This window comes from Cupriavidus taiwanensis (assembly GCF_900250115.1).
In the GTDB taxonomy this organism is placed as follows: Bacteria; Pseudomonadota; Gammaproteobacteria; order Burkholderiales; family Burkholderiaceae; genus Cupriavidus; species Cupriavidus taiwanensis_B.
Genome location: NZ_LT984804.1, coordinates 1,841,008 through 2,302,380, shown reverse-complemented (window position 1 = coordinate 2,302,380; position 461,373 = coordinate 1,841,008). Strand labels below are relative to the sequence as shown.

The 461,373-nt window shown below is 66.9% G+C and carries 379 protein-coding genes and 15 pseudogenes (1 of these 394 only partly in view); 206 read left to right on the top strand and 188 right to left on the bottom strand.

Translation table 11 applies throughout. From position 1 onward, the window contains the following. The 4 genes from CBM2586_RS26965 to CBM2586_RS26950 all read left to right on the top strand — a co-directional run. On the top strand, positions 1–2,425 hold the 3' portion of the coding sequence (locus CBM2586_RS26965) for an ATP-binding protein (RefSeq protein ID WP_115690890.1). It extends 968 nt beyond the left edge of the window; the window shows 2,425 of its 3,393 coding nt (coding positions 969–3,393); its start codon lies beyond the left edge, outside the window; its stop codon occupies positions 2,423–2,425. Between the two features lie 131 nt (positions 2,426–2,556). Beyond that, the gene (locus tag CBM2586_RS26960) at positions 2,557–3,198 is read left to right on the top strand and encodes a response regulator transcription factor (RefSeq protein ID WP_115690888.1); all 642 of its coding nucleotides are present in this window, start codon (positions 2,557–2,559) and stop codon (positions 3,196–3,198) included. A gap of 101 nt (positions 3,199–3,299) precedes the next feature. After that, entirely contained in the window at positions 3,300–4,106 is an 807-nt protein-coding gene (locus CBM2586_RS26955; RefSeq protein WP_240988496.1) for a response regulator transcription factor, read from the top strand. Positions 4,107–4,157: 51 nt separating this feature from the next. Further along, complete coding sequence (locus CBM2586_RS26950) at positions 4,158–7,469, top strand: hybrid sensor histidine kinase/response regulator (protein WP_115690884.1); 3,312 nt, start codon at positions 4,158–4,160, stop codon at positions 7,467–7,469. Between the two features lie 25 nt (positions 7,470–7,494). On the opposite strand, the gene CBM2586_RS26945 is transcribed toward CBM2586_RS26950, so the two are convergent. Continuing rightward, positions 7,495–8,406, bottom strand: coding sequence for a LysR family transcriptional regulator (locus CBM2586_RS26945; protein WP_115690882.1), 912 nt, complete (start codon positions 8,404–8,406; stop codon positions 7,495–7,497). 99 nt (positions 8,407–8,505) lie between these two features. Between CBM2586_RS26945 and CBM2586_RS26940 the strand changes: the two genes are divergently transcribed. From CBM2586_RS26940 to CBM2586_RS26915, 6 genes are all read left to right on the top strand, one after another. Then, a complete protein-coding gene (locus tag CBM2586_RS26940) occupies positions 8,506–9,678 on the top strand; it encodes a pyridoxal-phosphate dependent enzyme (RefSeq protein WP_115690880.1) in 1,173 nt (390 codons plus the stop codon). Positions 9,679–9,703: 25 nt separating this feature from the next. Then, positions 9,704–10,672, top strand: coding sequence for a tripartite tricarboxylate transporter substrate binding protein (locus CBM2586_RS26935; RefSeq protein WP_115666267.1), 969 nt, complete (start codon positions 9,704–9,706; stop codon positions 10,670–10,672). A gap of 232 nt (positions 10,673–10,904) precedes the next feature. After that, positions 10,905–11,549 carry a DUF1326 domain-containing protein gene (locus CBM2586_RS26930; RefSeq protein ID WP_115666268.1) on the top strand — a complete coding sequence of 215 codons (645 nt, stop codon included), beginning with the start codon at positions 10,905–10,907 and terminating at the stop codon, positions 11,547–11,549. After that, complete coding sequence (locus tag CBM2586_RS26925) at positions 11,546–12,337, top strand: DUF2182 domain-containing protein (protein WP_115690878.1); 792 nt, start codon at positions 11,546–11,548, stop codon at positions 12,335–12,337. The genes CBM2586_RS26930 and CBM2586_RS26925 overlap by 4 nt, the downstream gene beginning before the upstream one ends. A 111-nt stretch (positions 12,338–12,448) precedes the next feature. Then, positions 12,449–14,044, top strand: a complete 1,596-nt coding sequence (locus CBM2586_RS26920) for an MFS transporter (protein WP_115690876.1) — start codon at positions 12,449–12,451, stop codon at positions 14,042–14,044. 28 nt (positions 14,045–14,072) lie between these two features. Next, positions 14,073–14,534, top strand: a complete 462-nt coding sequence (locus CBM2586_RS26915; protein ID WP_115666271.1) for a MarR family winged helix-turn-helix transcriptional regulator — start codon at positions 14,073–14,075, stop codon at positions 14,532–14,534. A 27-nt stretch (positions 14,535–14,561) separates the two neighbouring features. Here the strand turns inward: CBM2586_RS26915 and CBM2586_RS26910 are convergent. Both CBM2586_RS26910 and CBM2586_RS26905 read right to left on the bottom strand, forming a co-directional pair. Then, a pseudogene (locus CBM2586_RS26910) lies at positions 14,562–15,192 on the bottom strand (response regulator). A 438-nt stretch (positions 15,193–15,630) separates the two neighbouring features. Continuing rightward, a complete protein-coding gene (locus CBM2586_RS26905; protein WP_115690874.1) occupies positions 15,631–16,590 on the bottom strand; it encodes a LysR family transcriptional regulator in 960 nt (319 codons plus the stop codon). An 813-nt stretch (positions 16,591–17,403) separates the two neighbouring features. Here CBM2586_RS26905 and CBM2586_RS26900 point away from each other — a divergent pair. From CBM2586_RS26900 to CBM2586_RS26880, 5 genes are all read left to right on the top strand, one after another. Next, the gene (locus CBM2586_RS26900; RefSeq protein ID WP_172583390.1) at positions 17,404–17,694 is read left to right on the top strand and encodes a transposase; all 291 of its coding nucleotides are present in this window, start codon (positions 17,404–17,406) and stop codon (positions 17,692–17,694) included. Between the two features lie 65 nt (positions 17,695–17,759). Further along, complete coding sequence (locus CBM2586_RS26895) at positions 17,760–18,143, top strand: hypothetical protein (protein ID WP_231942694.1); 384 nt, start codon at positions 17,760–17,762, stop codon at positions 18,141–18,143. Positions 18,144–18,195: 52 nt separating this feature from the next. After that, on the top strand, positions 18,196–19,545 hold the full coding sequence (locus CBM2586_RS26890; protein ID WP_115690870.1) for a DUF3300 domain-containing protein: 1,350 nt from the start codon (positions 18,196–18,198) through the stop codon (positions 19,543–19,545). 3 nt (positions 19,546–19,548) lie between these two features. After that, entirely contained in the window at positions 19,549–20,427 is an 879-nt protein-coding gene (locus CBM2586_RS26885) for a DUF2950 domain-containing protein (RefSeq protein ID WP_115690868.1), read from the top strand. A 177-nt stretch (positions 20,428–20,604) separates the two neighbouring features. Beyond that, positions 20,605–21,693 (top strand): extracellular catalytic domain type 1 short-chain-length polyhydroxyalkanoate depolymerase, encoded by a 1,089-nt coding sequence (locus CBM2586_RS26880; RefSeq protein WP_115666277.1) that lies wholly within the window; start codon positions 20,605–20,607, stop codon positions 21,691–21,693. Positions 21,694–21,721: 28 nt separating this feature from the next. Here CBM2586_RS26880 and CBM2586_RS26875 read toward each other — a convergent pair whose 3' ends face one another. The 3 genes from CBM2586_RS26875 to CBM2586_RS26865 are packed head-to-tail and all read right to left on the bottom strand — an operon-like array spanning position 21,722 to position 24,834. Continuing rightward, on the bottom strand, positions 21,722–22,687 hold the full coding sequence (locus CBM2586_RS26875; protein ID WP_145987450.1) for an SMP-30/gluconolactonase/LRE family protein: 966 nt from the start codon (positions 22,685–22,687) through the stop codon (positions 21,722–21,724). Between the two features lie 32 nt (positions 22,688–22,719). Then, positions 22,720–23,817 (bottom strand): maleylacetate reductase, encoded by a 1,098-nt coding sequence (locus CBM2586_RS26870; protein WP_115691506.1) that lies wholly within the window; start codon positions 23,815–23,817, stop codon positions 22,720–22,722. A gap of 12 nt (positions 23,818–23,829) precedes the next feature. After that, positions 23,830–24,834, bottom strand: coding sequence for a tripartite tricarboxylate transporter substrate binding protein (locus tag CBM2586_RS26865; protein ID WP_115690866.1), 1,005 nt, complete (start codon positions 24,832–24,834; stop codon positions 23,830–23,832). A 159-nt stretch (positions 24,835–24,993) separates the two neighbouring features. On the opposite strand from CBM2586_RS26865, the gene CBM2586_RS26860 reads away from it, so the two are divergent. Continuing rightward, positions 24,994–25,932: a LysR family transcriptional regulator gene (locus CBM2586_RS26860; protein WP_115666565.1), complete on the top strand. Its 939-nt coding sequence runs from the start codon at positions 24,994–24,996 to the stop codon at positions 25,930–25,932. A gap of 124 nt (positions 25,933–26,056) precedes the next feature. On the opposite strand, the gene CBM2586_RS26855 is transcribed toward CBM2586_RS26860, so the two are convergent. Beyond that, positions 26,057–27,358, bottom strand: coding sequence for an MFS transporter (locus CBM2586_RS26855; RefSeq protein ID WP_115666281.1), 1,302 nt, complete (start codon positions 27,356–27,358; stop codon positions 26,057–26,059). Positions 27,359–27,701: 343 nt separating this feature from the next. Between CBM2586_RS26855 and CBM2586_RS26850 the strand changes: the two genes are divergently transcribed. The 4 genes from CBM2586_RS26850 to CBM2586_RS26835 all read left to right on the top strand — a co-directional run bounded on the left by CBM2586_RS26850 (position 27,702) and on the right by CBM2586_RS26835 (position 34,582). After that, a complete protein-coding gene (locus CBM2586_RS26850; protein WP_115690864.1) occupies positions 27,702–28,610 on the top strand; it encodes an NAD(P)-dependent oxidoreductase in 909 nt (302 codons plus the stop codon). A 55-nt stretch (positions 28,611–28,665) separates the two neighbouring features. Then, positions 28,666–30,096, top strand: coding sequence for an aldehyde dehydrogenase family protein (locus CBM2586_RS26845; RefSeq protein ID WP_115690862.1), 1,431 nt, complete (start codon positions 28,666–28,668; stop codon positions 30,094–30,096). Positions 30,097–30,321: 225 nt separating this feature from the next. Then, positions 30,322–34,278 carry a DUF748 domain-containing protein gene (locus tag CBM2586_RS26840; RefSeq protein ID WP_115690860.1) on the top strand — a complete coding sequence of 1,319 codons (3,957 nt, stop codon included), beginning with the start codon at positions 30,322–30,324 and terminating at the stop codon, positions 34,276–34,278. Between the two features lie 106 nt (positions 34,279–34,384). Beyond that, positions 34,385–34,582, top strand: coding sequence for a rubredoxin (locus CBM2586_RS26835; RefSeq protein ID WP_018008339.1), 198 nt, complete (start codon positions 34,385–34,387; stop codon positions 34,580–34,582). A 181-nt stretch (positions 34,583–34,763) separates the two neighbouring features. On the opposite strand, the pseudogene CBM2586_RS26830 reads toward CBM2586_RS26835, so the two are convergent. The 3 genes and pseudogenes from CBM2586_RS26830 to CBM2586_RS26820 form a co-directional block, all read right to left on the bottom strand. Further along, positions 34,764–35,103: pseudogene (locus CBM2586_RS26830) on the bottom strand (Fic family protein); the annotation flags it as partial. 119 nt (positions 35,104–35,222) lie between these two features. Further along, entirely contained in the window at positions 35,223–35,387 is a 165-nt protein-coding gene (locus tag CBM2586_RS26825) for a hypothetical protein (RefSeq protein ID WP_172583391.1), read from the bottom strand. A gap of 41 nt (positions 35,388–35,428) precedes the next feature. Further along, entirely contained in the window at positions 35,429–35,608 is a 180-nt protein-coding gene (locus tag CBM2586_RS26820) for a hypothetical protein (RefSeq protein WP_041228702.1), read from the bottom strand. A 281-nt stretch (positions 35,609–35,889) separates the two neighbouring features. Between CBM2586_RS26820 and CBM2586_RS26815 the strand changes: the two genes are divergently transcribed. From CBM2586_RS26815 to CBM2586_RS26790, 6 genes are all read left to right on the top strand, one after another. Continuing rightward, positions 35,890–36,393: a hypothetical protein gene (locus CBM2586_RS26815; RefSeq protein ID WP_115666285.1), complete on the top strand. Its 504-nt coding sequence runs from the start codon at positions 35,890–35,892 to the stop codon at positions 36,391–36,393. A 215-nt stretch (positions 36,394–36,608) separates the two neighbouring features. Continuing rightward, on the top strand, positions 36,609–37,967 hold the full coding sequence (locus CBM2586_RS26810) for a cytochrome c oxidase subunit II (RefSeq protein WP_115690858.1): 1,359 nt from the start codon (positions 36,609–36,611) through the stop codon (positions 37,965–37,967). 10 nt (positions 37,968–37,977) lie between these two features. After that, on the top strand, positions 37,978–39,735 hold the full coding sequence (gene ctaD, locus CBM2586_RS26805) for a cytochrome c oxidase subunit I (RefSeq protein ID WP_115666287.1): 1,758 nt from the start codon (positions 37,978–37,980) through the stop codon (positions 39,733–39,735). After that, complete coding sequence (locus tag CBM2586_RS26800; protein WP_115690856.1) at positions 39,732–40,379, top strand: bb3-type cytochrome oxidase subunit III; 648 nt, start codon at positions 39,732–39,734, stop codon at positions 40,377–40,379. The genes ctaD and CBM2586_RS26800 overlap by 4 nt, the downstream gene beginning before the upstream one ends. 23 nt (positions 40,380–40,402) lie before the next feature. Beyond that, entirely contained in the window at positions 40,403–41,119 is a 717-nt protein-coding gene (locus tag CBM2586_RS26795; protein WP_115666289.1) for a heme-copper oxidase subunit III family protein, read from the top strand. A gap of 8 nt (positions 41,120–41,127) precedes the next feature. Continuing rightward, entirely contained in the window at positions 41,128–41,523 is a 396-nt protein-coding gene (locus CBM2586_RS26790) for a cytochrome C oxidase subunit IV family protein (protein WP_115666290.1), read from the top strand. A gap of 66 nt (positions 41,524–41,589) precedes the next feature. Here the strand turns inward: CBM2586_RS26790 and CBM2586_RS26785 are convergent, their stop codons facing one another. Beyond that, positions 41,590–43,017, bottom strand: a complete 1,428-nt coding sequence (locus tag CBM2586_RS26785) for an NAD-dependent succinate-semialdehyde dehydrogenase (RefSeq protein WP_115690854.1) — start codon at positions 43,015–43,017, stop codon at positions 41,590–41,592. Between the two features lie 152 nt (positions 43,018–43,169). Continuing rightward, positions 43,170–43,349, bottom strand: a complete 180-nt coding sequence (locus CBM2586_RS26780; RefSeq protein ID WP_306418359.1) for a hypothetical protein — start codon at positions 43,347–43,349, stop codon at positions 43,170–43,172. Between the two features lie 217 nt (positions 43,350–43,566). Here CBM2586_RS26780 and CBM2586_RS26775 point away from each other — a divergent pair, with 217 nt between their 5' ends. From CBM2586_RS26775 to CBM2586_RS26760, 4 genes are all read left to right on the top strand, one after another. Beyond that, positions 43,567–45,057: an MATE family efflux transporter gene (locus CBM2586_RS26775; RefSeq protein ID WP_115690852.1), complete on the top strand. Its 1,491-nt coding sequence runs from the start codon at positions 43,567–43,569 to the stop codon at positions 45,055–45,057. A gap of 452 nt (positions 45,058–45,509) precedes the next feature. Next, entirely contained in the window at positions 45,510–45,971 is a 462-nt protein-coding gene (locus CBM2586_RS26770) for a tripartite tricarboxylate transporter TctB family protein (protein WP_025585326.1), read from the top strand. A gap of 13 nt (positions 45,972–45,984) precedes the next feature. Beyond that, positions 45,985–47,487 (top strand): tripartite tricarboxylate transporter permease, encoded by a 1,503-nt coding sequence (locus CBM2586_RS26765; protein ID WP_115666293.1) that lies wholly within the window; start codon positions 45,985–45,987, stop codon positions 47,485–47,487. 214 nt (positions 47,488–47,701) lie between these two features. Beyond that, the gene (locus CBM2586_RS26760) at positions 47,702–48,028 is read left to right on the top strand and encodes a helix-turn-helix transcriptional regulator (RefSeq protein WP_115690849.1); all 327 of its coding nucleotides are present in this window, start codon (positions 47,702–47,704) and stop codon (positions 48,026–48,028) included. A 176-nt stretch (positions 48,029–48,204) separates the two neighbouring features. Here CBM2586_RS26760 and CBM2586_RS26755 read toward each other — a convergent pair whose 3' ends face one another. After that, the gene (locus CBM2586_RS26755) at positions 48,205–48,969 is read right to left on the bottom strand and encodes an SDR family NAD(P)-dependent oxidoreductase (protein ID WP_115666295.1); all 765 of its coding nucleotides are present in this window, start codon (positions 48,967–48,969) and stop codon (positions 48,205–48,207) included. A 137-nt stretch (positions 48,970–49,106) separates the two neighbouring features. On the opposite strand from CBM2586_RS26755, the gene CBM2586_RS26750 reads away from it, so the two are divergent. Next, a complete protein-coding gene (locus CBM2586_RS26750) occupies positions 49,107–50,024 on the top strand; it encodes a LysR family transcriptional regulator (protein WP_115690847.1) in 918 nt (305 codons plus the stop codon). A 128-nt stretch (positions 50,025–50,152) separates the two neighbouring features. Here CBM2586_RS26750 and CBM2586_RS26745 read toward each other — a convergent pair whose 3' ends face one another. After that, on the bottom strand, positions 50,153–51,022 hold the full coding sequence (locus CBM2586_RS26745) for a Bug family tripartite tricarboxylate transporter substrate binding protein (protein ID WP_240988035.1): 870 nt from the start codon (positions 51,020–51,022) through the stop codon (positions 50,153–50,155). Between the two features lie 492 nt (positions 51,023–51,514). Here CBM2586_RS26745 and CBM2586_RS26740 point away from each other — a divergent pair, with 492 nt between their 5' ends. After that, positions 51,515–56,806: a trifunctional serine/threonine-protein kinase/ATP-binding protein/sensor histidine kinase gene (locus CBM2586_RS26740; RefSeq protein ID WP_240988102.1), complete on the top strand. Its 5,292-nt coding sequence runs from the start codon at positions 51,515–51,517 to the stop codon at positions 56,804–56,806. 90 nt (positions 56,807–56,896) lie between these two features. Here the strand turns inward: CBM2586_RS26740 and CBM2586_RS26735 are convergent. Then, positions 56,897–58,116 (bottom strand): annotated as a pseudogene (locus tag CBM2586_RS26735) (ISL3-like element ISRta1 family transposase). A 259-nt stretch (positions 58,117–58,375) separates the two neighbouring features. Here CBM2586_RS26735 and CBM2586_RS26730 point away from each other — a divergent pair. Continuing rightward, a complete protein-coding gene (locus CBM2586_RS26730) occupies positions 58,376–59,167 on the top strand; it encodes an L-serine ammonia-lyase, iron-sulfur-dependent, subunit beta (protein WP_172587126.1) in 792 nt (263 codons plus the stop codon). Positions 59,168–59,178: 11 nt separating this feature from the next. Next, the gene (locus CBM2586_RS26725; RefSeq protein ID WP_115690843.1) at positions 59,179–59,700 is read left to right on the top strand and encodes a flavin reductase family protein; all 522 of its coding nucleotides are present in this window, start codon (positions 59,179–59,181) and stop codon (positions 59,698–59,700) included. Between the two features lie 46 nt (positions 59,701–59,746). On the opposite strand, the pseudogene CBM2586_RS26720 reads toward CBM2586_RS26725, so the two are convergent. After that, positions 59,747–63,242: pseudogene (locus tag CBM2586_RS26720) on the bottom strand (AAA family ATPase). Positions 63,243–63,521: 279 nt separating this feature from the next. On the opposite strand from CBM2586_RS26720, the gene CBM2586_RS26715 reads away from it, so the two are divergent. Next, positions 63,522–64,520 carry a GlxA family transcriptional regulator gene (locus CBM2586_RS26715; RefSeq protein ID WP_115690841.1) on the top strand — a complete coding sequence of 333 codons (999 nt, stop codon included), beginning with the start codon at positions 63,522–63,524 and terminating at the stop codon, positions 64,518–64,520. A gap of 82 nt (positions 64,521–64,602) precedes the next feature. On the opposite strand, the gene CBM2586_RS26710 is transcribed toward CBM2586_RS26715, so the two are convergent. Both CBM2586_RS26710 and CBM2586_RS26705 read right to left on the bottom strand, forming a co-directional pair. After that, entirely contained in the window at positions 64,603–65,709 is a 1,107-nt protein-coding gene (locus tag CBM2586_RS26710) for an S-(hydroxymethyl)glutathione dehydrogenase/class III alcohol dehydrogenase (protein ID WP_115690839.1), read from the bottom strand. 170 nt (positions 65,710–65,879) lie between these two features. Further along, on the bottom strand, positions 65,880–66,965 hold the full coding sequence (locus CBM2586_RS26705; RefSeq protein ID WP_115666567.1) for a GlxA family transcriptional regulator: 1,086 nt from the start codon (positions 66,963–66,965) through the stop codon (positions 65,880–65,882). A gap of 340 nt (positions 66,966–67,305) precedes the next feature. Here CBM2586_RS26705 and CBM2586_RS26700 point away from each other — a divergent pair, with 340 nt between their 5' ends. From CBM2586_RS26700 to CBM2586_RS26670, 7 genes are all read left to right on the top strand, one after another. Further along, complete coding sequence (locus CBM2586_RS26700; protein ID WP_115690837.1) at positions 67,306–68,694, top strand: L-serine ammonia-lyase; 1,389 nt, start codon at positions 67,306–67,308, stop codon at positions 68,692–68,694. Positions 68,695–68,708: 14 nt separating this feature from the next. Further along, positions 68,709–69,953 carry a sarcosine oxidase subunit beta family protein gene (locus CBM2586_RS26695; RefSeq protein WP_115690835.1) on the top strand — a complete coding sequence of 415 codons (1,245 nt, stop codon included), beginning with the start codon at positions 68,709–68,711 and terminating at the stop codon, positions 69,951–69,953. A 19-nt stretch (positions 69,954–69,972) separates the two neighbouring features. After that, positions 69,973–70,269, top strand: coding sequence for a sarcosine oxidase subunit delta (locus tag CBM2586_RS26690; protein WP_115666303.1), 297 nt, complete (start codon positions 69,973–69,975; stop codon positions 70,267–70,269). Then, entirely contained in the window at positions 70,266–73,277 is a 3,012-nt protein-coding gene (locus CBM2586_RS26685; protein WP_115690833.1) for a sarcosine oxidase subunit alpha family protein, read from the top strand. Before CBM2586_RS26690 ends, CBM2586_RS26685 begins: the two co-directional genes overlap by 4 nt. Then, entirely contained in the window at positions 73,267–73,920 is a 654-nt protein-coding gene (locus tag CBM2586_RS26680) for a sarcosine oxidase subunit gamma (RefSeq protein ID WP_115690831.1), read from the top strand. The genes CBM2586_RS26685 and CBM2586_RS26680 overlap by 11 nt, the downstream gene beginning before the upstream one ends. Next, a complete protein-coding gene (locus CBM2586_RS26675; protein WP_115666306.1) occupies positions 73,917–74,363 on the top strand; it encodes a dihydroneopterin aldolase in 447 nt (148 codons plus the stop codon). Before CBM2586_RS26680 ends, CBM2586_RS26675 begins: the two co-directional genes overlap by 4 nt. 156 nt (positions 74,364–74,519) lie before the next feature. After that, on the top strand, positions 74,520–75,671 hold the full coding sequence (locus tag CBM2586_RS26670) for a porin (protein WP_115666307.1): 1,152 nt from the start codon (positions 74,520–74,522) through the stop codon (positions 75,669–75,671). 92 nt (positions 75,672–75,763) lie between these two features. On the opposite strand, the gene CBM2586_RS26665 is transcribed toward CBM2586_RS26670, so the two are convergent. Further along, positions 75,764–77,194 (bottom strand): MFS transporter, encoded by a 1,431-nt coding sequence (locus CBM2586_RS26665; RefSeq protein ID WP_115666308.1) that lies wholly within the window; start codon positions 77,192–77,194, stop codon positions 75,764–75,766. A 347-nt stretch (positions 77,195–77,541) separates the two neighbouring features. Here CBM2586_RS26665 and fdhA point away from each other — a divergent pair, with 347 nt between their 5' ends. After that, on the top strand, positions 77,542–78,738 hold the full coding sequence (fdhA, locus tag CBM2586_RS26660; protein ID WP_115666309.1) for a formaldehyde dehydrogenase, glutathione-independent: 1,197 nt from the start codon (positions 77,542–77,544) through the stop codon (positions 78,736–78,738). A gap of 90 nt (positions 78,739–78,828) precedes the next feature. Here fdhA and CBM2586_RS26655 read toward each other — a convergent pair whose 3' ends face one another. Next, entirely contained in the window at positions 78,829–79,845 is a 1,017-nt protein-coding gene (locus CBM2586_RS26655; protein ID WP_115690829.1) for a GlxA family transcriptional regulator, read from the bottom strand. A 423-nt stretch (positions 79,846–80,268) separates the two neighbouring features. Between CBM2586_RS26655 and CBM2586_RS26650 the strand changes: the two genes are divergently transcribed. The 10 genes from CBM2586_RS26650 (at position 80,269) to CBM2586_RS26605 (ending at position 92,662) form a co-directional block, all read left to right on the top strand. Next, positions 80,269–81,543 (top strand): serine hydroxymethyltransferase, encoded by a 1,275-nt coding sequence (locus tag CBM2586_RS26650; RefSeq protein WP_115690827.1) that lies wholly within the window; start codon positions 80,269–80,271, stop codon positions 81,541–81,543. Positions 81,544–81,572: 29 nt separating this feature from the next. Next, positions 81,573–82,544, top strand: a complete 972-nt coding sequence (locus CBM2586_RS26645) for a dipeptidase (RefSeq protein ID WP_115690825.1) — start codon at positions 81,573–81,575, stop codon at positions 82,542–82,544. Between the two features lie 130 nt (positions 82,545–82,674). Beyond that, positions 82,675–83,208: a DUF5943 domain-containing protein gene (locus CBM2586_RS26640; protein ID WP_115690823.1), complete on the top strand. Its 534-nt coding sequence runs from the start codon at positions 82,675–82,677 to the stop codon at positions 83,206–83,208. Positions 83,209–83,269: 61 nt separating this feature from the next. Beyond that, positions 83,270–85,333: an NADH:flavin oxidoreductase gene (locus CBM2586_RS26635; RefSeq protein ID WP_115690821.1), complete on the top strand. Its 2,064-nt coding sequence runs from the start codon at positions 83,270–83,272 to the stop codon at positions 85,331–85,333. A 2-nt stretch (positions 85,334–85,335) separates the two neighbouring features. Continuing rightward, positions 85,336–87,261, top strand: a complete 1,926-nt coding sequence (locus CBM2586_RS26630; RefSeq protein ID WP_115690819.1) for a (Fe-S)-binding protein — start codon at positions 85,336–85,338, stop codon at positions 87,259–87,261. A gap of 4 nt (positions 87,262–87,265) precedes the next feature. After that, the gene (locus tag CBM2586_RS26625; RefSeq protein ID WP_115690817.1) at positions 87,266–88,435 is read left to right on the top strand and encodes an electron transfer flavoprotein subunit alpha/FixB family protein; all 1,170 of its coding nucleotides are present in this window, start codon (positions 87,266–87,268) and stop codon (positions 88,433–88,435) included. Then, positions 88,432–89,217: an electron transfer flavoprotein subunit beta/FixA family protein gene (locus CBM2586_RS26620; RefSeq protein WP_115690815.1), complete on the top strand. Its 786-nt coding sequence runs from the start codon at positions 88,432–88,434 to the stop codon at positions 89,215–89,217. The genes CBM2586_RS26625 and CBM2586_RS26620 overlap by 4 nt, the downstream gene beginning before the upstream one ends. Positions 89,218–89,272: 55 nt before the next feature. Beyond that, positions 89,273–90,514, top strand: coding sequence for an aromatic ring-hydroxylating oxygenase subunit alpha (locus tag CBM2586_RS26615; protein ID WP_115666318.1), 1,242 nt, complete (start codon positions 89,273–89,275; stop codon positions 90,512–90,514). 27 nt (positions 90,515–90,541) lie between these two features. Beyond that, positions 90,542–91,690: a hybrid-cluster NAD(P)-dependent oxidoreductase gene (locus CBM2586_RS26610; RefSeq protein ID WP_115691500.1), complete on the top strand. Its 1,149-nt coding sequence runs from the start codon at positions 90,542–90,544 to the stop codon at positions 91,688–91,690. A 108-nt stretch (positions 91,691–91,798) separates the two neighbouring features. Beyond that, a complete protein-coding gene (locus tag CBM2586_RS26605) occupies positions 91,799–92,662 on the top strand; it encodes a glycine betaine ABC transporter substrate-binding protein (protein WP_115690813.1) in 864 nt (287 codons plus the stop codon). 72 nt (positions 92,663–92,734) lie between these two features. Here the strand turns inward: CBM2586_RS26605 and purU are convergent, their stop codons facing one another. Then, positions 92,735–93,607 (bottom strand): formyltetrahydrofolate deformylase, encoded by an 873-nt coding sequence (purU, locus tag CBM2586_RS26600; RefSeq protein ID WP_115666320.1) that lies wholly within the window; start codon positions 93,605–93,607, stop codon positions 92,735–92,737. A gap of 472 nt (positions 93,608–94,079) precedes the next feature. Here purU and CBM2586_RS26595 point away from each other — a divergent pair. The 7 genes and pseudogenes from CBM2586_RS26595 to CBM2586_RS26565 form a co-directional block, all read left to right on the top strand. Continuing rightward, positions 94,080–95,243: pseudogene (locus tag CBM2586_RS26595) on the top strand (quaternary amine ABC transporter ATP-binding protein); the annotation flags it as partial. Then, positions 95,236–96,132 (top strand): choline ABC transporter permease subunit, encoded by an 897-nt coding sequence (gene choW / locus CBM2586_RS26590; RefSeq protein WP_115690809.1) that lies wholly within the window; start codon positions 95,236–95,238, stop codon positions 96,130–96,132. The pseudogene CBM2586_RS26595 and the gene choW, both read left to right, overlap by 8 nt. Before the next feature lie 31 nt (positions 96,133–96,163). Next, positions 96,164–97,159 (top strand): GlxA family transcriptional regulator, encoded by a 996-nt coding sequence (locus CBM2586_RS26585; RefSeq protein WP_373424277.1) that lies wholly within the window; start codon positions 96,164–96,166, stop codon positions 97,157–97,159. A gap of 111 nt (positions 97,160–97,270) precedes the next feature. Next, on the top strand, positions 97,271–98,422 hold the full coding sequence (gene gcvT / locus CBM2586_RS26580; RefSeq protein WP_115690805.1) for a glycine cleavage system aminomethyltransferase GcvT: 1,152 nt from the start codon (positions 97,271–97,273) through the stop codon (positions 98,420–98,422). Positions 98,423–98,491: 69 nt separating this feature from the next. Beyond that, a complete protein-coding gene (locus CBM2586_RS26575; RefSeq protein WP_115690803.1) occupies positions 98,492–99,382 on the top strand; it encodes an HpcH/HpaI aldolase/citrate lyase family protein in 891 nt (296 codons plus the stop codon). A 104-nt stretch (positions 99,383–99,486) separates the two neighbouring features. Beyond that, positions 99,487–99,624 carry a hypothetical protein gene (locus CBM2586_RS26570; protein WP_172583393.1) on the top strand — a complete coding sequence of 46 codons (138 nt, stop codon included), beginning with the start codon at positions 99,487–99,489 and terminating at the stop codon, positions 99,622–99,624. A gap of 272 nt (positions 99,625–99,896) precedes the next feature. Next, positions 99,897–101,045: a branched-chain amino acid ABC transporter substrate-binding protein gene (locus tag CBM2586_RS26565; protein WP_115690801.1), complete on the top strand. Its 1,149-nt coding sequence runs from the start codon at positions 99,897–99,899 to the stop codon at positions 101,043–101,045. Between the two features lie 456 nt (positions 101,046–101,501). Here CBM2586_RS26565 and CBM2586_RS26560 read toward each other — a convergent pair whose 3' ends face one another. Further along, positions 101,502–102,722 carry an ISL3-like element ISRta1 family transposase gene (locus CBM2586_RS26560; protein ID WP_012353615.1) on the bottom strand — a complete coding sequence of 407 codons (1,221 nt, stop codon included), beginning with the start codon at positions 102,720–102,722 and terminating at the stop codon, positions 101,502–101,504. Between the two features lie 233 nt (positions 102,723–102,955). Between CBM2586_RS26560 and CBM2586_RS26555 the strand changes: the two genes are divergently transcribed. The 5 genes and pseudogenes from CBM2586_RS26555 to CBM2586_RS32700 all read left to right on the top strand — a co-directional run. Then, positions 102,956–103,396, top strand: coding sequence for an Hsp20/alpha crystallin family protein (locus CBM2586_RS26555; protein ID WP_115691498.1), 441 nt, complete (start codon positions 102,956–102,958; stop codon positions 103,394–103,396). Between the two features lie 15 nt (positions 103,397–103,411). Further along, positions 103,412–103,819, top strand: coding sequence for an Hsp20/alpha crystallin family protein (locus CBM2586_RS26550; protein WP_115666327.1), 408 nt, complete (start codon positions 103,412–103,414; stop codon positions 103,817–103,819). Between the two features lie 86 nt (positions 103,820–103,905). Further along, the gene (locus CBM2586_RS26545) at positions 103,906–104,472 is read left to right on the top strand and encodes an Hsp20/alpha crystallin family protein (RefSeq protein ID WP_115666328.1); all 567 of its coding nucleotides are present in this window, start codon (positions 103,906–103,908) and stop codon (positions 104,470–104,472) included. Between the two features lie 239 nt (positions 104,473–104,711). Further along, positions 104,712–104,961 (top strand): annotated as a pseudogene (locus CBM2586_RS32225) (hypothetical protein); the annotation flags it as partial. A gap of 2 nt (positions 104,962–104,963) precedes the next feature. Next, positions 104,964–105,173, top strand: a pseudogene (locus CBM2586_RS32700) (Hsp70 family protein); the annotation flags it as partial. 590 nt (positions 105,174–105,763) lie between these two features. On the opposite strand, the gene CBM2586_RS26535 reads toward CBM2586_RS32700, so the two are convergent. Further along, positions 105,764–107,194, bottom strand: coding sequence for an aldehyde dehydrogenase family protein (locus CBM2586_RS26535; protein ID WP_115690799.1), 1,431 nt, complete (start codon positions 107,192–107,194; stop codon positions 105,764–105,766). A 159-nt stretch (positions 107,195–107,353) separates the two neighbouring features. On the opposite strand from CBM2586_RS26535, the gene CBM2586_RS26530 reads away from it, so the two are divergent. Then, complete coding sequence (locus CBM2586_RS26530) at positions 107,354–108,256, top strand: LysR family transcriptional regulator (RefSeq protein ID WP_240988033.1); 903 nt, start codon at positions 107,354–107,356, stop codon at positions 108,254–108,256. A 158-nt stretch (positions 108,257–108,414) separates the two neighbouring features. Here CBM2586_RS26530 and CBM2586_RS26525 read toward each other — a convergent pair whose 3' ends face one another. Together CBM2586_RS26525 and argH are read right to left on the bottom strand one after the other, a co-directional pair. Further along, positions 108,415–109,377: a Bug family tripartite tricarboxylate transporter substrate binding protein gene (locus CBM2586_RS26525; RefSeq protein ID WP_115690795.1), complete on the bottom strand. Its 963-nt coding sequence runs from the start codon at positions 109,375–109,377 to the stop codon at positions 108,415–108,417. A gap of 15 nt (positions 109,378–109,392) precedes the next feature. Further along, the gene (gene argH, locus CBM2586_RS26520; RefSeq protein WP_115690793.1) at positions 109,393–110,934 is read right to left on the bottom strand and encodes an argininosuccinate lyase; all 1,542 of its coding nucleotides are present in this window, start codon (positions 110,932–110,934) and stop codon (positions 109,393–109,395) included. 160 nt (positions 110,935–111,094) lie between these two features. Between argH and CBM2586_RS26515 the strand changes: the two genes are divergently transcribed. Then, positions 111,095–111,976, top strand: a complete 882-nt coding sequence (locus CBM2586_RS26515; RefSeq protein WP_115690791.1) for a LysR substrate-binding domain-containing protein — start codon at positions 111,095–111,097, stop codon at positions 111,974–111,976. Between the two features lie 556 nt (positions 111,977–112,532). Here CBM2586_RS26515 and CBM2586_RS26510 read toward each other — a convergent pair. Both CBM2586_RS26510 and CBM2586_RS26505 read right to left on the bottom strand, forming a co-directional pair. Next, positions 112,533–112,853 (bottom strand): tripartite tricarboxylate transporter substrate-binding protein, encoded by a 321-nt coding sequence (locus CBM2586_RS26510; RefSeq protein ID WP_231942699.1) that lies wholly within the window; start codon positions 112,851–112,853, stop codon positions 112,533–112,535. Between the two features lie 67 nt (positions 112,854–112,920). Then, positions 112,921–113,871 carry a helix-turn-helix domain-containing protein gene (locus tag CBM2586_RS26505; RefSeq protein ID WP_115690789.1) on the bottom strand — a complete coding sequence of 317 codons (951 nt, stop codon included), beginning with the start codon at positions 113,869–113,871 and terminating at the stop codon, positions 112,921–112,923. A 97-nt stretch (positions 113,872–113,968) separates the two neighbouring features. On the opposite strand from CBM2586_RS26505, the gene CBM2586_RS26500 reads away from it, so the two are divergent. Together CBM2586_RS26500 and CBM2586_RS26495 are read left to right on the top strand one after the other, a co-directional pair. Then, positions 113,969–114,253 (top strand): hypothetical protein, encoded by a 285-nt coding sequence (locus CBM2586_RS26500; protein ID WP_181924351.1) that lies wholly within the window; start codon positions 113,969–113,971, stop codon positions 114,251–114,253. Positions 114,254–114,373: 120 nt separating this feature from the next. Then, the gene (locus CBM2586_RS26495) at positions 114,374–115,198 is read left to right on the top strand and encodes an alpha/beta fold hydrolase (protein WP_115666335.1); all 825 of its coding nucleotides are present in this window, start codon (positions 114,374–114,376) and stop codon (positions 115,196–115,198) included. A gap of 251 nt (positions 115,199–115,449) precedes the next feature. Here CBM2586_RS26495 and CBM2586_RS26490 read toward each other — a convergent pair whose 3' ends face one another. The 3 genes from CBM2586_RS26490 to CBM2586_RS26480 all read right to left on the bottom strand — a co-directional run bounded on the left by CBM2586_RS26490 (position 115,450) and on the right by CBM2586_RS26480 (position 118,510). Then, entirely contained in the window at positions 115,450–116,385 is a 936-nt protein-coding gene (locus tag CBM2586_RS26490; RefSeq protein WP_115666336.1) for an alpha/beta fold hydrolase, read from the bottom strand. Between the two features lie 219 nt (positions 116,386–116,604). After that, positions 116,605–117,102: a hypothetical protein gene (locus CBM2586_RS26485; RefSeq protein WP_115690787.1), complete on the bottom strand. Its 498-nt coding sequence runs from the start codon at positions 117,100–117,102 to the stop codon at positions 116,605–116,607. Between the two features lie 787 nt (positions 117,103–117,889). Beyond that, complete coding sequence (locus CBM2586_RS26480) at positions 117,890–118,510, bottom strand: TetR/AcrR family transcriptional regulator (protein ID WP_115690785.1); 621 nt, start codon at positions 118,508–118,510, stop codon at positions 117,890–117,892. A gap of 290 nt (positions 118,511–118,800) precedes the next feature. On the opposite strand from CBM2586_RS26480, the gene CBM2586_RS26475 reads away from it, so the two are divergent. From CBM2586_RS26475 to CBM2586_RS26430, 10 genes are all read left to right on the top strand, one after another. Continuing rightward, positions 118,801–120,222 (top strand): MFS transporter, encoded by a 1,422-nt coding sequence (locus CBM2586_RS26475; protein WP_115690783.1) that lies wholly within the window; start codon positions 118,801–118,803, stop codon positions 120,220–120,222. Positions 120,223–120,415: 193 nt separating this feature from the next. After that, entirely contained in the window at positions 120,416–122,473 is a 2,058-nt protein-coding gene (locus CBM2586_RS26470) for a beta-glucosidase family protein (RefSeq protein WP_115690781.1), read from the top strand. 160 nt (positions 122,474–122,633) lie between these two features. Beyond that, positions 122,634–123,398 (top strand): class II aldolase/adducin family protein, encoded by a 765-nt coding sequence (locus tag CBM2586_RS26465; protein WP_115690779.1) that lies wholly within the window; start codon positions 122,634–122,636, stop codon positions 123,396–123,398. A 72-nt stretch (positions 123,399–123,470) separates the two neighbouring features. After that, on the top strand, positions 123,471–124,667 hold the full coding sequence (locus tag CBM2586_RS26460; RefSeq protein ID WP_240988032.1) for a porin: 1,197 nt from the start codon (positions 123,471–123,473) through the stop codon (positions 124,665–124,667). A 22-nt stretch (positions 124,668–124,689) separates the two neighbouring features. Then, a complete protein-coding gene (locus CBM2586_RS26455; protein WP_373424276.1) occupies positions 124,690–125,883 on the top strand; it encodes a formylglycine-generating enzyme family protein in 1,194 nt (397 codons plus the stop codon). A gap of 198 nt (positions 125,884–126,081) precedes the next feature. Then, positions 126,082–127,665: a sulfatase-like hydrolase/transferase gene (locus CBM2586_RS26450; RefSeq protein ID WP_240988031.1), complete on the top strand. Its 1,584-nt coding sequence runs from the start codon at positions 126,082–126,084 to the stop codon at positions 127,663–127,665. A 108-nt stretch (positions 127,666–127,773) separates the two neighbouring features. Continuing rightward, positions 127,774–129,600: a sulfatase family protein gene (locus CBM2586_RS26445; protein ID WP_115690775.1), complete on the top strand. Its 1,827-nt coding sequence runs from the start codon at positions 127,774–127,776 to the stop codon at positions 129,598–129,600. A 48-nt stretch (positions 129,601–129,648) separates the two neighbouring features. Beyond that, entirely contained in the window at positions 129,649–131,163 is a 1,515-nt protein-coding gene (locus CBM2586_RS26440; RefSeq protein WP_198035873.1) for a sulfatase family protein, read from the top strand. Positions 131,164–131,217: 54 nt separating this feature from the next. Beyond that, a complete protein-coding gene (locus CBM2586_RS26435; RefSeq protein ID WP_115690773.1) occupies positions 131,218–131,985 on the top strand; it encodes an SDR family NAD(P)-dependent oxidoreductase in 768 nt (255 codons plus the stop codon). Beyond that, positions 131,982–132,872, top strand: a complete 891-nt coding sequence (locus tag CBM2586_RS26430; RefSeq protein WP_115690771.1) for an SMP-30/gluconolactonase/LRE family protein — start codon at positions 131,982–131,984, stop codon at positions 132,870–132,872. The genes CBM2586_RS26435 and CBM2586_RS26430 overlap by 4 nt, the downstream gene beginning before the upstream one ends. A 327-nt stretch (positions 132,873–133,199) precedes the next feature. Here the strand turns inward: CBM2586_RS26430 and CBM2586_RS26425 are convergent, their stop codons facing one another. From CBM2586_RS26425 to CBM2586_RS26390, 8 genes and pseudogenes are all read right to left on the bottom strand, one after another. Further along, a complete protein-coding gene (locus CBM2586_RS26425) occupies positions 133,200–133,979 on the bottom strand; it encodes a DUF4397 domain-containing protein (RefSeq protein ID WP_115666341.1) in 780 nt (259 codons plus the stop codon). A gap of 359 nt (positions 133,980–134,338) precedes the next feature. Beyond that, on the bottom strand, positions 134,339–135,343 hold the full coding sequence (locus CBM2586_RS26420) for a diguanylate cyclase domain-containing protein (RefSeq protein WP_115666570.1): 1,005 nt from the start codon (positions 135,341–135,343) through the stop codon (positions 134,339–134,341). An 83-nt stretch (positions 135,344–135,426) separates the two neighbouring features. Beyond that, entirely contained in the window at positions 135,427–136,467 is a 1,041-nt protein-coding gene (locus CBM2586_RS26415; RefSeq protein ID WP_115666342.1) for a chemotaxis response regulator protein-glutamate methylesterase, read from the bottom strand. Beyond that, positions 136,464–138,791: a hybrid sensor histidine kinase/response regulator gene (locus CBM2586_RS26410; RefSeq protein WP_115690769.1), complete on the bottom strand. Its 2,328-nt coding sequence runs from the start codon at positions 138,789–138,791 to the stop codon at positions 136,464–136,466. Before CBM2586_RS26410 ends, CBM2586_RS26415 begins: the two co-directional genes overlap by 4 nt. Further along, positions 138,788–139,525 (bottom strand): chemotaxis protein CheW, encoded by a 738-nt coding sequence (locus CBM2586_RS26405; protein ID WP_115690767.1) that lies wholly within the window; start codon positions 139,523–139,525, stop codon positions 138,788–138,790. The genes CBM2586_RS26410 and CBM2586_RS26405 overlap by 4 nt, the downstream gene beginning before the upstream one ends. Then, positions 139,518–140,797 (bottom strand): annotated as a pseudogene (locus CBM2586_RS26400) (CheR family methyltransferase). Before CBM2586_RS26400 ends, CBM2586_RS26405 begins: the two are co-directional and overlap by 8 nt. Continuing rightward, positions 140,794–141,267 carry a chemotaxis protein CheW gene (locus CBM2586_RS26395; protein ID WP_115690765.1) on the bottom strand — a complete coding sequence of 158 codons (474 nt, stop codon included), beginning with the start codon at positions 141,265–141,267 and terminating at the stop codon, positions 140,794–140,796. The pseudogene CBM2586_RS26400 and the gene CBM2586_RS26395 overlap by 4 nt, the downstream one beginning before the upstream one ends. Before the next feature lie 39 nt (positions 141,268–141,306). After that, positions 141,307–142,923 carry a methyl-accepting chemotaxis protein gene (locus CBM2586_RS26390; protein ID WP_115690763.1) on the bottom strand — a complete coding sequence of 539 codons (1,617 nt, stop codon included), beginning with the start codon at positions 142,921–142,923 and terminating at the stop codon, positions 141,307–141,309. Between the two features lie 288 nt (positions 142,924–143,211). On the opposite strand from CBM2586_RS26390, the gene CBM2586_RS26385 reads away from it, so the two are divergent. Both CBM2586_RS26385 and CBM2586_RS26380 read left to right on the top strand, forming a co-directional pair. Continuing rightward, positions 143,212–144,540, top strand: a complete 1,329-nt coding sequence (locus CBM2586_RS26385) for a putative bifunctional diguanylate cyclase/phosphodiesterase (RefSeq protein WP_115666347.1) — start codon at positions 143,212–143,214, stop codon at positions 144,538–144,540. 284 nt (positions 144,541–144,824) lie between these two features. After that, a complete protein-coding gene (locus tag CBM2586_RS26380; RefSeq protein ID WP_115690761.1) occupies positions 144,825–147,431 on the top strand; it encodes a DUF6600 domain-containing protein in 2,607 nt (868 codons plus the stop codon). A 91-nt stretch (positions 147,432–147,522) separates the two neighbouring features. On the opposite strand, the gene CBM2586_RS26375 is transcribed toward CBM2586_RS26380, so the two are convergent. The 6 genes from CBM2586_RS26375 to CBM2586_RS32460 all read right to left on the bottom strand — a co-directional run bounded on the left by CBM2586_RS26375 (position 147,523) and on the right by CBM2586_RS32460 (position 152,428). Beyond that, positions 147,523–148,695, bottom strand: coding sequence for an ABC transporter substrate-binding protein (locus tag CBM2586_RS26375; protein WP_115666349.1), 1,173 nt, complete (start codon positions 148,693–148,695; stop codon positions 147,523–147,525). A gap of 133 nt (positions 148,696–148,828) precedes the next feature. Next, on the bottom strand, positions 148,829–149,536 hold the full coding sequence (locus tag CBM2586_RS26370) for an ABC transporter ATP-binding protein (protein WP_115666350.1): 708 nt from the start codon (positions 149,534–149,536) through the stop codon (positions 148,829–148,831). After that, positions 149,523–150,287: an ABC transporter ATP-binding protein gene (locus CBM2586_RS26365; RefSeq protein ID WP_115666351.1), complete on the bottom strand. Its 765-nt coding sequence runs from the start codon at positions 150,285–150,287 to the stop codon at positions 149,523–149,525. Before CBM2586_RS26365 ends, CBM2586_RS26370 begins: the two co-directional genes overlap by 14 nt. Next, complete coding sequence (locus tag CBM2586_RS26360) at positions 150,280–151,311, bottom strand: branched-chain amino acid ABC transporter permease (protein WP_115690759.1); 1,032 nt, start codon at positions 151,309–151,311, stop codon at positions 150,280–150,282. Before CBM2586_RS26360 ends, CBM2586_RS26365 begins: the two co-directional genes overlap by 8 nt. 10 nt (positions 151,312–151,321) lie before the next feature. After that, the gene (locus CBM2586_RS26355) at positions 151,322–152,185 is read right to left on the bottom strand and encodes a branched-chain amino acid ABC transporter permease (protein ID WP_115690757.1); all 864 of its coding nucleotides are present in this window, start codon (positions 152,183–152,185) and stop codon (positions 151,322–151,324) included. Between the two features lie 111 nt (positions 152,186–152,296). Further along, on the bottom strand, positions 152,297–152,428 hold the full coding sequence (locus CBM2586_RS32460; protein ID WP_258874994.1) for a hypothetical protein: 132 nt from the start codon (positions 152,426–152,428) through the stop codon (positions 152,297–152,299). 373 nt (positions 152,429–152,801) lie between these two features. Here CBM2586_RS32460 and CBM2586_RS26350 point away from each other — a divergent pair, with 373 nt between their 5' ends. Continuing rightward, on the top strand, positions 152,802–153,881 hold the full coding sequence (locus CBM2586_RS26350) for a glycosyltransferase family 4 protein (protein ID WP_115666354.1): 1,080 nt from the start codon (positions 152,802–152,804) through the stop codon (positions 153,879–153,881). 32 nt (positions 153,882–153,913) lie between these two features. Continuing rightward, a complete protein-coding gene (locus tag CBM2586_RS26345; protein ID WP_115690755.1) occupies positions 153,914–156,124 on the top strand; it encodes an amylo-alpha-1,6-glucosidase in 2,211 nt (736 codons plus the stop codon). 48 nt (positions 156,125–156,172) lie between these two features. Here CBM2586_RS26345 and CBM2586_RS26340 read toward each other — a convergent pair whose 3' ends face one another. Next, positions 156,173–156,871: a LysR substrate-binding domain-containing protein gene (locus CBM2586_RS26340; protein ID WP_240988749.1), complete on the bottom strand. Its 699-nt coding sequence runs from the start codon at positions 156,869–156,871 to the stop codon at positions 156,173–156,175. Positions 156,872–156,944: 73 nt separating this feature from the next. Continuing rightward, positions 156,945–157,115: pseudogene (locus CBM2586_RS32215) on the bottom strand (LysR family transcriptional regulator); the annotation flags it as partial. 124 nt (positions 157,116–157,239) lie between these two features. Between CBM2586_RS32215 and CBM2586_RS26335 the strand changes: the two are divergent. From CBM2586_RS26335 to CBM2586_RS26325, 3 genes are all read left to right on the top strand, one after another. Then, positions 157,240–159,069, top strand: coding sequence for a gamma-glutamyltransferase family protein (locus CBM2586_RS26335; RefSeq protein WP_115690753.1), 1,830 nt, complete (start codon positions 157,240–157,242; stop codon positions 159,067–159,069). Between the two features lie 92 nt (positions 159,070–159,161). Then, complete coding sequence (locus tag CBM2586_RS26330; protein ID WP_373426712.1) at positions 159,162–160,130, top strand: Bug family tripartite tricarboxylate transporter substrate binding protein; 969 nt, start codon at positions 159,162–159,164, stop codon at positions 160,128–160,130. Between the two features lies 1 nt (position 160,131). Further along, on the top strand, positions 160,132–160,644 hold the full coding sequence (locus tag CBM2586_RS26325; RefSeq protein ID WP_115666359.1) for a GAF domain-containing protein: 513 nt from the start codon (positions 160,132–160,134) through the stop codon (positions 160,642–160,644). 78 nt (positions 160,645–160,722) lie between these two features. On the opposite strand, the gene CBM2586_RS26320 is transcribed toward CBM2586_RS26325, so the two are convergent. The 4 genes from CBM2586_RS26320 to CBM2586_RS26305 form a co-directional block, all read right to left on the bottom strand. Then, the gene (locus tag CBM2586_RS26320) at positions 160,723–161,484 is read right to left on the bottom strand and encodes an SDR family NAD(P)-dependent oxidoreductase (RefSeq protein ID WP_231942700.1); all 762 of its coding nucleotides are present in this window, start codon (positions 161,482–161,484) and stop codon (positions 160,723–160,725) included. A 509-nt stretch (positions 161,485–161,993) separates the two neighbouring features. Further along, positions 161,994–162,224 carry a DUF1484 family protein gene (locus CBM2586_RS26315; protein ID WP_115690751.1) on the bottom strand — a complete coding sequence of 77 codons (231 nt, stop codon included), beginning with the start codon at positions 162,222–162,224 and terminating at the stop codon, positions 161,994–161,996. A gap of 553 nt (positions 162,225–162,777) precedes the next feature. Then, positions 162,778–163,920 (bottom strand): extracellular catalytic domain type 1 short-chain-length polyhydroxyalkanoate depolymerase, encoded by a 1,143-nt coding sequence (locus tag CBM2586_RS26310; RefSeq protein WP_115690749.1) that lies wholly within the window; start codon positions 163,918–163,920, stop codon positions 162,778–162,780. A gap of 44 nt (positions 163,921–163,964) precedes the next feature. After that, the gene (locus CBM2586_RS26305; protein ID WP_115666364.1) at positions 163,965–164,396 is read right to left on the bottom strand and encodes a CopG family transcriptional regulator; all 432 of its coding nucleotides are present in this window, start codon (positions 164,394–164,396) and stop codon (positions 163,965–163,967) included. A gap of 466 nt (positions 164,397–164,862) precedes the next feature. On the opposite strand from CBM2586_RS26305, the pseudogene CBM2586_RS32210 reads away from it, so the two are divergent. Beyond that, positions 164,863–165,130: pseudogene (locus tag CBM2586_RS32210) on the top strand (SDR family NAD(P)-dependent oxidoreductase); the annotation flags it as partial. Positions 165,131–165,171: 41 nt separating this feature from the next. On the opposite strand, the gene CBM2586_RS26300 reads toward CBM2586_RS32210, so the two are convergent. The 5 genes from CBM2586_RS26300 to CBM2586_RS26280 form a co-directional block, all read right to left on the bottom strand. Continuing rightward, a complete protein-coding gene (locus tag CBM2586_RS26300; RefSeq protein ID WP_240988030.1) occupies positions 165,172–166,278 on the bottom strand; it encodes an MFS transporter in 1,107 nt (368 codons plus the stop codon). A 53-nt stretch (positions 166,279–166,331) separates the two neighbouring features. Continuing rightward, the gene (locus CBM2586_RS26295; protein WP_115690747.1) at positions 166,332–167,657 is read right to left on the bottom strand and encodes an NAD(P)/FAD-dependent oxidoreductase; all 1,326 of its coding nucleotides are present in this window, start codon (positions 167,655–167,657) and stop codon (positions 166,332–166,334) included. A gap of 28 nt (positions 167,658–167,685) precedes the next feature. Then, positions 167,686–167,898, bottom strand: a complete 213-nt coding sequence (locus CBM2586_RS26290; protein WP_115666366.1) for a hypothetical protein — start codon at positions 167,896–167,898, stop codon at positions 167,686–167,688. A gap of 450 nt (positions 167,899–168,348) precedes the next feature. Continuing rightward, complete coding sequence (locus tag CBM2586_RS26285; RefSeq protein WP_172587124.1) at positions 168,349–169,644, bottom strand: NAD(P)/FAD-dependent oxidoreductase; 1,296 nt, start codon at positions 169,642–169,644, stop codon at positions 168,349–168,351. A 37-nt stretch (positions 169,645–169,681) separates the two neighbouring features. Then, entirely contained in the window at positions 169,682–170,341 is a 660-nt protein-coding gene (locus tag CBM2586_RS26280; protein WP_172587123.1) for an HAD family hydrolase, read from the bottom strand. Between the two features lie 127 nt (positions 170,342–170,468). Between CBM2586_RS26280 and CBM2586_RS26275 the strand changes: the two genes are divergently transcribed. Beyond that, positions 170,469–171,455 (top strand): LysR family transcriptional regulator, encoded by a 987-nt coding sequence (locus CBM2586_RS26275; protein ID WP_115666368.1) that lies wholly within the window; start codon positions 170,469–170,471, stop codon positions 171,453–171,455. Positions 171,456–171,629: 174 nt separating this feature from the next. Here CBM2586_RS26275 and CBM2586_RS26270 read toward each other — a convergent pair whose 3' ends face one another. Further along, on the bottom strand, positions 171,630–172,601 hold the full coding sequence (locus CBM2586_RS26270) for a threonine/serine dehydratase (RefSeq protein WP_115666369.1): 972 nt from the start codon (positions 172,599–172,601) through the stop codon (positions 171,630–171,632). Positions 172,602–172,637: 36 nt separating this feature from the next. After that, positions 172,638–173,627, bottom strand: coding sequence for an ornithine cyclodeaminase family protein (locus CBM2586_RS26265; RefSeq protein ID WP_115690741.1), 990 nt, complete (start codon positions 173,625–173,627; stop codon positions 172,638–172,640). 527 nt (positions 173,628–174,154) lie between these two features. Here CBM2586_RS26265 and CBM2586_RS26260 point away from each other — a divergent pair. Beyond that, a complete protein-coding gene (locus CBM2586_RS26260) occupies positions 174,155–177,571 on the top strand; it encodes an adenylate/guanylate cyclase domain-containing protein (protein ID WP_115690739.1) in 3,417 nt (1,138 codons plus the stop codon). A 29-nt stretch (positions 177,572–177,600) separates the two neighbouring features. Here CBM2586_RS26260 and CBM2586_RS26255 read toward each other — a convergent pair whose 3' ends face one another. Together CBM2586_RS26255 and CBM2586_RS26250 are read right to left on the bottom strand one after the other, a co-directional pair. Next, complete coding sequence (locus CBM2586_RS26255; RefSeq protein WP_115690737.1) at positions 177,601–178,710, bottom strand: tartrate dehydrogenase; 1,110 nt, start codon at positions 178,708–178,710, stop codon at positions 177,601–177,603. 219 nt (positions 178,711–178,929) lie between these two features. Beyond that, positions 178,930–181,053 carry a TonB-dependent siderophore receptor gene (locus CBM2586_RS26250; RefSeq protein ID WP_115691488.1) on the bottom strand — a complete coding sequence of 708 codons (2,124 nt, stop codon included), beginning with the start codon at positions 181,051–181,053 and terminating at the stop codon, positions 178,930–178,932. A gap of 429 nt (positions 181,054–181,482) precedes the next feature. On the opposite strand from CBM2586_RS26250, the gene CBM2586_RS26245 reads away from it, so the two are divergent. Then, complete coding sequence (locus tag CBM2586_RS26245; RefSeq protein ID WP_115690735.1) at positions 181,483–182,664, top strand: amidohydrolase; 1,182 nt, start codon at positions 181,483–181,485, stop codon at positions 182,662–182,664. 35 nt (positions 182,665–182,699) lie between these two features. Beyond that, entirely contained in the window at positions 182,700–183,053 is a 354-nt protein-coding gene (locus CBM2586_RS26240; RefSeq protein WP_115690733.1) for a cupin domain-containing protein, read from the top strand. Between the two features lie 132 nt (positions 183,054–183,185). Here CBM2586_RS26240 and CBM2586_RS26235 read toward each other — a convergent pair whose 3' ends face one another. The 3 genes from CBM2586_RS26235 to CBM2586_RS26225 are packed head-to-tail and all read right to left on the bottom strand — an operon-like array spanning position 183,186 to position 186,120. Continuing rightward, positions 183,186–184,352 (bottom strand): NAD(P)/FAD-dependent oxidoreductase, encoded by a 1,167-nt coding sequence (locus CBM2586_RS26235; RefSeq protein WP_115690731.1) that lies wholly within the window; start codon positions 184,350–184,352, stop codon positions 183,186–183,188. Further along, positions 184,349–185,749 (bottom strand): NAD(P)/FAD-dependent oxidoreductase, encoded by a 1,401-nt coding sequence (locus tag CBM2586_RS26230; protein ID WP_115690729.1) that lies wholly within the window; start codon positions 185,747–185,749, stop codon positions 184,349–184,351. The genes CBM2586_RS26235 and CBM2586_RS26230 overlap by 4 nt, the downstream gene beginning before the upstream one ends. Then, the gene (locus CBM2586_RS26225) at positions 185,746–186,120 is read right to left on the bottom strand and encodes a (2Fe-2S)-binding protein (protein WP_115690727.1); all 375 of its coding nucleotides are present in this window, start codon (positions 186,118–186,120) and stop codon (positions 185,746–185,748) included. The genes CBM2586_RS26230 and CBM2586_RS26225 overlap by 4 nt, the downstream gene beginning before the upstream one ends. Positions 186,121–186,751: 631 nt before the next feature. Here CBM2586_RS26225 and CBM2586_RS26220 point away from each other — a divergent pair. The 6 genes from CBM2586_RS26220 to CBM2586_RS26195 all read left to right on the top strand — a co-directional run bounded on the left by CBM2586_RS26220 (position 186,752) and on the right by CBM2586_RS26195 (position 194,231). After that, positions 186,752–187,417, top strand: coding sequence for a haloacid dehalogenase type II (locus tag CBM2586_RS26220; RefSeq protein WP_115666378.1), 666 nt, complete (start codon positions 186,752–186,754; stop codon positions 187,415–187,417). A gap of 151 nt (positions 187,418–187,568) precedes the next feature. Beyond that, entirely contained in the window at positions 187,569–189,188 is a 1,620-nt protein-coding gene (locus CBM2586_RS26215) for an ABC transporter substrate-binding protein (protein ID WP_115690725.1), read from the top strand. 78 nt (positions 189,189–189,266) lie between these two features. Continuing rightward, positions 189,267–190,196, top strand: coding sequence for a 2-hydroxyacid dehydrogenase (locus tag CBM2586_RS26210; RefSeq protein ID WP_115666380.1), 930 nt, complete (start codon positions 189,267–189,269; stop codon positions 190,194–190,196). 221 nt (positions 190,197–190,417) lie between these two features. Further along, positions 190,418–191,533, top strand: coding sequence for a porin (locus CBM2586_RS26205; protein WP_115690723.1), 1,116 nt, complete (start codon positions 190,418–190,420; stop codon positions 191,531–191,533). Between the two features lie 144 nt (positions 191,534–191,677). Further along, entirely contained in the window at positions 191,678–193,660 is a 1,983-nt protein-coding gene (gene acs, locus CBM2586_RS26200; protein ID WP_115690721.1) for an acetate--CoA ligase, read from the top strand. A gap of 247 nt (positions 193,661–193,907) precedes the next feature. Continuing rightward, positions 193,908–194,231 (top strand): hypothetical protein, encoded by a 324-nt coding sequence (locus CBM2586_RS26195; protein WP_145987449.1) that lies wholly within the window; start codon positions 193,908–193,910, stop codon positions 194,229–194,231. Between the two features lie 319 nt (positions 194,232–194,550). Here the strand turns inward: CBM2586_RS26195 and CBM2586_RS26190 are convergent, their stop codons facing one another. The 7 genes and pseudogenes from CBM2586_RS26190 to CBM2586_RS26165 all read right to left on the bottom strand — a co-directional run bounded on the left by CBM2586_RS26190 (position 194,551) and on the right by CBM2586_RS26165 (position 199,643). After that, positions 194,551–195,213 (bottom strand): aspartate/glutamate racemase family protein, encoded by a 663-nt coding sequence (locus tag CBM2586_RS26190; RefSeq protein WP_115666384.1) that lies wholly within the window; start codon positions 195,211–195,213, stop codon positions 194,551–194,553. 29 nt (positions 195,214–195,242) lie between these two features. Then, on the bottom strand, positions 195,243–195,539 hold the full coding sequence (locus CBM2586_RS26185; protein WP_115690719.1) for a hypothetical protein: 297 nt from the start codon (positions 195,537–195,539) through the stop codon (positions 195,243–195,245). 74 nt (positions 195,540–195,613) lie between these two features. Further along, positions 195,614–196,939: an NAD(P)/FAD-dependent oxidoreductase gene (locus tag CBM2586_RS26180; protein WP_115690717.1), complete on the bottom strand. Its 1,326-nt coding sequence runs from the start codon at positions 196,937–196,939 to the stop codon at positions 195,614–195,616. Positions 196,940–196,959: 20 nt separating this feature from the next. Beyond that, positions 196,960–197,679, bottom strand: coding sequence for a cupin domain-containing protein (locus CBM2586_RS26175; RefSeq protein ID WP_115666386.1), 720 nt, complete (start codon positions 197,677–197,679; stop codon positions 196,960–196,962). Positions 197,680–197,749: 70 nt separating this feature from the next. Next, positions 197,750–197,863: pseudogene (locus CBM2586_RS32205) on the bottom strand (aldehyde dehydrogenase family protein); the annotation flags it as partial. A 486-nt stretch (positions 197,864–198,349) separates the two neighbouring features. Next, complete coding sequence (locus CBM2586_RS26170) at positions 198,350–199,207, bottom strand: GNAT family N-acetyltransferase (RefSeq protein WP_115666387.1); 858 nt, start codon at positions 199,205–199,207, stop codon at positions 198,350–198,352. Between the two features lie 139 nt (positions 199,208–199,346). Beyond that, entirely contained in the window at positions 199,347–199,643 is a 297-nt protein-coding gene (locus CBM2586_RS26165) for a hypothetical protein (RefSeq protein ID WP_172587122.1), read from the bottom strand. A gap of 503 nt (positions 199,644–200,146) precedes the next feature. On the opposite strand from CBM2586_RS26165, the gene CBM2586_RS26160 reads away from it, so the two are divergent. The 6 genes from CBM2586_RS26160 (at position 200,147) to CBM2586_RS26135 (ending at position 208,821) form a co-directional block, all read left to right on the top strand. Then, positions 200,147–201,643 carry an aldehyde dehydrogenase family protein gene (locus CBM2586_RS26160; RefSeq protein WP_115690715.1) on the top strand — a complete coding sequence of 499 codons (1,497 nt, stop codon included), beginning with the start codon at positions 200,147–200,149 and terminating at the stop codon, positions 201,641–201,643. A gap of 150 nt (positions 201,644–201,793) precedes the next feature. Further along, a complete protein-coding gene (locus tag CBM2586_RS26155) occupies positions 201,794–203,413 on the top strand; it encodes an ABC transporter substrate-binding protein (protein WP_115690713.1) in 1,620 nt (539 codons plus the stop codon). Positions 203,414–203,792: 379 nt separating this feature from the next. After that, a complete protein-coding gene (locus CBM2586_RS26150) occupies positions 203,793–204,749 on the top strand; it encodes an ABC transporter permease (protein ID WP_115690711.1) in 957 nt (318 codons plus the stop codon). A gap of 31 nt (positions 204,750–204,780) precedes the next feature. Further along, the gene (locus tag CBM2586_RS26145) at positions 204,781–205,662 is read left to right on the top strand and encodes an ABC transporter permease (RefSeq protein ID WP_115691486.1); all 882 of its coding nucleotides are present in this window, start codon (positions 204,781–204,783) and stop codon (positions 205,660–205,662) included. Then, positions 205,662–207,314: an ABC transporter ATP-binding protein gene (locus tag CBM2586_RS26140; protein ID WP_115690709.1), complete on the top strand. Its 1,653-nt coding sequence runs from the start codon at positions 205,662–205,664 to the stop codon at positions 207,312–207,314. Before CBM2586_RS26145 ends, CBM2586_RS26140 begins: the two co-directional genes overlap by 1 nt. A gap of 25 nt (positions 207,315–207,339) precedes the next feature. Next, positions 207,340–208,821, top strand: a complete 1,482-nt coding sequence (locus tag CBM2586_RS26135; protein WP_115666391.1) for an NAD-dependent succinate-semialdehyde dehydrogenase — start codon at positions 207,340–207,342, stop codon at positions 208,819–208,821. A 188-nt stretch (positions 208,822–209,009) separates the two neighbouring features. Here CBM2586_RS26135 and CBM2586_RS26130 read toward each other — a convergent pair whose 3' ends face one another. The 3 genes from CBM2586_RS26130 to CBM2586_RS26120 all read right to left on the bottom strand — a co-directional run bounded on the left by CBM2586_RS26130 (position 209,010) and on the right by CBM2586_RS26120 (position 212,278). Then, entirely contained in the window at positions 209,010–209,504 is a 495-nt protein-coding gene (locus CBM2586_RS26130; RefSeq protein ID WP_115666392.1) for an Lrp/AsnC family transcriptional regulator, read from the bottom strand. A gap of 87 nt (positions 209,505–209,591) precedes the next feature. Further along, positions 209,592–210,974, bottom strand: a complete 1,383-nt coding sequence (locus CBM2586_RS26125; protein WP_115666393.1) for an aspartate aminotransferase family protein — start codon at positions 210,972–210,974, stop codon at positions 209,592–209,594. Positions 210,975–211,414: 440 nt separating this feature from the next. Beyond that, positions 211,415–212,278 (bottom strand): GNAT family N-acetyltransferase, encoded by an 864-nt coding sequence (locus tag CBM2586_RS26120; RefSeq protein ID WP_115690707.1) that lies wholly within the window; start codon positions 212,276–212,278, stop codon positions 211,415–211,417. A 610-nt stretch (positions 212,279–212,888) separates the two neighbouring features. On the opposite strand from CBM2586_RS26120, the gene CBM2586_RS26115 reads away from it, so the two are divergent. Beyond that, on the top strand, positions 212,889–213,563 hold the full coding sequence (locus CBM2586_RS26115; protein WP_115666395.1) for a haloacid dehalogenase type II: 675 nt from the start codon (positions 212,889–212,891) through the stop codon (positions 213,561–213,563). 45 nt (positions 213,564–213,608) lie between these two features. Continuing rightward, positions 213,609–214,886, top strand: coding sequence for an NAD(P)/FAD-dependent oxidoreductase (locus CBM2586_RS26110; RefSeq protein WP_115690705.1), 1,278 nt, complete (start codon positions 213,609–213,611; stop codon positions 214,884–214,886). A 93-nt stretch (positions 214,887–214,979) separates the two neighbouring features. Here the strand turns inward: CBM2586_RS26110 and CBM2586_RS26105 are convergent, their stop codons facing one another. Genes CBM2586_RS26105 through CBM2586_RS26095 form a run of 3 tightly spaced genes read right to left on the bottom strand, consistent with a single transcriptional unit; the run spans position 214,980 to position 218,513 of the window. Next, positions 214,980–216,620, bottom strand: coding sequence for an ABC transporter ATP-binding protein (locus CBM2586_RS26105; RefSeq protein ID WP_115690703.1), 1,641 nt, complete (start codon positions 216,618–216,620; stop codon positions 214,980–214,982). Then, positions 216,620–217,543: an ABC transporter permease gene (locus CBM2586_RS26100; protein ID WP_115690701.1), complete on the bottom strand. Its 924-nt coding sequence runs from the start codon at positions 217,541–217,543 to the stop codon at positions 216,620–216,622. Before CBM2586_RS26100 ends, CBM2586_RS26105 begins: the two co-directional genes overlap by 1 nt. Positions 217,544–217,556: 13 nt before the next feature. Continuing rightward, positions 217,557–218,513: an ABC transporter permease gene (locus tag CBM2586_RS26095; RefSeq protein ID WP_115690699.1), complete on the bottom strand. Its 957-nt coding sequence runs from the start codon at positions 218,511–218,513 to the stop codon at positions 217,557–217,559. A 401-nt stretch (positions 218,514–218,914) separates the two neighbouring features. Here CBM2586_RS26095 and CBM2586_RS26090 point away from each other — a divergent pair, with 401 nt between their 5' ends. Further along, positions 218,915–219,406, top strand: coding sequence for an Lrp/AsnC family transcriptional regulator (locus CBM2586_RS26090; RefSeq protein WP_115690697.1), 492 nt, complete (start codon positions 218,915–218,917; stop codon positions 219,404–219,406). Between the two features lie 109 nt (positions 219,407–219,515). Here CBM2586_RS26090 and alr read toward each other — a convergent pair whose 3' ends face one another. Then, entirely contained in the window at positions 219,516–220,616 is a 1,101-nt protein-coding gene (gene alr / locus CBM2586_RS26085) for an alanine racemase (protein WP_115690695.1), read from the bottom strand. 587 nt (positions 220,617–221,203) lie between these two features. Between alr and CBM2586_RS26080 the strand changes: the two genes are divergently transcribed. The 3 genes from CBM2586_RS26080 (at position 221,204) to CBM2586_RS26070 (ending at position 224,062) form a co-directional block, all read left to right on the top strand. Further along, positions 221,204–222,127, top strand: a complete 924-nt coding sequence (locus CBM2586_RS26080) for an IclR family transcriptional regulator (RefSeq protein ID WP_115666397.1) — start codon at positions 221,204–221,206, stop codon at positions 222,125–222,127. Positions 222,128–222,176: 49 nt separating this feature from the next. Continuing rightward, complete coding sequence (locus CBM2586_RS26075; RefSeq protein ID WP_115690693.1) at positions 222,177–222,989, top strand: SDR family oxidoreductase; 813 nt, start codon at positions 222,177–222,179, stop codon at positions 222,987–222,989. A 95-nt stretch (positions 222,990–223,084) separates the two neighbouring features. Then, complete coding sequence (locus CBM2586_RS26070) at positions 223,085–224,062, top strand: Bug family tripartite tricarboxylate transporter substrate binding protein (RefSeq protein WP_115663876.1); 978 nt, start codon at positions 223,085–223,087, stop codon at positions 224,060–224,062. A 224-nt stretch (positions 224,063–224,286) separates the two neighbouring features. On the opposite strand, the gene CBM2586_RS26065 is transcribed toward CBM2586_RS26070, so the two are convergent. The 3 genes from CBM2586_RS26065 to CBM2586_RS26055 all read right to left on the bottom strand — a co-directional run bounded on the left by CBM2586_RS26065 (position 224,287) and on the right by CBM2586_RS26055 (position 229,842). Beyond that, on the bottom strand, positions 224,287–225,678 hold the full coding sequence (locus tag CBM2586_RS26065) for an MFS transporter (protein WP_115690691.1): 1,392 nt from the start codon (positions 225,676–225,678) through the stop codon (positions 224,287–224,289). A 126-nt stretch (positions 225,679–225,804) separates the two neighbouring features. Further along, positions 225,805–229,182, bottom strand: coding sequence for an ATP-binding protein (locus tag CBM2586_RS26060; RefSeq protein WP_115690689.1), 3,378 nt, complete (start codon positions 229,180–229,182; stop codon positions 225,805–225,807). Positions 229,183–229,194: 12 nt separating this feature from the next. Beyond that, positions 229,195–229,842 carry a response regulator transcription factor gene (locus tag CBM2586_RS26055; protein WP_115663879.1) on the bottom strand — a complete coding sequence of 216 codons (648 nt, stop codon included), beginning with the start codon at positions 229,840–229,842 and terminating at the stop codon, positions 229,195–229,197. A gap of 408 nt (positions 229,843–230,250) precedes the next feature. Between CBM2586_RS26055 and CBM2586_RS26050 the strand changes: the two genes are divergently transcribed. Beyond that, on the top strand, positions 230,251–230,415 hold the full coding sequence (locus CBM2586_RS26050) for an FmdB family zinc ribbon protein (protein WP_018008406.1): 165 nt from the start codon (positions 230,251–230,253) through the stop codon (positions 230,413–230,415). A gap of 144 nt (positions 230,416–230,559) precedes the next feature. Continuing rightward, positions 230,560–230,814, top strand: coding sequence for a hypothetical protein (locus CBM2586_RS26045; RefSeq protein WP_115663880.1), 255 nt, complete (start codon positions 230,560–230,562; stop codon positions 230,812–230,814). An 18-nt stretch (positions 230,815–230,832) separates the two neighbouring features. On the opposite strand, the gene CBM2586_RS26040 is transcribed toward CBM2586_RS26045, so the two are convergent. Together CBM2586_RS26040 and folE are read right to left on the bottom strand one after the other, a co-directional pair. Further along, on the bottom strand, positions 230,833–231,276 hold the full coding sequence (locus tag CBM2586_RS26040; protein WP_115663881.1) for a BLUF domain-containing protein: 444 nt from the start codon (positions 231,274–231,276) through the stop codon (positions 230,833–230,835). A 38-nt stretch (positions 231,277–231,314) separates the two neighbouring features. Then, positions 231,315–232,073: a GTP cyclohydrolase I gene (folE, locus tag CBM2586_RS26035; protein WP_115690687.1), complete on the bottom strand. Its 759-nt coding sequence runs from the start codon at positions 232,071–232,073 to the stop codon at positions 231,315–231,317. A gap of 297 nt (positions 232,074–232,370) precedes the next feature. Between folE and CBM2586_RS26030 the strand changes: the two genes are divergently transcribed. Further along, positions 232,371–232,562 carry an arsenite efflux pump ArsB gene (locus CBM2586_RS26030; protein ID WP_115663883.1) on the top strand — a complete coding sequence of 64 codons (192 nt, stop codon included), beginning with the start codon at positions 232,371–232,373 and terminating at the stop codon, positions 232,560–232,562. Between the two features lie 9 nt (positions 232,563–232,571). Here CBM2586_RS26030 and CBM2586_RS26025 read toward each other — a convergent pair whose 3' ends face one another. Genes CBM2586_RS26025 through CBM2586_RS26015 form a run of 3 tightly spaced genes read right to left on the bottom strand, consistent with a single transcriptional unit; the run spans position 232,572 to position 236,981 of the window. Further along, positions 232,572–233,825: an arsenic transporter gene (locus CBM2586_RS26025; RefSeq protein ID WP_115690685.1), complete on the bottom strand. Its 1,254-nt coding sequence runs from the start codon at positions 233,823–233,825 to the stop codon at positions 232,572–232,574. A 34-nt stretch (positions 233,826–233,859) separates the two neighbouring features. Then, on the bottom strand, positions 233,860–235,986 hold the full coding sequence (locus tag CBM2586_RS26020; RefSeq protein ID WP_115690683.1) for a penicillin-binding protein 1A: 2,127 nt from the start codon (positions 235,984–235,986) through the stop codon (positions 233,860–233,862). A 32-nt stretch (positions 235,987–236,018) separates the two neighbouring features. Further along, positions 236,019–236,981, bottom strand: a complete 963-nt coding sequence (locus tag CBM2586_RS26015; protein WP_115690681.1) for an alpha/beta hydrolase — start codon at positions 236,979–236,981, stop codon at positions 236,019–236,021. A gap of 189 nt (positions 236,982–237,170) precedes the next feature. Here CBM2586_RS26015 and CBM2586_RS26010 point away from each other — a divergent pair, with 189 nt between their 5' ends. Beyond that, entirely contained in the window at positions 237,171–237,413 is a 243-nt protein-coding gene (locus CBM2586_RS26010; protein ID WP_010812795.1) for a hypothetical protein, read from the top strand. 74 nt (positions 237,414–237,487) lie between these two features. Here CBM2586_RS26010 and CBM2586_RS26005 read toward each other — a convergent pair whose 3' ends face one another. The 8 genes from CBM2586_RS26005 to CBM2586_RS25970 form a co-directional block, all read right to left on the bottom strand. Next, complete coding sequence (locus tag CBM2586_RS26005; RefSeq protein WP_115690679.1) at positions 237,488–237,889, bottom strand: DUF779 domain-containing protein; 402 nt, start codon at positions 237,887–237,889, stop codon at positions 237,488–237,490. Between the two features lie 2 nt (positions 237,890–237,891). Further along, positions 237,892–239,412 (bottom strand): aldehyde dehydrogenase, encoded by a 1,521-nt coding sequence (gene adh, locus CBM2586_RS26000; RefSeq protein WP_115663887.1) that lies wholly within the window; start codon positions 239,410–239,412, stop codon positions 237,892–237,894. A gap of 428 nt (positions 239,413–239,840) precedes the next feature. After that, positions 239,841–242,339, bottom strand: a complete 2,499-nt coding sequence (locus tag CBM2586_RS25995; protein ID WP_115663889.1) for a GcvT family protein — start codon at positions 242,337–242,339, stop codon at positions 239,841–239,843. A gap of 105 nt (positions 242,340–242,444) precedes the next feature. Further along, complete coding sequence (locus CBM2586_RS25990) at positions 242,445–243,296, bottom strand: EamA family transporter (protein WP_115663890.1); 852 nt, start codon at positions 243,294–243,296, stop codon at positions 242,445–242,447. 263 nt (positions 243,297–243,559) lie between these two features. Beyond that, positions 243,560–244,693, bottom strand: a complete 1,134-nt coding sequence (locus CBM2586_RS25985; protein ID WP_115690675.1) for a 2-aminoethylphosphonate--pyruvate transaminase — start codon at positions 244,691–244,693, stop codon at positions 243,560–243,562. Positions 244,694–244,731: 38 nt separating this feature from the next. Next, positions 244,732–246,552, bottom strand: a complete 1,821-nt coding sequence (locus tag CBM2586_RS25980) for a putative 2-aminoethylphosphonate ABC transporter permease subunit (protein ID WP_115690673.1) — start codon at positions 246,550–246,552, stop codon at positions 244,732–244,734. Further along, positions 246,543–247,685, bottom strand: coding sequence for a putative 2-aminoethylphosphonate ABC transporter ATP-binding protein (locus tag CBM2586_RS25975; RefSeq protein ID WP_115690671.1), 1,143 nt, complete (start codon positions 247,683–247,685; stop codon positions 246,543–246,545). The genes CBM2586_RS25980 and CBM2586_RS25975 overlap by 10 nt, the downstream gene beginning before the upstream one ends. A 92-nt stretch (positions 247,686–247,777) precedes the next feature. Then, positions 247,778–248,812 (bottom strand): putative 2-aminoethylphosphonate ABC transporter substrate-binding protein, encoded by a 1,035-nt coding sequence (locus tag CBM2586_RS25970; RefSeq protein WP_115690669.1) that lies wholly within the window; start codon positions 248,810–248,812, stop codon positions 247,778–247,780. A gap of 262 nt (positions 248,813–249,074) precedes the next feature. Between CBM2586_RS25970 and CBM2586_RS25965 the strand changes: the two genes are divergently transcribed. The 6 genes from CBM2586_RS25965 to CBM2586_RS25940 all read left to right on the top strand — a co-directional run bounded on the left by CBM2586_RS25965 (position 249,075) and on the right by CBM2586_RS25940 (position 255,674). Next, positions 249,075–249,785, top strand: coding sequence for a phosphonate utilization associated transcriptional regulator (locus CBM2586_RS25965; protein WP_115663894.1), 711 nt, complete (start codon positions 249,075–249,077; stop codon positions 249,783–249,785). A 60-nt stretch (positions 249,786–249,845) separates the two neighbouring features. After that, on the top strand, positions 249,846–251,108 hold the full coding sequence (gene phnA / locus CBM2586_RS25960) for a phosphonoacetate hydrolase (protein WP_115663895.1): 1,263 nt from the start codon (positions 249,846–249,848) through the stop codon (positions 251,106–251,108). 63 nt (positions 251,109–251,171) lie between these two features. After that, positions 251,172–252,635 (top strand): phosphonoacetaldehyde dehydrogenase, encoded by a 1,464-nt coding sequence (gene phnY / locus CBM2586_RS25955; protein WP_115690667.1) that lies wholly within the window; start codon positions 251,172–251,174, stop codon positions 252,633–252,635. Positions 252,636–252,888: 253 nt separating this feature from the next. Beyond that, on the top strand, positions 252,889–253,644 hold the full coding sequence (locus CBM2586_RS25950) for a DeoR/GlpR family DNA-binding transcription regulator (RefSeq protein WP_115663897.1): 756 nt from the start codon (positions 252,889–252,891) through the stop codon (positions 253,642–253,644). A gap of 288 nt (positions 253,645–253,932) precedes the next feature. Next, positions 253,933–255,276 (top strand): NADP-specific glutamate dehydrogenase, encoded by a 1,344-nt coding sequence (gene gdhA, locus CBM2586_RS25945; protein ID WP_115663898.1) that lies wholly within the window; start codon positions 253,933–253,935, stop codon positions 255,274–255,276. Positions 255,277–255,368: 92 nt separating this feature from the next. Continuing rightward, the gene (locus tag CBM2586_RS25940; protein WP_115663899.1) at positions 255,369–255,674 is read left to right on the top strand and encodes a DUF1272 domain-containing protein; all 306 of its coding nucleotides are present in this window, start codon (positions 255,369–255,371) and stop codon (positions 255,672–255,674) included. Here CBM2586_RS25940 and CBM2586_RS25935 read toward each other — a convergent pair. Continuing rightward, positions 255,671–256,105 carry a phasin family protein gene (locus CBM2586_RS25935; protein WP_115690665.1) on the bottom strand — a complete coding sequence of 145 codons (435 nt, stop codon included), beginning with the start codon at positions 256,103–256,105 and terminating at the stop codon, positions 255,671–255,673. The two genes, CBM2586_RS25940 and CBM2586_RS25935, sit on opposite strands and share 4 nt — an antisense overlap. 280 nt (positions 256,106–256,385) lie before the next feature. On the opposite strand from CBM2586_RS25935, the gene CBM2586_RS25930 reads away from it, so the two are divergent. Beyond that, positions 256,386–257,927: a methyl-accepting chemotaxis protein gene (locus CBM2586_RS25930; protein WP_115690663.1), complete on the top strand. Its 1,542-nt coding sequence runs from the start codon at positions 256,386–256,388 to the stop codon at positions 257,925–257,927. Positions 257,928–258,012: 85 nt separating this feature from the next. On the opposite strand, the gene CBM2586_RS25925 is transcribed toward CBM2586_RS25930, so the two are convergent. From CBM2586_RS25925 to wecB, 8 genes are all read right to left on the bottom strand, one after another. Then, on the bottom strand, positions 258,013–258,831 hold the full coding sequence (locus tag CBM2586_RS25925) for a hypothetical protein (protein WP_115690661.1): 819 nt from the start codon (positions 258,829–258,831) through the stop codon (positions 258,013–258,015). Between the two features lie 2 nt (positions 258,832–258,833). Further along, positions 258,834–259,673: a YaiO family outer membrane beta-barrel protein gene (locus CBM2586_RS25920; protein WP_231942559.1), complete on the bottom strand. Its 840-nt coding sequence runs from the start codon at positions 259,671–259,673 to the stop codon at positions 258,834–258,836. 205 nt (positions 259,674–259,878) lie between these two features. Continuing rightward, positions 259,879–260,889, bottom strand: a complete 1,011-nt coding sequence (locus CBM2586_RS25915; RefSeq protein ID WP_115663903.1) for a hypothetical protein — start codon at positions 260,887–260,889, stop codon at positions 259,879–259,881. Then, complete coding sequence (locus CBM2586_RS25910) at positions 260,877–261,965, bottom strand: hypothetical protein (protein ID WP_240988028.1); 1,089 nt, start codon at positions 261,963–261,965, stop codon at positions 260,877–260,879. The genes CBM2586_RS25915 and CBM2586_RS25910 overlap by 13 nt, the downstream gene beginning before the upstream one ends. 2 nt (positions 261,966–261,967) lie before the next feature. Then, entirely contained in the window at positions 261,968–263,482 is a 1,515-nt protein-coding gene (locus CBM2586_RS25905) for a glycosyltransferase (protein WP_373424291.1), read from the bottom strand. Positions 263,483–263,637: 155 nt separating this feature from the next. After that, positions 263,638–265,425, bottom strand: coding sequence for a polysaccharide deacetylase family protein (locus CBM2586_RS25900; RefSeq protein WP_240988057.1), 1,788 nt, complete (start codon positions 265,423–265,425; stop codon positions 263,638–263,640). A 165-nt stretch (positions 265,426–265,590) separates the two neighbouring features. Next, complete coding sequence (locus CBM2586_RS25895; protein ID WP_231942561.1) at positions 265,591–265,923, bottom strand: hypothetical protein; 333 nt, start codon at positions 265,921–265,923, stop codon at positions 265,591–265,593. Positions 265,924–266,035: 112 nt separating this feature from the next. Then, positions 266,036–267,214 carry a non-hydrolyzing UDP-N-acetylglucosamine 2-epimerase gene (gene wecB, locus CBM2586_RS25890; protein ID WP_115663908.1) on the bottom strand — a complete coding sequence of 393 codons (1,179 nt, stop codon included), beginning with the start codon at positions 267,212–267,214 and terminating at the stop codon, positions 266,036–266,038. 894 nt (positions 267,215–268,108) lie between these two features. On the opposite strand from wecB, the gene CBM2586_RS25885 reads away from it, so the two are divergent. Beyond that, positions 268,109–270,346: an NADP-dependent isocitrate dehydrogenase gene (locus tag CBM2586_RS25885; protein ID WP_115690653.1), complete on the top strand. Its 2,238-nt coding sequence runs from the start codon at positions 268,109–268,111 to the stop codon at positions 270,344–270,346. A gap of 85 nt (positions 270,347–270,431) precedes the next feature. On the opposite strand, the gene CBM2586_RS25880 is transcribed toward CBM2586_RS25885, so the two are convergent. Beyond that, entirely contained in the window at positions 270,432–270,653 is a 222-nt protein-coding gene (locus tag CBM2586_RS25880; RefSeq protein ID WP_115663910.1) for a hypothetical protein, read from the bottom strand. 282 nt (positions 270,654–270,935) lie between these two features. Here CBM2586_RS25880 and CBM2586_RS25875 point away from each other — a divergent pair, with 282 nt between their 5' ends. Next, positions 270,936–271,139 (top strand): cold-shock protein, encoded by a 204-nt coding sequence (locus CBM2586_RS25875; protein ID WP_012356438.1) that lies wholly within the window; start codon positions 270,936–270,938, stop codon positions 271,137–271,139. Between the two features lie 241 nt (positions 271,140–271,380). Here the strand turns inward: CBM2586_RS25875 and CBM2586_RS25870 are convergent, their stop codons facing one another. The 4 genes from CBM2586_RS25870 to CBM2586_RS25855 form a co-directional block, all read right to left on the bottom strand. Beyond that, positions 271,381–272,508, bottom strand: coding sequence for a 2-aminoethylphosphonate--pyruvate transaminase (locus CBM2586_RS25870; protein WP_115690651.1), 1,128 nt, complete (start codon positions 272,506–272,508; stop codon positions 271,381–271,383). Positions 272,509–272,563: 55 nt separating this feature from the next. Then, positions 272,564–274,294 (bottom strand): putative 2-aminoethylphosphonate ABC transporter permease subunit, encoded by a 1,731-nt coding sequence (locus tag CBM2586_RS25865; RefSeq protein WP_115690649.1) that lies wholly within the window; start codon positions 274,292–274,294, stop codon positions 272,564–272,566. Continuing rightward, the gene (locus CBM2586_RS25860; protein WP_115690647.1) at positions 274,291–275,421 is read right to left on the bottom strand and encodes a putative 2-aminoethylphosphonate ABC transporter ATP-binding protein; all 1,131 of its coding nucleotides are present in this window, start codon (positions 275,419–275,421) and stop codon (positions 274,291–274,293) included. Before CBM2586_RS25860 ends, CBM2586_RS25865 begins: the two co-directional genes overlap by 4 nt. A gap of 73 nt (positions 275,422–275,494) precedes the next feature. Next, positions 275,495–276,520, bottom strand: coding sequence for a putative 2-aminoethylphosphonate ABC transporter substrate-binding protein (locus CBM2586_RS25855; RefSeq protein WP_115663914.1), 1,026 nt, complete (start codon positions 276,518–276,520; stop codon positions 275,495–275,497). A gap of 173 nt (positions 276,521–276,693) precedes the next feature. Here CBM2586_RS25855 and CBM2586_RS25850 point away from each other — a divergent pair, with 173 nt between their 5' ends. The 6 genes from CBM2586_RS25850 (at position 276,694) to CBM2586_RS25825 (ending at position 282,349) form a co-directional block, all read left to right on the top strand. Further along, a complete protein-coding gene (locus CBM2586_RS25850) occupies positions 276,694–277,383 on the top strand; it encodes a phosphonate utilization associated transcriptional regulator (protein ID WP_115690645.1) in 690 nt (229 codons plus the stop codon). A 29-nt stretch (positions 277,384–277,412) separates the two neighbouring features. Continuing rightward, positions 277,413–278,648: a phosphonoacetate hydrolase gene (phnA, locus tag CBM2586_RS25845; RefSeq protein WP_115690643.1), complete on the top strand. Its 1,236-nt coding sequence runs from the start codon at positions 277,413–277,415 to the stop codon at positions 278,646–278,648. Between the two features lie 98 nt (positions 278,649–278,746). Next, positions 278,747–280,189, top strand: coding sequence for a phosphonoacetaldehyde dehydrogenase (gene phnY / locus CBM2586_RS25840; RefSeq protein WP_115663917.1), 1,443 nt, complete (start codon positions 278,747–278,749; stop codon positions 280,187–280,189). A 49-nt stretch (positions 280,190–280,238) separates the two neighbouring features. Next, positions 280,239–281,357 carry an alanine dehydrogenase gene (gene ald / locus CBM2586_RS25835; RefSeq protein ID WP_115663918.1) on the top strand — a complete coding sequence of 373 codons (1,119 nt, stop codon included), beginning with the start codon at positions 280,239–280,241 and terminating at the stop codon, positions 281,355–281,357. 223 nt (positions 281,358–281,580) lie between these two features. Next, positions 281,581–281,877 carry a hypothetical protein gene (locus tag CBM2586_RS25830; RefSeq protein WP_115663919.1) on the top strand — a complete coding sequence of 99 codons (297 nt, stop codon included), beginning with the start codon at positions 281,581–281,583 and terminating at the stop codon, positions 281,875–281,877. A gap of 97 nt (positions 281,878–281,974) precedes the next feature. Then, positions 281,975–282,349 (top strand): hypothetical protein, encoded by a 375-nt coding sequence (locus tag CBM2586_RS25825; RefSeq protein WP_115663920.1) that lies wholly within the window; start codon positions 281,975–281,977, stop codon positions 282,347–282,349. A 25-nt stretch (positions 282,350–282,374) separates the two neighbouring features. On the opposite strand, the gene CBM2586_RS25820 is transcribed toward CBM2586_RS25825, so the two are convergent. From CBM2586_RS25820 to CBM2586_RS25810, 3 genes are all read right to left on the bottom strand, one after another. Next, positions 282,375–282,629 carry a translation initiation factor 1 gene (locus tag CBM2586_RS25820; RefSeq protein WP_115663921.1) on the bottom strand — a complete coding sequence of 85 codons (255 nt, stop codon included), beginning with the start codon at positions 282,627–282,629 and terminating at the stop codon, positions 282,375–282,377. Positions 282,630–282,686: 57 nt separating this feature from the next. Continuing rightward, on the bottom strand, positions 282,687–282,920 hold the full coding sequence (locus CBM2586_RS25815) for an isochorismatase (protein ID WP_115663922.1): 234 nt from the start codon (positions 282,918–282,920) through the stop codon (positions 282,687–282,689). Between the two features lie 442 nt (positions 282,921–283,362). Continuing rightward, positions 283,363–284,271, bottom strand: a complete 909-nt coding sequence (locus CBM2586_RS25810; protein WP_115663923.1) for a LysR family transcriptional regulator — start codon at positions 284,269–284,271, stop codon at positions 283,363–283,365. A gap of 147 nt (positions 284,272–284,418) precedes the next feature. Between CBM2586_RS25810 and CBM2586_RS25805 the strand changes: the two genes are divergently transcribed. Beyond that, positions 284,419–285,096, top strand: coding sequence for an isochorismatase family protein (locus CBM2586_RS25805; RefSeq protein WP_115690641.1), 678 nt, complete (start codon positions 284,419–284,421; stop codon positions 285,094–285,096). 87 nt (positions 285,097–285,183) lie between these two features. Further along, the gene (gene ycaC / locus CBM2586_RS25800) at positions 285,184–285,810 is read left to right on the top strand and encodes an isochorismate family cysteine hydrolase YcaC (protein WP_115663925.1); all 627 of its coding nucleotides are present in this window, start codon (positions 285,184–285,186) and stop codon (positions 285,808–285,810) included. 82 nt (positions 285,811–285,892) lie between these two features. On the opposite strand, the gene CBM2586_RS25795 is transcribed toward ycaC, so the two are convergent. The 4 genes from CBM2586_RS25795 to CBM2586_RS25780 all read right to left on the bottom strand — a co-directional run bounded on the left by CBM2586_RS25795 (position 285,893) and on the right by CBM2586_RS25780 (position 291,020). Continuing rightward, positions 285,893–287,260: an MFS transporter gene (locus tag CBM2586_RS25795; protein ID WP_115663926.1), complete on the bottom strand. Its 1,368-nt coding sequence runs from the start codon at positions 287,258–287,260 to the stop codon at positions 285,893–285,895. 47 nt (positions 287,261–287,307) lie between these two features. Continuing rightward, complete coding sequence (locus CBM2586_RS25790; protein ID WP_115663927.1) at positions 287,308–288,912, bottom strand: benzoate-CoA ligase family protein; 1,605 nt, start codon at positions 288,910–288,912, stop codon at positions 287,308–287,310. Between the two features lie 87 nt (positions 288,913–288,999). After that, entirely contained in the window at positions 289,000–290,547 is a 1,548-nt protein-coding gene (locus tag CBM2586_RS25785; RefSeq protein ID WP_115663928.1) for a 3,4-dehydroadipyl-CoA semialdehyde dehydrogenase, read from the bottom strand. An 8-nt stretch (positions 290,548–290,555) separates the two neighbouring features. Then, the gene (locus tag CBM2586_RS25780) at positions 290,556–291,020 is read right to left on the bottom strand and encodes a DUF4863 family protein (RefSeq protein WP_115690639.1); all 465 of its coding nucleotides are present in this window, start codon (positions 291,018–291,020) and stop codon (positions 290,556–290,558) included. Between the two features lie 91 nt (positions 291,021–291,111). Between CBM2586_RS25780 and CBM2586_RS25775 the strand changes: the two genes are divergently transcribed. The 4 genes from CBM2586_RS25775 (at position 291,112) to boxA (ending at position 296,870) form a co-directional block, all read left to right on the top strand. Beyond that, complete coding sequence (locus CBM2586_RS25775) at positions 291,112–292,074, top strand: helix-turn-helix transcriptional regulator (RefSeq protein WP_115666399.1); 963 nt, start codon at positions 291,112–291,114, stop codon at positions 292,072–292,074. Positions 292,075–292,234: 160 nt separating this feature from the next. After that, positions 292,235–293,893: a 2,3-epoxybenzoyl-CoA dihydrolase gene (gene boxC / locus CBM2586_RS25770; protein ID WP_115690637.1), complete on the top strand. Its 1,659-nt coding sequence runs from the start codon at positions 292,235–292,237 to the stop codon at positions 293,891–293,893. Between the two features lie 45 nt (positions 293,894–293,938). Beyond that, positions 293,939–295,366, top strand: coding sequence for a benzoyl-CoA 2,3-epoxidase subunit BoxB (boxB, locus tag CBM2586_RS25765; protein ID WP_112775592.1), 1,428 nt, complete (start codon positions 293,939–293,941; stop codon positions 295,364–295,366). A gap of 223 nt (positions 295,367–295,589) precedes the next feature. Then, a complete protein-coding gene (boxA, locus tag CBM2586_RS25760; RefSeq protein WP_115663932.1) occupies positions 295,590–296,870 on the top strand; it encodes a benzoyl-CoA 2,3-epoxidase subunit BoxA in 1,281 nt (426 codons plus the stop codon). A gap of 92 nt (positions 296,871–296,962) precedes the next feature. Here the strand turns inward: boxA and paaX are convergent, their stop codons facing one another. Beyond that, entirely contained in the window at positions 296,963–297,886 is a 924-nt protein-coding gene (paaX, locus tag CBM2586_RS25755) for a phenylacetic acid degradation operon negative regulatory protein PaaX (protein WP_115690635.1), read from the bottom strand. Between the two features lie 128 nt (positions 297,887–298,014). Between paaX and paaA the strand changes: the two genes are divergently transcribed. The 7 genes from paaA (at position 298,015) to paaK (ending at position 304,879) form a co-directional block, all read left to right on the top strand. Further along, the gene (gene paaA, locus CBM2586_RS25750; protein WP_115663934.1) at positions 298,015–299,010 is read left to right on the top strand and encodes a 1,2-phenylacetyl-CoA epoxidase subunit PaaA; all 996 of its coding nucleotides are present in this window, start codon (positions 298,015–298,017) and stop codon (positions 299,008–299,010) included. 57 nt (positions 299,011–299,067) lie between these two features. After that, positions 299,068–299,349 (top strand): 1,2-phenylacetyl-CoA epoxidase subunit PaaB, encoded by a 282-nt coding sequence (paaB, locus tag CBM2586_RS25745; RefSeq protein WP_029044895.1) that lies wholly within the window; start codon positions 299,068–299,070, stop codon positions 299,347–299,349. Positions 299,350–299,362: 13 nt separating this feature from the next. Continuing rightward, positions 299,363–300,115 (top strand): 1,2-phenylacetyl-CoA epoxidase subunit PaaC, encoded by a 753-nt coding sequence (gene paaC, locus CBM2586_RS25740; RefSeq protein WP_115663935.1) that lies wholly within the window; start codon positions 299,363–299,365, stop codon positions 300,113–300,115. Between the two features lie 5 nt (positions 300,116–300,120). Continuing rightward, complete coding sequence (gene paaD, locus CBM2586_RS25735; protein ID WP_115666400.1) at positions 300,121–300,645, top strand: 1,2-phenylacetyl-CoA epoxidase subunit PaaD; 525 nt, start codon at positions 300,121–300,123, stop codon at positions 300,643–300,645. A gap of 17 nt (positions 300,646–300,662) precedes the next feature. After that, positions 300,663–301,739 carry a 1,2-phenylacetyl-CoA epoxidase subunit PaaE gene (gene paaE / locus CBM2586_RS25730; protein WP_115690633.1) on the top strand — a complete coding sequence of 359 codons (1,077 nt, stop codon included), beginning with the start codon at positions 300,663–300,665 and terminating at the stop codon, positions 301,737–301,739. Positions 301,740–301,792: 53 nt separating this feature from the next. Beyond that, positions 301,793–303,457, top strand: a complete 1,665-nt coding sequence (gene paaN / locus CBM2586_RS25725; protein ID WP_115690631.1) for a phenylacetic acid degradation protein PaaN — start codon at positions 301,793–301,795, stop codon at positions 303,455–303,457. Positions 303,458–303,529: 72 nt separating this feature from the next. Next, positions 303,530–304,879 carry a phenylacetate--CoA ligase PaaK gene (gene paaK / locus CBM2586_RS25720; RefSeq protein WP_115663938.1) on the top strand — a complete coding sequence of 450 codons (1,350 nt, stop codon included), beginning with the start codon at positions 303,530–303,532 and terminating at the stop codon, positions 304,877–304,879. 115 nt (positions 304,880–304,994) lie between these two features. Here paaK and CBM2586_RS25715 read toward each other — a convergent pair whose 3' ends face one another. Next, positions 304,995–306,107, bottom strand: a complete 1,113-nt coding sequence (locus tag CBM2586_RS25715; RefSeq protein WP_115687561.1) for an IS481 family transposase — start codon at positions 306,105–306,107, stop codon at positions 304,995–304,997. Between the two features lie 285 nt (positions 306,108–306,392). Between CBM2586_RS25715 and CBM2586_RS25710 the strand changes: the two genes are divergently transcribed. Both CBM2586_RS25710 and CBM2586_RS25705 read left to right on the top strand, forming a co-directional pair. Further along, entirely contained in the window at positions 306,393–306,701 is a 309-nt protein-coding gene (locus tag CBM2586_RS25710) for a DUF485 domain-containing protein (RefSeq protein WP_115690629.1), read from the top strand. Then, the gene (locus tag CBM2586_RS25705) at positions 306,698–308,362 is read left to right on the top strand and encodes a cation acetate symporter (RefSeq protein ID WP_115690627.1); all 1,665 of its coding nucleotides are present in this window, start codon (positions 306,698–306,700) and stop codon (positions 308,360–308,362) included. The genes CBM2586_RS25710 and CBM2586_RS25705 overlap by 4 nt, the downstream gene beginning before the upstream one ends. Before the next feature lie 13 nt (positions 308,363–308,375). On the opposite strand, the gene fusA is transcribed toward CBM2586_RS25705, so the two are convergent. After that, positions 308,376–310,439, bottom strand: a complete 2,064-nt coding sequence (fusA, locus tag CBM2586_RS25700) for an elongation factor G (RefSeq protein ID WP_115690625.1) — start codon at positions 310,437–310,439, stop codon at positions 308,376–308,378. A gap of 201 nt (positions 310,440–310,640) precedes the next feature. Next, complete coding sequence (locus tag CBM2586_RS25695; RefSeq protein ID WP_115663942.1) at positions 310,641–311,525, bottom strand: oxidoreductase; 885 nt, start codon at positions 311,523–311,525, stop codon at positions 310,641–310,643. Positions 311,526–311,714: 189 nt separating this feature from the next. On the opposite strand from CBM2586_RS25695, the gene gcvA reads away from it, so the two are divergent. Next, positions 311,715–312,611, top strand: coding sequence for a transcriptional regulator GcvA (gene gcvA / locus CBM2586_RS25690; protein ID WP_115690623.1), 897 nt, complete (start codon positions 311,715–311,717; stop codon positions 312,609–312,611). A gap of 15 nt (positions 312,612–312,626) precedes the next feature. Here gcvA and CBM2586_RS25685 read toward each other — a convergent pair whose 3' ends face one another. The 9 genes and pseudogenes from CBM2586_RS25685 to CBM2586_RS25645 all read right to left on the bottom strand — a co-directional run. Next, positions 312,627–313,853 (bottom strand): CaiB/BaiF CoA transferase family protein, encoded by a 1,227-nt coding sequence (locus CBM2586_RS25685; protein WP_115690621.1) that lies wholly within the window; start codon positions 313,851–313,853, stop codon positions 312,627–312,629. Between the two features lies 1 nt (position 313,854). Continuing rightward, positions 313,855–314,256, bottom strand: coding sequence for a PaaI family thioesterase (locus CBM2586_RS25680; protein WP_115666401.1), 402 nt, complete (start codon positions 314,254–314,256; stop codon positions 313,855–313,857). Between the two features lie 38 nt (positions 314,257–314,294). Beyond that, positions 314,295–315,278, bottom strand: coding sequence for a tripartite tricarboxylate transporter substrate binding protein (locus tag CBM2586_RS25675; RefSeq protein ID WP_115690619.1), 984 nt, complete (start codon positions 315,276–315,278; stop codon positions 314,295–314,297). A gap of 31 nt (positions 315,279–315,309) precedes the next feature. After that, positions 315,310–316,113, bottom strand: coding sequence for an enoyl-CoA hydratase/isomerase family protein (locus tag CBM2586_RS25670; RefSeq protein ID WP_115690617.1), 804 nt, complete (start codon positions 316,111–316,113; stop codon positions 315,310–315,312). Between the two features lie 10 nt (positions 316,114–316,123). Further along, the gene (locus CBM2586_RS25665; protein WP_115690605.1) at positions 316,124–316,888 is read right to left on the bottom strand and encodes an SDR family oxidoreductase; all 765 of its coding nucleotides are present in this window, start codon (positions 316,886–316,888) and stop codon (positions 316,124–316,126) included. 1 nt (position 316,889) lies between these two features. Next, positions 316,890–318,035 carry a thiolase family protein gene (locus CBM2586_RS25660; RefSeq protein ID WP_115690603.1) on the bottom strand — a complete coding sequence of 382 codons (1,146 nt, stop codon included), beginning with the start codon at positions 318,033–318,035 and terminating at the stop codon, positions 316,890–316,892. Positions 318,036–318,065: 30 nt separating this feature from the next. Continuing rightward, positions 318,066–318,419, bottom strand: coding sequence for a Zn-ribbon domain-containing OB-fold protein (locus CBM2586_RS25655; protein ID WP_115690601.1), 354 nt, complete (start codon positions 318,417–318,419; stop codon positions 318,066–318,068). A gap of 184 nt (positions 318,420–318,603) precedes the next feature. Continuing rightward, positions 318,604–319,533: a LysR family transcriptional regulator gene (locus tag CBM2586_RS25650; RefSeq protein ID WP_115663950.1), complete on the bottom strand. Its 930-nt coding sequence runs from the start codon at positions 319,531–319,533 to the stop codon at positions 318,604–318,606. Between the two features lie 69 nt (positions 319,534–319,602). Next, positions 319,603–320,074 (bottom strand): annotated as a pseudogene (locus tag CBM2586_RS25645) (molybdopterin cofactor-binding domain-containing protein); the annotation flags it as partial. A gap of 240 nt (positions 320,075–320,314) precedes the next feature. Between CBM2586_RS25645 and CBM2586_RS32195 the strand changes: the two are divergent. Both CBM2586_RS32195 and CBM2586_RS25635 read left to right on the top strand, forming a co-directional pair. Further along, complete coding sequence (locus tag CBM2586_RS32195; protein ID WP_306418358.1) at positions 320,315–320,494, top strand: helix-turn-helix domain-containing protein; 180 nt, start codon at positions 320,315–320,317, stop codon at positions 320,492–320,494. 532 nt (positions 320,495–321,026) lie between these two features. Further along, on the top strand, positions 321,027–321,800 hold the full coding sequence (locus tag CBM2586_RS25635; protein ID WP_115690599.1) for an SDR family NAD(P)-dependent oxidoreductase: 774 nt from the start codon (positions 321,027–321,029) through the stop codon (positions 321,798–321,800). Here CBM2586_RS25635 and pdeM read toward each other — a convergent pair. From pdeM to CBM2586_RS25595, 8 genes are all read right to left on the bottom strand, one after another. Further along, positions 321,785–322,492, bottom strand: a complete 708-nt coding sequence (pdeM, locus tag CBM2586_RS25630; protein ID WP_115663952.1) for a ligase-associated DNA damage response endonuclease PdeM — start codon at positions 322,490–322,492, stop codon at positions 321,785–321,787. The two genes, CBM2586_RS25635 and pdeM, sit on opposite strands and share 16 nt — an antisense overlap. Continuing rightward, positions 322,489–325,116, bottom strand: a complete 2,628-nt coding sequence (locus CBM2586_RS25625) for a ligase-associated DNA damage response DEXH box helicase (protein WP_115690597.1) — start codon at positions 325,114–325,116, stop codon at positions 322,489–322,491. Before CBM2586_RS25625 ends, pdeM begins: the two co-directional genes overlap by 4 nt. A 74-nt stretch (positions 325,117–325,190) precedes the next feature. Further along, a complete protein-coding gene (locus tag CBM2586_RS25620; RefSeq protein WP_115690595.1) occupies positions 325,191–326,864 on the bottom strand; it encodes an ATP-dependent DNA ligase in 1,674 nt (557 codons plus the stop codon). Then, complete coding sequence (locus CBM2586_RS25615) at positions 326,861–327,994, bottom strand: ligase-associated DNA damage response exonuclease (protein ID WP_240988056.1); 1,134 nt, start codon at positions 327,992–327,994, stop codon at positions 326,861–326,863. The genes CBM2586_RS25620 and CBM2586_RS25615 overlap by 4 nt, the downstream gene beginning before the upstream one ends. Positions 327,995–328,222: 228 nt before the next feature. After that, positions 328,223–329,668, bottom strand: a complete 1,446-nt coding sequence (locus CBM2586_RS25610; protein WP_115690591.1) for an NAD(P)/FAD-dependent oxidoreductase — start codon at positions 329,666–329,668, stop codon at positions 328,223–328,225. 16 nt (positions 329,669–329,684) lie between these two features. Then, positions 329,685–330,086: a nuclear transport factor 2 family protein gene (locus CBM2586_RS25605; RefSeq protein ID WP_115663957.1), complete on the bottom strand. Its 402-nt coding sequence runs from the start codon at positions 330,084–330,086 to the stop codon at positions 329,685–329,687. Between the two features lie 140 nt (positions 330,087–330,226). Next, complete coding sequence (locus CBM2586_RS25600) at positions 330,227–331,789, bottom strand: PLP-dependent aminotransferase family protein (protein WP_115690589.1); 1,563 nt, start codon at positions 331,787–331,789, stop codon at positions 330,227–330,229. Positions 331,790–331,909: 120 nt separating this feature from the next. Then, complete coding sequence (locus tag CBM2586_RS25595) at positions 331,910–333,346, bottom strand: amino acid permease (protein WP_115663959.1); 1,437 nt, start codon at positions 333,344–333,346, stop codon at positions 331,910–331,912. A 334-nt stretch (positions 333,347–333,680) separates the two neighbouring features. On the opposite strand from CBM2586_RS25595, the gene CBM2586_RS25590 reads away from it, so the two are divergent. From CBM2586_RS25590 to CBM2586_RS25580, 3 genes are read left to right on the top strand one after another with little or no spacing between them, the layout of a single operon-like run. Further along, the gene (locus CBM2586_RS25590; protein ID WP_115663960.1) at positions 333,681–334,529 is read left to right on the top strand and encodes an IclR family transcriptional regulator; all 849 of its coding nucleotides are present in this window, start codon (positions 333,681–333,683) and stop codon (positions 334,527–334,529) included. Between the two features lie 57 nt (positions 334,530–334,586). Further along, entirely contained in the window at positions 334,587–335,609 is a 1,023-nt protein-coding gene (locus CBM2586_RS25585; RefSeq protein WP_115690587.1) for an AAA family ATPase, read from the top strand. Continuing rightward, entirely contained in the window at positions 335,606–337,324 is a 1,719-nt protein-coding gene (locus tag CBM2586_RS25580) for a cobaltochelatase CobT-related protein (protein WP_115690585.1), read from the top strand. Before CBM2586_RS25585 ends, CBM2586_RS25580 begins: the two co-directional genes overlap by 4 nt. A 38-nt stretch (positions 337,325–337,362) precedes the next feature. On the opposite strand, the gene CBM2586_RS25575 is transcribed toward CBM2586_RS25580, so the two are convergent. The 4 genes from CBM2586_RS25575 to CBM2586_RS25560 are packed head-to-tail and all read right to left on the bottom strand — an operon-like array spanning position 337,363 to position 339,955. Beyond that, positions 337,363–337,665 (bottom strand): 2Fe-2S iron-sulfur cluster-binding protein, encoded by a 303-nt coding sequence (locus CBM2586_RS25575; protein WP_115690583.1) that lies wholly within the window; start codon positions 337,663–337,665, stop codon positions 337,363–337,365. Beyond that, positions 337,662–338,024, bottom strand: coding sequence for a ferredoxin (locus CBM2586_RS25570; protein ID WP_115690581.1), 363 nt, complete (start codon positions 338,022–338,024; stop codon positions 337,662–337,664). Before CBM2586_RS25570 ends, CBM2586_RS25575 begins: the two co-directional genes overlap by 4 nt. Before the next feature lies 1 nt (position 338,025). Continuing rightward, positions 338,026–338,361, bottom strand: coding sequence for a 2Fe-2S iron-sulfur cluster-binding protein (locus CBM2586_RS25565; RefSeq protein ID WP_115690579.1), 336 nt, complete (start codon positions 338,359–338,361; stop codon positions 338,026–338,028). Between the two features lie 55 nt (positions 338,362–338,416). Further along, positions 338,417–339,955 (bottom strand): hypothetical protein, encoded by a 1,539-nt coding sequence (locus tag CBM2586_RS25560; protein ID WP_115690577.1) that lies wholly within the window; start codon positions 339,953–339,955, stop codon positions 338,417–338,419. Positions 339,956–340,335: 380 nt separating this feature from the next. On the opposite strand from CBM2586_RS25560, the gene CBM2586_RS25555 reads away from it, so the two are divergent. The 10 genes from CBM2586_RS25555 (at position 340,336) to CBM2586_RS25510 (ending at position 350,221) form a co-directional block, all read left to right on the top strand. After that, positions 340,336–341,091 (top strand): sulfite exporter TauE/SafE family protein, encoded by a 756-nt coding sequence (locus tag CBM2586_RS25555; protein WP_373424272.1) that lies wholly within the window; start codon positions 340,336–340,338, stop codon positions 341,089–341,091. Positions 341,092–341,157: 66 nt separating this feature from the next. Then, positions 341,158–342,090 carry an ornithine cyclodeaminase family protein gene (locus CBM2586_RS25550; RefSeq protein ID WP_115690575.1) on the top strand — a complete coding sequence of 311 codons (933 nt, stop codon included), beginning with the start codon at positions 341,158–341,160 and terminating at the stop codon, positions 342,088–342,090. A gap of 175 nt (positions 342,091–342,265) precedes the next feature. After that, complete coding sequence (locus CBM2586_RS25545; RefSeq protein WP_115690573.1) at positions 342,266–342,997, top strand: TenA family transcriptional regulator; 732 nt, start codon at positions 342,266–342,268, stop codon at positions 342,995–342,997. Between the two features lie 25 nt (positions 342,998–343,022). Further along, a complete protein-coding gene (locus CBM2586_RS25540) occupies positions 343,023–344,468 on the top strand; it encodes an aldehyde dehydrogenase family protein (protein ID WP_115690571.1) in 1,446 nt (481 codons plus the stop codon). A gap of 27 nt (positions 344,469–344,495) precedes the next feature. Further along, positions 344,496–344,975: a GlcG/HbpS family heme-binding protein gene (locus CBM2586_RS25535; RefSeq protein WP_013953475.1), complete on the top strand. Its 480-nt coding sequence runs from the start codon at positions 344,496–344,498 to the stop codon at positions 344,973–344,975. Positions 344,976–345,002: 27 nt separating this feature from the next. Beyond that, positions 345,003–346,004 carry a 2Fe-2S iron-sulfur cluster-binding protein gene (locus CBM2586_RS25530; protein ID WP_115663978.1) on the top strand — a complete coding sequence of 334 codons (1,002 nt, stop codon included), beginning with the start codon at positions 345,003–345,005 and terminating at the stop codon, positions 346,002–346,004. A gap of 72 nt (positions 346,005–346,076) precedes the next feature. Beyond that, on the top strand, positions 346,077–346,784 hold the full coding sequence (locus tag CBM2586_RS25525) for a GntR family transcriptional regulator (protein ID WP_115690569.1): 708 nt from the start codon (positions 346,077–346,079) through the stop codon (positions 346,782–346,784). Between the two features lie 109 nt (positions 346,785–346,893). Continuing rightward, positions 346,894–347,145 carry a hypothetical protein gene (locus CBM2586_RS25520; RefSeq protein WP_172587094.1) on the top strand — a complete coding sequence of 84 codons (252 nt, stop codon included), beginning with the start codon at positions 346,894–346,896 and terminating at the stop codon, positions 347,143–347,145. 232 nt (positions 347,146–347,377) lie between these two features. Further along, complete coding sequence (locus CBM2586_RS25515) at positions 347,378–348,883, top strand: amidase (protein WP_115690567.1); 1,506 nt, start codon at positions 347,378–347,380, stop codon at positions 348,881–348,883. Positions 348,884–348,916: 33 nt separating this feature from the next. Beyond that, on the top strand, positions 348,917–350,221 hold the full coding sequence (locus CBM2586_RS25510) for an MFS transporter (protein ID WP_115690565.1): 1,305 nt from the start codon (positions 348,917–348,919) through the stop codon (positions 350,219–350,221). 32 nt (positions 350,222–350,253) lie between these two features. Here CBM2586_RS25510 and CBM2586_RS25505 read toward each other — a convergent pair whose 3' ends face one another. From CBM2586_RS25505 to CBM2586_RS25470, 8 genes and pseudogenes are all read right to left on the bottom strand, one after another. After that, entirely contained in the window at positions 350,254–351,024 is a 771-nt protein-coding gene (locus CBM2586_RS25505) for a sulfite exporter TauE/SafE family protein (protein WP_115663982.1), read from the bottom strand. Then, positions 351,021–352,052 (bottom strand): phosphate acetyltransferase, encoded by a 1,032-nt coding sequence (pta, locus tag CBM2586_RS25500; RefSeq protein WP_115663983.1) that lies wholly within the window; start codon positions 352,050–352,052, stop codon positions 351,021–351,023. Before pta ends, CBM2586_RS25505 begins: the two co-directional genes overlap by 4 nt. A gap of 224 nt (positions 352,053–352,276) precedes the next feature. After that, complete coding sequence (gene xsc / locus CBM2586_RS25495; RefSeq protein WP_115666403.1) at positions 352,277–354,043, bottom strand: sulfoacetaldehyde acetyltransferase; 1,767 nt, start codon at positions 354,041–354,043, stop codon at positions 352,277–352,279. A 397-nt stretch (positions 354,044–354,440) separates the two neighbouring features. Next, positions 354,441–355,223 (bottom strand): annotated as a pseudogene (locus tag CBM2586_RS25490) (c-type cytochrome); the annotation flags it as partial. Further along, positions 355,208–355,819, bottom strand: a pseudogene (locus CBM2586_RS32455) (ATP-binding cassette domain-containing protein); the annotation flags it as partial. The pseudogenes CBM2586_RS25490 and CBM2586_RS32455, both read right to left, overlap by 16 nt. After that, complete coding sequence (locus CBM2586_RS25480; RefSeq protein WP_115690563.1) at positions 355,813–356,874, bottom strand: ABC transporter permease; 1,062 nt, start codon at positions 356,872–356,874, stop codon at positions 355,813–355,815. The gene CBM2586_RS25480 and the pseudogene CBM2586_RS32455, both read right to left, overlap by 7 nt. A gap of 4 nt (positions 356,875–356,878) precedes the next feature. Further along, positions 356,879–357,895, bottom strand: a complete 1,017-nt coding sequence (locus tag CBM2586_RS25475) for an ABC transporter substrate-binding protein (protein WP_115663986.1) — start codon at positions 357,893–357,895, stop codon at positions 356,879–356,881. A 35-nt stretch (positions 357,896–357,930) separates the two neighbouring features. Next, positions 357,931–359,028 carry an LLM class flavin-dependent oxidoreductase gene (locus CBM2586_RS25470; RefSeq protein ID WP_115663987.1) on the bottom strand — a complete coding sequence of 366 codons (1,098 nt, stop codon included), beginning with the start codon at positions 359,026–359,028 and terminating at the stop codon, positions 357,931–357,933. A 193-nt stretch (positions 359,029–359,221) separates the two neighbouring features. Between CBM2586_RS25470 and CBM2586_RS25465 the strand changes: the two genes are divergently transcribed. From CBM2586_RS25465 to CBM2586_RS25435, 7 genes are all read left to right on the top strand, one after another. Then, positions 359,222–360,433: an acyl-CoA dehydrogenase family protein gene (locus tag CBM2586_RS25465; RefSeq protein ID WP_115663988.1), complete on the top strand. Its 1,212-nt coding sequence runs from the start codon at positions 359,222–359,224 to the stop codon at positions 360,431–360,433. Positions 360,434–360,541: 108 nt separating this feature from the next. After that, complete coding sequence (locus tag CBM2586_RS25460; RefSeq protein ID WP_115663989.1) at positions 360,542–361,159, top strand: cysteine dioxygenase; 618 nt, start codon at positions 360,542–360,544, stop codon at positions 361,157–361,159. Continuing rightward, entirely contained in the window at positions 361,156–362,787 is a 1,632-nt protein-coding gene (locus tag CBM2586_RS25455; protein ID WP_115663990.1) for a rhodanese-related sulfurtransferase, read from the top strand. The genes CBM2586_RS25460 and CBM2586_RS25455 overlap by 4 nt, the downstream gene beginning before the upstream one ends. Before the next feature lie 286 nt (positions 362,788–363,073). Then, the gene (locus CBM2586_RS25450) at positions 363,074–363,484 is read left to right on the top strand and encodes a cobalt-zinc-cadmium resistance protein (RefSeq protein WP_115691482.1); all 411 of its coding nucleotides are present in this window, start codon (positions 363,074–363,076) and stop codon (positions 363,482–363,484) included. Between the two features lie 218 nt (positions 363,485–363,702). Beyond that, positions 363,703–365,145 carry a TolC family protein gene (locus CBM2586_RS25445; protein WP_115690561.1) on the top strand — a complete coding sequence of 481 codons (1,443 nt, stop codon included), beginning with the start codon at positions 363,703–363,705 and terminating at the stop codon, positions 365,143–365,145. 2 nt (positions 365,146–365,147) lie between these two features. After that, on the top strand, positions 365,148–366,308 hold the full coding sequence (locus CBM2586_RS25440; protein ID WP_115690557.1) for an efflux RND transporter periplasmic adaptor subunit: 1,161 nt from the start codon (positions 365,148–365,150) through the stop codon (positions 366,306–366,308). Positions 366,309–366,314: 6 nt separating this feature from the next. After that, a complete protein-coding gene (locus tag CBM2586_RS25435) occupies positions 366,315–369,431 on the top strand; it encodes an efflux RND transporter permease subunit (RefSeq protein ID WP_115663994.1) in 3,117 nt (1,038 codons plus the stop codon). A 275-nt stretch (positions 369,432–369,706) separates the two neighbouring features. On the opposite strand, the gene CBM2586_RS25430 is transcribed toward CBM2586_RS25435, so the two are convergent. From CBM2586_RS25430 to CBM2586_RS25400, 7 genes are all read right to left on the bottom strand, one after another. Beyond that, on the bottom strand, positions 369,707–370,291 hold the full coding sequence (locus CBM2586_RS25430; protein ID WP_115663995.1) for a methyltransferase domain-containing protein: 585 nt from the start codon (positions 370,289–370,291) through the stop codon (positions 369,707–369,709). 11 nt (positions 370,292–370,302) lie between these two features. Beyond that, positions 370,303–370,656 (bottom strand): mechanosensitive ion channel protein MscS, encoded by a 354-nt coding sequence (locus tag CBM2586_RS25425; protein ID WP_115666405.1) that lies wholly within the window; start codon positions 370,654–370,656, stop codon positions 370,303–370,305. A gap of 169 nt (positions 370,657–370,825) precedes the next feature. After that, positions 370,826–371,944 (bottom strand): NAD(P)H-dependent flavin oxidoreductase, encoded by a 1,119-nt coding sequence (locus CBM2586_RS25420; RefSeq protein WP_115690555.1) that lies wholly within the window; start codon positions 371,942–371,944, stop codon positions 370,826–370,828. 57 nt (positions 371,945–372,001) lie between these two features. Next, entirely contained in the window at positions 372,002–372,889 is an 888-nt protein-coding gene (locus CBM2586_RS25415; RefSeq protein ID WP_115663997.1) for a LysR family transcriptional regulator, read from the bottom strand. Positions 372,890–373,001: 112 nt separating this feature from the next. After that, positions 373,002–373,619 (bottom strand): FMN-dependent NADH-azoreductase, encoded by a 618-nt coding sequence (locus CBM2586_RS25410; RefSeq protein WP_115690553.1) that lies wholly within the window; start codon positions 373,617–373,619, stop codon positions 373,002–373,004. Further along, the gene (locus CBM2586_RS25405) at positions 373,616–374,077 is read right to left on the bottom strand and encodes a GNAT family N-acetyltransferase (protein WP_115690551.1); all 462 of its coding nucleotides are present in this window, start codon (positions 374,075–374,077) and stop codon (positions 373,616–373,618) included. Before CBM2586_RS25405 ends, CBM2586_RS25410 begins: the two co-directional genes overlap by 4 nt. Further along, on the bottom strand, positions 374,074–374,568 hold the full coding sequence (locus CBM2586_RS25400) for a carboxymuconolactone decarboxylase family protein (RefSeq protein ID WP_115664000.1): 495 nt from the start codon (positions 374,566–374,568) through the stop codon (positions 374,074–374,076). The genes CBM2586_RS25405 and CBM2586_RS25400 overlap by 4 nt, the downstream gene beginning before the upstream one ends. A 67-nt stretch (positions 374,569–374,635) precedes the next feature. Here CBM2586_RS25400 and CBM2586_RS25395 point away from each other — a divergent pair, with 67 nt between their 5' ends. Beyond that, complete coding sequence (locus tag CBM2586_RS25395; RefSeq protein ID WP_115690549.1) at positions 374,636–375,172, top strand: MarR family winged helix-turn-helix transcriptional regulator; 537 nt, start codon at positions 374,636–374,638, stop codon at positions 375,170–375,172. A 36-nt stretch (positions 375,173–375,208) separates the two neighbouring features. Here CBM2586_RS25395 and CBM2586_RS25390 read toward each other — a convergent pair whose 3' ends face one another. After that, the gene (locus tag CBM2586_RS25390) at positions 375,209–377,674 is read right to left on the bottom strand and encodes a DUF3772 domain-containing protein (RefSeq protein WP_115690547.1); all 2,466 of its coding nucleotides are present in this window, start codon (positions 377,672–377,674) and stop codon (positions 375,209–375,211) included. Between the two features lie 479 nt (positions 377,675–378,153). Between CBM2586_RS25390 and CBM2586_RS25385 the strand changes: the two genes are divergently transcribed. Continuing rightward, positions 378,154–378,831, top strand: coding sequence for an alpha/beta hydrolase (locus CBM2586_RS25385; protein ID WP_115664003.1), 678 nt, complete (start codon positions 378,154–378,156; stop codon positions 378,829–378,831). Between the two features lie 166 nt (positions 378,832–378,997). Beyond that, entirely contained in the window at positions 378,998–379,732 is a 735-nt protein-coding gene (locus CBM2586_RS25380; RefSeq protein WP_115690545.1) for a BON domain-containing protein, read from the top strand. A 13-nt stretch (positions 379,733–379,745) separates the two neighbouring features. Here CBM2586_RS25380 and CBM2586_RS25375 read toward each other — a convergent pair whose 3' ends face one another. From CBM2586_RS25375 to CBM2586_RS25365, 3 genes are all read right to left on the bottom strand, one after another. Next, positions 379,746–380,477 (bottom strand): GntR family transcriptional regulator, encoded by a 732-nt coding sequence (locus tag CBM2586_RS25375; protein ID WP_115664005.1) that lies wholly within the window; start codon positions 380,475–380,477, stop codon positions 379,746–379,748. 77 nt (positions 380,478–380,554) lie between these two features. Then, positions 380,555–381,883 carry an MFS transporter gene (locus tag CBM2586_RS25370; RefSeq protein ID WP_115664006.1) on the bottom strand — a complete coding sequence of 443 codons (1,329 nt, stop codon included), beginning with the start codon at positions 381,881–381,883 and terminating at the stop codon, positions 380,555–380,557. Between the two features lie 114 nt (positions 381,884–381,997). Then, complete coding sequence (locus CBM2586_RS25365) at positions 381,998–383,653, bottom strand: GMC family oxidoreductase (RefSeq protein ID WP_115690543.1); 1,656 nt, start codon at positions 383,651–383,653, stop codon at positions 381,998–382,000. A gap of 131 nt (positions 383,654–383,784) precedes the next feature. Between CBM2586_RS25365 and CBM2586_RS25360 the strand changes: the two genes are divergently transcribed. Then, positions 383,785–384,609, top strand: a complete 825-nt coding sequence (locus CBM2586_RS25360) for an IclR family transcriptional regulator (protein WP_115690541.1) — start codon at positions 383,785–383,787, stop codon at positions 384,607–384,609. 22 nt (positions 384,610–384,631) lie between these two features. Here the strand turns inward: CBM2586_RS25360 and CBM2586_RS25355 are convergent, their stop codons facing one another. Further along, the gene (locus CBM2586_RS25355; RefSeq protein ID WP_115690539.1) at positions 384,632–385,639 is read right to left on the bottom strand and encodes a LysR family transcriptional regulator; all 1,008 of its coding nucleotides are present in this window, start codon (positions 385,637–385,639) and stop codon (positions 384,632–384,634) included. 168 nt (positions 385,640–385,807) lie between these two features. Between CBM2586_RS25355 and CBM2586_RS25350 the strand changes: the two genes are divergently transcribed. The 3 genes and pseudogenes from CBM2586_RS25350 to CBM2586_RS25340 all read left to right on the top strand — a co-directional run bounded on the left by CBM2586_RS25350 (position 385,808) and on the right by CBM2586_RS25340 (position 389,348). Beyond that, positions 385,808–386,797, top strand: a complete 990-nt coding sequence (locus CBM2586_RS25350) for a Bug family tripartite tricarboxylate transporter substrate binding protein (RefSeq protein WP_115690537.1) — start codon at positions 385,808–385,810, stop codon at positions 386,795–386,797. Positions 386,798–386,823: 26 nt separating this feature from the next. Then, positions 386,824–388,323: a M81 family metallopeptidase gene (locus tag CBM2586_RS25345; protein WP_115690535.1), complete on the top strand. Its 1,500-nt coding sequence runs from the start codon at positions 386,824–386,826 to the stop codon at positions 388,321–388,323. Positions 388,324–388,356: 33 nt separating this feature from the next. Continuing rightward, a pseudogene (locus CBM2586_RS25340) lies at positions 388,357–389,348 on the top strand (tripartite tricarboxylate transporter substrate-binding protein). Between the two features lie 43 nt (positions 389,349–389,391). Here the strand turns inward: CBM2586_RS25340 and CBM2586_RS25335 are convergent. The 3 genes from CBM2586_RS25335 to CBM2586_RS25325 are packed head-to-tail and all read right to left on the bottom strand — an operon-like array spanning position 389,392 to position 391,452. Continuing rightward, entirely contained in the window at positions 389,392–390,027 is a 636-nt protein-coding gene (locus CBM2586_RS25335; RefSeq protein ID WP_115690533.1) for a uracil-DNA glycosylase family protein, read from the bottom strand. 55 nt (positions 390,028–390,082) lie between these two features. After that, entirely contained in the window at positions 390,083–390,772 is a 690-nt protein-coding gene (locus CBM2586_RS25330; RefSeq protein WP_231942563.1) for a hypothetical protein, read from the bottom strand. A 2-nt stretch (positions 390,773–390,774) separates the two neighbouring features. Beyond that, positions 390,775–391,452, bottom strand: a complete 678-nt coding sequence (locus CBM2586_RS25325) for a hypothetical protein (protein WP_115664011.1) — start codon at positions 391,450–391,452, stop codon at positions 390,775–390,777. Between the two features lie 485 nt (positions 391,453–391,937). Here CBM2586_RS25325 and CBM2586_RS25320 point away from each other — a divergent pair, with 485 nt between their 5' ends. After that, positions 391,938–393,443: a PQQ-dependent sugar dehydrogenase gene (locus tag CBM2586_RS25320; protein WP_115690531.1), complete on the top strand. Its 1,506-nt coding sequence runs from the start codon at positions 391,938–391,940 to the stop codon at positions 393,441–393,443. 37 nt (positions 393,444–393,480) lie between these two features. Here the strand turns inward: CBM2586_RS25320 and CBM2586_RS25315 are convergent, their stop codons facing one another. Together CBM2586_RS25315 and CBM2586_RS25310 are read right to left on the bottom strand one after the other, a co-directional pair. Beyond that, entirely contained in the window at positions 393,481–394,491 is a 1,011-nt protein-coding gene (locus CBM2586_RS25315; RefSeq protein WP_115690529.1) for a tripartite tricarboxylate transporter substrate binding protein, read from the bottom strand. Positions 394,492–394,516: 25 nt separating this feature from the next. Further along, a complete protein-coding gene (locus CBM2586_RS25310; protein WP_115690528.1) occupies positions 394,517–395,698 on the bottom strand; it encodes a M20 aminoacylase family protein in 1,182 nt (393 codons plus the stop codon). 154 nt (positions 395,699–395,852) lie between these two features. Here CBM2586_RS25310 and CBM2586_RS25305 point away from each other — a divergent pair, with 154 nt between their 5' ends. The 3 genes from CBM2586_RS25305 to CBM2586_RS25295 all read left to right on the top strand — a co-directional run bounded on the left by CBM2586_RS25305 (position 395,853) and on the right by CBM2586_RS25295 (position 398,438). Then, on the top strand, positions 395,853–396,761 hold the full coding sequence (locus tag CBM2586_RS25305; protein WP_115664015.1) for a LysR family transcriptional regulator: 909 nt from the start codon (positions 395,853–395,855) through the stop codon (positions 396,759–396,761). Positions 396,762–396,896: 135 nt separating this feature from the next. Further along, positions 396,897–397,469, top strand: coding sequence for an AraC family transcriptional regulator (locus CBM2586_RS25300; protein WP_240988026.1), 573 nt, complete (start codon positions 396,897–396,899; stop codon positions 397,467–397,469). 66 nt (positions 397,470–397,535) lie between these two features. Further along, positions 397,536–398,438 carry a LysR substrate-binding domain-containing protein gene (locus tag CBM2586_RS25295; protein WP_115664016.1) on the top strand — a complete coding sequence of 301 codons (903 nt, stop codon included), beginning with the start codon at positions 397,536–397,538 and terminating at the stop codon, positions 398,436–398,438. Between the two features lie 27 nt (positions 398,439–398,465). On the opposite strand, the gene CBM2586_RS25290 is transcribed toward CBM2586_RS25295, so the two are convergent. The 3 genes from CBM2586_RS25290 to CBM2586_RS25280 all read right to left on the bottom strand — a co-directional run bounded on the left by CBM2586_RS25290 (position 398,466) and on the right by CBM2586_RS25280 (position 402,651). After that, positions 398,466–399,998, bottom strand: coding sequence for a class I adenylate-forming enzyme family protein (locus tag CBM2586_RS25290; RefSeq protein WP_115690526.1), 1,533 nt, complete (start codon positions 399,996–399,998; stop codon positions 398,466–398,468). Between the two features lie 89 nt (positions 399,999–400,087). After that, positions 400,088–401,296, bottom strand: a complete 1,209-nt coding sequence (locus CBM2586_RS25285; protein WP_115664018.1) for an acetyl-CoA C-acetyltransferase — start codon at positions 401,294–401,296, stop codon at positions 400,088–400,090. Positions 401,297–401,331: 35 nt separating this feature from the next. Beyond that, positions 401,332–402,651, bottom strand: coding sequence for an acetyl-CoA hydrolase/transferase family protein (locus tag CBM2586_RS25280; protein WP_115690524.1), 1,320 nt, complete (start codon positions 402,649–402,651; stop codon positions 401,332–401,334). A gap of 334 nt (positions 402,652–402,985) precedes the next feature. Between CBM2586_RS25280 and CBM2586_RS25275 the strand changes: the two genes are divergently transcribed. Next, positions 402,986–404,152, top strand: coding sequence for an acyl-CoA dehydrogenase family protein (locus CBM2586_RS25275; protein WP_115691477.1), 1,167 nt, complete (start codon positions 402,986–402,988; stop codon positions 404,150–404,152). Between the two features lie 116 nt (positions 404,153–404,268). Here the strand turns inward: CBM2586_RS25275 and CBM2586_RS25270 are convergent, their stop codons facing one another. From CBM2586_RS25270 to CBM2586_RS25245, 6 genes are all read right to left on the bottom strand, one after another. Next, the gene (locus CBM2586_RS25270; protein WP_115690522.1) at positions 404,269–405,357 is read right to left on the bottom strand and encodes a porin; all 1,089 of its coding nucleotides are present in this window, start codon (positions 405,355–405,357) and stop codon (positions 404,269–404,271) included. 56 nt (positions 405,358–405,413) lie between these two features. Beyond that, entirely contained in the window at positions 405,414–406,391 is a 978-nt protein-coding gene (locus CBM2586_RS25265) for a PDR/VanB family oxidoreductase (protein ID WP_115664021.1), read from the bottom strand. A 31-nt stretch (positions 406,392–406,422) separates the two neighbouring features. After that, positions 406,423–407,871 carry an NAD-dependent succinate-semialdehyde dehydrogenase gene (locus CBM2586_RS25260; protein ID WP_115690520.1) on the bottom strand — a complete coding sequence of 483 codons (1,449 nt, stop codon included), beginning with the start codon at positions 407,869–407,871 and terminating at the stop codon, positions 406,423–406,425. 62 nt (positions 407,872–407,933) lie between these two features. Continuing rightward, the gene (locus CBM2586_RS25255; RefSeq protein WP_115690518.1) at positions 407,934–409,070 is read right to left on the bottom strand and encodes an aromatic ring-hydroxylating oxygenase subunit alpha; all 1,137 of its coding nucleotides are present in this window, start codon (positions 409,068–409,070) and stop codon (positions 407,934–407,936) included. Between the two features lie 146 nt (positions 409,071–409,216). Beyond that, the gene (locus CBM2586_RS25250; RefSeq protein WP_115690512.1) at positions 409,217–410,824 is read right to left on the bottom strand and encodes a BCCT family transporter; all 1,608 of its coding nucleotides are present in this window, start codon (positions 410,822–410,824) and stop codon (positions 409,217–409,219) included. Between the two features lie 266 nt (positions 410,825–411,090). Next, positions 411,091–412,176 (bottom strand): tartrate dehydrogenase, encoded by a 1,086-nt coding sequence (locus CBM2586_RS25245; RefSeq protein ID WP_115691475.1) that lies wholly within the window; start codon positions 412,174–412,176, stop codon positions 411,091–411,093. Positions 412,177–412,277: 101 nt separating this feature from the next. Here CBM2586_RS25245 and CBM2586_RS25240 point away from each other — a divergent pair, with 101 nt between their 5' ends. After that, positions 412,278–413,192 carry a LysR substrate-binding domain-containing protein gene (locus CBM2586_RS25240; RefSeq protein ID WP_115664024.1) on the top strand — a complete coding sequence of 305 codons (915 nt, stop codon included), beginning with the start codon at positions 412,278–412,280 and terminating at the stop codon, positions 413,190–413,192. Further along, on the top strand, positions 413,189–414,175 hold the full coding sequence (locus CBM2586_RS25235) for a PAS domain-containing protein (RefSeq protein ID WP_115690510.1): 987 nt from the start codon (positions 413,189–413,191) through the stop codon (positions 414,173–414,175). Before CBM2586_RS25240 ends, CBM2586_RS25235 begins: the two co-directional genes overlap by 4 nt. A 7-nt stretch (positions 414,176–414,182) precedes the next feature. Here the strand turns inward: CBM2586_RS25235 and CBM2586_RS32695 are convergent, their stop codons facing one another. Next, positions 414,183–414,653: a LysR substrate-binding domain-containing protein gene (locus CBM2586_RS32695; protein WP_115690508.1), complete on the bottom strand. Its 471-nt coding sequence runs from the start codon at positions 414,651–414,653 to the stop codon at positions 414,183–414,185. Positions 414,654–414,831: 178 nt separating this feature from the next. Between CBM2586_RS32695 and CBM2586_RS25225 the strand changes: the two genes are divergently transcribed. Continuing rightward, positions 414,832–415,017, top strand: a complete 186-nt coding sequence (locus CBM2586_RS25225; RefSeq protein ID WP_115664027.1) for a hypothetical protein — start codon at positions 414,832–414,834, stop codon at positions 415,015–415,017. Between the two features lie 216 nt (positions 415,018–415,233). Next, positions 415,234–416,109: a drug/metabolite exporter YedA gene (yedA, locus tag CBM2586_RS25220; protein WP_115690506.1), complete on the top strand. Its 876-nt coding sequence runs from the start codon at positions 415,234–415,236 to the stop codon at positions 416,107–416,109. A gap of 22 nt (positions 416,110–416,131) precedes the next feature. On the opposite strand, the gene CBM2586_RS25215 is transcribed toward yedA, so the two are convergent. The 3 genes from CBM2586_RS25215 to CBM2586_RS25205 form a co-directional block, all read right to left on the bottom strand. Continuing rightward, positions 416,132–416,824 carry a GntR family transcriptional regulator gene (locus CBM2586_RS25215; protein ID WP_062802880.1) on the bottom strand — a complete coding sequence of 231 codons (693 nt, stop codon included), beginning with the start codon at positions 416,822–416,824 and terminating at the stop codon, positions 416,132–416,134. A gap of 129 nt (positions 416,825–416,953) precedes the next feature. Then, the gene (locus CBM2586_RS25210) at positions 416,954–418,567 is read right to left on the bottom strand and encodes a glucan biosynthesis protein (protein WP_115664029.1); all 1,614 of its coding nucleotides are present in this window, start codon (positions 418,565–418,567) and stop codon (positions 416,954–416,956) included. A 106-nt stretch (positions 418,568–418,673) separates the two neighbouring features. Continuing rightward, a complete protein-coding gene (locus CBM2586_RS25205) occupies positions 418,674–419,438 on the bottom strand; it encodes a TerC family protein (RefSeq protein WP_115664030.1) in 765 nt (254 codons plus the stop codon). 185 nt (positions 419,439–419,623) lie between these two features. Here CBM2586_RS25205 and CBM2586_RS25200 point away from each other — a divergent pair, with 185 nt between their 5' ends. The 12 genes from CBM2586_RS25200 to CBM2586_RS25145 all read left to right on the top strand — a co-directional run bounded on the left by CBM2586_RS25200 (position 419,624) and on the right by CBM2586_RS25145 (position 435,732). Continuing rightward, positions 419,624–420,601 (top strand): 2-dehydropantoate 2-reductase, encoded by a 978-nt coding sequence (locus CBM2586_RS25200; RefSeq protein WP_115690504.1) that lies wholly within the window; start codon positions 419,624–419,626, stop codon positions 420,599–420,601. A 267-nt stretch (positions 420,602–420,868) separates the two neighbouring features. After that, positions 420,869–421,588, top strand: a complete 720-nt coding sequence (locus CBM2586_RS25195; RefSeq protein ID WP_115690502.1) for a GntR family transcriptional regulator — start codon at positions 420,869–420,871, stop codon at positions 421,586–421,588. Between the two features lie 311 nt (positions 421,589–421,899). Next, a complete protein-coding gene (gene frc, locus CBM2586_RS25190; RefSeq protein ID WP_115664033.1) occupies positions 421,900–423,132 on the top strand; it encodes a formyl-CoA transferase in 1,233 nt (410 codons plus the stop codon). Between the two features lie 149 nt (positions 423,133–423,281). After that, positions 423,282–424,064: a fumarylacetoacetate hydrolase family protein gene (locus CBM2586_RS25185; protein WP_115690500.1), complete on the top strand. Its 783-nt coding sequence runs from the start codon at positions 423,282–423,284 to the stop codon at positions 424,062–424,064. A gap of 38 nt (positions 424,065–424,102) precedes the next feature. Further along, positions 424,103–425,662: a Re/Si-specific NAD(P)(+) transhydrogenase subunit alpha gene (locus tag CBM2586_RS25180; protein ID WP_115664035.1), complete on the top strand. Its 1,560-nt coding sequence runs from the start codon at positions 424,103–424,105 to the stop codon at positions 425,660–425,662. A gap of 16 nt (positions 425,663–425,678) precedes the next feature. Then, positions 425,679–427,076: a Re/Si-specific NAD(P)(+) transhydrogenase subunit beta gene (gene pntB, locus CBM2586_RS25175; protein WP_115690498.1), complete on the top strand. Its 1,398-nt coding sequence runs from the start codon at positions 425,679–425,681 to the stop codon at positions 427,074–427,076. Positions 427,077–427,395: 319 nt separating this feature from the next. Beyond that, positions 427,396–428,742 carry an oxalate/formate MFS antiporter gene (oxlT, locus tag CBM2586_RS25170; RefSeq protein WP_115690496.1) on the top strand — a complete coding sequence of 449 codons (1,347 nt, stop codon included), beginning with the start codon at positions 427,396–427,398 and terminating at the stop codon, positions 428,740–428,742. Between the two features lie 551 nt (positions 428,743–429,293). After that, entirely contained in the window at positions 429,294–431,033 is a 1,740-nt protein-coding gene (oxc, locus tag CBM2586_RS25165; protein ID WP_115664038.1) for an oxalyl-CoA decarboxylase, read from the top strand. A gap of 40 nt (positions 431,034–431,073) precedes the next feature. Continuing rightward, the gene (gene frc, locus CBM2586_RS25160) at positions 431,074–432,324 is read left to right on the top strand and encodes a formyl-CoA transferase (RefSeq protein ID WP_115690494.1); all 1,251 of its coding nucleotides are present in this window, start codon (positions 431,074–431,076) and stop codon (positions 432,322–432,324) included. Between the two features lie 157 nt (positions 432,325–432,481). Continuing rightward, on the top strand, positions 432,482–432,919 hold the full coding sequence (locus CBM2586_RS25155; RefSeq protein ID WP_115664040.1) for a PAS domain-containing protein: 438 nt from the start codon (positions 432,482–432,484) through the stop codon (positions 432,917–432,919). Between the two features lie 140 nt (positions 432,920–433,059). After that, the gene (locus CBM2586_RS25150) at positions 433,060–434,637 is read left to right on the top strand and encodes an AMP-binding protein (protein ID WP_115664041.1); all 1,578 of its coding nucleotides are present in this window, start codon (positions 433,060–433,062) and stop codon (positions 434,635–434,637) included. A gap of 78 nt (positions 434,638–434,715) precedes the next feature. Continuing rightward, positions 434,716–435,732, top strand: coding sequence for a Bug family tripartite tricarboxylate transporter substrate binding protein (locus CBM2586_RS25145; RefSeq protein ID WP_115690492.1), 1,017 nt, complete (start codon positions 434,716–434,718; stop codon positions 435,730–435,732). A 30-nt stretch (positions 435,733–435,762) separates the two neighbouring features. Here CBM2586_RS25145 and CBM2586_RS25140 read toward each other — a convergent pair whose 3' ends face one another. Both CBM2586_RS25140 and CBM2586_RS25135 read right to left on the bottom strand, forming a co-directional pair. Next, on the bottom strand, positions 435,763–436,350 hold the full coding sequence (locus tag CBM2586_RS25140; RefSeq protein WP_115664043.1) for a TetR/AcrR family transcriptional regulator: 588 nt from the start codon (positions 436,348–436,350) through the stop codon (positions 435,763–435,765). Between the two features lie 266 nt (positions 436,351–436,616). After that, positions 436,617–437,171, bottom strand: a complete 555-nt coding sequence (locus tag CBM2586_RS25135; protein WP_231942565.1) for a hypothetical protein — start codon at positions 437,169–437,171, stop codon at positions 436,617–436,619. A gap of 12 nt (positions 437,172–437,183) precedes the next feature. Here CBM2586_RS25135 and CBM2586_RS25130 point away from each other — a divergent pair, with 12 nt between their 5' ends. Both CBM2586_RS25130 and CBM2586_RS25125 read left to right on the top strand, forming a co-directional pair. Continuing rightward, positions 437,184–438,464 carry an SDR family oxidoreductase gene (locus CBM2586_RS25130; RefSeq protein ID WP_240988025.1) on the top strand — a complete coding sequence of 427 codons (1,281 nt, stop codon included), beginning with the start codon at positions 437,184–437,186 and terminating at the stop codon, positions 438,462–438,464. Continuing rightward, positions 438,446–438,904 (top strand): DUF2269 family protein, encoded by a 459-nt coding sequence (locus CBM2586_RS25125; protein WP_115664045.1) that lies wholly within the window; start codon positions 438,446–438,448, stop codon positions 438,902–438,904. Before CBM2586_RS25130 ends, CBM2586_RS25125 begins: the two co-directional genes overlap by 19 nt. 54 nt (positions 438,905–438,958) lie before the next feature. Here CBM2586_RS25125 and CBM2586_RS25120 read toward each other — a convergent pair whose 3' ends face one another. Both CBM2586_RS25120 and CBM2586_RS25115 read right to left on the bottom strand, forming a co-directional pair. After that, positions 438,959–439,264 carry a LysR family transcriptional regulator gene (locus CBM2586_RS25120; RefSeq protein ID WP_115664046.1) on the bottom strand — a complete coding sequence of 102 codons (306 nt, stop codon included), beginning with the start codon at positions 439,262–439,264 and terminating at the stop codon, positions 438,959–438,961. A gap of 116 nt (positions 439,265–439,380) precedes the next feature. Next, entirely contained in the window at positions 439,381–440,322 is a 942-nt protein-coding gene (locus CBM2586_RS25115) for a LysR family transcriptional regulator (RefSeq protein ID WP_115664047.1), read from the bottom strand. Positions 440,323–440,637: 315 nt separating this feature from the next. Here CBM2586_RS25115 and CBM2586_RS25110 point away from each other — a divergent pair, with 315 nt between their 5' ends. From CBM2586_RS25110 to fdhF, 5 genes are all read left to right on the top strand, one after another. Beyond that, the gene (locus CBM2586_RS25110) at positions 440,638–441,561 is read left to right on the top strand and encodes a LysR family transcriptional regulator (protein WP_115690488.1); all 924 of its coding nucleotides are present in this window, start codon (positions 440,638–440,640) and stop codon (positions 441,559–441,561) included. A gap of 131 nt (positions 441,562–441,692) precedes the next feature. Beyond that, the gene (locus tag CBM2586_RS25105) at positions 441,693–441,911 is read left to right on the top strand and encodes a hypothetical protein (RefSeq protein ID WP_115664049.1); all 219 of its coding nucleotides are present in this window, start codon (positions 441,693–441,695) and stop codon (positions 441,909–441,911) included. 629 nt (positions 441,912–442,540) lie between these two features. Next, entirely contained in the window at positions 442,541–443,860 is a 1,320-nt protein-coding gene (gene oxlT, locus CBM2586_RS25100) for an oxalate/formate MFS antiporter (RefSeq protein ID WP_115664050.1), read from the top strand. 182 nt (positions 443,861–444,042) lie between these two features. After that, entirely contained in the window at positions 444,043–445,752 is a 1,710-nt protein-coding gene (locus CBM2586_RS25095; protein WP_115664051.1) for an NADH-ubiquinone oxidoreductase-F iron-sulfur binding region domain-containing protein, read from the top strand. Between the two features lie 25 nt (positions 445,753–445,777). Further along, entirely contained in the window at positions 445,778–448,657 is a 2,880-nt protein-coding gene (fdhF, locus tag CBM2586_RS25090) for a formate dehydrogenase subunit alpha (RefSeq protein WP_115690486.1), read from the top strand. On the opposite strand, the gene CBM2586_RS25085 is transcribed toward fdhF, so the two are convergent. The 5 genes from CBM2586_RS25085 to CBM2586_RS25065 form a co-directional block, all read right to left on the bottom strand. Next, positions 448,651–450,750, bottom strand: a complete 2,100-nt coding sequence (locus tag CBM2586_RS25085; RefSeq protein ID WP_115690484.1) for a TonB-dependent siderophore receptor — start codon at positions 450,748–450,750, stop codon at positions 448,651–448,653. The two genes, fdhF and CBM2586_RS25085, sit on opposite strands and share 7 nt — an antisense overlap. A 180-nt stretch (positions 450,751–450,930) precedes the next feature. After that, positions 450,931–451,977: an AI-2E family transporter gene (locus tag CBM2586_RS25080; RefSeq protein WP_115690482.1), complete on the bottom strand. Its 1,047-nt coding sequence runs from the start codon at positions 451,975–451,977 to the stop codon at positions 450,931–450,933. Between the two features lie 68 nt (positions 451,978–452,045). Then, positions 452,046–452,270 carry a DUF2188 domain-containing protein gene (locus CBM2586_RS25075; protein WP_115664055.1) on the bottom strand — a complete coding sequence of 75 codons (225 nt, stop codon included), beginning with the start codon at positions 452,268–452,270 and terminating at the stop codon, positions 452,046–452,048. A gap of 174 nt (positions 452,271–452,444) precedes the next feature. After that, positions 452,445–452,738, bottom strand: a complete 294-nt coding sequence (locus CBM2586_RS25070) for a GYD domain-containing protein (protein WP_115664056.1) — start codon at positions 452,736–452,738, stop codon at positions 452,445–452,447. Positions 452,739–452,975: 237 nt separating this feature from the next. Beyond that, the gene (locus CBM2586_RS25065) at positions 452,976–453,497 is read right to left on the bottom strand and encodes a MarR family winged helix-turn-helix transcriptional regulator (RefSeq protein WP_115664057.1); all 522 of its coding nucleotides are present in this window, start codon (positions 453,495–453,497) and stop codon (positions 452,976–452,978) included. A 139-nt stretch (positions 453,498–453,636) separates the two neighbouring features. Between CBM2586_RS25065 and badH the strand changes: the two genes are divergently transcribed. The 4 genes from badH to aliA are packed head-to-tail and all read left to right on the top strand — an operon-like array spanning position 453,637 to position 458,077. Beyond that, on the top strand, positions 453,637–454,404 hold the full coding sequence (gene badH, locus CBM2586_RS25060; protein ID WP_115690480.1) for a 2-hydroxycyclohexanecarboxyl-CoA dehydrogenase: 768 nt from the start codon (positions 453,637–453,639) through the stop codon (positions 454,402–454,404). A 36-nt stretch (positions 454,405–454,440) separates the two neighbouring features. Continuing rightward, a complete protein-coding gene (gene badI, locus CBM2586_RS25055; protein ID WP_115664059.1) occupies positions 454,441–455,223 on the top strand; it encodes a 2-ketocyclohexanecarboxyl-CoA hydrolase in 783 nt (260 codons plus the stop codon). Between the two features lie 26 nt (positions 455,224–455,249). Continuing rightward, positions 455,250–456,401: a cyclohexanecarboxyl-CoA dehydrogenase gene (gene aliB / locus CBM2586_RS25050; protein ID WP_115664060.1), complete on the top strand. Its 1,152-nt coding sequence runs from the start codon at positions 455,250–455,252 to the stop codon at positions 456,399–456,401. A gap of 41 nt (positions 456,402–456,442) precedes the next feature. Continuing rightward, positions 456,443–458,077 carry a cyclohexanecarboxylate-CoA ligase gene (gene aliA / locus CBM2586_RS25045; protein ID WP_115690478.1) on the top strand — a complete coding sequence of 545 codons (1,635 nt, stop codon included), beginning with the start codon at positions 456,443–456,445 and terminating at the stop codon, positions 458,075–458,077. Positions 458,078–458,239: 162 nt separating this feature from the next. On the opposite strand, the gene CBM2586_RS25040 is transcribed toward aliA, so the two are convergent. From CBM2586_RS25040 to CBM2586_RS25030, 3 genes are all read right to left on the bottom strand, one after another. Next, positions 458,240–458,572: a DUF2917 domain-containing protein gene (locus tag CBM2586_RS25040; RefSeq protein ID WP_115690476.1), complete on the bottom strand. Its 333-nt coding sequence runs from the start codon at positions 458,570–458,572 to the stop codon at positions 458,240–458,242. Between the two features lie 14 nt (positions 458,573–458,586). Next, positions 458,587–459,480 carry an alpha/beta fold hydrolase gene (locus CBM2586_RS25035; RefSeq protein ID WP_373424290.1) on the bottom strand — a complete coding sequence of 298 codons (894 nt, stop codon included), beginning with the start codon at positions 459,478–459,480 and terminating at the stop codon, positions 458,587–458,589. Positions 459,481–459,769: 289 nt separating this feature from the next. Further along, a complete protein-coding gene (locus tag CBM2586_RS25030) occupies positions 459,770–460,384 on the bottom strand; it encodes a TetR/AcrR family transcriptional regulator (RefSeq protein ID WP_240988024.1) in 615 nt (204 codons plus the stop codon). Between the two features lie 338 nt (positions 460,385–460,722). Here CBM2586_RS25030 and CBM2586_RS25025 point away from each other — a divergent pair, with 338 nt between their 5' ends. Then, positions 460,723–461,106, top strand: coding sequence for a helix-turn-helix domain-containing protein (locus CBM2586_RS25025; protein WP_115664064.1), 384 nt, complete (start codon positions 460,723–460,725; stop codon positions 461,104–461,106). Positions 461,107–461,373 lie beyond the last annotated feature (267 nt).

Sequence of the window (461,373 nt, the reverse complement as noted above, 5' to 3'; positions counted from 1 at the left end):
CGGCGGCATGGCGCGCGACCAGGGCTGGCGCGCGGCGTATGCCTACCCGCTGTCGCAAGGCCTGGCCGATCACGGACTGGCGCTGGCGGCGGCGCTGCTGCTCTACGGGCTGGGCATCGCCGCGGTGCTGCAAGGGGCGCGCATGGTCCGGCGCCGGGTCCTGGTGCCGATGCAGCGCAACGCCGAACGCATCGAGGACAGCGAGCGTTTCAACCGCACCGTGATGCAGGCCGCGCCGGTAGGCCTGCGGGTGGTGCGCACGGCCGATGCCCATGTGCGCGCCGAGAACGCGCTGGCCGCGCAATGGCTGCCGCTCGATGCGCGCACGCAGGGCCGGCCCTGGCTGGACGCCATCCTGGCCCGGCGCGGCGAAACGCCGGTACGGCTCGAGGTGCGGGTGCCGGCGGGCGCCGGTGGCGCGCGCGACGTGCTGGTGGTCGGCTGCCGTACCCGCTTCGAAGGCGAGGACGTGCTGCTGTGCGCGATCCATGATGTCACCGAAGAGCGCGAGGCGCACCGCAAGCTGGCGCGCGCGCGCCGGCTTGCCGACGAGGCCAGCGCCGCCAAGCTGCGCTTCCTCGCCACCATGAGTCATGAAATCCGCACGCCGTTGTACGGCATGCTGGGCACGCTGGAACTGCTGTCGCTGACCAGCCTTGCGCACGGCCAGCGCGAGATGCTGTCGACCATCCAGTCTTCGTCGCAGGTGCTGCTGCAGATCCTGGATGACCTGCTTGACTACTCGCGCGCGGAAGCGGGCCAGATGCACCTGGACAGCGTGCCGTTCGATCCGGTCGACCTGCTCGAGTCGACGGTGCGCGCGCAGGCGCCGATCGCGCTGCAAAAGGGGATTGCGCTGTCGTGCTATCCGGAGCCGGGCCTGCCGTGCCTGGCCGGCGATCCGGTGCGGGTGCGCCAGATCATCGGCAACCTGCTTGGCAATGCGCTGAAGTTCATCGCCACGGGCCATGTCATCGTGCGCCTCGGGCGCGCCCCAGGCGATGTCGTAGCCGCTGTGCCGGAGGTTGCCGACGCTGCAGCCAGGATCACGATCCAGCTCGAGGTCGCGGATACCGGGCCGGGCATCGCGCCCGAAGTCCAGGAAAAGCTGTTCGAGCCGTTCGTGCAGGCCGATCCGTCCACCGCCAGGCGATATGGCGGGACGGGCCTGGGCTTGTCGATCTGCCGGCGGCTGGCGGCACTGATGGATGGCAGCATTTCCGTGCACAGCGAGCCCGGCAAGGGCAGTGTGTTCCGGGTCCTGCTGCGGCTGCCGCAGGCGGGCCCGCGCACGGCGCTGGAGCCGGTGCTGCCGCCGGTCGCCGTGCTGACCGAGGACGATGAGATCCGCAACCATGCCATCGACACCCTGCGCGCGATCGGGTGCAAGGCGATCGCCTGCGACGGGCCGGCGCCGGAACCCGGCATGGTGCTGTTCGTCGCGACTCGCCGTATCGCGGCGATTCCGCAGGGCTATGCCGGCGTGGTGTTCGGACGCGCCGATGGTCCGGCCGAACCGCAGCACGTCGGCGGCAGCTGGCTGGTCAACGCCTATCATCAGGCCGGCATCCTGCGCGCGCTGTGCCTGGCCGCCGGCATGACGCCGGCAAGCGCGCCGCTGGCGGCGACGGCAGCCGATCCGGTGCCGCAGCTGGGGCTGGAGATCCTGGTGGTCGACGACCATCCCTACAACCGGCTGCTGATGCAGCAGCAGCTCGACCGCCTTGGCTGCCGCGCCACGCTGGCCACCGGAGGCGAAGAAGCGCTGGCGCTGTGGCAGCAGCGCGGGTTCGACCTGGTGCTCACCGATGTCCACATGCCCGGCATGGATGGCAACGAACTGAGCCGCAGGCTGCGCGCGCAGGGGGTGACTGTACCGATCGTGGGGCTGACCGCGAGCATCGCGCAGGGCGAGGCGGAGCGCTGCCTCGAAGCCGGCATGGACCGTTACCTGTCCAAGCCCGTCCTGCTCGGTCCCCTGGCCGAGTGCCTGCGGGCGGTGCTGCCGGCCGATGCGGCCGTGCCGGGGCGATCGGCCGACGACCTGGCCGGGCTGCCGCGCATCCCTGATAGCGCCGCCACCTTCGCGCTGCTGGCGCATACCATGCGTGATGATTTCGCCGCGCTGTCCGCCGCTGCGCGCAGCGGGGAATGGAAGGCGATCCGCCACCATGCCCATCGCATGCGCGGCGCCATGGCACTGGCCGAAGACGGCGAAGAAATCGTCGCGCTGTGCCGGGAACTGGAGTTGGAAGTTGCCCACGCCCAGGAGGCCGTGCAGGCCCATGTCGACAACCTCGCCTTGTATCTTGCAGCGTACTTTGACGGCCCCGACGATCCGGCGACCCATCACAACGGCGGCCACAACGGCAGCCAGAATGCCAGCCGCAACGGCCATCCTGGTGATTGGCGGAGTACTATTTAAGGAATACCTTAATTCGGGTTTTTCGGAAGACTCCTAATATTCAGGTCAGCGAAGATGACCGGTATTAATACCGGCTCAGTTCCGCGGCGCACCGCTGCGTGGCCACGGAACCGGAAAATCAGGGGGTAACCATGATCAAAATAATCATCGCCGATGACCACCCCGTCGTCCTGGACGGCATGAGTCGTGTGCTGGCCTTCGAAGTGGGCATGCAGGTCGTGGGCAGTGCCACCAATTCGACGCAACTGGTGGCCTTGCTCGAAAGCACCGACTGCGACGTCATCGTCACCGATTACTCCATGCCCGGCGGCCAGTTTGGCGACGGCCTGCCGATGCTGCAGATGCTGCGGCGCCGCTATCCCACCACGCGCATCGTGGTCATGACCATGCTGGATAATCCTGCGCTGATCCGCAATATCCAGAAGGTCGGCATTTCGGTGATCCTCAACAAGACCGATCCGGTACAGGAACTGATTCCCGCGGTGCGCGCCGCGTTCAGCGGCCTGAGCTACCAGCCGGCCTCGGTGCGCGCCATCCTGGCCTCGGGCGGTCTCGATGAACTGTCACGCCGCCCGATCCTGACGCGGCGCGAACTCGAAGTGATCCGGCAGTGCGCGGCCGGCGTGCCGGTCATCGAGATTGCGCGCCAGGCCAACCGCAGCAGCAAGACCATCAGCGCGCAAAAAAGCATTGCCATGAAGAAGCTGGGCCTGGCCAACGATTATGAGCTTTACGAATATGCCCGCACCAACGGCCTGCTTGGCGGTGCCTGATAATCGCCGCCGCGTTGCCGCGGTTGCGTGAACCTCCGGGTTTCCGCTCCACTTTCTTCGCGCACTCCATTCACTGCCCAATTCCGCGCGGCTACTGAGCCGTGCGGTTATTGCCGGCCTGCGCCCGAGCGCGCATCCCCTCGGCCGGTACTGATCAGAAAATACCGCAGACATTTCAGGCTTGGCTGATTTCGCAAGCCGGGCGCATGGCCCATCCTGAGACCGGGACAACGCTGGAGCGTAAAGCGGTCATGGAAAAAATCCGGGTGATCGTCGCGGACTCGCAACCTGTGATGCGGCGGTTGCTGGGCCGGCGGCTTGCGGCGAGCGCCTGCATCGAGCTGGCAGCCCTGGTGGCGGACGAGCGCGGCCTGGCGCTGGCACTGGGGCAAGGCGTTTGCGATGTGGTGGCGCTGCGGTTCCCCCTCGGCAACGGCACCGATGCACGTTCTGGCAGCTACGCGCGCCTGGGCGCGCGGCTGGCGGCGCTGGGACGGCAACGCGTGGTCGCCATCGCCAACATCGCGGACCGCGCCGGCGTGCTGCAACTGATCAAGGACGGCTGCCGCAATGTCGTGACCGCCCATGACCATGCCGACGAAGTCGTCAAGGCGGTGCGGATGGCACACCTGGAACTCGCCTCGGTCTCTGACATCGCCTGTGACCTGATCTGGGGCCGGCGCTGCCGCGGCCTGGGCGACTGCGACGACTGGGCCGAGCTGCTCACCACCCGCGAAAGCGAAGTGCTGCGGCTCTATCTGTCTGGCTTGTCCGTGACCGAAATCGCGGTGCGGACCGGGCGCACCGTCAAGACCATCAGTACGCAGAAGCAGAGCGTCATGCGCAAGGTCGGGGCCGACAACGACGTCGAGCTCGCCGCCTTCGCCATCCAGCGCGGCATGTTGTGAGTCGCCCGGCGCCGCGCGCGCCCGGGCAGGTCGACGAATACGAGGTAAGCAATGAAAAGGCTGATGCCGGCCGAAAGCGGCGCCGCATTGCCGTTGAGCATTCGCCAGATCCGCTATCTGGTTTATCTGTTCTCGGCCTGCGTGGTGGGCCTGACCGTATTGTCGTGGGGCGTGCTGCTGCATTACCGCCTGCGCGAGGCGATCGAGCGGCAGGGCATGGTGCTGCGGGCGCAGTCGGAAGCACTGCAGTCGACGCTGCACCGGGCCGAGGCGCTGACCGTGCGCGCGCAGGGATCGCTGGCGCGGCTGTCCGATATCGGCCTTGCCGACGAGGTCGCGGCCGTCCGCGATGCCAAATGGACCGACCGCCTGCAGCGCCGCGGTGACCGGCCCTACATCACCTTGCTGGTTCCGCCCGCGGGCGCCGGCCTGCCGCGCAAGGGGCTGAAGGACCTGGCCGAGGTGATGACGTTCACCTTCCGCGTCAACAATCTGCAATACCGCGACGTGCAGAACGCTTACCTGATCGACCTGCGGGCCGACCAGTTCTACGTCATCCCGCGCCGGCTGGATCCGGCGCGCATGCTGCTGGAGCGCGACGACGCGCGCCAGATCTACCTGCGCGACACCCTGCAGCGCCTGCGCAACGATGCGCTGCTGGAGCGCCTGCGCGCTCGTCCGGCCCAGGCGCTGATGCTGCCACCGGCGCAGGACCGGATCAGCGGCATCCGCACGGTCACCTTTGCCACCCTGGTCCAGGACGGCGGCGAGCCGGCCGCGGTGCTGGCGATGGAGTTCCCGCTGTCACCGATGCTGCCCGACGGCCACGCCACGGATGGCGAGTTCATGCTGCTGACCGATGCCGGCATGGTGCTGAGCGCCGACGGCATGCCGGCCGGCCCGCTGGCAGCGCCCGTCGCCGCGGCCCTCGCTGCCGCCGGTGCCCGGCCCGGCACGGTGCGATCAGCGCTGGTTCGACACGGGCTGCTGCAGCATGAGGTGGTGCTGGAGTATCCGCTCGACGCCTGGGGCTGGCGCACCGTGGCCGTGGTCGAGGTCGGCCGCGTGTGGCGGCAGTTCCGGGAGAACACCTTGTGGATGCTGGGGCTGACCGGTTCGCTGTCGCTGCTGATGTTCGCGTGGATCTGGCTGATCGACCGGCGCATCATGCGGCCGGCGCAACGCCAGTCCCAGCGCCTGCAGGAGAGCGATGCGCTGGGTCGCTTCGTGATCGAGGTGGCGGGGGTGGGCCTGATGATCGTCGAGCGCAGCACGCGCCAGGTGCTGCTGGCCAATGCCGCGGCCCAGTCGCTGATCGACCAGGCCACGCCTGCCGGGCTGGCGCAGCTGCAGGACGCCTGCCAGGCGCGCCTGGCCAGCTGCGATGCCAGTGCCGAAGGGCCGCCGCAGATGCTGCCGTGCTTCGAGGTCGACATGGCCTGCGGCAATGGCGAGACACGCTACCTGGAAGTTCGCCTGGTGCAGATCACCTACGAGGTCCGCGCGGCACTGCTGTGCGCGCTCAACGATGTCACCGAGGCGCGGCGCGGCGAGGCGCGCCTGCGCCAGGCAATCCGCGCCGCCGATGCCGCCAACCGGGCCAAGTCTTCGTTCCTGGCCACCATGAGCCATGAAATCCGCACGCCGCTCAACGGCATGCTGGGCAGCATCGAACTGCTGAGCATGACCCGCCTCGATCCGCGCCAGCGCGACCAACTGGCCGTCATGCAGCACGCCTCGCAATCGCTGATCGACATCATCAACGACGTGCTCGACTTCAGCAAGATCGAGGCCGGCCAGATGTCGCTGCAGCCGCGGCCGTGCCGGCTCGACGAGGTGGTCGAGGAAGTGACGCGCGGCTTTGCCGCCGAAGCCGCGCGCAAGCACCTGCGCCTGCTGTGTATCAACGATCCGTCGCTGTCGGAGCCGGTGATGGCTGACGTGGTCAAGCTGGAGCAGATCCTGAACAACCTGGTCAGCAACGCGGTCAAGTTCACCGAACAAGGCAAGGTGATCGTCACGGCCAGGCGCACGCGGCTCGCCCACGGCGGCGGCGCCGAAGGCGTCGAGATCCGGGTGGTCGATACCGGCATCGGCATTGCGGCGCACGACCAGCGCCGCTTGTTCGAGCCGTTCGTGCAGGCCGAGCAGCCCGATACGCGCCACTATGGCGGCACCGGACTGGGCTTGTCGATCTGCAGGCGGCTGGTCGAGCTGATGCGCGGCGAGATCCGCGTGGTCAGCGAGCCGGGGCTGGGCAGCTGCTTTATCGTCAGCCTGCCGCTGGCCAGCGCGGGCATCGCGGCGGCGGCGGAGTCCTGGGCGCAGGCCGCGCTGCGCGGCCTGACCGTCGGCGTGAACGTCACCTTGCAGGAGCTCTACCAGGGTGTCGAGCAACTGCTGCGCTACTACGGCGCACGCGCGGTCAGGTACGATCCCGGCGCGCCCCCGGTGACGCCGGTCGACGTGCTGGTCTGCGACGCAGAAGCACTGTCGGCCTGTCCCGATGCCGATGTGGTGATTTCAGCGCTGGCACCGATCTCGCCGGACCTGACCCAGACGCCGGTGGTGGCTTCGCCTTACGCCTGGCAGGGCCTGGTCTCGGCCATCGCGGCGGCGGCCGGCGCGGAGCTGGAGCCGGTGCCCGCCACGGCGCCGGCGCGCGCCGAGGCGCCCGCCGCGCAGCTGGCCTTGCTGCTGGTGGAGGACCACCCCATCAACCAGGTGGTCATGCGCGAGCAGCTGGAAAGCCTGGGGCAAGCGGTCGACCTGGCCCACGACGGTCCCGAGGCCCTGTCGCTGGCGTCCGGCCGGCACTACGACCTGATCCTGACCGACCTGCAGATGCCCGGCATGGATGGCTTCACGCTGGCGCGGCGCCTGCGCGAGGCCGGACACGCCATGCCCATCGTCGCCATCACGGCGAGCGTGGGGCCCGATGTGTCCGAGCGCTGCCGGCACGCCGGCATCGACCGCTGCCTGACCAAGCCGGTCGGGCTGGCCACGCTGCGCGAACTGCTCGAGGACTTTTCCGGGCCCCGCGTGGCCGCGCGCACGGCGCCCGAGCGGCATGCCGGCGGCGGCGCCGTGCTGCATGCCGATGCGCTGCGCGGCGACCAGCGCGCGCTGGCCGAGGCACTGCGCGCCGGCGATGCCGATACCTTCGCCCAGCGCCTGCATGGGCTGGCCGGCGCGCTGTCGGTGATGGGCCATCCGGTGCAGAGCCAGGCCTGCCGCTGGCTCGAACAGAACGTGCGGCGCGCCGGGCTGGGCGCCGTCGGCGCCGACTGGCAGGCCATCCATGCCGAGCTTGAGCAACTGGCCGAGCGGCTGGAAGCGCAGTGCGGCAGCCACGCCGCCTGACTCAGGCGCCGCCGCCACGCGTGCCTTACTGCAGATCGGCCAGGCGCTGGCGGCACAGGCTGACGAACTGCTGCGCCGCGGTGGATTGGCCCAGGGAAGGATGGAAGGCCAGGATGGCGCGGAATCGAACCGGAGCGGTCAGGGGTACGCTGCGCAGCCCGAGCGCCACACAGGTGCGGGCGACCAGCGGATTGGTGATCGCCAGGCCGGCACCGGCGAGCGCCAGCGAGCATTGCGTGTGGCTGTACGGGGTCGTGGCCACGAAGCGCGGGGCGATGCCGAGTTCGGCAAAGCACGCCTGCAGCCGGCGTTGCGCGGGATCCGCGGGGTCCAGGCCGATCAGCGGTACGTCGGCCAGGTCCTCGATGCCGATCTTGGCGCGCGCCGCAAACGGATGCGTCGCCGGCGCGACGCAGACGGCCTGCACCGCATAGAACTCGGAAGCGGTCAGGCCGCTGGTGTCCGCTTCATCGCCCATGAAGGCGATATCCAGTTCGCGCTGCAGCAAGCGCTCGCGCAGGCCGCGCGAGCTGTCAACCTCCAGCTGGCAACGAACGCGCGGATAGCTGTGGACGAAGTCGGCCACCGCCGCCGGCATCACGCTCGACGCCATGGCGTGCAACACCCCCACGCGCAGCACCGTATCCTCGTGCGTGCGCAATTGATCGATCCTGCGCTGCACGGCGTCGAGGCCGACATAGACCCGTTCGACTTCGTCCATCAACGATGCCGCCTCGGGTGTCGGCACCATGCGCCCCTTGCTGCGATCGAACAGCCGTAGCCGCGCCGCCTTTTCAAGCTGCAGCACGATCTGTGTCACGGCGGGCTGGCTGACATGCAGCGCTTCGGCGGCGCGGCGGGCCGATCCCAGGCGCATGACCATGCGGAAGACCTCGATCTGCCGGGCGCTGATGCCGGTATCGGCGGCTGTCTCCATCTCAATCCTATAAGTTTTGCTTAAGTCGATCATCGGCGCGCCTGCGCCACGAAGCCGTGGCTGGCATAGACTCGAGCCGCTTTCACCTCGGGCTTTACCATGCGCGCCAGCGGCATTCCGTCTCCGATCAAACCGCTCATCAATCCAGCAATGCAGGCGCTGCGATGCATCGCCTGCGGCACCCGCTATGCGCTCGACGACATGCCGGAAGGCTGCCCGGCGTGCGCGGCCGCCGGTCATCCAAGCAGTCTCGAGGCGGTCTACGACGCCCAGGCACTGGATTTTGCACCGAAAAGCGGAAGTTATACATGGGGCCATTGGCAGCCCTACCTCGACGGCGTGTCGCTGGGGGAGGGCGCCACGCCATGCGTCCCGGTGCCAGCGCTGGCGTCGCTGGCCGAGGTGGGTGCCGTCTGGATCAAGAACGAAGGCGCCAACCCGACCGGATCGCACAAGGACCGCATGTCGGCGCAGGCCATCAGCCGGGCCCTCGATATTGGCGCGCGCGAGGTGGTGCTGGCATCCAGCGGCAACGCCGCCGTCTCGGCCGCGGCCTATTGCGCCGCCGCGGGGCTGGACTGCGAAGTCGCGACCTACCAGGCGCTGCCCGCCGTGTTTGACGCGGCGTTGCGCCATTACGGCGCACGGCGTGTCGTCTGCGATAACGGTCATGCGCGCTGGGCGCATGTGCGCCGGCGCGTCCGCGACGATGGCGCATTCGCGCTGACCAACTACAGCGTGCCCGCGGTGGGCAGCCCGGCATTCGGGGTCGAGGGCTACCGGGCCGTCGCGCTGGAATGGGTGGCGCAAGGGTGCCGGCCGGACCATGTCATCGTGCCGACTGCGCGCGGCGATCTGTTGTGGGGCATCTTCAGCGCGCTGCGGGACCTCGTCGCACTGGGACACCTGCCGAAACTGCCACGCCTCTGGGCGGTAGAACCGTTTCCACGGCTGTCGCGGGTGCTGGCCGGCGCGTCGCAGCAATCCGACTTCGCCGGCACCACCCTTCAGTTCTCCACGGCGGGCTCAACCGTGACCGCCCAGCAGGTCCATGCCGCCAGGCGCTCGGGCGGCGGCGCGGTGGTCGTCGACGATGCGGCGGCGCGCGACGGCACGCGCCATCTCGCCGCCGCGGGATTCTGGGTCGAACTGTGCGCCGGAGCGGGCCTCGCGGCGGCGCAGGCGCTGCGCGCCGGCGGGCGCATCGACCGGACGCACGCCGTAATGCTGATGCTGACCGCGCGCGGCGACCGCGATCCGGGCCAGGCATGAATTCAAACACCTTGGGGAGAGACTCATGAAGCTGCGTTACCTGCTGACTGCCATTACCTGCTGCCTCGCGGCCCACATGCCGCCGGCGCTGGCCGCCTATCCGGAAAAGCCGGTCCGGCTGGTCGTGCCCTGGGCCGCCGGCGGCAGTACCGACGCGCTGGCGCGAGCGGTGGCGCAGCGCATGAGCGAATCGATGGGGCAGCCCGTGGTGGTCGACAACCGCGCCGGCGCCTCCGGCCGCATCGGCGCCGACACGCTGGCCAAGTCCGCGCCGGATGGCTACACCCTGGGCGTCATCGAACTGGCGCACACCGTTGCGCCGTCCGTGTTCCGCCAGATGCCCTACGATGTGTTGCGCGACTTCACGCCGGTTTCACTGCTCGGCGAGGCGCCGCTGGTCCTGTTCGCCGACAGCACGCAGTACCGCGCCGGAGAGATCCAGCGCTTCCTGGCGGACTCGCGCAAGGCCGGAACGCCGCTGCAGCTGGCCACCAGCGGCAATGGCTCGATCAGCCACCTGGCCGCCAAGATGCTGGAAGGCCAGGCCGGTATCCCGGTCGACCCCGTGCCGTACCGCGGCTCGGCGCCGGCGCTGACCGATGTCTCCGCGCAGCTGGTCAAGGGGCATTTCGCCACCCTGGCAAGCGGCAGCAGCCTGCATGGCGGCAACAAGATCTCGGCGTTGATGGTGACGGGCCCGGTGCGCGTGGCTGCGCTGCCCGGCGTGCCGACCGCCGCCGAGGCCAGACTGCCTGGCATGCAGGTCAGCCAGTGGTGGGCCCTGGTCGCGCCGGCGCGGACCCCGACGGCGGTGGTGAACAGGCTTGCCGACGAAGTCCGCGCGGCGCTGGCGAATCCGCAGACCAAAGCCCGGCTCGACAGCCAGGGCATCGACCTGAAAGCGTCCACCCCCGCCCAACTGGGCGACCGGCTGCGCACCGAGGTCGAGCGCTGGGGGAATCTGGTGAAGCAAGCGGGTATTCAACCCGAATGAACCCAGGGGCCTGCGGGCCCTTGTACCACCACAGGCACTTCCGCATCGGTGCAGGCATGGGAACCTCGGTTGCCAGCGATGGTACATCGCAAGGTTGACGGTAGCCGAACGCACATGCCGGCGCGGATGCCGTCTTGACTTCCTCTTGCTGCACACTAGATTCAAGCCAGGCTGCCCATCGTGCGGGGACGATAAGCAGGCGCTCAAGACGTCAAGCGCAAGGAGAACTGCCATGACCCCCTGGGAAATCCAAGGCACCGAGCTGATCAACTGCAATTGCGCGTACGGTTGCCCATGCCAGTTCAACGCGCTGCCGACCAAGGGCTTCTGCGAAGCGATGGGCGCGATCTCGATCAGCGACGGCTACTATGGCGAGGTGCGACTCGATGGCCTCAACATCGCGGTGGTGTTCCAGTGGCCCGGCCCGATCCACGAGGGGAAGGGCAAGTGTCAGCCGATCGTCGACGAACGGGCCACCCCGGACCAGCGCGAAGCCGTCCTGAAGATCATGACCGGGCAGGACACCGAGCCGTTCGCGACCATGTTCGCGGTATTTGCGTCGACGCTCGAGCAAGCCTTCGATCCGATCTTCACGAGGATTGACTTTGACGTCGACGTCGATGCCCGCCGCGGCCGGATCCATGTCGAAGGTGTGTTCGACACCGTCGGCGAACCGATCCGCAACCCGGTGACCGGCGCCGACCATCGCGCCCGCATCGACCTGCCGCACGGCTTCGAGTACGAGCTTGCCGAGATCGGCTCCGGCACCAGCCGCTCGCAAGGCAATATCGCACTGGAGCTCAATGGCACCTATGCGCAGTTCGCACGATTGCACATGAACAACCAGGGACTGATCCGGCATCGCACTGCCGCATGAGCCGTCTCGACAACGTCCTCGGACGCGAGCGCGCCATCACCTCGCTGGGCATCGTCGCCATTGTCGCGTTGTCGTGGGGCTACCTGTGGGCGGGGGCGGGCACCGGCATGTCCGCTCTCGACATGACCGCGGTCACGCTTTTCCCGCATCGGCTGCCAGGCGATGTCGCTGGCATGGATACGCCGTTGGTCACCGTCATCCTCATGTGGTGGGTGATGATGATCGCGATGATGACACCCAGCGCGGCGCCGGTCGTGCTGCTGTATCGGCGGGTATTGCGGCATCACGGCACCTCCGCGGGCGGGCCTGCTGCCACTTCGGTGCTTCTGCTGGCCGGCTACCTCACCGCATGGCTCGGGTTTGCCATCGGCGCGGCATTGCTGCAGCTGGCGCTGCAACCGACCGGCCTGATTTCGGCAATGATGCTGTGGTCGAAGAGCGCCCTCCTTTCCGCGAGCGTGCTGCTCGCGGCGGGCGTCTATCAGTTTTTGCCGATCAAGCGCGCTTGCCTGGCACAGTGCCGCGCGCCGGCGACCTTCCTGGTCGCGCATTGGCGTCCCGGGGTTGCCGGCAGCTTCGTGCTCGGCCTGCGCCACGGCGCCTACTGCGTGGGTTGCTGCTGGATGCTGATGGCATTGCTGTTCGTCGGCGGCATCATGAACATCGTGTGGATCGCGGCGCTGTCCCTGGTGGTCTTCATCGAAAAAATCCTGCCCGGTGGCGAGCGTGCCGGCCGCGTGCTGGGGGCCCTGTTGATCATCTGGGCGGCCGCCACCCTGTTGGTTTAGGGCAGCCAGCTTGCGGTGCGGCGCGCTGGCATGACACCCGCGCCTGCGACGGCAAGGCAGCGGAACTTGCCCTATAATCATTGACAGTGCAACGATTGATCGAGCAATAAAATGAGCTCCGAGCCACATAGTCTCCAGCCCCCCGGCCAGGTCCTGCCCTTTCGCGAATCGCTGCTGGCCATGCTGGGCGTGGCTTTCGTGGTGATGCTGGTGGCGCTGGACCAGACCGTGGTGGGTACGGCGCTGCCCACGGTGGTGGCGGAGTTGCAGGGGTTCGAGTACTACGCATGGGTGGCCACGGCCTACCTGCTGACCTCGGTGATCACCGTGCCGGTGTTCGGCCGACTTGGAGACTATTACGGACGCAAGCCATTCGTGCTGGCCTCGATCGTGATGTTCTCGGTGGCCTCGGCGCTGTGCGGCATGGCGCCGAACATGCCGTTCCTGGTGGGCGCGCGCGCGCTGCAGGGGATTGGCGGCGGCATGCTGGTCGGTACGGCCTTTGCCTGCATCGCCGACCTGTTTCCGGATTCGCACGTGCGGCTGCGCTGGCAGGTGATGCTGAGCGCGGCGTTCGGCATTGCCAATGCGGTCGGACCGTCGCTGGGCGGCCTGTTGACGGAGTGGTATGGCTGGCGCGCGGTGTTCTACGTCAACCTGCCGGTGGGCGTGCTGGGACTGTGGTTTGCCTGGCGCTACCTGCCGCATCTGCGCCAGCAGGCGCATCGCGGGCCGATTCGCGTCGACTGGCTGGGGGCGCTGCTGATCGCGGCCGGCCTCGGCAGCATGCAGATGAGCGTGGAACTGTTGCCGGCGCGTGGCCTCGACGCCTATACCGCGGGGCTGCTCGTGCTGGCGGCGATGGCGCTGGCAGCGCTGTGGCAGTGGGAGCGGCGCTGCGCCAATCCGATCCTGCCGGTCGAAATGTTCCGCGATCCCGGGCTGGCGCCGCTGTTCAAGCTGGCGGTGTTCACCGGCTTTACCATGTTCGCGCTGTTGCTGTATGCGCCGCTGCTGTTCCAGGGCGGGTTCGGCTACTCGCCGAAGCAGGCCGGCGTGCTGATCACGCCGCTGGTGGTCTGCATCACCGTGGGCAGCATCCTCAATGGCCGCATCGTGACGCGCATCCCGCGCCCGAACAATATGCTCTATGCCGGCTTCGGCATGCTGGCACTGTCCTGCCTGGGGTTGTCGCAGGCCACCCGCGGCATGCCGCATGGCGTGCTGATGGCCATCATGCTGGTCGGCGGCCTGGGCCTCGGCTTTATCATGCCCAACCTGACGGTGTTCGCGCAGCAGACCGCGGGCCGCGAGCACCTCGGCATCGCCACGGCCATGCTGCAATCGCTGCGCATGGTCGGTGGCATGGTCGGCACCGCGATCGTGGGCACGCTGGTGACGCGCAGCTACACCGGCGGCGTTGAACAGGCGCTGTCCGGCGCCCATGCCAGCCAGTGGGCGTCACGCATGGCGGACCCGCAGGTGCTGATCGACAAGGCGTCGCAGCTGGCGCTGCTGGGCCAGCTGGAGCAGGCCGGGCACAATGGCGCATTGCTGCTGGAGCAGGCGCGCATGTCGCTGGTGGGGTCCATCCACCTGGGCCTGGTAGTGGCCGGGGCGGCGGCCGCGCTGGGCGTTTGGTGCGCGCGCCAGGTGCCGTCGATCAAGCTGACCCGCAGCTCCGCGCCGGCGATGGCGGCGGAATGATGCCGGCAACTTACCCTGAGGAGAATGGATGGAACTGGAGCGACAGAGCGTGGCCGTATTGCAGCAGTTCGGCCGGACCTACCGCGCCTATGCGGGGGCGTTCGAGCAGCGCATGGGACTGCCCTTGCCGCGCTGGCGCATCCTGCATGCGCTGCATCACCAGGAGGGCGCCATCGGCCAGAAGGCACTGGCCGACCTGGTCGTCATGGACCCTGGTGCGCTGACGCGCCAGCTCAAGGCCATGCAGGAACTGGGCTGGGTCGAGCGCAGCACCTCCGAGCGCGACAACCGCGTGACCCATGTCACGCTGTCGCCGGCCGGACGCGAGGTGGTGGCGCGCGCCATGCCGCTGCGCTCGGCCTTTCTCGAGGATGTGCTGTCCGAGGTCTCGCCCACCACCATGCGCGAACTGTCGCGCGGCCTGGCGCGCCTCGAGGCGGGCATCGCGCACGCGCAGGCCCGCGCGGCGGAGCAGGCCGACGTGGCCTGATGCCGCGGCGGCGTTGCGCTCAGCCGCTCAACCGCTCAGCAGCAGGCCGTTGAGCGCGGCAAACTCGAACAGTTCGCGGTTGTTGGTGACGCCGAGTTTCTGCATGGCGCAGTTCTTCTGCCGGCTGATGGTCTTGACGCTGCGGCACAGCTGGATGGCGATCTCGCTGACCGAGCGCCCGGTCAGGTATAGCCGCAATACCTCCATTTCACGCCGCGACAGGCGGTCCGCGCCCGCCAGGCTGCTGGGGTCAGCCTGCGACAGCACTTCCATGGCCGACTTGCTGGATGCGGTACACCACCGTGACCAGTTCGGTCAGCGGCGCATCCTTCAGCACCAGGCCGTGCACCTGCGTGTCGAGGATCGAGCGCAGCACCAGCGGGTTGGTGATCATGGTCAGCACGATCACCGCCATCGACGGATGCCGCCGCCGCAGGCTCGCCAGCAGCCGCAGTCCGTCGCTGTTGCGTTCGCCCTGCGCCGGCATGTGGTAGTCCGTGATGACGACGTCGGGGCGCAGGCTGTCGATGCTGTTGAGCAGCGCCGTCGCGCTGGTCACGCTGCCGCAGACTTCCCAGCCGGTCTGGGTGTGCAAGCGGTCGGCGACGGCCGCCGAGACCAGCGGGTGGTCGTCGGCGAGCAGGATCCTCAATGCCATCGGGTTGCTCCTCGATTCTTGTTCAGGCGGCGCAGCCCTCGGCAACGTCAAGAAAACGCCGCACGCCTGGGCGACGTGCGGCGCAAAAATGACGCCAGACATGGAGGCGCCGGACAACTGCTCGCATTACCGCCGGCCCGGGCCAGACGGGAGACGGTCGGACCGCGGCAATGCCATGGCAGCATAGCGGTGAGTCAGTGCGGCGGAACTAGGAGGATTCGTAAATCATTGCCCGAAAAGATCCCTGGCCAGCCAGCGCGCTAGTGCAGCGCGGGCCGGTTGCTCGGAGATCCGTCCCGGCAAGGTGATAAACGGCATGGCTGTCGCCGATCCCGACAACGCTCGCCGATAACGATCGGTGACATTGTTCCGTGACAAGAAAGGCCGCTGCCGCCTTGCGGCGGACAGCGGCCTTGCATGCTGGCAGCGCGCCTGGTGTCAGGTCGTCGCGGCCTCGGCCGGGACCGCGGGACGGCCGTTGCGGCGCCCGTCGATGGCCTTGAGCGGGTCGCGCAGCACGGCGCTGCCGACTTCCATGACCTCGTGCAGCACGCCCTGGTCACTGTTGCGCTCGGGTCCCCAGAAATGCAGGGCGGCCCATTCGGGAAAGCTGCTGGGCGGTGCCAGCAGCCGGGTCTTGCGCTCGCGCGTGACCAGCGGCACGTTGAAATCCAGCACCGGGCAGATGCCGCCGGCGGAATGCAGCAGCGTGATCTGCGTATGCCAGGAAGGCACCACCGTCTCGCGATGGCCGGGCGTGCCGGCCTGCCGGCTCAGGAAGGCACGCAGCGGACTGCCGGCTTCGCTGTCTTCCTGCAACAGGATCCAGGCGCTCTCGCTTTCATCCTGGCTGCCGCCGCGCGTGGCGCTGACCAGCCGGCGCGGCGTGGCCATGATGTTGTGCTGGCGCACGCGTCCGGGATCATGTCCGCTGTCGACGACGAAGGCGCAGTCGAGTTCGCCGTCGCTCAGCTGGCCGGCGAGGGCGGCGTCGGCAATCACCGGGCGAGTGACAAAGCTGTCTTGCGGAAACTGCTCGCACAGTGCGGTCAGGATCTCGGTGATGACGGGGTCGCCGATCGATGAAGAAAAGCCGATGGAGACGCGTCTGCCGCCTTCGCGGCGTTTGCTCGGGCCGGGTTCGCCCGGCCGCACCAGGTGGTTCCATTTCGCCAGGATCTGGCGCGCCGTCTGTTCCAGGCGCAGCGCGTGCGGCGTGGGTTCGAGCATGCCGTTGCGCTTGACGAACAAGGGGTCGCCGGTGATCTCGCGCAAGCGCGCCAGGCTGTAGGCCACGGTGGGCACGCGTCCCTGGGTGCAAGCCGCAACTGCGCTCAGGTCACGGTACTCCATGACCAGGACAAAGACATGCAACAACTTCGTGCTGACATGACGCATTCCGACTTCTCCTGATACGCGACTTCGCCTTCTTGTTTTTTTGTCGGTCCGATGCAAACTGCAATGCGCCCTTCATGGCGCGCCTGAAACCGGGCACACCGCGGTGCTGTTGCCACCGATGCTCGCGATCGGCGCCACGCCGCGCGAAACTGGTTTCACCAGTACGAAGTCCCGCGCGCAAATACTCCAGCAGGATGCTTCACTACCCGCGTGACAAGCTGGTGTCCGGCTTGCTTTCAACCAACAGCGTAGCGCTTCCTTGAACCATCAACTCAGGCGCATGCCGGCGGTCAGGATCGGCGCCAGCGTACTACACGACGGCTCGATGGTGCCCACTGCCGGGCCGCGCTTCTGCCGGCGTTGAATGTGCGCCGTGCGAAGGAGTCCGAAATTTAGTTATGCCGAGGAATCTTAATACATGGTTAGAAAAAGTCATAGAAACTTGATTTGATGACAGACCTGCCAAATCCTGTTCAGGACTTTGTATCGCGTCGCAGACATGGCTTGCCGTCGCCGTTTGCGGGCAGCTCTGGCGTAAAATACCGGTGCCTTCGACAATATTTCATCCCCCGCTTGGGTGACATTTGCATGCAATCAGTCCACGTTATTTCCAAATTGGAATAACGAAATTTGGTTGCGCATGCCAATGGGTGCAACCGGCGCGCCGCGACAATTTTCTTAACTCGCACTGCGAAGACACTGAATTGCCTTTTGCCGCGGCCCTGGGCTAACTTACGGCCAGAGTCGGCACGGTTGGCGTCGCCGGCTGGCTGTGCGACGCCAGGGCCCCGCCGTTGCGAAGCGGAGAGATTCGTGAACAGACGGTATTCGGAAGAACAGATCCGCGCTTACCTGGCCGAGGCCGCCAGCGGCGTGCCGGTGCGCGAGCTGTGCGCGCGCTATGGCTTCAGCGATGCATCGTTCTACGGATGGCGCAGCCGCTACGGCGCGCCGGGCACCAGTGAGGCCCGCGACGGGCGCAAGCTGCGCGAACTGCAGGAAGAGAACGCCAGGCTCAAGAGTATGCTTGCGGATGCACTGCTCCAGCTGGAGCTGATGCGCAACCGTTCCGGGCGCCGTGGCACCCATGGCAAGGATCGCTAGCGGCGGACGGTTCCCCGATATGCCCATGGCGGAAGACTCGCCGTGGATGCTCTGGAGTGATGGGTTTGAAGAAGGTTCTGATCAAGGCGGGCATGCTGGCATGCATCGCCACGGTGGCTGCCCCGTTGTGGGCAGCCGGGAATGCCAGCGCGGCTTCGGCTGCTTCGGCCGCGGGCACGCCGATGGTGGCGCCGCCACCGCCGCGCATGCTGGATGAAGCCACCGCGGGGGCAGAGGGGCCCGGCGGCACGCTGTCGGCATCGCAGCGCGAGCACTGCCAGCGCTTGCTTGACCAGATCAACGCACTTCCCGGCGGGCCGCAATGGTCCACCGGCAAAGGTTCGGTAACCACGGCTGACGGGCGCACCTACCCGACACTGGAACGCCAGGCGGATCGCAAGCGCCTGGAAGAGGCGTATCGCCAGCAGTGCGCGCAGGAGCGTCGCTGAACGGTGCGCCCCAGTCGGCCCGCTGTTGCTTGCGTACTTGTGGAGCGTCAACATGCATCGTCTTCAACAGCTCTTCGCATGGTGCCTGTCACTGCTGCTAGTGTTGCCCCTGCAGCCCGCGCTGGGGCAAACCACGCTGAGCCAGGCGCAACTGGACCAGCTGACCGCGCCGGTGGCGCTGTATCCAGATGCGCTGCTGTCCCAGGTACTGATGGCGGCGACGTATCCCGCCGACGTGGCCGCGGCGGCGCAATGGTCAAAGGCCAATCCCAGCCTGTCCGGCGACGCCGCGACCAAGGCGGTGGCCAGCCAGAGCTGGGACCCGAGCGTGCAATCGCTGGCCGCCTTCCCGTCGGTGCTCGACATGATGGGACGCCAGCCCCAGTGGGTGCAGTCGATCGGCGATGCGTTCCTGGCGCAGCCCAATGACGTGATGGACTCGGTGCAGCGCTTGCGCTCGCAGGCGCAGAAGGCCGGTACGCTCAAGACCACCGAACAGCAGAAAGTGGTGACCCAGAGTTCCGGCGGCACCACCATCGTGCAGATCGATCCGGCCAATCCGCAAGTGGTCTATGTGCCGACCTATAACCCGACCACGGTCTACGGCACCTGGGCGTATCCGGCCTATCCGCCGGCGTATTACCCGCCGCCGCCGGGCTCGATGTTCGCCACCGCGCTGGTGTCCGGCATCGGCTTCGGGCTGGGTGTGGCCGCGGTCGATGCGATGTGGGGCGGATTCGACTGGCACGACCACGATGTCAACATCAATGTGAACCGCTACAACAACATCAACGTCAACCAGCGCCTCGACGTGAACCGCGCCAACGTGAACTGGCAGCACAACCCGGCCCGGCGCGGCGACGTGCCCTACAACAATGCGACGGTGCGTGGCCGCTATGACCAGCCACGCCAGGCCGGCCTTGCCAATCGCCAGGCGGGCGCGCAGGCGGGCGCGCAGGCGGGCCAGCGCGCCGGCGGCGCCGTGCAGCGCCAGCCGTCCGAGCGCGACCAGGCGCGCGATCGCGCCGCCCGGTCGTTCGAAGGCCGTACCGGCCAGGCGATTCCCGGCCATAACGGCGGCGTGGCCGGCCGCACCGAGGGCGCGCGGCCCGGCGCGGGCGGCGCCGGCGCCCACAATCCCCGGCCCGCGGGGGCCGATCACCAGCGCGCCGACCAGGCCGCGGCGCGCGACCGCGCGCGCAATGCCAATCGTGACAGCGCGCTGCGCGACGCCGGCAATGGCGAGCGCGTGCGCCAACAGACGCAGCGTGCCGAGTTGGCTCAGCATCAGGCGCCGGAGCGTGCGGCCGGGTTCAACCAGGAGGGCATGCGCCACGGCGGCGGGATGGGTGGCGCAGGCCGGCCGGGCGGCGGTGAACATTTTGGCCATGGCCGGAGGTAAAGCATGATGCGCAAGACCGGTAAGCTGATTTCCGCCGTCTGCTTCGTCCGCGCTGCCCGCGCGCTGCCGCTGCTGACCGCCGTCGTGGCCCTGTCGCTGGGCGCTCCCGTGGCGGCGCAGCAGGCTTTTCCCAGCGCGCAGGCGGCGGCCGATGCGCTCGGCGATGCCATCGCGCGCAGCGATGGTGACGCGCTGAAGCGGGTGCTTGGCAGCCGATACCAGTCACTGGTGCCACAGGGCTCGATCGACCAGGACGACATCTACAAATTCCTGGGCGCGTGGGCGCGCCACCATGCCGTGCAGCCCGATGGCGAGCGCCGCGCGCGCATTGCGGTGGGAGAAAGCGGGTGGACTTTTCCCGTGCCGCTGGCCCGGCAAAAGGACGGCTGGCAGTTCGACCTGCGCGCTGGCGAACAGGAGGTGCGCCGCCGCCGCCTCGGCCGCAATGAACTGGTCACCATGGAAACCCTGCTGCAGCTGGCAGACGCCCAGCAGCGCTATGCCGAGCAGGTGGGCCAGGGCCGCTACGCCAGGCGGCTGATCAGCACGCCCGGCCAGACCGACGGGCTCTACTGGCCGGCCGCCAGCGAGCAGGACGCAAGCCCGCTCGGCCCCGACGCGCTGGCGATGGGCCCTGAAACGCCCGCCGCCGACGCCTTCTACGGCTATCACTACCGCATCCTGCCGCCAGCCCGGGGCAGCGAGGGCGGGTACGGCCTGATCGCGTGGCCGGCACGCTATGGCGATACCGGCGTCAATACCTTCCTGCTTGGCCGCGAGCGGGTGTTCTACGAACGCGACCTTGGCCCGGGCACGGCAGCGCGCGCCCGGGGCATGCGCAGCTTCGCGACCGAGGGCTGGAAGCGGGTGGCCGACCGCTGACTGCCCCGGGCCTGGAAACCCCCCGGGGCGCATAGGCCGTCGGGGGCCAGCCCGCTCCTCTTCCAGCTCGCATTCGCCGACGCGCGACCGCCAATGGCGGGTGGAGGTCTCCTGGCTGTGGTATGCTGCAACGCAACAATAAGGCATAGGAGGAGATTCCGTCATACAGGAGTCCTCATGACCAAGAGCCTTGCAGCCGACTGGCATGCCCGCATGCGGCGTTTGAGCCGTGTGCAGGCCCGCACGGAAGCCCAGGTGAAGTCCTGGCTCTCGCGCATGGATTCGCTGAATCCGCTCACCCCTGGGCGCCCGCCCGAGCCGCGCCGGCCCTCCAGGCCCGCACGTCCGGCCGCCGAGCCGGAGCGCCTGCGCGGTATCTGGCAGGCGCATCGCCTGCGCCTGGCGCCGATGCCGGGCGAACTGGTGCCGCAACTGTCTTATCACCTCTACATCCCGTCGAAGGCCCATCGTGGCCCGCTGCCGGTGGTGGTAGTGCTGCACGGCTGTCGCCAGACCCCGGATGACCTGGCCGCGGGCACGCGCCTGAATGCACTGGCCGAACGCGAAGGTTTCATCGTTGCCTACCCGCAGCAGCCGTTGCGCCGCCAGGTGCAGCGCTGCTGGCAGTGGTTCGACCTCGGCGCGGCCGATGGCGGACGCGAGGCGCAGGCGGTGGCAGCACTCTTGGACGCCCTGGCGGCGCGCCATGATGTGCGCGAGCGCGAGATCTACCTGGCGGGCATGTCCGCCGGCGCGGCCATGGCCGCGGTGGTGGCGCTGCGCTACCCGGACAAGGTCGCCGCGGTGGCGCTCCATTCCGGCGTGGTCATCGGCGCGGCCGACAACCCGCGCGCCGGCTTGCGCGCGATGCAGGCGGGCTCCGAGGCCGAACCCGCCTGGCTGCTCGAAGCCGCCGGCGTGACGCCGGGCGGCCCCGAAATGGCCGCACTGGTGATCCACGGATTGGCCGATGATGCGGTGCATCCGGTCAACGGGCGCCTGCTGGCGCGGCAGTTTCTGGCCTACAACGGCCTGGAAGACCGGCTCGCCGGGCGCCCCGCGCGGTTCGAGCCCGCGAGTGATGTCCCGGGCCGGTCGCATGAATACCGCTTCGGCCGCTGGCACCGCGACCTGGTGACGCTGGTCGAGGTAGAGGGCCTGGGCCACGCGTGGAGCGGCGGCGACGCCGGCTACCGGTATCACAGCGAGACCGGGCCGGATGCCAGCACCATGATGTGGGAGTTCTTTCGGCAGCACCGGCGTTGAGGGAGCCGCCGGCTTGCCATCGCCCGAGTCAGTCCAATCCGCCGAGGCGAACCAGATTCGATGCGGTCGGGGGCGGGCCCCCATACCAATGGTGTGCGATGAAGCCGCCGTCGTTGATGGCGAAGGGACCGTCGTCGCCGTCGCGCCAGGCCAGCGCGGTGCTGCCGACCAGTTCCGGCCCGATGCCCGGCACCTCGGAGACGTGGCGCTCCGGCGTGATCTTCATGACCTCCTTGCGGTGCGTCGTGTAATAGAGGTTGCCGCCGGGCGAAAACACGAAGTCGTCGGCGCGCACGGGCTCGGCAAAGACTTCCACGCCGCCGCTGGGCCTCAGGTCCTTGCCGATGCGGATGCGCAGCATGGTGGCGCGCGCGGTGTTCGACACATAGAGGTGGCCCCGGTGGAGCTTGAGGCCGTTGGCTGCCGGCGTGGGCAACTGAAACCCGGCCGGCGCATCGAGCGCGTCGTCCCGGATGAAGGGCGAAACCCGCCCGGTCTTCACATCCAGGTGCCAGATGACGCCGCCGCGCCCGTCGGCGATCAGCACGCGTCCCGGCGCGAGCAGCGTCATCCCGTTCAGGGACCGTGCCTGGCCGACCTTGAGCAGCGGGCGCGGCGCATCACCGGGGGCCTGGCGGTAGACCCATTGCGTGGGCGGCGAGGTCTTGTCGGTGATGCCAGCCTCCGCGGCGCCGAAGTACAGGGTCCCGTCGGTGTCGAACACCATGCCCCACGGATGCACGTCGAGTTGCGCGTGGACCGAAAATCCCTTGTCGTCGACGTACTTCAGGATCTGCCGGCCCTGGAAGTCCGTGACATAGAGTGCCCTGTCAGGTCCCACGGCGATGCTCTCCAGGAAGGAGGGCGCCGATTGCTGGGCCATCACCACCGGTCGCACGGTGCGGTCGCTGGCCGCGGCGGATTGGGCGAGAAGAGGAAGGCTGTGGCCAAGGAGCGCAACCAGGCAGGCCGCACAAATCGTATGTCGGTTCATCGCTTGTTTTCCATGGTTCTGGCGTGGGGCGCTCATGGCGCGGGCAGCGCGCCGTCAAACGCGTTCTGCAGCAGTTGCCGCAAGGCCTTCGCCTCGAGCGGCCGCGGGTTCGGATACTGCGCCTGCAGCGCCAGTTCGCAGGCGCGGTCGAGATCCTCCTCGCGCAGGCCGATATCGCGCAACGCCACGGCAGCACCCAAAGAAGCAGCCAGGTCGAACACCGCCTGCGGGCCGGTGGCGTCAGGGCGGCCCAAGGCGGCGGCAATCGCCGCCATCGCCCGGGGTGCCGCGGGCGCGTTGTAGGCCAGCGCGTGCGGCAGCACGATCGTGTGCGTCTCGGCATGGGGCAGGTTGTAGCTGCCGCCCAGCGTGTGGCACAGCTTGTGATGCAGGCCAACCGTGGCGCTGCCCAGCACGGCGCCGCAGAGCCAGGCGCCATACAGGGCATCGCTCCTGGCCGCGCGCAGTTCGGCGCGCAGTTCGGTGCCATCCCGCTCGCCACCGCTGGCCGCGATCACCGGCAGCGCACGCCCCATCGCCGCGATGCCTTCCCGGCACATCCAGTCGCTGACCGGCGTCCGATCGCCCGCGTACAGCCCTTCGGCGGCGTGGGCGATGGCGTTGATGCCGCTGGTCACGCTCATTGCCACCGGCAGGCCAAGGGTCAGGTCCGGATCGTAGACCACTGTGCGCGGCAGCACGCGCGGATCGCGCCCGGTACGCTTCAGGCCGCCTTCGGTCAGGCCATAGATCGGCGTCATCTCCGAGCCGGCATAGGTCGTCGGCACGGCAACGATGGGCAGCTCCGATTCGAGGGCGATGGCCTTGCCGAGCCCGATGGTCGAGCCACCGCCGATCGCCACCACGGCATCGGCGCCGAGTTCCGCCGCGCGGGACCGCGCCAGCCGCGCCTGCTCCACCGGCACGTGCATGACCGCGCCGTCGAAGATGCCGGCGCAGCGCGCACCCAGCACCTCGGCGGCGCGCTCGGCCAGGTCGCGTTGTTGGGGGGTGCAGAGCACCAGCAGCTTGCGTGCGTGCAGGGTGTCGGCTTCGGCGCCGAGCGTCGCGAGCGCGCCGGCACGGAACACGATGCGCTGCGGGTGGGTCTGGTAGACAAAGGGTCGCATGATGCCAGGCACCTATTCAATGACGATATGGCGCGACTTGATCAGCCGGCCCCAGCGGACGGATTCTTCCCGGATCAGCTTGTTGGCCTGGGCGCTGTCGCCGGCGATGACATCGAAGCCGCCGTCGCTCAGTACCTTGCCGATGGCCGGGTCGCGCAGCGTGGCGTTGACCTCGGCGGCGAGCCTGCCAATGACGTTGGGCGGCGTGCCCGCCGGCGCGATCATCGCCACCCACGAATAGGCCTCGAAGCCCTTGTAGGACTCCGCCACTGCCGGCACGCCCGGCAGGCGCGCGTCGCGCTGGCCGGCCGTCACGGCCAGTGCGCGCAGTTTGCCGGCCCGCACGTAGGGCATCACCAGCGGCAGGCTGGCGATCATCGAATCGACATGGCCGCCCAGCAGGTCGTTGATGGCCGGGCCGCCGCCCTTGTACGGGGTATGCGTGCCGCTGGTTCCCGCGGCTTCATGGAACAGTTCGGCCACCAGCTGGTTGGAACTGCCGGCGCCGACCGACGCGTACGACACGGCATCCGGCTTCTTCGCCGCCGCGACATAGTCCTGCAGCGTCTTGTACGGCGAGCTGGCGGGAACGACCAGCACCATCGGCGAGCGGACCATGTATGAGACGCCGGTCAGGTCCTTCTGCGAGGCGTACGGCAGTTTCGGATAGATATGCGACTCGGTGGCGAAGCCATCGAACACCATGCCGATGGTGTAGCCGTCCGCAGCGCTGCGCGCGATCTGTGCGGTGCCGATGGTGCCGCCCGCGCCGGCGCGATTGTCGATCATCACCGGCTGCGCCAGGCGCTTGCGCAGGCCCTCCTGGATCTGCCGCGCCACCTTGTCCACGGTGCCGCCGGCGGCATAGGGCACGATCAGTGTGACCGGCTTGGCCGGCCAGGTGTCGGCGCGGGCAGGGGCGGGGGATATCGACACGGCCGTCACCGTGACCAGCGCCGCGGCCGCCAGCCGTGGCAGCGCGAAGCGCCGGATCGTCTTTGCTGCGGTAGTCTCCATCGGGGTCTGCTCCTCTCTGTGATGGGGATGACCGGCATGCTCCACTTTTGCTTAACTTGCTAAAGATGGCGTGCCGGGATCGGTCACTGGATGTTAGACTGGGCCGAATCGTGGGGGAAGCCGGTCCGCCTGCGCAAGGCCTTTGCGGAGATTGCAAAAATGGAGTTCAGCCGATTCGCGGAAAACCTGTCCATCTTCGTCGAGGTCGCCCAGTCGGGCAGCTTCTCGGCGGTAGCCCGCCAGCGCGGCCTGGTCGCCTCGTCGGTGGCGCGGCAGATCGATACGCTGGAGCGCGAGCTGGGGGTGCCGCTGTTCACGCGCTCTACCCGGGCGCTGGTCCGCACCGACGCCGGCGAACTGCTGTTCGGGCGCGCCACGCGCATCCTGCATGAGCTGAGCGATACGCGTGATGCCGTGACGGCGCTGGAGCAGGGCGTCAGCGGACTGATCCGGGTCGCGTGCCTGCCCGCATTCGGCCGGCGCCACGTGGTGCCGCACCTCGGCGCGCTGTACGCCCAGTATCCGCGGCTGACGGTGGAGCTGGCGTTGACCGAGCGCATCGTCGATCCCGTGGTCGAGCGGTTCGATGTCGTGATCCGCGTCGGCCAGCAGGCCGACAGCTCGCTGGTTGCGCGCTGCATCTCCAGCCAGCGCTACATCATCTGCGCGACGCCTGGCTACCTGGCCCTGCATGGCCGCCCGACGCATGCCGACCAGATCGGCAGGCACCGCCTGATCGACCGTGGCCACAGCACCAGCATGCGCGGCTGGCGTGAACTGCTGACGCCGGCGCACGCCGCCGAGGCCAGCTTTGCGCTCGAGTGTGACGACTGCGATGCGCGCCGGCTGTCGGTGCTGCAGGGCCTCGGCATCGCGCTGATGCCCGACTGGTCGGTCGGGCCGGATATCGGCGCGGGCAGGCTGGTGGAGCTGTCGATCGACGGCCTTCTGCCGCAGGCGCCCGGCGGCATCTACCTGCTGCGCGCCACCCAGCATGCCAGCGCGAAAGTGAAGGCGTTCTGCACACACCTGACCGCCAGCATAGGCAGCCCGCCGACCTGGCAACAGGCGATGGCAGGAGAAGCCGCGCTGGCGTAGCACGGCCCGGGCGCGGCTCACGCCGTCCGCCCCGATCTCTCGGGCCGATTGGCAATTGCGATGGCATCCAGGCGCGCGAACGGCGGCCAGCGGCCTGCGGCCCGCGCTCGCGCCATTGTGTTGCCTACTCCAGGGCCTTGCCCTTGGTCTCCGGCATGAAGGCGTACACCAGGAATCCCGCCGCGCAGACCGCGGCGACATAGACCCAGCAGTACTCCGACAAGCCAGCTTCCGACATCGAGGTCATGATGTAGGGCAGCGTGCCACCGAACAGGGTTACCGAGATGGCGTAGGGCAGCGCCACGCCGGTGGCGCGCACCTCGGACGGGAACTGCTCGGCCATGACTGCGGCCGCGGTGGCGGCATAGCCGCACGATAGCAGCATGCCCACGCTGACGATCGCGGTCGCGAGCCAGAAGTCATTGGCAAGGAAATGCAGGCCGGGCCAGGCGAACAGCGCCGAGCCGCCCGCGAACGCCAGCAGGACCGGCTTGCGCCCCACCCGGTCCGCAAGCTTGCCAACCAGGGGAATGGCCACCAGCGAGACCACGATGGAGATCGCGCTGGCACTGAAGGCATCCTGAAGGCTCAGGCCGGTGCGGACGTGCGCGAACGTCGGGAACAGCACGAGCCAGAGGTAAAGTGTCAGGTTGCCCGCCATGGCGATGCCGATCACGCGCAATGACGCGCGCCAGTGCCTGGTGACGACCAGCAGCGAAGGATGGGCGGCGGTGCGGTGCGCGACCTTGCGCGTGAACACTTCTGTTTCCGCCACGGACAGCCGGATCCAAAGCGCGACCAGGCCCATCAGGCCCGCGATCGCGAATCCGAGCCGCCAGCCCCATGCCGCCATGGCCTGCGGATCGAGCGTGCGTGTCAGCGCGTAGCCGATCAGGGCGGCTACCAAAACGCCGGCATTGATACCGAAGTATTGCCATGAGCCGGCGTAGGCGCGGCGCGCCGGCGCCGCCGATTCGACCAGGAAGGTCGAGGCAGAACCGAACTCCCCGCCGGCGGCGAAGCCTTGCACCAGGCGCGCCAGCACCAGGATGACAGGTGCCGCCATGCCGATCGTGGCATAGACCGGGCACACCGCGATCACGATGGTGCTTGCGGCCATCAGCGCCACCGAGAGCGTCAGGCCTTTCTTGCGCCCGTACCGGTCGGCGTATGCCCCCAGCACGGCGCCTCCCACGGGCCGCATGATAAAGCCGACGGCGAATACCGCGAACGCCGACAGCAAGGACACCATCTCGTTATCGGCCGGAAAGATCTGCCGTGAAAAGAGCGAGGCGAAGGTGGCGTAGATTACCCAGTCGGCGAACTCCACGATGGTACCGAGCGTTGCTGCCGCGATGGCCTTCGACTGCGCGCGGGTGAGTGACGTGGGTTGCCTAAATGCATCGGCTGGCAGGGTCGTTTCCATGCCGGTCTCCTTGAATCATCTTGTCGGTATCGCGCCGCCTGCGGCATGGCGCACGGGCGTGCCCGGCGCATGGCCCTGGCACGTCCGCGCATCGTAGGTTTGGAAGAGAGGTCGGCTCAAACGACTTTTTTTGCCGGGACGATTGAGTTTTCGTCAAACCAGGGATGCGTCCGGAGCGGCGGCCCCGGGCGATCCGGGAACGCAACCTTCGATTGAAAAAAAATCAATCGTTGCCGCACAAAATCTGCGTTGAACGGGTGGCGTGGCCGGGCCTAGTATCCGTGGCACACGCACAGCGAGCGTGTCCGTGTCATCGACACGCGACCACACAAGGAGACACTGCATGACGACATTTGGTTTTATCGGCCTGGGCGCTATGGGGAAACCCATGGCCAGGCACCTGGTTCAACGTGGCCTTGCGGTGACGGTATTCGACAGCAACGCGGCGGCGGTCGATGACCTCGTCGGCCTTGGCGCGGCGCGCGGCGCCACGGTTCGCGACGTTGCCGAGAACGCCGAGGTAGTGATGGCGTGCCTGCCCACCCCCGATATCGTCGAACAGGTTGCGATCGGCGCTGGTGGTATCGCTGGCGCCGGCGCGGTGAAGGTCTTCGTGGACCATTCAACCACGGGTCCGACGGTGGCGCGCAAGCTCGCGGCCGTCCTGCAGGCGCATGGCATCCAGGCGCTGGACGCGCCGCTGGCCGGCGGCGTGGCGGGGGCCGAGGCAGGTGCGCTGACCGTGATGGTGTCGGGGCACGCCGGGGCATTTGAACTCGCGCGGCCGGCGCTGGAGGCATACGGGCGCAACGTCTCGCATCTTGGCGAGCAGCCGGGGCTCGGTCAGACGCTCAAGCTCGTCAACAACATGATCGCCGGTTCGGCGCTGGTTACGGCGGCGGAGGCCGTGCTGTTCGGCGTAAAGGCAGGCATCCCGGCGCACGCGATCCTCCAGGTTCTGTCGAAAAGCGCCACCGCGCGTGGCTTTGCCGTCGAAACGCTGCTTGCCGACAAGGTCTTGTCGCGGCGCTTCGACTTCGGTTTCCGCATGGACCTGATGCGCAAGGACATGCGACTGGTCCTGAGCGAAGCCGAGGCAGTCGGCGCGCCGATGTTTGCGTCCGCCGTGGTCAAGCAGTTCTTCGATGCGGCCGTGGCCGATGGCGGGGCAAACGATGACATGACGCGCGTCGTCCAACAGATCGAAAAGCTGGCCGGCGCAACCATCGGGGCAACCGGCTGCCAGGCCTGAAGTCGGTGGCGCGGGCCGCTACCCCATCGCGCAATGTCTTGACCGAGGAATCGAAATGAATCGAGTGCTGAACTACATCAACGGACACGATGTTCCGCCATCGACCGGCGCATACATGGAAAAAACGGATCCGCGCACGGGCGCCCGGCTAGGCGAGGTGGCTGCCAGCGGCAAGCCGGACGTCGACGCGGCCGTTGCCGCGGCGTCGGCCGCGCTGCCGGCGTGGCGCGCCATGCGTCCCTCCGAGCGGGGCCGCATCCTGGTGGAGATCGCCCGTGCGGTGCGCGACAGCGACGGCACACTGGGCCGCATTGAAAGCGACGAGACCGGCAAGCCGGGCCGCGAGATGCCGCAGTTGATGGCGCTCACCGCGCAGTACTTTGAGTTCTACGGCGGCATTGTCAACGCGATGGATGGCGAAGTCGTCAACGTGGGGCCGGACTATCACGTCTACACGCGGCGCGACCCCTTCGGCGTGATCGGCATCATCCTTCCCTGGAACGCGCCGCTGCACCAAGCTGCCCGGGCGATCGCACCAGCATTGGCCTGCGGCAACGTCGTCGTCGCCAAGCCCTCGGAGTTCACCTCCGGTTCGCTTATCGCGTTCGCGAGACTGGCCGAGGGGGCGGGCTTGCCGCCCGGCGTCCTGAATGTGGTGCTGGGGACCGGCCCTGCGCTCGGACCGGCGCTGGCCACGCATCGCGACGTGCGCAAGGTCTCGTTCACAGGCAGCACGCGAGCCGGCAGGGAACTCGGGCGCATTGCAGCCGACTGCATGCTGCCGCTCACGCTGGAGCTGGGAGGCAAGTCGGCCAACATCGTCTTTGCCGACGCCGACCTGGACGCCGCGGCCAAGGGATGCACCACCGCCTTCACCTGGAATGGGGGGCAGTGGTGCGCCGCCGGCACCCGCTTGCTGGTGCAATCATCGATCCACGACGCCTTTGTCGACAAGCTGCTGACCTCGGTCGCGGGCGTGCGCGTGGGGCCCGACCCGGCCGCCTCCTATGGCCCCATGACGACCCGGGCACAGTTCGAGAAAGTCCAGGAGAGCTTCGACGCGGCCCGCCGCCTCGGTCTGGTTCCGGCCATTGGCGGGCGTGTGGCACAGGGCGCGGGGATGGAGAAGGGCTGGTTCATCGAGCCGACCGTCTACCTCAACGTGAACAACGACATGGAAATCGCGCGCGAGGAGATCTTCGGGCCTGTGCTTTGCGTTATCAGGTTCGAGGATGAGACGGACGCCATTCGCATCGCCAATGACTCGGACTATGGGCTGGCGGCTGGAATCTGGAGCCGCGACATCGGTCGCGTCCATCGCGTCGCGGGCGCGCTCGAGGCCGGTCGCATTGTGGTGAACGAGTACTCCGGCGGATTTGTGCAAACACCCTGTGGCGGCTTCAAACACAGCGGCTACGGGCGCGAGCAGGGCGTGGAGGCACTCGCGCACTACACCCAGCTGAAATCCGTGATCATCCGCCTGTAGGCTATGTGCGGGCGCGGCGGATAAGTCACAGGATTGCGACGAAACATGGGGCAAAGGAGGTAAAGATAAGAGTTCGGCCCACGGGACGTCGGGAGCTCGAAAGCGGTGCCTTATCCGATGTCTTTGCTTTGTCCGAAACCGTTGCCATAATGTCGGAAAATGTGAAATCCGGGGCACAAAGAAGCGTGCAACGCCGGAGAGCGGGGTCAGGTTTTCTGGAACGTCATGGCATTCAAGCAATCCATCCAGCTGGCAGCCACTGCGGCTGCCACGCCGCGCGGCCGGCTGGCCGTGCGTATCGCGGGCGGCGTGGCGGCGGCGCTCGCGGTGTTCGGGCTGGCGGGGTATTTCGGCGGCCCGCCGCTGATCAAGTACCTGGTCGAAAAGAACGCGACCGAGGCGCTCGGGCGCAAGGTCACGCTGGGGCGGGCCCATGTGCGCCCGTTCGAACTGGCAGCCACGCTGACCGACCTGACCATCTACGAGCGCGATGGCAAGACCCCGGCGCTGACGCTGGGCGAGGCCCAGGCCAATACCTCTCTGGCCTCGGTCTGGCACCTGGCGCCGGTGGTGGACAACCTCCATGTCGACCGCCTGGCCGTGCACGTGGTGCGCGGCGCCGACGGCCGCATGAGCTTCGCCGATGTGCAGGAGAAGTTCGCGGCGCTGCCGCCGAAGCCGGCCGATGCCCAGCCGGCGCGCTTCTCGGTGAACAACATCGCGGTGACCGGCAGCAGCCTGCGCTATGACGACAAGCTGCTCGATACCACCCTGCGCGTCGACAACCTGACGCTGACGCTGCCGTTCCTGTCCAACCTGCCGCACGACGTCGAGATCGTGACCCGGCCCACGCTGAGCGCGCAGGTCAACGGCACGCCGCTGGCGCTGGACGGCGAGGTCCTGCCTTTCGCCGATTCGCGCCAGACCCGGCTCAACATCAACCTGGACGGGCTCGAGGTGGCGCGGATGATGGCGTTTGCGCCGCCGTTGCGCGATGCCGAGGTCAAGTCGGGCAAGCTCGATACGCGCCTGACCGTGGCGTTCCGCCAGCAGCAGGATACGCAGGAGATGGTGGTGATGGGCACCGCCGCGCTGCGCGAGGCGGATATCCGCACGCGGGCGGGCCAGCCGCTGGCGAAAAGTGCCCGGCTGGCGCTGGATATCACCCGGCTCGAGCCGCTGGCGCACCGGGCCCGGTTGCGCAGCGTGGAGATCGAAGGGCTGGGCTTGCAGGCGGTGCGGCGCGCCGATGGCACGCTGAACCTGGCGACGGCGTTCCTGCCGCAGGCGCAAAGCAAGTCCACCGACGGCGTGGCCCCGGCGCCGGCGCCGGCAGCGTCTGCGCCTGCCGCGCCGCCTTCCGCTTCTTCCGCGCAAGCCGCGCCGGCCGGTCCGACGCCCAAGGACCAGCCCTGGCGCTATGCGATCGACCGCATCGTGGTCAGGCAGGCCAAGCTCGGGTTTGACGATGCGCTGGCGCCATCGGGTCCGGGCAAGCTCGCGCTCGGGCCGCTCGATGCCGAGGTCAAGGGCTTTGCCGGCGCCGAAGGCGACCAGCCCGTGCGCGTCGAGGCCACGCTGACCGTGGCCGACGGCCAGACCCTGCACCACACCGGCGACCTGCTGCTGCGCGACGGCTCGATGGCCGGCACGCTGGAAACCACCGGCTTGCGGCCGCAGGGCTTTGCCGCCTGGTGGCCGCGCGAGCTGCGCAGCCAGTTCGGCACCACCGCGGTCAACGCGGAACTGCATTACCGCATGACGTGGGGCACGCCGCAGTTCCAGTTCGTGCTGGAAAAATCGCGGCTGGAGCTGGCGCCGCTGTACCTCGCCACGCGCGACCCCGTGGCGATGCCGGCCGCTGCATCGCGCGCCAGCGACGCCGATGCGCGAGCCGCGGACCAAGCGCAGGGCGCCGGCCGCCGGATGCGTGACCGCACCGGCGACCGCGACGGTGCCGCGCTGCCGCTTTTGCAGGCGCAGAAGCTGGTGCTGGACGAGATCCAGTTCGACCTCGCCAAGCAGACCTTCGCCACCAGCCAGGTTACGCTGGCGCAGCCGCAGATCGCCGCCACGCGCGACCATCGCGGCGAATTGCTCGAGATGGCGCGGCTGTGGGCGAGCGAATCCGCGCAGCAGGCGCGCGGTGCGCCGCGACGCACCGCGCCGGCCGGCGCCAACGCCGCTGCCGCCGGCGGCGGCTGGAAGGCCAATATCGGCAAGATCGTGGTGGAGGACGGCAGCGCCCGTCTCGCGGACTACCAGCCGGCCGAGGCCAACCGTGGCCGCCCGGTGATCCACCAGTTCCGCAATGTCGGCCTGAGCACCGGCGCGGTGGCCTGGCCGCTGACTGCTGCGGCGGTGCCGGTCAGGCTGCATGCCGAATCCGGCCGCCGTGGCGTGATCGGGATCGATGGCACGGTGTTGCCGGCGCTGCCGGCCAGCCGGCTGCAGCTGGACCTGCGCCAGGTCGACGTAAGTCCGTTGCAGCCTTACCTGGCTGACCGCTTCAACGCCGCGCTGCGCAGCGGCACGCTCACGGTCAAGGGCCGGCTCAATGTCGATGCGCCAGCCGGCAAGCCGCTCGCCGCCCATTTCAACGGCAATGTGCAGACCGGCAACGTGCGCACGGTGGACCGCGTCAGCGGCGACGACTTCCTGCGCTGGCGCTCGCTGGCGGTGTCGGGCATCGATTTCGCGATGGACGAGAGCAAGGGGCCGATGCGCGTCAGCCTGGGCAATATCGCGCTGTCAGACTTCTACGCCCGCGTGATCCTGAACGCCAACGGCCGCCTGAACCTGCAGGACGTGCTGGCCGGCGGCGCGGAGAAGGGCGAGGCCGCGCCGTCCACCAGCCTGACCCAGGCCAACCCGGCCTCGGCGCCGGCCGCGCCGCCGGTGCAGGCGGGCGACACGCGCACGGCCCAGGTCGAGCAGAAGCCGGGCGGGCCCAAGCCGCAGATCCGCATCGGCGGGGTCTCGGTCGACAAGGGCAACATCAATTTCTCGGACTTCTTCGTCAAGCCCAACTACACCGCCAACCTGACCGGCATGAAGGGCTCGGTGTCCAAGGTGTCATCGGGCGATCCCACCCCGGCCGACCTGGTGCTGGACGGCCGCATCGACGACGACGCGCCGGTCAATATCAGCGGCAAGCTCAATCCGCTGGGCGAGCAGCTGTTCCTCGACATCGCCGCCAAGGCCGCGGGCGTCGAGTTGACCCGGCTCACGCCCTATGCCGCCAAGTACGCCGGCTATCCCATTACCAAAGGCAAGCTGACCGTCGACGTCGCCTACAAGATCGAGAACGGCAAGCTCGATGCGCGCAACCACCTGTTCCTCGACCAGCTGACCTTCGGCGAGCGCGTCGACAGCCCGGACGCGACCAAGCTGCCGGTGCTGCTGGCGGTGTCGCTGCTCAAGGACCGCAATGGCGTGATCGATGTGAACCTGCCGGTGTCGGGCTCGCTGTCGGATCCTGAGTTCAGCATCGGCGGCGTGATCGTGCGCGTGATCGTCAACCTGCTGACCAAGGCGATCACCTCGCCGTTCTCGCTGCTCGCCTCGGCCTTTGGCGGCGGCGGCGAGGAACTGGGCTATGTCGAGTTTGCGCCCGGCACCGCCACGCTGACCCCGGCGGCGAAGGACAAGATCGCCAAGCTGGGCCAGGCGCTCAATGACCGGCCTTCGCTGCGGCTGGAAATCAGCGGCCGCATCGATCCCGCCACCGACGAGGCCGGCGCGCGCCGCGCGTGGCTGGATGCGCGCGTGGCCGAGCAGAAGCGGCGCGACCAGCGCGACAACGCGCAGTCGGGTGGCCAGGCCGGCGAAGACGAGGCCGGCGAGCAGGGCGCCGAGCTCAAGGTCACGAAGGCCGAGTATCCCAAGTACCTGGAACAGGTCTACAAGCGCACCGCGATGAAGAAGCCGCGCAACTTCGTTGGCTTTGCCAAGACCCTGCCGCCCGAGGAAATGGAAAAGCTGCTGATGGCCAACGCCACCGTCACCGAGGCCGACCTGAAGCGCCTGGCCGAGCAGCGCGCGCTGGTGGTCAAGCAGTCGCTCGAACGCGAAGGCAAAGTGCCCGAAAGCCGGCTGTTCCTGACCGCGCCCAAGCTCAGCGCCGATGGCATCAAGGACAAGGGCACGCCCAACCGCGTCGACTTTTCCATCCGCGGCTAGCGCGGGTGGCGGCGCCGCACCGCGCGGCGCCGCCGCGGCCCCTGCCTGGAAAACCGGTATGATTCGGCCCGGACAATCCGTTCCATCGCCGAATCGGGAGTGAATTTTGCAGCAGGAGCCAATGGAAGCCGCCGTCGCCTACAAGACGTGGGTGTGCGTGATCTGCGGCTGGGTGTACGACGAAGAGCAGGGCTGGCCGGAAGACGGCATCGCCCCCGGCACGCGCTGGGAGGACATTCCCGATGACTGGCGCTGCCCGGAATGCGACGTCGGCAAGGGCGAATTCGCGATGATCGAGCTGTAACGCCGCAGGCACTTCCCTGTTGGTTTTATTCCGGAGGGCTCCGCCCTGCACCTGGGCCACCATCGCCGCAAGCAGCACATTGGCGACCGCCTCGGGATGTCCGGGCCTGGCGTCGATCTCGTTGTGGATGATGCCGTCCTTGCACGGCACGAAGATCATCGCCGTCATCGGCTCCGTGTAATCAGTTGGAAGGCGCGGCCAGCTGGGGTGCTTTCCAGGCTGCGAGTTCCGAGGGGCGCAATCCGTTGCGGGCCAATACGTCCTCATGCAGCCGTCGGAGCTCTTCTATGATCAGCGCGCACGTTGTCACGGTCGGCCGCGGGCACTTTTGCGATGACGACCTGCCGAATAACGGCTAGCTGATCCGGGTGAAGCACGACATCCCGTATTGCTTGTTTGATCACATCACGCCAGGCAACGCGGAGCGGATCGGGTTCCGCCAGATCCTGCTTGATGTCCACGTACTCCTGGGTGGAGCGCTCGCAGGCCCAAACGAAGACATCGCGCAGCAATTCGACGCGGTCCTCTTTCCTTGCGCTCTTCCGCCATTATGTGGCGCGCTACTCGTTGATGGAACGTGTGGGGGGACGCCGTGCACGCGCCGCTGGCGGCGCTGCGCACGCCGACCGCGTAGCAGTGTTCAGCCCTGCCTGCGCGGCATGTGCCGGCACAACCCCGCGCGCTGACGCTGCGCCAGGCAGCGCCGATACCGCATCCTGTGCGGATGGCTGCAGCGCCACAGCGCCCAGAATACGGTAAGGCACAGCAAGGCCGCCATCATGGCGGCAATCAGGCCGATCGACATAGGGGCCCTCCCACTACGCGTGGATCAGACTCCGGCGGGAGTCAGATCAGCAGCGGTAATGCCTCCAGCACCAGCACCGCGACCAGTGCGCCGATCAGCGCGCCCATGGTGCGGCAACTGATGCGCAGGAACTTTGCGGTCACCGGTATCGAGCCCATGGCGATCACGCCTACCAGGGCCATCGGAATCAGGAATACAAGATCATGCGCGGTGAAGTGCATGGCGGTCTCCTGTCTCTCTCTTTTGTGAGTCCAGTATAGGCAGTGTGTGCCGTATGAACGGTGTGCGCATCGGGATTGTCCCCGATGCGCCGCTTGGGCCTGCGCGCGCAGGTACTGGCCGCCGCACTCGCACCGACAGGGCCGTTGCGCGAAGTACGCAGTCGGAGCCTTTTTTCGGCTGGCCGTGTCGAAGCGCTGAACGCGTGTCCTATGCTGAGCAGAGACGCGGGGCGTGTTTCCCCTTTCGTGCGATGCCCCGCCGACGAGAGACGGAGGTGGCTATGGAACTTCACATGCAATCGCACCACTACGTGCGACGACTGCCGGACTGGACCGCGGCAGCGGTGTCGGGGCTGGCGGCGGGCGCGTTGCTGCTGGTGCTGGAACTGTTCTGGTCGTCGATGGTATCCGGCGTCAACCCGTGGGTGGCCACGCGCATGATCGCGGCGATCGTGATGGGGCCCGAGGTGCTGCAGACCTCGCTGTTCAGCGTCGGCACCGTGGCCGCGGCACTGGTGATCCACTTTGTGCTGGGCGCCGTGCTGGGCATGATCCTGGCGGCGATCCTGGCGCCGTTCACGCTCGATTCCAGCCTGGGCCTGGCCATGCTGGCGGGCGCGGTGTTCGGGGCGCTGGTCTACGTCTTCAACTTCTATGTGATGACACGGGCGTTCCCATGGTTTGTCGAGGTGCGCGGCTGGCATACCTTCGTCGGCCACCTGATCTTCGGCATCGCGGCGGCGGCATGCTACTGGAAGCTGGAAAGCAAGGACGTTTCGCACTGAGCTGGCGCCGGCCTGTACAAACGCCGGCCCCATAGCGCTGCGGCGGGGGGAACCACGCGTTCCCGCCGCCGCTTTTTCTTTGCGCCGCAACGCTTGTGCAGTGCGGCACCAATGCTCCGGCGTGTCGCCTTGCAGTGACCTGACGGCATGCACTAGTCTTATCTCTACCTGCGTGACTTGCGCATCCCTCGCCGCGCGCGAGGAGGAGGGTGGATATGGCGATGGCCATCGCACTCGTCGTCATGGTTGCCGCGTCGGTGCTCTTCCATTTCCTGAGCCCGTGGTGGGCAACGCCGCTGGCGTCCAACTGGAAACAGATGGACGACACGCTGACCATTACCCTCGTCATCACCGGCATCTTCTTTATCGGCATCAACCTGTTCGTCGGCTACATCGTCTGGCGCTTCCGCCATGATGCGCCGCATCCCAATGGCGGCACCGGCCACCGTGCGTCCTACCACCCCGAAAACAGCAGGCTTGAACTGTGGCTGATCGGCGGCACCACGCTGGGCGTGATCCTGCTGCTGGCGCCGGGCCTGTTCGTCTACGCCGACTACGTGCGCCCGCCGCGCGAAGCGATGGTGATGGAAGTGGTCGGGCAGCAATGGTCGTGGGCCTTCCGCTTCCCTGGCAAAAGCGGGCAGCTGGGCGCTTCCGACGCGCGCTTCGTTACCGGCGCGAATCCGCTCGGGCTGGATCCGGACGATCCACGCGGGCTCGACAACATCGTCATCGTCGGCCCGGAAGTGCACCTGCCATTGAACCAGCCGGTCAAGGTGCTGCTGCGCTCCAAGGACGTGCTGCATGACTTCTACGTGCCACCGTTCCGCGCGCGCATGAACATGGTGCCGGGCATGGTGACGTCGTTCTGGTTCACGCCCACGCAGGCGGGGCGCTTCGACATCCTGTGCGCGCAGCTATGCGGCGTCGGACATTACAACATGCGCGGCACGGTGGTGGTGGAAGAACCGGCCGCGTTCGAGGCGTGGCTGGCAAAGCAGCAGACCTTTGCCATGACGCTGGCGAAGGCAGCGGCGCCGCCGGCTGCCATGGCCGCCGCCGCGCCTGGCGCGGCTGGCGATGCCGGCACCGTTGAGAAGGGCCGCGCGCTGGCGCAGAGCAAGGGCTGCGTGGGCTGCCACAGCATTGACGGCAATCCGGGCGTGGGGCCGACCTGGAAGGGCCTGTACGGCAAGACCGAGACCTTTGCCGACGGCAGCAGCGCCAGGGTGGACGAGGCCTTCCTGCACAAGGAAATTGCCGACCCGCATGCGCGGCTGGTCAAGGGCTTCGGGCCGGTGATGCCGAAGCTGCCGCTGAGCGAGGACGAAATCGCGGCGCTGACCGCGTATATCAAATCGGCCGGCAGCGGCGCCGCCGAGGCGGGCACGGTTGCGCCGGTAGCCCCCGCGGACGTGCCCGCGGGTCCGGCCGCCGCGACCAGCGCCGCCACCACGGCAGCCGCGGGGTCGGCAGCGCCTGCCGCCACCCCTGGCGCCGCATCCGGTACGTACACGACTTCGACCGCCGTAGCCGTGCCGCCCTCGGCGGCGCCCGCGCCGCCGCGCCAGTAAGGAGACCTGCATGGCTTATGCCGATGACGCTGCCCATCACGCGCCGCAGAGTTTTTGGACGCGCTATGTCTGGAGCCAGGACCACAAGGTCATCGCCGTCCAGTACACCATCGTGGCGATCGTGGTGGGCCTCGTGGGCGTGGCGCTGTCCAACCTGATGCGCATGCAGCTGGGTTTCCCCGGCCGCTTCGAGTTCATCGACGCCAACCGCTACTACCAGTTCGTCACCATGCACGGCATGATCATGGTGATCTACCTGCTGACCGCGCTGTTCCTGGGCGGCTTCGGCAACTACCTGATCCCGCTGATGGTGGGGGCGCGCGACATGGTGTTCCCGTTCCTCAACATGCTGAGCTTCTGGGTCTACCTGCTGTCGGTGATCGTGCTGCTGTCCAGCTTCTTCGTGCCGGGCGGGCCGACCGGCGCGGGCTGGACGCTGTATCCGCCGCAGGCGATCCTGGCCGGGACGCCGGGGCATGACTGGGGCATCATCCTGATGCTGGTGTCGCTGGCGATCTTTATCGTCGCGGCGACGATGGGCGGGCTCAACTACGTCACCACCGTACTGCAGGCGCGCACCGAAGGCATGACGCTGCTGCGCATGCCGCTGTCGGTATGGGGCATCTTCATGGCGACCATCCTGGCGCTGCTGGCGTTCCCGGCGCTGTTCGTGTCGGCGGTGATGATGCTGCTCGACAAGACCATGGGCACCAGCTTCTTCATGCCGGCGATGGTGTCGATGGGCCAGCAGCTGCAGTACAAGGGCGGCAGCCCGCTGCTGTTCCAGCACCTGTTCTGGTTCTTCGGCCACCCCGAGGTCTATATCGTCGCACTGCCGGCCTTCGGCATCGTCTCGGACCTGATCAGCGTGCATTCGCGCAAGAGTATCTTTGGCTACCGCACCATGGTCTGGGCGATCCTGGCGATCGGCGTGCTGTCGGTGGTGGTGTGGGCGCACCACATGTTTGTCAGCGGCATGAACCCGTATTTCGGCTTCTTCTTTGCCACCACCACGCTGATCATCGCCATTCCCACCGCGATCAAGGTCTACAACTGGGTCATCACGCTATGGCGCGGCGATATCCATTTCACCGTGCCGATGCTGTTCGCCATCGCCTTTATCAGCACCTTTATCATCGGCGGGCTGACCGGGCTGTTCCTGGGCAATGTCAGCGTGGATATCCCGCTGTCGAACACCTACTTCGTGGTGGCGCACTTCCACATGGTGATGGGCGTGTCGCCGATCCTGGTGGTGTTCGGCGGCCTCTACCACTGGTATCCCAAGGTGACGGGGCGGATGCTGGACGACAGCCTGGGCCGCATCCATTTCTGGGTGACCTTCGTCGGCACCTATGCGATCTTCTTCCCGATGCACTACCTGGGCGTGCTGGGCATGCCGCGGCGCTACTACGCCTGGGAGAACTATGCCTTTATCCCGGAATCGGCGCATGTGATGAACATGTATATCTCGGTGGCCGCTTTCGTCGTCGCCACGGCGCAGCTGCTCTTTGTCTTCAACCTGTTCTGGAGCCTGCGGCACGGGCGCAAGGCCGACGGCAACCCCTGGCGCGCGGCCTCGCTGGAATGGCAGACGCCGCAGACGCCACCGGCGCACGGCAACTGGGGCCCGCACCTGCCGGTGGTGTACCGCTGGGCCTACGCCTACAGCGTGCCGGGCGCGCGTGAGGACTTTATCGCGCAGAACGCGCCGCCGGAGCAGGGCGGGGCCGAGCCTGAACCGCATGCCAGCCGCGGAGCCGTCGCATGAACGCCGAAGCCCTGTACAAGGTCAGCCGCGACGACTTCGGCGGCAACCAGTCCGGCGAGAATGCCGCCAACCGCCACCCGCAACGCCGCGCGCCGGCCAGCATCGGCCTGTGGGTGTTCATGGGCGTGGTCACGTCGCTGTTCGCGCTGTTCCTGATGGCCTATGCGCTGCGCATGGACAGTCCGGACTGGCACCGCATCGCGCTGCCGTGGCAGGTATGGCTGTCGACTGCGCTGCTGGCGGCGGGCAGCGTGGCGATGGCGGTGGCTTCGCGCGCGGCGGGGCGGGGCCAGATGGCCACGGCCCGGCGCGCGTTGCGCCTGGGCGGGCTGGGGGCGGCCGCTTTCGTCGCCTCGCAGCTGTGGGCGTGGCAGGCGCTGGGTGCGATGCAGGTGATGCCGGCCGGCAATCCGGCCGGCAGCTTCTTCTACCTGCTGACCGCGATGCACGGCCTGCACGTGCTCGGCGGCCTGGCGGGCTGGTGCTTTGCCATGTCGGCGCGCGGCAGTGGCGAGGCCGCGGTGCTGCGCCTGCGGCTGTGCGCGCGCTACTGGCATTTCCTGCTGGCGGTGTGGGCGGTGCTGCTGGCGGCGCTGGGATGGCTCACGCCCGAACTGGTGCGCTACATCTGCGGCACGGCCTAGCGCCGGCGGCAAGGAGGACCGGCATGTCCACGCAACTGTCTTCACCCTCGGCAAGCCCCGGCGTGGCGCCCGCGCCGCCCGCACCACCGGTCGGCGGCGTGCGCGGCCTGCTGGCCGACTGGTCGTCGGACCAGCAGGCCTTCAAGGTGTCGTGGGGCAAGGCGATGATGTGGATCTTCCTGCTGTCCGACACCTTCGTCTTCAGCTGCTTCCTGACCGGCTACATGACCGTGCGCATGTCGACCACGGTGCCGTGGCCCAACCCGAGCGAGGTGTTCGCCCTGCATGTGGGCGGCGCCGACATCCCGCTGCTGCTGATCGCGATCATGACCTTCGTGCTGATCACCAGCAGCGGCACCATGGCGATGGCGGTCAACTTCGCCTACCGCCGCGCGCGCCGCGAATGCGCGACGCTGATGTTCGTCACCGCGGTGTTCGGCGTGCTGTTCGTCGGCATGCAGGCCTTCGAATGGACCAAGCTGATCGTCGACGAGGGCGTGCGCCCGTGGGGCAACCCGATGGGGGCGGCGCAGTTCGGCTCGACCTTCTTCATGATCACGGGCTTCCACGGCCTGCACGTGTCATGCGGCGTGATCTACCTGGTGGTGGTGGCCACGCGCGTGCTGCGCGGGCGCTACGAGGCCACCGGCAACTACCAGATCGTCGAGATCGCCGGACTGTACTGGCACTTCGTCGACCTGGTGTGGGTGTTCATCTTTGCGCTGTTCTATCTCTGGTGAGGGTGGCCATGGCATCGAATCCGGCAACTCCCGCGGCGCCCGCAACGCCCCCGCATGGCACGCCGCACGGCTCCGGCGCCGAGGCCGGGCATGCGGCGCACCACGGGCAGGAGCACCCGATCGGGCTGTACCTGAAGATCTGGCTGCTGCTGTTCGTGCTGTCGACGCTGTCGTACCTGGTCGACTACTTCCACTTCACCGGCTATCTGCGCTGGACCCTGATCCTGCTGTTCATGGGGCTGAAGGCCGGGCTGATCGTGGCGGTGTTCATGCACATGGCATGGGAGCGCATGGCGCTGATCTGCGCCATCCTGATCCCGCCGCTGTGCCTGCTGGTGCTGGTCTGGCTGATGGCGGAAGAAGCGAATCATACGTTCCTGACGCGCGGCATCTTCTTCCGCTGACGGGGAAGGCGCCGCCGGCCCCGGGGAGGGCGCCGGCGGCAGGCCGCCTGGCGCCGCGCCGGGCGCTCAGACCTGGGTGATGAACTTGGTCACCAGGTAACCGTCGAAGGTCTCCATGCCGCCTTCGCTGCCGATGCCCGAGTCCTTGATGCCGCCGAACGGGGTTTCGGCCAGCGCCATGCCGAAGTGGTTGATGTTGACCATGCCGGCTTCGAGGCCGTTGGACACTTCCGTGGCGGTCTTCAGCGAATTGGTGAACACATACGAGGCCAGGCCGAAGGGCAGGCTGTTGGCGCGACGCAGCACCTCGGCGGTGTCCTTGAAGCGCGTCACCGGCGCCACGGGGCCGAAGGGCTCGTCGGTCATCAGGCGCGCGTCGTCGGGCAGGTCGGTGACCACGGTCGGCGCGAAGAAGTAGCCCTTGACACCCAGGCGCGAACCGCCCGCCACCACCTTGCCGCCGCGCTGGCTGGCATCGTCCAGGAACTGTTCCATCGACAGCACGCGGCGCTCGTGCGCCAGCGGGCCCATCTGCGTGCCGTCTTCCAGTCCGTTGCCGACCTTGATCGAGCCGATCACCTCGGTGAAGCGCGCCAGGAAGCGGTCATAGGCCTTCTCCTGGACGTAGAAGCGCGTGGGCGACACGCACACCTGGCCGGCGTTGCGCAGCTTGAAGCGCGCCAGCATCTCGGCGGCCGGGTCGATGTCGGCATCGTCGAACACCAGCACCGGCGAATGGCCGCCCAGCTCCATGGTCACGCGCTTCATGTGCGCGCCGGCCAGCGCCGCCAGCTGCTTGCCCACCGGCACCGAGCCCGTGAACGAGATCTTGCGCACGATCGGCGATTCGATCAGGTAGGTCGAGACCTCGGCCGGCACGCCCCAGACGATGTTGAGCACGCCCGGAGGCAGGCCGGCATCGTGGAACAGCTGCGCCAGCGCCACCACCGCGCTGGGCGAGTCCTCGGGCCCTTTCAGGATCAAGGTGCAGCCCGCGCCCACCGCGGCGACGATCTTGCGGATGGCCTGGTTGAAGGGGAAGTTCCACGGCGTGAACGCGGCGCAGACGCCGATCGGTTCGCGCACCACCAGTTGGCGCACATTGGGCTGGCGCGGCGGGATCACGCGGCCGTAGATGCGGCGGCATTCCTCGGCGTGCCACTCGGCGTGCTCGGCGCAGACCATGATCTCGCCGACCGCCTCGGCCAGCGGCTTGCCCTGGTCCAGCGTGATATTGCGGCCGATGTCGCGGGCGCGCTCGCGCGCGAGCTCGCCGACGCGGCGCAGGATCTTGCCGCGCTCCAGCGGCGAGGTCTTCTTCCAGGTTTCGAAGGCGCGCTGCGCGGCGGCCAGCGCGCGGTCCAGGTCGGCGCGCGTGGCGTGCGGCAGCTGGCCCAGCACTTCCTGCGTGGCCGGGTTGATGACCTCCTGCTCGCGCCGGTCGCCTCCCTTGATGAATTCCCCGTCGATATAGAGGGCGAGATCCTGGTACATGGGTGTTCTCCTCGTGGGCGGTAAAAGCGCAAGCTTAACCCGCCCGCCGCGATCATGCACCGCGCCCGGTCGCACCCCCCAAGAAAAAATGTGCGGGGACCGGCGCGTCCCGCGGTGCCGCTAGTCCGTTGGTCCGTTAGTCCGTTCCCCGCTCAGGCCGGATCGCGCGTGCTTGCCAATGCGGCAGTCGCGGCCACGGCGCTGGTAGTGGTGTCTTCCACCACCAGAAGCACCGGCTGCGTGATCAGGCTCAGCCCGAACACCGCATGGCCGATGCTGTCGCCTTCGATCGCAAACAGGCTGGGCGCGTAGGTCGGACTGCTGCAGATCATGGTGCCGGCCGACTGCCGGTGTAGTGCATGCCGCAGATCGCCACCCCCGGCACCACCGCCGCCGCCAGCCGCGACAGTCCTGGGAATCCCGTGCGGAGTTTGGGGTCGCCGCGAAAGAAGTCTTTCAGGTAAAAAGCGCGACGATGCGCAGCCGGGCGTGCTTGAAGCGCCCCGCGGGCAGGCATAGACTGGGCGGATTTCCGCCGCGCGACGCCTTATGAAGCCCGACGCCAGACTGACCACCGGCCCGATCGGCCGCACCCTGCTGCTGTTCTCGCTGCCGGTGCTCGGCAGCAACATACTGCAGTCGCTGAACGCCTCGATCAATTCGGTCTGGGTCGGGCGCTTCCTCGGCGAGGCCGCGCTGACCGCCACCTCCAACGCCAACATCCTCCTGTTCTTCCTGCTGGGCGTGGTGTTCGGCATCAGCATGGCCAACACCATCATGATCGGCCAGGCCGTCGGCGCGCGCGACCTGGACGAGGCGCGCCGGGTGGTCGGCACCAGCACCACCTTCTTCGTGGCGATGTCGGTGCTGGCGTCGGCGCTGGGCTACTTCTACACCCCCGACATCCTCGCGGCGATGCGGACCCCGCCCGATGCCGCGCCGCTGGCGGTGGCCTACCTGCGCATCATCTTCCTGGCGCTGCCGTTCATGTACTTCTACAACTTCGTGATGATGACGCTGCGCGGCGCCGGCGATTCGCGCACGCCGTTCTGGTTCATGCTGCTGTCGGTGGTGCTGGACGTGGTGCTCAACCCGGTGCTGATCTTCGGCATGGGCCCGGTCCCGGCCATGGGCATCGCCGGCTCGGCACTGGCCACGCTGATCGCCCAGCTGGCAAGCCTGGCGGCGATGATGGCGCTGCTGTACCGGCGCCGGCATTTCCTGCTGCTGCGCCGCGGCCAGCTGGCGCTGCTGGTGCCGGACCCGGCGATCCTGCGCGCGCTGGTGGTCAAGGGTCTGCCGATGGGCCTGCAGATGGTGATGATCTCCTCGTCCGCCATCGTCATGATGGCGCTGGTCAACGCCCATGGCTCGCAGACCACCGCCGCCTACGGCGTGGCGTCGCAGCTGTGGACCTATGTGCAGATGCCCGCGCTGGCGGTGGGCGCGAGCGTATCGTCGATGGTGGCGCAGAACGTCGGCGCCGGACTGTGGCAGCGCGTGGCGCGCATCACGCGCATGGGGCTGCTGTTCAACGTGGCCATGACCGGCGCGCTGGTGGCGCTGATCTACCTGTTCAACCGCTACTCGCTGGGCCTGTTCCTCGGCACCGACGGCGTCGCCATCGGCATCGCCCAGCATATCAACGTGGTGGTGCTGTGGTCGTTCATCCTGTTTGGCTTCACCATCGTCATCTTCGGCACGGTGCGCGCCACCGGCGCGGTGATGGCGCCGCTGGCGATCCTGTTCCTGTCGATGTGGGTGATCCGGCTGCCGTTCGCCTGGGCGCTGGGCCCGCGCCTCGGCCCCGACGCGATCTGGTGGAGCTTCCCGCTCGGCTCGATGGTGTCGCTGGCGCTGGCGATCGGCTACTACCGCTTCGGCAACTGGCGCCGCAGCCAGATCCTGCCGGTCGCGCCGCAGCAGGCGCAGGCCGTCGGGCAGGCGCCCGATACCGGCATGGGCACGCCCTGCGAAGACGCCGGCGAGGTCGTCGAGCCGGCCGGCGCCGCCACACCCGCGACCGAAGCCGCGCGCTGATGGCATCGAAGGCCCGCGCGTGGAAGGCTTTGCATTGAAAGCCATTCGAAAGATCGATGTGGCATCGTGGCATCGCTGGCTCTCCCTCCAGCGTACGCGTGGGCTGCCTGGCACGGCAGCGGTGCGCGTCTTTGCGGCCGCGCCTTGCCTGGATGCAAGTGCGCGCGCCGTCTTGTTGGCCTGACCTTCCCTGTCCGTTTTCCACCTTTGTTCCTGAACATGAAAATACATCACGTTGTGATGTATTTGCTCGGGTCAGGTGGCCAGTTTTTGCCTTGTTTCAAGGGGTTATTGGTAAATACCCCTAAAAGCGGACAAATGAAAGGCACCTGAAAGATCACGTCTCTAAGGTTCGGGTCAACCGTCGGGGAGCATGCCGTCCTGCATGCGTCGGCGCGCCCGAGCCAGTGCGCCCCCGGCACGGCATTTCGTGAACTTTGAGGAGAATCGCTTTGCGCATACGCAGCCAAAAGGACTTTGCCTCCGGCCTGATGTTCATTCTGGTCGGGCTGGGCTTTTCCTGGGTCGCTCGCGGCTATTCCATGGGAACGGCCGCCAAGATGGGACCCGGATATTTTCCATTCCTGCTGGGCCTGGTGCTCGCGGTGCTGGGGGCGGTGGTGCTGCTGACCTCGCTGTCGCCCAAGGGCGAACAGGACCACCTGGCGCGCTGGGACCTGAAGACGTTGCTGTGGATCCTCGGCTCGGTGGTGCTGTTCGGCCTGCTGCTCAAGCCGCTGGGCATGGTGCTGTCGGTGTTCGTGCTGGTGCTGGTGTCGTCGATGGCCAGCCACGAGTTCAGCTGGAAGGGCGCGCTGCTCAACGCGGTGGTGCTGGTGCTGATCAGCCTGGGCGCGTTCGTGTACGGCATCAACCTGCAGATGCCGGTGTGGCCGGCCTTTATCACCGGTTAAGGAGTGCCGCATCATGGAATTGTTTGAACACCTTGCGCTGGGCTTTTCCACCGCGTTGTCGCTGCAGAACCTGGCCTATGCCTTCCTGGGCTGCGTGCTGGGCACCCTGATCGGCGTGCTGCCGGGCCTGGGGCCGCTGGCCACCATCGCCATGCTGCTGCCGATCACCTACACGCTGCCGCCGGTGGCCGCGCTGATCATGCTGGCCGGCATCTACTACGGCGCCCAGTACGGCGGCTCGACCACCGCCATCCTGGTGAACCTGCCGGGTGAATCGTCGTCGGTGGTGACCACCATCGACGGCTACCAGATGGCGCGGCGCGGCCGCGCGGGGGTGGCGCTGGCCACCGCCGGCCTGGGCTCGTTCTTCGCCGGCTGCGTCGCCACGCTGATCCTGGCCGCCTTCGCCACGCCGCTGTCGGAGATCGCCTTCAAGTTCGGCCCGGCCGAATACTTCTCGCTGATGGTGCTCGGCCTGATCGGCGCGGTTGTGCTGGCCTCGGGCTCGCTGCCCAAGGCCATCGCGATGATCGTGCTGGGCCTGCTGCTGGGCCTGATCGGCACCGACGTCAACTCGGGCGCGGCGCGCTTCTCGTTCGACGTGCCGGAGCTGACCGACGGCATCGACTTCGTCGCGCTGGCGATGGGCATGTTCGGCTTTGCCGAGATCATCGCCAACCTGGAGCAGAAGGAAGCCCGCGAGACCTTCACCAACAAGGTCACCAACCTGTTCCCGACCAAGGAAGACTTCAGGCGCATGATCCCGGCGGTGCTGCGCGGCACCGCGCTGGGCTCGGCGCTGGGCATCCTGCCCGGCGGCGGCGCCTCGCTGGCCTCGTTCGCGGCGTACTCGCTGGAAAAGAAGACGTCCAGGAACGCGCATGAATTCGGCAAGGGCGCGATCGAAGGCGTGGCCGGTCCGGAGTCGGCCAACAACGCCGCGGCGCAGACCTCGTTCATCCCGCTGCTGACGCTGGGCATCCCGCCCAACGCGGTGATGGCGCTGATGGTGGGCGCGATGACCATCCACAACATCCAGCCCGGCCCGCAGGTCATGACCAGCAACCCGTCGCTGTTCTGGGGCCTGATCGCCTCGATGTGGATCGGCAACCTGATGCTGATCATCCTGAACCTGCCGATGATCGGCATCTGGGTGAAGCTGCTGACCGTGCCGTACCGCTTCCTGTACCCGGCGATCCTGGTGTTCTGCGGCATCGGCGTGTACTCGGTCAACAACCAGACCTTCGACGTGTTCATGGCCGCCGGCTTCGGCGTGATCGGCTACCTGTTCCTGAAGCTGAAGTGCGAACCCGCGCCGCTGCTGCTCGGCTTCGTGCTGGGGCCGATGATGGAAGAGAACTTCCGCCGCACGCTGCTGCTGTCGCGCGGGGACTTCACTGTGTTCGTGACGCGTCCGCTGTCGGTCGGCCTGCTGATCGCGGCCGCCGCGCTGGTGGCGGTGGTGGCACTGCCGTCGATCAAGGCCAAGCGCGAGGAAGCGTTCCAGGAAGACTAGCGCTCGCGCGCCCCGGAATGGCGCCGGCGCCTTGACCGCGACCGGCGTACGCAATGCAAGCATTCGGGGTGCCTTCGCGCACCCCGTTTTCTTTCGCGGACGCGCCGCGCGTCCGCCCCCCCCTTATTCCCGGAGCGTGCCCGACTGCGGCAGCAGTCATGGGCTGCGCATGATGATCAGGATTCCCGCACCATCGGGTGCGCCGACAGCGCCCATGAAACCGCCTACCCTTGACCGGTTTTTCTCACGCATCTATGTGCTCAAGCTGGTCCAGTCCAGCCCATCGACGGTGCTCAGCCTGGTCGACCGCCTGCGCGAGCGTGGCATCGACAAGAACATCCGCTCGCTGCGGCCGATCCTGCGCAGCCTGATGATGGCGCGCGCGATTACCGCCGAGCTGGTGGAAGGCAGTGGCCGCGTGTATTGCATCACCGCGCAGGGGCGGGCGGAGCTGGAGGCGTATATCTCGCACCTGGCCGTGCTGAAGGCGGAGCTGGAGCCGGCCGGCAAAGCGCTGGTGCGGCGCGATGCCGAGGCTTGAAATATGAGAGGTTTAAAGGATTGAACCCCGGTGTCAGCCTACGTGCGCTGACGCCAGAAGCAACTGCCGACCCGTCACGGCCACTCGCGCTTTGCATTGGGGTGTTTGGGTTCAAACGCGCGTGAACGCGGGCGCGGGCCCGATCGTCGAAGATCGCACCCGCGCGCGGTCTACGCTTAGACCTGCTGCTGGCCGCCGTCGACGAACAACTCGATGCCGTTCACAAAGCTCGCGTCCTCCGAGGCGAGAAACAACGCGGCGCTCGCGATCTCGCCGGGTTCGCCGAGGCGCCCCATCGGGATCTGGGCAGCCAGGTAATCGGCGAGGCCCTGGCGTTGGGCGGCATCGTCACCGGCGAGGTCGAGGAGGCCGGGTGTGCGCGTTGCGCCCGGGCTGATTGTGTTCACGCGGACGCGGCGATCCTTGAGATCGAGAATCCAGCTGCGTACGAAGGCGCGCACCGCGGCTTTCGAGGCCGAATAAACACTGAATGCAGCCGTGCCCGCGCTGCCTGCGGTTGAACCAGTCAGAATCACCGACGCGCCCTGGGCGAGCAGCGGCAGCGCTTTTTGCACCGTGAAGAGCACGCCCTTCACATTGCGATCGAAGGTGTCGTCATAGTGTTCTTCGGTGATGGTGCCAAGCGGCAGCATCGAACCGCCGCCAGCGTTCGCGAACAGCACGTCGAGATGCCCCTGTTCTTCCTTGATCTGCGCATACAGCGTGTCGAGCTCACCCAGCTTTGTGGAATCGACACGTACCCCCGTCGCGCTGCCGCCTGCTTCGCGGATGCTCTTCACCGCGGCATCAAGTTCTGCCTGACGGCGGCCGGTGAGGTAGACGTGCGCGCCTTCTGCGGCGAAGCGCTGCGCAGTAGCGAGGCCGATGCCGCTGGTCGCGCCAGTAACCAGTGCAATCTTGTTGTCGAGCTTGCGTGCCATGGCGTTTCTCCTTTCGTTCGGCAGGTGAATGACTGTGATGTTGCGTGCTGCGGTGTGAGCAGAATATCGACGCGCCGGGCTTTTCGAAATAGAATTGATTGAAATCTAACGTTGCAAAAATGAAAAGATGAGGCGCAATGGCGAAACTTCCTGATTTCGAAGGACTTGCGATGTTCGCGAAGGTCGCCGAGGAAGGATCGTTCTCGGCCGCGGGGCGCGCGGTGGGGGTGTCGGTGGCCACGGTCTCGCGTGGTGTCGCTCGTCTGGAAGAACGGCTGGGCGCTCGGCTTTTCAACCGCACATCGCGCGAGCTCTCGCTTACCGAGTTCGGTCGTACGATCTGTGAGAAGGCTGGAGAGATCTACCGTCAGGCTGAAGAAGCAGAAAGCGCGGCGCGCGAGATGTCAGTGCAGCCTCGCGGACTGGTGCGCCTGGCCGTGCCGATGTCGTTCGGGCTGCGCTGGGTCGCGCCGCTGCTGCCCGGCTTTTTTCGCGCGTACCCGGAGGTGTCGATCGACATGCATCTTTCGGATGCGTCGGTCGATCTGGTTGCCGATGGGTATGACGCCGCACTGCGCATTGCCGCGCTGCCGGATTCGTCGCTGGTCGCGCGACGGCTGTGCGCGGTCACCCAATTCGTGGTGGCGTCGCCGGCGTATCTGGAGCGCGAAGGGCGGCCCGCCCATCCGCGCGAACTGGCGGACCGGCCGTGCCTCTCATATGCGTACCGCGCGCGCAGCGATGTGTGGCGCTTCACAAACGCTGTGGGCGAGGAGGAGTCGGTTATGCCGACCGGCCCGTTGCGCGTGACGAATTCGGATGCGCTGCTGCCCACGTTGCTCGACGGCCTCGCAATAGCCGAGCTACCCGAATTCATCGCTAGTGAATATTTGGCCGATGGCCGCCTCGAAACGATCCTCACCGACTGGTCGCTGACGAAGGGCGGCCTTTACTTTGTCACGCCATCGGCGCGCGCCCGTCCCGCGAAGGTCGCTGCGCTGTCCGACTATTTTGGCGAGCATCTCTCCGAGCCGTCATGGCGATGGCCCAGGTAAAGCGTTGGCGGGGTTGAGCCGCAGCAGACGCGTTCTTTGCCATAGCCTGCGCAGCCACGTGGCTAGATGTCGGTCCAGCATCCGCCGAAGGAAACAGTATTCTTTGGTCCGCCGCGGGCGGGACTTCTTTATCGTGGAACATTGCCGGCGACGCCTACTTTTCCACCCTCTGTCTCATCCGCAACGAGATTGCGGTCAGCGATCAGCCTGCTCCAACGCGCAAGCTCCTGCTGAATAAACGCCTGGAAATCCGTAGGGCCCGCGTGCACGACTTTGAAACCGTAACCCGAGAGTACCTCGCTCTTCGTCAGCTCGGAAAGGACCTGCTTCACCGCTAGATCAAGTTTCCCGATTCTCTCCTTCGCGGTCCCCTTGGGGGCCAAAACACCATACCAGCCGCTGACCAACATGTTTGGCAAGCCAGCCTCTGCAAAGGTGGGCGTGTCGGGCGCTATCGACAGACGCATGTCATTCGCAACCGCCAGTGCCCGCAACTTCCCGGACCTGATGTGTCTGAGGCTATCGGCGCCAGCGAAGACTGCGTCCACATCACCGCTGATCGCCGCCATGACCGCCGGGACGCCGCCGTGGTACGGAACATGTGTCAGTCGAACCGAGGCAGATTGGGAGAGCAACTCTATGGCGAGATGGCTCGTATTTCCGTATCCAGCCGAGGCCACGGTAACCGGATGGGACTTCGCCCGGAGGACAAGGTCGGATACAGACGTGATTCTTGAAGTTGCTCCCACATAGAGAACCAACGGTTGCCTTGCTATGAGGGAAACTGGTTGGAAGTCGCTGACGGGGTCATAGCCCGCCGACTTACTCACTAGTGGTCCGATCGCGTAGGCGGCAAGAGCCAGCACGAGCGTATAGCCATCGTTCTTGGCGCGCTGTGTGTGTCGCAAGGCGATTTGTCCGCCTGCACCGGGCTTGTATTGAAGCACCACAGGCACTGCCAGGGCCTTTTGCAGGCCGTCGCTGAGTGGGCGCGCCATAAGATCCGCCGGCCCCCCCGGAGGATAAGGTACGACGATGGTGACTGGTTGATCTGGGTAAGCCGCCAACGCTGGCTGAACGGAGGTCATCATTCCTCCCAGCAACAGCCAGCTGCCAAGCACAGTCGCGCTTCGCACCATGGGCGCACGCTTCGGCCTGGCTCGATCCATCATCCATGTCGAGTTTCGTTCTACGGGCGCGGGAGCTTCGAGTCCCCTAATTTCTCTGCAAGTGTTTTGCACAATTAAAAAAACCTGGACTATTTTGCAGATTCTAGCGGTCGGGCCATACGCGCAGCAGTCGACTCGCACGCTGCTGCCTTTGCCACCCGTCTTCGTGACAGCAAAAGCCTGCGAGCTTTTCAGGACGTTGGACCAGTAGACGTATTCAAGTGCACATTGCGCCGCCTGCCAAAGGCGGACATGCGTTCACCCAACCCGGCCGTCATCAGCGACTATCGACTATGTGTTGACAGGGGCCGATTTGGTAAGATGTCGCCTCCCGGCTGCGCCTGCAAGCCGCTTTTTTCCGCACATTTGTTCCCGATAACGGTGCTTTCCATGTTTTTCCCGCAGGCGGGAGTGCGCTCAGGCTTTGATTCCACATGGGAGGCAGGCGACCGCCGGTTTGGCCGCGGCTGGCTGATGCAGGACGATGGTCGCAAGGTGCCTGTGCTCGGTGTCTGGCCTGCCGGCAAGCACTGCACGCCGGCCGCGCTTGACAGGCTGGCTCACGAATACGCGCTTCGTGACGACCTCGATGCAACTTGGGCCGCCCGCCCGTTAAGCCTGTTGTGCGAGCGCGATACGGCAGTGCTTCTGCTCGACGATCCGGGAGGCGAGCCACTCGCCCAACTGGTGGGTGGGCCGATTGACCCAGCGACGTTTCTCGACATTGCCGTGGCCGTGACCATGGCGGTCAGCCATCTCCATCAGCGCGGCCTGGTCCACAAGGATTTGAAGCCTGCCCATGTCCTCGTTTCTCCGGACCGGCGCCAGGTCTGGTTGCTAGGCTTCGGCATGGCGTCGCGAGTGCAGCGCAGCGCCCAACCGCGTGCGGATATTAGTGAGATCGCCGGCACGCTGGCCTATATGTCGCCAGAACAGACAGGCCGGATGAATCGCGCCATCGACGCGCGAAGCGACCTGTACGCACTAGGCGTGACCTTCTACCAGCTGCTTACTGGTGTGCTGCCCTTCGTCGCCAGCGACCCGCTGGACTGGATCCATGCACACCTTGCCCGCACGCCGTGCCCGCCCGCAGAGCGTAACCCGGCTGTACCTGCGATGCTGTCGGCGCTTGTCATGAAGCTCCTGGCGAAAGCTCCCGAGGAGCGTTATCAGACAGCGGCAGGGCTGGTGCGCGATCTGCAGCACTGCCGCCGGGCATTGTTGGCGCATGGGCAGATTGCAGCATTCGCGCTGGGGCAGCGCGACCTTTCGGGTGCATGGGTAATACCCGACCGTCTCTATGGCCGCGAGTTTGCCATGGCGACCTTGCTTGCAGCTTACGAGCGCGTGGCATGCACGGGACGCAGCGAGATCGTGATGGTCTCCGGCCACTCTGGCGTAGGCAAGACGTCGCTCCTGCGGATGTTTGGTGGGGCGGTTGCCGGGCGCGGCGGGGTCCATGCCGCCGGCAATTCCGATGCGCCGGTGGACGTAGCGACCGACGCAGCTGTCGATGCGGGCATACGGCTGCCCTATGCAGCGCTTACCAGAGCAGTGAGCGGCTTGTTGCGGCTCGGACTGGCAGATCACGCGGCCGACATGGCCCCTTGGCGCACTGTCATCGCGGAGGCGCTGGGGCCGAACGCCGGTGCGCTTGCGCCATTGCTGCCCGAACTGAGGACGCTGCTTGGTCCGGTACCGTGGATGCGCGACACGCCATCGCGCGAAACGGGGGCCCAAGTGCAGCTCGCGTTGCGCAACCTCGTGGCAGCCCTTGCGAGAACCGCGCGACCGCTGACGCTGTGCCTCGACGACATCCAGTGGCTCGACGACGAAAGCGTCACGCTGCTGCACCAGATGCTCACTGATCCGGGCACAGCAGACCTGCTGGTGGTCTGCGCCTATCGCAGTCACGAGGTCGGGGACGACCAGGGCGTGATGCAATGCGCCGATGCGTTACGCGCGGATGGCGCCGCAGTGACCCAGGTCGAGCTGGGCTGCCTCGACGAATCTGACCTGCGGCAACTCGTCGCCGACGCGCTCCACTGCGATACCGAAACGGCGACACCGCTTGCGCGACTGGTGATGGAGAAGACGGCTGGCAACGCATTTTTCGCCACGCGGTTCATCAGTGAATTATCCGAGGAGGGGCTGCTGCACTTCGATCACGGCGCGGCACGCTGGACCTGGGATCTCGGGCAGATCGCAGCCAAGGCGCTGACCGACAACGTGGTATCGCTGATGGTTAGACGGATCGACCGGCTGCCAGCCAGTACCCGATCGACACTGGCCCTGCTCGCCTGCCTTGGCAACGACACCACGGTCGACACCTTGGCGCGCGGTTGGACCGGTGACGCCGATGAACTGGAGCCCGCGGTCCGGGAGGCCGAGCGAACGGGGCTGGTTTCGTGCAGGGAGAACGTGCTGCGCTTCTCTCACGATCGCATCCTCGAAGCGGCCTATTCGCGCATCGCCGAGCCAACGCGGCAGGCGTTCCATCTGCGTGTTGGCCGACTGCTGCTTGAGCGCACGCCGTCCGACGAGCTTGACGCCAACGTCTTTACCATAGTCGGGCAATTGAACCGCGCGACCGACAACATCGTGGGGCAGGACGAGCGCGACAGGCTCGCGGAACTAAACCTGGCCGCTGCCCTGCGCGCCAAGTCCGCATGCGCCAACACCGCGGCGCTGCACTATCTGTCGATCGGGCTTGCACTGCTGGGCGATCACGGCTTTTCCCGGCACGAGGCCCTCGCCTTCGAATTGACACTGCACATGGCCGAATGCGAGTTTCTCACCGGGAAGTCGGCGCGCGCCGAGCATCGGTTGGCAGCACTGGCAGCGCGCACTTCGTCGATCACCGCGCTGGCACTCCTCACGCAGCTCCAGCTCGGTTTGCTGATGACCGGCGGGCGCCGTGCCGAAGCAGTCACGGTAGGCCTTGCTTACCTGCAGCGTGCCGGGGTCGAATGGGCATCGCATCCGAACGCCACCGCATTGGAGCACGAGGAGGCGCTGTTTGCCCGTCAACTTGGCGACCGCGAGATCGCCGAACTGGCCTCGCTGCCCCCGATGACGGATGCTGGCGCGCTCGCCACGATGCGCGTGCTGGTTGCCCTCGTGCAGCCGGCCTGGTACACCGACGATCATTTGCGCAGGCTTGTGATACTGCGCATGGTCAACCTGAGCGTGTCGCATGGCAACAGCGACGAATCTGCCTTGGCCTATGCATGGGTGGCGATGCTGCAAGTGGCCGCGCCAACCGGCGAGTCGGCCGGCGTCGCATTTGAGCGTCTGTCGGTAGAGGTTGCGGAACGGCGAGGCATGGATCGTATACGCGCACGCGTATATCAAGTCGTCGGCGGGAATCTTCTGCACTGGTCCAAGCCGCTGCGGGTCGCGCGCGGCCTGCTACGTCAGGCGCTGGAGTTGACACAGCAAATTGGCGACCTCACCTATGCCGCGTACATCCGGAGCAGCCTGATGACGCACGCGCTGGCGATCGGCGATCCGCTCGGCACTGTTCAGCGGGATGCCGACTCGGGCAGCGTGTTCGTATGGGGGCCGCGATTCACGCTGTTAGCGGACCGCCTTGCGCCCCAGCGCCAGCTCGTACGCACGCTGCGCGGATTGACGCCGGTCTTCGGCCGCTTCGACGCCAAGGATTTCAGCGAAGCATCGTTCGAAGACCGGTTGCGCGGCGACGTGGGGATGCTTCTGGTGTCATGCTGGTACTGGATACGCAAGCTTCAGGCACGCTACCTGGCTGGTGCCCCCGCTGAGGCGTTGGATGCGGCGGCGCAGGCGCACCCACTTCTGTGGACCTCGCCAGCCTATTTCGAGCAGGCGGAATACCATTTTTACGCCGCCCTGGCACGCGCGGCGTGCTGCAATCCCGCCGTCGAAGGCGAACTCGCAGGCCACCTTCCCGCCCTGGCCGGGCACCACTGGCAGTTGGCGCAATGGGCACGGCGATGTCCGGCGACGTTTGCGCACCGGGCCACGCTGGTCCAGGCGGAGATTGCCCGGCTCGAAGGACGCGACATCGACGCGATGCGCGGGTATGAGTCGGCTATCGCCCTGGCACGCGAGGGCGACCTCATCCACATGCAGGCCCTGGCAAACGAGCTGGCGGCGCGCTTTTATCTGGATCGGCAACTGGATAACGTAGCAATGGTGTACTTGCGTCAGGCGCGTCACGGTTACACGCGTTGGGGTGCAGACGCCAAGGTCTGGCAGCTCGACATGCAATATCCCGCGCTGGCCGCCGAAGCGGGCGCCACCCTTGCCTCAACGTCGTCGATGGGCACGATTGGCGCGCCGCTCCAGCATCTGGACCTGGCCACGGTCATCGCGATCTCGGATGCGATTTCTGGCGAGACCGGGCTGGAGCGGCTGCTGGCAACGCTGATCCGGACTGCGATCGAGCAGGCCGGCGCGACGCGCGGGCTGCTCATCTTGCCCGAAGGCGCTGAGCACCGCGTGGAAGCCGAGGCTGCCGTTCGTGATGAAACGGTCATGGTGACATTGTCGGTGCGCCCGCTCGACGCGGCCGATATGCCGATGGCGATGATCGAGCAGGTGCTGGATTCGCGCGAGCACGTGGTGATAAACGATGGCTGCGCCAACGGAGCCTTTTCCGCTGATCCTTTTGTTTGCCAACGCCGGGCACGTTCGATGCTGTGCCTGCCGCTGCTAAATCAAGGCCGTATGGCCGGAGTGCTTTATCTTGAAAACGCGCTTGCGCCAGGCGTGTTCGTTCCGGCACGGATCGAAGTGATCAAGCTGCTGGCGTTCCAGGCGGCCAGTGCTATTGAGAACAGTCGGCTTTCCGAGCATCGCCGACGCACGGATGAATCGCTGCGCCAGGCGCAGGCGGAGCTGGCTCACGCAAGCCGTGTGATGACACTTAATGCGCTTACCGCGTCAATCGCCCATGAGGTGAGCCAGCCCATTGCGGCATTGACCATTGAGGCACGCGCCGCGCTACGGTGGCTCGATCGCAAGCAACCGGAGGTCGAGCAGGCGGTTGCAGCGTTGGGTGCCATTGTCGAACAAGGGGCACGTGCTGGCAGCGTTATTGCGGGCATGCGTTCGATGTTGCGCAAGACCGGGCCTCAAGCGCAGCGGATCAATCTTAACGAAATGATCACCGAGACGCTGCCGCTCTTTGCCAGCGAACTGGAGCGCACCCAAGTCAACCTGAAAACCGAACTCGTGCCTTCGCTGCCCTTGGTGTGTGCCGATAAGATCCAACTCCAGCAAGTGTTGCTGAATCTCGTTATGAATGCCGTTGAGGCCATGCGGGAAATCCTCGAGCATTCACGCGAACTCATGGTCCGCACCGCGGTCAGCCCGACGCGTGAGGTAGTGGTCACGGTGCACGACGTCGGTGTCGGCCTGCCTGGCGATACGGAGCAGGTTTTCCAGCCCTTCTACACGACCAAGGCCGAAGGTTTGGGCATGGGTCTGTCGATCTGTCGCTCGATCATCGAGGCGCATGGCGGGCGTCTGCACGCCTGGCCGAACCGGCCGCGGGGCGCGGTATTCGGTTTCGCTTTGATGGCCGCCGAAACTGCGTCCGAAGAGGGTTGCCAGGTCTGGTCTTCGTGAAGAAATGCCAATCCGGGCCACTCGCTTTGAACCTTTCAGGCTTTTGCTTTTACATCAAGGCGTGTGAGGCGGGAGCGCGAAAAAAAAGGTTCATCGAGGAATTCCGGGGAAGGCTGCGCGGATTTTGAGGAAGAAGTATTCCTCGTCGCGATAGCCGTACGCGCGGCGCTTGATGACCTTGATGGTGTTGTTGATGCCTTCGACCACGCTGGTGTTCAATGGGTGGCGGCAGCGGGCCAAGATGCCATGCCAGTAGCCTTGCAGGCGCTTCGCAAACAACTCCAGGGCAGGTATTCGGCTCTGCCGAGCCTGCTCGCACCATTGCTCCCAAGCTTTTTGCGCCCACGCCGGGCGGCGGTAGAACCATAGCCGCTTTAGCTCGTCGCGCAACAGATAGACTGTCAGCAATGGCCGGTTCGCCTCCAGGACCTCATCCAGATGAACCGCCTGGGGGACGCTCAAGTTCTCCCGATTCCGCAGCAGTAGCCAGCGTGTGGACTTGAGCACCCGTCTGGCCGGCCGATCGTGCCGCAGCTGATTGGCCTGATCCACCCGTACTCGGTCGATGACCTCACGCCCGTACTTAGCTACCACGTGGAACAGGTCGAAGACCACCTCTGCTTGCGGGCAATGCGCCCGGATCTCCAACTCATACGCGGTCGTCATGTCGATGGCGACGGCCTCGATGCGCTGCGCAACGCCGGCGGGAGCTGCTCAAAGAAGGCTCGGGCGGTCTCGCGTGAGCGCCCCTGTCCGATCCAGAGCACCTGCCGCCCAATGGGGTCGACTACCACCGTGGCATATCGATGCCCCTTGTGTAGCGCGAACTCATCCATGGCCAGGTAGCGGATATTGGACCAGTCCGGCTCGGCCACTGCCTCACGCAAGCGAGCCTTATCGATCGATTTAACTGTGTGCCAGCCCAGATCGTAGAAGGCCGCCACCGCCTGCACCGTACAGTGGCGCAACAAGTGGCCGCAAGCCTGGGCCAAGCGGGCCGTCACGCGTTGGTAGCGCCCAAGCCATTCCAGCCGCTCCAGCCTCGGACCGCCGCAACGGTCGCACCAAACGCGCCGGCGCGGCACGTGCAGTACGACCCGATACTCGAACAGCGGAAGGTCCCGGACTCGCCTGACCACTGTCTCATGCACCTGATGGCAGCGCGCGCCACACTCCTCGCAATGCATGACCTTGCTGACCGGCTTCAAGTACAACGACAGCGTACGGCTCTCTCCCTCCGGCCATTCCACGCGCTCCAGCCGGTAGCCCTTCCAGCAACCCAGTGCTTGCAGCGTCTTGCGATCCAGCACACATCCCCCTGATACCTGAAGAAACAGACATCAGCATACAAAATGTGCTCTTTCGGGCCACGGTTTTCTGCGAAGAACCAAAAAAAAGGCGCGCCTGTCGCTAGACGAATCCCGCCTTGGCGCGAATGTCCTAATGTGACGACGCACCGGTTCTATCTCTCGGCCTGCAATACCTGATGTACTAGTGACACGCCCAAGGGCGGACGGCGCTCCGTTCGGAGCGAGCGGAACTGGTAGCGCAGACATGGTCGAGGGCAGTATGTCCGTCAGCATATTCGATATCTTCAAGGTTGAAATCGACCCCTTTGGTTCGCCTGCCGTGGGCCTCATGATCGGGGCTCGCCACTTGAATGTGCCGAGGGTCGACGAGCACCCGATGCCCTACTCCTTTCGCAGCGCCGGGGAGCTCCTGCGGATGTGCAAGGCGTCAGGTCGCACCATTGCCGACCTGATGCTGGAGAATGAGAAATGCTGGCGCAGCACCTATGATATTCGCGCCGGGATTCTGGAAATTGCCGCTGCCATGGAAGCTTGTATAGCGCGGGGCTGCCCAAGCGGCGGTAGTTTTCCGGGGCCGATACAGGTGCGGCGCCCAACTGCCGAGCGCGATCGGCAACTATCAAAGCGTTTGGACTCGGCCATCCTGCACGCGATGGCGCTGAACCGAGAAAAGGCCAGGGGCGGGCGAATCGCGGCGGCTCCGCCAAATGGCGCCGGCGGCATAATTGCTGCGGTCCTGCAGTACTACCGCAAGTTCGTAGCCGGAGCCAATGAGGATGGTGTGGTGGATTTCCTGTTAACCGCTGCGGCCATCGGCATTATTGGTAGGGAAAACGCCTCGATATTTGGGAGCGAGGCCGGCAGCCAGGCTGAAGTCGAGGTGGCCTGCGCGATGGCTGCCGCGGGTCTTGCTGCGGTCCTGGGCGGTAGCAACGAACAAATCGAGAACGCAATTGACACCGGACTGAATCGCCACCCTGGCATAAGCTCCTATCTGGCCGGGGAGCACGGCCGGCGACCTGGTCGCGGTGGGGCTTTCAGCGCAGCCTGAAGGGAAAAGCCATGGAACATATTGATAGTCTGGCTCTGCGCAAGGCGTTGGGTGCGTTCCCCACAGGGGTGGCTGTGCTGACCACTTTGGACGCCACTGGCAGGGCCTGCGGGCTCACCGTCAACTCGTTCAGCTCGGTCTCGCTAAATCCGCCATTGATCCTGTGGAGTCAATCGCTCTCATCCAGGAGCCATCCCGTTTTTCGGGACGCGGAGCGGTTTGCGGTAAATATCCTCTCGGAGCATCAAATTCAAATCTCCAGACAGTTTTCGACAGCTGGCGACGATAAATTCCGCCATCTCGCATTTCGATCCGGTATGGGCGGCGTTCCCATTATCAGTGCGTGCGCGGCAAACCTGGAGTGCATAAAGGTTTCCGCCCATCCTGAAGGCGACCATGTGATTTATATCGGTCGGGTTGTCCGCCTGGAACGGTCCGAACAGAGGCCGCTCGTCTTCGGGGATGGCCGCTACCTGGTAGCGCGCCCTCATCAGCAGGATGAGCGGGGCGCGGTTCTCGCTTTGGCAAGCTAGGGATGGTGGTCCACTCCATGTGGAGTTTGCTTCGTCCGGCGATGGTTCACGGTTCCTCGAGTTTGATGAGCAACGCGCGCGCCTCTCGCAAGTCCACTGTGTCGAAGCCTTCGCTGAACCAGCCGTAGGTCTCGGACAGCAAGCAGCGGGCCTCGGCATGCCGGCCCTGCTGCTGCCACAGGCGGCTCAGCGCCACAACCGCGCGCAGCTTCGGTGATCGGGCTTCCTGACTGCTGGCAATCGCGATCGCCCGCCGGAAGCAGCCTTCCGCTTCGTTGGCGACTTCGTTCGCTTCGCCCGGTCGGCCCGCTTCCAGCAGCGCCAGTTCTCCCTTGAGCCGATGCAACTCTGCTTCGTGCACCCGCTCTTCGGTTCGCTCCACGGCAGCCAGCGCCTCGGCCACCGCCGCAAGCCCTGCTTCAACTTGTCCGGCTCTGGCACAGGTTTCGGCCAGGAGCGCCAGGAAATGGGTTCGCAGGAGCTCGGCCCCGGTTTCGCGGTAAGCGCGCAGGCCTTTTTGAATGAGCCCGATTCCATCTGCGACTTGCCCGCTTGCCGCCACGGCGCAGCCCGACAGGATGGTTCCGCAAGCCAGGCCGTATGGCAAGCCATAATCGGTGGCGAGGGCGACCAGTGCCTGCGCGAGCTCGTGGGCCAGCTGCACTTCGCCACAGGACAGACGGACCTGCGCAGCGGCTATCAGCGCATCGGCTGTGTCCGAGGGATGGGACGGGCTCCGGGCCAGGGTAAGCGCCTCCTGGCTACGCGTGCAGGCTTGGGCCGGGTAGCCAAGCATCCACAGGTCCATGGCAATCAGGGCCAGCCCTTGCACACCCGGTTCCAGGCCATAGACGTAGGCATGCGAGCGGTGCTGCCGGGGGTCATAGAGTGCCATGGCCTGCTCCAGTCGCACACGAGCCGGCACCAGTTCGCCAAGATAGAACAGATTGGCGCCCAACGCCCGACGTGCCTGGACCAGCAACGCAGGATCCTGCGCCCGCTCGGCCAGGTCAAGCAGCTGCCCCGCCAGTTCGCGAGCGGTCCGGAGTTCCGCACGGACTGTGTAGAACGTGCGCAGTCCCATCAGGGCAGTAAACAGCTGGGTCGTGTCTTCGAGCTGCTGACATAGTGCCAGCGCGCGCGCGTAGGTCGCTCCGACTTCCGGGGCGGCGAAGCCTCCCTTGGCCATCCAGGCCGGGCCGAGGGTGATCTGAAGCGCGAGTTCCTGCTGTGCGCGCTCGGGGCAGTCAGGGAGCGTGGCGAGCAGGCCGAGTGCCATGGTGAGGTGGGCGACGGCCTCGGCGTCGGCCGAGCGTTGCACGGCCTGGCGTCCGGCGCGGTGCAGGTACTCCACCGCCTTTGCCGTATTGCCGCTGCGGCTGAAGTGGTACGCCAGCTCGCTGCAGTGCTCCTCGAGCTGGGCGCCGAACAGCGTCTCGATTGCCTGGGCGGTGCGCTCATGCAAGGCACGGCGCCGATCGCTCAGCAAGGAGCCGTAGGTTACCTCCTGGGTCAGCGCATGCTTGAAGCTGTACTCCACCTCCGGGAAGGCTGGCTGCTCGTAGATGAATTCCCCGGCCTGCAGCCGGGCCAGCAGTCTCTTCGTCTTGTCCTCGGGCTGCGCGACGACGCTTGCAAGCAGGCTCCACGGAAATGTCTTGCCAATCACGGCCAAGGTCTGCAGCAGCGCTTTCTCGGCTGGCTGCAGGCGGTCGATACGGGCGGCGAGCACTCCCTGCACAGTGGCAGGGATGTGCAGCTTGCCCGGGATCTGCTCGAGACGGTATTGCCCGCGCTCGCCGCGCAGCACCTGTCCCTCGACGAGATCCTGCACCACCTCCTCGATAAAGAAGGGGTTGCCTTCGGTCTGCTCCAGGATCAGTTGCTCGAGCCGGGCCAGTCCGGTGGCATCGCCCAGCAGCGCATGCACCAGGTCCCGGGCTTCGGCTTCGCCAAGCGGATCCAGGCGCAGTTGGGTGTAATAGCTCTTGCGGCTCCAGTCGTGCCGGTATTCCGGCCGGAAATTGACCAGCAGCAGAATGCGTGCGCTGGGCACGCCCTCGCCGAGAAAGCCGAGGAAGGCCTCGGTTTCGCTGTCGAGCCACTGCAGGTCTTCGATGATCAGCTCCAGTGGCTGGGTCAGGCTTTCGCGCACGAGCAGCCGCTTGATTGCCTCGAAGGTCCGCTGCTGGCGGATCTGGTTGTCCATCTGTGCCAGCGCCGAGCCTGGTTCGACGACTCCCAGCAGGTGGCAAAGATAGGGCAGGCTGTGTTCCAGCGCGCGGTCAAGTGTCAGTAGCTTGCCAGTGAGCTTCTCGCGCCGCCGGCGCTCATCGTCTTGCGCGGTGATCTGGCAGTAGTTCCGCAGCAGCTCGATCAGTGGCAGATAGGGGTAGGCCTTGCCATGCGAAACCGAGAAGGTTTCGAGCACCAGGCAATCGCGCGGCGCAAGCAGCTTGAACTCGTGGCAAAGCCGCGACTTGCCAACCCCTGGCTCGCCGACCACGCCGACAATCTGCCCATGTCCGGCCCGTGCCCGTGCACGCGCTTCGCGCAATTGTTCCAGCTCGCGGGCGCGGCCGACAAAACGCGCCAGCCCGCGGCTGGCCGATACCTGCAGCCGGGTGCGCAGCGGGCCGGGTCCGAGGACTTCAAAGACCTCGAGCGGCTCCTGCACGCCCTTGATCGGCGTTGCACCGAGGGACTTGAACGCGAAATAGCCTTCGGTCAGGTTGCGGGTGTGTTCGCTTGCCACAATCGTGCCGGGCACGGCGATGCTTTCCATGCGCGAAGCAATATGGATCGAGTTACCCACCGGATCGTAGTCGGTGTGCAAATCCTTGATGCGAATCGTGCGCACCACCACTTCGCCGGAGTTGATGCCGACGCGGATCTGCAGCGCGATGCCCTGGGCGAGACGCACGCCGTCGGCGTAATGGCGCATGGCCTCCTGCATGCGCAGCGCTGCCAGCAAGGCCCGCTGGGGATGGTCTTCGTTCGCGATCGGCGCGCCGAACAGCGCCAGGATGCCATCGCCCATCGACTTGGCGACATAGCCTTCGTAGTGGTGCACGGCCTCCATCATCAGGGCCAGCACGGGATCGATCAGGCTGCGTGCGTCCTCGGGAGCGAGATCATGGATCAGCGCGGTCGAGCCGGCCATGTCCGCGAACAGCGCGGTGACCAGCTTGCGCTCGCCATCCGTCGGGTGTCGGGCTTCCATCTCTGCCTGGGCCGCCAAGATACGCTCGGCCAGATAGGGTGGGGTGTAGTCGATGGGGGGGCTGGAAGCAGCTGCCATGACACGGACGGCCGCGCTTGAGGCAGAGGGGCGCTGACGGGGGCGCTTACGGGGGCGCTTACGGGGGCGCTTACGGGGCGCTTACGGGGGCGCCCAGCGGCGCGCCGCATTCGCTGCAAAACTTGGCGCTGGCCGCGGCCTCTTGCCCGCAGGCCGGGCAGACGCGCACCTGCCTGGCGCCGCATGCCTCACAGAATTTGGCGCCTGCCGGATTCTCGAACCCGCACCTTGGGCAGCGCATGGAGCTTGTCCCCCTTGATGGGGCCAGCGAAGTCAACCATCAGATCTTATCAAGACGGGCAGGGCCCGTCGAACGGGAAGCGGCGCGCTTGCGCGTGGCCCCTGGTTGGCCCGGCACACGCCGGATCGAAGTGATGCCCCGTGTTCTCCCACCACCCATGTGTCGGGGCGGGTGCGTAATGCAACGCGTGGCTTGGGACTGGCAGGAGGGTTGGATACAATGCGGCGTTCGACGTGCGCGGTCGAGCCCCGACAGCGCCATGCCTCGACGTGGTGCGGAATGAGAGCTACTGTAGACATCGTCATCTATCCCGGATTCAAGGCCATAGAAGCGGTTGGCGCCATCAATGTCTTCGACTATGCCAACACCCGCTTGCAGCAGCTTGGCTGTGCGCCGAAATACCAGCTTCGTATTGTTGGGCCGTGTGCCGGAGTCATCCGGTCCGACACGCTGGTTTCGCTTGATGCCACCAAGGCGCTCAATGAGCTGGTGCCCGCAGACGTGGTGGTGATTGTCGGGGCCCGGGACATTCTGAATGTCCTGGCGGTGAGTGGCGATATCGTGGACTGGTGCCGCGAGTGTGCCCCCAGGATAAAAACCATGGTGGGACTTTGCTCAGGAAGCTTTTTTCTTGCTGAGGCCGGCCTGCTCAGGGGCCGGCGTGCTGCCACGCACTGGAGTGTGGCTGAACTCATGCGCCAGCGGTATCCCGAAATACTCGTGGATGCCGACGCCATATTCATTCGTGATGCGCACGTCTGGACATCTGCCGGCGTGACCGCCGTCTTCGATCTGGTCCTGGCCATGGTGGAGGAGGATCTGGGTCGCGATATCGCGTTGTCGGTGGCGAGAGATCTCGTGGTCTACCTGAAGCGGCCGGGAGGGCAGTCGCAGTTCAGCGGACATCTGCTCAGCCAGATGACGGTTCATCCGCAGGTTCGCGATATACAAGACTATATTCATCGCTCACCGAAGGCGGATCTCTCGGTAAGGGTCCTCGCGGCGCGCTTTGCGATGAGTGAGCGAAATTTCTCCAGGGTGTTCCTGAAAGAAACCGGGCACACGCCTTCGGCATATGTGGAGCAGACCCGGTTGGACTCGGCCCGACGGCTCCTTGAAGACGGTAAGCAGCCGCTGAAATGGATCGCCATGGAGAGCGGCTTCGGCTCAGAGGCGAGGCTGAGGCAGGCGTTCCAGCGGCGACTGAACGTGACCCCAGGCGCTTATCGTGAGCGCTTCGCGAGCACTGGTGTCGAGGATGTTGCCGGCGTAGCTTGAACCGGGACGAACGCGGCCGGGTCGGCAGGAACTGGTCATCCGGTCCCTGCCCGACAAGGATGCGCGCTGGGAGCGGCGCGTCTCAGTACAGCACCACCGAGCGGATCGACTCGCCGCGCTTCATCAGGTCGAAGCCCTCGTTGATGCGCTCCAGCGGCAGCGTGTGGGTGATCAGGTCGTCGATGTTGAGCTTGCCTTCCATGTACCAGTCGACGATCCTGGGCACGTCGGTGCGCCCGCGCGCGCCGCCGAAGGCCGAGCCCTTCCATTCCCGCCCGGTCACCAGCTGGAGCGGACGCGTGGAGATTTCCGCGCCGGCCTCGGCCACGCCGATGATGATCGACTTGCCCCAGCCCTTGTGGCAGCACTCCAGCGCCTGGCGCATGACCTGCGTATTGCCGATGCATTCGAACGAGTAATCCGCGCCGCCGTCGGTCAGCTGGATGATGTGGTCGACCACGTTCTCCACGTCCTTCGGGTTGATGAAATGCGTCATGCCGAACTTGCGCGCCATGGCTTCGCGCCCCGGGTTCAGGTCCACGCCGATGATCTTGTCGGCGCCCACCATCTTCGCCGCCTGGATCACGTTCAGGCCGATGCCGCCCAGGCCGAACACCACCACGTTGGCGCCGGCTTCCACCTTGGCGGTGAACAGCACCGCGCCCACGCCGGTGGTCACGCCGCAGCCGATGTAGCAGACCTTGTCGAACGGCGCATCCGGGCGGATCTTCGCCAGCGCGATCTCCGGCACCACGATGTGGTTGGCAAAGGTCGAGGTGCCCATGTAGTGGAAGATCGGCTTGCCGTCGATCGAGAAGCGCGAGGTGCCGTCCGGCATCAGGCCCTTGCCTTGCGTGGCGCGGATGGCCTGGCACAGGTTGGTCTTGCGCGACAGGCAGAACTTGCACTGGCGGCATTCCGGCGTGTAGAGGGGGATCACGTGGTCGCCGGGCTTGAGCGAAGTCACGCCGGGGCCGACATCGGTGACGATGCCCGCGCCCTCGTGGCCCAGGATCGCCGGAAAGATGCCTTCCGGATCGGCGCCGGACAGCGTGTAGTAGTCGGTATGGCAGATGCCGGTGGCCTTGATTTCCACCAGCACTTCGCCGGCGCGCGGGCCTTCCAGGTCCACGCCTTCGATGGTCAGCGGCTTTCCCGCACCCCAGGCAACTGCTGCGCGTGTTTTCATTGATCTCTTCTATCGAAATAAGCTCTTGGCGCCAAACTATAGGGGGACCGGCGATCGTGATGATCCAGTGGGCGTGCATTTGTCCGAAGACAGACGTAAGTTGGCCGACGCCCGCTATCGCGATCAGGCGTACCGGAATCCCGAGAACGCCGTTGCATCATCCCTGACATTCAACACTCGCTTTCGCTTTCAGTGAGCGCCGGGACCTCGCCGGCATCGCCGTCGGGCAGCATCGACTCGGCGGAATCCAGGCCCTTGTCGCGGTAGGTTGCAGGCGGCACGCCAAACTGTTTGCGAAATTCACGGCCGAGGTGCGATGCATCGGCAAAGCCGCAGCTCAGGGCGATGTCGGCGACCGTGCGGTCCGAGCTGGTCAGCAACCACGCAGCGGTCCTTAGCCGCACATGCTTGGCGAATGCCTGTGGGCTCTTGCCCGTCTCCGCCTTGAACAGGCGCTCGAGCTGTCGCGGCGACAGGTCGAGCTTGCAGGCAAGCGCCTCAAGCGGGAGCGCCCGGCCGACGTGCTGCTCCATCAGCAGGATCGCGCGCTTGACCTTCGGGTGCGTCGCGGGCTCGAGGCCGGGTGGATGCGGCTGTGGTGCATTACCCTTCTGCATCTCGCCGACCAGCAGGATTCGCAACGCCTTTTGTACGGTGGCGTGATCGAAGTGGCGCAGCAGAATGGCGGCTGCGACATCGATCGACGCGCGCCCGCCTGAGCAGGTGATGCGTCGGCGGTCGATCACGAACAGCCGGTCGGCAATCAGCAGGTTCGGATCCACCGACGGGAATCGCTCCATAAAATCCCAGTAATGGAACCAGCTGACGCAGGCGCGGTGCCCCTGCAGCACACCCGCGCGCATCAATGCGAATACGCCGGTGCAGATGCCGACGATCGTGGCGCCGCCGGCCGCTGCGCGGCGGATGAAGTCCAGCGTCTCAGGTCCGGCCTGCGGCCCCGAGTGCAGTAGCCCGCCGACCACGACCACATAGTCGAACGGCTCTGCCTCGTCGAACGTTTCCCATGGCGCGACCTGGATCCCGCAACTCGCGCGCACTGGCGCGAGTGTGTTCCCGATCACGCTCCAGACGCACCGCACCGGCTTGCTGTAGTCGCCATCGTCGGCCGACAGCCGCAGCATGTCGACGAAACCCGAGAACGCGGTCAGCGTGAAGTTCGGCAGCAGCACGATGCCGAAGCGCACGCGCCGTGGCGTCGGCTCGGCGACCGGGGAAATGGGAACGTCGGGTGTCATGGCGGCATCCATCTTGACAGGCTCGGGCAAAGCGGGCGGATCTGGCGGCGGGGCGGTGGGGCTCGGGTGGCGGGCGCCGGTGATGCGTACGGCATCCATGCAGCGCTCACCGCCTGTCCGCTCGACGCGGCTCCGTCACCGCCAGCGTCGCCGATCCGCCTGCCGCGGACTTGCACTTTTCCGACGCAAATCATCGCCAAAGCGAATTTCCGGCCGGTTCGGCCCCGCGCCTGGCGGCGTCGTCCCACGTCGATGCCGCTTTTGTTCTATCGGCAAATTCCACGCTTTGATGTACTGACGTCCAACGACACCTACCAGGCAAGAGCAAAGAGGCAGCCAGATGAATGTCAGCGTTTTCGACCTGTTCAAGATCGGCATCGGTCCATCAAGTTCGCATACGGTCGGCCCGATGATCGCCGCATGCCGATTCGTCTCGCACCTTGAGGATGCGAATCTGCTCGGCTTCGTGCGCCGTGTGCGGGCCGAATTGTACGGTTCGCTCGGTGCGACCGGCAAGGGCCATGGCACGGACAAGGCGGTGCTGCTCGGCCTCGAGGGCAGCCTGCCCGATCGGGTCGATCCGGACGTGATTGAGCCCCGCCTCGCGCAGATCCGCAAGGATAAACGGCTGTTGCTGCTCGGCAAGCATGAGGTTGCGTTCGACGAAAAGGAGCACATCGGCTTCTTTCGCCGCCTGATGAGCGGCACGGGCAACGTCGTGCACCCGAATGGCATGCGTTTCCAGGCGTTCGACGAGCAGGGACAGCTGCTCGTCGAAAAGGAGTACTACTCGATCGGCGGCGGCTTCGTGGTCAATCGCGACGGCGATCGCGTCAACGGCGTGCGCGCGGCGGCCGAGGTGCCGTATCCGTTCCGCACTGGTGCCGACCTGATGCAGGCGTGCAGCGATAGCAGGCTGTCGATTGCGGAGCTGATCTTTCGCAATGAATGCGCGCTGCGCCCGGCCGAAGACGTGCGCGCCGGGCTGCTGGCGATCTGGCAAACGATGGCTGCCTGCGTCGAGCGTGGCTGCAAGGTCGAGGGCGAGCTGCCCGGCCCGATGCGCGTGAAGCGCCGCGCGGCCGAGCTCAACCACCGCCTGCGCACACGATCCGAGGAGTCGCTGCGTGATCCGCTGTCGATGCTTGACTGGGTCAACCTGTATGCGATGGCCGTCAACGAGGAGAACGCGGCGGGCGGCCGCGTCGTCACCGCGCCCACGAACGGCGCGGCTGGCGTGATCCCGGCGGTGCTCCACTACTACGTGAAGTTCGTGCCAGGTTCGAATGACGACGGCATCGTCGAGTTCCTGCTGACGGCAGCAGCGATCGGGATGATCTACAAGGAGACGGCATCCATCTCGGGTGCCGAGGTCGGTTGCCAGGGAGAGGTGGGCGTCGCGTGCTCGATGGCCGCGGCCGCGCTGGCCGCCGTGATGGGCGGTACGCCGGATCAGGTCGAGAATGCCGCCGAAATCGGCATGGAGCACAACCTTGGAATGACTTGCGACCCGGTCGGCGGGCTGGTGCAGATTCCGTGTATCGAGCGCAATGCGATGGGCGCGATCAAGGCGCTCAACGCATCCCGCATGGCGTTGAAGGGCGACGGCCAGCACTACGTGTCGCTCGACTCGGTGATCAAGACCATGCGCGAGACCGGCGCCGACATGAAGACGAAGTACAAGGAGACGTCGCGCGGCGGCCTGGCCGTGAACGTCATTGAATGCTAACGAGGGTCCATGAAATGAGCCGCTATTCGATATTCAGTCTGTTCCGCAACGGCCTGTCCTATCACGAAAACTGGGAAAGGCAATGGAAGAGCCCGGAGCCCAAGCGCGAGTATGACGTGGTGATCGTCGGCGGTGGCGGACACGGTCTCGCGACCGCATACTACCTCGCCAAGGAACACGGGATCACGAACGTGGCGGTGCTCGAGAAGGGCTGGATCGGCGGTGGCAACACGGCGCGCAACACGACGATCGTTCGCTCGAACTATCTGTGGGACGAGTCCGCGGCGCTCTACGAAAAGGCGATGAAGCTGTGGGAGGGCTTGTCGCAGGACCTGAACTACAACGTGATGTTCAGCCAGCGCGGCGTGATGAACCTGGCACACACGCTGCAGGACGTGCGCGATACCGAGCGCAGGGTGAACGCCAACCGCCTGAACGGCGTCGACGCGGAGTTCCTGACGCCGCAGCAGATCAAGGAGATCGAGCCGACGATCAACCTGAACAGCCGCTATCCCGTGCTTGGCGCGTCGATCCAGCGCCGTGCCGGCGTGGCCCGGCACGACGCGGTCGCGTGGGGCTTCGCGCGGGGCGCCGACCGCGCGGGCGTCGACATTATCCAGAATTGCCAGGTGACGGGTATCCGTCGCGACCGCGGCGCGGTCGTCGGCGTCGAGACGGTGAAGGGTTTCATCAAGGCGAAGAAGGTCGCCGTGGTCGCGGCCGGCAATACGACAACGCTCGCCGACATGGCTGGCGTGCGTCTGCCGATCGAGAGCCATCCCTTGCAGGCCCTGGTGTCGGAGCCGATCAAGCCGGTTGTCAACTCGGTGATCATGTCGAATGCGGTGCACGCGTACATCAGCCAGTCCGACAAGGGAGACCTGGTGATCGGCGCGGGCATCGACCAGTACACCGGCTTCGGCCAGCGTGGCAGCTTCCACATCATCGAGGGGACCTTGCAAGCCATCGTCGAAATGTTCCCGGTGTTCTCGCGTGTGCGGATGAACCGCCAGTGGGGCGGCATCGTCGACGTGTCGCCGGATGCCTGCCCGATCATCAGCAAGACCGACGTGAAGGGGCTCTATTTCAACTGCGGCTGGGGCACGGGCGGCTTCAAGGCGACGCCGGGCTCGGGCTGGGTATTCGCGCACACGATCGCGCGCGACGAGCCGCATGCGCTGAACGCGCCGTTCGCGCTGGATCGCTTCTATACCGGCCACCTGATCGACGAGCACGGCGCTGCCGCCGTCGCGCACTGAACGCCACGAGGAGAAAGAAATGCTGCTGATCGAATGTCCGTGGTGCGGGCCGCGCGCCGAATCCGAATTCTCATGTGGCGGCGAGGCTGACATCGCGCGCCCGCTCGAAACCGACAAGCTGTCCGACCGCGAATGGGGAGACTACCTGTTCATGCGCACCAATACCCGCGGCACGCATCGCGAGCAATGGATCCACGCCCAGGGCTGCCGCCGGTGGTTCAAGGTCGAGCGCGATACGGTCTCTTATGACATCAAGGGCTACGAGACCTTCGTCCAGCCCGGCGCCAATGCACCGCAAGGAGGGGGCAAGAAATGAGCCAGAAAGACCGTCTCGGCACGGGCGGCCGCATCCAGCGCGGCGAGCCACTGACCTTCACGTTCAACGGACGCACCTACCAGGGCTATCAGGGCGACACGCTCGCATCGGCGCTGCTCGCAAACGGCGTGCGCTTCGTTGCGCGCAGCTTCAAGTACCACCGTCCCCGCGGCATCGTGACCGCCGACGTCGCGGAGCCGAATGCCGTGGTGCAACTGGAACGCGGCGCCTACACGGTGCCGAATGCGCGCGCGACGGAAATCGAGCTGTACCAGGGCCTCGTCGCGACCAGCGTCAACGCGGAGCCGGATCTTGAGCGCGACCGGATGGCGGTCAACCAGAAATTCGCGCGCTTCATGCCCGCGGGCTTCTACTACAAGACATTCATGTGGCCGCGCAAGATGTGGCCTACGTATGAAGAGAAGATCCGCGAAGCGGCCGGCCTCGGCAAGGCGCCGACAGAACTGGACGCCGATCGCTATGACAAGTGCTACGCGCACTGCGACGTACTCGTGGTTGGCGGCGGGCCCGCGGGCCTCACCGCCGCGCATGCGGCGGCAGTGGGCGGTGCGCGCGTGATCCTCGTCGACGACCAGCGTGAACTCGGCGGCAGCCTGCTGTCCGGCCGGACCGAGATCAACGGCAAGCCCGCGCTGCAATGGGTCGGCGAGATCGAGGGCAAGCTGCGCAAGCTGCCGGACGTGACAATACTGTCGCGCAGCAACGCGTTCGGCTACCAGGACCACAATCTTGTCACCGTCACGCAGCGGCTCACTGACCACCTGCCCGTATCGAAGCGTCGTGGCACGCGCGAGCTGCTGTGGAAGATCCGCGCAAAACGGGTGATCCTCGCGACCGGCGCGCACGAGCGCCCGATCGTCTTCGGCAACAATGACCTCCCGGGCGTGATGATGGCGTCGGCGGTGTCGGCCTACATTCATCGTTACGGCGTGCTGCCGGGGCGCGATGCGGTCGTGTTCACCAACAACGATCGCGGCTACCAGGCGGCGCTCGACCTGAAGGCGAGCGGCGCGAAGGTGACGGTCGTCGACCCGCGCGCCTCGACCGGCGGAGCGCTGCCCGCCCTCGCAAAGCGGCAGGGCGTGACCGTCATGCATGGCGCGGTCGTGATGGCCGCGTCCGGCAAGCGGCACGTCACGTCGGTCAATGTGACTTCCTATGCGAACGGACAGACGGGTAGCAAGGTGTCGAAGATCCCTTGCGATCTCGTCGCCATGTCGGGCGGCCTGAGCCCGGTGCTTCACCTGTTCGCACAGTCGGGCGGCAAGGCGCAGTGGAGCGATGAAAAGACCTGCTTCGTGCCGGGCAAGTCGCTGCAGGCGGAGGCGAGCGTGGGTGCGGCGGCGGGCGAGTTCAACCTGGCGCTGGCGCTGCCGCTCGCGCTGGAAGCCGGCATCGACGCGGCCAAGGCCGCCGGGTTCCGTCCCGAAAAGGCCCCGGCCGTGCCGAAGGTCACGTCCGTCGCCGAGGGCGCGCTGCTGCCGCTCTGGCTGGTCGGCAGCCGCGCGGCCGCCGCACGCGGGCCGAAGCAGTTCGTCGACTTCCAGAACGACGTCGCCGCGTCGGACATCCTGCTTGCCGCGCGCGAGGGCTTCGAGTCGGTCGAACATGTGAAGCGCTACACCGCGATGGGCTTCGGTACCGACCAGGGCAAGCTCGGCAACATCAATGGCATGGCGATCCTGGCCCAGGCGCTCGGCAAGTCGATTCCCGAGACCGGCACGACCACGTTCCGCCCGAACTACACGCCGGTCACGTTCGGCACGTTCGCCGGGCGGGAAGTCGGCGACTTCCTTGACCCCATCCGCAAGACCTGCATTCACGAATGGCATGTCGAGCATGGCGCGCTGTTCGAGGACGTCGGCAACTGGAAGCGTCCCTGGTACTTCCCGAAGAGGGGGGAGACCCTGCATGCGGCGGTGAAGCGCGAGTGCCTCGCGGTGCGCAACAGCGTCGGCATCCTCGATGCATCAACGCTCGGCAAGATCGACATCCAGGGCCCGGACGCGGTCACGCTGCTGAACTGGATGTACACCAACCCGTGGAACAAGCTCGAGGTCGGCAAGTGCCGTTATGGCCTGATGCTCGATGAGAACGGCATGGTGTTCGACGACGGCGTCACGGTACGGCTCGGCGAGCAGCATTTCATGATGACGACGACCACGGGCGGCGCCGCGCGCGTGCTGACCTGGCTGGAGCGCTGGCTGCAGACCGAATGGCCGCATATGAAGGTCCGGCTTTCATCGGTGACCGATCACTGGGCGACGTTCGCGCTGGTCGGTCCGAACAGCCGCAAGGTGCTGCGCAAGGTCTGCGATGACATCGACTTCGCGAACGATGCGTTCCCGTTCATGAGCTATCGGAATGGCACCGTCGCCGGCGCGAAGGCGCGGGTAATGCGGATCAGCTTCTCGGGCGAACTGGCATACGAAGTGAACGTGCCCGCGAACGCCGGGCGCGCCGTGTGGGAAGCGCTGATGGCCGCTGGCGCCGAGTTCGACATCACGCCGTACGGCACGGAAACGATGCACGTGCTGCGCGCGGAGAAGGGCTACATCATCGTCGGCCAGGATACCGACGGCTCGGTCACGCCGTATGACCTCGGCATGGGCGGCGTCGTCGCGAAGTCGAAGGATTTCCTCGGCAAGCGTTCGCTCACGCGTTCGGATACCGCGAAGGAAGGCCGCAAGCAGTTCGTCGGCCTGCTGACCGACGACGCGGAGTTCGTGCTGCCCGAGGGCGCGCAGATCCTCGCGCCGGGCACGCGCGTGTCGACGTCAGAGCCAACGCCGATGATCGGCCATGTGACGTCGAGCTACTACAGTCCGATCCTGAAGCGCTCGATCGCGCTCGCCGTCGTGAAGGGCGGCCTGGGCAAGATGGGCGAGAGTGTTGCGATCCCGCTGGCCGACGGCCGGCGCGTGATGGCGAAGATCTCCAGCCCCGTTTTCTACGATACCGAAGGAGTGCGCCAGAATGTGGAATGAAGCGGGTAATGCTACGCCGGTCGCGGACATGCCGGCGTCTGACGCGCGCAAGCGCGGCGTGCGGCTCGAGTCGCCGTTCATCGGCGCGGCCGCTCTGCTGAACGCGCAGCAGGCGCGCGCGTCGAAGCAATTCGCGATGCGCGAGCGGCCCTTTCTTGATCTCGTCAACGTGCGAGGCGATCTGTCCGATCCGCTGTTCGTCGACGCGTTCGAGTGCGTGGTCGGGTGCATTCCGCCGGCCGCACCGAACACAGTCGCGCGGAGTGCCGCGTATGACGTACTGTGGCTCGGCCCAGACGAGTGGCTGGTGCGGTCGAACGAGCCGGCGCCGGCGGGCGTGCTCGAGCCGAAGCTCGCCCAGGCAGTCGTCGGTGCATATGCGGCGGCGGTCGACGTCGGCAGCGGCTACACGGTTGTCGAGATCAGCGGCGAGCGCGCACGCGATGTGCTGGCGCGTGGCTGCCCGCTCGACCTGCACCCGCGTGTGCTCAAGCCGGGGCAATGCGTGCAGAGCCACTACTTCAAGGCCTCGATCGTGCTCGTGCCGACCGGCGCCGCCCGCTTCGAGATCGTGGTGCGCCGCAGCTTTGCCGATTACTTCTGCCGCATCATGCTCGACGCGGCGAAGCCGCTGACATCATGAAGCTCGTCGACAGCGCGTTCAGCGGGCCGCTCGCTGCACTCGATGCGCCGCTCCTGCCGTGCAGGGGCTGGAGCGTGTTCATCGACGCGTTGGCGGTGCCGGTGCGCATCGGCATCCATCCGCACGAGCACGACGCACCGCAGCCCATCGTCATCGACGCGCGTCTTGGCTATGGCTGCGAGCCGCGCGAGGAAGACGAGTGGATCGACTACGACGGCTATTGCGCGCGCCTCGCCGCGTTCCTCGCGAACAAGCCGCATACGCGCCTGCTCGAGACGCTGGTGGCGGAGATCGCGGAGCTGTCGTTCCGCGAATGGCCTGCGCTCGACACGCTGGCGCTCGCCGTGCACAAGCCAAAGATCCGCCCCGGCACGCAACGCGTAGGCGTGGCGCTCGAGTGGACACGCGCCGATTACATGAGGCGCAGCGGGAAGGCGGGCTGAGCGTTGCCCCGGGCCGTGTCGGCATGGTCCAAACGCGTGTCGGTATTGGACATAGGCTGCCCGGTCTCCCGCACTAATCTCGTAGACGCTGCCGCGCATGCCGCGCCGATCGGCGCGGCAGCGGCGCGAGTCACGATCATACGAGGAGAGAATCCAATGAAAAAGGGAGCGACTGCCGGGCCTGTCCTGGCGCTGATGTTTTCCGCGTCCGCCTTTGGCCAAAGCGGCGTCACGCTGTACGGCGTGGTCGACGAAGGCATCAACTACACGAACAACGTCGGAGGAAACCGCCTGACCGAGCTGGCAAGCGGCTTTGCGCAAGGCAGCCGCTGGGGCCTGAAGGGGACGGAGGACCTGGGCGGCGGCCTCAAGGCGTTGTTCCAGCTCGAGAACGGCTTCAATGCGAGCAACGGCAGAGCGGCACAGGGCGGGCTGATGTTCGGTCGGCAAGCCTACGTCGGGCTTTCCGACCATCAATGGGGGAGCGTCACGCTCGGGCGCCAGTATGATTCGGTGATCGACTATCTCGCGCCGACGACCGTTGCCGGCAGTTGGGGGGGGACCATGTTCGGCCACCCCTACGATAACGACAACCTGATCTACTCGTTCCGCGTCAACAACACGGTCAAGTACACCAGTCCCTCGCTGGGCGGGTTCCAGTTCGGCGGCACCTACAGCTTCAGCAACGACACCAACTTTGCCAACAACCGCCAGTTCGGCGCGGGGATGCAGTACGCGAACGGCGGCTTGTTGCTGGCTGCGGCCTATCTCCAGGCGGACAACCCGTCGGCCACAGCGGAAGGTGCCATCAATAACGGCGGCGACCAGAACTTCCTTGCCAGGCGTTTGCGCATCTTCGGTGCCGGCATCAACTACACGTTTGGCGCGGCAACGGCCGGCTTCGCTTACACCAACTCGAACCTGACCGAACCGCTGTCCACGTCGTACATCTCCGGCTCCATCCTGCCGGCCAGCGGTACCTTGAACTCGCTCCGGTTCCAGAACCTGGAAGTGAACTTCAAGTATCAGTTCACCCCCGCCTTCTATGCGGGAGGGGCTTATACGCTCACCCTGGAAAACTTCAACGCGTCGTCGGGCGACGCCAAGCCGAAAGTCCATTCCTTCGGCCTGATGGCGGACTACAGCTTCTCGAAGCGCACGGACGTCTATATCCAGGGTGCCTACCAGCGTGTCGCCGGCGGCAAGACCGGCACCGCATTGGACATGGCTGACTTGCCGGGGGCGGCGAACGCTTCATCGACGTCGAGCCAGTTCCAGGTTCGCGCCGCGATTCGCCACAAGTTCTGAACGGATCTTGTCCTGAGGGCGCCACGAGTCGCGGCAGCGACTCGTGGCGGACGGCCCGGACAGGCCATCCCGTTTTTATCCGCGCCGGCGCGTCAGGAAGACCTGTCCGCCACAGCGGGATAAAGCTGGGTTTCGCCTGTTGCCTCCTCGGACGCCAGCGCTTCCAGGGCGACGCCGCGGGTCTCGATACCCAGCACCCACACCGCCAGTGCCGCCACGGCGAACGACAGCGCGCCGAGCGTGAACACGCCACCCTGTCCGAAGACCGGCAGCACCACGCCAACCACATAGGGCCCGATCAGCGAGCCGATTCGCCCGACTGCCGAGGCGAAACCCGACCCCGTCGCACGCGAGCCGGTGCCATACTGTTCCGGCGTGTAGGTGTACAGCACCGCCCACATGCCGAACAGGAAGAACTGCATCGCCAGGCCGGTGCCAACGAGCAGCGCGACACTGCCGCCGTAGAGCGCACTCTGGCCATACAGGTACGCCATCATGCCGCCGCCGAGCAGCGACGCGATGCAGGTGGGCTTGCGCCCCCAGCGCTCGACGAGCCACGCCGCGCACAGGAAGCCCGGCACGCCGCCGAGCGAGATCAGTACCGTGTAGTACACCGATTGCGTGACCGCAAAGCCGGCCTGCTGCAGTAGCGCGCCAAGCCAGGAGGTCAGTCCGTAGAAGCCGAGCAGCGCGAAGAACCACAGCAGCCAGACCATCGTGGTGCGGCGGCGGTAGGCGCCGCTCCAGATCTCGCGCAGCGCGCCGCGCCCGCGCACTGGCTCGGCCATTGGCTGCAGCGACGGTCGCGGCAGCATCGCGACACCGGCTGAACGCATCACCCTGGCCTCGATGCCACACATCACCGCGTCGGCCTCGGCGTGCCGGCCCGCATGCTCGAGCCAGCGCGGCGACTCCGGCACGATGCGGCGCACGATCAGCACGAATACGGCCGGGATCGCGAGCAGCGCGAACACGGCGCGCCAGCCGAACTGCGGCAGCACGAAGTAAGAGACAATCCCGGCGGTGATAAAGCCGAGCGGCCAGAAGCCGTCCATCAGTGCGATCAGGCGGCCGCGGTTCGCGGTGGGGACGAATTCGGACAACAGCGTCTGCGCGACCGGAAACTCCATGCCCATGCCGACCCCGAGCAGTACGCGCCAGACGATCAGCGCGTCGACGCTTTGCGCGGTCGAGCACAGGTACGACGCCACGCCCCACAGCACCATGCTCCACTGGAACACGGGCCGGCGTCCGAATCGGTCCGCGAGCAGGCCGGCGAGCGCCGCGCCCACCACCATCCCGAAGAAGCTTGCGCTGGCGACGACGCCGGTCATTGCGGTGGACAGCCCGAACTCCTGCTTGATCGAGCCCAGTATGAAGGTCATGGTGGCGAGATCGACCGAGTCGAAGAAAAATGCGATCGCGACGACGATGAAAATCAGCTTGTGGTAGCCGGAAAAGGGCAGGCGTTCGAGCCGGGCGGCGGCGTTCGAGCGCGTGGGTGAGGTGGTGGGCGTTGGCATGGCGTCCTTGAAAGAAATCGGGGCCTCTTAGCAGGTTGCTTGCAGGCCCCAACTTCAGTAGACGCGGTTATCGCCACATGCTCTGGAGCATAACCGCCGCCGGTCTGTGCAAATCCGCCATCGGCGGGCCAGCGTGGGGCGGTCCGCTCAGATCCGCCGGTGGACATGCGCTGCGTTCGCGATGCCGAGGCGGCGCCGGCGCTCCCCGATGTCGGCACCGTGCAAGCGCCTGTCGGGTTTTGGACATTCCGCACCGGTATCCCGGCATACGCTCGAAGACGCTGCCGCGCATGCCGCGCCGATCGGCGTGGCCGCGGCACGATTCAACCAGACATGGAGACAATGCGATGAGCAGCAACCGAGGTGTCGTATATCTTGGACCAGGCCAGGTCGAGGTTCAGAAGATCGACTATCCGAAAATGGTCGATCCCAGCGGCCGGGCCATTGGCCACGGCGTGATCCTCAAGGTCGTGAGCACGAACATCTGCGGGTCGGACCAGCACATGGTGCGCGGCCGCACGACCGCACCGACCGGCCTCGTGCTCGGTCACGAGATCACCGGCGAGGTCATCGAAATCGGCCGCGACGTCGAGACGCTGAAGCTTGGCGATCTGGTGTCGGTGCCGTTCAACGTCGCTTGCGGCCGCTGCGCGATGTGCAAGGAGCAACATACCGGCGTCTGCCTTAGCGTCAACCCGTCGCGTGCGGGTGGTGCGTATGGGTATGTCGACATGGGCGGCTGGATCGGCGGGCAGTCCGAGTACGTGATGGTGCCGTATGCCGACTTCAACCTGCTGAGATTCCCCAACCGCGACCAGGCGATGGCGAAGATCCGCGATCTCACCTGCCTGTCGGACATTCTGCCGACGGGCTATCACGGTGCCGTGACCGCGGGCGTGAAGCCCGGCTCGACCGTCTATATCGCCGGCGCGGGTCCGGTCGGCATGGCCGCCGCCGCTTCGGCGCGCCTGCTCGGCGCGGCCTGCACGATTGTCGGCGACATGAACCCGGCGCGTCTCGCGCACGCGAAGGCGATGGGCTTTGAAGTCGTCGATCTGTCGAAGGACGCCACGCTCGGCGAGCAGATCGCCGGGATTCTCGGCACGCCCGAGATCGACTGCGCGGTGGACTGCGTCGGCTTCGAGGCGCATGGCCACGGCTCGTCGGGCTATGTGGAGGAAGCGCCTGCCACGGTGCTCAACTCGCTGATGGAAATCACGCGGCCCGCCGGTGCGATCGGGATTCCGGGCCTGTACGTGACCGATGATCCGGGCGCCAAGGACGCCGCGGCCCAGCGCGGCAGCCTGAGCATCCGCTTCGGGCTCGGCTGGGCGAAGTCGCACTCGTTCCATACGGGGCAGACGCCGGTCCTGAAGTACAACCGCAACCTGATGCAGGCGATCCTGCACAATCGCTTGCCGATTGCGGAGATCGTCAATGTGACGGTCATCCCGCTTGAACAGGCGCCGGAAGGTTACAAGCAGTTCGATGGCGGCGCGCCACGCAAATTCGTCATTGATCCGCACGGGCTGCTGGCGGCCTGATCACCGGCGCAGAAGCCAGACGGGCGGCCGCTTTCCGGCCGCCCGTTTTGCCCTTGGGGCAATGTGGTGCACTGCCGCGCCATCAGGCGCTCACGCATGAAGCATTACTGAAGGGGACGCATGCCCAGACGACTTCGCCAGCGGCGCGCTCTGCGCCCTGCGTTCGCGCGTAGGCGCGACACCGAACTCGTCGCGGTAGCTCTTGCTGAAATGGCACGCGGACTGGAACCCACATGCCATCGTGATGTGCATGATCGACATATCCGTCTGCAGCAGCAGCTCGCGGGCACGGCGCAGGCGCAGCGTCAGGTAGTAGTGCGTCGGCGTCATGCCGAGATGGTCGCGGAACAGGCGCTGCAACTGCCGCTGCGACAGGTTGGCCAGCCGTGCCAGCTCTTCGCGCGACAGTGGCTCCTCGATGTTGTTCTCCATCAGCGAGACTACCTCGAACAGGGACTTCTTCGCCGAACCCAGTCGCGCGACCAACGGGATTTTCTGCTGCGCGCTCGTGTCGCGCACGTGCTCGACAATGAATTGCTCGGCGATCTGCGTGACGCGCGCGGTACCGACGCGCCGGGCGATCAGGTTCAGCATCATGTCCAGCGGCGCGACGCCCCCCGTGCACGTGACCCGGTCGCGGTCGATCACGAACAGTTCCTTCAGGAAGCGCGTATCGGGAAACTCCTCCTTGAGCGCTGACATGTTTTCCCAGTGGATCGCGCAGGCATAGCCGGCCAGCAGGCCGGATCTCGCCAGTGCGTACGTGCCGGTGCAGAGGCTCCCCAGCATGGTGCCCTCGCGCGCCGCGCGGCGCAGCGTGGACAGGTGCTCCGCGGTCGTCGAACGCTGCACGTCGATGCCGCCGCAAACGAACACGATGTCAGGACGCGCGATACTGTCTGCCCGCTCGGTGTCGAGCGCCAGGCCATTGCTCGCCGTCACCAGCCCGCCTTCCGGGCTGATGATGCTCCAGCGGTACAGCTCCTGGCCGCTCAGGTAATTCGCCATGCGCAGCACTTCGATCGCATTGGTGAACGCGATCATGGTGAAGTTGGGCAGCGGCATGAACGCGAAGTGGGATAACGACGCGGTGCGGTCGGTCGACATGGGGGCGTCCTTCAGATTTTTAAGGTGCATTTCCAGTCCTCGCGGGAAGCGGGGAAGGGCGAAGGCCTGGATGCTTTTTACTTATTGTTAAGTCAGCCGCAACAAGCATGCCATACGGCGAAACCCTAGCTCTTTAGTAGGGTGTTCCGCTGGAACCCAGCAACGTGGTCCTTGTTGCACCGCAATCGTGACGCCCCGCAACCACACTGCGTCCCCGGCACCATCGCGGTGCCCTCCTGCGCCACTTGCGCAAATCGGACGCGAATGGCGGAAATGGAAAAGAACGCGTCTGAATTCATCAATCGGCCAAAAACACCAACGACAAGAATAGAGCCGTTGGCAACGCCGCGCCGATCAGGCGAACAAGCCTGGCGCAGCGGGCCTCTCGCCCCCAGTCAGCCATTTCATCCCACACGGACCTTTATGTCGAACACCCAGTCTTTCTTCTCGCAGCCCCTGGCCGAGCGCGATGCGCTGGTTCGCGGCGCCCTTTCGAAGGAACTCGAGCGTCAGCAGTCGCAAGTCGAGCTGATCGCCTCGGAAAACATCGTGTCGCGTGCGGTGCTCGAAGCCCAAGGTTCGGTACTGACCAACAAGTACGCCGAAGGTTACCCGGGCAAGCGCTACTACGGCGGCTGCGAATTCGCGGACGAAGTCGAATCGCTCGCGATCGAGCGCGTGAAGCAGCTCTTCAACGCCGGCTTTGCCAACGTGCAGCCGCACTCCGGCGCCCAGGCGAACGGCTCGGTGATGCTCGCGCTGACGAAGCCCGGCGATACCGTGCTCGGCATGTCGCTCGACGCCGGCGGTCACCTGACCCATGGCGCCAGGCCGGCGCTGTCGGGCAAGTGGTTCAACGCCGTGCAGTATGGCGTGAACCGTGAATCGATGCTGATCGACTACGACCAGGTCGAAGCGCTCGCGAAGGCGCACAAGCCGAGCCTGATCATCGCCGGCTTCTCTGCGTATCCGCGCCAGCTCGACTTCGCCCGCTTCCGCGCGATCGCCGACAGCGTCGGCGCGAAGCTGATGGTCGACATGGCCCACATCGCCGGTGTGATCGCCGCGGGCCGGCATTCGAACCCGGTCGAGCATGCCCACGTCGTCACCTCGACCACGCACAAGACCCTGCGCGGTCCGCGCGGCGGCTTCGTGCTGACCAACGATGAAGACATCGCAAAGAAGATCAACTCCGCCGTGTTCCCCGGTCTGCAGGGCGGCCCGTTGATGCACGTGATCGCAGCCAAGGCGGTGGCGTTCGGCGAGGCGCTGACGTCGGACTTCAAAACCTACATCGACAACGTGCTCGCGAACGCGAAGGCGCTTGGCGAAGTGTTGAAGGAAGGTGGTGTCGACCTCGTCACCGGCGGCACCGACAACCACCTGCTGCTGGTCGATCTGCGCCCGAAGGGACTCAAGGGCACCCAGGTCGAGCAGGCACTCGAACGTGCCGGCATCACCTGCAACAAGAACGGCATCCCGTTCGACACCGAGAAGCCGACCATCACGTCCGGGATCCGGCTCGGCGCGCCCGCGGCCACCACGCGCGGCTTCGGCGTTGCGGAGTTCCGCGAGATCGGCCGCCTGATCCTCGAGGTGTTCGAAGCGCTGCGCGCAAATCCGGAGGGCGACGCCGCCACCGAGCAGCGCGTGCGCCACCAGATCTTCGCGCTGTGCGATCGCTTCCCGATCTACTGACCCGAACGAATAAAGGACTGGAGCCCCCCATGAGCCCGCTGCACCAGGACAGCATCATTATCGACGGCCTGAACATCTCCAAGTTCGAGCGGTCGGTGTTCGAAGACATGAAGAAGGGCGGCGTCACGGCCGCGAACTGTACGGTCTCGGTCTGGGACAATTTCACCAAGACCGTCGACAACATTGCGCTGATGAAGCAGGCGATTCGCGACAACAGCGAACTGCTGACACTCGTGCGCTCCACTGATGACATCCGCCGCGCAAAGCATGAGGGCAAGACCGGCGTGATCCTCGGCTTCCAGAATGCCCACGCGTTCGAGGACAACCTCGGCTATGTCGAAGCGTTCGCCGACATGGGCGTGCGCGTCGTGCAGCTCTGCTACAACACGCAGAACCTGGTGGGCACCGGATGCTACGAGCGCGACGGCGGGCTTTCGGATTTCGGCCGGGAGGTGATTACCGAGATGAACCGCGTCGGGATCATGGTCGATCTGTCGCACGTCGGGGGCAACACTTCGTCCGAGGCGATTGCGTTCTCGAAGAAGCCGGTCTGCTACTCCCACTGTCTGCCGTCCGGCCTCAAGGAACACCCGCGCAACAAGAGCGACGCACAGCTGAAGGAGATCGCCGATGCGGGCGGCTTCGTCGGCGTGACGATGTTCGCGCCGTTCCTCAAGCGCGGGATCGAGGCGACGGTCGAGGACTACATCGAGGCGATCGACTACGTGGTCAACCTGGTCGGCGAGGACGCGGTCGGCATCGGCACGGATTTCACGCAGGGCTACAGCACCGAGTTCTTCGACATGCTGACGCACGACAAGGGCCGCTATCGGCGCCTGACCAACTTCGGCAAGGTGATCAACCCCGAAGGGATCCGGACCATCGGCGAGTTTCCGAACCTGACTGCGGCGATGGAGCGAGCTGGCTGGAAGGCCTCTCGCATCCGCAAGATCATGGGCGAGAACTGGGTACGCGTGTTCAAGGAAGTGTGGGGCGCCTGATCCCCGCACCGCCAACTTTCAATCAAATCACCACCAACGGGACGGGCGCGCGCGATACGCGCGCGCTCGCGGGCGACGCCGCCTCTGCGCAACGATCCAGCGGCTTTCCTTTCCTCACGGAGTTACCACGATGCAACCGCAACTGCCAATCGACGTTGATCCCGAAACCGGTGTCTGGACCACCGACGCGCTGCCGATGCTTTACGTGCCGCGCCACTTCTTCACGAACAACCACGTCGCCGTCGAAGAGGCGCTCGGCCGCGAGGCGTACGAAGAGATCCTCTACAAGGCCGGCTACAAGTCCGCCTACCACTGGTGCGACAAGGAGGCACGGCTGCACGACATCCGCGGGATGGCCGTGTTCGAGCATTACCTGAAGCGGCTGTCGCAGCGCGGCTGGGGGCTGTTTTCGATCCTGCAAGCCGATCCGGCGACGGCGAGCGCGCGCATCGCGCTGCGCCACTCGTCATTCGTGCTCCAGCAGCCGGAAAAGAGCGGCAAGCTTTGCTACATGTTCGCCGGCTGGTTCGCCGGCGCAATGGACTGGGTCAACGACACCACTCCCGCCGGCAAGGGCGCTCCGCGCGCGCAGTCGAAGGAAGTGCAGTGCGCAGCCGAAGGGCACGATCACTGCGTGTTCGAAGTGTCGCCGATCGCGCGCTGACACCGAAGCACGTCCGCACTACGACAAATACGAGACACACAAACGCCAGAGGTCGTCCGCGATGCGTTATCCCCACTTGTTCAAACCTTTGCAGCTCAATCAGCTGACGCTCCGCAACCGGATCGTGAGCACGGCGCACGCGGAAGTGTATGCCGAGCCGGGCGGCCTGCCAGGTGACCGCTACATTCGCTATTACGAAGAGAAGGCAAAGGGCGGCGTCGGCCTGGCGATATGCGGCGGCTCGAGTCCCGTGTCGATCGACAGTCCCCAGGGCTGGTGGAAGTCGGTGAATCTCTCGACTGACAAGATCATCGATCCGCTGTCGCGGCTGGCCGAAACGATGCACCGGCACGGCGCCAGGATCATGATCCAGGCCACGCACATGGGACGTCGCTCGGCATTCCATGGCGAGCACTGGCCGCACCTGATGACGCCGTCCGGCGTGCGCGAGCCCGTGCACCGTGGCAACGCGAAGATCATCGAGGTCGAGGAGATCCGCCGCATCATCGCCGACTTTGCGGCAGCCGCGAAGCGCGTGAAGGACGCGGGCATGGACGGCATCGAGATCTCGGCCGCGCACCAGCACCTGATCGACCAGTTCTGGAGCCCGCGCACGAACTTCCGCACCGACGAGTGGGGCGGCAGCCTCGAGAACCGCATGCGCTTCGGCGTGGAGGTGCTCCAGGCGGTGCGTGAGGTGGTCGGCAAGGATTTCTGTGTTGGTCTGCGCATGTGCGGCGACGAATTCCATGAAGACGGTCTCGATCACGAACAACTGAAGGAGATCGCGCAGGCGATGTCCGAGTCGGGGCTCGTCGACTATATCGGCGTGGTCGGCTCCGGCGCCGATACGCACAACACGCTCGCAAACTGCATGCCGCCGATGGCGCTGCCGCCCGAGCCGTTCGTGCATCTGGCCGCGGGCATCAAGTCGGTGATCAAGGTGCCGTTGATGCATGCGCAGAGCATCCGCGACGCGGGCCAGGCGGAGCGCCTGCTCGCAAACGGCATGGTCGACCTTGTCGGCATGACGCGCGCCCAGATCGCCGATCCGCACATGGTCATCAAGATTCGCGACGGCCGCGAAGACGAGATCAAGCAATGCGTCGGCGCGAACTATTGCATCGACCGCCAGTACAACGGCCTCGACGTGCTGTGCGTGCAGAACGCCGCGACCTCGCGCGAGGCGACGATGCCGCACGTCATCGAGAAGTCGCGTGGCCCGAAGCGCAAGGTGGTCGTGGTCGGTGCCGGCCCGGCGGGGCTGGAAGCGGCGCGCGTCGCGCGTTCACGCGGCCACGACGTCGTGCTGTTCGAGAAGAGCACCGAAGTGGGCGGGCAGATCGTGCTCGCCGCCAAGGCACCGCAGCGCGAGCAGATGCAGGGCATCGTGCGCTGGTTCGACATGGAGACCAAGCGCCTCGGCGTCGACCGGCGCCTGGGCGTTGAAGCGGATGCGAAGATGATCATGGCGGAGAAGCCGGACATCATCGTGCTCGCGACGGGCGGCCGCGCATTCTCCGACCAGGTGCCAGGCTGGGCCGTCGCCGAGGGGCTCGCGGTCAGTTCGTGGGACGTGCTGGCCGGCCGCGTCGAGGCGAAGGAGAACGTGCTCGTCTACGACGGCGTGAGCACGCACGCCGGCGCGGGTGTCGCCGACTACCTGGCGAGCCGCGGCGCGAAGGTCGAGATCGTGACGCCGGACGTCAAGGTTGCCGACGACTGCGGCGGCACCACCTTCCCGATCTTCTATCGCCGCCTGTACGCGCAGGGCGTGATCCATACGCCGAACTACTGGCTCGATCGCGTCTACGAGGAAGGCGGCAAGAAGATCGCGGTGCTGCGCAACGAGTACACGGAAGAACTTGAGGAACGCGCGGTCGACCAGGTCGTGATCGAGAACGGCTCGACCCCGAACGACGCGCTCTACTGGAAGCTCAAGCCGGAATCGCTCAATCGCGGCCAGGTCGACGTGCACAAGCTGTTTGCGTCGGAGCCGCAGCCGTGCCTGTCGGAGACGCTCGGCAACGGCCGCTTCCTGTTGTTCCGCGTCGGCGACTGCATCTCGATGCACAACATCCACGGCGCGATCTATGACGCGCTGCGGCTCGTGAAGGATTTCTGACGATGAACCCGTCCCTCCTGATTACCGTTCTGCTGTGGCTGTCGGTGGCGGGGCTCGCATTCGCGGTCGTGAAGCGCGCGTCGTACTGGCGGCTCGGCCGGGCGACCGCGCCCGGATCGTTCGGCATTGCGAACCTGTTGGCCATCCCGAAGCGCTATTTCGTCGACCTGCACCACGTGGTCGCCCGCGATCCGTACATTGCCAGGACGCACGTTGCCACGGCCGGCGGTGCGATTGGCGCGCTGGCGCTCGTGTTCGTCAATTACGGTCTGGCGATCTACTCGCCTTGGCTCGACAAGGCGATTTTCGCCGCGGCGCTCGCGATGCTAATTGGCGCGGTGTTCGTCTGGCGCCGCCGGCGCGCCAAGGACGTACCCGCGCGCCTGTCGAAGGGGCCATGGAACACGCTGCCGTGGCTGCTTGGTTCGTTTGCGCTCGGTCTCGTGTTGTTCGTGGCCGTGCCGGCTGACGTCATGTCGGGTGCGTTCGCGGTAGCCTGCGCGCTGCTGATCGGCGCCGGCGCGTTCGCGATGACGTTCGGCGCGGCGAAAGGCGGGCCGATGAAGCACGCGATCGCTGGCCTCATGCATCTCGCGTTCCATCCGCGTCAGGAACGGTTTGCCGGCAAGTCTGACTCGTACACCGGCGACGGCACGGCCACGCCGCCGACCGCGCTCAAGCTGCCCGAGATCGAAAAGCAGGAATACGGCGTCGCCAGGCCCGTCCAGTTCCGCTGGAACCAGCTGCTGAGCTTTGACGCCTGCGTGCAGTGCGGCAAGTGCGAGGCCGCGTGTCCCGCGTTCGCCTCGGGCCAGCCGCTCAATCCGAAGAAACTGATCCAGGATCTCGTGGTCGGCATGGCGGGCGGCAGCGATGCCGCGTACGCTGGCAGCCCGACGCCGGGCCTTCCTGTCGGCCGCCATTGCGGCGAGCCGAATGGCCCGATCGTGTCGGGACTGATCGAAGCGCACACACTGTGGTCGTGCACCACCTGCCGGGCCTGCGTGCAGGAATGCCCGATGCTGATCGAGCATGTCGATGCGATCGTCGACATGCGCCGCAACCAGACGCTCGTGCATGGCATCGTGCCCGGCAAAGGGGCCGAAGTGCTCGCGAACCTGCGCGAGACCGGCACGATGGGCGGCTACGACACCGCGGCGCGCTATGACTGGTCGGTCGACCTCAATGCGCCGGTCGCGCAGCGGGGCAAGGCCGTAGACGTGCTGATCGTTGCCGGCGAGGGGGCATTCGACATGCGCTATCAGCGCACGCTGCGGGCCTTCGTGAAGGTACTGAACAAGGCTGGCGTCGATTATGCGGTGCTCGGCGGCGTGGAAACGGACACCGGCGACGTGGCCCGCCGTCTCGGCGACGAGGCGACGTTCCAGCAGATGGCGAAGCGCCTGATCGGCACGCTCGGCACGTTGTCCTTCGGGCAGATCGTGACGGCGGACCCGCACGTCATGCACAGCCTGCGCAACGAGTATCGCGCCCTGGGCTTGCGCGTCACGGTCAAGCATCACACCAGCTATCTCGCCGAACTGGCCGACAGCGGGCGTATCGCGCCGCAGGCGGTGGAGGCGCTGCGCGAGAAGGTCACCACCTATCACGATCCGTGCTATCTCGGCCGCTACAACGGCGAGACCGAGGCGCCGCGCAAGCTGCTGAAGACGATCGGCATCAAGGTGGTCGAGATGGAGCGCCATGGCATGCGCGGCCGCTGTTGCGGCGGCGGGGGCGGCGCGCCGCTGACCGATATCCCGGGCAAGCAGCGCATCCCGGATATTCGCATCGCCGATGCGCGTGCCGTGGGCGCGGAAGTGGTCGCGGTCGGGTGCCCGAACTGCACGGCAATGCTCGAAGGTGTCGTCGGCCCGCGGCCGGACGTGCTGGATGTGGCCGAACTCGTTGCGGCCTCGCTGGAGTGACCTGATGAACAAGATCCCACGTATCGATCCGCGTCGTCCGTTCGTGATCACGGCGGCGGGCCTGAGAAGGATCACGCTCGGCGAAACCGGCAGCGCGGATCCAAACGCCCCCCACTGGTCCGCGCACGGCCACGGCGGGACGGCGACAAGGCCGCGCCGCGCGGTCAGCGATGCGCAGCACGTGCTGCTCGTCGCCGCGCACAGCGAGCGCGGCGCGCTGGACGACCATGCGTGCCAGGCGCTCGCCGCGGCGGCGCTGCTTGCCGATGCGCAGACCGAGGTCGCGCTGCTGGTGTTCGGCGAGCTGAAGGACGACGCGGCGGCTCTCGGCGCCGACAAGGTCATCGCGCTGCCCGGGTTCGATCGCCGCGCCTTTGCGCCCGATGCCGAGCTGCAGGCGCTGCTGGCCTGCGCGGCCGCGCTGTCGCCGAAGCAGGTTTTCCTGCCCGATAACGCGACCGGCGATGGCGATCTCGGCCGCCGCTACGCGGCCGCAACCGGTGCGAGCGTCGCGACGCACGTGGTCGAGCTCGACGCGCGCCACGTCGGCACCTACGCACAGGCGAAACGCGCCTTTGCGACGCGCTCGCTGCCCGACGTGATCCTGCTCGCACCCGGTGCGGTCGACACGAAGCTGCCGTTCACCGGCGCGGGCCAGTCGCTGTCCGGCGACTTCCTGCTGGGGATCGGCGACGGCGCCCAGCCGTACCGCGACCTGGGCCTCGATGAGATCGATGCCGCCCAGGTCGCGCTCGAGGAGGCGGACTTCATCGTGTCCGCCGGCAATGGCGTCGCCGATATCGGTGCGTTCGAACAGCTTGCCGGCGTGTTCGGCGCAGCAATCGCCGCGAGCCGCGTCGCCGTCGACAACGGCCATTTCACGCGCGACAAGCAGGTCGGCGCGACCGGCAAGACGGTCGAGGCGAGTGTCTATATCGCATTTGGCATCTCCGGCGCGGTGCAGCATCTGCAGGGCATCAAGGACTGCCGTCACGTGATCGCCGTCAATCTGGACGGCAGCGCGCCCATTGCCAAGCGCGCGAACCTGACCATCGTCGGGGACGCGAAGGAGACGATCGCGGCGCTGATTGAAGCGGTGCAGGCCGCACGCCGCACGAACGGAAGGGCGCCGGCAGCGGCCAGCGTCCGCGAACCGCTGGGAGCCGCAGCATGAACGCCCACCAACAAATCCGGCGGATCGCGGTGCTCGTTTCGGTTGGCCGTCATCCGGTCAGCGGGGCAACGCGCTACAGCCGCAACGACGCCGCGGCGCTCGCGATCGGCCTCGCGCTGGCGGACAAGCATCGCGCGCAGCTCGCGGTGCTGCACGCTGGCGACGCCGCGGAGCCGGCACTCGCCGGGTACCTGGCGCTCGGGGCACGCGAAGTCGAAGTGCTTGCCTGTGGGGCCGGGGATGATGCCGGGCGCACATTGGCCGCGCGTGTGAAGGACTACGACCTCGTTCTGACCGGCACCCGGGCGGAAGGCGCATACGACACCGGGATGCTGCCGTACCACGTTGCGGCGGCGCTCGGCCGCCCGCTGGTCGGGGCGGCCGTCGATGTGGACATCGCGGACGGGCGCGTCACCGTCCGGCAGTTCCTGCCGAAGGGCCTGCGCCGGCGCGTCGAGGCGGTGCTGCCGACCGTGGTGGCCGTCCATTCGCTCGCCAATGCGCAGCCGCGCTATGCGTACGCACGGCTGCGTGCGGGCGCGATCCGGACGGCGCCCGCGGCGCGGTTCGAAGATGCCGGCGCCGCCGCATGGACGCTCGGCGCCCCCGAGCGCAAGCCAGTCAGGCTGGCCGCTGCCGAGCAGCGCTCCGGGCATGCCCGGATGCTGTCGGCGACGACGACCGAGAGCCGCGGCGGAAACGTCGTAAACGGTGGGACTTCGGTCGAAAAAGCACAAGTCATCCTTGCGTACTTACGCGAGCATCAACTCATTGACTACTGATGTTGCCGATCCATCGGCAAACAAACCAGGAATGCAGGGAATCCGGAGCCAGACGATGAAAGTATCGGCAGACATTGGTGCGCTGGTCGAACGGCGCAAGCAAGGCTACAGCCTCGAGGCACCCTTCTATCAGAGCGAGGAGATTTTCGCGCTCGATATGGAAGCGATCTTCCGCAAGCACTGGATCCAGGTGGCGGTCGAGCCAGACGTGCCCGAGCCGGGCGACTACATAACCATCGAGCTCGGCCACGACTCGATCCTGGTCGTGCGCGACGACGACATGCAGGTGCGCGCTTTCCATAACGTGTGCCGCCACCGCGGCGCGCGCCTGTGCAACGAGGACAAGGGCACGGTCGGCAACATCGTCTGCCCGTACCACAGTTGGACCTACAACCTGAACGGCGACCTCATGTTCGCCGAGCACATGGGCGAGAAGTTCGACCGGTGCAAGCACAGCCTGAAATCCGTGCACGTGCAGAACCTCGCGGGCCTGATCTTCGTCTGCCTGGCGGACGAGCCTCCCGCCGACTTCGCGGCGATGCGCGCCGCGATGGAGCCCTATTTGCTGCCGCACGACCTGCCCAACACGAAGATTGCCGCGCAGATCGACATCATCGAGAAGGGCAACTGGAAGCTCACGATGGAGAACAACCGCGAGTGTTATCACTGCGTGGCGAACCATCCCGAGCTGACCATTTCGCTGTACGAGTACGGGTTCGGCTATCAGCAGTCGCCGGCCAACGCCGAGGGCATGGAAGCGTTCGAGAAGACTTGCATTGCGCGCGCGGCGCAGTGGGAGGCGCTGAACCTGCCGTCAGCCGAGATCGAGCGCCTGCTCGAGACAACCGGCTACCGTACGCAGCGCCTGCCGCTCGACCGCAGCGGCGAGTCGCAGACGCTCGACGCGAAGGTCGCCTCGAAGAAGCTGCTCGGCAAATTCGAGCAGGCCGACCTGGGCGGGCTCTCGTTCTGGACGCAGCCGAACTCATGGCATCACTTCATGAGCGACCACATCGTCACGTTCTCGGTGATTCCGCTGTCGGCCGGCGAAACGCTCGTGCGCACGAAATGGCTCGTCCACAAGGATGCGCAGGAAGGCGTCGACTACGACGTGGAGAACCTCACGGCGGTGTGGAACGCGACCAATGACCAGGACCGCGTGCTGGTCGAGTACTCGCAGCGCGGCGCGGCAAGCAGCGCGTACGAGCCCGGCCCCTACTCGCCGTTCACCGAAGGCCTCGTCGAGAAGTTCTCGGCCTGGTATATCCGCCGGCTTGCCGAGCACGTCGGCGCATAGGCGAAGGCAAAGGAAGCGGAGATGGAGATGATGCGCGATGCAGTCCAATTCGAGCCAGCCGACAGCCGGGTGACGCGCCCGGCGTTCTGGAATGCGCTCCCGCAGCGCTGGACGAGCGACGTCGAGGAGACGCTTGTGTGCTGCCACGTGCGGCAGGAAACGCACGACGTGAAGAGCTTCTTCTTCCATTCGCCGGAGGGCCGCGCGTTCGTGTTCGAGCCGGGGCAGTTCATCACGCTCGAGCTCGAGATCGAGGGCGACACGATCAACAGGTGCTACACGGTTTCGTCGTCGCCCGCGCGGCCGCATACGCTCTCGATCACGGTCAAGCGGGTGCCGGGCGGCAAGGTGTCGAACTGGCTGCACGACAACCTGCGGCCGGGCACGCCGATCCGGGTGCTGGGCCCGGCCGGCGAGTTCACCTGCGCGCGGCATCCGGCGCGCAAGTACCTGTTCCTGTCCGCGGGCTCGGGCATCACGCCGCTGATGTCGATGAGCCGGGCACACCACGATCTCGGCGAGGATCGCGACATCATGTTCGTGCACAGCGCGCGGACGCCGGACGACATCATCTTCGCCCGCGAGCTCGACCTGATCGCATCGAACCACGCGAACTTCCGCACCGCCTTTGTCTGCGAGCGGGTTGGGGCGCGTACCAGCTGGCCAGGCGTGACGGGGTTCCTGTCGCTCCCGCTCCTGAAGCTGATCGCGCCGGATTTCATGGAGCGCGAGATCTTCACGTGCGGGCCGGCGCCGTACATGAAGGCGGTGCGCGACCTCCTCGAAGAAGCCGGCTTTGATCGCAGGCGCTACCACGAGGAAAGTTTCTCGTTCGAGACGTTGACGGCCGAGGGAGCGGCCCACGCGACTGTTGCGGACACCGCGCCGGCAACCAACGGTAATGCGGACATGGCGCAGTTCAGCGTCAGCTTCGCGAAGAGCCGGCGCGAGATCGCCTGCGGGTCGGGCCAGCATGTGCTTGATGCCGCGCGGCAGTCGGGCGTACGGCTGCCAGCGTCCTGCACGCAGGGGATGTGCGGGACCTGCAAGGTCAAGCTCGTGTCCGGCCAGGTCGAAATGAAACACAACGGCGGCATCCGCCAGCGCGAGATTGACCAGGGGATGGTGTTGTTGTGCTGCAGCAAGCCGCTGTCGGATCTCGTCATCGACAAGTAGGGCAGTAGCGCCTGCCACGCGGCTGATGGCCAACGAGGACCGTCGCGCCGCATTCTCGACGATTCTAAGTACACGGGGCGGTTCCGCTCCGGCCAATGGAGGTATGCCATGAAGCTTCTTTCCAAGCTGTTGTTTACCGGCGCGGCGTCGGTGATGTTGACATGGAGCGCGTTCGCGCTGGGGGATACCAGACCGACCCTGAAGATAGGCTACGTCGAGGGTTGGGATGACAGCGTCGCGACGACCAACGTCGCCGCACGCATCATCGAGAAGAAGCTGGGGTACCCGGTCCAGCTCGTGCCGCTTGCAGCGGGCGTCATGTGGCAGGGCGTCGCGCGGGGCGATCTCGATGCGACGCTGTCCGCCTGGCTGCCGGTTACGCAGGGCGCGTACTGGGACCAGTTCAAGACCAAGGTGGTCAATCTTGGTCCGAACTTTACCGAGGCAAGAATCGGCCTGATCGTTCCGGCATCCGTGAGCGCGAAGAGCATCGATGATCTGAACGCCCAGAAGACGGCATTCGAAGGCCGCATCGTCGGCATCGATGCGGGCGCGGGCGTGATGCGCAAGGCCTCCGACGCCATCAAGAGCTATGGACTCAGCTATTCGCTGATGCCGAGTTCGGGCAGTGCGATGACTGCCGAGCTGGCGCGCGCGATGAACGCGAACAAGCCCGTGATCGTGACGGGTTGGGCGCCGCACTGGATGTTCGCCAAGTGGAAGCTGCGCTTCCTCGACGATCCGAAGAAAGTGTTCGGTGAATCCGAGCACGTCGACAACATCGTGAACCCGGGTCTCGAGGCGAAGGCGAAGCCGGTCGTGGCATTCCTGAAGAAATTCCAGTGGAAGCCAGGCGAGATCGATAGCGTGATGCTGGCGATCCAGGGCGGCACGAAGCCCGACGCGGCCGCCGATGCATGGATCTCCGCGAATGCCGAGCGCGTGAATGCGTGGCTCGAGAGCGAGCGCTAATTCCTCAAACGACCGCAGGGAACCATGAGCCGGCCACGGTCGCGATGCGATCGTGGCCGTTGTGCGTTGGACCTACGCAAACACGACGGTCCGGTCTCCGTTCAGGAACACCCGTCGCTCGATGAACGCCTTGACGGCGCGCGCGAGCGTGATGCATTCGACGTCGCGCCCGACCGCGAGCAGTTGCTCCGGCCGGTACGAATGATCGACGCGCTCGACGGCCTGCTCGATGATCGGGCCTTCGTCGAGATCGTCGGTGACGAAATGCGCCGTCGCGCCGATCAGCTTTACGCCGCGCGCATGCGCCTGGTGATACGGCTTCGCACCCTTGAAGCCGGGCAGGAAGGAGTGGTGGATGTTGATCGCGCGATTGGCGAGTTTCCCACTGGTCTCGGGCGACAGCACTTGCATGTAGCGTGCAAGGATGACAAGTTCCGCGCCGCTCGACTCGAACAGGTCGAGCCACTGCGCTTCCTGTTTCGCCTTCGTCTCAGGCGTGATCGGGAAGTGCCGGAACGGGAGATCATGCTGCCGGGCGAGCGGCTCCAGGTCGGGATGGTTAGACGCGATCCCGACGATGTCCATCTTCAGCTCGCCCATGCGCCAGCGGAACAGCAGATCCGCGAGGCAATGCTCGAGCTTCGACACCATGATCAGTACCTTCGGGCGTGCGAGCGCGTCGTGGATCGCCCATTGCATGCCGAAGCCGTCCGCTATCGGCATGAACTCATGCCGCAACACGTCGATGCCAAGCGCTTGTGCGGGAGTCGGATGGAATACACAGCGCAGGAAGAAGCGGTTGCTCAGGTCGTCATCGAAGACGGTCAGTTCGTCGATGTAGCAGCGGTGGCGCTCTAGCAGGCCCACGACCGCGGCCACCTGGCCGGGCGCGCTCGGGCACGACAGCGTAAGCACGAATGGTTGGGGGCGGGGCAGGGTGTCCATTGGATTCCTTTGTTGGAGTGGTGTGGCCGGCGGTCCGCGTGGTGCGCTCGCGCGTGCCATGCGCGAAGTAAAGCAGGATGGGTGGCAGGCTGGATAGAACCGAAGCGCCGCGTGGCTGGTATCGGCGCGCCAACGCCGAAGGCGCGGTCCAATGCCGGTGGCGGCAGCGACGGCGCGCGAGCGGGTCGCAATCGATCCATTCGGCGTCGCTTGAGGACAAGCCGGCCCGGACAATCGGTCGCCATGAATGCCGGTGTCGCATTTGGGCAAGCACGTGTCGGAATTCATCGGCAGAGGGGGGCATTTTCTGGCAACTATGTAGGTGATCGCACCGTGTCCGCTTGTGATGCGACGGATCGAATTTGCCAACGCATTCCAGGAAAGAGGTAGCAAAGCACCGCCAGCGCATTTCGTTGAGAGGAAGACGCAGGCATGCCATATGACGTATGAGTCCCCGCAGGACCAGGAGAAGGTTTCGATGGATAGTCCAAAGGTCGTGGTCGAAGGTCTGTGCAAGGTATTTGGAAGCAATCCGCAACAGGCGCTCGACATGCTCGCCGCCGGTTCGACGAAGGACGAGGTGTTCAGGCGCACCGGCCAGGTCGTCGGTGTGCACAACGTATCGTTCGACGTCAGGGAAGGCGAGATCTTCGTGCTGATGGGCCTGTCCGGCTCCGGCAAGTCGACATTGATCCGTCTCGTGAACCGGCTCGTCGAGCCGACAGCCGGCAAGGTGCTGATCGGTGGCCGCGACGTGGCCGCCGTGAGCCGATCGGAACTGATCGCGCTGCGCCGCAAGGACATGAGCATGGTGTTCCAGTCGTTCGCGCTGATGCCGCAGCGCACGGTGCTGTCGAACGCGGCGTTCGGGCTCGAGGTCGCCGGCGTCGGCAGGAAGGAGCGTGAGCGCAGGGCGATGGATGTGCTCGAAGAGGTCGGCCTCTCGGCGTTTGCGCAGAAGCTGCCGCGCGAATTGTCGGGTGGCATGCAGCAGCGTGTCGGCCTTGCGCGGGCGCTTGCGGTCAACCCTTCGCTGATGATCATGGATGAGGCATTCTCCGCGCTCGATCCGCTCAAGCGCAAGGAAATGCAGAACGTGCTGCTGCAGCTCCAGAAAGAGCATCGCCGCACCATCATGTTCGTGTCCCACGATCTGGAGGAAGCGCTGCGCATCGGCAGCCGGATCGCGATCATGGAAGGCGGCCGCCTGGTACAGGTCGGCACGCCGCAGGAGATCATTGCGAAGCCGGCCGACGACTATGTCCGCACGTTCTTCGACGGCATCGACACCAGCCGCTACCTGACGGCCGGCGACCTGATGCAGACGGACGCCATACCGATCGTTTCAAAGCTTGATGCGCCGACGATTGCCACGACGCTGAACGGCCACGCCAGCTATGCCTTTGTGCTAGATGCCCAGCGCAAGCTGCGCGGCTGCGTCATGCGCGATGCCATGGCAAGCGTGCGGCCGGTCGAAAGCATCCGGCGCGATGCGTCGCTTGAACACGTTGTCGAGCGCGTCGTCGCGAGCCCGAACGCGCTGCCGGTCGTCGACGAGCATGGCTGCTACTGCGGCTCGGTCGACCGCGCCGTCATCCTGAAAGCCATCACGCACCTGCGAGGTCACCATGTCTGAATTCCTTCCGCTCGGCCGCTGGGTCGATCAGTCTGTCCACTATCTTCTCGATCACGACGCGGCAACGTTTGACGCGGTCGGGCGCGCCATCGAGGGGCTCGCCGCACTGATCGAGCGCAGCCTGCAGGCGGTGCCGATGTGGCTGATGATGGCGATCTTCATCGGCATCGGACTCTGGCGCGTCGGCTGGCGCTTCGCGCTCTTCACGGCCGCGTCGCTGTTCGTGATCTTCGCCACGGGATTCTGGGACCAGACTGTCATTACGCTGGGCCTGACGCTGTCGTCGACCATCATCAGCCTGCTCCTGGGCGTGCCGCTCGGTATCTGGGCGGCGAAGAGCCGAGTGGTGGCGGCGATCGTGCGCCCGATCCTGGACCTGATGCAGACCATGCCGGCGTTCGTCTACCTGATTCCCGCGGCGATGCTGTTCGGCCTGGGGCGCGTGCCGGGCATCCTGTCGACGGTGATCTTTGCGATGCCGCCAGCGGTGCGCCTGACCAGTCTTGGGATCCGCCAGGTGAACATGGAGATCGTCGAGGCCGGCTATGCGTTCGGCTGCACGCCGTGGCAGCTGCTGTACAAGGTGCAGTTCCCCAACGCGCTGCCGTCGATCATGCAAGGCGTCAACCAGACCATCATGATGGCGCTGTCGATGGTGATCATTGCTTCGATGGTAGGCGCGGGCGGCCTCGGCAACGAGGTACTGGCGAGCATCCAGCGGCTCGACATCGGCCTGGGCTTCGAGAGCGGCCTGTCAGTGGTGCTGCTGGCGATTATCCTGGACCGCATTACGGAGAGCTTCGGGCGCGCACCGGGTACCGCGAAGGCGCCGCTCTTCTCGGGGCTCAGGCAGCTGTTCAGTGCCAAGACGGCGACGGCCCACGCCTGATTCCGGCCGATCCATGCGCCAGGAGAGCGATGTGAGGTCCGTTGCCGCCGCGCTGGCTCACAGCGCTACACCGCCGATGTCGACGCTCGCGCATTTCGGCTTTCTGACGCTGCCCGATTTCTCGATGATCGCATTCTCGAGCGCGGTCGAAGTGCTGCGGATGGCGAACTATGTCGGGCGTGCCGAGCATTACACGTGGTCGATCTATTCGTCCCACGGCGCGGCGGTGCGGGCGAGCAATGGCATCGCGGTACGGCCAACGCAGGCGCTCGAGGCCTCGAAAATGCCGGATGTGATGATCGTCTGCGGCGGCATCGGCATCCGGGAGGCCGTCGACGACGGCGCGCGCATGATGCTTGCGCGACTCGCCGGGCAGAACATGCCGCTCGGCGGCATCTGCACGGGTGCCTACGCGCTGATGTCGAGCAATCTGCTCGACGGTTACCGCTGTGCCGTCCATTGGGAGAACCGGTCCGCGCTGCACCGCGAGTTTCCGCTGGTGCAGTTCGCCGACGAACTGTTCGTCATCGACCGGGACCGCCTTACCTGCACGGGCGGTACCGCGCCGATCGACATGATGCTGAATCTTGTCGGCCTGCGTCTCGGCCAGCAAATGGCCGCGCAAGTCTCGGAGCAGTTCATTCTGGAGCGGATCCGTGGCGCGACCGATCCACAGCCGATCCCGGTCGATGCACGGGTTGGCCTCTCGCGGGCGGAGCTGATCGAGGTCGTGCGGCTGATGGAGGCGAATATCGAGGAACCGCTGTCACTGGACGAGCTGGCGCGGCTGGTTCAGCTGTCGCAGCGGCATCTGCAGCGGATCTTCAAGATCTATCTGAATGTGTCGCCGACCCACCACTATCTGACCCTGCGCCTGAAGCGCGCGCGCGAACTGCTGCGCACGACCAGCGCCTCAATTGCCCGTGTCACGGCCGTCTGCGGCTTCCATTCGCCGTGCCACTTCAGCAAGGCGTACCGGGCCCAGTTCGGTCATGCGCCCAGCCATGAACGGCGACCGACGCGATGATCGCTGCCGGCGGCGGCGCGAAGCGCTCGCCAGGACCCCGGACACCTGGCCTTCAGGCCCGCAACGCAATGCGCGATTCTGCGCCAGCTTGACTACTGACCTTGACCTCCCATGAGCCAGACGATCCTGCACCCATTGCGCACCCCACTGTATGAGCGTCACCGTTTCAACCGCGCCCGCATGGCAGAGGTTGGTGACTGGAGTATGCCGGTTGCCTATGGATCCCAGATCGAGGAGCACCACACCGTGCGCGAGGATGCCGCCATCTTTGACTTCTCGCACATGTGCGTGGTGGACATACATGGGGTGGACGCTCGAATGTTTCTCCGCAAGCTGCTTGCCAACGACATCGGCAAGCTGCGATCGCCTGGAAAAGCGCTCTATTCATGCATGCTTAACATGGAAGGCGGAGTAATCGATGACGTTGTCGTTTACTACCTGGACCATGAATGCTTCCGTATGGTCTTGAACGCGCACGCTGCCAGCCGCGACATTGAATGGATCCTGGCACAGGTGGTTGAGACCGAAAGCTCGGTGACCCTGGTCGCGCGGCGCGAGGATATGGTTCGCGGCGACGTGGAAGCGCTGGCAATGATTGCCGTCCAAGGTCCCAATGCGCGGGAAAGGGTTTTTCGAGCCATCCCGTCGACGCGCGCCGCTGGCAAGGTGAAGCCTTTCAACTCCATCATCGTGCACGACTTCGCGGTGGGCGAAATGATGCTGGCGCGAACGGGGAAGACCGGCGAGGACGGCTTCGAAATGATGGTGCTGGCAAAACATGCTGGTCAGGTATGGGACATGCTGAGGTCGGCCGGCATCTCGGCAGCAGGCCTCGACGCATGGGAGACGCTTCGGCTCGAAGCAGGCATGCACGTGAATGGGTTGGACATGGACCCACAGACCTCGCCCTTCGACGTCGGCTTGGGCTGGAGTGTTGACCTGGGGCCGGAGCGCGACTTTGTCGGCAAGGCAGCGCTACAAGCGCGCCGCCAGGATTGGCAGTTTGTCGGGCTCGCTTTCGAAGGAAGCGCCGCGGTCCCTCGCACGCAGAGCCCGGTGATGAGCCTCGAGGGGGAAATGATCGGGAAGGTAACCAGCGGAACCTATAGTCCGACGCTTCGAATCGCCATCGCTTTGGCTCTGCTTACCCCAGACATCAAGGTCGGCTCGTATGTGAGTGTTGAAGTCTACAACAAGAGAATTTCCGCGAAAGTCGTTCGTCCACCTTTCGTACGGAACGGAAGCCCAGTGGGGGAACAATAGGGCGGCTTTGAGCAATATCTTTAAAACAGCCACAAACCTGACCGCCTGAGAATCACGTTACGGACGCTTATGCACGACAACTTGCCACAGCGCTTGCGCTCGCTCCTTTTCGTCCCCGCTGACAGTGAGAGGAAGCTTGCGTCCTCGCTGAAGTCAGCAGCGGATGGACTAGTTTTCGATCTGGAAGATGCCATCCCGGAGCCAGGGAAGGAAGGCGCGCGGCGCAAGCTGGTGGGCTTTCTCGAACAACATCGTGCCTCGATGCATCAGGCCTTGCTGGTGCGTGTCAACGGGCTGGCATCCGGCCACATCCTGCGCGACCTGGCCGCCGTGATCCCGCACCGGCCCAATGCGATCGTGCTGCCAAAGTGTCGTAGTGTCGATGATGTGCATCGCCTTTGCGACTTCCTCGCTGCCTTTGAATGCGCGCTGCTGGAGGATAGGTGGGAAGTGTCCATCATCGCGATGGCGACCGAATCAGCCGAAGGTGTCTTCGGATTATCGTCGTATCGCAACGCACCGATGCGGCTGCGGGCGCTGATGTGGGGCGTGGACGATCTTGCCGCCGACCTTGGCGCATTCTCGTCGCATACCGGCAAGGAGCTGACCACGCCGTTTTCCGTGGCTCGTACCATGTGCCTGCTGGCGGCCGCCCAGGCGGGTATCGACGCGATCGATGCGGTCCGCACCAATCTGGTCGATCCGGCGAGGATCGGGGAAGAAGCGGCGCAGGCAAAACGAGACGGATTCTCGGCCAAAGCCGCGGCACATCCTTCTCAGATCGACGCCATCAACCAGGCTTTCATACCGCAGCCAGAGGAAATTCGCTGGGCCAGCGAGGTGGTCGAGGCGTTTTCGCGGGTCGGCGCCTCTGGTGTTGCCAGATTGGGAAACGCCATGATAGATCGCCCACACCTTCGCCTCGCACATCGTATCTTGTGTCACATCGACGAGAGCTGAGATCAGCGATTGGGCTCGGGTGTCGACGCGATGATGCTTCGCGCCTCGAGGTTGGCGCACCATCTCGCCGTATCAAGCTTCGCTGTGGAAAAGGATAAAGGTCGATGATGACCAAGGAAACGGTAGGTACCCTGCTCACGGCATGCGTTGCCGTCGCCTATTTCTTGCCCGGCCCGATATCGGTTTCGATGATTCTGTTTGCATCGGTGATGGCTGTCTTCCAGGCGTGCCTGGAAGCGTAACCCGGGATGCGCCGCTTCAGCGTCGGTACAGAATCGCTGGCGCATTGGTGCAGGCCGGGGAACGTATAGCGGAGAACGGCATCGTCATAGCGAGCTCACCACGGTTCTTGCGTCCAAGCTACTACGGTAAGGCGGCGCGTCGTTGCACCGCCTCCTGCCACTGCCTTGCCGCCATGGCAAAATAGAAGTCGCCATTCAGGGTGCTACCAGAATCGGTGCGGGGTCGGTTTCGGCCGCTGATAGCACCGCCCCTTAGTCGCAGGAGTCGGCCAATGATCCATTTTTCTCGACGGCTGCTCATTACGAGTCTGAGCGCCCTGTGGCTGTCCCTGGCTTGCAACCAGTCTTATGGGCAGCTGGTCGTCAAGATCGGTGTTTCCGTGCCGCTGACAGGGATCAATGCCGCCAACGGCAAGGACATTGAGAATGGTGTTCGTCTCGCCGTTGAAGAAGCCAACGCGCAGCGCACCAGGCTGGATGGCCAGGACGCCCGCTTCGAGCTTGATTCGGTGGACGACCAAAGTGACCCGCGCATCGGCGTTCAGGTGGCCCAGAAACTGGTCGATGACGGGGTGGCTGTCGTTGTCGGGTATTACAATTCCGGGGTTGCGCTCCCGTCCTCGCTGGTTTTCGCCCGTGCAGGCATCCCGGTCATCCATCCGGCGGCAACCAATCCGGCTATCACGCATCAGGGTCTGAAGACCGTCTTCCGCATCATTGCAACCGATACGCAAAACTCCGGTACCGCTGGCAAGTACGCGGTCAATGTCATGAAGGCGCAGCGCATTGCCGTGATGGACGACCGGACCGCGTTCGGCCAGGGGGCAGTGGACGAGTTCAAGAAGGCCGTCACCCGTGCCGGCGGAAGAATCGCGATCGCGGAATACACCAACGACAAGGCGGTCGAGTTCAGCGCGCAGCTCACGAGCATCCGGGCCGCCAATGCTGACATCCTGTTCTTCGGCGGCCTGGACAGCCAAGGGGCACTCATCACAAAGCGGATGAGGGAACTCGGCATGCGCACCCAGTTCGTCGGAAGCGGTGGCATCGCCGACAGTATCTTCCTGAATATTGCCGGCCCCGCCGCGGATGGAGCGATGGCCTGGGAATACGGGCGTCCTGTCGCAACGCTGCCGCAAGGCAAGGCCTTCATGCAGAAATTCAGGAAGCGCTTCGGCACCGAAAGTCTCAGCTATGCGCCCTTCGCGTATGACGCCACGTGGGTGGCGATACACGCGATCAGGCAGGCGAACTCTGCGACGTCGGCCGACTTTCTCGCGGCGCTGCGCGCAACGCAATACGAGGGTATCACCGGGAGGATTGCCTTCGATCCGAACGGCGACCTGAAGAACCCGACGTCGACCCTTTATCAGGTGAAAGGTGGCCGTTGGGTTCCGGTCACGACGATCGGGGTTGAATGACGTGCCGATGCTGGCTTGGCTTCGGGCCCTGTCACGGCTCCTGTCATCGCTCCGCCAGTCCCTGCAACGCGAGCGTGATGCAGAGGCTGGATTGCTGGACCAGCACGCTCACTTCACTGGAAATGTCGGCCGTGGCTGACTTGACTCGCTCCGCGGTCATTGTGGCCTGCGTGGCTATCCGCTGCCATTGGCTGGCAGGCGGGTCCGCCATGGTAGCCAGGCGTCAGGGAGCTGAGCATTGGTCCGCGTCGGCGCTCCGCGCGTTCGCGTCCCTACAGTCCTACAGTGCACTTGATAGGCGGCGTTTGAATTGCATCCCTCCGTTTTTGCCAGGCTTTGCCGATCAGGCGATGTCCCAGCATGTGCGGGCAAGCGATGTAGTCGAGGTGACCCGTGCGGCACCAACGGCCGATAACTTTTCACTGACCGGCTAGAATCGCCCCCTTGAAATTTGGTTCATCGAGGAATTCCGGGGAAGGCTGCGCGGATTTTGAGGAAGAAGTATTCCTCGTCGCGATAGCCGTACGCGCGGCGCTTGATGACCTTGATGGTGTTGTTGATGCCTTCGACCACGCTGGTGTTCAATGGGTGGCGGCAGCGGGCCAAGATGCCATGCCAGTAGCCTTGCAGGCGCTTCGCAAACAACTCCAGGGCAGGTATTCGGCTCTGCCGAGCCTGCTCGCACCATTGCTCCCAAGCTTTTTGCGCCCACGCCGGGCGGCGGTAGAACCATAGCCGCTTTAGCTCGTCGCGCAACAGATAGACTGTCAGCAATGGCCGGTTCGCCTCCAGGACCTCATCCAGATGAACCGCCTGGGGGACGCTCAAGTTCTCCCGATTCCGCAGCAGTAGCCAGCGTGTGGACTTGAGCACCCGTCTGGCCGGCCGATCGTGCCGCAGCTGATTGGCCTGATCCACCCGTACTCGGTCGATGACCTCACGCCCGTACTTAGCTACCACGTGGAACAGGTCGAAGACCACCTCTGCTTGCGGGCAATGCGCCCGGATCTCCAACTCATACGCGGTCGTCATGTCGATGGCGACGGCCTCGATGCGCTGCGCAACGCCGGCGGGGAGCTGCTCAAAGAAGGCTCGGGCGGTCTCGCGTGAGCGCCCCTGTCCGATCCAGAGCACCTGCCGCCCAATGGGGTCGACTACCACCGTGGCATATCGATGCCCCTTGTGTAGCGCGAACTCATCCATGGCCAGGTAGCGGATATTGGACCAGTCCGGCTCGGCCACTGCCTCACGCAAGCGAGCCTTATCGATCGATTTAACTGTGTGCCAGCCCAGATCGTAGAAGGCCGCCACCGCCTGCACCGTACAGTGGCGCAACAAGTGGCCGCAAGCCTGGGCCAAGCGGGCCGTCACGCGTTGGTAGCGCCCAAGCCATTCCAGCCGCTCCAGCCTCGGACCGCCGCAACGGTCGCACCAAACGCGCCGGCGCGGCACGTGCAGTACGACCCGATACTCGAACAGCGGAAGGTCCCGGACTCGCCTGACCACTGTCTCATGCACCTGATGGCAGCGCGCGCCACACTCCTCGCAATGCATGACCTTGCTGACCGGCTTCAAGTACAACGACAGCGTACGGCTCTCTCCCTCCGGCCATTCCACGCGCTCCAGCCGGTAGCCCTTCCAGCAACCCAGTGCTTGCAGCGTCTTGCGATCCAGCACACATCCCCCTGATACCTGAAGAAACAGACATCAGCATACAAAATGTGCTCTTTCGGGCCACGGTTTTCTGCGAAGAACCTGAAATTTGGGTGGCCAATTACTATTTTATTTTCGCTCAGGCAGTCGCGACGCTCGCGTGCTGCGTGTTTCTGTTTGTTTGCCAGCAGCTTGGCAGGTGAATGGGAGCGCGTATGCCCCTTCGCCTCCTTGCTGTGTCGAAGGAGGATACAACCATGAGTGACCTTTCCTTTGGAACTGACGTCCTCAGCGAACTCGACCGCTTGCAATGGCAGATGGCGAGCCTGTTCGGCAGTTTTCCATCCAGCATCCGCTCCGGCCGCTTCGGGGCATTTCCCCCCGTCAATATCGGCGCCACGGACGATTCGATCGAGATCGTCGCGTTCGCACCCGGGCTCAAGCCGAACCAGTTCGAGGTGTCGATCGACAAGGGCTTGCTGACCATCAGCGGCGAGCGCGAAGCGGTTCAAGCTGAGGATGATCCAGAAGTCCGGCTGTACGCGCAAGAGCGATTCACAGGCACGTTCCGGCGTGTGGTCGAATTGCCGCAGAGCGCCGACCCGGACAAAGTTCAGGCGCGCTATGCCAACGGCTGCCTGTCTGTCAGTGTCGGCAAGCGCGAAGCTTCGAAGCCCCGGGCGATCACGGTCCAGTAACGCCAGGAGACAGCCATGAACGACACTACCCAAGTGGCGGAACGCAACCAGAATGCGGTGGCAAAAGGTCAGGAGGAAAGGCCGACACCGACGCTGACGCTGCTTCCCGCGGTGGACATCATTGAGGATAGCAACGGCGTCACCCTTTGGGCCGACCTTCCAGGTGTGACCAAGGACAAGCTCCAGGTGAATGTGCACGACGGCAACCTCCATATCGAGGCGGAAGCGATCGTGCCAACCCCCGCCGGATTGCGGGTGCAGCACGCGGAAATACGCCAGCCGCATTTCGCGCGCGCCTTCTCGTTGGGTGCGGACCTTGACGCGTCGAAGATCGAGGCGAACCTTCAGGACGGCGTGCTCAAGCTGACGATCCCGCGTCGCGACGAAGCGCGTCCACGTCGCATTGCCGTCAACGTGGCGTGAGTTGACGTCGCCAGGTGCCGGTGGCGTCCCGCAAGGGCGCCACCGCAATCCCCGGGGAAACGGACTGATCATTAGGTGAGGGCAAGATGAAAACAGATCTGGGCAAATGGAACCCGTTCAAGTTCCTGCGCAAATCAACCGAGGACAGGCAACCGACGGGCGAGTCGTCGAATGTTCCCGCGCCAAGGCACTGGTCACCTGACTGGCCCGATGTTTCGCGGCTGTTTTCAGGCGATCCGTGGCGGGCAATGGGCGAGTTTCTGCATGAACCCTTCGCCGGCTTCGGCGGGCTGGATCGATGGTTCGGCGACTTCAGTTCGCCGCGCTTCCAGCCGCGGATTGATGTAGTCGACGATGGTTCGGCGCTGAGGATCACGGCGGAGTTGCCCGGCATGGATCGCGAGGACCTGCAGACCACCATCGAGGATGGCGCGCTGGTGTTGCGGGGTGAGAAGAAGCAAGACATTCAGAGAGAGGAAAACGGCTGCTACCGGCTGGAGCGGGCGTACGGCGCCTTCATGCGCAGTATTCCGCTGCCGGATGGCGTGGACCTCGATCACGTCGAGGCGAAATTCGACCGGGGTGTATTGACGCTGCGGCTACCCAAGACCGGTACGTCGCAATCCTCGGTGAGGAAGATCGAGGTGAAGTGAGTGGAAGTTGGCGAGCTGCGTCAAGATCATTGGCACGCTTGAGGCTGCCGCACTCCGCCAAAAATATTCTTGCCGGCCATGCATGGCGCCGCCCATGTCGTTCTCCGGCACAGGCGGCGCTCGGAACGTGCGGTGCTGGCTCACGCCCCAGCAGAAAAATCCGGGTGCGATGCCGAGGTCTTGAAATCGTTGGACAATCCTCTATTTTGGCGGCAGACACTTCCGGGATGGAGACTTCGATGGAGTTCGATTCTGAGTGGGTGACCCTGGGCAGGCATCGGGTGCGGCTTAAGTGCACGCGCGGTTTTCCGACCGAGCGGACACGACGCGTGGCGGAAGTGGGTCACAGTCGCGATCGATAACAACCTCAGCGCGCGGGCGCGTCTGGTCGACGTTACGGCGCAAGGCGACGCCTACGTGGTCAGCATCGGCACGACGTTCGAAAAGGACAGAGTGGCGGCTCCCCACCTGGAAGTGGCGCTGGCCACGACCAGGGTGCGGTGCTCACCGGTGAGCGCAAAGACGTGTTGTTGCTCGACGTCACCCCGCTGTCGCTCGGGATCGAGACCCTGGGCGGTGTGATGAGCAAGATGATCACAAAGAATAGCACCATCCAAACCAAGTTCTCACAGGTCTTCTCTACGGCCGACGACAACCAGGCGGCAGTAACCATCAAGGTGTACCAAGGCGAACGCGAGATCGAAACTCGGTGATAAGGCTTATGCGGACGTTCAGGCTCAGCCAGGCACTCGCTCCGATCGGGCCGCCGATGGGAAAGAGGCGAGCGTCGAGAACAAAGACGAGGACGTGGAGGATGTCGAGTTCAAAGAAGCAGGTGCCAAGCAGTAAGCCCGCTGTCCGTGTTTTCCTGTAATGCGTTCGCGGGCCGGCATATACGGCCAACAGTGCCTGCGTGCTGGGCGGATGCCGACTGCGCAGAGAGCCTCACCTTATCCCGCTCAACTGATAGAAGGTATGCTGACCCGCGGAATCTGCAATGCGGATGGGATCCCAGAGGAAATAGAGAACTTCGTCGACCATTGGATAGAGCGTCAGGTCTGGCTCGTCATTTTAGAAGCCATGATTTCTTCCCCATCGTTGTACGGATAGCTCTCCGAATGGCAACTGGTTCCGGAGTCGGCTTCACGAATGACGGCTTCTGGCCGCAACACGTATTTGCTTGGCGGGCGGCCTCGGGTGGCGCTTTGCCGAATCGTCGTCATGTGCGGAGAGGCTGACGTTGCATCGCTCGCTACGGATCGAGCCCATTCACCAGCGTTGCCAACAATCATTAAGCCTGCGCCGACTCCGTCATCAAGGTCTTGGGCTCCAGGTACGCACTGATGCCCCATTTCCCCATCTCGCGTCCAAGTCCGGAATGCTTGAAGCCACCAAACGGCGCGCGCGGCTCATGGGCGAGCGTGTTGACGAGCACGCGGCCCGCGTCGATCTGCCGGGCGATGCGTTCGCAGCGCTCGGTGTCCTTGCCAAGCACGATCGCGCTCAGGCCGTAGGTAGTGTCATTGGCGATGGCAACAGCGTCGGCATCGTCCGTGTAAGGGATGATGGTGAGTACAGGCCCAAAGATTTCCTCGCGCGCAATGCGCATCTGGTTGCTCGCGTTCGTGAAGAGGGTGGGCTTGACGAACCAGCCCTTGTGCATTCCGTCGGGCCGTCCCGCGCCACCGGCCAGCAACACTGCGCCTTCCTCCATGCCGATACGGATGTAGTTCTGCACCCGTTCCCATTGCGTGGCGCTCACCATCGGGCCGATGTCGGTGTCGGCTTTGCGCGGATCGCCGGATTTGACGTGCGAAACCGCTTCCCTTGCGATCTGCTCGAACTCCGCAAGCCGATGGCGCGGCACCAGAATGCGGGTGCCGGCAATGCAGGCCTGGCCGCTGTTGAGAAATCCCGCCTCGAGCACGAGCGGCATGATGTGGGCGAAGTCTGCGTCGTCGAGCACCACCGTGGGCGACTTGCCGCCCAGTTCCAGCGTCACACGCTTCATGGTGGCGGCCCCCGCGCTCGCCAGCCGCTTGCCGACGGCGGAAGAGCCGGTGAACGAGATCTTGGCGATGCCGGGGTTGCGCACGATCTCTTCGCCAACCACGTCGCCGCGGCCATTGACGATGTTGAACACGCCGGGCGGCAGGCCGGCCTCGTGCAGCGCCTCGGCCACGATCTGCGTCTGCTTTGCGCTCATCTCGCTGGGCTTGATGACGGCTGTGCATCCAGCGGCCAGCGCCGTTGCCAGCTTGTTGCAGATAAACCCGGCGTTGCTGTTCCAGGGCGTGATCAGGCCCGCGACGCCAACCGGCGTCATCACGACACGTGCGGCGCCAGCGCGCTCCTCGAACTCAAACGATTCCAGCGCGTCGATGGCTTGTGCAACGGTCTGGGCCGGATACTCCGCCATCCAGCGCGAGCGCACGGACGGCGCACCATATTCGGTCACGATCGCCAGCAGCAGGTCCTCCTCGCGGGCAGCGATGGCCCGGTGCATGCGCCGCAGCGCTGCAATGCGTTCCTCGCGTGTGGTGCGTGACCAGGCGGGGAATGCTGCCTGGGCGGCGGCGATGGCGCGTTGCGCGTCCTTCTCGTCGCCAAGTCGAACCTGGCCGATGATCTCTTCCGTGCTGGGATTGTGCAGATCGAACCATTCCTGGCCGTGCGGCCTCACGAACTCGCCTTTAATGTACATGTGATCGATACGTTGCATGTCGCTTCCTTTGGGGTCTGACTACCGTGTACGGGAGGTGGGAAAACTTCACCTGCGTCCGCCTGCATAGAAGTCTAGGAATACGTTATTGTTTTGATAAGCCGTGCTATGGCAGATGACGTATCCCGAAAATCAGGACAATCTATGCACCGTACAGGAATGACCGAGCTCGAAGTGGTTCTGGCCGTCGCGCGCCGCAGCAGTTTTCGTGGCGCGGCGCTGGAGCTTGGCATGTCGACCACGGCGGTGAGCAGCGCCGTTGCGGGCCTGGAGGCGCGGCTGAAAGTGCGCCTGTTCAACCGCTCGACGCGCAGCGTGGCCATGACCGATGCGGGTCAGCGCTACGTGGAGCGCATAGCGCCAGCGCTTGCCGAAATCCAGCGGGCCAACGAAGAGGCGGCAACCGAGTCTGACGCGCCCAGCGGCACCTTGCGCATCAACGCACCGCAGGGGGTAGCCCTCATGCTGCTGGAGCCGCTATTCCATCAGTACGCGCAGCGCTATCCCCAGGTACGCATCGACATCGTGAGCGAGTCGCGCCTGATCGACGTCGTCGCCGAAGGCTTCGATGCGGGCATCCGTCTTGCCGAATCCGTGCCGCAGGATATGATCGCCGTACCGCTTTCCCGCAGCCTCCGCATGCTCGTCGTGGCAACGCCCGACTACCTGAAGCGCAACGGTACGCCCAGGCATCCGCGCGATCTGCTCAAGCACCAGAGCATCGGCATGCGCATGTCCCACGGCGGCATCTATCAATGGGAGCTGGAGCACAAGAGCCAGAAGCTGCAGATGGATCTGCCCGTGCGCATGGCCCTCAGCGAGATGCCGGCCATCAAGCAGGCGGTGCTGCTCGGACTCGGAATCGGCTTCATCTCGGAATGGTTCATTGACGAAGAACTGAAATCCGGCGCCCTGGTCCCCGTGCTCGTTCCCTGGTGCCAGCCGTTTGGCGGCCTCAGGCTTTACTACTCTGGCCACAGGTTCGTGCCGGTGCGGCTACGCGCTTTGGTCGAACTGATCCATGAGCTACGTCTTGGTGACGGTCGCTTGGCAGGAAATTAAGCGGGATAGGCGGCTGTCGCCCCGTAGCGGCTATTCGCTCGTTAGCGGCTGGCGGCCGATCTACAGCCGCTAACGGACGCGGTCCTGGAATATCCCGCTCGTGACAATATGGGAAGTCCGCAGTAGGCGCTATATCCAACATGGGGGCCGCGGCATCGTCAATCCAGTTGGATGTTGGCGTGCTTAACTACTTCGGCCCAGCGCCGGGTGTCGTCGCCGATCACCTTGTCGAGGTTTGCCGCGTTGCCGTAGAGTGGCTGCACGCCTTGTGTGGTCAGTTGCTTGACCACGGCGCGGTCAGTAGCAATGACCCTGATGGTGTCCTGCAGCTTTCTGATGATCTCGGGGCTGGTGCCGGCGGGGGCCATCAAGGCGGACCACGACTCCGTTTCCGCGTTCTTGACCCCGAGTTCCGCGAACGTCGGCACGTCTGGAATCGCCGGATTCCTTTGCCGGCTGGCGACACCCAGCAACCTGACCTTGCCCGATTTCACATAGGGCTGCAGGCCGGGAAGATTCGCAAACAGTACCTGAATTTGCCCGGCAAGCAGATCCGTCGTTGCGGGCCCGGCTCCCTTGTACGGCACGTGCGTGAACTTGACGCCGGTGCGCAGCATGAACAGTTCACCGATCATGTGGTTGACGGACCCTTGGCCCGCCGACCCCATATTGAGCTTGCCGGGATTCGCCTTCGCATACTGAATCAGTTCGTCGATATTCTTTGCCGGTGTGTTCGCGGAGACGGCCAGCACATTCGGCACCGTGGCGAACAGCGCGATGGGCGCGAAGTCCTTCGATGGAGAAAAACTCAGGTTGCGCGACACCAGCGGTTGAATGACCTGATTGCCCATTGTCGCGTACAGCAGCGTGTAGCCGTCGGCGCGTGCCTTGGCAACGAACGCCGCGCCGATGGCGCCACCGGCGCCTGGCTTGTTGTCGACAACGACCGGCTGTCCAAGCAACTGGGACATATGCGTGGCCAGCAGCCGTGCTGTGAGATTGACGGTGCCCCCGGGCGCAAACGGTACGACGAGGGCTACGGGCTTGTCGGGATAGCCTTGCGCGCTGACGGCGGAGCAGCACGCCATGGCTGCGACCAGCACTGCAGTGAACTTGATCATGGCCGTCTCCTTCAGTTATGAGTTGGCGTGCGTCAGGGCGTGCTGCGCGTGGCCGGCAGCGGCGATTGCCAGCGTATGCTGCTCCAGCGAGGCAGCGGCATCTGCGATTCGTCTCTCGATGGATGCCAGCGCCTCGGCGCGCACCTTAAGAGCAGAACGCTGTACACCGATCCGCTCGCGGACACCTTGCGGTGCCGGTGCCCCGTACGACTGTCGCCCATTCACATTGCAGATTGGATCGAGGCATTTTGCAACGTCCTCTGCCGAGAGCGCGGCTCGACGCCCAACCTGCTGTTGCGTCGCGTCGTCGATCATCCCGGTAGTGATCGCGATTGCCGGCAAACGCTCGTCAAGTGCACGCCGTACCACGGCGCCGATGATATGGTGCGCATCGCGGAACGAAAGATCGGCGTTACGCACGAGCAGGTCGGCAAGATCGGTCACTGCGGAGAAATCGTTCGAGGCGCGCGACGCCATACGCTCGCGTTCCGGTTGCACATCACGCACCAGCAGCGCCATCAAATCCAGGCATTTCAGCGCCTCTTCACAACTCTCCCAGCAGGTACGCGTGCTCTCGCGGCTGCTGTCGCCGGAATGGGTGAAGTGCGTGGATTTCACAGTGGTCAGCGCGGCCGAGGTCAGACCTACCAGATGAGCAGTCTTGCCGCGCAGGTACTCCAGCACGACGGGGTTCTTCTTCTGCGGCATGATGCTCGACGTGCCGGCAATGCTGTCGGGAAACGTCAGGAAGCCGTATTCCGGCGTCGACCAGATATAGAAGTCCTGCACCATCCGGCTGCACGTGATCATCAGGATCGAGAGCGCCGCACTGAGTTCCAGTGCAAAGTCCCGCGATGCAACGCTGTCCAGCGCGTTGCCAAGCGGCTGGCTGAAGCCGAGCAGGTTGCTTGTCAGTGTGCGATCGATGGGAAACGACGTGCCAGCCAGCGCGCATGCGCCCATCGGGCAGCCATCGACAGTTTCCAGTACATGCTGCAGCCGGTCGATGTCTCGCGACCACGCTTCAACCAACGCCGAAAAGTAGTAACCGTAGGTGATGGGCTGGGCAGCCTGCATATGGGTATAGCCCGGCATGACATGACCGGCGTAGGCATCGGCCTGTTCCAGCGCGCTGTCGCATAGCGCCACGAGCGCGGCGCAAATCCGCATCACGTAGCCGCGTGCGCGAATCCGGTCGTTGGTGGCGCCAATATCGTTACGGCTGCGCGCCGTGTGCAGGCGCCCGCCGAGATTCTGGCCAACCAGCCGGATCAGGTGCGCCTCGTAATTGAAATAGGCGTCTTCTCTTGCCGGATCTAGCTCGATTGCGTCGGGGCCGTCCTGATGGATTTTCAGGAGGACCTTAGCCAAGGTCGATGTCGTGGTTTTGTCCAGAATATCCTGACGATCCAGCATTACCAGATGGGCCAGATTAATCTGGGTGAGAACGTCGAAATTCTTGTTGAAGAATTCCCGCGTGGTACGGGGCTGAAATATATACTGAATCACCTGCGGAGCAGGAGGCTGTCTCAGGCGGCGGCTGACTTTGGATTCCATTTTCGAACTCGATTCAAGAAGACCTGCATCGAGTTTGGTTTTATGCAACCCATTGGTCAAATAAGTGGTTCATAGCTTCTTATACAATTTCGATATGGGTCAGCGGCCCGACAGGCGAGCTGCCCGCGTGTCACAATCCGCGTTTTCAGGAGTCGGATCGATGAATTTCAAGGAGATTGAGGCATTTCGCGCCGTTATGATGTCACGCTCCATGACCACGGCGGCGGGCCTCCTGCATACCTCACAGCCAAATGTCAGCCGGTGGATTGGGTTGCTTGAACGCAACGTGGGATTCCAGCTGTTCCAGCGGGTGGGGACAAAATTGCTCCCGACCGCCGAGGCTGAAGCGTTCTATGCCGAAGTCGAACGGGCGTTCATGGGACTCGAATCGCTGGACGAAAGCGCTAATTCGATTCGGCGCAGAGGCACTGGCCTGCTTCGCATTGGGGCAGTCGGCTCCATTGCTGAAAGCGTGTTACCGGATGCATTGGCTATTTTTCGGCAACGTTTTCCCGATATTCCCGTGTCGCTGAATACCGGCAGATCCGATGTCGTCGCAAAATGGACGGCCACCGGGTTTTGCGATATCGGATTTTGCTCGGTCCCGACTGACTTGCCGAGCCTGCACTACAGGGAAATCAACGTCGCGCGCGGCGTTTGCATCGTGCCCCGTTCGCACCGGCTGGCAACCCGAGCCATCCTGGAGCCCGCCGACTTCGAAGAAGAGCACTTCATCTCGCTACCTACCGAAAGCGCAAACCGGCGCGAGATCGATAGCCACTTCCCAACAGGGGCCAGAACGCTTGCCATCGAAACGCCTTACGCCACCACCATCTGCAAGATGGTCGGCAAGGGCCTTGGCGTATCGATCGTCAGCCCAATCGTGAGCCGATCGCTTGGTCTTGCCGATCTGTGCGAGATCCCTTTTTCGCACGAGGTCATGTTCCGCAGCTTCGCCGTGACATCGGACCACTTCCCGCTGAACTTCCTGGCCAGCCGGATCGCGGCATGCGTACAGCAGGCGTTTGACGGATTTCACTGATTGAACCGCCCGCCGTCGCTCAGGTATAGCCGACCTTCGCAATATGTCCGACGCGGCGTACACATGTGGGCAAGCCCCAGGTGGACTTGTGCAGTCGCTCCACGGTATGGACGCGGAGTGGCCCACGTCAGAACTCGAAACGCAGGTCACAATGCTGTGCGTTTTGGCGAATCTGTGGATAGTGCTCCAAAATCTGTGCATCGCAACAGCATGAAAGCAAGGGTGGCGTCACGTCTCAACTAGCGCCGCCACAGTGCCGTGTCGCAGGCCAAGCCAGCACAGCTGATCTAAGACAAGCTTCGGATTTGGCGAGCACGCAGGCGTCGAGTCTCGGAAATCGGCGTAAGTTCATGTTGCTCCGACCCTTCCTTAACTCTGCGTTGAGACAGCAGCCGAAGGTACTTCGGTCGTTCGTCGGGTAACGGTGAACGACCGATCATGGCTGCGGACTCAGCCGTCGGATCATCGGTCTTCCGTGCATTATTTGCGTGTAGCGCGGACGTAGTGTTGCGACGCGGCGCTGGCGACAGGCCGGCATTCACCGGCCTGCGCAGCCTTAATCAGCCGCGATGTTGTTGGCCTTCACCACCTCGCCCCACATCTTGTAGTGGGTGCGGGTCAGCGCTGCGAGCTGCTCGGGCGTGCGGCCGCCGGTGGTGTAGACATGCGGCATGATCGTCATCGAGCCGTTGCCTACCAGCAGCTTGTTCCCGTCGGGCGCCGCGCGCATGACCTCAATGGAGGCGATATTGCCGTTCACGCCGGCCTTGTTGTCGATGACAAACAACTGCCCGAGCGAACTCTGCACGCCGTTAAGCAGCGCACGTCCCGCAAAGTCGGTCTGGCCACCGGGCGGAAAGCCGACCAGCAGTGTCACCGGCTTGGTTGGCCAGGTGGTCTGCGCCCACGCGGCGGTCGTCGCCAGCGTGCCAGCGTCAGACCAGTCACACTCTCGCCGATGCGCGGCGAGCCCTTAGCGTTTGCGATGGCAGAACGCCGAAGTGGGCGCTGTAGAGAGCGGCGAACCGACCGAAGTCCCATACACCGAACCGTCCGCAGATGCCGGATACCGTATCGCCAGGCGCAGCGTTGCATAGCGCCACACGGATGGCGTGCATGCGGTACAGCGCCAGATAGCGGTGAGGCCCCATGCCCAGGTATCGATGAAATACGTTGCGGACGCTGCGCTCGGACGCTTCGGCAGCCGCGCAGAGATCGTTCACAAAGATTGGCGTTTCCCCCATTAAACTGAGCAGGTCCAGTGCCCGGCTGAGAATCTGCCGATGGCGAGGCTTTTGCCGGATACTGGCCGCGCCTTCATCGATCGTAAGCACGGCGCGAAACACCAGGTCGACCAGTTCGGTTCGCGCAGCAAGCTCAGCGCCTGGATAGCGCAATTGGGCGGGATCATCGCGCTCGACACGCATGATTCGCCATATCGTCGTCAGTAGTGCAATCACGCCCCGGCGCCCGGTGCACACCAGGTTGTTGGACAGCAGCGTCGCGTCAAACTCGTCGGCATGAGTGTGGACCCAGTGCATCACCAACGGTGCGGAAATCGCCACTGTCAGCCAGCTTGCTGCTCGCTCTGCAACGATGTGGAACATCAGATCGGGCGCCATCCATCCGACGGTCTGCGCGTCGAAGGCCCGGCCATCGACGATAGTGCATTGCTGTGCACTCAGAGGAATGAAGATATTGAAGTAGTCAGGCATGCCGATGCCCGAATAGGCTGTTGGCGCCCCCTCTCGGCCCATCATGATCGCCACCCCGTTGAGGTCGATCAGCTTCAGTCGCCAATCCCGTTGTGGTCTGGACCGCAACACGTACCTTCCCTGGACGCCGTAAAGCGCGGCCTCGAATTCATCGAATTCCGGGCAGACCAGTTGTGTCAATGGATCGCTCCCTGGTTGGTGCTTCACCTCCGGAGGCCTTGCAAAGACCAGGCGACATTTGCCGATTTTACGTAGCCGGGGATTGAGGTTTCAAGAAATGATGACCAGCAGTGGAGATGGAAATGAGGGCGAGATGACAGACGCGAGCAAACCAGGGCCGTATTCCGCCGATGCCACAGGATTGCTGCTTGTCGATCCCTGCAACGATTTCCTCAGCGTGGCCGGCAAGCTCAATGGCCGGGCCAAGCCAGTCGCGGACCAGGTCGGGACGCTGGCGAACCTGAACAAGGTTGTGACCACGGTACGCGCCGCCCGCGTTAAGGTGCTTTATGTGCCACACCATCGAGCTAACTCGGGCGTCGTACCACGGCAGCCATCCTGAAGTCGCTTCCTTGGAGGCGGCGATCCTTCGGTATGGTGTGTTTTGCATCGTTAGCTGGAAGGTCAAAAGACGTTCATCGCCGCTCCTGCGAACAGGGGCAATTAACTGGGAGGCAATGCCATGCAGACGGTCAGGACCAAGGATGGTGTGGAAATCTTCTACAAGGATTGGGGTAGCGGCCAGCCCATTGTTTTTTCTCATGGATGGCCGCTGAGCGCCGACGACTGGGACGCGCAGATGATGTTCTTCCTGAATCATGGGTTCCGCGTGATTGCGCATGATCGTCGCGGCCACGGCCGATCAACCCAGACCGCTAGCGGCCATGACATGAACCACTATGCCGACGACCTGGCAACGCTAACGTCGCACCTGGACCTGAACAACGCTGTCCACGTCGGGCATTCGACCGGCGGCGGCGAAGTCGTGCGCTATCTGGCGCGACACGGCGAAAGCCGCGTCGCGAAGGCCGTCCTGATAGCCGCTGTGCCGCCGTTGATGGTCAAGACAGAAGCCAATCCGGACGGCTTGCCGAAGGAAGTCTTCGACGGCTTCCAGGCGCAGGTGGCCCAAAACCGGGCGCAGTTCTATCGCGATATCCCTGCGGGTCCCTTCTATGGCTTCAACCGCCCAGGTGTCAGGGCGGACGAAGGGGTGATCGGGAACTGGTGGCGCCAGGGCATGCAGGGCGGGGCCAAGGCACACTACGATGGCATCGTTGCATTTTCCCAGACGGACTTTACGGAAGACCTGAAGAAGATTGCCGTGCCAACGCTGGTAATGCACGGCGACGACGACCAGATCGTCCCTTACGCCGACTCCGCGCCGCTCTCGGCAAAGCTGTTGCGCAACGGCACGCTGAAGACCTACAAGGGCTTCCCGCATGGCATGCCTACCACGCATGCCGAAACCATCAACGCGGACCTGCTGGCATTTATCCGGTCCTGATCAAAACCAGGCCAGGCCCCATGGCTGGCCTCGTTCCCATGCCTGCTGGGGCAACAGGCGTTGCCCCGATGCGACCGATCCTCGGCAGCCGCCAGCACGTCCAGATGCCAAGAGTCGAAGGCAATAGCGGCAAATCAAAGGCGACGAATTAGCAGTGACGCTGATGCGTTCGTTTCTGCCGGGCTGTTCAGGGGGCGCGATCCACGTCAGTGATGCGCGCCACCTGCTGCTTGGGCCGCCTTGCGCAGAACTCACTGCCTGCTGTCAAGAGACGTCTTGGACAAAAAATCGTGAATGTAGTCGGATACAAGAGCGGGGTATTGGTGCTGCGGAGCGTGCCCAGTTTCGGAGAAGAAAATGAACTGTGCTTGCCGCATCTTTCCGATCAAAGGAAACCAGTTCTGTCCAGCGGTGCTTGTATCGTGGTCTCCGGCGATGACCAGGATAGGCAAATCTACCTGCTCCATGCGTTCCCGTCGGCGCTCTTCGTCGTTGTGAAAACCCTCCGCCGCCTTGAAGTACGGCGCGAACTCATCGGGCGTGGATGGTATCCTGGAAGCAACGCCAGCCCTTGCATAGATCCGTCCGTGTGAGGCCTTGGCCTGAGCGCGGCTTGCCTCGGAAGCTGGCTCGAAGAACAGAATTTCCTCATCCGCGAGATCGTTCACTGGTTTGAATGCCCGGTCGAGAAACACCTGCTGCAGCGGGATCTCATTGTGCCCCGGAGGGTTGGTTCCAATCAGGATCGCCTGAGTTATGCGTTGGGTGTGCTCTAAAAGGTAGGTCTGAGCCACAAGACCGCCCCACGACCAGCCGAGGATGACAAAGCGTTCAGCCTCGATTGCATTGGCGAAATCGTCGATGAACTTCGATGCCGTCGCCATGGCATCGGGCAGTTTGCCAGTCGAATACGCGATGCCGGGATAGTCGACAGTGACGACGGTGTATCGCGACGCCAGTTCATCCAGGAACAATGGATCCCATGTATCGAGCGTGCCGCGTAAGCGGTTGGCGAGAATGATCATCGGACCCCGACCGAACCTGCGATAGCCAATCCTGTCGTTTCCTACCGTCGCGTACAACGTGCGAGCGGCCGCCGCCGGGACTGCGAGGTCACGGTCCGCCAAATGGCCTGATTTAGGGAGAACACCCAACGATGATATGCAATAGGCGAATAGCCGATTCATGACAGCATCTCCTGGCAAGCTGGTGGCGAGCTTCGCCACCGAATCATGGGTAACGGCCTGAGCGGATGCAGGACAAACTGCCGGCATGTCAGGCGAAAAAGGCATTGGTGGAATCCGGCATTGGGAAACTGCGCAAATACTCCAGTCAAAAAGCGATCTCGGGATCGTCGCTGTTACCGACCCACCGGCTACATCCAGCCAGTCGGCGCGGCGGAGAGTTCAGAGGGTGACCGCCATTCGGCGGGAGCGCCGAATGCGAGAGACTTGGATGACTGCGCCGATCAGGTAGATCAGGAAGGCGATGCCAACTATTGCTTTAAGCGTCGGGTCTTCCGGACCGGTGAAGGCCGGAGCGCCCACCGGCACGCGCGTGCCGGTCTCGGTCAATCCGGGAATCAGATGGAAGAACAGCGTGAGTGAGTAGCCCAGTACTGCCGTGTAGCGCGCCACACCCGTTCCCCCGCGACGTTCAGCAACACCGGCGATGGCCAGGACGACAAGTGTCAGTATCGCCAGTGCGTGGGGCGGTCCGAATCCGCCATGGTGGAAGATAAAGAGCCCGGTAAATGCTGTCGCTGCAGTCAGCCACACGTAGAGACGGCCGGGGCGGGTGCGGGTTCCAATCTCGCCGTACTTGAACAACGCCACCAGGCCACAAGCCACCGCCACGAGGGCAATGGCGGTGTGAAACATTCCGAACGGGCTGAGGTTGAGCATGGTAGGCACTCCGGGTTCGCGGTTTAGACGTTCAGTCTCGGCGGGCTGGCAGGGCACTGACTGCGCAACAGGGGCGCGGTTAGCGCCCTGAAGTTGAATTCGTGATGAACTGCGAACACCCGGGCCACTTCCAGTGGGCTAAGTGCCGGCGCATTGAGCAGATGATCTGCTCGCTTCAGCGGAAATGCTACGTAAAAACGGCAAACTGAAAGCCTCCACGACCGCCTTCTGGAGGCGAGCCCTGCCAAGCAACTGCCACCTCCACGTTGTGAATTAAGTGGTGCCAGGACCTCATTGCGAAAATGTCGGTTGCCTCTCAGTTGCAAAGCCCATTTTGGGCGCCCCATTTGCGTGGGTCAGCGGTGGCGTGCTCTAGCCGATTGGTCAGTCATGTCTGTTCCATATACGGAGATGCTTTGCGAACGAGCATGGCGGGATCGTGGGTGGTAGCCCTAGTTAGCGTCAGTTCCGGATTGCACAGCAGACGCTCGCAGACCACATCGGCAATGGCGGAGACTGACCGGCAAGCGGCCGCTCGCCGGCCGTGATGTCCCCATTGTTCCAGGGAACGTGAGGCGCGGGGGGACTGTCCATGACGATCTCCTTTCAGGTGAAGGGAGATTCAGTTTGCGCCTGCTGCAACGGTCGCAGTCCGACCTCTTTGAGACGTCCAACGCCATGGGTCGGAATGGCTCTTCGGGCCGAGAAGCAGCCGGCCAGAGTCAGCGTGGCGACCGTCCGTTCATAGCCGCTGAGCGGCCGTACTCCAGCGCAGATTCCCGCGGAACTACCGAAAGATGAATGCCACTACCGCATCGCAATGAGCCTCGATTGCCTTGTCGCGCATCGCGTTGATCCCGTGCGCGTACCGCATTTCCGAGGTGAGCAGATAGGGGACCTGGGCGATGGCGGTGATCATGTACAGCAGCATCACGGGATCGATCTCTTGCAGTCCTTTCGTCAAGGCGCTTACATACGTGATCAGCGGGACCGTCTGGTCATGCCGTGGACGGATGAATTTCTGCGCCATCCACTTGAGGCGCTCCGAGTCACGGTTGGCTTCCTGCATCATCAGGCGTGCGTGCTCAGGGTGGCGTGCGCAGTACCGGACGTAGTTGCGGATGTATTCCTTTACCGCTTCCAGTGAGAACCCTTCCGAACCCGGCTCGGGCGGCACGTATTCTTCAGCGAAACGTTCAAACAAGTACGCCACGCTTTCGCGCCACAGGTTTTCCTTGTTGCCGAAGTAGTACCGGATCATGGCGTGATTGACGCCGGCCACTTCCGCAATATCCCGCAGGCTCACCGCATCGAAGCCGCGGGTCGAGAATTGTTCCAGCGCAATGCCCAGTATCTCGGCGCGTGTCTGTTCGCTTCGTTCTTGTTGTGCTTGCCTGACCGTGCGCATCTTTTCCTTCCTCTGAAGTCTCACCGGGAATTCTGCCCTCGCGTGTGCAAAGTCGCAATGAAAGTGATTCCTCGGCCTTCGACGGGGTCATGGATTGTACTGAGACCTGTAGCAGAAACCCGCGCTTGACACGAGTAAAACGCGGCTGATAAATTATCCGAGTGGATAGTTTAATGGGTAGCGTACAACCGCGAAGGCTGGCTCGGTGAGTAGGCGAGCGTTCCTGGTTGGCCCCATTTCGGCTGCGCGATGGCGGCGCATGGTGATCTCATGCTTGTGAGGCAGGCTCAATGACGGCAGCAAATCCAGACTCCGTAATGGCGCAGGCGCCGCTTGTGCCTCCGGTTGCGGCGCAGACTGGCGGCGGAAGGCTGCCGCTTCGGACGAAGCTCGGCTTCGGCATCGGTGACCTCGCGTTCAACCTGTACTGGCAGGCGACCACGCTTTATCTCTTGTACTACTACACCGATGTCGTGGGGCTGTCGCCGGTCACGGCCGGCTGGATATTCGGCGGCGCCATGCTGTGGGACGCGCTCTGCGATCCCGTGGCGGGCTACGTCGCCAATCGCACGCGTTCACGCTGGGGCCGCTATCGGCCCTACCTGCTGTTCGGGTGCGTTCCGCTTGCGCTCAGCTTTGTCGCGATGTTTATCCCAACGTCCGCACAGGGCGCGAGTCTGGTGGCGTTCGTGCTGGGCACGCATGTGGTATTCAGGACGACCTATACCGTGCTGTCGATGCCCTACAACTCGCTGATGGCGACGCTGACGAACAACAGCCAGGAACGTGGCAGCCTTGCCGCATACCGGATGATCTGTGCCAGTTCAGCGGGCATGTTGGTAGCGCTGGCCACGCTCAAGCTCGTGCACGTCTTCGGGCAGGCGGACGAGAGGCAGGGATTTCTGGTCGCGATGGCCCTGTATGCAGCCATCTCGCTCCCCGTGTTCCTCTTTACGTTTTTCTCGACGAAGGAGCGGATCCAGCCGGACGTCCACGGCATCACGGTCCGGGAGGCATTGGCCGTGGTTGTGCGCAATCGCGCATTCCTGCTGATCTGTGGAATGACGGTAGCGCTGACTGCCGCTGGCACCTTCCTGTCGAAGACGCTGCCTTACGTCCTGAAGTACGGGCTGCACAGGGAAGACTTGATCGGTCCGGCGCTGGGAACCGTCGCGGTTCAGGTGTTCATCGCCATCCCTTTCTGGGCATGGGTCATGCGGCGCACGTCCAAGCGGCTGGTGGCGCTGTCCGGCGGCTGCATCGGCATGCTCGGCTACGCGGCCCTCGGCTGGACAGGCGCGACAGGTATCGGCGTCCTCTTCGGTGTGCTTGGCCTGATCGGGTTCGCAAGTGCCGCCTCTCTGCTGGCGACATGGGCGATGATTCCCGATACCGTCGAGTACGGCGAGTGGCGCACCGGGGTTCGTGGCGAGGGAACGATTTTTGGTGTGTTCTCGTTCGCGCAGAAGGGCGCGCTTGCCATTGCCGTCGGCGGCGTCGGGCACCTTCTTGGCGCCGTCGGCTTCGTGGCAAATCAGCCCCAGTCACAAGCCGCGACCGACGGAATCCGGGCGATGCTATGGCTGGCTCCGATAGCCCTGCTGGGCATCGCCATGCTGCTCGCCTTTTTCTACCCGATCTCACCCAGCGCGCACCAACACATGCTCGGCGAACTGCGCCTGCGCCGGGCAGCCTCGGGAATGCCCGACTGATTCAACCGTTGCCGGCCGTTCCGAGCCGGAACGCCACCGCGGCCATCGGCGCCGCACCTGCAACGCATGGAATTTTCTGATGCCTAACGATCTCTGTCGGCGTACGGGCCCCGTATCGCCTCAGCCAACGACGTCGTCGTCCTTTGTCCCGTGCGCGGACCCCGATGCACGCGCTCGCGATACCGAGGCACGAATGACCGATGACGAGCGGTTCTCGATGCTGTACAGCCTGATGGTGAGGGTATTCGGCAGGACCGAGCGCGAGCCGCGCGTGCCGGCTGACCTCCCCGTCATTGCCGGCTACGTGCCCGGTGTGGCACGCCTGGGCATTCCGGCGCTGAAACTGGCCGACGCAAGTCTTGGCCTGCGCCATACCGATGGGCCAAACGATTGCGCCACGGCACTGCCGGGCGGCCTGGCGATGGGTGCGACCTTCAACCCGGCGCTGGCGCATGCGGTTGGCAATCTGATCGGCAGGGAAGGGCGTGCACGCGGATTCAATGTGATGCTCGGAGGCGGCATCAATCTCGTGCGGGAAGTGCGCAACGGAAGGAACTTCGAGTACATCTCTGAAGATCCGCTGCTATCCGGCCTGATGGGGGCGAGCATCGTCACCGGCATGCAAGAGGAAGGCGTCATCGGCGTGCTCAAGCATGTGTCGCTGAACGCGAGCGAAACGAACAAGTTCTTTCTTGACGCCATCATCGATCCCGCCGCACACCGTGAGAGTGATCTGCTTGCCTTCCAGATCGCGATCGAGCGCAGCGAGCCAGGTGCTTTGATGGGTGCCTACAACCTCGTCAATGGCGCCTACGCCTGCGGCAATCGCGCTATCTTGCAGGAGGCGATCAAGGACGCCATGGGCTTCAAGGGCTGGGTGATGTCGGACTGGCTCGCCGTTTACAGCTGGGATTTTGCTCTGCAAGGCCTGGACCAGCACTCCGGCGCGCAGCTCGACCAGCAGGAGTGGTTCAATGAACCGCTGCGGCAAGCCTGCGAGGCTGGCAAGGTGCCCAGGGCGCGCATCAGCGAGATGGTCCAGCGAATGCTGCGCTCGTACTACGCGGCCGGCATCGACCAGGAGCGGCCTGCCACTCCGATCGATTTCGCCACACATCACGCTGTTGCGCTGCAGGTCGCCCGCGAAGGCATCGTGCTGCTGAAGAATGAAGAGGGTGCGTTGCCGCTGTCGGCAGGCAAGCAGCGCATCGCGGTCATTGGTGGCTTTGCACAGACGGGTGTGCTGTCCGGTGACGGATCGAGCCAGGTCATGCCTCCTGGGGGATATGCGGCGGAGGTGCCCTTGCACAGCCATCCCTTGCTGGGCCCGACCACCATGCGCTTCTTCGGATCGTCTCCGCTGGCGGAACTTCGCAAGCGATTGCCCGAGGCCCGCATCGAGTTCGATAGCGGTGCCAACATTGCCGACGCCGTCGCCCAGGCAAAGCGCGCGGATGTGGTCATCGTGTTTGCTGTCCGGCATGAGGGGGAGCGCTTCGACAGTCCGGACATGATGTTGCCGTTCGGCCAGGACGCCCTGATCGAAGCGGTCGCGGGCGTAAACCGCAATGTCATCGTGGTGCTGGAAACGGGCAATCCGGTGGCGATGCCGTGGCACGACAAGGTGCGCGCCATTGTCCAGGCGTGGTTCCCGGGGCAGGCGGGCGCGCAGGCCATCGCCGAAGTGCTGACCGGCGAGATCAGCCCGTCGGGCCGCTTGCCGATCACCTTTCCTGTCGACGTCGAGCAGACGCCGCACCCTGCATTGCCTGGGGCCGATGTCGAGTTCGGCACGCCGATTCAGGTGCACTACCACGAAGGTGCGGAAGTGGGCTACCGCTGGTTCGCCAGGCGCGGACGGCAGCCGTTGTTCAGCTTTGGCCATGGCCTAGGCTATACGAGCTTCGCCTATGGCGATCTTCAGGTCAGTGGCGACGAGACCGTGTCGGTGGCGTTCACCGTGACGAATACCGGATCGCGCGAAGGTGACGATATTCCGCAGGTGTACCTGACCGATGCGGCTGGCGAGCAGCGCATGCGCCTGCTTGGCTTCGAGCGGGTTTCGCTGCGGCCAGGAGAGTCGGCGCGGATTAGCCTGACTGCCGATCCACGCTTGCTTGCACGATTTCAATCATCGTCGGGACGCTGGCGAATCGAGACCGGCGTGTACCGCGTTGCGCTCGCGCGCTCGGCAACCGAGCTTGACCTGTGTGCCGAGACAACCCTCATGGCGCGCGAGTTTGGCCGCTAGCGGATCCCTGCCGGTGGCGAGCGGCGCGGATCGACAACGTGTGCCTGTTGCACCGGCCATTTGAATCAACTCATGGTTTCCCTCCGCCGGGAGGGATGCCCTCGGCCGCTTGCGAATCGAGCGTTGCCGACACACAGAACTACCCAACAGGAGACAACTCATGACCGCCACCCCTTCAACCTCCATGCAGGAGCGCGTCAGCCCCGAGGAATGGCGCCTGCGCGTCGACCTTGCGGCCTGCTATCGGCTGGTTGCGCTGCACGGCTGGTCCGACCTGGTCTTCACGCACATCAGCGCGCGCGTACCCGGGGACGATCACCATTTCCTGATCAACCCCTACGGCTTGATGTTCGAGGAGATCACGGCTTCCAACCTGCTGAAGATCGACGCCCACAGCAACAAGGTCCTTGACTCACCGTACCCGGTCAACCCTGCCGGCTTTGTGATCCACAGCGCCGTACATCAGGCGCGTGCCGATGCCCAGTGCGTGCTGCATACCCATACACGTTGCGGCATTGCCGTGAGCGCGCAGAAATCAGGCCTGTTGCCGCTGAGCCAGCAGGCCACCTTCATTCTGGGGTCGCTGGCGTACCACGACTACGAGGGCGTCGCCATGCACGAAGCGGAGAAGCCTCGCCTGCAGGCGGATCTGGGGCATGCCAATCACCTCATCCTGCGCAATCACGGCCTGCTGACGGTCGGCAGAACCGTGGCCGACGCATTCCTGAGCATGTACGTCCTGGAAGCAGCCTGCCAGATCCAGATTGCTGCGCAGGCTGGCGGGGAGCTTGCGAATGTGTCCGCGGAGATCGTGCGTGACGTTGCGGAGTCCGTGCGTGTGCAGACGGGCGGCCTCGGAGGGGCCTTTGTCTGGCCAGCATTGCTACGCAAGCTCGATCGGATCGATCCCGGTTATCGCAACTAGTCGCAACCGGAGTGCGTCGACAACAAGAAGGCGCGCATGTTCGTGCCGAGAAAAATAACAAGGAGGAGGAGTATGAGCAGAAGCATTGGCCTGATGAGAGCTGCGATGTTGATGTCGGCCACCGGTTGCGCGGGTCTGGCCCATGGACAGTCAGGTGTGACCATCTATGGCGTCGTTGACCTGCCCATCGCATATATCAACAATCAGGCGGCCAGCGCGCCGACCATCAATCCCATCACCGGGGCCGTGACGAGGCAGCCGGGGGCAAGCTTTGTCTCGATGGTGAACGCCGGGGGCATGTCGGGCTCGCGTTGGGGTCTGCGGGGCGTGGAGGATCTGGGCGCCGACCTGAAGGCGCTCTTCGTGCTTGAGAGCGGCTACGGTGCCGATACCGGACAGGTGACCCGGTCCGGCGCCATGTTCAGCAGGGCGGCGTATGTCGGCCTGCAAAGCAGCCGTTTCGGGCGGATAACCCTTGGCAGGCAAAACACCAGCATGTACGAGAGCCTGGGGAATTTCATGCCGGCCAAATTCGCCCCGCTGTTCGAGCCAAGCGTGGCCCTGCTGGGCGGAACCGCCGGTGGAGGCGCTATCGATAATGCGGTGAAGTACACGGCGGTCGCCGGCCCGGTCACAGTCAGGGTCCACTACAGTTTCGGGGCTGGCCTGAGCAAATTCGGACTCACACCGGTCGCGGCACAAGGCGCGGGCGAGACACCGGGACACGCCACGGACAATACAGCCTATGGCGCCGGCCTGGCCTACCTGGGCGCGGGCCTTGGTCTGACGGCTACCTACGATCAATGGAACCCGGCTGTAGTCGCCGGCAGCACCGGAACATCGAAGAAGGCGGCACTCGCGGCCAGCTATGCGTTCGGTCGAACCAAGCTGATGGCTGGCTATCGTTGGGGGCAGAACAAGGACGCCAGCGGCAGCACGCTGGTCCGAGACAACTTCTGGTGGACCGGCGTCAACTACGATGCCACCTCCGCGCTGACGTTGACGCTCGGCTACTACTTCGATGACCGCCGGATATTGAAGACCACTGCCGTGCAGCCCAACAGCAATCCGGTGAATCCGTGGCAAGTGAACTTCATTGCGGATTATTCGTTCTCCAAGCGCACGGATGTCTATCTGACGGTGGCATACGCTCGGAACTCGGGCCTGAACCTGGATTCGCCGGCGATCGGATTTGCCAACGGTGCCTTTCTGGGCGAAGGCGCGAACAGCCAGACCGGGGCGGCTATCGGCATTCGTCACAAGTTCTAGGCGTGCATTCCAGGAAGTGTCCATGAAGAGCAGAAAGCAAGGCGGGCGCCAGCACCATCGCCCCGGCGCGTGGATCGCCACGGCGATGGTCGTAGCGTCGGCGATCGGCATCGCAGTGGCCTGGGCGGGTGGCAAGCGGGGCGAGCCCGTGTCGCCGAGCAGCGGAAAAGCTGCGATGGTGATCATCGGCGATGGTGTCAAGGGTCCGCACAACATGGCATGGATACCGGGCGGCACATTCATGATGGGCAGCGACCACAAGCTCGCTCAGGCCAATGAGCGGCCGGCACACAAGACGCGCGTGCATGGCTTCTGGATGGACCAGCATCACGTGACCAATGCGGAGTTTCGCGCGTTCGTGTCGGCAACCGGCTATGTCACTACCGCCGAAAGGAAGCCTGACTGGGAAACCATCAAGGTCCAGGTTCCGCCGGGCACACCGCGCCCGGCCGACAGTGTGCTGCTACCGGGCGGCATGGTGTTCGTCGGCACTGACCGCCCGGTGCCTTTGCAGGATTATTCCCGCTGGTGGCGATTCGTGCCGGGCGCGGACTGGCGTCACCCGAACGCCCCGGGCAGTTCCATTGAAGGCAAGGAGAATCACCCGGTCGTGCAGGTGTCCTATGAGGATGCGCAAGCCTATGCCAGATGGGCCGGCAAGCGCTTGCCGACGGAAGCCGAATGGGAATTCGCGGCGCGCGGAGGAATGGAGCAGGCCACCTACGCCTGGGGAGATCAGTTTTCGCCCGGCGGCGCTCAGATGGCCAATGTCTGGCAGGGCCAGCAGTCTCAACCGTTCCCCGTGGTTAGCGCCAAGGCTGGCGGCGCGCTTGGCACAAGCGCCGCCGGCACCTTTCCTGCCAACGGCTATGGACTCTACGACATGACCGGAAACGCGTGGCAATGGGTAGCCGACTGGTATCGCGCGGACCAGTTCAGGCGCGTTGCCGCACCAGGCCGCCAGGAAGTCGATCCGCAGGGCCCTGCCGACAGTTGGGATCCTTCGGAGCCCGGCGTTCCCGAGCAAGCGCCCAGACGCGTGATTCGCGGCGGCTCCTTCCTTTGCAATCAGGACTATTGCCTGAGCTACCGCCCGAGCGCGCGGCGCGGGACGGATCCATTCACCAGCATGTCGCACCTTGGCTTCCGGCTGGTGATGGACCAGGACACCTGGCAGGCAAGAGAGGACAGCAGGAAGGACGTGCGTAGTAACTGATCAGAACAACTGCGCCTGGCGGATAGGCCCGTTGCTCAAGAAGAGGCAATTGCCTGTGTGAGGGCGAGTACAGCAATGTCGAGGCCCAGCCGGCTGGCATACGGGGTAGAGGAGAAACGAAGCATGGAACGTAGTTCAAACGGAACGGTGCCCGCGATGCGGAATCAGGCACAGCAGGCACAGTCACCGGAACTTGCAGTGAAGACCGCAACGTGGGCGAGGCGGGGCACGCGCCAGCGCATGCTGCACGCGGTGGCGGCCCTGGCGCTCAGCGTGCCGGTGTTCCAGGTGCAGGCGGCGCCCGATGCCGGCCGCGACACCCGTCCCAACATCATCCTGCTGATTGCCGACGACCTGGGCTGGGGCGATCTCGGCAGCTACGGCCATCCTGTGTTCCGCACGCCGAACCTGGACCGGATGGCGGCGGAAGGCCAGCGCTGGACCAACTTCTACGTCAGTTCCCCGGTCTGCTCACCCAGCCGCGGCGCCATGCTGACCGGGCAGGTTGAAACGCGTTCCGGTCTGTACGGAGCGCTCAACAGCGTGCAAGTCGAAGGCGATCCCTACGGCTTCCCCGACCGCGACACTACCGTTGCCACCCTGCTGCACGACGCCGGCTACGCCACCGCCCTGTTCGGAAAATGGCATCTGGGCGACGCCCCGCGTGCCTACCCCACGCGGCACGGCTTCGATTCGTGGTGGGGCATGCCGATGTCGAACGATGCGTACTTCGCCGGTGTTCCCGGTGGCATCAGCATCAAGGAATTGCGCCAACGCTATGCCAAGGGCGAGTCGCCCAAGGCGCTGTTCGCCCTGTATTACCGGCAGGCCGTCGCGGCCTTTCGCGATCCGAAGAACAGTTACTGGAACTCGCCCCTGATCGCGAGCGAGCGGGTGGTGGTCAACGGCAAGGTCGACTATCGCGACCAGGTACTCGAGCAGCCGGTGGAGCAGCCCAGCTACAACAGGAGGCTGACCGACCACGTTGTCGACTTCATCGGCAGCAAGCGCAACCGGCCTTACCTCGCCTGGGTGGGCTACGAGAAACCCCACCTGCCGCATATGCCGGCTCCCGAGTTCGTCGGCAGCAGCAAGGGTGGTCCGGTCGGTGACGCCATCGCGGAACTCGACCACAGCGTGGGGCGGGTGCTGGATGCGGTGCGGCGCAGCCCAGACGCCAAGAACACGCTGGTCGTGTTCGTCAGCGACAACGGTCCCTGGATTCTGTATGAAGAGCTGGTGGGATCGGCTGGCATGCTGCGCGATGGCAAGGCGTCGACCTATGAAGGCGGTTCGCGTGTGCCGGCGCTGTTCTGGTGGCCGGGCAAGATCCGCCCCGGGGTGGTGAACGGCATCGGCGCCACATACGACCTGCTGCCGACCTTCGCGGCGCTGGCCGGGGTGAAGCTGCCCGGCGCCGTCCTCGACGGCAGCGACCTGGGCAAGACGCTGCGCGAGCAGGCGCCGAGCCCGCGTCAGGTGCTGCCGTACTACTACCGAGGCCGCCTGCAGGCCTGGCGCGAAGGCGAGTGGAAGGTCAATTTCTATGACGTCAGCGGACGCAATCCGGAGGGCGGCCTGCAAGCCAAATTGGCCACGCCGACGCTGTACAACCTGGGTCGTGATCCTGGCGAGAAGTTTGACAAGGCCGCAAGCGAGCCAGAGATCCTGCTGCGGCTGCAGCAGCATGCCGAGGCATTCGAGCGCTCGATCACAACGGCGGCGCCGGAGTTCGATCGTGTGACTCTCGAGCGCGGCGCCGCGGGACGACGTGGCGAATGACGCTTTGGCCGTGGCGCCGAGTCATCACGACAGACGAATGCAATGGCGTCCGGCGGCGAGGCACTGAGCTTGCCGGAGCGAACAAAATCCAACGGGAATCGATCTGGCATGAACGTTTACAACCGCACAAGGAATTCGCTTGCCCGCCTGTCTGGCGCAGTACGCTTGACCATGCACGGCGTCGCGTTGCTCGTGGCCGCGCAGTCAGGCCTGCTTCATGCCCAGACGCAGGGGGAAAATCCGAACAAGCCGAACATCCTCTGGATCACGGTGGAAGACATCACGACCTTCGTCGGCGCGTACGGTGATCGCGAGGTGAAGACCCCGAATATCGATCAACTCGCCAGGGAAGGGGTGCTCTACACCCACGCCTACCAGACCGCGGGCGTTTGCGCACCCGCGCGCGCAGCACTGATCACCGGCATGTATCCAACTTCAGTGGGCGCGCACCACATGCGTACCGGGCCTGGCGAGATACAGATTCCCGGCCGCGCCGCCCCGCAGAAACCGGAAGGAATTCCCGCGACCTACTCAGTCGTGCTGCCCGAGCAAGTCAAGGCCTTCCCGGAGTATCTGCGCAAGGCGGGCTACTACACCACGAACAACCAGAAGCAGGATTACCAGTTCGAGGCACCCGTCACGGTCTGGGATGAGAACGGGCCGTCCGCGTCATATCGGAACCGCCCCAAAGGCAAGCCGTTCTTTTCGGTCTTCAATTTCTTCCTGACCCACGAATCGATGGTGGCGCTGCGCAAGGATCCGTTGCTCGAAGATCCGGCCCGTGTATCCGTGCCGCCGATCTTTCCGGATACCGCGGCCGCACGTGGAGATATCGCCCGGATGTACACCAATATCGAGCTGATGGACCGGCAGGTTGGCGAATTGATCCAGATGTTGAAGGACGATGGCCTGTACGACAACACCATCATCTTCTTCTTCGCCGACAACGGCGGCAACCTGCCCTGGATGAAGCGCGAGATTCTCGAGCGCGGCACACATGTGCCCTTCATCGTGCGATCTCCCGGTGGTCTGCCGGCAGGTACCCGCAGGGACGAGCTGGTCAGCGGCGTCGACCTGGCGCCGACGGTGCTTTCGCTGGCCGGCGTGCCGGTTCCCGGCTATATGCAGGGCCAGGCCTTCCTCGGCGAGCAGCGGGCCAGCATCCCGCGCCGTTACGTCTTTGCGGCGCGCGACCGCATGGATACCGAGTACGACAGGGTACGGATGGTGCGGGACCAGCGCTATCGCTATCTGTACAACTACATGCCCGAGCTGCCCTACTACCAGGACCTCAAGTTCCGCATGATGCTGCCCATGATGCGCGACATTTTGAAGCACAAGGGTGAAGGCAGCCTTCCGCCCGCGACGGCCGCGTGGTTCAAGACCAAGCCGGTCGAGGAGCTCTACGATGCGGAGCAAGACCCATGGGAGTTGCACAACCTGGCCGAGGATCCTCGGTACAAGGGCAAGCTCGAGGAGCTGAGACAAGCCTTCCGCGCGTGGACGGCCAAGTACGGCGACATGGGCGGCGTGCCCGAGCGCGAGATGCTGAGTCAGATGTGGCTGGGCGGTAGCGCGCCGCCCGCGACTGCGGCACCCGTGGTGCAGAAGGCGGGCGATGGCGTACGCATTACCTGCGCTACAGCGGGAGCCTCCATCGGTTACTGGATCGAGCGGCCCGCCGCGATGCCGGCCGTGGCAACGCATGTGGTGCAAAGCTGGGACTACGAGCGCCTGGCGGGCGAATTGCTCGGCAAGGGCTTCGCCAAGGTCGGCGACAAGCGGCCGGTGCCGCCAAGCTGGAACGTCTATGACGGCGAAGTCATCCCGCTCAGGCCGGGAGAGATCCTGCACGTGAATGCGATGCGCATTGGCTATACGCCGGCCCAAATTGACTACGTCGACGGCAGCGCAACGGTGCAGAAGGCTCCATAGCGCGCGCATCCCGACTCGTATACAAGACTGCAAATGTGGAGATCCTTCATGAGCCTGCAAAATCCCGTGCGTTGTCGCTACCAATCGGGAGCTAGCCGTTTTGGCATCCATGGCGCCTTTGCGCTGCTGATGCTACTAGTGGCGCTGCTCAACGCCGTTCCTGTACATGCGCAGACGCGCTCAGAGCCGTCAGCATCCAGCCAGTTACCTGCAAAGCGCCCCAATGTCCTGGTCATCGTGGCAGATGATCTGGCATGGCCTGATGTGTCCGCCTATGGGCGCAACGTTGTGCATACGCCGAACATTGACCGGATTGCCCGGCGTGGCGCGGCTTTCTCCAACGGCTATGTCGCGGCATCCGTCTGTGCGATGTCGCGCGCGGCCCTGCTGACGGGGCGCATGCCCCAGCGCGTTGGGTTCCACTACAACATCGACGACGGCGATGCCAATCCCGAACAAGGATTGCCGCTAACGGAAAAGACCATCGCCGATCGCCTGAAAGGCCACGGCTACCGGACGGCGGCAATCGGGAAATGGCATCTCGGCATTGCGCCGCAGTTCTATCCGACGAGGCGCGGCTTCGACGAGTTCTATGGCTTCCTTGGCGGCGAGGCTCAGTACGCGGATCCCGGCACGCCCGGAATCGTTACCACGCCATCCAAGCGCGATAAGGCGTTCAAGCGAAATCCTGCTGCGGCTATCGTAACGGGCCCCGATGCCACACCGGTGGGCAACCAACGCCGCTACCTCACGGAGGACCTGACCGACAGAGCTGTCGACTACATTGATCGCAACGCCAGCGGCAATGCGCCGTTCTTTCTCTATCTGGCCTACAACGCACCACACTGGCCGTTTCAGGTCCCGCAGCGCTACTACGATCGCTTTGCCGGAATCGAGGACCCGATCCGGCGCACCCAGGTTGCCATGATCTCTGCGTTGGACGATGGTGTCGGGCGAGTCCTGGATGCACTTGAGAGAACGGGCACGCGTGACGACACCCTTGTCATCCTCATCTCCGACAATGGCTGCCCGTTGCAACTAGGTGCTTGTGACTGCTCCCATCCGCTAGGCGCGGGGAAGTTTACTTACGTCGATGGTGGCATTCGCGTGCCGTTCCTGATCTCCTGGCCGCATGGCATGCCGGCGGTGGGGTTGGTCGATACGCCGGTTTCCAGTCTTGACGTGGTCCCTACGGTGTTGACGGCCGCCGGCATCGAGCTCTCGTCGGCGGAGCCATTGGAGGGCTTGAATTTGATTGCTGCTGCACAGGGAAGGACATCCGAGCAACCGCGTGTGCTTATTTGGGGGCAGGACCCGGTGTTTGCCGCACGTGAGGGCAAATGGAAGCTATGGCAATCGATAGCGTATGACCGGGTCGAACTCTATGACCTGGAGGCTGATTCAGCCGAACTGAAGGACGTTTCAAAAGACCACCCCGAAATTGTCCAACATCTCGTCTCGAAGATTTCCGCCTGGCGCGCGACACTGCCGCCGCCGTTATGGGCGCGCCGCTTCGCCAGGCAGTTGCCCTCGTGCAAAAAGGAGACCACATGGGTGTACTGACGCAGCACGCTTTCACCTTCTAACGGCAGTGACTACCAAATAACGGAAATCTTGATGTCTTACGCCATTTACCCGAGCCTTAAAGGAAGGACCGTCGCCATCACTGGTGGAGGAAGCGGAATCGGAGCGGCGATGGTCGGTGCATTCGCCCGGCAGGGTGCCCGGGTTCACTTCATCGACGTGTCCGAGGAGGACGCACTGCAAGTTCAGGGTTCGCTTGCCACCGAGGGAATGAATAGTTGTTTTCACCGATGCGACTTGCGCGACCTGGATGCCGTCGGGACGGTGTTCGCCGGAATCATCGAGGACACTGGCCCGATCGAGGTCCTGGTCAACAACGCCGGGAACGATGACCGGCACCAGGTCGATGCCGTGACCCCTTCCTATTGGGAGGACCGCATCGCCGTGAACCTGCGGCACCAGTTCTTCTGTGCGCAGCTTGCGGCCGCCAGCATGCGGACCATCGGCCGGGGCGCCATCCTGAACATGGGGTCGGCATCCTGGCATGTGGCCGTGCCGAACCTGTCGGTCTACATGACGGCGAAAGCCGGCATCGAAGGGCTCACGCGTGGACTGGCGCGCGACTTGGGTGGTCACGGCATACGGGTCAATTGCATCGTGCCTGGCGCAGTGCGGACCCCCCGCCAGACACAGCTTTGGCAGACACCCGAGAGCGAAGCGAAATTGCTGGAGAGCCAATGCTTTCCTGAGCGCATCGAGCCGGAGCACGTGGCGCGCATGGCACTGTTCCTCGCGTCGGATGACGCCGCGCGCTGTTCAGGGCGCGAGTATTTTGTGGATGCGGGGTACTTCGGCGCATGAACTCGATCCAACCTGTTTGTATATGGCCCCTGAGCGCCGAGCTAGGAGAAGGCCCACTTTGGCACGGTGCCGAGTGCGCGGTCTATTTCGTTGACATCAAGGGAAGAAATATTCATCGCTATTGCACGGCCACTGGCGCTAAGCAAAGCTGGACGGTTCCATGCCAGCCGGGATTTATTGCGGCGCTTACCGAAAAATCCTTTCTCTGCGGCCTCCAGGACGGACTCTACAGCTTCGATCCCGTCGCAGGGCACTGCCTCAGGCTGGTCGAGGTCGAGCCGGACCTTCCGGGAAACCGGATCAATGACGGGTTCGTCGATCCGTATGGCCGCCTCTGGTTCGGCACGATGGACGACGCCGAGACCGCAGCGAGCGGTTCCCTCTATCAGATGGGCGAGTTCGGAAAACTATCGCGCCGCGACGAAGGGTATGTCATTACCAACGGGCCTGCCATGAGCCCGGATGCCCGCACGCTCTACCACGCCGACACGGTACGACGCCGGGTCTATGCCTTTGACGTGGGGCATGACGGCGTACTGTCCGAGAAACGGATTTTTGCCCGCTTTTCCGGCTCCGGCTACCCCGACGGAATGGCCGTCGACGCGGATGGCTTTGTCTGGATTGCCTTGTTCGGCGGCGCAAGGGTCGAGCGCTGGTCACCCGACGGAATGCTGGCGGGCGTTGTGCAATTCCCATGCGCCAACGTCACCAAACTGGCATTTGGCGGAGACGATCTGCGTAGCGTCTACGTTACGACCGCCTGGAAGGGGCTCTCACCCGAGGAGCGCGAGCGGCAACCATTGGCAGGCGGGCTCTTCCTGTTTCGCGCGCCGGCGAGTGGCTTGCCGCAGCCCGCATTCAGCAAAGTGGTCTCTCGGAGATATTGAGTACCAGATGTTGGCCCTGGCATTCAAATCATCGGCATGCTAAAGAAGTGTGAGCCTCCAGTTCACCGAGAAGTGAGCATTCGGCTGGGCGCATGAATGTCCGCTAAAGGTTGGAGCACGCTCGCTCGTGCCCGTGCAGTCACTCGTCCTTTGGTCGGTTTGGTTCAGTCACTGAGAATTCGGTGACGACTGACACAAACTTGCCGAACTCAGCCATCGCACCACCAGCATTCCCCGTGATTCGGCGATGAATTAAAAAAAGAGGCCGGTCCTTCCGGACCGGCCTCCCGCACGCTGCCCGCCTGCCACGGGCAACCGCGGCAGCGGTTATTGCGTCACCAGTTCCAGGCCGGCTTGCGACTCGTCGTCGCCGCGTGCCACCAGCACCTTGATCTTGTTCGGCGTCAGGCCGGCGATGCCGTCCGACGGGATGGTGGTGATCAGCCAGTCGGCGTTGTTCGCCAGCGTCAGCGCGCCAGAGTCGAAGATCACGGTCTTGGTGCCGGCCGGGGTGATGCGCAGGCGATAGGTGGTGTTGCCGTCCAGGTCGATCGAATCCTGGCCCGATGCCGGCGAGGCCTGCTTGTAGCCCACCGCGGCGAAGGTCGGCGCGACCGAGTTCAGGTCGATCGCGGGCAGGGTCACGTAGATGTCGATGTTCTGCGCATTGAACGATGCGTTCAGCGCGCGCACGCGCGCCTTGTTCGACAGCAGACCCTTGCCGAACGGATCGTCGATGGTCACCGTTTCCGCGGTGGCCGCACCCGGCAGCGCCACCACGGTGTACTTGTGGCCGGTGGCCGCCACCAGGCTGGAGCGGGCCAGCTCGGTCTGCGTGCCGGCGGCGTTGAACGAGATCAGCTGGTTGCCGGTTTCGACGTTGAAGTAGGTCGAGACGAACTTGTAGGGCTTGTTGACCATGCTGGTGAGCGTGCCGTTCTGCAGCACGTCGACATTCGGGCCGCCGGTGACGGCGTGGATCACGCGCACGCTCGGCTTGCTCAGGCCGACGCGGTCGTCGATGCCGTCATCGCCGCCGCCACACGCTGTCAGCACTGCGGTCGCGGCCAGCGCGAGGCCGAGGAAAAGAGTCTTGGATCGAAGCATGGGTCACCTCTTGCTGTTAGAGTCAGAGACGAGCTGGCCCATGCCGGCGCGGATCGCGGCGGCCGCGTGGCCAGTTGCTTTCTGGTATGCAGGCGCGGGATCACGCTTGCCGTGATGCAACGATAGGTTTGAAGCGTTAGGCCAGACAGGCGCGACGCTCCGAATTCAATGTCGGACGATTCCGACAGGAAGTGATGCCTGCGCGGGCGCGCACGGCGGTGCGCCTTGGCAGTGCAAGCGCCGCGGCGCAACGGCCCGCGGCCGCAGGCGGCCCTGCCGCCTGTGCAGATGTGTAACCGGTTGTTGCCGCCGGGTTGGATGCGAGGGTTTGAGCCGTGGCGCCGGCGTGACGGCGCGGCTCAGCCCGGCGACATCATGACCTGGTTGCGGCCATTGCGCTTGGCCTGGTAGAGCCCCGCGTCGGCCGCTTCCACCAGCTCGCTTGGCTGGGTGCCAGGCTGTGGCACCAGCACCGCGCCGCCGATGCTGACGGTGACGCAGTCGAGGGTGGGCGAGCCGCTGTGGGCGATGGCCAGCCCCTGCACCGCGCGCCGCACCTTCTCCGCGAGCAGCCGCACGCCGCCCGGCGAGGTCGCAGGCAGCACCATGGCGAACTCTTCGCCGCCGAAGCGCGCCGGCAGGTCGGTGGCGCGCACGCAGTTGTCGCGGATCACCGTGGCGACGCGGCGCAGCACCTCGTCGCCGGCGACGTGGCCGTAGGTGTCGTTGTAGGCCTTGAACGCGTCGACATCGATCATGAGCAGCGCCACCTGGGTCTGCTCGCGCAGCGCGCGGCGCCATTCCGCGCCGAGGTACTCGTCGAAATAGCGCCGGTTGGACAAGCCGGTCAGGCCGTCCGAGTTGGTCAGGCGCTGCAGTTCCAGGTTGGTTTCCAGCAGTTGCTGCTGGCTTTGGCGCAGTGCGCGATAGGCTTCGTCGCGCTGCAGCTGGTTGACGTAGGAGCGCGAGTGATAGCGGATGCGTGCGATCAGTTCGATGCTGTCCGGCAGCTTGACCAGGTAGTCGTTGGCGCCGGCGGCAAACGCCGCGCCCTTGGTCGCGGCCTCTTCCTTGGTCGACAGCACGATGATCGGGATATCGCGCGTGGCGGGGTTGTCGCGATAGCGCTGCACCAGTGTCAGGCCATCCACGCCCGGCATCACCAGGTCTTGCAGGATCACGGTGGGCTTGGTGCGCTGCGCCACGGCTACCGCCTCATCCGGCTGCGAGCAGTAATGGAAGTCGATATCCGGCTCGGTGGCGAGCGCGCGGCGCACCGCTTCGCCGACCATGGCCTGGTCGTCGACCAGCAGCACCATGGCCAGGTATTCTTGCTTGTCGGTGGCGGGCGTCCGCGCGGGCATGCCGGCGGCGTTGGAGGTTTCGGGTTGCATGTTCAATTCCTGTTCTCGCGGTCCCGGCACGGCCTGGGACCGGTTGCATTCTTTCAGACGGGCGGCGGCGCGGGCCTGGTCAGCGCCGCCGGGCCGCACGCCTGCACCAGCCTCGGCGCGATGCGCGCCAGCGGCAGGATCTCGGCTGCGGCGCCGAGCGCGGCGGCGGCCTTGGGCATGCCGTACACGGCGCTGGTGGCGCGGTCCTGGGCGATGGTCAGGAAGCCGCGGTCGCGCATTGCCTTCAGGCCCAGCGCGCCGTCGCGGCCCATGCCGGTGAGCAGCACGCCGATCACCTCGCCGCGCCAGTGTTCCACCACGCTTTCGAAGAATACGTCGATGGAAGGGCGGTAAAGATAGTCGCAGGGTTGTTCGGTATAGGCCAGCCGGCTTGGGCTGGCCAGGCGCAGATGGTCGTTGGTGCCGGCCAGCAGCACGGTGCCCGCCTGCGGCGCCTCGCCGACGCGGGCAATGCGCACCGGCAGCGCGCACTGTCCGTCGAGCCAGTCGGCCATGCCGGCGGCAAAGGCCTCGTCGACATGCTGCACGGTGACCACCGCGGCGCCGAAGTCCGCCGGCAGCGCGCCCAGCAGCGTGGCCAGCGCGGCCGGGCCGCCGGCCGAGGCGCCGATCGCCACCAGCCGCGGCGCGCTGCCGGCGCGCGGCGCCGCCGGCAGCGCGTGCTGCGGCGCCACGCGCCCGGCCAGCAGGCGCGCGATATTGCGCAGCTTGCGCAGCAGCGGGCCGGCGGCCAGCTGCGCATCGGCTTCGGCCAGGGTCGGGGTATCGACCGCGTCGATGGCGCCGTGGCCCATGGCGTCGAACACCTGCGTGGCGTTGCGGCCCAGGTCCATGGTCACCACCACGATGGCGCAGGGCGTGGCGGCCATGATCCGGCGCGTCGCCTCGACCCCGTCCATGACCGGCATCAGCAGGTCCATCAGGATCAGGTCCGGGGTCTGGCGCGCGGCCATCTGCACCGCCTGGGCGCCGTCGCCGGCAATCCACGCGATCTCGAACGACGGATCCAGCGCCAGCGCGCGGCGCAGCGCGGCGACCGCGAGCGCTGAATCATTGACGATGCCGATTTTCATGGACGTGCCTCGCCGATCAGGTCCTGGACCGCGTCGAGCAACGCGGCGTCGTGGAAACTGCCCTTGGCCAGATAATAGTCTGCGCCGGCCTCCAGGCCGCGCTGGCGGTCCTGTTCGCGGTCCTTGTACGACACCACCATCACCGGCAGCTGGCGCAGCGCGGCGTCCTGGCGGATCCGGCGCACCAGCTCGATCCCGTCCATGCGCGGCATGTCGATGTCGGTGATGATCAGGTCGAAGGGCTCGGCGCGCAGCACGTTCCAGCCGTCCATGCCGTCGACCGCCACCGTCACGTCATAGCCGCGCCCGGCCAGCAGCTTGCGCTGCAGCTCGCGCACGGTGAGCGAGTCGTCCACTACCAGGACCCGCCGCGCGCGGCTCTGCACGCTGGCCGCCGCGCCCGGACGCACGCCTTCGATGCGGCCTTCGGAGACCAGCTTCTCGACCGAGCGGATCATGTCCTCGACATCGAAGATCAGCACCGGCGTGCCGTCGTCGGTCAGGCTGCCGGCAGCAATGTCGCGGATCTTGCCGAGCGCCGCAGGCAGCGGCTGCACCACCAGCAGGCGTTCGCCGAGCATGCGGTCGACGGCGATGCCATAGGTGCGCTCGCCCTCGCCGATGACCACCACCGGAACCTGCTCGCGCGCCGCCGCGGCCTCGGCGCCGGCCCGCTGCAGCACTTGCGCCGCGCTGACCAGCCCGATGGCGCGGCCCTCGTGGCGGAAGTGCTGGTGGCCTTCGGTCTGTTCGATCTCGCCGCGCGCCACCGAGGTCGCGCGCAGCACGCGGCCCAGCGGGAAGGCATAGGCTTCGCCGGCGACGTCGACCAGCAGCGTGCGCACTACCGACAGCGTCAGCGGCAGTTCCAGGCTGAAGTGCAGGCCATGGCCAGGCTGCTGCGTCAGGCGCAGGCTGCCGCGCACGCGGCGCACCATCTCCTGCACCGCGTCGAGGCCGACGCCGCGGCCGGAGACTTCGGAGACGGTGTCGCGCATGCTGAAGCCGGGCAGCAGCAGGAAGTCGAGCAGCTCTGCCTGCGACAGCCGCGCCGCCGTGTCCTCGGAGGCCAGCCGGCGCCGCACGATGGCGCGCCGCAGCGCTTCCAGGTCGACCCCCGCGCCGTCGTCGGAGATCTCGATCTGCAGCCGGCCGGCGTTGTGGCGCGCGTGCAGCGTCACGCGGCCCTCCGCCGGCTTGCCCTGTGCCTGGCGCACCTCCGCCGACTCGATGCCATGGTCGACGGCATTGCGCAGCAGGTGCGCCAGCGGCGCGTCCAGCGCCTCGAGGATGTCGCGGTCCACCTGCGTGCCGGCGCCGGACAGTTCCAGGTGCACCGACTTGCCCAGCGAGCGGCCGAGGTCGCGCACCATGCGCGCGTAGCCGGCCAGGCCGTCGGACAGTGGCCGCATGCGCGAGGCCAGCGCGCTGTCATAGAGCCGGCGCGCCAGCCGCGTGGCGCGATGGTCATATTGCTCGAACTCATCCAGCCGCGCCGCCAGTTGCTGGTGGCCCTCGTCGAGCAGCTGGCGCAGTTCGGCCAGCGCCGCCTGCGCGGCCGCCAGCGCGTGCGCGCCGGCGCCCTCCTGGCTGTCGCGCAAGACCTGCTGCAGCGTGTCGGCCGCGCGCAGCGCGCGCGCCTGCTGGCGCCGCGCCTTGTGCAGCGAGTCGCCGAATGGCCGCAGCCAGTGCGATTCGACCATGGCCGCGCCCGACAGCGACAGCAGCTGGTCCAGGGCATCGGCATTGACGCGCAGCATGCGTTCGTGGCCGTCCGCGGTGTGCGCGGCCATCGGTGCCGGCGGCACTGCTTCGGGGTCGGTGGCAGGCGCAGGCGCAGGCGCGGGCGCAGGGGCAGGGGCAGGGGCAGGTGCGCGGGCCGGGGCCGCTCCGTGTGCGGGGGGCTGCGCCGGCGCGCCGCCGCCGTCGAGCGAACCCAGCCGCTGCACCACCGCGTCGATCTCGGCACGGCCGGCGTGCTCCGACCAGTCCGGGTCGCCGCCGGGCGGATGGCCGATGCGCAGCAGCAGGTCGGTGCCCTGCAGCAGCGCATCGATATGCGCGGCGGCCAGCGGCATGCCGCCCTGCGCGGCGACCAGGCAGTCTTCCATCGCATGCGCCAGCCGCACGCCGCCGTCGAGCCCGACGATACGCGCCGCGCCCTTGAGCGAGTGGGCCGCGCGCATGCATGCCTCGAGCTGCTCGGGCGCGCCCGGGTTGCGCTCCAGCGCCAGCAGCCCGGCGTTGAGGATCTCGGCCTGGGCATCGGCTTCGAGCGCAAACAGTTCCAGCAGCGAGGCGTCGCGCAGCTGTTCGGGATTCATGCCAGGCTCCTTGCCAGCGCCTGGCGTACCCGGGCGGCGTCGAGCAGGCCGACGCTGCGGCCCTGGTCGACGAACAGCGCCTGCGTATAGCGGGCCGAGCCTCGTGCCAGGTTGGCGGGCAGCGGTAGCAGCGCGGCGCCGCGCACGCGCACGATGCCGGCGATCTCGGCCACCGGCAGGGCGATCGCGGCGCGGCCTTGTCCGAGGATCAGGAAGCGGCTGCCGTTGGCATCGGGTTCGGCCGGCAGCGCGCCGGTGTCGAACAGGTGCGCCAGCGACAGGCAGGCCAGCAGGTTGCCGCGCACCGCGGCCAGCCCCAGCACCGCGGCATCGCGACGGTGGGGCAGCGAGTGGAGCGGGCACGGCGCCGTGACTTCGCCGAGCGCGGCGGTCGGCAGCGCCAGCCATTCATCGCCGATGCGGAACACCAGGCATGCCAGCGCGCTGGCGTTGTGCGCGTTGTCGTCGCCGCTTGCGCCGCCGTCCTGGTCGCCGCCTTCGGCCGCGGCGGCGAGGTCGGCGGCATCCGGCAGTTCCTGCAGGCCCTGGTCAGGCTGCTGTGCGTCCAGCAACATCGCGGCGGCCTGCGCATAGGTGGGGCAGTTGCGGCAATGGGCGTGTTCGGCCAGCGCCGGGCAGCTGCCGTCGCCGCGCACGCCGATGCGCCGCCAGCAGTCGTCCACGTCCGCGGCGCGCACCACGGTGGCAAAGGGATGGGCCCGGGTCTCAGCCATGGTGCTTGCGGGTGTGGCGCTGCGCGCGCTGCCGCAGGCGGGTGGCGCCGTCGTGGTCGCCTTCGGTCGAGCAGCGCGGCCAGGTGATACAGGCTTTCCTGGTGCGACGGATCCAGGTACAGCGCCTTGCGGTAGGCCGCGTGCGCCTGGGCGGTGCGGCCGGCGGCGTCGTGCAGCACGCCGAGCATGCCATAGGCATCGGCCAGGGCGGTGCCTGCGGCATCCGGCGCGGCACGGTCCAGCAGCGACACGCAGGCAGCCGGGGCCGCGTCCAGTTCCCCGCGGTCGGCCATGGCGGCGATGGCGGCCAGCGCGTCGGCGTGCGTATCCGCCACCAGCCTTGCGGCCGGCGCGGGCGCGCGCACCGCCGGCGCACGCAGGCTCGCGGCCGGGCGCAACAGCCGTGGCGGCGCGGCCATGCGGGGCGGCTGGGTGTCGTGGACCGGCGCACGCGACGGGGTCCGTGCGCGCGGCACTGCGGCCGGCGGCTTGCGGAAGGCAAAGGACAGCGGGATGCCGACCGGCTCCAGCCCCTGCGCGCTCAGCACGCTGGCCTCGGCCGGGCCGACGAAAAGCAGGCCGTCGGCCATGGTCAGGCGCACCAGCGTCTGCACCGCCTGCCGTTGTCCGGCGGCGTCGAAGTAGATCAGCAGGTTGCGGCAGAACACGAAGTCATAAGGCGCCTCGCCCGCCAGCAGGCCGGGCTCGACCAGGTTGCCCTGCAGCAGCCGCACCTGCGCGCGCACGCGGGTCCAGCGCATAGCCGCTGGGCGTGGCGGTGAAGTAGCGGTCGCGGAAGTCGAGCGGCGCGCCGCGGAAGGCATTGGCGCCGTATTGGCCCTGGCCCGCGCGCGACAGCGCACGCGCGCTGATGTCGACCGCGTCGATATAGAAGCGCCCCGGCGGCACGCCCGCGTCGAGCAGCGCCATGGCGATCGAATACGGCTCTTCGCCGGTGGAGCAGGGCAGGCTCAGCAGCCGCAGCGTGCGCCGGCCGTCGGCAAAGGCACGCTCGGCGGCAAAGCGGCCCAGCGCCAGCAAGGCTTCGCGGTGCCGGAAGAACCAGGTCTCGGGCACCACCACGGCTTCGATCAGCGCCTGGAATTCGTCGCCGGTGCCTTGCAGCAGGTGCCAGTAGGCCTCGGTATCGGGCGCCTGGCGCACCTGCTGGCGCTCGCGCACGGCGCGCGCCACCGCGCCGCTGCCGATGGCGCCGGCGTCCAGGCCGATGCGCGCCTTGAGCAGGGCCTCGATATGCGCGGCGGTGCTCACGCGGCCTCCCCGGCGGCGTCGGCGAACAGCATCTCGTGGACTTCGTCCGGCAACAGCGCGTCGACCCTGACCCATTGCACCAGCCCGCGCGCGTCATGCCGCACCGGTCCGAGATAGGTTGGGCTGGCGCCGGCGATGCCGGCGTCGACGAACGATTCCGCCGGGCAGCGCAGGGTCTGGGTGGCCGCTTCCAGGCGCAGGCCGAGCAGCCGCACGGGCCCGCTTTCTGCGCGGCGGTAGTGGACCAGCACCGTGCGCGTGCTGGTGCGCAGCGCCGCGGGCACGCCGGTGGCGAGCGCGGGCAGGTCGATCACCGGCACCGGCTGGCCGCGCCGCTGCATCAGTCCCGCCACCCACGCCGGCGCGCCGGGAATCTGCTTCAGCCGCGTCAGCGGCAGCACCTCGGCCACCTCGGTGGCATCGAGCGCGTAGTGGTCGGCGCCAAGGCGGAACAGCAGGAAGAGTTTCATGGCGGCGGCGCGCAACGGCCCGGTGCGGGAACCGGCAGCCTAGACCTTGAAGCGCGACACGCCGCTGCGCAGGTCGTTGGCGACCAGCGTCAGCTCGTCGATCGCCTGGCTCGACTGGCGCAGCGATTCCACCGTCTGCTGCGCGGCCTCGGACAGCTGCATCAGCGCCTGGTTGATCTGCTCGGCGCCGCCGGCCTGGGCCTGCATGCCTTCATTGACCATCAGCACGCGCGGCGCCAGCGACTGCACCTGGGCGATGATCTGCGACAGCTGGTCGCCCACCTGCGTGACCTCGGACATGCCGCGGCGCACTTCCTCCGAGAACTTGTCCATGCCCATCACGCCGGCCGACACCGCCGACTGGATCTCGCGCACCATCTGCTCGATGTCGTAGGTTGCCACCGCGGTCTGGTCGGCCAGGCGGCGGATCTCGGTGGCCACCACGGCAAAGCCGCGGCCGTATTCGCCGGCCTTTTCGGCTTCGATCGCGGCGTTCAGCGACAGCAGGTTGGTCTGGTCGGCCACCTTGGCGATGGTGGTCACCACCTGGTTGATATTGCCGGCCTTCTCGTTGAGCGTGGCCAGCTTGGCGTTGACCGAGCCGGCGGCATCCATCACATGCTGCATGGTCCCTTCCATGCGCGACAGCCCGACCTGCCCGGTGCCGGCCAGCGCCGCGGCCTGCTCGGCCGCGCTCGAGACTTCGTGGATGGTGCGCACCAGGTCGCGCGCGGTGGCCGAGATCTCGCGCGAGGTCGCGCCGATCTGCGTGGTGGTGGCGGCGGTTTCGGTGGCGGTGGCCTGCTGCTGGCGCGCGGTCGCGGCAATCTCGTTGACCGAGGTGGTGACCTGGATCGCGGTGCGCTGTGCCTGGCCGACCAGCGAAGTCAGCTCGCCGGTCATCTGGTTGAAGCCTTCCTCCACTTCCTGGAACTCGTCCTTGCGCCGCAGCGCCATGCGCAGGCGCAGGTCGCCGCCGCGGATGCCGGCCAGCAGGCCGACGATCGACTGCATCGGCACCGTGATCGCGCGCAGCAGCAGGTAGCCGCACACCAGCGCCACCACCACCGCCACGACCAGCGCCGCTTCGATGCCGATCTTCGCGGCATTGACGGCATCGTCGATGCCCTGCGCGGCGCGCGCGTTGACCGCGCTGTTGTCTTCGACCAGGTGCTGGGTTGCCTTGCGCGCATCGATCCAGCGGTCCTGCGCTTCGCCGCGCAGCGCCGCCGCGGCGGCGGTGCCGTTCCAGTCGGACTGGCGCGACAGGACCTGGGCCGCCTGTTCGTAGCGCGCGCGCAGATCGCGATAGGCCCTGAAGCCGGCCCGGTCCTCTTCGCGCGTGATGGTGGCTTCGTACTGCTGCTCGAGCTTGTCCAGGCGGCCGGCCGCCTCCTGGCCTTGCTGCTGGAAGCTGCGCCGCTCGGCCTCGTCGGTGGCGTTGATGGTCTGCCAGGCCAGCACATAGCGCTCGCCCCAGACGCCGCGGATGCCGGTGCTGTAGTTCAGGCCGGGCAGCGCGTCATGCAGCATCAGCCCGGTTTCGCGCTCGATCGCGACCAGGCGGGTATAGGCGACCACGCCCATCAGTGCCATCACCAGCAGGATCAGCGAAAAGCTTGCCAGGATGCGTGTGCGGATGGTCCATTCATTCACGGTGAGATCCCGGTGATTGTTCTTGTTCAGGGCGCGGCCGGTACCGGCAAGGCAGGCCGCGCGGGCCGGATTGGCACCATGCTGGGGGCGGGGGCGCCCCCGATGCGCGGTAGGGTACTGTATGCGGCCGCCCGATTCAACGCGCGGCACGATCCCGGCAGGGCCGGCGTTGCGCCGGCGCCTAGGGGTTTTGGCGTGTATCGGAACTGCTTGATTTTTTCCAAGTTTTCGTCACACTTGCTAAATTGCTAGCGGGTAACAATGTCGACAATTACAGATGGGGCAGGGATGGTGGCCAAGTCGGGGGCGAAGTCGGCTGGCGCCTCGCCAGGCTCGGATCTCGATCCGCTGACCGGCGTTGACAATCGCCAAGGCTTTCTGAAGCGGCTGGAGGCACGCCTGCATAGCGAGGCTGTGCCGCGCTGCGCATTGCTGCTGATCGGCATTGACGACTTCCGCGCCTTCAACGACATGCACGGCCATGCCGAAGGCGACATCATCCTGCAACGCGTGGCCCGCCGCCTGCGCGATGCCTCGCCCCGCGACGCCATCATCGGCCGCATCGGCAGCGACGAATTCGGCGTGCTGTTGCCCTCCATCGCCGATCCCACGCTGGTGCGCCACGTCAGCGCCGCGATCCTGTCGATGCTGTCGTCCCCCCACGAGCATGCCGGGCGCCGCCATCACGTGCTGGCCAGCATCGGTGCGTGCGTCGCGCCCGCGGCCGGCGAACAGGGCTCGGACATGCTGGCCGCGGCCAGCCTCGCGCTGGCACGGGCCAAGCACGATGGCGGCCGCACCATCCGCTTCTTCAAGCCGCAGATGCGCTCGGACGTGACCACGCGGCTGTCGCTGGTGCAGGCCCTGCACGAGGCCTATGCCCAGCGCCAGTTCGAGTTGCTGTACCAGCCGCAGGTCGACTTGCGCGACGGCCGCGTCCATGGCGCCGAGGCCCTGATGCGCTGGCGCCATCCCAGCCGCGGGCTGCTGTCGCCGGCCGCCTTCATCGACGCGCTGGCCGGCAGCAGCATCGCCAGCGATGTCGGCATGTGGCTGCTGCAGACGGCCTGTGCCCAGGCCCGCGCCTGGGCGCTGGCCTTTCCGCGGCCGCCGCGCGTGGCGATCAACCTGTTCGCGGCGCAGCTGTCCGAAAGCCGGCTGCTGACCGAGGTGCGCCACGTACTGCGGGCGCTGGAGCTGGCGCCCGACTGCCTCGAGATCGAGATCACCGAGACCATCGCCCTGCAGCAGGGCGACGAGGTCTCGGACCAGCTGCAGGCGCTGCGCCGCGACGGCATCACGCTGACCTGCGATGACTTCGGCACGGGCTATGCCTCGCTCAGCTTCCTGAAGTCCTTCCCGGTGGACCGGCTCAAGATCGACCAGTCCTTTATCCGCAACGTGACCGAAGACCCGGTCGACGCGGCCATCGTGCGCTCGGTGATCAATGTGGGCGCCAGCCTGCACATCGGCGTGGTGGCCGAAGGCGTGGAGACCCCCGAGCAGCGCGATTTCCTGCTCGCCAACGGCTGCCATGAGGCGCAGGGCTACCTGTACGGGCGCCCGATGCCGGCCGAGCGCCTGACCGAGATGCTGCGCCAGCAAGCCGCCGGCTGAGCCGCGTCGGCCGCTGCGAGGCCGGCGCGGGCAGCAAAGTTGTTTCCACCTTTGACGGCCGGCCAACCGCCGCCATCCCGGCGCTGGCCGGCGGCCCGCCCGCAGCCTGCCGTGCGCACCGGCCGGGCCGCCTGGCCGCGGCGCCTGGCGAAATACGAGCTTACAAACTGTGCCGCCCCGGACGCGCCGTGACCTCCGGGGGCCATGTATGGTGACAATAGGGTGGCCGCCGGCGTGGGCCGGCCTGCCCGCCGACCCATGCCGGGTCCCGCTCCTGCCCTTCCATGTCTGATCCTTTCCAATCCGCTGGTCACTATCCGGGTCGCCTTGGCGGCCGGCTCGCGCTGGCCGCGCTGGCGGCCGCAGCCGGTCTTGCCGTGGCGGCTGCTGCACTGGCGCAAGTGCCAGCCGCGCCGGGCGAACCCTACCTCGATGCCCCGGTGGCCGACGCCGCGCTGCAGCAGGCTGACCCGTCCTCGCGTATCGCCACGCTGACCGCGGTCGACGGCAACCTCAGCTTTGCGCCGGCCGGCTCGGACACCTGGGCCGCGGCCGGGCTGAACCGGCCGGTCACCACCGGCGACCGGCTCTGGCTGGAGCCGGGCGGACGCGCCGAGCTGCACGCCGGCACGGTGGCGCTGCGCATGGGCGGTGCCACTGCCGCCAGCATCCTGAACCTGGACGACAGCACCACGCAGGTCAAGCTGACCCAGGGTACGCTGCAGGTTCGCGTGCGCGCGTTGCCGCCGGGCCAGACCGTCGAGATCGATACCCCGAACCTGGCCTTCGTGCCGCGCGAGCCGGGCGACTACCGCCTGGACGTCGCGCCCGACGGCAGCACCACCACCGTGGCGATGCGCCATGGCAGCGCGGTGGTCTACGGCGACAGCCGCACCATCGAGCTGCAGCGCGGCGACCGCATGCGCTTTGCCGGCACCGACCTGGCCGATGCCGGCGGTGGCGCGGTGCCGGAGGACGCATTCGACCGCTGGACCGCGGCGCGCGACGCGCGCGAGGATGCATCACCGTCGGCACGCTATGTGCCGCGCGAAATGCCGGGCTACGCCGCGCTGGACGGCTATGGCGACTGGCAGGAAGACCCGGGCTACGGCGCGATCTGGTTCCCGCGCGTGGTCAGTGCTGGATGGGTGCCGTACAGCGCCGGCCACTGGGCCTGGATCGCGCCTTGGGGCTGGACCTGGATCGACGACGCGCCGTGGGGCTTCGCGCCGTCGCACTACGGCCGCTGGGCCTATGTGGGTTCGCGCTGGGGCTGGGTCCCGGGGCCACGCGTGCGGCCGTGCTATGCCCCGGCGCTGGTCGCCTTCGTCGGCGCCGCCGGGCCCGGCTGGAGCGTGCGCGTCGGCAGCGCACCGGGCGTGGCCTGGTATCCGCTGGGGCCGCGCGATGCCTACCGGCCGGTATACCGCGCCAGCCCGACCTACGTCGCCCGCATCAACCGGGTCACGGTCAACAACCTGGTGATGGGTGACCGCCGCCCGCCGCCTTACGTCAACCGCAACGTGCCCGGCGCCATCACCGGCATGCCCGCGCGCAACTTTGTCGAAGGACGGCCCGCGCGCGGCCTGCACCGCCCCGAATGGCGCAACCTGCCGACCGGCGAGGCCCACGGTGCGCCGCCGGTGGCGCCGGTCAAGGGCAGCCTGGTGGGCGCGGCGCCGATGCGGCCGCTGCCGCCGCAGGCGCGCCATGGCTTCGACCGGCAGGCCATCGCCGTGCGCCCGCCGTCCCGCCCGGCCACGGAAGACCTGGCCCGGCGCTTTGCGCGCGAGGCCGGGGTCGTGCCCGGCGCGGGCCCGGCCTGGCGCGGCGGCACCGAACGCCGGCCCGGCAGCGACGCACGGCCGGTGCCGGACGTGCGCATGAGCCAGGCCGCGATCGCATCGCGCGACCACGCCCTAGTCCAGCCGCGCCCGGGGCGCATCGATGCCGACGGCGACGGCCGCGCGGACCGCAACGACGCGCGTGCCCGGGGCGAGCCGGGGCGCGGCCCTGGCCGCGGCCAGAGCACCCGGCCCGACGAGGCGCGCGGCTTTGTCGGGCAGCCGGGCGGGGCCGACGACGCCCAGCGCCAGCAACAGGCCATGCAGCGCGAACAGCAGCGCCAGCAGATCGAACAGCAGCGCGCGCTGCGCGAGCCGCAACGGCCGCTGGAAGAGCAGCGCCAGCAGCGCATGCCGCCGCGCCAGTGGGCCGACGGGCAGGAACGCCCCGACCCGGCGCGGCAATCGCAGGAAATGCAGCGCCAGCGCTTCGAACAGCAGCGGCAGATGCAGGAAGGGCAGCAGCGCCAGGCCGAGCAGCAGCAGCGGCAGATGCAGGATCAGCAGCGCGCGGCGCAGGAGCAGCAGCGCCAGCAGGCCATGCAGCGGCAAGCGGATCATCAGCGGCAGATGCAGGACCTGCAGCGGCAGATGCAGGATCAGCAGCGCGCGGCGCAGGAGCAGCAGCGCCAGCAGGCCATGCAGCGGCAAGCGGATCAGCAGCGGCAGATGCAGGAGCAGCAGCGCGCGGCGCAGGAGCAGCAACGGCAGCAGGCCATGCAGCGCCAGGCCGAGCAGCAGCGCCATATGCAGGAGCAGCAACGGGCCATGCAGGAGCAGCAGCGCCAGCAAGCCATGCAGCGGCAGGCCGAACAGCAGCAGCGCCATATGCAGGAACAGCAACGGGCCATGCAGGAGCAGCAGCGCCAGCAGGCCATGCAGCGCCAGGCCGAACAGCAGCAACGGCAGATGCATGAGCAGCAACAGCAGATGCAGGAGCGCCAGCGCCAGCAAATGGACCAGCAGCGGCACATGCAGCAGCAACGCGCGCAGCAGGAGCGAGGCCAGATGGAGGCGCGCCAGGGCCGCGACGGCGATCGCCGCTAGTCGCGCTCGCGCCGCAATGAAAAACCCCGGCACGCCTGGCGGCATGCCGGGGTTTGCGCTGCGCGGTGCGGCACCGGCAGCGTGTCTCGCCTTACTTCGCCAGTTCCGACAAGCGGACCTGAGAAATCTTGCCGTTCTGCACCCAGCCGACCACGGTGTCGGCCATCGAGCCGCCCTTGGCGTCGATGCCATCGACTTCGTTGGGATTGACCTCCTTGGCCAGGCCCTTGACCGCATCCGGCATCTTCGCGCGGATCGCCGCGGCGTCGCTGGTGGTGCCGGCCAGCTTCATCGCCCCGGCCAGCGCATACACCATGGTGTAGTTCAGCGACATCTCGGTGGTGGCGTCGCGCCCGTCGTGCAGCTTCTTGTAGCGGGCGTTGAAGCTCTGCGCGGCGGGGCGGCTGTCGTTGACCAGCGGCAGCACGCCGATCGAGCCCTCCAGCATGCCCAGGCCGTTGGTGACGCGGGCCATCTCATCCATCTTGGCCTGGTCCATCACGATAAAGCCGCCCTTGAAGCCCAGTTCGCGCGCCTGCTTGACCACCAGCGCGGTCGGCTCCGACGGCCCGCCCACGAACATCACGTCCGGCTTCTCGCTGATGGCGCGCGACACGCCGCTGTAGAAGTCGGTGGCCTTGGTGTACGACATCGGGTTGTTCGCCACCACCTTGCCGCCGGCGGCTTCCCATGCCGGCAGGAAGGCCTGCACCCAGGCCTTGGCGTAGTCGTGGTCGGCCGGGGCCAGCGCCACGTTCTTGCCATAGCGCTTCATCTGCGCCTTGATGAACGGCTCGATATAGCCGGTATAGGCCGGCGGGATGCGGATGGTCAGCTTGTTGCCGGCATCGGTGATGCGCGGCACGCTGGAGTAGGCCATCACCAGGAATTTCTCCTGCTCGTTGAAGGCCTGCAGCGCGAAGATGCCGCCCGAGTGCGGCACGAACACCGCCGGGGTCTTGTGCTGCTGCACCAGGCGGCGCCCGTTGATGGCGGCCTCGGCGGGCGAGTACTTGTCGTCCAGCGCCACCACCTCCAGCTTGACCTTCTTGCCCTTGACCTCCAGGCCGGCGGCATTGATCTCGTCCACCGCCATCTGCACGCCCGACAGCACGTTCTTGCCATAGAGCGCGGCGCCCCCGGACAACGGACCGGTATAGCCGATCTTGACCACTTCCTGCGCCAGCGCGGCGCCCGAGGCCAGCATCGCGGCCACGGCGGTGGCGGCCAGCGGGAAGATACGGCGCATGAATTTGCTTTGCATTGCATTGTCTCCTGAATGTACTGCGCTTGTTTTGCCTGCTGTCGTTCTGCCCGACCGCTTGTTTTTTTCTCCCCTCTCCCGCAAGCGGGAGAGGGAGTACACCCATCGCAAGGGTCAAGGCGCTCGATCTTCCTTATCCTCCGATATACGCCTTGCGAATCCCCTCATCCTTCAGCAACGCATCGCGGTCTCCCTCCATCACGATCTTGCCGCTCTCGATCACATAGGCGCGATGCGCGATGCCCAGCGCCGCGTACGCGTTCTGCTCCGCCAGCAGCACCGTGGTGCCCGCGCGGTTGATGCGCTGGATGATCTCGAACATCTGCTTGACCACCAGCGGCGCCAGGCCCAGCGATGGTTCGTCGAGCAGCAGCGCGCGCGGGCGGCTCATCAGTGCGCGCCCCAGCGCCACCATCTGCTGCTGGCCCCCGGACAGCGAGCCGGCCGCATCGTCCTTCTTCTGCCGCAGGATCGGGAACAGTTCATAGACCTCCTCCAGCGTCTTGCGGATGCCGGCGCCGTCGCGCCGGTGCACATAGGCGCCCAGCACCAGGTTCTTCTCGACGCTCATGGCCGGGAACAGCTTGCGTCCCTCCGGGCAATGCACCAGCCCCGCCTGCACGATCTGCGACGGCTTCATGCCGGACAGCTCGCGCCCGTCGAAGCGCATGCTGCCGCCGCTGATGCGGTGGATCGCGCTCATCGCCAGGAAGATCGAGCTCTTGCCGGCGCCGTTGGCACCGAGCAGCACCACCAGCTCGCCGGCGCCGGCGTGCAGGGTGATGTTGTCGAGGGCGCGGAAGCTGCCGTACGACAGCGAGACGCGTTCAAGCTGCAACATGGTCGGCTCCCAGGTAGGCCTCGATGACATGCGGATCCTGCTGGATTTGCGCGGGCGTGCCCTCGGCGATCTTCTCGCCGTAGTTCAGCACCATGATCTTGTCGGCCAGGCGCATGATCATGTCCATCTTGTGTTCGATCAGGCAGACGGTCTTGCCATGGCGCACCATCTTGCGGATCAGCTCGGCCAGGCCGACGGTCTCTTCCGGGTTGACGCCGCCGGCGGGCTCGTCGAGCAGCAGCAGTTCCGGATCGGTCGCCAGCGCCAGCGCGAACGCCACGCGCTTGCGCGCCTCCTGCGTGATGTCGGCGGCGACCTCGTGCGCCAGGTGCGACAGGCCGACGAAGTCGAGCGCGGCCTCGGCCTTGTCGCGGCACAGCCGCTCTTCGTCGCGCAGGCGGCGGGTATTGAACAGCACGTCGCCCAGGCCCGAACGCGTGCGCAAACGGTGGCCGACGATCAGGTTGTCGAGCACCGTGGCGCGGTCGAACAGCGCCGTGGCCTGAAAGGTGCGGGCCACCCCCAGGCGCGCGATCTGGTCGGCGCGCAGGCCGGCCACGTCCTGGCCCTTGAACAGGATCTGGCCGGACGAGGGCGCATGGGTCCCCGCGACCAGGTTGAAGAAGGTGGTCTTGCCGGCGCCGTTGGGACCGATGATGGCGTTGATATGGCCCTGCTCGAAGCGCACCGAGACATCGTGCACCGCGGTCAGGCCGCCGAATTTCTTGGTCAGGTTGCGGATCTCAAGCATGGTCGGCTCCGGCGCGGGTGGTCGGGACAGAAGCGGTGTTGCTGGCGGCAGCGGGCTGAGCTGGCTTGCCGCGGCGTGCGGCGGCGGCCTTGCGCGCCTGCCTCTTCAGGTAGGAGCCGGCGATGCCATCGGGCACGAAGATGATCAGCAGCACCAGCACCGGGCCGAACACCAGCATGCGGTAGTCCTGCATGAACTGCAGCGACTGCGTGATCCACGGCACCAGCACCGCGCCCAGCAGCGGCCCGAACAGCGTGCCGATGCCGCCCACCAGCATCGACATCACCATGTCGAAGGTCAGGTCGGTGCGGGCGATGTCCGGGCCCAGGAAGCGCACCTGTCCCGCGTACAGCGCCCCGGCGAAGCCGGCGTAGCCCACCGACAGCACGAACGACAGCACCTTGGTGCGCATCAGGTTGAGGCCCAGCGCCTCGGCCAGCGCGTCGCTGTTGCGCACGGCCATGAAGCTGCGGCCCAGCAGCGAGGTGGCGATGCGGTGCATCAGGAACACGCCGACCGCCAGGAACGCCAGCACCAGGTAGTACTGCGCCTGCACGCTGTCGAAGCCGAGCGGCCCGATCGCCGCCGGCACCGGGATGCCGATCAGGCCCACCGTGCCGTGCGTCAGGCTTTCCCACTTCTCGATCAGCAGGTAGATGATGTAGCCCACGCACATGGTGAAGATCGAGAAGTAATGGCCCTTCAGGCGCAGCGACACCACGCCGACCACATAGCCCAGCACCATGCACAGCACCCCGGCCAGCACGAAGGCCAGCCAGAACGGCACCTGGTAGTCCACGGTCAGGATCCCCAGCGTGTAGGCGCCGATGGCCATGAAGCCGCCGTGCGCCAGGTTCAGCTGTCCGGTATAGCCGGTGATCAGGTTCAGCCCGAGCGTGGCGATGGCATAGATGAAGGCCAGCGTCATCACGGTCAGGTAGTAGCTGTTGGGCGTGACCAGCGGGAAGGCGATGGCCAGCGCCAGCAACAGCATCCAGCCGGTCTTTCCTTGCAGTGCTTTCATGTCGTACTCCTCAGGCTGCCTTGCCGGCAAACAGGCCCTGCGGCCGGATCGACAGGATCACCACCAGCAGCACGAAGGCGATGATGTCCTTGTAGTCGGTGGAAACGTAGAAGCCGCCGAAGCTCTCGGCCATGCCGATGATCAGCCCGCCGACGATGGCGCCGGGGATGCTGCCCATGCCGCCGAGGATGATGATGACGAAGGCCTTGGTGATCACCAGGTTGCCCATGCTGGGGTAGACCAGGTTGATCGGCGCGTACAGCGTGGCGGCGATCGCCGCCAGCGCGCCGGAGATGGCAAACACCAGCAGCGTCACGCGCGTGGCGTCGATGCCGACCAGCGCCGCGCCTTCGCGGTTCTGCGCCATTGCCATGATGGTGGCGCCGGTCATGGTGCGCGTCAGGAACAGGTGCAGCAGCACCATCAGCGCAAAGGCGGCGCCGATGATCAGCAGGCGCTGCAGCGGCGCGGTCAGGCCGAACACCTCGACGATCTGGCCATAGGGCGTGGGCATGCGGTGGAAGTCCGCGCCCCACAGCGCCTGCGCGCCGGCTTCCAGGAACAGCAGGATGCCGATGGCTGCGATCATGTCGTGCAACTCGGGCGCATTGCGCAGCGGGTGGAACACCAGCCGGTCCGCCAGCATGGACAGCACCGCCACCACCAGCGCCGCGCCCAGCATCGCCAGCCAGTAATTCACGCCGAGCGCGGTCATCAGGTAGTACGACACGTAGGCGCCGGCCATGTAGAAGGCGCCATGCGCAAAATTGGGTACGTGCAGGATGCCGTAGACCAGCGTCAGGCCAAGCGCCACCAGGCTGTACACGCCGCCCAGCGTCAGGCCGTTCAGGAACTGCTGAAGGAACAATGCCACGGGGTACCTCGTATGGTTCGGGAAAGCGGGCACGCACCGGCAATGGCCGTGCGTGTTCCATCGCGGCGGCGCCAGGCGCGGCCGCGCAGATGAAACTCGGGCGCGGTGTACTCAGGCCGGCGGCAGCGCGGGCTGTCGTGCCGGGATGCGTGCGGCGGGGCGCGCGTGGTCGCGCGGGGGCGCCGGATCCACCCGCGTGACGCGGCGATGGCGATGCGCGATGCGGTGCTGCGGATGCTGCATGGCGGTGTCTCCTGTGCGATGCGGCGCGATGGCCGCCCGGCAAGCCGGACGGCGCTGCCGCCCGGTGACGCCGTGTCGGGAAAGCGTTCCCGCACGGTCGTTCGTTTTCGCCGACTTTTGCATAGGCCCGCGGGCACCGTCAAGGAAAGCGGCCTGCTATTCCGCACCGCGAAATAGCAGGGGCCGCGCCTCCGGGTAAGCCCTGACGGGCAGGGCCGCCACCATCGCTGCGCTACATGGTCTCCATGCCGCGCCTGCATGGTCCGGACCAGCTTGAAAAAGCCCCCGCCGCTTTCTATGGTGCCTTCATCAGCCCAGTTACTGTCGCGGCAATCCACCCTGCAGTTTGCTGATGATCCAGGGGGGAGAGCCGATGAAGATTGCGCAGATTGCACCACTCGCCGAGCGCTGCCCGCCCAGCCTGTATGGCGGCACCGAGCGCATCGTCTCGTACCTGACCGAAGAACTGGTGCGCCAGGGCCACGAGGTCACGCTGTTCGCCAGCGGCGACTCAGTCACCGGCGCCGAACTGGTGCCGTGCTGCGACATGGCGCTGCGCCTCGATGCGGACGTCGGCGACCATCTGCCTTACTACGTGATGATGCTGGACCGCGTGATGGCTGCCGCCACGCGCTTCGATGTCCTGCATTTCCATATCGACATGCTGCAATGCCCGCTGCTGCGACGCCTGCCGATGCGGGCGGTGACCACCTTGCACGGCCGGCTGGACCTGCCGGAGTTGCGGCCTTTCTATGCGCATTTCCCCGATTTTCCGCTGGTGTCGGTCTCGGACGCGCAGCGCGCGCCGATGCCGCCGGTGAACTGGGTGGGCACGGTGCACCATGGCATCCCGGCGACGCTGCTGGACTACTGCGCCAGGCCCGCGGGCGACTACCTGGCTTTCCTCGGCCGCATCTCGCCGGAGAAGCGTCCCGACCATGCCATCGAGGTGGCCGCGCGCGCGGGTTTGCCGCTGAAGATGGCGGCCAAGGTCGACCGGGTCGACCGCACCTACTGGCAGGAAGTGATCCGCCCGCTGGTGGCGGCGCACCCCGAGGTCGAATACATCGGTGAAATCGACGAATCCGCCAAGTCGGCCTTCCTGGGCAATGCGCGCGCGCTGCTGTTCCCGATCGCGTGGCCCGAGCCATTCGGCCTGGTGATGATCGAGGCCATGGCCTGCGGCACGCCGGTGATTGCCTTCGACTGCGGTTCGGTGCCGGAGGTGATCGAGCCGGGCATCAGCGGCTATATCGTGCACAGCGTCGACGAAGCGGTGGCCGCCGTCGCCAGCGTGGCCACGCTGCCGCGCGCCGGCGTGCGCGCCGCGTTCGAGGCGCGCTTTACCGCGCAGCGGATGGCGCGCGACTACGTGCGTATCTACCAGGGCTTGCCGAACCCGGGCGGCGCGGGCGAGGCACATGGCGAGGCCGACGGACTGGCGCTCGCGTAACCGCACACGACTACTGCTGGAGAGACCCCCTCATGCCTGCAGAATCCACGGAACGACCCAACCGCTCGGTGGCGGTCGCCGGCGCCGGCGACGTCGCGCAGTTCTATATCCCCGCGGCGGCGTCGCTGCAGGAGCGGCGCCCGCGCACGCTCAAGCATGGCGACACCTTCGCGCTGTTCGACCATAACGGCGACGCGATCGGTGCGCCGGGCAGCCCGGAGGGGCTGTTCCATTTCGACACGCGCCACCTGTCCTTCCTGCGGCTGACGCTGGAAGGGCAGCGCCCGATGCTGCTGTCGTCGACGCTGCGCGACGACAATGCCGCGCTGACCTGCGACCTGACCAATCCGGACCTGTTCGACCAGGAGGGCGCGCTGTGGCTCGAGCACGACCTGATCCACCTGCGCCGCTCGCGCTTCCTGTGGAACGGCGCCTGCTATGAACGCCTGAGTGTGCGCAACTTCGACGACCGGCCGCGGCGCGTGTGCATCGACATCGCCTTCGACGCTGACTTTGCCGACCTGTTCGAAGTACGCGGCACGCAGCGGCTGCGGCGCGGCACCATGCACCCGCCGCAAGTCGACGGCGCCGCGGTCACGCTGAGCTATACCGGCCTGGATGAGGCGCGGCGCGAAACCCGGATCTCGTTCGATCCGCAGCCGCAGGCGCTGAGCGGCAGCCGCGCCAGCTTCACGCTGCTGCTCAAGCCGTCGTGCATGCAGCTGCTGCGCATGGAGATCCGCTGCAAGTCGGTGGACCATGAGGAGCGCGAGGCCCAGTCCTTTCTCGGCGCGCTGCTGCAGTCCCGGCGCGAACTGCGGCGCTCTTCCGGGCGCGCGGCGTCGATCACCACTTCCAACGAGCTGTTCAACGAAGTCGCGCGGCGCAGCATCTCTGACCTGTACATGCTGCTGACCAACACCGTGCACGGGCCTTACCCCTATGCCGGTATCCCGTGGTTCAGCACGGTGTTCGGCAGGGACGCGCTGATCACCGCGTTGCAGACGCTATGGCTCGATCCGGAGATCGCGCGCGGCGTGCTGCAGTACCTTGCCGCGATGCAGGCCGAGACGGTCGACCCCGGCGCCGATGCCGAGCCCGGCAAGATCCTGCACGAGATGCGCCATGGCGAAATGGCGCGCCTGGGCGAGGTGCCGTTCGCGCTTTACTACGGCAGCGTCGATGCCACGCCGCTGTTCGTGCTGCTGGCCGGCGCCTACCTGCGGCGCACCGGCGATGTCGACACTGTCCGCGCCTTGTGGCCCAGGCTGCAGGCCGCGCTCGACTGGATCAGCGAATACGGTGACCGCGACGGCGACCTGTTCGTCGAATACGGCCGGCAATCGCCGGAGGGCCTGATCAACCAGGGCTGGAAGGACAGCCGCGATTCGGTGTTCCACGAGGACGGGCGGCTCGCCGCCGGCCCGATCGCGCTGGCCGAGGTCCAGGCCTACACCTACGGCGCCTGGCAAGCCGCGGCGCAGATCCGCGCGGCGCTGGACGACAGCGAAGGCGCCGCCCGCTATGCCGCCAGGGCGGAAGTGCTGCGCGACGCCTTCGACAAGCACTTCTACGATCCGGCACTGGGCACCTATGTGCTGGCGCTGGATGGCAGCAAGCAGCCGTGCCGCATCCGCGCCTCCAACGCCGGCCATACGCTATTTACCGGCATCGCGCTGCCGGAACGCGCGCCCTCGGTGGTGGGCACGCTGATGCAGAGCACGTCGTTCTGTGGCTGGGGCATCCGCACCGTCGCCGCGGACGCGGCGCGCTTCAACCCGATGAGCTACCACAACGGCTCGGTATGGCCGCACGACAACGCCCTGATCGCGGCGGGCATGGCGCGCTACGGCTACCATCCCGAAGCCAGCCGCATTTTCGAGGGCCTGTTCGCGGCTTCGAGCTATATCGATCTGCGCCGCCTGCCCGAACTGTTTTGCGGCTTCGCGCGCCAGCGCAGCCAGGGCCCGACCTTCTATCCGGTGGCGTGCGCCCCGCAGGCCTGGGCCGCGGCCGCGCCGCTGCTGATGCTGCAGGCCTGCCTGGGGCTGGACTTCGACACGCAGGAGCCGGCGATCACGTTCGAGAACCCGTCGCTGCCACCGTTCCTGGACGAGGTGGTGTTCCGCAACCTCGGGGTCGGCGGCGGCAGCGCCGACGTGGCGGTGCGGCGCTCCGGCGAGCGCGTGGTGGTCGACGTGCTGGAGCGGCGCGGGCCGGTGCGGGTGCTGACGCGGAATTAGTGCCTGGCGATGAGCGGCTGCGGGCCTTTCCCGGGCGCGTGCCGCGGGCTAGGTGAGGTCTGCCGGGAGCGCGCGCAGGCACGCCACCAGCGCCGCCACCACATCGTCCTCCACCGGCTGGCGCCGCCACATCACGCCTACCGGCGGCAGGTCCCAGCTCAGCGCATGCGGCAGCGCCACTGCGTCCCTGGCCTCGACCAGTTCGTTCGCCACCGCCCTGGGCACGATGGTGGTCGCCGCCGGATGCCTGCGCAGCAGCGTGGCCATGGTCTTGATCGAATAGGTCTCGACCATCGGCGTGGGCTGCGCCACCCCCGCGACCGCGAAGATGGTATTGATGGTGCGCCGGATCGGCGTGTTGGGCGGCGGCAGGACCCAGTCGCGTTCGGCCAGCCGGTGCCAGTCGAGCGCACCGCGCGCCAGCCGCGCGGCGGCCGCAGTGGGGACGACCAGCGCCGGCTCTTCGCGATACAGCGGCTGCTGCACGATGTCCGCGCCCGGTGCAAAGAAGGTGCGCGCGATGACGCAGTCCAGCTCGTGCTCGCGCAGCGCGCTGACCAGCTCGTCGGTGGTGCCTTCGCGCACCAGCACCGACACCCGCGGGACCTGCGCCAGGCCGAAGGTGCAGGCCGTATCGAGCACGCCGCGGCTGATGTAGGGAATCACGCCGAGGCGCAGCCGGCCCGACAGCCCCGCTTCGATCGCCGCCAGTTCGCGCCCCAGCGCATCGGCATCGGCCAGGGTCAACCTGGCTCACCGCGCGGCCGGTGGGCGTGGGCTCCAGTCCGCGCCGGGTGCGGGTGAACAGCGGCACCATGAAGATATCTTCGATCTCGCGCAGGGTCTTGGTCACGGCCGGCTGCGACAGGTTGAGCTCGGCCGCCACGCGCGACACCGAGCGCTGCCGCGCCAGCGCGAGCAGCAGTGGCAAGTGCCGCAGGCGCAGCCGCGATACCAGGTTGTGGACCAGCTTGTCGGGGGCGATGGACATGGGGCTTGCCGCGCCGGGGGCGGGCGTGCTTGAGGTATTACCGGATGGTAATACCACAATAACCAAACAGGCGCAGATGGTTATCGCGCGAACCTATACTGGCCGCCTCACAGGAGCATTCCCCATGTTCACCACCCGTCCCGAGATTGTTGGCACCTTCGGCGTTGCGGCGTCGACCCACTGGCTGGCCACGCAGACCGCCATGGGCGTGCTGGAGCGCGGCGGCAACGCCTTCGATGCCGCGGTCGCCGCGGGCTTCGTGCTGCAGGTGGTCGAGCCGCACCTGAACGGCCCCGGCGGCGAAGTGCCGATCCTGTACTGGAGCGAGCGCGAGCGCGCCATGCGCTCGGTGTGCGGGCAGGGCCCGGCGCCGGCGCTGGCCGATCCCGCCGCGCTGCGCGCCATGGGCCTGGACCTGGTGCCCGGCATCGGCCTGCTGCCGGCCGCCGTGCCCGGCGCCTTCGGCGCATGGCTGACGATGCTGCGCGAGCATGGCAGCTGGACGCTCGCCGAGGTGCTGGCGCCCGCCATCGGCTATGCGCGCGACGGCTTTCCGCTGGTGCCGCGCATCGCGCGCGCGATCCTGGCGGTGCAGGCACTGTTCCGCGACGAATGGCACAGCTCGGCCCAGACCTGGCTGCCCGACGGCAAGGTGCCGCGCCCCGGCAGCCTGCACACGCTGCCGGTGCTGGCGGCCACCTATACGCGCATCGTCGAAGAAGCGCAGCGCCGCAGCGATACCCGCACCGGGCAGATCGATGCGGCGCTGGACTGCTGGTACCGCGGCTTCGTGGCGCAGGAAGTCGACGCGTATTGCCGCCATACGCCCGTGCGCGACACCACCGGCGACAAGCACGCCGGCCTGCTGCGCCGTGACGACATGGCAAGCTGGACGCCCGAGGTCGAGGCGCCCGCGACCCTGGACTTTGGCCGCTATACCGTGGCCAAGTGCGGCATCTGGAGCCAGGGGCCGGTGTTCCTGCAGCAGCTCGGCATGCTGCGCCATGCCGGCCTCGAGCAATATGCGCCGGATTCGCCCGAGTTCGTGCACCGCATTGCCGAGGCCGCCAAGCTGGCCATGGCCGACCGGCTGGCGTGGTACGGCGATCCGCGCTTCGCCGCAAGCCCGCTGGCGGGTTTGCTGGACGATGCCTACCTGGCCGCGCGCGCGCGGCGCATCGGCGCGCAGGCGGCGCTGTCGCTCGAGCCCGGCACGATCAACGGCATCGCGCCGCGCCTGCCCGACCTGGCCGCGGCCACGCGCACGCTGCAGCGCGCCGACGTGCGCTTCGGCGTGGGCGAGCCCACTTTTGCCGAACTGCCGCCGGTGGCCGAATGGGCCGAACAGGAGATCTTTGTCGGCGATACCTGCCATATCGACGTGATCGACCGCCACGGCAACATGGTCGCGGCGACGCCGTCGGGCGGATGGCTGTCGTCGAGCCCGACCATCCCGGCGCTCGGCTTCGCCCTCAATACCCGCCTGCAGATGACATGGCTGGAACCCGGCCTGCCCAATACCCTGGCGCCAGGCAAGCGGCCCTGCACCACGCTGTCGCCATCGCTGGCGCTGCGCGACGGCGAACCCTACATGGTGTTCGGCACGCCCGGCGGTGACCAGCAGGACCAGTGGTCGCTGGCGTTCTTCCTGCGCCATGCCGTGCATGGCATGAACCTGCAGGAGGCGATCGACGCGCCGGCCTGGCACGTCGACCACTTCCCGGCTTCGTTCTGGCCGCGCCAGACCGTGCTCAACCGCATCAGCCTCGAATCGCGCTTCCCCGAAAGCACGCTCGCCGCGCTGCGCGAGCGCGGCCACGACGTGCACGTGGGCGAGCCGTGGTCCGAGGGCCGCATGTCGGCGTGCTCGCGCCAGTTCGACGCCCGCGGCCGGCTGGTGCTGCGCGCCGGGGCCAATCCGCGCGGCATGCAGGGCTATGCCGCCGGACGCTGACGCTGCGCCAGCTCCCAACCCACAAAAGAACAGACATGGCGGGCCGCATCGTGCGCCCGTCCCGACCGAGGAGGAATCACACCATGCGATGGATGACCAAGACCCTGCTGGGCGGCATGGCCGCGCTGGCGCTGTGCCTGGGCGGCGCCGCCCGCGCCGCCGACAACTGGCCGCAGAAGCCGATCACGCTGATCGTGCCGTGGGCCGCCGGCGGCTCGACCGATATCCTGGCGCGCGTGCTGTCCGAACACCTGACGCATTCGCTCGGCCAGCCGGTGATCGTCGACAACAAGCCGGGGGCCTCCGGCAATATCGGCTCGGCCATGGTGGCGCGCGCCAAGCCTGATGGCTACACGCTGCTGGTCGGCTCGATGAGCACCCACGCCATGAACCCGGCGCTGATGCCCAACATGCCGTTCCGCGGCGTGGAAGACTTCACGCCGCTGGGCCTGCTGGCCTACGTGACCAACACGCTGGTGGTGCATCCGTCGGTACCCGCGCAGAACGTCAGGGAACTGATCGCCTACGCCAAGGCCAACCCGGGCAAGCTGGCCTACGCCAGCGCCGGCCCGGGCTCCACCAACCACCTGAGCGCGGTGCTGTTCGAGAAGATGGCAGGCGTGCAGATGCTGCACGTGCCGTACAAGGGCGGCGCGCCCGCGGTGGTCGACACCGTGGCCGGCCAGACCCAGCTGCTGTTCTCGGCCGGCACCCAGACGCTGCCGCATGTGAAGGGCGGCAAGTTGCGCCTGCTCGCCGTCACCGAGGGCAAGCGCTCGCCGCTGTTGCCCAATGTGCCGACCGTCGCCGAAACCGTGCCCGGCTATGAACTGGCGGTCTGGTACGGCGCCTTCGGCCCGAGAGGGATGCCGGCGGACCTGGCCGCGCGCCTGAACCGCGAGATCAACGCGGTGATGTCGCTGCCCGAGGTCAAGTCCAGGATGAACGCGATCGGCGTCGAGACCGCGACCTCCACGCCGCAGCAGTTTGGCGCCATCCTGCAGCGCGATGCCGACCGCTACGGCAAGCTGATCCGGGAACTCGGCATCAAGGGGGAATGACATGCGCCTGCTCCGCACCACCTCGCTGGTGGCGGCGTCCAATGCACTGTGCGACCAGCTGCAGCAGGCGCGCGAGCCGGCCACGGCGTTCGATGCCATCGGCGCCGCCACCCTGCAGGCCATCGGGCCGGGCCTGCTGACCATCAATGCCTGGCACGCCGGCCCGGCACAGATCGAACGCCTGTGGTCATCCGATCGGTCCGCGTACCCAGTCGGCGGACGCAAGTCCAAGGGCGACAGCGCATGGCGGCGCCAGCTGCTCGAGCGCGGCGAGGTCTTTGTCGGCGAGGGCGATGCCGCGCTGGCGGCGGTGTTCGATGACGTGCAGGTCATTCGCGGGCTCGGCTGCACCGCGGTGGTCAACGTGCCGCTGTGCTACCAGTCGCGGGTGATCGGGACCTTCAACTATCTGGCGGATCGATCCGCATGGTCGCCGGCGGAACTGGCAGCGTTGCGTGTGCTGGCGGCGCTGGCCACGCCTGCCGTACACGCGTTGCTGGCGGCGCGAGGCTGACCGCCGGATTTCCGCGACCGCAGCGGTGGCGGCGCGCCCTGACGGCTGCGCGGGAGACCCCGCGCGCCCGCCCGCCACTCACCCCAGCCTGGTACCGGTGGCGCGCGCCAGTTCGGCCAGCAACGAGTCCTGGAAGCGGATGTCGTTGACGGCGGGATGCGGCCTCTGGCGCTGCTGGTGGTACCAGTAGCCGCCGCTCGCCAGCGCCGCCGGCTCATCACTGGTAGCGAGCCACTCCTGCGTCAGGTGCCCCAGCCGCAGGTCGTCCGGCGCGTCCGGGCCACCCATCTTCGTCGGCACCCACCCCGGGTCGACGGCGTTGCTGATCACGTCGGGCCACAGCCGCGCAACGGCCGCGGCGAGGGTAGTGATGAAGAGCTTGCTCTCCGAGTAGCCGCCCGTGGCCGTGCGGCCCGACCAGTCCATCCCGGCAAGCGTGGCGCGTGCGCCCCGGTGCATGCTGCTGCTCAGGTAGATCAGGCGCCGGGGACGCTGGACCAGGGCCGTGAGCAGGTACGGTGCCACGACGTTGATTACCAGCAGTTGCCCACCGGAGATGACGGCGGCGTTGTGGATGACAGCGTCCATCCTGCCAATCGCATTGACCTGGCGGGCGAGATCGCGGATCTGCGCCACCTCCGACAGGTCGCCGATGGTGGCGATGGCCCCCCGGTCCACCAGTGCTTTCACGGCGGGCAGGCGGGCCTGCGAGCGGACGTGCACGACCACCTGGTGGCCGTCGGCAAGCAGCGTCCGGGCCGCGGCATGGCCCAGTCCGTCCGATGAGCCGGTGATGAACACGCGGGCCTTGCGGCCGGTGCCACGTCGGGCGTTTGGCATGGAGGGCTGCGTGCGGGGATCCGGGGGCGTCTGTGCCCGGGAAGTCGTGGCGGCGATCAACGATCCCGCGGCCAGGGCCGGACCCAGCCCGGCGCCTGTGGCAAGAAACCTTCTGCGATCCATGGGTATGTCCTCCGGTCAGGCCGCCAACCTTTGGGCAGGCTGTGGCGGCTTGCTGCTGGCAAAGCGAATCATCGGGTCGAGGCGCGTTGGGTGAATCGGCTACCATCCCCGCCTGTCTTGTCGGAGCTTGGGATGCCGGGGGCGCGCCCAGGGTTGGCGAGTCCGTGACGCGGCATCTGGCGACGTCCCCTGGCGTGAAATAGTACGCGCTTCGCCGGCTGCATTGCAGCCGGTGCGGGGCTCGGGCTGTCCATCAGCTACGCGCTGGTCGAGCGCTATGGCGGCCGCATTACCGTGAAAGCTCGGTCTGGCAGGGTGCGAAATTTATCGTTTGGCTGCGCCAAGACGAGTCCCGCGGCAGGGGAGAAGAGACGGATGGCCGTGTGTCATAACGACTCAGCTTCAGGGCACAACGCCTCCGAAATCTGGTCCACCGGCATTTTGATCATCGCCAGCAGGCAACGAACGCCGTGGCAGCCCTCGGACCGTTCGCTTTCCACTTCCAGCAGCGACAGGACGCTACCCAGGCCGGCCTGGACCCGGTCGAGCGATTCCAGGGTTTCCGCCGGAATGCCGACGAAGATGGTTTCGTGCTGCGGATGGGTTTTCGCTTGCATTGCGCTCTCCTGAAGAAGGTTGGGAGACCCGCCGGATGCAAAGAGCAGAGGGTGGCGGGCCTGGCGGCGGGGGTCGCAATGCCGGCTCTGACGAACACCGGCCAGCCTTATCGGCTGCCCCGCCCGGCCCGCCATGGTGAAGCGACGCGCGCGTGCGTTTGGGGATGGTCGCATGAGCGACCATCCGTCAGAGAGAATAGCGGGTTGCGACACCCGATCACCGCTATTTCGGTGATGGGCTTAGTTTTGCCTTTTTGGTTGGGGGATGGCGATCAGACGATTGGCAATTTTGGTGCGCTTCGTCAGACGATGTTCGTGAGCGGCATCGGCCGGCGGCTTACGACTGCAGATTCAACCGGTCGATGCAACACCCTAAAGGCTTTGCCAGCCTGAGGGGTGCTGCAAATGAAACAAAGACGTCGGAATCTACTACACCGAGACTCGAAAGGCACTGATGTGGGAGCGGTGGCGCAAAGGCGAAACGCTTACGAAATCGGAATCGCGGGCTGCCTCGCGCCCCTCTGGCGGGAAGCGCGTCCGAAGCCGCGCCGGGCTAGCGATGCTGCGGATGTGCTAGGAAGAATCGCACCATTTCGGCACTGGCATCCGGTCCCTTGGCATCGGTGAACGAGCCGCGGCTGCTGCCTCCTGCCCAGGCATGGGGTGCGCCGTGGATGAGCCAGTATTCGGCATCGACGCCGTTTGCCGCCGTCACGAACTGGCGGGTATATGCGTGTCCACCCCCGTCGCTGCTTCGTTCAGTTCGCTTTAGCGCCTCGCCGACCTCGAAAGGCGCGATCATGCGACTACCGTTGGAAGGATGCACGGTGTGGTCCGTATCGCCGTGAAACACGATAACTGGCCGTTTCGGCTGGGCCATGGACGCTTGGGCGTCGACGCGCGATGCGCCCTTGAGCTTGCCACCTTTCATTGCCGCTAGCGCGGAGGGCAGGTCATGCGCACAGCCCTGCGGCAGGCCGGAGTGAATCCCCGCGGCGGCATACAGTGCGGGATAGCGATGGATCATCACCGCCGCCATGGCGCCGCCAGCGGACAGGCCCGCGATATACACGCGATCTGCATCGACATTGTGGGAGGCCATGACCTCGCGGGTGATGCCAGCAATCAGCGAAGGCTCGCCACGCCCGCTTTGCTGGTCGCCAGGCCGGAACCAGTTCCAGCACCTGGAAGGGTTCGCCTCGGTCGGCTGGATCGGGTAGAGGACCAAGAATCCATGTAGCTCGGCGAGCGCGTTCATGCGGGTACCCGCCGCAAAATCATCCGCGTCTTGGGTGCAACCGTGCAGCATCACGATGAGCGGCACCGGCTCGTTCCGGTAACTGGAGGGCACGTAGAGCTTGTAGGCGCGCTGGCCCGCGTGGTTGGCGAAGGTCTTCAGGCTGAAATGGCCGCGGGCCTCCACATCGGATGGCGAAGGAGCCTTCCGCGCCTGGCCGGGTAGGGAAGAGGCAAAAGGCGTCTTTGCGAGCGGCACGTCGTTCCTGAACAGTGAGCCGTCCGCTGGCAGCAACGCTTCGACAACTTGCGCCGGTGCAGGGCTCCCCTCTTTACTGCCCCAAGGCGAGCTGGTCCGGAGGGCTCGCTGGATCGCCTCCGTTGCCTCCAGCGGGCCGGCGGTGCGCAAGAGCTCCATGGCCTCGCGCATGGAGGCGAGGAACGCGTCGTTCATTTTCATGATGGGTTTCCAGATGGGGCAGGTGTTGCGTGGAATTGCGTGAATTACCTGATGCGCCCGGCCAGAGCGGCCTTGACGGCGGCGGAGGCGTGGAAGGCGCCCAGCACCACGACTGACTGAATCGTGGCAAGAGCGAGCTCTGGACTGACGTCGGATGCAATGCTGGCAAGACCCAGCACATGGATATCGAGAAGCTGGTTGGCCGCCTGCGCGGCCTCCAGATCCTGCCTGGAAAAGTGCTGCAGCCCAAGCACGAGCGCGCGACGGGTCACGGTCTCATTGACCGCCCGCGCATGCACTGCCAGTTGATTGCGAATGGCCGTACGAATCAGATCCGTGCGATTCGAATAAAAACCCTCTTCCACCAGGAGATCGATCTGGCCCAGGTCCACAGGGCCGAGATTGATCGTGATTTTTTCGGTGTCGCCGCCTTTCGATCGGGGCACCAGCATAAGTGCGCCTTTTCCGACGTTCATATGTTTGCCATCCTCATATCATCTGTACGCCATCCATGTGGATGGTTATAGAATGTTGCGATGCAGCAGTCAAGGAATCCTTTTAGCGGTTTCCACTGGCGTTGCGCTATGGGTGCGGATTTCAGCGGCGACATCGAGAACAGCATGGGAGAGGACCGCAATCCGACCAACAACAGCCGGAGCAGGGCCAGGCGAGAAACAGGTGTAGGGCACGGACGAAAGTTACCCATCTCCGCCAGTCAGCTACAGCACTGCCAGTGGCCGAATCCTGGCCAAATGCGGCCGCTCGCCAGGCGCCGACGCCGTTTGGAGCTGCGAGTTTCAAATCAACTAACCGTTGCCAAGAGACGTCGACGTGAATACCCAGCAGCGACAGGACGCTAGCAAGCCCGGCCTGGATGCGGTCGGACGAGTCCGGAGCATTCTTCCGTAATGCTGACGCAAATGGTTTCGTGCTGCGGAAGGGCCCGATGTGTACAGCAACGCCGTCGACCCCGGTGCGCGAGATCGCGGGTGCCGACGAAGATGGGCGGGCCCGACGCACCGGATGATCTTCGGCTCGGGCACCTGACGCAGGAGTGGCTCGCCACCAGCGAAGATCCCGAGGCGCTGACAGTGGCGGCTACTGGTACCACCAGCCGCGCGGGCAACCGCATCCGGCGGTGCACGACACTCGCTTCCACGAGCGGCTGCTGGCCACACTGGCGCGCGCCACCGGCACCGGGCTGCCGTGAGGGAGCGCTCCAACTTTGCCTGGTTCTACGGCTTGCCGGCTTCAATGCCTCCTTAGACCCATTGTTATCCTGGTGCCGGCAGCCACCATTACGCCTGCGGCCCAGAACACGCCCGCAGTGCCGATCAAGGAACCGGCTACGCCGGAGAGCATGGGGATACCGACGCTCGACACGTTGACCACGATCACCCGCAGCGCGACAGCTTCCCCATAGCGGTGCTCAGGCGCCAACCGGTGCAGGAGGCTCATGACCATCGGCTGCACGCTTCCAAGGCAGAAACCGAGCAGTGCGGAGCACGTACCCATGGCCAACGGTGCATACATTAATGGGTATATCCCGAACAGGATGGCGGTGGCAGTCATTGCCCCAACTAGTACGACCCATTCGCGCAGATGTCTCATCACCAGCGGTGTCAGTAGTCGTACCGCTGCGGCGCCGATGCCAAAGGCACCCAGGATGCTGCCGATCGCTGCAGCTGACAGGCCATGCTCGTGCCCGAGCAATGGAACCATAAAAGTGTGCACATCCCAGCACGATGCCAGCAACCACGTGACGATAAGGAGCCGTCGCAGGCCGGGATCGCGCCAGAGGTTCCAGATACTGCCCGGGCGACTGGCCGCCTCCGGGGATACGGACACGTGACCGCCCACGCCTCGAACCGCCAGGCAAGCCAGCAGCGGCAGTGTCGCCATCGCCAGGAAGGCGGCGTGAAACCCCAAGCTATCGATCACGACACCGGCCAGGAACGGCCCCAGGACATTGGACAGGGCCAGACCGATCGCCAGCCAGGAAAACGCATTCTTGAGCGCGTCGGGGCCGCTGACGATACGCGGAGTGTGGCGCTGAACTGCAATGATGGCGACACCGCCTGCACCGCCTGTGAGCACTGCGCTCACGCACAGCACCGGGAATACCGGCCATGCAGCCGCAAGGGCGCAGCCGAAGACGGCTAGCGCTACAGCTCGCAGGATCGGTCCCTCGAGCCCATGTCGCTCGCAGTACCGACCCGCTGGCAGTGCGAGGAACACCTGGGAGAGGGCGAATAGCGCGATCAGGCATCCCACGGCCTCCTCGCCTTGCGCCAAGCGCAGCGACATGGTCATCCGCATGCCCGCGACGCACGCGTTGAGGAATAGCTGAGTGAGCATCAGCCGCGCCAGTTCGCTGGCTTGACTGCGGAGCCGAGACACTGGAAGGGACGCTAGAAATCGGCCACTTTGCCCCAGGCCGACTGCCTGAAGCGCGCCGGGTTGTACGGCGCCGGATCGAAGATCGGCTCGTCACCGGTCACCAGGTCGGCGATCAGATGACCCGCGCCTGGGCCGATACCGAACCCGTGACCGGAGAAGCCCGCGGCGAGGATGAATCCGGGGATCTCCGGCACCTCACCAATCCCGGGGACGCCATCCGGCGTGCTGTCCACAAAGCCAGCCCAGGCATTGGCGATGCCGGCCTGGCCCAGTGCCGGCATCAGTTCGACGGCGCGGTCATAGGTTTGCTTGACAGCCGCCGCATCCGGCTTCGGATCGAGGATGCGCATCCGTTCCATGGGTGTGGGCGCATCCAGGCGCCACCGCGCGAGCGTTTCATGGCCGCCACGGATTCCTTCCAATCCGCCCGGAAACACATTGCGCCAGCGCTTGGCGAACATCGGAAGAAACTGCGGTGCAAAGCGTAGCAGCTGCGCCGTCGGGTCCACGCGTCCGCGGCCACTGATAGCCAGGTTATAGCTGCCATCGCTGCGGCGGGTGATGGACACGCGCGCAGTGTGCAGGGCGTCAGGGAGGTGCTCAGGCACGCCAGACACGCGCACGATGGACTGGCGAACGGTGGCTTGGGGAAAGCGGATGCCCAACTGGCGACAGAACGAGGATGCCCAGGCGCCGCCAGCGAACACCGCGATGCGGGTCTTGATGCTTCCGGCTTCCGTGACAACACCACTGACTCGGCCGCCCTGGAGCTCGATGCCTCGCGCAGCGCAATTCTGCTGCACGACACCGCCGAGCTTGATGAGCGCAGCAGCGACCGACGGCGCTGCCTTGGCTGGATCGGCCGTGCCATCGCTGGGCGAGAACACGCCGCCCTTCCACGCGCGGCCGGTCGCCCAGCCCCGTTCGGCGGCCTCGCGACCGCTCAACATGTGGGTTGTCACGCCGGCCGTTCTGGCGAAATCGCGCCATTTGGCCCAGCGTGCGATTTCATCTTCGTCGTTGCTGAGGTACAGCAGGCCACACCGGCGGAAACCCGTGTCTTCGCCAGAGTCTTCGGCAAACCGTTCCCACAGTTCAAGGCTTCGGGTGGCCATCGGCAACTCACGCGCATCGCGGTTCTGTTGACGGCACCAGCCCCAGTTTCGGCTCGACTGCTCGGCGCCGATGCGGCCTTTTTCGACGACGGTAACCGACAGGCCGCGCCGGGCGAGATAGTAGGCAGTAAAGATGCCGATGATGCCGCCGCCGATCACCACAGCGTCGGCATGGGCGGGCAGGGGAGAGGAGGTCTCGATGAGACGCAAGGGTTGGGACATGGATGAGTTTCCCCGTTCAGGGCGGTATTCATGCTGGTTGTTCATCACCGCGTTCAAGGATGGCCTTCGTTTCGAGATACTGCTCCCGGCCTTCCATTCCGTATGCGCGACCATTCCACGAGCGCTCATAGCCTCCGAAGAGGGCATGGGCGTCCCATGCCGGCGCCAGATGCATGTACTCATCCCGGGCGGGCGTCATGCACGCGGGTGGGATAGCGATCCAGTACGTATTGAGCTTCATGGCAGCTTCGATGTTTCGCTGTGGTGGAGCGATTGAGAGAACCTTCGGCTAGTGACATTGCAACATAGAGTTGACATGCGCTTCTTGCGAAACGCGCGCTTGATCCTCTCGAAGCTGCTGTTTTATGGCGCGCTGCCAGCACGCTGTGCCGAAACGCCGTAAGTAGCACGCAATACATTTCATCGCCCGGCAGCAATCAGCTCGCCTGTGGCGATCTGCAACACGTGCTGACAGGCATTTTTGGGCTTGGTGCCGGCAATGGCCGCCGACGGTCGGGTGCGACCGATATGGAGGCCTATGACCTCGGCATGGGGCAAGGTCGCTGATTTCCAGGTCCGCGCTCCGCGACGCGCCGAGCCCCGGCCCAGCCCATCAGCCCGACGGCAGCGAGGGCGAGCAGCAAGCGCTGCTCGCCCAATGCGCTGTCTGCATTGCACGGCAAAGCGGGCTTCAATCCAGGCGATAACCGACGCCCAGCAACCGCTCCAGACGCTGGGACAGTGTTATCGCGGCGGCGCGCGCAAAGCCCTGGATCGCCAGCACGTGACGTCGATAGATGACGCCGTGCACCAGTTTCGCCAACGCGCCCTGTACCTGCCATCCATCACTGGCGCCGGGCGCGAGCAGATGGCACAACGCCATGTCGTCAGCCAGCGAGATGACAGAGCCCCGATCTCGAAACGTGAACCCGGCTACGGGTTTGCCAGCGAGCGCACGTGGCAAGGCTCGGGCCAGGTAAATGGCCTGCTGATGCGCGACCTGCGCACGCGTGGGAAGCTCTGCTTGTTCCCCGGCCGGACGGAAGCTCGCGCAATCGCCCAAGGCATAAATATGTTCGTCCTCCAGGGTCTGGAGCCTGTCTCCCACCCGAACGCGCCCGTTGCGGGTCACCTGCAGGCCGATGTTCGACAACACCGGCGATACGGTGACGCCGGCCGTCCATATTGTCACGTCCGCGGCAACGGGGGCCGCGCCTGCAATATGCAGGCAGTCGGGACGGACCTCGGTGACGCGCGTGTTCAGAAGGATCTGGATGCCCTGCGCCTGCAACTCTGCTGTCGTCCTGTCGGCGAGGCGACGATCCATGCCCGGGAGAATGTTGCCGGAAGCTTCGACGAGGAGTACTTCGGTGCCGCGGTCAGGATCGAGCGAATGAATGCCGTACTGGCTCAGTACGCGCGACATCTGCCGCACCTGGGCGGCCAGTTGCACCCCGGTCGCGCCCGCGCCGACAATGGCGAAGCTGGCCCGCGCGGGACGCTCGGCGGCTCTCGCTTGCGACGACACGCGGCGCAGCGCCTCCACGATCTGGGTCCGCGCATACTCGGCGCCTGGTACGGTATCCAGCGCCAGGGCGTGCTCCCTCGCCCCCGGGACACCAAAGTACTGGGTGGTGCCGCCGATCGCCAGCACCAATGTGTCATAGGCCAGCGCCGTCGCGTGCGTGGCACCATCGCTTCCGGCCGTCGTGATCGTCAGTGTGCGGTTGTCGCGATCCAGTGAGGTGAACTCGCCCTGCACGAAACGAAAGCCGTAGCGGCGCGCCTGGAGCGCGAACGACGTGTGATGGATGTACGGTTCGAGCTTTCCTGCGGCGACTTCGTGCAGCAGGGGCTTCCACAGATGTGTCCTGTAGCGGTCCACCAGGACAATATTCGCCAGTCCGCGCTTGCCCAGTTGCTTTCCCAGCCGGGCCGCCAGTTGAAGGCCAGCGGTTCCGCCGCCGGCAATGACGATCGTCTTCATTCCATCCCTCTCTATGCGTTGGTGGCGCCACGACGGCTCATGCCGGGGCGGCCAATGTCCCTGGGGACGTGTAGCGCGACGGCCGGGCCAGCGCGCCTTGCGTGAAGTGCATCTCGACGTCCTCGAACGATGGCCACGATGCGGTGGGCACGTCGGAAAGGATGCTTGGGCCCTCGTCCTGGCGCGATGCCATGCCGTCTCGCAGCTGCATGACCGGCATGCCAAGCGCAGCCGCGGCATGCGCTTCACTGGCATTTGCACCGATGAACAGCGCGCGGTCGGCAGGAAGGTCGACGGCATGGAGCACGAGCCGCAGCAGGTCTGCGTGGCCGCGGCCGTGGCCAAGCGAATCCGCCGTGGCCGTCACGGTAAAGCGATCGGTACCGGTCGGCTGGTCATAACAGTCAAGCAGGGCGCTCAGCATGCGCGACGACATCATGGTCACGATGGCGAGCCTGGCGCCGGCTTGCTCGGCTTCGCGCATCAGCTGTTCGGCTTGTCGGCGCACACATGGTTTCGCCACCGCGCTTGCCTGGACGAATGCCTCCTGATATGCCGTGCAGAAGTCTTCGCCAATTGCGCTGACAGGAGCCGCTTCCGGCCGGCCCTGGGTGGCGGCGGCCAGGCCGGCGGCGTGTTGCGCTTTCGTCTGGAACAGTACATGGTCGGCGGAAACAATCAGCAATTCGATCGACATGGTGGACTCCTGGATGGTTTGGCGGAACGCGAAGGGGCGAAGAGATCGGGTCTTGACGTTTGCACTGTACGCGGGAAAACTCATATTGAATAATTGAGAAACAAATCCGACCGATAGGTTTTCTTCTATGCATAAGACCACCACGTTCCGGCAGCTCAATGCGATCGACGCGGTTGCGCGCCTCGGCGGCGTATCCCGGGCAGCCGAGGAATTGCACCTGACCCAGCCCACGGTATCGCTGCAATTGCGGCTCCTCGAAGAGGCCACGGGCACACCGCTGGTGCAGCGTTCCGGGCGCGGCTTGCTGATGACGCCCGCCGGTGAAGTGATGGCAGGCTACGCGAGCCAGATTCTCAAGCTATGGCGCGACGCGGTGGAAGAGGTGGCGGCCTTGCGCGGCGGGATCGCGGGGACTCTTCGCGTCGGCGCGATCACCACCGCCGAGTATCTGCTCCCCCAGATGCTGGTGGCGTTCACCCAATGCCATCCGGATGTGAAGATCGTGCTCCGGGTCGGCAACCGGGAAGAGATCGTGCGCATGCTGGGGATGCACGAAATCGATCTGGCCATCATCGGGCGGCCGCCTTCCGAGCTCAGGACGAATGCGGTGACCTTCGCCAAGCATCCGATGGCCTTCATTGCCGCACCCGATCACCCGTTGATGGCCCGTCGGCACATCACGATGCAAGATCTGCTGGCAGAAAACCTGCTGGTCCGGGAGCGCGGCTCTGGTACGCGCGACACCGTCGAACGCCTGTTCCGCGAGGCGGGACTGCGCTTGCCGCACGGATCGGAGTTGTCCAGCAACGCGGCGATCAAGCGCATGGTCTCGGCCGGGCTGGGCATCGCGTTCCTGTCGCTGCATGCCTGTACGCTGGAGTTCGAAGCAGGGCTGATCGATGTGCTGCCACTCGCAGGCAACCCGGTGGAGCGCGACTGGTATGTGGCGCACCTGCCGGCGGTCCGGTTGCCGCCGGTCGCGTCGGCATTCCGCGCGTTCCTGGTTGAGAACGGGCCGGAGGAGATTCACCGGCAACTGGAATCGTTCGACGGTATTCTCAAGCGGCTGCATCAGTCCGAACGCCGGCGGGCAAAGCGTGCGCGCGAGGGCTGAAACAAAAAGGGCCGGCAATGCCGGCCCGCCTCAGGATGCCCGACTGCTTCGCGCCGTGCGCGGCGACGGCGGCCTCGCGCTACAACACCCTCCATGCGAGTTCGCCTTCGTCACGCAAATTGCGGAAGACCCTGACTCGATACCGGCATACTGCCGGATCCAGCGCGCCGAAAGTTACTCGACCGCACTGTATATTTCGGCGAGGTCGCACAGGTCCCAGTTCCCGCCGCTCAGTACCGCGCAGACCTTTTCATCCGGCCGGACCTTGACGACGCCCGCCAGTAGAGCGCCGATACCGATCGAGGCGGCGGGTTCGGCGATCAGTTTCGCGTCCTTGGCCAGGACACGCATGCCTTGAATGATGTGCTGGTCCTCGACCAGAACGATCTGGTCCACGTAGCGCTCGATGATGGGATAGGGATTCTGCCCCGGCACACTTATCCGCAAGCCGTCGGCAATGGTGTTCTTCAAGGGAAGCGTGGTGCGCTCCTTGTTCAACCTGCTGTGATAGTACTTCGGCGTCAAGGCGGGTTCCGCGCCAACGACCCGAACCGATGGCCGGGTTTCCTTGATGGCGGTGGCGATGCCGGAAATCAGGCCGCCGCCGCCCATGGGGATGATGACGGTATCCACATCCTGCAGATCTTCCAGGATCTCGCAGCCGATGGTTCCCTGTCCTGCCATCACCAGCGGGTCTTCAAAGGCGTGGACGACTGCGTAGCGGTTCTTCTCAGCGATTTCATATACTTTCTTCCACCGTGCAGCGGTATCGCCGTCGAAGAGGATGACCTCCGCCCCGAGGGCTTCGGTATTGGCGATCTTGATTTTCGGGGTGGTCACCGGAAGTACCAGAATCGCTTTCACGCCCAGCATGCGGGCAGCGTAGGCGAGCCCTTGGGCGTGATTGCCGGAAGACGTGGCAATGATGCCGTTGGCGATCTCTTCCCTGGGCAGCGAAAGTGTCTTGTTCAGCGCGCCGCGAATCTTGAAGGCCCCGGTGATCTGCAGCGTTTCGGGTTTCAGATAGAGCCGGCAGCCGGCGGCTTGCTCTATCTTCTCCGCGTGCAGCAGCGGCGTACGCCTGATATGGGGTTTTAGCCGTTCCTGGGCTTCCCGAATGTCCTGAATGGTTGGATGGTCGCGCATGTAAGTCCTCTTCCCATACTGCCAGAAAATCGAAACTCAAAGGAATGAAAAGAAAGTCCCGACGTTGTTTGCCAGGGCATTGCGATAAATCTTTTCGGCAGTGGTGTTGTCCTGTATGGCCATGCCGGTGGAATCGAAGATGGTGATTTCTTCGTCGTTCTCCCGGCCCGGTTTCCTGCCCAGCAGTATTTCGCCGATTTCGCCATGGATATCCTCCATGGTGATGATCTTCTGGTTCATCGGATGCAAGGTTTCGCCTTTTTCGACGCACTGAGCGATGGAGTCATTGACGATCTTGGCGTGCCTGAATATTTCAGGATCCAGCTCCTGTTTGCCTTTCTGATCCGTACCAATGGCAACGATGTGGGTGCCGGGTTTTACCCAGCCCGCTTCCACCAGCGGGCCCTTGCCACGGGTGGCGGTGATCAGGATATCCGCCTGCTCGACCGCCGCTTTTTTTGAACCGCCCAGGATCACAGGGATACCGAAGTCGCCCTCGATATCCGTTTTGAAGCGGGCCAGCGTCTCCGCGTTTCTGCTCCAGGCATGGATCTCCTGGATCTGCATCACCAGGCTGATCGCTCGAATCTGCATCCGGGCCTGGTTCCCGGTACCTATGGTGGTGATCTTCTTCGAGTTCTTTCTTGCCAGTGCCTTTACCGAGACGGCCCCTGATGCCCCGGTCCTCAGACCGGTGAGCAAACTTCCATCCATGACGCAGATCAGCGCGCAGCTCCTGGCATCAAACAGCAGGATGGAGCCCATACCGTTAGGCACCCCATGTGCCGTGGGGTTGTCGAGGAAGCCTCCGGAAGAGGCTTTCATCGAGATCATTTCATTGGCCTTGTAGTAACCGACCTTGAAGTCGATCTCGCCGCGCGGTGCAGGAAGATGGATTCCGATATAGCCAGGCTGTACCACCTGTCCACTGCTGAAGGCCTTGTACGCGTCTTCCACGGTACCTATGACTTCCTTCATGGATATCAATCTTCCGACTTCGTCTTTGGTAAGCAGCAGTGTTTTCATCTACCGAGTCTCGCTGTTCTTATCAGAGCATGTGCCATTCGCCAGGTATGCGCATCCCAAACAGGAGTGGGTTATCTCGCCAGGTTCAACGCCAGCCGCACAGGAACGCATTACCAGCCCTGTTTGCACGTAGTATGCAGTCGAGCGGGCAGCAGAAAATCCCGGAAGTACTGCCAAAATCGTAACTTCCGGCTGTTTTTATCGCGGCCGGCGAAATCCGAAGCGGCCGCATGATGCCTGAACCAGGCAGGCATCGGTCGGAGAGCAGAGTCCGCCTGTGCTTCGATTGCGAGGATGGACCGGAAATACTTGCAGTCGCCGCAGTCGCTGCACGGGTCCCGGCGCTGATTGCTCCGCCGACCGCAGCATGAACTTCCAAGTGCACCCTGAAATTGCCCGGGCGGCGCGCGTCCAGGGGGCGGCCGCAGCCGTCATGCAGTAGCTATCGCGCCGGTATTGGTGGCTTGCGGGACACTATCTTTCTGGTCTCTAATGATTAGTGGCAGGTCAGGCGGTCAGAGGGTGATATGCGCTGCGCAAAGTGCGGATTCGATAACCCAACGGGCGGATATTTTTGCGAGGCATGCGGACAGAGCCTCGCTCGGCTATGCCCACGATGCGGCCATGAGTCAGGTGCCGACGCAAGATTCTGCGGCCTTTGCGGCGCAGCCCTTCCTGCTTCCCCTGCCGGTCAATGTCCGCAAGTTTCCGCCGCGCCCGTTTTCTACACGCCGCCGCACCTTGCCGAGCGCATTCTTGCCGAGCAGGCGGCGATGGAGGCGAGGGGGCAAGCCGATGGTGAACGCAAGACCATTACGGCTCTGTTTGCGGACATCGCCGGGTCGACGGCACTGATTCAGAACCTCGATCCCGAGGATGCGCGTGAGTTAATCGACCCGGTGGTGGCCTTGATGATGGAAGCCGTGCACCACTATGAGGGGTATGTTGCCAAATTCCTGGGCGATGGGATCCTGGCCCTGTTCGGCGCGCCGATCGCCCACGAGGACCACCCGTTGCGGGCCCTGTACGCCGCGCTGCGCATGCAGCAAGCGATGCACCGCCATAATGACCGTGCGAATCGGGAGACAGGCTTGCCGCTGCTGATCCGCGTCGGCGTCCATACCGGCGAAGTGGTGGTGCGTTCGATCCGAAAAGATGACCTGCGCACGGACTACGATCCGGTGGGGCACACGATTCATATCGCGTCACGGATGGAAGGGATCGCGACACCGTCATCGATCCTCGTCAGCGAAGCGACCCATCGGCTGACCGAAGGCTACTTCGAATTCCGAAGCCTGGGAACCACTTCCGTCAAGGGCATCCAGCAACCGCTTGCCGTGTACGAGGTGGTCGGCGCTGGGGTGCTGCGTACCCGCCTGCAAGTTGCAGTGCATCGCGGTCTGGCGCGATTTTTCGGCCGCCAGGCGGAACTGCAGCGTCTGCAGGAGGCGCTGGATTCGGCAAGGCAGGGGCATGGGCGGGTCGTCGGCGTGGCGGGCGACGCCGGCGTCGGGAAATCGCGCCTGTTTCATGAGTTCAAGGCGCGTGCTCAGCCGGGCTGCAAGGTGCTCGAGACCTTTTCGGTTTCGCATGGCAAGGCGTTCCCCTATCTGCCCTTGATTGACTTGCTCAAAGCGTACTTTGATATTGCCGCACAGGATGACGACCAGCAGATTCGCGACAAGGTCAAGGGCAGGCTGCTGGCGATCGATTGCGCGCCAGAGGAACTGCTGCCCTACCTGCTCTATCTGCTGGGAGCCAGGGAGCGGGGGTCGGCCCTGTCGATGATGGAGGCTTCGATCCGCCGGCAGAGAACCTTTGATGCCATTGTGCGGCTGCTGGTGTGCGAGAGCGAGATGCAACCGCTCATGGTGCTGTTCGACGACCTGCAATGGCTCGACAGTGAGACCGAGGCTTTCCTCAAAGCCCTTGCCGTTCAGGTCCCGAGGGCAAGCATCCTGCTGCTCGTCAACTACCGCCCGGAATATGCGCAGCTTGCTGGCATACCCTGCCACCTCAAGCTGCACCTGGAGCCGTTGGGACAGGCGGATGCACAGGGGTTCCTCACGGCACTGTTGGGGGACCATGCTTCCCTCGAGTCGCTGAAGCGGGAAATCCAGGCCAAGACAGAGGGCAATCCCTTCTTCATGGAGGAAGTCGTCACCACGCTGGCCGAAGAGAACGTCCTGCACGGCGAGCGGGGCAATTTCCGGCTGGAGCAGTGCATCGTGTCACTACATATCCCGACCACCGTGCAAGGTGTGCTTGCCTCGCGCATTGACCGCCTTCCTCCCGTGCAGAAGGAGTTGCTGCAGACACTCGCGATCATCGGCAAGGAGTTTACGCTGAGCCTGGTCCGGCAGGTCACGACGCTACCGGACCAGGCACTCCATGCAATGCTGGGCGAGCTGCAGACGGGTGATTTTATCTACGAGCGTCCGGCGTTCCCTGAGCTCGAGTATGCGTTCAAACATGCGCTGACCCAGGAGGTTGCCGCCAGTTCGCTGCTGAGTGACCGGCGCAGTGCGCTGCATGAACGCACGGCCCGGGCCATGGAGATGCTGTTTCCTGGCAGCCTGACGGATTACTGCAGCGAACTGGCCCACCACTACAGCAAAAGCGGCAATACCAGAAAAGCGATCGAGTATCTTGGCCTTGCGGGACAGCGTGCCGCACGGCATTCCGCTCAGCGCGAGGCGATCCGTCATTTCAATGACGCGCTGCAACTGCTCGGATCGCTGCCAGACTCTCCGGATCGCGCACGCGACGAGCTCAACCTGCTGCTGAATCTCGGCATTGCGTATATCACGGCGCGAGGCCATGGGGCGCCCGAGGTAGAAACGATCTATACGCGCGCGTTGGCCTTGTGCGAACAAGGCGCGGCAACGCCACAGCGTTTCTCGGCACAGCTGGGATTGTGGTCATTCTATCTTTTGCGGGGTCAGCTTTTAACAGCGCAAGCCTTGGCAGAAGGACTGCACTGCCTCGCCGAGGACAGCGGGGATCCGGAACAGGCGGCCGAGGCGCAGCGCATGCTGGGCGTTACCCGATTCCGGCGGGGCGAGATCGTTATGGCTCGCGCTCATTTGGAACAGGCCCTCGCACTGCACCGACCGGCACAGCACGCATATGCTCATCTGCTCCGTTACGCACGGAACCCCGCGGTCCATATGCGCAGCTCCCTGAGCTGGGTGCTTTGGTACCTCGGCCTGTCGGCACAGGCCTGTGCCCGAAGCGAGGAGGCGATAGCATTGGCCAGGCAGGCCACCGATCCATTCGGTCTCACCCTCAGCCTGACCTTCGCAGCCGAGTTGCATCAGCGCCGGCGCGACGCGCAACGGGTACTGGAGTGCGCGGAAGCCGCGATCGCGCTGTCGGAGGAACATGGCTTCCAGCTCTATCTGTCCTGGGGGACGATATTGCGCGGCTGGGCGCTCGCGGCGATGGGTTCACCCGAAGACAGTATCGCGCAGATGCGCCGCGGCCTTGACGGACTCGAAGCCTCCGGCGCAGTGTTGGGAAGACCTTCGCTGCTGGGATTGCTGGCGGATGCTTATCGGCGTGCCGAAAATGGCGACGCAGCGCTTCGCGTGTTGGGCGAAGCGCTGGCCCTGGTGGACAACACCGGCGAGCGCTTTGATGAGCCTGCGCTGATCCGGCTCAAAGGCGAGGTGCTGCTGCAGATGTCGTGTGAAGAGGCAGGATCGTCTGCAATCGCTCTTGAAGCCGAGGCATGCTTTGGCAAGGCGATGGAGTTGGCCCGCCACGCGGGTGCCATCGCCATCGAGTTCCGATGCGCGGTGAGCCTGGCCGACCTGTGGCATCGCCAGGGCAAGGACGATGCGGCGCGTCGATTGCTGGCGCGCTTGAATGGTCTTTGCACGGAAGACATGAATTCCGTGGACTGGAATAAGGCTAGACAGTTGCAGGAAGAACTGTCCTGAGCCTTACGCCAGCCCCCTCGGCCAGACAGCTACGCTTGCTCGCCGAAACTGATCCGTTCCACTGCGTGGGCAATGGCTTCGCCCATTTCCGTGGTCGAGGCATTGCCGCCCAGATCGGCTGTGCGCGGACCGTGGATCAAAACGTGCTCGATCGCGGCAAGAATCGCGTCGTGCGCTTTCCTTCCGGCGTCGTTATCGGTATCGAGGAAATCGAGCATCATGGCGCCTGACCAGATCATGCCGATGGGGTTGGCAATGTTCTTGCCGTAAATGTCGGGCGCGGAGCCATGCACCGGCTCGAACAGCGAAGGGAATGTGCGCTGCGGATTCAGGTTGGCCGAAGGCGCCAGCCCCAGCGTACCGGTGCAGGCGGGGCCAAGGTCCGACAGGATGTCGCCAAACAGATTGGACGCCACCACCACGTCGAAGCGCTGCGGCTGCAGCACGAAGCGGGCGCACAGAATGTCGATGTGCTGCTTTTCCCAGCTGACCTCCGGATAGTCCTGTGCGATATCGTTCGCCCTGCGGTCCCACCACGGCATGCTGATGGCAATGCCATTGCTCTTGGTGGCAACCGTGACGTGCCTGCGCTGCCGCTGCCGCGCCAGATCGAATGCGAATCGGAGCGCGCGGTCCGTGCCGTGCCGCGAGAACACGGCTTGCTGCATGACGACTTCGCGTTCCGTGCCTTCGTACATCACGCCACCAACCGAAGAGTATTCGCCCTCGGTATTCTCGCGCACGATGATCGTGTCGATATCCCCTGGTTTCTTGCCGGCCAGGGGGCAGGGCACGCCTTCGAACAGGCGTGCGGGGCGCAGGTTGATGTACTGGTCAAACTCCCGGCGGAACTTCAGCAGCGAACCCCACAGCGAGATATGGTCCGGCACGATATCGGGCCACCCCACGGCACCGAAGTAGATGGCGTCCATGCCGGCCAATTGGGCCTTCCAGTCGTCCGGCATCATCTTGCCGGTGGCTGCGTAGTAATCGCAACTTGCCCACTCGATATGGGTGAAATTCAGGCCGATACCAAAGCGGCCCGCGGCGGCGCCGAGCACGCGCAAGCCTTCCGGCATGACCTCCTTGCCGATGCCATCCCCTGGGATCACCGCGATGTTGAAAGTCCGGGTCGTCATGACGATTTCCTGTGAAATAACGCGAGACTGCGCCATGGTCCGAGCCAGGGCCGCGCCAATGACCGCTATTGTAGAAGCGGTGTTTCAGCGGCACATTGCGTATTCCTGCCGCGCGACAGGAGGAAATCCTTTATTCGTCGTCGTGTCCGGCATGCTGTGCGTGGGCAGGGCTTGCATGCCGGGCGGCGTGCGCTTCCCTGTGGGGCCGCATGCGCGGATTCAGAACTGGTATCGCAGTCCGGCGACAAACTGCCGCCCCGGCCCCGGCGTGACGGCGAGGTTGCCCCACGACGCGGGATAGTAGGTCTTGTCGAACACGTTATGAACGTCCAGGAAGACGCGTGTGCGGCGATCGATCTGCCAGTAGGCGACCAGCTTCACGGTGGCGTAGGCCGGCAGTGAATACGTGTCGGTGGCATTGCCGGAGCGCGATCCCACATAGACGATACCGGTGCCGATGCCGTACCGCCCGCCGAAGACGGGCATGGTGTCTTCGCGAATCGCGAGCACGCTCGCGCTGACCTTGGGAATATTGGTCAGGCGGGTGCCGGGCGCGATGGCGTTGTCCTCGGTGACCTTTGCGTTCATCAAGGTAAAACTGCTGCTGATGCGCCAGTGCTGGTCCAGCTGGCCGAAAGCGTCGATCTCGAGCCCGCGGCTCGTGGCTTCGCCGGCGGCGATGTTGAAGTTGGGGTTGGTGGGGCTGCGCGTCAGGACGTTGTTCTTGCGAATATCGAAGACCGCGAACGTTGCACCGAGACGCGCGTCTTCGGATTGCCACTTCAGCCCCGCCTCGATGGCGCGCGCATGCTGGGGGTCGAACGCATTGCCTGCCTCGTCCACGCCGCTGTTGGGGCGGAACGACTTGCCAAGTGACAGGTATGCCGAGAGTTGGGCCGTGGGCAGCCACGTCAGGCCGATCCTGGGCGACACGGCAGTCTGGCTCTGGCGGGTCGATGTCACGGTAAGCAGGTTGTCAACCGATTGGTGGTAGTTGTCGAACCGGACGCCCGCCATCAGCTTCCATTGGTCATTCAACGAAACTTCGTCCTGAAGGTAGGCGCCAAGGTTTCGCTGGTGCTCGCGTGTCGAGATGCTTGGCGATACCGGTGGTTTGGCTTGCCCGTATACCGGCTCGTAGATATCGATCGCATACGGGTTTGCCGCCAGGCTCGAATAGAGGATGTCCATCCCCATGTACAGGCGCGAAGCCTCGACACCAACAAGCATCCGGTGCGCCAGTCCACCCGTATGGAAGTTGCCTTCCACCTCGGCGTGGGCCGACGTGTCGCGTGACGGCAGCGTTCGCCAACTGTTGCGTCGTGTGAGCGTGCGACCGTCCGCCAGCACGCTGCCGAACTCCGCCGCATAGCCTTCAAAGCCGGATTCCTTGTAACTGACGCCCAGCCTGGCCCGCCAGCCGGTGGCGACATCGCGGTCCAGCGTCAACTGATGCGTGTTGCTGGAAAGATGAAGGTTAGGGTCGTTCGGCTCCTGAAGGTAGCGGTCGCGGGGAAGGGGCAGCTCTCCATTCACATTGACGAGGCCGCGGTCCAGTGGCGTGCGCACGCGCATGAATTCCCCTTCGTACTGCACCAGGGTGCGCTCGTCGGGCGCCCAGGCAAGTGCGGGGGCAACCAGATACTTGCTGCCGTCGATCAGCGAGCTTCGGCTGGCACTATCCTCCGCCATGACATTGAGACGATAGGCCAGCTGGTCGTTGATGGGGCCGGTGGTGTCCACCGTGGCACGCGCGAAACCAAGCGTACCGGCACTGAGTTCCGCTGAAGTTGCCCGTGTGAAGCGAGGCTTCTTCGTGACGATGTTGATGGTGCCGCCCGGTTCGCTACTGCCGTACAACGCCGCGGCAGGGCCTTTCAGGAATTCAAGGCGCTCCACCGTCGCGGCATCGCGCATCGGATTGTAGCCGCGCGATCCGGGAAAGCCGTTAACCAGGTATCCCATGTCCGTGCTGCTGAAGCCACGGATGGCATAGTTGTCCCAGGTTCCCCCGAAGTCGTTGAGGCGTGCCACGCCGCTGACATAGTCCACCGTGTCGGCAAGGCGCGTCGCGCCCAGGTCGTCGATCAGTGCCGACGTGACCACGCGCACTGACTGCGGCACTTCCCGCAGCGGCGTTTCGGTCCGGGTTGCGCCGCTGGCCTCGGCAGCAACGTATCCGCCGGTGCCGCCATTCGCGCTGACGCGGACTTCAGGAAGTTGGGCCGAGGCTGCAACCTCCTGCGCCTGGGCAAGCGCTGCATTGGACAGAGGAAACAGGATCAGGCTGGCGCGACAGGCATGGCCGGCGAGGCGCCTGGCGTGAGAGGGAAATGCTGGCATGAGCGAGACAAAGGCAAAGGCAAGAGGCGCCACAATGTAGCGGCGCAAATGAGAGGAATTCTCATTAACATATTTTTTGCGTGGGAATCGTCAGGCACGGATGGTTGCGTGCTAGCGAGGGCAAGGCCATATAGCACGGCCCACCTAGCGGGCACTGCATCGACACGAGAGTGGCACGGGAGCCCAACAATCTGCTCGCGCGGTGGAGCAGAACGCAATTCACTGCGGTACGCCCCCCCCGCGATCGCCACAATCGTTGGTGGTACTGCTCTTAATCTAGGAACGATGCAGCACTGCCTGCTGCTGCCCTTCCTCTCTGTTCCGCACCCCTCTCAGGATCGCGCCCATGGCCTTTCGCAGTCACGAAGTCTTGCCTCTGAATCCCTTTTCTACGGGGACCAGACATGTCGCTACAGCGGGGACCTGCCCGTGACCTGGCAACGCATCACCGAACCGGTAGCCGATCTGCTGCCGGACCTCGTGGCGCTGCGCCGCGACCTGCACGCCAATCCGGAGCTGGCTTACGAGGAGCACCGTACCGCCGGCATCGTGGCGCAGTCTCTGCGCCTGCTGGGTCTCGAGGTGCACGAGGGCATTGGCGGCACCGGTGTGGTGGGCACGCTGCGGGCCGGCCGTGGCACGCGCAGCGTGGGCTTGCGCGCGGACATGGATGCCCTGCCGATGGTGGAGCTGGGCCGCGTAGCGCATGCAAGCCGCACGCCCGGCAAGCATCACGGCTGCGGGCATGACGGCCATACCAGCATGCTGGTGGGTGCGGCGCGCCAGCTCGCGCGCAGCGGCATCGATGGCACGGTGCACTTTATCTTCCAGCCTGCCGAAGAGGGCAAGGGCGGTGCCCGCCGCATGATCGACGATGGCCTGTTCGAGCGTTTTCCTTGTGACAGCGTCTATGCCTTGCACAACTGGCCGGATTTGCCGCTCGGCCATGCGCAGACGCTGCCCGGCGCGATCATGGCCGCAGCAGACCGGTTCGATATCGTGCTGCGCGGGCGCGGGGGACATGCGGCGCAGCCGCACCACACCGCCGACGCCATCCTTGCTGCCTGCCACCTCGTGTCGCAACTGCACACCATCGTCGCGCGCCGCATCGATCCGGCTGAGTCCGCCGTGCTGTCGGTCACGCGGATCGAAGGTGGACATAGCCACAACGTGTTACCGGCCGAGGTGCGGATTACCGGCACGGTGCGCAGCTTCAATGCCGCGTCGCAAGACCGGATCGAGACCGCGCTGCGTGCGATGGCACAAGGCGTCGCGGTGGCGAGCGGCACCGAGGTTGAAGTGCACTACGACCGCTATTACCCCGCCACGGTAAACAGCCCTGGCGAAGCAGCGCTGGCGCTGGATGCGGCACGTGCCGTCGGCTTGCAGGCGCAGATGGCGCCGCGCGCCGCGTTTACCTCGGAGGACTTCGCCTTCATGCTGCAGCGCAGGCCCGGCGCCTATCTCTGGCTGGGTCAGGGCCGCGCCGAACCGGGTCCGGATGGCGAGCGACCCCTGCACCATCCTTGCTATGATTTCAACGACGACGCGCTGGCCCTCGGGGTGCGCTGGTTCTGCGAGGTCGCCCGGCGCGCGCTGGTTGCCGCGTAATGTTTTCCCCTGACCTGACCTGACCTGGAATCCTCATGCCTATCACCATCATCCGCCAGTCGGCCACCGTCGATGGTTTCGCGCAGCAGGGCACGCCTGCACGCCCGCTCACCCAGCCGCCGGCCCGGCTCAGCGGCATCGACGTCGATCTGGACGGCGCCGGCGATAACCAGGCCGGACTCTGGGAATGCACGCCGGGGCGGTTCGAGCGCCAGATCGTCAATGCCGAGGTCATGCACATCCTCGCGGGCGCCTGCACGTTCACGCCCACGCATGGGCAGCCGCAGCAGATCCGTGCAGGCGATACGCTCTTCTTTTCCGCTAGCACGACCGGCGAGTGGCACGTGACAGAAACGCTGCGCAAGGTGTTCGTGGTGCTGTCGGACTGAGGCTCGATAAATTTTCAGGCGGAACCGGGATTCTGTGGGTTCCGCCTGCATTATCGTCCTCGCAATCATCTACGTCGCCCGCTGCGACGAGCGACGCAGGCGACGCAGGCGACGCAGGCGATGCATAGTGCGTCAGCTGGTTTCCTGAAGCGACCGCGCGCCGGCAAAACGGCCGATGGCATACGGCTCGAGCGGGATCGAGGTACGGCCGGTGGCGATCAGCTCGGCCATGGTCTCGCCCACGCCCGGGCTGATCGCGAAGCCTTCGCCGTTGAAGCCAAAGGCGTAATGCAGCCCGGGCACCCTGGTACTCGGGCCGATCACCGGCTGCAAGTCGGCGGTATAGCCTTCGATCCCGCTCCACACCCGAATCAGTTGCACATGCTCGAACGCCGGCACGAAACGCCGCAGTTCGCGCAGCTGGCGCAGAACGTTGTCGGGCCTGACGTAGGCACGGATGCGGTCGATCAGCGCGGGCCCCTTGAGGCCGCCGCCGAAGACGATGTTGCCGCGCGCGATCTGGCGGAAGTACAGGCCCTCCAGCTCGATCGGCGACGAGATGCCGATGGAGGGACCGATGGCATAGGGCAGCGGCTCGGTGACGCCCATTTGCGGCCCGCGTGCGTCCATCGGCACGGCTTCGCCGAACTGGCTGGCCATGCGGTTGGACCATGCGCCGCAGGCGACCAGCATCTGCGGCGCACGGAAGCGCCGGCCGTCGGCGGTGTGGGCGAGGAAGCCTCCGCCGTCGTGCTCGACCTGCATCACCTCGGCATGCTCGACAATCTGCGCGCCGGCGCGGCGCGCGGCGCGTGCGAAGGCGGGGCCGGCCAGGCGCGGGTTGGCATGGCCGTCCTGCGGCGAATAGGACCCCGCCACGATGCCGGGCGCAAAGATGCCCCAGCGCTGGCGCAGCTGTTCGGCGGTGTAGAGCTGCAGGTCCAGCCCGAGCGGCTTCACGTCATGGGCATGCTGCTCGAGCACGGCGGCCTGCTGTTCGGTGTAGCACACGCGCAGATGGCCGTAGGGGACGAACTCGAGGTCCTCGCCCAGCAATTCCTTCACGCGGCCCCAGACGGCGCGCGCACGGTTGGCCAGCGGCATCTGGTGCAGCGCGCGGCCCTGGCGGCGTACATTGCCGAAGTTGGTGCCGCTGGCCTGCCGTCCGATCAGCTCGCGCTCGAGCAGCACCGCGGACAGGCCATGCTGGCGCAGGAACAGAGCGGTAGTGGTGCCCATCAGGCCGCCGCCGAGGATCAGCACGTCGGCGTCACGGGTGCGGGTTGCCGTGCTGCTCATGCCTTCACCTCGCGGGTATTCATCATCAGCGGCTTGACCGGTGCCTGCGAGCGCAGGCGGCCGACTTGCTCGACCGGGATGCCGCAGGTGTGCGCCACGATCTCGGCCGCGGCATGGCCGCAGAAGCGGCCCTGGCAGCGGCCCATGCCGACGCGGCTGAAGGCCTTGGCCCGGTTGAGTTCCTGGCTGTCGAATTCGGTCACGCAGCGGCGCAGCTCGCCCGCGGTCACCGCCTCGCAGCGGCACACCACCGCGCTATCGGGCAGTGCGGCGGCCTGCGCATGCGGCCACGGGAAAGCGCGTGCCAGGCCCTGGCGGAAGCGGTCCATCCTGGCGAGGGTGCGGCGCAGCGCCGCGGCTTCGCTGCGATAGAGGTCGCGGCCGCGCGCGTGCCCGAGGTCGGCCAGGGCTGCGAGCGCAGCGAGCCGGCCTGCGGCCTCGGCGCCATCGGCGCCCAGGATGCGCGCGCCATCGCCGGCCAGGTAGACGCCGCGGGTGGTGCTGCGGCCATCGACGTCGATGCGCGGCAGCCACTGGCGGCTCACGGGTTCGAAGGCGAACTCGCAGCGCGCGAGGTCGGCCAGCTGCGTCTCGGCGCGCAGGTGCCAGCCCAGCCCCACGGCATTGCACGCGAAGCGCTGCGTGCCGCCGCGTGCATCGCGCACGGTGACGCCCAGTACGCCCGCTTGCTCGGTGCCATCGATGGCCAGCGGCGTCACGCCCTGCAGCACCGGCACGCCGGCGGCCCTGAGCGCGCGGATCAGTCCGAGGCCGCGCAGCGCGAGCCGCGGTCGCGCCAGCAGCCCGGTGATGGCCGCCCATGACCGGGTGGCCGGCGCGGTGTCGAGCACCGCGACCACATGCGCGCCAGCCTGCACGTACTGCGACGCGACCAGGTAGAGCAGCGGCCCGCTGCCGAGGAAGACCACCTGGGAGCCGATGGCGCAGGCCTGCGCCTTGAGCGCGATCTGCGCGGCGCCCAGGCTGTAGCAGCCGGCGCGGTGCCAGCCCGGCACCGGCATGAGCCGGTCGGTGGCGCCCGAGCACACCAGCAGCGCATCGAAGGGCAGCGCCAGGGGCTGCGCGTCGCGCACCACGTGCAGCTCGCCCTCGGTCAGGTTCCACGCCAGCGTGTCGGGGTGATAGTCGATGCGCGCGCGCAGCGCGTCGAAGTCGCGGTGCAGTGCCTGGGCCCTGGCCGCCTCGGTGCCATAGAGCTTGGCGTAGGAGCGCTTGAAGCCGTCAGGCTGGCGGCGGTAGATCTGTCCGCCGTCGCGCCGGCCTTCGTCGACCACGGTGGGGCGCAGCCCCGCCTGCACCAGCGCCTGGGCCGCGCGCACGCCGGCAGGGCCGGTGCCCACCACGACGATGCGCGGGAAGGGTGCGGGCGCGTTCATGCGGCGGCTCCCTGGCGGTGGCGTGCGAGCGATTCCTGCAGGTCCGGCGTCGCAGGCCAGTGGTGCGCGGGCGGGCGTGTCAGCACCTCCATGCCGGCCTCGGCGGGGGTGGAGCAGGCGCGCAGGCGCTCGCCGGCGGGGGTCCAGACCCAGCAGTCCTGGCAGGCGCCCATCAGGCAGAAGCCGGCGCGCGGCCCGTCGCCGAACTCGCTGTCGCGCACGCGCCGGCCATGGGTGAGCAAGGCGACCAGCAGCGTGTCGCCAGCCAGCGCGGTGGCCGCGACGCCGTCGATGCGCAGCGTGATGGAAAGGCGGTCCGTTTCCGCCAGCCGGACAAAGCGCGCAGGCAGTGGTGGGGAAAGGTCTGGCATGGCGTTGGCTCGGAAAGAATGGCAAGGCAGTCGAACAGCGATCTCCTGAAGTTTAGGAGCGCTATGGCGCGGGATGGTGCTGCATTGGGGGCGCGGGACGGGGCGTGCTGCTGTTATGCAGGCGGCGGCAGCAATATATGCGGCGCGATCGGCACGGCCGCCGCGGCCGGCGTCCTTTGCCTTGCTCAGGCGCACGAGCACGCCGGGTTGCAGGGCGCACGGACATGATGCATCCATGGCCGTCGCCGCGGGGCTCTTCCAGGGCTCTTCCGCTGCCTGAAAGATTCGTTGTCCGCAAGCCCGGGGCTTGCTATGCGATGCGGTCGCACTGACGCCTGCGGGAAGCGAGAAGGGGCCTTGCCAGTCGCGGGAGGCACCGGCGGGGACCAGTGCTGACGGCGCTTGCTGCAGCGCGCTAGCGGTGTGTTGCGGACGCTTCGGCGCCCACCGTCGGTGCATACCGCATGAGATGCCGCCAAGCCGCCGACAAACCGCAGTTTCGCCGCGCGCCATGCGCAATCTTCCCAACAAACGCCGTGCGCCTGCGTGCTTTAATCGATTCGAAATCAAGCCCCTTTTCTGCGCGGCCAAACGCAGGTTCCCCGGAACCCACCACTGAGGATCAGACGCCATGACGTTCCGCCCTAAATACATCACCTTCGACTGCTATGGCACGCTGACGCGCTTCCGCATGGCAGAGCTGACGCGCGAACTGTTTGCCGATCGGATTCCGACGGAACACATGGAGCACTTTATCTCTGACTTCAGCGCCTTCCGCTTCGATGAGGTACTGGGTGACTGGCAACCCTATGAAGTGGTGCTGAAAAATGCCGTGCGCCGCCTGTGCAAGAAGTGGAAGATCCAGTACCTGGATAGCGATGGCCAGCAGTATTACGATGCCGTGCCGACGTGGGGTCCGCACGACGATGTGCCGGCGGGGCTGGCCAAAGTGGCCAGGGAAATCCCGCTGGTGATCCTGTCGAACGCCGCCGACGCCCAGATCCAGAAGAACGTGGCCATGCTCGGTGCACCGTTTCACCGGGTCTACACCGCGCAGCAGGCCCAGGCGTACAAGCCGCGCCTGAAGGCCTTCGAATACATGTTCGACTCGCTCGGCTGCAATCCCGAGGACGTGCTGCATGTGTCGTCGAGCCTGCGCTACGACCTGATGTCGGCCCATGACATTGGCGTGGTGCACAAGGTGTTCGTGAACCGCGGCCATGGCCCTGGCAACCCGGCGTACCAGTACACCGAGATCCGGGACATCGCTGGCCTGCCTGGCGTAGTGGGTCTCTGAGGTTCCTTCCCGCTGCCGGCCTCTATGTTCGGTTCAAGGGCCGTTCAGGGACCGGCTTGCCCGGGCCTTGCTTTCACTGCGCATTCTGTTTCGCCCGTCGCTGTTTCCCCGCAGCGGTTTCTCTCTTATTAGACCAATCAGGAGCACAACCATGAACGATAGCCACAACGAGCTTGAGAAGCTTGTCGGTCCCGGCGATAGCCTTCGGCTGATGGACCTGCTCAAGCGCGGCGCGACTCGGCGTGACGTTCTTGCGATGTTGCTGGCGGGAGGCATGCAGGCCACGCTCGCCGGGGGCCTGGCCGGCGCTGCCGTCACGGCCCACGCGCAGACGCCCAAGAAGGGCGGCCGGCTCCGCGTGGCCGTTGGCACGGCAGCGGCATCCGACACGCTCGACCCGGCCAAGCAGTCTAACCAGAACGACTATGTGCGCTGTAACATGGTCTACAACGGCCTGACCTGGCTCGATGCCAGCCTGACGCCACGGGCCGCCCTGGCCGAGTCGTTCAACACGACGGATGCGAAGACGTGGGTCTTTACGCTGCGCAAGGGCGTGACCTTCCACGACGGCAAGGCGTTGTCCCCGGCCGACGTGGTCTACTCGCTCATGCGCCATAAGGATCCAGGCACTGCTTCCAAAGCCAAGGTGCAGGCCGAGCAGATCGAGAGCGTGAAGGCCACCGGGCCGAACGAGGTCACGGTGGTATTGACGAGTCCCAACGCCGATCTGCCGGCAATCCTGGGGACTTCGCATTTCCAGATCGTCAAGGACCGGACCACGGACTTCTCTGCCGGCATCGGAACCGGGCCATACAAACTCAAGGAATTCAAGCCTGGGGTGCGCACGCTGGTGGTGCGCAACGAGGCCTATTGGAAGCCGGGCAAGCCCTACCTCGACGAGATCGAGCTGGTGGGAATCGCCGACGACAGTGCCCGTATCAATGCGCTGTTGTCGGGCGGGATGGATCTGGTGGCCATGGTCAATCCGCGCTCGGTGGCCCGGATCAAGGCTACGCCAGGCTACTCGGTGATGATCACGCAATCCGGACAGTACTCGGACCTGGTCGTGCGCAAGGACGTTGGCCCCGGTGCGAACCCCGACTTCGTGATGGCGATGAAGTATCTGCTGGATCGCCAGCAGATGAAAAAGGCCATCGCGCTCGATCACGCCGTCATCGGCAATGACCAGCCGATCGATCCCACCAACCGGTTCTACTTCAAGGATCTGCCGCAGCGCGCCTTCGATCTGGACAAGGCAAAGTACCATCTGCGCAAATCCGGCGTGACGGGCAAGGTGCCCGTGGTGACATCGCCGGCCGCCCTGTACTCGGTGGAGATCGCGATGGTGCTGCAGCAGACCGCGCAGCGTGCGGGGCTGGATCTAGACATCAAGCGCATGCCTGCCGACGGCTACTGGTCTAACCACTGGCTCAACAGCCATGTCGGATTTGGCAACGTGAACCCGCGCCCCAGCGCCGACACCATTCTCACGCAGTTCTTCAAGTCCGATGCACCGTGGAACGAATCGCGCTGGAAGAACCCCCAGTTCGACCAGCTGCTGCTCGCCGCGCGGGCTGAGACGGATTTTGCAAAGCGCAAGCAGATGTATGCCGACATGCAGACGATGATCCATGCCGAAGCGGGCATCGGTATCCCCTTGTTCCTGGCCAGCGTCGATGCACATTCCTCGAAACTGAAGGGCTTGTCGCCGATCCCGCTTGGCGGCCTGATGGGCTATTCGTTTGCCGAGCACGTCTGGCTTGACGCGTGATGTGGCAGAGGGCGAGGTGCTGCCGGCACCCGCGTTTCACTGCGCCGACAAGGCAATCGAACAGAGGGGACGGAATACTTGAGCACATTTCTTTACAAGGCCGATCCGGTGCGTGGCCGCCAGTGGGCCGAGATCTTTGCGCGGGAGCGATCCGATCTCGAGTTCCGCATCTGGCCGGACATCGGCGATCCGGAAAAGGTCAAATACCTGGCGGCCTGGGTTCCGCCGGAAGACCTGGGGCGACGCCTGCCGAACCTGCGGGTACTGTTTTCGACAGGCGCCGGCATCGACCAGTTCGACCTGAGCGCGATCCCTGCCGAGGTGCCGCTGGTGCGGATGATCGAGCCGGGTATCGTCGACGGCATGGTGGAGTACGCCGTGTTCTCGGTCCTGGCACTGCATCGGGATATGCCGGCGTATCGCCGGCAACAGGCACAGGCCTTGTGGCATCCGCTGCAGGTCCGGGCCGCGCATGAGCGGCGCATTGGCGTGCTGGGTCTGGGCTCGTTGGGGCAGGCGCTGCTGGAACGCCTGCGGCTGTTTGGATTCGATTGCGCGGGGTGGGCCAGGTCGCAGCGCAGCATCGAAGGCGTGACGTGCTTCGCTGGCGCCGAGTCCCTCGACGCTTTCCTGGCGCGCACCGACATCCTGGTCTGCCTGTTACCGCTGACCGAGGAAACGCGCGGGATGCTGGGGAGCCGCCTGTTCAACGCGTTGCCGCGCGGAGCCGGGCTGGTGCATGTCGGGCGTGGGCAGCACCTGAACGCGGCCGATCTGATGGCGGCCCTCGATACAGGCCAGCTCGGCGACGCGATTCTTGACGTGACGCACCCGGAGCCGCTGCCCGCCGACCACCCATTGTGGTCCCACCCCAAGGTCTGGATCACGCCGCATATTGCCAGTGTTACGCGGCCGGATACGGCCGCCATGGCCGCGCTCGACAATATCCGTCGCTTCGAGCACGGCGAGCCGCTCATCGGGCTGGTGGACCGCGCGCGAGGGTATTGAAACTGCGGCGCCGGGATAGTCAGCACGGCCTCAGCTCACCCACAGCATCAAAGAATTCCGCGGTGTGGCCTGGCGGAAGCCAAAAGAATAGCTATGGATAGATTTGCAACAGCAGGATCGTTGCGTGTTCGCGGGCGTTAAAAAAAAAGCAAAGCGGAATTTGCCGAGCCATTCCAGGAAAGGCAAACAATCTGCTTGCCATCATTCGAGGAAACGATTTCATGAAATTGAAGCTCCTGGCCATGTCGGCCGCCTTGCTGGCTGGGTCCGGCGCATACGCGCAATCCAGCGTGACGCTGTACGGGGTTGCCGATGTGGGTATCGAGTATCTCAACCACGCCGTGGCTTCGACCGGCACCGTGCCGGCCGGCGCGCAGAGCCACAATCTCTGGGCCATGCAGTCGGGAAACCAGTCCGGATCGCGGTGGGGCTTGCGCGGCGTGGAAGACCTGGGAGGGGGAATGAGCGGCGTCTTCCTGCTCGAAAGCGGGTTCAACCTTGATAACGGCACGTCGGGACAAGGCGGCCGTCTGTTCGGACGGGGCGCCTATGTTGGCCTGAAGAGCCAATGGGGCCAGCTGACGCTGGGCCGGCACACGACCCCGTTCTTTGACTTCGGCGTCTACTATGACCCGATGGCCATCGCGGCCCGCTATTCCTCCGGCGCGCAGGATCCGTACATGGGCGGAGCGCGCGCCGACAACTCCGCGAAATATATGGGCAAGTTCGGCGGACTGAGCGTGACGGCCCTGTACAGCCTCAACAGCAACAACCAGGAAGTCGCAGGCAATTTCACCAATGGACGTTCGTACTCGCTGGCGCTCAGCTATGACGGCGGCCCGTTCTCGCTCGGCGCCATTTACGACCAGTCTAACCGGTCCGCCCCCACCGCGCTTTCGACCGATAGCCTGATTCGGCGGGCCGCCGTGGCCGGCACCTATACACTCGGTCCGGCCAAGCTCTACGCAGGCTATCGCTACGCGCATGCATTCAACGGTGCCACGTTGCCTGGCGTTGCCGTGGCGAACACGGTGTCGAACCTCGGCTGGTTCGGTGTTGGCTACCAGGTATTGCCTGCCCTGTCGGTGACCGGCTCGGCGTATTACCAGAACCTGCGTGAGGGGAATGCCGGGAATCCGTGGCTGTTGGTCGCGCTGGTCGACTATACGCTGTCGAAGCGCACCGATATCTACACCTCGGTTGCGTACTCGCTGAACCGCGGCAAATCCAGCCTCGGTGTGGTCGGCTTCAATGACCAGCTCGGTGCAAGAAGCGAAGCGGTTCGCCCGGGTGCCAACCAGTTTGGCGCGATCGTCGGCATTCGCCACAAGTTCTGAACGCACATCCCATTCGCGCCGACCCCCGGGGGCAAGCGGAATCCCCCGGGGTAGGCCTCGATCCGTCAGCACAAACAGCGCGCTGACTGATCGGCACGCCATCTTCATCAGCTGACAGCCTTCCATTCGCTCAAAGACATAGCCATGTCCAACATCGCCCCGTTTAACCAGGACTCCGGCCTCTTTCACCCTCCCGTGCATTTCATGGAGCACGCCAGGATCTCCGGCATGGAGGGCTATCGGGCGCTGTGCGCCGAGGCCGAACAGGACTACGAACGCTTCTGGTCCCGGCAAGCGCGCGACAACATCAACTGGCACAAGCCGTTTGCCAGGACGCTGAACCAGGACCATGCTCCGTTCTACCGGTGGTTCGAGGACGGCGAACTGAACGTCTCGTACAACTGCCTGGACCGCAACCTGGTCAATGGCAATGCCGGAAAGACGGCGATCATTTTCGAGGCGGACGACGGCGAGGTCAGCCGGATCACCTATGCCGAGCTTCACGCCAAGGTCTGCCAGGTTGCCAACGGCTTGCGCGCGCTTGGCATCGGCAAGGGCGACCGCGTGGTGATCTACATGCCGATGTCGGTCGAAGGCATTGCCGCGATGCAGGCGTGTGCGCGCATCGGTGCGGTGCATTCGGTGGTGTTCGGTGGCTTCTCGGCCAGGTCGCTGCGCGAGCGCATTATTGACGCCGGCGCGGTGGCGGTGATCACGGCTGACGAGCAGGTACGCGGCGGCAAGCGCCTGCCGCTGAAAGCCATCGTAGACGAAGCATTGGCCCTGGGCGGTTGCGAGACGGTCAGGCGCGTCGTCGTTTACCGGCGCACGGGTGCTGACGTCGGCTTCGTCCCGGGACGCGACCTGTGGCTGTACGACCTGGTCGCCGGCCGGGACGCATCCTGCGAGCCGGAATGGGTCGACGCCGAACATCCGCTGTTCATCCTCTACACCTCGGGTTCCACCGGCAAGCCCAAAGGCGTGCAGCATGCCTGCGGCGGCTATCTGCTGTGGGCAATGCTGACGATGAAGTGGACCTTCGACATCAAGCCTTCGGACGTGTTCTGGTGCACCGCCGACATCGGCTGGATCACCGGCCACACCTACATTGCCTACGGTCCGCTTGCGGTCGGTGCAACCCAGATCGTGTTCGAAGGTGTGCCGACCTATCCCAATGCAGGCCGGTGCTGGGAGATGGCCAGCAAGCATCGCGCCACCATCTTCTATACGGCCCCGACGGCGATCCGTGCGCTGATCAAGGCCTGCGACAAGGATCCTGCCGTGCATCCCGGGCAGTACGACCTGTCCAGCCTGCGCCTGCTCGGCTCGGTCGGCGAACCGATCAATCCCGAGACCTGGATGTGGTACCACGAGAACGTGGGCAACGGGAAGTGCCCGATCGTCGATACCTTCTGGCAGACCGAAACCGGCGGCCACATGATCAGCCCGCTGCCGGGTGCGATGCCGCTGCAGCCGGGATCCTGCACGTTGCCATTGCCCGGCATCATGGCCGCCGTGGTGGACGAAGCCGGCAATGAACTGCCTCATGGGCAAGGTGGAATCCTGGTCATCAAGCGCCCGTGGCCATCCATGATCCGCACCATCTGGGGCGACCCCGAGCGGTTCCGCACCAGCTATTTCCCGAAGGACCTGGGGGGTAAGCTCTACCTCGCTGGCGATGGCGCGGTGCGCCATGACCAGACCGGCTATTTCAGCATCACCGGGCGCATCGATGACGTGCTCAATGTCTCCGGGCACCGTATGGGCACCATGGAGATCGAATCCGCGCTCGCTGCGAACCCGTACGTGGCGGACGCCGCGGTCGTCGGCAAGCCGGACGACACCACTGGCGAAGCGATCTGCGCGTTTGTCGTGCTCAAGGGTGCGCGCCCGCAGGGGGACGCAGCGCAGCAGATGGCCCGGGAGTTGCGGGACTGGGTGGCCAGGGAGATCGGCCCCATCGCAAAGCCCAGGGAGATCCGCTTTGCTGACAACCTGCCAAAGACCCGGTCGGGCAAGGTCATGCGGCGTCTGTTGCGCTTGATTGCCCGGGGGGAGGAGATCACGCAGGATCTGTCCACCCTGGAAGATCCTGCGATCCTCGGGCAATTGAGACAAGCACAGTAAGCCCGGCCGCCGACCGGCGTTGCGCACCACAAGCGAGGTGCGCAACGCCGTTGCGCACCACAAGCGAGGTGCGCGCGGCTGCCGGTCAATTCAGCGGCGGCCACACGAAGCGATAGGGAAACGGACGGCGAACGTCGTCAAGCCACAGGTATGTGCGAAAGGACCAAAGACGGGCACTGGAACGGTGACCTAAAGGCAGAAGCAATGCAGCAGACGAACAAGACCACGCAGCACAGGGAGAGCGCCAATGTCTCCTAAGCAACGTTGGGCGGCCATGCGGGAACGCTATCCCGCGCTGGGTGACTTTGGCTATGTCAGCATGATGCTCAATTCATCCATGCATCCAAAAACGCAGCATCGCGTCCTCGATTGCATCGAGGAACAGCGCGTATGGGAGTGGCGCGATGCGCCGGGGATCGGCATCACCCGCTTCGGACGCTTTGAACATTCCTGCTGCGTGACGTTTGCGCGCCGGGGCCGCGGCGCCATGTACTACGTGAGCCAAGATGGGCGTTACCGCATGGAGGAAGCGCCCGTTTTTGCCTCCGAGTTCGCGCCGGACCGGCAATGAGAGTGCGCATGGCGGAGCGGGGCAGGGCAGCGCTGCTGTTGCAGGAAACCGGAATCAGCTGGACTACGTGCGCTTTTCCTGGACTGGAAATCCGGACCTAGCTGGACTGCCGTGCAACTTCCGCGGACGCCGAACTGGAAACTGCAGATCGGTTCACTCTCGCACTTGCCGCGGGGAAGAAGTCAGCGAGGTGACCGTCAATATGGGGGCCATTCCCTGTGAATGCCATCCCAGACCAGCACCTCGCTATCCTGGCCCCCGACCTCGATACCTGGCGGGATCGGGCTGAACGACGCCCATGCACGCCATGACAGAAGCATCAGGCAGAATCCCGCACCCGGGCGACCACCTCCTGCACCAACAGTTCCGGGCTCGCGAACACCGGCAGCCCCAGTTGCTCGGCGAGCGGTTCGCTCAAGTGCGCCAACGAGGCTTGCGCTAGGACGATGCGATCGACGCGTGGCGCCAACTCTGTGGCAGCCTTGCACACGAGGCGATCGTGCAGGTCACGCCTGCCACTGGCCAAGGCGTCGAATGCCGCCGCGCACAGGAGGCTCTCCGCTGGGATATCGCGGCCGGCGCCCTGCGCGTGCGCAGTCAGCAGTGCACGGCTCGGTGCGACCGTCGACGGGGTCGTGCAGATCAGACCGACGCGGCCTGGCGCGCTTGCCACGCGGGCGTAGAGGGGATCGTCGATCTTGAGGATCGGCACACTCACCGTCTGGCGCGCGGTATCGATGGCCGGCGAGGTTGACGAGCATGTGAAAACGATCAGATCGGCCCCCGCATCGGCCGCCGCTTGTGAGAGTGTGGCGATGCGGCGCGTGATGCCGCTTGAAGGACCTTGCCGGATCAGGTCCTGCAGGACACTTTCGTCCAGCATGTGAAAGCAGTCTGCGTCTGGCAATTCCGACTGGAAGCGCGGACGGAAACGCTCGACCAGCATCGCGACCGTATGGATAAAGGCAATGCGCCGGATCATGGAAGCCCTTCGGGTTGTCAATGGAGAGATCAGCAGTGCTGCGCGAGCCATGCGTCGACTTCCGCGCGCAGCGGAATCCCGGCGGCGGCACGATGCAGCGGCGGCGTCTTCGGCGCGTCGAACAGTTCCGCCGGTGTTCCCTGTTCGCACACCTTGCCTTCATGCATGAACACGACGTTGTATGCGACCAGGCAGCAGAGGAGATGGGTGGGATCGCCGAGCTGGCACAGCCCATAGGCCACTGCCGAGCCGACCAAGCCGCCGCCAATCACGATCACATCGCTCGGCAACCTGTATGCCTTTGGTGCCCGCTTAGAGTCATTCATGGATCTCTCCTGGTCGGCGTAGGTGGGCTGACGGGCTGAATCGGGGTTCGGCGCGTTGCAGAGACGGACCTGGTCTAGAAGTCGGCGACCTTGCCCCATGCCGAGCCGCTGAACCGACCAGGCCGGTACGGTATGGGATCCACGATCGGTTCGGCACCGGTGGCAAGGTCCGCGATAAGGTGGCCGGCGCCAGGGCCGATGCCAAAGCCGTGTCCAGAAAAGCCCGCAGCCAGGATGAAACCCGGTATGGACGGCACTGCGCCGATGCCGGGAACACCATCCGGCGTGCTGTCGACAAAGCCGGCCCAGGCGTCCGTGATCCTTGTTTCGCGCAGTGCAGGCAGGAGTTCGAGGGCGCGACGGTGGGTCTCCCTGACCGTCGCCAGATCGGGCTTCGGATCCAGGATGCGCACTCGCTCCATTGGGGTCGGGGCATCGAGCCGCCACCGCTTCAGCGTTTCGTGCCCACCACGAATGCCTTCCAGGCCTCCGGGAAGAAGGCTGCGCCAGCGCTTAGCGAACATGGGCACGAACTGTGGGGCGAATCGCAAGAACTGTGGCGTCACGTCCACGCGTGCGCGGCCGCTGATGGCCAGTGCGTAGCGTCCGTCGCTGCGGCGCGTAATGGACACGCCTGCCGTAAACAGGGCATCCGGCAAGCGATGCTCGACAGGGGAAACGCTCAGGATGGATTGACGAATCGAGGCCTGGGGAAAACGGATGCCGAGCTGGCGGCAGAACGCGGACGCCCAGGCGCCACCGGCCAGCACCGCCGTCCTGCTCTTGATGACCCCGGCTTCCGTGATGACCCCGCTGACTCGTCCGCCTTCCGTCTCGATGCCGCGGGCAGCGCAATTTTGGTGAACGCTGCCACCGAGCTTGATGAGCGCAGCTGCCACGGCCGGCGCAGCCTTGCCAGGATCGGCGGTGCCATCGCTGGGCGAGAAGACGCCGCCTTTCCAGGCGCGCCCGGTCGCCTGCCCCCGCTGGGCGGCTTGCCGACTATTGAGCATATGGGTTAACACTCCAGCGGTCTTTGCAAAATCGCCCCAACTGGACCAACGGGATAGTTCGGCCTCGTCGTTACTGAGATACAAGAGCCCGCAGCGATGGAAGCCCGTGTCTTCCCCGCTTTCTGCGGCAAAGCGTTCCCAGAGATCAAGGCTCTTGCTCGCTAGCGGAAGTTCGCGAGCATCGCGGTTCTGCTGCCGGCACCAGCCCCAGTTGCGGCTCGATTGCTCGGCGCCAATCCTCCCCTTCTCCACCAAGGCGACCGAAACGCCGCGCTTGGCCAGGTAGTAGGCGGTAAAGACGCCAATGATGCCGCCGCCGATCACGACCACATCAGCCGACGCCGGCAGCGTGGGCGAAGTTTGGATATGGTGCAGCGGAGGGGACATAATGGATCTCGCTTGTCGATTCAAGCCTGGACGCTTTGAACTACGTAGAATTTCGCCACGCGATCGCTGCTTTCCCACCCGATCGGTGCGCCGTGGGGCACGAACAGCGCATCTCCGGTGCCCACTGAAAGCACGCTGCCATCGGGGGCTGCGAACCGCACGCTGCCGGCCAGCAGATGCATGAATTCGTTGAGGCGATGCGGACGGACGACGCGGTGGTAAGGTGTTGAGTCCCAGGTGCCCGCGAGGTACTGCGCGCCCTCCTCTGCGAAGACATTGTCGCTGCGGCAGTCCGGGGTGGGGCCGAGCAGCGTCTCCTTCGGCGGGGCTTTGGACGGCCTGAAGTCGGCGTTGGCGCGAAGCGGGATGAGGCCGCGCTTCGTCGGCTTGTCGCAAGCGGCTGCGCAAAAGGAAAACCGCACGCGGGATCCGGCCTGGATGCGCAGCGCCGTGCCGCATCCGATGACAGCGCCCGCTTGCGGACCCAGGACCAGCGGGGCCGCTCCTGCTTCAGTCAGCGTCAGCTCTCCTTCCACCACGACGATGGTTTCGATGTGAGGGAAGCTCGCGACATCGAGCTCGCCAATGAAGCTGGCCCGGCCAGCGATCATGGAGTCGGGTCCTTCCCATGCGATTTCGCGCTGTCGCGCAAAGGGGTCGTCATTGCCGAAGGCCGCCCTGCGGAATTCGGTTGAAACGGGCGCGCCATCGGCGCGATGCAGCACTAGGGCCACGGTCATGATTGCTCCTGCGCGTTGCGCGTTGTCTTGCTGAAACCTCAATCGGCACTGGGTGCCGTGGCCTCCTGGAACCAAGAATTGCTTTGGTTGCAAAATACTCCTCGAGACCTTCAATTCCGTATTCGCGGCCATCTCCCGACGGCTTGTATCCGCCAAAGGGCGCATCGGGGATCCATGCCGGATAGAGCCGAGGTCGGGCCTTTGCATGTCCAAAAGCATAAGCTGCGTGCCCCTCGCGCCGGTGCTGTAATCAGGGTCTCGTGCAAAGCAGGCTGCCGTTGTGCGAGTTGCTATCAGCAGATCCTGCGGTCGTGCATTGGTCTGAGGGCTTCACATCGGACGCAGTCGACCGGTTGCTGCCGCGCCCGGCACAAAGGCCAGGACGCCCATCAGCACCAGTTCCGGCATTTTGAGCCACAGATTTTGAGCCACAGATGTCTGCGCTGATCGCGCTGACGGGCTGAAGTGCGGCTGGGCGGCGAAGTCACGGGGGCCGAAGCGCACTTCACTGAACAAGTGGGGTAGTAGCAGGCCCGCAACCGCGTGTAGAAATCTACGGTGCGAGCATGATACGTAATGAACAGCGCCGGAGACCGCATTGACGCGGTGGTTCTGATCAGGCGGCGAGGCGCAAGCTCGACGCCTCGCACCTTTCATCAAGCAGGAGGGTTCAGCAAAGCGCCTGGTTGATCAGGGCAAACTGGTGCAGTGCGGTGTCGGCTTGCGGCACGCCATTGCGCGCCATCGCCACCGCGGTATCCACCTGAGTCAATCCTGCCTGCGGGAGCCAGTCCTGCAGCCCGCTGGTTCCGGTGACATCCACGCGCACGAAGGAGCCGGCGCAGGTACTTCCCCAGTGGGCGATCAAGGCCTTGGCGCGCTCGCTGTCGGAGGCCACCACCGGGCCGATAACATGGCCTCGGCCGAACCGGCGCAAGACCGAGAAGCCGACCACCTCGCCATTGCGTTCCAGTACCACAGCTTCGGCAATGGGAATCAGTGCCTTCAGCAGCTCGCCACGGTACACGCCGGTAGCGCGACTTGCGAGTTCCGTCACGGCTTCTATATCGCCTGGCTCGAGCGGGCGGAGCCGTTCTTCCGCAGCCAGTGCAACCGGGCCGACGGTGTTCATCGTTCCCTGATGCTGGTGGATGGTGCCAGTCGCAACAAAGCCCAGGCGTTCATACAGGGGCTGCCCGGCAGGGGTTGCATTGAGCAGCGTGGTGCGATCCCCCAACACTTCCAGCACAAGGCGCATCAACGCCTTGCCAATGCCTTTGCCCTGATGTTCCGACGACACAATGATCATTCCCAGCGATGCCTGCTGTCCCTGCTTCCAGCATAGCGCGGTGCCGATTACCGTGCCGGCGTCTTCAGCGACGAAGCCTGTCCCCAGGCGCAGCACGAATTGCCAGTCTTCTGCCCGATGGGGCCAGCGCAGCGCCTGCGACAAGGCATAGGCAGCAGGCACGTCCTGTTCGGACATGGCACGGTAGGTCACTGAATCCTTGTTGTCGTGGCTTGGCATGGCGTCTTCCTTTAATTACGAAATTCATCTTGCCACAGTCGGTATGCGTTTCACGGGGAAACGAAGGGGGGAAATACGATTCCACATAATCACCTCGACCTCCGCTGCGAGATGCGGAGCTTATGCCGTGAAGCTGGCATCAGACCGCATCCATTGCTAAGACCATGCCGCTGCCATCGGTTTGCGAATCCGCTGCCTGGCGCCCGCATGCGGGGTCGGCCGGCGCCTGCGCGGCAGGACTTGGTGCCGCCCGCAGCAATTCATGCTGATTCAGAGTCCAAATGCCACGGTTTGTAGGTTTGCGGGCTGCCTGAACACGATATGCCGCAGGTGCGATGGTGCTGTAATTCTCCATCAGCGCGGGCAGCGCCTGCGCGAATCCATGTCTTCTTGTCAAGGGATTGCGGGAGCCACGCCATTGCAGCGTATTCCTCACGAATCACGAGATCAAGTGAGCTGATATACCTGCTTGCCGGCAGCGTGACGTTTGAAGACGAGACGGGCCGGCGCGGACGTTCTCGCAAGGCGACATGTTTCTGGTCGAGCAGCACGCGCAATGCAGTCAGGAAGGCCGCGAGCACGCGGCCAAGGTTTATGCAATGTTCCGGCCGGCGTAGGCGGGAGGATTGCCGGGGTACTTCGGTGGTCTCCGCTTCCTTGTGAAGCCTTGCCCGCAGGCAGCGATGCCCGCGGTTTTTTTTTGGACAAGACGGAACTCGCTGGCCAGCATTGTGCTGGTGCAACTCGGCGGGGCAATCGTGCCGGGGAACCCCAATGCGTTGGGGTTTCTCCTTAACTCGGAAGATTCGGTTGCGAGAGGTGCCAGTTTTGCAATTCGATGCGGAAGCACCGTCCTTAAGCGAGATAAATCTTGGGCATTCTTGTCTAGCATGGAAGGCATCAACACACCTTTGGCGCGACTGAAGCGCCCGTCATTCCGTGCAAGTCTTTGACCCCCACACTATCGCCGTATCCACCGGCCATTTCATTGGTGGACAGTTCGTGCCTGATGCCGGCCGTATTGCCGTGCGGCGTCCCTCCGATAGCCAGGTGCATGCCGAGCTTCCGTTGGCCGACGCCGCGGCGGTCGATGCAGCCGTACGGGACGCGTGGAAGACCTGGCGTACCAGCGACTGGGCGCGCCGCGCGCCGCGCGAGCGGGCCCGCGTGCTGCGCCGATGGGCGGACCTGATCGAAGCGGACGTGGGTGGCCTCGCGCCGCTCGAAGCGGTGTGCTCGACCCGGCCGGTGCGCGATGCTACCGCATGGGATGTACCGTTCACGGCGGAGGGACTGCGGTTCTTCGCCGAGTATGCCGACAAGCTGGGCGGCGAGGTGGCGGCTACGCGCCACGATCACCTTGGCATGGTGGTAGCCGAGCCGTATGGCGTGGTGGGCGCGATCACGCCCTGGAATTTCCCGCTGGTGATGGTGTCCTGGAAGGTTGGTGCCGCGCTTGCCGCGGGCAACGCCGTGGTGCTGAAGCCCTCCGAACTGACGCCGTTCTCCGCGGTGCGCCTGGCTCAGCTGGCCATCGAAGCCGGCCTGCCGCCCGGCCTGTTCAACGTGGTGCAGGGTGACGGGGCAACGACGGGCGATGCGCTGACGCGCCACCCGCTGATCTCGAAAATGACCTTCACGGGATCGACGCGCACGGGCGCCGCGATCATGGCGGCTTGCGCGTCGCAGGGGCCGAAGCCGGTGACGCTGGAGCTGGGCGGCAAAAGCCCTCAGCTTGTATTCGATGATGCACCGGATCTTGACCGGCTTGCGGGCATCATTGCCGGCGCCATCACCGGCAATGCAGGACAGGTATGCGTGGCCGGCTCGCGGCTGATTGTGCAACGCGGCATCGCCGAGGCGCTGGTCGAGCGCATCGTGGCGCGCTTCTCCGGGCTGCTGCCCGGTGCGACCTGGGATGATGCCACCACGCTGGCGCCGATTGTTTCGGCGGTGCAGGCGTCGCGCATCCTCGACATCGTGGAGCGCGCGCGCGGCAACGGCGCGGAACTGCGCTGCGGCGGTGGCCTCGTTGACGGCGGTCCGGGCGGCGCGTTCTTCCAGCCTACGCTGATCCAGGGCGTAAGCGCGGACAATCCTGCGGTGCGGGAAGAAATCTTCGGCCCGGTGCTGACAGTGCAAACCTTCGAGGATGAAGAGGAGGGTCTGGCGCTTGCCGCGCACGAGCACTATGGCCTCGCCGCCGGCGTTCACACCGCCGATATCGGCCGCGCGCTGCGCGCGATGCGCGGCATTTCAGCGGGCACGGTATGGATCAATCGCTATGGGCGCAGTGCGGACTTTGTGATCCCGACCGGCGGCTATCACCAATCTGGCATCGGCAAGGATCTCGGGCGCCAGGCGGTGGAGGCAAACCTGCGCTTCAAGAGCGTGCTGATCGATTTTGCCGCAAGGGATAACGACAACCATCCCTGACCGCAGGAACTGCCGTCCGGGCTTTTGAAAACCGCATCTTTTACGCGTCGTAATCGCCCATTTCCCGATAAATGGCGTGGGGACGCATGCTTAAATCGCCGCACATCAACGCTTTTGCTTGGGCCTGCCCACCAAACCAGGAGTACGACCATGAAGGATCGCTGTAACGAGTTCGCTAGCCTTGTCGGTCCCGGTGAAAGCCTTCGTATCCTGGATGGACTCAAGCGCGGCGCCACCCGGCGCGATGTGCTGAAGATGCTGCTGGCGGGCGGGATGCAAGCCACGCTGGCCGGTAGCCTGGCCGGCCAGGCGCTCGAGGCTCATGCGCAGACACCCCGGCGCGGCGGACGCATCCGTGTGGCCGCTGGCACGGCATCCGCGTCCGATACGCTGGATCCTGCCAAGCAGGCGAACCAGAATGACTATGTGCGCTGCAACATGGTCTACAACGGGCTGACCTCGCTCGATGCCAGCCTGACGCCGCGCCCCGCGCTGGCGGAGTCCTTCAACACCACCGATGCAAAGACTTGGGTATTTGCGTTGCGCAAGGGCGTAACGTTCCATGACGGCAAGGCGTTGTCGCCCGCGGATGTGGTGTACTCGGTGATGCGCCACAAGGACCCGGCCACCGCCTCCAAGGGCAAGGTGCTGGCCGAGCAGATCGAGAGCGTCAAGGCTACCGGTCCGGGCGAGGTCACGATGGTGTTGACCCAGCCGAATGCCGATCTCCCGGTGATCCTGGGGACCTCTCATTTCCAGATCGTCAAGGACGGCACCACCGACTTCAGCGCGGGCATCGGTACCGGACCTTACAAGATCAAGGAGTTCCGCCCCGGCGTGCGCACCGTTGCCGTGCGCAACGAGGCGTACTGGAAGCCAGGCAAGCCGTACCTCGACGAGATCGAGTTCGTTGGCATCACCGACGAAAGCGCGCGAGTCAATGCGCTGCTGTCGGGCGAAATGGATCTGGTCGCCATGGTGAACCCGCGTGCCGTGGCCCGCATCAAGGGTACTCCTGGCTACGGGCTGATGATCACCAGGTCGGGCCAATATACCGACCTGATCCTGCGCAAGGACGTGGGTCCCGGCACGAACCCGGACTTCATCATGGGGATGAAGTATCTGCTGGACCGGGAGCAGATGAAACAGGCGATCGCACTCGGCAATGCCGTCATTGGCAACGACCAGCCCATCGATCCCACCAACCGCTTCTATTTCAAGGAACTGCCGCAACGGCCGTTCGATCCGGAGAAGGCGAAGTTCCATCTGCGCAAGGCCGGCGTGACTGGCAAGGTGCCGGTGGTGACGTCGCCGGCGGCGCTGTACTCGGTCGAGATGGCGCTGATGCTGCAGCAGGCGGCCCAGCGCGTTGGCCTGGAACTCGACATCAAGCGCATGCCGGCCGATGGCTACTGGTCGAACCACTGGCTCAACAGCCCTGTCGGCTTCGGCAATGTGAATCCGCGACCCAGCGCCGATACGATCCTCACGCAGTTCTTCAAGTCCGACGCGCCCTGGAACGAGTCGCGCTGGAAGAACCCGCGGTTCGACCAGCTGTTGCTCGGTGCGCGCGCCGAGACTGACTTCGCCAAACGCAAGCAGTTGTATGCCGATATGCAAACCATGATTCATGCGGAGGCGGGCATCGGTATCCCCTTGTTCCTGTCCAGCATCGATGCGCATTCAACGAAGCTCAAGGGCTTGTCGCCCATCCCGCTGGGCGGTCTGATGGGCTATGCGTTTGCCGAGCACGTCTGGCTCGACGCTTGACCAGAGGAAGCTGGAATGGCCGCGTTCCAGACACCGACCCTGTTTTCGCCTGCGGCCGCGCCTCAGCGCTCGGAGTCAAGACCCCAACACGCGAGATTTTCTGAAGCAGATTCAAGCCAGGTATAGATTTTCCCCCCCGGGCGACGCGGCTGGAACCAGCCCGTCGCCACCTGCCGCGTCCAGCTTGCCGGCGTGCAACTACCGGTATGGATTCGGATACATCCATTGGCCATCTGAAGAATGCCGATCCTGGCAGTGGTCCGCTCGCGTGCTGGCGGGACGGACCGGTCCGGGATGCCGTGAACGACCCGATGGGGCGGACCACGCGCCGGACCTCGGAAATCACGGCCCGATTGATCAACTAGAAAAGGAGACCCTCATGAACCCGTTTATATTTCGTCTGCTGGTCCGGCGTGTCGGACTGGCGCTGATCTCATTGCTGGCCGTCTCGGCCATCGTCTTCGCGATCACGGCGGTACTGCCCGGCGACGCCGCCCAGGAACAGCTCGGGCAGGACGCGACCCCGGAAGCCCTGGCCGCGCTGCGCAGCCAGATGGGCCTGGACGTGCCGGCGCCGGTACGCTACGCCCACTGGCTGCGCGGCCTGCTGACCGGCGATGCCGGCGAGTCCCTGGCTACCCACATGCCGGTGTCGGAGGCCGTCGGCAGCCGGCTGCCCAATTCGCTGCTGCTGGCGGGCCTGACCGCGCTGATTTCGGTGCCGGTGGCGCTGGGCCTCGGCATCCTCGCGGCGGTCTATCGCGGCACCTGGTTCGACCGCGGCGTCAGCCTCGGCGCGGTGGCAGTAGTCTCCGTGCCCGAATTCCTGGTCGCCACGCTGGCGGTGTTGCTGTTCGCGGTCCAGCTGCGCTGGCTGCCCGCGCTGGCCTATGTCGGCAACGACGAGTCCTGGGACAAGGTGCTGCGTTCGCTGGCCATGCCGGTGCTGACGCTGTGCTGCGTGATCGTGGCGCAGATGCTGCGCATGACGCGCGCCGCGGTGATCGACCAGCTGCAGGCGCCCTACATCGAGATGGTGCGGCTCAAGGGTGCTTCCGCGACCCGCCTGGTGCTGTTCCACGCGCTGCCCAACGCCATCGGCCCGATCGCCAATGCCGTGGCGCTGAGCCTGTCCTACCTGCTGGGCGGCGTCATCATCATCGAGACCATCTTCAACTACCCGGGCATCGCCAAGCTGATGGTCGACAGTGTCGCCCAGCGCGACATGCCCGTGGTCCAGGTGTGCGCCATGATTTTCTGCGCCACCTACCTGACCCTCGTCACGCTTGCCGATGTGTGCGGCATCGTTGCCAACCCGCGTCTGCGCCACCGCTGATGCCTTGAACGCCAAGCAGGAGCCGCAATTCATGTCCCCAACTTCCAACACACAAGCGCCGGTCACCCTCGGCACAGCCGCAACGCGCCGTCGCCACCCGCGCCTGCCCCGCTTAGGCCTCACCGGCTGGATCGGCTGCGTCATTCTTCTGGGCTGGCTGGTCGCCGCTATCTTCGGGCCGCTCCTGATCAACCCTGATGCAGCGGCCTCGGGCGAACTCCAGGTCTTCGCGCCGGTCAGCGCCCAGCACTGGCTCGGCACCGACTACATGGGCCGCGACATGCTTGCGCGCGTGCTGCTCGGCGCGCGCTACACCGTCTGCCTGGCGTTGGTCTCGACCCTGTGCGCCAGCGGCATCGGCATCACGCTCGCGCTGCTTGCCACCGTCAGCGGCCGCTGGATCGATGCCTGCCTGAGCCGCGGCCTCGATACGCTCACCGCGATCCCGAGCAAGATGTTCGCGCTGATCATGGTCGCCGCCTTCGGCTCCTCGGTGTGGATGCTCACCATCACCGCGGCCATCATCTACGTTCCCGGCGCGTATCGCATCGCGCGCTCGCTGGCGGTCAACATCAACGCGATGGACTACGTGACCGTCGCCCGCACGCGCGGCGAGGGCACCGCCTACATCATGCGCCAGGAGATCCTGCCCAATATCGTCGGCCCGATGCTGGCCGACCTGGGGCTGCGCTTCGTCTACGTCGTGCTGCTGCTCGCCAGCCTCAGCTTCCTCGGCCTGGGCATCCAGCCGCCCGAGGCCGACTGGGGTTCGCTGGTGCGCGAGAACATCGGCGCCCTCTCCGAGGGCAGCATGGCCGTGGTGGCGCCGGCGCTGGCCATCGCCAGCCTGACCATGGCGGTCAACCTGGTCATCGACAATCTGCCGGGCCGCTCGGCACGTGGGAGGAAATAATGGGCACGTCCGTAACAGTCAGCAATCTGCGCATCACCGCCGGCGCGGCGACCCTGGTCGACGGCGTCGACTTCGAGATCGAGCCGGGCAAGGTGCTGGCCCTGATCGGCGAATCCGGCTCGGGCAAGACCACCACCGCGCTCGCCCTGATGGGCTTTGCGCGCGACGGCTGCGAGATCGCCGGCAGCATCCGGGTGGGCGCCACCGACGTGCTGCGCCTGCCGCCGGGCGAGCAGCGCCGGCTGCGCGGGCGCAACATCACGTATATCGCGCAAAGCGCCGCGGCCTCGTTCAACCCGTCGCGCACCATCATGGACCAGGTGGTCGAGCCGGCGCTGATCCACCGCCTGATGGAGCGCAAGGCGGCCGAGCGCAAGGCGATCGCGCTGTTCCGTGAACTGGCGCTGCCCAATCCCGAGTCCATCGGCCAGCGCTATCCCCACCAGGTGTCCGGTGGGCAGCTACAGCGCCTGATGGCGGCCATGGCGCTGATCACCGATCCCGACCTGGTGATCCTGGACGAGCCGACCACGGCACTGGACGTGACCACGCAGGTCGAAGTGCTGCGCGTGTTCCGCCGCGCGGTGCGCGAGCGCCGCACCACCGCGGTCTATGTCAGCCACGACCTGGCCGTGGTGGCCCAGGTGGCCGACCATATCCTGGTGCTGCGCGATGGCAAGATGCGCGAGCTGGGCGAGACCGACCAGATCCTGTACCAGCCGGCCGACGACTACACCCGCTGCCTGCTGGCCGCGGCGCGCCCGGCCGAGCGCCCCGGCGCGCCGGTGGACCCGGACAAGAGCCCGCTGCTGCTCGAGGTGCGCGACCTGTCGGCCGGCTACGGCCCGCTCGATGCGCACGGGCAGCCCGCGGCGAAGATCCTGGAGGGGGTCGACCTGAAGCTGTACCGGGGCCAGGCCATCGGCGTGATCGGCGAGTCGGGCTCCGGCAAGACCACGCTGGCGCGGGCCGTCGCCGGGCTGGTGGCGCCGTGCCGCGGCAGCATCGCCTTCAACGGCCGCGCGCTGAAGCCGAGCGTGGCCGAGCGCAGCCGCGACGAGCTGCGCCGCATCCAGATCGTGTTCCAGATGGCCGATACCGCGCTCAATCCCGCGCGCACCATCCACGAGATCCTGGCCCGCCCGCTGCAGTTCTATCACGGCCTGCGCGGCGAAGCGCTGCGCGCGCGGATCCGCCAGCTGCTGGACCTGGTGCGGCTGCCGGCGGGCGTGGCGCAGCGCACGCCGGGCGGCCTCTCCGGCGGGCAGAAGCAGCGGGTGAACCTGGCCCGCGCGCTTGCCGCCGAGCCCGAGCTGATCCTGTGCGACGAGATCACCTCGGCGCTGGACACCGTGGTCGGCGCCGCCATCCTCGACCTGATGGCCGAGCTGCGCAAGGAACTGGGGGTCTCGTACCTCTTCATCAGCCACGACCTGCACACCGTGCGCGCGATCTGCGACGAGATCGTGGTGATGCAGCACGGCCGCAAGCTGACCCAGGTCGCGCACGCGGACTATGACCGGGGCCCGCATCATCCTTACTACGCCCTGCTGGCGCGCTCGGTACCCGAGCTGCGCCGCGGCTGGATCGATGAAGTCGACGTGCATGGAAGAAAAGCCAAGCCCGCTGGCGTTGCCAGCACCGCAATCTAACGCCGTTATCAAGGAGATTTTTCCAATGCCTCTTCCCCTCCAGAAACAGAGTCTGCTTCCCGGCCGCAACTATATCGGCGGCGAATGGTGTAGCGGTGCGGACCAGCGAACACTTGACGTGTCGGATCCTGCCACCGATGAGGTCTTCGCATCCGTACCGGACAGCGGCGCCGCCGAGGCCCGGCTCGCCGTCGACGTCGCCCATGCCGCATTTCCCGCCTGGCGCAAGACCCCGGCCAAGCAACGCGCTCAGATCATCAAGCGCTGGAATGACCTGATCGTCAGCCACCTCGAAGACCTTGGCAGCCTGATCTCGCGCGAGCAGGGCAAGCCCCTGGCGGAGGGCAAAGGCGAGGTCCTGTACGCCGCCAGCTATGTCGAATGGTTTGCCGAAGAGGCCACGCGCGCGGACGGCGATGTGATTGCCGCACCGGTTCCGGGCCGCCGCATGCTGGCACTGCGTGAACCGGTCGGGGTCATCGCCGCCATCACCCCCTGGAACTTCCCCGCTGCGATGATCGCACGCAAGATTGCCCCGGCGCTGGCGGCAGGCTGCACGGTGGTCTGCAAGCCGGCCGAGGATACGCCGCTGACCTCACTGGCGCTGGTACGGCTCGCGGAAGAGGCGGGCGTGCCGCCAGGGGTGCTGAACATCGTCACGGCCTCGCGCGAGCGGGCGGCCGAAGTGGTCGATGTCTGGCTGGACGATGCCCGGGTGCGCAAGATCACCTTTACGGGCTCGACCCCGGTTGGCAAGCACCTGGCGCGCCGCTCCGCCGATACGCTCAAGAAGCTGTCGCTTGAACTCGGGGGCAATGCGCCGTTCATCGTCTTCGATGATGCCGATCTCGACGCCGCCGTCGAGGGCCTGATGGCTGCCAAGTTCCGCAACGGCGGGCAGACCTGCGTTTGCCCGAACCGGATCTATGTCCAGGACAAGGTGCATGACGCCTTCGTCGACAAGCTCGCAGCCCGCGTCGGAGCGCTGGTCGTAGGGCCTGCCACCAATCCCGCGGCGCAGATCGGCCCCATGATCAATGCACGCGCGGTCGAGAAAATCGAGCGGCACGTGCAGGAAGCCGTCAGCCGCGGCGCCCGCGTTGTCGTGGGTGGAAAACGCATCCGCAACGCCGAATGCCCGGGTCCCAACTACTATGCCCCGACCGTGCTGGTGGATGCCGATGCCTCCATGCAGTGCTCTTATGAAGAGACCTTTGGCCCGGTCGCACCGGTGACGCGCTTCAGTACAGAAGCCGACGTGGTTGCGGCAGCCAATGCGACACCATTCGGCCTGGCGGCATATTTTTACTCGAATGACGTGAGGCGGATCTGGCGCCTTGCCGATGCGCTCGAGTCAGGCATTGTCGGGATCAACGAAGGCGCGCTGGCAGCGGAAGCGGCGCCGTTCGGCGGGGTGAAAGACTCGGGCTATGGGCGCGAGGGGTCTCGCCATGGCATGGACGAGTACATGCACATCAAGTACGTGTGCCAGGGCCAGCTGGACTGAGGCGCTGCCTCTGTTACCAGGGCGGCCGGCGCAAGCCGGCCGTTTTGCCTTGGACGGCGGCAAGCAGGCGATTTGCCAAGGCTGGAGAGAAGGGGGAAGGCATTACACGACCCGCGGCGCTCGTCGTCGAAAAACGTGACAGGCCGGCATGGCGAGGTAAGGCCGGATAGGGCGAGTCGAGCGGCCGGCTATTCGTGTCCGGCAAGCAGCTTGGTGATCGGATAATAGCCTTTGACGAACGACGACTTGATCACGATATAACTGAAGTATTTCTCGATATTGACGTTCTGCCTGAGCACATCCTCGACAATGCTCTGGTAGTGCGCCACGCCGCATGTCACGAACTTCAGCATGTAATCGAAGCCGCCGCTCACCAGGTGGCATTCGACGATCTCGTCAATGTCTCGAATCGTAGCCTCGAATTTGGCGAAGTCCTCGCGACGGTGATCGGATAGTGTTACCTGGGTAAACACGATCTGCATGTTTCCCAGTTTTTCCAGCCGGAGTTGGGCGCCATATCCACCGATGTAGCCCGCTTTCTCCAGGCGCTTTACGCGGATCAGGCACGGGCTGGGCGAGAGCCCGACCGCATCGGCCAGGTCCACGTTGGTGGTACGGCCGTTACGTTGCAGATGGCTGAGGATAGAGATGTCGATCCGATCCAGTTTAGGCGTGTCAAACATCGCGATCCTCCGCCAGTCTCGTCATTCAGGTACGTTAGCAGGACTATTCCCCGCGTTGACACTACGGGGACATTGGCGCAAATAGACTTACTGCTTGACGGCCGCCCGGACTTCGGGTTGGGCCAGCACTTCATCCAGCGTCTTTTTCAAACGGGCGAACAGCAGCTCGAAATCGGCCGCGGTATAGCAGAGCGCCGGCGCGAAGCCGAGGATGTTGTCGCCGAAGGCGCGGAATACCACTTTGTTGCGGTAGGCGACCTCGGTGATGCGCTCGTGAAGCTTCAGCGAGGGGCTGAAGCGCTCTTTGCTGGACTTGTCACTGACCAGTTCCAGCGCGCCGAGCAGCCCGCGGCTGCGCGCCTCGCCAACCAGCGGGTGGCTGAGCAGGCTGCGCAGGCCTTCCTCGAAGTGCGGGGCTTGCGCAATACCGTTAGCGATCAGCCCGCCCTCCGTGTATAGCCGGAGCACTTCCAGGCCGATGGCAGCGCTGACAGGGTGTGCAGAATAGGTATAGCCGTGGCCCACCGGAACGCCGCTGGCCATACCGTCCGCGATGCCTGCGTACACTTCATCCGACATCAGTACCGCGCCCATCGGCGCGTAAGCGGCGGTCAAGCCCTTCGCAATCGTCATCAGGTCCGGCTCGACGCCTTCGGCTTCGCACGCGAACATCGGACCGGTGCGGCCGAACGCGGTGATGACCTCGTCAACGACGAACAGGATTCCCAACTCGCGGCACGCGATGCGCATTGCCTTGAGCCAGCCCTTGGGCGGAACGATGACGCCACCGGAGCCCTGGATCGGTTCGCAGAAGAAGGCGGCGACATTGTCCGCGCCCAGTTCCCGCACCTTGGATCGCAAGGCTTCCACCGACGCACGGATGATGGCTTCCGGATCCGGGCCCACAGGATTGCGGTAAGGATAGGGCGAGGGAATCTTGTGCTGGTTGCGCAACGGCACATCGAAATTGTTGTGGAATACCGAAAGCGCTGTCAGCCCAGATCCTTGCGACGACGAACCATGATAGCCACGCTCGAGCGAAATGAACTGCTTTTTCTGCGGCCGGCCTGTCGAATTGAAGTAGTGCGTAATGAAGCGGATCGCTGAATCGTCCGCATCCGAACCGCCGAGCGTGAAGTACACGTGCCGAAGCGAGGGCGGCGCCAATTCGACCAGGCGTGCCGCAAGCCGGATCGCCGGCTCGGAGCCGAAGTGGAAATAGCCGGTGGCATAAGGCAGCTTGGCCATCTGCTCCGCGGCGGCCTGGACAATGCTCTGCTGGCCATAGCCTACGTTGACGCACCAGAGGCCGGAGAAGGCATCGAGCAGCTCATTGCCTTGTGCATCCTTCAAGTAGGCGCCGTGCCCTGATTCGAGAATGGTGACGCCACGTTGTTCGTGGGCGCGGTAGTTGACCAGGGGGTGAATCAGGTGTTCGCGGTCTAATGCGATCAGGGAATCGATTTGCATGAGGAATCCATATGGAAGGCTAACTTGCACAGCCAGGCAAGACCGATCGTGGTCAACCGAGTCGTGCACGGGGAACGAACGCCAAGTCATTCTAGGCACGGATGCGTAGCATTAACTATCGGACCTGGCTTCCCAACTCATGCGAAACCGCAATTTCGCGTGGTTTTCAACACGTTATGCTGCGATGCCGCTGGCATCCTGCAGCGAGCGCCACTTGCCTCAATCCCGATGGGAAAAGCGAGCGAATTGGCGATACGGCTTTGGTGCCATTTTCGTCAGCCGGGGTTGGCTTGCATCGGATGTGATATCCGCTGCCTGGCATGCGTCGGCAGTACGCGAACCTTGCGATGCATGACGCCAGGCTCCCGCACGGGCACGCCAGTGGGAGGTGCCATGCGGCTGCTGTTGTAACTGCAGGGGGAGCGCTGCTCGGGCAGCGCCTAGCCTAACGACTGGCTGAGCAAAGCGAACCGGGTGATCGAAGCATCTGGCAGCGGCGGTTTGCCACGCGCCATTGCCTGCACCGTTTCATCGACCTGCACCAGGCCCATGTCGGTAAGCCAGGAACTCAAGCCGCTGGTTTCGGGAACGTCGGCACGCACGAATGAGCCCGCACGCGAGCCTGCCCAATGGGCGATCAAGGCCTTGGCGCGGTCGACATCGGGCGCGATCACCGGCCCGATGACGAAACCGTGGCCGAACTTGCGCAGTGCCGCGAAGGCAATCAATTCGCCGTACCGGTCAATGGCGACGATATCGGCGACCGTCAGCAAATGCTTGATCACCGTGGCGCGCGGCATGCCGCTGGAGCGGCTCGCCATCTCCGCTAGCGCGGCTTCGTCCCGCGGGCTGACGGGCCGGATGCGCTCGCCTGCACTGAGTGGCACGAACGGATAGTGAAAGACACTGCCCTGGTGCCGGTGTACCCAGCCGGTTGGCCGGAAGCCGAAGCTCTCGAACAACGGTACGCCATCCGCAGTAGTATGGAGCAGGACTGTTCGGTCTCCGGTTGCTACCAGCGCCCGGGAGACGAGATCGCGCCCGAGTCCTTGATGGCGATGGTCCGGTGAGACGATGGTCATGCCCAGCCATGCGTAGTCCATGCCATGGAACCAGTACATCACCGTGCCGATAATGCCCGTCCCGTCTTCCGCGACGATCCCCTCGCCGATCTCGAGGATGAACTTCCAGTCCTCGAGGCGGTGCGGCCACAACGTGGCCAGGGACAGCTTATGCACGTCCGGCAGGTCTTCCGGCTTCATGCTGCGAAAGTGGACGGTGCCGCTCCCATTCGGATCTTTCATGCTTTACCTCATCTGCCTGGCCTGCCGCCGCAACCAGTTCTGCGTTGACAGCGTGCGGGATTGTGTTCGAGGCCTCTGTAGTTAAGAACAATGTTGCCATAGCTTCGAGGGGGTTTCGACCGATCCATGCAATTCCACACGATGATGCGCAGGGCGGGGGCAAACCGAAGGTTGTGCTGTCTGCGGGCAGGCCGACCGCAGATCGTGCTTCTGTCGAATCCCTGCCCGGCTACCCGCGCGCGATGGCGTCACGACCGCGCAGCGGTGTCGGCCCTGCAGACAAGCTGCCATCAGTGTCCGGATTTCTGCCGCCGCAAGCGTGCCTCACCGTACGCTGTGACCCCATCATTCCACTTGCATGGAACGGGCCGACACGGGCGATTCCTGGTCGCAGCAACTCGTGCTGTGCGATGGTTTTAAATCGAAGAATAATGTGGCCGGGCGGCATGACAACGAGACATCCATACCGGCCCCACATGATTTAATGGTTTCCAGGAGGCGACGGTCCGGTATATGCCGCCAGCGCGCATGAAATTACGTCCGGTAGCGAGCCGCCGAGCGAGCTTTGCACATAGCGAGGCACGAATCAACCTGAATGGAATCCTGAAACATGAGCGCCACCACCCTGCGACCCAAGTACATCTCCTTCGATTGCTACGGCACCCTGATCAACTTCCAGATGGCGGATCTGGCACGCGAGCTTTTTGCCGACCGCATCGCGCCGGAGAATATGCAGCAGTTCACGACTGACTTCGCGCGCTATCGCCTGGATGAGGTGATGGGCGACTGGCGTCCGTATGACGAGTTGCTGTGCAATTCGGTGGAGCGCCTTTGCCGCCGCTGGGGTATCGAGTACCGCGACAACGAAGGCCTGAAGTTCTACAACGCCGTGCCGACCTGGCAGCCCCACAAGGATGTGCCGGACGCGCTGGCACGCCTGGCCAAGGAATACCAGCTGGTGATCTTTTCGAACGCCATGGACGTGCAGATCCCGTACAGTGTCGAAAAGCTGGGCGCACCTTTCCACCGCGTGTATACCGCACAGCAGGCGGGTGCCTACAAGCCGCGTCTGAGGGCTTTCGAGTACATGATCGAGCAGCTGGAATGCACCCCCGACGACGTGCTTCACGTTTCGTCCAGCATGCGCTACGACCATTTGTCGGCGGACGATGTCGGCATCAAGAACAAGGCCTTCGTCGCGCGTGGCCACGAGCCGAGCTGGTCGGTGTGGGGTTGCCACGAAATCAAGGACCTGAGCGGTCTGCCGGCACTCGTGGGCCTGTAAGGAGTAGCGCGTGCACCCGGAAAGCCACCAGGACAGGAGCCCGAGATGAAACTGGAATCCTATTGGCTCGATACCGCACCCGCCTTTGTCGGTGGGGCGCAAGGACCCGTCATGGGACGCGCGGACGTCGTGGTAATCGGGGCGGGTTTTACCGGGTTATCCGCCGCGCTGGCGCTCGCCAGGCGGGGGGCGTCGGTCACCGTGCTGGAGGCGGGCCGCGTGGTGGGCGAGGCGTCTGGCCGCAACGGCGGGCATTGCAACAGCGGCCTCGCGCATGACTTCGCGTCGCTGGCCCAGCGGATTGGCGTGGACAGGGCCCGGGCGTTTTACCAGGCCTATGACGCCGCTGTCGACACCGTCGAGATGGTGATTGCCAGAGAGGATATCGCTTGTGACTTTGTGCGCGCCGGCAAGCTGAAGCTGGCGGCGAAGCCTGAGCACTACGACAAGCTCGCACGCGCCTGCGATGTGTTGCGCCGGGAGGTCGATCCGCATGTCGAGATGGTGCCGCGGTCCCAATTGCAGGACGAAGTCCGTTCTGACAGCTTTTTTGGTGGACTGCTGCAGAAAACCAGCGCCCAAATGCACATGGGCAAGTTCGGCGTCGGGCTTGCCGAAGCCGCGGCACGCAACGGTGCGCGTATCTACGAGCGCGCGCCGGTCACGAAAATGGAGCGGCGGGCCGACGGTACGTTTCGCCTGAGCAGTCCACGCGGCCAGATCGAAGCGAAGCAAGTGCTGCTGGCGACGGGGAACTCTGGCACCGGACCGTTCTCGTTCTTGCGGCGGCGCATGATATCCGTGGGCAGTTTCATCATCGGCACGGAGCCACTGGACCAGGCCTTGCTCGATCGCCTGCTACCGCACCGCCGTGGTTACACGACTTCGAAACACATCGGCAATTACTTCCGCGTCTCGCCCGACAACCGTTTGCTGTTTGGCGGACGCGCACGGTTTGCGATGTCGAATCCGCGCTCGGACGAGAAGAGCGGCCGTATCCTTCAGGCAGCGATGGAAGTCATCTTTCCGGAGTTGCGGGGCGTACGCATCGACTACTGCTGGGGCGGGCTGGTCGACATGACCGCGGACCGGCTGCCGCGCGCAGGGCAGCATGACGGGCTGTATTACTCGGTCGGCTACAGCGGACATGGCGTGCAGATGTCGGTACATATGGGACAGGTCATGGCCGATGTGATGGCAGGCCGCCCGGAGTGCAATCCCTGGCGAGAGCTGGATTGGCCAGCCATCCCCGGCCATTTCGGTAAGCCATGGTTCCTGCCGATCGTTGGAGCGTACTACCGATGGCAGGACTGGCGGCATTAGCGCGACCTTTTACTCACAGGCGGGCCGAGACCACCGCGGGGTAGCGTTTCGCGAGCGGATTACATGCCCGACTGTCGTGCAGCGCCGGATGCGTCAAGCCGGCTCCGTGGCAACGGCGCCGTCGATATGCACGTCGACTTCATCGATCCAGCCGCGGCGCAGTTCGGGTACCGAGCGTGCCAGCAGGGCGTAGTAAGGATGATGCGGGCCCCGGTCATAGTCCGCGTGCGCGACCTGGGTCAGCTTGCGGCCGTGCTGCATCACCACGATCTCGTCGCAGATCGCGCGCACGGTGTGCAGGTCGTGGCTGATGAAGAGGTACGAGACCCCCAGTTCCTTGCGCAGCTCGGCCATCAGGTCGAGGATGGCGGCGCCGACCACGGTGTCCAGCGCCGAGGTGATCTCGTCGCACAGGATCAGCTCGGGCTCGGCGGCAAGCGCGCGGGCCAGGTTCACCCGCTGCTTCTGCCCGCCGGAGAGGCCGCCCGGTGTGCGTTGCGCCACGCCCGCCGGCAGCCGCACCAGGTCCAGCAGCTGGCGGATCCGCGCGCGCAGCGCTTCGCCGCGCAGGCCGTGATAGAACTGCAGCGGGCGGGCCAGGATCTCGTGGATGGTGCGCGCGGGATTGAGCGCGGTATCGGCCATCTGGAACACGATCTGGATGCGGCGCAGCTCGTCGCGGCTGCGCTCGGCCACGCTCGGCTTCAGCGGGCGGCCGTTGAAGGCGATGCTGCCGCGGCACGGCGCCACCAGCCCGGCGACGGCCCGCGCCAGCGTGGTCTTGCCGGAGCCCGACTCGCCGATCACGCCGATGGCCTGGCCCCGGTACAGCTTCAGGTCGACCCCCTCCAGGATCTTCGCCGCGGGCTGCCCGTGCGCATCGAGCGGGCCGTAGCCGGCCGACAGGTCGCGCACCTCGAGCAGCAGCGGGCTCTTGTCCGGGTCCACCGGCGCGCCGGGACGCTCGGCCGGGCGCGCCGCGGCCAGCAGGCAGCGGGTGTAGTCGTCGGCCGGCTGGTACAGGATCTGGTCGGTCTCGCCCAGCTCGCGCATCTTGCCATCGCGCAGCACCAGGATATGGTCGGCCACCTGGGCCACCACGGCCAGGTCGTGGCTGACATAGACCGCGGTGGTGCGGCGCTCGCGCACCGCGCGGCGGAACACGCGCAACACTTCGACCTGCGTGGTCACGTCCAGTGCCGTGGTCGGCTCGTCCAGGATCACCAGGTCGGGATCGGTGATCAGCGCCATGGCCGCCATCAGGCGCTGCAGTTGGCCACCGGACACCTGGTGGGGATAGCGCTGGCCGATGGACTCGGGATTGGGCAGCGCCAGTTCACGGAACAGCGCGATCGCCTTGCGCTCGGCCGCCTTGCGCTCCATCAGGCGGTGGATCAGCGCCGGCTCGACCACCTGGTCCATGATGGTGCGCGACGGGTTGAACGAGGCCGCGGCGCTTTGCGCGATATACGTGATATTGCGCCCGCGCAGCCGGCGCTGCTCGCCCGGCGGCAGGCGCAGCACGTCGGTGGCGCCCACCCGGATGCTGCCGGCGATCTCGCAGCCGTCGCGCGCAAAGCCCATCAGGGCGAGCGCGGTGGTGGTCTTGCCCGAGCCGGATTCGCCGATCAGGGCCAGCACCTTGCCCGGCTCGATCTCGAAGTCGACGCCGTCGACCAGGGTCGCCGCGCCGGCGGTGATGCGCAGATTGCTGACTGTTACGGACGTGCCCATTATTTCCTCCCACGTGCCGAGCGGCCCGGCAGATTGTCGATGACCAGGTTGACCGCCATGGTCAGGCTGGCGATGGCCAGCGCCGGCGCCACCACGGCCATGCTGCCCTCGGAGAGGGCGCCGATGTTCTCGCGCACCAGCGAACCCCAGTCGGCCTCGGGCGGCTGGATGCCCAGGCCGAGGAAGCTGAGGCTGGCGAGCAGCAGCACGACGTAGACGAAGCGCAGCCCCAGGTCGGCCAGCATCGGGCCGACGATATTGGGCAGGATCTCCTGGCGCATGATGTAGGCGGTGCCCTCGCCGCGCGTGCGGGCGACGGTCACGTAGTCCATCGCGTTGATGTTGACCGCCAGCGAGCGCGCGATGCGATACGCGCCGGGAACGTAGATGATGGCCGCGGTGATGGTGAGCATCCACACCGAGGAGCCGAAGGCGGCGACCATGATCAGCGCGAACATCTTGCTCGGGATCGCGGTGAGCGTATCGAGGCCGCGGCTCAGGCAGGCATCGATCCAGCGGCCGCTGACGGTGGCAAGCAGCGCCAGCGTGATGCCGATGCCGCTGGCGCACAGGGTCGAGACCAGCGCCAGGCAGACGGTGTAGCGCGCGCCGAGCAGCACGCGCGCGAGCATGTCGCGGCCCATGTAGTCGGTGCCGAGCCAGTGCTGGGCGCTGACCGGCGCGAAGACCTGGAGTTCGCCCGAGGCCGCTGCATCAGGGTTGATCAGGAGCGGCCCGAAGATAGCGGCGACCAGCCAGCCCAGAAGAATGACGCAGCCGATCCAGCCGCTAATGCCTAACCGGGGACGTCGCGGGCGGCCACCGCTTTTATCGGTAGTGCCGGGCGCAGCCGGGGAGACCCCGGTGGCACTGGCGAGCGGGGTGGTGTTGGTGGTGGTGGACACGGGGCGCGGCTCCTGCATGGCGTTCAGGGCATCAGCGGTAACGCAGACGCGGGTTGGCAACGATGCCGCACACATCGGCAAGCGTGACGAGGGTCAGGTAGGTGGCGCAGAAAATCATGGCGCACACCTGGACCACGGGCATGTCGCGCTGGGCGACACTGTCGACCATCAGCTTGGCGATGCCCGGGTAGTTGAAGATGGTCTCGATGATGATGACGCCGCCCAGCAGGTAGGACAGGCTCAGCGCCACGGCATTGGCGATCGGGCCGATGGCGTTGGGCAGCGCGTGGAACAGCACCAGGCGGGTCGCGGAAGCACCCTTGAGCCGCACCATCTCGATGTAGGGCGCCTGCAGCTGGTCGATCACCGCGGCGCGCGTCATGCGCAGCATCTGCGCCACGATCACGCAGCACAGCGTCAGCACCGGCATGGCCAGCGAACGCAGCACCTTGTCCCAGGACTCGTCGTTGCCGACATAGGCCAGCGCGGGCAGCCAGCGCAGCTGGACCGCGAACAGCAACACCGCCAGCGTGGCGACCAGGAATTCGGGCACGGAGACTACTGCCACCGCGCCGAGGCTGACGCCGCGGTCGAACCAGGTGCCGCGGTAGACCGCCGCGAGGATGCCGAGGCCCAGCGCCACCGGCACCGAAATCAGCGCGGTCAGGCCCGCCAACAGCAGCGAATTGGGCAGCCGGCTGCCGACGGCCTCCGACACCGGCATGTGGGTAGCCAGGGACTCGCCGGCATCGCCGGTCAGCAGGCCGCGCAGCCAGTGGGCGTAGCGTACCGGCGCCGGCACGTCCAGGCCCATCTGGCTGCGCAGCGCGGCCAGGGCTTCCGGGGTCGCGTCCTGCCCGAGCTGTTCCTGGGCGGCGTCGCCGGGCAGTACCGCCGTGATCGCGAAGACGATGGCCGAGACGGCCAGCAATGAGATCAGCGCCAGTCCGACACGCCGCGCCAGCAGACGCAAGATGAACAGGTTCATGAAGGTCTCCTTGTGGGGCGAGTCGGCCTGCCGGACCGTGTCTGCCAGCCTGCCCTGGCGGTTTGCGGGCGCGCACCATCGGTGCAAGGCGCTGGGATGCGCTTGGTTTGCCAGCGGCGATCGAGCCCTCGCACGGCTGCTCAAGTCAACCCATCTCCGCCTTCTGGGTATTGAAGCATGTGTCTCCGACGAATTTGCGGGGTATTGGGGACGATGGCAGTGAAAGCTGCGGTTTCGGGTGCATGGTTCGGCATTGCATGCCATGTGCACGCTATGGGTGCCTGTGCACTGCAGCAATCCTGGGGAATACCCTCGCTTGTGCATCGTCCGGGCGCGCCCTGATTGCCCTCTCCGGATCGGAGCGGGACAATGTGATGCAGTCATTCCAGGCTTGAAGGACCATGTCAGCGCCAATCAAACTCGATCGCCTTGACCTTCGGATTCTCGCCCAACTGCAAAGAAACGGCCGGATGACGAACGTGGACCTTGCCGATTCAGTGGGTCTTTCGGCAAGCCCTTGCCTGATTCGCGTCAAGCGGCTCGAGCAGGCAGGTTATATCGGCGGATACAGCGCCGATATTCGCCTGGAAAAACTCGGCGACATTCTCACCGTATTTACCGAGGTCACGCTGGAAGACCACCATCGCGAGGATTTCGTGCGCTTCGAGAGGGCAGTGAGCGCCGTGGACGAGATCATCGAATGCCACCTGGTCAGCGGCGGCTACGATTACCTGCTGAAGTTCATCACCCGTGGCGTCAGCCACTACCAGGAACTGATGGAAAGCCTGCTCGAACGGAATATCGGGATCGAGAAGTACTTCAGCTTCATCGTGATCAAGTCTCCTTTCGTCAAGACCCACTATCCGATCGAAAAGCTGTTCTCTTCCGCTTGAGCGGTATCAGGTTGCAGGAGGCGAGTGCGCGCTATGCACGCGCGCCCGTCGCCCCTTGCACGCCGAGCGGCCACGCAGAAATCAGAAAAAAAACCGCATGGAAGCAAGGTCAGTTGGCCACTTCGACCGGTACCCGAGGTGCCACCGCGCACATCAGCTCATAGCCGATGGTCCCCGCGGCCGCCGCGACGCTGTCGATGGGCACGTGCCGGCCCCATAACTCGACCGGGGTGCCGATAGTGGCCTCGGGACAGTCGGTGAGGTCAACCGCAAGCATATCCATGGAGATGCGGCCCACCGTGCGAGTCAGGCGCGTGCCAACGCGCACCGGGGCAAAGTGACCGCTATGCGACGAACTCGTGCGCGGGTAACCGTCCGCGTAGCCGCACGCCACAATGCCAATGCGTTGGCGACGCGACGCCACATAGTGCGAGCCGTAGCCCACCGAATGCCCCGGCTGAATCTCCTGTACGGCCAGTATCTTGCTCGCCAGCGTCTGCGCCGCCTGCAAGCTGGAGCCCGCTATGTCCTCTGGCCGGCCCGAAGGCGACGCCCCATATAGCAGAATCCCGGCGCGTACCCAGTCGGCGTGGCAATCCGCATGCCACAACGTTGCTGCGGAGTTCGCCACCGATATCTCGCCGGGCAAGCCCAACGTAGCGGCGCGGAAAGCCGCCAGCTGCGCGGCGGTCCCCGTCGGCGCGTCCGCATCCGAGAAATGGGTGGCGTGGGTAACCGACTTCACTGCGGCAATGTTGCGCAGCCGTTGCCAGGCCGCCCGGTAGTCGCTCGGGCAAAAGCCAAGCCGGTTCATGCCCGAATTCAGCTTCAGGCAGACATCGAGCGACTGTGCAGGCAGTTGTGCGCGACGCGAGGCAAGCTCCAGCATGCGCAACTGGTCTTCGCAATGTACCGCGGTGCTCAGCCGCAATGACGACAGAAGCGGAATATCGCTTTCATCGAAGAATCCTTCCAGCAGCAAGATGGGCTTGCGCCAGCCCAGATCCCGCAGCAATGCTGCCTCGTTCAGGTCCAGCAGGGCGCAACCGTCGGCTTCGGCCAGCGCAGGGTAGACCCGGGCAATGCCGTGGCCGTAGGCATTGGCTTTTACCACGGCCCACACTTTCGATGCGGGTGCGGCGCGACGCGCCACGGCGAGGTTGCTGGCGAGCGCCGACAGGTGGATGGTCACGGAAATGGGGCGAGGCATGCTCTGGCGAGTTTTGTGCTGCGGTATTGCCTTTGGCGGGCTCGGCGCGCGTGATGACGGAGAAATAGCTGCGTGGGGTCTTCGCTTGGGTATGCTCGCCATCGTATCGGCAGCGCTCTAGTCAATGGTGCTGAATTGAGTGGGAAAATCAGCAAGAAATCTTGAATCCGCGCGTGGCTGGCGTCGCCGGACTTGCGCCTGATTGGTCGTATCAGGTGAGTGCAGACCTTTCTTTGGCGTTGTTTAAAATTCCATTCAACGGACGGCAACCACGTGTTGCGCAAGCCAATTACCTACCGCGGCTATCCACTGAATATTATCGCGGCCGGAAAGCAAAGTCGGGAGAGATGAGAGGACGCACTGGGTATGAAATTCTGCTCTCCGCACTTTGTCTGGCGGCCGCGTCGAGAGCTTGATTTCGGGCCGAACTGGCACAGATTGGTCCTGGTAGACGCGGGCGCAGGAACGCTGCTGGGACCCGCACGGTCTCCATGAACACCGTTTCTATGGCACATGCTTTCCCTACATAGCGCCCCTCCGGCAGCCGCGTTTGCTGCAATCTAATGGGCCTGTCCGGACCGCTGCCCATGAAACGCACCACCACCATTCCCACGCCGCCGCCCGATGCCGCGCACCTGCCGGTGCCGGCCGACGTGCCGGCGGGCAATGGCTGCGCCGATGACCGCAATTTCGTCACGGCGCTGGCGCGCGGCATGGAGCTGCTGCGCGCGTTCGGGCCGCAGGACGATTACCTGGGCAATGCCGAGCTGTCGCGGCGCACGGGCATTCCGCGTCCGACGGTGTCGCGGCTGACCTATACGCTGGCCACGCTGGGCTACCTGACCTATATCGCGGCGACCGAGAAATACCGGCTGGGGCAGGGCGCGATGGTGCTGGGGCACCGCTACGTCGGTGGCGCTGGCATCCGCGAGATCGCGCAGCCGCTGATGCAGTCGCTGGCGTTCGCGACCGATTGCACGGTGGCGCTGGCGATGCCTGACCGCCATGCCATGGTCTATCTGGAAAGCTGCCAGCCGCGCGGCGCGCTGGTGATCCGGCTGGCGCCGGGCGCACGCCTGCCGATGGCCACCTCGGCGATCGGGCGCGCGTGGCTGGCGGGCCTGGATGCGGATCATCGCGAGGCCGCGCTGGCGGAGCTGGCGCGCCACTATGGCGCGCGCTGGCCGGCGGTGCGCGCGGGCGTGGAGCGCGCGCTGCGCGACCATGCGCGGCGCGGCTTCTGCGTGGCGCATGCGGAATGGGACCGCACTGTCAGCGGCGCCGCCGCGCCGCTGCGGCTGGCGGGCAGCAGCGAGGTGCTGGCGCTGAATATCGGCGGCGCCGCGGCGCGGCTGTCGCCGGAAATCCTGGAAGCCAACCTGGGCCCGCGCGTGCGCGAGCTGGCGCAGACCCTTCAGGCGCGGCTGTGGCAGCCTGGCGGCGCGCGCGCGAGCGCGCGCTTTGCCTCGGCGCAGCCGGAACCCGAACCCGGCGCGGCGAAGCGGGCCTGATGCATCCGGCCGCAGACGCCGGCATTCGAATTCAACGAGGAGACCATCCATGGAAGTACGCAACAAGACCGTCGTGGTGACCGGCGCCGCTACCGGCATCGGCCGCGCGCTGGCACTGGCCTTTGCCCAGGCCGGCGCGCGCGGCGTGGCCGTGGCTGACCTGAACGCGGCCGGCGCCGCCGCGGTGGCGGCCGAGGTCCAGGCGGCGGCGCGCGCTTGCCAGGTGTTTACCCAGCCGGTCGACGTGGCCGACGCGGCCGCGGTGCAGGGGCTGGCCGACCTGGCCACCCAGCGCTTCGGCCAGGTCGACATCTTTTGTTCCAACGCCGGCATCATCCTGCGCAAGGGCCTCGACGCCAGCGCCGGCGAGTGGCAGCGCATCTGGGACATCAACGTGATGGCGCACATCCATGCGGCCAAGGCGGTGCTGCCGCAGATGCTGGAGCGCGGCGACGGCTACTTCGTCAACACGGTGTCGGCGGCGGGCCTGCTGTCGCAGATCGGCTCGGCGCCTTACGCGGTGACCAAGCATGCCGCCATCGGCTTTGCCGAGTGGCTGTCGATCACCTACGGCGAGCGCGGCATCAAGGTCAGCTGCATCTGCCCGCAGGGCGTGCAGACCAATATGCTGTTCGGCGAGAACGGCGAGCGCAAGGGCTTCCTGCAGGAAGGCTCGGTCACCGCCGGGCATGTCGCGGCGGTGACGCTGGAGGGCGTGGCCGACGAGCGCTTCCTGATCTTGCCGCACCCCGAAGTGCTTGAGTACTATCGCCGCAAGGGCCAGGACTACGACCGCTGGCTGCGCGGCATGCGCCGCCTGCACGACAAGGTGATGCAGGAGTTCGGCGGCATCGCGGTCTGAAGCGGCGGGCAGCCTGGCAGGTTCCGGCGGCGGCATTGCCGCCGCCTTCACAATGCGCGCGGCCACGCAGCCGTGCGCAACCGGAGGAGCATCCCATGCGTTTCGGTACCGTTGCCGCGGCGGCAGTGCTTGCCGCATCCTTCCTTGCCGGCCCCGTCGCCGCGCAGGCACAGGGCTATCCCGCCAAGCCCATCCGCATCGTGGTCGGCTTTCCCACCGGCGGCGCGCCCGACACGCTGGCGCGCATCGTCTCGGAGAAGATCTCGCCCGCCTGGGGCCAGCCGGTGGTGGTCGACAACAAGCCCGGCGCAGGCGGCAATATCGGCGCCGAGGCGGTGGCGCACGCGCCCGCCGACGGCCATACGCTGGCGCTCGGCACCGTCGGCACGCATTCGATCAACGGCGCGCTGTACAGCAAGATGCCGTACGACATGGTCAAGGACTTCGCGCCGGTGATCCTGATCGCCTCGACGCCCAACGTGCTGGTGGTCAACCCCGGCGTGCCGGCGAAGAACGTGGCGGAGCTGATCGCGCTGGCCAAGGCCAAGCCGGGCGGACTGACCTTCGGCACGCCGGGCATCGGCACCTCGCCGCATGTGGCCGGGGAAATGTTCAATGCGATGGCGGGCGTCAAGATCACGCATGTCCCGTACAAGGGCCGCGCCATGGCCATCCCCGACCTGCTCGGCGGCCATATCACCATGATGTTCGACAACCTGCCGTCGGCCCTGCCGGTGGTGCGCGAAGGCAAGCTGCGCGCGCTGGGCATCACCAGCGCCAGGCGCTCGGCGTCGGCGCCCGATATCCCCACGCTGGCCGAGCAGGGCTTGCCCGGCTTCGAGGCGGATTCATGGTTCGCGGTGTTCGCGCCGGCGAACACGCCGAAGGAGGTGGTGGCCAAACTGAATGCCGAGCTCAACCGCATCTTCACGCTGCCCGAGGTGCAGGCGAAGTTGAAGACGCTGGGACTGGATCCGGTGCTGGGCACGCCGGAAAAGCTGGCCGCATACCAGCGCCAGGAAATCGCCAAGTGGGCGAGGGTGGTGAAGGAGTCGGGGGCGAAGGCGGAGTAACCCCATTTACCACCGGCCTTCCAAACTGCCGCTTGCGTACTCCCTCTCCCGCTTGCGGGAGAGGGTTGGGGTGAGGGCGGGAGCATCCACGAAGTGAAGGCTGTCGCTATCGCACGCGCCTGCCCTCACCCCCGGCCCCTCGCCCGCAAGCGGAAGAGGGGAGCAAACAAGCGGTATCGGCACAGTCGGTGGTGTGGGTGCCCCGTCACCCGGCTACCAGGACGCTACGCATCCGGCTCCACCGCCCCCCGCCCCACTGTCTCGCCACCGGCATCGCGCAAGCGGCTCAGGCTGATCATCGCGCCCACCGCCGCCACGCCCGCCGCCACGTACAACGCAATCCGCGCCGCGCCCGCCGGCGACAGGCTGAACAGCAGCGCCACCAGTGCCGTGCCGGTGGTCTGCCCCAGCAGCCGCGTGGTCGCCTGCGCGCCGCTGGCGCCGCCGCTGCGTTCGGGCGGGGTGGCGCCGATCATGGCGCGGTTGTTGGGGGACTGGAACAAGCCGAAGCCGGTGCCGCACATGGCCATGCGCCATGCGATGTCGAAGCCGCCGGCGTCGGGGCCCAGCGTGGCCAGGCCGATCAGTCCGCCCCCCAGCATGGCCAGCCCGATGCCGGCGAGGATGCTGGCCGGATAACGGTCCGACAGCCGGCCCGAGACCGCCGCCATTACCGCCACCATCAGCGGCCACGGCGTGATCAGCAGGCCGGTCTCCCGCAGCGAGCGGCCGAGCTGGTATTCGAGAAAGAACGGCAGCGCGATAAAGGACAGCATCTGCGTCATGAACGAGCAGAACGAAGTCCCCACCGCAAGCGCAAACGCGCGGCTGGCGAACAGGTCGACCGGCACCAGCGGCGCGGCGCGGCCGCGCTGGCGCCGCACCAGCAGCCAGCCCAGCCCGAACGCGAGCGCCACGCCGGCGCAGCCGGCCAGGCGCCAGCCGGGTTGGCCGAGGCCGTCGACGCTCAGGATAAACATGCCGAACACCAGCGCCGACAGCAGCGCACTGGGGTAGTCGAAACCGCGCGGCTGCGGCGGCGTGTGCGGCAGCGCGGTGCGGCTCAGGGCCAGCGCGGCGATCGCCACCGGCACATTGACCGCGAACAGCCACGGCCAGCTCGCCACCGCCAGGATCAGCGCCCCCAGCGACGGCCCCACGGCGATGGTCACGCCCACCACCAGAGCATTGAGGCCGATGCCACGGCCCAGGCGCGTGGGCGGGTAGATAAAGCGCACCAGCGCGGTGTTGACGCTCATGATGCCGGCGCCGCCGATGCCCTGCAGCACGCGCGCGGCCACCAGCATCGGCAGGTTGACCGACAGCGCGCACAGCAGCGACCCCACCAGGAAGGTCGCGAGCCCCGCGCGGTAGACCCGCTTGTAGCCCAGGATGTCTCCCAGCGACGACAGCGGCAGCAGGCATACGGTCACCGTCAGCTGGTAGGCGTTGACGACCCAGATGGTGCTGGCGGGATCGGCATGCAGTTCGCGCGAGATCGAGGGCAGCGCGATATTGGCGATCGAGCCGTCCAGCACGGCCATGATCAGGCCGAAGAAAACGGTAAGGATGGCCCAGGTGCGCTGGGGCTGGGGCAGGCCTTGTTCTGGCGGCATGAGGGAGACATTGGAGACAATGGCGCGCCCGGGTCGGATCGGCCAGGCGGGCCACGGCGCGGCGTTGCCATTATGGTCGCGCGTCGGGCTGCTCGCAAATCCGCCAATTGTGGTAATGCGGTGCTGCTAGGGCCCCGCCGCGGCGCCCAGCGCGTAGCGTTGCAGCCGCTTGTACAGGGTGTCTGCCGCTTCGGCCATGGCCGGGGCCCAGCCGGGGGCCGCCTCGCACAGTGCCTCCAGGTCCCGGCATTCCCTGACGATGGACTGGCGCCGCACGATCATGAAGGCGCCCGCCGCGGCATGCACCCAGTGGCGCAGGCCGGCCAGGTCCTGCTGCGCGAGGATGCGGGCCAGCGCCGGCAGGTCTTGCTGCAGCTGCCGGCGCAGCATGTCTTCATAGCGGCGGCGCGGGGCCAGCGCCGCGCTGGCCGGGTCGCGCGCTTGCGCGCGGGCGCCGGCATCGGTGGTGGCATCGGTGGCGGCATCGGTGGCGGCGCTAGGCAGCCCGCGCAGGCAGGCGTCCAGCTCCTGCAGCGAGGCCGGCTTGGCCAGGTAGCCGGAGAAGCCGCGCAGGCGCCAGTCGTGTCCGGGATCGCTGCATGCCACCGCGCTGAAGGCGACCACCGGCAGGCCCGGATACTTCGCCTGCACGGCGTGCAGCAATGCGTGGCCGTCCATTTCGGGCATATGCAGGTCGGTCAGCAGTGCGTCGACGCGGGTGTGCTCCAGCACCGCGAGTGCCTGCCTGCCGCTGCCCGTGACGATCGGGTGGCAGCCGATTGCGTGCAGCTGCTCGGCGACCAGCGACTGGTTCAGCGGGTTGTCCTCGGCCACAAGGATGGTCAGGGGCGCCGCGGCGGGCGCGGGCAGTGGCGGCGGTGTTGACGCGGGCATGGGCCGCGCCGCCGGCTGCGTCGCGCCGGTGGCGGCCGCCACGGCATCGAGCAGCGCGCGATGGCTGAACGCCGAGGCCTCCACCATGCCGGGGCCGCGCTGGCGCGGGCGGTGCGGGCCGTCGGCGCTCAGCCACACCAGCGGCGCGGACTGGCGCAGCGCATCCAGCGCGGCTGGCGCAAAGTCTTCGGTCGCAACCACGGCAGCGGGCGCGTGGCGCTGCACGCTTTCCTGCGCCGCGGCGATGGAGGCCACCGCCTCGGTGTGCCAGCCCGCGGTCTCGAGCCATGCCTCGATCGACGCGCCGGCGCGTTCGTCCTGCGCCAGCACCAGCACCTGGCCGCTGTGCGCCACGCTGGCGGCCGCGGGCGCGTGCGGCCCGGCATCGGCCCGCGCCAGCGGCACCGACACCGTGAACGCACTGCCCACCTCCGGCACGCTGTTCACGGCGATGCTGCCGCCCATCAGTTCGCACAGCCTGGCGCAGATCGACAGCCCCAGCCCGGTGCCACCATAGCGGCTGGCGGCAGCGGCATCGCCCTGCACGAACGGCTGGAACACGCGCGCCGCCAGCGCCGGCGCCATGCCGATGCCGGAATCGCTGACGCTGCAGACCAGCCGCTGCATGCCATGCGCATCGGCCTGCAGCTCGCCGCTCAGCGTGATGCGGCCGCTGGCGGTGAACTTGAAGGCGTTGTTCAGCAGGTTGTTGAAGACCTGCACCAGCCGCGTGCGATCGCCCACGACTTCCGTGTCCAGCGTCGGCGACAGCTGCAGGCCGAAGCGCAGCGGGCGGCCCGCTACCATGGGCGCAAAGGCCAGCGCCAGGCTCTCCAGCGCCTCGACGGGACGGAACGGCGCATTGACCAGCGTCAGCTGGCCCGCGTCGATCTTGGAGAAGTCCAGCACATCGTTGACGATGCGGCGCAGCGAGCCGGCGGCGGTCTCGAGCGCGCGCAGCCGCGCCGCGTGCGGCTCCATGCCGCCACTGCGCGCCAGCAGTTCCAGGTTGCCCAGCAGCGCGTTCAGCGGCGTGCGGATCTCGTGGCTCATCGCGGCGAAGAAGGTCGAGCGCACGCGCAACAGCGCTTCGGTGGCCTGCTGGGCCGAGCGCAGTTGCTGCTGCAGCGCCTCTTGCGCGGTGCAGTCCAGCACCGCGCAGAACAGCACGGCTTCGTCGCGGTAGCGCGCCGGGGCATAGGTAAGCTGCAGGAAGCGCGGTGCCGCTTCGGCCGGGACGGGCAGCTCCGGGGCCGCGACGGTGACGCTGCAGACGGATGGGGGTCCGCCACCGGCGCCGCAAGGCTGCCGGGCCAGTGCCCCGGCCACGGCGGCAGGCAGCGGCTGGTGCGGCTGTGCCGGCAGCAGCGATGCTGCCAGCGGATTGCAGGCCAGCACGGCGTAGTCGTGCTGGCGCACGATGCACAGGCCGACCGGCGTGGCACTGACCAGCACCTGGTTCATCAGCTCGCTTTCCAGCGCGCGCCGGGCCTCGGCATGCGAGCGCCGCAGCAGGTGCCGGCTCCAGTAACGCGCCGCGAGCACGATGGCACCGGTGAGCAGCAGCATGGCGGCGCCGAGCACCGCCAGTTCGGCCGCCAGCGCCTTGCCCAGCAGCCGGTATGGCAGGTGGTAGACCAGCAGGCCAAAGCCGGGCTGCAACGGCTGCACCAGCACCACGCCGGAGCGCGTCAGGCGCAGCGCATGGTGCGGCAGGCCGCGCACCCGCGCGACGAGGTCGCGGGCGCTGGCCGAGGTGAGCGTGCCGGCATGCGGCCACGCGTCGATCAGGCGGTCATCATCATTGAGCAGCGCCAGCCCGGCGTGGTCCTGCGGCGGCGTCAGTCCGGCCAGGAACGCCCGCACCGGCACGCAGGCGGCCACCAGCATGGCGGGTGAGTCGCCGGCATAGGCGGCGCCGGCCAGGACCATGATCGGGCTGTCGTCCACGGGGTCGGGCAACGGCCCCAGCCAGACGGGCTGGTCGCGCGCGGGCACGGCGTGGCCGGTGCGGTCCAGCAGCGCACGGGTCAGCTGCGCGCGCGCGCCGGCCTCGTGCTGGCGGATCACGACCGCGCTGTCCTGGTCCAGCGAGACCGCGTAGGCGCCATGGTCGAGGTCGAAGGCCTGCTGCGTGGCCACCGCGGCCAGCGCAATCTGCCGCAGCCGCGCGAACTCCGTCGGCAGGCTCGCGCCCCAGGCCTGGCGCGTGGCGTCGGTAGCCAGCACATGGTAGTCCTTGCGTACGGCCTCGACATGGACGGCGGCGGCGCCGGTGCGGCGCAAGGCCTCGACGTCAGGGTCGCGCGACGGGGGCGCGACCGCGGCGCGCAGATGGTAGCGGATGCTCAGCGCGGAGCGGCGCACGAACGAAGCTTCGTTATGCAGGCGCTGCGACACCGTGCTGACGTAATGCGCGACCTGGCTGCGCCGATAGTCCAGGTGCTGTTCCGCCGCCAGCCCGGCCAGCAGCGTGCCTGAGCACAGCACGATGGCGATCAGCGCCGCGATGGTCACCGAGTACAGGTGTTGCTGCCGGCGGGCCTGGTCGGCCAGCGCGTCGAAGGTGCTGGCGAGGGTGTCGCGGGTGCGGTCGGGGTCTTGCTGCATGGCCCGGGGCGGTCAGATCAACCCGCTTTCATAGGCGTAGCGGATCAGGCCGGTATTGGTCTGCACGCCCAGCTTGCGCATGGCCACGGTCTTCTGGCTGGAGATGGTGCTGACCGAGCGGCCCAGCTTGGCGGCGATCTCGGTCAGCTGCGCGCCCTGCGCATAGAGCCGGATGACCTCGAGCTCGCGCTGCGTCGGCTCGCGCGCGGGCGTGCCGGGCAGCGCCGCGCGCTGCAGCACCGCGTGCACCGCGGGCGAGCAGAAGCAGCCCCTGCCGAAGGCAGCGTGGGCGCACGCGCGCACCACTTCCTCGAGCGGATCCTCCTTGCTGACGAAGCCGCGCACGCCCAGCTTGATGGCACGGCGGACGATGGCGGCATTGGAGCGGGCGCTGATCACCACCACCCGCGTCGCCGGATGGCGCCGCGCCAGCCGGCTGAGCAGGTTGAAGCCGTCCAGCGAGGCATCGCCGAGACCCATGCAGAAATCGGTGATGGCGATATCGGCCGGGTGCCGCGCCAGCATGCCGAGCAGCTCGGTGCCGTTGCGGCATTCGGCACTGATCTGTACGCGCGCGCTGCGCTGCAGGCAGTCGCGCAGCGCGGCCACCACCAGCGGGTGGTCGTCGGCCAGGGCAACGCGCAGGACTTGGTCGTTCATGGGCAATCTCCGGGTGAGACGGCAACCGGGTTTCGGCCGGTGTCGCGGTGCGGTGGCGTCATCACAAGACTCGGATTCTGGCCAGATTCCCCGCCTCGCTGAATCGGAATTCCGCTAGTTCACGGATGTCGCGCCGATCGCGCCGATGACCGCTTCCGGCCAATGCAATGACATCTCTGCAAGATAAGCGGCGGGCCACGCCGGCTTGGCCCGGGTTTGCGCAGCATTCCCGCACTTGTCTTGCGATACAGCCATTGCGGGAGATCAATGCACGGCAAAGTGCCGCGGTGGCGACATCGCGGGCCGTGTCCCGGCGGAGCGGAATTTTGGCGCTTGGCGGCGCGGACCGCTGTCCTAGAATGAAGCTGACACGCGCCCCGCGGCGTGTGCACCGCGTGGGGGAATGCCATGCCCGTCTATCAATACCGCTGCGAGAAGTGCGGCCATGTGTTCGAAAAAACCGAACATCTCGCGGAACATGCCTCTGCCCATCCACCGTGCCCGAATTGCGGCAGCCAGTCCGTGCAGCACGCACCGGCGCCGTTCGTGGCGGTGACCCAGCGCAAGAGCTGAGTCTCGAACAACAAGATCCCAGTAGGGTGCGGACGCGCCGCCGGCCGGCTGCCGGCGCGTGTCCTGCTTCATGCGTGGCGCCTGCGGTGCCACGCGCGTTCGCGCTGCGCGCAAGCGGCGATCTCAACCTTGACGGAGGATGCCATGGCAACGAGACCGTTCACTGAATTTCCCGCCGACGAGCAGCAGCAGGTCGTGGACGCGTGCAGGCATGTCGGGCTGGCGGCGGAGATGTTCGACATCAGCGACGAGGGCGATGACGCCGGCGCGCGGCGCGTCAGCGTTCGCCGCGTCGGCACCGACAAGACCAGCGTCTATGAAGCCGGTGCCGGAACGGCATGGATGGAGGAGTTCGAGAGCGACCTGGAGTGCGGCCTGTACGGGCCGGTCACGGTCTAGCGGCGGGACCGGCGCGGCTCAGTGCCTGCCACGCTCGCCGGTGCGCGACACCACCGACGCGCCGGCGATCAGTTCCTTGAGCAGCGCCAGCGAGGCCGCGCCGCCGGTGCGGTAGGGATCGAGCTCGGCGCGCGCGGAGAACTTGAGCAGGGTGGCGGGATTGAGCCGCGCCGCATTGACCTGCCCCATCGCCCAGCCGGCAAAGTCGCGCGTGCAGGTTTCCTCGAAATGCAGCAGGGTCACGTCGTGGTGGCGCGGATCGCGCGCGATCGACTGGTACAGCTGCGATACCTCCTGCCGGTCGCCTTCCAGCGCCTGGAGGAAGATGCCGTTGCCATGGCACAGCACCCCGGTGATGCCGTGGCGCGGATTGCGTTCCAGGCTGGCGGCGAGGATGGCATCGAGCAGGGCGGCATCGATGGCCTGGCGGGCACGGCTGGCATAGAGCAGGCGGACAAGCATGGTCGTGGCGCTCGGTGGTGGCGGCAGGGCCCGGGCCGCTAGCCGCGGTTATGGTTCAGCAGCGTGAGGAATTCTCGGCGCAGGCTGTCGTCCTTCAGGAACGAGCCGCGCATCACGCTGTTGGTCATCTTGGCGTCGGTGTCGCGCACGCCGCGCCAGTGCATGCAGAAGTGCTCGGCCTCCATCACGATGGCGAGTCCGTCCGGGCTCATCTTCTCCTGCAGCAGGTCGGCCACCTGCGCCACCGCCTCTTCCTGGATCTGCGGACGGCACATGATCCATTCGGCCAGCCGCGCGTACTTGGACAGCCCGATCAGGTTGGAATGCTGGTTCGGCATCACCCCGATCCACAACTTGCCGATGATGGGGCACAGGTGGTGCGAACAGGCGCTGCGCACGCGCAGCGGGCCCACGATCATCAGTTCGTTGAGCTGGCCGACGTTGGGGAATTCCGTCACCGGCGGGGGCTTGGCATAGCGGCCGGCGAAGATTTCCTTCAGGTACATCTTGGCCACGCGGCGCGCGGTTTCCTGGGTGTTGTGGTCGTTGTCGACGTCGATCACCAGCGCCCGCAGCACGTCGTGCAGCCGGGCCTGGACCTCGGCCTGAAGCTGCTCCATTTCACCTGGCTCGATATAGCGGGCGATATTGTCGTTGGCGTGGAAGCGCTCGTGCGCGGCCTCCAGCCGCGCGCGGATGCGGGCCGAGACGCTGGCGCCCGGATGGCCGGCCCTTTCGCCAGCGACTTCGCCGGCGTTGCTGTCCTGTGCGCGGTGCGCTGCGTCCTTGCTGGTCATGGATGGGGGTGGTGGTGGCGTGAATGGCTGCGCAGCGGGGGTGTGCCGGATTCACTATATGGCAGATGCCCTGGCCTCACAACCTGCGCGGTGTCTGCAAAACGACGTCGTGGTGGGCCGGATACGCCACAACCGAGGCGCTTTCCATGAAGAGTTCGTGACATCGCCCAAGCCCGCAACGCACGGCGTCGACAAGCCCACATAATGTCCGCACAACACCCAGGCAGCCCGTCGCAGGCTGCCGGCACCCGGCCGCGGCCAAGCGCGGCCTGACGCTTTGTCGGGATCCACCTCATCATGCCGATCGCCTTTCCGTGCAGCAGCCTGATGTTGCTCCATGTGGTGACAGTGCCGGTGCCGGCCACGCCGGTGGAGGCCGGCGTGGCGGAACACCATGCCAGTGCCGTGCGCCACGGCGCGGCCGGCCTGCGCCGGCCCTTGGCGCCGGCAGCGCGCAGCCCCGCGGCGCAGCTGCCCGCCAGCCGCTGAGGCCGGCGCCTAGAGCATCAGCAGCGCCAGTGCCGGCAGCATGGCCGCCGGCATCACCACGGCACCCACGCGCAGGAACTGGCCGGCGCTGACCATATGCCCCTCGCGCCGCAGCGCCGTGAGCCACAGCAGCGTGGCGAGCGAGCCGGTGACCGACAGGTTGGGGCCAAGGTCGATGCCGACCAGCACCGCGCCGCTGACCGCGTGCGAGGCCTGCCCGGCGGCCAGCGCCGAAGCCGAGATCAGTCCGGCCGGCAGGTTGTTGACGACATTGCCGGCCAGCGCAACGACCGCGCCCACGCCCAGCAGCGCCAGTGCGCCGCCGTCGCGCGAGGCGGCCGCGACCGCGTCGGCCAGCTGGCGGATCACCACGGTCTGCTCCAGCGCCGCCACCAGTACGAACAGGCCCGCCACCATCGGCAGCACGCTCCACGAGACCTCGCGCAGCGTCGGCCACAGCAGTTCGCGCCGGGTAGCGCAGACCAGCAGCAGCGTGGCCACGCCCGCGGCGCAGCTGGGCCAGCCCAGCGCGTTGCCGCGCAGCGAGGCCACCAGCAGCACCAGCCCGGTCAGCACGATGCCCAGCGCGCTCATCCACGCCTGGCGCGACAGCGGCGGCACCGGCACGTCATGGGCGATGGGATCGGCCAGCGCCGCGCGCTGGGTCCACCACAACGCCGCCAGCGTGGCCACGATCGCGGCCAGCGACGGCAGCGCGAAGCTGGCCAGCCAGCCGGCCAGCGGCGGCATGCGCTCGCCGAAGATCACCAGGTTGGCCGGGTTGGAGATCGGCAGCACGAAGCTGGCGGCGTTGGCGATAAAGGCGCAGGCGTACAGGTAGGGCAGCGGATGGCGCACCCGCGCGGCGCGGGTGGCGGCCAGCACCGCCGGCGTCAGCACCACGGCGGTGGCGTCGTTGGACATGAACGCCGTCACCAGCGTGCCGAAGCCGTACACCAGCAGAAACAGCCGCGGCGCCGAGCCGCGCGCCTGCCGCACGGCAAGCGCCGCAACGTGGTCGAACAGGCCGGTCTTGCGGGCCAGTTCCGAGATCAGCATCATGCCGGCCAGGAACAGGTACACGTCGTAGCCGCGCAGCACCGCGGCGAAGGCCTCGGGCAGCGCCATCAGGCCGGTGGCGCACAGCAGCACGGCGCCGCCGGCGGCCCAGAAGGCTTCAGGCAGGCGGAAGGGGCGGAACAGCACGCCGGCGGTAGTCAGCGCGGCGACCGACCAGATCAGCAGTGGGCTGTGGCTGGACATCGGTTTCGGAAGGGAAGGCGGGAAAGCGGCAAGTCTACAGCGGGTGTTCGGCCGGCGCTGCCGGCGTGGCGGCGGCTGGGGCCGCGCTGGTGACGGGGGTGGGAGCGGCCGGCGCGGAGCTGCCGAGGTTGCTGGCGACCGGATCGGTCGGCTGCGGACCGGCCGGCGTGGTGGCTGGCGTGGTGGCTGGCGTGGTGGCCGGCGCCGCGGCCGGCGCCGGCGGCGGGAAGCCGATCGAGGCGATGCCATGGCTGCCATCGGCATGCTCGGCGTACATCCAGTCGCCGCCCGCCTGCACCACGTCGGCGGGCGCCTGCACGTCGGCCTCCGGCACGCCGGCCAGGCGCCCCTCCATGTAGGCGGCCCACACCGGCAGCGCGGTGGTCGCGCCGAACTCATGCTCGCCCAGGCTGCGGTTGTCGTCATAGCCCATCCACGCCACCGTGACCACGCCGCCGGCATAGCCGGCGAACCAGCCGTCGACCGAGTCGTTGGTGGTGCCGGTCTTGCCGGCCAGGTCGTCGCGGCGCAGGTAGCGGCGCACGCCGGCGCCGGTGCCGGCCTCGACCACGCTGCGCAGCAGGCTGTCCATGACGAAGGCGTTGCGCGCGCTGATCACGGGCGGCGGCGCCGGCCGCTCCTGCGCGTCCTGGCCGGCGCTGAACAGCACGTTGCCGTCGCTGTCGGTGATGCGCTCGATCAGGTAGGGCTCGACGCGGTGGCCGCCGTTGGCGAACACGCCATAGGCCGCGGCCAGGCGCAGCGGCGAGGTGGTGCCGGTGCCCAGCGCCAGCGGCAGGTAGCGCGGCAGCCGCCTGGGCGAGAAGCCGAAGCGGCTGGCGAATTCCACCGCATAGGGGATGCCGATCGCCTGCAGCGTGCGGATCGCCGGCAGGTTGCGCGATTCGGCCAGCGCCTGGCGCACGCTGATGGGGCCGACAAAGCGCCCGTCGTCGTTGCCTGGCTGCCAGCGCGAACCATTCGGCAGCGGCGCGTCGTTGATCAGCGTGCCGGGCGACACGCCGCGCTCCAGCGCGGCGGCATAGATGAAGGGCTTGAAGGTCGAGCCCGGCTGGCGCAGCGCCTGGGTGGCGTGGTTGAAGCGGCTGGCGGCGAAATCGGCGCCGCCGACCATGGCCTCGATCGCGCCGGTGCCGGGGTCGAGCGAGACCAGCGCGGCCTGCGGCCCTTGCGACAGGTCCTTGACGAACTTGCGGTGGCGGCGCGCGTAGCGCTCCAGCCCGCCATGCACGGCGTCATGCGCCAGGGTCTGGCGCACCGACGATACCGTGGTGTAGATGTTCAGGCCGCGCGTGTAGGCCTCTTCGCCGAAGCGCTCGCGCGCCAGCTGGCGCGCCAGTTCGGCCACGTACCCGGCGTGGCCGGCAAAGCTGCCGGGGCTGTCGTCGCTGATCGCCAGGCGCGCGGCGCGGGCCTCGCGGTAATCGTCCTGGCTGATCATGCCCAGCGCCAGCATGCGCCCCAGCACATACTCCTGGCGCCGCTTGGCGCGTGCGAAATTGACCACCGGGTTGATCGTCGAAGGCGCCTTCGGCAGGCCCGCCAGCATCGCGGTCTCGGCCAGCGACAGCGACGCCAGCGGCTTGCCGAAGTACGCGTGCGCGGCGCTGCCGAAGCCATAGGCATGCTCGCCCAGGTAGACCTGGTTCATGTACAGCTCGAGGATGCGGTCCTTGGGCAGCGCGTGGTCGATGCGCCAGGCCAGCAGCATCTCATACCACTTGCGCGCCAGCGTTTTCTCGCGCGACAGGTAGAACGCGCGCGCCACCTGCATGGTGATGGTGGACGCCCCCTGGGCGTAGCCCTGGCCAAGGTTGGCCAGGGCGGCGCGGAACAAGCCGGCGAGGTCGATGCCCTGGTGCTGGTAGAACTGGTCGTCCTCGGCCGCGAGCAGTGCCTGCACCATTGGTCCAGGGATCTGCTCGAAGGGAATGAACTCGCGGTGCTCGCTGCCGAACTCGCCGATCTGGACGTGGTCGCTGGTGTAGATGCGCAGCGGCACATCGGGCCGGTAGTCGCGCAGCGCATCGACGGGGGGAAGCTGCCGCAGGCTGACCACGGCGGCAAAACCGGCCAGCAAGGCACCGGCGGCAGCCAGCGCCAGCGCGGCGCCACCTGCCTTGACTGCGAATTTTTTCATGGGCCGCATTTTAACCGCTGCCACCGGCCGGATCAGCGGTTGGCCGCCAGCGGCAGCGGATTGCCCAGTTCGTCATGGTCGACCGGCGGCGGGGGCGCCGCCGGCGCGGTCCGCGGCGCCGGCTGGGCCGGTGGCGCAGGCTCCGCCGGCGCGGGCGCGGCCTGGACCGCGGCCGCGCGCAGGTGCGCCTGGCTGTGCTGGCGCGCGAATTCGCACAGCGACAACCAGGTTTGCTCGCGCTCGATGATGGTGAAGTGATCGGTGTCAGGCACGGTCTGCAGCGCCACCGGGCCGGGCCAGGCAGCCATCAGCCGTTCCGAGCACGCGTGCGGCACCACTTCGTCGGTGGCTGCCAGCAGCACCTTGGTGCTTTGAACGACCTTTTTGCAATGCGAGATCGAGTCGAAGTGGTGGCGCATCAGCTGGCGCAGCGGCACCAGCGGAAAGCGCTTGCGCACCAGCTCGAGCAGCGAGTCGTAAGGGGTGATCAGCTGCAGGCTCTCGAACTCCTGCAGCTCGGCCAGCTGGATCGCCACGCCGGTGCCCAGGCTGCGCCCCACCACGTGCACGCGGGTGTCGGGGAACACGCGTCGCACATGCAGCAGGAACTGGCTGGCGTCGGCCACCGCGGCGCTCTCGGACGGGCGCCCGTCGGAATGGCCCAGGCCGCGGTAATCGTAGGTGGCGAAGCCCATGCCGGCGGGCAGCCAGCGCGCGTATTGCAGCGTTTCCAGCACATCTTCGCCGCGGCCCGGCAGGTAGAACAGCAGGTCGCGCACGGTGTCGCCGGGCGCATGGTAGATGTAGCCGCGCACCACGCCGCCGGTAATCCGGTGCGAATAGCCGATGATGCCGTCGGGCAGGTCGCGCGGCGGGCGCCGGCGCGCGTCGAACAGCAGCCGGTCCTGGTTCAGGGTCAGGTAGGTCCAGTAGCAGGCGAAGCCGCTGGCGGTCATCAGCGCGGCCGCCAGCGCGCGGCGGGTGGTCAATGGCATGGCATTCGTCAGTGGCCGCGGCCAGGCGTGGCGCGTGTGCGCCGGCCTTGCCGCCCAGCCGCGCAGCCTACCTTATTTTTGCCGGCGGCGTGGCCGCGGCGCAAGCCGGGCGGCGCAGTTCTTGTACGATATGCCTCATTCGGGCGCGCGCACCCACCGAGACGACGCGCCTTCAGGGAGCCAACCGGCATGAGCGAACAGAAGCACGAGCAATACCGCGCCGAAGAGGCGCAGGCCATGGAGCGCGTGGTTGCGGCCACGCGGCAGGTGCAGGTCGCCTTCACGGCGCTGCAGGCCCACTATCCGCCGCAGGGCAGCGGCAAGCCGTCGAAACTGGCGCTGCAGACCTTCGACGCGGCACTGCAGGCGCTGGAGGACGCCCAGGCGACCTTCGACGAGATCCTGAACGACCTGCTCGACGAGAAACGCTGAGCCGCAGGGGATGGCGCGCGGGCACCCACCGCCCCGCACGCCATCACGCCATGCGGCACCCAGGCATTACGGCATTACGGTTCCGGCTGCGCCGCCAGCCATGCCGCCTCTGCGTCGCTGAACAGCTCGGAGCGCGTCAGGAACCGTTTGCCCGTGCGCCCCTCCAGCGAAAACATCCCGCCCGCGCCCGGCACCACGTCGATCACCAGCCGGGTGTGGCGCCAGTACTCGAACTGCGCGCGCGTCATGTAGAACGCGGCGCCGCCGATCCGGCCCAGGCAGACATCGCCCGGGCCCACCAGCAATTCGCCGGCGGGATAGCACATCGGCGCGCTGCCGTCGCAGCAGCCGCCCGACTGGTGGAACATCAGCGGGCCGTGCCGCGCGGCCAGCTCGGCGATCAGCGCCAGCGCGGCCGGCGTTGCCACCACGCGCTCGACCGCTGGCGCGGCCGGCGCGGAGCCCGGGTCTGCCATGGTCAGAAAAACCCGAGCGCGTTGGGGCTGTAGCTCACCAGCAGGTTCTTGGTCTGCTGGTAGTGGTCGAGCATCATGCGATGGTTCTCGCGGCCGATGCCGGACTGCTTGTAGCCACCGAACGCGGCATGGGCCGGGTAGGCGTGGTAGCAGTTGGTCCATACGCGCCCGGCCTGGATGCCGCGGCCCATGCGGAACGCGCGCGCGCCGTCGCGGGTCCAGACCCCGGCGCCAAGGCCGTAGAGCGTGTCGTTGGCGATCGCCAGCGCCTCTTCCTCGTCCTTGAAGGTCGTGACCGAGACCACCGGGCCGAAGATCTCTTCCTGGAAGATGCGCATCTTGTTGTGGCCGGCGAACACGGTCGGCTTGACGTAGTAGCCGCCGGCCAGGTCGCCGTCGAGCACGTTGCGCTCGCCGCCGCTGAGGCACTGCGCGCCTTCCTTGCGGCCCAGGTCGATGTACGACAGGATCTTTTCCAGCTGTTCGGCCGAAGCCTGGGCGCCGATCATGGTGCCGGTGTCGAGCGGATGGCCCTGGCGGATCGCCGCGACGCGCTTGAGCGCGCGCTCCATGAAGCGGTCGTAGATCGATTCCTGGATCAGCGCGCGCGACGGGCAGGTGCAGACCTCGCCCTGGTTCAGCGCGAACATGGCAAAGCCTTCCAGCGCCTTGTCGAAGAAGGCGTCGTCGGCCGCGAGCACGTCCTCGAAGAAGATGTTGGGCGACTTGCCGCCCAGTTCCAGCGTGACCGGGATCAGGTTCTGCGAGGCGTACTGCATGATCAGCCGGCCGGTGGTGGTCTCGCCGGTGAACGCCACCTTGCTGATGCGCGGGCTCGATGCCAGCGGCTTGCCGGCTTCCAGGCCGAAGCCGTTGATCACGTTGACCACGCCCGGCGGCAGCAGGTCGCCGATCACTTCCATCAGCACCAGGATCGAGGCGGGGGTCTGCTCGGCGGGTTTCAGCACCACGCAGTTGCCGGCGGCCAGCGCCGGCGCCAGCTTCCAGGTGGCCATCAGCAGCGGGAAGTTCCACGGGATGATCTGGCCGACCACGCCCAGCGGCTCATGGAAGTGGTAGGCGATGGTGTCGCCGTCGATCTCGGAAATGCCGCCTTCCTGCGCGCGGATGCAGCCCGCGAAGTAGCGGAAGTGGTCCACCGCCAGTGGCAGGTCGGCGGCGCTGGTCTCGCGCACCGGCTTGCCGTTGTCGATGCTTTCCGCCACCGCCAGCAGCTTCAGGTTGGCCTCGATGCGATCCGCGATGCGGTTCAGGATGTTGGCGCGCTCGGTGGTCGAGGTGCGCGCCCACGCGGCCTTGGCGGCGTGCGCGGCATCCAGCGCGGCGTCGACGTCCTGCTGGTTGGAGCGCGGCACGCGCGTGAACGGCTTGCCGGTGATCGGCGTGATCGACTCGAAATACTCGCCGCCGGCGGGCGGCACCCACCGGCCGCCGATGAAGTTGTCGTACTGCTGCTTGTAGGGATTGCTGACGCCCAGCTGGGCGATTTCCGCCATGTCCATGTCTCGCTCCGTTCGAGTGATCTGTGTGGTGTCGTCACGGCCGGGGCCGTGCGCACGGGAGCAGATCGCAAGAGGTGTGCCGGGACGGGAGGGGGCGTAACAGCGGGGAAAAACCGAGGATCCGGTCGCGCAATCGGGCCAGGTGTGCCAGCGCGTGACAGCGGGTGTCCCAGATTGGAGCACTTGGTTGGATGCGCTGATGTGCGACAGGATTGGCGCTTGCCACCACCCCTCGCAAGCGCTCCCCTCTCCCGCGCAGTGGGAGAGGGGGGAAGGGCCAGAGCGTCCACGAAGTGAAGCGCGTCGGTATGCCAGCGCCTGCCCTCTCCCCCGGCCCGTCTCCCGCAAGCGGGAGACGGGAGCAAACCGGAGCGGGGCGTGGAATAGTGGTTATCAGCCGGCGCGAATATTTCCCGCAGGCTTTCCGTTCAAGCCCTGGGCCGTGCCGAGGCCGGATCGTAGGGCGCGCGCAGATGCACGCGCGCGGGCAGCAGGGCGCCGGCCAGGTCGACCCGGTAGCTGCCGGCTTCCAGCCACGCCGCATCGGCCGGCCCGTCCGCGCGCGCCAGCAAGGCCATGCCGACCGGGCAGCCCAGCGTATGGCCGAACGCGGCGGAGCTGAGCGATCCCACCGCGCGCACGCTGCCGTCGGGGCCGGTGCGCAGCACGGCCTCGCCGCCCCACAGCATGGCGTCGCTGGCGCCATCGACCGTCACCACCACCATGCGCCGCGCGGGCGCGCCCGCCTGGCGCAGCCGCAGCAGCGCTTCACGCCCGCGGAAATCGATGCCGCTGGCCAGCTTGCAGGCGAACGACAGTCCGGCCTCGAACGGGTTGACCGACGGCGACAGCTCGCGGCCCCAGGCGCGGTAGCCCTTTTCCAGCCGCAGCGACTCGATCGCGTAGTATCCGGCGTTGACCAGGCCGAGCGTGCGGCCGGCCTCATGCAGGGTCTCGTACACGCCCACCGCGAATTCGACGGGTACGTACAGTTCCCAGCCCAGTTCGCCCACATAGGTCAGCCGCGTCGCGCGCACGGTGGCGTAGCCGAGGTCGATCTCGCGCGAACTGCCGAAGGGGAAGCCCTCATTGGAGAAATCCGCGCGCGACACCTGCTGCAGCAGCTCGCGCGAGCGCGGTCCCATCACCGCCAGCACCGCGTACTGGCCGGTGACGTCGACGATCACGCAGCGCTTGTCGCCGGGGATCAGCCGCTCGATATAGCTGAAGTCGCGCGTGGTCTGCGCCGACCCGGTCACCACCAGGTACTGGTCGTGCGCCAGCCGCGTCACGGTCAGGTCGGACTCATAGGTGCCGCGCTCGTTGAGCATCGCGGTGTAGACGCTCTGCCCGGGCGGCACCGCCACGTCGTTGCTCATCACGTACTGCAGCACCGCCTCGGCATCGGCGCCCTTGACCAGGTACTTGGAGAACGAGCTCATGTCGAACAGCGCCACACCGTCGCGGCAGGCACGGTGCTCGGCGCCGCTCCACGGCAGCCAGTTCTGCTGGCCGAAGGCGTATTCGATCTGCGGCGCGAGCCGCGGCGATGTGCCCGGCGGCGCGAAGAAGTTGGGCCGCTCCCAGCCCATCTTGCTGCCGAAATTGGCGCCGGCATCGCGCAGCTGCGCATACAGCGGCGAGCGGCGGAACGGGCGCGCGCTCTCGAGTTCGCGGTTTGGCCACGGCATCGCGTAATGCAGCCCGAGCGTTTCCTTGACGCGGTCGTGCAGCCAGCTCTGGTTGCCGTTGAAGCCGGCGAAGCGGCGGATATCGACCGGCCACAGATCCATGGTGGGCTCGCCCGCGACGATCCATTCGGCCAGCGCCATGCCGGCGCCGCCGGCCGAGGCGATGCCCATCGAGTTGAAGCCCGCGCCGACGTAGAAATTGCGCAGCTCCGGCGCCTCACCCAGGATAAAGTTGTTGTCCGGCGTGAACGACTCCGGGCCGTTGTAGAACTGCTTGACCTGCGCCGTTTCCAGTGCCGGCACGCGCACCAGCGCGTTTTCCATCAGGATCTGGAACTGGTCCCAGTCATCGGGCAGCAGCTGGAACTCGAACGGCTCGGGAATGCCCTCCATGCCCCAGGGCTTGGCGTCCGGCTCGAAGCCGCCCATCACCAGCCCGCCCACTTCCTCCTTGAAGTAGATAAAGCCATCGGGGTCGCGCATGACCGGCAGGTCGGGGTGCACGCCGGCAATGCGCTCGGTGACGATGTAGTAGTGCTCGGCCGAGTGCAGCGGCACGGTCACGCCGCACATCTGGCCCACCTGGCGTGCCCACTGGCCCGCGCAATTGACGACGATCTCGGCTTCGATGCGGCCTTCGTCGCCGGACTTGTTGCGCCAGCTGACGCCGGTGGCACGGCCATCGCGGGCATGGACCGCGGTGATTTTGGTGTCCTGTGCAATCCGGGCGCCGCGGCTGCGCGCCCCCCGCGCCAGCGCCTGGGTCAGGTCGGTCGGGTTGGCCTTGCCGTCGCCCGGCAGCCAGACCGCGCCGAGCAGGTCATCGGTGCGCATCGCGGGCCAGAGCTCGCCGGCCTGCGCGGGCGAGATCACCTCGCATTCGACCCCATAGGCGCGCGCAACCGCCGCGGTGCGGCGCAATTGCGTCATGCGTTCGGCAGTGCGCGCGACCGACAGCGATCCGCATTGCTTCCAGCCGGTGCCGAGGCCGGTTTCCGCTTCCAGTTCGCTGTAGAGCTGCGTGGAGTAGCGGATCAGCCTGGTCATGCTTTCCTGCGAGCGCAGCTGGCCGACCAGCCCGGCGGCGTGCCAGGTGGTGCCGCACGACAGCTGGCCCTGCTCGAGCAGCACCACGTCGGTCCAGCCGAGCCGGGTCAGGTGGTAGGCAACGCTGCAGCCGATGATGCCGCCGCCGATGATGACGACGCGGGTTTGGGCAGGAATGGCAGGGGACATGAGGTTCAGCGCGCGGGGCGAAGGCGGTGAAGGTTGATTGCCATGGTATGCCACAAAAAGCCAACAAACAACGCAAAATGCAACAAGCAGCCCAACGCCGGGGCATCAGCGCGCCAGCTGCAGCGTGACGATGCCCAGCAGCACCAGCGCGGTCGCCACCACGCGGCGCCGGTCGAAGGCTTCGCGCAGCAGGAAGTGCCCCAGCAGCGCGGCAAAGATCACGCTCGACTCGCGCAGCGCCGCCAGCTTGGCCACCGGCGCCAGCGTCATGGCCCACAGCATCAGCGCATACGAGCCCACGCGGTTGATGCCGCCGATGCCCGCGCGCTTCCATTCGGTGCGCAGCAGCGCCAGCAGCGCGGTGCCGCGGCGGGCAAAGGCATAGCCGGGCATGAACACGTGCGACATCGCCTGCAGCCAGACGATGTAGGTCAGCACCTCGCCATGGCGCTTGACCGCGGTGCCGTCGATCACGGTGCCGCCCGCCAGGCAGGCCCCGGCCAGCAGCGCGAAGCCGAGCAGGTCGGGCGCCTGCCGGCGCCAGTGCACCAGGCTGACCAGCCCGCAGCAGATCAGCGCGATGCCGGCATAGCCGCCCGGCCCGAGCCGTTCGCTGCCGCTCAGCAACAGCAGCATCGCCACCATCATCGGCGCCGAGCCGCGCATCAGCGGATAGGCCTGGCTGAAGTCGCCGCGGTTATAGGCGGCCACCAAGGACAGCTTGTAGACCACCTCCAGCGCCACCGTGGCGAGCAGGAACGGCCATACCTGCGGCGCGGGCACGGGCACCAGCAGCAGGAAGGGCAGTGCCACCAGCAGGCAGAAGGTATCGATCAGCGCCATCGACGACAGCCGGTCGCCGCCGATCTTGACGATGGCGTTCCACGACGCATGCATCAGCGCCGACAGCATCACGGCGGCAAAGGCGAGGCCGTGGAAATCGGGGGGGAGGGACATGAAGGGGGTGTTGGTTCTTGTGGTCTGCTGCGTGGTGGCGTTTCCCGAACCCGCTTGTTTGCTCCCCTCTCCCGCGCGCGGGAGAGGGCTTGGGGGAGAGGGCGGGCGGTGACAAAGGCGCAGGCATTCGCGGCGCGCTGAGGCGGCTTGTCGTCGCGGTTGGGTCGACTGCGGTGCTGCGAGCTCCGGCCCTCACCCCCAACCCCTGTCCCGCAGGCGGGAGAGGGGAGCTTGCTGCTAGCGTTGGGAGAACAAGCTTTTCGTCATGCCGCCTCCGCCAGCCGCGCCTGCATCTCGATCCCCATCTCCCGCATCACTTCACCCACCGCCGTCACCACGTTGCGCATCTCGTTGTCATCGATCGCGCCGATGCAGCCGACGCGGAAGGTTTCCACCTGGGTCAGCTTGCCGGGGTACAGGATGTAGCCGCGCTCGCGCACCTTGCCGTAGAAGGTCTTGAAGTCATAGCGCGCATCCGCCGGCGCGTGGAAGGTGACGATGATCGGCGCCTGCACCGCCGCCGGCAGGAAGGTGCGGAAGCCGAGCGCCGCCATGCCCGTTACCAGCGCGTCGCAATTGCGGCGATAGCGTGCGCCGCGCACCGGCTGGCCGCCTTCATCCAGGAACTGGTCCAGCGCCGCGCGGAACGCCGCCACCACGTGCGTGGGCGGGGTGAAGCGCCACTGCGTGGTTTTCTGCATGTAGACGTACTGGTCGTAGAGGTCCAGCGCCAGCGAGTGGCTGTTGCCCTGGCTGGCTTCGAGCACGTCTTTCCTGACCAGCACGAAGCCCATGCCCGGCACCCCCTCGATGCACTTGCCGGTGGCGGCCACCAGCGCGTGGAAGGGCATGGTGCGGGCGTCGATCTCGATCGCGCCGAACGAGCTCATGGCATCGACGATCAGGCCCTTGCCCAGCCGCTGGCACAGCTGCGCGATGTCCTGCAGCGGGTTGAGCACGCCGGCGCCGGTCTCGCAGTGCACCTGCGCCACGTGCGTGATCGACGGGTCGCGCCGCAGCGCCTCTTCGATCAGCGCGGCGCTGGCGGGCTGGTCTTCCGGGATCGGCAGTTCCACGCTGGCGCGCCCGAGCACCTTGCAGATCTTCAGGATGCGCTGGCAGTAGGCGCCGTTCTGCGGCACCAGCACCTTGCCGTCGCGCGGCACCACGTTGGCGATCGCCGCTTCCACCGAGAAGGTGCCGCTGCCCTGCATCGGCACGCACACATGGGTGCCTTCGCCGTGGACGATGCGCACCAGGTCGTCGCACAGGCTGCGCGTGACGGTGTTGAAGGCGGCGTCCCACGAGCCCCAGTCGCGCAGCATGGCCTGCTTGGTGGCGAGCGAGGTGGTCAGGGGGCCGGGGGTCAGAAGGATCGGGTCGTTGCCGCGGATCATGGTGAGCTCCTGATTGGGAAGGAGTGAAAGAGGGAAGGTCAGTCGTTGCCCTGGGCCTGGCGCCAGGCCTGGGTCTTGCAATCGAGCACGCGTTGCAGCAGGTAATAGAGCAGGCAGGCGACGGCCGAGGTCAGCACCACCAGCGTGGCCATCGCCGCCGCCGGGCCGATGTCGCCGGACTCGTCCAGGTTGACGATCTCCACCGAAGCCAGCTTGGTGTCGGCGCCGTACAGGAACACCACCGCCGAGACCGTGGTCATGGCATTGATGAACAGGTAGCGCGAGATCTCCAGGATGGCGGGGAGGCAGGCCGGCACCGTGACCTTGAAGAAGGTCTTGTAGAACGGCACCTTGAGCGACGCGGAGACGGCCTCGAATTCGCTGTCGAGCTGCTTGAGCGCGGTCACCGCGGTCAGGTGGCACGAGGCGTAGTAGTGGACAATGGTCACCAGCACCAGGATGCCCAGGGTCTGGTACAGCCCGTGCAGGGGATTGGCCTGCGGCACGAAGAAGAAGATGTAGCCCAGGCCCAGCACCAGCCCCGGCACGCCCATCGGCAGCACCGCCATCAGCCGCACGAAGCCGCGCAGCCAGTCCATGCCGCGGGTCTTTTCCAGCAGGTAGGCGGTGGCGAAGATGAACACCGGCCCGATCACCGCGGCCAGCCCCGCCAGGCGCAGGCTGTTCAGGTAGGAATCGACCACGCCGCCCTCGACCAGCCCCACCCGGTAGTGGTTCAGCGACAGCGCGAAGTTGTACGGCCACAGCTTGACGAAGGACGCGTACACCGCCATGCCCATCACCGCCAGCATCAGTGCCGCCATCAGCCAGCAGAACACGGCCATGGCCAGGTCGAAGCGCGGGCTGCGGCGCGGCACGTAGGGCACCGAGCGCGCCGACATCAGCGCCATCTGGCGGCGCTGCACGCGCGCGTCCACGCAGTAGGTCACGGCCACCGGCACCAGCAGCATCAGCGACACCACCGCGCCCTGCGAGAAGTCCTGCATGCCGATCACCAGCTTGTAGATGTCGGTCGCCAGCATATGGAAGTTGCCGCCGATCACCTTGGGGATGCCGAAGTCCGAGATCGCATAGGTGAACACCACCATGGCGGCGCTGACCAGCCCGTAGCGCGCGCCCGGCACTGTGATGGTGAAGAACTTGCGCACGGTCGAGGTGCCGAGCGCGTCGGCGGCTTCATACAGCCGCGCGTCGGTCAGCGACAGCCCCGTGATCAGGATCATCAGCGCATGCGGAAAGGTGGCGAACACCAGCGAGGCGACGATGCCGAGCGGCCCGTAGATCTGCGTGCTGCCCATCCACGGCTTGAACAGCCCCTGGTTGCCGAACCAGAAGATGAACGAGATCGCCGCCAGCAGCGAGGGCGCCAGCAGCGGGATCAGCGCCAGGTTGCGCAGCAGCCCCTTGCAGGCGATGCGGCTGCGCGTGAGCGCATAGGCAAAGCCGAACGCCAGCGGCACCGTGATGCAGGTGGCCAGCGCCGAGACCCACAGGCTGTTCCACACCGAGCGCAGCAGCGCGGGCGACTCGAAGTAGGCGCGGAAGTGAGCGATGCCGGCCAGGGTGCCGTCGCGGTTCTGCACGCTCTTGGCCAGGATCATCACGATCGGCGCCAGCACGAAGCAGGCCAGCGCCAGCGCCGCCAGCGCCAGCAGCACGTGGGCAAGGCGGTCGGTCCAGTGCGCGCGCACCGAGGTGGCGACCAGCGCCGGTGGCGCGGGCTCCGCGCCAGGCTTGGCGGGCCCCGCCGGCGCGCTGGCCGAGGCGGGGGGGAGGGTATCGGTAGCCGGCAGGGTGGCAGACGTGGTGGCCGGCGCCGCAGTGAGGCTCATGCGCATGCGTGGCGGAAGATACGGATACGGTCAGCGGGAATGGCCAGGCGCAGCCGGTCGCCGGTGTGCGGGCGCAGTTCGTGCAGGTCATTGAGCGAAAGGTCGGCATAGAGCGCGCCACCGGCCGCGGCGGCGGCACCGGCTGCCGCGGGGGCGGCGTCGGGCAGCCGCAGCGTCAGCCGCGAGAAGGCGCCGAGGAACTCGATCTTGTCGACGGTGGCCTCCAGCACATTGGGTCCATGCTGTTCGATGCCGCGCACGCAGACGTCTTCGGGGCGGAAGAACACCTGCACGTCCTCGTCGGGGCAGCAGCCCGCCGGCGCGGCGCAGCGCATGCGCACGCCGCCAAGGTGCAGCTCGCCATCGCCGCAGACGCGCGCGCCCAGCATGTTGGTCTTGCCGACGAAGTCTGCCGCGAACGGCGTGGCGGGGCGCTGGTAGACCTGCGCCGGGGTGCCGACCTGCTCGATCGCGCCCTGGTTCATCACCACGATGCGGTCCGCCATCGACAACGCCTCTTCCTGGTCGTGCGTGACCAGGATGGTGGTGATGTTCAGCCGCTGCTGCAGCGCGCGGATCTCGCTGCGCAGCCGCACCCGCACGCGCGCGTCGAGCGCCGACAGCGGCTCGTCCAGCAACAGCAGGCCGGGCGAGGTGGCCAGCGCGCGCGCAATCGCCACGCGCTGCTGCTGGCCGCCCGACAGCTGCGCCGGGTACTGGTCGCCGCGATCGGGCAGGCCCACCAGCGTCAGCAGTTCCGCCACGCGGGCGCGGCGCCGGTCGCGCGGCATGCGCCGGTTGACCAGGCCGTAGGCGACGTTGTCGGCCACGGTCAGGTTGGGGAACAGCGCATAGGACTGGAACACGATGCCGTAGTAACGCTCCATCGGCGGCAGCGTGGAGATATCGCGCCCGCCCTGGTGGATGGTGCCGGCGTTCTGCGATTCGAGCCCGGCGATAATGCGCAGCAGCGTGGTCTTGCCGCAGCCCGACGGGCCCAGGAAGCACAGCAGCTCGCCCTGGCGCACGTCGAGGTCGATGTTGTGCAGGGCGACGAAGGCGCCGCTGCTGCCGCCGAAGCGCTTGTGGATGCCTTTCAGGCTGAGATAGGTCTCGGCCGTGGATGTGGAGGTCTGCATGGCGTGGGGCCTGTGGGTTCTGCTGGGGGACCCCGCCGCCGCCTGCCCGCGAGACGGGCCGGCGGCGGCGGTACAAAACGGCGCTCAGGCGCTCAGGGCTGCTTTTCCGACTTGCTGGCGTAGCGCTTCTGCCATTCGGTCAGCACCCGCTCGCGGTTTTTGGCGATATAGCCGAAATCGTTCTTGACCAGCATCTGCTCGTAGTTGGCCGGGATGGTCTCGACCTTTCTCGCCACGCCGGGGTAGGCCACGATGGCCCAGTCCTTGGCGAACAGCTGGTTGGCTTCCTTGCTGGCCAGCCAGTCCAGGTAGCGTTGCGCGGCCTCCATCTTCTTCGTGCCCTTGACGATGCCGGCGGCCTCGATGTCGTAGCCCAGGCCTTCCTTGGGGAAGATCATCTCGATCGGCGCGCCCGCGGCCAGGGTCTTGTGCGCGCGCAGCTCGAACGAGATGCCGATCGGGAACTCGCCCGAGCCGGCCTGCTTGCACGGCTTGGAGCCGGAGTGCGTGTACTGCGCGATGTTCTCGTGCAGCGCGTCCATGTATTTCCAGCCCTCTTGCTCGCCATAGAGCTGCAGCCACGCGGTCACGTCGAGGAAGCCGGTGCCGGACGAAGCCGGGTTGGGCATCACGATGGTGCCCTTGTAGACCGGCTTGGCCAGGTCCTTCCAGGTCTCGGGGCGCGGCAGGTTGCGCTTCTTGGCCTCGATGGTGTTGAAGCAGATGGTCGCGCCCCAGACATCCAGGCCGACCCACGACGGCGGCGTGGCCTTGTCGCTGTAGTCGCGCGTCAGCTTCTCGAAGCCCTTGGGGGTGTAGGGCGCGAGCATTCCCTCCTGCTTGAGCAGTTCCAGGCTCGACGCGGCCAGCCCGGCGATCACGTCGGCCTGCGGGTTGGCTTTCTCGGCCAGCGCCTTGGCGGTGATCACGCCGGTGGAATCGCGCACGTATTTCAGCTCGATATCGGGCGCCGCCTTGGCAAAGCCCTCGGCATAGGGCTTGAGGGTCTCGGTCTCCCACGCCGTATAGACGATGAGCGTGGTCTTCTGCGCCAGCGCGGTGCCGGAGGCGGTTAGCGCAAGCAAGGCGGCGGTGGTGCGCAGGGTGGTGGTGAAGGACGGTTGCATGGGGACTCCTTCGGCATTGTAGGTGTAGAAATGTGTCAATGTGGTGAATTTGTTGCAATGCCGTGGGGCGCACTGCACAACATCGGATCACCATGAAACCCTCGTACTACAACACTTGCAAGACATATTCCCAGCAGTAGGCGCTTGTTTCGTCACCCGCCTACATGCGCCACTGCCTGATTGTTGACAATATACAAACCGCTTGCTTTAATGGCAATAAGGATTTTCGATACTGCTGAATCCGTCACAAACGGGAGTGTCCATGTCACGCCAAGCCCCGCTGGCGAGCGAAATCACCATCCTGCAGAGCCAGTCCCTGACCACCCTGGTGCAGCGCGAACTGGAGTTGCGGATCATGTCCGGCGAACTGGCGCCCGGCGCCAAGCTCAACGAGATCGAAGTCGCCGGGCAGCTCAATGTGTCGCGCGGACCGGTGCGGGAGGCGTTCCGTGCGCTGGAGCAGGCCGGCCTGCTGCGCACCGAGAAGAACCGCGGTGTGTACGTGCGTGCCATTTCGGTCGAGGAAGCCGATGAGATCTATGAACTGCGCGCGGTGCTGGACGAATTCATCGGCCGGCAACTGGCCGCCCGCATCACGCCCGACAGCCTGCGCGAATTGCGCGCACTGGTGGAGGCGCTCGACGCGGCCAGCCACGCGCGCGATGTCGATGAATACACGCGGCTGAACCTGAGCTTCCACGACCGCATGGTCGAGCTGGCCGGCAACCGCAAGCTGCTGGAGACCTACCGGCGCCTGGTCAAGGAGCTGACGCTGTTCCGGCGCGAGGCGCTGTCGCGCAGCCACGCCGCCATGCCCGACTCCACCCGCGAGCACCGCGCCATCGTCTCGGCGATCGCCGCGCGCGACGGCGAACTGGCCGCGCGCCTGATGCGCGAGCACGTCGAGCGCGGCCGCGCGCGCATGCATGCCGCGGTGGCGCCGGCCGGCGCCGGCAACGACGCTGCCGCCTGAACCCGACTCCCGATCCGCAGCCACCGCCGCACTGACCGCGACCCCGCACAGGAACCGACCATGCCCGATACCAACGCCCGCACCCTTACCGTCAACCAGCGCAGCTATCGCTGGATGCAGCAGCCCGTCGTGGTGGTCTGCGTCGACGGCTGCGAGTTCGATTACCTCGAGGCCGCCGCCGCCAGCGGCCGCGCTCCTTACCTGAAGCGCCTGCTGGACGCCGGTTCCGCCTTCCGCGGTGCGTGCGTGGTGCCGACCTTCACCAACCCCAACAACCTGTCCATCGTCTGCGGCGCGCCGCCGGCGGTGCACGGCATCTGCGGCAACTACTTCTTCGATCGCAGCGCCAACGGCGGGCGCGGCGAGGAAGTGATGATGAACGACCCCAAGTACCTGCGCGCGGGCACCATCCTGGCCGCCTTTGCCGAGGCCGGCGCCAGCGTCGCGGTGGTCACCGCCAAGGACAAGCTGCGCCGGCTGCTGGGCCACGGCTTGCGCGGCATCTGCTTCTCCTCGGAGAAGGCCGACCAGGCCACCGTGGCCGAGAACGGCATCGACGGCGTGCTCGAGCTGGTGGGCATGCCGGTGCCGGATGTCTATAGCGCCGAGCTGTCCGAGTTTGTCTTCGCCGCCGGCGTGCGCCTGATGGAAACGCGCCGCCCGGACCTGATGTACCTGTCCACCACCGACTATATCCAGCACAAGTTCGCGCCCGGCTCGGACGGCGCGAACGCCTTCTACGCGATGATGGACAAGTACCTGGCACGGCTGGACGAACTCGGCTGCGTGGTGGCGCTGACCGCCGACCACGGCATGAACGCCAAGCATGATGAGGCCACCAAGGCGCCCAACGTGATCTACCTGCAGGACCACCTGGACGCCTGGCTGGGCCGCGGCGTCGAAGACGGCGGCGCGCGCGTGATCCTGCCGATCACCGACCCTTACGTGGTCCACCACGGCGCGCTGGGCTCCTACGCCACCATCTATCTGCCCGACGATGCCGACATGGCCGCGCTGCGGGCGCGCCTGTCGGACCTGCAGGGCGTGGAAAGCGTGCTGAGCAACGCCGAGGCCTGCGCGCGCTTCGAGTTGCCGCCCGACCGCGTCGGCGACCTGGTGGTCACCAGCGACAAGCACGTGGTGCTGGGCACCAGCCGCAGCCGCCATGACCTGTCCGGTCTCGACGCGCCGCTGCGCTCGCATGGCGGGGTGTCGGAGCAGACCGTGCCGCTGGTGTTCAACCGCGCCACCGCCGGCATTCCCGGCAAGGCGGTGCTGCGCAATTTCGACATCTTCGATGTCGCGCTGAACCATCTGCACTGAACCCCTGGATCGCATCTGGCGGTTCGCGCCGCTGCCTGAACCCGCATTTACCGGAGGAGACTCATGAACGCCCCCCAATTTCCCGCTGGCGCCGTCAGCCCCCATTTCCGTGCCGAAGCGCTGCGCATCGACGGCCAGAAGATCGTGCGCGAGCGCGTCATCGAAGTGCGCAATCCGTTCGACGGCACGCTGGTGGGCACCGTGCCCAAGGCCACGCTGGAAGACGTGCGCCGCGCCTTCGAAGTGGGCCAGGCCTACCGCGCCACGCTGACGCGCTATGAGCGCGCTGCCATCCTGAACCGCGCCGCGGCGCTGCTGCGCGAGCGCACCGAAGAGGCCTCGGACCTGATCACGCTGGAATCCGGCCTGTCCAAGAAGGATTCGCTGTACGAGATCGGCCGCGTCGCCGACGTGCTGGGCTTTGCCGCCACCGAGGCGCTGCGCGACGACGGCCAGCTGTTCTCGTGCGACCTGACGCCGCACGGCAAGAAGCGTCGCGTGATGACCCAGCGCGAGCCGCTGATGGGCGTGATCAGCGCGATCACGCCGTTCAACCACCCGATGAACCAGGTCGCGCACAAGGTCGCGCCGTCGATCGCCACCAACAACCGCATGGTGCTCAAGCCGTCGGAGAAGGTGCCGCTGTCAGCGTTCTACCTGGCCGACCTGCTGTATGAAGCGGGCCTGCCGCCGCAGATGTTCCAGGTGGTGACCGGCGACCCGCGCGAGATCGCCGACGAACTGATCACGCACCCGGCGGTGGACCTGGTGACGTTTACCGGCGGCGTGGCGATCGGCAAGTACATTGCCAGCAAGGCCGGCTACAAGCGCGTGGTGCTGGAGCTGGGCGGCAACGACCCGCTGATCGTGCTCGACGACGCCGACCTCGACCGCGCCACCGACCTGGCGGTGCAGGGCTCGTACAAGAACTCCGGCCAGCGCTGCACCGCGGTCAAGCGCATGCTGGTGCACCAGGCCGTGGCGGCGCGCTTTACCGAGCTGGTGGTGGAGAAGACCCGCGCCTGGAAGTACGGCGACCCGATGGACCGCGGCGTCGACATGGGCACCGTGATCGACGAGCAGGCCGCGCAGCTGTTCGAGGCCCGCGTCAACGAGGCGGTGGCGCAGGGCGCGCGGCTGCTGGTCGGCAACCAGCGCAGCGGCGCCAGCTACGCCCCCACCGTGATCGACCGCGTCGACCCGTCGATGACGGTGGTGCGCGAGGAGACCTTCGGCCCGGTCTCCCCCATCATCACCTTCCGCGATGTCGACGACGCCATCCGCATCTCCAACGGCACCGCCTTCGGGCTGTCGTCGGGGGTGTGCACCAACAATATCGAGGCCTTCACCAAGATCGCCAATTCGCTGCATGTGGGCACGGTCAACCTGTGGGAAGTGCCGGGCTACCGCATCGAGCTGACGCCGTTCGGCGGCATCAAGGATTCGGGGCTGGGGTACAAGGAGGGCGTGCAGGAGGCGGCGAAGAGTTTTACGAACTTGAAGACGATTACGCTGCCGTGGGGGTGAAGCACGATTGGAGGTTTACCCCGACCGCTGGTTTGCTCCCCTCTCCCGCTTGCGGGAGAGGGGCCGGGGGAGAGGGCCGGCGCTGGCAAGAGCGAAGGCCTTGACTTCGTTGATGCATCGGCCCACTCCCAAGCCCTCTCCCGCAAGCGGGAGAGGGAGCATGCAAGCGGTTGTTCGGGGCACGGCGCCTTGGCACGCCAAGGAATGGCTGCGCTAGAATCAGCCCCCAAGTCCCCGATCCACCGGAGTCCCCGTGCTCGCCGAACAACGGCAGAAATTCATCCTCGATCAGCTTGCCGCGACCGGCGCGCTGGCCATCAGCGAGCTGGTGAGCGAGCTCGACGTGTCGCGCGAGACCATCCGGCGCGACCTCAACGCGCTGGCCACGCGCGGGCTGCTGGTGCTGACCCACGGCGGCGCACTGGCGCCGGACCGCACCGAGCCCGATACCCAGACCCGGGCGCAGGTCAATGCCGAGGGCAAGCGCGCCATCGGCGTGCGCGCGGCCGAGCTGGTGCGCGACGGTGCCTCGCTGATCCTGGACTACGGCACCACCACGCATGCGGTGGCGCAGGCGCTGCACGGGCACCACAACCTGCTGGTCTACACCAACGACCTGGCCATCGCCCAGCTGCTGGGCCGGCGCAACGGCAACCGCGTGATCGTGCTGGGCGGCGAACTGCAGGACAACGAAGATGCCACCCACGGCTGGGACACCATCGAGCAGCTGTCGCGCTACCACACCGACTTCGCCTTTATCGGCATCGGCGGCATCACCCCGCGCGGCGAGATCTGCGATTTCTCGCGCGCCGCGGCGGAGCTGCGCAGCCGCATGCTGCTGGCCGCCGACGTGGCCTGCGTGGTCGCCGACCACACCAAGTTCGGCCGCAACACCGGCATCACCATCAAGCACGCCGAACTGGCGGCCTGGGTGATTACCGACATGGCGCCGGAGCCTGAGCTGGGCGCGGCGCTGAAGGAACGGGGCAACAAGCTCCTGATTGCGTGAAGGCCGGGCATCGGCCGGTGGGGCGCCCTGTTCGCTGATCGCACGGAAATCCGGCCGGTCGTGCACCAGAATGCGGCTTTGACGCCGCTGTCACAGGTGTTTTGACTGTCGTGTGCCCCACGGCGGTGCTAAAGTGCTGGGTTGTCGGATCGGCACGGTCAGCCGTGCCCGTCCGATAAACCGGAGGCGACCCACCTTCCATCGGCGCAACGCCAGACGGCACCGCAGACCGGCATCCAGCCGGCAAGGCTGCCGGATCCTGCCACTCCAGCACAGCAAGAGACATCCGTGAATTCTCCTTCCCTTGACGCATTTCTGGCGGGGGTTGCCCGCCGCGACCCCAATCAACCCGAATTCCTCCAGGCCGTGAAGGAAGTCATGATGACGCTGTGGCCGTTCGTCGAGCGCAATCCGCGCTACGCCGACCAGGCCCTGCTCGAGCGGCTGGTGGAGCCCGAGCGCGTGATCCAGTTCCGCGTGGCATGGACCGACGACCAGAACCGGGTCCAGGTCAACCGTGCCTTCCGCGTGCAGCACAGCTCGGCGATCGGCCCGTTCAAGGGCGGCATGCGCTTCCACCCGACCGTAAACTTGTCGGTGCTGAAGTTCCTGGGCTTCGAGCAGACCTTCAAGAACGCGCTGACCACGCTGCCCATGGGCGGCGGCAAGGGCGGCTCGGACTTCGACCCCAAGGGCAAGTCCGACGGTGAAGTGATGCGCTTCTGCCAGGCCCTGGTGACGGAGCTGTACCGCCACCTGGGCCCGGATACCGACATCCCGGCCGGCGACATCGGCGTGGGCGCGCGCGAGGTCGGCTTCATGGCCGGCATGATGAAGAAGCTGTCGAACCAGTCGGCCTGCGTGTTTACCGGCAAGGGCCTGGCCTACGGCGGCAGCCTGATGCGCCCGGAGGCCACCGGCTACGGCACGGTCTACTTTGCCCAGGAAATGCTGCATCGTCGCGGGCGCGGCTTCGACGGCCTGCGCGTGCTGATCTCCGGCTCGGGCAACGTGGCGCAGTACGCGGCCGAGAAGGCGATCGAACTGGGCGCCAAAGTGCTGACGCTGTCCGACTCCGGCGGCGTGCTGCACTACCCGCAAGGCATGACCACCGAACAGCTGGCCGAAGTCATGGCCTTCAAGAACGAAGAGCGCGGCCGCCTGTCGGACTTTGCCGCCCGCCACGGCATGACCTTCGAAGCCGGGCGCACGCCCTGGCACGTGCCCGCCGACGTGGCGCTGCCGTGCGCCACCCAGAACGAACTCGACGGCAACGACGCCGAGACCCTGCTGGGCAATGGCGTGATCTGCGTGGCCGAAGGCGCCAACATGCCGTCGACGCTGGAGGCGGTGGACCGCTTTGTCGACGCAAAGATCCTGTACGCGCCAGGCAAGGCCAGTAATGCCGGCGGCGTGGCCACCTCGGGCCTGGAGATGTCGCAGAACGCAATGCGCCTGTCCTGGCACCATGCCGAGGTCGACGAGAAGCTGCACGCGATCATGAAGGACATCCACCAGAACTGCATCCACCACGGCCAGAAGGCGGATGGCTACATCAATTACGTGGAAGGCGCGAACATCGCCGGCTTCGTCAAGGTGGCGGATGCGATGCTGGCGCAAGGCGTGATCTGACCTGAAGCCACGGCCGGCGCCATGCCGGCCGCGCGGAATCCGGCTACGATGGCGGTCCCGAACCACTCATCCAGAAAAGGGAGCCAGGCGCCATGCTGGAACTCAGACCAGGCTGCGAACACTGCAACAAGCCGCTGCCGCCGGATTCCACCGAAGCGCGCATCTGCTCGTACGAATGCACCTTCTGCGCCGGCTGCGTCGAGCTGCTCGGCAACGTCTGCCCGAACTGCGGCGGCGGTTTCGCGCCGCGGCCGGTGCGCCCGGCGCGGGACTGGAACAACGGTAATTTTCTAGGCAACAACCCGGCCAGCACCAGGGTCAGGCACCGGCCGGTGGACCTGGCCGCGCATGCCCGCCTGGTCGAGGCCGTGGGCCAGGTCGCGCCCGAGCGGCGCTAGCCGCGCGCTTTCGGTTTTGGCTGGGCCATCTCGCCAGCCTCCTTCACGTTCTGTTCGACGCGTTTGCTGATCACGGCAAGCGCCTCGGCTTGCGCCTTCTGCGCGGTCTCGGCGAGGGCGCGCATATTCTCCAGGGCCTGGTGCAGCTGCTGTTGCACGAGCTCGCTGTGCCTGGCCATGGCCTCGGCCGGGTTGTTCGCCGTGCCGTACTGCTGCGCGGCCGCCTGCAGCTGCTGCATGGTCTGGGCGAAGATCTCCTGCTGCTTCTTCACGATGGCCTGCATGCCTTCATAGGCCAGCCGGTTGGCCTCGGCCAGGGCCTCGATATCCTTGCGGCGCGCTTCGACGACCGCGCTCATGTCCACGCCCGGCAGGCGGAACTGTTCCATCATCCTGGTGAAATCGGCGAAGGGATTGGGGGGCGTGGCCATGCTGGGTCTCCTGGTGGAAGGACTGGCAGGTCGGCCGGCGGCGAGGATGGCGTGCCTTTTGGCCGGGATACTGTCCACTATAGCCGGTATCCGCACACTTCTGGCCGTCAATCGAGGAAGACCCTAAAGTTACCGTCGCCCCTGCCGTTGGCATCCATAGCCCGCCTGTGCGCCGGCCCGAGCCGGCCCGCCCGCGGACGACGAGAGCGAAGAGCGTTGCGCCGAGCCGTTTCGAGCGCCGCAGCACTTCGCCGTGACCAATGCTAATCAGGTAGAAGAAATGAAGAATCTAGGTATCGGGGTTCGCCTCGGCATCGGTTTTGGGGTGGTTTTGCTGCTTGCGGCGCTGATGACTGGCCTGGGCATGCTGCGCCTGCAGCAGGTGGCCGAGCGCACGCACGCGATGATGCAGCAGCCGCTGACCAAGGAGCGGCTGGTCAGCGACTGGTACCGCCTCATGCATACCAGCGTGCGCCGCACCACCGCGGTGGCGCGCAGCGCCGACCCGTCGCTGGGCCAGTTCTTTGCCGCCGAGACCAAGGCGTCGATCGAAGGCATTGCGCAGCTGCGCGACAAGCTGCAGCCGATGCTCAGCTCCGAGCAGGAAAAGGCCGCGTTCCAGAAGATCCTGAGCGTGCGCGACCCCTACAACAACGGCCGCGACAAGATCACGAAGCTCAAGCAGGAAGGCCTGACCGAGGAAGCCAACCTGGTGCTGGAAAAGGAGTTCGTGCCCGCCGGCGACGCCTACCTGGCCGAGATCCAGAAGCTGCTCGACATCCAGCGCGCCAGCATCGACGCCACCGCGCGCGAGATCAATGCCATCTACGTCAATGCGCGCAACAGCCTGATCGGGCTGGGCGTGGTGGTGCTGGGGATCGGCATTGCCTTCTCGGTCTGGCTCACCAGCGGCATCACGCGCCCGCTGCATCGCGCCGTGGCCGTGGCCCGCACCGTGGCGTCGGGCGACCTGACCAGCCGCATTGACGTCGACCGCCGCGATGAGACCGGCCAGCTGCTGCAGGCCTTGGCCGACATGAACGCCAATATCCTGCGCATCGTGCGCCAGGTGCGCGCCGGCACCGAATCGATCGTGTCTGGCACCAGCCAGATCGCGGCCGGCAATACCGACCTGTCGCAGCGCACCGAGGAACAGGCCTCGTCGCTGCAGCAGACCGCGGCAAGCATGGAAGAGCTGACCAGCATCGTGCGCCAGAACGCCGACAACGCGCGCCAGGCCAGCACGCTCGCGGTCAATGCCTCGGATATCGCCGCCATGGGCGGTGAAGTCGCGGGCAAGGTGGCCGAGACCATGGAGGAGATCAATGGCGCGTCGAAGAAGGTGGTCGACATCATCGCCGTGATCGAGGGTATTGCGTTCCAGACCAATATCCTGGCGCTCAACGCCGCGGTGGAGGCGGCGCGCGCCGGCGAGCAGGGCCGGGGCTTTGCGGTGGTGGCGGGCGAGGTGCGCACGCTGGCGCAGCGCAGCGCGACCGCGGCCAGGGAGATCAAGGCGCTGATCGGCGATTCGGCCGATCGCGTCGAAAAGGGCTCGATGCTGGTGACGCAGTCGGGCCAGACCATGGCAGAGATCGTCGCCGCGGTCCGGCGCGTGACCGACATCATGGGCGAGATCAGTGCCGCGTCGGCCGAGCAGAGCTCGGGCATCGAGCAGGTGAACCAGGCGGTGACGCAGATGGATACGGTGACGCAGCAGAACGCGGCGCTGGTGGAACAGGCCGCGGCGGCGGCGGGTTCGCTGGAGGAGCAGGCGCAGCGGCTGAAGGAAGCAGTGGCGACGTTCAGGCTGGCGGCGTAGCGGCCGGCTAGCGGTTACCCTTTTTCCGCCAGTCCGGAAGAAGGGCGCCTGCCCAGCAAGCCTCCGTTACAGCGGCACGCTGACACTACGGGCGCTCGCCAGTACGCTTCCAGCTCATGGCCCATCCGTACAGCGCAATGCATCCCGCTACTATCACGGTCGGCCCCAATACAAAGGACAGCAACGGCATCATCAGCAGCGAGCAGCAGGTCAGGATGTACAGGTGCAGCGCCAGCTGCAACGGTACGGCGACCACCACGAACGCCAGTGTCAGCAGCGTCAGGGATACCTTTTTCCACCACGCAAAGCCGAAGATGTTGTACGTCAGCGCATGCGCCCACGGCAGCAGCCAGAGAAGGCCGCAGGAGGTCTTGAGGCCGTTGTCCATGTAGCTGCTCGCGCTATACGGAAAACTATGTGGGGCCACCGCGAAGAACAGCAGCGCGGTGGCCTGCACGAACACCGCGAACAACATGAAATAGCGCAGCGGAAGATAGTGGTCACGCAGGCGCAGCGCCAGCAGCGCGACCGCCAGTGTGCCACCCAGCGTCAGCCACCATGTCAGCGTGTCGGGCATCGCGACGGAGACACTGACGTATGGAAGGGGCAGGTCGAACCAGCCTAGCGGCGCGATGCGCTCGGCCACGGTGCCCTCCAGGCGCAGCTTGTCGATCCAGAAGGCCAGCACGGCGGCCCAGGCTGCGCTCAGCTTGCCGCGCAGCATCCACTCGGCGGCGTTGAAGGCGGCCGCTACCAGCGGGATCGCGGCAAGCGTGGGCAGGCTCAGTATCAGGCGGTCCAGCGATCGCTGCCGGGCATGGTACAGCGTTGCCAGGCCGAGTGCATCGCCCTTGTCCCTTGCTGGGGACGGGTCGGCAGTGGGATCGCCGGCCTGGCGTGGCATGGTCAGAACTCGACGAAGAAGCCGATCTCCGCTTGCTTGCGCCGGTACGACGGGTTCTCGTAATAGATGGCGCGCAGGTTCATGCCGTAACGCTTGTTGAACCACTTGCGCCACGTCAGTGTGACCTCATGGCTGGTAAAGTCGCTCAGCAGCGACTGGGCGCCGGTCAGCTGATAGGCTTCGCGCCCGCCGTCGTACTTGAGGGTGATGTACTGGTCTTTGTCACGGCCGTAAATGATGGCGGCCACGCCGCGGTTGGAGCGGACGTTGCCCGGGTCGCTGCGGTTCAGGCGCGCGCCGAGCTGCACGATCCACGGAGCGTCGAAGTAGTAGGTCAGGCCGAGCAGCAGCGTCTTGTCGGTATAGATTTCCTTGGCCCGGTAGTAAGTGAAGCCGGCGCTGGCCACCAGGTTCTTCTTGTCAAGAAATTTGCGGAACAGCATGCCGTCGACGCGGAACTCTGGCAGGAAAAAGCCGCCCGCGCTGGTGCCGGCGCTCAGGAAGCCGTACCAGTCCTCATTGAAGTTGCGGGTGTAGCCGAGGCCGAAGAAGGTGCCCTGGTCGCCAAAGTGCCGCTGGTGGCTGATTTCGCCGGTGACGTAGTCGTCGGCGGACAGGTGCACCCCGCCGCGCAGATACTGGTCATTCCAGCTGTCGTTGTCGCCGGTCAGGTTGGCGTGGCCCAGGCCGCCTTCGATAAAGCCCCTCAGCAACGGGACGAAGGTCCGGGGCGCGGTGGCCTCGGCCTGGGCCCGGGCGTGCGGGCAAGCCGCCAGTGCCAGCACGCCGAGCAGGCAGGCAAGGGACTGTGCACCGAAGTATCTGGCGTCCGGTAGCTTCACGTTGCCTCCTGTCGTGCTTATAGGTATTTCCGGTGGACGGTCGTTGGAGACCGCCCGATGCGGCAGCAGCGTTTGCACCATACACCGGACCGGGGCGATGCGTCGATCCGCCATGCCTCGTCATTTTGGTGGTGTGTTGCAGCTCTGAAATGCTATCCGGGCGCGCCGGTCGCTTGCCTTGCCGCCGCGCCCCTGCGTTGCCGTGTTATCGGCAGCGCAGGCTGGCCGCCGGTGGCGCAAGCGCCTGCGCCGGCGCGAGCCTGGCCTCGAAGGCGAGAAACAGCGCCTCTTCCAGGACATTCCAGTGGTGGCCGTGGCGGAACTGGTTCGAGCGCACGCGCCAGCAGGTGATCGCGTCGGCGTCGCCCATCTTGTCGGCCACCAGCGCCACCAGCCCCCACGGGAAATCCACCTCGGACATTTGCAGCCACGCGAAGCGATACGTTGTCATCCACGCCCGGTAGGCGCTGTCGTGCGGACGGCCGGGAGCCTGGATATCGGCCAGGATGGGGAAGATCTGCGCCACCGCATCGGGATAGAACTCGCTGCGCTCGCGTGGCTGGGTGCTGACCAGGAAGACGCCGTTGCGCCAGAACACGCGCAGGATGGCTTGGTCCAGCTGTTCGGCCTGGCGTGCCCAGGCCGCGGCGCCCCGGCTGTCGCCCAGACTCTGGCGGTAGCGGCTGGCCGCCTTGAACGCGCTGGAAACCTCGACGTTGTCCATCAGCAGCGCCACCGGCAGTGTGCGGGAGATGTGGTAGACGCCGGTGCGGCCGTCCCGCAGCGTGTCGAGGTAGCGGGCTGCCGTGTCGAAGCTGGCTTGCCACGCGGGCGGCATGCCCTTGGCCGGGGCGGTGCGGACCAGCAGTTCCATCCAGGCCGCCATCAGCGCGTCGTCGGCATCGGCGGCCTGGCACGCGGCAAAGTGTTGTCCCTTCAGGCAATAGCGGTCGAAGCGGCCGTCGACGTGCTGGCGTGGCAATTGCCACGCGATCCAGTTGCGGGCCGCGGTGCCGGTGATCATGCCGGCATCCTGTGCCGCCAGCAGGGCCTTGGCCGCGAAGTAGGGGTCGATCGAGTCGCCGCCCAGGTATGTCGTGATGGCGCCATCTGACCGTTGGTAGCCCGGCAGCGCAAGCTCGGCGGTGGCGGCGTGGGCGGGCAGGAGGGCGGCGAGCGCCACCAGCAGGGTGAACACAACGTTTATGGCGGGCATGGATGATCCTTGGCGGTGGCAGCGTCGCTGTCCGATTCGACGCGCCCAAGCTCCAGGGCCGAGGCGGCGCCGTGTACCGTGGCGCCGACGCGCGCCAGCAGCATGGGCGCCACCACGGTGGTGTGCCGGTCAGGCGAGCCGATGACGCAGAACCGGGCCAGCCGGATCTCGCACTCGGCGGCGACCGGCCCGCCGATGGCGCAGCCTTGTTCCACCGAGATGGCAGCCCCGGCAATCAGGGCGCCACCGATGCGGGCGCCGGCTTCCAGCCGAATGCTGCCACTCGCCTTGACACTGCCGGCAATGTGAGCGCCGGTGCCGATCCGCAAGTTGCCATGGACCACCAGGTCGCCGCGATACAGCCTGTTGGCGGGAAAGGTGAAGTCTTGCGCCACCAGCCAGCGACCATCCCTCGCTTCGGCGGGTGAGAGCTCGCCCGCCGGCGCTCCGGCGTAGCGGCTGGCCGCGGTGCCATCGGCGCCGCCGGCACGTCCGAAACGGACCACCGGCGCGCTGACCGACGCGAAGCGGCAGCCTGCCTCCAGTCGGATCGATTGCAGCGCACCGACCGGACCCAGCAGGCGGCAGCGTTCGCCCACGTGCACGTGGCTGGCATGGGCCCAGCGCCGCAGTTCACTGCCTGCTGCCATGACGATGCCGCCGTCGGAGAGAAGTCCCTGCAGGCGGTTGCGCTGTCCGGTGCGAATGCTGCGCCGGCCATAGATGTCGCGTGCAAACGCGTAATCATCGGGGAGCAGCACGGCTTCGGCACCCACGATGGTGCGGGCGCACAGGCCGACGGCCGACTCGGCCGGGCTCGGCACGAAGGCGCCGTTCACGCGCACCAGCGGCTCCAGCGAAAGATCGGGCGTGGCCCTGGCCGCTTGCCCTGGCAGCACCGGCTGCGCAGTCAGCAGCGCCCGAAAGCCGGCTGCCACGGCACCAACATCCAGGGTGTGTTCGCCATCGATGGGCAGCGGGCCAATATCGCGTTGCCGGCGCCATTCCAGCAGTGCCGGCGTCAACGGCAGTGCCAGCACCAGCAAGGTCAGCAACGCAAGGGTCAGGGGCCACACGGTCAGCTCCCCTGTCGGTAACGCGTGGTCTTGTCCCAGCGCATCTCGCGGCGCAGCAGCGGGTCCAGCACCACCTGGTCGGCGATCGCCCGCGATACGGCCAGTACGCTCACCAGAAAGCCGAAGTAATTCAGCGGCAGCAGGCAGATGCGAGCGCGGCTGCCGTCCAGGTACACCGCCGCCGCAATCTCGAAGAACGCGGCAAAGTTGCCCAGCGTCCCGTACGACATCAGGGCGAACAGGATCAGCGTATCGCTCAGCAACGGCAGTCCGCCGGCATAGAACAGCAGGATTGCCAGCAGCCAGCCCGCCAGCATTACCGGCGCCATCATGTAGATGCCCAGCAGCGCCAGGCCGTCGATCTTCTCAAGCAGGCCGTGATCACGGCAGCGCGTCAACTTCCATGCGTGCCGGTACAGCGCCTGGTTGTGCCCCTTGGTCCAGCGCTTGATCTGCCGGACCCGCACGGGCCAGCTCTCGGGCACCTCCTCATAGCATTCGGACCAGTTCTGGTAGACAGTCTTCCAGTTGGCCAGCAGCAGGCGGTAGGTCAGGTCGGTGTCCTCGGCCAGCACGTCGTCGTGCCAGCCGCCGGCGCTGCGCAGAGCACGCATGCGGATGCCGCCCACGGTGCCGCCATATTGCGGCACCAGGTTCAGGTTCATGCGCGCCTGCTGGTCGACCTGATAGCCGCCGGAGCGCTCGAGATCCAGCAGTCGCGTCAGCAGGTTGCTACTCAGGTTCATCGGCACCACCCGCCCCATGGTGGCACCCACTTCCGGATCGAAGAACGGCGCTACCAGTTGCTTGAGCAAGCCGATCGGCGGCAGGTAGTCAGCGTCGAAGACGACGATGATCTCGCTGGTCACAGTCTCGCACGCATCCTTCAGGGCCGCGGCCTTGCCCGGTTTGCCGCCGGTACGGTGGAACGGCGTGATGCGGCCGGGGTGCTGTGCCACGATCGCGTCGATGATCTCGCGGGTGCGGTCGGCGGAGCGGTCGTTGACCGGCATGATGGTGAGGCGGTCGGCCGGGTAGTCGGCCCGCAGCAGGCAGGCCAGAGAACCGGCGATCACGGCTTCTTCGTTATGCGCGGCGACCATCACCGTCAGCCTCGGCCAGTCAGCGATATCGATGTCGAGATAGGGGTGGCGTTGCTTGCCGAACAGGCGGTTCAGTGTGAACACGTAATGCCGCACCGCATAGAACACCACCAGTGCGACGATCAGCGCCAGCATGCCGGCGAGCAGCGTGACCATGGCGTGCCCGTCTGCCGGCATGGGGGGCTGGCCCGATGGTGCAAGCGGCCACGTCCGTGCGGCCGGGTCGGCCGGCTCCAGCGCGTCGGCGGGCAGGGTATCGACGAAAGCGCTCGCCAGCGCCACGGATTGCGCGCCGGGGTCGGGGATGTTGCCCGCAATGGCCTGGGTCACAGGCGCGGACAAGGGCTGGGCAGCGCCCGCTTCACGGACCAGGGTGTCGCCGCGACGCGGCAGGTCGGCCGCCTGCAGCGGCATGGCGATGTTGCCTGCGAGCAATCCGCACAGCGGCAGCAACCAGCGATGGGTCAGGCGCATGGACGACAATCCTCAAGTGCATGATGGGCGGCAGGCGCTTGCCGGTGCGCTGCCATGTGCGCCGGCAAGCGTGTCGTCCCGCGCGTGCTTGCGTATCAGAGCTTGCTGGCGATAAACGTCAGCGACGTCCCGCCCAGCGAGGTCACGATCCAGTTGTTGGCATCGAAGGTCACGAGCCCGAGGCCGCCGGTGACCACCGGCTGAATGAAGCCCGTGCGCGGCAGTACCCAGGTCATGTCAGTCATGTCGGTCGGATGCGAGGCCTGGAATACCCAGGTGAGGCCGTTGTCGGTGGCCTGCCAGTTGACCTGGTCACGCCGCTGCCCGAACCTGGCCAGCGTGTCCATGGTGTACCAGCTGAACTGCCCGTTCAGCGCCAGCGTCGCGGCGCGGCTGAACAGCGCGTTCAACACAGTCGGATACTCCTCGGCGCCGAGCGGGTGCATGTAGATCAGCCGGCTGGTGCGGTTCTTGACCACGAAGTCGATCAGTTGCCGGTACCAGGCGGTGACGCTGCCCGCGGGCACGTTGAACTCATCGAACTCCTCGAACGTCGCATACTGGCCGAACGGCATGACCGGGAATGCGCGGATGCCTTGGTTGGTCAGCACGCCGTTGCGATAGCTGCGCGTTGGCGCCATGCCGGTATGGCCAAGAAAGTAATATCCGGTGTTGCCGTTGGCTTCCAGCCAGTCGACCGACCATTGCGGGGTGTTCCCTTCCGGCGCGGCATACTCCGTCGCTGGCCGCCCGGTCACTGCTTCCACGCTTTGCTTGTTCAGCTCAAGATACTGCTGGAACGTGGCCTGGTTGGATTCACTGGCGTTGGCACCCCAGTAGTCGTGGATCCATCCGCCATGGCTGCCGATCTTGTGGCCCTTGGACTGCAGAAACAGCAGCAGCTGCTGCGCCGTGGCATTCTGCGACAGCTTGATGCCGCGCCCATCGCCAAAGGTGATCTGGTCCGGGCCCGCGGTCACGGAAACCGAGAATGGTCCGTTGTTGAAGATGCCCCAGTTCTTGAGCTTGAGCGCCGGCGCGATCTGGTCGCCGGCGCAGAAGTGCATGTTCAGCACCAGGCCGGCGCGCCCCTTGGGCTGTGCCGACAGCCGCGGCAGCTTCATCAGGTTGACGGCAAAGTAGCGCAGGAAGCCGTGCATCAGCATGCCGTCGGTCTGGCCCTTCAGGTACGACAGCGGCAGGTTGACGAACAGCACGCTGCCGGAGCCGAAATTGCGCAGCCCGGCCACCAGGCCGAAGTTTGGCGATGTCAGCAGTGCCGATCCGGTATAAGTGCCTTGCGTGACAAAACTGGGATAGGTCAGGAAGCCATAGACATAGCCCGAAATGCCCTCCACCTGGTCGGTAGTGCCGTTGGTGGACCACAACATTGACTTGCCGGGCGGCACCTGGATGCTCCTGAGCGTGCTGCCCAGGCCCGTGACCGGCCCCAGGCCGATCATATTGCCGAGCAGGGAGTCGTAGAGCACGTAATCGACGCCGGCAAGGTTGCTGAGCCGGCTTCGCTGCGGCGCATAGAAGCCGGTGGTGGTCAGCGCGCCGAAGTCATACACCAGCATGATCTTCCCGCCCAGGTTGGTGTAATTCTCCAGCGCGGCGATCAGGTTCTCGCTGGCATGCACGTGCACCTGGTCGGGCAGGATGAGGCCAGGGAACTGTGCCGGGGTGATGCCTTGCTGCAACTGGGTATCGCTGATGACGGTCAGCTTCAACCCTTCTTCCCGCGCGGCATCCTCCCACGCCGAGACGCGCGCGTCGGGCAGCACCATGCCGTCCGGCACAAGCAGCGCGATCTGGTTGGTGGCGGCGCGGCTCACCGCTGGCATGGCCAGCGACAGCGCCGCCACGACCAACAACAGCATGGCGCGGTGCTTTCGCAGCCGTTGCAGCAGGGCATACAGTGGGTTTGGCATGGTCTTCTCCCAGCGCGATCAATGTGAACCGGTCTTGCCGTGCGCAGCCGCCCGGCTGCGGCACGGGGCGTTATGCCGCCGGGCGGCGAGGCGCCGTGGCAATGAAGGGGAACGTCAGTCCGGTTCGGCCGCAGGCGCAGGCGCCAGCGTGTAAGAGCCGGTTTGCAACTTCGGGCCCGCCACGGCCTTGTTCAGGAGCTTCTTGGTCAGCCTGTCCTTCAGCGCCTTGTTCTTGCTTGGCGCATGCGCTTCGAAAGCGAAATCGAGCTGGCTGCCGTGCTCGTAGCCGTTCAGCCCGCCGGGATTGGCAGGGCTGGCCGGAAGATAGAGCGGGCTTCCGGCCAGGGCCACGGTGGCTTCCTCGGTCAGCGCGGCCCTGGCTGTCGGCAGCGCCAGAGCCGCGGCGAGTGCAACGGCTGTTGCCATTCCAATACGTGAGCGCTTCATTGCGATGCTCCTGCGGTAAGCGACCAGGCCGGCCGCGGCTGTAGCGTGGTGCGAGGTGTGCTTGTCGGGGGGCGACGTGTTGCGCGTGTCGTGCGTGCGCTACCCTTGCCGGCTAGTGCGTGGTGACGCCGGTACCCAGGCCGGCGGGCGCGCCGCAATACTCGGCGGCACGGCCCTCCAGCGCGAGAACGATGCGTTCGCTGGCACGGCCGTCGCCAAATGGGTTGTGCGCCCGCGACATGCACGCATACTCGTCGTCGTCATTGAGCAGTTGCTCCGCGGCGGCAATCAAGCGCTCGGGATCAGAGCCGACCAGCCGCGCCGTGCCCGCGGCGACGGCCTCGGGCCGCTCCGTGGTTTCGCGCGTGACCAGCACGGGCTTGCCGAGTGCCGGCGCTTCTTCCTGGATTCCGCCGGAATCCGTGACGATCAGGTGCGCCCGCGACATCAGGAACACAAAAGGCAGGTACTCCTGTGGTTCGATCAGGTGGATGTCCGGATGCCCGCTCAGGATGGCCTGCACGGGGGCGCGCACGCGCGGGTTCAGGTGCACCGGATAGACGAATTGCAGATCGCGGTTGCGGTCCGCAAGCGTGCGCAGTGCCGTGAACAGGCGCTCGAAAGGCGCGCCGAAGTTCTCGCGCCGGTGCCCTGTCACCAGCACCAGCCGGCGCGAGCCGTCCAGGAATGGGTAGTTCGCCGCCAGCTGCTGGTGCAGCGCCACGTCGGTGTCCAGCCGGGCCTTGACTTGCAGCAGCGCATCGATGCCGGTGTTGCCGGTCAGGCTGACCCGGATCGGGTCGACCCCCTCGCGCAGCAGGGTTTCCTGTGCCTGCTGCGTCGGCGCGAAGTGCCAGGCTGCCATCACGTCGGTGACGCGGCGGTTCATCTCCTCGGGCCAGGGGGCACTGAGGTCGCCGGTGCGCAGTCCTGCCTCGACATGCCCGACTGCGACATTGCGGTAAAAGGCAGCGAGGGTGGCCGCCAGGGTGGTGGTGGTATCGCCATGGACCAGCACCGCATCGGGCAAGTATTGATCGAGCACCGCATGCACGCCTGAAAGCACGCGCGTGGTGATGTCGCTCAGGCTCTGGCCATGGCTGATGACGTTGAGATCGTAATCCGGTTCGATCTCGAACAGCCGCAGTACCTGGTCCAGCATCTCGCGATGCTGTCCGGTCACGCAGACCCGCAACTCAAAGCGGTCCGAGGCCTTCAGGCGATGAATCAGCGGCGCCATCTTGATGGCTTCCGGGCGGGTTCCGAATACAGCCAGGACTTTCTTCGGCATGTCGGTCTCTTTGGTCTTGTCGGCGGATGCTGCCGCTGGTTTTTCGAGAGGGGCAGTGTCGGGCCTGGCATCGCGCCTTGCATGGGGACGGCGCCAAGCGGGCGGGATCGGTCCGCGCGGCTCGACGGATACGCGTGCCCATCCTGAGCGAGGGCATAGCGATGGCTGTGCCAGCGGGCTGCAATCCTTGATCCGTCAGGATCCGGGCGTTTACGCCAGCGACATCCGGCCAGTCCCTTGTCCCGGGAGTTGCAGGGCTGTAACAAAATGGAGTAGGAAATACACGCTACCGGCAGGCGCGTTGCCCGGGGCGCCGCGTCAGCAATCCGAATATGACGCCAGAAATGGCAACTTAATGCTTCATGGTTTACTTTTTGCCAGATACGACGTTTCCGAACTGAAACGTTTGCCGGGTTTCCGGAGTGCACCAGTCTTGTGATGCCTCGCGTGGCGGATCACACGGGGGCCGCGTGCCAGGACAACGCCTGGCTAGGGCCGAAATGTGCGCGGCTCGGCGCCCATGCCACGGCAAACGGCGGATAGACGAAAGCGATCCCTTGTGCGGACTCCAAGCCGACTCGTTCTTTTGGGGTAATGGAGTTCGGGTGGAGCGCGGTGCATTTGGTTGCTCGGATGAAACTTCGTGCAGATCAGATAAAAGTGTCACTTAAAACATCGTCCGGCAGCGTCCGGACGGCCGACAGTGACGACGAAGCGCGCTGCAAAGGGGGCTTGCCGGGTGGCCAGGGGTGAGAGAAAAGGACTTGACGGCGTAGATTTTCAGATTCCTGAAAGCAAACTGAGGCAAAATTCTATTTTTCGCCTAGTTTGTTGCCCTGACCGTGACCCGGCAGGCAGAAGTCCCACCCACCGATAGAGGATCTGAGAGAAGCAATGAGTACCCAGCAACCCACCATCATCTACACGCTGACCGACGAAGCCCCGCTGCTGGCGACCAGTGCGTTCCTCCCGATCATCCAGACCTTCACCAAGCCGGCCGGCATCAACGTGACCACCAGCGATATCTCGGTGGCGGGCCGGATCCTGGGCGAGTTCCCCGAATTCCTGACCGAAGAACAGCGCGTGCCGGACAACCTGGCCGAGCTGGGCAAGCTGACGCAGCTGCCGGACACCAACATCATCAAGCTGCCCAACATCTCGGCCTCGGTGCACCAGCTGGTCAGCGCCATCCGTGAGCTGCAGGGCAAGGGCTACAAGGTGCCCGACTATCCGGAAGACCCCAAGACCGACGAAGAAAAGGCGATCCAGAAGCGCTATTCCAAGTGCCTGGGCTCGGCCGTGAACCCGGTCCTGCGCGAGGGCAACTCCGACCGCCGCGCCCCGGCCGCGGTCAAGAACTACGCGCGCAAGCACCCGCACAGCATGGGCGAGTGGAGCATGGCATCGCGCACGCACGTGGCCCACATGAAGCACGGCGACTTCTACCACGGCGAAAAGTCGATGACGCTGGACCGGGCGCGCGACGTCAAGATGGAACTGATCACCAAGAGCGGCAAGACCATCGTGCTCAAGCCCAAGGTGTCGCTGCAGGACGGCGAGATCATCGACAGCATGTTCATGAGCAAGAAGGCCCTGTGCGCCTTCTATGAAGAGCAGTTCGAAGACGCGCGCAAGACCGGCGTGATGCTGTCGCTGCACGTCAAGGCGACCATGATGAAGGTGTCGCACCCGATCGTGTTCGGCCACGCCGTCAAGATCTTCTACAAGGAAGCCTTCGCCAAGCACGGCGCGCTGTTCGACGAACTGGGCGTCAACGTCAACAACGGCCTGGTCAACCTGTACGAGAAGATCGAGTCGCTGCCCAGCTCCAAGCGCGAAGAGATCATCCGCGACCTGCACGCCTGCCACGAGCATCGCCCGGAACTGGCGATGGTCGATTCGGCCAAGGGCATCTCCAACCTGCACGCACCCAACGACGTGATCGTCGATGCCTCGATGCCGGCCATGATCCGCATCGGCGGCAAGATGTGGGGTGCCGACGGCCGTCCGAAGGACACCAAGGCGGTGATCCCGGAAAGCACCTTTGCCCGCATCTACCAGGAGATCATCAACTTCTGCAAGACCAACGGCAACTTCGACCCGACCACCATGGGCACCGTGCCCAACGTCGGCCTGATGGCGCAGAAGGCCGAGGAATACGGCTCGCACGACAAGACCTTCGAGATCGCCGAAGACGGCGTCGCCAACATCGTCGACCTGGCCACCGGTGAAGTGCTGCTGACGCAGAACGTGGAAGCGGGCGACATCTGGCGCATGTGCCAGGTCAAGGACGCGCCGATCCGCGACTGGGTCAAGCTCGCCGTCACGCGCGCGCGCAACTCGGGCATGCCGGCGGTGTTCTGGCTGGACCCGTACCGTCCGCACGAAGCCGAGCTGATCAAGAAGGTCGAGACCTACCTGAAGGACTACGACACCAGTGGCCTGGACATCCAGATCATGTCGCAGGTGCGCGCCATGCGCTACACGCTGGAGCGCGTGATCCGCGGCCTGGACACCATCTCGGTGACCGGCAACATCCTGCGCGACTACCTGACCGACCTGTTCCCGATCATGGAACTGGGCACCAGCGCCAAGATGCTGTCGATCGTGCCGCTGATGGCCGGTGGCGGCATGTATGAAACCGGCGCGGGTGGTTCGGCGCCCAAGCACGTCAAGCAGCTGGTGGAAGAAAACCACCTGCGCTGGGATTCGCTGGGCGAGTTCCTGGCGCTGGCGGTATCGCTGGAAGACGTCGGCATCAAGACCGGCAATGCCCGCGCCAAGATCCTGGCCAAGACGCTGGATGCCGCTACCGGCAAGCTGCTCGACAACAACAAGAGCCCTTCGCCCAGGACCGGCGAGCTGGACAACCGTGGCAGCCAGTTCTACCTGGCGATGTACTGGGCCCAGGAACTGGCCGCGCAGTCGGACGACGCGGAACTGGCCGCCAGGTTCGCTCCGCTGGCCAAGACCCTGACCGACAACGAGCAGGAGATCGTCGGCGAACTGGCCGCGGTGCAGGGCCAGCCGGTGGACATCGGCGGCTACTACCAGCCGGACGCCGCCAAGCTCAGCGCCGCAATGCGCCCGAGCCAGACCCTGAACGCCGCGCTGGCCTCGGTGGCAGCCTGAGCGCAGTCGGCTCCGCGTTGCGGGCCGGCCGTGAGCAAGACCCCGGACCCCGGTCCGGGGTTTTTCGTTGGCGCCGCGGGTTGGTCTACTGCGGCGGCGTTGGCAGGTCCCACCCTTGTTCGGGGCCGCTCTTCTGGTCGCGGTAGGTCCATGCGGCACCGCAATCCTGGCAGACGAAGCTGCTGATGGTGACGGCCGCCGAGCGCGGCGGCTTGATGCGTCGGGTGTCGGTGATGCGCAGCGCGGCATGCCCGGGGGCGCCGCGCACATGGCGTTCGATGGACTGGCAGGCAGTGCAGAGTGTCATCCGTGGTGTTCCCTTCGATGGGCCACTGTAGCATGCCTGCCGCGTGCAGGACGCGAAGACCCGCGAGCCGCACTCTGCGCACGATTCCGCAGCGATCCGTAGAAGTTCGTTGACTTGGCGGGGGGTGGCCTGTATAAGGGTCGATGCAGGATCTTTCAAGCCGCAGCCTCGAAGTCCAGGTGCTTGCCCGTACGGCGCCACTTTTTCTCCTTGTGTCTTCCTTGATCGTCATGCCTTGCCGGCGCTTTTACCGGTGAGAAGGAACTTATTGAGGAATCCAACATGGAAACCGGTACCGTCAAGTGGTTTAACGATTCGAAGGGTTTTGGCTTCATTACGCCTGATGCAGGCGGCAACGACCTGTTCGCGCATTTCTCCGAAATCCAGGGCAGCGGCTTCAAGTCGCTGGCAGAAGGCCAGAAGGTGCGTTACGTTGCCGGCGTCGGCCAGAAGGGCCCGGCCGCGACCAAGATCGAGCCGATCTGAATCGCACCGACCTGAATTCCGCTGGCGCCGCAGCGCCAGTCCGGGAAAGGAAGCTCCGCCAGCGCGGAGCTTTTTTGTTTCCGTTGAGCGAGCGAGCGCTCGCGCAGGCGCGTTCCGTTCAGGACGAATCGGCTGCTGAGCGCCACGCAGCGCACGCTCGCGGACGCTCATCCGCGAGCGTGCCTGTCAGATGCTGGGTTGCACGGGGGTGAGGCTCATATCAACGGTCCCGAACCCGGTCTCAGGCGGCGACGGATGCGCCGATCTCGACGCCCATCCCGGCCAGGACTTCGCCGATGGCTTTCACCGCGCCGGGGATGCCGGCGTCGCCGAAATGGCCGATGCATCCCACCCGGAAGGTGTCGATCTCGGTCAGCTTGCCCGGATACAGGATGTAGCCGCGCTGCTTGACAGCCTGGTAGAAGGTCTTGAAGTCGTAGCGGGGGTCGGCTGGTGCGTGGAAGGTGACGATGATCGGCGCCTGCACCTTGCGCTCCAGGTAGGGCTTCAGGCCGAGCGCTTCCATGCCGGCCACCAGCAGCGCGCAGTTGCGCGTGTAGCGCGCGCCGCGTGCGGGGAGTCCGCCTTCTTCCACATATTGCTGGAGCGCCTGGTCAAGCGCCGCGACCACATGCGTCGGTGGCGTGAAGCGCCACTGCGTGGTTCGCTCCATGTATTTCCACTGGTCATAGAGGTCGAGTGAAAGGGAGGGACTGTTGCCTTCGCAGCGTTCCAGCGCGGTACGCCGGGCGATCACGAAGCCCATGCCGGGCACCCCTTCCAGGCATTTGCCGGAGGCGGCAATAACGGCGTCGAACGGGGTGGTGCGAGCGTCGATGTCGATCGCGCCGAATGAGCTCATGGCATCGACGATCAGTCCGCGCCCATGCCGGGCCACCACTTGGGCGATCTCGTCCAGCGGATTGAGCACGCCGGTGCCGGTTTCGCAGTGGACCACGGCGACGTGGGTGATGGAGGGGTCCGCCGCCAGCAGGCGGTCGATGTCCGAGGCCCGCATTGGCCGGTCCTCCGCATATTCGATGGTGGACAGGCGCCGGCCAATGGTCTTGCAGATCCTGGCGATGCGCTGGCAGTAGGCGCCGTTCACCGGCACCAGCACATGGCCGTCGCGCGGCACCAGCGTGCCGATGGCGGCTTCCACGGAAAAGGTGCCGCTGCCTTGCAGGGGCACGCATTCGTGCGTGCCTGTGCCGTGCACGATCGCCAGCACCTGCTCGCGGATGCGGGCGGTAATGGCGTTGAAGTCAGTGTCCCACGAGCCCCAGTCGCGCAGCATGGCCGCGCGGGTGCGGTCCGAGGTGGTGAGGGGGCCGGGGGTCAGCAGGATAGGGTAGGGCGCGGCGGTCATGGGTGTCTCCTGATGTCGGGTGTTGGTCTGTCGGAAAGATGTCGAAAAGAGGGGCTCAGCGGCGGGCCAGGTCACGCCAGGCCTGCGTGCGTCGCAGCAGCACGCGGGTGCAAAGGGCGTAGACCAGGCAGATGGCGGTGGACGTCAGCACGATCAGGCTGGCCAGGGCCGCTGCGGGGCCGATGTCGCCGGCATCGTCCATGTGCATGATGGCGACGGAGGCGAGGATGGTTTCCGGGGTATAGAGAAAGATCACGCAGGACAGGGTGGCCATCGACACCACGAAGTAATACCGGGCGATGTCCAGCACCGCCGGCAGGCATACCGGCAGCGTGACCCGCAGGAAGGTGCGCCACTGCGGCACCTTGAGCGAGGCCGACACCGCCTCGAACTCGTTGTCGATCTGCTTGAGCGCGGTGATGGCCGTCAGGTGGCTGGAGGTGTAGTAATGGATGATGGTCGACTGGATCACCAGGATCATCGTGTTGTAAAGGAAGTTGAGCGGGTTCGCCGGGTGGTTGAAGAAGATCACGTAGCCCAGGCCAAGCACCAGGCCGGGGACGGCCATCGACAGCACCGCCAGGAAATGCATGACCGGCCGCATCAGCCCGAGGTTGCGGGTCTTCTCGATCAGGTAGGCCCCCGTGAAGACGATGAGCGAGCCGCTCAGCGCCGTGACGCCTGCCAGCACCAGGCTGTTCTTGTAGGCGCCCGCCATGTCGCTCTCGAACAGCACGATGCGGTAGTTCTGCAGGCCGAGCGTCAGGTCGTATGGCCACAGCTTGATCAGCGAGGTATAGACCGCCATCCCGACCACGGCCAGCAGCAGGGCGCAGATCAACGCGCAGTAGCCGCCCAGCAGCGCGTTGACCCAGGCATTGGGCTTGGGCGCATAGGGCACCGAACGCGCTGTGAGCTGGGCGCGCAGCTTGCGGCGCACCACTGTATCGATCATGAAGGAGAGTACGGACGGGATCAGCAGCAGCATGCCCACCACCGCGCCCATCGAAAAATTGTGCTGGCCGATGACCTGCTTGAAGACGTCGATGGACAGCACGTTGAAGTCGCCGCCGATCACCTTGGGCGCGCCGAAGTCGGAGATGACATAGGTGAAGGTCACCGTCGCCGCGCTGATCAGCCCGTACTTGCAGGAGGGCAGCGTCACGGTGAAGAACTTGCGCGAGGTGCTGGCGCCGAGGGCGCTGGCGGCCTCGTAGAGGCGGCCGTCAGCCAGCGACAGCGCCGTGACGAGGATCATCAATGCATGGGGGAAGGTGTTGTAAACCTCCGCGATGATGATGCCCGGCGCGCCATAGATCGAGGCCCCGCCCAGCAGCGGCTTGAGCACGCCCTGGTTGCCGAACCACTGCACGAACGAGATGGCGGAAAGCAGCGACGGCGCCAGCAGCGGAATCAGTGCCACCAGCCGGAAGACTGCCTTCAGGGGCGCGGGCAGGGTGCTGCGCGTCAGCGCATAGGCGAAGACGAAGGCCAGTGGTACCGAGATGCCGACCACGCTGCCTGCCAGCATCACCGAGTTGCGGGCCGACTGCATCAGCGCCGGCGTCTTGATGTAGGCGGCGAAGTGGGCCAGCCCGACAAAATGGCCGTCATGATCGAGCACGGCATTAGCCAGGATGGCGCACATCGGCGCCAGCAGGAAGAGGAACAGCGCGGCCAGCACGCAGGCCAGCACCGCGCGGGCGATGATTTCGTCCCAGTTCCGGCTGGCCAGCCAGCCCGCATGCGTGGCTTCTGGCGGTTGGGAAAGCGCGATCTCTTTCATCGTCCTGCTCCGGTTGCGGCGAAGGCCTGGATGCGGCTGGCGCGCAGCGCAATGCGCAGGGGCTGGCCGGCGCGGATACCGTGATCGTGGAACTGGTCGAGGGTGAACTGAAGGCTGAGCGACTGTTCCCGCAATTGCTCGCAGCTCGCTTCGGCCATGCAGGTGTCCCCGAGGAACTCGACCTTTTCGATGTTGACGGTCAGCTGGTTGGGCGTGTCAGGGCTGAACTGGCCGATGTGGCGGTCTTCGGGGCGAAGATATAGATTGACCGGCGTGCCGGGCTCGAACTCGCGGCTGCAGCCTTCGCAGGTCAGCTCCAGCGTGCCCACGCGGTAGCGCCGCCCACCCAGCGCCGTGCCGGACAGCACGTTCACGCGCCCGACGAAGTCCGCCACGAACGGCGTGGCCGGGCTTTCGTATACCTCCAGCGGCGAGCCGACCTGCTCGATCACGCCGTGGTTCATGACGACGATCCGGTCGGCCATGGACAGCGCTTCTTCCTGGTCGTGCGTGACCATGATGGTGGTCACGCCCACCTGCTGCTGCAGGCGCCGGATCTCGCCGCGCAGGCGCACGCGTTCGAGGGCATCGAGCGCCGACAGCGGTTCGTCCAGCAGCAGCAGGCCGGGCCGTGTTGCAAGCGCCCGTGCCAGCGCGACGCGCTGCTGCTGGCCGCCCGACAGCTGGCTGGGATACTTGCGTCCGGAGGTCGGCAGGCCCACCAGGTCGAGCAGTTCCTGCACCCGCTGCGCGGTCTCGGCCCGGCTGGCGCGGCGATTCGCGAGGCCGTAGGCCACGTTATCGGCGATCGTGAGGTTGGGGAACAGGGCGTACGACTGGAACACGATGCCGTAGTCGCGCCTGGCGGGAGGCAGGGCGGAAATGTCGCGCCCGCTCTGGAGGATGGTGCCGGCGGTCTGCTTCTCCAGTCCGGCGATGATGCGCAGCAGCGTGGTCTTGCCGCAGCCCGACGGGCCGAGGAAGCACAGCATCTCGCCCTGGTAGACGGTCAGGTCGATATGCCGCAGGGCGCTGAACGATTCGAATTCCTTGCGCACGCCCCGGATCTCGAGGGCGGGCACGCTGCCGGCGCGCGTGGCGACGAACTTGGCGCTGGTCATTTCCATGGGTGTCCCCGCAATGTGGTGATGGCCACGATGGTGGTGGAAGGCGGGGCGGCTTGCGCCCCGGGGGCCAGGCTTACTTGGCTTCGGCCTTGCTGTCGTAGCGCTTGCTCCACTCGGCAAGAATGCGGGAGCGATTCCTGGCGGCCCACTGGAAGTCATTGCGAGCGAAGCGGCTCTCATAATTCGGGGGAATGCCGTCGAGCGGCTTGGCCACCCCGGGGTAGGCCACCACGGCCCACCAGTTGGCGCTGATCTGGTTCGCGTCGCGACTGGCCATCCAGTCGGCGAAGCGCTTCGCCTCCGCCATCTTCCTGGTCGTCTTCATGATGCTGGTAGCCTCGATGTCCCAGCCCAGGCCTTCGGCGGGGAAGATCAGGTCGACCGGCGCACCGGCCTTGCGCACCTGGTGGCCCCGGAATTCGAACGAGATGCCGATCGGGAATTCGCCGGTGGCAGCCTGCTTGCACGGCTTGGAGCCGGAGTGCACATACTGGGCGATGTTCTCGTGCAGGCCGTCCATGTATTTCCAGCCATCGGCCTCGCCCCACATCTGCAGCCAGGCCGCCACATCGAGATAGCCGGTGCCGCTGGAAGCCGGGTGCGGCATCGTGATGCGGCCCTTGTAGATGGGCTTGGCCAGGTCCTTCCAGCTCTCCGGCCTGGGCAGGCCCAGCTTCTGCGCCTCCACCCGGTTGAAGCAGATGGTGGCGGCCCATACGTCCATGCCGACCCACTGGGGCGGCCGGGCAGGATCGGAATAGTTCGGGCTCAGTTGCTGGAAGCCCTTGGGCTCGTAGCCCTGGAGCATGCCTTCCTGCGACAGCAGCACCAGGCTGCTGGCCGCCAGCCCGGCGACCACGTCGGCCTGCGGGTTGGCCTTTTCGGCTAGCAGGCGCGCGGTCACGATGCCGGTGGAATCTCGCACCCAGCGCACCTCGATATCGGGGTTGGCCTTCTCGAAGCCGTCCTTGTAGAGCTTCATGGCGTCTGTCTCCAGCGCCGTGTAGACCGTCAGCGTGGTCTTTTGCTGTGCAGCCGCGATGGCCGTGGTGAATGCCAGCGCGGAGGCGCAGAGCGCCATGGCAAGGGAATTCTTCATGCTTTGTCTCCTGTTAGCAGATCTGTCGTCTGTCCTGCTGCCCTGCCGCGGTGTGTCGTAGCGCACCCCTGCGGTAAGATGGAATCAATGTAGAACGTAGGTTGAAGACTGTCAACTGAAGATTGAAAACTGTTGACAATTTACAGTTCGGGAACTTTAATGGAGCTATGGGAATGACCGATGCCATCCAACTGTTGCGTTCAAGCTCGCTGCCGATGCTGGTGCAGGAGGAAATCGAACGCCTGATCATGACCGGCGCACTGCCGCCGGGAACGCGCATCAATGAAAGCGACATTGCTGCCCGCTTTGGCACCAGCCGGGGGCCGATCCGCGAAGCGCTGCGGGCGCTGGAGGAAGCCGGGCTGGCCCGCAACGAGAAGAACCGCGGCGTGTTCGTGCGCGAGATTTCGGTTGAGGAGGCCGATGAAATCTACGAATTGCGTGAAGCCCTCGAGGAAATCATCGGCAAGCGCGTGGCGCAGCGCGTCAACGCAACGCTGGGGGCCGAACTGAACCAGTTGGTGGGCGCCATGGAGGAGGCTGCCAGCAAGAAGGAAGCGGCCGAATACGCATCGTTGAACCTGCGCTTCCACGAACTGCTGCTGGAACACGCGGGCAGCCGCAAGCTGACCGAGACTTACCGGCGCCTGGTGAAGGAGTTGCACCTGTTCCGCATGCAGGCGTTGACCCAGGGCGGGGGACTCGATGTATCCGCCGACGAACACCGCGCGATCGTCGATGCGATCGTGTCGGGCGATGCCCGCCGCGCCGGCGCCGCGCTGCGCGCGCACGTGGCCGCCAGCCGTGTACGCATGCTCAAGGCGCACCGCAGGGTGCATTTAGGCAGTAGCAAAGAACCATGAGCTGACGCTCATTACCAAGGGGATTGAAAATGGGAACGACCAAGGCAGAAAGGATTGAAGTCAACGGCAGGACCTACCGCTGGATGGACCGCCCGGTGGTCGTGGTGTGCGTGGACGGCTGCGCGCCGGAATACCTGCAAGCGGCCACCAAGGCGGGCGTGGCGCCTTTCCTGCGCAGCGTCATGCAGCGCGGCACGAGCCTGCTGGGCGACTGCGTGATCCCCTCGTTCACCAACCCCAACAACCTGTCCATCGTCACCGGTGTGCCGCCGTCGGTCCACGGCATCTGCGGCAACTATTTCTTCGACCGCGAGCTCGGCGCCGAAGTGATGATGAATGACCCGAAGTACCTGCGCGCCGGCACCGTGCTTGCTGCCTTTGCAGACGCCGGGGCCAAGGTGGCGGTGGTCACCGCGAAGGACAAGCTGCGCAAGCTGCTCGGCCACGGCATGCGCGGCATCTGTTTCTCGTCGGAGAAGGCCGACCAGGTCACGCTGGCGGAACACGGCATCACCGGCGTCGTCGAGATGGTGGGCATGCCGGTGCCGTCGGTCTACAGTGCGGAGCTGTCCGAGTTTGTCTTTGCCGCCGGCGTCAGGCTGATGGAGCGCGAGCGGCCTGACCTCATGTATCTGTCCACCACGGACTACGTGCAGCACAAGGCTGCGCCGGGCAGCGAGGCCGCCAACGCCTTCTACCGGATGATGGATGGCTACTTGAGCCGGCTCGATGCCATGGGCGCCACGATCGTGCTGACCGCCGACCACGGCATGAACGACAAGCACGGCGCTACGGGCGAGCCCAACGTCATTTACCTGCAGGATCAGCTTGACGCCTGGTACGGCGAGGGGGCGGCCCGCGTCATCCTGCCCATTACCGACCCCTATGTGGTTCATCACGGCGCGCTGGGCTCGTTTGCAACCATTTATACGCCCGATGCCGAGAGCGCGGCCCGCTGGATTCCGCGCATCGCCGACATCGAAGGCATGGACAGCGTACTGACACGCCAGCAGGCAGCGGAGCGCTTCGGACTGCCGCCCGACCGCATCGGCGACATCGTCGCGGTCTCGTGCCAGAACGTCGTGATCGGCACATCGAAGTCCAGGCACGACCTGTCCGGCCTGGACGCACCGCTGCGCTCCCACGGCGGGGTGTCGGAGCAGGTCGTACCCTTGATCTGCAACCGCGCGATGGTCGGGTTGAATCCGGACCGGCGCCTGCGCAACTTCGACGCGCTCGACCTCGCGCTGAATCACGCCGCCTGACGGCGCCTTCCGGATTACCTGCTTGCTGTCCTGACGCGCCCCCGCGCAGGGGCGGGGGGACAGTCGCGCCCGCCGAACGAAACCAAGAGGAGACACTCATGCATACACCAGCCGCCACCGGCATCCGCCACGAAGCGCTGCGCATTGCCGGCGAAAAGGTCTATCGCGACCGCGTGATCGAGGTGACCTATCCCTACACCGGGGAAGTGATCGCCACGGTGCCGAAAGCCGATCTCGAAGACGTGCGCCGCGCGCTGCGCATCGCCCATCAGTACCGTTCGACCCTGACCCGCTACGACCGCTACCGCATCCTGATGCGCGCCGGCGAGCTCATCGCGCAGCGCAAGGAAGAGATGGCGACGCTGATCACGCTGGAATCGGGTTTGTCGCTCAAGGACACGCTCTATGAGGTCGGCCGCGCCTCCGACGTGCTGCTGTTCGCCGCCAACCAGGCACTGGTGGACGACGGCCAGGTTTTCTCCTGCGACCTGACCCCCCATGGCAAGAGCCGCAAGGTCTATACGCTCAAGGAACCCCTGCTGGGCGCGATCTCGGCCATCACGCCGTTCAATCACCCGCTCAACCAGGTGATCCACAAGGTGGCGCCGGCGGTGGCCACCAACAACCGCATCGTCCTCAAGCCGAGCGAGAAAACGCCGCTGGCCGCCTTCGCGCTCGCCGACATCCTCTATGAGGCCGGCCTGCCGCCGCAGATGCTGTCGGTCGTCACCGGCGACCCGCGCGAGATCGCCGACGAATTGCTGACCAGCCCACACGTGGATCTCGTCACCTTCACCGGCGGCGTGCCGATCGGCAAGTACATCGCGGCCAAGGCTGCGTACAAGCGCCAGGTACTGGAACTGGGCGGCAATGATCCGATCATCGTGATGGAAGACGCCGACCTGGAGGAAGCCGCCACGCTGGCCGCGGGCGGCTCGTACAAGAACTCGGGCCAACGCTGCACGGCGGTAAAGCGGATGCTGGTGCAGGAATCCGTGGCCGACCGCTTTGTCGAGTTGCTGGTGGCCAGGACGCAGGCCGTGAAGTATGGCGATCCGCTCGATCCTGCCACGGACATGGGCACGGTCATCGACGAGGCCGCAGCCATCCAGTTCGAGTCCGTGGTGAACGCCGCCATCGCCGGCGGCGCCCGCCTGCTGGCCGGCCACAAGCGCGACGGGGCACTGTACGCACCTACCGTTCTCGACCACGTGGACCCGGAGATGACCGTTGTCAGGGAGGAGACCTTCGGGCCGGTCTCGCCGGTGATCCGCTTCAAGGATATCGACCACGCCATCCGCATCTCCAACGGCACGGCCTACGGGCTTTCGTCGTCGGTCTGCACCAACCGGCTCGACTACATCACCCGTTTTATCCGCGAATTGCACGTCGGGACGGTCAATGTCCGCGAAGTCCCTGGCTATCGGCTCGAGATGACGCCGTTCGGCGGCATCAAGGACTCGGGACTGGGCTACAAGGAGGGCGTGCTCGAGGCGATGAAAAGCTTCTGCAATACCAAGACCTACTCGCTGCCCTGGTAAGGCGGCGCCATCGTACCGGATTCATACACCACTAAAGAAGGAGACAGCCATGAGGATCGGAGTTCCGAAGGAAATCAAGAACCATGAGTATCGCGTCGGCCTGACGCCGTCGTCCGTGCGGGAGATGGCGGCACACGGCCACGAGGTGCTGGTGCAGACGGCTGCCGGCGCCGGCATTGGCGCCAGCGATGCCGACTATCGCAAGGCCGGCGCGACCATTGCCGAGTCGGCGGAGGAGGTCTTCGCCAAGGCCGAGATGATCATCAAGGTAAAGGAGCCTCAGGCCGGTGAGCGTGCCATGCTGCGGGAGGGGCAGATCCTCTATACCTACCTGCACCTCGCGCCAGACCCGGAACAGTGTGCCGATCTCGTCCGCAGCGGTGCGGTCTGCATTGCCTACGAGACCGTGACCCAGGCCGGTGGCGGCCTGCCGCTGCTGGCGCCGATGTCGGAGGTTGCTGGCCGCATGTCGGTGCAGGCCGGGGCGCACTGCCTGGAGAAGGCGCGCGGCGGCATGGGCGTCCTTCTGGGCGGCGTGGCGGGCGTGGAGCCGGCCAAGATCGTCATTCTCGGCGGGGGCGTGGTTGGCAGCAACGCGGCGCAGATCGCCGTGGGCACCGGCGCCCAGGTGGTGGTGATCGACCGCAATATCGATGTGCTGCGGCGCATGGACCGCTTGCTGGGCGCCCGCGTGACGACGGTCTACTCCAACCAGGACAACCTGGAGCGCCACGTACTGTCGGCCGATCTCGTCATCGGTGGCGTGCTGATACCGGGCGCCGCCGCGCCCAAGCTGGTGAGCGCCGGCATGGTGGATGCGATGAAGCCGGGTTCGGTCATCGTCGATGTGGCGATCGATCAGGGCGGCTGCTGCGAGACCGCCAGGGCGACGACCCACGCTGATCCCACCTATCTGGTCGGCAGCGTGTTGCACTATTGCGTTGCCAATATGCCGGGGGCGGTGCCGCGTACATCGACCTATGCGCTCAATAACGCCACGTTGCCGTTCGCCCTGCAGATCGCTGACAAAGGCTGGAAGACCGCATTGGCGGACAACCCGCACCTTGCCAATGGTCTGAACGTGGCGTTCGGCAAGGTGACCTGCAAGGAGGTTGCTCACGATCTCGGCTATGCCTATCACGAGGCTGCGCAGTTGCTGACGCATTGAGGCGATCCCGTGCCAGGACCGCCAGGCAATCGTGCCCCGGCATGGGCGGTTACCTGGCCGGTCAGCGTGCAATCAGGCGCCGGAGGTTTGCCAACCGTTGTTACAACTTGCCTCCCGCCCGGCTGTCGTGCGTGGAGAAGTCTGGCAAAACGGAAATAAAGCCACTGCGGACGCGACAACAAGGGTAGAGTGGGGGCAAGACCACTAAATGGCGGAGGCTGCCATGGATACCCATCCGGCTGCGACTTACAAGGGATATGACCTTTATCCCCTGGTGTACAGGCATGCCGCCGCGCGCGTGTGGCCCGAACCGCGGCCCGACCGTTCTTTCGATGCCGCGGTGGTGATCTGCCTGGCCGGCCAGTCGCCCGAAGATGGCCAGGCGCGCACGTTCCGCCTGCAGGCCGCGCCCTGGGACAATGTGGGCGGCGCGCGCCGCGGCGCACTGCGCTATGCCGAGGACATCATAAATGGCACCGTGCCGGGGGTATCGGTAGCGCTGGCCGGATTGCAGGGCTGAACTTTCCGGGCGGGTACCTTCGTAGTCGCCAGCATTGGCCCGTTGCGGCACAGCCAAGGCGTGCGGCGTCCTCCGTCAGACTGCAAGGAGTCCGTTCATGGACATGCGTACGGGATCATCCGGTTTTCTGTGCACGCTGCCCGGCGAGGGCAAAGGCACTACCTACCACGTGGCCGTCTGCTTTATCGATGCCGAGCGCCCCACCGGCGTGCTGTTCACCAGCTTCGTCGGCGTGGGGCGGCGTTCGTTCGGCGTGCTGGCCGATCCGGCCGCCTTGCGCGGCCAGCTCGCCAGCAGTGGCGAGGCCTTGTGCCGCGTCGCCATCGGCCAGGTGGTGCGTGACCAGTTGCACGACAAGGCGCGCGAGGGCGACTACGTACTGGACCTGGCCGCCGCCCCATGGGACGGCGAGTTGCGCACCGTCGGCGCCGGGCTCAGGACCGCCCGGCCGCATGTGCGCGTGCTGGGCTGACGCGCCGGGTCCTGCGCGCAGGCAATCAGATCTGGAACACAGGGTTGCCGTGGCGCTCCAGCAGCGCTTCGATCAGTGCCATGTCCGTGGTCTGCGGGGTGCGGTCTTCCACCGCGCGCGACGGACCGCAGTAGGTGGCGGTCACGTGGCGCCTGACGGTCAGCACGCCGGTCGCGGGCGCAGCCACTTCCACGGCCTGCCACGGCGCATGCCGGTAGCTGCCGGGCTGCCAGCCCTCGGGCGTCAGGTGCAGGGCTTCCCATTCTTCGATGACGGACATGATCGGTTCTCCTTGATCTAGAAATTCGGTGTGGCGGATGGCACGCGCCGGCGCGGCTTATTGCTGGCGCAGGCGCGCCGCGGCCTGTTCGCCGGCGCGGCGGGCGGCGCGCCTGGCGCGCGCTTCGGAGCGGTGCGTGTCGTGGCGCATGGCGACGTTGGCGACGATGCGTTCGGCGCCATTGCGGTATTCCGCAATCATGTAGGTCGCGAACCAGAGGCCGGGTTCCTGCTCGATCGGATAGACGGAAACGGTATAAGGGTTGTGTCGGATGGGATTGACTCGATTCAATGGCTTACCTGTTCATGGCGCGGCCGAAGCTGGCGCGTTGCGTCGGCATCCGATGCAACCCGCGGTGCGGTGGCGGCCGTCAGCCGTTGCGATGGGCCAGCGCCATACCTGCGGGGCGCGGGCGTTGCAGCTGGCGTGAAGTGGACCGTGCCTGCGCGAGCCGATGCGCCGGTGGTCCGGGCGATCGTCGCGGAGCGGAATAGCCGCCGGTCGGATGGGTGGTGGGCGCTTCGGCCCATGGATGCATCGGGGGTGCGCCCGCCATGCCGCCGCGGATGACACGGCACGGAGCGCTTCCGGTGAAACCGTCGTTCCGTGTGCGGCTGGCGCACTGGTGTCGGCCCTGCCGATCCGTGCATGAGAACCGGCATGATACCACTTTCCACAGGCGCGCCGGTTCGCGTGACGGACGCTGCTCCCCGCCACGCCGGTCATGCAGGGCTCAGGATTCGTTGATCTGCGCGAAGCGCTGCGACAGGAAATCGATCAGCTCGCGCACCGACGGCAGCAGCCCGCGCCGCGACGGAAACACGGCGTGGATCACGCCGCCCTTGACCGACCATTCCGGCAGCACCTTGACCAGGCGGCCGGCGCGCAGCTCGTCGGTCATCATCATCACCGGCAGCTGCACGACGCCGGCGCCGGCCACCGCCGCGGTGCGCAGCATGATCATGTCGTCGGTGACCAGCCGGGGCTTGTGGTGCAGGTCGGCGCTGGCGCCGCCGGGCCCGTACAGCGACCAGGTGTGCGACGGGCGCGGCGGGCCCAGGTCCAGCGTGGGCAGGGCGTTCAGGTCCGCCGGCGCCAGCAGCGGTCCGTGGCCGGCCAGCAGCGCGGGGCTGGCGACAAAGCACCAGGCGCGCTGCGCCAGCACGCGCATCACCAGGTCGCTGTCTTCCAGCGGCGGCACGCGCACGCGCACGGCCAGGTCGATGCCCTCGGCCACCACGTCGACGCGCCGGTTGGTGGCCTCCAGGTGCACGATGACCCTGGGATTGGCCGCCATGAAGTCGGCCACCATCTCGCCCACGCGCGCATGCAGCAGGGCCACCGGGCAGGTCATGCGCACCAGCCCGCTGGGCTCGGCGCGGCTTTGCTCGATCGCGCTCTCGGCGGCCTCGGCCTCGACCAGCATGGCCTTGCAGTGGCCGTAATAGGTCTGTCCCAGCTCGGTCACGGAAAATCGCCGCGTCGAGCGCTGGATCAGGCGCACGCCCAGGCGCTCTTCCAGCAGGGCCACGCGCCGGCTGAGCTTGGACTTGGGGATGCCCAGCACGCGGCCGGCCGGGGCAAAGCCCTGGTGGTCGACCACTTGCGCGAAGTAGTACAGGTCGTTGAGGTCCGGATGCAAGCGCGGCTCCTGTCGTCCTGCCAGTAGGACGCTGAAGGCGGATTTTCCGGCCTACCGGCGGTATTTGCCAAGTCCTATGCTTTCGCAACACGGTCGGTTCCGGATGCCCGGTCCGCCGGTTTTGCCAACCGCATAGGAGAATGCGCAATGACTACCCCCGCCAATTTCAACGGCAAGCGTCCGGCCATCGATCCCGCCGATACGGCAATGCTGCTGATCGACCACCAGAGTGGCCTGTTCCAGACCGTGGGCGACATGCCGATGCCCGAACTGCGCCTGCGCGCCGCCGCGCTGGCCAGGATGGCGACGCTGTGCAAGCTGCCGGTGATCACCACCGCTTCGGTGCCGCAGGGCCCCAACGGCCCGCTGATCCCCGAGATCCACGAGAACGCGCCGCATGCCAAATACGTCGCGCGCAAGGGCGAGATCAACGCCTGGGACAACCCCGACTTCGTCGCCGCCGTGCGTGAAACCGGCAAGAAGACGTTGATCATCGCCGGCACCATCACCAGCGTATGCATGGCGTTCCCGTCGATCAGCGCGGTGGCTGACGGCTACAAGGTGTTCGCGGTGGTGGACGCCTCGGGCACCTATTCCAAGATGGCGCAGGAGATTACCCTGGCGCGCATCGTCCAGGCCGGCGTGGTGCCGATGGACACCGCGGCCGTGGCCTCGGAATTGCAGCAGAGCTGGAACCGCCCGGACGCTCAGCAATGGGCCGAGGTCTACACCAGGATCTTCCCGGCTTACCAGTTGCTGATCGAGAGCTACATGAAGGCGCAGGACGTGCAGAAGAACAACGAAGTGCTGGACTCCAGCCGCTGACGACCGGCCGGCAACGGCCTCACCCCATGGCGGCGGGCTCGCGGCGCCGGCGTGCGTCCGCACCGCTTCCATCCATCGGAGCACATCATGAGCAAGCCCTACAAGCGCCTGGACAAGACCCAGGCAGCCGTGCTGATGGTCGACCACCAGGCCGGCCTGCTGTCGCTGGTGCGGGACATCGAGCCCGACCGGTTCAAGAACAACGTGCTGGCGCTGGCCGACCTGGCCAAGTACTTCAAGCTGCCGACGGTGCTGACCACCAGTTTCGAGGACGGCCCCAACGGGCCGCTGGTGCCCGAACTCAAGGCCATGTTCCCGGATGCGCCGTTCATTCCGCGCCCCGGCCAGATCAATGCCTGGGACAACGAGGACTTCGTCGCGGCCGTGCGCGCCACCGGCAAGAAGCAGTTGCTGATCGCCGGCGTGGTCACCGAGGTATGCGTGGCATTCCCGGCGCTGTCGGCGCTTGAAGAAGGCTTTGAAGTGTTCGTCGTGACCGATGCCTCGGGCACCTTCAATGAACTGACGCGCGATTCGGCCTGGCGACGGATGTCCGAGGCCGGCGCGCAGCTGATGACATGGTTCGGCGTGGCCTGCGAACTGCATCGCGACTGGCGCAACGACATCGAAGGGCTGGGCACGCTGTTCTCGAACCATATCCCGGACTACCGGAATCTGATTACGGCTTATACGACGGTGAAGGGCGGCAAGTAAGCCGTGCAGCCCGGTACGCTGCCGGTTTGCTCCTCTCTCCCGCAAGCGGGAGAGAGGGCACGCAAGCGACGGTCGAGCTCCCTCAGGCTCCTTTTACCACCGCTCGCACCGGCGCCCCCGCTTCGGCCTGCGCCGAGGCCGAGCGCCGGTGGTTGATCATCGACACCGCACCTGCCGCGATCACCGCCGGGATTGCCATTGCCATGAAATTCTGCTGCAGCGGCAGCGACATCCCCACCAGCACGCCAATCACGATCGGTGCCAGGATGGCGCCGCTGCGGCCCACGCCCGAGGCCCAGCCGATGCCGGTACCGCGCACCGCGATCGGGTAGAACTGGCCCGCGTAGGCATAGGTGACGATCTGCGTGCCGATGGTGGACGCGCCCGCCAGGCCCACCACCACGAACAGCGCGGCGCTCGGCATCGGATAGCCCAGCAGCGTGATCGACACCGCCGCCAGCGCATACATGCCGACCAGCACGTGCTTGATCGGCAGCCGGTCGGCCAGCCAGCCGCCGCCGATCGCGCCCAGCATCGCGCCGAAATTCAGCACCAGCACGAAAGTCAGCGCCGAGCCCAGGCTGTAGCCCGCGCCCGCCATCAGCTTGGTCAGCCACGAACTGAGCGCGTAGACCATGAACAAGCACATGAAGAACGCGACCCAGAACATCACCGTGCTGACGCCGCGCCCGTCCTGGAACAGGCGGCGGATCGGCGTGCCGCCGGCCGCGCGGGCATCGCCGTCGTCGGCGGGGAGCACGAAGACATCGCCGGCCTGGGGGCGATGCGACGGCGCCAGCCGCGACACCACCGACTGCAGCGCGGCGGTCTGGCCGGTGCGGATCAGGTAAGGCATCGACTCGGGCAGCGCGCGCAGCACCACCGGGATCAGCACCACCGGCAGGCCGGCGGCGAGGAACACCGACTGCCAGCCGTAGCTTTCGATCAGCCCCTTGCCCAGCAGCGCGGCGAGCATGCCGCCGACCGAATAGCCGCTGAACATCAGCGTCACCAGCGTGCCGCGCAGCTTGCGCGGCGAATACTCGGTCATCTGCGCGACCACGTTGGGCATCACCCCGCCGATGCCCAGCCCCGCCAGGAAGCGCGTGACGCTGAAGCTGACCGGATCGCTGGTCAGGCCCGCCGCCGCGGTGAACACGCTGAACAGCGCCACGCAGATGGCGATGGCGCGCCGGCGCCCGATGCGGTCGGCCACGGTGCCGAGAAAGATCGCGCCGAACATCATGCCGAACAGTGCCGAGCTGACCATGAAGCCCGCGCTGGTGGCGGTCACGCCCATCTCCTTCATGATCGACGGCAGCGCGATGCCGGCCACGGCCAGGTCATAGCCGTCGAAGATGATGATCAGCGCGCACCAGAACAGGATCAGCGCATGGAAGCGGTTGAAGCCGGCCGTGTCGGCCAGCTGGTGGACATCGATCTGACGCATGGTTTGTCTCCGGATGGTTGGGGGGTGCGGCAGGGCGGCGTTGCCGCTCACGCCACCGCGGCGGCACGCTCTGCGGCGGCCTGCAGTTCTCGTTCGCGCAGCAGGAAGCGCTGGATCTTGCCGGTGGCGGTCTTGGGCAGCGCCTCGACGAAGGCGATCGTGCGCGGGTACTTCCAGGCGGCCAGGCGTTCCTTGACGAAGGCCTTCAGTTCGTCCTCGCGCAACTGCGCGCCCGCTTTCAGCACCACGAAGGCCTTGGTCTTGACCAGGCCGTCCTGGTCGGGCACGCCAATCACCGCGGCTTCCAGCACCGCGGGGTGCTGAACCAGCGTGGCCTCGACCTCGAACGGCGACACATAGATGCCGCTGACCTTGAGCATGTCGTCGCTGCGTCCGGCGTAGCTGTAGCTGCCGTCGGGGTTGCGCACGTACTTGTCGCCGCTCTTGGTCCAGCCGCCGCGGAAGGTCTCGCGCGATTTCTCGCGGTTGGCCCAGTACATCATCGCGGCGCTGGGGCCCTGGATATACAGGTCGCCGATCTCGCCGTCGGGCACGGCACGCCCGTCTTCGTCGCGCAGCTCGACGCTGTAGCCCGGCACCGGCCAGCCTGTGGTGCCGTAGCGCACCTGGCCGGGGCGGTTGGACAGGAAGATATGCAGCATCTCGGTGGAGCCGATGCCGTCGATGATCTCGCAGCCGAAATGCGCGGTGAAACGCTCGCCGAGGTCGGCCGGCAGCGCTTCGCCGGCCGACGAGCACAGCCGCAGCGCGACCTCGGCGCGGGCCGGCAGCGCCGGCGACGCGAGCAGGCCGGCATAGCCGGTCGGCGCGCCGAAGAACACCGTGGGCCGGTGCTGCAGCCAGCGGCGGAAGGTGGCATCGGGCGTGGGGCGCTCGGCCATCAACACCACCGTGGCGCCGACGCTGAGCGGAAAGCTGAGGCCGTTGCCGAGCCCGTAGGCGAAATACAGCTTGGCCGCGGAGAAGCACACATCCTGCTCGTTCAGGCCGAGCACCGGCCCGGCATAGAGCGCCGCGGTCCAGTAGGGGTTGGCGTGGCTGTGCACCACGCCCTTGGGCTGGCCGGTCGAGCCCGACGAATAGAGCCAGAAGCCGGGATCGTCGCAGCCGGTGGCGGCGGGCGCCGGCAGCGGTGCCTGCGCGGCCAGCGCCGGTTCCAGCGCCGCCATGCCATCGGGCAAGGCTGCTTGCGCACGCGACACCAGCACCTGCTGCACCTCGTGCCCGGGCCGCGCCAGCGCGTCCTGCAATACCGGCAGCAGCGCGGCCGAGACCAGCACCGCCTGGGCGCGGCTGTGCTGCAGCATGTAGGCGTAGTCGTCGGCGGTCAGCAAGGTGTTGACGGCCACCGGAACGATGCCGGCGTACATCGCGCCAAGGAAGCATACCGGCCAGTCGGTGCAGTCGTGCATCAACAGCAGCACGCGCTCTTCGCGGCGGATGCCGGCGCCGAGCAGCGCCGCGGCCAGGCGCCGCACCCGCTGCTCGAGTTCGCCATAGCTGAGCTGGCCATCGTCGTCGAGATAAGCCACCTTGCCGGGGCGCGCGGCATTGCAGTCGAGCAGGTGCGCGGCAAAGTTGAAGGGGGTGCCGGGTGGCCGGACCGGTGGCGCTGCGTTCGTGGCGTGCATGGGTTGTCTCCCCGTTGCTGAGGTACGGTGTGCCGCGCCGCCATGCGGATGTGGCGACGCGGGAAAAAATTGCGGGGGCCGGATCGGTCAGGCCAGGCTGCCGAGCACCGCGGTGCTGGCCTGGATCGCGCTGCGGCGGTGATAAAAGTGCAGGGCGCGCAGGCCGCCCAGCTCTTCGCCGCCGCCGGCGCGGCCCGGGCCGCCGTGCAGCGATTGCGGCATGACGTTGCCGTGGCCGGTGTGCAGCTGCGCCACCTCGGGCGATATCACATGCACGCGCCCATGGCTGTCTGCCAGTTCCAGCGCGGCAGCGCCGAGCGCGGCCGCGTCGCTGCCATAGAGCGAAGCCACCAGCGAGCCCTGGCCGCGGCGCACCAGCGCGAGCGCATGCGGGGTGTCGCGATAGGGCAGCAGCGTGGCGACCGGGCCAAACACCTCGGTGTCATGCACCACCGCGGCCGCATCGGCATCGCTGACGCCGAGCAGCGTCGGCCCGATGCAGCAGGCCACGGCCGGATCGGCGTCGACCAGCCGCTGGCGCGTGCCGTCATGCAGCACCTGTGCGTGCTGGCGCAACGCCGCAAGCCCTGCGGTGACCGCATCGAACTGCGCGCGGCTGACCAGCGCGCCCATGCGCACCTCGTCATGGCGCGGATTGCCGACGGTGACTTTCGACAGCCGCGCGCCGATCGCTTCGGCGGCCTGCCCGTAGAGTGCCGCGGGCACGAACACGCGGCGGATCGCGGTGCATTTCTGGCCGGACTTGACCGTCATCTCGCGCACCACTTCCTTCACCAGCAGGTCGAACGCGGCGGTGTCCGGCTCGGCCTGCGGCAGCAGCAGCGCGCTGTTGATGCTGTCCGCCTCGATATTCACGCGCACCGAGCGCTGCGCGATGGCTGGATGCGAGCGGATCACCGCCGCGGTATCGGCCGAGCCGGTGAAAGACACCACGTCGAACGGCTGCAGCTGGTCCAGCAGTCCCGCCGAGCTGCCGCAGATGACCGACAGCGCGCCCGCTGGCAGCACGCCGGCCTCGACCACGTCGCGCACCATGCGCTGGGTCAGCCAGGCCGTGGCGGTGGCGGGTTTGACGATCACCGGCACGCCGGCCAGCAGCGCCGGGGCCGCCTTTTCCCACAGCCCCCAGCCCGGGAAGTTGAAGGCGTTGATAAACAGCGCCACGCCGCGCGTGGGCACCAGCACGTGCTGCGACTGGAACAGCGGATCCTTGCCCAGCCGAGCGGCCTCGCCGTCGAGCAGGTAGTGGCGGTCGCCAAGCGTATCGCCCAGCTTCGCATAGGTGCCCAGCGTAAAGATGCCGCCATCGATATCGACCGCGGAATCGTTCTTCACGGTGCCGCTGTTCGCGGTGGCAATCTCGTAATAGGCATCGCGGCTGGCCTGCAGCACCTTGACGACTTCACCCAGCAGCGCGGCACGCTGGCGGTAGCTCAGCGCCCGCAGCGCGGCGCCGCCCTGTTCGCGCGCGAAGGCAAAGCCGGCGGCGAGGTCCAGGCCGCTGGCATCGACCCGCACCAGTTCATCGCCCAGCACGGGATCGAACAGGGGCGTGCCGCTGCCGCTGCCGGCCTGCCATTCGCCGCCGAGATAGTTGGAAAGCAGTTCGGTCATGGCAGTCCTCAGCGGGTGAAGTCGATGCGGCCTTGCGGCAGCAGGTAAAGCACCAGCGCGCGGCCATTGCTGACGGTGGGGCGATGGGCGCTGCCCGGCGGGCACACCAGCCAGCCGGCGGGGCGGCCGTCGAAACGCGCGTCCCGGTCGAGCGGCATGATCAGGTCGATCTCGCCCTCGGGATGAATATGGTGCGGTCCGGCGATGTCGTGCATGTCGACCACGTCGACCGAAAACCCGTGCAGGTCGTCGGCGGGCTTGAAGATGCGGCCGTAGCGGATGCCGCCGCCTGCGCGGTTGCACAGCCAGCCATCGGCCACGCCGGCCTGGCATGACGCCATCAGTTGCTGGTAGGTGGGGCTGCCCGCGCCGTGCTCGGCGTTGAGCCAGTCATCGAGCGCCGGGTCGAGCGGGCGGCCTGCCAGTTGCGCGGTGAGCCGGGCGACCTGGCTGCGGAATTCAGTGTGTGACATGGGAAAGAGGGGCTCCGTCTGATACGCCAGTTGCCTTCACTGGCATCATGCATTATTGTGCATGTATGAAAAATAGAGCCGCGTGGAAATCATGTCAAGCACTATATTGCATGAATCTGGGTTAACCCCGGATGCGGAGCTGCAGGATGGTTCAAGCGCCGCCGCCGCCAACACCGCGGAGAAGAACCCTTTCCTGGTGTCCCTGGGCGAGCGCGTGCGCGCGCAGCGGGCCTGCCGCGGCCTGACCCGCAAGGCCGCCGCGCAGGCGGCCGGCGTTTCCGAGCGGCATCTGGCCAACCTCGAATACGGCAGCGGCAATGCCTCCATCCTGGTGCTGCAGCACGTGGCCGAGGCCCTGCAGTGCTCGCTGGCGGGACTGCTGGGCGACGTCACTACCTCGTCGCCGGAATGGATCCTGTTGCGCGAGCTGCTGGAACACCGCGACGAAGCCACGCTGCGGCGCGTGCGCATTGCCGTGGGCGAGCTGCTCGGCACCGGCGGCGAGAATGCGGCCCAGGCCGCGCGCAGTCCGCGCGTGGCGCTGATCGGCCTGCGCGGCGCCGGCAAGACCACACTGGGCGGGATGCTGGCCGAGGATCTGGATTTCCCGTTCGTGGAGCTGAGTCGCGAGATCGAGAAATTCGCCGGCTGCAGCATCTCCGAGATCCAGGGCCTGTACGGCATGAACGCCTATCGCCGCTACGAGCGGCGCGCGCTGGAGGAGGCCATCCAGATCTATCCCGAGGCCGTGATCGCCACGCCCGGCGGCCTGGTGTCGGACCCCGCCACCTTCAACCTTCTGCTGGCCCACTGCACCACGGTGTGGCTCCAGGCCGAGCCCGAACAGCATATGGAGCGGGTGCGCGCGCAGGGCGACTTCCGGCCGATGGCGGCCAGCAAGGAGGCCATGGAAGACCTGCGCCAGATCCTGGACGGCCGCGCCGCCTTCTATTCCAAGGCCGAGTTTGCGCTGGACACCAGCGCGCAGCCGCTCGATGCCACCTTTGCCGTCCTGCGCCAGCTGGTGCGGCAGGCGTTGCGCATGCCGGTGTGACGGCGCTGGCGCAATGACCCCACGACGGGGGCAGTGCCGGTCACGTCTCGAGTAATCTGCACAATAGTGCTTGATAAAAATCGGATTGATGAATTATAGTTCGTCTCAAGCCGATACCCGTTGATGCACGATAGTGCAGTTTCGCAGAGGAGACCCCGCCGTGACCACCGCCCCCCGCGTCGACTACCAGACCGATCCTTCCCAATACAAGCATCTGAAGCTGGCCTTCGACGGCCCCGTCGCCACGCTGGCGGTGGATATCGACGAGAACGCCGGCCTGCGTCCCGGCTACAAGCTCAAGCTCAACAGCTATGACCTCGGCGTCGACATCGAACTGAACGACGCGCTCAACCGTATCCGCTTCGAGCACCCCGAAGTGCGCACCGTGGTCGTCACCAGCGGCAAGGACAAGGTGTTCTGCTCGGGCGCCAACATTTTCATGCTCGGCGTCAGCAGCCACGCCTGGAAGGTCAACTTCTGCAAGTTCACCAACGAGACCCGCAACGGCATCGAGGATTCCTCGCAGCACAGCGGCCTGAAGTTCCTGGCCGCGGTCAACGGCGCCTGCGCCGGCGGCGGCTATGAGCTGGCACTGGCCTGCGACGAGATCCTGCTGGTCGACGACCGCTCGTCGGCGGTAAGCCTGCCGGAAGTGCCGCTGCTGGGTGTGCTGCCGGGCACCGGCGGCCTGACCCGCGTCACCGACAAGCGCCATGTGCGCCATGACCTCGCCGACATCTTCTGCACCACCACCGAAGGCGTGCGCGGCCAGCGCGCCAAGGACTGGCGCCTGGTCGACGATATTGCCAAGCCGGCGGTGTTCGCGCAGAAGGTGCAGGAGCGCGCGCTGGCACTGGCCGCGCAGAGCGACCGGCCGGCCGCTGCGCAGGGCGTCGCGCTCGCGCCGATCGAGCGCACCATTGAAGCCGATGCGCTGCGCTATACGCACGTGACTGTGGAAATCGACCGTGCCGGCCGCACCGCTACCTTCACGGTGAAGGCGCCGACGGGCACGCAGCCGCAGAACATTGATGAAATCGTGCGGGCCGGCGCCAACTGGTACCCGCTGCAACTGGCGCGCGAACTGGAAGACGCGATCCTGTCGATGCGCACCAATGAACTCGACATCGGCACCTGGCTGATCAAGACCGGTGGCGATGCCGCCGCGGTGCTGGCCAGCGACGCCACGCTGCTGGCGCACAAGGACCACTGGTTCGTGCGCGAGACCATCGGGCTGCTGCGCCGCACGCTGAGTCGCCTGGACGTGTCGTCGCGCAGCCTGTTCGCGCTGATCGAGCCGGACTCCTGCTTTGCCGGCACCTTCCTGGAACTGGCGCTGGCGTGCGACCGCAGCTACCACCTGGCGCTGCCCGACGACGCGGTGCGCGCGCCAAAGATCACCGTGGCCGACGTCAACTTCGGCCTGTACCCGATGGCGACCGGCCAGAGCCGCCTCGGCCGCCGCTTCTACGACGAACAGCCCGCGCTCGATGCCGTGCGCGCCAGGGCCGGCCAGCCGCTCGACGCCGATGCCGCCTACGCGCTGGGCCTGGTCACCGCCAATCCCGACGATATCGACTGGACCGACGAAGTCCGCATCGCGCTGGAAGAGCGCGTGGCGATGTCGCCCGACGCGCTCACCGGCATGGAAGCCAACCTGCGCTTCAACGGCCAGGAAAACATGTTCACCCGCATCTTCGGCCGCCTGACCGCGTGGCAGAACTGGATCTTCCAGCGCCCCAACGCGGTCGGCGACAAGGGTGCGCTCAAGGTCTACGGCAAGGGCGACAAGGCCGCCTTCGACTGGAACCGGGTCTGACCACCCCTGAACGCATACCGCATCGCCCGCATAACGGAGACCACCATGTCCGGCATCAACTACAGCGACAAGATCCCCAACAACGTCAACCTGAGCGAAGACCGCACCCTGCAGCGCGCGCTCGAGCAATGGCAGCCCAACTACCTGAGCTGGTGGAACGACATGGGCCCGGAAGGCTCGCACCAGCACGACATCTACCTGCGCACCGCGATCAGCGTCGACCCGCAGGGCTGGGCCCACTTCGGCCACGTCAAGATGCCGGACTACCGCTGGGGCATCTTCCTGAACCCCGCCGAGGCCAACCGCAAGATCCACTTCGGCGACCACAAGGGCGAGGATGCGTGGCAGGACATTCCCGGGGAATATCGCGCCAACCTGCGCCGCATCATCGTGACGCAGGGCGATACCGAGCCGGCATCGGTCGAGCAGCAGCGCCACCTGGGCCTGACCGCGCCCAGCATGTATGACCTGCGCAACCTGTTCCAGGTGAACGTGGAAGAGGGCCGCCACCTGTGGGCCATGGTGTACCTGCTGCACAAGTACTTCGGCCGCGACGGCCGCGAGGAAGGCGAGGCGCTGCTGGAGCGCCGCAGCGGCCAGCAGGACAACCCGCGCATCCTGCAGGCGTTCAACGAACAGACGCCCGACTGGCTGTCGTTCTTCATGTTCACCTACTTCACCGACCGCGACGGCAAGTTCCAGCTGTGCGCGCTGGCGGAAAGCGCATTCGACCCGCTGGCACGGACCACCAAATTCATGCTGACCGAGGAAGCGCACCACATGTTCGTCGGCGAGAGCGGCGTGTCGCGCGTGATCCAGCGCACCTGCCAGGTGATGAACGAGCTGAAGACCGACGATCCCGCGAAGCTGCGTGCCGCCGGCGTGATCGACCTGCCGACCATCCAGCGCTACCTGAACTTCCACTACAGCGTCACGATCGACCTGTTCGGCGCCGATGAGTCGAGCAACGCCGCCACCTTCTACAGCACCGGCCTGAAGGGCCGCTACGAAGAAGGCAAGCGCATGGACGACCACGTGCTCAAGGGCCAGACCTACCGCATCCTGCAGGCGCAGAACGGCCAGCTGACCGAGAAGGAAGTGCCGATGCTCAACGCGCTCAACGAAGTGCTGCGCGACGACTACATCAAGGACAGCATGGCCGGCGTCGAGCGCTGGAACAAGGTGATCGAGAAGGCCGGGATCCCGTTCCGGCTGAAGGTGCCGCACAAGGCGTTCCACCGCAACATCGGCGCGCTCGCCGGCGTGAAGGTATCGCCCGACGGCCGCGTGATCTCCGACGCCGAATGGCGCGACTTCCGCGACCAGTGGCTGCCCACCGAAGGCGACCGCGCCTTCGTCGCCAGCCTGATGGGCCGCGTGGTCGAGCCGGGCAAGTTCGCCAACTGGATCGCGCCGCCCGTCATGGGCATCAACCGCCAGCCGGTGGATTTCGAGTACGTGCGGTTTAACTGATTCACGGTCTTACCAACCGCTCCCGGTTTGCTCCCCTCTCCCGCATGCGGGAGAGGGGCCGGGGGAGAGGGCAGGCGATGGCATACCGACGAGTTGCACTTCGTTGAGGCTCCGGCCCTCTCCCCCCCCCTCTCCCACTGCGCGGGAGAGGGGAGCGTTCGCGACGGGCCTTGGCAAGCTCGAGCGCAGTGCCCGCGATGCCCTCTGATTTGTGGAGACCGCCATGGACATGGCAGAAATTCAAGTCATCAAGCAGCACCTGATCGATCCCGAGATCTGCATCCGCTGCAACACCTGCGAAGCCACCTGCCCGGTGGGCGCGATCACGCACGACTCACGCAACTACGTGGTCGATGCCGACAAGTGCAACCTGTGCATGGCCTGCATTTCCCCGTGTCCGACCGGCTCGATCGACAACTGGCGCGACATGCCGAAACTGCGCGCCTACAGCGTTGAAGAGCAACTGACCTGGGACACGCTGCCAGAAGAACTCTCGCCCGAACAACTGGCCGACCTGGCGCCCGGCGCCGGGGCGCACACCGCCCCGCCGGAGATTCCAGTCACGTCGCCGCTCGCCGGCACCGGCGAAGAGACCCTCAACAGCGCGCGCTACGGCGCCACCGTGCCGCCGTGGTCCGCCGCGCATGCCTATACCAACCTCTATGGCGCGAAGTCTGCCCACAAGACCATCACCGCCACGGTGACCGGCAATGTGCGCGTGACCGATGTCGGACGTGAATACGATACGCACCACATCGTGCTGGACTTCGGCACGACGCCCTTCCCGGTGCTCGAAGGCCAGTCCATCGGCATCGTCCCGCCCGGCACCGGTGAGGGCGGCCGGCCGCACCACGCGCGCCAGTACTCCATCGCCAGCGCGCGCAACGGCGAGCGGCCGGGCTACAACAACCTGTCGCTGACCATCAAGCGCGTGCTGCAGGACCATGACGGCAATCCCGTGCGTGGCGTGGGATCCAACTACATGTGCGACCTGAAGGTGGGCGACAAGGTGGAAGTGATCGGCCCGTTCGGCGCCAGCTTCCTCATGCCCAACCACCCGCGCTCGAACATCGTGATGATCTGCACGGGCACCGGCAGCGCGCCGATGCGGGCGATGACTGAATGGCGCCGCCGGCTGCGCAAGGCCGGCAAATTCGACGGCGGCAAGCTGATGCTGTTCTTCGGTGCGCGCACGCGGGAGGAGCTGCCGTACTTCGGGCCGCTGCAGAAGCTGCCGAAGGATTTCATCGACATCAACCTGGCGTTCTCGCGCACGCCGGGGCAGCCCAAGCGCTATGTACAGGACCTGATGCGCGAGCGCGCGGCGGATCTGGCCGCGTTGCTGGCTTCATCCGATACGTACTTCTACGTCTGCGGGCTGAAGAGCATGGAGGAGGGCGTGGTGCTGGCGCTGCGCGAAGTGGCACAGCATGCGGGGCTGCATTGGGAGACGCTGGCGGAAGGGTTGAAGCGCGACGGGCGGCTGCATCTGGAGACGTATTAAACGCGATACTGCAATCAGTGCCATCGCGGCTGGCACAGGCTCCCCTCGCCCGCTAGCGGGAGAGGGGAGCAAACAAGCGAAGGGGAAAGTTTTCAGCCATGCGCAAACCGCCTGCGCAACACCTTCCCCGCATCCGCCAGTTTCCCCTCCGCCACCTCCACCGTGCGCTGCAGGTAATCCTCGCTCGCCGCCAACAGCGAACCATACATCCCACTGCACATCTCCCGCGCCGTGCGCCCGGGCCAGTCCTGCGGCAGCAGCGCCTCCGGCAGGTTGGGATCGCGCAGCAGCACGCGCCGGTATTCATGTACCAGCAGTGTCCGGACGAAATAGGCATCGGCCGGCGGTAGTTGCGCCGCTTCTTCCGCCAGGGGTGAAAAGCGCCGCAGCAGCGCCTGCCACGCGTCCGCGACGTCGCCCAGCTTGAAGGTCTGGTGCATCAGCGCCTGCAGCGGCTGGATCGGGAACGCTTCCAGGCTGCTTGCCTCCATCACCGCGACGTACTCCTGCGCGCGTGCCGCGCCGATGATCTCGCGCAGCGATCCCAGGTCCGCATTGGGATGCGCCATCACCCCTGGCGCGATCGCGCCAAAGCCCTCCCACAACAATTCCCGCTTCAGCTTTTGCCGCACGGTGGCGCGTACGTCACCGCGCACCATCACCATGGTCCAGCGGCCATCCCATTCCTGCGCTTCGCCCGCATAGATGCGCTTGCCGGCGTGCAGCACGCGTTGCAACCCGGCTTCCGACAGTCCGTAGTAGCTGCGCCGTCCGATCCTGATGGCGCTCAGCCAGTCGTCCGCGGTCAGCCGGAACGTGGCCGTGCGCACCAGCCGGTCGTTGATGCCGAACGGTGCGGCGAGGCGGATCAGGCTCCCCAGCCACACCGCCTGCGGCCGCGGCGCCACCACGTCGCCGAACAGCGTCACCAGCAGCGAATTGGCCCCCAGCTTGAGTCCGCGCGCCAGCCGGCCAAGGCGTGCAGAGGGTTGTTCCGGGTCAGGTGAAGTCGCCATCGCAGGCCCTTGAAGTGATACACATACGTCGATTGCTTGAATCAAATTGTATCACTACCATGCATTGCAACTGATGCAATTGACGTAAATCAAGACCCCGAGCGGGACCCAACAAAAGCGGAGCAGGCATGTACGCACAGCTGGTGGAGACAGGAGCAACAAGGCTCCGCGCGATGGCAGAGATGGACCCGCAGGAGCGCGCGTTCCAGTCCCGCGTGGATGAAGGGATCAAGATCGAGGCCAAGGACTGGATGCCCGAGGCTTACCGCAAGACCCTGGTCCGCCAGATCTCGCAGCATGCGCATTCGGAAATCGTTGGCCAGCTGCCGGAAGGCAACTGGGTGACCCGCGCGCCCACGCTGGAGCGCAAGGCGGTACTGCTGGCCAAGATCCAGGACGAAGCCGGCCACGGCCTGTACCTGTACAGCGCGGCGGAGACGCTGGGCGTGTCACGCGACCAGATGCTGGGCGACCTGCATGCGGGCAAGGCCAAGTATTCCAGCATCTTCAACTACCCCACGCTGTCCTGGGCCGACATCGGCATGATCGGCTGGCTGGTCGACGGTTCGGCCATCATCAACCAGGTGCCGCTGTGCCGCTGCTCTTACGGCCCGTATGCGCGCGCCATGGTGCGCGTATGCAAGGAAGAGTCGTTCCACCAGCGCCAGGGCTACGACATCCTGCTGAAGCTGTGCAACGGCACGGCCGAGCAGAAGCAGATGGCGCAGGACGCGCTCAACCGCTGGTGGTGGCCCGCGCTGATGATGTTCGGCCCGTCCGACGGCGATTCGCCGAACAGCGCGCAGTCGATGCAATGGCGCATCAAGCTGTTCTCCAACGACGAGCTGCGCCAGAAGATGGTCGACCAGACCGTGCCGCAGGCCGAGTACCTGGGCCTGACCATTCCCGACCCGAAGCTGAATTGGAACGAGGAACGCGGCCACTATGACTTCGGCGAGATCGACTGGTCCGAGTTCTACAACGTGATCCAGGGCAACGGCCCGTGCAACCGCGACCGGCTGCGCACCCGCGTCAAGGCCTGGGACGACGGCGCATGGTTCCGCGACGCGCTGGTGGCGCACGCCGATAAGCAAGACCGGCAGGCACGGCAAGCCGCCGCCTGACCTCCGCGGCGCAGCGCGCCGCTCCCCACATCGAATCGCTTTACACAGGAGGTTGCCATGAAAGAGTGGCCGCTTTGGGAGATCTTTATCCGCAGCCAGCACGGCCTGGCCCACAAGCACGTGGGCAGCCTGCACGCGCCGGACGGCGAAATGGCGATCAACAACGCCCGCGACGTCTACACGCGCCGCAATGAAGGCGTCAGCGTCTGGGTGGTGAAGGCCAGCGACGTGATGGCCAGCAGCCCCGGCGACAAGGGCCCGCTGTTCGAGCCGGCCAACAGCAAGGTCTACCGCCACCCGACGTTCTTCCCGATGCCGGAAGCGGTCAAGCACATCTGAGACGGCCCGCATCATGACGAACCACAAGCTCGAATTCTTGCTGCGCCATGGCGATTCCACGCTGGTGCTCGGCCAGCGCCTGTCGGAATGGTGCGGCCGCGGCCCCGCGCTGGAGGAAGACATCGCGCTGACCAACGTCGCGCTCGACCTGGTCGGCCAGACCCGCCTGTGGCTGGGCTATGCCGCGGAAGTGGAGGGCGCCGGCCGCACCGCCGACCAGCTGGCATTCCTGCGCGATGCGCACCAGTTCCGCAACCTGCTGCTGGTGGAACAACCCAACGGCAGCTATGCCGATACGCTGGCGCGCCAGTTCCTGTTCGATACGTGGCACTACTTCCAGCTCGAAGCGCTGCAGCGCTCCACCGATGCGCGAATTGCTGAAATCGCCGCCAAGTCGCTCAAGGAAGTGACCTACCACGTGCGCCGCAGCGCGGACCTCGTGGTGCGCCTGGGCGATGGCAGCGAGGAAAGCCACCGCCGGATGCAGGATGCGTTCGACGACCTGTGGATGTTCACCGGCGAGCTGTTCGAAGCCGATGCGGCCGAGGCGGAGTTGGCGAAGGAGGGCGTGATCCCCGAACCCAGCACGCTGGCCGAGCCCTGGCAGCGCCATGTCAGCGAGGTGCTGGAAGAAGCCACGCTGCGCGTGCCCGCCGGCCAGTGGGCGCAAAGCGGCGGCCGCCACGGCCGTCATACAGAACACCTTGGCTACCTGCTGGCCGAGATGCAGTTCCTGCAGCGCGCCTATCCCGGCGCGCAATGGTGAGCATCATGACCGCGCAAGCGCTGGACCGTGCCGCCGTGGACCAGGTCTGGACCTGGCTCGACACGGTGCCCGACCCCGAGATCCCCGTGATATCCGTGGTGGACCTCGGCATCGTGCGCGACGTGGCGTGGGAAGGCGACGCCTGCGTCGTCACCATCACGCCGACCTATTCTGGCTGCCCGGCCATGACCGTGATCCGCGAGGGTATTGAAAGCGCGCTCGCCGCGCAGGGCGTGGACAACGTCCGCGTGCAGACCCGGCTGGCGCCGGCCTGGACCACCGACTGGATGACCCCGCGCGGCAAGGCCAGCCTCGCCGGCTACGGCATCGCGCCGCCGGCGCAGCAGGTGATCGATATCAGCGGCATCAGCCGCAAGTCAGGCACGGGACCGGCGGCGCTGGTGGTGGCCTGCCCGCACTGCGGCTCGCGCCATACGCGGCTGGTCAGCCAGTTCGGCTCGACCGCGTGCAAGGCGCTGTACCGCTGCGGCGACTGCAAAGAGCCGTTCGACTACTTCAAGGCTCACTGAGAAGGAAAGGTGGGGAGATGAGCAAATTCCATGAACTGACGGTGGCCTCGGTCACGCGCGAGACCCGCGACGCGGTGGCCGTGACCTTCGTCGTGCCGGACGAGCTGGCCGATGCCTACCGCTACGTGCAGGGCCAGCACCTGACGCTGCGCACCGGCATCGATGGCGAGGATGTGCGCCGCTCGTACTCGATCTGCTCGGCGGTGCAGGACGCGCAGCTGCGCGTGGCGATCAAGCGCGTCGACGGCGGGCTGTTCTCCAACTGGGCCAACGAGCAGCTGCAGCCGGGCATGAAGCTGGAAGTGATGCCGCCGTCCGGCCATTTCCACGTGCCGCTATCCGCCACGCACGCGAAGCACTACGTCGCTTTTGCGGCCGGCAGCGGCATCACGCCGATGCTGTCGATCATCAAGACCACCTTGCAGGCGGAGCCGGAGAGCCGCTTCACGCTGTTCTACGGCAACCGCGCCTCGTCGTCGGTGCTGTTCAGGGAAGAGCTGGAAGACCTGAAGGATACCTGGCTGCAGCGCTTCAACCTGGTGTTCGTACTCAGCCGCGAGCAGCTCGACATCGACCTGTTCAACGGCCGCATCGACGGCGAGAAGGTCAACGCGCTGCTGGAGCACTGGGTCAGTCCGCAGGACATCGATGTCGCCTTCATCTGCGGCCCGCACTCGATGATGGAAGAGGTCTCGCAGGCGCTGCTCGACAACGGCGTCGACAAGACCCGTATCAAGCGCGAGCTGTTTGCCACCAGCATCCCGTCGGCGCGGCCGGCCGCGCATGCGCACAAGCAGGTCGGCCAGCAGCAGTGCGAAGTGACCGTGATCCAGGACGGCCGTACCCGTTCCTTCACGCTGGAGAAGAACAAGGAAACGGTGCTCGACGCCGCGCTGGCGCAGGGCATCGAACTGCCGTACTCATGCAAGGGCGGGGTCTGCTCGACCTGCCGCTGCAAGCGCATCGAAGGCGAGGTCGACATGGACGTCAACTTCGCGCTGGAAGACTACGAAGTCGCGCGCGGCTTCATCCTGAGCTGCCAGAGCTACGCCGTCAGCGACAAACTGGTGATCGATTTCGACCAGGAAACCTGAAGCGTTCTCCTGCCATCCCAAATACCCCGATTCACTCGCCCCCGGAGCAAGCCGTGTCCCATCCGTTTTTTGAACGCCACCAGGCGCTGCTGGAACAAGCCACCCAAGCCATTGCCACGCGCGGCTACTGGAGCCCGTTCGCCGAGATGCCGAGCCCGAAGGCCTATGGCGAAACCGCCAACGCCGACGGCAAGGCTGTCTTCGAGGCGCGCCTGAACCAGCCGTTCGCGCTGGCGCAGCCGGGCACCGTCGGCCAGGCCGGCAAGGAAGTCTCGCCGTACGGGCCGGAACTCGGCATCACCTATCCCAGGCCTGACCTCGACCAGCTCTTTGCCGGTGTTGCCAGGGGCATGCCCGCCTGGCGCAAGGCAGGCCCGGAAGCATGGGTCGGCGTGTCGCTGGAAATCCTGCAGCGCCTCAACCGCCGCAGCTTCGAGATCGCCTACGCGGTCATGCACACCACCGGCCAGGCCTTCATGATGGCCTTTCAGGCCGGCGGCCCGCACGCGCAGGACCGCGGCCTGGAAGCCGTGGCCTACGCCTGGGACGAACTGCGCCGCATCCCCAAGCAGGCGACGTGGGAGAAGCCGCAAGGCAAGAACGAGCCGCTGCGCATGGAAAAGCGCTACACCGTGGTGCCGCGCGGCGTGGGCCTGGTGATCGGCTGCTGCACCTTCCCGACCTGGAACGGCTATCCCGGCCTGTTCGCCAGCCTGGCGACCGGCAACGCGGTGGTGGTCAAGCCGCATCCGGGCGCGATCCTGCCGCTGGCGATCACCGTCGAGGTGGCGCGTGAAGTGCTGGAAGAAGCCGGCTTCGACCCGAACCTCGTCACGCTGGTGGCCAACGACCCGAGCGAGCGCATGGCATCGAAGCTGGCGCTGCGCCCGGAAGTGCGCCTGATCGATTTCACCGGCAGCACCGCCAACGGCGACTGGCTCGAGCGCAACGCGCACCAGGCGCAGGTGTACACCGAGAAGGCCGGCGTCAACCAGATCGTCATTGACTCCACCAGCGACTTCAAGGGCATGGTGCGCAATATCGCCTTCTCGCTGTCGCTGTACTCGGGCCAGATGTGCACCGCGCCGCAGAACATCTACGTGCCGAAGGACGGCATCGATACGCCGGAAGGGCGCGTCAGCTTCGACCAGGTTGCCGCGGCGATCGGCGAAGCCATCAGCAAGCTGACCGGCGATCCGGCCAAGGCGGTGGAACTGATCGGTGCGATCCAGAACGACGGCGTGGTGGAGCGGATCGAAGCGTCACGCGCGCTGGGCGAGATTGTCGCCGACAGCCGCGCGCTGGAGCATCCCGAGTTTCGTGACGCGCGCATCCGCACGCCGCTGGTGCTGAAGGTCGATGCCACGGACGAAGCGAAGATCATGCAGGAACTGTTCGGCCCGATCTCCTTCGTCGTGGCGACTGACAGCACCGCGCACAGCATTGAACTGGCGCACCGCGGCGCGAAGACGCATGGCGCATTGACGCTGTCGGCCTACACCACCGATGCCGGCGTGACCGAAAGCATCCGCGATGCCGCTGAAGATGCCGGCGTGGCGCTGTCGCTCAACCTGACCGGCGGCGTGTTCGTCAACCAGTCCGCCGCGTTCAGCGATTTCCACGCCACCGGTGCCAACCCGGCGGCCAATGCATCGCTGTCCGATGCGGCCTTCGTCGCCAACCGCTTCCGCGTGGTCCAGAGCCGCTCGCATATCTGATCGCAAGGCCTGCAATACCCCGGCGCCGGCCCCCCTTGCCTGCGGCGCCCTCATAACGAGATGGAGTAGACAATGGTGCAACGCAACCCCAACCCCAACGAGCTGGAGCCGATCGAGCGCGCCAGCCGCGACGAACTGCAGGCGCTCCAGCTGCAACGGCTCAAATGGAGCGTGCGCCATGCCTATGACAATGTCCCGCACTACCGCAAGGCATTTGCGGCGGCGGGGGTGCATCCGGACGACCTGCAGTCGCTGTCGGACCTGTCGAAGTTCCCGTTCCTGACCAAGCAGGACCTGCGCGACAACTATCCCTTCGGCATGTTCGCGGTGCCGCGCGAGCAGGTGGCGCGCGTGCATGCGTCGAGCGGCACCACGGGCAAGCCGACCGTGGTCGGCTATACCGCGAAGGACATCGATACCTGGGCGAGCGTGGTGGCGCGATCGATCCGCGCCGCAGGGGGGCGCGCCGGCGACCTGGTCCATGTCAGCTATGGCTACGGGCTGTTCACCGGCGGGCTGGGCGCGCACTACGGCGCCGAGAAGGCGGGCTGCACGGTGATTCCGATGTCGGGCGGACAGACCGAGAAACAGGTACAGCTGATCCGCGAGTTCCAGCCCAATATCATCATGGTGACGCCGTCGTACATGCTCAACCTGATCGAGGAGATGGAGCGGCAGGGCATGGACCCGTCGGAAAGCTCGCTGAAGGTCGGCATCTTCGGCGCCGAGCCCTGGACCGACGCGATGCGCGCGGAGATCGAGGCGCGTGCGGGCATCGACGCGGTGGACATCTATGGCCTGTCCGAAGTGATGGGGCCGGGCGTGGCGTGCGAATGCATCGAGAGCAAGGACGGCCCGGTGATCTGGGAAGACCATTTCTATGCCGAGATCATCGACCCGGTGACCGGCGAGGTGTTGCCCGATGGCGCGGAGGGCGAGCTGGTGTTCACCTCGCTGACCAAGGAAGCGCTGCCGGTGATCCGCTATCGCACGCGCGACCTGACGCGCCTGCTGCCGCCGACTTCGCGTTCGATGCGCCGCATCGGCAAGATCACCGGACGCTCGGACGACATGCTGATTATCCGTGGCGTCAATGTGTTCCCGTCGCAGATCGAGGAACTGATCCTGAAGGCGCCTGCGCTGGCGCCGCAGTACCAGCTGGTGGTGACGCGCGACGGGCACCTCGACAAGCTGGAAGTTCGGGTCGAGGCGCGGCCGGAGCGGTCTTCGTCGCTGTCGGCGGATGACCGGGCGGAGCTGGAGCGCGACCTGAAGGACCAGATCAAGACCTATGTCGGCGTGACCACGCGGGTGCAGGTGGTGGCGGCCGAGGGGATCGAGCGCACCACGGTGGGCAAGGCACGGCGCGTGCTGGATATGCGGCCGAAGGTTACGCACGAGCAGCCGGTCGGGGCGATCTGACAGCGCTGCTTTTCACCCACACCCCTGGCAAAGGCTCCCCTCTCCCGCTTGCTGTATGGACCGGGGACATGGGTAACACATGTGCCAGGACATGGGTAACAGTCCAGTCTCCAGTTTAATCGGCCTGCTGTAGGTCTATTGTGGCGACCTTTTGATGGCAGAAGTAGACGTCAAAGGTGCCGTCCAGATCCACGCGAGGGCGCAGCGCTACGGGCGTTCCGACCAAGGCTCGTCCGACCCGGAACGTCTTTCCTCGGAAGCAGATGCGCCCGCCGTCGCCTACCTTTCGCACGATGTCATTGCTGCCGTACTCGATGGGCGGGAGTTCGCGCGGCATCGCCCGTGGGCTAGGCGCATAGCGGCTTGCGGGGGTCTCCATATCCAGCGCGTGGTGGGGGCGCTTGAAGTTGTACACGTGGCGCCAATGGCTGAAGTGCTGCTGGGCATCGTCCAGATCCCGGAAACGCTGGTTGGCCAACAGCTCAGCCTGCATGGTTCGATGGAAGCGCTCGTCCTTACCGTTGGTCTGAGGATGGCCAGGTCGGCTATGACTGAGCCGCACGCCCAGGCGAATCAGCCACGCGCCCAGCGTGGTTAATGCTCGGGGCACTGGGGAACCCCAGGGCGGGCCGTTGTCTGCATTGATCCGTTCGGGCAGCCCATAGCGCGCAAAAGCCATCTCTAACGCTTCCTGTACGGATTCAAACTGTTCGTTGCCCAAGGCCTTGAGCAGCACATTGAACCGGGAGTGATCGTCCAAGACCGTGAGCGGGTGGCACCTCTGCGTGTCGGTAGCGAAGTGGCCTTTGAAGTCAATTTGCCATAGTGCATTGGGCCGGTCGTGCTCGAAGCGCTGCCATGCTGTAGCGGCCGCGCTGGCGGCCGGATCGATCAAGCCATGGCGGCGCAGCACCCAATTGACTGTGCTCGGGGCGATTTGGATGCGGTGGTCGCGCTCCAGCACGCGTGCGATCTTGCGGGCGCCCCAGGCCGAATGTTCGGCTCGTATCGCTAGCACGCTCTCTTCGATGGCAGCTGGAGTTCGGCCGGGAGAGCTATGTGGCCGCCGAGTTCGGTCGTCCAGATCCTCTCGGTTCAACCACTTGTAGCCGGTCTTGCGGCTGATGCAGAAGCGGCGGCAAAGCTCCGCAATATTGGCGTCCGCCTGGCGTGCCAGGCGGACGAACTCTTCTCTTTGCTGCTTCACGGTGGTTTGGCTCCAGGGCAACGTTTTCCTCCCGCTGACTAAGCGGGAAAAGTGTTACCCATGTCCTGGCACACCTGTTACCTATGTCCCCGGTCCATACAGCTTGCGGGAGAGGGGTGGGGGTGAGGGCGGGAGCCTCCACGAAGTGGCAGCGCATCGTGCTTGCCACACGCCGGCCCTCACCCCGGCCCCTCTCCCGCGCGCGGGAGAGGGGAGCAAACCGCCGGCAGATTGACTTCAACCGATTTACCAAAAAAAGGCGCCACCCAGAGCCGCCACGCCACCCCTGCGCCAAAGGAGACAACCATGGACGCGCGACAACTGGAAGCCATCCAGAACCACCCCGACTTTATCCGCCTAACCCACGGCCGCACGCGCCTGGGCTGGTCGCTGACGCTGGTCATGCTGGCGGTCTACTTCGGCTTCATCCTGCTGCTGGCTTTCTCGCCCGCCACGCTCGGCAAGCCGCTCGCCGGCGGCGTCATGACCGTCGGCATCCCCGTCGGCGTCGCGGTGATCTTCGCCGCGGTGCTGCTGACCGCCATTTACGTCCACCGCGCCAACCGCGACCTGGACCCGCTCAACGAACGCGTGCGCAAGGAGTGCGAAGCATGAAGCCGGTACACCGTTTCCTCTGCGCGGCCCTGTGCGGGCTGGCAAGCACCGCTGCCACGGCGGCCCCCGCGATCCAGGGCGAAGCCGCGCAGCGGCCGCTGAACTGGAGCGCCATCGTGATGTTCATGCTGTTCGTCCTGTTCACGCTCGGCATCACCCGCTGGGCCGCGCGGCGCACGCGTTCGGCGTCGGACTTCTATGCGGCCGGCGGCGGCCTTACCGGCTTCCAGAACGGCCTGGCGATCGCCGGCGACATGGTGTCGGCCGCGTCGTTCCTCGGCATCTCGGCCATGATGTTCGACAAGGGCTACGACGGCCTGATCTACGCGCTCGGCGTGGTGGCCGGATGGCCGATCATCCTGTTCATCGTCGCCGAGCGCCTGCGCAACCTGGGCCGCTACACCTTTGCCGACGTGGTCTCGTACCGGCTCGCGCAGAAGCCGGTGCGCATCACCGCCGCGTGCGGCACGCTGACGGTCGTGATCATGTACCTGGTCGCGCAGATGGTCGGCGCGGGCAAGCTGATCGAGCTGCTGTTCGGCACCAGCTATGAATCGGCGGTGGTCATCGTCGGCGCGCTGATGGTGCTGTACGTGATGTTCGGCGGCATGCTCGCCACCACCTGGGTGCAGATCATCAAGGCGCTGCTGCTGCTCGGCGGCGTGACCTTCATGGCGGTGATGGTGCTGGCCTATTTCGGCTTCAGCCCCGAAGCCATGTTCGCCAGCGCCGCCAGGGTGCATGACAAGGGCGCCGCGATCCTGTCGCCCGGCGGACTGGTGTCCAACCCGATCGATGCGATCTCGCTGGGCGTCGGCATGATGTTCGGCACCGCCGGCCTGCCGCACATCCTGATGCGCTTCTTCACCGTGGCGGATGCGAAGGAGGCGCGCAAGTCCGTGCTCTACGCCACCGGCTTTATCGGCTACTTCTACGTGCTGATCCTGGTGGTGGGCTTCGGCGCGATCGTGATGGTGGGCGCGGACCCGGCCTATCGCGACGCCGCGGGCAAGCTGATCGGCGGCAGCAATATGGTGGCCGTGCACCTGTCGCACGTGATCGGCGGCGACCTGTTCCTCGGCTTTATCTCGGCGGTGGCATTCGCGACCATCCTGGCGGTGGTGGCGGGGCTGGCGCTGTCGGGCGCGTCGGCGGTGTCGCATGACCTGTATGCCAATGTGTTCCGCCGGGGGCAGGCCAGCGAGAAGGACGAGATCCGCGTGTCGAAGATCGCCACGCTGGTGATCGGCCTGCTGGCGATGGTGCTGGGCGTGATGTTCGAGAAGCAGAACATCGCCTTCCTGTCCGGGCTGGTGCTGGCGATCGCCGCGTCGGTCAATTTCCCGGTGCTGTTCCTGTCGATGTTCTGGAAGGGGCTGACCACGCGCGGCGCGGTGGCTGGCAGCCTGGCGGGGCTGGTGTCGGCGGTGGTGCTGCTGGTGCTGGGACCGACCGTGTGGGTGGGGATCCTCAAGCACCAGCAGGCGATCTTCCCGTATGCCAACCCGGCGCTGTTCTCGATGACGCTGGCCTTTGCCGCCGCCTGGCTGGTGTCGGTGCTGGACCGCTCGGCGCAGGCGAGCGCCGAGCGCCAGCGCTACGGGGCGCAGTTCGTGCGCGCCATGACCGGCATCGGCGCGGCCGGTGCCAGCCAGCACTGAGCCAGCCACCAGCTCAGTCGGTGTCCTGCTGCGCCTTGTGGCGGGACGCCATCTTCTCCTGCTGCGCCGGCGGCACGTTGTCGTAGTGGCTGAACTGGATGGTGTAGCTGCCGTGGCCGCCGGTGATGCTGTTCAGCCGTGACTGGTAGTCGTTGAGCTCCGACAGCGGCACCTGTCCGGCGACGATCACCGCGTTGCCGGCCGCCGTGCGCGTGCCGTGGACCTGGCCGCGCTTGGTCGACAGGTCGCCGATGATATCGCCCATGGCGCTGCCCGGCGCCGTGACCTCGATATCGACGATCGGCTCGAGCACGCTCGGCCTGGCCTTGAGCACCGCGTCGATAAACGCCTTGCGCCCCGCGGTGGCGAACGCGACCTCCTTCGAATCGACCGGGTGGCTCTTGCCGTCGTACACGGTCACGCGCACGTCCTGCATCGGAAACCCTGCCAGTGGGCCGCTGTCCAGCGCCTGGCGGATGCCTTTCTCGACGGCGGGAATGAACTGGCCCGGAATCGCGCCGCCCTTGACCGCATCGACGAAGTCGAAGCCCGCGCCGCGCGCGAGCGGCTCGATGCGCAGCATTACCTCGCCGAACTGTCCCGCGCCGCCGGTCTGCTTCTTGTGCCGGTGATGGCCCTCAGCCCTGGCGCCGATGGTTTCGCGATAGGCGATCTTGGGCGGGCGCGTTGTGACTTCCAGCTTGTACTGCTCGGTCAGCCGCTCCAGCGCGCAGCGCAGGTGGAACTCGCCCAGTCCGAACACCACGGTCTCGTTGGTGCCGGCGGGATGCTCGATACGCAGGCAGGGGTCTTCGGCGCTGAGCTTGTGCAGCACCTCGGCCAGCCGCTGCTCGTTGCCGCGCCGCGCCGGCTCGATCGCCAGGCCGTAGATCGGCGTGGGAAACTCCAGCGGCGTCAGGTGGATGTCGCCATCCTCGGTGGCGTCGTGCAATACCGCGTCAAAACCCAGTTCATCGACCTTGGCCACCGCGCAGATATTGCCCGGGCCGGCGCGCGGCACTTCCTGTGTCTCCTTGCCTTGCAGCAACAGCAGGTGCGCCACCTTGAACGGCTGGCGGCCCTCGCCGATATAGAGCTGGCTGTCGCGCGTGACCGTGCCCTGGTGGATGCGGAACACCGCCAGCTTGCCGACATAGGGATCGACCACCACCTTGAACACATGCGCCAGCACGTGCTTGTCCGGCACCGGCTCGGCGCGCACCGCCTTGCGCTGCTCGGTGCCCTCGGCGTCCTGGCCGGTGGCGCGGTAGAACAGCGGCGGGTTGCCTTCGGTGGGGTTGGGCAGCAGCCGCACGAAGACATCGAGCAGTTCCTCGACCCCAGCGCCGGTGGCGGCCGAGGTAAAGCAGATCGGCACCAGGTGTCCTTCGCGCAGGGCGCGCTCGAACGGGGCGTGCAGCTGCTCGGGCGTGATCGCCTCGCCCTGTTCCAGGTACAGCTCCATCAGTTCGGGATCGATCTCGATCACCTGGTCGATCAGCGCTTCATGCGCCGACGCCACCGATAAAAAATCCGACTCGCCGGCCGGATTGAAGAAGCAGTCCACCACCTTGCCGCCGTTGCCCGCCGGCAGGTTGATGGGCAGGCACTCCTTGCCGAACGCCTCCTGGATCTCGGCCAGCAGCCCCGGCAGGTCGACCTTCTCGCCGTCGATGCCGTTGATGACGATCATCCGGCACAGTTGCCGCGACTGCGCCCAGGCCATGGCGCGGCGCGTGGTCATCTCGATCCCGGTCTGCGCGTTGATGACGATGGCCGCGGTCTCGACCGCTGCCAGCGCACTGATCGCCAGGCCGGAAAAATCGGGATAGCCCGGTGTATCGAGCAGGTAGATGCGGGTGTCGCGGAAGTCGACGTGGGTGATGGCGGAACTGAGGGAGCGCTTGTACTTGCGCTCCAGCGGATCACTGTCGCTGACCGTCGAGCCGCGCTCGACGCTGCCCGGAGTGTGCAGCGCACCCCCCTTGTGCAGCAGCGCTTCGACCAGCGAGGTCTTGCCGCTTCCCGCATGCCCGAGCAGGGCAACGGTGCGGATGGCATCGGGACTGTCGTGCATGGTGGCTCTCTCGTCCGGCAATGGCTGTCTGGCAATTATTGGCGAAATTCGCCGGAAACGACATACGCCAGTGTCGGCATCGGGACAAAGCCTGATACGCGCATGGGATGAAGTGGTGCGGCCGGCGCTTGGCCGGCCGACAATGGTCTGCTCAGGCCTGGCTGCGGCGCAGCAATCCGCGGACTGCTGCGCCGCAACAGATCAGGCGCCCGCGCTGACGTGGTCGGTCGATACCGCCAGCGCATGCCACGCCGCCAGTTCGCTCTCCACCTTGCGGTTCTTTTCCGCAATGCGGGCGATGGTATCGGAGCCCAGCGGCAGTCGCACCGGCGGGTTGTCGCTGTCGGCCAGGGCCAGCAGCGCGGCGGCCAGCTTGGCGGGATCGCCGGGCTGCTGGTGGTTGGCCGACGCCATGTGGCCGCGCATCGCGCCGACGGTTTCAGCGTATTCGGCGATTTCGGTGCCGACGCGGACCAGCGAGCTGGCATCGAGGAAGTCGGTGCGGAAGAAGCCCGGCTCGACCACGGTGGCGCGCACGCCCAGCGGCGCCAGCTCGGCGTCGAGCGCTTCGGTCAGTCCTTCCACCGCGAACTTGGTGGCGCCGTAGACACCCCAGCCGGGATAGGCCGCGTAGCCGCCGATCGACGAGATATTGACGACGTGGCCGCTGCGCTGGCGGCGCATCTGCGGCAGCACCGCGCGCGTCACGTTGAGCACGCCAAAGACATTGGTGGCGAACTGCTGCTCGACTTCGCGCGCCGAGGCTTCCTCCACCGCGCCCAGCAGGCCGTAGCCGGCGTTGTTGACCAGCACGTCGATGCGGCCAAAGCGGGCCACGGCGGCCTCGGCGGCGGCGCTCGCCTGCGCCTCGCTGGTGACGTCGAGCGCCACGGCGAGCAGGCGGTCGTGCGCGCCGACGGCGTCGGTGACGGTTTCAGGGCGGCGCGCGGTGGCGACGACGCGGTCGCCGCGGGCCAGCGCGGCACGGGTCAGTTCCAGGCCGAAGCCGCGCGAGGCGCCGGTGATGAACCAGACCTTGCCGGTCGCGTTGGTGGCGTTGGCAGCGATGTTGGTGTTGGCGGACATGGTGAATCTCCTTTGGGGTAGTGCTCGGTTTGACTTCGGGTTTGATGGCGGGGCCACGGAGACAAATGTAGGCGGGCGCTGTCCGCAACACTAGGCGCTGCAATCGAGATTTAAAGACAACCAGAAGTTGTCAATAAAAACGCAGGACCTCGATTGAGCAATTCTCAACCGTGTGGCAGACTCGCCGGCATGGACAAACTGCCTCCCCTGAACGCCCTGCGCGCCTTTGAAGCGGCGGCCCGGCACCTGAGCATCACCATCGCCGCGGAAGAGCTGCACGTGACGCCGGGCGCCGTCAGCCGCCAGATCCGCTCGCTGGAAGATGGCCTGGGCGTGCAGCTGCTGCATCGCGGCCACCGGCAGATCTCCCTGACCCGCACCGGCGAGGATTACTACCGTGCCGTGACCCGGGCCATGGACGACCTGCGCGAGGCCACGCGGCGGCTCGGCAAGCGCGCCAGGCGCAAGCAGCTCAAGGTGCGCGCCTACACCACCTTCGCCATGCGCTGGCTGATTCCGCGGCTGTCGAGCTTCCATGCGGCCAACCCGGGCATCGAGGTGCTGCTGACCGCATCGCTGGATCCGGTCGATTTCCGCAAGGAAGACATCGACGGCGCGATCCGCCTCGGCGACGGCAAGTGGAGCGGCGTGAATTCCCACCGGCTGGTGTCCAACATCCTGGTGCCGGTGTGCAGCCCAGGCGTTGCCGCCGGCAGCCCGAAGGTGAAGAAGCCGGCCGACCTGCAGCACCAGACGCTGCTGCATTCGATCGCGCGTCCGGACGACTGGGCGCACTGGCTGAAGGCCGCGCGCGCCGATGCGCAGGTCGATGCGCGCAGCGGCATGACCTTCCAGAGTTCCGCCATGGCCTACGCGGCGGCAATGGAAGGGCAGGGCTTCGCCATCGCCCAGCGCTTCCTGGTCGCGGCCGACCTGGAGGCCGGGCGGCTGGTCGCGCCATTCCGCCAGGCGGTCGACATGGGTGATTTCACTTACTACCTGCTGACGCCGGCGGACCGCAAGGAAAGCGCCAGCATGGCGGTGTTCCGCGAGTGGTTGCTGGCGCAATGCGAGACCCAGGGCTAGTCCCGCGCACGCCGGTCAGGCGGTGGTGGCGGCCAGCGGCTGGACGTCGGCGCAGTGGATCGCGCCGCGCGCCTGCAGCGCGGCAATCTGTGCGCGGGTGTAGCCGAAGTCAGCCAGTACCGCTTGCGTGTGCTGCCCGCACGCCGGCGCTGGCCGCGCCGGCAGCGCGTTTTCCTGCGCACTGTTGATCGGGAAGCCGGGCATGCGGACCTCCCCCAGCGTTTGGTGCCGGACGCGCTGCACCATGCGGTTGGCCGCCACCTGCGGGTGCGCCATCAGGTCTTCATAGGTGGCGACGCGTGCGCACAGGATATCGGCGTCCTGCAGCAGCGCCAGCCATGCGTCGGTGGAGCGGGTCACGAACGCGCTGGTCAGTGCCTCGACCATGGCCCCACGGTTGGCCACGCGCAGCGGCGACGTGGCAAAGCGCGGATCGTCGGCCATCGCCGGCAGGCCCAGCACGTCGCACAGCCGGCGCCAGCGCTCGGGCATGTAGGCTGCGACCATGATCCATCCGTCCGCGGTGCGGAAGGCCTGGTTGGGCGCCGCGTAGGGGGCGGCGCTGCCCGCGCGTTGCGGCAGTTGCCCGTCGGCGCAATAGCTGGTGAGCGACGATTGCTGCAGCGCCAGCGCGGCGTTGAGCAGGCTGACGTCGAGATGCCCGCCCTGGCCGTCGCGGGCCCGCTGCGACAGCTTGCCCAGGATGCCGACGCAGGCGACATAGCCGGTCATCACGTCGACCACCGGCGCCTGTACCTTGCACGGCTCGCCGTCGGGCAGGCCAATCAGGCTCATCAGCCCCGAATCGGCCTGGATGATGCCGTCGACGCCGGCACGGCCGGCATACGGGCCGTCCTGGCCATAGGCCGAGATCGAGCAGTAGACCAGCGCCGGGTTCAGCGCCGACAGTTCGACATGGCCCAGCCCGAGGCGCTCCATCACGCCGGGGCGCATGCTTTCCACCACGATGTCGGCTTCGGCCGCCATCCGGCGCGCCACCGCGAGACCCTCGGGGGATTTCAGGTCCAGCGCCACGCCCAGCTTGTTGCGATTGAAGCCGTGGAACAGCGCGCTGTCGTCGCCCAGCCAGCCAGGGCCGAGCCCGCGGCCCAGTTCACCGCCGGGCGGTTCTACCTTGATGACCCTGGCGCCCATGTCGGCCAGCAGCATGGTGCAGGTCGGCCCGGCGCCGATCTGGGTGAAGTCGATGACGGTCAGTCCGTCCAGTGCGTCGCGCAGCATGTCAGCTCTCCGGAAGGATGCGGGATCGTTTGAACGTGCCCTGCGCGGTGGCGACCTGCACGCCGGCATCGGTGGCCAGTTCGGCCGAGGCAAAGTACAGGCTGTTGCCGGCGCGGCTCACCGTCGCGGTGGCGCGCAGCCGGCCCGCGCTGGCCTTGCTGAGGTAGCTGATGGCCAGCATCACCGTCACGGCGTGGCCGAGGGCGCCGTCGGCGCCGGTCGGCAGGCCGGCGTAGCCGCACGCGGCGTCGAGCAGCGTGGCGATCACGCCGCCCTGCACGCTGCCCTGCCGGTTCAGGTGGCGCGGCTCGACGTCCAGCTCGAAGGCGCAGCGGCCGTCGCCCACGCTGGCCAGGCGGATGCCGAGGTAGTCCAGCAGCGGGTTGTCGGTGGGCGGCGGCATGGCGCGATCGATGAGATCGACGAGAGCGGCGGGCGCGTTCACAGCGCCACCTTGATGTTGTTGTCCTGGATCACACGCTGCCAGCGCGACATTTCCTTGCCGATATACGCCTTCAGTTCGTCCGGCGTGGAGGCTTGCGGCTCGAAGCCCTGCTTCGCCAGCTGCCCGGCAACGTCGGGCGACTTCAGCGCGGCCACCAGCGCGGCGTTGACCTTGTCGACCACGGCCCTGGGCGTGCGCGCCGGCGCCAGCAGGCTGTACCAGAGTTCCGCGTCGTAGCCGGCGATGCCGGCTTCGGCAAAGGTCGGCAGCTCGGGCATCAGCGCGCTGCGCTTCTTGCCCGCGATGCCGAGCGCGCGCAGCTTGCCGGCCCGCACGAACTGGATCGACGAAGCAAAGGTGGCGAACGAGATCTGCACCTGGCCGCCCATCAGGTCGGTGATCGACGGGCCGGTGCCGCGGTAGGGCACGTGCAGCAGTTCGGTCTTGTTCAGTTTGGCGAAGACTTCTCCCGCCAGGTGCTGCGGCGTGCCGGGCCCCGGGCTGCTGTAGCTGAGCTTGCCCGGGTTGGCGCGGGTGTACTGGATGAACTCCTGTAGCGTGCGGAACGGCTGGTCGGGATTGGCGACCAGCATGATCGGCACCGACGCGATGCGCCCGACCGGCTCGAAGTCGCGCTCGACCTGGAACGGGATCTTCATGCCGAGAAACGGGTTCATCGTGATCTGGCTCGACGCGATCACCAGCGTGTAGCCATCCGGCGCGGCATGCGCGACGTAGTCAGCGCCCAGGTTGCCGCCGGCGCCGGGCTTGTTCTCGATCACGATGGTCTGGCCCAGCAGCTGGCTCATCTTGGGCGCGATGGCGCGAGCCAGGATGTCATTGCCGCCGCCCGGGGCGAACGGCACCACCAGCGTGACCGGCTTCTGCGTGGGGTAGGGTGCCTGTGCCGCTGAGCTTAGCGCGGTGGCCGCGAGCACGCCGGCCATTGCCGCGCGCATGATTCGGGAAATACCTGCCATGGTTGTCTCCTGCGTGGTTCCTGTCAGTTGGTCAGCGGCCCGTGTAGCGGGGCTGGCGCTTTTCGGCGAAGGCCTGGCGGCCTTCAGCGCGGTCGGCGGTATCGCGCAGCACGCCCCAGTAGAGTTCGGTGAGCTGCTGCGCGTCGGCTTCGCTGAGGTGGCTGGTCTGGCGCGACAGCTTCTTAACCGCCTGCACCGCCAGCGGCGCGTTGTCGGCGATGCGCGCGGCCAGCGCCAGCGCGCGGTCGGGCAGGGCGTCGGGGGCCATGGTCTCGGTGACCAGGCCGATGCGCGCGGCGTGCGCGGCATCGATGCGTTCGCCGGTCAGCACCATCTGCATCGCATGCGCCGCGGGCACGGCCTTGAGCAGCCGGTGCAGGCCGGACACCGCCGGGATCGAGCCGACCGCGACTTCGGGCAGGCCGAAGGTCGCCTGCGTCGACGCAATCCGCAAGTCGCACTGCAGCGCGATCTCCAGCCCCGCGCCGAGGCAGTGCCCGTTGACCGCCGCGACCAGCGGCTTGGACAGGCCGAGGTCGCTCAGGTCCATCAGCCGGATATAGAGCCCCAGGTCAGCGGCCTGCTCCGGCGCGCGGAACAGCGCCTCGGGGTAGGTGGCGGCAGAGGTGCGCGTGCCCTTCAGGTCCGCCCCGGCGCAGAAGGCGCGCGTGCCGGCACCGGTCAGCACCGCGACGCGCAGGTCGTCGCGGTCGCGCACCTCGGCCAGGTGCGCGCGCAGTTCGCGCAGCGTGGTCACGTCGAGCGCATTGAGCGCGTCGGGCCGGTCGATGGTCAGCACTGCGACCGCGCCTTCGATATGGCGTTGGATGGTCATGATGGCCTCCCTACACGCTGGGCGACGACAGGCTGCGCCCGCCGCAGACATAGAGCGTCTGGCCGGTCACGTACGACGACTGCGCGTCGAGGAAGAAGCTGACCGCATTGGCGATATCGTCGGCGGTGCCGATGCGCTGCACGGGCACCGACTTCTGCAGCCGCGCCTGCACCTCCGGCGCAAAGCCCCGGAACAGCGGCGTATCGACGATGCCGGGCGCGACCGCGTTGACGGTGATGCCCTTGCCGGCGAACTCGATCGCCAGCGAGCGCGTCAGGCTGACCACGCCGCCCTTGGCCGCGGAATAGTTGGCCTGCCCGAAGCCGCCCAGCCAGGCCCGCGACGAGATATTGACCACGCGCCCGTAGCCGCGCTCGACCATGCCGGGCAGCGCCGCGCGGCAGCACAGGAACTGCGAGCGCAGGTTGGTATCGATGACCAGGTCCCAGTCGTCGTCGGTCATCTTCAGGAAGCGCATGTCGCGCACGGCTCCCGCGTTGTTGACCAGGTAGTCGACGCGGCCGGCGCGCGCCGATACCTGTGCAAAGGCATCGTTGACCGCGGCGGAATCGGTCAGGTCGGCGGTGGCGCCGAAGGCGTTCAGCCCTTCGGCAGCCAGCGCGCCGACCGCCTCGTCGAGCGCGCCGCCATCGCGGTCGAGCAAGGCCACGGTCAGCCCTTGCCGCGCCAGTTGCGTGGCGATACCCAGGCCTATGCCGCGTGCGGCGCCCGTGACCACGGCCACATGCGTGGGATCGAATCGTTGCGTACCCATCTCAGACTCCCAGCACGTGGACGGAAGACGCGGCGTGGTCGACGCCCGCGATGCCGCCGCCGGTGCATTGCGTCAGGCCGACGCGGGCATTGTCGACCTGGCGCTCGCCGGCACGCCCTTGCAGGTGCCACAGGATTTCGACCATCTGCGCCACGCCGGTGGCGCCGAGCGGGTGGCCTTTTGCCAGCAGGCCGCCGCTGGGGTTGACCGGCACGCGGCCGCCCAGCCGGGTCGCGCCGGACTTCAGCAGCGACACCGCTTCGCCTGGCCCGGCGAGGCCCAGCGCTTCGTAGTAAAGCAGTTCGGCGATGGTGAAGGCGTCGTGCAGTTCGACCACGTCGACATCCTGCGGCCCAAGCCCGGCCTGTTCATACGCCTGGCGCGCGGCACGCGCGGTGATCTCGGCATCGAGGATATCGTCGTCGGCCTCTTCGCGCAGGCCGGACACCACCACCGACGACAGCACCTTGACCGGGCGCGCCTGCGCCGGCCGGCGCGTGCTCAGCACCACGGCGGCGGCGCCATCGGCCTGCGACGGGCAGCACTGCAGCAGCGTCAGCGGGTCGGCGATCATGCGCGAGCCGAGCACTTCTTCCACGGTGGTGGCCTTGCGCTGCTGTGCATACGGGTTGAGCGAGCCGTTGTAGCGGTTCTTGACCGCCACTTCCGCCAGGTCGGCCGGCGCAGCGTCGCGCTCGTGCAGGAAGCGCGTGCCGCGCATCGCATACACCGCGGGCAGCACCATGCCGGCCCTGGCATAGAGGTCCGTCTTGCGGTCATTGCGCTGCAGCGGGATGGTGCCGCCGCCGAGCGCGGTGAGCTGCTCGATGCCGAACACCAGCACGGTGTCATATTGCCCGGCCAGCAGCGCGTGCCGCGCCAGGTGCACGCCGGTGGCACCGCTGGCGCAGGCGTTCTCGACGTTGTAGACCGGGATGCCCTTCAGCCCCAGGTCGCGCACGATCAACTGGCCCAGGATCATGCCGCCGAGCACATTGGCGCAATACACCGCCTGGATGCGGCTGGCCGGCACGTCGGCGTCGGCCAGCGCCTTGAGGATGGCCTGTTGCGCCAGTTCCGGCGCCAGCACGCCGGGGTGGCGGCCGAACGGCGTCATCGCGCCGCCGTGGATGTAGATGTCCTGCATGGTGCTTTCCCTTTCCTTTTTTTGGATCCGTCAGGCCGTGACGGCCTCGAAGACATAGCCGAACTCGGCATCCGGGCGCGCTTCATAGCGGTCGCCGATCACCGGGCGCGCCTTGCCTTGCAGGCGCCCGAAGATCCGCACCGGACCGACGAAGTCGACATAGCCAAGCGCGTACGGGGGCTGCCCGGTCTTGGGCGCGGGATGGATCACGGTGAAGCTGTAGACCACGCCGGAGCCGCGGATGGCGACCGGGTCATGCTCGGCGGCGAGCGGCGAATCGGCCGGCACGGCCGGGAAGATCCATGCGCCGCTGGCGCGGTGGCGCGAGGCGGTCAGGTGGGGGAGGGGGTCCGCACTCCAGAGCGGATAGGCTTGGTCTGACACGGCAGTCTCCTGTGTTGGTGGGCCTTGGCGTAATGGTTGTCGCTGGCGGCGCGCGCGACAAACGACATTTCGGGTGCCTTCACTTGAGAAAAAATCAAACGAAGGGCCGGCGCAGGGCGTCAGGAGAAGCGTGTTGGCGGGAAGCCGGCGTGGGGCCTCGGGGGGGCAGGTACGTACTGAAGGGTCAGGCCACCAGGCCGACCAGCCGCGACAGCGACTGCTCGGCGCCGCGCGAGGCCGCCACCACGAAGTCGATGAAGCGCCGGACCCGCACCGGCATCTGGCTGCGGTGCGGGTAGTACATGTACAGCCCGACCTGGCTGCTGCTGTATCCAGTCAGGATCGCCCTGAGCCGGCCGCTGACCAGGTCAGCATGGACCATGTAGGCGGGCAGCTGGCCGATGCCAATGCCGGCGCGTACCGCCTCGACCTCGGTTTCCACGTCGTTGAAGCTGGCCACGGCCGGCAGCTCCTGGTACACCAGGTTGCCGTCCACCTGCAGCTCCCACGGCACCATGCGGCCGGTGGCGGGGCGGCGGAAGCCGGTGCACGGGTGCCGCATCAGATCGTCGAGCGTGGCCGGCTCGCCATGCCGCGCCAGGTACTCCGGCGCGGCGCAGATCACCAGCGGCAGGTCGCACAGGCGCCGCGCCACCAGGTTCTGGCCCGGACTGGTGCCGACGCGGAAGCCGACGTCGATCCTGGCTTCGACCAGGTCGGTGAAGAGATCGCTCAGCACCACGTCGAAGCCGATGCCGGGATGCTGCTCGCGGAAGCCCTTGACCAGCGGCACCAGCACGCGGCTGCCTAACGACGGCGGCGCGGTCAGGCGGATCAGCCCGTCGTCGTCGCCGCGGCTGGCGCGGACCTGCTCGAGCGCTTCGTCGAGCTGGCGCATGCCGGGGGCGGTCAGTTCGAACAGGCGCGCGCCTTCGTCGGTCAGGCTGAGCTTGCGCGTGGTCCGGTGCAGCAGGCGCACGCCCAGGTGGGCCTCGAGTGTGCGCACCGCCTTGCTCGCCGCCTGCGGCGTGACACCGGCTTCGACCGCGGCACGCCGGAAGCTGCCGGCGCGTACCACGCCGAGGAAGAGGGTGAGGACCCGGGCCTTGTCCATGACTGGCAACCAGTGGTTGGGAATGCGCCCATCATAGCGCCAGTCATGGCCACGCAGGTGGCAAGGCACCTAGGGCTCGACCAGGTGCTCGATGCGGATCGGCAGCTCCCGCACGCGTTTGCCGGTGGCGTGGAAGACGGCGTTGGCGACGGCCGGGGCCAGTCCCACCAGGGCGATTTCACCGAGCCCCTTCGCTCAGTTCGTTGACGTGGGGATTGACCTCGTCGACGAAATGCGCCTCCAGGCCCTGCATATCCAGGTTGACGGGCACCAGGTAGTCCGCCATGTACGCATTCACCGGGCGGCCGTCGCGCGGGTCGAGCGCGGTGCGCTCCATCAGCGCCATGCCGATGCCGCCAACCATGCCGCCGGTGCACTGGCTGGCGGCCAGCCGCGGATTGACGATGCGGCCCGCGCCATAGGCGCCGACCACGCGCCGGACCCGGATGGTGCCCACATCGGGATCGATCGCGACTTCGACGAACACCGCGCCGAAGGCGTGCATGGAGAAGCGGCCGCGCACCGCCGCATCGGGCCCCGATATCTCGCCAACGCCAGGCGGCTTGCAGCCCCATGCGCTCAGCAGGGTCCTGGACTATATCCACGGCTCCCCGGAGGTGGTGACGCTGCAGGCGCTGGCGGATCTTGCCAGGGTCAGCCGCTTTCATTTCGCGCGCATGTTCAAGCGCAGCATGGGTGAAACGCCGATGGCGCATGTGGAGCGCGTGCGCCTGTTGCGCGCGCGCGAGATCTCTGCTCGGGCGATTTTCCGCTGGCGCTGGTGGCTACGCTGGTGGGGTTCTCCGACCAGTCTTACCTGGGGCGGCGGTTCAAGCGGCATTTCGGCTGTACCCCCGGCGAGCTGCTGCGGCGCGGCACCACGCCAGGCGACGATGCCTTGGCGCAACTGCCGCAGTTGCCGCAAGCGCCGCCGGCTGCCATGTCATGCCTTTGTAATTAAGACCCTGGCTTTCCTTGTAATCCGTGGATTCATGGCGCGCACAGCGTGTGCCGGAGCCTGCAACGCTCGCTGGTGCGCCGCCAGATGCACCGGCTACCCAAGGCACGAATGTTGCGGAGGTACTGGCAGCGATGGGTATATCGCTGGCCCGAGAGTCATGTGACCGGGTCGACCACCCACCCGCCACAAGGCGTCGGTTGAGGCCGCGTCGGGACCTTTGGGACAAGGAGAGCTGTCATGAATATCGTCTGGCTTGTTGGAGCCGTAGTCATCATTCTCGCGGTACTCAGCTTCTTCGGCTTGCGCTAGGCCACATCGCGTAGCGTGCCGCGCAGCGCGACGGCAACCGCCGGCGCAAGCGCGTTCCGCGGGCATCGCCCGATGCCCTTGCTGCAGTGCGGCGTGGCGCCGCCACGCCCGCTTCTCTGTTCCCTTCGCCGAGCGATTTCATCTGTTCCGACGACGACCTTTTGTGCCTGTCCTGCCAACAATGTCCGGCCAAGACAGCGACAAACCATCCGAGGAGACAGACATGAGCACGCATCCGTTCGACCTGACCGGCAAGGTGGCACTGGTAACCGGCGGTAATGGCGGCATCGGCCTGGGCATTGCCGAAGGGCTGGCCGCCGCTGGCGCCGATATCGCGATCTGGGGCACCAATGCCGGCAAGAATGCCGCCGCTGCGGATCGTCTGGGCCGGCATGGGCACAAGGTGCATACGGAACTCTGCGACGTGGGCGACGAGCAGGCGGTCGAGGCCGCGATGGCGCGCACGGTGGCGGCGCTGGGCCGCATCGACGGCTGTTTCGCCAACGCCGGCGTCGGCAGCGGCAGCAAGGCAGCCTTCGACCAACTCGCGACCGAGGCCTGGCGCCGCACCCTGCGGGTCAACCTGGACGGCGCTTTCTTCACGCTGCGCGCGGCGGTGCGGCAGATGCTGGCGCAGGGCGAGGGCGGCGTGCTGTGCAGCACGGCCTCGGTCGCCGCCATCGAAGGCGCGCCGCGCGCCGAACACTACGCGGCCACCAAGGGCGGCGTGATCTCGATGATGCGCGGGCTCGCGGTCGAGTACGCGCGCAAGGGCATCCGCGCCCATTCGATCCTGCCGGGCTGGATCAAGACCGAGATGACCAGCGCGGCACAGGGCAACGATGCCTTCCAGGACATGGTGCACAAGCGCGTGCCGATGCGCCGCTGGGGCGAGGGCAGCGACTTCGCCGGCATCGCGATCTACCTGATGAGCCCGGCATCGGCCTACCACACCGGCGATACCTTCGTCATCGACGGCGGCTATACGCTGTTCTGACGCCTGGGGCCCACCGCCCAGACCCTGCCGCCGCCGACCACGTAAGCGCGCTCGTCGGCCTGCGGCCGCACCGTCGCATGGCCGGTGAATGCGCCGAACGAAGGCAGGATGGCGCCGCGCGGCCCGAACAGGAAGCAGGGCAGGCGCAGGCTGTCGGCGCCGCTGCCGCGCAACCGGCAGGCCGGGTGCAGGTGGCCCGCCAGCACATAGCCCAGCGGCGAGGCGCCGGGCATATGGCAGAGCGCGAACGGGCCCGCGACCGCAGGCTCGGACACTACGGCAATGCCGAGCGACGCGGGCGGATCACCCGCGCGCGCGTCGTGGTTGCCGCGCACCAGCGTACAGCGCAACGTTGCGGGCAGGTGCTGGCGCCAGTCGTACAATGCCTGCAGCACCGCCGGCGTGCGCGCGGCACGCGCGTGCAGGAAGTCGCCCAGGAATACCAGTTGATCGACCGGCAGCTGCCGCACCAGCCGGGTCAGCAGCGCCAGGTTGTCGCCGGTGGTGCCGTGCGGCACCGGCTGCCCCAGCGCGCGGAACGCCGCGGCCTTGCCGAAGTGAACGTCGGCCACCATCAGCATGCCGGCGGCCGGCCACCACAGCGCATGTTCGGGCAACAGCCACAGGGTCTCGCCGGCGGCCGACACCGCCAGCGCGCCGCCCTGCTGCAAGCTGACGGCGTCGGGGTTCATAGCAGCGGCAACGGCTTCGACGGCTTGCGTTGCCGCCGCGGCCGGCGCGCGGTGCGGGCGGACGGGCCGGCATGGTCGGCCATGCCGAAGCGCGCGGCTTCGGCCACGGCATCGGCCATCATCTCGGCCGGCATGCCAGCGGCTTCGCCGGGCTCGGGCCCGGCCGCCAGTTCCAGGTCGGCCAGCATCCGGGCGATGCGGTCGGCGAGCTTTTCGGTGCTGAGCTTCTCGCGCAGGAATTCGACCACCAGCGGGAACGACAGCGGCGTGGGCCGCTTCAGCGCGTGCAGGTCCAGCTCCAGCGCGGACAGCCGTTCCAGCGTCGCGGCGAGCCGGTGCGCGTCCAGCTCCTGCATCAGCACTTCGCGCTCGGCCTGGCCCAGCAGCAGGTTGCCGGGATCGTGCTTGCGGAAGACCTCGTAGAACAGGCTGGACGACGCCTGCAGCTGGCGCGCGCTCTTGGGCGCGCCGGGGTAGCCCTGGAAGATCAGCCCGGCGATGCGGGCAATCTCGCGAAAACGCCGCAACGACAGTTCGCCCGCGTTCAGGCTGCCCAGCACGTCGGCGGCCAGGTCGCGCCGGCGCTCGTCGGCCAATACCTGCGGCAGCCAGCGGGCCCACTCCACCGGCGCCGACGCCAGCAGTTCCAGCCCGTAGTCGTTGACCGCGACCGAGAAGGTGGCCGGCACCTGTTGCCCCAGCCGCCATGCCAGCAGGCTGCCGAGGCCGAGATGGACCGAGCGTCCGGCGAACGGATAGAGGAACAGGTGCCAGCCCTCGCGCGAATGCAGCGATTCGGCCAGCAGGGTATGGCGCGAGGGCAGCGCGGACCACTGCGCCTGCAGGTCCACCAGCGGCTGGATCAGCGGCAGCTCGGGGGTGTCGCGCGGATCCAGCCGGCCCGCCGCGGCGGCGGCGAGCGTGTCGATCACGGCCTCGGCCAGTTCGGTCGACATCGGCATCTTGCCGCCGTTCCAGCGCGGCACCACCGGCCGCCTGCCGCTCGCGCGGCGCACGAAGGCGGTCATCTCCCGCACCCGCACCAGCTCCAGCAGCCGGCCGCCGAACAGGAAGCAGTCGCCGGGCGCGAGCCGCGCGATAAAGCCTTCTTCCACCGAGCCCAGCGAAGCGCCGCCGGTGCCCGCGCGGCTCCAGTAGCGCACCTGCATGGTGGCATCGCTGACGATGGTGCCGACGCTCATGCGGTGGCGCCGTGCCAGCCCCGCGTCCGGCACGCGCCAGACGCCTGCGTCGTCGGGCACGGCGCGCCGGAAGTCCGGGTATGCCGACAGCGTGGCGCCGCCCTGGCGCACGAAGTCCAGGCACCACTGCCATTCCTCTGCGCTCAGGCCGCGGTAGGCCCAGGCGGAGCGCACCTCGGCCAGCAACGCGTCGGGCCGGAAGCCGCCGCCCAGGGCCACCGTCACCAGGTGCTGCACCAGCACGTCGAGCGGTTTGTCGGGCGACTCGCGCGCCTCGATCCGTCCTGCCTGCACCGCATGCCGCGCGGCCACGGCCTCGACCAGTTCCAGGCTGTGCGTGGGCACCACCGTGACCCGCGAGGCGCGGCCCGGCGCATGGCCGGAGCGCCCGGCGCGCTGCAGCAGGCGCGCCACCCCCTTGGGCGATCCGACCTGCAGCACGCGCTCCACCGGCAGGAAGTCGACGCCAAGGTCCAGGCTGGAGGTGCACACCACCGCGCGCAGCGCGCCGTTTTTCAAGTTCAGCTCGACCCATTCGCGCACCGCGCGGTCGAGCGAGCCGTGGTGCAGGGCGATCTCGCCCGCCCACTCCGGGCGCGCGTCGAGCAGCGCCTGGTACCACAACTCGGCCTGCGAGCGGGTATTGAGGAACACCAGCGTGGTGCCGCCGTGCGCCAGTTCTTCCACCACGTGCGGCAGCATCGACAGGCCCAGGTGGCCGGCAAACGGGAAGCGGCTGGCGTTGTCGGGCAGCAGGGTGTCGAGCAGCAGGGTCTTCGGCGTATGGCCGTGCACCAGCGCGCGCCGCTCGCCGGGCACGCCGCTGAGCAGCACCTCGGCCGCGTGCGGCAGGTTGCCGAGCGTGGCCGACAACCCCCACACCATCAGCGCGGGCTGCCATTGCCGCAGGCGTGCCAGTGCCAGCTGCACCTGCACGCCGCGCTTGTTGCCGAGCAGCTCGTGCCACTCGTCGACCACCACCATGCGCACCCGCCGCAGGGTGTCGTGCGCGTCGGCACGGGTCAGCATCAGTGTCAGGCTTTCGGGCGTGGTCACCAGTGCGGTCGGCAAGCGCCGCTGCTGCGCCGCGCGCTCGGCGCTGCCGGTGTCGCCGGTGCGCAGCGCGACGGTCCAGTCGAGGTCCAGCTCGGCCAGCGGCGCCTGCAGCGCGCGCGTGGTGTCGGCCGCCAGCGCGCGCATCGGCGTCAGCCACAGCACGGTCAGCGACGGCGCGGGCTTGTCGTGCGACGGCGCCGCGCGCGGCGTGGCGAATGCCATCAGCGCGCCCAGCCACGCCGCATAGGTCTTGCCGGTGCCGGTGGTGGCATGCAGCAGTCCGCTCTGGCCGCGCGCGATCGCGGTCCAGACTTCGCGCTGGAAGGCGAAGGGCTGCCAGCCGCGCGCGTCGAACAGCGCCTGCATGCCCTGGGCAACGGTCAATGGAGGTGGGGCGGGCGCCGGATCGATCGCGGGCCGGCGCGCGCCGCGCGGCGGGCTCATGCCGCATCCTCCCGCGCCGCGCCGGTGGCCGGCAGCATCGCTTCGAGCGTGGCCAGCGTGTCGGCCTCGTCGATCGGCTTATCGGTGCGCCAGCGCAGCATGCGCGGAAAGCGCACCGCGATGCCGCTCTTGTGGCGGCCGCTGCGGGCAATGCCTTCGAAGCCGAGCTCGAACACCTGGGTCGGTTCCACGCTGCGCACCGGCCCGAACTTCTCGACCGTGGTGCGGCGGACGATGGCGTCGACCGCGCGCATCTCGGCGTCGGTCAGGCCCGAATAGGCCTTGGCGAAGGGCACCAGCGCGCGGCCCGGCGTGCCGGGCGGGCCGTTCCAGACCGCGAAGGTGAAATCGGTGTAGAGGCTGGCGCGGCGACCATGGCCGCGCTGCGCGTAGACTAGCACGGCATCGACCGAGTACGGGTCGATCTTCCACTTCCACCAGACCCCGACATCCTTGGTGCGGCCCGCGCCATAGGCCGCGCCGGCGGCCTTCAGCATGAAGCCCTCGACCCCCAGCTCGCGCGACGCGTCGCGCAGGCGGGCATAGTGCTCCCAGTCGCCGGCGTCCACCAGCGGGCTCAGTTCCAGCGCGGGGTGGACGTGCGCCGCCACCACCTGTTCCAGCCGCGCGCGCCGTTCGGCCTGCGGGCGGGTACGCCAGTCGTCGCCCTGCCACTCGAGCAGGTCATAGGCCATCAGGATCGCCGGCGCCTCGCGCAGCAGCTTTGCGCTCAGCGTCTTGCGGCCGATGCGCTGCTGCAGCAACGCGAACGGCTGCACGCGGCCGTGCTGCCAGATCACGATCTCGCCGTCGAGCACGGTGCCGTCCGGCAGCGGCGCAGCGGCCTGCAGCAGTTCCGGGAAGCGCTCGGTGATCAGTTCCTCGCCACGCGACCACAACCAGGTCTGGCCGCCGCGCCGCACCAGTTGCGCGCGGATGCCGTCCCACTTCCACTCGACCAGCCACGCCCCGGGCGCGCCCAGCACAGTGTCGAACTGTTCCACCGGGGCCTGCAGCGGGTGGGCCAGAAAGAACGGATACGGCTGGCCGCCGGCGCGCAGCGCGCGGTCGTCTTCGTCTTCAGGCGCCAGCAGGGCGAGGAAGCGCGCCGCGTCGGGCCGCGCCGACAGGTCGGTGTAGCCGACCATGCGCTCGGCCACGCGCTTGGGGTCGATGCCGGCCACCTCGCCCAGCGCCCGCGTGACCAGCAGGCGCGACACGCCCACGCGGAAGGCACCGGTGATCAGCTTGAACAACACCAGCCGGCCGTGCGCGTCGAGCGGGCGCCATAGCGCGTTGAGGCGTGGCAGCAGCGTTTCCGGCGCCAGCCCGCGCAGCGGCAGCAGGCGCTGCTCGACCCATTCGGCCAGGCCGGCGTGGTCGGCATCCTGCGGGTCCGGCAGCAGCAGCGCGATGGTTTCGGCGAGATCGCCGACGGCCTGGTAGCTCTCTTCGAAGAGCCAGTCGGGCAGGTCGGCGGCCTGCCGTGCCAGGTCGCGCAGCAGCGATACCGGCACGATCTGGCGCGGCTTGCCGCCCGCCAGGAAATAGACGGCCCAGGCGGCATCCCCGGGCGGCGCGATGCGCAGGTAATCGACCAGCGCGGCCAGGCGGGCCTTGGTCGAGGTGGTGCCGTCCAGCGTGGCGTAGAGATCGGCGAAGGCCTTCATGGGGCGGCCTGCTCGTTGCTGGCATCACTGCCCGATTCAGCCGCCTGCGCTTCGGCGCGCGCGGATTCATCGTCGTCGCCGTACTCGGTCTCGAACGCCTGCGCCTGCCAGCCGCGCTCGTTCAGGTAGCGCACCATCACGGGCACGTTGCCGTGGGTGACGATGATACGGCCGGCATCAGTGGCACTGATGGCCTGCAGCAGACCCGGCCAGTCGGCATGGTCGGACAGCGCGAAGCCGCGATCGACACCGCGGCGCCGGCGCGTGCCGCGCAACTGCATCCACCCGCTGGCAAAGGCATCGGACGCATCGCCGAAGCGCCGCAGCCAGGGCGAGCGCTGCGCCGACGGCGGCGCCACCACCAGCGCCTGCCGCAGCAGCGGGCTGCGCGGCGGCAGTTCTGAGGCGAGCGCCATCGGCGGCAGTGCCACGCCGGCCTCGGCGTAGGCCGCGTTGAGCGTGGTCAGCGCGCCGTGCACGATCACCGGGCCGGGCAGCCCCTCGATGCCTGCATGGTGCAGCAGGCCATGCAGGATGCGCTGAGCCTTGCCGAAGCTGTAGGCGTAGACGATGCTGGCGCGGCCGGCCTGCGCATTGGCCTGCCACCAGTTGAAGATCTCCGCCATCAGCGTCGCCTGCGATGGCCAGCGGTAGATCGGCAGGCCGAAAGTGCTTTCGGTGATGAAGGTATCGCACCGCACCGGCTCGAACGGATCGCAGGTGCCGTCCGCTTCCAGCTTGTAGTCGCCGGAGGCCACCCAGACCTGGCCGCCGTATTCGAGCCGCACCTGGGACGAGCCGAGCACGTGCCCGGCCGGATGCAGGCTGATCGTGACGCCGTGATGGGTGATGCGTTCGCCGTAGGGCAGGGTGTTCAGGTGGATGCTTGGCAGTCGCGCCAGCAGCACGCCGCGGCCGGGTTCCGAACAGAGGTAGTGCGCGTGTCCGAAGCGGGCGTGGTCGGAGTGGGCGTGGGTAATGACGGCGCGCTCGACCGGGCGCCACGGATCGATGTAGAAGTCGCCGGGCGGGCAATACAAGCCTTCAGGCCGGGCGACGATGAGGTCGCCGGGGCGGGCGGGTTCGGATGGGAGCGGCCGGGGGTGGTCCAAGCGTGCCTCCTGATGCACTGCGGCCGGCATGCGGCCGCGATGCTCCCGGGGTGGGAGACTTGGGCATCATACTGCGGCGGCGCGCGCGGTGAGGAGACGGTGGGGTCCGGTTTGGATGTCGGTGATGGTCCGACAAGAGGTTAGAGAGACTGCAGGTTTGCTCCCCTCTCCCGCGCGCGCGGGAGAGGGGAGCGTTCACCACGGGCGAAGACATGTCACGCGTGCGTGGCAAGCCGAGCCGCAACCTCAAAACACATCATCCTTCCAGTGATACCAGTGATACAACACCCGCTGCCCCATCCGGCGGAACGGCGCAAACATCTGCGACTCGACCATCTCGCGCACGTTCGGGAACGGCAGCGGCGAGCGGAAGATCGGCAGCTGCGGCAGCGACGATTCCTTGCCGGCGATCAGCGCCGCCAGCCGCTTGCCCGCCTGCGCGGAGTACATCACGCCATTGCCGCCATAGCCCATTGCGTAGTAGATCGATTGCGACGGGTGCGGCTGCGTGATGCGCGGCATCATGTCGTGGCTGACGTCGACCCAGCCCCACCATGAGTAGTCGATCTGGATGCCGCGCAGCGCCGGGAATTTGCGGTGCATGTCGGCGATCAGCTTCTGCTTGTACTGGTCCTGCGGCGCGTCATTGCCGGTGATGGCGCTGCGGCTGCCGATCTGCAGGCGGCCGTCGGGCATCAGCCGGTAGTAGTGGCGCAGGATGCGGGTGTCGGTGATGACCTGGGTGGTGCGGAAGTTGCACGCCGCCAGTTCCTCGGCGGTGAGCGGGCGCGTGACGATCGAGTTCGACAGGATCGGGAACAGCCGGTTCTTCAGTTCGCGGTGCAGCGATTGCGAGGTGTAGCCGCCGGTGGCCACGGCCACGGCGCGGGCGCGCACGATGCCGCCGGGGGTGCGCAGGTAGTGCACGCCGTTGCGGGTTTCCCAGCCGGTCACGGGGCTGGACGGATGCACTTTGGCGCCCAGCTCGCGCGCGCGGCGCAGGTAGCCGAAGGCCAGCTTGCCGGCATGGATGCCGATGCCTTCGGGCTCGTGCATGGCGCCCGCGGCTTCCTTGTCGTCGACGTATTCGCGCCGCACGGTGTCGGCGTCGAGGATGCGCGCGTCGTACTTGAACACCTCGCGCAGGATCTTCGCCTCCTTCTCCAGAGCGGGCATCACCTTGTCGCGGTGCGCGATATACAGGTGGCCGCCGGGCTGCGGATCGCAGTCGATGTCCTTGATCAGCCCCTTGAAGGTCTCCATGCCGTCGCAGACCTCCTGGTGCAGGCGCAGCGCGGTATCGAGGCCGTAGCGCTGGATCCACTGCGAGCGCTTGAGGCGGCCCGACGCGCATTGGGCCTGGCCGCCATTGCGCGTGCTGCAGCCCCAGCTGACGCGGTTGGCCTCGAGCACGGTGGCCTTGATGCCGTATTCCTGCGCCAGGAAGATGGCGCAGGTCAGGCCGGTAAAGCCCGAGCCGATGATGGCCACGTCGACGTCGATATCGTGGGTGATCGGGCCGTCGTCGGCGGGCGGCTCGCCCGCGGTGCCGATCCAGTAGGTCGGGGCGTACTCCCGGCCGTGGCCGGGCGTGGGCGTGTGCAACGGGTCATAGGCGGGGTCGTACGGCCGGGTCGGCGCGGTCGACTGCTCGCCGGCCAGGAGGCTGCTGCGGGGAGCTACGGCTTGCATGGTGCGTCTCCTCGCTTCAGGCTGCGGCCACCACCGGCGGGCGGTCCTTGCGGTAGGCGTTCTTCACCGCGATCTTGCCGCCGCGGAAGGTGAACACGTCGACCATGCGCGCCTCGATGCGGGCGCCGTCGGCGCGGGTGCCGCGGAAGGTGGATTCGCTGACGCCGCGGTCGCCGACGACGAAGTGGTCGCCATCGACCCATTGCGCATCGGGGAAGGTCTGCCAGGCCAGCTGGAAGCCTTCGCGCACCGCCTCGCGGCCAACGAAGCTGCGGCCCAGCAGGTCGGGGCCGGCCACGCCGTGGAACACGCAGTCATCGGCCATGCAGGCCATCAGCGCGTCGAGGTCGTGGCGGTTCCAGGCGTCGTTGAAGGCTTGCAGCAGTTCGATGCCGGCGGCGGTGTTGTCCTTGGACATGGCTTGGTCTCCGTGAGTGTTGTGTGCCGGTCCGTGGGGAACCGGCCATGACTCGAGCATAGGGAAACCGGCCGCGGCGCTGTAGCGCCAGTTCGGGACTATCGCTTGGGCCAGCGGCGCAGCCCGGCCCGCGGCCCCGCTCAGGCTGCGGGGCGAGCCCGGGAAGTGACGGCGGCGGGGGCCTTTGCGCTGCCGGCGGTGGCCTGCAGTTCACGCGCGACGCCGGCCAGCACGCGGATGCCGGGCTCGATGCGGTCCAGCGAGATCGACGAGTAGCCCAGCCGGAAGCCGTTGCGCGGCGCGGGCTCGGCCATGAAGAAGACGCTGCCGGGCTCGATCAGCACGCCCTGCAGTTCCGCCAGCCGCGCCAGCGCATCGGCGTCGAGCCAGGACGGCCCTTCGATCCAGCAGGAGGCGCCGCCGGCGATCGGCACCGCGTGGAAGTCGGGCATATGCGTGGCCAGCGCCGCCAGCACCGCTTCGGCGCGCTCGCGGTGCGCGGCGGCGAGCCGGCGCAGGTGGGCGTCATAGTGGCCGAGCGACAGGAACAGCGAGAACGCGCGCTGGATATACGCCGACGGGTGCCGCAGCATCAGCCGGCGCGCGCCGCGCAGTTCGGCGATCAGCGCCGCGGGGCCGACGATGTAGCCGATGCGCAGCCCCGGCGCCAGGCTCTTGGACAGGCTGCCGACGTAGATCACGCGGTTGCTGCGGTCCAGGCTCTTGAGCGTGGGCGTGGGGTCGCCCTCGAAGCGGCTCTCGGCCTCGTAGTCGTCCTCGATCAGCACGAAGTCGGCTTCCTCGGCCTGCCGCAGCAGCGCCTGGCGCCGCGCCAGCGGCATGGTGACAGTGGTCGGGCACTGGTGGCCGGGAGTCACGTAGACGTAGTCGCACGCGCGCTGCGCGTCGGACAGCGTCAGGCCCTGGTCATCGACTGGCAGCGGCACCAGGTTCGACGTGTGCGAGCCGAAGATGTTGCGCGCGTCCGGATAGCCGGGGTCCTCGATGCCCACCGGCGTGTCGGGGCTGACCAGCAGGTCGGCCAGCAGGTACAGCGCCTGCTGCGCGCCCACGGTGATCACGATCTCGTCGGTGCCGGCCCAGACCCCGCGGCGCGGCAGCACGCGGGTGCGGATCTGCTGCACCAGCGACTCGTCATCGCGCAGGATCATGTCCTGGGCCCAGTCGTGGATGTCGAGCACGCTCAGCGCCTTCAGGCAGCATTCGCGCCAGTCCGCGGTGGGGAACAGCGCCGGGTCGTACTGGCCGTAGATAAAGGGGTAGGGATAGTCGCGCCAGTTGGCGCGCTTGACGATATTGCGCTGCTGCGTGGGGCGGAACACGAAGCGCCGTTCCCAGTCGGGCTCGCCCAAGCGCGCCGGCACCGGCTCGCCGCGCAGCGAGGCAACGCCGCTGACGCGGGTGCCGAGGATCTCGGGATTGACGAAGTAGCCGCTGCGCTCGCGCGCGACCAGGTAGCCTTCGTCGACCAGCTGCTGGTAGGCCAGCACCACCGTGTTGCGCGCCACCCGCAGCTGCGCCGACAGCTCGCGGCTGCTGGGCAGCGGCTCACCTTGCGGCAGCTGCTCGTCGAGGATGGCCGAGACCAGCATCTGCCGGATCTTGCCCTGCAGGCTCAGGCCCGAATGCACGTGCTGCTGGAACAGCTGCGACCAGAGGGTGGTGGGAGACTTCAGGCTCATGGGGCAGGGAGGGCGTTTCCTGAACGGCGAAGCGCGCCAGCATACCGCACCGGCGCGCCCCGTCAGTCATGGTTCAGTTGCTTCTGGCATCTCGATGCCAGTCATCGGCGCTTGGGCGCTTCAATACTTGCGCAGGTCGCGGCGCGGCAGTTCCGCCAGCGGCACTACAGGCTCCACGCCACGCCGAAACAACTGGCGCGCCGCGTAGGCCAGCAGCAGGATCGCCAGGCTCACCACGCCCAGCGCCAGGGGCGTGCGCTGGTCGGGAATGAAGGCCATCGCCACCACGATGCCGAGCATGCCGACGATCGCCAGATAGGTGAGGTACGGATAGCACCACATGCGCACGCGCAGCTGGTCAGGCGCCTCGCGCTCCAGCCGCGAACGCAGGCGCAGCTGCGAGATCGCGATCAGGATGTAGACGAAGATCGCCACCGTGCCATACGAATTCACCAGGAAGGCGAATACCGTATCGGGCGAGACATAGGACATCACCACCGCGCCGTAGCCGAACAGCGTCGCCACCAGGATCGCGCGCACCGGCACGCCGTTGCGGCTGACGCGGGCCAGCGACTGCGGCGCGTCGCCACGGCGGGTCAGTGCAAACAGCATGCGCGACGAGGCGTACAGGCCCGAGTTGAGCGCCGACAGCACCGCGGTCAGCACGATCGCGTTCATGATCTGCGCGGCCGCCGGCACGCCCATCACGTTCAGCGCGCTGACGTACGGGGTGGCGATGCTGGTGGAGTTCCACGGCACCAGGCAGACCACCAGCAGGATCGAGCCGACATAGAACACCAGCACGCGCGTGATCACCGAGCTGGTGGCCTTGGCCACGGCCTTCTGCGGCTCGGCGGTCTCGGCGGCGGCGATGGTGACGATCTCGGCGCCGAAGTAGAAGCCGGTGGCCGCGACCGCGCCGGTCAGCACCGGCACGATGCCGTTGGGCATGAAGCCGCCATTGGCGGTCAGGTTGGCCACCTGCATGCCGTGGGCGCCGGGAGCCAGGCCCAGCACGTACACGCCGGCGACGAACAGGAACACGATGATTGCCGCGACCTTGATCGAGGCGAACCAGAACTCGAACTCGCCGAACGACTTGACCGACACCAGGTTGGTCAACGTCAGCATCACCAGCAGCACCAGGCTGATGATCCAGTTAGGCACGTCCGGCAGCCAGTAGCGCACCAGATCAGCGCCGGCAACGGCTTCGAGCGCCACCACGATGACCCAGAAGTACCAGTACATCCAGCCGGTCAGGAAGCCGGAAAGGTTGCCCACCGCGGGGCGGTCGCGCCAGGCTTCGCGCGCATACTCGTAGAAGCCGCCGGTGCCGGGCAGGGCGCACGCCATCTCGCCCAGCATGCGCATGACCAGCACGACCAGCAGGCCGGTGATCAGGAAGGAAAGGACCGCGCCGGGGCCGGCCGACTTGATGACGACGCCGCTGCCGACGAACAGGCCGGCGCCGATCACGCCGCCGAGCGCGATCATGGTCATGTGGCGTTGCTTGAGGCCGTGGGATAGTCCGTTGCCAGACTGGGGTTGTTGGATCATGGTGTGTCTCCTGTGCTGCGCGTGCTGCCGGTGCTACTTGCAGCCAGACCAGCGTTTTTGGCAGGCGCCACGGCTTCTCTTCTGTATAGGTGGCGGCGCGGGAAACGCCAGCCGGGGCCGTGGTCGGTTCAGTGTGTGCAATCCCGGGTGCGGGATGCTTATCCGTCCATGTCGACTAGTCTCCGGTGTCTGCTTAAAAATCCGGAACTAGTTGTTCCGAAAAACTATTGTTTCACCGAAATGTAGGCCCTCCTCGGCGGAAGGTCAACCAGAAGTTTCGATAATTGATATGATTTGACTCTGAAAATGAAACTTACCTATGATGGAGCCAGGCATGAACGATATGCGCTTCGCCAAAAGTGACGCCAAGCCCGACGGAGACACGCCGGCACTGCGTTTGTTCGGCCTGCTCGAAGTCATCGCGGAGAAGGACCAGTCCTTCAACCTGCAGGCGCTGGTGGAAGAAACCGGCCTGCCCAAGCCCACGCTGCACCGCATGCTGCAGCAGCTCGAGGCAGCGGGGCTGATCCAGCGCAACGGCGACGGGCGGCAATACGGCACCGGCCTGCGGCTGCGCCGGCTGGCGGAGAACCTGTTGCTCAACAGCACCTCGCACGGCGCGCGCCACATGGTGCTGCGGCGGCTGGTGGAAGAGGTGGGCGAGAGCTGCAACCTGACCGCGTTCTCGGGCGGCGAGGTGCTGTACCTGGACCGTGTGGAAACCGCGGCGCCGCTGCGCTTCTACCTGCATCCGGGCTCGCGCGTGCCGGCGCACTGCTCGGCCACCGGCAAGCTGTTCCTGGCGCAGCTGGCGCCGGCACAGCGGCAGCGGCTGCTGGCGCATGCGGAGCTGGAGCGCTACACGCAGAACACGCTGACCGACCACGCGCAGCTGGAAGCGGAGCTGGAGCGCGTGAAGCGCGACGGCTACGCGCTGGATGACGAGGAATTCCTGCCGGGGCTGGTCTGCATCGGCGTGCTGGTGCCGGCCGCGGACGGCGGCAAGTCCAACCTCGGGCTTGCGCTGCAGGCCCCGGTCATGCGCGTGGCGCGCGACAAGGTGGTGCAGTTGCTGCCCGCGCTGCAGCGCGCGGCCAGCGCGCTGGCGGCGATCGAGGCCGACAGCGCCAGCAGCTGGCAAGGCGGCGCGGAAAGCGCCGAAAGCGCCGAAGAGGACGAATAGCGCGCACGGCGTCACGCGGGTTGCCCCGCTGGTCGCGGTGCCAATATGAAAAAAGGCATGGCGACCAACGAGGAGCATGAGGTGACGCAAGAGCAGTATGGCAAGCCGGACCGGATGATTCCGGTCCGCGAGGTGTTCGGCATCGATTCCGGACTGATGGTGCCGGCCTTCAGTGAGTGCGGCCAGCGCGACGACCACGTGCCGGAGATCGACCCGGCCTACCGCTTCCAGCCGGAGGTGACGCTGGCGATCCTGTCCGGCTTCATGCGCGACCGGCGCGTGATGGTGCAGGGGCTGCATGGCAGCGGCAAGTCGACCCATATCGAGCAGGTGGCGGCGCGGCTCAACTGGCCGTGCGTGCGCGTCAACCTGGATGGGCATATCAGCCGGCTCGACCTGGTCGGCAAGGACGCCATCGTCGTGCGCGACGGGCGCCAGGTGACCGAATTCCAGGAAGGCATCGTGCCGTGGGCGCTGCAGCGGCCGGTGGCGCTGATCTTCGATGAATACGACGCGGGCCGGCCCGACGTGATGTTCGTGATCCAGCGCATCCTGGAGCGCGACGGCAAGTTCACGCTGCTCGACCAGAACCGGGTGATCCGGCCGCATCCGTCATTCCGCCTGTTTGCCACGTCGAATACCGTGGGGCTCGGCAACGTCAACGGGCTCTATCACGGCACCCAGTTGCTCAATCATGCGCAGATCGACCGCTGGAACGTGGTCGCCACGCTGGATTACCTGCCGCATGAGGAAGAGGCGGGCATCGTGCTGGCGCGCGTGCCCGAACTGGACAACGACGCCGGCCGCGCGCTGGTCGACGCCATGGTGGCCATGGCGGGGCTGACGCGGCGCGGGTTTGCGGCGGGCGACCTGTCGGCGCTGATGTCGCCGCGCACCGTGATCAGCTGGGCCGAGAACTGCCAGATCTTCCGCGATCCGGGCCTGGCGTTCCGGCTGACCTTCCTGAACAAGTGTGACGAGGCCGAGCGGCCGGTCGTGGCCGAGTATTACCAGCGCTGCTTCGGGCAGCTGCCCGGCGACACGGCGACGGTCGCGGCCGCATCGGAGTCCGCGCCATGAGCACGGCGTCGGCCTTGCAGCTGCGCCGGCGCCAGCGCCAGGACGAGCTCTCCGGCGCCGCCGTGCGCGCGCTGACCGGCGACGCGGCGCTGCATTTCCGCGATGGCCGGCTCTGGCGTGCGATGCGGCCGGTGCCGCAGCATGCGCCGCACCTGCGCACCGATCCGGACACCGACACGGCGGTCTGCCTGCGCGGCGCCGCCGACGGCGCCGCGCTGCGGCAGGCGCATTCCGACGCCGCTCTGCACCACAGCTTCTGTCCCGCCGACCCGGTCGAGCGCCTGGTCTTCGAGCTGCTCGAGCAACTGCGCTGCGAAACCCACCTGCCGCGCGGCATGGCCGGCGTGGCAGCGAATCTGCGGCATCGCTTCATGGCGTGGTCGCGCGCGTTCCATCGCTCGGGACTGACCGAAGGCCATCTCGGCATCCTGCTCTATACCGTGGCGCAGGTGGCGTGGTCACGGCTGAGCGGCGAACCGGTGCTGGAAGACACCGAAGACCTGATCGAGGCCACGCGCGCCGCCATCGTTCCCGTGCTGGGCACGGCGCTGGCCGGGTTGCGCGCGCAGCGCCACGACCAGTCCGCGTTTGCCGTGCATGCGCTGGCGCTGGCACGTGCCGTCGCGGACATGGTCCGCAACGAAGCGCCGCGTGCAGGCGAGGATGACGGCAACGCCGTTTCATCGGCACGCGCGGGCTTTGCGCTGTGGCTCGATTTCGACGAGCCGGCGGCCGAAGCCTTCGCGCTCGCCGACAGCGGCCACAGCCGCGTGCTGGCCGACGCTGCCGATGGCTACCGCATCTTCACCACCCGCTACGACCGCGAAGTGCGCGCCGCCACGCTGGTGCGCCGTGCCTTGCTCGACGAGTACCGCACGCGGCTCGACGCGCGCATCGCGCGCGCCGGCGTCAACGTGGCGCGGCTGGCCCGCAAGCTGCGCGCCGCGCTGGCGCAGCCGCGCGTCGATGGCTGGTCCTTCGGCGAGGAAAGCGGCCGCATCGACGGACGCCGGCTGGCGCAGCTGGTCAGCTCGCCCGCCGAGCGGCGCCTGTTCCGCCGCGAAGCGTACAAGGCGCATGCGGATTGCGTGGTGGGTTTCCTGGTGGACTGCTCGGGATCGATGAAGGCACGGGCGGAGTCGCTGACATTGCTGCTCGACCTGCTCGCGCGCGCCCTCGACCAGGCCGGCGTGGCCACCGAGGTGCTGGGCTTCACCACGAACGCCTGGAACGGCGGTCGCGCCCGCTCCGACTGGCTCGCGCGCGGTCGGCCGGCGCACCCTGGCCGGCTCAACGAAACCTGTCACATGGTGTTCAAGGACGCCGCGCGCAGCTGGCGCCGTGCGCGCACCGACATGACCGCCTTGCTCAAGGCCGACCTGTTCCGCGAAGGCGTGGATGGCGAGGCGGTGGAATGGGCCTGCGCGCGGCTGCACGCCACCGGCAAGACTCGCCGCATCCTGCTGGTGGTGTCCGATGGCAGCCCGATGGATACCGCCACCGGGCTGGCCAACGATGCCTGCTATCTCGACAACCACCTCAAGGCCGTGGTGGCGCGGCACGAGGCGTTGCGCGACGTGGAAGTGCTGGGGCTGGGGGTCGGGCTGGATCTCAGCCCGTATTACCGGCACACGCTGGCGCTGGACCTGTCGCAGCCGGTGGATATGGCGATGCTGGATGAGGTGGCGGGCTTGATCGCCGCGCGGCGGCGCTGAGTGCCGCGCGCGGCAAGGGCTGCAGTGCAGTGCCGAACTCAGGCGCGCACTGCCTCCCGGGGCTGCCATGACACCGCGATATCGCCCTCGATGAACGTCTGGCAAGCCAGCCGGAAGCCCGCTGCGAGTTCGTCGTCCGTCAGCAGTTTCTTTTCCTTCGGCTTGACCGCGTCGGTATGTTCGCGGCCCTTGTCGATGCGGCACTTGCAGGTGCCGCACAGGCCGCCGCCGCACTTGAAGGGGATGCCGCCCTGTTCGCGCAGCGACACGCGCAGCAGGTTGCTGTTGACCGGCGCGCTGACCGTCTTGCCGTGGTTGGTGAGGAAGGTGATCTGGATCATGGCGATGAATGCGTAGCGTGCGGGCGTGAGGCTTCAGGACCGCCCCCCACGGCGACCGGCGTGGGCACGAGGGCGATGTCCATGCTGCCGAAGCTGGCCAGCTCGCGCAGCGCGGCGCGGGCGGCCTCCAGCGTGGCGTACTTGTCGAGGAACTTGGTCGATACCAGGTTGACGATGCCGGGCGGGGTTTCCTCCTGCACCCGTACCTTGGTATCGGCTGTATCGGCCGCCAGCTCGGCAATGACGAAGCGAGCGGTGCGCTTGCCGTAGAAGACATAGTCGTACGCCTCGACCGCGGTCATGCCGTCGGTCGGTTCGGTGCGGAACTGGCCGGGGCGGCTGGTGAGCAGCACGAACATGTCAGGCTCCGGCGCTTGCCGTGGCGAGCGCGGCGGGCGCCGGCAGATCATCCTGCGCCAGCTCGATGTCATGTTCGATCCACAGCTGGCACGCCAGCCGGTATCCCTGCTCCAGCCGGTCGCCGAGCTGCTTCTTTTCCTTCCAGTTGGGCGGCGGCAGGTGCTCGGCCCCGGCGAGCACGCGGCAGGCGCACTTGGAGCATTTGCCCATGCCGCACTCGTAGCGCAGGTTGGGGTAGGGGAACTGCCGGATGCCGGCGCGGACAACCAGGTTGGTCTGGGGCTTGACCTCGTCGACAAAGGTCTCGCCGAGCTTGTGGAAGGTGACTTTGGGCATCGTCAGGTCTGGGGAAAGTCAGGGAAATGGCTTCGGTAGCGATGCTTGCGGGCGCCTACGACCACAACACCATTGCCGCCACGGTGGAGCAGCCCAGCCCGATCAGCACCGGGATCAGCAGCGCACGCACCGCTTCCAGCACCGGCACCCGGGCGAAGCCTGCCACCGCGATCAAGGATGACCAAGCCACCAGCGTGCCGCCGCCGGTCCAGACCGCGCCCATCTGGCCCACTGCGGCGAGCGTGGCCGGGTCGAAGCCGACCACTGGCCCGAGCGCGCCCGCCAGCGTGCCGGTCAGCGGCAGGCCCGCGAAACCGGAGCCGTCGATGCCGGTGATCATGCCGACCAGCAGCACGCCGAAGGCGACCAGCACGTGGTGGTCCGGAATCATGTGCTGGTAGGCCTGGATCAGCTCGAACAGCAGGCTCGGTGCCTTGCCCGGCGGCAGGCCGAGGATCTGCGCGGCGGTCTCGCCGGCGCCGACGAAGAAGAAGCCGGCAATCGGCAGCACCGAGCCCATCGCCTTGAAGGCAAAGACAAAGCCATCGGTGATGTGCTCCGGGCAGACGTCGAGCATGCGGCGCGGGCCTTCGGCCGCCAGCGTCGCCAGCATCATCAGCACCGCCGCGACGCCGCCGACCAGCGCGGCCGCGTCGCCGCCCTTGAGATCCTGCACCCCCGCGCCGAGCTTGGGCAGCACCATCACGGCGACCACTGCGAGGAAAGCAACCGGCGTCACGATGGCGAAGCACTTCGACCACTTCACCCGGCGCCTGGCGACCATCGACAGGCTTGCCTCGATATTGCTGTCGGTGGCGAGCGGTTCGGTGTGCGCGGTGCCTTTGGCGATCTCGGCCTTGTCGAAGGTGATGCCGCCGTCGATCGCCTCGGCGGTGCCGCCGGCCTGCGCCTGCCAGCGGTCGAGCAGGGTGCCGCAGGCCGGCACGATGTGCTTGCGCATCGACAGGTAGGCCAGGCACAGCGCAATGCTGCCGGTGATGATCGACAGCGCCAGCGCGCGGTCGGCCACCACGGCGGCGCTGACCGCCGCACCGGCGGCCTTGGCGCTGATGCCCGGCGCGACGCCGATCACGTAGTCCGACGACAACGCCATGCCTTGCCCGGCAATGGCAATCGCCATCGCGCCCGCCAGCGGCGGCAGCCCCGCCGCGATCGCGGCCGGCAGCAGGATGGCCGAGACCAGCGGCACGGCCGGCGTCGGCCAGAAGAACAGCGAGATGACGTAGGTGATGCCCGCCAGGATGAAGAAGGCCGAATGCCCGTTCTTCATCACCACGCGGAAGGGCTCGACCATGCGTATGTCGGAGCGCAGCGTCTTGAGCGCATTGAGCAGCGCCGTCATGAAGGCGATCACCAGGAAGATATTGAACAGCTCCTTGGCGGCAACCAGGCTCGCGGAAAACACCCCGCCCAGCGCTGACACCGGGCTGCCGGTCAGCGCAAAGACGACCAGGGCGGTGCCGACGATCGACGGGACGACAACATTGGCGCGCAGGATCATCGTCAGCACGATGACTGCTACCCCTGACAGATAGATCCAGTGCGCGGCACCGATCACGACTTGTTGTGACATGAAGACTCCCTGGGGGCGGAGGGGTTTGTGGGGGGCGGATCCATCTGACTGCGCTGGTATCCGTTTCGGTATACTATATTCCAGCGTGTTGCCGCGCCAAGCGATTTCTCATCCGGAATTACGCCTAGACGAAGGCGGTGCAGATTCGCTCAAGACCGCACATTTATTGGGAATTGGCCTGATTCGCTCTCCTTTCGATGGTGCATGACGGTCCAATCCGGTTGCTCGGCATCACATCGATATGTAGACTGTATACCGTTAAATAGAGTCTGGCCTGACAAGCGAGGCGAGATGTGCAGGACGCGTGCCCGCAGGCCCGGACCGTGCTCCAAGCCAGCCCGGCCGTCCGTCAACCAGGCCTCGCCACCTTGCCTTCCGCCATGACCGACACATTGCTTTCGCTGCTGCCCGCCGGCCTGTCCGTCCCGGACTACCTGTCGATGGGGGCGCTCACCCTGGCGGGCGCCTGCCTGCAGGGTGTGGGTGGGATCGGCTTTGCCATGCTGTCGGCGCCACTGGGCGCGATCTTCTTCCCGGACCTGGTGCCGGGGCCGCTGCTGGCGATGGGCTGCTGCCTGTCGCTGATGGGCGCCTTGCGCGAGCGCGAGGCCATCGTCTGGGACATCGCCGGCTTTGCGCTGGCAGGCCGCGCCCTCGGCGGGGCCGCGGCGGTGCTGACCATCGCATGGCTGGCGCCAGGACCGCTGGCGGTGCTGTTCTCGCTGTCTATCCTCGCCGCCGTGGCGTTGAGCCTGCTGGGCTGGCGCCTGCTGCCTGGCGCGCGCAACGTGGTCGTCGCGGGCACCCTGTCCGGCTTCATGGGGACCATCACTTCGGCCGGCGCGCCGCCGTTCGCGCTGGTCATGCAGCATATGGCGCCCGCGCCGATGCGCGCGACCATGGGCTGCATCCTGTCCGGCGGCGCCGTGCTGTCGCTCGCCATGCTGGCGCTGGCGGGGCGCTTCGGCCTGCCGCAGCTGGTGCTGGCGCTGGTGCTTGCGCCATTCCTGCTGGCCGGCTTCGCGCTATCGAACCGGCTGCGCGGGCGCGTGTCGCCCACCGCGGTGCGCCGCTTGCTGCTGGGCCTGTGCGCGGCCGGCGCGCTGGGCGTGCTCGGCCGCGCGGCCCTTGCCTGATAACGCCGCGCCCGCGGCGCCTCTGATTCTTTCGCTTTCCAGATCAACCCAACCAGCGGAGTTCCCATGCAGCACATCACAGACGCGATGATCGATGCCCACGTCACCCCGGAAGATGCCCGGCAGGTCATGGAGGCGGCGTTTTCCAGCTTCGGGCGTGGCGAAGCCGCGATGCAGGAGCGTATCCGCACCGAGGCCGGCGGCGTCAAGCTGTCCACGCTGGGGGCGGTGATCCCCCGGCAGGGCGTGGCCGGGGCCAAGGTCTACACCACCATCAACGGCCAGTTCTCCTTTGTCATCCTGATCTTCTCGACCGACGACGGCCGCCCGCTGGCTTCATTCGACGCCGGCGCCATTACGCGCCTGCGCACGGCGGCGTGCACCACGCTGGCCGCGCAGAGGCTGGCGCGTCCCGGTGCGCGCACGCTGGCGTTGTTCGGCGCCGGCACGCAGGGCGCGCAGCACGCGCGCCAGCTCAGCGCCACGCTGGGGCTGGAACGCATCCTGGTGTCCGATCCGCATGCGGACGCCGGCATGCCTGCGCGGCTGTCGGCGCAGTGCGGCATCCCGGTTGTGGTGGCCGAGCCCGCTGCCGCGGTGGCCGAGGCCGACGTCATCGTCACGGCCTCGCGCGCGACCACGCCGCTGTTCGCCGGCGCGTCGATCCGGCCGGGCGCCTTCGTGGCCGCCATCGGCTCCAGCTTGCCGCACACGCGCGAACTGGATGACGCCGCGCTGCGCCGCGCCGCCGCGGTAGTGGTGGAGTGGCGGCCGCAGTCGATCCGCGAGGCCGGCGATATCGTGCTGGCCGATCCGCAGGCGCTGCCAGCCGAAAAGATCGTCGAACTGGCCGACGTCGTGCTCGGCAAGGTGTCGCCAAGGCAGTGCGACGAGGACATCGTGATCTACAAGTCGGTCGGCGTGGGCCTGGAAGACGTGGCGCTGGCCGGCCTCGCCTGGTCGCGCATCGCCGGCGGGGTGGAGCGCCGCGCCGCGTGAGCAGCGCCGATCGCTCCAGCGCCGGGTAAACACTGATGTGATTAGTCAACACAACCCTTGTCGTCGCTGATTGACTGTATATAGTATACAAATATGCCGAGGCCGATCTCTCTGCGACCCGGGCCCGGCATTCAACCCACCGAATCGCCCCACATCGCCAACCAGGAGCCCCGTCATGGCCGAACTGATGAACCGCGAAGATTTCCGTGCCGCCCTTGAAGAAGCCATCAAAGGCAAGAGCGCCAACAAGGCGCCGTTCAGCGTGGCCTGGGCCAGCGGCAAGCTGACCCGCGCCCATCTCGCGCGCTGGGCCGAGAACCACTATCACTACGTCGGCCCGTTCGCGGATTACCTGGGCTACATCTACGCCCGTACGCCGGACCGCTATACCGAAGCCAAGGATTTCCTGCTCGCCAACATGTACGAGGAAGAGATCGGCGGCGACCGCCACACCGACCTGCTGATCCGCTTTGCCGAAGCCTGCGGCACCACGCGCGAGCGCGTGATCGACCCGGACAACATGTCGCCCACCACGCGCGGCCTGCAGAGCTGGTGCTATGCGGTGGCCATGCGCGAGGATCCGATCGTGGCCGTGGCCGGCCTGGTGGTCGGACTGGAGTCGCAGGTGCCGTCGATCTACCGCAAGCAGACCCCGACGCTGCGCGACAAGTACCAGTTCACTGACGAAGAGGTCGAGTTCTTCGACCTGCATATCGTCTCGGACGAGATCCACGGCGAGCGCGGCTACCAGATCGTGCTGGAGCACGCCAATACGCCGGAGTTGCAGCAGCGCTGCCTGAAGATCTGCGAGATCGGCGCGCAGATGCGGCTGCTGTACACGACCGCGCTCTATCACGACTATGTCGAGAAGGAGCTGCCGCTGCCCGAACTGGACATGGCCGCCTGAGCGGCGCCACGCATCCGCACCGACGATGACCATATTCCTGAACCATATCGACGGCGAATGGACGGCCTGCCAGTCGGGCCGCACCTTCGACAACGTCAACCCGGCCGACACCGCCGACATCGTGGGCCGCTTCCAGGCGTCGTCCGCGGTGGACGCGCAGGCGGCCGTGGCGGCCGCGGCGGCGGCCTTTGCCGGCTGGAGAAAGACCCCGGTTGGCACGCGTGCCGCCATCCTCAACCGCGCGGCGGAGCACCTGGAAGCCAACGCCGACAGCATCGCCGCCGAACTGACCCGCGAGGAAGGCAAGGCGCTGGCGCTGGCGCGCGACGAGGTGCTGCGCTCGGTCCAGACGCTGCGCTTCTATGCCGTGGAAGGGCAGACCTTCACCGGCGAGGTGTATCCGAACGACGACCCCGACCAGCTCGTCTACAGCCAGCGCGAGCCGCTGGGCGTGGTGACGGTGATCGCGCCGTGGAATTTCCCGGTGTCGATCCCCGCGCGCAAGATCGCGCCGGCGCTGGTGACCGGCAACACGGTGGTGTTCAAGCCGTCGTCAGAGGCACCGCTGTCGGGCTACCGGCTGGCCGAGGCACTGATCAAGGCCGGCTTGCCCAAGGGCGTGCTGAACTTCATCACCGGCAGCGCCACCGAGATCGGCGCGACCATCACCGAGGCGCCGGCCGTGCGCGCGATCTCGTTCACCGGTTCGTCGCGCGCCGGCGAGCAGATCCACCGCGCCGCGCCGCTGACCACGCGCACGCAGATGGAACTGGGCGGCAAGAACCCGCTGATCGTGATGGAAGACGCCGACCTCGATCGCGCCGTCGACCTGACCATCAAGGGTGGCTTCTCGCTGTCGGGGCAGGCCTGCACCGGCACCAGCCGCGTGCTGGTGGCCGAGTCGGTCAAGGCCGCATACACCGAGCGCCTGCTGGCGAAAGTCGCCACACTCAAGGTCGGCAGCGGCATGACGCCGGGGATGGATCTCGGGCCGCTGGCCTCGCCCAAGCAATTGGAAACCGTGCTGCGCTACATCGACATCGGCAAGGCCGAGGCAACGCTGCTGTGCGGCGGCACGCGCCTGACCGGTGCTGACTTCGACAAGGGCTACTACGTCGCGCCGACGGTATTCACCGACGTGACGCAACCGATGCGGATCGCGCGCGAGGAGATCTTCGGGCCGGTGATCGCCATCATCGGCTTCACGGACTATGCCGACGCCATCGCCAAGGCCAACGATACCGAGTACGGCCTGGCCGCGGCCATCGTCACCAGCAACCCGCGCTACATCCACCACTTCGCCACGGACATCGAGGCGGGCACGGTCAAGATCAACCGCACCACCACCGGCAACCTGGTCAACGCGCCGTTCGGCGGGGTCAAGCGGTCGAGCACTTCGACCTTCCGCGAGTCGGGCCGCACCGGGCTGGAGTTCTACACGCAGGTCAAGACGGTCTACCGGGGCGCCTGAGCCCGGCCGTCGCAAGGAGTCACAGACATGAAGAAAGCCATCAAGCTGGAACTGCGCGAAGCGCGCCACATGGTTGCCGCCGCGATCCGGCGCTCGGAAGAAATCGGCGTGCTGGAATCGATCTGCGTGGTCGACGAAGGCGGCTACCCGCTCGCGCTCGAACGCATGGACGGCGCCCGCATCACCGGGCCGCAGATCGCATGGAACAAGGCCTTTACCGCCGCGGGCCACAAGCGCTCCACCCACCTGTTCACCACGCCGCCCAACGGGCCGGCGCTGCCGGGCAACGAGGCCTTCGGCATCCAGTGGAGCTTCGAGGGCAAGTTCGCGGCGTTCGTCGGCGGGTTTCCGATCGTGGTCAACGACGAGGTCATCGGCGGCATCGGCCTGTCCGGCGGCAACGGCGAGCAGGACACGCAGGCCGGGCTGGCGGCGCTGCAGGCGCTGGCCGAGCTGCTGGCGCCGCAGGACCTGAAGGTGCTGGTGCAGGCCGACATCAAGAAGTAAGTACAAGTTCGTCTCAGCGGAGGTTCCATGTCGTACCGCATCCAGATCGCCGAAACGCAGCAGGTCTTTTTTGTCGAGCGCGGCGAGACACTGCTGCAGGCCGCGCAGCGCGCCAGCATCGCCTTGCCGCACGATTGCCAGTTGGGCGGCTGCGGCACCTGCCGCATCCGCCTGCTCGACGGGCAGGTGCGCTACGACGAGGAACCGTTCGGCCTCGCGCCGGACGAAGCCGCCGCCGGCTACGCGCTGGCTTGCCAGGCGCAGCCCCAGGCCGACCTCGTCATCAGCACCGCGCGCGAGGACGAGGCCTGCGCCGAGCCCGCGCGGCACCGCGCGGTGGTGCAGGCGGTGCGCCCGCTGTCGGCGGACGTCATGCACGTCGAGCTGGAGGTGCCGGACGCTGGCGCGCTCGACTACCGCCCCGGCCAGTACCTGAAGCTGCTGAGCGCCGACGGGCTCGCGCGTAGTTTTTCGATGGCTTCTGTGCCACGCGACGGCCGCGTCGATCTGCACGTGCGCCGCATTCCGGGCGGCGCCTTTACCGACGGCATCCTGCCGCGCATGCAGGCCGGCGATGCGATCGACGTCGAACTGCCGCTCGGCAACTTCTTCTACCGGGCCCGCGATTACCGGCCGCTGCTGATGGTGGCCACCGGCACCGGGCTGGCGCCGATCAAGGCGATCCTGGAATCGCTGATGGGCGATCCCGACTGCCCGCCGGTGTCGCTGTACTGGGGCATGCGGCGGCCGCAGGACCTGTACCTGCACGACGACATCCCCTCATGGGCCGAACGGCTCTATGACTTCCAGTACGTTCCGGTGCTTTCGCGCGCCGGGGCGGAATGGCAGGGCAGGCGCGGCCATGTGCACGACGCGGCGCTGGCCGACCTGGGCGACCTGAGCGAACATGCCATCTACCTGTGCGGCTCGCCCGACATGATCCGTGACGCCCGTGCCGCTTTCCTGGCGCACGGGGCCAGTCCGGACTACATCTATGCGGATAGCTTTACCTTCCAGCACCCTTGTTAAGACATGGCGGTATGCAAGAAGAAGGCTGGTATACAATGACGCCAGCCTTTCCGCTTACGCCTCTGCCGACCCATGTCCCTCACTTCGTCTTCCGCCGCGCCCGCCGAGCCGCTGAGCCTCGGCGCCAGCCACTCGCCGCTGTTCGCTCTTGTCACCGACAAGGTGCGCGAAGGCATCCTGAACGGCAAGTACGCGCCAGGCGAGCGGCTGGTGGAAAACAAGCTGTCGGCGGAACTGGGCGTGTCGCGCATCCCGGTGCGCGAGGCGCTGCGCGCGCTGGCGAGCGAAGGGCTGGTGCTGATCGAGCCGCGCCGCGGCGCGACGGTGGCGAGCCTGTCGCCGGTGATCGCGCGCGAGATGGTGGAGGTGCGCGCCACGCTGGAAGGCCTCAACGCCAAGCTTGCCGCGCAGCGGCGCGACCCGGCGCTGGTGGCGGAACTGGAAACGGTGCTGCGCCAGGGCATGGAAGCGGCCGCACAGGGCCGCGCGGATGAGCTGCTGGCGCTCAACACCCGCTTCCATGAGGTGCTCGGCACCATCGCCGCGAACAGCGTGCTGCAGGAAATGATGCGCTCGCTGCGCGAGCGCACCGCCGTGCTGTTCGGCCCCGCCAACGTTGTGCGCGCGCGCCAGAACTGGGACGAGCACGCCCAGATCCTGCAGGCCGTGATTGCCGGCGACGCCGACCTTGCCGCGCTGCTGGCCGCGCGCCATGTCTACAGCGCCGCCAAGGCGGCTGACCTGCCAGTGGACGGGCAGGGGGCGGCGCAGGCGGCCTGAACAAAGGCTGCGCCCCGCTGTCACCTGCTCCCGGCCGGTATTTCCACAATCCGCGTTGCCGTTGCCTTTGCCATTGCATGCCCTGCAACAGGGCATTGCATGCCCGCGTATGACGCACCGCACCAAGAATGTGTATACTGTAGGCATTCAAGGTCAATTGGGATTTACCATGCAGTCGCCCGAGCAACGTTATCTGTCGCAACCCGTAGGCCAGCAACTGCTGCGCCACTTTGCAGCGCGCGACGCCGTGCGCCACGCCTCGCCGCTGGTGCCGCTGCGCCTGCGCGATATCGGCCGCTTCTTGCTGGCCGCTGGGCGGCCGCGCGCCGCGCCGAAGCCATTGCTGATCCAGCCTGAATGACCGGGCGGCGCAGCGCGCCGCTCCTTCCCCTTTCCCTCCTGGCACGCGTCCTGCGCGCCGCTCTTCCCGCAACCTTCCGCTCCTTCGGCGCTGCCCAGCGCGGTATCCGCACGCACATTAGCCTTGCACTGCGCGAAAGACGGAATATAGTATACCAACGCAATCGCAACACCTCCTGAGACCATACGCCCCCACCGCGCCTGAACCGCGCGGATAACGACAAGGAGCCGATGTGAACCTGCCGGACTGGACGACTGGCGGCTTTCCGCCGCTATGGGAGGTGGCACAACGGCTCGCCGGCGGCTCGGTTTCATCGGAGGAACTGGTAGACGCGTGCGAGGCAGCCTGGCGGCAATGGCACGGCGTCATCAACGCGCTGGTGCTGACGGATTTCGGCGCCGCGCGTGCCGCGGCACGCGACAGCGACCGACGCCGCCGCGCCGGGCAGGCGCGCGGCGTGCTCGACGGCGTGCCGTTCTCGGTTAAGGAATCGTTCGACGTCGCCGGCTGGCCGACTACCTGCGGCAATCCTGCCTTGCGCGGGCACGCCGCCCAGCGCGATGCCGTAGTGGTGCAACGGCTGCGCGAAGCCGGCGCGGTCCTGCTCGGCAAGACCAACGTCCCGCTCGGGCTGCGCGACTGGCAGAGCTACAACGCCATCTATGGCACGACCCGCAACCCGCACGATCCGACGCGTACGCCGGGCGGCTCGTCCGGCGGCAGCGCCGCGGCGGTGTGCGCGGGCCTGTCGTTCTTCGACGTGGGTTCCGACATCGGTTCCTCGCTGCGCAACCCGGCGCATTACTGCGGCATCTTCTCGCTCAAGCCCAGCCACGGGCTGGTGCCGCTGGCGGGCCACGGCACCGGTTCGGCCCGCTTCGGGGAGCAGGACATCAATGTCGCCGGCCCGCTGGCCCGGAGCGCGCGCGACCTGGAACTGGTGCTGCGCGCGATCGCCGGACCGGCCGGCCTCGATGGTGACATGGCGCTGCCGTACAAAATGCAGTTGCCGGAATGCCCGCAGCGCCAGCTTTCCGACTTCCGCGTTGCCGTCCTGCCCACCCATGCCCAGGCGGAAGCCGACGGCGAGGTCGCCGCGCAGATCGAACAGCTTGGGCACTGGCTGGCCGGCAAGGGCGCGCGCGTCGACTGGCACGTGCGGCCCGACTTCGACGCGGGCGAGCTGTGGCACGTCTACGTGACGCTGCTGCGCGCCACCACCTCGGTGCACATGGATGACGCCGCCTTCGCCGATGCGCTGGCCCGCGGCGCCACCGCCGCGCCTGGCGACCATGACTATGCGACCCTGCAGTACACCGGCGCGACGCTGAGCCACCGCGACTGGCTACGCCTGCAGGTTGCGCGCGAACGCTTTGCCGCCGCCTGGCGCCGTTTCTTCACGGGCTACGACGTGCTGCTGTGCCCGGCCGCGGCCACCACGGCATTTCCCCTAAACGAGGCGGGCGAGCCCTGGCAGCGCACCGTCACCGTCAACGGCCGCCCGCAGCCAATGACCACGCAACTATTCTGGGCCGGCCATTCCGGGCTGTGCGGCCTGCCTTCGGCCGTTGCACCAATCGGGCCGGGCACCAGCGGCCTGCCGGTCGGCGTGCAGATCGTCGCCGGCCGCTACCAGGATCTCACCGCCTTGCGTTTTGCCGGCCTGCTGGAGCAAGCGGGCCATGCCTGTCGGCCGCCGCCGCGGCCAGCCGCCTGGCCAGCGGACCACCACAACTAACCACACCACATCACATACCACTGGGGAGGGATCATGTTCGATTGGTTCCGTGATTTGTCGCGCATGGAGCGCAAGGGATTCTATGGCGCGTTCCTGGGGCATGCCGTCGACGTATTCGACTTCATGATCTATTCCTTCCTCATTTCCACGCTGCTGGGGCAATGGGGCATGAGCAAATCGACGGCCGGGGCGATCGTCACCTGGACGCTGGTGTCGTCGCTGGTCGGCGCGATCGGCGCCGGCATCCTCGCCGACCGCTATGGCCGCGTGCGCGTGCTGCGCTGGACCATCATCGTGTTCGCGGGTGCCTGCTTCCTGTGCGGGCTGGCGCAGTCGCCGGAGCAGTTGATGCTGTTCCGCATGATCCAGGGGCTGGGCTTTGGCGGCGAGTCGTCGCTGTGCATGGTGCTGGTGACCGAGATGATCCGCAACCCGGCGCACCGCGGCAAATACTCGGGCTTTACCGCGAGCAGCTATTCCTTCGGCTGGGGCGCGGCGGCGATCGTATATGCGATCACGTTCAGCGTGCTGCCGGCGGAGACGGCATGGCGCGCCTGCTTCTTCCTCGGCATCCTGCCGGCGCTGGTGGTGATCTACCTGCGCCGCAACCTGGAGGAGCCCGAGATTTTCCTGAAAAGCCGTGCGGCGGGCCGGCAAGGCTCTGCGCTGGCCGGGCTCGGACGCTTGTTCCGCGGGCCGCTGCTGTCGAAGACGCTGCTGTGCAGCCTGCTTTCGGGCGGCATGCTGGGGGCGTACTACGCCATCGCCACGTGGCTGCCGACCTTTCTCAAGACCGAGCGCGGGCTGTCGGTGTTCGGCACCAGTTCCTACCTGGCGGTCACCATCATCGGCTCACTGGTCGGCTACGTGGCGGGGGCCTATGCCACCGACCGCTGGGGCCGGCGCCTGACCTACGTCGTGTTCGCGGCGGGGGCGTTCGTGGCCGCGCTGGTCTATATGGTGATTCCGGTGTCGAACACGTCGATGCTGTTCCTGGGCTTTCCGCTGGGGGTGCTCATGCAGGGCGTGTTCGCCGGCATCGGTGCAACCATTTCCGAGTCCTATCCCAACGATATCCGCGCGACGGGCTATGGCGTCTCATACAACGCCGGCCGCGTGATCGGCTCGCTGTTCCCGCTGTCGGTCGGGTGGCTGAGTTCGGGGCACACCTCGCTGCCGATTGCGATCGCCATCGTTGCCGGAGTTGGCTATGCCATGGTCGTGGTCGCCGCGGTGTTGCTGCCGGAAACCACCGGCATGGATCTCGGGCAGGCCGGCGGCAGCGGGGAGAAGGAAGACGCCGCGCCGCTGGCGCAGCCCGCGGGAACGGTCGCCTGAACGCGCGGGGAGGGCGCTGCCGGCGCCCCCCCTTAGCGCACCCATGCCGAGATCGCCGGCAGCATCAGGCTGACGCCGATTCCGATCAGCACCCCGAACGCGACCCGCCGCGTGGTGGTCGGCGAGAACGGCGGCGGAAAGCGCCGTCCCAGCAGCGTGGCGACCACCACCACCGGCACCCCGACCGCGGCCTGCAGCCAGATCGCGGCATCGAGTTGCCCTTGCCAGGCCGAGAACAGCGTGCGCACGGACGAGGTCACGGTAAATACCAGGATCAGCGCGCAGCGGATTTCGACCGGCTTCATCGGCTGCCGGTAGAACTGGAAGATCAGCGGCGGTCCGGAGACGCCGAACATGCCGCTGAGCAAGCCGCCGAAGACGCCGCTCATGAAGAAGCTGCCGTCGCCGGAACGCTGCGGCAGCGGCTCGGGTTTGAAGGCGGCGCTGAGGCCGCCGTACAGGATCACCGCGCCCAGCAGCAACTGCAGCAGCGTGGCGGCGGAGCTGCTCAGGTACTCCAGCACCACTACGCCGATCAGCACCGAAGGCAGGATGCCGATCGCGGCCGCGCCCACGGCGCGCCAGTCGATATGCTGGAACTTGCCCGGCAGCGCGCAGGCGCTGTTGGCCAGCGTCACCAGGCTGACCACGGCCGCGACGGTGGCCACCGGCGCGAGCCCCAGCCCGCTGGTGGCGCCCATCACGATCATGCCCAGGCCGAAGCCGGTCACCGTCTGGAAATAGGTACCCGCGCCAAGCAGGGCTTGCAGCCCCAGCAGCGGCAATAGCAACTCCGCTTTCATGCCGCCTGCTCGCCCTTGGTGGCCTGTTCCGCGCTGGCTTGCGCCTGGACCACGGTGACGGCGATGACATGGAACACATCGTCGGCGCTGCAGCCGCGCGACAGGTCGTTGGCGGGCTTGCTCAGTCCTTGCAGCATCGGTCCGATGGCCTTGGCGCCGCCGACACGCTCGGCCAGCTTGTAGCCGATATTGCCGGCCTCGAGGCTGGGGAACACCAGCACGTTGGCATGGCCGTTCACCTGCGAATGCGCGACCTTGCGCGCGGCGATCTCGGCGACGATGGCGGCATCGAGCTGCACGTCGCCGTCGATGGCCAGGCCGGGACGCTGCGCGCGCACGCGCGCGGTGGCGGCGACGACCTTGTCCACGGCGGCGTGGTGCGCGCTGCCGCTGGTCGAGAACGACAGCATCGCCACGCGCGGCTCGTCGTTGAGCAGCGCGCGCGCGCTGTCGGCTGCGGCCATGGCGATGTCGGCGAGCGCTTCGGCATCCGGGTCGACCACCAGCCCGCAGTCGGAGAAGATCAGCCCGCCCTTGAGCGTATGGAAGGGCTCGCACAGCATCATCAGGAAGAAGCTCGACACCAGCCGGAAGCCTGGCGCCAACCCGATCAGCTGGATCGCGTTGCGCACCACGTCGGCGGTGGTGTGGGCGGCGCCCGCGACCGAACCATCGGCATGGCCCAGGCGCACCATCAGGTTGGCGAAGCACAGCGGATCCAGTACGGCGCGCCGGGCTTCGTCGAGCGTCATGCCCTTTTTCTGGCGCAGCGCGAAGAGCTGCTGCGCGAAGGAGGGCGTGAGCGCGGAGGTGGCGGGGTCGACCAGCGTCATGCCGTCCAGCGCGATGCCGTGGATAGCGGCAGCCGCATTGATCTGGCGCGGGTTGCCGACCAGCACGATGCGGGCGATGCCTTCCTGCGTGGCACGCTGAGCGGCCTGCAGGATGCGCGGGTCTTCGGCCTCGCACAACACGATGCGGCAAGGTTCGGCGCGGGCGCGTTCGATGATGCGGAGGATGGGTTTCATGGTGGTTGGCTCGGTGAAACTGAAAAAAGGGCCAGCGTCCGACGCTATGCCCTTGGTGTTCTCCCCTCGCCCGCTTGCGGGAGAGGGGCCGGGGGAGAGGGCTGACGCTGGCTATGCCGAAGCGCCACGACTTCGTGGAGACTCCGGCTCTCTCCCCAACCCTCTCCCGCAAGCGGGAGAGGGAGTACGCCCATCGCAAGCGATGCGCCTGTGCAAGCTCGGACTCAGACGTAGTCCTTGTACTTGTCCAGGTAGCGCACCGGCTTGGCCAGCGCATCGCGGCGGAACGGGTCGCCCAGTTCGCGGGTGCACATGATCTCGATGATGGTGGTCTTGCCGTGGTTCATCTGCAGGTCGATGGCGCGCTTCAGTGCCGGGCCAACGTCTTCCAGGCGGTCCACCACGATGCCTTCCGCGCCCATGGCCTTGGCGATGCCGGCGAAGCTCTGGTTGTCGAGCTCGCCCGCGACGAAGCGGCGGTTGTAGAAGTCCACCTGGTTCTTCTTCTCCGCGCCCCACTGGCGGTTGTGGAACACCACCGCGGTCACCGGGATGTTGTGGCGCACGCAGGTCATGGTTTCCATCAGGCTCATGCCCCAGGCGCCGTCACCCGCGTACGACACGGCCGGGCGGTGCGGTGCCGCGACCTTGGCCCCGATGATGGTCGGGAAGGCGTAGCCGCAGTTGCCCCAGCTCATTGCCGCGAAGAAGCTGCGCGGCTTCTCGAAGCGCAGGTAGCTGTTGGCCACCGAGTTGATGTTGCCGATGTCGGTGGACACCATCACATCCTCCGGCATGGCCTTTTCCAGCTCGCGCAGCACCTGGCGCGGGTGCAGGTAGTGGCCGCCGGTGGGCGTGCGTTCCTGCTTCTGTTCTTCGATCATGTCGAGGCTGTACGGGTCGCGCTCGTGGGTCCAGTCGTCCAGCTCCTGCTCCCACGCGGCCTTCTCGCTGGCGATGTCGGTGGCGCGTGCGTCGCGGGTGGCGTCGCAAGCCAGCGTGCGGCCGGCCAGGCGCTGGGTCAGCGCGATGGCGGCAGCCTTGGCGTCGCCGCAGATGCCCACCGAGATTTTCTTCACCAGGCCCAGCATCTTGTGGTCGGCGTCGATCTGGATGATCTTGGCGGTCTTGGGCCAGTAGTCCATGCCGTGCTGCGGCAGCGTGCCGAACGGCCCCAGGCGCGAGCCCAGTGCCACCACCACGTCGGCGCGCGAGATCAGCTTCATCGCCGCCTTCGAGCCCTGGTAGCCCAGCGGGCCGCACCACAGCGGGTGGCTGGCGGGGAAGGAGTCGTTGTGCAGGTAGCTGTTGACCACCGGCGCGCCCAGGCGCTCGGCCAGTGCCTTGCATTCCTCGATCGCATCGGCCATCACCACGCCGCCGCCCGAGATGATCACCGGGAACTTGGCGTTGGCCAGCAGCTCGGCCGCTTCGTTCAGGCTCTGCTCGCCGCCGGGGCCGCGATCAAGGTTCTGCGGCTTCGGGATCTCGGCGGTGATCTTGCCGTAGAAGTGGTCGCGCGGGATGTTCAGCTGCGTCGGGCCCATTTCGGCCTTGGCGCGGTCGAAGCAGCGCGCGGTGAACTCGGCCATGCGCGCCGGGTTGGTGACGTGGCCCTGGTACTTGGTGAACTCCTGGAACATCGGCAGCTGGTTGGCTTCCTGGAAGCCGCCCAGGCCGATGCCCATGGTGCCGGCCTCGGGGGTCACGATCACCACCGGGCTGTGAGCCCAGTACGCAGCGGCGATCGAGGTCACGCAGTTGGAAATGCCCGGGCCATTCTGGCCGATCACCACGCCGTGGCGGCCCGACACGCGGGCGTAGCCGTCGGCCATGTGGCCGGCGCCTTGCTCGTGCACCACCGGGATCAGGCGGATGCCGGCGGGCGCGAAGATGTCCATCGCGTCCATGAAGGCCGAGCCCATGATGCCGAACATGTCGGTCACGCCGTTGGCGGCCAGCGTTTCGACAAAGGCTTCGGACGGGGTCATGGTCTGCGGGCCGGCCGGCACCTGGCTGTCCTTCGCGGCGGCCGAGCCACCGGAAACGGCGGGATTCGAGGTGGTTTCGAGGTCGCGCATGGCGTTGTCTCCTGATGATGATGTTATAAAATGGAACAAGGCGTTCCGGAAAATTGCTTGTTGGGGGAAATGTAGGCGGAAGCTTGCCGTTGGTCAATAGAAAGTTTTGATTTACGGAATAAAAATCACGAAAAATCGAGACAATCAGCCACATTGAGTGATTCATACGGCTTTTTTTGCGGTAGGGAATGCGGGGGTCGACGCCAGGCCGTCACCGGCAGGCGCAACCAGGCCCAGCAGTGGCTGTAGCAAAAAGGGAGGGCAATCAGGTGGGCCGCACGCGGATCGGTGCGGCCGGTACGGCGGCTCAGTGAATGAAGCCGCCCTTGACGAAGCGCACCGGCTCGGCGTCGATGCGCAGCAACAGCGCCGTCAGCCCGTCGGCCACGGGTGCGGGCGTGCGTTGCGTGCCGGCCTCCGGGCCCGACACGCAGACCAGGTCTGCGTCGGACCACGGCCGGCCAGGCGTGCCCCGGGCACGCAGCCAGCCGGCGCGATCGGCCAGCAACTGCGTGCCGGCCAGCCGTGCCGGCGCCTGGCCCGAGATCGTCGCGAGCACCTGCCAGGCGTGTGCGGAGGCTGCGGTGCAGCCGGCGCGGAAGCGCGGCACCCGCGCCGGGGGGCGGCCGTCGGGCGTGACCAGCACGGTCAGGAAGCGCGGATCGTCGAGCGGCAGCGCGCTGGCGCTGTCGACCGCGACCAGCCGCACGCGCTGCCCGCCGCGCCATGCGGACAGGGGCACCGGCGCGGCGTCGCCGCAACGGACCGTCATCTCCGGCAGTGGCAGCGGCACCGGCCAGTTGCCAGCGCTGTCGCTGCCCGCCGACAGCGCCTTCATGTAATCGATCACGGCCCAGGCCTCGTCGTCGCCAAGCCGGTCGCGGAAGGCCGGCATGGAGGACTGTCCGAGCCGGTCGCGCATGCCGGCCAGCACATGCCAGAACAGCTCGCCGTCGGCGCGCCGCGCCAGCAGCGGGCTGGCCAGCGTGGGCGGCCACACCGCCAGGCCGGCGGCGAGCGGCCCTTCGCCGCGTCCGTCGGTGCCGTGGCAGGCGGCGCAATGCTGCGCATAGACGCGTGCGCCCAGGGCACCAGCCCCACGCGGCGCAAGGCGTCGTCGACGCGGTGGCGCTGCTGCGCGAGCAGGCCCCGCGCCTGCAGCCCGAGCGCGACGTTGTCCCAGACCCGGCGCCATGGATACAGCGTGGGATCCTGGAACACCACGATGCGCGAGGGATCCGGCTCGGTGATGGGCACGCCATCCTGCCGGATTTCTCCCGAGGTGGGCTGGTCCAGGCCCGCGACCAGGCGCAGCAGCGTGGACTTGCCGCAGCCGCTGGGGCCGAGCAGGGCGACGAATTCACCCGGCGCGACGGCGAGGTCGACGTGGTCGAGTACCGGCAGCCGGTCGGCGCCGTTGCCAAACCAGTGGCTGACCTGCCGGATATCGATGCGGGCGCCGGTTCGTGCTGTCGAGTCATCAACTGCCGCCGCGTTAACTCCCCTCTCCCGCGCGCGGGAGAGGGGCTGAGGGAGAGGGCCAGTGTGTGCAGCACCAACACCGCCTGAAGGCACGCCAGCGCCTGCCCTCTCCCCCGCCCCCTCTCCCGCGTTGCGGGAGAGGGGAGCCTTCTTCACGCGCGGGAAAGATCCCGAGGCTTTCAACCGCTCGACCACGCTCACCATTTCACCGTCCCCTTCTGCCACGACAACACGCGGTCGCGCACGGCGAACAGCAGCGTGATCACGCCCGAGAACAGCAGCGCCATCACGATCAGCGCCGCATACATGTTGACATACGAGGCCCAGCCCTGGGCCCAGGTCAGGTACCAGCCCAGGCCCGACTTCACGCCCATCATCTCGGCCGTGACCAGCACCGAAAACGAAGCGCCGAGCCCCATGAACAGGCCGACGAACACCTGCGGCAGCGCCGCCGGGATCGCCACGCGCAGCACCAGGAACCAGCCCGAGGCGCCCAGCGTGCGCGCGACGTCGTAATAGCTCTTGTTGACGCCGGCCACGCCCGACCAGGTCAGCACCGCGACCGGGAACGCCGTCGCCAGCGCAATCAGGAATACCGCCGCGGCATAGCTGGACGGGAAGAAGTAGAAGGTCAGCGGCAGCAGCGCGGTCGATGGCAGCGGCCCCAGCACGCGCAGCACCGGATGCACCCAGTAGCCGATGCGCCGCGACCAGCCGATCGACACGCCCACCAGGAAGCCCGCGAGAGCGCCATACGCGACGCCCAGCCCGAGCAGTTTCAGCGTGTTCAGCGCACTCTCGCCAAGCCGCGGCCAGTCGTCCGCATACACCTCGATCAGCGCCTGCGGCGGCGCGAAGAACGGCGTGGGCAGGATCGCGGTCTTGGCGGTCAGGATCTCCCACGCCGACAGCGCGACGGGCAGCGCCACCAGCCACGGTCCGGCGCGCCGCAACGCCGCCAGTGGACGTTGCGCGGTCCGGGGCCGCTGGCCGGCCAGCGATACCACCGCCAGCAAGGCCGCGCCGGCCAGCGCCGCGATGCCCAGTTCCGCGGTATAGGCCCAGTCGCTGAAGCCCACCGCCTGGTTGGGCCAGTGCCAGGTCAGCGCACCAAACGCGGCCCACGCCAGCGCGGCGAGGATGCCGGCGGCCCAGACCGGGGCGGCGCGACGGGATGCGGTAGCGCTTGCGTGAGGTGCGGGCGCCGCGGAGGGCTGGCGCCCGAGACCTGGATCGAGCGCGCTTTGAGTTGTGGTCATGGCATTACCCCAGCACGTTGGCGTAGACATGCTGCGCCAGGCGTTTGGCATCGGTGGACTTCTTCAGCACGCCGATGCGGCGGAAATCATCGGCGTAGAACGCGATCTCGTCGCGCAGGTCGACCCCGGTCGGGTGGTGGGTATAGGTCAGCGTGGCGTAGAGCTTGCGCAGGTCTTCCGGGTTGATTTTGGGCGAGTACCTGGCGAACACCCTGGCGGCCTCGTTGGGATTCTCGTTGACATAGTCGGTGGCCTGCACGATCGAGCGCGCCAGCGACGTCGCCGCGGGGCGGTCGTTGCGCACCAGTTCGCCGCGCGCGCCGACCACGCAGCAGACCTTGCGCGCGTACTCGCCGGTGAGGTTGGTGGCCAGCTCCACGTAGGCGCCGTTGGTGCGCTTTTCCAGCAGGTAGAGGTTGGGGTCGCCGTCGGCAATCGCCTGGATCTCGCCCTTGTCGACCGCCACGCCCAGCAGGTCGGCCGGGTACTGGCGCCAGCTGACGTCCTTGTCGGGATCGATGCCGTGCTTGGCCAGCAGGATGGTGAAGAAATGCTTGCCCGGCGCGGCCAGGTCGCTGACGCCGACGGTCTTGCCCTTGAGCTGCTGCAGCGTGGTCACGCCCGCGGCCTTCGCTCCCACCAGCCGCACGCAGCCGCCGTGCGAGCTGCCGATGATCTTGACATCGAAGCCGGCTTCGAGCGGCTTGAGCCAGCGGTGGATCATGCCCACCGCGGCGTCGGCCTTGCCGGTGGCGATCGATTCCAGCAACTGGTCGGTCGAACCGCTGTAGTTGATCAGGTCGACCTGCAGGCCGTTTTTCTCGAAGAAGCCTTTCTCCTGCGCCACCACGACCGGCGTCAGGCAAAAGGAATTCTGGTTCCAGGCAAAGGTCAGCTTGCGCGGCGCCGACCAGGCCTGCCGGCCCAGGATCAGCGCGGGCGCGGCCACGGCCGCGGCGCCGGCAAGGCGCAGCACGCGGCGTCGGCGCGGCTCGGCATGGTTGCTGTGGTTGGGGCTCATGCGGGATTCCATGGTTCGTTATGCAAGGGCTGCACTCAGGCGGCCTGGCGCTGCGTTGCCGGCGCGGCGTCGTGCTGCGCCACCAGGGCGCGCACGCGCGGGATCAGCTCGCGGCCGTAGTCGATGGCGTCTTCCAGCGGATCGAAGCCGCGGATCAGGAAGGTGGTGACGCCCAGCTCGTAGTAGGCCAGCAGCGCCTGCGCGACCTGCTCGGGCGTGCCGACCAGCCCGGTGGAGTTGGAGCGCCCGCCGGTCTCGCGCGCGATCGCGGTCCACAGGCGCTGGTCGACGCGGTCGCCTTGCCCGGCCGCCGCCAGCAGGCGGCGTGCGCCCTCGCTCTGCTGCGGGCCGCCGCGGCTGTAGCCGGCCTGCACGCGCAGCGCGCGGGTGCGCTCGAGGATGCGCTCGGCGCGGGCCCAGGCCTTGTCTTCGGTGTCGGCCAGGATCGGGCGGAACGAGACCGAGAAGCGCACCGTGCGGCCGTGCCGCGCGGCTTCGGCGCGCACGCGGGTGGTCAGCTCGCGCACCTGGTCGAGCGACTCGCCCCACAGCGCGTAGACGTCGGCATGCTTGCCGGCAACCGCCAGCGCGACCGCCGAGGCGCCGCCGAAATAGATCGGCACATGCGGCTGCTGCGCGGGCTTGACCTCGGAGAAGCCCTGGGTAAAGCGATAGAACTGGCCTTCGTGGTCGAACGGCCTGGCCTCGGTCCAGATGCGGCGCAGGATGTGCAGGTACTCGTCGGTGCGCGCATAGCGCTGGTCATGGTCGAGGAAGTCGCCGTCGCGCTGCTGCTCGCTGTCCGAGCCGCCGGAGATGAAATGCACGCCCAGGCGGCCGCCGCTGAACTGGTCGAGCGTGGCGATCTGGCGCGCGGCCAGCGTCGGCGCGGTAAAGCCGGGGCGGTGCGCCAGCATGAAGTGGATACGCTCGGTGACGCTGGCGGCGTAGGCAATGGTCAGCGTCGCCGACGGGCCGGTGGAGTGGTGCGGCACCAGGATGCGGTCGAAGCCGGCCTCTTCATGCGCCCGGGCAAACGCGCGCACGTACTCGCGATCGATCACGGGGCCTGACGGGGGGTGGATCTCGGACTGTTTCTGGCTCTGGATCATGCCAATGAAATCGACGCTCATATGCGCTCTCCTGGAAGTCGTTGTCGGGTTGGCTTGGGCTGAGGCAGAAATTACGACAGCGGCGCGGCCGCGCTAACGAATAAAAACGACGCTCCATATTCGATAAGCATCGTTTTCGCCGGACAGCGGCGGCGCTACGCTAGGCGGCATTCGCTGCGCCTCGCGCGCTCATCTTTTTCCGGAGTCCCGTTCCATGTCCTTGACGTCTGCCCTGCGCCGGCTGCCCGCCAGCGATGCGCGCCTTGGCGAGGTGCTGGCGGCGCTGTCCGCGCGCTTTGCCGGCACTGCCGGCGCGCACGATGCCGCGGCCAGCTTCCCGCACGACAACTTTGCCCAGCTGCACGCCCATGGCCTGATCGCGCAGGTAGTGCCGCGCGCGCACGGTGGCGGCGGGGCGGGCCTGGCGCAGGCGCGCCGCATCGTGGCCACGCTGGCCGGCGGCGACGCCGCGACCGCGCTGGTGCTGACCATGACTTACCTGCAGCACCGCGCCATCGCCCGCGCGGACTCGCACTGGCCGGCGGCGCTGCGCGCGCAGGTCTTTGCCAGCGCGGTGCAGGAGGGCGCGCTGATCAATTCGCTGCGCGTGGAACCGCAGCTGGGCTCGCCCGCCCGCGGCGGCCTGCCGGCCACGGTGGCGACGCGGGCGGCCGACGGCTGGCGCGTCAGCGGCCGCAAGCTGTACAGCACCGGCATCCCGGCCTTGCGCTGGCTCGCGGTGTGGGCGCGCACCGACGAAGCGCAGCCGCGCGTGGGCGTGTTCCTGGTGCCGGGGCCCGCGTCGGGTATCGCCGGCGTGCGCATCGTCGAGAACTGGAACCACCTTGGCCTGCGTGCCTCGGGCAGCCACGAGACCGTGCTCGACAATGTCTGGATTCCGCCGGACCACGCTGTCGATCTCCGTGCACCGTCGGCGTGGGCGCCGGCAGCCGCCAGCCAGGCGGACCTCGATGCCAACGCCGACCAGCAGGCCTGGATGGTGGTGCTGCTGGGCAGCCTCTATGACGCGGTGGCGCGCGCCGCGTCGGCCTGGCTCAACGACTTCGTGCGCGAGCGTGCGCCCGGCAGCCTGGGCGCGCCGCTGGCCACGCTGCCGCGCGTGCAGGAGGCCATCGGCGAGATCGCCGCGCTGCTGCGGGTCAACCAGGTGCTGCTCGACGACGCCGCGGCGCGCACCGATGCGGGCGCGCCGCCGGCCCTTGCCGACAGCGGCCTGCTGAAGTTCACCGTGACCGGCAACGCCATCCGCGCGGCCGAGCTGGCCCTGCAGCTGTCGGGCAACCACGGACTGAGCCGCCACCACCCGCTCGAGCGCCACTATCGCGACGTGCTGTGCAGCCGCATCCATACGCCGCAGAACGATTCGATCCTGCTCGCCGCCGGGCGCGCGCAGCTGGGCCTGTAAGCGCCGCCGCGCCCGCCGTGCTATGTTTGCGGAGCCAGAGCCCCGCAGAGGGTCGCGCGGCCGGCCCCCGCGCCTGGCAACCACAACGAGACACTCCGGAGCATTCCCATGGGCAGTTCCCCCGATCCCAACGCGCTGGCGCCGCTGCGCGACTTCATCACCGGCCTGGCCGCGCTGCTCGACCAGCATCCCGACGAGTCCCGCATCCTGCGCGAAGGCGGGGCCTTGCTGGCAACGCTGGTGGCGCGCGATGACTGGCTGCCCGAAGCGTGGGCCCGGCCGCACCCCGAGTACTACCAGCAGCACCTGCTGCATTGCGATTCCGCCGAGCGTTTTTCCATCGTCAGCTTCGTCTGGGGACCCGGCCAGCGCACGCCGATCCACGACCACACCGTATGGGGCCTGATCGGCATGCTGCGCGGCGCGGAAGATGCGCAGCCGTTTGCACTCGACACCGCCGGACGGCCGGTTGCCAGCGGCGCGAGCGTGCGCCTGCTGCCCGGCCAGGTCGAAGCCGTGTCGCCGGCCGTGGGCGATATCCATCGCGTCAACAACGTCTACGACGACCGCGTCTCGGTCAGCATCCATGTGTACGGCGCCAATATCGGCGCGGTGCGCCGCTCGGTCTACGCCGAGGACGGCACCCGCAAGCCCTTTGTCTCCGGCTATTCCAACCAGACCCTGCCCAACCCGTGGGACCGCTCCCGCGAACTCGCCCAGTCATGACCAACGTTTCCGCTACGCCGGCCGCGCCAACCGCGCCAGCCTTTACGACGGTTTCTGCCGAAGCCGTGCGCAACGCCTTGCGCCACTGCGACGAGATCGCACTGATCGACGTGCGCGAGGAAGATCCCTTCGCGCAGGAGCATCCGCTGTGGGCCGCCAACTTCCCGCTGTCGCGGCTGGAACTGGACGCGTGGGCGCGCATTCCGCGCCGCGATACGCTGATCGTGGTCTACGGCGACCATGCCGGCGCTGACCTGGCGCCGCGCGCGGCAGCCGTGCTGCAAGGCCTGGGCTATACCAGCGTGCATCTGCTGGAGGGCGGGCTGCGCGCGTGGATCGACGGCGGCGGCGAGGTGTTCCGCGACGTCAACGTGCCGAGCAAGTCGTTCGGCGAAGTGGTGGAAGCCGCCCGCCATACGCCGTCGCTGGCGGCGGAGGAAGTGCAGGCGCTGATCGACAGCCGGGCCGATGTGGTGATCGTCGATGCGCGCCGCTTCGACGAGTACCAGACCATGAGCATCCCCACTGCCACCAGCGTGCCGGGTGCCGAGCTGGTGCTGCGCGTGCGCGAGCTCGCCCCCGATCCGCGCACGCGCGTGATCGTCAACTGCGCGGGCCGCACGCGCAGCATCATCGGCACGCAATCGCTGGTGAACGCGGGGATCCCGAACCCGCTGGCGGCGCTGCGCAACGGCACCATCGGCTGGACCCTGGCCGGCCAGCAGCTGGACCATGGCGCCAGCCGCCGCGCTCCGGCCACGGTCAGCGCTGCCAACCGCGACAGCGCCCGCCGCGGCGCGCGCGAGATCGCCGACCGCGCCGGCGTGCGGCGCATTGCGCTGGCGCAGCTGGACACGCTGCAGTCGGCCGGCCGCACCGTGTACCGCTTCGATGTGCGCACGCCCGAGGAATTCGCCGACGGCCACCTGCCAGGCTTCGTCAACGCGCCGGGCGGGCAGCTGGTGCAGGAAACCGACCACAGCGCACCGGTGCGCGGCGCGCGCATCGTGCTGGCCGACGACGATGACGTGCGCGCCGGCATGACGGGATCCTGGCTGGCGCAGATGGGGTGGGAGGTCTGGGTGGTGGAACCGGTGGCCGCCTCGGCGCGCAGCGAGACCGGGCCGGTCGCCGCGCCGGTGCCGACGCCGGCGCCCGTAGCCAGCGTTGGCACGGCGCAGCTGGCCGCATGGCTGGAGGCCGGCGACGACAGCACCGCCGTGCTGGATTTCACCACTAGCGCCAACTATGTCACGCGCCATGTCCCGGGCGCGTATTTTGTCATTCGCGCCCAGCTGGCCGACGCGCTGGTCCGCATCCCGCGGCCGCGGCGTTACGTCCTTACCTGCGGCAGCAGCCTGCTGGCGCGCTTTGCCGCCGCCGACCTGCTGCGCCTGACCGATGCGGAGGTGTTGGTGCTGGAGGGCGGCACCCAGGCCTGGATCGCCGCCGGGCTGCCGCTGGAGAGCGGCGAGACGCGCCTGGCCTCGGACCGCACCGACCGCTATCGCCGCCCCTATGAAGGCACCGACAACCCGCGCGAGGCGATGCAGGGCTACCTGGACTGGGAATTCGGCCTGATCGCGCAACTGGAGCGCGACGGGACGCATGGGTTCAGGGTGGTGTAGGGCGTGGTGTTGCGTTCTGCATGCGCTCCTGCATTTTATGCAGGAGGCTTGGGGCAGGGCGTTTAAGCCGCTTAATTTCAGGTGAAGATCGAACGAAACAGGGGCTTCGTTGCGGATCCGATCCGTCTAAAAAAAGGCGCCAAAGACGCAGGTGCTCTCTACAGCAAGGGAACGAACGTAACGATTCCCAGTCAATCGTAATCGTTCAGTTACAATGCTGTCCTGCAGCATCCCGGCGCTTCCGCACATCTGGAGCCCCGGCGCTGCTGCCAATGCCCCCGATCCCATGCGACTGTTGTTCCTGCTGCTGACTGCCATGTGCTTGTCGCTGCTCTCCTTTGGAGCGGCGGCGGACGCGCGCGCAGCCATGCCGGGGCCACAGCAGGCAGGTGTGGACCTGATCGACATGGCGGCGGCACAGCCGATCGACGACCTGGGCCGCATCGTGGTGCCGGGCGACGACGGCCTGCACGACGACGATATCTGCGATGACCCGCCTCCCGGATACTGCAATATCTGGTCGGCCGACCTGCTCGATCCGCTCGACCTGCTCGACGAGATCGAAGAATCCAGCGCGCTGATTGCGTTACCCCCGGTGAAGCTGCTGCTGCCCACCGGCGACGTGGCCCAGCCCCCGCCAGGCCGCGCCGATCCGCCACCTTCGGCCTTTTTCCGGCCACCCATAGCCCTCGCCTGATCGTTTCCTGCGCCCGCGTCGTGCGCGCTGCCGCACGCAGCCGCCCAGCCGCGGGCCGCGCCCCCTTGCCTGACATCGCCAGCCTGCCTGCCGCCTGACCGCGCCGGCAAGCCGCCGCCGTTGTGCGCCCTGCCGTGATTGCGTCCCCGTGGCTGCTTCACCTGGGGCGGGCGGCGGCGTGGCGAGAGAGGCAGCCGTATCGCTTGCTTTCCCGACTCATGACAACAACCAAGCTGACCCTGATCGCGTCGCTTTCGCTGATGGCGCTTGCCGTGGCCCCGGCCCAGGCCGGAGCCCAAGGCGGCACGACCGCGAAGGCGACGGACCCGGCCGGTGCCCCGGCCCGCACACCGCTGTCCAAGCCGGCCGCCGCGCCGCTGCCGGGCGCCGCCATCCTGGCCGCCGCCGCCATACCGAAGGCCGCCCCGGCCGGCGCTGCCGCTGCCGGACCCGCCTACTCGCTGCCCCGGTTGCTCGACCTGGCCCAGTCCACCAACAAGGGCGTGGCCGCCGCCGAGGCCAACGTCGATGCGGCCAGCGCCGCCATCAGCAGCGCCCGCGCCTATCCGAATCCGCAGGTCGAGGTGATGTATGGCCGCCTGTCCGGCAAGCAGCCGGGCGTGACCAGCGGCAATGCGCCCAGCTATGCGGTGGTGCAGAAGTTCGATTACCCGCACCAGCGCAGCTTGCGCGAGGCCATGGCGAGCCGCGGGCTGGAATCGTCGCAGGCGGTGCGGCAGGGCTTCCGCGCCGACCTCGCCGCGCGCGTGAAGACCGCCTATTACGACGTGCTGCGCCGCGAGAGCGAGCTGCATGCGGCCGAGGAAGATCTGGCGATGATGCGCCAGATCCATTCGCGCGCGCGCCTGCGCGTGGAAGTGGGCGAGGCCCCGCGCTACGAGCTGATCAAGGCCGAGACCGAACTGCTGGCGTCGCAGAAGAGCCAGCAGACCGCCGAGCTGCGCGTCAACCAGGCCAAGGCCGCGCTGCGCCAGCAGGTGGGCGGGGCCATGCCGGGCAAGTTCACGCTGGCGGGCACGCTGGGCCAGGCGCCCGACGTGCCGCCGCTGCCGGCGCTGCGCGACACCATGACCGCCGGCAACGCCGAACTGGTCCAGCGCCGCATGGAGCTGGAGCGCGCGCAGCTGGGCGTCGATTACCAGAAGTCGCTGCGCTGGCCGGAAGTGGCGCTGCGCGCCAGCACCGACCGCCAGCCTGACAACAACGTGTCGCAGATCGGCCTGATCCTGACCATCCCGCTGTGGGACCGCCGCAGCGGCCCGGTGGGCGAAGCCACCGCGCAAGCCACGCAGGCGCGCAGCGCGCTGGAGATGCGCGAGTTCGAGCTGACCCAGGAACTGGAAGCGGCCTACCGCCAGTACGAGATCAACCAGGCCCAGGTGACGGCGCTGGAGTCCGGCATCGTGCGCGAGGCCGAGTCGGCGCTGGGCGTGGCCGAGGCCGCCTACCGCTTCGGCGAGCGCGGCATCCTGGACTACCTCGATGCCCAGCGCGTGCTGCGTGGCGCGCGCAATGAGCTGATCGCCGCGCAGTATGACCTGCAGCTGGCCGCGATCCAGATCGAAAAGCTTATGTCGACCGCCCCGGGCGCCACCGCCGCGCCGGGCCTGCAGCCGACGTCCAACATCGAACAGAAATAACCATGCGTCCCAATTTCCTGCTTTCGCTGACGGCCGCCGCCGTCCTGACGTTCAGCCTGGCGGCCTGTTCCGACCAACCTGAACCGGTCGCCGAAGCGCCCAAGCTGCCGCCCGGCGTGATCCAGCCCGAGGGCAACCTGCAGAAGGGGCTGAAGGTGGCCCCCGTGGCCGCCTCCCCGTTCAGCGAGATGCTGCGCGTGGCCGGCCGCATCGACTTCGACGAGCAGCGCGTGTCGCGCATCGGCGCCAGCGTGACCGGCCGCGTGACTGACCTCTATGCCACCCTGGGCCAGGAAGTGAAGGCCGGCCAGGTGCTGGCGCGCCTGCACAGCAGCGAGCTGGGCGCGGCGCAGATGGCGTTCCTGAAGAGCGAGGCCCAGACCGAACTGCAGGGCCGCAACGCCGAGCGCGCGCGCCAGCTGTTCGCGGTCGACGTGATCGGCCGCGGCGAACTGCAGCGCCGCGAGAGCGAACTGGCGATCGCCTCGGCCGAGATGCGCGCCTATCGTGACCAGCTGCGCGTGCTGGGCATGTCGGCAGGCTCGATCGCGCAACTGGCCAAGAGCGGCAGCATCAACTCGCACTCGCCGGTGTATTCGAGCATCAGCGGCACCGTGGTCGAGCGCAGCGTCGCGCAGGGCCAGGTGGTCCAGCCCGCCGACGCCCTCTACACCGTGGCCGACCTGTCGCGCGTATGGGTGGTGGCCGAGGTGCCCGAGCAGCAGGCCGCGCAGGTGGCCGAGGGCCAGAGCGTCGAGATCGAGGTGCCGTCGCTGACCAACGGCGCCGGACGCCAGACCATTACCGGCAAGCTGATCTACGTCGGCCGCACGGTCAGCCCGGAGTCGCGCACGGTGCTGGTCCGCACCGAACTGGAGAACCGCGAGGGCCGGCTCAAGCCCGCCATGCTGGCCAGCATGCTGATTGCCGGCAAGCCGGTCGACCAGCTGGTGGTGCCGGCGGCGGCGGTGGTGCGCGACGGCAACGACGAGCTGGTCTATGTCGAGATGCCGGGCAACAAGTACCGCCTGACCCGCGTCAAGCTGGGCGCCGAAAGCGACGGCATGCGCGTGGTCCAGAACGGCGTGAAGGCCGGCGACCGCATCGTGGTCGAGGGCGCCTTCCACCTGGACAACGAGCGCAAGCGCCTCGAGCAAGGGTAATCGGCCATGATGAAATCCCTAGTCGAAGCCGCCATCAAGCAGCGGCTGGTGGTGTGCGTGCTGGCCGTGGTGCTGTTCTTCTTCGGCCTGCGCGCTGCCACCAAGCTGTCGGTGGATGCGTTCCCGGACGTGACCAACGTGCAGGTGCAGATCGCCACCGAAGCCGCGGGCCGTTCGCCCGAGGAAGTGGAGCGCTTTGTCACCGTGCCGGTGGAAATGGCCATGACCGGCCTGCCCGGGCTGGAAGAGATGCGCTCGCTGAACAAGGCGGGCCTGTCGCTGATCACGCTGGTGTTCACCGATGCCACCGACGTGTACTTCGCGCGCCAGCTGGTGATGGAGCGGCTGATCGAAGTCGGCGGGCGCATGCCGGAGGGCGTCACGCCCGTGCTGGGACCGGTCTCGACCGGCCTGGGCGAGGTCTACCAGTACACGCTGGACCGCGCCGACGACGGCGACCGCGAGCTGACCCAGGAAGAACTGGCCGAGCGCCGCATCGCCCAGGACTGGGTGGTGCGGCCGCTGCTGCGCTCGATTCCCGGCGTGGCCGAAATCAATTCGCAGGGCGGTTATGTGCGCCAGTACCAGGCGCTGGTCAACCCGGAGCGGATGCGCCATTACGGTGTCTCGATCCAGCAGGTCTATGAGGCGCTGGCGCGCAACAACGCCAACTCCGGCGGCGGCGTGCTGCCGCACTACGCCGAGCAGTACCTGATCCGCGGGGTCGGCCTGGCCAAGGGTGTCGAGGACCTCGGCAGCATCGTGCTGAAGGAAGTCAACGGTACGCCGGTGTACCTGCGCGACGTCGCCAACGTTACCATCGGCCATGAGGTGCGCCAGGGCGCGCTGGTCAAGAACGGCCAGACCGAGGCGGTCGGCGGCATCGTCATGATGATGCGCGGCGGCAATGCCAAGGAGGTGGTCAGCCGCGTCAAGGCCCGCGTGGCCGAGATCAACGAGCGCGGCATGCTGCCGGGCAAGCTGCAGATCGTGCCGTACTACGACCGCAGCGAACTGGTTGACGCGGCGCTGTGGACCGTGACCAAGGTGCTGCTCGAAGGCGTGGTGCTGGTGGTGATCGTGCTGTTCCTGTTCCTGGGCGACGTGCGTTCGTCGATCATCGTGCTGGCCACGCTGGTGCTGACGCCATTGCTGACCTTCATGGTGATGAACGAGGCGGGGCTGTCGGCCAACCTGATGTCGCTGGGGGGGCTGGCGATCGCCATCGGCCTGATGGTCGACGGCTCGGTGGTGGTGGTCGAGAACGCGTTCGAGCGGCTCGGCCACAAGGAGCCCGGACTGAGCAAGACCGAGATCCTGGTCAAGGCGGTGCAGGAAGTGGCCACGCCGGTGATCGTCGGCGTGGGCATCATCATCCTGGTGTTCCTGCCGCTGATGACGCTGTCGGGCATGGAAGGCAAGATGTTCGCGCCGCTGGCGTTCACCATCTCGATTGCGCTGGCGATCTCGCTGTTCCTGTCGCTGACGCTGTCGCCGGTGCTGTCGTCGTACCTGCTCAAGGGCGGCGCCGAGCATGACACCTTCCTGATCGCCTTCATGAAGCGCCACTACCTGCGCCTGCTGCACTGGGCGCTGGGCAACAGCCGCAAGACCGTGCTCAGCGCGGTCGGCGCCTTCGTCGCCACGCTGCTGATCGTGCCGCTGCTGGGCACCTCGTTCATTCCGGAGATGAAGGAAGGCTCGATCGTGCCCGCGATCGACCGCGTGCCCAACATCTCGCTGGAAGAGTCGATCAAGCTGGAGAAGGAAGCCAACAAGCTGGTGCTGGGCGTGCCGGGCGTGAAGTCGGTGGTGTCGGGCGTGGGTCGCGGCGAGAGCCCGGCCGATCCGCAGGGCCAGAACGAATCGACCCCGATCGCCAGCCTGAAGGATCGCGACGAGTGGCCCGACGGCTGGACCCAGGACGATATCGCCAACGCCATCCGGGAAAAGCTCAAGGCGATTCCGGGCGTGCAGATCGTGATGGCGCAGCCGATCTCGGACCGCGTCGACGAAATGGTCAGCGGCGTGCGCTCCGACGTGGCGGTGAAGGTGTTCGGCGATGACCTGGACAAGCTGCGCGAACTGGCGGGCGAGATCGCCCGCGTCGCCGGCGGCATCCAGGGCTCGCAGGATATCCGCATCGAGCGCGTGTCGGGCCAGCAGTACCTGTCGATCGAGATCGACCGCCAGGCGATCGCGCGCTACGGGCTCAACGTGTCGGATATCCATGACGTGATCGAGATCGCCATCGGCGGCAAGCGCGCCACCGACATCTTCGAGGGCGAGCGCCGCTTTGCCGCGGCGGTGCGCCTGCCGGAGGAGTTCCGCAACAACGTGCAGGCGATCCGCCAGCTGCTGGTGAACACGCCCGACGGCATGCAGGTGCCGCTGCAGAGCGTGGCCCGCATCGACGTCAACGACGGTCCCGCGCAGATCAGCCGCGAAATGGCCAAGCGCCGCGTGGTGGTGATGATCAACGTGAAGGATCGCGACCTCGGCGGCTTCGTCGCCGAGCTGCAGCAGGCGGCCGGCGCCAAGGTGAAGCTGCCCGAAGGCTATTACCTCGAGTGGGGCGGCCAGTTCCAGAACATGGAGCGCGCCATGGGCCACCTGAAGATCATCGTGCCGGTCACCATCGCCGCGATCTTCTTCCTGCTGTTCCTGCTGTTCAACTCGCTGCGCTTTGCCACGCTGATCATCACGGTGCTGCCGTTCGCCTCGATCGGCGGCATCATCGGGCTGTTCGTCACCGGCGAATACCTGTCGGTGCCGGCGTCGGTGGGCTTTATCGCGCTGTGGGGCATGGCGGTGCTGAACGGGGTGGTGCTGGTGTCGTACATCCGCACGCTGCGCGACTCGGGCCTGTCGCTCGATGAAGCGGTGGTGCAGGGCGCGACGCAGCGTTTCCGCCCGGTGATGATGACCGCGACCATCGCCATGCTGGGCCTGGTGCCGTTCCTGTTCTCGACTGGCCCCGGCTCTGAAGTGCAGCGCCCGCTGGCGGTGGTGGTGATCGGCGGGCTGATCACATCGACGCTGCTGACGCTGGTGATGGTGCCGACGCTGTACCGCTGGTTTGACGATCGCAAGCCGGATCCGACGCGGGATGTGCCGGTGTAAGGCAGACTCGCTGATCTGAATCGACAGCTGGTTTGCTACCCTCTCCCGCTTGCGGGAGAGGGGCAGGGGGTGAGGGCAGGCACTGGCATACCAACAGGCTTTACTCTCGTAGAGCCTCCGGCCCTCACCCCAACCCTCTCCCGCAAGCGGGAGAGGGAGTACCCCGGCGGTAGATCATAAGCCGGTGGACCTGGCCGGTTGATTAGCCCAAGTACAACGCCCCATGCAAGTCGCTGCTTGCATGGGGCGTTTTTCTTCCCGACTGGCGCAGACACCTACGCCAGCCGCATCTCCAGCTGACGCGTCCACAGTTCCAGCACGAAATCCGGCTCCTCGTGGCGGATATGCCGATACAGCCCGCGCTGCGCGCCGATCGCTTCATGCACCGCCTGCGCGGTAATCTGCTGCTCCGCGAACGGATGCCTGAAATGGCAGGCGACGATGACGCCGTCATCGGCGAGCGCGCCGGCCGCCATCGCCGCGACCTCGTGCCAGTCCGGCTTGGGAAAGTAGTAGCCCAGTTCGGAAAACACCATCAGGTCGAAGCTGCCCTCCGGCCACTGCTGCGGCAGTTCGCCGGTCAGCACGCGTGCCTGCGGGAACGGCGCCAGGCGTTGCCGCGCCTGCTCGGCGGCGCTCTCGGCCAGTTCCATTGCCACCAGCGCATCGCAGCGCGGCGCCAGCGCCACGCTCAGGTGGCCGCCGCCGCAGCCGGGCTCGAAGGCGCGGGCGAAGCGCTCGCGCGGCAGCGTGGCCAGCAGCAGGGCGCGCTTGCGCGCTTCGTACCAGCGCGTGCCGATGCCCCAGGGATCCTCGTTGCGGCCGTACAGGCCGGCGAAATAGTCGCGGTCGACCGGCATGGCGGCGGGCCTCAGTAGCCGTAGTAGGGTGCCTCGCGGTAGTAGCCGGAAGGCTGCGGTGCGCACGGCACGTAGGCGCGGTCGTAGTCGCGGTAGCAATAGCCCGGCGGCACCTCCGGCGCCGCGTAGGAGACCGGCGCGGGGGCGTAGGTGACGGGCGGCGGCGCGACCGGTGCCGCCACCACCGGCGCCGAGGCCAGCATGGCGCCCAGCGCCAGGCCCGCCAGCGCGCCGACCGCCAGCACCGCGCCGGCGTTGGAGCCGCCGTGGTCGTGATGGTGAGGGCCGCGCGCCGAGGCGGACCCGGCGGCTACCAGGGTCGCGGCCAGGACCGCCGCGGCGACGATGCGGGTGGAGGGGCGCATTTCAAACTCCTTGTCATGCACGGCTTGTGTTCCTGAATGATGGACGCAAAGCGGCGATCAAGGTGTTTCCGGCCCCGGGTCGACTTGTTAGCTTTGTAACCGCGGCTTTTAATACCAGCCTTTCGTGACCTTGTGTAAGACGCGGTAAAACGGCCATGTCCGAAACCGCTTATCCGAGCGTTTCGGCCAGCTCTCCCAGCCCGCGCGCACTGGCGGCGAGTTCGCTTGCCAGCGCCGCGACCAGTTCCGCCGCCGGCAGTGCCCGGGCCAGCGGCACCGCCTGGCCGGCCCACTGCGCGGCAAAGTCGGCGCTGCCGCGCGCCCTGGCGGCGGCGTGCAGAGCCTTGCCGGCATCGTAGGCGGTCGGATAGTCGGGCGTGGCCGGTGCACCGGCTGCCGCCCCCAACTCGGTGAAGCGGTTGGCCAGGCCGCGGGCATGGCGGCCGGAAATGGCCCGCGTCAGCACGGTCGGACGCTTGCGCGCCTGCAGCAGCGCCTCGCGGTAGGGGCCGTCGGCCACGGTCTCGGGGCAGGCGATAAACGCGGTGCCGAGCTGCGCGGCCTGCGCGCCGAGCGCCAGCGCCGCGGCGATGCCGGCACCGTCCATGATGCCGCCCGCGGCGATCACCGGCAGGCGGGTCTGGGTCGACAGCACGCGCACCAGCGCGAAGGTGCCCAGTCCCTCGTCGACGGCGGACGGGTCGAACACGCCGCGATGGCCGCCGGCCTCGATGCCCTGCGCGACGATCGCGTCGATGCCCGCCGCCTCGATCGCGCGCGCCTCTTCGAGCGAGGTGGCGCTGGCCAGCAGCACGATGCCGGCGTCGCGTAGCGCGCGGATCCGGCCCGCATCGGGCAGTCCGAAATGGAAGCTGACCACCGCCGGGCGTTCTTCCAGCAGCATCGCGTGCATGGCATCGTCGGTGACGTAGCTGCGGTAGATCTCGCGCAGCGTGGCCGGCGGGGTGGCGCCGAATTCGGCAAAGCGTGGCGCAAGGTAGGCCAGCCACGCCTGCTCGCGCGCGCTATCGGCGACGGCCGGCGCATGGCAGAACACGTTGACGTTGAACGGTCCGCTGGTCAGTGCGCGCGTCTCGCGGATGGCCTTGCGCGCGGCTTCGGCATCCATGGCGCCGACGCCGAGCGAACCCAGTCCGCCGGCATTGGTGACGGCCGCGGCCAGCGCGGGTGTGCTGACACCGGCCATGGGTGCCTGGATGATCGGGGTGCGGATGCCAAGCCTGCGCAACAGCGGCAGCCGGTCAGCGATTGGGGTGGTCTGGGTCAATTTGGCGCTCCTTGGCAAGATTCGATGGCGATGGTGCGGCGAGGAGGAACGGCAGGGTCAGCCGTCGCGCAGTTCGCGCACGAAGGCGTCGCAGGCGTGCGTGGCATAGCCGGCACGCTTGACGATATAGGTGTGCACCGCGCGCACCGGCACGGTCTGCACGTCGACCGCGTCGCGGTGCAGCGCCAGCAGCGAGCGCGGCAGGATCGCCATCGCGGTGCCGGCGCTGACGCAGGCCAGCATGGCGTGGTACGACGGCATCTCGGTGATGGCAAGGCGCTGGCGCATGTCGTCGCCGCCCTGCTCCAGCCAGGCTTCGGCGCACTGGCGGTAGGTGCAGCCCTTCGGGAAGGCGGCGAGGCGGCGCAACGCCACGTCCTGCGGCCCGCGCGCCTTGGGATGGCTGCCGGGCAGCACCAGTTGCAGGTGTTCGGTGAACAGGTAGGTGCCTTCCAGGCCGGGAGCGAGTTCATCCAGGTCGGCAGCGCGCGCCGGCCCTTCGCCCGGGTGCGCGATCACCGCGCAATCGAGCCGGTGGTCGAGCACGGCATCGACCAGCGCGCGCGTGGTGCCGGTGCGGATCTCGATGTCCACGCCGGGCCAGGCCGCGTGGAAGCGCGCCAGCGGCATCGGCAGGCGGTTGGCGGCGGCGCTCTCCATGGTGCCGATGCGCAGGCGGCCCGACGGCGCGGCGCCCTGCATCGACTGCCGCGCTTCTTCCGCCAGCGCCAGCATCTGGTTGGCATAGGCGAGCAGCCGGTGCCCCTCTGGCGTCAGCAGCATGCGCTTGCTGTCGCGCTGGAACAGCGCCACGCCGAGCGCCTCTTCCAGTTGCTTGACGCGCGTGGTGACGTTGGATTGCACCCGGTCCAGCAGGCGCGCGGCGCGGGTGATGCTCTGCTCCGTGGCGACGGCGCGGAAGATTTCGAGTTCAGCCAGTTCCATCAGGGAGGGGCGGCAGGCAGGAAAGATATTCTCCTCAGGAGAATATATCAAAGCAATCCATCTTGCCATGAGAATATCGGCAACGGCTGCCCCGCGCGCCGGCGGCGCTGCCTCAGGCCGGCGCCGTCTCTCTCGGCCAGCCTGCCGGCACCCGTACGCTGTCGAGCGCCATCTGCGCAAAGTCCGGGCCCCAGTTCATGCGTTCCATCCGCATCACTTCAACCTGCGTGATGCCGATCGCCGCGAACACATACTTCAGGTAGGGCGACAGGAAATCCTGCTGGCTCCCCGGGCTGTCCCGGAACGGGCCGCCGCACGAGACCACCGCCAGCACCGGCCGGTCCGTCAGCATGCCGACCTTGCCGGCCGGCGTATTGCGGAAGGTGCGATCGGGCCGCACCACCAGGTCGATCCAGGCCTTGAGCGCCGACGGCACGGTGAAGTTGTGCATCGGCGTGGAGATCAGCACGGCATCGGCCGCTTCCAGTTCGGCGATCAGCGTTTCCGACAGCGCCAGCGCGGCATGTTCGGCCGGGCCGCGCTGCCCGGGCGGCATCAGGCTGGCTTCGACGGTGGCACGATCGGGATGCGGCAGCGGCTGGCCGGCCAGGTCGCGTTCGATCACGCGCACGGAGCCAGCGCCGATCTGCCCCAGCAGGCGCGCCGCGGCCTGCCGGCTGTTCGAGGCCTGGCCGCGGCTGCTGGCGCTGAGGTGAAGCAGGGTCGTCATCGTTGGTTGCCCGCGAGTGGGAAATGGAAGTGGAGCGCGCTGGCCAGCAGGCCGTTGCGGTAGTAGAAGCGGTGGCCGAGCACGTTGGCGAGCGGGGTATCGAGGACCAGCGTGCGGCAGCCTGCCTGGCGCGCCTCGTGTTTGAGCCGGTCCATCACCTGCTGCCCATAGCCGCTGCTGCGTGCGTCCGCGTCGGTGACGAGGTCGTCGACGTAGGCATGCACGCCGCGCACCAGGTTTTCCTGCAGGCGCCAGCCGGCCAGCGCCACCGGCCTGCCGCGGTCCCACAGCACCAGCAGGCGATAGCCCGTCGCCGCCTGACGGCGCCAGCGCGCGACCAGTTCGTCGGCCGACGCCAGATGCGGGCGCAGTTGCCGCATCAGCGCAAAGCAGGCGGCCACCTCCGTGTCATGTTCGGCATGCCTGAGCTCCGTGTCGGGAGCGGTGGCGGGAGTCATGCTGCGCCTCCTGCCGCTTGCGCGGGCGGCGGGGGGAACTGCAGGCCGGCGGCAATCCGGTTCCATGCCTGGATCGCGGCGATCGAAGCGGCCAGGTAGGGGATCTCGCTCTCGCTGAAATGCTCGCGCACGTGCGCCAGCGCCTGCTGGCGGGCGTGTTCGGCGCCGGCGCTCGCACCCAGCACGGTCAGCGCCTCGGCCCAGCCCAGCGCCGCCTGCTCGCGCGCGCAATGGACGCCGGCCTCGCGCCAGACCGCGACCAGATCCAGCTTGCGCGTCTCCACGCCGTGCCGGCGCGCCAGGTCCAGGTGGAACTGCAGGCAGAAGGCGCAGCCGTTGAGCTGCGACACGCGCACCTTGACCAGTTCGGTCAATGGCTTGGCGAGGCCGGAGTCATCCACGGCGTTGCCCAGCGCGCGCAGGGCCGCGTACACGGCGGGGGCGGCGCGGGTGAATGAATCGAACGTCATGCTGGCATGCGGATCTGGCATTCCGGGCCTCCTTCGGCGGAACTGGGTTAATATCAGAGCGCGAACATAATATAAGAGTTCTGACATTATGCGCAAGACAAGCACCAAACGCGGCGCCACCGCCACCGCCATCGCCACCGCCACCGCCACGGCCACTGCCGTGCCGGCGCCCGGCGAAGGCAAGCGCGGCGAGAGCGGGCACCTTGGCTATCTGCTGCGCCAGGCCAGCGCGGCCAACCGGCTGCGCATGGAGCGGGCGCTGGCCGACCTGAACGTGACGCCGCCGCAGTTCGTGGTGCTGACCATGCTGGGTGCGTACCCGGGGCTGTCGGGCGCCGACCTGGCGCGGCTGGCGCTGCTGACGCCGCAGACCGTCAGCGTGATCGTCGGCAACCTGGAGAAGGCGGGCCATATCGAGCGCGCGCCGCATCCGGTGCACGGCCGCATCCAGACCATTGCGCTGACGGCGCAGGGCAAGGTATTGCTGGGCCAGTGCCGCGAACGTGTCATGGCCAACGAGGCCCGCCTCGCGGCGGGCCTGACGGCGCAGGAAGAGCAGGTGATTCGCCGCTGGCTGGTGGCGCTGGCGGTGGAAGACGCCGCCGCGGGGGAGCCCGCGTGGTAGCGGCCATGATTGGCACGGCGGCGCTGCCGCCGGCGGTCAGCCGGTCGCCAGCGCGCGCTCCGGCTCCGGTCCGAACGGCGGCATGTTCTCGAGCCGCAGCGACTGTGGCACCGACAGCGAGATGCCCGCGGCGCGCAGGCGCTTGAGGATCTCGAACAGCAGGTCGCTGCGCGTGCTCGCGGCGATGCGCGGGCTGCCGACATAGCCGGTCACCGACAGCGTGATGCCGTTGGGCGCGAGCTGGCTGAACATGACCGATGGCGCCGGCACGTCGAGGATGCTTTCGTTCTCGCGATAGACGTCGAGCAGCAGGTCGCGCAGCTGCTCGGGGTCGGTGTCCAGCGGGAAGGTCAGCTGCAGCGAGGCCACCCCCTGGGTGCTGTTGCTCATGGTGACGTTGCGCAGGTTCTGCGAGATCAGCTGCGAGTTGGGCACGATCACGGTGGAGCGGTCGCCCAGCTGGATCTCGGTGGCGCGCACGTTGATGCGGCGGATGTCGCCCTCGACGCCGGCAATGCTGACCATGTCGCCCACCTTGACCGGGCGCTCCGTCAGCAGGATCAGGCCCGAGACGAAGTTCTTCACGATCTCCTGCAGGCCGAAGCCGATGCCGACCGACAGCGCGCTGACGATCCACGCCAGGTTGTCCCAGCGCACGCCCAGCAGCGACAGCGACAGCAGCACCAGCAGCACGTAGCCGACATTGCTGAACAGCGTGATCAGCGACGCGCGCAGGCCCGGCTCCATGCACAGCTTGGGCAGCAGCTCGGCATCGAGCCAGCGCCGCACCGTGCGCAGCAGCCAGATGCCCACGCCCAGCGCCACCAGCGCATTGAGGATGCGCTCGGGCATGATGTTCAGGCTGCGCAGCTTTTCGCCGCCCAGCACGGTGACCAGGCTGTTGACCAGGTCGGCGGGCGTGGTGCCGAAGCCGCCGGTCAGCAGCGCCACCACCGCCAGCAGCAGCAGCAGGCTGGCGCCGATGCCGGACAGGATGGTGGCGGCCTGTTCCAGGCGCGCATCGTCGACGCCGAACAGCTGCTTGATCACCTGGCCGCTGGCGTGCTGGGTCGAGAACAGGCTTTCGAACAGGTCGCGCGTGACCTGGGTCAGCAGGTACAGGCTGCACAGCACGATGTCGAACCAGACCAGCTCGTAGGTCAGGAAGCGCGCGAAGCTGATATAGCCCGCCAGCAGCGCCACCATCGACACGATCACGATCAGCGTGACGCCGGCGTGGATCATGCCGGCCAGCGTGGCGCGCGCCTCGGGCTGCTCGCCGGCGGCGGCCAGTTCGTTGCGCACGCGGTTGGCGCGCAGCAGCGCCGCCCCGATGGTCAGCACCACCACCAGCGAGACCAGCCCGCGCCCCAGCAGCGTGACCTGCACGCTGGTATCGGCGATGCGGTTGAGCTGTTCCAGCGTGCCGGCCAGGAGCAACAGCCCGGCCAGCACCGCGGGGAACGGCTTCATCGCCCGCGCCACGGGATCGGCCAGCGCGGGCAGCCGCCATGACGGGTGGCGCGTGCACAGCAGCGCGCGCCCGAGACCCGCGATCAGGGCGCTGGTCAGGGTCAGCTTGACCAGCCCGCCGTACAGCGTCATCAGGTCCGGCGGCAGTTCATAGTTGCGCGTGAAGGCGTTGTAGACGATCTGCACCGCCAGCCCGGTGGTCGCCACCGTCGCGATGGTGGTGGCCAGCGCCAGCGCGCTGCGCCGCAGCCGGGTCGGGGGCAGCTTGTTCAGGCAGAACCAGGCCAGCGCGCGTTCGGCCAGGCGCTTGCCCAGCAGCCACACGCCCAGCGCGAGCAGCAGCAGGGCGATGGTGGCGGCGCGCTGCGACGGCTGCCACGCCAGCTGCACCATCGGCACCACCTGGTCCAGGAACGCGGCCATGCGAGCGCGGTCCTCGGCGGCGGGGCTGACCATCGGCTTCCAGAACTGCGGGTTCAGGATGCTGTCGGAGCGCAGCGCCAGCTGGTCTTTCAGCTGGCTGCGCTGCAGCCGGGCGATCTGGCCGCTCAGGTTGGCGATGTTCTCCTTGCTCTCGGCCGCCTGCTTGAGCTGCGCATCGAGCTGCAGGCGCCGCGCGTTCAACTCGGCGCGCTGCCGCACCACCGCCGGGGCCTCCCTGGTGATGCCGTCCGACGGCGACGGGCCCAGCACGTCGAGCTGCGCCTGCAGCTGGTTGCGCTGCGGCGCCAGCGCGGCACTCAGGCGGTCGACATCCGCATCGAGCTTGTGCAGGTCATGGTCGAGCTCGTCGAGCTTGGTGGTGCCGTCGGGGTCGGAGGCCTGCTGCTTGATGCGGTCCTGCTCGGTCTGCAGGCGCTTGAGTTCGGCGCTGGCTTCGGCGTGCGTGAGGGCGGGGGGCTGCTGTGCCTCGGTGACGGAGGCGGCCTCGGATGCCGGCGCCGCGATCGCGGCCGGCAAGGTGGCTGGCATCAGATGGCATAGCGCTGCGAGCGCAAGGCCCAGTGCGAGCCGTGAAACGTTGCTCATGGCGGAATCTCGTCGGACGGTGACGGCTTGCGGCGCTCCGGCATCGGCAGGCGGGATCGCCGGTCGCGCCGGCATCGGAAGGGGGCGGCGCGGCGATCGGATGCGGGAACGGCCGGGACGCCGGCAGTGAACAGGCGAGGGGACCGCCGCTTGCTGGCGGCCCTCTCGGCGCATGGTCCGGCCAGGCCCGATGCGCCCACGCGTGGGCATCGGCAGCGGCTGGCCGCGGTGGCGGGACCGGTGCAACCGGGCCTGCCGCGATTCGCGAAATTATAGGAAAGCGCATCCGCCACACCGCCGGATGCTGCGGCGGATCGGGCACACTGTGACAAATTGATACGCATCCATGCCCGTGGCGCTGGCGCAGCCACCGTCGGCATGCTCGCCGTCATCGCAGTAACATCACGGGCTTCGGGCCATGCGCGTCCCGCATTGCCTCAGTCACTCAACATCGTCACTCAACATCTTCTGGAGAACGCATGGCGGTTGCGTCAGGCACCGAAAAGACCAGGCTCGACGGCGACGCCGGGCCGATTGAAATGCTGGTCGACCGACCCAAGGGCGATCCGCTCGGCATTGCCGTGGTGGGCCACCCGCATCCGTTGCTGGGCGGCTCGGCCACGCACAAGGTGCCGCACCAGCTGGCCAAGGCGCTGGTGGCGCGCGGCTACCTGACCGTGCGGCCGAATTTCCGCGGCGTGGAGGGCTCGGGCGGCGCCCATGACCAGGGCCGCGGCGAGGCGCAGGACATGCTGGCAGTGGTCGCGCACCTGCGCGCCATGCATCCCGGCCTGCCGCTGGCACTGGCCGGGTTTTCCTTCGGCGCCTTCGTCATGACCCATGTGGCCGCGGCGCTGGCGGCCCAGTCCGTGCCGATCCGCCATCTGGTGCTGACCGGCACCCCCTACGGCGTGGTGAAAGGCCATCGCAGCTATGACACGCCAGCCGTGCCGGCCGACTGCCCCGATTGCCTGATAGTGCATGGCGAGCGCGACGAGCGCGCGCAACTGGCCGCGCTGTTCGAGTGGGCCCGGCCCCAGGCGCTGCCGGTAGTAGTGGTGCCGGGGGCGGATCACTTCTTTACCGGCAGGCTGCCGCTGCTGGTGCGTATCGTCGGGGGCTACCTGGACCGGCCCGCGCACGGTGCCACCGTGTAAAAACTTCGATCGTTGCCGCGCTTGCGCGGGGGGCGCCGGCGGGGCGCTCCGGCACGCGCGCGTGGCTGCGCGCCGCGGTGACCGGCCGCGAGGCATGGATGATGCTACCGATAGCAGACACGGCGCAGATATGGCGCAACACGCGCGTTCAGATCGGAGGCAATCCATGAAAGACTATCCACCGTCGGAAATCAGGGAAACGTGGCGCAATCGCGGCTATGGCGAGCCCGGCGATACCCGCCAGGCACACCACTGGCGCAGCGGCAATCCCGGCGGCGCCGGCTTTGGCTACGGGCAGGCGCGCTATGGCGCGGAAGCCGGCGAAGGCCCGGAAGATCAGTACCGTCCCGGCATCCCGGCGCGGGCCGCCTCGCGCCGGCTGCCCAAGAACTACCAGCGCACCGACACGCGCATCCGCGACGACCTGTGCGAACGGCTGGCGCACGCCGACGACGACGTCTCGGACGTGACCGTCGATGTCGGCTCGGGCATTGTCACGCTGACCGGCACCGTGGCCGACCGCGGCGTCAAGTACCGCATTGAAGAGCTGGCCGAAGACGTGCTGGGCGTCAATGAGGTCCGCAACAACCTGCAGGTGGCGCGCCGCGCGGGTGGCGCGGAGGAAGGGCAGCAAGAGGCAGGCGCCGGCGGGCGCGGCGTACCCGGACAGCGGCGGCTGGGCCAGTCGGCCGGACGGCGCGAGCCGGTGGGAGAGGTCGGCGCGGACGTGCTGTATATCGTCCAGTCGCGCGACGGGCGCTTTCTCGGCGCGGAGTCCGGCGAGGCCGTGCTGGTGGCGGGGATTGCCCAGGCCGGCTTGTTCGACGATCCGGACGAAGCCCGCGCCGCGGCGCAGGAGCATTGCAGCCGCGGCTACCGCATCCTCGCGACGCGGCGCTGACGCCGCCGCGGGGTCAGGCGTTGGGCACGGCAGGCGCGCCGGCCGGATCGGGCTGGATCTGCATCACCGCGGCGCGCTTCTCCAGCAGGTGCTGGCGCAGGATCGACGCCAGGCGCTTGCCGTCGCGGGCTTCCAGCGCGCGGATCATGGCCTCGTGGTCGTGCACTGCGCGGTCCCATTTGTCGGTCTGGTGGTTCGAGCGAAAGCGCATCGCCTTGAGCCGCCGGTTCAGCGTCAGGTAGGTCTGCAGCAGGGTCTGGTTGCGCGCCGCCGCGGCGATGCGGTCGTGGATTTCCTGGTTGCGGCTGTAGTAGCCGGGCAGGTCGTTGCGGGCATGGCAGGCCAGCATGGCGTAATGCAGCGCCTTGATCTCGGCCAGCTCCGGCGCCGTGATGCGTTCGCACGCCAGCTCGCCGGCAAAGGCCTCGAGGCCGCTCATCAGCTCGAATGCTTCCCACGCCTCGGCCTCGCTCATGCGCGAGACGCTGGCGCCGCGGTTGGGAGAGATCTCGATCAGACCTTCGGCGGCCAGCACCTTGAGCGCCTCGCGCAGCGGCGTGCGCGAGATCCCCAGCGTTTCGCACAGTTCGCGCTCGTTCAGCTTCATGCCGGGCGCCAGCACCCCTTCGACGATGAAGTTGCGCAGGTGGTCGACCACGGTGTCGTGCAGCCGCTGGCGCACCACCTTGGGCAGGAGCGGGGCGGCAGGAGTGCCGGTGCCGCCGGTGCCGTCCGAAGGTTGCATGCAATGTCCCTGTCATTAGCGTGGTGCCATTCTAAGACATTGCCGGCCCGCCGCAACGCCGGCCGCGGCCGCTGCGCTCAGCGCGCCGGGCCGCGCAGCGGCACGCCGCCCTGGCGCGGCGCCTCGCCCCCCGCGCGGCGCCCGATCAGCGCCGCCGACAGCGCCGACACCAGTCCCGCGAATACCACGTAGGCGCAGATCTGCCAGGGTTGGCCGCCGCCCGACTTGAGCAGCGCCGTGGCGATGATCGGTGTGATGCCCGAGGCGAAGATGCCCGAAAACTGGTAGACGAACGAGATCCCGGTGTAGCGCACCCTGGCATCGAACAGCTCGCAGAACAGCGCCGCCTCGGGCCCGTACACCGCGGCGTAGAGAATGCCGAACGGCACCACGATGGCCAGCCATAGCAGCATGGTGTTGCCGCCGCTGTTCAGCATCAGCCAGAACGCGGGGAAGGCCGACAGCGCCGTCACCAGCGCACCCCAGAAATACACCCGCGTGCGGCCGATGCGGTCGGACAGGTGGCCGAAGAACGGGATGAAGAAGCACATCGCGATCGCCGCCGCCATCACCCCCAGCAGCGCCTGCGTGCGGCTGATATTGACGGTCTGGGTCAGGTAGGTGATCGAGAACACGCCGAAGACGTTGAAGAAGACGCCGTCGATATAGCGCGCGCCCATGCCCTTGACGATATTGCCGGGGTAGCGCCGCATCATGTCGACAAAGGGAATCCGGGTTTCGGCATTGCGCTGCTTGATCACGGCGAATTCCGGCGTTTCCTTGACGTTGAGGCGGATATACATGCCGACGAACACCATCGCCGCCGAGATCAGGAACGCCACCCGCCAGCCCCAGTCCAGGAACTGCGCATCCGACAAAGTCAGCGACAGCAGGGCCACCACGCCCGACGCCAGGCACAGCCCGATCGCCAGCCCGATCTGCGGCAGCGACGCGTAGAAGCCCTTGCGGTGCGGCGGCGCGTACTCGTACGCCATCAGCACCGCGCCGCCCCATTCGCCGCCCAGGCCGATGCCCTGCAGCACGCGCAGCAGCAGCAACAGCACCGGTGCCAGGATGCCGATGCTGTCATAGGTCGGCACCAGCCCGATCAGGAAGGTCGAGACCCCCATGATCATCAGCGTCATCACCAGCATGCTCTTGCGCCCGACCTTGTCGCCGAAGTGGCCGAAGATCACGCCGCCGAGCGGGCGCGTGACAAAGCCCACCGCGAAGGTGGTGTAGGCCAGCATGGTGGCCACCAGCGGGTCGTCGCCGGGGAAGTAGAGCTTGTTGAAGACCAGGCCGGCGACCACGCCGTACAGGAAGAAGTCATACCACTCGATGGTGGCGCCGATCACGGACGCCAGCGCGACCTTGCGGATCGCCTGTTCGTTGGGGCTAGTCATTGCTTGTCTCCTCTGGTGGTGGGCGGCGTCCTCTGGAAGCATGGTTATGGACGCCGATGCGCTGCGGGGCCTGGCCTGGTGGCTATCGATGCCCGGCCCCGCCGGTTTGCCGCTTCAGGCCGCGGCGGCCATCGGCGCGACGACGTCGGCGTGGTGGATCCCGCGCCGCGCGTCTTCACGGATCAGGTCTGCGGCGCGCTCGGCCATCATCACCACCGGCACGTTGGTGTTGCCCGAGACCAGCGTCGGCATCACCGAGCAGTCCACCACGCGCAGCCCGCCGAGGCCATGCACGCGCAGGCGCGCATCGACCACCGCCAGCGGATCGGCGGCGGGTCCCATCTTTGCCGTGCCCGACGGATGGAAGATGGTGGCGCCGTACTCGCGACAGAAGTGCAGGATCTCGTCGTCGCTGCGCACCTCGTCGCCGGGCCGGAACTCGCGCTTCATCAGGCCGCGCATCGGTTCGGTCTGCGCCACGCGCCGCGCGTAGCGCACCGCCGCGATGGTGCAGCGCCGGTCCAGCTCGGCCGACAGGTAGTTGGGCTGCATCGACGGCGGCTCGAACGGATCGGTCGAGCGGATGCGCACGGTGCCACGCGACGCCGGGCGCAACTGGCACACGGAATAGGTGCAGCCCGAGAACGGATGCACCGTGCCGCCGGCCATGTCGGCCGACAGCGTCGAGAAATGGAACTGCGTGTCCGGCGTGGCGCTTTCTTGCGGCAGGGCGCGGCAGAACATCGCGCCCTGGTTGATGCCGATGGCCAGCGGGCCTCTGCGCAGCAGCAGCCATTCCAGGCCCATGCGCGCCTTGCCGGCCAGCGTGCGCAGCTGATCGTTGGTGGTGATGGGTTTGGCCACCTCGTAGATCAGCCGGATCTGCAGGTGGTCCTGCAGGTTTTCGCCGACGCCCGGCAGCGCATGCACCACCGGGACACCAAGGTCCTGCAGCAGCGGCGCCGGACCGACGCCGGACAACTGCAGCAGCTGCGGCGACTGCAGCGCGCCGGCGCACAGGATCACTTCGCGCCGCGCCCGCAGGACATGGGGCTGGCCGTGCCGGGTGTAGCGCACGCCCACGGCGCGCTTGCCCTCGAACAGGATGCCGGTGGTGTGCGCGTCGGTTTCAACGCGCAGGTTGTCGCGCCCGCGCGCCGGGCGCAGGTAGGCCACCGCGGTGGAGCAGCGCCAGCCGTTGCGCGTGGTCAGCTGGTAGTAGCCCACGCCCTCCTGGTCGCCGCCGTTGAAGTCGGCCTGGCGCGGCAGGCCCAGCGCCTGGCCGGCGGCGATGAAGGCATCGACCAGCGCATGGCGCCGGTCGATCGAGGTGGCATTGAGCGGGCCTTCGGTGCCGCGCGTCGGCCCGGCGCCGAGGTCGTTGTTCTCGAGCTTGCGGAAGTAGGGCAGGCACTCGTCCCAGCCCCAGCCCGGATTGCCCAGCGCGGCCCAATGGTCGTAGTCCTCGCGCTGCCCGCGCACGTAGATCAGGCCGTTGATGGCGCTGCTGCCGCCCAGCGTGCGCCCGCGCGGCCAGTAGATGCGGCGGTTCAGCATGTTGGGATCGGGATCGGTATAGAAGCCCCAGTTCACCTGCTTGTGGAACATGGTCTTGCCATAGCCGATCGGGATATGGATCCACGGGTAGCGGTCGGGCGGGCCCGCCTCGAGCAGGCAGACCGAATGGCGGCCGTCTTCGCTGAGCCGGTTGGCCAGCACGCACCCGGCCGAGCCCGCGCCCACCACGATGTAGTCAACGGTTTGCGACATCGTCGCTGTCTCCTGTTTCTCGCCGGCGGGCGCGCGGCCCCTCGGCTTGGATTTATAATTTGAAACGTTCTGTTCCGGATTTTATTTTCACAAGCCGGAATGGAAAGCCCAATCGCGAGGAGACGCCGGTTGTGAAACAGAACATGACAATGCCGTTTCAGAATCGCACTGCAGCAGAAGACGAGGTGCCGGAGGAGGATGCCCGCAGCCTGCGCGTGCTGGCGGTGCTGTCCAGCCTGGCGCGGGCGCAGCAGCCGCAGACGCTGTCGCAGCTGTCGCAGCGCCTGCATGTGCCCAAGGCGACGCTGATGCGCCTGCTGGCGGCGATGGAGCGCAGCGGCTTCGTGGTGCGGATGCCGGCCGAGCGCGGCTATGTGCCCGGGCCGGCCGCGGCGGGGTTGTCGCTGCAGACGCTGCGCAGCCCGCCGCTGCTGCGCGAATGCCGAGGCATCCTGGCCCGGCTGGTGGCGCAGCTGGGCGAAACCTGCAACCTGACCGCGCTCGACGGCGACCGCGTGCTGTACGTCGAGCGCGTGGAAACGCACGAGCCGCTGCGCCTGCAGCTATCGCCCGGCATCCACGTGCCGCTGCATTGCACCGCCAGCGGCAAGCTGTTCCTGTCGGCGATGAACCGGCTGGAACGCCAGCAGACGCTGCGGCGCCTGGACCTCGCCGTGCACACGCCGCGCACGCTGTCCGACCAGCCGGCGCTCAATGCCGAGCTGGACCGGCTGGGTGCGCGCGGCATCGGCGTCGACCACGAGGAATTCGTGCGCGGCATGTGCGCGGTGGCGGTGCCGGTGCGCGAACCCGGCGGCGCCGCCCCGGGCCGTGTGGTGGCGGCGATCGCGTGTCATGCGCCGACGGCGCGGGCCTCGCTCGAAGCGCTGCTGCGGGCGGTGCCGACGCTGCAGGGTGCGGCGAAGGAGATGGCGGCGGTGCTGTGCGGGGAGTGAGCCGGGTCGCAACGCTTCCCGCTCAGCGCTTGCCAACGCCAGCCGCCGCCACCGCGCGCGCGGCCAGCAACGGCACCGGCTCGGCCATCACAGTCTCGCCGGCCCGGCGCATCACGAGCTCGCGAAACAGGCGAGCCGGCGTGCGCGGCGTGAGTTCGTCGTTCCACACCGCGACCACCGGCTCCACGCGGCTGCCGAGTTCAAAGCGAAGCACTCTTGCCACCTTAGCCAGGGTAAGTTGCGCGGCGATGCGTTCGGGAAACACCGCCAGGAAATGACCTGCCTGCAACAGGCTGGCGGTGGCGGCCACATCGCTGGTGCGGATGCCCAGCGAGGGCGCTGGCGCGCCCAGCGTATGGAACGCCGCGTGCAGCAAATGAAGCATGCGCGAGCCCGCCACCGGAATGCACCATTGCTGCCCGGACAGTTCACGCGCCGTCAGCTTGCGGCGCGTAAGCAGCGGATGGTCCGGGCTGGCGACGATCACCACCTTCTGTGCCGGCACCACCGGCGCCGCGCGCAGCGCGGGTAGCGACAGGCGCGGATCGTCATAGGCGAACAGCAGGTCCAGCGAGCCACTCACCAGCTGATCCGCCAGCTCCCCGATGCCGCCTTCGATCACGCTGATCTCCACGCGCGGATGATCCCGGTAGAAGTCGCTCATCGCCCGCGCCAGGAAGGGCTGCACCGACATCGTCCGGAAGGCGATGCGCAACGCCCCCTGGGTGCCGGCGCGCACCGCCTGCAGCGATTCGGCAAGCCGCTCGAGCTGCGCCAGCAAGACCGCCGCATGCGCCGCCATCTCCCGTCCGGGCTCGGTCAGGTGCAGGCCGCGGCGGCTGCGCTCGAACAGCGGCATGCCGACGATGTCTTCGATCTCGGCCAGTGTCTTGGACACCGCGGCGGGACTGACATGAAAGCGAGCGGCGACGGCGGCGGCGGTCTGCATCTCGCTCAGTGCCAGCATGATGCGCAGGTGCCGCAGCTTGAGGCGGCCAAGCAGGGTATGGGCGAAGGTTTCGGGAGGCATGAGAGCTGACGGTGATCGCGGGGGGCAGCCCATTCTACAAGTTAACCATTTGCTCAACAAACAGCGATTTTTATTCTCTTTTGGTGTCGGACCGGATCCCATATAGTCCGCCCATCACCGGATTCATTCCAAGCCATCACGAGGCAATCAGACCTCAGGAGGAGACCCATGGGAGCAGTTATCCATTTGCGCTCGATCATGCGCGGCATGCTTGCCGGCGCTGCCTTGCTCGCAGCCACTTGCGCAAGCGCCGCAGCCGCCTGGCCCGACCGGCCGCTGCGCCTGGTCGTGCCGTTTCCGGCCGGCGGTTCCTACGACATCATCGGCCGGACGCTCGCGCGCAAGCTGGAACAGCGGCTGGGGCAGCCGGTGGTGGTGGAGAACATCGCCGGCGGCGCGACCGTGCCGGGCGTGTCGTCCGTGCTCAGGGAGAAGGCCGACGGCAATACCTTGCTGCTGGCCAGCGACGGCACGCTCAGCATCAATCCGTACACGATCAAGGGGCTGCGCTACCGGCCCGATACCGACCTGACGCCGGTGACCATCGTCAGTACCGTGCCGCACTGGATCATCACGCGCGCCGACCGCAAGGAGATGACGCTGAGCCAGCTGAAAGCGCATATCCAGCAAAATCCCGGCAAGGTGTCGATCAGCATCAACGTCGTCGCGGGGGCTGCGCACCTCGGCCTGGCCGACTGGAAGCGCCGCAACGGCCTTGACTTCACCATCGTTCCGTACCGCGGCTCGCCGCCGGCCATGGCGGACCTGATCGGCGGCCAGACCTACGCGCATGTCGATGTGATCGGCTCGTCGGTCAACTACGTCCAGGATGGCAAGGCCAGGCCTCTGGCTGCGCTGCAGGCGGAGCCCATCACGCAGTTTCCCGCCCTTGAAACGCAGCAGACGGGCGGCGCGCATGCACTGCAGGTACGCGGCAACCTGGCGCTGGTGGTCAAGGCGGGTACGCCGGCCCCGGTCATCGACCGGCTTTACAAGGAAGTGAAGGCCAGCGTGCAGGAAGCGGACTTTGCCGCGCGCCTGCAGACGCTTGCCTACGAGCCGGTCCTTTCCACCCCCGAGCAGGCCCTCCGCTTCCTGCAAGCGGAAGCGATCCGCTATGGCGCCATTGCGCGCGCGGTCGATCTTGAATCCAACTGAACCCTTCACGCTGTCGGAGCCAGTCCATGCGCTTTGTCATTGCCCTGATGCGGCATGAAACCAATACCTTTTCGCCGATTGCCACGCCACTGAGCGCGTTCAACCGCGGCAGCACCGACGGCCCGCTTTACGGCGACGACGCGGTGCGTGCGTGCCAGGGCACCAACAGTGCCGCGGCCGCATTCATCGATATCGCACGGCGCCAGGGCGACGACTTTGTGATGCCATTGATGGCGAACGCAGTGCCTAGCGGCATGGTCACTGCCGAAGCCTTTGAGTCGATGGCGGCCACCATCGTGGCGGCGGTACGCGCGGGCTGCGATGCCGTGATGCTGGACCTGCACGGCGCCATGGTAGCCGAGGGTTATCCGGATGCCGAAGGCGAACTGCTGGCTCGCATCCGTGCCGTCGCGCCAGAGACGCCGATCGCGGTATCGCTGGACTTCCACGCCAATTTCAGCGCAGCGCTGGTTGACAATGCCACCGTGATCGCTGGCTACTGCACCTACCCCCACGTGGATGTGTACGAGACCGGCGCACGCGCCGCCCGTACCCTGATGGCGGCGCTGCGGGGCGAGGCCCGTCCGGTGTTGCTGTGGCGCACGCTGCCGATGCTCACCCACATGCTGCGCCAGACCCCGCGCGCGCAACCCATGAAGGACATCATGGAGCGCGCGATGGCGGCCGAGCGCGGTGGCGAGGTGCTCAACGCGTCGGTGTTCGGTGGCTTTCCGCTTGCCGATATCCCACATACGGGCCTGGCCGTGGTGATCGTGGCAGATGCCGCCAGGATCGAAGCAGGGCGGTGCCTGCTCGACGAGCTCTGCGGCATGGCGTGGGAACGCCGGGCCGATTTCGTCTTCCCGATCGAGCCGATGGCGCAATCCATCGCGCGCGCCAGGACGCTCACGCAAGGCCCGGTGGTGCTGGTGGACCATGGCGACAACTGCGGGGCCGGCGGGCCGACGGATGAAATGACGGTGCTTGGCGAAGTCCTGCGCCAGCGGCTCGAAGGCGTGGTCGCCGGGCCGTTCTGGGACCCGGGCGCCGTGGCGGAACTGATTGCCGCCGGCGTCGGGCAGTCCGTCACGCTGGATGTGGGCGGCAAGACCGACATGCCCGCGCTGGGCCTGAAGGGCCGCCCGCTGCGGCTGAGCGGCCGGGTGCAGTGCATTACCGACGGCAACTACGAGGTCACCGGCCCGATGTTCACGGGCATGAAGCTGAGCCTGGGCCGCACCGTGGTGCTGGATGTCGCCGGCACGCTGGTGGTGATCTGCGAAAAGCCGCAGGAGCCGTTCGATACCGGCGTGTTCACGCACGCGGGCATCGACCTGTCGCGCCGCAAGTACATCCTGATCAAATCGCGCCAGCACTTCCGCGCCGGGTTTGAGCCGATCGCCAGCGAGATCGTGCTCGTGGCCGGCCCCGGTGTCTGCAGCTCTGATTACAGCCAGTTTCCGTTCCGCAATCTGCGCCGCCCGATCTATCCGCTGGAAGCACATACTGTGCTCGAGGCCGCCTGAGCGCATCCGCCGCTGTCAACCGGAGTGACCCGCATGCTATTTCCGAACCCCTTGCAACGACTGGCCGCGGCGCTGGCATTGGTCCTGAGTGCCAGTCCAGTGCTCGTCATGGCCGCCCCCGCCAGCGGCGACTCGCCCGTGCGCGTCGTGGTCGGCTTCGCGGCCGGTGGCGCGCTGGACATCTTCGCGCGCACACTGGCCGAAAAGCTGCGCGTGTCGCTCGATACGCCGGTCCTGGTCGAGAACCGCCCCGGCGCATCGGCGCGGCTGGCGCTGGAGAACGTCAAACGCGCGCCGCCGGACGGGAAGACGGTGCTGATCTCGCCCGCGCCGCCGTTCACCATCTTTCCGCTGACCTACAAGCGCCTGGCCTATGACCCCGACAAGGACCTGGTTCCGGTCGCCTACCTGGCCGATGTGCCGCTGGTCGCGTCTGCCAGTGTCAGCCAACCCTATCGGACCATGCCGGAATACCTGGCGTGGGTGAAGCGCAACCCGGACCGGGGCGGCGTCGGGCTGGTCACGCTCGGCGGCAGCATTCATTTCGGGGTGCTGTCGCTGAGCAAGTCGATTGGCGTGCCGTTGCTGCCCACGGCCTATCGCGGCGCCGTGATGATGCTGACCGATGAGATCGGCGGCACGCTGCCGTTAGGTATCGATGCGGTTGGCGGCCAGATGGAGCTGTACCGGGCGGGCAAGATCCGTTTCCTCGGCGTCACCGGGACCCGCCGGTCGGCGCTGCTGCCCGATGTGCCAACGCTGGCGGAGGCGGGCGCGCCGGGTTTCGAGGCGGCGTCCGGCTGGTACTCGGCCTTTGTGCCGGCGGGACGCCGCCGGCGGCGGTGGCGCGGCTCGAGAAGGCGCTGCTCGAAGCCGTCAAGGACCCCGTGGTGCGCGACAAGATGTCGGCGCTGGGCATGGAAATGAACGGCAAGCCGGGGGATTCCCTGCGCAAGCTCATTCAGGCGCAGCGCGCGCAGTGGGGGCCGGTGGTCGCGGCCTCGGGCTTTTCAGCCAGCGAATGAGGCCAAGCGGCCAGGCCACGGTGGCGCGGGTATCGCTTGCTGCCTACGCTGTCTGCACAGCGCCAGGCCGCAACAGCAGCCTGACCCGCTCGCGCAGCATCGGCAGCACCTCGCCCTCGAACCACGGATGCTGCTTGAACCACGGCTGGTTGCGCGGCGACGGGTGCGGCAGCGGTATGAACGCGGGCGCGTAGTCCTGCCATGCCCTGACGGTTTCGGTCAGCGTGGGCTTGCGGCGTGCGCCGAGGAAATGCCGTTGCGCGTACTGGCCGACCAGCAGGGTCAGCGCGAGCGACGGCAGTTGCGCCAGCAGGCGGTCCATCCATAGGGGCGCGCATTCGGGGCGCGGCGGGTTGTCGCCACCCTTGCCGCGGCCCGGATAGCACAGGCCCATCGGGATGATGGCGAATTGCGAAGCATCGCAGAAGGTGGCGTCGTCGACCCCGAGCCACTGCCGCAAGCGGTCGCCGCTGGCATCGTTCCATGGAATGCCGGTCTCGTGCACGCGCATTCCCGGCGCCTGGCCGACGATCAGGATGCGGGCGCGGGCGCCGGCGCGCACCACCGGGCGCGGACCGAGCGGCAAGTGCTGCGCGCAGGCGCGGCAGGCGCGGACCTCGGTCAGCAGGGCCTCGAGCGCGGCGGGTTGGTGACGCCGGGTGTTGCGCTGAAAATCCAATCCCGTACCCTCCCGGACCAAGCGTCCTTAGTGCCGCGCACGGCCCGCGGCCGCGTCAGAAGCTCAGCCCGATCGAGACCACGGCGATCTGGTCGTGCGCGGCCGGGTTGAACCAGTAGACCGCACCGGAGACGTGCTTGCCTTTCACTTGCGCAAACACGCCGCGCTGCAAATTGCGGCCATTGTCGGGCACACGCGTGCGCTGGGCCGCCAGGCCAAGCCGCAGCCAGTCGCGGGGGCGCCAGGCCAGCTCGCTCCATGCATAGGCGTAGCCGGACGGCTCGGCGTCCGGCACGTACTCGAACTCGATATAGGCATCGGCATGGCGGCCGGTCAGCGTGGCCTCGAACCCGCCCACGACGCTGTGCGTGCTGCCGGTGACCACGCCGAGGATCGGCGTGAAATCCAGCCGCAATGCATCACCCCAGCCAAGGTTGTAGCCGGCGAAGAATGAGTAAGCATCCATGCCTTCGTAGTTGCTGCGCGCCTCCAGATGCAAGACGCCGCGCTTGGCGATGGCGATGCCCGTGACATAGGCGTCGCTGCCGCGCGGCAGGTTGAGGTAAGCCGAGATCCCGCCGCTCCAGGCCGGCGCCTCCGCGGTCGCGGGCGTGCCGCTGTCTTCGGCGGCAAGCAACGGCAGCGGCGCGATCGCCGCGGCCAGCACCAGGCAGCGTGCGGCCCGTCGCGCTGCCCGCGTGGGCGGTGGTGCCGCCGGACGTGCAGCCCTGGCTGCGTCCTGCATGGTCAGCCTCCGAGCGCGATGATGGCCATGGTCAGCGCAACCCCGACCAGCGTCATCGCCGCGCCTGCGATCCATCCGCCGAAGCCGGCATGGCGCCCAAGCGCGATGCCAGCCCCGAACAGCATCAGGATGGTCAGCACGCGCGATACCAGCAGCGCCGTGGAGACGTCCGCGAACACGATAAACGGCAGGGCCACCGGGAACGTCGCCACCACCACCAGCAGGAAGATCCCGGCAGCTGCCAGCAGATCCTGCGCGCTCAGCGCCGGGCGCGCGGGCAGATCGGCAGTGCGGGCGAGGCGGCCTCGCAACGCTTCCAGCTCGGCATCGTCGACCAGCGTGCGCAAGGCCGGCGAAAGCGCATCGCGCAGGCGCGCGATGGCGTCGCCCGGGTCGCCGGCATTGTGAACCGCCCTGACCAGGGACAGCCTGCGTCCGCGCTCGGTCAGCGTGCGCACCAGGTACATCACCGCGTCGGCCAGCCCCCAGGCCAGGTTGCAGCCCAGCGCCGTGAAGAACATCGTGCGCGGAGCGTCCGCCGGCGCGCCGACGGCCGACACGGCGCCCACGAAGGTCAATGCCATGAAGAGGCCGAAGCACATCTCGCACACGCGGTCGACGGTATCGAGCAGTCGCGGCCGCGCTTCGGCAGCGTGGGGATCTAGGGAGGTAGTCAGCACTGGCTTGCACCCGGCAGCAAATGCCCACGGCGAAGGTCCGCGACGAAGCCCTCGCACCCGTGCCGGGCGCGATGGCATCGAGCCTGCGGCTCCCGGGCGGGCAGTGTTCCCGGAGGCGCGACCAGACGGCGAAGGCGGCGCCGCCGGCACTCGCCAACCGCCGCCGCGTTTACTGTAGGCAAAGATCCACACCGATGATAGCGGGCATGGTGGGGGAAACTACCCGCCGGAGGGGGCGCCGGCGCTGCGGTGCCTTCGGAATCTGTGCCGCCATGATGACCGTCGCCGCCTACCGTCGCAGCATCGCCCGGGTTGTCCGGAAGGCGCGCTTTCGCGCGGCTCTGCAGTGGTTGGCCGATGCCGGGCGCATGACGTATTTTACAGGGGCAAGGCGCCCCTGCCGCCGGACCCGGCGGCGCAAGCCATGCAGCAGCGCAGCGGCTGCCGCATGCCAGGCGGCGCCACGGCCGTCACAGGAGCCTGCCATGCCCGACGCACTACGCCACGCGCTTCGCCGCTTCGCCATCGCCTGCTGTCTGGGCCTTGCCGCCTGCGGAGGCGGTGGCGGGGGCGACAGCGCCGGTGCGGGCGACGCAGGCGGTACAGGTGGTGGTGGCGGTGGTGGAGGTGGTGGCGGCGCCGGTGGCAACGGCTCGCTGACGCTGGCGATTTCGGGCCTGCCGGCCGGGACTCAGGCGGCCATCACGGTATCGGGCCCGGGCCAGTTCCGCCAGGCCGTGGTCCAGCCCACCACGCTGTCCAACCTGGCGCCCGGCAGCTATACCGTCGCCGCTACCGACGTGCTCACCGGCAGCGCCTTGCGTCGGCCGCAGCCGCCGTCGCAGGTGGTCGCGGTGGCCGCGGGCACGGGAGCGACTGCCAGCGTGGCCTACGGCGCGCCGGAAGCGATGCAGTTGTCGTTGACGCAGGTGCCCGGCGAATTCTCGGCGCCGATCTTCCTGACCGCCCCCGCCGGCGACGCGCGCCTGTTCGTGGTGGAACGCGCCGGCCGTATCCGGATCGTGCGCGACGGCGCCTTGCTCGCCGCGCCGTTCCTCGATATCGCGGCGCTGACGACGACCGACGGCGAGCGCGGACTGCTGTCGATGGCGTTCGATCCCGACTACGCGGCCAATGGCCGCTTCTACGTTTACTACACCGACACCAGCGGCGCCATCACCATCGCCCGCTACCAGGTCTCGGCCGCGAATCCTGACCTTGCCGAGGCCTCGGGCACGGTACTGCTGTCGATCCCGCACCCGGGCTTTTCCAACCACAACGGCGGCCAGCTCGCGTTCGGCCCCGACCGCATGCTCTATATCGGCACCGGCGACGGCGGCGGTGGCGGCGATCCGGCGGGCAACGCGCAGAACCCGGCGACGCTGCTGGGCAAGATGCTGCGCATCGACGTCAGCGGCGCGGCGGGCTACGGCGTGCCGGCCGGCAATCCGCTGCTGGGCCAGTCCGGCAGCCGCGGCGAGATCTGGGCGCTCGGGCTGCGCAACCCGTGGCGGTTCTCGTTCGACGCCGGGTCGCTGTATATCGCCGATGTCGGCCAGGACCAGCGCGAGGAAGTCGACGTCGCGCCGTCCACCAGTGCGGGCCTGAACTACGGCTGGAACCTGACCGAGGGCACCGCGTGCGTGGGCGCGGCCACCTGCGACAAGAGCGGGCCGACCATGCCCGTGTTCGAGTACGGCCACGATACAGGCGGCTGTGCCATCGTCGGCGGCTACGTGTATCGCGGCAACGCCAGCCCGGCGCTGCGGGGGCGCTACTTCTACTCCGATCTGTGCACGGGCAAGCTGCAGAGCTTCGTGTACCGCGATGGCGCCGCCGCCGAGCCGGTCGACTGGAACGTCACGGTGCCGGGCAGCGTGTTCTCGTTCGGGCTGGATGGCGCGCAGGCGCTGTATGTGATGGCCGATCCTGGCACCTCCGCGGGCAGCGGGCGGGTTTACCGGATCGATGCCTCGGGCGGCACGCCTTGATGCGCGACCGCAGCACCTCGCCGCGCCTCGCCTCGCCTCAGGCCGCGTTGGGCTTGCGGCCGACGCCCTGGATCAGCTTGTTGACGCGCGCCAGGTACTGCTCGAACACCCGGTTGGCCTGTTCCTGGCTGTCGATCGGCTGCAGCACGGTGCGGCCCTCGGCTTCAAGCTTGGCGCGGATCTCCGGCCTGGCCAGCGCTGCGCCGATGGCCCTGCGCAGCACCGCGACGCGCTCCGCCGGCGTGCCCTGCCTGACGAAATAGCCGCCGCCGATGGTGTATTCGAAGTCCGGCACCAGCTTGCTTTGCGAAATCAGCGGGACCGACCTGAGCGCGGGCGGCAGCGCGCGCGAGAAGCTGGTCAGTATTTTCAGCCGGCCCTGCTGCTGCATGCTGTCGAAGCTGGACTGGTAGGGCAGGATGGCGAAGTCGACCTCGCCGCCGGCAAGGCCCTGCAGCGCCGGCGCGCCGCCCTTGTACGGCACGTGCAGGAACGGCACGCCGAGGCGCGCGGCCAGCGCGTCGCCCATCAGGTGATAGATCGAGTCGATGCCGACGGTGGCGTAGGTCAGCGGCTTGCCCTTGCTCTGCCGGGCGAACTCGATGAACTTGTCGAGGCTGTCCACGACGATGCCATTGCGCACCATCAGCACGATATTGGCGTCGCTGATCGGCGCGGCCAGCAGGAAGTCCTGCGGCTTGTAGCGTGCGGCGGGGTTCAGCAATGGCGCCAGGAACACCTCGTTGATCGAGCCATGGAAAAAGGTGTAGCCATCGGCCGGCGCGGCCAGCACCTTGTTGGCGCCGATCAGGCCGGTGCCGCCGCCGTAGTTCTCCACCACCACCTGCTGGCGCACGCTCTTGCCGATCGATTTGCCGAAGATGCGCGCCGACGCGTCGCTGGCGCCGCCGGCGGGATACGGCACTACCAGCGACAGGGCCTTGGCGGGAAAGGCATCCGCCGCAAACGCCGGCAGGCCTGACAGCAGGGAAGTGCCGGCGGCAAGGCCGGCGTGTTGCAGGAAGCGGCGGCGGTTCAGGGTAGCCATGGGCTTTGTCTCCTCGGTTTCTTGCTCAGGCCAGATAGCTTTGCGCCAGGTGCGCCCAGAACGCGGCGCCGACCGGCAGGGCCTTGTCGTTGAAGTCGTACAGCGGGTTGTGCACCATGCAGCCGCCGTCCTCGCCCAGGCCGTTGCCCAGCCGGATATAGGCACCGGGCCGATGCTCCAGCAGGTAGGCGAAGTCCTCGCTGCCCATCACCGGCGGACGCTCGACCACGTTGTCCGCGCCCACCAGCCGGATCGCGGCCTGGCGCGCGAATTCGGTCTGCGCGGCGTGGTTGACCAGCACCGGATACTTGCGTTCGTAGACCACCTCGGCCTGCAGGCGGAAGCTCTGGGCCTGGGCCGTGACGAAGTCCTGGATGCGCTCTTCGACCAGCGTGCGCACGCGCGGGTCGAGCGTGCGCACGCCGATCTTGATGGTGGCGGTGTCGGGCACCACGTTGTAGGTGCTGCCGGCCTGCAGCGCGCCCACGGTGATGACCGCCGACTTGAGCGCGTCGATTTCGCGGCTGACGATCGATTGCAGCCCCAGCACCATGCTGGCCGCGCCCTGCATCACGTCGATGCCGTGGTGCGGCATGGCGCCGTGCGCGCCGCGCCCGCGCAGCGTCACCGTGGCGCGGTCGAACGAGGCCATGGCGGGGCCGGTGATGACGCCGATCTGTCCCACCGGCATTCCCGGCGAGTTGTGCAGCGCATACACCTCGTCGCACGGGAAGCGCTCGAACAGCCCGTCCTCCAGCATGCGCAGCGCGCCGCCTTCGTTCTCTTCGGCCGGCTGGAAGATCAGGTTCAGCGTGCCGTTGAAATCGACCGACTCGGCCAGGTAGCGCGCGGCACACAGCAGGATCGCGGTGTGGCCGTCATGGCCGCATGCATGCATCTTGCCCGCGAGGGTGCTGGCATAGTCCAGTCCGGTCTGTTCCTGGATCGGCAGCGCATCCATGTCGGCGCGGATGCCCAGCGCCTTGCTGCCGTGGCCCTTGCGCAGCGTGCCGACCACCCCGGTGGTGCCCAGGCCGCGATGCACGGCGTAGCCCCATGCCGCCAGCTGCTCGGCGACGAGGTTGCCGGTCTGGCGCTCTTCGAAGGCCAGCTCCGGATGCGCATGGATCCTGCGCCGGATCGCGACGAACTCCGGCGCCAGGGACTGGATGGATTGCTGCAGGTCGGCGTGCAGGGTGTCGGTCATGGGGCAGGGGATCGTGTTGGTTCACCGCATTCTCCCTGCAGGCGCGCACCGAAACCATGACAACGATGGCGACAAATCGTTGTATAAGATGCAACGATAATACATCGCGGCAAAGCGGTACCGACCGTTGCACGCCGCCGGGTGGAGACCGAGAATGGAAGACGTGCTGGACCGCAAGCGGGCGCTGTGCCTGCTGCAGATCATCGAAACCGGCTCGGTGCGCGGCGCCGCCGACGTGCTGGAGCTGGACCCGTCGGTGGTCAGCCGCGCCGTGGCCAGGCTGGAGCAGGACACCGGCCTGACCCTGCTGGAGCGGCGGGGGCGCGGCGTGGTCGCCACCGACGCGGGCCGGCTGCTGGCGCTGTTTGCCCGGCGCCAGCAAGACCTGAACGACACCTTCGTGGCCGAGGTGAACAACCTGAAGAACGCCCAGCGCGGCCACGTCGAGCTGTCCTTCGGCGAGGGCTTTGTCGACCTGGTGCTGGAGCCGGTGCTGCAGGGCTTCCTGCGCAAGCACCCCGACGTCACCTGCAGCATCCAGGTGGCGGGCACCGACGAGACCGTGCGCCTGCTGCTGGAGGACCTGGCCCATATCGGCTTCGTGTTCCAGCCGCCCGACGATGCGCGGCTGCACTCCCACTATTCGAGGCTGTCGCCGATCCGCGCGCACGTGCACAAGGACCATCCGCTGGCGCGGCGCCGGCGCGCGCTGACGCTGGCGGACCTGGCGCAGCACCAGGGCGCTTTCCTGGCCGGCTCGTTCGGCGTGCGCAAGCACGTGCAGGCGGCCGAGCTGGACGAGCACATCACGCTCAAGCCGATGCTGGTGACCAATTCCTTCAAGGTGCTGTGGGAGTACGCCGCGATGGGGCTGGGCTATATCCTGACGGCGCGCTCGGTGCCGCTGCGGGAACCGCAACTGCGGCAACTGGTGTCGCTGCCGCTGGCCAATCCCATCCTGAACAACAGCCGCATCCATATCCTGACGCGTGCCGGCCGACATCTGTCGCCGGTCGCGGACGGTTTGCTGCGGCACCTGGTGAAGGCGTTTCCGGCCGCCTGACCCGGCGCGTCATGCGGCGGCGGCGAACGGAGTGTTCGGGAATGGCAGAGGCGCGCGGGCCGGAATGCGGCGATCATGCAGTTTGATCCTGTCCGCCACTTGCGCCCCGCCATGCATGTCCATCTGCAGTCTTCCATGCACGCCAGCCTGCAGCAGCTGTTGCTGGCGTTTCCGCTGTCGGTCGAAGCCGGGCGCGGCAGGGTGGTGGTGCGGCGACGCGGCTACGAGCGGGTGCTGCTGGCCGGCCAGCAGGCGATCATCGAGCCGTTCGAAGCGTTTGCGCTGCGCCTGGACGGCAGCAGCGCGCAGCCGGCAGCGTGCACGCTCGAGATGCGCGGGCTGAGCCCGGCGCAACCGTCGGAATGCCTGCACCATCGGATTGCCAAGCGGGTGTTCCTGCAGCCGCAGTACGCCTGGAACGCGGCCTTTATCGCGGAACGGCTCGGCATGTCCGCGGCGCAGCTGCGCCGCGCCTTGTTCGCGCAAGGCACTGCGCTGACCGACCTGTGCCGCACCCAGCGGCTGATGCGGCTGCTGTTCGACGTGATGGCGGACGACGCCGCGCCGGGCGAGGCCAGGCGGCGGGTCGGGTGGCCGGCCAACAGTGATGTCGACAGCGCATTCTATGATCGCTTCGGGGTCTCGCTGGAGGCCGCGCGGCGGCTGTCCCGCGGGCGCGAGCTGCCGCGGCAGCGCTCGGTGGCATGACGCGCGCGCCGCGGTTTGCGAGATAATCCGGCGAGATAAGCCGCCGTTGTGCCCGGGAATGATGTCATGCGTTTTGATCTGGTCGACCTGAAACTGTTCACGCATATCGCCGAGGCACAGAGCCTGACCGGCGGGGCGCAGCGCTCGCACCTGTCGCTGGCCGCGGCCAGCACCCGCATCAAGAACCTGGAGGAACACGTCGGCGTCAAGCTGCTGAGCCGCAGCAGCCAGGGGGTGAAGGTGACCGGCGCGGGCGAGACCCTGCTGGCCCATGCGCGCCGCGTGCTGCGCCAGCTGGAGCAGCTCAGCGGCGACCTGCAGGAATACGCCGCGGGTGTCAAAGGCCACGTGCGCGTGTTCGCCAACACCACCGCCATGAGCGAGTTCCTGCCGGCGGTGCTGCGCAGCTATCTGGTCAGCCATCCGGACGTGACCATCGACATGCACGAACGGCTCAGCCCGGACATCGTGCGCGCGGTGCAGGAGGGCATCGTCGATATCGGCATCATCGCCGGCAACGTGCGCACCGAAGGGCTGGAGGTCATGCCATACCGGCGCGACCGGCTGGTGCTGGCGACCGCGCTGAGCCATGCGCTGGCCGAGCGCGAGCGCGTGGATTTCATCGAGACGCTGGACTACGACTTCATCGGCCTGCCCGAGGACAGCGCCATCCACAACTTCCTGAAGCGCGCCGCGGCGGACCTGCAGCGCAGCCTGCGCTGGCGCGTGCAGGTCAGCAATTTCGAGACCGCGTGCCGCATGGTCGAGGCCAACGTCGGCCTGGCGGTGCTGCCCGAGACCACCGCGCGCCGCCATGCCAGGGCCATGGCGCTGCGCATCGTCCAGCTCAACGACGAATGGGCCGAGCGCCAGCTGCAGATCTGCGTGGCCGACCTCGACGCCTTGCCGCTGTTCGCGCGCAAGCTGGTGGACCTGCTGGTCGAAGACGGGCAGGGGCGCCAGGACTGAAGCCGCGGCGCCGGCGACCAGGGCCGGCTACGGCTCGGCCCCGAGCAACTGGCGCAACTGGTGCTTGAGCAGCTTGCCGCTGGCGGTCGCGGGCATCGCCGCCACGCGCAGGATCCGCTCCGGGCGCTTGTACGGCGACAGGCGCCCGACCAGGTAGTCATGCAACGCGGGCGCGTCGAAGCGCTCGCCCGCGCGGATCTCGACGAAGGCGACCACTTCCTCGTTGCCGTCCGCGGCGGGCCGGCCGATCACGGCCGACACGCGCACCGACGGATGCGTGTTGAGCACCGCTTCGACTTCGATCGGGTAGACCGTGAAGCCCGAGCGGATGATCAGGTCCTTGGTGCGGCCGACGATAAACAAGGCGCCGTCGGCGTCGAGGCGCCCGATATCGCCCGTATTGAGCCAGCCGCCGGGGCGCAGGGCCGCGGCGCTCAGTTCCGGGGCACGGTAGTAGCCGCGCATCACGCCCGGCCCGCGGATCCACAGTTCGCCGGGCTGACCCGGCGGCACCGGCTTGCCGTCGGCGCCGATCACCTGCAGGTCCGCGCCCGGGACGATCTCGCCCACCGCGCAGTCGGCGCGCGGCCGCTCCAGGCGCGTCACGAACATCGATCCGGCGTACTCGGTCATGCCATAGCCATGGTGCAGCGGCTGGCCGAAGACTGCCTCGACATCGCGCTTGAGAGTGGGGTCGAGCGGGCCGCCGCCGGTGTAGAGATAGCGCAGGCGCGGCGACGGCTGCAATGGCGCACCGCTGGCCCGCAGGCGGGCCAGGATGCGGCTGAACATGGTCGGCACGCCCTGCAGCAGCGTGATCGCGCCGCCGCGGATCGCCGCGGTGAGGTCCGCCGCGTTGAAGCGCGCGCACAGGTACACGCTGGCGCCGGCGTGCAGGGTCGAGACCAGCAGCGTGCCAAGGCCGAACACATGCGAGATCGGCATCACCGCGTAGGCGCAGTCGTCCGGCCGCATGCGGCGCGAGGCCACGGTCACGCCGGCAAAGTGCAGCAGGCCGCGGTGAGTGACCATCACGCCCTTGGGCTGTCCGGTGGTGCCCGAGGTGTAGATCAGCGCGGCCACGTCCCGCGCCAGCGCTTCGGGCTCGCGCGTGGCGGTCTCGTCGATGGCGCCCGCCATCAGCGGGCCCAGCCCGGCCGGGGCAATTTCGCGGGCGCGGTAGCGCACGCCGTGGCGCAGCGCATCCGGCGACGCCGCGTGGGTGAACAGCATCAGCCGCGGCTGGCAGTGGGCGCGGATCACTTCGATCTCGCGCTCGGACAGGCGCGCGTTGACGACCACCGGCCATGCGCCCAGCTCCGACAACGCGAACACCAGCGTGATCACCGCCAGGCAGTTTTCGGCCACCACCAGCACCCGGTCGCCGGTGCCCACGCCCTGCGACTGCAGGTAGCGCTGCGCGTCCCCGATGCCGGCCCACAGCTGCGCATAGGTGGTGGTCCGGTCGTCTTCGAAGAGGGCGACATGGCCGGGCGCGTGCGTGGCCCAGTGGCGCGGGATGTCGCTGATGCGGGTGAGAGGGGCTCGGTCCGGTGGCATGTTTCAGGCGTCCTTGTGCGGGGCACAGCGTGCGGCGGGCGGATGGTCGGCAGGCACCGGGCCGGGCCGCCGCCGCCGCCGCCGTGGCATCAATAGCGTTCGAACACCGCGGCGATGCCCTGGCCGCCGCCGATGCACATGGTTTCCAGGCCGTAGCGGCCGCCGCGGCGCTGCAGTTCGTGCAGCAGCGTGGCCAGGATGCGCACGCCGGTGGCGCCGATCGGGTGGCCCAGCGAGATGCCCGAGCCGTTGACGTTGAGCTTGTGCTCGATCGCGTCCTGGTCCTGCCAGTCCCAGCCCTTGAGCACCGCCAGCACCTGGCAGGCAAAGGCCTCGTTGAGCTCGACCAGGTCCATCTGCTCCAGCGTCAGGTTCAGGCGCGCCAGCAGCTTCTTCACCGCCGGCACCGGGCCGATGCCCATGTGCGAAGGCTCGCAGCCCGCCGCCGCCCAGCCCACCAGCGAGGCCATCGGGGTCAGGCCGAGTTCGGCGAGCTTGTCTTCGGCGACGATCAGGCAGGCGGCCGAGGCATCGTTCTGCTGGCTGGCGTTGCCCGCGGTGACGGTGCCGTTCGGCATCAGCACGCGCAGTTTGGCCAGGCTGTCGAGCGTGGTCTGCGGGCGGTAGCCTTCATCGCGCGTGAACGGCACCGGCTCGCCCTTGCGCTGCGGCACCTGCACCGGGACGATCTCGGCGTCGAAGCGTCCGGCCTCCCACGCCGCGGCGGCGCGCTGGTGGCTGCGCACGGCAAAGGCGTCGGCGTCCTCGCGGCTGATGCCGTAGTCGCGCGCCAGGTTCTCGGCGGTCTCGATCATGCCGGAGATCTTGCCGAAGCGCTCCACCGGCTGCGAGCGTTCGCGGCCGCGGTCGAGGCGGTCGAAGAAACGCACGTTGCCGGAGCGCGCGCCCCAGCGCATGTCGGTGGTGTAGTACTCGATATTGCTCATGCTTTCGACGCCGCCCGCGATGACCACGTCGGCGGCGCCGCTCTGCACCATCATCGATGCCGTGACGATGGCCTGCAGGCCGCCGCCGCAGCGGCGATCCAGCTGCATGCCCGGCACTCCGACCGGCAGCCCGGCCTGCAGCGCGGCCCAGCGGCCCACGCACGGCACTTCGCTGTTGGCGTAGGACTGGGCAAAGACCACGTCGTCGATGCGCGCGGGATCGATGCCGCTGCGTTCGACCACGGCGCGCACGGCGGTCGCGGCCAGTTCCTCGACCGGCACCGGGCGCAGGCTGCCGCCGAAGGTGCCGACGGGGGTGCGAAGGGGGGTGACGATTGCAGCTCTGCGCATGGAAGTCTCCTTGGAATCGGGGATCGGGTAAATCATCAAGTTAGTCGGTCGACGCCACCCCGGGAAGGGCAGGAAAGGGCGACGAAGGCGGCGCCGCACCGGCGCAGCAGCGCATGGGCCTGGCGCTCCAGGTCCGCGCGGTGTTCGGGGGCGGCGAGGTCCAGCATGCGGCGCACGCGTTGCGACAGGGTCTGGCCGCGCAGGTCGGCCACGCCGTGCTCGGTGACGATCAGGCCGGCGTCGGCACGCGGCGTGCTGACCGGGCCGGACAATTGCGCGACGATGCGGCTCGCGCCCCTGGCGGTTGCCGGCAGCGCCACGATCGGCAGGCCGCCGCGGCTGCGCGCGGCGCCGCGCAGGAAGTCCACCGCGCCGCCCACCGCGCCGACATAGACGCCGGCGGCCACTTCCGCATTGACCTGGCCGGTCAGGTCGACCTCGATGGCGGAGTTGATCGCGGTCAGCTTGTCGACGCTGGCGAGCACCTCGGGGTGGTGGGTATAGGCGGTCTCGCGCAGTTGCAGTTGCGGATTGCGGTGGGCCCAGCGCCGCAGCCGCTCGCTGCCCATCAGGATGCCGCCGATGCCGATGCCGGTATCGATGCTCTTGCGTGCGTTGGTCAGCACCCCGGCTTCGGCCAGCGCGGCGATGCCGTCGCCGACCGCGCCGCTGTGCAGGCCCAGGTCACGGCGATCATGCAACGCAGCCACTACGGCCTCGGGCAGGTTGCCGATGCCCATCTGCAGGGTCGCGCCATCCTCCACCCAGCCGGCGATGTGACGGGCGATGGCCTGTTCGACTGCGCCGGGAGCGCCGCGTTCGAGGCTGATGGGCGCGCAGCGCGCCTCGACCTGCAGGTCGATCTGGTCGGCGGCGAGATAGTGGCTGCCGTGGGTCCACGGCACCTCGGGGTTCACTTCGGCAATGACGACGCGGGCCCGGTCGAGCGCGGCGGGCAGGTATTCATGCACCAGGCCCAGGCTATGACGGCCCTGTTCGTCAGCGGGCGAGACCTGCACCAGCACCACGTCGGCGCGCAGCGTGCCGTGCCGGATCAGCCCTGGCAGGTGCGAATAATGGCTCGGCACGATGTCCAGCACGCCCGCGCCGGCCAGCCGGCGGTGCGGCCCGCTGGCGGCATAGCCGAAAAAGTCGATGACGTCGGCCTGCTCCGGCTGCAGCGTGTCCGACTGGCCGATGCCGACGAATACGCTGAAGCGCCCGCCGCGGGCGATCGCATGGCGATGCGCCACCAGCGCGCGCGTCAGCGTCAGCGGCTCGGCGGTGGCTTGTCCCCACCAGAGGTGGTCGCCGGGACGGATCAGGGCTTGCAGTCGGGAGGCCAGGTCGTGCATGTCGACGGGGAAAACGTTGGCTCGGCACACGGCCGGAATCAGCCGGCTTGTGCCGGACAGCCCTGAGCATGTCGCCAAAGCCGCGTTTGCGCTATTCGACAATGCCAATGGCCGGCTTTGGCGATTGCGAAACTGGCCAACGGCAGCCGGAGGCGCCGCCTGCCCGGACTTAAGCCGCGTGGAAGGCGCGCTTTCGGAATCGCTGATTGCCGCGCCGGCCGAACGCCGCGACCATGGCGGCTATCACGCGGCGTGGCCGATCCGCCGCGCGGCCGCCACATACCGATCGCCAAAGACTGATCGCCACCGACACAGACCACCGCAAGCCAGCGCCATGATCGAACAGACCTTATCGAACAATTTCCACGAAATCCGCGATGCCATCCGGGCGCTGTGCGCGGAGTTCCCCGACGAGTACTTCCGCAAGGTCGATGAACAGCGCGCCTATCCCGAGGCGTTCGTCAATGCGCTGACCGCGGCGGGCTGGCTCGCGGCGCTGATCCCGCAGGAGTACGGCGGCTCCGGGCTGGGCCTGACCGAAGCCTCGGTCATCATGGAAGAAATCAACCGCTGCGGCGGCAATTCCGGCGCATGCCACGGCCAGATGTACAACATGGGCACGCTGCTGCGGCACGGGTCCAAGGCGCAGAAGGAAAAGTACCTGCCGAAGATCGCCTCGGGCGAATGGCGCCTGCAGTCGATGGGCGTGACCGAACCCACCACCGGCACCGACACCACCAAGATCAAGACCTCGGCGGTGCAGAAGGACGGCCGCTATGTCGTCAACGGCCAGAAGGTGTGGATCAGCCGCGTGCAGCACAGCGACTTCATGATCCTGCTGGCACGCACCACGCCGCTGGCCGACGTAAAGAAAAAGAGCGAGGGCATGTCGATCTTCATGGTCGACCTGCACCAGGCGCAGAAGCAGGGCCTGACCGTGCGCCCCATTCCCAACATGGTCAACCACGAGACCAACGAACTGTTCTTCGAGGACCTGGAAATTCCCGAGGAGAACCTGATCGGCGAAGAGGGCAAGGGCTTCAAGTACATCCTCGATGGCCTCAATGCCGAGCGCACGCTGATCGCCGCCGAGTGCATCGGCGACGGCTACTGGTTCATGGACCGCGTGACCAAGTACGTGAAGGAGCGCGAAGTCTTCGGCCGCCCCATCGGCCAGAACCAGGGCGTGCAGTTCCCCATCGCCGAGTCCTTCATCGAGCTGGAGGCGGCCAACCTGATGCGCTGGAAGGCCTGTGAACTGTTCGACAAGCACGAGTCCATGGGCGCGCAGGCCAACATGGCCAAGTACCTCGCCGCCAAGGCCAGCTGGGAGGCCGGCAACGCCTGCCTGCAGTTCCACGGCGGCTTCGGCTTCGCCTGCGAGTACGACGTCGAGCGCAAGTTCCGCGAGACGCGCCTGTACCAGGTGGCGCCGATCTCGACCAACCTGATCTACTCGTTCGTCGCGGAACACGTGCTGGGGCTGCCGCGCTCGTTCTGAGCGGAGTGGCGTACTGGGGGGCAGCGGCCCCTTGCCAACGGCCTGATCGTGGCGATCGGCAAGGTACGCTGCGGCGTTGGCCCCGGGTCCGGGAGCAACGCCGCGGTGCGGACGCCTCAGAAGATGTGCCGAATCCCGGCCATCACGCCGACGCGGGTGGTACTGCTGACATCCGTCACCGGCGTCCCGGCCCAGTACTCCGTCTCCCGCCCGACCGTGCCGCCGCGCGCGAAGGTGGCATCGGCCTCGAGGAACAGGCTGGTGCGCTTTGACAGCGCGTAGTCCGCCACCGCCGATACCGCGTCGGCATTGCCGCTGCCGAGCGCGATGGGCGTGGACTGGAACTGCGTGGTGACGTTGCCGCTCTGCTTGTAGCGGTAGTACGCGCCCGACAGGTGCAGCGCGGGCGTGGCCTGGTAGCCGATGCCGACGAAGGCGATGCCGAAGCGCGCGTCCGGGTTGCGCTCGCTGCGTCCCATATAGCCGACGTAGCCGGTGGCGTTGCCGACGACATAGGACGCGCCGACCGAGTAGTTGTGCAGCGTGTTGTCGCCGGTGCCCGGGCGCTGCTGGTCATAGGCCACGCCGAAGGCGAGCGGCCCCCGCTGGTACATCACGCCGCCGCCGAAGGTCGCCCCGCGCGCGGTGCTGCCCGGCTGCTCGCCGAAGCCGTAGTCGAGCTGGATGCTCACGGGGCCGAGCGTCTTCTTGTAGACCACGCTGTTGTTGATGCGGTAGCCCTGGAAGAAGATGTCGCCGCCGGTGTAGAGCGGATCTGACCAGAAGTTGCCCCAGCCCTGGTCGAGCGGGTCGAAGGCCCAGCCGATGTTGTTCAGCGCGTTGTACTGGCGGCCGAAGGTGAGGGCGCCCCACTCGCCAGAGAGGCCGACATAGGCCTGGCGGCCGAACAGCGCGTTGTAGGCGGTCTTGCCGTCGTCGGTGCCGAAGCCGTTTTCCAGCAGGAACACGGCCTGGTTGCCGCCGCCGAAGTCTTCAGTGCCTTTCAGGCCCCAGCGGCTGCCGCCGATGCCGCTGGACACGAGTTCGGCCAGGTCGTGATGGCGGCCGTCGAGGTTTGACGTGTAGCGCACGGCGGTGCTGACCACGCCGTAGAGCGTCACGTTCGATTGTGCATGCGATGCGCAGGGCAGGGCGACAGGCAGCAGCGCGCCCGCCAGCAGCCAGAGGCTGGCTGGTTTGTTCATGGTGTCTCCTCGGGGGGAAGGCGGCCGGCATCCCGTGCGCCGGCCTTTCTTGTGACTTACAGGTCGAGCACGAGCTTGCCGCCCTTGGCGCGCGACACACAGATCATCATCGTCTTCTGCGCCGCCTTTTCCTGGTCGCTCAGGTACTGGTCGAAGTGGACGGCCTCGCCTTCCAGAATGCGGGTCTCGCAGGTGCCGCACACGCCTTCGCGGCACAGGCACTCGACCGGGACGGTGCTGCCGCGCTCGATGGCCTTCAGGATCGACTCGCCGGCGGCCACCTCAACCGTCTTGCCGGATTTCGCCAGCACCACGGTAAAGGCATCGCCCGCCTGCTCCGGCGCGGCGAACTGTTCCCAATGCACGCGCGACGGATCAAGGCCAACGTCCTGCGCGGCCTGGCGCACGGCGTCGATCAGCGGGGCGGGGCCGCAGACATAGACATGCGCGCCGGCCTCCATGCCGCCCAGCAAGCCGGAGAGGTCGAGCTTCTGCCCCTTGCTGTCGACATAGAAGCTGACACGGCCCCCGGAAGACTCCTGCGTGAGCGCCGCCAGTTCATCGCGGAACGCGCCGTGCTCGTCGGCGCGGAAGGCGTAGTGCAGCTCGTGCGACGCGCCGCGCTTGCGCAGCTCGTGCATCTGCGACATGAATGGCGTGATGCCGATGCCGCCAGCGATCAGCACGTGGTGGTGCGCGCCATGATCCAGCGCGAACAGGTTGTTCGGCGTCGTGATGGTGAGCGCGTCGCCCTCGGCGACCTTGTCGTGCAGGAACGCGGAGCCGCCTTTCGACGTCTCCTCGCGCCGCACGCCGATCTGGTAGCTGCCGAGCGCGTCGGGCGAACTCATCAGCGAGTAGGCGTTGCTGTACTGGCGCTCGCCGTCGCGCATCTGCACGATCACGTGGCTGCCGCCGGTAAAGGCCGGCAGCTCGCTGCCGTCGATCGCTTCCATGGTGAAGCGCTTGATCAGCGGGGTCACGTGCTCGATGCGCGCAACCCGCACCTGGAGGGTCTGGTAGGTATTGCCCATGCTGCTGTCGTCCGGGTGTGGTGCCAGCGCGTTACAGCGCCATGCAGAGGTATTTCATTTCGAGGTAGTCCTCGATGCCGTACTTCGAGCCCTCGCGGCCCAGGCCCGATTGCTTCACGCCGCCAAACGGCGCCACTTCGTTCGAGAACAGGCCGGTGTTGATGCCGACGATGCCGTACTCCAGCTGCTCGGCCACGCGCCAGACGCGGCCGATGTCGCGGCTGAAGAAGTAGGCGGCCAGGCCGTAGATGGTGTCGTTGGCCATGCGCACGACGTCGGCTTCCGAGGTGAAGCGGACGATGGGTGAGACCGGCCCGAAGATCTCCTCGTCCAGCACGCGCATGCCGGGTTTGACGTCCGCCAGCACCGTCGGCGCGAAGAACTGCGCACCGGCCTCATGCACGCCGCCGCCGATGGCGACGCGCGCGCCCTTGCCGATGGCATCCGCGACCAGTTCGCCGACCTTGGCGACCGCCTTCTCCGTGATCAGGGGACCGATCTCGCTGCCGGACGTGAAGCCGTTGCCCACGCGCAGTCCGGCCACCTTCTCCACGTAGCGCTCGACAAACTGCTCGTACACGGCATCGTGGATATAGAGGCGGTTGACGCAGACGCAGGTCTGGCCGGCATTGCGGTACTTGGCCTGGATCGCGCCTTCTACCGCCGCGTCGATGTCGGCGTCTTCAAACACGATGAACGGCGCATTGCCGCCCAGTTCCAGCGACACCTTCTTGACCGTGCCGGCGCACTGCTGCATCAGCAGGCGGCCGACCGGCGTGGAACCCGTGAACGACAGCTTGCGCACCAGCGGATGGCCGGTGAACTGGCTGCCGATGGCCGCCGCGTCGCCGGTGACGATGTTCAGCACGCCCGCCGGGATGCCGGCGCGCAGCGCCAGTTCGGCCAGCGCCAGCGCGCTGAACGGCGTCTCGTTGGCGGGCTTGACCACCATGGTGCAGCCAGCGGCCAGCGCGGGCGCGGCCTTGCGCGCGATCATCGCCGCCGGGAAGTTCCACGGCGTGATGGCGGCGCAGACACCGATCGGCTCGCGCACCACCACCAGGCGCTTGTCGGCGGCCGGGGAGGGGATCACGTCGCCGTAGAGTCGCTTGGCTTCCTCGCCGAACCACTCGATGAACGAGGCGGCGTAGCGGACCTCGCCACGCGCTTCGGCCAGCGGCTTGCCCTGCTCGCGGGTCATGATGGCGGCGAGGTCGTCTTCGTTCTCGATGATGAGGTCGAACCATTTGCGCAGCAGCGCGGCACGCTCCCTGGCGGTGCGGGCTTTCCAGGCGGGCAGGGCGGCATTGGCGGCCTCGATCGCGGCCACGGCGCCGGCCTCGCGCATCAGCGGCACGGTGCCGACCTGCTCGCCGGTGGCGGGGTCGGTCACGGCGACGGTGGCGGCGTCGGGGGCGTCGGTCCATTCGGCGCCGATCAGGGCCTGCTGGCGGAAAAGGGTGATGTCCTTCAGTTGCATGGGTCTGGTCTCCGTTTCGGTGTTGATTCCCCCGCCCGTGCATGGGAGGGGGGTATCGGCGCTCACGCGCCTTCGTATTCCTTCGCCACCTTGCGGTGGAAATGGACGATGCCGTGCTCGCTGATGCCGCTGCGCTGGCGGTCGACCATGATCCGGCCCTGGCCGCGATAGCCGCGCGACTTCAGGCCCTTCTGCACGCTTTCCACCAGGCGCAGGTCTTCCGGGCGAAACACGTCGCGATACCACTCGACCAGCTTCTGCTGGTCCTCGGTCAGTTCCTTGTTCAGGAAGTAGATCTCGTAATGCTGGAGCGTGACTTCGGCGCTGGCCGGGAACTCGTAGATCACCGTCATGAAGTTGGCGCCCGGCGGCACGTTGAACATCGTGCAAGGCCAGGCCCAGAAGCCGCTGAAGCTGGGGTCCTTCACGGAGTCGTCCAGCTTGAAGGACTTTTCCGACGACTTGGCGTGGCCGAACTGCAGCGACCAGTTGCCGTGCAGCGTGTGGGTGTACTTGTCGACCTGCACCGAGTCCGAGAAGCCGGGGTGCGCCGGGCCGCAGTGGTAGCACTCCATGTAGTTGTCGACGATGGATTTCCAGTTGGCCGGCGTCTCGGTGACGAAGCGGGCGCCGAGGTGGAGTTCGTCGATGACCGGGCAGGCGGCGCGCATGCGGGCTTCCAGGCCGGGAAGTTGTTCCTCGACGCTGCCTGCGTCCGGATTCATGTTGATAAAGACGAAGCCGGCGTATTCCTCGACCCTGACCGGGACCAGGCTGGATTTGCTCTTGTCGAAATTGGGAACGTTGTCGCAGTTGCGGGCCAGCGCCAGTTCGCCGTCGAGCTTGAAGGTCCAGGCGTGGTACGGGCAGGTGATGACGTTCTTCGCGCGGCCGCTGCCTTGCAGCAGTTGGTGGCCGCGATGCGGGCAGACGTTGTAGAAGGCGCGCAGCACGCCTTCGCGGTCGCGCAGCACGACGATGCTTTCGCCGATGATCTCGCGGGTCACGTAGTCGTTCGACTCGGCCAGTTCGCTGCTGTGGGCCACGCAGATCCAGCTGTTGGCGAAGATCTTTTCCTTCTCGTATTCGAACACCGCTTCCTTCGTGTAATACGAGGCGGGCAAGGTCCAGGCGTTTTCGTCGTCGGCGCAGAAGCCGGCGGGCAGCTTGACGGCGGCGTTGTCCAGGGTCTTCTCCATGATTCGGTTCCTTTGGTTAATCTGTAGTTAAGCGTTAAATAGTGTTTAACAACAAGGCGGAAGAAAAAGCCCGGGGGCGGGCAAAGTGTGGGCAATGAGCCAGCCAGGGCGGCGGCGACCGCCCTGACCAACAAGCCATCAATGCATCAAACGTTGGCGACGGCGGCCTCGCTGTCGGTGGTCACGGCGCGGCTCTCGCCGTCCGGCCGGGGGTTGGACTGGGCCGCCTCGATCAGGTGTGCCGGCGTGTCGGCGTAGTCCTGCAGCAGCCAGCGGAACAGGCCGAACAGCTTGATGCCGAGGATGACCAGGAACGGGATGGCGGTCAGCACGACGGCTGTCTTCATGGTCTCCAGCGACGCCTTGACGAACAGCATCGCCAGCGGCACCAGCGTCAGCATCACGCACCAGAACACGCGGCTGGTCGGCGACGGGTCCTGCCCTTCCTCCAGGTTGCGGGTGGTGGTGGCGGCCACGGCGTAGGCCACTGCGTCGACGTGGGCGGCGAGGAAGACGATCATGATCGCCAGGTACACGGCCAGGAACACCTTGCCGGCCGGCAGCGCGCTCAGCAGCATTTCGACTGCCGTCTCGCCGCCGTGCTCCTTCAGGATGCGCGGCACGTCGATGGCCCCCGAGATGAACCGGTGCATGCTGTAGCTTTCCAGCGCGCCGAAGAAGAACCAGCATCCGACGCTGCCGCCCAGCAGCAGGGCATAGATGACTTCCTTGACCTTGCGGCCCTTGGACACGCGCGCCACGAACATCGCCACGCCCGGCGAGTACGACACCCACCACAGCCAGTAGAACACCGTCCAGCCGCGGCTGAAGGCACCGTCGCCGGTGGGATCGGTGAACAGGCTCATGTGGACGTAGTTCTGCAGCATCAGGCCCAGGCCATTGACGATGTTGTTGCCGGCGAACAGGGTCGGTCCGATGGCAAACACGACCGCGGCCAGCAGCAGCGCGCCCCAGCAGACCATATGGCTCAGGCGCTGCATGCCGCCGTTGATGCCGATGTAGGCGCTCGCGGAGAACAGCACCGACACGCCGACGATCACGATCAACTGCGTGACGAACGTATCGGGCACGCCGAACAGGCCGGACAGGCCGCGCGTGAAGGTCGACGCGGTCAGCGCGATGGAAACCGTCAGCGCCCCGAACATCGTCAGCAGGAAGATCAGATCCACCAGGCGGCCCACCGGCCCGGTGGCGCGGAAGCCCGTGATGGCCTCGATGATCGACGCCAGGTTCAGCCCCTTGTTCTTGCGCACATGGAAGTGGTACGCCATCGCCAGCGAGGGCAGCGCGTACACCGCCCAGGCGCTCAGGCCCCAGTGAAAGAACGAGTAGCTGATGGAGTGTTCCAGCGCTTCGCGCGTGCCGGTGGGCACGTTCAGTCCGGGCGACTGGTAGTAGTAGACCCACTCCATCACGCCCCAGTACATGGTCGACGACCCCATGCCTGCGCAGATGAACATGAAGACCCACGACAAGGTGGAATACACGGGCTTGCCTTCGCCGAGGCGCACGTTGCCGTACTTGCTGAAGGCCAGCGCCAGGCAGGCGATGACGCAGCCGAAGACGAAGATCTGGACCAGCGAGCCGAAGGAGCGCGTGGACCAGTCGAAGAGCTGGGTGGCGGTGGCGGCCGCTTCGGCGGGCCAGCGGACCATGGCGATGACGGTGACCAGCACGGCGGTGAGCGTGCAGACGGTCAGGAAGCCGTCGCGGCGGGGCGTGGACGTTTTCAAGTGGATCTCCTCCGATGCGTCTTGGCGCATGGTGCTTTGTGGTGGAACTTGTCTACCCGGCGCGGTTGGGGCCGCGTTCTTCTCTTGCTTTGTGTAAACCAGTGGTTTACAGTAACCATTGGTTTACGCAAACTCTATGCAAAATTCCGGGGATGCACAAGCTCCGCGCTGAAAAAAACTACGTGTGTGCCGAATGGGGCTTCTCGCGCCAGGCGGAGCACACGCGCCGCGCGAATTCCGCGTCACGTATGCCCGCGCATCTGGCGTCAGACGGCTTCGGCGATGGCCTTGCCCACGTCGCTGGTGCCCGCCTTGCCGCCGGCATCCGGCGTCAGCGGACCTTCGTGCAGCACGGTCTCGATCGCGGCGAGGATGGCGTCATGCGCCTGGCGTCCGGCTTCACCGCCGAGGAAGTCCAGCATCATCGCGCCCGACCAGATCATGCCGATGGGGTTGGCGATCTGCTTGCCGAAGATGTCCGGCGCCGAGCCGTGCACCGGCTCGAACAACGAAGGGAACTTGCGCTCCGGGTTCAGGTTGGCCGAACCCGCCAGGCCGATGGTGCCGGTACAGGCCGGGCCGAGGTCGGAAAGGAGGTCGCCGAACAGGTTGGAAGCGACCACCACGTCGAAGCGCTCCGGCTGCAGCACGAAGCGTGCGCAAAGGATGTCGATGTGCTGGCTGTCCCATTTGACTTCGGGGAATTGCGCTCCCATCGCGGCGGTGCGCTCGTCCCACCAGGGCATGCTGATGGCAATGCCATTGGACTTGGTGGCCGACGTGAGCTTCTTGCGGGGACGGGATTGCGCCAGTTCGAAGGCGTACTTCAGGATACGGTCAGTGCCGTGGCGGCTGAAGATCGACTGCTGCACCACGATCTCGCGCCCGGTGCCCTCGTACATGCGGCCGCCGACCGGGCTGTACTCGCCCTCGGTGTTCTCGCGAACCACGTAGAAGTCGATGTCGCCAGGCTTCTTGCCGGCCAGCGGGCAGGGCACGCCAGGCAGCAGGCGCACCGGACGCAGGTTGACGTACTGGTCGAACTCGCGGCGGAACTTGAGCAGCGAGCCCCACAGCGAGACGTGGTCGGGCACCTTGTCGGGCCAGCCCACGGCGCCGAAGTAGATGGCGTCGAAGCCGTCGAGTTGCTGCTTCCAGTCGTCCGGCATCATCTTGCCGTGGCGCAGGTAGTAGTCGCAGTTGGCCCATTCGAAGTGGCGCACTTCAATGGGCAGGTTGAACTTGCGCGCGGCGGCTTCGACGACGCGCAGCCCTTCGGGCAAAACTTCGTTGCCGATGCCGTCGCCGGCGATGGCGGCGATCCGGAACGAAGCTGGAGATGGTTTGGTCATGGCGGTGTCTCGCTCGTGTCTGGTGGTCAGGACGCGATCGAGGATGCCGGGAAACCCGGCGCGGATCATCCGCGCAACCGTGGATACAGGAAACACGAATCGTGAATAATCTGCCGCCACTGGAAGACCTGCGGGTGTTCTGCCTGGTTGCCCAGCGCGCCAGCTTCGTCGCCGCCGCAGAAGAACTGGGCAGCTCGCCGGCCTATGTCAGCAAGCGCGTCAAGGCGCTGGAGCAGGCGATGGGCGCGCAACTGCTGCACCGGAGCACGCGCCAGGTGTCGCTGACGGAAAACGGCGAGCGCGTGTGCCGCTGGGCGCGCCACATGCTCGACGAGATCGGCCAGTTGATGGACGACGTCTCGGCTGGCGGCGGCTCGCCGCGCGGGCTGGTGCGGATCGGCAGCAGCGTGGGCTTTGGCAGGCGGCGTGTCGCGCCGCTGATCTCGACGCTGTGCGAGCAGTACCCCGGCCTGGAAATCCGCTTCGATGTGTTCGACAAGCTGGTCGACCTTGCGGCCGAGGGCATCGACCTCGACATCCGCATCGGCAACGACATCGCCCCGCACCTGATCGCCCGCCGGCTGGCGCGCAACTGGCGGGTGCTGTGCGCGGCGCCATCGTATCTCGCGGCGCGCGGCATGCCGCAGACGCTCGACGCGCTGGCGCAGCACGACTGCCTCGTGACCAAGGAGCGCGACCATCCGTTCGGCATCTGGCGCATGACGGGGCCGGAGGGCGACCGCAACGTCAAGGTCGGCGGGCGCCTGTCGTCCAACCACGGCGAGATCGTCGCGGGCTGGGCGCTGGCCGGGCATGGGGTCATGCTGCGCTCGATGTGGGACGTCGAGCCTGACCTCAAGGCCGGCCGCCTGGTGCAGGTGCTGCCCCACTATCGCCAGGACGCCGATATCTGGGCGGTGTATCCTTCGCGCCTTTCCGGCTCCGCACGGCTGCGCGCCTGCGTCGAGTTTTTCATGCGGCATCTCGGCGATGCCACCGGGGAATCCAGCACATGACAGAAAACAGCTTTGCATTCCGCCTCAAGGAACTGCTCGAACACAAGAAGCTCACGCTGCAGGCGGTCGCCAACGCGCTCGAGGTGTCGCGCCCGGCGGTCCACAAATGGACCCGGGGCGGCGAGATCGACTACGAGAAGCTGCGCAAGCTGGCGGCGTTCCTCGGCGTCAACTGGATCTGGCTGCGCTACGGCGAGCAGGCGCGGCAGGAGGCGGAAACCTCGAGCGCGGTGGAAATCCCCATGACCGACATGCGCCGACGCTACACCGCCGAGATCATGGAGAGCGAGGCGCGCATGAAGCTGGCGCAGGAGGGCGCGCGCATCGTCACGTGGGAATGGAACCTGATCACCGACGACGTGACCTACTCGTCCAACGTCGAGGCGGTGTACGGCTGGCGCATCGTCAGCAACGAAAGCTTCTGGAAGCACGTGCATGCCGACGACGTGCCCATGATGAACGCCGCCTACGAGGAATCGCTACAGACCGGCCACGCGCACGAATTCGACTTCCGCCTGTACCAGCCGGACGGCAGCATCCGCTGGATTTCGTCCCGCGCCACGCCGGTGCGGGAACTGGACGGGCGCATCGTCAAGATCGTCGGCATCAGCATGGACAACACCGCGCGCAAGCTCGCCGAGCAGTCGCTGCGCGACCAGCAGGCGCGGTTCCAGGCGGTGTTCGAGTTGACCTCGGAAGGCATCGCCTTGCTGGACGGAGCGCTGCGCTGCGAGTCAGTGAACGCGGCGCTGGCGACGATGGTCGGCTGCGATGCCGGCGCGCTGCTGGGCGAGGGGCTGGCCGGCCGGTTCGCCGACGCCGGCGCGCGCCTGCGCAGGATCACGCCCGCGCGGCCGAAGGCCGAGTTTTCTGCCGAGCTGAAACGGGGCGACGGAAGCGGGCTGGCGGTGACGGTGCGCGCGACGCTGAACCGCAGCGAGGACGGCGCGTCGTACTACGCGCTGGCGCTGCGCCTGGCCTGACAGTGTGTCATGTCGGTACCGCGGGTTGCGGCCCACGGATCAGCAAGCCAATGCGCTCGCGCAGGAACTCGATCAGCGTACGTGTTGCCGGTGAGGGGTAGCGGCTAGGCAATGTCATGATGTATAGCGACTGCGGATCGGCCTGAATGCGAAAGTCTGGCAGTACGGGCTGCAAAGCATGGTAGCTGGCGCAGCGGGATACATAGGCGGGAAGCAGTCCAATCCCCAATCCCTGGGCAACCGCATCAGCAAGAAGCGGAAAGTCGGCTTCAGGTTCATCTGGCGTATGGGTTCCGGCGTCACGCGACAGGTGTACCTTTGCCGGGCGGCAACACTCCCCGCGTCGCTGGCCGTGACAACGGTATGGCGATGTCTTCTCGCGATTACCAAACGGCTCGTGGACGAGAGACAGTGGCCGGTTTGCCGTTTCAATGCTGGAGTGGAGGGCACGGGGATTCAGCGGTGAGAAACCGGGCATTGTTCCCCGCAGCTCGACTCCAGCTTGGGCACGAGAGGCTGATGCGACATCCAATGATCGCGTTGCTCGGATATGTGACCTTCCTGCCTACGTACTTTCACCTAATGCTGCATTGCGACAATCCTTCTGCTACAATCAGGGAAAACCCCATAAGGGTAATCCCGAAAGGAAGGACGCCATGAACACCCAATCCGATACCAAGCTGACCGATCAACTGGAACGCCAACTCATCGAGCGCGAACTCGGTGCGCAAAGCCTGGGCTTCGCCCACGACGTGAAGCGCGCCATCGCCGCCGTGCAGTCGGTGATCGAGCGCCTGCAAAGCCAGGCCCGCAAGGCCAAGGTGGTCTACGCCAACGGCTAAGCGCTGGCACAGCAGTACGGCAGTTGCGGCCCGTCCGGGCTGCGTTAAAGAACCGGCCATACGTGCGCCCGCCCCGGGTGAACGCGGCCGGTTTTGTTTTGCCTCCGCGCTGGAGTGCCTTGTGAGTAACTCTCACAAGGCTTGCCAGCGCTTTTCGTTTTGCCGCGGCTGCGGACAAGGCTATCGTGAATGCCTTTGCCGAACCCCCTCCGCCCCATGTCCCCGCTTGTCCTGCTGTGCCTGCTGATCACCTATGTGGTCTGGGGCACGACCTACCTGGCGATCCGCTTTACGCTCGAGAGTTTTCCGCCGCTGTTCATGATGGGCACGCGCTTCCTGTGCGCGGGCCTGTTGCTGGCCGCGTGGTTGGCCTGGCGCGGTACGCCAATGCCGTCGGCGCGGCAGTTTTGCCATTGCGCGGTGCCGGCGTTGTTTCTGCTGGTGGGCGGCATGGGTCTCACGGCGATTGCGGAGCAGACCATTTCCTCTGGCGCCACCACGGTGATGATCGGGTCGATGCCGATCTTTGCGCTGATCTGGGGCGCGTGCTTCGGCAACCGGCCGAAGTGGTATGAGTATGTGGCGATCGCCATCGGCAGCGCCGGCATCCTGGTGCTGACCGCGGGCGCCGAGTTCCAGGTCAGCACCGGCGGCGTGGTGGCGCTGCTGCTGGCGGTGGCGAGCTGGTCGTTCGGCTCGCAGCTGGCGCGCCGGCTGGACCTGCCGCCCGGGGCGGCGGCGTTTGCCGCCGAGATGGTGATCGGCGGCGCCGTGCTGATGGTGCTGTCGATGCTGCGGCAGGAGCCGTGGCCGTCTTCCGTCGGCGCGCAGGCCGGCTGGGCCTGGGCCTACCTGGTGGTGGCGGGATCGCTGGTGGCGTTCTCCGCTTACATGTACCTGGTCTCGACGGTCAGCCAGACCCTGGCGGCGAGCTATGTCTACGTCAACCCGCCGGTGGCGCTGGCCATGGGCGCATGGCTGGGCGGCGAACAGATCGCGCCGCAGACGCTGGGCGCGGTGGTGCTGATCCTGGCGGCGCTGCTCGTGCTGAGCCTGGGCACGCTGCGCGCGGCGCGGACCCAGGCGGCCTGACGGCGCCGCGCGGGCACGGGCCTCAGCTGCCCGACTGCTCCTGGATCCACAACGACAACCGCACCTTGTAGGCCTGCTGGATATGCCGGCGCGCGATCTGCTCGGCCAGCGTCGGATCGCGCTGTTCCAGCGCTTCCACCAGCGAGATGTGTTCTTCGTACGAACTGCGCGCGCGCCCCGGCACCGCCAGCGTGGTGCGTCCGAGCAGCGCCATGGATTCGTGCAGCGAGCGCAGCGTCTTCAGCAGGTAGCGGTTGTGGGCGCAGCGGTGCAGGGTTTCATGGAACAGCCGGTTGTTCAGCGCGAGCCGGTCGGGATCGTCGGCGATGGCGAGGTCGCGCTCGACGATATCGCGCAGCAGCGAGATCTCGACGTCGGTGGCGTGGCGCGCGGCGAGCGCGGCGGCGGTGCCTTCCAGCACTTCGCGCATCACGTACAGCTCGCTGACCATGCTGGCATCGAGCTGCGTCACCATCATGCCGCGGTTGGGCTCGTTGACGACCAGCCCTTCCGACTCCAGCCGCGACAGCGCTTCCCGCACTGGCGTGCGCGACAACCCCAGCGATTCGGCCAGTTCGACCTCGCGCAGCCGGGTGCCGGGGGAAAGCTGGCCGGCCTGGATGGCGGCGCGCAACTGCTGGTAGGCGCGCTCCGAGCGCGGGAGCGATGCAGCCTGGCCGCTCTCGGCGGCGCCGGCGAACTCTTGAGAAATCATGTGAGGCTGGCGGATGCAGTGGAACTGTCGTAGCCAGCCATCATACCCGCTCGCGCCCGCCCGACATCACGGTGTCGCAATAAGGTGTAAAGGGGCTGGCCCGGTGCCGGCCCCGCCCGGCCGGGCGCGTCAGCCCGCCGGCGACTGGAACGGGTGGTACTGGTACAGCCAGGTTTCCGACAGCGGCTTGCCGTTCAGGCGCAGGAACAGCCGCAGGTCGACCGGCTGGGCCCCCTCGGTAGTCAGGTCGAACTGGGCCCGCCAGTGCCCCGCCACGCCATTGGGCACGGCTTCGGTGAAGACATAGGAAAAGGTGCCGCGCGAAGCGGTCAGCACGGCTTCTGGCTTGACGCCGAAGGGCAGTTTCTCGAGCGGCGCGCCCTTGAACTCGACCATGAACTTGCGCACGCCTTTGGGCCGCGGCTGGCCGGGCTGGCCGCCGTTGCCCAGGCGCGTAGCCACGCAGCGCGCCAGCGGCGACGGGTAGGGCTGGTCGGCGGCCCAGTGCAGCCGGTAGCGCAGGCGATAGGTGTTGCCGGCCTTGGCCGGCGCCCTGGGCACCCACATCGCGACGATGTTGTCGTGGATCTCGTCGTCGGTGCGCAGCTCCACCAGCTGCACCGAGCCGGCGCCCCAGCCATCGCGCGGCTCGACCCAAAGGCTCGGACGGCGCTCGTAGTTGACGCCGTCCTGGTAGTGGTCGAACAGGCGGTCGCGCTGCAGCAGCCCGAAGCCCTTCGGGTTGTCATCGGAGAAGGCCGATGCCGTGGTCTGTGGCGGGTTGTTCAGCGGGCGCCAGATATGCTCGCCGGCGCCGTTCCACAGCGCCAGGCCGTCGGAGTCGTGCACTTCGGGGCGCCAGTCGACAGCGGTGCCCTTGATGCTTTCGGAGAACCAGTACATCGAGGTCAGCGGCGCCAGCCCCAGCCGCGCCACGTCCTTGCGCAGGAACAGCACGCACTCGACATCCATGATCACGGCCTTGGCGCGCTGCATGACGAAGCGGTAGGCGCCGGAGATGCTCGGCCCATCCAGCAGTGCGTAGACCGTGACGGTGTCGCTGTTGCCTTCGGGGGTTTCGAACCAGAAGTGGGTGAAGGCGGGAAATTCTTCCTGCTTGCCCGCTTCGGCCACGTCGATGGCGATGCCGCGCGCGGACAGGCCGTACTGGTACAGCTCGCCGATGGCGCGGAAATAGGAGGCGCCGAGGAAGGCGACCCAGTCGTTCTTGCGCCAGTCGCGGGTTTTCTGGTCGCCCAGGCGGCTTTCCTGGAAGCGGAAGCCGGCAAAGCCGCTGCCCGCCGGCAACTTGTGCGCGGGGCTGTCGGCCGGCATGTCGAAGTAGGCATCGTCATAGACGATCTCGCGGGCCTTGCCGGTGCCGCCCTTGGCGCGCTCGATCACATGCATGCGCACCGGGGTGCGGAAGTAGGTGCCGAGGTGGAAGAACGTGACCGGGAACTGGCCGGGGCCGTTGGCAAAGAGCGCGTCGTCGGTGCGGAAGCGGATCTTGCCGTGGGCGTCGTAGTCGATGCGGGACAACACCTCCGCGGGCGGCGCGGGCGGCGGCGCGTAAGGCTTGCCGGCCAGGGCGCGGGCGCGCTCGATCAGGGCGTCGAAGCCGAACGGCTGGGCCTCGCCTAGCTTGATCCGGCTGGCTGCCAGCACCGATGGGGTAATGCCGAGGGCGGCAAGCGCGGCAGAGGCGGTGGCGGAGACCAGCAGGGTTCGGCGATTCATCATGTGGTGAAAGCGTCCTTTTATTGTCCGGGATTGTGCAGAACTGTAAAGACGCCGGCGCCGCGGAAAAGTTCGGACACCCTCTGTTACAGCAGGTGGCGCCAGCGCCTCATCGCACCTCGCTTGCCTCGCGCCTGGCGCGGCGCTGCCGGCGCCGTTGCCGTGCCAGCATGTTCAGCCCCTCGACCGAGGCCGAGAACGCCATCGCCGTATAGATGTAGCCCTTGGGCACGTGGGTGCCGAGGCCTTCGGCGATCAGCGTCATGCCGATCATCATCAGGAAGGCCAGCGCCAGCATCACGATGGTCGGGTTGCGGTTGATGAAGTTGGCCAGCGGCGTGGCCGCGAACAGCATCGCCATCACCGCCGCGATCACGGCCACGAACATGATCTGCACGTGTTCGGTCATGCCGACCGCGGTGATGATGCTGTCGATCGAAAACACCAGGTCCAGCACCAAGATCTGGCCGATGGCCGCGGCAAAGCTGTGCACCGCCTTGGCCGTGCCGCCTTCCTCGCCCTCCTCGGCGGCGGTGACGTGGTGATGGATTTCGCGCGTGGCCTTCCACACCAGGAAGCCGCCGCCCGCGATCAGGATCAGGTCGCGCCACGACAGGCCATGGCCCAGCACGGTGAAGAGCGGCTGGGTCAGCGTGACGATGAAGGCGATGGTCGCCAGCAGGCCGAGGCGCAGCAGCAGCGCCAGGCTGATGCCAATCTTGCGGGCCTTCTCCCGCATCTCCGCGGGCAGCTTGTTGGTCAGGATCGAGATGAAGATCAGGTTGTCGATCCCCAGCACGATTTCCATCGCCACCAGCGTGGCCAGCGCCGCCCAGGCGGCGGGATCCTGCAGCAATGCCAACGTCGCTTCCATGAAGGCTCCGCATTGATTGGAGGGTGCGGCGGTGACCCGCCCGAGGCGCATGCAGGCTTCATGTTAGCGCAGCGCCGCTTGCCCGCGCGCGGAACGAAAAAAGAATGCGGGTTGCCATGCGACTTTATGGAATATAGTATGTGATATATCAAAAGATTCAATCGAGCCATCAAGGAGGCAGCACTATGAAAGTCTGTATCTACGGCGCCGGTGCCATCGGCGGCTATGTCGGGGCGCAACTGGCGCGGGCGGGGGCCGAGGTCAGTTTCGTCGCGCGCGGACCCCATCTCGCGGCGATGCAGGAGCACGGCGTCAAGCTGCTGATCGATGGCGAGGAGCGGGTGGCGAAGGTGCGCTGCACCAGCGATCCGCGGGAACTCGGTCACCAGGACTATGTGTTCATCACCCTCAAGGCGCATTCGGTTCCCGGGGTGGTGGACCAGATGCAGCCGCTGCTGGGACCCGACACCGCGATCGTAACCGGCGTCAACGGCATTCCTTACTGGTACTTCTACAAGCACGGCGGCGAGCTGGCCGGCCAGACGCTGGAAAGCGTCGATCCGGGCGGGCGCCAGTGGCAACGCCTGGGGCCGGAGCGGGCGATCGGCTGCGTGGTCTATCCGGCCGCCGAGATCGTCGCGCCGGGCGTGATCAAGCATGTCTACGGCAAGAAGTTTCCGCTGGGCGAGCCGGACGGCAGCCGCTCCGCGCGCGTGACCGCGCTCAGCGAGATGATGATGGCCGCCGACCTCGACGCGCCGGTGCGCGACAACATCCGCGACGAGATCTGGCTCAAGCTGTGGGGCAACCTGTGCTTCAACCCGATCAGCGCGCTGACCCACGCCACGCTCGACGTCATTACTGCAGACCCCGCCACGCGCGCGCTGTCGCGCCAGATGATGGTGGAGGCGCAGGGCATCGCCGAGCGTTTCGGGGTGAAATTCCGGGTCGACGTGGAGCGGCGCATCGACGGCGCCGGCGCCGTGGGCGCGCACAAGACCTCGATGCTGCAGGACCTGGAGGCAGGGCGGGCCATGGAGATCGACCCGCTGTTGACGGTGGTGCAGGAAATGGGGCGGCTGGTGGGCGAGCCAACGCCGATGTGCGATGCCGTGCTCGGGCTGATCAAGCAGCGCGACGCGATGGCGAAGCTTGCCGCCTGAGTGGAACCGGGGGACGCGGGTCGGGCGTTCTCCCAGGCGCGAGCCTGGCACGCGCCGGTGAGGCGTGCCCGGCTCGCGAAACCGGAAGGCAGGGCGATTGTGATATACCATATACGACAGGCCGCGCACCGCTTTTGTGCCGATGCATGTGGACCGCGCATCGTTTGATGCGTTTTCATAATGGGTCAGGCGTTTTTGCTAAGCTGTGCAGCAATGCGGAGAGCGCCATTCCGGCCGCCCGGCCGCCGGTCTCACACGAGCACATCCATGTCTGCGCAAAGCCAATCCATCGTCCAGCCCAACGGGCTGTCACTGTCGGTACAACCAATCAACGCCGGCGCCAGCCTGCGCGACCAGGCCTACGCCATGCTGCGCCAGGCCATCGCCGACGCCGACATCTACCAGTCGCGCGACGAGATCCGGCTGGATGAGCGGGTGCTGAGCGAGGCCATGGGCGTCAGCCGCACGCCGATCCGCGAGGCCATGACGCTGCTGGAGCAGGAAGGCTTCCTGCGCACCGTGCCGCGGCGCGGCATCTACATCATGCGCAAGACCAAGCGCGAGATCGTCGAGATGATCCAGATGTGGGCCGCGCTCGAAAGCATGGCGGCCCGGCTGGCCACCGAGAATGCCAGCGATGCCGAGATCGCGCAGCTGCGCCGCATGTTCGACAGCTTCCGCGACTCGACTCCGGCCGAGCACATCGAAGAGTATTCCGACGCCAATATCGCGTTCCACCAGGCGATCGTGAAGCTGTCGAAGTCGCAGATCATCATGGACACGATCCGCAACATCTTTATCCACGTGCGCGCGATCCGGAAGATGACCATTTCGCAGAGTGATCGCGCGGCACGGTCCATCGTGGACCACCTGCGCATCATCGAGGCGCTGGAGAAGCGGGACACCGAACTGGCGGAGCGGCTGGTGCGGCAGCATTCACTCGATCTCGCCCACTACGTCGAGAAGCACTGCGATTTCCTGGACTGATGCGGGTACAGCCAGGCGGATAAAGCGGCGGACTTCGGTCCGCCGCTTTGCTTTTGGGCCTGGCCGGCAGGCGCGGTGCATTTCGCTAAATGGTGTGTGATATATCAATGTGAAAAGCGCCGGGGCGTTTATGCCAGCCCAGCGCTGAAAAAGCCCGTTCTTATACTTTAAACCGCTAGATCGGCGCCGGCTGCTGCGCCGCATCGTCGATATTTGCACCGGAAGCGCCAAACTCCTCTTGCTCTCTTCTGATATATCACATACCGTATGTCATCAGAGACTACAAATAGCGGAAGAGGAGACCCTTCGCAATGGAAACCAAAGCCCTGCAAGGTGTGCGCATCCTGGACATGACCCATGTCCAGGCCGGCCCGTCGGCAACGCAGTTGATGGCGTGGCTGGGCGCGGACGTGATCAAGGTGGAGATGCCGGGACGCGGCGACATCACGCGCAGCCAGCTGCGCGACGTGCCGAACGCCGACAGCCTGTACTTCACCATGCTCAACTCGAACAAGCGCAGCCTGACGCTGAACATGAAGACGCCCGAAGGCAAGGCGCTGCTCGAAGACCTGATCCAGCGCAGCGACGTGCTGATCGAGAACTTCGGCCCCGGCGTGCTGGCGCGCGCCGGCTTCGACTGGGACCACCTGCAGGACCTGAACCCGCGCCTGGTCTATGCCTCGATCAAGGGCTTCGGCCCGGGCCCGTACGCGGACTGCAAGGCCTACGAGAACGTGGCGCAGTGCATGGGCGGCTCGGCTTCGACCACCGGCGACGCCGACGGCGTGCCCACGGTAACCGGCGCGCAGATCGGCGATTCCGGCACCGGTGTGCATGCCGTGGTCGGCATCCTGGCCGCGCTGCTGCATCGCGAGCACAGCGGTCGCGGCCAGCGCGTGGAAGTGGCGATGCAGGATGCGGTGCTGAACCTGTGCCGGGTCAAGCTGCGCGACCAGCAGCGCCTGGCCAACGGGCCGCTGCGCGAATATCCCAACGAGGAATTCGGCGACCACGTGCCGCGCGCGGGCAACGCCTCGGGCGGTGGGCAGCCGGGCGCGGCGCTGCGCTGCGCGCCGGGCGGTCCCAACGACTATGTCTACGTCATCATCCAGCCGCAGGGCTGGGAGCCGCTGATGCGCCTGTGCGGGCGCGAGGACCTGATCACCAACCCGGACTACGCCACGCCGGAAGCGCGCCTCAAGCACCTGGCCGACTGCTTCGCCGTGATCGAGAAATGGACGCGCGGCGTCAGCAAGTTCGAGGTGATGGCGGCCCTGAACGAGGTCGATGTGCCGTGCGGCCCGATCCTGTCGATGAAGGACCTGATCGAGGACGAGTCGCTGTACCAGCGCGGCTACCTCGTGGAGCTGGAGCACCCGCAGCGCGGCAACTATGTGCAGCTGGGCTGCCCGATCACGCTGTCGGCCTCGCCGGTGCAGGTGGAACGCTCGCCGCTGCTGGGCGAGCACACCGAGGAGATCCTCGAGTGGCTGGGCCGCACGCCCGCGCAGATCGCCGCGATGAAGCTGGCCGGCGCGGTATGAGGCCGGCCTGATGCGATCGCGCTCGTCATTCCCGCCCGCGCGGGCATGACGAGCGCGGCGCGCGCCATCCTGCCTTCCTTCCTTTCCAAGATCCCTGCAACCGACATCTGCGCAGGCGGGCCTTCCTTTGCCTGCGCAAGGAGCATGCTGTGCAAACCTGGATTCGTTTTCGCCGCGCCGACGGCAGCATCGGCCATGGCCGCATCGATCAGGACGACCCCAGTCGCGTCGTCGATTATGACCGCGACGGCTTCGACAATCCGTGCCCCACCGGCGCCGTGCATGACCGTGCCGCGCTGACCCTGCTCGCGCCATGCGTGCCGGGCAAGGTGGTGGCGCTGTGGAACAACTTCCATGCGCTCGCACGCAAGCTGGAGAAGCCGGTGCCGACGCACCCGCTGTTCCTGATCAAGCCGGCGTCGTCGCTGGCCGGTCCCAACGACGCCGTGCAGCGCCCCAAGAGCTACGACGGCAAGATCGTCTACGAGGGCGAACTGGGCATCGTCATCGGCAGGAAGGCGCGCAACGTGACGGTGGCGGAGGCCGGCGCCCATATCTTCGGCTACACCATCGTCAACGACGTGACCGCGGCCGAGCTGATCACGGCCGATCCCAATTTCCCGCAATGGACCCGGGCCAAGGGCTTCGACACCTTCGGCTGCATCGGCCCGGCCATCGTCACTGGCTTTCAGTGGAAAGCCGCCAGCGTGGTCACGCGGCTGGACGGGGTGGAGCGGCAGAACTACCCGCTCTCGGACATGATCTTCTCGCCCGAGGAGCAGGTCAGCCGGATCTCGCAGGACCTGACGCTGATGCCGGGCGACGTGATTGCGGTGGGCACCTCGCTGGGCGTGGGCTCGATGAAGGACGGCGCCGTGGTCGAGGTGTCGATCGCCGGCATCGGCTCGCTGGTCAACCACGTGCGCGGCTGAGCCGGGCGCCAGATCCCTTTCCTGAAACGGTGAATGCCATGCCAATGACGATCGGTGTGCCGCGCGAGGTCCACCCGGGCGAGCGGCGCGTTGCCGCGACCCCGGACTCGGTCAAGGAATTGCTCAAGCTCGGCTACCAGGTGGTGGTGGAGACCGGTGCCGGCCTGGAAGCGTCGTTCTCGGATGACGACTACCGCGCCGCCGGCGCGGCCATTGTCGACGCGGCCAGCCTGTGGGCCTCGGTCGACGTGGTGGCCAAGGTGCGCCCGCCGCAGGTCCATCCCAGCCTGGGCGTGGAAGAGGCGGCGCTGCTGAAGAAGCATGCCACGCTGATCGGCTTTGTCTGGCCGGCGCAGCAGATGCCGATGCTGGAGCGGCTGGCGCAGCGCGGCGCCACGGTGCTGGCGATGGACTGCGTGCCGCGCATCTCGCGCGCGCAGAAGCTGGATGCGCTCAGTTCGATGGCCAACATGGCCGGCTACCGCGCGGTGATCGAAGCCGCGCACGCCTTCGGCCGGCCCTTCGCCGGGCAGATCACCGCCGCCGGCAAGATCCCCCCGGCGCGCGTGCTGGTGATCGGCGCGGGCGTGGCGGGGCTGGCGGCGATCGGCGCGGCGCGCAGCCTGGGCGCGGTGGTGCGCGCCTTCGATACGCGCCCGGTGGTGCGCCAGCAGATCGAGAGCCTGGGCGCGGAATTCCTCACCGTCGAGATCGAAGAAGACGGCAGCGGCAGCGGCGGCTACGCCAGGGAGATGAGCCCCGCCTTTATCGAAGCGGAAATGCGGCTCTTTGCCGAGCAGGCGCGCGAGGTCGACATCATCATCACCACCGCGCTGATCCCCGGCAAGCCGGCGCCCAGGCTGCTGGAGGCCGGCACCGTCGGGCTGATGCGCGCCGGCAGCGTGGTGGTCGACCTGGCTGCCGAGCAGGGCGGCAACTGCGTGCTAACCGTGCCGGGTGAAAGCGTGCGCCGCGATGGCGTCACCATCATCGGCTACACCGACCTGCCCAGCCGCATGGCGGCGCAGGCGAGCCAGCTCTATGGCACCAATATCCGCCACCTGCTGAGCGAGCTGACGCCGGGCAAGGACGGCCAGCTGGTGGTGAACATGGACGACGAGATGATCCGCGGCGCGACCGTGCTGCACCAGGGCGCGGTGACCTGGCCGCCGCCGCCGCTGACCGTGGCGGTACCGCAGCAGCAGGCGCCGGCCGAGGTGCCGGTGGCGGCCGAAGCCGCGCCGCCGCGCCGCCGCACCGGCACCACGCTGATTGCACTGGCATTGGCGGCCGCTGCGCTGCTGGGGCTCGGGGCGGTCGCGCCACCGGCGTTCATGGCGCATTTCACGGTGTTCGTGCTGGCGATCTTCGTCGGCTACCAGGTGGTGTGGAACGTCACCGCGGCGCTGCATACGCCGCTGATGAGCGTGACCAATGCCATCAGCGGCATCATCGTGGTCGGGGCGCTGGTGCAGCTGGGCAAGCCATCGCTGCTGACGGCGGTGATCGCGGGCTGCGCGGTGCTGGTGGCCACCATCAATATCGCCGGGGGCTTCCTGGTGACGCAGCGCATGCTGAAGATGTTCCAGCGCGACTAAGGCCAGGGAGAGAACCATGCCATCCGGAATCAGCAATATTGCCTACCTCGCCGCCAGCGCGCTGTTCATCCTCAGCCTGAGCGGGCTGAGCCATCCCGCCACCGCCCGGCGCGGCAACATGCTCGGCATCGCCGGCATGGTGATCGCGGTCATGACCACGGTGCTGGCGGGCAGTCCCGACGGCATTGCCATCATCATCGTGGCGATGGTGGTGGGCGGCCTTGCCGGCGCCATGCTGGCCCGGCGCGTCGAGATGACGCAGATGCCGCAGCTGGTGGCGGTGCTGCACAGCTTCGTCGGCCTGGCCGCGGTGCTGGTCGGCTACGCCAACTACCTGGAGCCGACCACGCTGGCCGGTGCCGAGAAGGCGATCCATGAGGTCGAGACCTACCTCGGCATCCTGATCGGCGCGGTTACCTTCACCGGGTCGATCATCGCCTTCCTCAAGCTGCAGGGCACCATGGGCGGCAAGCCGATGCTGCTGCCGGGGCGCCATGTGCTCAACGCCGGCGCGCTGCTGGTGTGCGTGTGGCTGGGCTATGCCTTCCTGGCCGCGCCGGATCCGCAGCAGGGCCTGGTGCCGCTGGCGGCGATGACGGTGATCGCGCTGCTGGTCGGCGCGCACCTGGTGCTGGCCATCGGCGGCGCCGACATGCCGGTGGTGGTGTCGATGCTGAACAGCTACTCCGGCTGGGCGGCCGCGGCGACCGGCTTCATGCTGGGCAACGACCTGCTGATCATCACCGGCGCGCTGGTGGGCTCGAGCGGCGCCATTCTCAGCTACATCATGTGCAAGGCCATGAACCGCAGGTTCCTGTCGGTGATCCTGGGCGGCTTCGGCGCGGTGCAGGCGCAGGGCGCGGCGACCGAGCAGGGCGAGGTGCTGCCGGTGTCGAGCGAGGAAGTCAGCAGCCTGCTCAAGGACGCCAGCGAGGTCATCATCGTGCCGGGCTACGGCATGGCGGTGGCACAGGCGCAGGGCACCATCAGCGAGATCGCGCGGCGGCTGCGCGCGCAGGGGGTCAACGTGCGCTTCGGCATCCATCCGGTGGCGGGCCGTCTGCCGGGGCACATGAACGTGCTGCTGGCCGAGGCGCGGGTGCCGTACGACATCGTGCTGGAAATGGAGGAGATCAACGACGACTTCGAGAAGGCCGACGTGGTGCTGGTGGTAGGCGCCAACGACATCGTCAACCCGGGGGCGCTGGAAGACCCCGCCAGCCCGATTGCCGGCATGCCGGTGCTGGAGGTGTGGAAGGCCAGGACCGTGGTGGTGTCCAAGCGCAGCATGGCGGCGGGCTACGCCGGCGTGGACAACCCGCTGTTCTACAAGGACAACACGCGCATGTGGTTTGGCGATGCCAAGGGCAGCGTCGATGCCTTGCTGCGCCAGCTGGAGGAAGCGCCGGCCTGATCGCCTGTCGCGGCGCGGCATCGATCGATGCAAGCCACCGAGGCACGCTTGCCGGCGGGTCTCGGTGGCTTGTTGCATTGGCGATGCCGCTGGCATGACCGGCGCCGCGGCGATTCATGCCAGTTCCGCTATATATAAGGGGTCGTGAATAGAAACGATAAAAAACTTTAAGACTAGTCAAATTAAGCTTCAGGTAGCATCAATCCACGACTTCATGTGCCGCAATGCCAGGCGCCGGTCTAGTTGCGAGAAGGGCATCCCACATAGGCCCTGATGTGTCCCCCCGGGCACAAACGATCAGTACCAGGAGACAAGACAGATGGCGCAATTGGAAGCATCGGCTCGCGCCGCTCACGAGGACGTGAACGGACGCGGGCTGCAGAACCGTTGGATCCAGCTTGCAATCGGTGTGGTATGCATGGGGCTGGTGGCGAATTTGCAGTACGGCTGGACTCTTTTTGTGTCACCCATGGACGCCAGGCACCACTGGGGCGCGTCCGCGATCCAGGTGGCCTTTTCGATCTTCATCGTGACCGAGACCTGGCTGGTGCCGCTGGAGGGCTGGCTGGTCGACAAATTCGGCCCGCGCCCGGTGGTGGCCGGCGGGGCCATTTGCGCGGGGCTGGCATGGGTGATGAACGCCTATGCGACCACGCTGCCGGAGTTGTATGTGGCCGCCGTGATCGCCGGCATCGGCGCCGGCGGCGTCTACGGGACCTGCGTCGGCAATGCGCTGAAATGGTTCCCGGACAAGCGCGGCCTGGCTGCCGGCCTGACCGCCGCGGGCTTTGGCGCGGGCGCAGCCATCACCGTGATTCCGATCGCCAACATGATCCAGAGCGCGGGCTATGAGAAGGCCTTCCTGTTCTTCGGCATCCTGCAAGGGGCAAGCATCCTCGTGCTGGCGCTGCTGCTGGTGAAGCCCGCGCCGCCCAGGGGCGCGGCGGCGGCCAGGGCGGTGCTGACCAACCCGGTCGAGTACACGCCGGGGCAGATGGTGAAGACGCCGGTGTTCTGGCTGATCTACGCCAGCTTTGTCGCGGTGGCGGCGGGCGGCATCATGGCGACGGCGCAACTGGGCCCGATCGCCAAGGACTACGGCTTTGCGTCGATGCCGGTGACGCTGCTGGGGCTGACCTTGCCGCTGCTGACGATGACGCTGTCGATCGACAACCTGTGCAATGGCTTCACGCGCCCGCTGTGCGGCTTCCTGTCGGACCGGTTCGGCCGCGAGAACACGATGTGCGTGATCTTCGTCGGCGAGGGGCTGGCGCTGCTGGGGCTGATGCAGCTGGGCCACAACCCCTACTGGTTCATGTTTTTCGCGGCGCTGACCTTCCTGTTCTGGGGCGAGATCTTTTCGATCTTCCCGGCGCTATGCGCGGACACATTCGGCAGCAAGTTTGCGGCGGCCAACGCGGGCACGCTGTACACCGCGAAGGGGACCGCGGCGATGCTGGTGCCGCTGGCCTCCGTGCTGTCGGCGCGCGGCGGCTGGGAAGCGGTCTTCACCGTGGCAGCGGTGGTGACGATCGCCGCCGGCCTGTCGGCGAAACTGGTGCTGGCGCCCATGCGCAAGCGGTTCATTACCGGGCACCCGGCGTCGGCGCTGCCGGTGGCCGAGGGCGGCCTGGTTGCGAAGACATCCCCCGGTCGCGCTGAATAGACTGGGCCGCGCCGGACGGTCGTAATGCATGGAGCTGACGGCCAGGCGCCTGCGCCAGGCCGTCCGTTGCAACCAGCGGAAGCAACGCAAGCGGGACGTTCGACCGGTGCCGCAAAGGCGGTCGTTTTAGCCCAAAGGGCGTAAAAACGTTGTATGTAATATATCTATAGGCGGTCCGCCGCGCAGGGAGCACTTGGGCGTCTCAGCCCGTATTTGTGCCAGCTGCGCATAACTGGCCACAGATTAAGAACTTGCGCTGTTTTGGGCGCTGATACAAACGGAATTGCTGCGGTGCACTGACGAAAGTTTGCTGCAGGGATGGAAAATACCTTGCCGTTCTCTGATATATCACATACCGTATGTCATCAAGACCGGTCGAACGGAACCGGCACCGACCGCAGCAGGGCCCAGCCCCCGCGCACCACGAACACAAGTCCAAAAGGAGACCAAGCATGTCGGAAGTCGTAGCGAAGCGGGCCCCAGGCACTCCCGCGGCAGCCTGAGTCACAAAAATTCCAACCCCAGTCAAATTTGCATAGAAGGAAGCAACCATGGCAGAAGTCGGAAACGAGCTGCAGCGTCACGCCGCGGAAGAGCAGCAGGCACAAACCGATGGTTTCCATCTGGTCATCGACGCGCTGAAGCTGAACGGCATCGAAAACATCTATGGCCTGCCCGGCATTCCGGTCACCGATCTGGCCCGTCTGGCGCAAGCCAACGGCATGCGCGTCATCAGCTTCCGCCACGAGCAGAACGCCGGCAACGCCGCGGCGATTGCGGGCTTCCTGACGCAGAAGCCGGGCGTTTGCCTGACCGTGTCCGCGCCGGGGTTCCTGAACGGGCTGACCGCGCTGGCGCATGCCACCACCAACTGCTTCCCGATGATCCTGATCAGCGGCTCGAGCGAGCGCGAGATCGTCGACCTGCAGCAGGGTGACTACGAAGAGATGGACCAGTTGGCCATCGCCCGTCCGCACGCCAAGGCTGCGTTCCGCGTGCTGCACGCGGAAGACATCGGCGTCGGCGTCGCGCGTGCCATTCGCGCCGCGGTGTCGGGCCGCCCGGGCGGCGTGTACCTGGACCTGCCGGCCAAGCTGCTGGGCCAGTCGCTGGAAGCCGAAAAGGGCAAGCAGTCGCTGATCAAGGTGGTGGATCCGGCGCCGCGCCAGCTGCCGGCGCCGGACTCGGTCGAGCGCGCCGTCGCGCTGCTGAAGACCGCCAGGCGTCCGCTGATCCTGATCGGCAAGGGCGCCGCCTACGCACGCGCCGAGGCGGACCTGCGCAAGCTGGTCGAGAAGACCGGCATCCCGTACCTGCCGATGTCAATGGCCAAGGGCCTGCTGCCCGATACGCATCCGCAGTCGGCCTCGGCGGCGCGCTCCTATGTGCTGGCCGAAGCCGACGTGGTGCTGCTGGTCGGCGCGCGCCTGAACTGGCTGCTGTCGCACGGCAAGGGCAAGACCTGGGGCAAGCCCAAGCAATTCATCCAGATCGATATCGCGCCGACCGAGATGGACAGCAACGTCGCCATCGCCGCGCCGGTGGTGGGCGACATCGGTTCGTGCGTAGCGGCGATCCTCGACAAGGTGGGCGACGACTTCGCCAAGCCGGGCGCGGACTGGCTGAACGCAGTGGCCGACCGCCGGGACACCAACCTGGCGAAGATGGCCGAGACCCTGACCAGGGCCAGGGATGCCGCGCCGATGAACTTCCACGGCGCGCTGGGCGTGCTCAAGGACGTGGTCAAGGCCAACCCGGGCATCTCGTTCGTCAATGAAGGCGCCAACACGCTGGACTACGCCCGCGCCGTGATCGACATGTATGAGCCGCGCAAGCGCCTCGACGTCGGCACCTGGGGCGTGATGGGCGTGGGCATGGGCTACGCGGTGGCCGCGGCGGTCGAGACCGGCAAGCCGGTGCTGGCGCTGTGCGGCGACAGCGCCTTTGGTTTCTCGGGCATGGAAGTCGAGACCATCTGCCGCTACAACCTGCCGGTCTGCATCGTCATCTTCAACAACAACGGCGTCTACAAGGGCATCGACAAGAACCCCACCGGCGGCACCGACCCGGCGGTCACGACCTTCGTCCCGGGTGCGCGCTACGACAAGATGATGGAAGCGTTCGGAGGCGTCGGCGCCAACGTCACCACGCCTGCGGAACTCGAGGCCGCGGTGAACGAAGCGCTGCGCTCCGGCAGGCCGACGCTGGTCAATGCCGTCATCGACCCGGCGGCCGGCACCGAAAGCGGCCGCCTCACCAACCTGAATCCGCAAAGCTCGGCCAAGAAGTAATCCACCCGAATTTCACCCCCTAATCCAATAGGAGACGAACGTGAACCTCCCACTCAATGGCATCAAGATCATCGACTTCACGCACGTCCAGGCGGGTCCCGCCTGCACGCAGCTGCTGGCATGGTTCGGCGCCGACGTGATCAAGGTCGAGCGCCCGGGTTCCGGCGACGTGACGCGCACCCAGCTGCGCGACATCCCGGATGTCGACGCGCTGTACTTCACCATGCTCAACTCCAACAAGCGCAGCCTGACGCTGGACACCAAGAAGCCGGAAGGCAAGAAGATCCTGGAGCAGCTGATCCGCGAGTCGGACGTGCTGGTCGAGAACTTCGGGCCGGGCGCGCTGGACCGCATGGGCTTCTCGTGGGAGCGCATCAACGAGCTGAACCCCAAGATGATCGTGGCTTCGGTCAAGGGCTTCAGCGACGGCCACCACTACGAAGACCTCAAGGTCTACGAGAACGTGGCGCAATGCGCCGGCGGCGCGGCCTCGACTACCGGCTTCTGGGACGGCCCGCCGACGGTATCCGCCGCGGCGCTGGGCGATTCCAACACCGGCATGCACCTGGCGATCGGCATCCTGACCGCGCTGATCGGCCGCGACAAGACCGGCAAGGGCCAGAAGGTGGCGGTGTCGATGCAGGATGCGGTGCTGAACCTGTGCCGCGTCAAGCTGCGCGACCAGCAGCGCCTGGACCGGCTGGGCTACCTGGAAGAGTACCCGCAATATCCGCATGGCACCTTCAGCGACGTGGTGCCGCGCGGCGGCAACGCCGGCGGCGGCGGCCAGCCGGGCTGGGTGCTGAAGTGCAAGGGCTGGGAGACCGATCCCAACGCTTATATCTACTTCACCATCCAGGGCCATGCCTGGGAGCCGATCTGCAAGGCGCTGGGCAAGCCGGAATGGATCGACGATCCCAACTACGCCACCGCCAAGGCGCGCCAGCCGCATATCTTCGATATCTTCAACACCATCGAGGAATGGCTGGCCGACAAGACCAAGTACGAGGCGGTCGACATCCTGCGCAAGCATGACATCCCGTGCTCGCCGGTGCTGTCGATGAAGGAGATCGCCGCCGATCCGTCGCTGCGTGCCAGCGGCAGCATCACCGAGGTGCCGCACAAGGAGCGCGGCAGCTACCTGACGGTGGGCAGCCCGATCAAGTTCTCCGACCTGAAGCCGGAGATCACCGGCTCGCCGCTGCTGGGCGAGCATAGCGAAGAGGTGCTGGCCGGGCTGGGCTACGGTGCGGAAGAGATCAAGCGCCTGCGCGAGTCCCAGGTGATCTGACGCTGGCCGCCGGCACCCGTGCCGGCGCCGACGCCGGGGCCGCGCTCATCGCGGGGCTCCGGCGTTTTTGCTTGTGGCGCCGCGATGTGGCACGCTAGCCTGGTGGCACTGGCGGGCCCCAGCCGCTGCCTTTTGTAGATGACGAGAGGGAATCCCCATGACAGAGCAGATCGACTACGCGCAACTGGTGTCCGCCATCGGCGACGCCATCATCATCTCCGACGCCAAGGGCGCCATCACGCTGTGGAATCCCGCGGCCGAGCGCATGTTCGGCTTCACCCAGGCCGAGGCCATGGGCCAGTCGCTGGACCTGATCATCCCCGAGCGGCTGCGCGGGCGGCACTGGGAAGGCTACGACAAGACCATGGCGACCGGCATCACGCGCTACGGCCATGACCTGCTCAAGGTGCCGGCGGTCGGCAAGGATGGCAAGGCGATGTCGATCGCCTTTACCGTGGCGCTGCTCAAGGACACCGCCGGCGCCATCACCGGCATCGTCGCGGTGATCCGTGACGAGACTGCGCGCTTCCAGGAAGAACGGGCGCTGAAGAAGCGGCTGGTGGAACTGGAGAGCCAGGTCAAGGAACAGGCCTGAGGCGCCTGCTGCCGGAGTGACCCGGAGCCCGCTGCGCCGGGCGCTTCGCCCTGCATTAACCCGGCCTTCTTGGTGCGTTGACGTGGTACCAAGCGGCCCCTACATTGGGAGCCTGACCAGAACCACTCCAGGGAGACAACATGGCCCGTCAGGCTTCGACGGCTGCGGTCGTCCACGGCGGCGCGACCGTCGGCCAGCTCTATGCCGCGGCGCTGCGGGCACGGCCCGGCGTACCCGCCGTGGTCGGTGACGACGTCACGCTGAGCTATGAGGCGCTGGCCCGGCAAAGCGCACGCATCGCGCGGCTGTTCGGCGCGCGCGGCCTGGCGCGCCAGGCCGCCGTGGCCTTCCTGGTGGGCAATCGCGCCGAGGCGGTCGCGGCCATCATCGCGGCGCAACTGGCCGGGCTGAAGGCCGTGTCGCTGCACCCGATGGCCGCGCAGGCGGACCATGAATTCGTGCTGGCAGACGCGGGAGTGCAGGCGCTGGTGGTCGACAACGCCCGCTTCGCCGAGCGGGCGCGCGCGCTCGCCGCCGGCACGCGGCTGCAGGTGCTGCCGCTCGACGACGGCGAGTTCGGGGCCGGCCTGGCCCGCGCCGCGGCGGCATTCGATGATGCGCCCGTGGTCCCCGGCGATGATCCGACCGAGATCAGCAAGCTGTCGTACACCGGCGGCACCACCGGACGTTCGAAGGGCATCCTGCATACCCACCGCACCACGGTGACGATGCTGCAGTACATGCTGGCGACCTACGAATGGCCGGCGCAGGTGCGTTACCTCGTGACCACGCCGATCTCGCATGCCTCCGGCAGCCTGTTCCTGCCGACGCTGCTGCGCGGCGGCACCATCTACCTGTGCGACAAGTTCGGCCCGGCGGATTTCCTGCGCCGCGTGGCCGAGCATCGCATCAACCTGACCTTCCTGGTGCCCACGCAGATCTACGGGCTGCTCGATTGCGACGGCCTGGACACGGCCGACCTGTCCAGCCTGGAACTGGTGCTCTATGGCGCGGCGCCGATCGCCCCGGTGCGCCTGGCCGACGCGCTGCGGCGCATCGGCCCGGTGTTCGGCCAGATCTACGGCCAGGCCGAAGCGCCGATGTGCATCAGCTACCTGAGCCCGCGCGACCACGATCCTGACCACCCCGAGCGCCTGCGCTCGTGCGGCAAGGTGATCCCCGGCAACCAGGTCAGGCTGCTCGATGCGCAACTGCGGGAAGTCGCGCCGGGCGAAGTGGGCGAGCTGTGCGTGCGCGGCCCGCTGGTAATGGAAGGCTACCTGAACCGGCCCGAAGAGGACGCCAGGGCCTTTGCCGGCGACTGGCTGCACACCGGCGACATGGCGCGCTGCGACAGCGAAGGGTTCCTGTACCTGGTCGACCGCGCCAAGGACATGATCATCAGCGGCGGCTTCAACGTGTACCCGAGCGAAGTCGAGCATTGCCTCGCGCTGCATCCGGCCATCGCCATGTCCGCCGTGATCGGCGTGCCCGATCCCAAGTGGGGCGAAGCCGTGACCGCCGTGGTGGTGGCCCGCCCCGGCACCGGCCTGACCGAGGCCGACGTGATCGCCCACGTGACCCGGCACAAGGGCGTGGTCAATGCGCCCAAGCAGGTGGTGTTCGCCGATGCGCTGCCGCTGACGGCGCTGGGCAAGATCGACCGCAAGGCCATCCGCGCCCGCTATTGGGGCGGACAGGAGCGGCAGGTCGCCTGATCCTTGTCACCGTTCCCGCACGGTCCCGCAAGAGGACCGGCATTCCTGCCAGGCCGACCACAATTGGAGGAGACCACCATGGCAAACCGCTTGCCGCAACCCAAGGCCATCTGGCCAACCCGCTTGCTCCGTGCCGCGCGAGCCTGTCTGCTGGCGCTAGGCATCGCTGGAACCGGCGCATACGCCGCCGACGCGTATCCCACGCGGCCGATCCGCCTGGTGGTGCCGTTCGCACCCGGCGGCGTCACCGACCTGACCGCCCGGACCTTCGCCAAGTACATGGGCGATGCGCTGGGGCAGCCGCTGGTGGCGGAGAACAAGCCAGGCGCCGGCGCGACCATCGGTGCAAACCTGGTCGCGCGCGCGGCGCCGGACGGCTACACAGTGCTGCTGGGCACCAACGTTACCCATGCGATCAACCCGCGTCTGATCGCGGCCACGCCCTATGACCCGCTGAAGGACTTCCAGGCCGTCGCGGTATTCGGGCTGAACGGCAACGTGCTGCTGGTCAACAACAACTTCCCGGCCCGGACCTTTGCCGAGTTCCTGGCAAACATCAAGTCGCGGCCCGGCAAGACGAACTATGCCTCAGGCAGCGTAGGCAGCTCGGCGCACCTGTCGGCGGAGTTGCTCAAGCAGGATGTCAAGGGACTCGAATATACCCACGTGCCCTACGGCGGGCCTTCGGAAGCCATGGCTGCATTGATCGGCGGGCATGTGGATTTCCTCTTTGCCAATATTGGCGCCGCGGTCACGCAGGTGAAATCCGGCAAGGTGCGCGCGCTGGCGGTGACGACCGCCAAACGCGCGCCACAGTTGCCCGACGTGCCCACCATCGCGGAATCCGGCGTGCCTGGCTTCGAGGTGGTCGGCTGGATGGCCGCGTTCGTGCCCAAGGGTACGCAGGCGCCGGTGGTGGCGCGGCTCAACGAGGTCATCAACCAGGCCCAGAAGAATCCCGACCTGCGCACCACGCTGGACGCGGCGGCGCTGATTCCGGTGGTGGCTACGCCCGACCAGGCCAGCCGCTTCGTGCAGGACGAATATGCCAAATGGGGCGGCGTGATCCGCGCCGCCAATATCCCGCCGCAATAGCAGGGGAGCCGCTGCCGTGCAAGCGCCAGGCTAGGTCTTGCTGGCTGCGGAGCCAGGCCGGCACAGCAGGCCGTTCAGGATGATCTCGTAGAACTCGCTGAAGGCATCGCCCATCTTCATCCCGGTGTCCTTCAGGAACTGCTGGCTGCGCAGGCGGTGCGCGGCGCCGAGCATCGCTTCGGAAACCAGCCGCGGGTTGTGCGGCGCCATCAGTCCCTGCCGCATGCCCGCCTCTAGCAGGCTTTCGAGCCCGCGTACGCGCGCCAGCTGGTACGCATCGAACACGGCCCGGCCGCTGTCGCTGGCATCGAGGTCGGCCAGCGCGGCCTTGCTCAGTCCCGAGGTATTCAGCGCGGCGTGCAGGTAGGCCGACACGGCGCTTGCGGCATCGCGCTCGCCGCGCGCCGCGGCAAAGCCCCGCTCCAGGTTGGCCGCCAGCACGTCGCGGCAGATGCCGACGAACAGCGCCTCCTTGGTCGGCGCGATCTCGTACAGGCGCCGGCGCGAGCAGCGCATGCGCTGCGCGATCACGCCGATGGTCAGCGACGAGACGCCTTCGCTGCACAGCAGGCGCGTCAGGTCCTCGATAAAGTCTTCGTCGGTGCGTCGCGTGGCCATCAAGCAGGCGGGGTGTGTATCCGGCTGCCGCCGGTGGGTTCGAACAAGGGCTGGGAGCGCTATGTTACGACGATTTCCCGCACGCACTGCGGCATGACGCCCGGCGCGCGGTGGCGTGGAGCTTGCACGGCTGCTGCAGCGCCTTGCCACGCGCAACGCGAAGGCCCGCCGGGGGCCGGCGGAAACGGTAAAAGCGGGAGAGCCATGTGAAAATTACTGGCGCTGCGTGCAGCAGGACCGACAGGGGCGGCGGGCGATGGCCGGACTCAGGCGCGTCTTTGGGCGTGCCGCAGCAGCAGCGCGCCCAGTGGCAGCGCCAGCCCGAAGGCGACGTAGACCAGCGCCAGCATGCCGGGCGACAGCCGGCGCTCGAAGCCGGGCGTAAGGCGATGGGGCGTGCACTTCAGGTCGACGAAACACGCGATGCCGGCAATCGCCAGGCCGCCGAGCACGCGCGCGGGCGCGCTGGGGCGTGCGTGGGTGCGTGCGCTGGGGCAGGCCGCCGGATGGGGACTGCCGACGGCCATCGCGCCTTCGTAGAACGCCGCCCAGAACACCGACATCGCATGATGGATGACATAGCCGAGCACGGTATGCCGCACCGACGGCCGGTTGACGTGCATGGCCCGTTCGCCCCAGATCCAGTGGCTGACGGCGTTGACCGGCGCGAACGCGCTGCCGCAGTCGGCGCTGCCGGCGCAGGCGAGCATGCCGGTGGACAACAGGCTGGCGCAGGTGCCGGAGAGCGCGGCGCGGCGCAGCACCGTGGCCACATCCACCGCGTGCTGGTGCTCGGCGCCAGCGGCTTTATCGGCAGTCATGCCTGCGCCGCAATGCTGGCTGGGGGATTCCATGTGATAGCGGGCGTGCGGCGCTTGCCTGCGCGCGATGCACCCGAAGCGCCGCATGGCGGCCATGCCTGCACGGCAAGCGAATTCCGTGCCGTCGATTTCGCGCGGATGACCGCGGCGGCGGACTGGGCGCCGTTGCTGGCGGACGTCGATGCGGTGGTCAACCTGGTCGGCATCTTCCGCGAGAGCGCCACGCAGTGCTTCGACGTGCTGCACCGCGCCGCGCCGCAGGCGCTGTTCGATGCCTGCCTGCGCCAGCGGGTGCGGCTGGTGGTGCAGATGTCGGCGCTGGGTGCCGACGAACACGCGCAGACCGAATTCCATCGCAGCAAGCGCGCCGCCGACCAGCACCTGCTCGGCCTCGGCATCGATGCCGTGGTGCTGCAGCCATCGCTGGTGTTCGGTGCCGACGGCACCAGTGCGCAGCTGTTCTGCGCGCTGGCGACGCTGCCCTGCCTGGCGCTGCCCGGCGGCGGCCGGCAGCCGGTGCAGCCGCTTCATGTCGACGACGTGGCGCAGGCCATCGTCGCCTTGCTGGCCGGGTGGGGCGGCGATACCCCCTGGCGCTCCGGCCGGCTGGCGCTGGTGGGCCCGGCGCCGATGCCACTGGCCGGCTACCTGGAGGCGTTGCGCCATGGCCTGGGCTTGCGCGGCAAGGCCTGGCTGTTGCCGCTGCCGCGCGCACTGGCCCGGGCGGTGATGCCGCTGGCCGAACGCGCCAGCGGCGGCGTGTTGGGGCGCGATGCGCTGACCATGCTGGACCAGGGCAGCGTGGCCGATCCGTCCGGGCTCGCGTGCCTGCTCGGGCGGCCGCCGCGGGCGGTGGCTGCATTCATCCCGCCGGGATTGCGCGGCGCGCTGCGCGCGCAGGCGCTGCAGCGCTGGCTCCATCCGCTGTTGCGCTGGAGCGTGGCCTTGGTGTGGATCGTCACCGCGGCGGTTTCGCTGGGGCTGTACCCGGTCGCCGACAGCTACGCGTTGCTGGCGCGCGCGGGCGTGCCGCCGGCACTGCAGCCGCTGGCGCTGTATGGGGCCGCGCTGCTCGACCTGATCTTCGGCGTGCTGTGCGTGCTGCCGCGGCGCCCGCGCTGGCTGTGGCTGGCGCAGATCGCGCTGATCCTGGGCTACACGGCCATCATCAGCGTGCGCCTGCCGGAATACTGGCTGCATCCGTATGGCCCGCTCAGCAAGAATGTGCCGATGCTGGCCGTGCTGTGGTGGCTGCACCTGAGCGAGGAGCGGGCATGGACTACGTCACGCTGAAATGGCTGCATATCGTGTCGGCCACCTTACTGTTCGGCACCGGCGTGGGTAGCGCCTTCTACCTGGTCGGCGCGACGCTGACGCGCAATGTCCGCACCGTCGCCGCGACCGCGCGCATGGTGGTGATCGCCGACTGGATCTTCACCGCATCCACCGTCATCCTGCAGCCGCTGACCGGTTATGCGCTGGTGAAGATGACCGGGTTTTCGTGGGCGGTGGCTTGGCTGAAGTGGTCGGTGATGCTTTACGCCATCGCCATTGCCTGCTGGCTGCCGGTGGTCTGGCTGCAGAAGCGCATGCGCGACGTGGCGCTGGACTGTACCGGGCCCCAGTTGCCGCGCGCCTACTGGCGCCTGTTCTGGTGGTGGTTCGGGCTGGGCTTTCCGGCGCTGTTCTCGTTTCTGGCCATCTTCTACCTGATGGTGGCCAAGGTCAGTTGAACAAAAAACGGCGAGGCCGCTGTCGCGCGCCTCGCCGTGAACCGATCGGGCCGCTCAGTTGAGGTGGCCGACCGCGCGCAGGTATTCGTTCTTTTTTTCGAAGATCAGCCCGCTCAGGAACGCGGCGTCGTAGGCGGCCAGCAGGTGAGGGTGGTGTTCCTCGATATAGCGGGCCACCCGGCCCTTTTCGCATTCGATGCCGCACAGCCATTCATACATGGCGGCGTCCCAGCGAAAGCGCAGCCCCAATTCGATAAACGCCGCGTTGTATGCCGCGAGCTGGGTCTCGCGCGGTATCGGCTGGTTGTCGGCGCCGACCGTAATGGCGGCGTGGCGGCCTTCGTGCTGGGCTGGGTTCATGCTGGTCTCCTCGGATGCGCGCTGGCGGTTGGGTTGAGACAAGCATAGGGAGGGCAAACGATTTACGATAATTAAACTTTCACAGCAAAACCATAAGTCATCGTTTATGGAATAATTCAGGCCTCCTGGCGGATCAGGCCTTCAACGCCCGTGATGCTCTGGATCAGGTCGGCGCCTTCTTCCATCAGGAACTGCTTGAACGCCAGCGCCACCGGCGGCAGCCGCTTGTTCTTGCGGTGCACCACGTACCAGTTGAGCATCACCGGAAAGCCCTCGATATCGAGCACGGCGAGCTTGCCGGCCTGCAGCTCCAGGCCCACGGTATGGGCCGACAGGAAGGCAATGCCCATGTTGGCGATCACGGCCTGCTTGATGGTCTCGGTGCTCTTGATCTCCATGGCGATGCGCAGGTTCGACAGCCGGCCGGCAAAGCCTTCCTGCATCGAGTTCCAGGTGTCCGAGCCCTTCTCGCGCGAGACAAAGGCCTCGTCGGCCAGCGCGGCCAGGGGAATCTTGCGCTCGCCCACCAAGGGATGGGTGGGCGCGGCGACGATCACATATGGGTGGGGCGCAAAGGCCTCGTTGATGGTGTCCACGCCCTCGGGCGGGCGCACCATCACGGCGAGGTCGGTCAGGTTGCCGGCGAGCTGGTGCAGCAGTTCCTCGCGGTTGTGCACGGCCAGGTTCAGCGTCACGCCCTCGTGGCGGTCCATGAATTCGGCCAGCAGCCGCGGAAAGAAATAGTCCCCGGCGCTGATCACCGCGACATTAAGGCGGCCGCCGGAGATGCCCTTGAGCTGCGACATGGCGTCTTCGGCCTCGCGGAACTGCTGGATGATGCTGCGGCTGTAATGCAGCATTTCGTGGCCCGCCGGCGTCAGGTAGATCTTCTTGCCGAGCTGCTCGAACAGCGGCAGCCCCACGTGGTGCTCCAGTTGCCGCACCTGGGTCGATACCGCGGGCTGGGTCAGGTGCAGTTCCTCGGCGGCGCGGGAAAAGCTCATATGGCGGGCAACGGTCTCGAAGACCTTCAGTTGCCGCAGCGTGGCGTTCTTCATCCTGCTCCCGTCCTATAAACGATCAGCTATATAAACGATAAAAAACTTTATGCAGTACTGATCTTAGATTCAAGTAGCATCAATCGTCAGCTTTGCATGTCCCGCCCGAATCCATCCGGCACTCCGGCACCGCAGGAGCCAGCCGCCGGCCACCCAGCATGGCCGATAACAACGATGGCTGCCGACAGCCACGACCAACACCAAGGAGACTACCGTGACCGGACCGAATGCAGCCGCGCGGCCCCTGCGGCGCCGTGCCATGCCCGAAGACAGGCTTCGCCTCAGCCACGCCGGCGCGGGGCAGGGGGGCAGGCCATGAATATCTCGCTCCCGCAACTGAAGGCCTTTGCCGCCGTGGCGCGGCACAAGAGCTTTACCCGCGCCGCGGTCGAACTTGGCCTGACGCAGTCCGCGGTCAGCCGCAGCGTGCGCGAACTGGAAGAAGAGATCGACCAGCGGCTGTTCGACCGCACCACGCGCCAGGTGGAGCTGACCGACGCCGGCCAGCACCTGTCCCAGCGCATCTGCCACCTGATCGAGGAGGTGGAGCAGACCTTGCGCGACAGCCAGGGCGCGAGCCGGCCATGCCAGGGCCTGGTGCAGATTGCGTCGGACCCGGTGCTGAGCTCGATGTCGCTGCCGACCTGGCTCGCCGGCTGCCGCCAGGCATGGCCAGCGATCGCCATCCACCTGAAGGACCGTTCGCAGGAATCGGTGCTGCAGAGCGTGCGCAGCGGCGAGGTCGATTTCGGCATCGCCACCGATCCGCGCGCCGGCGACGACCTGTATTGCGAGCCCTTGTGCGTCGACGCCTATCACGCCGTGCTGCCGGCCAAGCACCCGCTGGCCCAGCAGGACACCGTAGGGTGGGGCGACCTGTCCGATGCCAGCGTGCTGACGCTGGACCAGCAGTGCGGCGTGCAGCCCGTGGTGGAGAAGGCGCTCAGCAGCTATCACGTGCGCGCGGGCTCGCTGCAGTTGCTGGGCCATTTCGCCGCGGTGTTCGGCATGGTGGCGCTGGGGCTGGGCATCGGCGTTCTGCCGTCGCGCGCGCAGGCCGGCGGCATGCATCCGGCCGCCGTGATGCGCCCGCTGCGGCCCCAGGTGACGTCGACGGTGATGTTGGTGCGGCGCAAGAGCCGGTCACTGAAGCCCAACGCCGCGGCGATCTGGGACGCCTTGCGCGGCCAGGAGTATCAGGAGCCGCCGGTCCAACGGCGCGAACCCACGACGGTATGAAGAGGAGGGCATCGAGCCAGTGTTGGATTAGTGCAAAAGCTCTACTGATATATTACATACAGGATATTTACACATAGTGCGGCGCAGCATATAATGGAAACTCCTGATCACAACGTTACTGGAGTTTTCAAATGGAAGTCGCTCTTCTCGTCGCCCTTGGCCTGGCCCTGATCGCTGTCGGTGTGGGCGTGACCACGCTGCTGGCCACGCGCCTGCCCATGGATGTGCTGGTCACCGCGCAGGACCACGGCCGCTTCGCCGGCCTGGGCTCGAACCAGCATAGCGACGGCGTGGGCCGCGCCAGCACGTCGCGCATCGTGCCCTCCGCTGGTGAACTCGCCTATGCCTGAGGCCGGCGCGCGCTCGGCGCTTGCGCGCTGAAGCGCTGAAGGCAAGGGCTGTAGCGGCCGACATCCCTTGCGACCATCACGGCGAGCACGGCCGCCACGCTTCCCGTCTTCCTTCCCTGTCTATCTATTCGCGATTGGCTAATGTCTGCCGCCCCTTCGCGCTACTTGTCTTCCAGCTGCCAGAATCCCCCCAGCAGCGCGTGCATTCCCCGACATTCCATATCGATACGGACACTGCCAGGCCTGCATGTCTGCATCTAGGGACTTTCCCGAACCGATCGTTTTCCCGGTTTTTCGATGGCGCGATCCCCGGCATGCTTGCGGATGCAATGCGTCGGCGGATTGATCTGGCGGCGCAGGGCAACTGCTTGATTTCCAAGGACTCTTGATGCTGCCGGAACCGCCATTGATGCAGCTTGCGCACCAGTCGCAGGCGCGCCGGGGCGGCTACGGCGCCAGGTAACGCGGCTGCATGCTGCATAGCCGCGAAGAATACGCTTGACTTACCTGATATATCACATACCGTATAGCACTAGAACGGCTCAGCTGTTCTTCGACCGAGAGTCACGCAGAGGCGTCTACAGGCGCCCATCTTCCACCTTGGCGGTTCGCCGCTATAAGGAGACATCATGGAATTGCAGCAGAGGGAGTCCACGTCGCGCTTTGCGTCGCCGTGGGTGCAACTGGTATTCGGCGTGATCTGCATGGCGATGATCGCCAACATGCAATACGGCTGGACCCTGTTCGTCAACCCGATCGACGACAAATACGGCTGGGGCCGTACCGCGATCCAGGTCGCATTCACCATCTTCGTTGTTACCGAAACCTGGCTGGTGCCGATCGAGGGCTACCTGGTCGACAAGTATGGCCCGCGCCCGGTGGTGGTGGGCGGCGGCCTGCTGTGCGCGGTGGCCTGGGCGCTGAACTCGGTGGCATCCTCGCTGCCCATGCTTTACGTCGCGGCGGCCATCGGCGGCCTGGGCGCGGGCGCGGTGTATGGCACCTGCGTGGGCAATGCGCTGAAGTGGTTCCCGAATCGCCGCGGCCTGGCGGCGGGGATCACCGCGGCCGGCTTCGGCGCCGGCTCGGCGCTTACCGTGGTGCCGATCGCCAACATGATCAAGACCTCCGGCTATGAGGCTGCGTTCCTGTGGTTCGGCCTCGGCCAGGGGCTGGTGGTGTTCATCCTCGGCATGGCCCTGTACCCGCCGTCGGCAAAGATCCTGAGCGAGGTCAAGACCACGCTGAAGGCCGCCGCCACCTACAACGCGTCGCCGCGCGAGGTGCTGAAGTCGCCGATCTTCTGGGTCATGTACGCGATGTTCGTGATGATGGCCGCCGGCGGCCTGATGGCCACCGCGCAGCTGGGCCCGATCGCCAAGGACTTCGGCCTGCACGAAGCGCCGATCTCGATCCTCGGCCTGACCCTGCCGGCGCTGACCTTCGCGCTGACCATCGACCGCGTGCTCAACGGCCTGACGCGCCCGTTCTTTGGCTGGATCTCCGACCATATCGGCCGTGAACGGACCATGTTCTTTGCCTTCGGGGTGGAGGCCGTCGGTATCCTGCTGCTGTCGAAGTACGGCCACCATCCGGTCGCATTCGTGATCCTGACAGGCGTGGTGTTCTTTGCCTGGGGCGAGATCTACAGCCTGTTCCCGGCCACCTGCGGCGACACCTTCGGGCCCAAGTTTGCCGCCACCAACGCGGGCCTGCTGTACACCGCCAAGGGCACGGCGGCCTTGCTGGTGCCGTTCTCCAGCGTGATCACCGCCGCCACCGGCAGCTGGCATGCGGTATTCATGGTGGCCTCCGGCATGGCGGCACTGACCGCGGCAATGGCGCTGTTCGTGCTCAAGCCGATGCGCGAGGCCCATGCCCGCAAGTACGTGCATGCCAACACCGCTGCGCCGATGGGCTACCGTACCGTGCCCGAAGACCTGACCTGATGAAGAAAGCAGTACGGCGCCCAGCGGCGCCGGCAGGACCCGGGCGCGTGCGGCTGCGATGCCTGCACAGCCGCCGCGCCCGGTAGCACAATACGACAACAACAAGGCACGACAGGAGGGCGGCCCACCGGGCGCCTTCCTGATCGCGCAGCGCATACCCACAACCACCATCCAGGCACGCCATGAACCAGGTTGTCATTCCCCTCGAGGCGACCGGCCTGAGCCGGCAGCGCAAGCGCCGCCAGCCCAAGGGCCGGCAGGTCGACGCGGCCGCGCTGGCCGAAGTGCGCGTGGCGCTGGGCGACATGCCCCGCCGGCGCGACCTGCTGATCGAACACCTGCATTGCATCAGCGACCGCTACGGCCAGCTTGCCATGCCGCACCTGGTGGCGCTGGCCAGCGAGCTGCGGCTGTCGATGACCGAGGTCTACGAGGTCGCCACCTTCTACCACCACTTCGACGTGGTGCGCGAGGATGCCGACGGCCAGATCGCGCCGCCACCCGCGCTGACGGTGCGCGTATGCGAAGGCATTGCCTGCGAGCTGGCCGGTGCGCAGGCGCTGATCGACAAGCTGCCCGCGCTGCTCGGCACCGAGGTGCGGGTGATCGCCGCCCCCTGCATCGGTCGCTGCGAGAAGGCGCCCGCCGCGCTGGTCGGACAGAACCCGGTCGACCATGCAACGGCCGAGGCGATCGGCACCGCCGTGCAGGCCAGAGCGGTGCGTCATGCGCCCGAACCCCATATCGACTACCACGCTTACCGGCGCGACGGCGGCTATGCCTTGCTGCAGGCCCTGGCCGGCGGCGACATCGACCCGGCCGCGGTGCTGGCCACGATGGAAGACTCCGGCCTGCGCGGCCTGGGCGGCGCGGGCTTCCCGACCGGGCGCAAATGGCGCATCGTGCGCGGCGAAGCCGCGCCGCGGCTGATGGCCGTCAATATCGACGAGGGCGAGCCCGGCACCTTCAAGGACCGCGTCTACCTGGAACGCGATCCGCACCGCTTCCTCGAGGGCATGCTGATCGCGGCGCACGTGGTCGACGTCGCGGCGATCTACATCTATTTGCGCGACGAGTATGCCGGCTGCCGCGCGCTGCTGGCCGAGGCCTTGCAGCAGCTGCAGCAGGACCCGCCGCTGCCGGGCTTGCCGCGCATCGAGTTGCGCCGCGGCGCGGGCGCGTATATCTGCGGCGAAGAATCGGCGATGATCGAATCGATCGAGGGCAAGCGCGGCATGCCGCGGCTGCGTCCGCCCTACGTGGCGCAAGTGGGGCTGTTCGGCCGGCCCACGCTGGAGCACAACTTCGAAACCCTTTACTGGGTGCGCGACATCATCGAGAAGGGCGCGGAGTGGTTTGCCGCGCAGGGGCGCAACGGGCGCAAGGGGCTACGTTCGTTCTCGGTCTCCGGTCGGGTCAAACGCCCTGGCGTGCACCTGGCGCCGGCCGGGATCACGGTGCGCGAGCTGATCGACGAATACTGCGGCGGCATGCTCGACGGCCATGCGTTCTACGGCTACCTGCCGGGCGGCGCGTCGGGCGGCATCCTGCCGGCGGCGCTGGGCAATATCCCGCTCGACTTCGACACGCTGCAGCCCTACGGCTGCTTTATCGGCTCGGCCGCGATCGTGATCCTGTCCGACCACGACAGCGCCACGCAGGCGGCGCGCAACCTGATGCACTTCTTCAAGCACGAGTCGTGCGGGCAGTGCACGCCCTGCCGCACCGGAACGGCCAAGACGCTCGAGCTGATCCGCCAGCCGAAGTGGGACCTGGCGGCGCTGGATGACCTGTCCGCGGTGATGCGCGATGCCTCGATCTGCGGGCTGGGACAGGCCGCGCCGAACCCGGTCGACTGCGTAATCAAGTACTTCCCGCACGAACTGGCCTGATGCCGACCGAGCCTGAGAGACAGACATGAATGCACTGACCCGCGCCGAACGCGCGCTAGTCGAATCCGCCGAGCCGGCCGTCACCTTTACCCTCAACGGCCGTGAAGTCAGCGCGCAGCCCGGCGAAAGCCTGCTGAAGGTGGCGCAGCGCGAAGGCTTCGAGGTGCCGCACCTGTGCTACAAGGACGGCCTCGAGCCCGCCGGCAACTGCCGCGCGTGCATGGTCGAGATCCAGGGCGAGCGCGTGCTGGCGCCGTCCTGCTGCCGCTATCCCGCCGCGGGCATGCAGGTGCAGACCGACTCCGAGCGCGCCCGTCGCGCCCAGCGCACCGTGCTGGAACTGCTGCAGTCGGACATGCCGGAAGCGGACTACACCCGCCACAACGAACTGGACCAGTGGGCGGCGAAGCTGGAGCTCGGCAAGCCGCGCTTCGCGCCGCGCCAGCGCGTGGTGGCGGACCTGTCGCATCCGGCCATCGCGGTCAACCTGGATGCCTGCATCCAGTGCACCCGCTGCCTGCGCGCCTGCCGCGACGAGCAGGTCAACGACGTGATCGGGCTGGCGCTGCGTGGCGACGAGGCCCGCATCGTATTCGACATGGACGACCCGATGGGCGCGTCCACCTGCGTTGCCTGCGGCGAATGCGTGCAGGCCTGCCCGACCGGCGCGCTGATGCCCGCGCGCGATGCCGCGCTGGCGGTGCCCGACAAGCAGGTGGAATCGGTGTGCCCGTACTGCGGCGTCGGCTGCCAGCTGACCTACAACGTCAAGGACAACCGCATCCTGTTCGTGGAAGGGCGCGACGGCCCGGCCAACCACCAGCGCCTGTGCGTGAAAGGCCGCTACGGCTTTGACTACGTCCAGCATCCGCAGCGGCTGACGGTGCCGCTGGTGCGCCGCGACGGCGTGCCCAAGCGGGGCGATTTCGTCATGGACCCCGACCACGTGATGGACGTGTTCCGCGAAGCCAGCTGGGAAGAGGCGCTGGCGCTGGCCGGCGGCAAGCTCGCGCAGATCCGCGACACTCATGGCAAGCGCGCGCTGGCCGGGTTTGGCTCGGCCAAGGGCAGCAATGAAGAGGCCTACCTGTTCCAGAAGCTTGTGCGCACCGGCTTCGGCAGCAACAATGTCGACCACTGCACGCGGCTGTGCCATGCCTCGTCGGTGGCGGCGCTGCTGGAAGGGATCGGCTCGGGCGCGGTGTCGAACCCGGTGATGGATGTCGACAAGGCCGAGGTAGTGATCGTGATCGGCGCCAACCCGACCGTGAATCACCCGGTCGCGGCCAGCTGGATCAAGAACGCCGTGAAGAACGGCACCAAACTGATCGTGGCCGATCCGCGCCGCTCCGACCTGGCGCGCTTCGCCTGGCACTTCCTGCAGTTCAAGCCCGACGCCGACGTGGCGCTGCTCAACGCGATGATGCATGTGATCGTCAACGAGGGCCTGGTCGACCAGGACTTCATCGACAGCCGCACCATCGGCTTCGACGAGCTGCAGCGCAACGTGGCCGCGTACAGCCCCGAGCTGATGGCGCCGATCTGCGGCATCGACGCCCAGACCATCCGCGAAGTCGCGCGCGTCTATGCCACCTCGAACAGTTCGATGATCTTGTGGGGCATGGGGGTTTCGCAGCATGTGCATGGCACCGACAACGCGCGCTGCCTGATCGCGCTGGCGCTGATGACGGGACAGATCGGGCGGCCCGGCACGGGGCTGCATCCGCTGCGTGGGCAGAACAACGTGCAGGGCGCTTCCGACGCCGGGCTGATCCCGATGATGTACCCGGACTACCGGCGCGTCGACGATCCGCTGGCGATCGCCAGCTTCGAAGCGCAGTGGGGCATGCCGCTGGACCGCCAGCCCGGCCTGACCGTGGTCGAGGTGATGCAGGCGATCGAGCGCGGCGAAGTGCGCGGCATGTACATCATGGGCGAGAACCCGGCGATGTCCGACCCGGACGCCGAGCATGCGCGCGAAGCGCTGGCATCGCTCGACCACCTGGTGGTGCAGGATATCTTCCTGACCGAGACGGCGTACCTGGCCGACGTGGTGCTGCCGGCCTCGGCCTTCCCCGAGAAGACCGGCACCTTCACCAACACCGACCGCACCGTGCAGCTCGGCCGGCAGGCGCTGGATCCGCCGGGGCAGGCGCGCCAGGACCTGTGGATCATCCGGCAGATGGCGGCGCAGCTGGGGCTGGACTGGCGCTACCACAGCGTCGAGGACGTGTTCAACGAGATGCGCCAGGCCATGCCGAGCATCGGCGGCATGACCTGGGAGCGGCTGGAGCGCGAGCACGCCGTGACCTATCCATGCATGGAAGAGGGCGATCCGGGCGAGCCGGTGATCTTCACCGACAGTTTCCCGACCGCCACTGGCCGGGGCCGCTTCGTTCCCGCCGACATCATTCCGGCGGCGGAGCGGCCCGACGCGGACTACCCGATGGTGCTGATCACCGGGCGCCAGCTCGAGCACTGGCATACCGGCAGCATGACGCGGCGCGCCGGCGTGCTGGACGCGATCGAACCCGATCCGGTGGCGCTGGTGCATCCGCTGGACCTCGACGCGCTTGGCGGCACGCCGGGCGGCGTGGTCACGCTGTCGTCGCGGCGCGGCGAGGTCACGCTGTATGCGCGCGCCGATGCCGGCACGCCGCGCGGCGCGGTGTTCGTGCCGTTCTGCTACTACGAGGCGGCGATCAACAAGCTGACCAACGCGGCGCTGGACCCGTTCGGCAAGATTCCCGAGTTCAAGTATTGCGCGATCAGGATGACGGCGGGCGGACCGGTGCCGGTGCAGTCGAGCTATGGCGGCGGGCAGATACTCGAGCCTGCTTCGGCCTGGCCGCAAGGATCGGTGGTGTCTCGCATCGCGGGCGGGACACCACCTCGGCCTCAATAGTTCATCGTCACGTTGAGCATCGCTACGCGCGGATTGCCCACCGGCAGCACGTTGTTGTTGAGGCCACCCGCATAGTACATCTTGTCGAACACGTTCTTGACGTTGAATGCCGCGCGCCAGTGCGAGGCCACGTAGCCGACGGCCAGATCGGCGACGGCGTAGCCCGGCACGGTGTAGCTGAAGCTGTAGCCGCGCTTGGCGCTCTCGCCGCGCACGCCGGCACCGACGTACCAGCCGGCGAGCGCGCCGCGCAGGCGATACTGGCTCCAGACCGAGAAGCTGTGCCGCGGCACGCTGTTGAGCGGCTTGCCGACGTTCGCGGCGGTGGTGTCCTCGGTGACTTCGCCGGCGATATAGGCATAGGCCGCCGACACGCTGAGGCCATTGCCGAGATCCTGCGTCAGCTCCACTTCCAGCCCGCGCGAGCGCTGTGCGCCGACGGCCACGCTGAATCCCGTATTGACCGGATCGCTGCCGAGCACATTGGTGCGCGTCAGGTCGAACGCGGCGAGCGTCAGCAGGCCGGACTTGTCCGGCATGTCGAACTTGACGCCCACTTCGTACTGGCGGCCCTTCTCGGGCTTGAAGGTGGCGCCGCTGGCATCGGTGCCGGCGTTCGGCAGGAACGACGTGGCGAAGCTTGCGTAGGGCCGCGCCCAGCTGGTCAGGTCATACATTACGCCCGCGCTGCCGGTGACGGCGTTGCTGTCGTTGATGGAGCGCGCTGCTGCCAGCCGGTCCGTCGTGCCGGTCCGCGCCGATTCGTAGCGCACGCCGCCGGTCACGGTCCAGCGCTCCGCAAGACGGATCTGGTCGCGCAGGTAGAGGCCGAGCGCATCCAGCGTATCGGTCGCATCGAGGCTATAGGCGGACGGGCAGTTGATGCTGGCGCCGTAGACGGGGTGGTAGACGTTCAGCGCGGCGACGCGGCATGTCTTCTGCAGCCGGTCTTCCTTCGTATGCCGGTAGTCGACGCCGAAGGTCACGCTGTGGGCATGGCCCGTGAACGCAAAGGTGCGCTGCACGTTGGTGTCGACCCCGAACGAGTCTCCCGAGAAGCTCTGCTGCGTGCCGCTGCGGTTCATGGTCTGGCTGTCGAGCGCCATGGTGCCGGCCGATACCAGCGTGCCGCTCAGCGACGATGCCTGGTAGCGCAGGTTCTGGTTCAGGGTCCAGCCAGAGTCGAAGCGGTGCGTCAGCGCGTAGCCGACGCGGTCCTGCTCGCCGTCATAGGAGGGCGCATTCGGTTCGCCGATGAAGCGGCTGGCCGGCACCACGCCATTGCGGTTCGGCACCAGCGTCCCATTCACTGGCAAGCCCTGCTGGCGCACGTAGTTGCGCTGGTTGTGGCTGGCCAGGATGGTGAAATCCGTGCGCGCGCCAAGGTCGAGCGTCAGCGACGGCGCGATCCAGCGATTGCGATACCAGACATAGTCGGTCGGATCGTCGCTGTTCATCATCAGTGCGCTCAGGCGGAACGCGGCCTTGCTGTCCTTGGCCAGCGGCGTGCCAAGGTCGACCGTCATCTGCCGCAAGCCGTAGTTGCCGACGGTCAGGCCCAGCTCGCCGAACAGTTCCGCGCGCGGGCGCTTGCTGACCATGTTGACCAGGCCACCGGGCTGCACCGCGCCGAACAGTATCGAGGCCGGGCCCTTGAGCACTTCCACGCGCTCCGCGCCGAACAGTTCCTGCGCCACGCGGTTGTTGCTGTCGACCAGCAGCCCGTCGGCAAAGACCGATTCCGAGGCCCGCTGGCCGCGGATGATGAAGTCGTCCCAGCCGCGCCGGCCATAGGTGTTGGTGACCACGCCGGCCGAGTTCTGCAGCGCGTCGCCGAGGTTCTGCGCCTGCTGGCTGTCGAGCAGGTCGCGCGTGATCACGGTGATCGATTGCGCGGCGTCGGCCGCCGATTCCCCTGACTTGGTCACGCCGGCCGCCCGCCGCGTGGCGAAACCGACGTCGGTCTGGCCATCGCCGGCGGCGCTGACCGTCACGGATGGCAGCGTGGCAAGTGCTTCGGCGGCGTGGGAGACAGCGGCAGGCAGCAGCAGGGAGCTGGCAGCGGCGGGTATGGCAAGACGGCGGAACAGCATGACGGCCCGGGGCGAAAGCTACGAAAGGCCGAATAATAAATGAGAATAATTCTTGTTTCTAGGAATTTTATCGGCACAGGCCCGGTTGCCTGGTCAACATTCTGAAACCGGCGAAACGGAGCGACGGCGAAACGGAGCGACGGCGAAACGGGGCGACGGCGAATCGTCAGCGCGGGCCGGTCAGATGGTGTCGTCGCGATCCTCGATCACCGAGATATCCCAGCACGACATAAACAGCGCGGCAATCAGCGGACCTATCACAAAGCCGTTGATGCCAAACACAGACATGCCGCCCAGGGTCGATACCAGCACGACCCAGTCCGGCAACTTGGTGTCCTTGCCGACGAGGACAGGGCGAAGCAGGTTGTCGACCGCGCCAATCACCAGGGTGCCGATGACAATCAGCGCGACGCCCTTCCAGAGCGGGCCGGCCAGCAGGAAATAAATCGCGGCGGGGCCCCACACCAGCGCAGCGCCGACGGCCGGCAGCAAGGACAGGAACGCCATCAGCGTGCCCCACAGCAAGGCGCCGTTGATGCCCAGCAGCAGGAAAGCCAGGCCGCCCAGTACTCCCTGGACCACCGCCACGACCATGTTGCCCTTGACCGTGGCGCGGACCACGGTGGTGAACCGGTTGACCAGCCGGCGGGTGTGCGCGTCGTTCAGCGGCATGGCCTCGCGCAAGCGATGGGAAATCACCGCGCCGTCACGCAGCAGGAAAAACACCAGGTACAGCATGACGCCGAGGCCGACGGCGAACTGCAGCGTGTTCTGGCCAATGGCGACAGCCTGGGCCGCCATGAACTGGCTGATGCGGGCGGCACCTTCGGTCAGCTTAGCCTGCAACCCGGCGACGTCGGCCAGCCCGATCTGGTTCAGCCAGGCCTCGACCGAAGCCGGCAGGGCCTGCACGGCGGTCTGGAAGTATTGCCCGAAGTCCCACTTGCCGGTCCGGATCTGCTGGTAGGCAAGGGCGACTTCCTGCGCGAGTGTGGCAATCATCAGGAACACCGGGACAATCGCCATCAGCACGCAGACCAGCAGCGTGGTCAGCGCCGCGAGATTTTCCCGGTTGCCGAATCGCACCGTCAGCCTGCGGTGCATGGGTTGGAACAGGATGGCAAGTATGGTGCCCCACAGGATCGCGCTGTAGAAGGGCAGCAGTATCCAGATGAACGCAATGGTGACGGCGACCAGAAGGATGTAGAAACCTTTCAAATTGCGCATCGGCTTGTCAGCGAGTGGATTCGTCCAGGAACGATGCCGATGGTGCCCTGCACGATGGTGTCCCGCAACTACCCGTGGGCATCAGCGGCAGCGTTTCCGAACGAGTTGCGCTCCATGATCTGGTGATCCTTGCCATGGATCAGCAACTCGACCTTTGCACGCCGGGCTTTCTCCGTGCCGGTAGCAATCGCATGGGCCATCGAAGTGAAGCGCTGCTGGTTGCCGGAGCGTCCTTCCGCTTCGACGGCCCAGCCGTTATGGGTCGGCACGACATGGATATTCTTGCCAGGCATGGCGCTCTCCGGAAGTTGGCAGTATGAGTGTCAGCGCTGTGCCACGGCCCCAGGTATCGGGCGCCGTCTGACAAGGCCGTCGGATATCCGGAAACAGAGCGTCTGCCAGCAGCGACAACGCCCGCCAGGCGCCATGGCGGGCGTTCTTCATGACAACGACAGGGCCAGCGCGGCTCAGCTCATCTTGTCGATGATCCCCTGCATCTCGTCGAGATCGAAGGCGCGCAGGGTTTGCGTGCGCACGTTGCCGAGCGCGCCGACCGCCAGGCCGAACGCGGTCATGCTGGCGTCATCCTGGGCCTCGACGGTCAGCACGATGTCGTATTTGCCCAGGGTCCAGTAGATGTCTTTCATCTGCACCCCGAAGCGCGCGCCCATCTCGCGCACCGCCGCGGCGCGCTTGGTGGTGTCCTTGACGGCGCGGATGCCCTGGTCGGTGAAGCTGGCTAGCACGATATAGCGGGTCATGGCGGGATCTCCGGTAAGGATCGATCGGACGCCGTCCCGGCTGCGCGCACGCGACCGATCGCAGCAAGCCGGGGCAGTGGTCCAGGGTGTCCCGGCACTGCACCGGGGGCCTGAGCAACCCCACACCGACGCATATCGCGCGCCAGCCGGCGTGGCGCGCCGCGCAGCGGCAGATGCCGCCGTGCATGCGACCGCGCCGTAGCTCGCTATGTATCAGTCCTGATACAGCGGCCTGCCTTAGTCCGCTGCCGGGCCGCTGTCGCCGCCCTCCGGCGTATCCAGCGCGCGCATGTTGTCCAGCAGCTTCAGCAGGTAATGCAGCGTGTGGGTCAGGTCGTTGGTGGAGAAGCCGTCCAGCGCCTGCTCGTAGTACTGCCGGATCTTGGGCTGTGCCTGGTGCAGCCACACCTCGCGGCCCGGCTCGCTCATCCGTACCAGCCGCGAGCGGCGGTCGCGCCCGTCCGGCGCCAGCGTGACGTGACCGTCGCGTTCCATCCGGCCCACCAGCCCGGACAGGTTCTGGCGGCTCACCATCAGGTAGCGCGCCAGATCACCGACGCTCATGCCATCGGCGGCTTCGGGACGCGACAGCGCGCCCAGCACTGCCCACTGCTGCGTCGTGAGGCCTTCCGCTTCCACCGCCCGTGACCCCGTTTTATGCAACATATTTGCGCATTGATACAGGCGGAAGAACAGCCGGTTGGCCAGTTCCATGCGGGCATTGGCGGAAATTTCGCCTCCGATTTCGGGGTTAACCATAGTCTTTTCCAAAGGTTTGCTGCCTTGCGCACGGTGCCAGTCGCTCCTATTATATGTAAACATATTTACGTAAATGACGGGGCAGGTGGCGGCGGCACCGCCGGCACGATAGCACCGGAACCCTGAAAGGAGAACGGCTGTGCAAGGACTCGAAGGCAAGACGGTCATCGTGACCGGCGGTGGTGGCGGTATCGGCGGCGCAACCTGTTTGCGCTTTGCGCGCGCCGGAGCAGCGGTCGGCGTGCTCGACCTGAACCCGGAGGCAGGCGAACGCGTGGCGGCGCAGATCCGCGATGCCGGCGGCCGCGCGCTGTCCGTGCGCTGCGACATTACCGATCGCGCCAGCGTCGACGCTGCGGTGGCGGCGGTGGAGCAGGAGCTGGGCCCCATCGACGTGCTGGTCAACAACGCCGGCTGGGACGTGTTCCGTCCGTTCGTCAAGACCGAGCCGGCGCAGTGGGAGCGGCTGATCGCCATCAACCTGACCGGCGCCCTGCACATGCACCACGCGGTGCTGCCGGGCATGGTGGCGCGCAAAGCCGGGCGCATCGTCAATATCGCCTCCGATGCCGCGCGCGTGGGGTCCTCCGGCGAAGCGGTGTATGCCGCGTGCAAGGGTGGGCTGGTGTCGTTCTCCAAGACCATCGCGCGCGAGCATGCGCGCCACGGCATCACCGTGAACGTGGTGTGCCCGGGGCCGACCGAGACCGCGCTGTTCGAGGACTACAAGCAGGGCGCGGGCAACCCCGAGAAGCTGGTGGAAGCCTTCACCCGCTCGATCCCGCTGGGCCGCATCGGCCAGCCCGACGACCTGCCCGGCGCGGTGCTGTTCTTCGCCGGCGACGATGCCGCCTTCATCACCGGACAGGTGCTGAGCGTATCGGGCGGCCTGACCATGAACGGCTGAGCGCAACCCACTCCCAGACAGACAACGGAGACGACCATGCAATACGAAGACATCCGCTATGAAGTGCGCAACGGCGCGGCCTGGATCATCATCAACCGCCCGGAAAAGATGAACGCCTTCCGCGGCCGCACCTGTGACGAACTGATCCACGCCATCAACCGCGCCGGCTATGACCGCGAGATCGGCGCCATCGTGCTGGCCGGCGCCGGCGACAAGGCCTTCTGCACCGGCGGTGACCAGTCCGCGCACGAAGGCCAGTACGACGGCCGCGGCACCATCGGCCTGCCGATGGAAGAACTGCACAACGCCATCCGCGACGTGCCCAAGCCGGTGATCGCGCGCGTGCAGGGCTATGCCATCGGCGGCGGCAACGTGCTGTGCACGATCTGCGATTTCACCATCGCTTCGGACAAGGCCGTGTTCGGGCAGGTCGGGCCGCGTGTCGGCTCGGTCGACCCGGGCTATGGCACCGCCTTCCTCGCGCGCGTGGTCGGCGAGAAGAAGGCGCGCGAGATCTGGTACCTGTGCCGCCGCTATCCCGCCGCCGAGGCGCTGGCGATGGGGCTGGTCAATGCCGTGGTGCCGCAGGAGCAGCTCGACGCCGAAGTGCAGAAGTGGTGCGACGAGATCATGGAGAAGAGCCCGACCGCGATCGCCATCGCCAAGCGCTCGTTCAACATGGACACGGCGCACCAGGGTGGCATCGCCGGCATGGGCATGTATGCGCTCAAGCTCTACTACGACACCGAAGAGTCGCGCGAGGGCGTGCGCGCCTTCCAGGAAAAGCGCAAGCCGGACTTCCGCAAGTACGCCAAGTAAGCCGACCGGACCGCGCGGAGACAGCCATGAATCCCTACCTTGACGAAGACCTGTCGGCGCTGGCCGAACATGCCCGCCGCTTTGCCGACGCGCGCGTCGCGCCCGGCTGCCTGGAGCGAGACCGTACCCGCGTGCTCGACCGCGCGCTGATGCGCGAGATGGGCGAGATGGGCTTTATCGCGCCCGAGCTGCCGGAACAGTATGGCGGGCAGGGCATGGGCTCGCTCGCGGCCGGCGTGATCCACGAAGCAGTGGCGCGCGCCGACCTGAGCCTGTCGTATATCAACCTGCTGGCGTCGCTGAACGGGCAGATCCTGGCGCACCATGCGCGCCCGGAGCTTGCCGGCCCGTGGCTGCAGCGCCTGACGCGCGGCGAAGCACTGCTGGCGATCGCGCTGACCGAGCCGCGCGGCGGCTCCGACGCCGCCAACCTGCGCCTGCGCATGGAGCGCGACGGCGACCACTATGTGCTCAACGGCGAGAAGACCTCGATCTCGGCCGCCGACCAGGCCGATGCCGCGGTGGTGTTCGCCCGCAGCGGCCCGGTCGAGGCCGGCGCGCGCGGCGTGTCGGCGCTGCTGGTGCCGATGGACCTGCCGGGCGTCACGCGCAACCGCTTCGACTGCCATGGCCAGCGCGCCATCGGGCGCGGCTCGATCTTCTTCGAGAACGTGCGCGTGCCGGCGAGCCACCTGCTCGGCAACGAAGGCGAGGGCTTCGTGCAGGTGATGCAGGGCTTTGATTTCTCGCGCGCGCTGATCGGGCTGCAGGTGCTGGCGGTGGCGCAGGCCGCGCTGGACGAGACCTGGGCCTATGTGGCGGAGCGCCAGGCCTTCGGCAAGCCGCTGGCGGCGTTCCAGGGCGTGTCGCACCCGCTTGCCGACTTCGAGACCCAGGTGCAGGGTGCGCGCCTGCTGTGCCTGCAGACGCTGTGGCTGAAGGACCGTGGCCTGCCGCATACCGCGGAAGCCGCGATGTGCAAGTGGTGGGCGCCGAAACTGGCGTATGACGTGGTGCACCAGTGCCTGCTGTCGTTCGGCCACGGCGGCTACGACCGCGGCGTGATGGAGCAGCGCCTGCGCGACGTGCTCGGCTTCCAGATCGGCGACGGCACCGCGCAGATCATGAAGACCATCATCGCCCGCGGCCGCGCCGGGCGCGCAGCGGTGCCAGCCTGACGCTACGGACGGACCCGGCAACGCCAACGAGGAGACAGCCCATGGATTTCGACGCCGTACTGATTGCGCCCCGCCGTGCCGCGAGCGTGGCGGCAGGCCACTGGCATGACCGCACCATCAATGATTACCTTGCCGACTGCGTGCGCGAGCGGCCCGATGCGCCGGCACTGACCGCGGTCAGCCTGGACCGCGGCACCGTGGCCCGCTACAGCTGGTCGGAACTGGCGCGCCTGGCCGACCGCGTTGCGGCGGGGCTGAGCGGGCTGGGCATCGGCGCTCGCGATGTGGTCTCGTGCCAGTTGCCCAATGGCTGGCACCTGACCGTGCTGTACCTGGCCTGCACCCGCTTGGGCGCGGTGCTGAACCCGCTGATGCCGATCTTCCGCGAGCGCGAGCTGGCCTTCATGCTGGCGCATGCCGAGTGCAAGGTAGTGGTCGTGCCGGAGACGTTCCGGGGCTTCGCGCATGCGCAGATGGTGCGAGGTTTGCGTGGCGCCTTGCCTGCACTGCGCCACGTCGTCGTCGCCGACGGCGAGGGTCCCGACAGCTTCGAGGCGCTGCTGACCGGGAAAGACGCCCCCGTTGCTCCGGCCCAGCTGCCGCACGGCAGCCCGGGTCCCGACGACGTCACGCAGCTGATCTATACCTCCGGCACCACCGGCGAGCCCAAGGGCGCGATGCATACCGCCAACACGCTGTTCTCGAATATCGTGGCCTACGCCGCGCGGCTGGGCCTGGGCGCTGACGACGTGGTGCTGATGGCCTCGCCGATGGCGCACCAGACCGGCTTCATGTACGGACTGATGATGCCGGTGATGCTGGGCGCGCATGCGGTGCTGCAGGATATCTGGGACCCGGCGCGCGCGGCGGCGCTGATCCGCGAGCAAGGCGTGACCTTCACCATGGGGTCGACCCCGTTCCTGACCGACCTCGCCCGCGTGGTGGCCGAATCCGGCACCCCGGTGCCGAGCCTGCGCACCTTCCTGTGCGCCGGTGCGCCGATCCCGGGCGCGCTGGTGGAGCGCGCGCGCGCGACGCTGGGCGCCACCATCGTCTCCGCCTGGGGCATGTCGGAGAACGGCGCCGTCACCATGACCCTGCCGGACGATCCCGAGACGCGTGCGTCGACCACCGACGGCTGCCCGCTGCCCGGCGTGGAGATCAGGGTGGTGGACGGCGCCGACGCGGACCTGCCCGCGGGGCAGACCGGGCGCCTGCTGGTGCGAGCCTGCTCGAATTTCGGCGGGTACCTGAAGCGGCCGCACCTGAACAGCACCGATGCCGACGGCTGGTTCGACACCGGCGACCTGGCCCGGCTCGACGCCGATGGCTACCTGCGCATCGCCGGCCGCAGCAAGGACGTGATCATCCGCGGCGGCGAGAACATTCCCGTACTGGAAGTCGAGACCCTGCTGTACCGCCATCCCGCGGTGGCACAGGTGGCGATCGTGGCCTATCCCGATGCGCGGCTGGGCGAGCGTGCCTGCGCCTTCGTGGTGCCACGCGCGGGGCAGTCGATCGACATGGCCGGCATGGTCGACTGGCTCAGGCAACAGAAGATGGCGCTGCAATACATCCCCGAGAAACTGGTGCTGCGCGAGGCGCTGCCGGCCACGCCCGCGGGCAAGATCCAGAAGTTCCGGCTGCGCGAGATGCTGCTTGGCGAAACTGGCTGACACTGCGTCGCGGGCATCCTGCGCGTGGCATGGTTGACTACGTTTCCGAACGACAATGCGCAATTAACCGCCATGACCCACACCCATACATCAACCCGCTGGCGCGGCAGGCCGGCAGGGTTTGTCGGTGGATGACGAAGGGGGACGGGGCAGCGGCTCGTGTCAGCGGCCGGCGCCGGTATAGCCGTGGCTGCGCGGGCCCAGCCAGCGCCATAGCCGATGCCGCCACGCGCTGCGAACCGGATCGGCCGCGGCCTGGCAGCGGCTGACATGCAGGGAGGCGGCGGTGATCGCGTACAGCTCGACATGGCCGGCGTCGGCCAAGGTGAAGCACTCGCTCGCGCTCAGCGCCGTGTCCTTCGGATCGCCATCGCGGATCAGCCACAGTTCGCCCGCGGTGCAGCGCACTGCTACCCGTTCGCCCGGGCCGGCGACCAGCCGCAGCGAACTGCGGGCGGGCAGGGTGGCGGTCATATCGTTGCTTACCAGGTACATGATGGTCTCCGGGCTCAGGCCAAGGCCAGGCCGCCGGATGCTGGCATCGGGCGCGGCTCTGACTGCGGCCGGATAAATTCGGCGATGCGCTGGATCACCGCGGGGTCGCGCAGGATGCGGCGATGGCCGAGGCCGGTGGTGGTCTCCAGCCGCGCGCCCGGCCAGGCACCGGCGATGGCCGCGCCATCTTCCCAGCGCACTTCCTTGTCGTCGCGGTCATGGATCACCAGCGTCGGCGGCACCGGGCGGGTGCGGCCCAGCTCCGGCACGTTGAACGTCGACCATGGCAGGCCCAGCCAGCGTTCGCTGTGGCGCTGCATGCGCGCCAGCACGGCCGGCGCCACGCCCAGCTGCCACGCCAGCGCGGCGCATGCCGCGCGCATGTCGGCGGGCGCGCCCAGCAGCACCGCGGCGCTTGCGGGCAGGCCTTCGCGCAGCGCCAGTGCCGCCGCCGCGCCGCCGAGGGAATGCGCCACCACGGCATGGACCGGACCGGCATGCCACGCCGCCGCCAGCAGCGAGCGCGACATCTCCAGCACCGAAGTCTGCGCGGCGCCGCGCGCCCCGGCATCGGAGGCGCCGTGCGACAGCGCATCGAAGGCGACCACGCGCATGCCCCCCGCCAGCAGGCCCTCGATCACCGCATGCCACTGGCCCGCATGGCCGCCCCATCCATGGGCGAGCAGCACCACCGGGCCGGCGCTGCCCCAGCGGTAGACCCGCACGCGCCGGCTGGGTCCATGGCCGGTCACCAGGGCCCAGTCGGCGCGCGCTCGGTCCAGCGCGTGCCGGGCGGCGGAGGTGGCGGCGGCCCGGGGCGGGCAGAACCAGATGCGCTCGAGCCGGCGCGCCGTCGCCGCGGGCATCAGCACGCTGCCGGCCTGCCAGCGCAAGCGCTGCAGGCCCATCCTGAAACGCCGCAAGGTGCCCTCGCCGCTGGCCGGGGGCGATGCCTCGCTGCTGCGCAATGCCGGCGCCGCAACGGTGGCAGAAGGGGAAGCCGGGGAAGGAGAAGAGACTGCTTGCGTCACGACCTGCACCTCCAATGGATTCTGGATTGCGCGACGTCATCGGATCCGGGCGGGCCGGAGGCGTCTCGCGCTTCTTTAAAGACCGACCAGTCGTGCTTTTTTCAGTACAAAAAAAGCCCGCCGGAGCGGTTTGCTGCCTGCCGGCGCGATAGCGCCGGCGCCGATGTCATGTCCCCGCGGGATGCGGCGCGCCTGCTGCCGCGCGCGCGAGCAGGGCCGCGAAGGCGAGCCGTGCCATCGCTTCCGCATCCTGCCGCCCCAGCAGCTTGAACGACTGCTGGAAGGCCATGCCGATGCCGGACAGTTCGAAGGCGAACTGGCGCGGCTCGACGTGCTGCCCGAACTGGCCCTCCTCGATGGCATCCGCCACCACCCGCGCGATGGTGCTGTGCCAGTCCTTCAGCGACTGCACCACCAGGTCGCGAATCGAGCCAGGCCGGTCGCGATACTCCTGTCCCAGGGCCGTGAACAGGCACCGCCCCTGGGTCACCGTGCCGCCCAGCCATTCCAGGTAGCCTTCGAACAGCGCCTGCAGCCGCGGCATGCCGCGCGGATGGCGCATCGCCGGCCGGATCACGATATCGCCGAAACGCTCCACCGCCAGGTCCAGCACGGCCTGCTGCAGCATCTCCTTGGACTTGAAGTGCGCATACAGGCCGCTCTTGGACATATTGGTGTCGGCCGCCAGCGTGGCCAGCGACAACTGCTCGAAGCCGACCTTGGCGGCGGCGTCCAGCGCCTGTTCGATGATGGCTTTGCGGGTGAGGTGTCCTTTCTGCATGCAGCGAAGAATAGCACGACCGGTCGGTTTGTCAACGAAACCCGATGCATGGTAGTTGCCCCGACTTGCGTTGTTGTGCTCGCGAGGCCATAACGTCATACAGCTAAGCATGTGACGTCAACGCATATTGAGAGGGCCCGTTACTGTCAAGGCGGCACGAAGGCGTAGTGCACTGTCCGACGCTTGGGTGAGCGCCGTCCGGTTGATGCCGGCGCAAGATGACGGGCCAGCAAGAAATCTGCACAAAGTGTTTCGGCGGGTACATACGGAACGCTTTGCGTGCTCTATACTCGAATGCACGTCCGCGCACTTTTTTTCACTGGTGACTGGAGACCGACATGAACAGTACAGCCGTGCCGAGAGGCGCTAGCGAACCGTTCCGGCAACTGCGGGCGCTGCGCCGCGCGCGCAAGCTCAAGCAGGAGGACGTCGCCCGCAAGGCGGGCATTTCCCGGGAGGCTTACCTCCGGGCAGAATCGGGCCAGGCCGACCCCCGCATGTCGACCTTCCTGGCGGCCTGCGAGGCGCTGGGCCTGGAAGTCGTGCTGGCGCCACAGCATCTTGCCGCCGACGTCAACGCTTTCATCGCCAGCCGCAACGGCGGCGTGACCGCGGCCTCGATGGCCGGCCAGCCAGCCGGCAGCGCGCCGGCACCGGCGGCGACACCGGCCTCCGGCGGCGGTTTCGGCCCCGGCACCGGCGAGGGCCCCAAACCGGTCTGATCCGCCTTCTGCCTGGCTGGCCGCATGCTTGCGGACCGGTCCGGCGGCGGGCCTCCAGGCCACCCTCAGCAGACGGCGCGTGCCCGCGGGCGCGCGCCGAGCCGCTTTTGTCCCGAGAACCGTTTCCTCCGGGGACAGCCATGACGCCGCAGGCCCCGACTGCCTGAGCCGGCGCTTTCAAGCCTTCCTGTTTTCCCTGCCGCTTCTGGCCGCTGCTGGCTCCGTCAGCGGCAACCTCCCCATTTCCCCGTTCGCCGCCTACAACTG

Coding starts and splice junctions, on each gene's coding strand:
- CBM2586_RS25410 (WP_115690553.1), bottom strand. CDS start 373,619: ATGACGACCCTGCTTCACCTCAGCGCCAGCAGCCGCGGCCAGGCCTCG.
- CBM2586_RS25905 (WP_373424291.1), bottom strand. CDS start 263,482: ATGCCGCTGCAGGCGGCCGACCTGCCGCGTCGCGGCGACACCCTGGTC.
- oxlT (WP_115690496.1), top strand. CDS start 427,396: ATGGCGCAATTGGAAGCATCGGCTCGCGCCGCTCACGAGGACGTGAAC.
- CBM2586_RS25365 (WP_115690543.1), bottom strand. CDS start 383,653: ATGTCGCAAACCGTTGACTACATCGTGGTGGGCGCGGGCTCGGCCGGG.
- CBM2586_RS25445 (WP_115690561.1), top strand. CDS start 363,703: ATGACAACAACCAAGCTGACCCTGATCGCGTCGCTTTCGCTGATGGCG.
- CBM2586_RS26855 (WP_115666281.1), bottom strand. CDS start 27,358: ATGGAAACGACCCTGCCAGCCGATGCATTTAGGCAACCCACGTCACTC.
- CBM2586_RS32460 (WP_258874994.1), bottom strand. CDS start 152,428: ATGCAGCATCCGCAGCACCGCATCGCGCATCGCCATCGCCGCGTCACG.
- fdhA (WP_115666309.1), top strand. CDS start 77,542: ATGAGCAGCAACCGAGGTGTCGTATATCTTGGACCAGGCCAGGTCGAG.
- CBM2586_RS26795 (WP_115666289.1), top strand. CDS start 40,403: ATGTCCACGCAACTGTCTTCACCCTCGGCAAGCCCCGGCGTGGCGCCC.
- CBM2586_RS25790 (WP_115663927.1), bottom strand. CDS start 288,912: ATGCACGCCACGAACGCAGCGCCACCGGTCCGGCCACCCGGCACCCCC.
- CBM2586_RS26425 (WP_115666341.1), bottom strand. CDS start 133,979: ATGCTTCGATCCAAGACTCTTTTCCTCGGCCTCGCGCTGGCCGCGACC.
- CBM2586_RS25370 (WP_115664006.1), bottom strand. CDS start 381,883: ATGACTAGCCCCAACGAACAGGCGATCCGCAAGGTCGCGCTGGCGTCC.
- CBM2586_RS25415 (WP_115663997.1), bottom strand. CDS start 372,889: ATGGAACTGGCTGAACTCGAAATCTTCCGCGCCGTCGCCACGGAGCAG.
- CBM2586_RS26375 (WP_115666349.1), bottom strand. CDS start 148,695: ATGCAAAGCAAATTCATGCGCCGTATCTTCCCGCTGGCCGCCACCGCC.
- CBM2586_RS25265 (WP_115664021.1), bottom strand. CDS start 406,391: ATGGGCAATACCTACCAGACCCTCCAGGTGCGGGTTGCGCGCATCGAG.
- CBM2586_RS26240 (WP_115690733.1), top strand. CDS start 182,700: ATGCCTATCACCATCATCCGCCAGTCGGCCACCGTCGATGGTTTCGCG.
- CBM2586_RS25315 (WP_115690529.1), bottom strand. CDS start 394,491: ATGGCTACCCTGAACCGCCGCCGCTTCCTGCAACACGCCGGCCTTGCC.
- CBM2586_RS26075 (WP_115690693.1), top strand. CDS start 222,177: ATGGAAGTACGCAACAAGACCGTCGTGGTGACCGGCGCCGCTACCGGC.
- CBM2586_RS25280 (WP_115690524.1), bottom strand. CDS start 402,651: ATGCACGACCTGGCCTCCCGACTGCAAGCCCTGATCCGTCCCGGCGAC.
- paaD (WP_115666400.1), top strand. CDS start 300,121: ATGACCGCGCAAGCGCTGGACCGTGCCGCCGTGGACCAGGTCTGGACC.
- CBM2586_RS25070 (WP_115664056.1), bottom strand. CDS start 452,738: ATGACCCGCTATATCGTGCTAGCCAGCTTCACCGACCAGGGCATCCGC.
- paaK (WP_115663938.1), top strand. CDS start 303,530: ATGGTGCAACGCAACCCCAACCCCAACGAGCTGGAGCCGATCGAGCGC.
- CBM2586_RS25285 (WP_115664018.1), bottom strand. CDS start 401,296: ATGCGCAGAGCTGCAATCGTCACCCCCCTTCGCACCCCCGTCGGCACC.
- CBM2586_RS26630 (WP_115690819.1), top strand. CDS start 85,336: ATGAACCCGTCCCTCCTGATTACCGTTCTGCTGTGGCTGTCGGTGGCG.
- CBM2586_RS26445 (WP_115690775.1), top strand. CDS start 127,774: ATGAACGTTTACAACCGCACAAGGAATTCGCTTGCCCGCCTGTCTGGC.
- CBM2586_RS25155 (WP_115664040.1), top strand. CDS start 432,482: ATGACAGAGCAGATCGACTACGCGCAACTGGTGTCCGCCATCGGCGAC.
- CBM2586_RS26655 (WP_115690829.1), bottom strand. CDS start 79,845: ATGTCGACCGACCGCACCGCGTCGTTATCCCACTTCGCGTTCATGCCG.
- CBM2586_RS25030 (WP_240988024.1), bottom strand. CDS start 460,384: ATGCAGAAAGGACACCTCACCCGCAAAGCCATCATCGAACAGGCGCTG.
- CBM2586_RS25915 (WP_115663903.1), bottom strand. CDS start 260,889: ATGCCCGCCATAAACGTTGTGTTCACCCTGCTGGTGGCGCTCGCCGCC.
- paaB (WP_029044895.1), top strand. CDS start 299,068: ATGAAAGAGTGGCCGCTTTGGGAGATCTTTATCCGCAGCCAGCACGGC.
- CBM2586_RS26070 (WP_115663876.1), top strand. CDS start 223,085: ATGCGTTTCGGTACCGTTGCCGCGGCGGCAGTGCTTGCCGCATCCTTC.
- CBM2586_RS25660 (WP_115690603.1), bottom strand. CDS start 318,035: ATGCAGGACATCTACATCCACGGCGGCGCGATGACGCCGTTCGGCCGC.
- CBM2586_RS25475 (WP_115663986.1), bottom strand. CDS start 357,895: ATGAGCCCCAACCACAGCAACCATGCCGAGCCGCGCCGACGCCGCGTG.
- CBM2586_RS25965 (WP_115663894.1), top strand. CDS start 249,075: ATGTCACGCCAAGCCCCGCTGGCGAGCGAAATCACCATCCTGCAGAGC.
- CBM2586_RS26690 (WP_115666303.1), top strand. CDS start 69,973: ATGCTGCTGATCGAATGTCCGTGGTGCGGGCCGCGCGCCGAATCCGAA.
- CBM2586_RS26945 (WP_115690882.1), bottom strand. CDS start 8,406: ATGGAGACAGCCGCCGATACCGGCATCAGCGCCCGGCAGATCGAGGTC.
- CBM2586_RS26885 (WP_115690868.1), top strand. CDS start 19,549: ATGATGCGCAAGACCGGTAAGCTGATTTCCGCCGTCTGCTTCGTCCGC.
- paaA (WP_115663934.1), top strand. CDS start 298,015: ATGTACGCACAGCTGGTGGAGACAGGAGCAACAAGGCTCCGCGCGATG.
- CBM2586_RS25820 (WP_115663921.1), bottom strand. CDS start 282,629: ATGTCCGTCATCGAAGAATGGGAAGCCCTGCACCTGACGCCCGAGGGC.
- CBM2586_RS25225 (WP_115664027.1), top strand. CDS start 414,832: ATGAACACCCAATCCGATACCAAGCTGACCGATCAACTGGAACGCCAA.
- CBM2586_RS26135 (WP_115666391.1), top strand. CDS start 207,340: ATGCCTCTTCCCCTCCAGAAACAGAGTCTGCTTCCCGGCCGCAACTAT.
- CBM2586_RS26430 (WP_115690771.1), top strand. CDS start 131,982: ATGAACTCGATCCAACCTGTTTGTATATGGCCCCTGAGCGCCGAGCTA.
- CBM2586_RS25635 (WP_115690599.1), top strand. CDS start 321,027: ATGAGCACGCATCCGTTCGACCTGACCGGCAAGGTGGCACTGGTAACC.
- CBM2586_RS25390 (WP_115690547.1), bottom strand. CDS start 377,674: ATGAGCAACGTTTCACGGCTCGCACTGGGCCTTGCGCTCGCAGCGCTA.
- CBM2586_RS25980 (WP_115690673.1), bottom strand. CDS start 246,552: ATGCGCATGAGCCTCACTGCGGCGCCGGCCACCACGTCTGCCACCCTG.
- gcvT (WP_115690805.1), top strand. CDS start 97,271: ATGAGCCAGACGATCCTGCACCCATTGCGCACCCCACTGTATGAGCGT.
- CBM2586_RS25110 (WP_115690488.1), top strand. CDS start 440,638: ATGAATATCTCGCTCCCGCAACTGAAGGCCTTTGCCGCCGTGGCGCGG.
- CBM2586_RS25940 (WP_115663899.1), top strand. CDS start 255,369: ATGCTGGAACTCAGACCAGGCTGCGAACACTGCAACAAGCCGCTGCCG.
- CBM2586_RS26685 (WP_115690833.1), top strand. CDS start 70,266: ATGAGCCAGAAAGACCGTCTCGGCACGGGCGGCCGCATCCAGCGCGGC.
- boxA (WP_115663932.1), top strand. CDS start 295,590: ATGGACATGGCAGAAATTCAAGTCATCAAGCAGCACCTGATCGATCCC.
- CBM2586_RS26235 (WP_115690731.1), bottom strand. CDS start 184,352: ATGAGCAGCACGGCAACCCGCACCCGTGACGCCGACGTGCTGATCCTC.
- CBM2586_RS26550 (WP_115666327.1), top strand. CDS start 103,412: ATGAACGACACTACCCAAGTGGCGGAACGCAACCAGAATGCGGTGGCA.
- CBM2586_RS26255 (WP_115690737.1), bottom strand. CDS start 178,710: ATGACGACCCGGACTTTCAACATCGCGGTGATCCCAGGGGATGGCATC.
- CBM2586_RS26140 (WP_115690709.1), top strand. CDS start 205,662: ATGGGCACGTCCGTAACAGTCAGCAATCTGCGCATCACCGCCGGCGCG.
- CBM2586_RS26330 (WP_373426712.1), top strand. CDS start 159,162: ATGACCAAGACCCTGCTGGGCGGCATGGCCGCGCTGGCGCTGTGCCTG.
- CBM2586_RS26105 (WP_115690703.1), bottom strand. CDS start 216,620: ATGGGCACGTCCGTAACAGTCAGCAATCTGCGCATCACCGCCGGCGCG.
- CBM2586_RS25435 (WP_115663994.1), top strand. CDS start 366,315: ATGATGAAATCCCTAGTCGAAGCCGCCATCAAGCAGCGGCTGGTGGTG.
- CBM2586_RS26215 (WP_115690725.1), top strand. CDS start 187,569: ATGAACGATAGCCACAACGAGCTTGAGAAGCTTGTCGGTCCCGGCGAT.
- CBM2586_RS25215 (WP_062802880.1), bottom strand. CDS start 416,824: ATGATTTCTCAAGAGTTCGCCGGCGCCGCCGAGAGCGGCCAGGCTGCA.
- CBM2586_RS26090 (WP_115690697.1), top strand. CDS start 218,915: ATGTCAGCGCCAATCAAACTCGATCGCCTTGACCTTCGGATTCTCGCC.
- CBM2586_RS26055 (WP_115663879.1), bottom strand. CDS start 229,842: ATGAACGACCAAGTCCTGCGCGTTGCCCTGGCCGACGACCACCCGCTG.
- CBM2586_RS25380 (WP_115690545.1), top strand. CDS start 378,998: ATGAAAGACTATCCACCGTCGGAAATCAGGGAAACGTGGCGCAATCGC.
- CBM2586_RS25505 (WP_115663982.1), bottom strand. CDS start 351,024: ATGAAAGCGGAGTTGCTATTGCCGCTGCTGGGGCTGCAAGCCCTGCTT.
- CBM2586_RS26675 (WP_115666306.1), top strand. CDS start 73,917: ATGAAGCTCGTCGACAGCGCGTTCAGCGGGCCGCTCGCTGCACTCGAT.
- CBM2586_RS26365 (WP_115666351.1), bottom strand. CDS start 150,287: ATGCTTGAGATCCGCAACCTGACCAAGAAATTCGGCGGCCTGACCGCG.
- CBM2586_RS25540 (WP_115690571.1), top strand. CDS start 343,023: ATGACCATATTCCTGAACCATATCGACGGCGAATGGACGGCCTGCCAG.
- gcvA (WP_115690623.1), top strand. CDS start 311,715: ATGGACAAACTGCCTCCCCTGAACGCCCTGCGCGCCTTTGAAGCGGCG.
- CBM2586_RS26155 (WP_115690713.1), top strand. CDS start 201,794: ATGAAGGATCGCTGTAACGAGTTCGCTAGCCTTGTCGGTCCCGGTGAA.
- CBM2586_RS26325 (WP_115666359.1), top strand. CDS start 160,132: ATGCGCCTGCTCCGCACCACCTCGCTGGTGGCGGCGTCCAATGCACTG.
- CBM2586_RS26880 (WP_115666277.1), top strand. CDS start 20,605: ATGACCAAGAGCCTTGCAGCCGACTGGCATGCCCGCATGCGGCGTTTG.
- CBM2586_RS25355 (WP_115690539.1), bottom strand. CDS start 385,639: ATGCCTCCCGAAACCTTCGCCCATACCCTGCTTGGCCGCCTCAAGCTG.
- CBM2586_RS26725 (WP_115690843.1), top strand. CDS start 59,179: ATGGAACATATTGATAGTCTGGCTCTGCGCAAGGCGTTGGGTGCGTTC.
- CBM2586_RS26420 (WP_115666570.1), bottom strand. CDS start 135,343: ATGCCCGCGCGGACGCCCGCCACCGACAAGCAAGAATACCTGGCCATG.
- CBM2586_RS25430 (WP_115663995.1), bottom strand. CDS start 370,291: ATGCCGGTCGACCGCGACTATTTCGCCGGCCTGTACGGCCGCAACGAG.
- CBM2586_RS26810 (WP_115690858.1), top strand. CDS start 36,609: ATGGCGATGGCCATCGCACTCGTCGTCATGGTTGCCGCGTCGGTGCTC.
- paaE (WP_115690633.1), top strand. CDS start 300,663: ATGAGCAAATTCCATGAACTGACGGTGGCCTCGGTCACGCGCGAGACC.
- CBM2586_RS25610 (WP_115690591.1), bottom strand. CDS start 329,668: ATGCAAGCCGTAGCTCCCCGCAGCAGCCTCCTGGCCGGCGAGCAGTCG.
- CBM2586_RS26650 (WP_115690827.1), top strand. CDS start 80,269: ATGTCGAACACCCAGTCTTTCTTCTCGCAGCCCCTGGCCGAGCGCGAT.
- CBM2586_RS26130 (WP_115666392.1), bottom strand. CDS start 209,504: ATGTTTGACACGCCTAAACTGGATCGGATCGACATCTCTATCCTCAGC.
- CBM2586_RS26100 (WP_115690701.1), bottom strand. CDS start 217,543: ATGCAGGAGCCGCGCCCCGTGTCCACCACCACCAACACCACCCCGCTC.
- pdeM (WP_115663952.1), bottom strand. CDS start 322,492: ATGAACCCCGACGCCGTCAGCTTGCAGCAGGGCGGCGCGCTGGCGGTG.
- CBM2586_RS25025 (WP_115664064.1), top strand. CDS start 460,723: ATGAACAGTACAGCCGTGCCGAGAGGCGCTAGCGAACCGTTCCGGCAA.
- CBM2586_RS25205 (WP_115664030.1), bottom strand. CDS start 419,438: ATGGAAGCGACGTTGGCATTGCTGCAGGATCCCGCCGCCTGGGCGGCG.
- CBM2586_RS25795 (WP_115663926.1), bottom strand. CDS start 287,260: ATGCGTCAGATCGATGTCCACCAGCTGGCCGACACGGCCGGCTTCAAC.
- CBM2586_RS25235 (WP_115690510.1), top strand. CDS start 413,189: ATGACAGAAAACAGCTTTGCATTCCGCCTCAAGGAACTGCTCGAACAC.
- CBM2586_RS25995 (WP_115663889.1), bottom strand. CDS start 242,339: ATGTCCCCTGCCATTCCTGCCCAAACCCGCGTCGTCATCATCGGCGGC.
- CBM2586_RS25625 (WP_115690597.1), bottom strand. CDS start 325,116: ATGCAGGCGCTGTTCGACGCGCGCGGCTGGCAGCCCTTCGCCTTCCAG.
- CBM2586_RS26575 (WP_115690803.1), top strand. CDS start 98,492: ATGCACGACAACTTGCCACAGCGCTTGCGCTCGCTCCTTTTCGTCCCC.
- CBM2586_RS26925 (WP_115690878.1), top strand. CDS start 11,546: ATGAGCCGTCTCGACAACGTCCTCGGACGCGAGCGCGCCATCACCTCG.
- phnA (WP_115663895.1), top strand. CDS start 249,846: ATGCCCGATACCAACGCCCGCACCCTTACCGTCAACCAGCGCAGCTAT.
- CBM2586_RS26385 (WP_115666347.1), top strand. CDS start 143,212: ATGGTGGCCAAGTCGGGGGCGAAGTCGGCTGGCGCCTCGCCAGGCTCG.
- CBM2586_RS25525 (WP_115690569.1), top strand. CDS start 346,077: ATGTCCCTCACTTCGTCTTCCGCCGCGCCCGCCGAGCCGCTGAGCCTC.
- CBM2586_RS26195 (WP_145987449.1), top strand. CDS start 193,908: ATGTCTCCTAAGCAACGTTGGGCGGCCATGCGGGAACGCTATCCCGCG.
- CBM2586_RS25275 (WP_115691477.1), top strand. CDS start 402,986: ATGATCGAACAGACCTTATCGAACAATTTCCACGAAATCCGCGATGCC.
- CBM2586_RS25975 (WP_115690671.1), bottom strand. CDS start 247,685: ATGCAGACCTCCACATCCACGGCCGAGACCTATCTCAGCCTGAAAGGC.
- CBM2586_RS26005 (WP_115690679.1), bottom strand. CDS start 237,889: ATGGCAGACCCGGGCTCCGCGCCGGCCGCGCCAGCGGTCGAGCGCGTG.
- CBM2586_RS25400 (WP_115664000.1), bottom strand. CDS start 374,568: ATGCCAGATCCGCATGCCAGCATGACGTTCGATTCATTCACCCGCGCC.
- CBM2586_RS26870 (WP_115691506.1), bottom strand. CDS start 23,817: ATGCGACCCTTTGTCTACCAGACCCACCCGCAGCGCATCGTGTTCCGT.
- CBM2586_RS25105 (WP_115664049.1), top strand. CDS start 441,693: ATGGAAGTCGCTCTTCTCGTCGCCCTTGGCCTGGCCCTGATCGCTGTC.
- CBM2586_RS26825 (WP_172583391.1), bottom strand. CDS start 35,387: ATGTCGATCGGCCTGATTGCCGCCATGATGGCGGCCTTGCTGTGCCTT.
- CBM2586_RS26960 (WP_115690888.1), top strand. CDS start 2,557: ATGATCAAAATAATCATCGCCGATGACCACCCCGTCGTCCTGGACGGC.
- CBM2586_RS25970 (WP_115690669.1), bottom strand. CDS start 248,812: ATGCAACCGTCCTTCACCACCACCCTGCGCACCACCGCCGCCTTGCTT.
- ald (WP_115663918.1), top strand. CDS start 280,239: ATGAGGATCGGAGTTCCGAAGGAAATCAAGAACCATGAGTATCGCGTC.
- CBM2586_RS25650 (WP_115663950.1), bottom strand. CDS start 319,533: ATGGACAAGGCCCGGGTCCTCACCCTCTTCCTCGGCGTGGTACGCGCC.
- CBM2586_RS25895 (WP_231942561.1), bottom strand. CDS start 265,923: ATGAAGCGCTCACGTATTGGAATGGCAACAGCCGTTGCACTCGCCGCG.
- CBM2586_RS26120 (WP_115690707.1), bottom strand. CDS start 212,278: ATGAAAGATCCGAATGGGAGCGGCACCGTCCACTTTCGCAGCATGAAG.
- CBM2586_RS26490 (WP_115666336.1), bottom strand. CDS start 116,385: ATGAATCGGCTATTCGCCTATTGCATATCATCGTTGGGTGTTCTCCCT.
- phnY (WP_115663917.1), top strand. CDS start 278,747: ATGCATACACCAGCCGCCACCGGCATCCGCCACGAAGCGCTGCGCATT.
- CBM2586_RS26270 (WP_115666369.1), bottom strand. CDS start 172,601: ATGCGCGACCATCCAACCATTCAGGACATTCGGGAAGCCCAGGAACGG.
- CBM2586_RS25145 (WP_115690492.1), top strand. CDS start 434,716: ATGGCAAACCGCTTGCCGCAACCCAAGGCCATCTGGCCAACCCGCTTG.
- CBM2586_RS26020 (WP_115690683.1), bottom strand. CDS start 235,986: ATGAAAAAATTCGCAGTCAAGGCAGGTGGCGCCGCGCTGGCGCTGGCT.
- CBM2586_RS26640 (WP_115690823.1), top strand. CDS start 82,675: ATGCAACCGCAACTGCCAATCGACGTTGATCCCGAAACCGGTGTCTGG.
- CBM2586_RS25855 (WP_115663914.1), bottom strand. CDS start 276,520: ATGAAGAATTCCCTTGCCATGGCGCTCTGCGCCTCCGCGCTGGCATTC.
- CBM2586_RS25460 (WP_115663989.1), top strand. CDS start 360,542: ATGGGCAGTTCCCCCGATCCCAACGCGCTGGCGCCGCTGCGCGACTTC.
- CBM2586_RS25675 (WP_115690619.1), bottom strand. CDS start 315,278: ATGGCAGGTATTTCCCGAATCATGCGCGCGGCAATGGCCGGCGTGCTC.
- CBM2586_RS25600 (WP_115690589.1), bottom strand. CDS start 331,789: ATGAGCCTGAAGTCTCCCACCACCCTCTGGTCGCAGCTGTTCCAGCAG.
- adh (WP_115663887.1), bottom strand. CDS start 239,412: ATGGACATGGCGGAAATCGCCCAGCTGGGCGTCAGCAATCCCTACAAG.
- CBM2586_RS25850 (WP_115690645.1), top strand. CDS start 276,694: ATGACCGATGCCATCCAACTGTTGCGTTCAAGCTCGCTGCCGATGCTG.
- CBM2586_RS26310 (WP_115690749.1), bottom strand. CDS start 163,920: ATGAAAATGAACGACGCGTTCCTCGCCTCCATGCGCGAGGCCATGGAG.
- CBM2586_RS25535 (WP_013953475.1), top strand. CDS start 344,496: ATGAAGAAAGCCATCAAGCTGGAACTGCGCGAAGCGCGCCACATGGTT.
- CBM2586_RS26845 (WP_115690862.1), top strand. CDS start 28,666: ATGAATCGAGTGCTGAACTACATCAACGGACACGATGTTCCGCCATCG.
- CBM2586_RS25860 (WP_115690647.1), bottom strand. CDS start 275,421: ATGGAAATGACCAGCGCCAAGTTCGTCGCCACGCGCGCCGGCAGCGTG.
- CBM2586_RS26115 (WP_115666395.1), top strand. CDS start 212,889: ATGAGCGCCACCACCCTGCGACCCAAGTACATCTCCTTCGATTGCTAC.
- CBM2586_RS26410 (WP_115690769.1), bottom strand. CDS start 138,791: ATGAATCCCGAACAGCTGCGCGACGCCTCGCTGCTGGAACTGTTTGCG.
- CBM2586_RS26555 (WP_115691498.1), top strand. CDS start 102,956: ATGAGTGACCTTTCCTTTGGAACTGACGTCCTCAGCGAACTCGACCGC.
- CBM2586_RS26305 (WP_115666364.1), bottom strand. CDS start 164,396: ATGAACGTCGGAAAAGGCGCACTTATGCTGGTGCCCCGATCGAAAGGC.
- CBM2586_RS25320 (WP_115690531.1), top strand. CDS start 391,938: ATGCCCGACGCACTACGCCACGCGCTTCGCCGCTTCGCCATCGCCTGC.
- CBM2586_RS25935 (WP_115690665.1), bottom strand. CDS start 256,105: ATGGCCACGCCCCCCAATCCCTTCGCCGATTTCACCAGGATGATGGAA.
- CBM2586_RS25405 (WP_115690551.1), bottom strand. CDS start 374,077: ATGACTCCCGCCACCGCTCCCGACACGGAGCTCAGGCATGCCGAACAT.
- CBM2586_RS26220 (WP_115666378.1), top strand. CDS start 186,752: ATGACGTTCCGCCCTAAATACATCACCTTCGACTGCTATGGCACGCTG.
- CBM2586_RS26170 (WP_115666387.1), bottom strand. CDS start 199,207: ATGCCAAGCCACGACAACAAGGATTCAGTGACCTACCGTGCCATGTCC.
- CBM2586_RS25440 (WP_115690557.1), top strand. CDS start 365,148: ATGCGTCCCAATTTCCTGCTTTCGCTGACGGCCGCCGCCGTCCTGACG.
- CBM2586_RS26645 (WP_115690825.1), top strand. CDS start 81,573: ATGAGCCCGCTGCACCAGGACAGCATCATTATCGACGGCCTGAACATC.
- CBM2586_RS25990 (WP_115663890.1), bottom strand. CDS start 243,296: ATGTCCCTCCCCCCCGATTTCCACGGCCTCGCCTTTGCCGCCGTGATG.
- CBM2586_RS25705 (WP_115690627.1), top strand. CDS start 306,698: ATGAAGCCGGTACACCGTTTCCTCTGCGCGGCCCTGTGCGGGCTGGCA.
- CBM2586_RS26915 (WP_115666271.1), top strand. CDS start 14,073: ATGGAACTGGAGCGACAGAGCGTGGCCGTATTGCAGCAGTTCGGCCGG.
- CBM2586_RS25290 (WP_115690526.1), bottom strand. CDS start 399,998: ATGCCACCGGACCGAGCCCCTCTCACCCGCATCAGCGACATCCCGCGC.
- CBM2586_RS26015 (WP_115690681.1), bottom strand. CDS start 236,981: ATGCCATTGACCACCCGCCGCGCGCTGGCGGCCGCGCTGATGACCGCC.
- CBM2586_RS26225 (WP_115690727.1), bottom strand. CDS start 186,120: ATGCCAGACCTTTCCCCACCACTGCCTGCGCGCTTTGTCCGGCTGGCG.
- CBM2586_RS26250 (WP_115691488.1), bottom strand. CDS start 181,053: ATGCCAGCATTTCCCTCTCACGCCAGGCGCCTCGCCGGCCATGCCTGT.
- CBM2586_RS26545 (WP_115666328.1), top strand. CDS start 103,906: ATGAAAACAGATCTGGGCAAATGGAACCCGTTCAAGTTCCTGCGCAAA.
- CBM2586_RS25200 (WP_115690504.1), top strand. CDS start 419,624: ATGAAAGTCTGTATCTACGGCGCCGGTGCCATCGGCGGCTATGTCGGG.
- boxB (WP_112775592.1), top strand. CDS start 293,939: ATGTCCGGCATCAACTACAGCGACAAGATCCCCAACAACGTCAACCTG.
- CBM2586_RS25580 (WP_115690585.1), top strand. CDS start 335,606: ATGAGCACGGCGTCGGCCTTGCAGCTGCGCCGGCGCCAGCGCCAGGAC.
- badI (WP_115664059.1), top strand. CDS start 454,441: ATGCAATACGAAGACATCCGCTATGAAGTGCGCAACGGCGCGGCCTGG.
- CBM2586_RS26440 (WP_198035873.1), top strand. CDS start 129,649: ATGAGCCTGCAAAATCCCGTGCGTTGTCGCTACCAATCGGGAGCTAGC.
- CBM2586_RS26110 (WP_115690705.1), top strand. CDS start 213,609: ATGAAACTGGAATCCTATTGGCTCGATACCGCACCCGCCTTTGTCGGT.
- CBM2586_RS25605 (WP_115663957.1), bottom strand. CDS start 330,086: ATGTCCAAGGACAACACCGCCGCCGGCATCGAACTGCTGCAAGCCTTC.
- CBM2586_RS26495 (WP_115666335.1), top strand. CDS start 114,374: ATGCAGACGGTCAGGACCAAGGATGGTGTGGAAATCTTCTACAAGGAT.
- CBM2586_RS25685 (WP_115690621.1), bottom strand. CDS start 313,853: ATGCTGCGCGACGCACTGGACGGACTGACCGTCATCGACTTCACCCAG.
- CBM2586_RS26435 (WP_115690773.1), top strand. CDS start 131,218: ATGTCTTACGCCATTTACCCGAGCCTTAAAGGAAGGACCGTCGCCATC.
- CBM2586_RS26370 (WP_115666350.1), bottom strand. CDS start 149,536: ATGTTGCAGCTTGAACGCGTCTCGCTGTCGTACGGCAGCTTCCGCGCC.
- CBM2586_RS26525 (WP_115690795.1), bottom strand. CDS start 109,377: ATGATCAAGTTCACTGCAGTGCTGGTCGCAGCCATGGCGTGCTGCTCC.
- CBM2586_RS26745 (WP_240988035.1), bottom strand. CDS start 51,022: ATGGCGCGCCCACTCAGCGACGGCCTGCAAAAGGCCCTGGCAGTGCCT.
- CBM2586_RS25455 (WP_115663990.1), top strand. CDS start 361,156: ATGACCAACGTTTCCGCTACGCCGGCCGCGCCAACCGCGCCAGCCTTT.
- CBM2586_RS25560 (WP_115690577.1), bottom strand. CDS start 339,955: ATGTCACAACAAGTCGTGATCGGTGCCGCGCACTGGATCTATCTGTCA.
- CBM2586_RS26335 (WP_115690753.1), top strand. CDS start 157,240: ATGTTCACCACCCGTCCCGAGATTGTTGGCACCTTCGGCGTTGCGGCG.
- CBM2586_RS26395 (WP_115690765.1), bottom strand. CDS start 141,267: ATGAAACTCTTCCTGCTGTTCCGCCTTGGCGCCGACCACTACGCGCTC.
- CBM2586_RS25180 (WP_115664035.1), top strand. CDS start 424,103: ATGCCAATGACGATCGGTGTGCCGCGCGAGGTCCACCCGGGCGAGCGG.
- CBM2586_RS26950 (WP_115690884.1), top strand. CDS start 4,158: ATGAAAAGGCTGATGCCGGCCGAAAGCGGCGCCGCATTGCCGTTGAGC.
- CBM2586_RS25695 (WP_115663942.1), bottom strand. CDS start 311,525: ATGTCCGCCAACACCAACATCGCTGCCAACGCCACCAACGCGACCGGC.
- CBM2586_RS26755 (WP_115666295.1), bottom strand. CDS start 48,969: ATGGCACGCAAGCTCGACAACAAGATTGCACTGGTTACTGGCGCGACC.
- CBM2586_RS25300 (WP_240988026.1), top strand. CDS start 396,897: ATGCACGCCAGCCTGCAGCAGCTGTTGCTGGCGTTTCCGCTGTCGGTC.
- CBM2586_RS25570 (WP_115690581.1), bottom strand. CDS start 338,024: ATGTTCGTGCTGCTCACCAGCCGCCCCGGCCAGTTCCGCACCGAACCG.
- CBM2586_RS25245 (WP_115691475.1), bottom strand. CDS start 412,176: ATGACCAAACCATCTCCAGCTTCGTTCCGGATCGCCGCCATCGCCGGC.
- CBM2586_RS25585 (WP_115690587.1), top strand. CDS start 334,587: ATGGCGACCAACGAGGAGCATGAGGTGACGCAAGAGCAGTATGGCAAG.
- CBM2586_RS26940 (WP_115690880.1), top strand. CDS start 8,506: ATGCGCGCCAGCGGCATTCCGTCTCCGATCAAACCGCTCATCAATCCA.
- CBM2586_RS26800 (WP_115690856.1), top strand. CDS start 39,732: ATGAACGCCGAAGCCCTGTACAAGGTCAGCCGCGACGACTTCGGCGGC.
- CBM2586_RS25550 (WP_115690575.1), top strand. CDS start 341,158: ATGCAGCACATCACAGACGCGATGATCGATGCCCACGTCACCCCGGAA.
- wecB (WP_115663908.1), bottom strand. CDS start 267,214: ATGCCGAAGAAAGTCCTGGCTGTATTCGGAACCCGCCCGGAAGCCATC.
- CBM2586_RS26920 (WP_115690876.1), top strand. CDS start 12,449: ATGAGCTCCGAGCCACATAGTCTCCAGCCCCCCGGCCAGGTCCTGCCC.
- CBM2586_RS26455 (WP_373424276.1), top strand. CDS start 124,690: ATGAAGAGCAGAAAGCAAGGCGGGCGCCAGCACCATCGCCCCGGCGCG.
- CBM2586_RS26345 (WP_115690755.1), top strand. CDS start 153,914: ATGCCTGCAGAATCCACGGAACGACCCAACCGCTCGGTGGCGGTCGCC.
- yedA (WP_115690506.1), top strand. CDS start 415,234: ATGTCCCCGCTTGTCCTGCTGTGCCTGCTGATCACCTATGTGGTCTGG.
- CBM2586_RS26475 (WP_115690783.1), top strand. CDS start 118,801: ATGACGGCAGCAAATCCAGACTCCGTAATGGCGCAGGCGCCGCTTGTG.
- CBM2586_RS26360 (WP_115690759.1), bottom strand. CDS start 151,311: ATGAAAGCACTGCAAGGAAAGACCGGCTGGATGCTGTTGCTGGCGCTG.
- CBM2586_RS25130 (WP_240988025.1), top strand. CDS start 437,184: ATGCTGGCTGGGGGATTCCATGTGATAGCGGGCGTGCGGCGCTTGCCT.
- CBM2586_RS26230 (WP_115690729.1), bottom strand. CDS start 185,749: ATGAACGCGCCCGCACCCTTCCCGCGCATCGTCGTGGTGGGCACCGGC.
- CBM2586_RS26875 (WP_145987450.1), bottom strand. CDS start 22,687: ATGAACCGACATACGATTTGTGCGGCCTGCCTGGTTGCGCTCCTTGGC.
- CBM2586_RS25620 (WP_115690595.1), bottom strand. CDS start 326,864: ATGAAGGCCTTCGCCGATCTCTACGCCACGCTGGACGGCACCACCTCG.
- purU (WP_115666320.1), bottom strand. CDS start 93,607: ATGGACACCCTGCCCCGCCCCCAACCATTCGTGCTTACGCTGTCGTGC.
- CBM2586_RS25805 (WP_115690641.1), top strand. CDS start 284,419: ATGACTACCCCCGCCAATTTCAACGGCAAGCGTCCGGCCATCGATCCC.
- CBM2586_RS26865 (WP_115690866.1), bottom strand. CDS start 24,834: ATGGAGACTACCGCAGCAAAGACGATCCGGCGCTTCGCGCTGCCACGG.
- CBM2586_RS26145 (WP_115691486.1), top strand. CDS start 204,781: ATGTCCCCAACTTCCAACACACAAGCGCCGGTCACCCTCGGCACAGCC.
- CBM2586_RS25875 (WP_012356438.1), top strand. CDS start 270,936: ATGGAAACCGGTACCGTCAAGTGGTTTAACGATTCGAAGGGTTTTGGC.
- CBM2586_RS26080 (WP_115666397.1), top strand. CDS start 221,204: ATGAAACGCACCACCACCATTCCCACGCCGCCGCCCGATGCCGCGCAC.
- CBM2586_RS25520 (WP_172587094.1), top strand. CDS start 346,894: ATGACGCACCGCACCAAGAATGTGTATACTGTAGGCATTCAAGGTCAA.
- CBM2586_RS26700 (WP_115690837.1), top strand. CDS start 67,306: ATGAATGTCAGCGTTTTCGACCTGTTCAAGATCGGCATCGGTCCATCA.
- CBM2586_RS26665 (WP_115666308.1), bottom strand. CDS start 77,194: ATGCCAACGCCCACCACCTCACCCACGCGCTCGAACGCCGCCGCCCGG.
- CBM2586_RS25595 (WP_115663959.1), bottom strand. CDS start 333,346: ATGATCCAACAACCCCAGTCTGGCAACGGACTATCCCACGGCCTCAAG.
- CBM2586_RS25870 (WP_115690651.1), bottom strand. CDS start 272,508: ATGACCGCCGCGCCCTACCCTATCCTGCTGACCCCCGGCCCCCTCACC.
- CBM2586_RS25270 (WP_115690522.1), bottom strand. CDS start 405,357: ATGAACAAACCAGCCAGCCTCTGGCTGCTGGCGGGCGCGCTGCTGCCT.
- CBM2586_RS26300 (WP_240988030.1), bottom strand. CDS start 166,278: ATGCTCACTCAGCTATTCCTCAACGCGTGCGTCGCGGGCATGCGGATG.
- CBM2586_RS26265 (WP_115690741.1), bottom strand. CDS start 173,627: ATGAAAACACTGCTGCTTACCAAAGACGAAGTCGGAAGATTGATATCC.
- CBM2586_RS25985 (WP_115690675.1), bottom strand. CDS start 244,693: ATGATCCGCGGCAACGACCCGATCCTTCTGACCCCCGGCCCCCTGACC.
- CBM2586_RS25040 (WP_115690476.1), bottom strand. CDS start 458,572: ATGTACCTGGTAAGCAACGATATGACCGCCACCCTGCCCGCCCGCAGT.
- alr (WP_115690695.1), bottom strand. CDS start 220,616: ATGCCTCGCCCCATTTCCGTGACCATCCACCTGTCGGCGCTCGCCAGC.
- CBM2586_RS26290 (WP_115666366.1), bottom strand. CDS start 167,898: ATGAAGCTCAATACGTACTGGATCGCTATCCCACCCGCGTGCATGACG.
- frc (WP_115664033.1), top strand. CDS start 421,900: ATGGAAACCAAAGCCCTGCAAGGTGTGCGCATCCTGGACATGACCCAT.
- CBM2586_RS25425 (WP_115666405.1), bottom strand. CDS start 370,656: ATGCGCCCCTCCACCCGCATCGTCGCCGCGGCGGTCCTGGCCGCGACC.
- CBM2586_RS26905 (WP_115690874.1), bottom strand. CDS start 16,590: ATGCGTCATGTCAGCACGAAGTTGTTGCATGTCTTTGTCCTGGTCATG.
- CBM2586_RS25470 (WP_115663987.1), bottom strand. CDS start 359,028: ATGAGCGTCGATTTCATTGGCATGATCCAGAGCCAGAAACAGTCCGAG.
- CBM2586_RS25575 (WP_115690583.1), bottom strand. CDS start 337,665: ATGATCCAGATCACCTTCCTCACCAACCACGGCAAGACGGTCAGCGCG.
- CBM2586_RS25710 (WP_115690629.1), top strand. CDS start 306,393: ATGGACGCGCGACAACTGGAAGCCATCCAGAACCACCCCGACTTTATC.
- CBM2586_RS26635 (WP_115690821.1), top strand. CDS start 83,270: ATGCGTTATCCCCACTTGTTCAAACCTTTGCAGCTCAATCAGCTGACG.
- pta (WP_115663983.1), bottom strand. CDS start 352,052: ATGAAACCCATCCTCCGCATCATCGAACGCGCCCGCGCCGAACCTTGC.
- xsc (WP_115666403.1), bottom strand. CDS start 354,043: ATGACCCCGTCCGAAGCCTTTGTCGAAACGCTGGCCGCCAACGGCGTG.
- CBM2586_RS26740 (WP_240988102.1), top strand. CDS start 51,515: ATGTCGCCTCCCGGCTGCGCCTGCAAGCCGCTTTTTTCCGCACATTTG.
- CBM2586_RS26930 (WP_115666268.1), top strand. CDS start 10,905: ATGACCCCCTGGGAAATCCAAGGCACCGAGCTGATCAACTGCAATTGC.
- CBM2586_RS26530 (WP_240988033.1), top strand. CDS start 107,354: ATGACCGAGCTCGAAGTGGTTCTGGCCGTCGCGCGCCGCAGCAGTTTT.
- ctaD (WP_115666287.1), top strand. CDS start 37,978: ATGGCTTATGCCGATGACGCTGCCCATCACGCGCCGCAGAGTTTTTGG.
- CBM2586_RS25085 (WP_115690484.1), bottom strand. CDS start 450,750: ATGCTGTTCCGCCGTCTTGCCATACCCGCCGCTGCCAGCTCCCTGCTG.
- CBM2586_RS26860 (WP_115666565.1), top strand. CDS start 24,994: ATGGAGTTCAGCCGATTCGCGGAAAACCTGTCCATCTTCGTCGAGGTC.
- CBM2586_RS26890 (WP_115690870.1), top strand. CDS start 18,196: ATGCATCGTCTTCAACAGCTCTTCGCATGGTGCCTGTCACTGCTGCTA.
- CBM2586_RS26010 (WP_010812795.1), top strand. CDS start 237,171: ATGAGCGAACAGAAGCACGAGCAATACCGCGCCGAAGAGGCGCAGGCC.
- CBM2586_RS25345 (WP_115690535.1), top strand. CDS start 386,824: ATGCGCTTTGTCATTGCCCTGATGCGGCATGAAACCAATACCTTTTCG.
- CBM2586_RS26295 (WP_115690747.1), bottom strand. CDS start 167,657: ATGTCCCAACCCTTGCGTCTCATCGAGACCTCCTCTCCCCTGCCCGCC.
- CBM2586_RS26150 (WP_115690711.1), top strand. CDS start 203,793: ATGAACCCGTTTATATTTCGTCTGCTGGTCCGGCGTGTCGGACTGGCG.
- CBM2586_RS26190 (WP_115666384.1), bottom strand. CDS start 195,213: ATGATCCGGCGCATTGCCTTTATCCATACGGTCGCGATGCTGGTCGAG.
- CBM2586_RS26715 (WP_115690841.1), top strand. CDS start 63,522: ATGAGAGCTACTGTAGACATCGTCATCTATCCCGGATTCAAGGCCATA.
- CBM2586_RS26750 (WP_115690847.1), top strand. CDS start 49,107: ATGGCGAAACTTCCTGATTTCGAAGGACTTGCGATGTTCGCGAAGGTC.
- CBM2586_RS26380 (WP_115690761.1), top strand. CDS start 144,825: ATGTCTGATCCTTTCCAATCCGCTGGTCACTATCCGGGTCGCCTTGGC.
- CBM2586_RS25080 (WP_115690482.1), bottom strand. CDS start 451,977: ATGCGCAATTTGAAAGGTTTCTACATCCTTCTGGTCGCCGTCACCATT.
- CBM2586_RS25865 (WP_115690649.1), bottom strand. CDS start 274,294: ATGAAAGAGATCGCGCTTTCCCAACCGCCAGAAGCCACGCATGCGGGC.
- CBM2586_RS26695 (WP_115690835.1), top strand. CDS start 68,709: ATGAGCCGCTATTCGATATTCAGTCTGTTCCGCAACGGCCTGTCCTAT.
- CBM2586_RS26405 (WP_115690767.1), bottom strand. CDS start 139,525: ATGGCTGAGACCCGGGCCCATCCCTTTGCCACCGTGGTGCGCGCCGCG.
- CBM2586_RS25530 (WP_115663978.1), top strand. CDS start 345,003: ATGTCGTACCGCATCCAGATCGCCGAAACGCAGCAGGTCTTTTTTGTC.
- phnY (WP_115690667.1), top strand. CDS start 251,172: ATGAACGCCCCCCAATTTCCCGCTGGCGCCGTCAGCCCCCATTTCCGT.
- CBM2586_RS25880 (WP_115663910.1), bottom strand. CDS start 270,653: ATGACACTCTGCACTGCCTGCCAGTCCATCGAACGCCATGTGCGCGGC.
- CBM2586_RS25480 (WP_115690563.1), bottom strand. CDS start 356,874: ATGACCACAACTCAAAGCGCGCTCGATCCAGGTCTCGGGCGCCAGCCC.
- CBM2586_RS26820 (WP_041228702.1), bottom strand. CDS start 35,608: ATGCACTTCACCGCGCATGATCTTGTATTCCTGATTCCGATGGCCCTG.
- CBM2586_RS26500 (WP_181924351.1), top strand. CDS start 113,969: ATGATGACCAGCAGTGGAGATGGAAATGAGGGCGAGATGACAGACGCG.
- CBM2586_RS26480 (WP_115690785.1), bottom strand. CDS start 118,510: ATGCGCACGGTCAGGCAAGCACAACAAGAACGAAGCGAACAGACACGC.
- CBM2586_RS26180 (WP_115690717.1), bottom strand. CDS start 196,939: ATGTCCCCTCCGCTGCACCATATCCAAACTTCGCCCACGCTGCCGGCG.
- CBM2586_RS26260 (WP_115690739.1), top strand. CDS start 174,155: ATGCGCTGCGCAAAGTGCGGATTCGATAACCCAACGGGCGGATATTTT.
- CBM2586_RS26815 (WP_115666285.1), top strand. CDS start 35,890: ATGGAACTTCACATGCAATCGCACCACTACGTGCGACGACTGCCGGAC.
- CBM2586_RS26935 (WP_115666267.1), top strand. CDS start 9,704: ATGAAGCTGCGTTACCTGCTGACTGCCATTACCTGCTGCCTCGCGGCC.
- CBM2586_RS26095 (WP_115690699.1), bottom strand. CDS start 218,513: ATGAACCTGTTCATCTTGCGTCTGCTGGCGCGGCGTGTCGGACTGGCG.
- CBM2586_RS25930 (WP_115690663.1), top strand. CDS start 256,386: ATGAAGAATCTAGGTATCGGGGTTCGCCTCGGCATCGGTTTTGGGGTG.
- pntB (WP_115690498.1), top strand. CDS start 425,679: ATGCCATCCGGAATCAGCAATATTGCCTACCTCGCCGCCAGCGCGCTG.
- CBM2586_RS25210 (WP_115664029.1), bottom strand. CDS start 418,567: ATGATGAATCGCCGAACCCTGCTGGTCTCCGCCACCGCCTCTGCCGCG.
- CBM2586_RS26280 (WP_172587123.1), bottom strand. CDS start 170,341: ATGTCGATCGAATTGCTGATTGTTTCCGCCGACCATGTACTGTTCCAG.
- CBM2586_RS25565 (WP_115690579.1), bottom strand. CDS start 338,361: ATGCCCAAAGTCACCTTCCACAAGCTCGGCGAGACCTTTGTCGACGAG.
- CBM2586_RS26460 (WP_240988032.1), top strand. CDS start 123,471: ATGAGCAGAAGCATTGGCCTGATGAGAGCTGCGATGTTGATGTCGGCC.
- choW (WP_115690809.1), top strand. CDS start 95,236: ATGTCTGAATTCCTTCCGCTCGGCCGCTGGGTCGATCAGTCTGTCCAC.
- CBM2586_RS26535 (WP_115690799.1), bottom strand. CDS start 107,194: ATGCAACGTATCGATCACATGTACATTAAAGGCGAGTTCGTGAGGCCG.
- CBM2586_RS26350 (WP_115666354.1), top strand. CDS start 152,802: ATGAAGATTGCGCAGATTGCACCACTCGCCGAGCGCTGCCCGCCCAGC.
- CBM2586_RS25115 (WP_115664047.1), bottom strand. CDS start 440,322: ATGAAGAACGCCACGCTGCGGCAACTGAAGGTCTTCGAGACCGTTGCC.
- CBM2586_RS25780 (WP_115690639.1), bottom strand. CDS start 291,020: ATGTCACACACTGAATTCCGCAGCCAGGTCGCCCGGCTCACCGCGCAA.
- CBM2586_RS26620 (WP_115690815.1), top strand. CDS start 88,432: ATGAACGCCCACCAACAAATCCGGCGGATCGCGGTGCTCGTTTCGGTT.
- CBM2586_RS25140 (WP_115664043.1), bottom strand. CDS start 436,350: ATGGCCACGCGACGCACCGACGAAGACTTTATCGAGGACCTGACGCGC.
- CBM2586_RS26485 (WP_115690787.1), bottom strand. CDS start 117,102: ATGCTCAACCTCAGCCCGTTCGGAATGTTTCACACCGCCATTGCCCTC.
- CBM2586_RS26850 (WP_115690864.1), top strand. CDS start 27,702: ATGACGACATTTGGTTTTATCGGCCTGGGCGCTATGGGGAAACCCATG.
- oxlT (WP_115664050.1), top strand. CDS start 442,541: ATGGAATTGCAGCAGAGGGAGTCCACGTCGCGCTTTGCGTCGCCGTGG.
- CBM2586_RS26730 (WP_172587126.1), top strand. CDS start 58,376: ATGTCCGTCAGCATATTCGATATCTTCAAGGTTGAAATCGACCCCTTT.
- CBM2586_RS26625 (WP_115690817.1), top strand. CDS start 87,266: ATGAACAAGATCCCACGTATCGATCCGCGTCGTCCGTTCGTGATCACG.
- CBM2586_RS26760 (WP_115690849.1), top strand. CDS start 47,702: ATGAAACCGCCTACCCTTGACCGGTTTTTCTCACGCATCTATGTGCTC.
- CBM2586_RS25305 (WP_115664015.1), top strand. CDS start 395,853: ATGGAAGACGTGCTGGACCGCAAGCGGGCGCTGTGCCTGCTGCAGATC.
- CBM2586_RS25555 (WP_373424272.1), top strand. CDS start 340,336: ATGACCGACACATTGCTTTCGCTGCTGCCCGCCGGCCTGTCCGTCCCG.
- CBM2586_RS25375 (WP_115664005.1), bottom strand. CDS start 380,477: ATGCAACCTTCGGACGGCACCGGCGGCACCGGCACTCCTGCCGCCCCG.
- CBM2586_RS25385 (WP_115664003.1), top strand. CDS start 378,154: ATGGCGGTTGCGTCAGGCACCGAAAAGACCAGGCTCGACGGCGACGCC.
- acs (WP_115690721.1), top strand. CDS start 191,678: ATGTCCAACATCGCCCCGTTTAACCAGGACTCCGGCCTCTTTCACCCT.
- paaX (WP_115690635.1), bottom strand. CDS start 297,886: ATGGCGACTTCACCTGACCCGGAACAACCCTCTGCACGCCTTGGCCGG.
- CBM2586_RS25775 (WP_115666399.1), top strand. CDS start 291,112: ATGTCAAGCACTATATTGCATGAATCTGGGTTAACCCCGGATGCGGAG.
- CBM2586_RS26040 (WP_115663881.1), bottom strand. CDS start 231,276: ATGCTTGTCCGCCTGCTCTATGCCAGCCGTGCCCGCCAGGCCATCGAT.
- CBM2586_RS25150 (WP_115664041.1), top strand. CDS start 433,060: ATGGCCCGTCAGGCTTCGACGGCTGCGGTCGTCCACGGCGGCGCGACC.
- CBM2586_RS25925 (WP_115690661.1), bottom strand. CDS start 258,831: ATGCCACGCCAGGCCGGCGATCCCACTGCCGACCCGTCCCCAGCAAGG.
- fdhF (WP_115690486.1), top strand. CDS start 445,778: ATGAATGCACTGACCCGCGCCGAACGCGCGCTAGTCGAATCCGCCGAG.
- CBM2586_RS26175 (WP_115666386.1), bottom strand. CDS start 197,679: ATGACCGTGGCCCTAGTGCTGCATCGCGCCGATGGCGCGCCCGTTTCA.
- CBM2586_RS25885 (WP_115690653.1), top strand. CDS start 268,109: ATGAGTACCCAGCAACCCACCATCATCTACACGCTGACCGACGAAGCC.
- CBM2586_RS26840 (WP_115690860.1), top strand. CDS start 30,322: ATGGCATTCAAGCAATCCATCCAGCTGGCAGCCACTGCGGCTGCCACG.
- CBM2586_RS26615 (WP_115666318.1), top strand. CDS start 89,273: ATGAAAGTATCGGCAGACATTGGTGCGCTGGTCGAACGGCGCAAGCAA.
- CBM2586_RS26285 (WP_172587124.1), bottom strand. CDS start 169,644: ATGAAGACGATCGTCATTGCCGGCGGCGGAACCGCTGGCCTTCAACTG.
- CBM2586_RS26415 (WP_115666342.1), bottom strand. CDS start 136,467: ATGAAAATCGGCATCGTCAATGATTCAGCGCTCGCGGTCGCCGCGCTG.
- CBM2586_RS25035 (WP_373424290.1), bottom strand. CDS start 459,480: ATGGGCCTGCAGCGCTTGCGCTGGCAGGCCGGCAGCGTGCTGATGCCC.
- CBM2586_RS25670 (WP_115690617.1), bottom strand. CDS start 316,113: ATGACCATCCAACGCCATATCGAAGGCGCGGTCGCAGTGCTGACCATC.
- CBM2586_RS25450 (WP_115691482.1), top strand. CDS start 363,074: ATGCGACTGTTGTTCCTGCTGCTGACTGCCATGTGCTTGTCGCTGCTC.
- CBM2586_RS25350 (WP_115690537.1), top strand. CDS start 385,808: ATGGGAGCAGTTATCCATTTGCGCTCGATCATGCGCGGCATGCTTGCC.
- folE (WP_115690687.1), bottom strand. CDS start 232,073: ATGACCAGCAAGGACGCAGCGCACCGCGCACAGGACAGCAACGCCGGC.
- CBM2586_RS25260 (WP_115690520.1), bottom strand. CDS start 407,871: ATGCAACTGAAGGACATCACCCTTTTCCGCCAGCAGGCCCTGATCGGC.
- CBM2586_RS25295 (WP_115664016.1), top strand. CDS start 397,536: ATGCGTTTTGATCTGGTCGACCTGAAACTGTTCACGCATATCGCCGAG.
- CBM2586_RS25125 (WP_115664045.1), top strand. CDS start 438,446: ATGGACTACGTCACGCTGAAATGGCTGCATATCGTGTCGGCCACCTTA.
- CBM2586_RS25330 (WP_231942563.1), bottom strand. CDS start 390,772: ATGCAGGACGCAGCCAGGGCTGCACGTCCGGCGGCACCACCGCCCACG.
- CBM2586_RS26705 (WP_115666567.1), bottom strand. CDS start 66,965: ATGACACCCGACGTTCCCATTTCCCCGGTCGCCGAGCCGACGCCACGG.
- oxc (WP_115664038.1), top strand. CDS start 429,294: ATGGCAGAAGTCGGAAACGAGCTGCAGCGTCACGCCGCGGAAGAGCAG.
- CBM2586_RS26785 (WP_115690854.1), bottom strand. CDS start 43,017: ATGTACCAGGATCTCGCCCTCTATATCGACGGGGAATTCATCAAGGGA.
- CBM2586_RS26025 (WP_115690685.1), bottom strand. CDS start 233,825: ATGTCCAGCCACAGCCCACTGCTGATCTGGTCGGTCGCCGCGCTGACT.
- ycaC (WP_115663925.1), top strand. CDS start 285,184: ATGAGCAAGCCCTACAAGCGCCTGGACAAGACCCAGGCAGCCGTGCTG.
- CBM2586_RS26320 (WP_231942700.1), bottom strand. CDS start 161,484: ATGCCAAACGCCCGACGTGGCACCGGCCGCAAGGCCCGCGTGTTCATC.
- paaC (WP_115663935.1), top strand. CDS start 299,363: ATGACGAACCACAAGCTCGAATTCTTGCTGCGCCATGGCGATTCCACG.
- aliB (WP_115664060.1), top strand. CDS start 455,250: ATGAATCCCTACCTTGACGAAGACCTGTCGGCGCTGGCCGAACATGCC.
- CBM2586_RS25590 (WP_115663960.1), top strand. CDS start 333,681: ATGAACGATATGCGCTTCGCCAAAAGTGACGCCAAGCCCGACGGAGAC.
- CBM2586_RS26205 (WP_115690723.1), top strand. CDS start 190,418: ATGAAATTGAAGCTCCTGGCCATGTCGGCCGCCTTGCTGGCTGGGTCC.
- CBM2586_RS26275 (WP_115666368.1), top strand. CDS start 170,469: ATGCATAAGACCACCACGTTCCGGCAGCTCAATGCGATCGACGCGGTT.
- CBM2586_RS26790 (WP_115666290.1), top strand. CDS start 41,128: ATGGCATCGAATCCGGCAACTCCCGCGGCGCCCGCAACGCCCCCGCAT.
- CBM2586_RS26465 (WP_115690779.1), top strand. CDS start 122,634: ATGACCGCCACCCCTTCAACCTCCATGCAGGAGCGCGTCAGCCCCGAG.
- CBM2586_RS25255 (WP_115690518.1), bottom strand. CDS start 409,070: ATGGAGAAGACCCTGGACAACGCCGCCGTCAAGCTGCCCGCCGGCTTC.
- CBM2586_RS26050 (WP_018008406.1), top strand. CDS start 230,251: ATGCCCGTCTATCAATACCGCTGCGAGAAGTGCGGCCATGTGTTCGAA.
- CBM2586_RS25680 (WP_115666401.1), bottom strand. CDS start 314,256: ATGCCGCCGCCCACCGACAACCCGCTGCTGGACTACCTCGGCATCCGC.
- argH (WP_115690793.1), bottom strand. CDS start 110,934: ATGGAATCCAAAGTCAGCCGCCGCCTGAGACAGCCTCCTGCTCCGCAG.
- CBM2586_RS25785 (WP_115663928.1), bottom strand. CDS start 290,547: ATGACCGAACTGCTTTCCAACTATCTCGGCGGCGAATGGCAGGCCGGC.
- CBM2586_RS26515 (WP_115690791.1), top strand. CDS start 111,095: ATGAATTTCAAGGAGATTGAGGCATTTCGCGCCGTTATGATGTCACGC.
- CBM2586_RS26065 (WP_115690691.1), bottom strand. CDS start 225,678: ATGCCGCCAGAACAAGGCCTGCCCCAGCCCCAGCGCACCTGGGCCATC.
- CBM2586_RS26045 (WP_115663880.1), top strand. CDS start 230,560: ATGGCAACGAGACCGTTCACTGAATTTCCCGCCGACGAGCAGCAGCAG.
- CBM2586_RS26775 (WP_115690852.1), top strand. CDS start 43,567: ATGAAGCCCGACGCCAGACTGACCACCGGCCCGATCGGCCGCACCCTG.
- CBM2586_RS25465 (WP_115663988.1), top strand. CDS start 359,222: ATGTCCTTGACGTCTGCCCTGCGCCGGCTGCCCGCCAGCGATGCGCGC.
- CBM2586_RS25075 (WP_115664055.1), bottom strand. CDS start 452,270: ATGCCTGGCAAGAATATCCATGTCGTGCCGACCCATAACGGCTGGGCC.
- fusA (WP_115690625.1), bottom strand. CDS start 310,439: ATGCACGACAGTCCCGATGCCATCCGCACCGTTGCCCTGCTCGGGCAT.
- CBM2586_RS26185 (WP_115690719.1), bottom strand. CDS start 195,539: ATGAATGACTCTAAGCGGGCACCAAAGGCATACAGGTTGCCGAGCGAT.
- aliA (WP_115690478.1), top strand. CDS start 456,443: ATGGATTTCGACGCCGTACTGATTGCGCCCCGCCGTGCCGCGAGCGTG.
- CBM2586_RS26680 (WP_115690831.1), top strand. CDS start 73,267: ATGTGGAATGAAGCGGGTAATGCTACGCCGGTCGCGGACATGCCGGCG.
- CBM2586_RS26470 (WP_115690781.1), top strand. CDS start 120,416: ATGACCGATGACGAGCGGTTCTCGATGCTGTACAGCCTGATGGTGAGG.
- CBM2586_RS26610 (WP_115691500.1), top strand. CDS start 90,542: ATGATGCGCGATGCAGTCCAATTCGAGCCAGCCGACAGCCGGGTGACG.
- CBM2586_RS25310 (WP_115690528.1), bottom strand. CDS start 395,698: ATGACCGACACCCTGCACGCCGACCTGCAGCAATCCATCCAGTCCCTG.
- CBM2586_RS25825 (WP_115663920.1), top strand. CDS start 281,975: ATGGACATGCGTACGGGATCATCCGGTTTTCTGTGCACGCTGCCCGGC.
- CBM2586_RS26565 (WP_115690801.1), top strand. CDS start 99,897: ATGATCCATTTTTCTCGACGGCTGCTCATTACGAGTCTGAGCGCCCTG.
- CBM2586_RS26570 (WP_172583393.1), top strand. CDS start 99,487: ATGATGACCAAGGAAACGGTAGGTACCCTGCTCACGGCATGCGTTGCC.
- CBM2586_RS25900 (WP_240988057.1), bottom strand. CDS start 265,425: ATGCTGTTGTTGGTCGTGGCGGCGCTGTCGCTGGCCATGCCAGCGGTG.
- CBM2586_RS25510 (WP_115690565.1), top strand. CDS start 348,917: ATGTTCGATTGGTTCCGTGATTTGTCGCGCATGGAGCGCAAGGGATTC.
- CBM2586_RS25195 (WP_115690502.1), top strand. CDS start 420,869: ATGTCTGCGCAAAGCCAATCCATCGTCCAGCCCAACGGGCTGTCACTG.
- CBM2586_RS26060 (WP_115690689.1), bottom strand. CDS start 229,182: ATGCAGCAAGACCCCGACCGCACCCGCGACACCCTCGCCAGCACCTTC.
- CBM2586_RS25395 (WP_115690549.1), top strand. CDS start 374,636: ATGCGCAAGACAAGCACCAAACGCGGCGCCACCGCCACCGCCATCGCC.
- CBM2586_RS32695 (WP_115690508.1), bottom strand. CDS start 414,653: ATGCCCGGTTTCTCACCGCTGAATCCCCGTGCCCTCCACTCCAGCATT.
- CBM2586_RS26765 (WP_115666293.1), top strand. CDS start 45,985: ATGGAATTGTTTGAACACCTTGCGCTGGGCTTTTCCACCGCGTTGTCG.
- CBM2586_RS25135 (WP_231942565.1), bottom strand. CDS start 437,171: ATGACTGCCGATAAAGCCGCTGGCGCCGAGCACCAGCACGCGGTGGAT.
- CBM2586_RS25545 (WP_115690573.1), top strand. CDS start 342,266: ATGGCCGAACTGATGAACCGCGAAGATTTCCGTGCCGCCCTTGAAGAA.
- CBM2586_RS26030 (WP_115663883.1), top strand. CDS start 232,371: ATGCCGATCGCCTTTCCGTGCAGCAGCCTGATGTTGCTCCATGTGGTG.
- CBM2586_RS25120 (WP_115664046.1), bottom strand. CDS start 439,264: ATGAACCCAGCCCAGCACGAAGGCCGCCACGCCGCCATTACGGTCGGC.
- CBM2586_RS26605 (WP_115690813.1), top strand. CDS start 91,799: ATGAAGCTTCTTTCCAAGCTGTTGTTTACCGGCGCGGCGTCGGTGATG.
- CBM2586_RS25095 (WP_115664051.1), top strand. CDS start 444,043: ATGAACCAGGTTGTCATTCCCCTCGAGGCGACCGGCCTGAGCCGGCAG.
- CBM2586_RS26710 (WP_115690839.1), bottom strand. CDS start 65,709: ATGAAAACACGCGCAGCAGTTGCCTGGGGTGCGGGAAAGCCGCTGACC.
- CBM2586_RS26670 (WP_115666307.1), top strand. CDS start 74,520: ATGAAAAAGGGAGCGACTGCCGGGCCTGTCCTGGCGCTGATGTTTTCC.
- phnA (WP_115690643.1), top strand. CDS start 277,413: ATGGGAACGACCAAGGCAGAAAGGATTGAAGTCAACGGCAGGACCTAC.
- CBM2586_RS26780 (WP_306418359.1), bottom strand. CDS start 43,349: ATGATCTGCAGCAGTCCGACCTACGCGCCCAGCCTGTTTGCGATCGAA.
- CBM2586_RS26315 (WP_115690751.1), bottom strand. CDS start 162,224: ATGCAAGCGAAAACCCATCCGCAGCACGAAACCATCTTCGTCGGCATT.
- CBM2586_RS26125 (WP_115666393.1), bottom strand. CDS start 210,974: ATGCAAATCGATTCCCTGATCGCATTAGACCGCGAACACCTGATTCAC.
- CBM2586_RS25830 (WP_115663919.1), top strand. CDS start 281,581: ATGGATACCCATCCGGCTGCGACTTACAAGGGATATGACCTTTATCCC.
- CBM2586_RS25665 (WP_115690605.1), bottom strand. CDS start 316,888: ATGGGTACGCAACGATTCGATCCCACGCATGTGGCCGTGGTCACGGGC.
- CBM2586_RS25065 (WP_115664057.1), bottom strand. CDS start 453,497: ATGGTTAACCCCGAAATCGGAGGCGAAATTTCCGCCAATGCCCGCATG.